We start from the raw sequence: 452,418 nt of genomic DNA on the forward strand, positions 1-452,418 counted from the left end.
CAGCCGGCGGCAGACCTCCAGTCCGTCCATGCCGGGCAGCATGAGGTCGAGGACGACGAGGTCGGGCCGGTGGCGGGCGGCGAGCTCCAGCGCGGTCGGCCCGTCGGGCGCCCGGTGCACGGTGAGCCCGGCCCGTTCCAGGTAGCCGGTGACGACCTCCGAGACGGTCGGGTCGTCGTCGACCACGAGGACCGTGCCCGTGACGGTGTCGGGGGCCGGGCCGGGCGTGGTGTCGGTGTGGGGTGCCATGTCCCCAGCCTGGCATCGCTCGGCGTGTCGCGGGACCGGGGGCGGCGTCCCCGTGGCGCGGTGTCCGTGTTTCGTAAGGACTTCCCGGGCCTTTCCGGGCCCTCCGGTTCCTACCGTGTGGGGCGTGACTCCTTCCCTTTTCCCTCCGCCGTCGGCGGACCTCGTACTGCCCTGCCTCGACGAGGCCCGAGCCCTCCCGTGGGTGCTGGCCCGGGTGCCGGCCGGGTGGCGGGCCATCGTCGTCGACAACGGCTCCACCGACGGTTCGGCCGAGATCGCCCGCTCCCTGGGCGCCACCGTGGTGCACGAGTCGCGGCGCGGTTTCGGCGCGGCCTGTCACGCGGGTCTGCTGGCCGCCCGGGCCGAGCTGGTCTGCTTCTGTGACTGCGACGCCTCCCTGGACCCCGGGCTGCTCGCGCCCATGGCCCGACGGGTCGCGGCCGGGGAGACGGACCTCCTGCTCGGCCGGCGTCGTCCCCAGGGGCGCGGGGCCTGGCCCGCGCACGCCCGGGTCGGGAACCTCGCGCTGGCGCGGATGCTGCGCCGGCGCACCGGGCTGCGCCTGCGCGACCTGGGGCCGATGCGGGTCGCGCGCCGCGAGGCGCTGCTCGCCCTGGACCTGACCGACCGGCGCAGCGGCTACCCCCTCCAGATGGTGGTCCGGGCCGCCGACGCGGGCTGGCGGGTGACCGAGACGGACGTGCCCTACCTCCCGAGGTCCGGGGGGTCGAAGGTCACGGGGACCTGGCGGGGCACCTGGCAGGCCGTGCGGGACATGCGCGGGGTCCTGGCCGAACCCCCGGTCGCGCCGACCGCGCCGCCGGCCGTGTCCGCCGCGCCGACCGCCGGGGGTGCCGCGTGAGCACGCTCCTGGTCATCGCCAAGGCCCCCGTCGCCGGACGCGTCAAGACCCGCCTGATCGGCGGGTTCAGCGCGCGGGAGGCCGCCGCGCTGGCACTGGCCTCGCTCCGGGACACCCTCGCGGCGGTCCTCGCCACCCCCGCGCGGCGCCGCGTCCTGGTCCTCGACGGGGCTCCCGGGCCCTGGGTCCCGGCGGGGATCGAGGTGGCCCCGCAGGTCGCGGGCGGTCTGGACGAGCGCTTGGCCGCCGCGTTCGCCCTCGCGGGCGGACCCGCGCTGCTCATCGGCATGGACACCCCGCAGGTCACCCCCGAACTCCTCGCGGCCGGGCTGGACTTCGACGGGGCGGACGCCCGGTTCGGGCCCGCCGAGGACGGGGGGTTCTGGGCGTTGGGCCTGGCCGATCCCGATCCGGCCCTGCTGCTCGGCGTCCCCATGTCCGTGCCGCGCACCGGGGCGGTGCAGCGGCGGCGGTTGACGGACGCCGGGCTCCTCGTGCGGGACCTGCCGGGGCTGTGCGACGTGGACACCCCGGCCGACGCGGCACGGGTCGCGGCCCGGGCCCCGTCGACCCGGTTCGCCGCCCTGCACCGCGAGCTGTGCGCGGTGGCCCGGTGACCGCCGCCCCCGCCGAGACCGCCGCCCCGACCTGGCGGGCCGACCCGTACGCGGACGCGCTGCGCACCGGGAAGGGGCCGTTGTTCCTGCGCCGGCGCGACGGCCGGGTGCTGCCGTTGGAGGTCGAGCGGTGGTGCGCCGCCGCCGACGCGGCCGACCGCACCGTCCTGGCCCGGTGCGGCGGGCCCGTCCTCGACATCGGCTGCGGGCCCGGCCGCATGGTCGCCGCCCTCGCCGCCCTGGGTCACGTCGCGCTCGGTGTGGACGTCACCCCCGAGGCGGTGACCCGGACCGTGCGCTCGGGCGGCAGCGCCCTGTGCCGGTCGGTGTTCGAACCGCTGCCCCGCGAGGGCGGCTGGGGCACGCTCCTCCTCCTCGACGGCAACATCGGCATCGGCGGCGACCCGGCCGCCCTGTTGCGCCGGGCCGCGCAACTGAGCGCCCCGGGCGGCTCCCTGCTGGTCGAGGTGGACCCGGCCGACGTGGACGAACGCATCCGGGTGCACGTGGAGAACGGCACCGGGCGGCGCGGCCACCCCTTCCGGTGGGCCCGGCTCGGGTCCCGCGCCCTGTGCGCGTGGGCCGGGGTGACGGGGTGGACCCCGGGGGACGCCTGGCGGGCCGGGGACCGCCGGTTCGTGCGCCTCACGCGCTGACCGCCGGCGCCCGCCGCGCGGGTTCAGGGGCGGCGGGCGCCCCGGCGCGCGGCGGCCCGTACCCCGGCGTACGCGAGGGTGAGCAGGGCGATGCCGGCCATGGCGAGCAGCCAGTTGCGCGGGTAGTCGAGCGGGACGACGGTGGGATTGGCCGCCCCGGCCGGGCGCAGCAGCGCGGGCAGGGCCACGGCGGTCAGGGAGCCCGCGACGAGGAGGGCCGTGCGGGCCGCGCCGCGCAGCGGCAGCCCCAGGGCGGCGGCGAGCGCGGCGAACCCGAACACGAACGGGGCGAGGAACCCGTCGTGCGCGAGGAGCGCCCCCGCGAGCCACCACAGCACGCGCCAGGGTTCGGGCTGCCACAGGAGCAGCCACGCGCCCCAGGCCGTACAGGCCAGGCCACAGGCGCCGAGCACGCGTCGGGCGGTCATCACACGGCCTCCAGTCGGGCGACCCACTTGGTCTGGAGGACTCCGGGCCGGTTGGGGGCGATGATCCGCGCCGGATGCCCGTGGTCCAGGGACAGGTCCTCGCCGTTCACCCGCAGCGCGAGCAGGGTGAGCGGGTCCCGCGCGTACGCGTGGCCCAGTTCCGTCTCCCGGTAGGCGCCCGCGGCCTCCAGGGAGACCACGCGGGCCCGGGCCCCGGGGTCGGCGCCGGCCCGGGCCAGGAGGTCCCGCACCCGCACCCCGGTCCACCGGGCGTTCTGGCTCCAGCCCTCGACGCAGGCGATGGGCAGGACCACCTCGTGTTGGGGCATGGCGCGCAGCTCGTCCAGGGTGAGGGTGTACGGGCGGGGCCCGTGCACGGTCAGGCGCCAGTCGACGAGGGCGGCGGCCGTGACGCCCGCGGCGGCGGCCGTCCGGTTGACCGGCAGCCCCTGGACCCCGTGGGCGGGGCTGCGCGGGGCGAACAGGTCCAGTGCCCCGAGGGCGGTGACGGACTGGCCGACGGTGGTCACCGTGACCGCGCCGACGGCGGCCGTGACGCCGAGCAGGAGCCGGCGGCGGTCGGGCCCGTCGGCCTCCGGCAGGGCCAGGGTGCCGGGGGAACGGGCGGTGAGGTGGTCGCGGATGAGCGGCCGGCGCACGGCGAGGTGCAGGAGCAGCGAGCCGAACAGGATCCAGGCCAGGGCCAGGTGGACCGGGACGAAGGAGAAGGGCCACGGGTACCACTGGAAGGTGTTCAGCAGTCCGGTGGTCGGTTCGAGGAGGGCGGTGGCCACGAGCACGGCCACGGAGAGCCGCTCCAGCGCGTGCCGGACCGAGCGCACCGGGGGCCACGTGAACAGGCGCGGGTAGACGGCCCACAGTTTCACCAGCAGCAGCGGGATCGCGGCGGTGCCGGCGGCCACGTGCAGGCCCTGGGTGACCCGGTAGCCCCAGTACGGGCGCGCGGGCAGGTGGTCGGTGAACCACTCCGGCGGGTGCTGGAGGCAGTGGCTCCACAGGCCGGTGACGAAGCACAGGGCCACGGCCGGGCCGAGGAGACGGCCGAGGAGCGTCGCGGTGCGGGGGTCGTGGAGGCGCGCCCGGAAGGTGACGGGCGGCCCGGAGGGGAGGGGGAGGCGCATGTCCTCCATCAGACGCCCCGCGGCGGCCCCCGGGGGTGCCGGAACACCTTACGAATCGCGGACGTCGGCGGTGGCGGGGCCCCGTCGGGGGGTGCCGGCCGGCAGTCTCCGACGGGTGAAGGCCCCTCTCCCCCGCACCCCTCGTGGCGCGCTCCTCGCCACGGCCTGCGTGCTCCTCGCGCTCGCGTCGGTCCTCGTCCTCACCCTCCGGGCGGGCGCGGGCGACGGACCCGTCGCCCTGTTCCGGCGGTACGCGCTGTGCTGGGCCCTGTTCGCGGCCGCGCTGCTCGCCGCGTGGCGGGTCCCGTCGCGGCACGTCGGCCGGCTGGTCGTGGCCGGTGCGGCGCTCGTCGCGGTGACCGGCCTGGTGGGACCGCCGAGCACCAGCACGGACTCCTACCGCTACGCGTGGGACGGCCGGCTCCAGTCCGCGGGCCTCTCCCCGTACGACCACGTGCCCGGGGACCCGGCGCTCGCCCGGTTCCGCGACCCCTGGCTGTTCCCCACCGGCGCGGCCTGCGCCGGCCCCGACCTCGCGCCGCTGCCCGCCGAGGCCGGTGTCCCCCGGTGCACGCGGATCAACCGGCCCGCCGTGCACACGATCTACCCGCCCGTCGCCGAGGCGTACTTCCGGTCCGTCGACCTGCTCTCCCCGCGGGGGTCCCGGCACAAGCCGTTCCAGATCGGGGCCGGGCTCCTCTCCCTCGGCGTCACGGGCGCGCTCCTGACGGTGTTGCGCCGGCGCGGCGGGGATCCGCGCCGGGCAGCGTACTGGGCCTGGTGCCCGGCCGTCCCGGTGGAGGCGGTGAACAACGCGCACGTGGACGTGCTGGGCGTGCTCCTCACGGTCCTCGGCCTGGGCGCGGTCGCGGCCCGAGCGCGCGGGGTCCGGGCGTTCGGCGGGGTGCTGCTCGGGGGCGCCGTCGCGACCAAGCTGATGCCGGCCGTCGTCCTGCCCGGCGCCCTGTCCGGGACGCTGTCCGAGGTCCGTCGGGTCCGGGAGGCGGTCACGGTGCTCGCGCCGGCGGCGCTGTTCGTCGTGCTCGCCTACGTCCCGTACACGCTGCTCTCCGAGGGCTCGGTCCTCGGCTACCTCGGCGGGTACGTGCGGGAGGAGGGGTACGGGGACGCGTCCGCCGGGTCCCGCTACGCGCTGCTGCGGTCGGTCCTGCCCGACGCGTGGGCGGTGCCCGTCCTGGCCCTCGTCCTCGTCGCCGTGTCGCTGCACGTGATGCGGCGCGGGGACCCGCGTCGGCCGTGGAGCGGCGCGCTGCTGGTCACCGGCTGGTCCTTCCTGCTGCTGACCCCCGGCTACTCCTGGTACGCGCTGCTGCTGGTGGCCCTGGTCGCGCTGGACGGGCGGTGGGAGTGGCTGGGGGTCGCCGCGGCGGGCGCCGCCGTGTACGTCCTCGGCCCGGTGTTCGCGTTCCGACCGGCGTGGACCGCCGTCGCGTACGGGACGGCGGCGGCCCTCGTCCTGACGACCGCGACGATCCGTCGGCGGGCCCGACCGGCCCTGCGGGATCGGCGTCCGGGGAACGCGGTCGAGGAGCCGCTCAGCAGACGATGACCAGGCCGGTGAGGGCGGTGCACGAGACGCCGGCCGCGTTGTTGCCCGTGTCGGGGTCGGGGTCGGTCCCGGTGACGGTGGTGCCGGCCGTGAGGTTCCCGATCGCGAGGGGGCCGATCTGCGCGGTCACGTTGAGGATGAAGCCCTGGCCCTCGGGCATTCCGGTGAGGTCGCAGGTGAAGGTCTTGGCGGCGGCGTCGTAGGCGCAATCGGAGAGGTCCGCGCTCGCGCCGGTGGTCTGGGACGGGAGCTGCACGACGGCGGTCACGGTGCCCGCCGCGCGGTTGGGCCCGGCGTTGCCGAAGAAGGCACGGTAGGTGACGGTGCCGGGCGCTCCCGTGGCGCTGATCGTGGTGTACAGGTCGGCGGGACCCGCCGCGTGAGCGGGCGGCGCCAGGGCGAGCAGCCCCGCGGCGAACGCGGTCGTGAACGCCGCGGTGGAACGAGTACGGGAACGGGGGCGAAGACGCATGGGTTTCCTTGTCACGTGGTGAGGTCGCGGGAACTGTAGGCGAATTCGGACGCTCGATCCCATTCTGGCCGGAACGGGCCGAATGTTGTCCTGAATCGATCAGGGGTGCGGGGTGGCGCCGGCTCCGTCACCGGGTGGGACAGTGGCCGCCGGGCGGCGCGGGTTTCGGGCGGAATTCGCCGGTCGGGGGGTCCCGGAACATGCTCAGGCGCGCGCGTTCGGCCGCGGTGAGGGCGCGGATCCCGGCGTTGTCCAGATCACAGGAGACGACCTTCGTGCGGCACGACGCGTGGACGAGAAATCCGTCGCAGACGAGGCATTCGACATCGAAGGAGACCCCGCGCAGCGCGGAAACCCACACGTGGACGGAAATGGGCTCGGCCCGATAGTCGAGAGGCCGATGGAAGGCGATCCGCTGTTCGGCCACGACGAAGTGCCGCCCTCCGGCGGATTCGCCTTTCGGCCGGAAGATCCCGGCGAGCATGCGGATCCGCCCCTCTTCGGCGATCCGCGCGTACTGCACGTTGTTGACGTGACCATAGGCGTCCATGTCGGCCCACCGCAGTGCACACGCGTACGTGAAAAAGCCCACGCCCCTCACCTTTCCCGATACGAATTTCGAATTCCCCGCCCATTGGCAGAACGATTTTCGACTGCTTCACTTGTGGACATGGAAACGACCCTGGGTTCTTTCACGAATGTCGACGCGTCCGGAAAATCCGATGCCCTGGCGGATTATCTCGACGTGGTCGAGTCCGTGCCGGCGATCCGGCGGCTGCGCGCCGCGTCGTACGACGCGGTTCCCGAGGGCCGGGGGGTGGACGTCGGGTGCGGGCGCGGGAGCGTGGTGGCGGAGCTGCGGGCCCGGGGGCGGGACGCGGTGGGGGTGGACGCCGGCCGGGATCTGGTGGCCGGGGCGCGGGCCCGGTACCCCGGGTGCGCCTTCGAGGTGGGCAACGCCGTGGACCTTCCGTTCCCCGACGGGTCCTTGGCCTGGTACCGGGCCGAACGCCTCTACCTCCACCTGCCCGACCCCCGGCGGGCCCTGGCCGAGGCGCTGCGGGTCCTGGAGGTGGGCGGACGACTGGTGTCGGTGGAGCCCGACATGTCTTCCGTGGTGGTCAGTTCCGGTGATCCGGCGGTGAGCCGGGCGATCCTGGACGCCTATCCCGATTCGATGCTCGACGGCAGGGTCGGCAGCCGGATGCCCGATCTGGTGCGGGAGGCCGGGTTCGGGAACGTCACGTGCGCCGCCGTGCCGGTGCTGATCGACGATCTGGCGCTGGCGACCCCGACGATGATCGATCCGCCGGTGACCGCGGCCCTGGCGGCGGGTTCCGTCGACACCGCGACGGTGCGCCGGTGGTACGCCGAGTTGGAGCGCCAACAGGCCCGGGGGACGTTCCTGATCGCCTGCCTGTTCTTCCTGACCCGCGCCGAACGCCCCTGAGCCGGCCCGGCCCCCGGTCACCGCTCCCCCGTGAGGTGGACGGGCAGGGCGGCCGGGCCGCGCAGGGCCGAGCGCCGCCAGGGGATGTCCCGGGCCTCGCACGCGAGCCTCGCGTCCGGGTGTCGGGCCAGAAGTCGGGCGATGACGCTGCGGAGTTCGAGCCGGGCCAGGGGCGCGCCGAGGCAGTAGTGGACGCCGTGCCCGAAGGCCATGTGCGGGTTGTGCCGGCGGGTCACGTCGACGACTTCGGGGTCCGCGTGGCGGCGTTCGTCGTGGTTGGCGAGGGCCACGCCCAGGAAGACCAGGCTGCCCCGGGGGACCGTCGTCCCGTCGAGGGTGAGGTCGGCGGCGGCGTAGCGGATCAGCCCGAGGGTGACGGGGCTGTCGTAGCGCAGGAACTCCTCGACGGCGCCGGGGACGAGGGACGGGTCGGCGAGCAGCACGGCGCGCTGCTCGGGGTGGCGCAGGAGCAGGAGGACGGCGGATCCGATCATGTGCGTGGTGGTCTCGGCGCCGGCGGCGAAGAGCATGGCGGCCATGGAGGTCAGCTCGCGGTCGTCGAGCCGGTCGGCGTCCTCGGCGGCGATCAGCGCGCTGAGCAGGCCGGAGTCCGGCCGCCGGCGTTTGACCCGCAGGACGCCCTCGATGTGCTCCCACAGCGCCCGTCGGGCGTCGGTGACGCGTCGGGTCGCGGCGGGGTCGGTGGGGAGTTCGGTCAGGGCGCCGAGCAGGGGCCGCAGGGTGCGGGCGTCGCTCTCGCCCATGCCCAGCAGCCGGCAGATGACCAGGCTCGGCAGGGGTTCGGCCAGGACCTCGACGAGATCGCACGGTGCGGGGCGGGCCGCGGCCTCGTCGAGGAGCCGGCCGACGAGCCCGTCCACGTACGGCGCCAGGTCGGCGGCGCGGCGGGCGGTGAACTCCCGGGAGACCAGGCCCCGCAGCCGGGTGTGGTCGGGCGGGTCGACGATGCCCAGGTGCGGGGGCAGGCCGTCGGTCCACTGGAAGGCGAACTCCGCGAGACGGGCGCGCAGTTCGGGGTGGGCGTGGCGGGTGTCCACGCTCAGGCGCGGGTCGGTGCACAGCCGTTGCACGTCCTCGTGCCGGGTGATCACCCACGCCTCCCCGGCGAACGCGGTGTGGATGCGCACGGCGCGCCCGGCGGCGCGGAGCCGGCCGAAGTACGGGTACGGGTCGAGGTACTGGTTGAGCGCCTTCGGCGTGCCGCTCACGGGGTGGTCCCCTCTCGTGCGGGCGGGGCGGGTCAGGGGGTGGGGCGGGCGGTGGCCTGGCGGTGCAGGGCGCGGGCGAGGTGGGCGAGGTCCGGGGCGGCGGCCATCGTCGTCGGATCCAGGCTCAGGCCCAGTTCCTCGACCGTGCCGACCAGGATGTCCATGCGGTCCAGGGAGTCGGCCCCGAGGTCCGCGAGCCGGCTGTCGGGGGTGATCCGGTCGGGCGGCAGGTGGTGGAGGACCTCGCGGGTGTGGCGGTGGAGCGTCGCGTAGACGTCTTCGGGTGTCATGGGGTGGTCCCGGGGTGCGTCGTGACGGGTGGACGGGGCGAACGGGGTCAGGCGCCGAGGCCGAGGCCGGCGTCGACGGGGATGTCGGCGCCGGTGATGTAGGAGGCGTCGGGGCCGGCGAGCCACAGCACGGCCCGGGCGATCTCGTCCGGTTCGGCGGCGCGTTTGAGGAGGGTCCGCGCGAGGAGTTCCTCCCGCATGGCCCGGGGCATGTCGTCGAGCATGTCGGTGGCGACCAGGCCGGGGCTGACGAGGTTCGCGGTGATGCCGTGGGCCGCGTACTCGCGGGCGATGCTGCGGGTCAGGCCGACGAGCCCGGCCTTGGACGCGGCGTAGTTGCAGGCCCCGCGTCGGCCCGCGTGCCCCATCACGGAGGCGATGAAGACCATGCGGCCGGTGCGGGCCCCGATCATGCCCCGGGTGGCTCGGCGGGCCACCCGGTAGGCCCCGGTGAGGTTGGTGTCCAGGACGTGGGCGAACCGTTCCTCGTCCAGCGCGGCCAGGGGCGCGGAGTCGGTGACGCCGGCGTTGGAGACGAGCACCTCCACCGGCCCGTGCTCCCGTTCTGCGGTGGTGAAGGCGGCGTCGACCTGCGCGGTGTCGGTGACGTCGCAGGGGATGGCGAGGAGTCCGCCGGCGCCGGGCGCGCGGGGCGGGGCGGGGGCGGTCCGGTGGGCGATGGCGACGCGGTCGCCGTGGTCGGCGAAGAGCCGGGCGATGGCGAGGCCGATGCCCCGGTTGCCTCCGGTGACGAGTACGGACCTGCTCATGGGGGCCTCTCGGTGCGGGGTGGCGGCGGGGTGCGGGCGGGCGTTCACCAGTGGAGGACGATCTTGCCGACGGTGTCCCCGGCCAGGAGCCGGGCCACGGCCTCGGCGCCCCGGTCGACGGGGTAGCGGGCGGCGATGTCGGGGCGCAGCCGGTGCGCGCGCATGAAGCCGAGGAGGAGGCGGAGTTCGTCGGTGGTGCCGGAGGTGCTGCCCAGGACGCGGAGTTCGTTCCAGAAGACGCGGGTGAGGTGGGCCGGGGGGTCGCCCCCGGTGGTGGCGCCGGTGACGACGACGGTGCCGCCGGGGCGTACGGAGCGCAGGGTGTGGCTCCAGGTGGCGCGGCCGACGCTCTCCATGACGGCGTCGACGGGTTCGGGCAGGGGCCGGCCGCAGGGGTGGGCGGCGTGGGCGCCGAGGTCGAGGGCGGCGGCGCGTTTGGCCTCGCTGCGGCTGGTGACCCAGACGCGGGCGCCGGCGGCGCGGGCGAGGCGGATGAGGGCCGTGGAGACCCCGCCTCCGGCGCCTTGGACGAGGACGGTCTCGCCGGGGCGGATCCGGGCCTTGGTGAAGAGCATGCGGTAGGCGGTGAGCCAGGTGCCGGTGACGCAGGCGGCCTCGGCGTGGCTGAGGTCGGGGGGTTTGGGGACGAGGCTGTGGGTGGGCACGGCGACGCGTTCGGCGAAGGTGCCGGGGACGGTCTCGCCGAGCAGGGTGCGGTGGGGGTCGCGGACGGGGTCGTGCGCCCAGCGGGGTGCGGCGATGAGGGCCCCGGCGATGACCTCGTTGCCCTCGGTGTCGACGCCTGCGGCCTCGCCGCCGAGGATCACGGGGTAGCGGTGGGCGGGCTGTCCGGCGCCGCGCAGGGTCCACAGGTCGTGGTGGTTGAGGGCGGCGGCCTTGACGGTGACCAGGCTCCAGCCCTCGGCGGGCTCGGGTTCGGGCCGGTCCCCGAAGCGCAGGGCGGACAGCGGCTCGTCCGGGGCGGGGTGGGCGGCGTACAGGGCCTTCACGTCGTGCTCCCGGTGGGTGCGGGCGGGCTCGGGCGGTGGGGTCGGGGGGTGGGGTGGTGGGCGTGGTGGGCCAGGGTGGCGCGGTGGTCGTCGATCTCGGCGGCCAGGGCCCGTTCGGCGGCGGCCCTGCGGGGCGCGGCCAGTTGGGCCTTGAGGAGTTCGAGGGTGGTGCGGGGGGCCCGTGCGACGCGGCGGGCGGTGGCGTGGGCGCGGTCGAGGACCCGGTCGTGGGGGGCGAAGGAGGTGCCGGCGCCGCGGGCGGCGAGTTCGCGGCCGGTGTAGGGGCGGGCGGTGTACAGCATCTCGGTGCCCAGGGCCGTGCCGAGGACGGCGGGCAGCAGGTGGGTCGAGCCGAGGCAGGGGGTGAAGCCGTGGGCGAGGAAGTTGGCGGCGTAGGTGCCGCTCTCGCTGAGGACGACGGCGTCCGCGTACAGGGCGAGGAGGAGGCCGCCGCCGATGGCCTGGCCGCGTACGGCGGCGACCACGGGCAGGGGGCATTCGGCGGCGGCCCGGACGAAGGCCCAGCCGTCGAGGGTGCGGGCGGGGCCGGGGGCGGTGAGGTCCTCGGGGGTGGCTCCGGCGCAGAACACCTCGGGCAGGCCGCTGAGCACGATCGCCCGTACCGCGTCGTGGCCGGCCGCGGCGGTGAGGGCGGCGGGGAGCTGCGCGCGCAGGGCGGGGGTGATGTGGTTGTGGTGTGCGGGCTGGTGGAGGCGGACCTCGGCGACGGGCGCGGTCAGGGTGATCCGCACGGCGGTGTCGGGGGTCGGGGTCACGGGAGGAGTCCTCGGTCGCGCAGGCGCTGTCGGTGTCGGGCGGACGTCGGGTCCTCCAGGCGTTCCCGCATGGCGGCCAGGGCCGCGTCGAGGGTGTCGGGCGGGGGCCACAGCGTGTGCCGGTAGTCCTTGAGGGCCCGGCCGGCGGCGGGGTCGGTGTGTCCGACGCGCAGCACGAGGGCGCGCAGGGCGTGGGCGGTGTCGGGGGACGCGTGGTCGGCGAGGCCGACGGCGAGGGCCTGGTCGGGGGTCAGTTCCCGGGCGGTGAGGGCGAGGACGTGGGCGCGGTGTGCGCCGGTGCGGCGGGCGACGATCGGGAGCAGCAGTGCGGGCAGGAGGCCGAGGAGCAGTTCGGTGAGGCGGAAGGTGGCGGCGGGGCCGGCCAGCAGGAGGTCGCAGGCGGCGGCCAGGGCGACGCCGCCGCCGATCGCGGGGCCGTCGACCGCGGCGACGGTCACCAGGGGCGAGCGGGTCAGCCGGTCGAAGAGGGTGTGCGCCTCCCGCAGCGCGGCGAGGGTGGCGTCGGGGGTGAGGGGTACGGACAGCGGCATGCCGGTGCTGAAGCGGGGCCCGTCGCCGGTGACGGCGAACACCCGCCGGTTCCGGTCCCGTTCGGCCCGGTCCAGGGCGTCGAGCAGGGCGCGGACGGTGCCGGGGCCGAGTTCGGGGGCCGTGAGGCGGGCCTCGGTCAGCCCGGGCATCGGGTGCCGCACCCGCACGGCGGGCGCGGGCGCGGTCGCGATCTCGGCCTCGGGGCGGGGGCGGGGGCGGGGGCCGGGGGTCATGTGGGGGTGTGCTCCAGCCGGGTGTAGTGCCGCGCGTGGGCTTCGATCCGTTCCAGCGCCAGCAGCGGGTACGGGCTGCTCGCGGCGAGTTCGCGGGTGAGGGTGAGGTCGGGGACGTGATCGGGGACGCCCGCGTACAGCCGGTCGGTGGCGTCGCAGATCGTGTCGTACGCGTCGATGTCGAGGAGTCGGCGCGCGTCGAGGGCCCGGGTGAGGTCGCGGCCCTCGCGGGGGCTCCTCCCGGCGGGCAGCAGGTAGCTGCAGAACTCGGCGGAGCAGCCGGATCCGTACGAGAACACCCCGACCCGTTCGGTGTGCTCCGCGGGTTCCGCGTGGTCGATGACGGAGAGCAGCGCGAGCAGGGTCGTGCCCGCGTACAGGTTGCCGACCTGCTCGGGGTGGCGCAGGGAGGCGCGGAGCCGGCGGGTGAAGTCCGCCTCGATCCGGGCCGGGGGGTGGGGGCCCTGGCCGCGCATGAGGGAGCGGTGGGCGCCCTTGACGGCGCCGGGAAAGGGGGTGTGGAAGGCGAGGTGGTCGAAGGTGGTGAGGAAGTCGGTCCCGGGGCGGTGCCGCCGGTAGTCGGCGAATGCCTCCTTCAGGCAGCGGACGTAGGACAGCAGGGAGGTGTCGGGGTCCCAGACGTGGTCGGTGGGGGTGGGGCGGCGCACGTCGTCCACGTCGAAGGAGTGGTAGCCGGCGGCGCCGTGTTCGGCGCGGGCGAGGCGGGCGTCGGGGCCGAGGAGGAAGGCGACGGCGCCGGCGCCCTGGCTGGGTTCTGCGGTCGAGCCGCGGATGGGGCGGGGGACGTCGCAGCCGATGACCAGGGCCCGGGCCTCGCGGTCGGCGGCGGCCAGGTGCGCGGCCGCCGTCTGGAGGGCGGCGACGCCCGCGTAGCATGCCTGTTTGATCTCCATGACCCGGCAGGTGCGGGGCAGGGGCAGCAGTCCGTGGATCCAGGCGGCCGCCGATTTGGACAGGTCGATGCCCGATTCCGTGCCGACCACGCAGAGTTCGATCGTGGCGAGCCGGGCCGGGTCGAGACGCGCCAGGAGGGGGGTCGCGGCGTTCACCGCGCAGGTGACGACGTCCTCGCCGGGCAGCGGCACCGTCTTGCGGACCATCCCCAGGTTGCGCATGCGGACCGGGTCCATGCCCCGGGCCGCGACCAGGTCCTCCACGTCGACGCAGGCCAGCCCCAGGTAGGCGTCGGCGTCCTCGATGCCGGTCGGTCTCACGGCGGGTCCCCTTCCCGGGGGTGGGCGAGTACGAGGGAGGTGTTGATCCCGCCGAACGCGAAGCTGTTGCTCAGCGCGGTCCGCGAGCGCGCGCTCACCCGCTCGCGGGTCAGGCGCAGGTCGGGATCGAGGGGGTCGTCGAGGTTGGGGTTGACGTGGTGGTAGCCGCCCGCCAGTTGGAGGAGGGTGGCGATCGTCTCGACCAGGCCGGCGGCGGCCAGGCCGTGGCCGAGGATGCCCTTGGTGGAGTTGATCCACGGTCCGGCCCGGGGGAACACCGCGCGCAGGGCGGCGGCCTCCGAGGCGTCGCCGGCCACCGATCCGGTGGCGTGGGCGTTGACGTAGTCCACGCCCCGCAGCCCGGCGTGGGCCAGGGCCCGGCGCATGGCCTCGGCCTGCCCGGCCGGGTCGGGGCCGGTGCCCCGGCGCCCGTCCATCACCATCCCGTACCCCAACAGTCGCCCCAGGGGCCGTGCCCCGCGCCCGGCGGCCCGGGACGCGGATTCCAGCAGCACCGCCGCCGCGATCTGCGCGGGCGCGAACCCGGACCGGGCCCGGTCGAAGGGCCGGCAGCGGGTCGTGGCGACCTCGGCGTCACCGCGCGCCATGGCGCCGGCCCGGACGAAGGCCGCGATCTCCACGGGGGAGAGTTCCCCGGCGGGGGCGACGACCAGGCAGGCCGGCACGTGCCCGTCGCCGATCAGACGGGCGGCGTGGATCAGCGCGAGGGCGCCGGCCGCCGAGGTCCCGCCGGTCATCCACCCCTCCCGGGTGCAGCCGGTGACCTGCCCGAGGGCGCCCAGGACGTCGGAGTCGAAGCAGTCCAGCAGGTGTCCGGCCCGGGCCCGCCCGGTGCGGGCGTAGTCGAGGACGGCCCGGCTCTGGTGGGCGAGGGCGTGGTTGTTGCCCGCGACGACGACGGCCGTCCCGGCCCGTTCCGCCGGCGTCGTGCGGGCCCGGGCCAGGGCGCCGAGGGCCGCGCAGCAGGCGCTGCGCACGGGCAGGCCGGCGCGGGCGGCGGTGCGGGTCAGGAGCTCGCGCTCGTGCGCGTCGGGCAGGTGACGGTCGGCCCAGGAGGGCAGGTCGAAGTCGGTGAGCCACGCTCCGGGCACCTCCGGGTGCCCCGGCTCGCCCTCCCTCGGAGGGGGCGGGCCGGACAGCAGCGGGGTGCCCGCGCGGAGCGCGAGGTCGAGTTCCCGCAGGGTCCGTGCGCGCGGGTGCAGGACGGCGGCGGCCGTGATCACCGGTGGTTCGCCGGCCCGGACCGGGCGCGCCGGCGGGACGGGGACGGGGCCGGGCCCGGGCCCGGGTGCGGGGGTCGTGGGACGGGACACGGTCAGGGCCTGAGCGCGGCGATCCGCGACGCGACGTGGTCGGACAGCGCGCGCAGGTTCGGGTGTTCGTAGATGACGGAGATCTTCTCGTCGAGGCCGTAGTGGCTGTTGACGATCGCGGCGATCTCGGCGCTGAGGATGGAGTCCAGCCCCAGGTCCTGGAACGCGGTGTCCTCCGGAATGTCCTCGACGGGGCAGTACAGCACCTCGGCCAGGCACTCCCGGAGGTACGGGAGCACGCCGTCGGTGCTGTGGCTGCCGTCGATGCTCGGCTGTTCGGACGTGGCCATGTCGAATCTCCTGGCTGCGGGGATGAGGGCACGAGGGGCCGGCCGGGCTAGGGCGCGGGGGCCGGGGTGGGGGTGGGGGCCGGGGCGGGGGCCGGGGTGGGTCGGGGGCCGAACCAGTGCGGGGTCCGCTGGAAGGGGTAGCCGGGCAGGAGGTCCGGGCACGGGGCCGGGGCCGTGGCCCACAGGGCCGCCCAGGGCACCCGCTTCCCCGCGAGCCAGGCCCGGCCGAGCTCCCGGTGGGTGGGGGGCAGGCCGGCGAGGGCGCGTTCGTCGTCCGGGGTGGCGACGAGCGGGTGCCCGACCGACCGGGCGACCGCGTCCAGGGCCTCGCCCAGGAGGTGCGGGGCGTCGGTGACCGTCAGTCGGCGTTCCCGCAGGTGTCCGCGCCCGGTTTGCAGGGTCCAGGCCAGTGGGCCGGGGCCGAACTCCCCCGCCGCGCGCAGGCGTGCCCGCAGCCTTCGTGCCGTCGCGGCCAGCGCGGCGGGGGTCGCGGCCGACAGGGGGATCAGGGACGCCGCCGGGTCGGTGATCCCGGGCCCGGCGGGGTGGGGCGGGGCCGGTCGGGGTCCGTCCTCGACGAGGGCGCAGGCCAGGGAGCCGCCCACGCCGAAGGAGTTGACCGCGATGCGTCTGGGCCGTCCGCCGGCGGGCCAGGGAACGGGGCGGTTCGCGACGGCGACGCCGCGCAGCCGCTTCTCGATCTCCGGATCCGTCCGGCGCAGGCCCGCGATCGGGGGGATCAGGTCGTGCCGCAGGATCAGCGCGGCCTTCACGAGGCCCAGCAGGCCGGCGGCCACCTCCAGGTGCCCGGTGTTGGCCTTGATCGAGCCCATCCACAGCCTCCCGTCCGGGCCGCCGGCGTGCAGGGAGGGTGCGTCGGCGTGCAGGGCGGTCGCGATGCCCTCGGCCTCCGCCAGGTCTCCCCCGGTCCCGGTTCCGTGGGCCTCCAGGTATCCGATCGAGGTGACGGGCACGTCGGCGGCGCGGGCGGTCGCGCGGATCAGCGCGCTCTGCGTGGCGCCGTCGCTGCCGGTCAGGCCGCCGGCGCGGCCGTTGTGGGAGAGGACCACCGCCCGGATCACCGCGTGGACGCGGTCGTGGTCGCGGACGGCGTCGTCCAGCCGTTTCAGGATCAGGCAGGCCCCGCCCTCGCCGCGTACGTAGCCGTCCCGGTGCTCCCCGAACGGCACGGAACGGCCCGTCGGGGACAGCGCGCCGGCCCGGTAGGCGCTGCTGGTGTAGAAGCCGTTGCAGGTGACGTTCGCGGCCATGACCGCCGCGAGGGGGATCCGTCCCGCGCGCAGGGCGTCCACGGCCGGCGCCAGCACCGACAGGCCCGAGGAGCAGGCCGAGTCCAGCGCGTAGCTGGGGCCGCGCCAGTCGAATTGGTGGGACATCCGGTTGGCCGCGAACGCGGTGAGAGTCCCGGGAAAGGCCGCGCTGTCGACGAGTCGGGCCTCGACCATGCGTTCACGGAAGTCGGCCATCGGGGCCGCCGCGAACACGCCGACGTCGAGCCCGGCGAGGTCCTCGGGGGCGAGCGCGGCGTCCTCCAACGCGTGCCAGGTCAATTCCAGCAGCAGCCGCTGGTGGGGGTCCATCCACGCGGCGATCCTGCGGGAGATCCCGAAGAACTCCGCGTCGAATCCGCTCGGGTCCGCCAACAACGCGGCGTGGAAGGGGCCGGCCCGGACCGGACCGGAATCCACACCGGGCACCCGCCCTTCGGGCACCGGTCCGATCTCGCGCCGTTCGGAGGCCAGGACCCGCCAGAGGCCGTCGACGTCCTCGGCCCCCGCCGTACGGCAGGCCATTCCGATGACGGCGACGGGTTCGTCGAAAGAGGACACGGGGTTGCTCCCCTTGTTTTTCGTGTGCCGGCGTCGGGCGGTCCGACGAATCAATTCTTCACGTGCACTTCCGGCACTGAAAAGGTGGCCTCACGCCCCGCTGTGGCACTTCCGCCTCGGAAAAGTGCGCCGTGCGCATTCGCCGGCGCATTTCCCAAACCCATTCGATCGGATCATCCGACCGTCGCCTTGTGGGCCCGCGAATTCCCGCCCCGCCGCGTGGCGCGACCGCGGGAGGCGGGCGGTGTTCGGGATGCGTCAGCAGGTCACGAGGAGGGTGGTGAGGGCCGCGCAGGTGTGGGTGGCGGAGTCGTCGGCGGGCCGGGGGTCGGCCGGGGTGCCGGGGAGCAGGCCGGCGGTGACGTCGAGGTGGTTGCTGATCGTGAGCAGTTGGGCGTGGAGCCCGAGGGTCCTGGTGGTGGAGGCGCCGTCGGCGAGGGCGGGCAGATCACAGGTCGCGGTGCGGGCGGCGGCGTTCACGGTGCAGCCGGGGGCGTTGGGCAGGGTGAATCCGACGGGGTAGGTGAAACGGAGTCGCGCACCGGTGGCGGTGGCGGGGCCGTGGTTGGTGACGGTCGCGGTGAAGGAGGCGTGGGTGACGCCGAGGCCGCGAGGGGATGCGTCGAGGGTGACGCCGAGGTCCGCGGCGGCGGGGGCGTCGTTGACGACGAGCGATCCGAGGTCGGTGGTGACCGGCCCGTCGGAGAGGTTCTCCATCAGCGTCGCGCGCAGGGGCACGGGGCCGGCGGCGGTGTCCTTGAAGGGCACGTGGACCTGCGCGGTGGCGCTGTCGGTCTCGTTGAAATAGCGCCAGTCCACGGTGACGGTGCGCGTCGCGGGGTCGCCGGTGACGGTCTGGGTGTGGCCTTGGCCGCCGTCGACGTAACTCACGCCGTCGAGGTTCACCGAGGCGTCGGCCTCGGGGCCGAAGGTGATCGTCAACGGGGCCCGGTCGATGAGCCTGTCGGTGGTGTTGGTGTAGGCCAGTTCCAGGAGCGCGTACCCGCCGGGCTCCACGCTCTTGGGGGCGGTGAGGGTGATGTGGCCGGGGGTGCCGATGGTGGTGGTGTCGGCGGGGGTGGCGGCCGCCTGGGGCGCGGCGAGGCCGACCGCCGCGAGGAGCGGCGCGCAGAGCCCGAGGACCATGGCGCGCCGGACACGGCGGGCGGCACGGAGGCGGGGACGGGGAGATGTGGCAGGGGTCACGGGGTTCCTTCGCGCGATGGCGGCGGCCGAAGGGCGCGGGACCCCGGTCCGGGGCGCCGACGGCACCTCCGGCCAGGTTTCGACACATTGTCGGCGGGCGTCCCGGTCCGCGGGTGATCTCGGCCCGACCTTGTCCGGATGTGGGGCACCGCCGGCCTGATGACACGCACCCCGGCCCGCGACGGCGGCACCGACGCCCGTACCCGTACCCGGCGCCCCGCGTCCGATGTCGCGACGGCCGTCAGGCGTCAGGCGTCACGCGTCACGCGTCACGCGTCAGGGCGAACCGGGCCCCGCGAGTGCGGTGCTCCGCACGAACCTCGCGATCTCCTCGACCAGTCGGTGCGACGCGCTCCGCATCGCGGCCCGCGTCATGCCCGCGGCGTGCGGGGACAGCGTGCACCACGGGTTGTCGACGAGCGGGGAGGAGAACCGCGCCCCCTCGGACGCGAACACGTCCACCGCGGCCCGCCCCGGCCCGGACCCCGCGTCCCGCAAGGCCCGGTCGAGGGCCGCCTCGTCGACCACGCTCGCCCGCGCCGTGTTCACGAGCACCGCGTCCGGCCGCATCAACCGCAGTTCCTCCGCGCCGATGAGACCCTCGGTCTCGTCGGACGCCGGCACGTGCACCGACACCACGTCGCAACCGGCGAGGAGTTCCGCGAGGGTCTCCGTCCTGCGGCCCGGCCACCCCGCCGCCCGCTCCGCGGTGAACCGCGGCGACCCGAACACCCACACCTCGGCGCCGAACGCCCGGACGAGTTCGGCGGTCCGGCGGGCCACGGCCCCGGACCCCACCAGCCCCACCCGCGCACCGTCAAGCCCCCACCCGGGCAACCCCTCCACCGCCGCGCTCCACGAACCCGCGCGCAACTCCCGGTCGCGCCGTGCGACCCCGCGCAGGGCGTCGAGCACGAGCGAGACGGTGAGCTCGGCGACGGCGGACGCGTTGGCGCCCGGGGTCGTGCGGATCGCGACGCCCAGGCGTCGCGCCGCCGCGTGGTCGAAGGTGTCGGATCCGGCGGCGGCCCGCCCGACCAGTGCGAGCCGCCGCCGCAGCCCCGGCGCGGTCGCCCGTTCCAACACGGCCCGGGTGAGCGGGATTCCCGCCCGGCACTTGAGCACGTGGTGGCCGCTGCCGCCGTCCTCCAGCCGGCGGGCGAGCTCTCCTTCGTCGAAACCGTCGAAGTCCACGGTGCGCCGACCGGCCGCGATCCGGGTCCGCAGCCCCGGATCCGTCACACGCCGCACGTTCACGGTCGGCACGAGCCCCAGCGCCTCGAACGCCGCGAGCTCGACCAGGGCCTGCTCCCCCGCGGCCGGATCCACCACGAGGATCCGGCCTGACGCGGGAAAACCGTTCGCGACCATGCCCACACGCCCCTCCCCCGGCCCACGACGGCCTGCCCACAAGCCGATGGCCGACCCTACCGGCGCACGGCCGCGAAACCCCGCGGCCTCCCCCCTCGCCCGCCGTCTGTCGGCGTCAGCGGAAGGACCACCGGTGCCACGGGCGGTCTCGGCGGGGCGTGGTCACCTCGTGCAGCAGTCCGTCGAGGGGCCACACCAGGATGCGGCCCTCGTCGTGGTCCATCAGATGGGCCACGTCGCGCAGGAGCCGCTCGAAACGCCCGACGCCCGAGGCTTCGGGCACGGGCGCGTACTCCCCGGCCCAGGTCATCCTCAGGCCCACGCGCAACGGTCCCAACGCGCCGGCCAGCCAGTCCTCCCCGGCCCGGTCCAGGCCCGCGCGGATCGCCTCCCCCACGCGTCGGGCCGGTGGTCGCGGGCGGGCCTCGACGTCCTCGGTCCGGTGGTCGACCAGGGACTGCCACACCCGCAGGGCGAGGCCCCGGTCCTCAGGCGACGGCCGCCACGCCGATCTCCGGGGCAGCCGACGAGAGCGGGACACGACCAACGCCGCGCGCAACTCGGTGATCTCGGCAAGGCACTCGGGAACAGTCCGCGTCCGCATCACCTGATCATCCGCCCCGGCGAGCGATCCCGGGGAGGGGCGACGGCGCCATTCCCCGGCGGAATCCGGACGGCGATCCCTCGCGGACCTGAGGCCGGCCGTCCGCCCCTGGTACCGGACGGTCCCGAGGACGGGACGAGGAGCGGGGCCGGGCTCGGTCGGCGGCGGCGCCGGCGAGGGGTGAGCCGGGTGCCGGGGGCCGGGTGCCGGGTGCCGGGGGCGGATGCGGGCGCCGGTCCGGGGCGGGCCACGGCGGGTGGCGGGCGCACGGTCCAGGACCGGGGAGGACGGGGACGATGCTGCCACCCCCTGCCCCGCACCTGCGGGCCCGTTCCGGGGGCCTCACGCCCATGGGCCTCTCCCCTGTGGGCCCCATGCCCGTGGCCCTCGCATCCGTGGGCCCCATGCCCGTGACCCCCGCATCCATGGGCCCCACGCCCGTGGCCCTCTCCCCCGTGGACGCCTCACACCCGTGGGCCTCTCCCCCGTGGGCCCGTTGTCCCTGCATCCCTCCCCCTGGACCCCCGCGCCTCTCGATGTCGGAGGGCCCGCGTACGGTCTGGCCATGAGTGAGCACAGCCCCGCGCCGGCGTCGTTGGCCGAGTTCTCGACGTGGGCCCCGTTGCTGCGTCTCCTGCGCGCCGAGCAGGACCGCGAGTCGGACGCCGAGGCCGTGCGGGTCGCGGGGCGCGTCGGTCGGGAGGACCTGAGCCCGGCCCTCGCGCGCATGGTGCCGTCCGCCGGCGGGGCCGAGCCCGCTGAGGGCGCGCGGGAGTGGTGCGGCGCGGTGGAACGGGTGCGGGCCGCGCTCGTGGCCGCCGGGCTCGACGCCGTGTCCTTCAACGCGCGGACGGAGGCGGGCGGGGAGTGCGTGCTGCGTCTGCGGGCGGCGAGTCCCGCCGTGGAGTCCGGGGTCGGTACGGACCCGGGGGTGCTGGTCCTCGTCGACGGCGCGGTCCCCGAGCCCTGGCGCCGGCTTCCCGAGCCGGTGCCAGGGATGGTACCGGCCGGGTCGGTGGACCTGGAGTCGTTGGAGCGGACGCTGCGGGCGCGGCTGCCGCGTGCCGTCGGCGCGACGGCGGAGGAGATCGCCGCCGCCGAGGCCCGCCTGGGCATCACGCTGCCCGAGGAGCTCAGAGTCCTCTACCGGGTGACGCGGGCCCGGTGGGAGGACCTGCGGGACGGGGACCACGCGTCGGTGGTGGCCGAGGACTCGGACGTCGACTGTGAACTGTTCGACCTCGACGGCCTGTACGTCGCCGACGCGGCCTCCCGGCCCCGCCCCTGGCGGTTCGCCGCGACCGAGGCGGTCGTCACCGGGCCCGACGCCGCAGTGCAGGGCCTGGTGGGCTCGCCCGGTTGGATCGTCTTCGGCGACAACGGCGGCGGGGACCGCCTGGCCGTGGACCTGACCCCGGGACCCGGGGGCCACCTCGGCCAGATCGTCATGATCTCCCACGAGGACAGCATCGGCGCGGAGTTGGTCGCCGACTCCCTGACCGACTTCCTGCTGGGGCGTCTCGCCGAGGAACCCGACGGGGCCCGGGAACGGCCCCCGTCCGCCGTCGCCCACGTCAACATCGCGAGCCTGCGCGGGGTCGAGGTCGCCGCGCACCCCGGCCTGGAGGTCCTGTGCGTCGGCGTGTGGGACGACGCCCCGCTCCGTCTCGCGCCGCTCGTCGGCCTGCCCCGCCTGCGGACCCTGACCGCGTACCCGGGCACCCTGGCCGACCCGTCGGAGATCGCCGCCCTGACCGGGCTGGAGTTCCTCGAACTCGGCCCGGAGGAATGGCGGGTGCTCCTGGACGCCGGGGCCGTGCCCCGGAGCCTTTTGGCCGCGTCCGTCATCGTGCGCGGCGAACGGCCGACGCCCGGCGAGGTCAGGGCCCTCGCGAACGAGATCCTGGACCTGTGGCACCGGCCCCGAATCCTCCGGACGGTCCTCGAAGCCGACCTCGGCCCCCTGCGGTAGCCCGCTCGGGGAAGCGGTCGCCTGGTCGAGGGCTCGCACGGCCGCCCCGGGTGGTCACGGCCATGGGTGGCGTACGCGGCAGGTGCTCACGGACGGAGCCCGGGCGCCTGCGCCGGCACGAATCGGCCCGCACGCGCGGCCGGACTGCCGGGCTGCGCGCACGGGCCGCGCGGGAGGTTCGGGTGGGTGAGGGACGCGCCGGGCCGCTCGGCCGGGCCGGTGGCGGGTCGGTGGCGGGTCGGGCTTTCTCGGCGCGCGTCGGCGGGAGTTCGCGCGACTCGCCGCCGTCCGCCTGACGAGCCGGCGGATCGGTGCAAGGCTGGTCCTCGCGCCGCGCACCGTCCCCGCCCGACCGCACCACCGCCTGTTCCCCGAACTCGGTTTCACCACCGGCCCGTCGACCGAGCGAACACCCGCACCCGCACACCCCGGAGGTACCCGTGTCACCGTCCCCGCAGCCCCCGTCCCCCGCCCTCGACATCGCGCGGATCTTCGCCGACATCGACTCCCGTGACCCCGACCGGTTCGTCGCGCACCTGACCGAGGACGTCCGCTTCCGGTTCGGCAACGCACCGGAGACGGTGGGCAGGACGGCGGTCCGGGAGGCGGTCGTCGCGTTCTACGACACCATCGCGGGCATGCGGCACGAGCCGCACGAGGTGTGGGCGATCCCGGACACGGACCTCACCGTGGTCCGCGCCGACGTCACCTACCTGCGGCACGACGGGCGCGCCGTCACCGTCCCCAACGCCGATTTCCTGCGCTCCGACGGCCGGCTCGTCCACGAGTGGCTGATCCACATCGACCTCGCTCCCCTGTACGCGCCCTGAAAGGACCGGAAACCGTGCGGATCGTGATCGTCGGCGGCGGTATCGCCGGGCTGACCTGCGCACTGAGCCTGGCCGCCGCGGGCCTGCGGCCCGCGGTGCGCGAACACGCCCGGGTGCTCGCGCCGGTCGGCGTCGGCATCAACCTGCTGCCGCACGCGGTGCGGGAGTTGGCCGAACTCGGGCTCGCCGACGCCTTGGCGGCCGTCGCCGTCGCACCGCGCCGGCTGCGCTACCAGGACCGCGCCGGCGGGCCCGTGTGGGAGGAGCCCCTCGGCCGGGCCGCCGGGTACGCCTGGCCGCAGTACTCCGTCCACCGCGGCCTGCTCCACGGGCTCTTGGCCCAAGCCGTGCGCCGGCGCCTCGGCCCGGACGCGCTGCGGCTCGGCGCGAGCTTCACGGGGTTCGAGCAGGACGCCGACGGGGTCCGGGCCCGGTTCCGGGACCGGGCGACGGGCGGGATGCTCACCGACGAGGCGGACGTGCTGATCGGCGCGGACGGCGTCGACTCCGGGGTGCGCGCCCTCCTGCACCCGGGCGAGGGGCCGGCCGTCGGCAACGGCGTGCTGATGTGGCGCGGGACCGTGCCGCACCGGCCCGTGCTGGACGGGGCCTCGATCGTCGTGGCCGGGGGCGAGCCCGGGGACAAGTTCGTCGCCTACCCGATCGGGCCGCCCGCCGGGCCGGACGGTGAGGTTCCGCTCAACTGGGTGCTGGAGGTCCCGGATCCGGCCCCCGGCGGCGGCGTGCCCGGGCGGCTCGTGCCCCGGCGGGAGGCGCGGGCCGGGGCGGCGCGGTGGCGACTGCCGTGGATCGACGTGCCGGCGCTCGTGGAACGGACGGCGACGGTGCACGAGTACCCGATGTCGGACCGCGACCCGCTGCCGTTCTGGAGCGCGGGCCGGGTCACCCTCCTGGGGGACGCGGCCCACCCCATGTACCCCATGGGCATGAACGGCGGCTCGCAGTCGATCGTCGACGGCCGGGTCCTCGCCCACTGCCTCGCGGGGGCGGGGGCCTCGGATCCGGTCGCCGCCCTCGCCCGCTACGACCGCGCGCGCCGGCCGACGGCGAACGCGATCGTCCTCGCCAACCGGGCCCTGGGGCCGGAGGCGATCATCGCGCGCGCCGCCCGGACCGGCGGCCCCGGCCCGTTCGACGCGCACGGGGCCCGGGCGATCGCCGACGCCTACAAGGCCCTGACCGGCGGCACCCCCGAGCAGGTCAACACCCACCCCTCGTGGAACGCGCCCGCACCGGACGGCGCCGTGCCCGCCGGACGGTCGGGGCAGCCGGACCGGGCGGGGCGGTCGGGGTCGTCAACCGGCGCGGGCGGCCTCGCGGTAGCGCCGGGGGGCCAGTCCGGTAGCCCGTTTGAACGCGTTGCTGAAGGCGCTCTCCGAGCTGTAGCCGAGGGAGGAGGCGATCACCGCGATCGGCGTGTCCCGCGCGGACAGGGTGCGCTCCGCCGGCCGCATGCGCCAGGCGTACAGGTAGGCCAGGGGCGGGACCCCGACGACCTCCTTGAACCGTTGGGCGAAACCGGTCCGTGACATGGTCGCGGCCCGCGCGAGTTCGGCCAGGGTCCACGGGTGGGCCGGGTCCCCGTGCATGAGGGACAGGGCGGGGGCCACGCGCTCGTCGGCGAGGGCCCGCAGCCGCCGGGTGGGCGCTCCGGCCGTGTCGGCGTGGTCGAGGGAGGCGCGCAGCACCTGGAGGAGGAGCAGCCGCGCGAGGTGTTCGGCGGCCACGGTGGCGCCGGGCGCCGTCGAGCCCATCTCGTGCAGGGTCCGTTCCATCAGCCAGCAGGCCGCGGGGGCCTCGGCGGTGGCGGCGCGGACGTGCAGGAGCGGCGGCAACGCGCTCGACAGCAGTTCCCGGCCGGTGTCGTTGACGTCGAGGTGGCCCCCGACGGTGACCACCTCGCGGGCCGCGTCGCCAATGTGCGGGAGGTTCTCGGAGGTCGCCCGGATCGGTGGCGGTGCGTCAACCGCGGGGAGCGCCGGGTCGCTCCCCAAGGTGTGGCGGCGGCGCCCGGAGAGCACGGCGAAGTCGCCGGCGGTCAGGCACACGGGCCTCTCGACTCCCTCCACCACGAGCCACACCCGCCCCTTCAGCACGGCCTGTACCTTGAGCCGGCCGGGCGCCGGGAAGGCCAGGGCCCAGTTCCCACCCGCGGTGAACCCGCAGGCCAAGGAGCAACGGGCGTCGACGAGTTCGAGGGTCTGGGCGACGGGGTCTGTCCGGTCGATCGACCGGGACAGCGGAACGGACCGTGGTGCGGGCATGTGCGGACTCTGGCGCAAGTCCCGTGGACGGGCAAGCATTCACCCGGCCTTGATCATCCGCCACGATGGATCACGGGAGGCCACCCGGACACGGGCCCGGCAGCCCGCTCAGGGCCGCGTGCCACGCGGCCGCTTTCTCCCGGTCTCAGGAGGTTGTACTCATGGGCGGATTCCAGGATCGCGACAAGTTCCACCCGGACGAGGTGGTGCTGTCACCGGCCGAGCAGCGGACCATCGCCGAACTCGCCGACACGGCCCGCGGCACCGCGGCCGAGTCCACCGACGAGAGCTGACGGGTTCCGCGAGCAGCGGCACGCGTCGGGCGGGGGCCGCGGCCGGGCCGATCGGCCCGGCCCCCGTCCTCCCGAGCAGACGGGACCGAGCATGAACCTCCCCGCCCTCCCGACCTCCCGCACCCTCCCGACCCCCATCGCCCTCCCCGACGCCACTCCCCCCGACGCCGCCGGTCCCCGGCAGTCCGGGGAACGCTCACTGCCCCTGGCCGAGGCCGAGGCACGGGCCCGATCGGCGGCCGCCGTCCTCGGTCTCGACGTCGACCTGGCGCCCGTCCTGGACGAGAGCCCCGGCACCTGGCGGTGCGTCCTGAGCCGGGCCGGCCTTGACCTGCCCACCAGCCTCGGACTGGGCAAGGGAAATCGCGAAGAGGCCCACGCCGGCGCCCTGTTCGAAGCGCTGGAGCACTACCTCAGTGGCGTGGACGAGCTCGACCCGGCCGGGATCCTCCTCGCCCGCGCCCACGCGCTCGCCGAGGGCCCCCTCGCACGCGACCTCGCCGTCCGCCTCCTGGGCGAGGGCCCGGACCACTCCGTGGGCTGCCTGCCGTACCACTCCCTCACCGGAGAACCGGACACGGACGTGCCTCTGTTCCTGTCCATGCCCGAATACCTCAGGCCCGCCGGCGCGCCCGCACGCCGGGCCGCCGGGGACGCGTACGACTACCGCGTGGTCGGCCGCTACTCCGTCAACAACGGCTGGGCCGCCGGCGCCGATCCGGTGGAGGCCACCGTCCACGCGATCAACGAACTGATCGAACGGGACGCGCACTCCCTCCTCCTCGTCGAGCAGTTCCTCCGTCCCCGCCCCGGACCCCTCGCCGTGGTCGACCCGGACACCCTGCCGACGGATCTCGTCGCCCTCCTCGACGCGGCCACCGCGCACACCGGCCGGCGGCCCCACCTCATCGACATGACCACCGACCTCGACGTCCCCGCCTACGCCGCGTACCTGCCCGCGCCGGCGGGCCGCCCGGCCCGGATCTGCGGCTGGGGCGCCTCGCTGTCCCGCCGCTACGCCATCGCTCGCGCCCTGACCGAACTCGTGCAGCTCCACAGCACGGTGGGCCTGCGCGAGCGGTACGCGCACCTGCTGCCGGAACAGCGCGACGACACCGGACCCCATCCCCACCTGCGTGCGTGCCGGCTGTCGGACTTCACCCCCGCCCTCGCCTCGGCCATCCGCCGCCCCTTCCGGGACACGCGGGTCCCCGACACCCCCCGAGGCCACCTCGATCGGCTCTTGGGCCTGCTGCGCGAGCGGGGCCTCGCCGTCTACCGCCGGGAGCACCACGTCACCCTGGACCTCGCGGTCGTCAACGTGCTGGTGCCCGCTCTGGAACGGTTCGTGCTGGTCACGGACGGGCAGGTCGTCGTTCCAGGCGAACGCGGCATGGCGGTGCTCCACCGTGCCTGACCCCGGTTGGCGCCCCCTGGCCCCCGCCGACGCCGCGGCCCTCGCGGAACTCCGCACCGCCTGCGACGCGGCCGACGGCTCGGAGCCGGGCCGCCGGAGCACGGACGAGGCCCGCGAGGACCTGACGGCGCCCGGCGTCGACCTGCCCACCGGCAGCGCCTCCCTCTGGCACGAGGGCCGCCCGATCGCCCACGCCCTGGTCCGGGCCCGCGAACACGCCGACGGCACGCACCGGATGACCCTCGACCTCGCCGTGCACCCCGCGCACCGCTCCCCCGCGCTGACGCGTGCGCTCCTCGACCGCGCCCGGGCCTCGGCGATCCGCCGGCACGAGGAGTTGTACCCCGGCCGGGGGCTGGAACTCCACGCGCGGACCCACCACGGGCAGGGCCCGCTCGCCGAGGTCCTCGACGCGGCGGGCTACCGCCGCGCGCGCACGTACCGGGGCATGCGCGCCGACCTGGCCGGGCCCGCGATCCCCGCCGCGCCCAGGCCACCGGACGGGACCAGGCTCGTGCCCTTCGACGACACCTTCGACGCGGCCCTGTTGGCCCTGCGCAACGAGGTGTTCGCCGACACCTGGGGCAGCGTCCCCATGTCACCGGTCGCGTGGCGCCACACGATCACCGGCAGCCCGTACTTCCGACCGGCCTCCTCCTGCCTGCTCCTGCCCGCGGACGGCGGCCGGAAGATCCTCTCCTACCTGCTGTGCACCGAACCGCCCCGGACCGGGCCGGGCCTCGGGCCGGAGCGCGTCCTCTACCTCGCCAACGCCGGCACCCGCACCGGCCTGCACGGCAAGGGCCTCTACCGCGCGGTCTTCGCCCACACCCTGGCGCGGGCCCGGGCCGAGGGCAGGAGCACCGCCGTCCTGGACGTGGACACGGAGAACCCGATGGCATCCGGCGGCTTCTACACGCGCCGTGGCTTCGTCACCTTCCGCACCTGGACCACCCACGTCCTGAGGGTGGTCGACCCCCCGACCCGGTGGACGGGGGCGTCGGCGGGCTGAGGGCGTTTCGTTTCGCGGCCCGGTCGCGGGGCGGGACTTCGCTCGCCGGCGCGGCCGGGACGGGCCGGCGGGGAACCAGTGAGGACACCGGGCGCGCGGGAAGGACCTCCGCATCCCGTCCACACCAGGCTCCGCCCCGTCACACCGGGGCGTCCGGACCGGAGGCACGATCTTGATCATCCACACCCGCGACGACGTGCTCACGCTGATCCTCGACGAACCCGTCGCCGTGGAGGCCCGGGCGCGGACCGCCGCGATGATCGTCGACCTCGTGCACACCCACCGACCCCGCCACGTCGTGTTCACGCTGCACCCGGGCGCGGCCGGTCCGGTCGCGGCGAGTCTCCTGACCAGGGCCGGGGGCCTGTGCGCGGAGCTCGGCATCCGCTTCTCCGCCCCCGTCCCCACCCTCACCCGCCCGGCCCCGGCCCCGGCCCCGGCGGGCATCGAATAGAGCCCCACGCCCGGGCCGGCCGGGGATCGGCTCGGGCGGGTGGCGTCGGGGCGGGTGTCGATCGTTGGAGGTGCACGGGGTTCCCCGCGCGTCACGGCATCCGCCCCGACGTGCCCCTCGTGTACCCACCGGGGCCGAGTTCACCACCTCGGCGCGCACGCGGAGCCGGCCCGCCCCGCGGATGCGGGGCGGGCCGGCTCGGTTGTGCGTGCGTCGAGCGGTTACCAGCGATACCAGCGGCCGCTGCCGCCCTTGGGTCGGGCGACGAAGCCGATGAGCCACAGGACCAGGACGGCGATGGCGATCCACCAGAGGATCTTCACCGCGAACCCGGCGCCGAACAGGATCAGGATCAACAGCAGGACCAGAAGAAGGGGAACCATGTTTTTGCACCTCCGCAGCACCGTGTGCCCCCACTCCGGCCGGACATGCGTTCGCCCTTCACCTGTTCTTTATGTCCCGCTACCGGCCGCTTCTCGGGCCGCGGCGGCCGCTCCGACGAGGCCGGCGGTCGTGCCCAGGGTCGCTCGGACGACGGTGATCTCGCGGGCGAAGTCCAGGGCCGCGTAGGTGGGCAGATGACGGCGCACGGGGTCGAGGAGCACGTCGCCGGCCTGGCCGACGCCGCCGCCGATGACCGCGGTGTCGAGGTCCACGAGGGTCGCGGTGGCGGCGATGGCGGCCGCGAGGGCCTTGCCGGCGCGTTCGAAGGCTGCTTCGGCGAGGGGGTGTCGCGCGCGGGCGGCCGTCGCGAGGGCCTCGGCGCCGGCGGGCCGGCCGCGGTCGGTGGGGAATCCGTGCGCGTGCGCCCAGGCGGCGATGGCCGTGCCCGAGGCGATGGTTTCGAGGCAGCCGCGCGATCCGCAGGGGCAGGGCGGGCCCTCGTGGTCCACGGTGATGTGGCCGATGTGACCGGCGTTCCCCGTGGGGCCTGTGTGGAGGCGGCCACCGAGGACGAGTCCGCCGCCGACCCCGGTGGAGACGACCATGCACAGGGCGTTGTCCGCGCCTCGGGCGGCGCCGTGCGCGTGTTCGGCGGCGGTCATGGCGATGCCGTCGCCGACGAGGGTGATGGGGACGGGGGATCCGAGGCGGGCCAGGGCGGTGCGGGTGGCGTCGAGGAGGGGGAACGCGCGCCACGCCGGGATGTTGACCGGGGAGACGGCGCCGGCGGCGGTGTCGAGGGGGCCGGCGCTGCACACGCCGCACCGGGTGACGCGGTGCCACAGGGGGGTGCGGGCGAGGTCGGCGAGGACGGCGTCCACGGCGTCCATGACGGCGGTGGGGCGCCGGTGGGGCGAGAGCCCGGAGGGGCGGGGGGTGGGGCGCAGGGCGGCGGCGTGGACGGTTCCGTCGTCGGCCACGAGTCCGGCCGAGATCTTGGTTCCGCCGATGTCGACCGCGAGGGTGAGTTCCTCGGTCGCTTCGGTGCCGCGGTGGGGGTCGGGGCACGGGGGCGGGGGTGGGGGCGGGGTGTTCATGGTCGGTGTCCTGGTGGGGCCGGGCCGGTGCGGCGTGAGGCATTGGGGGACGGGGAGGCGGGCGGGGCCGGTGGGGCCTTCGGGGTGGGCGCACCGGCTCCCGCGCCGTCCGCCGTGCCAGGGGTTCGCTTCAGTACAGGTCGGCCTTGCCGTCGGCGCCGAAGAGGCGGATCTTGTCGGCGGCGACCTTCTTCATGGCGGGGATGCTCAGCGGCTGGATGACGTTGGGCTCGCGCAGGGAGGGGTCGGCGATCAGGGCCTCGCGCATGGCCTGGTGGTAGGCGGCCTTGATGTCGCTGGAGATGTTGATCTTGCCGATGCCCCGGGAGGCGGCCTGGGCGATCTCGTCGTCGGGGTTGCCCGAGCCGCCGTGCAGGACCAGGGGCACCTCCACGGTCTTCTTGATCTCGTCGAGGAGGTCGAGGCGGAGCTCGGGGGTCATCCCGGCGGGGTAGAGGCCGTGGCTGGTGCCGATGGCGATGGCGAGCGAGTCGACGCCGGTCTCGGTGACGAAGCGCAGGGCGTCGGCGGGGTCGGTGTGCACGATCTCGGAGGCGCCGGCCTCGGCCTGTTCGTCGAGCTTGCCGATGGTGCCGAGTTCGCCCTCGACGGAGACGCCGACGGCGTGCGCCACGCGGGTGACTTCCTTGGTGAGGGCGAGGTTCTCGTCGAAGGGCAGCAGGGATCCGTCGATCATGACGGAGGTGAAACCGGCCTGGATGGCCGAGAGGACCTGGTCGAGGGTGGCTCCGTGGTCGAGGTGGATGGCGACGGGGACGTGGGTGCGGTGCGCCCGGGCGATGACGGAGGGGATGAAGTCGACTCCGACGTGCGCGAGTTCGTCGGGATGGATCGCGACGATGAGGGGCGAGTGCAGTTCCTCGCTGATCTCGACGAGCCCCTTGAGCATCGCGTGGTCGCTGACGTTGAAGGCGGGGACGGCGAAGCCGTGTTCGTGGGCGGGGGCGAGGACGGCCTGTCCGGTCATCAGCATGACGTGTCTCCTTCTGACGGGGTGGATCGGGCGCTCGGCAGCAGGATTGATGCGGTTTCTCGCTGCCTTGCCGGACTGTCGGTCGCCGGTTTCTGCGACCTATTGCCAGAATATGCGGGTACTTGCCGACTCAATAGGGACCAATGTACTTTTTGTGCATGTTTGATCTTCGGAAGGTTGACTGATGAGCGCACAGGGCTCACGGAGCAGGAACGGGCGTCTGCCGGCGGGGCGCAAGGCCGATCTCGTGGCGTACGTGACCGAGCGGGGCCAGGTGTCCGTGGCGGCGCTGGCCGAACGTTTCGGCGTGTCCCCGGACACGATCCGCCGCGATCTGGACGCGCTGGACTCACAGGGGATGTTGATCCGCACCCACGGCGGGGCGGTCAGCACCTCGTTGGTGCCCGATCCGGACACCGGCACCGACGTGCGGGCCCGGCTGCACGCCGACGACAAGCTCTCCATCGCGACGGCGGCGGCGGCCTGCGTCCGGGACGGGGCATCCCTGTTCGTCAACGGCGGCACCACGACCCTGGCCGTGATGCGCCGGCTGGGCGGCCGGCGGAACCTGCGGGTGGTCACGAACAACCTGCTGCTGCCCGAGGCCGTCCCCGGCGAGGCCGTCGAGGAGCTGTTCATGGTCGGCGGACCGGTGCGGGCGAGCGCCCTGACCACCACCGGCCCGCTCTCCTCGGCCTTCGGCGCCCTCCCGACGCCCGGGGTCGCGTTCCGCTGCGACATCGCCCTGATCGGGGTCGGCGCGGTGGGCCCGACGGGGTACTCGACCAGTCACCTGCCGGAGGCCGCCCTCATCGCGGAGATGGCCCGGAACGCGACGACGGTGATCGTCCTGGCCGACTCCTCGAAGTTCGGCCGGACCCTGTTCGCGACCACAGGAGCGCTGTCCATGGCCGATGTCCTGATCACCGACACCCCTCCGGCCCCGGAACTGGCCCGGGCCCTGGCGGAGGCGGGCGTCACCGTGAACGTGGCGGACGCCCTCGCCGACGGGGACGGCGGCCCGGCGGGCCCGACCGGCTGACCCGCTGACCCGCAGGGCTGCGGGCGGCGCCGGTCGGCGGGGTCCAGGGGGCTCAGGGGGGTCAGACGAAGGTGATTCGGGAGGGATCCACGTCCTTCTCCTTGGCGAGCACGGCGGGGTCCACGGGCGCGCCGGCGGTCACCACAGGGGCCGCGGGGGTCGCGGGGGCCTCGTCGCCGTCCTCGACGTGCCCGTCCTCGGCCTCCTCCTCGGAGAGGCGGGGTTTCCAGAGGACGAGGATCGCGGCGGTCACCGCGGAGCCGATGGCGAGGGCCAGGAGGAACAGGAGCGGGTGGTTCATGGCAGGGACGATGAACAGGCCGCCGGAGGGCACGGGACTGCCGACGTTCCACAGCATCGAGAACCCGCCGCCGATCGCCGCGCCGGAGGAGCAGGCGACGACCGTGCGCAGGAGGTCCGCGGCGGCGACCGGGATGACGCCCTCGGTGATCATGCAGGCGCCCATCGGGAGGGCGACCTTGATGTTGTCCTTCTCGCGCCGGCCGTAGATCGGGCGGCGCAGGACCCGGCTGAGGGCCCAGGACAGGCCGATGCCGAAGGGCGGGACCATCGAGGCGAGGATCTTGACGGCCTCGGGCTGGAAGATCCCTTCGAGGAGCATGCCGTCGGCGAAGAGGGAGGTGGTCTTGTTGACGGGGCCGCCGAAGTCGAACGCGGCCATGCCGCCGAGGATGGCGCCGAAGCCGAAGCGCATGGAGCCCTGCATGGCGGTGAGGAACTCGGTCATCTGCCGGGTGGCCCACACGATCGGCACGCCGATGACGAAGTACATCGCCAGGCCCACGACCAGGGTGGACAGCAGCGGCAGGATCATCATCGGCATCAGGCCGGCCGCCCAGGCGGGCACTTTGAGGACCTTGCGGAGCCAGAGCAGGAACCAGCCGACGCAGAAGCCGCCGAGCATGCCGCCGAGGAACCCGGCGCCGATGGAACCGGCGATCGTGCCGATCAGCAGGCCGGGGGCGATGCCCGGCCGGTCGGCGATGGAGTAGGCGATGGCGGCGGAGATCACCGCGGGCAGCAGGCCCATGCCCAGGACGCCGAGCGAGAGGAGGGCGGACTGCCAGCCGTAGGGCTGGGAGTAGTCCGTGATCACCTTGCCGCCGGCGAGGTTGCCGATCGCGATCAGCAGGCCGGAGGCGACGACGACGGGCAGGAGGTGGGAGATGGCGGTGAGGGCGTGTTTCTTCAGGCCCAACGAGGGGCGCCGGACGGCCACGGGTCAGCCCTCCGCGAGTTTCGTCTCGATGGCCCGGAGCAGCTTGGTCGGCGACTGGATGACCGTGCTGGTGCCCACCTCGACCACGCGTTTGCCCTCGAACCGCTCCCGGCCGCCGATCTTGATGTCGACGGCGAGGAGGACGAAGTCGGCGGCCTCGATGTCGGCGCGCTCCAAGCGGTCCTCGGTGCCGATGGTGCCCTGGGTCTCGACGGCCGCCCGCCAGCCGAGGGTGGCGGCGGCGCCGAGGAGCTTCTCCTTGGCGATGTAGGTGTGGGCGATTCCGGAGGTGCAGGCGGCGACCGCTACGAACTGCATGATGGTGTCTCCTTCGGTGTGCGCGGGTGGGTCGGATCAGGCCACGTCGGTCGCGAAGAGCGCGACGACGTCCCCCGAGGTCCGGGCCCGGTGGAGGTCGGCGACGAAGGCGTCACGGCCGAGCAGGCGGGCGACCCTCTGGAGCAACCTCAGGTGGGTGGTGTCGGCGTCGTCCTCGCGGACCGCGAAGAGGATCACCAGGTCGACGTCGCCGTCGTCGATCGAGGGCCACGTCAGCGGGGTGCGGCAGCGGCCCACCGCGATGGCGGTGGAGGCGACCGCACGCGACTTGCCGTGCGGGATGGCGATGCCCTGCCCGAGTCCGGTCGGGCCGGCCGCCTCGCGGGCCTGGACGTCGGCGATGAAGCGGGCCGCGTCGAGCACCCTGCCGTCGGCCACGAGGAGGTCGGTCAGCTCGCCGATCGCCTCGGCGCGGGTGGCGGCTGCCAGGTCCAGGCACACGAGCCGCTCGTGGAAGACCTGTGTCGGATCGAGTTCGTCGGTGGGCATCGGGCCGTCTCCTCACACGTGACACTTCCGCAAGACGCACAATCCGGCAGTCTCGGCAGCATCATGCGCCGACTTGCGCGGACTCGTGCGAGTTCTTGCGCATAATCCTGCGCCTTTTTGAGTGTTGCCTGGAGAGGCGAACGTCCGGGTCCACCGACCCGGCCCCCAGGCCGAAAGGCCGTCGCGAAAATCGATCGACAGCGGGGGCCGGGGTGACCTGTGATGGCTCCGGCTGTCCGCCGGACGGGGCGGGCCGAGGACAGGAGCCGCCCTTGCCGACCGAGAACACGACGGACCCGCTCCCCGAGATCGACACCGCTCTGGTGCGACGTCTGGTCGACGCGCAGTTCCCGCGATGGGCCGGGCTGCCCCTGAGACGGCTCGACCCGGCCGGCTCGGACCACGTGATCCATCGGCTCGGCGACCGCCTGTCCGTCCGGCTGCCCCGTCAGGCCGGCGCGATCGGGCAGGCCGCGAAGGAGTCCCGGTGGCTGCCCCGACTCGCCCCGCACCTCCCGCTGACCGTCCCCGAGCCCGTGGGGGTGGGCGAGCCCTCGTTCGGCTATCCGTGGCCCTGGGCGGTGTCCCGTTGGCTTGACGGGCGGGTCGCGACGGCCGAGGTTCTGGGCGACTCCGCCCCGGCCGCCGTCCTCCTCGCCCGCTTCCTCGGGGCGCTCCGCCGGATCCCGACCGAACACGTCCCGGCCTCGGAAGCCCGCGGGGACCTCGCCGGCGGAACCCTCGCCGACCGGGACCGCGCGACCCGGGCCGCGATCGCGGAGGTCGGCGACCGCTTCGACACCGGGGCCATGACCGCGCTGTGGGAGGCGGCCCTGAACGCCCCGCCCTGGGACCGTCCTCCGGTGTGGTTCCACGGCGACTTCCACACCGGGAACCTGCTGACCGTCGACGGCCGGCTCGACGCGGTCATCGACTTCGGCGGCCTCGGCATCGGCGACCCGGCCCCCGACCTGATGATCGCCTTCACCCTGATGTCACCCGGGAGCCGGGCCGTCTTCCGGGCCGCGCTCGACGTGGACGACGCCACCTGGCTGCGGGGCCGCGGCTGGGCCCTGGCCACCGGTCTGAACGCCTACACCCACCACGCCGCGACGGACCCGACGGTCGCGGCCCAGACCACCCGTCAGATCACCGCCTCCCTCACCGACCCCCTCACCGAATGACCCACCCTGACGGGCCAACGGGCCCGTTGGGTTGCCCATGGAAGGGTCGAGTCCGCTTTTGCGATGTGTGTGAACGTCTGTGACGGGTTGGGGACATTGATCCGTCGGGTCGTCGGGGATCCTGGGAGTACCGCGGCTCCGTCGGGGGTATCCGCGGGTTCGTATCCGAGGAGTCTGATCATGTTCGTGAACCGCAAGACGGCCGCCGCGTTGTTCGCCTCCGTGTTGTTGACGGCGGGGGCCGTCGGCACCGCGCAGGCCGCCTCGACGGGCGGGGCGGCCGGGGCGTCGGCGCCGTCGGCGTGTCGGCCGGCCAACCACCGGGCGACGATCGTCCAGGACCAGTCCAGCGCCGGCCACATCCACTTCCGCGTCACCCTCACCGCCCCCGCCGGATACGCGCCCTGCACCCTGGCCGGCTCGCCGACCGACGCGCGCTTCGCCTACCGGGGCAAGGCGGTCGGCACAGCGGCCGGATCGTACGGGGACCAGGGCCAGGCGGTGACCTTCGGTCCGGGCCGGCCCGTCCACTTCGACATCCAGGTCCCCAACCTGGGCACCACCCGCGCCGCCGACACGGCCGAGTTCACCCTCACCACCCCCGGCGGCGGTACGATCCCGGGCGCCTCCGGCGTGACCGGGACCTTCCGCGTCGCCGACGGCACCCGCATCGGCCCGGTCCAGCCCGGCGCCTGACCACCGGTCACCACCACCATCACGTTCACTCCATCGGGGGACACACCATGACCGACACCACCACGAACCCCACCAACCCCACCGGCCCCGCGCCGCGTTCGCGGTCCCTGCTCGGGCGGGTCGGGCGCGCGCCCGTCGCGTTCGCGACCGCGGCCGTGCTCACCCTCGGCCTGAGCGGCTTCGCCGCGACCCAGGCCAACGCGGCCACCGTCCTGTTCTGCACGGCGGCGGACGTCAAGCCCTCGATCGTGCACGGCACGGACGCCGACCCCGACCCCGACGCGACCCAGACCTCCGCGTCCCTCCTGCTCACCAACACCGGCAAGCGCACCTGCGTCACCCGGGGGTTCGTGGGTCTGGACCTCATCGCCCGCAACGGCGACCGGTGGAGCGTCGCCCGGCAGAAGGCCACGACCGAGCGGATCACCCTCAAGCCCGGTGTCGCCACCATGGCGGAGCTGATCTTCCTGCCCTGGCACGCCAAGGAGCAGCAGGGCTCCGGGGCGGTCGAGTTCAAGCCCGTCAAGGTCGCCATCACCCCGCCCGACACCACCACGACGACCACCGTCGCCTGGCCCTGGCCCACCATCGGCCTCGTCCGCCAGGACGGCGCGACCCACCCCGGCACCTGGCTCACCCCCCTCGCCGGCACCGCCACCAGCTGAACCGTCCTCCCCACCGCAGCCCCCGGCCCCTCAGGCCGGGGGCTGCGGCCGTGTCCGGCGGGGGGGGGCGGGGGGACGGCGTGGGGTGATGTCGGGGGCGGTCAGGATCGTCTACAGTGCAGTAGACCGTCTACTCGACTGTAGTCAGTCGCGGGATGTCGCACGCGATCGCCCCGCCCGCCCGAAAGGTTCGCGCATGACACCAACCCTCGACGGTTCCCGGCTCGACGGGCCCGCCTACACGGACGTGACCGACCTCGCCCACCGGGCCCCCGGCTGGGTCGGCACCCTGGCCACCGCCTGGTCCGCCTACGGACTGGCGTTGTTCGGCCTCCTGATGCTGATCGGCTGGTGGCGGGCCCGCCGCACGGGCGGCGCCGCGGCCCTCGCCGCCCTCGCGGCCCCACTGATCACCGTCCTCGCCTTCGCCGTCGACCTCGGGCTCAAAAGCCTCGTCCGCGAGGACCGGCCCTGCCGCACCCTGCGCCTGCCCACCCTGGAGGCGTGCCCCGCGCCCGGCGACTGGTCCTTCCCCAGCAACCACGCCGCCATCGCGGCGGCGGCCGCCGTGGCCCTGCTGTTCGTCTCCCGCCGGCTCGGCGCCCTGGCCGTGCTCGCGGCGCTCGCGATGGGCGCCTCGCGGGTCTGGGTGGGCGCGCACTACCCCCACGACGTCCTCGCCGGACTCCTCCTCGGCGCCGCCGTGGCCTTCCTCGCCGGGCGACTCGTGCGCGGTCGGCAAGGCGCGTGGGCCGAGCGCTTGCGCGGCGGCCCGCTGCGCCCGCTGCTGACCGCCGCGTGACGGGCCCCACGCCCTCGCCGTCTACAGTGGGGTAGTCGGTCGGTTTCGCGGCGCGGGTCCCGCGCCTGACGTGTGGAGGGGTTGTCGTGGCGGACGCGGACGCCGAACGCCGGCCTGCGGGCGAGTTGGAGGCCGCCGTGCTGGCCGCGCTGTGGGCGGCGGGGACGCCGTTGTCGGCCGCCCGGGTGCGGGAGTCCCTCGCCCAGGACCTGGCCCGGACCACGGTGGCCACCCTGCTGACCCGGCTGCACGAGAAGGGCATGGTGGGGCGGCGCCCCGGCGGTCGCGGGTTCGTGTACTTCGCGATCCAGGACGAGCACGGGCTGACCGCCCGCCGCATGCACCGGGAGCTCGATCAGGTCGGGGAGGACCGGTCCGTGGTCCTGGCCCGGTTCGTCGAAGGACTCAGCTCCGACGACGAGGCCGAGCTGCGCCGGCTCCTGGACGGCGACGCGACGTGATCGTCCTCCTGCTGCTGCCGCTCCTGCTGCCCTGGGCACTGCCGTACACGGCCCGCGGGACCGCCGAGCGGGTGCGGCCGGACGTGGCCCTGTGGGCGGTCACCGGGGCGGCGGCCGTGCTCGCGGTGGGCACGATCGGGTGCCTCGGGGCGCTCGTGCTGCCCCTCGCGCTCGACGTGCCGCTGCTCGCGGACCTCGCGCACCTGCTCCGGCCGCTGCGGGCCGGGCCGCCGGCCCTGGTGTCCGCGGCCTCGGCGTTCGCCGCCGGAGCGCTGGTCGTGAGCGCCGTGGCGGCGGTGCGCGCGCTGGCCTCGGAGGCGCTGCGCCTGCGGGCGGCCCACCGGCGCGTGTCGGGCCTGCCCCGGGGCGGGGACCTGTGCGTGGTGGACGACGACCGGCCCGATGCCTTCGCCCTGCCCGGCCTCTCGCGGGGCGCGCACCGGATCGTGGTGACCTCCGGGATGCTGCGGTCGCTGGACGCCCGGGAACGCGAGGGGCTGCTGGCGCACGAGCGCGCCCACCTCGCCGCCCGCCACCACCTGTTCCTCGGGGTCGCGGCGCTGGCGGGCCGGTGCCATCCGGCGCTGGCCGCGACCGTCTCCACGGTGTCCTTCGCCGCCGAGCGCGCCGCCGACGAGCGGGCCGCCCGGGCCTGCGGGGACCGGGGGCTGCTCGCGCGGGCGGTGGGGCACGCCGCGCTGGCCGCGCACGCGCACCGTCCCGGCCCGCCGGGTCCGACGGTCGCCGCCGGCGGGACGACGGGGCCGGTGCCGGCCCGCGTGAAGGCCCTGCTCTCCCGCGCTCCGCGCCGGCGGCTGTGCGGGGCGCTGGTGGCGATGGCGCTGGTGTGCGCGCTGTCGGGCGCGTCGGCGGCCGTCGGGGGGCTCTGGTTGCACGACGGGGTGGAGACCGCGCAGGGCGAACGTCCGGCCCGCTGAGGCGGGCCCGGACGTACGTACCGGGCTTGACCCCGCCCACCACCACCCGCCACCGCCCGCCACCGCCCGCCGCCGGCCGCGTCGGGCCGAGAGGGCGCCGGCGCTTCAACCGGCGCTCACCACACGCCCGTTGCGCGAAGGCGGGAGCCGGGCGGGGCCGTGGCCGGGACGAGCCGCCCGCCCCCCGTCCATCTCCCCTTCCCCGCCCTCGCGTTCGGGGTGGCGGGGAACGGGACGCACCCGTGACAAGGCGGTCCTCGCACGATGGGCCGGCGCCTGCGGCCCGGGGGCCTCAGCCGGTGGCCGGGGCGATGGAGGTGATCCGGTGGGAGGTGGCGTCGGCCTGGACCTTGAGCTGCGAGGTGCTGCTGCCCGAGGTGTTCCAGATCAGGGTGACGGTGGCGTTGACCTTGCCGGCGGTGGTGCCGGCGGCGGTGACCTTCCAGGACAGCGGGACGTTCTGGGCCCGCAGCACCCCGTCGGCGTGGTTGGCGTTCTCCCACGTCGCGAGGGAGTTGCGCAGGGCCGGGGTGAGGTAGCTCGCGCGCAGGTCGTCGCGGTTCACCCCCGCGCCGCCCTGGGTGCCGTCGGTCTCGGCGATGACGTAGGCGCCGTAGAAGACGGCGATGCGGGTGAACGCGTCCTGGGAGCCGCCCGACACGGTCGTGGACGGGGCGGCGGCCGCGCGGGCCTGTCCGGCGTCGGCCTTCGGGGCCGTCGAGGCACCGGCGGGGATCGTGACGAGGAGGGCGAGGACGCCGGCGCCGGCGAGCCCGGCCGCGAGCGAACGGGAACGGGGGCGGGAGCAGCGGGACGGCACGGGCATGACGGATGACCTCGGCTTTCGGCAGGGCGGCCCGGGAGGTCCGGGCCGCGTGCGGTTCAAGCGGAACCGCGACACTCCGAGGTTTCCCCGCCGCCCGGGCCCTTCAATGTCCCCGGGCCGTCACAGGCGGGCATGCGAGAGGTCAAAGCGGACCCTGCCCTTCCATGGGCAACCGATCCGCCCCCGTGACCCGTCCGCGCCGGTTCGGGGCCGGCGCGGCCGGGTCTTTTCCTCTGTAGCAGAGCTAAAGTGAAGGCGTGGCTTCCGTCGAGTTCTCCGACGCGCTCGCCGACGCGCTCGCCGACGCGCTGGCAACGGTCCAACGCGTGATCCGGCGGCGGTTGCGGCACGGCGGCGCGGACCCGCCGCTGCGGGGCGCTCAGGTCGAACTGCTGCGGTTGGTCGCCGCCCGACCGGGCATCCGGGTCGCGGAGGCGGCCCGGGAGCTGTTGCTCGCGGGCAATTCGGTGTCCACCCTGGTCCAGCAGTTGAGTCGGGCCGGGTACCTGGTGCGCGAGACCGATCCCGCCGACCGCCGCTCCGTGCGGCTGATGCCCACCCCGGCGGCGAGTGCGCGGCCGGCCGACTGGGAACGGCGACGGTCCACGCTGATGCGCGAGCAGACGGCCCGGCTGACGCCCGAGGAACGGGCGGCGCTCGCCGAGGCCCTGCCCGTGCTGCGCAAGCTCGCCCGCAATCTGCGCGAGGACGTGGAGGGATCGTGAACGACACCGTCACCACCACCGCCGGCGGCCCCGGACCGGCCGGCGCCCCCGCGAGTCCCGCGGCCGTCCGCGTGCGGGGGCTGGAGAAGTCCTTCGGCGACACCCGGGCCGTCCGCTCCCTCGATCTGTGCGTGCGGGCCGGTGAGGTCTTCGGGCTGCTCGGGCCCAACGGCGCCGGGAAGACCACCACGATCCGCTGTGTCGCGACCCTGCTGCCGGTGCCGGCGGGCACGGTGGCGGTCTTCGGGCACGACGCGCGCGGGGAGCGCATGGCGGTGCGCCGGTTGCTGGGCTACGTGCCGCAGCAGTTGTCCGCCGACGCCTCGTTGACCGGGCGCGAGAACGTCTCGCTGTTCGCCCGCGTCTTCGACGTGCCGCGCCGGGAACGGGCCGCGCGGGTGGCGCAGGCGCTGGCCGCCGTGAATCTGACGGCGGCGGCCGACCGGATGGCCGGCACCTACTCCGGGGGCATGATCCGCCGGCTGGAACTGGCCCAGGCCCTGGTCAGCGCCCCGCGCCTGTTGATGCTGGACGAACCGACCATCGGCCTGGACCCCATCGCGCGGGCCGGGGTCTGGGAACAGATCGAGGCGGTGCGACGGGCCACCGGCATGACCGTGCTGGTGACCACGCACTCCATGGAGGAGGCGGAACGGTACTGCGACCGGGTCGGTCTGATGCACGCGGGGCGGGTCCACGCCCTGGGCACCCCGGCCGAGTTGCGGGCCGCGCTGCGCGAACACCGACGGGCCCGCACCGGCCGCGAGGAACCCCTGCCGACCCTGGAGGACGTGTTCCGCGAGGTGGCCGGCTCGGGATTCGAGGCGGAGGAAGGCGATTTCCGTGACATCAGGAGCACCCGGCGCACTGCCGGCCGACTCGGCTGACCCCCTCGCCGGCGCCGCGCCGAACCTGCTGCTCGTGCCGCCCGCGCCCCGCACGGGGTGGCGGGTCCTGCCGGCGCGGACCCTCGCGCTGTGCCTGGTCGAGCTCCAGAAGCTGCGGCACGACCGGTCCGAGCTGTACACGCGGGCGGTGCAACCGGCGCTGTGGCTGCTGGTGTTCGGGGAGACCTTCACCCGGGTGCGGGCCATCCCCACCGGCGACGTCCCGTACCTGGACTTCCTGGCGCCGGGGATCATCGCGCAGTCCGCGATGTTCATCGCGATCTTCTACGGCATCCAGATCATCTGGGAGCGGGACGCGGGCATCCTGACCAAACTGCTGGTCACCCCCACCCCCCGGGCCGCGCTGGTCGGCGGGAAGGCGTTCGCGGCCGGGGTGAAGGCCCTGGTGCAGGCGGCGGTGGTGGTGGTCATCGCGGCGGTGCTGGGGGTGGGGATGACGTGGAACCCGTTGCGGCTGCTCGGGGTGGCCGCTGCGGTGGTGTTGGGGGCGGCGTTCTTCTCCTGCCTGTCGATCACCATCGCGGGTCTGGTCCTCACCCGGGACCGGCTGATGGGCATCGGTCAGGCCATCACCATGCCGCTGTTCTTCGCCTCCAACGCCCTCTACCCGGTGGCGATCATGCCCGGTTGGCTGCGCGTGGTGAGTCACGTCAACCCGTTGACGTACCAGGTGGACGCGTTGCGGGGGCTGCTGCTCGGGACGCCGGCGCACCTGGCCCTGGACTTCGGGGTGCTGGCTCTCGCGGCGCTGGCCGGCATCCTGGCCTCCGCCGCCCTCCTGGGCCGGCTGGCCCGCTGAGGCCCGTCCCCGCCGCCCCGCCGACCCTGGGCCGGTGGGGTGAGACGGGGACCGAACAGCAGGGCAGGGATCGGGAAAATCCTGATCAAGAGCCCGGGAGGGGCGGGCCCGCGACACGCGGGGACGGGGGCGCCCCGGGCCATGGGGGCGGGGGCATTTGACGTGGTCATGGGCATCGCCGGCCTGCGTTCGATTCGCGGATCCTTGGCGTCCGCGCGGTGAACCCGGGCCCGGCCGGCGGTATCTGTGCCGGTGTGCGGTCCCGCTCCCCCACGGAGCGGGACCGGCGTCCCGCGGCACACGAGGAGAAGGCCCACCCGATGTCATCCGATCCGCTCCGTACCACCCCCACCAGGACCGGTGCCCGGTATCTCGGCGCACCCGCCCGTCCCCCGCGCACCCTCCTCGACGTCTTCGACGCGACCGCCGCCGCGTACCCGACCGCCCCCGCCCTGGACGCGGGCGGGCGATCCCTCGACTATCGGGAGCTCGGCGCGGCCGCCGGGGCGCTGGCGCTCGCCCTGCGGCGGGCCGGCGCGGCGCCCGGGGACCGGATCGGGGTGCGCGTGCCCTCGGGAACGGTCGAGTTGTACGTCGCGGTGCTGGGCGTGCTGCGATCCGGGGCCGCGTACGTGCCGGTGGACTTCGACGATCCGCGGGAGCGGGCCCGGACGGTGTTCCGCGAGGCCGGGGTCCGGCTGGTCGTCGGCGCGGGCGGACGGATCACCGACCTGTCCGACGCGGCCGGCGCGCGGCCCGACGCCGCTGCCGCCGACACCATCGACGACGTGGCCGGCGGTGTGCGGGCGGTGGGGCCGGCGGACGACGCGTGGATCATCTTCACCTCGGGGTCGACGGGCGCGCCCAAGGGGGTCGCCGTCACCCACCGGTCGGCCGCCGCGTTCGTGGACGCGGAGGCGGGGCTGTTCCTGCCCGCCCGGCCGCTGGGGCCCGGGGACCGGGTGCTGGCGGGGCTGTCGCCGGCCTTCGACGCCTCCTGCGAGGAGATGTGGCTGGCCTGGCGCAGCGGGGCCTGTCTGGTGCCGGCGCCCAGGTCCCTGGTCCGGGCCGGGCACGAGCTGGGGCCGTGGCTGGTGGAGCGGGGGATCACGGCGGTGTCCACCGTGCCGACCCTGGCGGCCCTGTGGCCGGCCGAGTGCCTGGACGGCGTGCGCCTGTTGATCGTGGGCGGTGAGGCGTGCCCGGCCGAGCTGGCCGACCGCTTCGCCGGGGACGGGCGCGAGCTGTGGAACACCTACGGGCCGACCGAGACCACCGTCGTGGCCTGCGCGGCCCGGCTGGCCCCCGGGGAGCCGGTGCGCATCGGGTTGCCGCTGGCGGGCTGGGACCTGGCGGTGGTGGACGAGTCGGGGGAGCCGGTGGACTTCGGCGGGGTGGGCGAGCTGGTGGTCGCGGGGGCGGGGGTGGCCCGGTACCTCGACCCCGTCAAGGACCGGGATCGCTACCGGGCCTGCCCGGCCCTGGGGGCGGAGCGCGCGTACCGCACGGGTGACCTGGTGCGCGCCGACCCGGAGGGGCTGGTGTTCGCGGGCCGGGTCGACGACCAGGTCAAACTCGGGGGCCGGCGGGTCGAGTTGGGGGAGATCGACGCCGCGTTGACGGCGCTCGCGGGGGTGCGCGGGGCGGTGTCGGCCGTGCGGGACACCCCGGCGGGCGGGAAGGTCCTCGTCGGGTACGTGGTGCCGGGGCCCGACTGGGACGCGCGGCGGGCCCGGGCCGATCTGGCCGGGCGGCTGCCGGCCGCGCTGGTGCCGGTGCTCGCCGCGATCGAGGCCCTGCCCACCAAGGTCTCGGGGAAGGTGGACCGGGCCGCCCTGCCCTGGCCCCTGCCCGCGGACCGGCCGGGGGCCGGGGTGGAGCTGACGGCGACCGAGGCCCGGCTGGCGGGGCTCTGGCAGGAGCTGCTGGGCACCCGGCCCGGGCCCGAGGACGAGTTCTTCGCCCTCGGCGGCACCAGCCTCGCCGCCGCCCGCCTCGCCTCGGCCCTGCGCGTCGACCACCCCGGGCTGTCGGTCGCGGACCTGTACCGGCGGCCCGTGCTGCGCGAGATGGCGGCCCACGCCGACTCCCTCGCCGCGCCCGGCGCGCCCGCCGCGCCGGCCCGCCCGGCGGTACGGCCGGTGCCGCGCCGGACGGGGCTGGTGCAGGTGCTCGTGCAGACGGCCCTGTTCGGGGTCACGGGTCTGCGGGGCGCGGTGGCGGTGGCCGCCACCGACAACGTGCTGGGGCTGTTGGCCCCGCACGCCTGGACCCCGCACAGCCCGTGGTGGTTCGTGCTGATCGGGTGGGCGGTGTTGTTCAGCGCGCCCTCGCGGTTCGTGCTGGGCGCCGGCGCGGCGCGGGCGTTGACCCGGGGGGTGCGGGCGGGGACGCATCCGCGCGGTGGGCGCGCACACCTGCGGTTGTGGACGGCCGAGCGGGTCGTGGCCCTGTTCGGCGTGCCGGCGCTGCTGGGCACCCCGTGGGCCGGCCGGTACGCGCGGGCGTTGGGGTGCGAGGTCGGGCCGGGGGCGGCGTTGCACGCGATGCCGCCGGTGACGGGGCTCGGCTCGTTCGGGGCGGGTTGCGCCGTGGAGCCGGAGGCGGACGTGTCCGGTTGGTGGCTGGACGGGGACCGGCTGGTGGTGGGGCCGGTGCGGGTCGGGGCGCGAGCCCGGGTCGGGCACCGGGCCACGCTGTTGCCGGGGGCGGAACTCGGCGAGGGCGCCGAACTCGCGCCCGGCGGCTGCCTGTCCGGGGCGGTGCCGGCCGGCGGGTCCTGGCACGGGTCCCCGGCCCGCCCCCGGCCGGCGGCCGAGGCGCGGCCCGCGCCGTCCGCCCCGGTCGGCGCGGGGCGGGGCGCGCGTCGTTGGCGGGTCGCGTACGCGCTGTCGCTGCTCGGCCTGCCGCTGCTGCCGGTCCTGGCCTCCGTGCCGGTGCTGCTGGGCACGTACTGGCTGGTCAGGGGGTGTGCCACGCTCGGTGAGGTGGCCCCGCGGCTGTTGGTCGCCGCCCCGCTGTCGGTGGTCGTGGCGACCCTGTGCCGGATCCTGCTGGTGGCGGCCGTGGTCCGGTGCCTGGGGCGGGCGATCGTGCCCGGGGAGCATCCGGCGGACGGGGGCGTGGCCTGGCGGGTGTGGGTGGTGCACCGGCTGCTGGACGAGGCGCGCGGCAGCCTGTTCCCGTTGTACGCCAGTCTCGCCACCCCGATGTGGCTGCGGTTGTTGGGGGCGCGGGTGGGTCGGCGCGCCGAGATCTCCACGGTGCTGCCGTTGCCCTCGTTGTTGTCGGTGGACGACGGGGCCTTCCTCGCCGACGACACCCTCGTCGCCCCGTACGAGTTGCGGGCCGGTCGGATGCGGCTGGGGCGCGTGCGGGTGGGGCGGCGGGCGTTCGTGGGGAATTCGGGGATCGTGGGGCCGGGGCGGGAGGTGCCCGACGGCGCGTTGATCGGGGTGCTCTCGGACGCCCCGCGGGACGCGGCGCCCGGGAGTTCCTGGCTGGGCCGGCCGGCGCTGGCGCTGCCCCGCACGCCGACCGCGGCCGATCCCGGACGGACCTTCGCGCCGGCCCGTCGGCTGGTCCTGGCCCGCGCCCTGGTGGAGTCGTGCCGGGTGGTGCCGCTGGTGTGCGGGCTGTGGTTGGCCGAGGGGGTGTTCCTCGGCGAGCAGGACGCGTTGGCGGCGGGCGGGCCCTGGTCGGCGGCGCTGGTCGCCGTCCCGTTGCTGCTGGTGGCGGGGCTGCTGGCCGCGCTGGTCACGACGGCCGCGAAATGGCTGCTGGTGGGGCGGTTCCGGGCCGGTGAACATCCGCTGTGGAGCGGGTTCGTGTGGCGCAACGAGCTGTACGACACCTTCGTCGAGTCCCTGGCCGTGCCCTGGCTGGTGGGTCCGTTCACCGGCACCCCGGTGCTGAACTGGTGGTTGCGGACCCTCGGGGCCCGTGTGGGGCGCGGGGTGTGGTGCGATACGCACTGGCTGCCGGAGACCGACCTGATCACGCTCGGGGACGGGGTCACCGTGAACCGGGGCTGTGTGCTCCAGACCCACCTGTTCCACGACCGGATCATGCGGCTGGACACGGTGCGGCTGGAGGCGGGGGCGTCGCTGGGCCCGCACGGGATCGTCCTGCCGGGCAGTGCCGTCGGCGCCCGGACCTCGGTGGGGGCGGCCTCGCTGGTGATGCGGGGCGAGACCGTGCCGGCCGGGACGGCCTGGGCGGGCAACCCGGTGGCGGCGGTACGCGAGACGGGCGCGCCCGAGACCGGCGGGCGAGAGGCCGGGGTCCGCGGGACCGGCGTGCGCGGGTCGGACGTGCGGGCGCACGCGGGGGTGGGCGGCGCGTGAGGACCGTGGACGGCGCGCCGGGCCCGTCGGGTTCCGGGGCGCACCGGTGCGGCCGGCGGGGCCTGTTGGCGGCCCTGGGCTCGGCCCCCCTCGTCGCCGGCGCCCTCGCCGCCCTGCGCGGCGACCGGCGGCAGACGCGCGGGCGGGAGGCCGGGGCGGGGGGCGGCGGGCCGGAGCCCGGCGCGGGCCGCTACTTCCCCGACCACGGCTCCGAGGGCCACCGCACCCTCGCCTACGACCTGCGGCTCGGCTACGAGCCGACGCGCGCCCGGCTGGAGGGCCTGGCCCGGATCCGCGGCGTGACGCTGACCCGGGGCCGGGAGCTCACGCTGGACCTGTCGAACCGGCTGACGGTCGGCTCCGTGCTGCTCGACGCCGAACCCGTGCCCGTCCGCCGGGACGGCCACCGCCTGACCCTGTCCGCACCCCGGCCGCTCGCGGCGGACCGGCCCTTCGAGGTCGAGATCCGCTACGCGGGCCGGCCCGCGCCCCTGCCCGGCCCCTTCGGGCCGATCGGCTGGGACCGCACGGGCGACCGGGACGGCGGGACCCTCGTGGCCTCCCAACCCCTGGGCGCGCCCTCCTGGTTCCCGTGCAACGACCGGCCGGACGACAAGGCCGCCTACCGGTTCGCGATCACCGTGCCCGCGGGCCGGCAGGCCCTGGCCAACGGGACGCCGACCGGGCGAACGGTGACCGCCGACGGCCGGTGGCGCTGGACCTGGGAGCATCCCGGGCCGATGGCCTCCTACCTGGCCGCCGTGTACACCGGCCGGTTCCTCGTGGAGGAGCAGGGCGCGCTGCGCAACGCCTACCCGAGGCACCTGGCCGAGGACGCCCGGCACGACCTGGCGCGGCAGCCCGACATGATGGCGGCGTTCACCGCGAGGTTCGGCCCGTATCCCTTCGAGGGCTACGGGGCCGTGGTCGTCGACGCGGACCTCGGGGCGCCGGTGGAGAACCAGACCCTGTCGGTGTTCGGGCGCAACCACATCGACGGGGAACGGGGCTGGGAGTCCCTCGTCGCCCACGAGCTGGCCCACCAGTGGTTCGGGAACAGCGTCGGGGTCCGCGACTGGCGGGACATCTGGCTCAACGAGGGTTTCGCCACCTACGCCGAGTGGCTGTGGTCGGAACACGTCGGCGAGGACAGCGCCGACGCGCTGGCCCGGCGCGCGCACCGCCGGCTGGCCGGCGAACGGCAGGACCTGCTGCTCGCCGACCCCGGCCCGCGCGCCGTCTTCGACGACCGCGTGTACACGCGGGGCGCCTGCGCCCTGCACGCCCTGCGCCTGACCGTCGGCGACCCGGGGTTCTTCGGTCTGCTGCGTTCCTGGCACGCGGCCCGGCGCGGCGGCACCGCCGACACGGCGGCCTTCCTCGCCCACGTGGACACCACGACGGGCACGCCCCGCGCGGGCGAGACCCTGCGCCCGTGGCTGTGGCACAGGCCCCTGCCCCGTCTTCCCGAGGTCCCGGCCGGCGCCTGAGGGGGGTGGCCGAATTCCGTGCGGCGCGGGCGTGTCCCGCGTCCCGTCGGGCACTCTGGTGTGGTCACCCCCGACCGGTCCCGTCCGCCATCGCGGTGACGGGCGGGAGTTGTCGGGGCATCACGGATGGGCGCGTTCCGGAGTGAATCGCGTCCGCTGCGCGCGCAGTGCGTCCGTCCGCCGCATCAGGCCCGAAGGGTCCACGACGCATGTCGTCGTGGCGCCTTCGGTCGAGGACGACAGCCGCACCGTGAAGGAGACACCACGTTGCCCACGCCACCTCGCAATCGGCGCCTCGGCGCCCTGCTGACGGAGTCGCACTGGAACGCGGCCGATCTGGCGAAAGCCGTCCGGGGGCTGGGCGCGGCCCAGGGACTGGCGCTACGGTACGACCGCACCGCGGTGGCCCATTGGCTCACCGGGACCCTGCCCCGCCACCCCGTGCCCGAACTGGTGGCGGCCGCGCTCAGTGAACGCATCGGCCGTCTGGTCACGGTCCGGGACACCGGACTGACGAGGTCACCGCAGGCACCGCCCCTGCCGGAATCCATCCTGACGGAGGACGACCCCGTGCGCCGTCTGCTGAACCTGTGCCGCACCGAAACCGACCCCGAACGCCGCGCCTTCCTCGCCAGGACCGCGTTCACGCTCACCTCCACCGCCCTCACGCCGGCACTGCCGTTCCCCGCCGGGGAGGCCGCCGCGACTCCTCCGGCCCCGCTGCCGCGCCCCCGACGGCCCGGCGCGCCCGCCGTGGGGGCCTGCGACGTGTCGGCCCTGGAGGAGATGACGCAGACCTTCGCCGCGCTCTCCGCACGGCACGGCGGCGCGCACGTGCGGGCCATGCTCGCCGCCTACCTCGACGACCAGGTCGGTCGTCTCCTCAACGCGCCCACCGCCCGGCCCCTGCGCGCCGATCTGCTCGCGGGCGCCGCCCAACTCACGCACCTGCTGGCCGGCATGAACGACGAATCAGGCCGGCCCGGGCTCGGTCAGGGCTACTTCCGCACCGCCCTCGACCTCGCGCGGCAGGCGGACTCGCCCCGCCTGTACGCGATCACCCTGCGGGCCATGAGCGCCCAGGCCCTCCGCCTGGGGCATCCCCGGCACGCCCGTGACCTCGCCGCCGGGGCCGTCCGCGTGCTGCCCGCGCACGCGGACCCCGCGACACAATCGTTCCTGCTCGTCCAACACGCCCACACCCTCGCGGTCACCGGCGACCGTCGCCGGGCCCTTGCCGACCTCGCCGCCGCGGAACGGCTGCACGAGCGGGCCGGCGACGCCGACGGCCCGTTCCGCGCCTACCCCCGCGCCGGTCTGGACTACCAGCGGGCCCAGACCCTGCTTGCCCTCGGCGACACACCCCGGGCCCTGGCCGCCCTGGAGTCCTCCGTCCGGCACCGGACCCCCGCCCAGCGCAGGACCCACGCGCTCACCCGGGCCCGGCTGGCGCAGACCCTTCTGGGGCAGGGCCACGTGGAGGCGGGCACGGCCCACGGGCACCTCTTCCTCGACGACTGCCCCCACCTCCACTCCGTCCACATCGACACCGCGCTGGGGCAGCTCGCCGAGCGGCTCGCCCGGTTCCCGCGACAGCCCGAGGCCGTCCGACTCCTGACTCGTGTCACCGAGTTCACCGGAGGGGGCCGCCGCTCCCGGAGCGCGACCGGGTAGGTCCGGGTCGGCGCCGGGCGCGCGGTCGACGGGGAGCGGGCCCGCGCCCGGCCGGGCGCCGAAGGCCGAGGGGAAGACGGGGTCGAGAGCGAAGGGATCGTCCATGCCGCATACCTACGCGGCTCCTGCGGATCGCCAGACCCCAAGACACCAAAAATTGGCAAATCACCTTAAAAGGCAACCCCGTTGGGTGGATCGCGGATCCCCGCCGGCGCGCGACGGCGCACGGCGTCCGCGCACCGGCGGGATCTCGTGCGCCCTGCCCCGAAACCCCGCGCCCGGCCGGCCGCGCGGAGGGGGTCGTGAGAGCGCTGCGTGACCCCCGGTCCGGACACGAAGTCCTCGCCGGCCCCGCGTCGGCCCGTCCGCCCCGGGTCGGAGCGCGTTCGGGCAGGTCGAGCCCCGGTCCCGGGTTTCGTTCTCCGACCCGGTCCCACCACCCGACCGGCCGTGGACACGTGTCACTTTCCGGGTCGGCTCGTTGCCGGGGTGCGGGCGACAGGGCCCGCGGGACCCACGAGGAGAACACCATGGACACATCGACCCGGGGCATCGACGGCGGCGCGGTGCGTGCCGGCATGCGGGCGGCGGTGGTGGGCGCGGTCGCCGGGGCGGCCCTGCTGCCCGCCGGGGCGGCGCAGGCGAACGTGATCGGCATCGGGAACGCGGTCTTCGGCAACACCTGCGCCAACCAGGGCGACGCGCGGGCGGTGGGCTCGACGGTGGCCGGCAGCGGGGTGGGCAGCGGGAACCGGGTGGCCCTGCCCCTGGACCTGCCGCGCAACCACTGCGGCAACAGCGGCATCGTGTGCACGGCGCTGATCCCGGCGAGCGTGTGAGCCCGTCGGCCGGCGGGACGCTCACCGGAGCCTCGGTGGGCGAGTCGGCGGTGGAGGCGCTGTTGTCCCTGAGCGGGCGGACGCTGCCGTTGTTGCGGCGGTGGGTGGGCGCGGAGCCGGACTGTGGTGTCGCTCGGGCCCTGGTGGCTCTGGTGGCCGGTGACGGGTGGGAGGAGGTGGTGCTCAAGGAGCAGTTGTCGCGCGCGTACCGGGACGCGTCGGGTGTCGGCGAGCGGGAGGCGAGCCTGGTGTACGGGGTCTTCCTGTACACCCACCGTCAGTACCGGTTGGCGGCCGATCATCTCGTGGGGCATTTCGCGCGGTGGCCGGCGGACGAGGTGGCCGGGTTGCTGCTGGGGGTGTTCCCGGAGTGCGGGGACGCCGGGTACCGGGTGGCGGGCGAGGCCCTGGTGGAGGAGCAGGCGACGCTGGCCGGGCCGGAGAGTTGGGCGTGGACGGGCTGGTTGGCGGCGTTCCGGGCCGAGCAGGGCCGGGTGCGCGAGGCGCACGCGCTGGCCGAACGCGCCCTGGGCCTGTTTCCGCGCTCCGGTGTGGCCGTGCACGCGCTCGCGCACGCCGAACACGAGCTGGGCGGCGGCCCCGTGGCCGTCGGCCTCGTGGACGCGTGGCTGGCGGCGGATCCGGAGGCACTGCCGTCGCGGCATCTGCGCTGGCACGCGGCCTTGCAGTCCATCGCCTGCGGTGAGTTCGCGGACGCGCGGCGGCGGGCCGACGAGGCCCTGCCGGCGGTGGACGTCGGGATGCGGGCCGCGACGAACTGGCGGCTGCTCCTGGCCGGTCAGGAACCGGCCGGCCGCAGCGATCCGGAGCAGGTCCGGCGGCTGCTCGCCGAACCGGGCGGGACGGCCGAGGTCTTCCACACCTTCAACCTGGCCCTGGCCCTCGCGGTGGAGGCCGCGACCGAGGATCTGCTCCGGCTCGCCCACCGGGCCCGTTCGGACGAACGGGCCGCGTTCCGGGAGGTCCTGGCCCCCACCGTGCAGGCCCTCGCCGAGCTCACCGCCGGCCGGCCCCACCAAGCGGTGGACCTCCTCATCGGCCTCGGCGACGAGGTCGACCGTCTCGGCGGGGTCCGGGTGGAACGCGAGATCGTGCAGGACACCCTCGCCCGCGCCCTCGTCGAGACCGGCGACCACGCCCGCGCGGCCGAACTCCTGCACCACCGCACCGACACCCGCCGACACCACCGCTACGAGGACCTCCTCCTCGCCTCCCGAGCGTGAAAGGGCCACCACAACACATTCTTGTCATATGATCCGACACATTCATCGGTGAATTCAGCGCATTCACGCTTCCGGGACCGAACCCCCCTTTACCCGGCCCCGCGCCTCGGGCTTGATGGAGATGCGCGGCGCCCGATGTCGCCGCTCACGGTGAGGAGTTCCGCATTCCTCGGAACCCCTTCCCGTTCTCCCCACAGTCCGGGAAATGAGCGTGATGAAAACAAACGCGAACGGCGCGGAGGTGGTCGTCACCGGGATGGGCATGATCGGCGCCGCCGGCGTGGGCGTCGAGGCGGGGTGGCGGCGCGTCCTGGCGGGCGCGCCGACCGCCGCACCGCTCGCGGCCCTCGCCGGGTGCCCGGTGGACTTCGGCTGCGAGGTGCCCGGCTTCGACGCGCCGACGGCCCTGGGCGCGCGGCGCGCGTCCGGCACGGAGAGGTTCACCCAACTCGCCCTGGTTGCCTGCGCGGAGGCCCTGCGCTCGGCGTGTCTGGAGCCGACCGGTCGGAATCCGGCGCGCACCGGCGTGGTGCTGGGAACGGCCGCCGGGGGCACGGCCGCGCTGGAGGCCGGGCAGGCCGCGCTGGTGACCGGGGGGCCGGCCGCCGTTCCCGGGCGCACCATGCCCGCCGGACTGCTCAGCGCGGCGGCCGGTGAGCTGTCCGTCGAGTTCGGGGTGCGGGGGGTCGCGCTGACCGTGACCACCGCCTGCGCCTCGGGGTCGATGGCGATCGGCGTGGCCCGTGACCTGATCCGGTCGGGCACGGCGGACGTGGTGTTGGCCGGCGGCACCGACGCCCCGCTCACCCCGCTCAACGCCGCCGCCTACCACCGGCTGCGCGCGCTGTCGCGGCGGGTCGAGGACCCGGCGGGGGCCTGCCGTCCCTTCTCCGCGTCACGCGACGGGTTCGTCATCGGCGAGGGCGCGGGCGTCCTCGTGCTGGAGTCGGCCGCGCACGCGCGCCGCAGGGGGGCGCCGGTGGTGGCGCGGCTGTCGGGGTACGGGACCAGCGCCGACGCCCACCACGCGACCCGCCCCCCGGCCGACGGCGCCGGCGCCCGGCAGGCGATGGAGGCGGCCCTGCGGGACGCCGGCGTGGCCGCCTCGGCGGTCGGCTACGTGAACGCGCACGGTACGTCCACGGTCCGCAACGACCTCGCCGAGGGCGCCGCGATCCGAGCGGTGCTGGGCGGTGCGGTGCCGGTGAGCTCGACGAAGGGCGTCACCGGGCACACCTTCGGGGCCGCGGGCGCCATCGAGGCGATCCTCACGATCCTCGCCCTGCGGGACGGGCTGCTGCCGGCCACCGCCAACCTGACCGACCCGGACCCGCTGATCGAACTCGACCTCATCGCGAAGGAGGCCCGCGCCTGTTCGGCCGGGGCCGCCCTCAGCAACTCGTTCGGATTCGGCGGCTACAACGCCTCCCTGCTCTTCACCCGTCCCTGACCCCTCCCGGAAAGAGGCACCCCCATGGCACCGCGAATCACCGCCCGAACCTCGATCGGACACTTCGGCACCCTCACCGGCGACCGTCTGGACCACCGCACCGAGCCCTTCGAACGCCGGCGGTCCGGGCACGTCGCCGACCGCCGCTGGGGCTACCACCAGCAGATGCTCGACTCCCCCCTGGCCTCCCCCGCCCGCGTGGTCGACGAGCACGGGCGCCCCGGCAGCGGCGTCAACCTCCTCAGCCAGGACTACCTGGCCTGAGCGCACACCCCGAGGTCCACGCCGCCGTCGTGGCCGCCCTGGACCGCTACGGGCCACACGCGGCCGGGTCCCCGGCCGCCGCCGGCGAGACCGCCCTCGCCGGCGAACTCCGCCGTGAACTCGGCCGCATGGTCGGCATGGAGCACGTGGTGCTCTTCCCCACCGGCTGGGCCGCCGGCTTCGGGGCCGTCAACGCCCTGGTCCGACGCGACGACCACATCGTGGCCGACGAACTCGTCCACGCCTGCCTCAACGAGGGCATCGCCGCCGCCCGCACCCCCCACGTCACCCGCACCCCCCACCTCGACACCACGGCCGTCGCCGACGCGCTGCGCGCCATTCGCGCCCGCGACACCGAACACGGGATCCTCGTGATCACCGAGAGCCTCTTCTCGATGAACTCCGACGCCCCCGACCTGCCCGAACCGCAACGCGTCTGCCGCGAACACGGCGCCCTGCTCCTGGTCGACCAGGCCCACGACATCGGCGTCCTCGGCCCCGAGGGGAAGGGGGTGGCCGCCGCCCAGGGCGTGCACGGCGGACTCGACCTCGTCGTCGGCTCCTTCAGCAAGGCGTTCGCCACCAACGGCGGCTACCTCGCCACCGGCTCCGAGGCCGTGGCCGCCTACACCCGCTACTTCGGCAGCACCCACATCTTCTCCTCGGCCCTGACCCCATTGCAGACGGCCGGCGCCCTCGCCGCCGCCCGCCTCATGGCCGGCCCCGAGGGCGAGGCCCGCCGCGCCACCCTCCTCGACCACGCCCACACCCTGCGCGCGGCCCTCTCCCCCACCGCCGCCTCCGGCTGCTCCGTCCTCGGCTTCCCCTCCCCCATCGTCCCCCTCGTCGTCCCCTCGCTGGACGTGGGCCGCACGGCCCTGCGGATCGCCGAGGCGCGGGGGGTGCTCGTGCACCTGGTGGAGTTCCCCGTCGTCCCGCGCGGCCAGGCCCGGTTCCGGCTCCAACTCTCCGCCGCCCACCGCCCGGACCGGGTCGAGGCCGCGGGGCGGGTCCTCGCCGAGGCCGTGGCCGAGGCGACCCGCCACCACACCACTCCCCGAGAGGCAGGACGGTCATGACCGACGACACCACACGGGAACACCTGCTGCACGTGCTGCGGTCGGTGTTCGACGTCGACCCCGCGCACGTCACCGACGACACGACCCTCGAACGGCTCGGCCTGGACTCCCTGGCCCAGGTGGAACTCGCCGAATGCCTCGGCGAACACCTGCGCCCCGAGGTCTCGGAGGACGACATCACCGGCGCCACGACCTTCCGCGGGCTCAGCGCCCTCGTCCGCGTCCCCGGGGAGGAGGCCGGCGCGTGAACACGCGGGAGCGGATCGACCCCGGACGCCGGACGGGTGACGGCAGCCGGCTCGCCGGCCGGCTGCTGCTCATCCTGGAGGCCGTCCGGGCCCACCACGACTGCGCCTCGCTGCCGCAGATCGTGCGGCACACGGGCCTGGCGAAGAGCACGGCCCATCGGCTGCTCAGCGAACTGTGGACCCTGAACCTGGTCTCCCGGTACGGCGAGCACTACTGCCTGGGCGACACCCTCCGGGACCTGACGGCGCCGCTGCCCGACGCCCGACAGGAACGGGTCCGCCGGGCGCTCGGCCCGCTGGTGTGGCAGTTGTCCGAACGCACCGGATGGGTCGTCGGGCCGGCCGTCACCGCCGGGTTCCGGACCCGTTTCGTGGAACTCGCCCACGGTTTCGCGCACCGGGACCTGGCCGCGCGGATCGAGGCCCGGCCGTGCGCGGGCACGGGCGTCTCCGCCCGGGTCCTGCGGGCCCCGGCCCCGGGCGGGGTGCCCGGCGGACCGGGGGCGCACGGTCTGGTGGTCGACCCCGGCGGGCCGCCGCTGGGCGTGGCGGCGGCGGCCGTGGGCGTGTACGGGCCGGGGGGCGTGCCCTGGGCGGCGCTGAGCGTGGGGGCCGAGCCGGCGGGGTTCGACGCGGCCCGGGCGGCCACGGTGCTGCGGCAGGCGAGCGTGTACGCGCAGCGGGCGGTGCTGCACCTGGGCGAGGCGCCGCTCGTGCCGGGACCACGTCGGCCGGGCGGTGGGTGAGGGCCCGTCGACGTGACCGGTGCGTCGCCGGCGGCGTCCGCGCGCGGGTCGGGCCCCGTGCCCGGCGCCCGACCCGTGCCCGACCCGCGTCCGGTCTCGCGGTCCCCCCGCTCGGCTACCGGTCGGCCGCCCGCCAGAACGCGGCCAGGTGCTCCTCCATCAGCGCGGTGGTGTCGGCGGCCCGCAGCAGGTCCCGTTCGGAGCCGGTCTCGGCGGCGACCAACTCCAGTGCCAGGTCCAGGATCTCCGAGGGGCGCTCCTCGTACAGCGCGAAGTAGTGCACCACCTCGTGCGGGAGGCCGGGGAGCTCGCGCAGGGCCGGGGTCAGCAGGACGCACGCCTCGTGCCACAGGGTGATGTCCACGTAGGCGATCAACGCCATCGCGGCGGCCTCGGTGTGCAGGCAGGCCCAGTTGACGAAGCCGGCGTAGCCGTAGGCGGTGGAGTCCAGGTGTTCGCCGGGGTGCCCTTCGAGGGGGGTGCCGTAGGCGACCGCGGCGGCCCGGACGTTCTTGCGGTCGACGGCGACGAGCCGGCCGACCTCGATGAGGAAGTCCATGGCGGCGGTGTTGCGCATCCGGGCGGCGCCCAGGGCGATGCTCTGCGTGACGTTGTCGAGGGTGGCGTTCTCCAGGCGCACCAGGTTCGCGACGTCGGCGGCGGTCAGCTTGCCGTCGCGGGCCTTGGTCACGTACGCGTTCTCCGTCGCGACGTGGCGCATCCGCTCGACGAGACGGTCGGCCGTCCCGCGCACGCTCGTGGTGTCGGTGGTCACTGTGCTCATGGCTGTTTCTCCCTTGTCGTCGTTTTCCGGCATTGCCGAAACGCCGTGCACCCCGACGCTAGGAGCCGACCGACGCGCGGGTCCACGCCCTGTCCCACCGGGCGGGACGACCTCTTATCGGCGGTGTTCCGCATTCATAGCGTGAGGGGATCACGACACGAAGGAGAGATCGACGTGCACGGAAATTCGACGTCCACGGGCATTCCGTTCCAGACGCGTCGGGGAAACCCGACGGAAATCCCCTATCCGCGCGACCTTCCGCTGCACCGCCTGTTCGAGGAGCAGGTCCGTCGGACCCCGCGGGCCCCGGCCGTCCGCGACCGGGCGGTCACGGTCACCTACGAGGCCCTCGACCGGATGGCCAACGGGGTCGCGTGGGAGCTGAGGCGGCGGGGGGCGCGGCGCGGGGACCGGATCGGGGTGCTGTCGGAGCTGTCGATCCCGGGGATCGCCGCGATGTTGGGCGTGTTGAAGGCCGGCGCCGTGCACGTCCCGCTGAAGCCGTCGTACCCGCTCGGGCGGCTGGCCGCGATGTGCGGGCAGGTCGGGGTCCGGCTCGTGCTCGGGGCGGCCGGGGCCACGGCCTCCCCGGTCGCGTCCAACGTGCCCCTGCCCGAGGTGTCGGGACCGGGCGCGCAGTTGCCGCCCGACGACGGCGCGATCGGGGGCGGGGACCTCGCGTACGTCATGTTCACCTCCGGCACCACGGGCGTACCGAAGGCCGTGGCCGTGCCGCACCGGGCCCCGTCCCGGCTCGTCCTCGGCGCCGGCAGCCCGGTGGTGGGCGAGGGCGACACCTGGCCGGCGACCACGAGCCCCTCCTTCGACGTGTCCTGCTTCGAGGTCTTCGGCGCCCTCCTCAACGGCGCGCGGCTGGTGTTGGTGGACCGCACCGTCAAACTCGCCCCCGAGGACTTGGCCCGGCTGTTGGTCGCGGAGCGGGCCACGGTGATGGTGCTCAGCGCGGGCCTCTTCCACGAGGTCACCGCCTGGCGGCCGGAGATGTTCGCGTCCCTGCGGTACCTGTTCGTGACGGCGGACGTGGTCAACCCGGGCGCGGTCCGGGCCGTGCTGCGGCACGGCCCTCCCGGGCACCTGGTCAACGCCTACGGCCCGACGGAGAACGGGATCTTCTGCACCATGCACGAGGTCACCGACCTGCCGGAGGACGCGGACAGCGTGCCCATCGGCCGGCCGACGGCGCACTCCACCGCCTTCGTGCTCACTCCCTCGGGCGACCCCGTCGGAGTCGGGGGGAGCGGCGAGTTGTGGGTGGGCGGCGACGGGCTGGCCGTCGGCTACCACGGCGACCCGGTGCGCACCCGGGAGCGGTTCGTCACCCGGGTCCTGCCCCGGGTCGGCGAGCAGCGCCTGTACCGGACCGGGGACCGGGTGCGGGTGCGGGCCGACGGGGTCCTGGAGTTCCTCGGGCGCCTGGACCGGCAGGTCAAACTCGACGGGCACCGGATCGAACTGGCCGAGGTGGAGGCCGCCCTGGCCGCGCAGTCCCAGGTCAGCGAGGCCGTCGCCGATCTCGTGCCGCCGACCGGGGACCGCAGGCGGCTCGTGGCGTGGGCCGTGCCCGCGCGCGGCGCCGCCGTCGCCGACCGGGGCGCGCTGGGGCGGCGACTGCGCGGGCTGTTGGCCGACCGGCTGCCGCCGTTCATGGTCCCCTCCGTCGTCCACGTCCTGGACGAACTGCCCCGCAACGCCAACGGCAAGGTCGAGCGCGCGTCGCTGCCGACGGCGACCGTGACCCTGCTGCCGGGCGGGAAACCGGAGACGGAGACCGAACGGATCGTGGCCGAGGTGTGGTCGGAGGTGCTGTCGGTGTCGGGGGTCGCCCGGCAGGACGGGTTCCTCGCCCTGGGCGGCGGGTCCCTGCACGCCGTGCGGTCCGTCTCCGTGCTGCGCGCCCGGCTCCCCTTGGCGGACGCCGACACGGGCGGGCTGATCCGGGCCCTGCTGTCGGCGCCCACCCTGGCCGAGTTCGCGTCGGCGGTGGACGGGCTCGCGGGCGGCGGCGCCCGCGAGGAGGAGGTCGACCTGTGGGCCGAGGCGACCCTGGAGCCGCTGCCGAACCTCCCCGGTCCGCGGCCCCCGGACCGCCCGAGGCCGCACCGGATCCTGCTGACCGGCGCCACCGGCTTCCTCGGCGCGTTCCTCCTCGCACGGCTGCTGCGGGAGCCCGACACCCTCGTGCACTGCCTGGTCCGGGCCGAGGACGCCGAACACGCCCGCCGCCGCCTCCACGCCAACCTCCGACGCCACGGCCTGACCGGCCGGGTCCCCGCGGAACGCGTCGTGCCGGTCGCCGGCGACCTGGCGCTGCCCCGCTTCGGACTCGCCCCGGCCGCCTTCGACGCCCTGGCACGGGACGTGGACACCATCGTCCACAACGGCGCCCACGTGAACTTCGCCTACCCCTACGCGCTGCTGCGGCCCGCCAACGTGGACGGCACCCGCACCGTGCTCCGCCTGGCCACCGCGCACCACGTGAAGACCCTCCACCACGTGTCCACGATCGACACCGTCGGCGTGCACCCCGCGTCCGCCTCGCGACCGCCCACCGGCTACGCGCGGACCAAGTGGGTCGCCGAACGGCTCGTGCTGGAGGCGTACGTCCAAGGGCTGCCCGTCACCGTGCACCGCCCCCGCGAGATCAGCGGCTCCACCACCGGCGGCACCTGGCCCACCGACACCCTCGTCTGCGCCCTCGTCAAGGCGATCGCCGACACCGGCACCGCCCCCGACGGCCCGTTCCCGCTCGACCTCGTGCCCGTGGACCACGTCGCGGACACCCTCGTGCGGGCCCTCGCGCACGAGGAACCCGACGGCCGGGTCCACGACATCGCCAACCCCCGCCCAACCGACCTGGCCCTCGTCGTGGACCGCCTCCGGGCCCGGGGGCACCGCGTCGCGTCCGTAGACCGCGCCGACTGGATCGCCTCCGTCACCCGCCGGGTCGCGGCCGACCCCGCCTTCCCCCTCACCCCCTACCTCCCCCTCCTGGCCGCCCCCGCCGGCGCCCCGCCGGCGCCGGACCCGAGGACGACGGCCGGCTCGGCCGCGTGCCCGGCCGTGGACGCCGCCCTGATCGACCGCTACCTCGACCACTTCGAGGAGATCGGGTTCCTCGGCGTTCAGCGGTTCTCGTAGGTGCCGTCGAGTCGGGCCCGGCCGATGACGTGGTGGGCGAGGACGCCCAGCAGCGCTTCGAGGGTGAAGCCCGAGTCGAGTCCGGTGGCCCGGTCGAGGGCGAAGAGCTGGAAGGCGTAGGTGTGGGGCCCGTGGGAGCGGATCGGCATGGGGCCGGCGTATCCGAGGCGGCCGAGCGGGCCCTTGCCGTAGCGGATCCCGGGGACGGGGCTCGGGTTGGCGAGGGCGTTCTCGGGGAGCGCGCCGAGGGCGGGGTCGATGCCGACGACGAGCGCGTGCGTGGCGGCCTTCCCGAACGGGACGTCGGGGTCCTGGACGACGAGCGCGAGTTCGACGGTGCCGGACGGGGGCGGGGTCCAGGCGAGGGGCGGGGAGACGTTCGGGCCGAAGAGCCGGCCGCGGTGGGCGGCCGGCACGGGGGCGCCGTGCGCGAAGGCGGGGCTGCTGAGGGTGAGGTCGGCGGGGGCCCGGAGGGCGGGGTCGGCCCAGACCAGGGTGTGTTCACCGGCTCGACGGTTGCGCAGGGCGAGGCCCAGGGGATTGGCGGGCATGGCGGGCTCCTCCAGGGGACATCAGGAGATGATTAGGTATACGAAATGATTCTTTCGGTATACTAAGAACCTATGGAGAACGACGCAACCGCCCGCCCTTCCGGGGCCGGGGCCGGGATCGGGCCGGGGGACGAGGACGGGGACCTCGGGGCGCCGCTGCGCCTCGCGGTGGGCCGGCTGCACCGCCGCTTCCGGGCCGAACGCCCGGAGGGCGCCCTCGGCGACGTGACGCTGGACGTCCTCGTCCACCTGCACAAGCACGGCCCCCGCACCCTCACCGAGCTCAGCCGTGAGGGCGGGGTCTCCCCCGCCTCCATGAGCCAGACCGTGAACCGGCTGAGCGCCGCCGGCTACGTCGTGCGCACCCGCGACCCGCACGACGGGCGGAAGGTGCTCTTCGAGGCGACCCCGGAGGGGCGGGGCCTCGCGCAGGAGACCCGCGAGCACCGCAACGCCTGGCTCGACGCCCGTCTCGCCGGCCTGGACGAGGAGGAACGGGCGACGATCGCCCGCGCCACCCGCCTCCTGCTGCGCCTCGCCGACGGCTGAGCCGCGCGGGCCCGCCGCGAGGTCAGTCGGTGCGATAGCGGGTGGCGAGGGTGGGGCTCTGGCCGGTGAAGGCGGCGAGGTCGGCCGTGAACACGGCGTCCAGGAGGCCCCGGTCCTCGACGCCGGGGGCGATGACGGTCTCGCCGAGCGCGATGCCGCGCAGGGTGCCGGTCACGAAGTCCTCGGCGCTCATGCGCGGGATCGCGCTCGCGTCGATGCCCTGGGCGGCGTGGAAGTTGGTGGCGACGATGCCGGGGCAGACCACGTGGACGCCGACGCCGGTCCCGTCGAGTTCCGCCGCGAGGGTCTGGGACATGGCGACCAGGTGGGCGAGGGTGCCGGCGTAGACGGCCCGGCGCGGCACGACCTCGGGTCCGGCGGGGCCGCTGAAGGCGATCATGCCCGAGATGTTCACGATCCGGCCCGCGCCGCGCTCCAGCATCCCGCCGAGGGCCGCGCGGGTCAGCAGGGTCGGCGCCAGGACCTTGACGTTGACGATCTCGCGGGCCTTGGCTGCGGGGAGCTCGGCGAGCGGCATGTAGTGGGAGACGCCGGCGTTGTTGACCAGCAGGTCGAGGGGCTCCTCGGCGCAGACGGCCGCGACCTCGTCGACGCCCTCGGGGGTGGACAGGTCGGCCGTGAGCACACGGACCCCGACCCGGGGGTGGGCGGCGGCGAACCGGTCGAGTTTCTCCCGCGTGCGGCCGACCACGATCAGATCGTGTCCGTCGGCGGCGAGGCGTTCGGCGAAGGCGAGGCCGATGCCGGAGCCGGCGCCGGTGACGAGGGCGAGACTGCTCATGAGGGATCCCTTGCGTGGTCCGGAGTACGGCTCCCGCGGAGCCGGGGCGGGCACGTGGCGAGTCGGCACGAGGCCGTTCCCGCCACACCCCCACTGTGCGCACCCGACGCCGCGTCACACGGCAGACCCGCCCTCCCGGGCCGCACGAACCCCGCGCACCTCGCGCACCTCGCGCACCTCGCACGAAAAACGCCCGACGCGGGAGGAACCGCGTCGGGCGAAGGAGGGGGTGGATCAGGCGGCGGCGAGGGAGATCTCGGTGGCCTTGATCAGGGCGACGACGGAGGTGCCCGCGGTCAGGCCGAGGTCCTTGACGGCGTCGGCGGTGATCGCGGCGGTCAGGCCGCCACCGGCCACGTCGACCTTGACGGAGGCCATGGCCGGACCGGTGGCCACGTCGACGACGGTGCCCGCGATCTGGTTCCGGATGGAGACGCCGGTGACGGCGGCGGTGGCCAGGGAGACCTCGGTGGCCTTGACCAGCGCCTTGACGGCCGAACCCTCGGCCAGGCCCAGCTCCTTGGCGGCGTCGGTGGTGATCGCGGCGGTGATGTCCTGACCACCCTCCAGGCGCACCTTGACCGAGGACATGGCCTCGCCGGAGGTGACGGCGGTGACGGTGCCGGCGATCTGGTTGCGAATGGACAGGCTCATGGAACAACGCCCCTTTGAAAGAAAAACGAGTGGGTCACCGCACAAGGAATGCGTTTCCCTCGCGGCACTTCCGACTCTACGCCACGGAATTAAGGCCCGGGGAAATCGAACCGCAGATGCGAGCCGGAAGTCACGGGTAGCACAGGCACTTGAGACCGGGCCGCACGCCCTGTCCCGTTCGGGACCTACGACCCTGCTGACGTGCCGTTCTTTGAACCCGGGCCACGAGAGCCACCGACCCCGACGACCCGACCCGGGTCGCAGATACAGCCCGGGTGGGAGACCGTTCATTGCAGATGAGAGCCTAATTCAACAGTGAGGCCACTAAATGCGATCCGCCGTTTTTTCGCGAGCGGAGAAAACCCCCGCGCGTTTCCCGGCCTCCCGCCGCGCCCGCCTGACGGCCGGTGTCGTCGCCGGCGCCGGGTTCGTACGAGGGTCCAGTGGGGGCGGTTCTCGGCCTGTGAGCCTTGGATGATCGACCGGTGATTCGCGCGGGGGCGCGTTGCTAGGTTCGGCCGGGCGGTCAGGGCCGCCCCCCGCCCGTCCGCCGATCACCACTCCCCGCCCTCGGGCCGTCGCGGCGAACGTCGCGGGTACGAGTTGACAGCGAGGACGCACGATGACGACGTTGGACCGGATGGACGCGGGGCTGCGCGCCCTGCACCTGCTGGAGGGCCGGCGCATGGCGCAGCACCTGTTCGCGCACGTGATCGGCACTCAGGTGATCAGGCCCGGGCGCAGCGAGGAGGAGGTCGACAACCGGATCGCGTTGATCGCCCGGGACGTGTTCGGCGTGCGGGCGGGGCGGGTGGCCCGCCGCTTCGTGCGTTCGGAGTCGAGCGCCGCGCCGAGCGGGCCGTGGTCGGAACGGGTCATCGGGGCGCAGGACCTGGTGGTGGTGGACTTCGAGTCGCTGGTGGCCCCGTACGAGACGGGGTTCGCCCGGACGGTGGCCGTGGGTGACGGTCGTTCGCGGCGGCGTCTCGTGCAGGACCTGGCGCTCGTGGCCTCCGGCGCGCGGGCCGCGTTTCGCGCCGACGGCTCTCTCACGGGCTGTGAACTCCACGGGCGGATACGGGACTTGGCCGCGAAACTGGGTCGGGGGCTCGGGGGGCGGCATTGCGGTCGGCTGACCGGTGCCGCGCCTGAGGTCCGGACGGAGGTGACGCGGCCGGAGGAGTTCATCGGTCCGGACAACGACCGGCCGTTGCGGCGGACGCTGCGGGAGGGCCGGCAGGCGCACTGGATCCTGCGGATCCAGCTCGTCGACGAGCGGTGCGGCCACAGCGCCGTGCACACGGAGCTGCTCGACCTGGACTGACCCGGTCCGCCGGAGCCTCGCCGTGCCCGGCCCGTCCGTCCGTCCGTGCGGGACGGGTGGGCCGGGTGGGCCGGGCACGGTGGTCTCACGGCGTCGACATGACCGACGGGCGGGCCGAGGTGAGGGGTTGGACGATCGGCGCGCCGTCCATGTCGGTGGTGAAGTCGCGCCGGACGCGCTCGTCGTCCTTCGGGCCCGGGAGCTCGGGGCAGGCGACGCCGTCGCCGTCCCGGTCGAGTCCGTTCGGGTCGAGCGTGTCGGCGCGCAGCACGGCCTGGGCGTCGGCCTGGGCGGTGAAGGCGGCGCAGTCGACCACGTGCCCTTGGCGCACGTACGGGGTGACGTCGAACCGGCGCTCCGGGGGGTCCCCGGCGCCGCACGCGGTCAGGGCGAACGCCGCGAGCACGCCGAGGGCCGCGAGGGCGGTGCGAGGGGCCGGGCGCGGCCGGTGGGCCGGGGTCCGGTCGTGGTCCTGTCGGCGGTCGTGTGGTTGGTGGGTCATGGTCTAGGCCGGTCCCGTCCGGAACACCGCGATCGTTCCGTTCTTCGGGTCGACCGCGTAGAGCTTGTCCGTCGTGTTGTTGACGGCCAGCGCGCCGAACTGGCGCGTGGTGCCGAGCGCGGGGTGGACCAGCAGGGTGCCGGCGTCGAAGGCCCCGATGCCTCCGGGCGCGCCCTTCTCCGCCTGCTCCTGTCCGACGAAGATCCGGTTGTACTTCTTCAGCATGGTCATCTTGTGCGCCAGGTTCCCGCCGAGGTTCGCGATCGTGCAGCCGCGTACCTGTCCCTTGGCCTCCGTGCCGACGATGCGCATGATCCGCCCGCCGGAGCCGTTGCAGCCCGTTCCGCCGTTCGAGTGGACGTGGACGGCACCCGAGCCGGGGCTGTAGACCACGGCGTTGGGGGTGTAGGGGGTTCCCACCAGGTCGTCGATCGCCGTCGACGTGTTCTTGTCCGGATCGACGGCGATCGTCGTCCCGACCGTCTTCCAGGAGCCCGCGGGAGCGGCCGGGTCGGGCACGCAGCGCTGCGCGAGCAGGTAGACGAGGTTGCGGACGGGATCGACGGCGACGCTGCCTCGCATCGAACCCGAGCGGAGCGCGCTCGGACCCTTGCTGCCGCAGGCCGACTTGGTCGCGAAGTACGTGACGAGCCTGAGCTCGTGGCTCTGCGTGGACAGGGCGTAGAGTCCCGCGCCGCCGAGCTTGCCGTCGGCGGTGCCGACGTTGCCCTTGGCGAAGTAGACCCTGTGGCGTTCGGTGTCGAAGGCGAAGTCCACGCCGAGGCTCTCGCCCACGACTCCCCCGTCGGGCAGGGGGATCGGGGTGGCCGTGGAACCGCCGGCCGTGATGTAGGCGACGGCGGCCTGGGACGGGACTCCGCCCGCCACGTACACGTCACCGTTCTCGGGGGACACGGACAGGGCGGTGACCTTGGTCGAGTAGCCGTCGACCTTCGTCACGCGGTTGCCCTCGCGCGTGTCGACGATCGCGACGCCGTCGTCGCCGCCGACGTAGACCCGGCCGGTCCCGGGATCGGCCGCGACGCGGTTCGGGCCGGTCACGGCTCCGGCCAGGGAGACGGGCTCGCCGATCCGGGTGTCGGTCTTGCCGTCGATCACGGTCAGGGTGTTGTCGGCGGCGGACACCGCGTACGCGCGGTCGGCCTTCTCGTCCACCGTGACGTCCCGCGGGTCGCCGCCCACCGGGATGCCCTCCGCGACGCTCTCCGTGGGCGTGGAGGTGTCGTACAGGGTGAACGAGGACTTCTCGCCCCGTCCGCACTTGTTCTCCTGGCCGACCACCACCATGTTGTAGGCGGGGTCGCCGGCCAGCAGTCCGTCGGTCTTGAGGTCCTCGACCGTGCCGTAGCGCCCGTACTTGGCGCAGTAGGACTCCTCCGCCGTGCGCAGCGTGGCGGCGTCGGCCGCGATCGCGGCCTTGGAGCCCTTGTCGCCGACGCCCCGGACGGAGAACACCACGATGGCGGCGAGGACACCGAGGATCACGATGACCACGAGCAGCTCGACGAGCGTGAAGCCGTCCTCTCCTCTGGCGCGCGCGAGGAACGGGCGAGGGGCGGGTGTCATGGCGGTCCGGTCTTCCTTCGGTCGGTGGGTCATGTGGTGTCCCTGCGCACGGACATGAGGTCCTTGGGCCCCCGCAGGTCCGGGCAGGCGACGCCCTTCCCCTTCTCGTCGAGGCGGTTCGGGTCGGTGGGCTCGAAGCGCAGCACGGCCTGGGCGTCGGCCTGGGAGGCGAAGTCCCCGCAGTCGTAGGCGTCGTTGCCGTACTGGAGGAACCGCCGGGGGTCGAAGGGCTGCTTCGGGTCCGGGCAGAGCGCGCTGCGGGTGTCCCCGGCGCCGCACTTGTGCTTGCGCGCGATCTCGGCGACCGGTTCGGTGTCGCGCGGCTCGGCCAGTCCGCGACAGGCGACGCCGCCCCCGTCGTCGAGTTTGTTGGGGTCCTCGGGGTTGGCCCGCAGCACCGCCTGGGCGTCCGCCTGGGTGGCGAAGTTGACGCAGTCGAAGGAGTTGCCGTGCGTGGCGTAGTCCTTCGGCTCGAAGGTCTTGCCGCGCGGGCAGAGCGCCGAGCGCTGGGTGCCCGGCGTGCACCACTCGGGGTCCTCGCGGCCCGCGGCCTCGTCGGATCCGTCGCGCACCAACGCGAGGACGACGGCGGCCACCGCGATCAACGCGAGCAGCAGTGCCCCCCACTTGATCGCGGGCGAGCCCGACAGTCTGCTCACCGGTGCCATGTCACGCCTCTGCCCATCGTGCCGTCGACCTTTCACGCGTGCCGCGGCCGCGCCGACGGCATGACTCGGCCGAGGACGCGTTGCGGGCTGGATACGTGCATTACACGCACAGCCCGCCCAGTTGTCAATCATTGACTACTGGACTCCCGGATGAGCACCATCTAGGCATGTGCGGCGCCGTCATGTCGGAAAGCCCCGTGAATGCCAGGAGTTTCGGCACATCCCCCCATCCCCCCGGCGGGGCCCCCGTGCGGCTGCCGCCGCCCAACGGATCGATCAGGAGTAAGCAGATGCAACGTAGGTCCAGGCGCGCCCGGAGCGCCCCCAACTCCGGCTCCACCGTCATGCGCCGGATACGGAAGGCGTTCACGGCGGGCGCCCTCGCGACGGCGTTGATCGCCGGCGCCGCGCCGGCGGCCCTCGCCGCGACGGACGCGCAGGTCGGCATCGCGAACAACATGTACCCGGCGGTCAGGGACATGAAGGGCGCCATCGAGACGGCCGGCGTGTTCAACCCCTTCGTGGCGAACCCGTCCTCGCAGGTCGGCGGGTTCTGGAACAAGCCCGTCCTCGACACCTCCACGATGCGCGGCATCACCTCGGGCAGCCTGCGCCAGCAGCTGAAGAGCGCCGGCCCGTACACCACGTGCAACCCGTCCTCGTCCAACAACTGCGTCAACGGGCCGCTGCACATCGACGCGTTCCTGTCGGCCGACGAGGCCAATGTCGACGCCGTCATCCCGACCTCGGCCGGCGGCACGTGCACGGCGAGCGCGAGCGTCGAGTGCAACGGCCTCGCCACCAGCAAACACCCCGTGGCCATCGGCAACCTGGCCATCTACAGCTGCAACAGCAGCTGGGCCGGCTCCACCAAGGGCGACGACCCGTCCAACGCCGCGAGCCCCCCGCTGGCCTTCGGCGCGGACGCCAACGGCAGCGGCAACGGCAAGCCCCAGTCGCCCCGTTGTGACGCCACCCCGGTCGCCGGCGGAGCGCCCACCACCATCGCGGGCGTCGTGAACTGGCTCACGACGAGCGGACGCCGGATCGCGATCGCCGACCCGGCCTCCGCGCCCTTCGGCGCCGCGTCCAAGGCGGCCCTGATCCAGAACGGCTTCCCCTGGGTCGCCTCGGGCGCCGGCCAGAACGTGTTCACCGGCAGCGCCTGCGACAGCGCGGGCGCCGCGTGCAAGGTGCGCCTGGAGTCCGGCATCAGCCAGGTGCGCGGCGCGGTGACCGCCAACGCCGGCGGGAACACCCAGCTGGGCCTCGTCGCGAAGTCGAACATCATGCACGTGGCGTGGTCGTCGAGCTCGCTGAGCGGCACCACGGGCAACGACCCCAACAACTGGACCACCGTGGACCCGGCCGAGTACTCCGACTACGGGGACATCCAGCAGTTCGGCGTCGCCCTCAGCGGCGGGAACACCGGCGCGGCCGCCGCCTGGGACAACCTGTTCAACACCAAGTGGGACAGCAACACCACCATCCAGGCCACCCTCGCGGCCTACGGCTACTGAGCCGTCCCACCGACCGCACGACTCGCGGCTCCCCCACGACGGACCGCCGCGCCCCCCACCCACCTCTTCACCCAGCCCACAGGAGGGCATCACCCATGCGCAGATCCCCCGCGCGAACCCCCGTCGCGCGCGGTCGGGCGCTCCGGCTCCCGGCGCTCGCCCTGGCCGCGGCGACCTTCGCCCTGACCTCCGGCCCGGCCTCGGCGACCGTCACGAACACCACCGCCTTCGCCTCCGCCGCGAACCTCGACGACCACGGGCGCGGCGGCTCCGCCGTCGCGATCGGCGACCTCGACCACGACGGCGTCCCGGACCTCGTGACGGCGATCCGCGCCGAGGGCCTCGGCGTGTTCCTCGGCTCGGGCGGCGGCGCCTTCGGCTCCGTCACCAAGTACGCGGCGCCCCGCACCGCCCCGAGCGTCTTCCTCGGCTCCGCGGTGATCCGCGACGTCAACGGCGACGGCGACGCCGACGTGATCAGCCAGGACGCGCGCGGCAACGTCGCCCTGGTCTGGCTCGGCGACGGCACCGGCGCCCTCGCCGCCGGCACGGCCGTGCAGCTCAACCCGACGCCCGGCTGCGACTCCACCGGCGACAACCCGTGCGTCGCGCGGTTCCCCACCGACATCGCCGTGGCCGACTTCGACGGGGACGGCGCGCCCGACCTCGCGACGTCCAACGCGAACACGAACAACGTCTCGGTGACCCTCGGCGCCGGCAACGGCACCTTCGGCACGGCCGCGCAGATCGCCCTGGCGAACGGCACGGCGCCGCTCGGCATCGCGGGCGCCGACCTCGACGGCGACGGGCACCAGGACCTCGTCACGGCGAACTCGGCGAACGGCACGCTGTCGGTGCTGCGGGGCGACGGGAGCGGCGGCTTCGGCACGCCGTCGAGCGTCGCGACCGGGGTGGCGCTGCCGTCCCGGGTCACGCTCGCCGACGTCAACGAGGACGGCAAGCGGGACGCCGTCGTCGCGGCCCCCGGCGCGCCGGGCACCCTCTCCGTGCTGCTCGGTGACGGCGCCGGCGGCTTCGGCACCGCGACCGTGCTGACGGCCGGCGCGGACCTCGGCGCGGTGTCGGTCTCCGACCTCAACGGCGACGGCCACGTCGACCTGATCGCCCCCAGCGCCGACTCGGACCAGGTGGTGGTCCTGGAGGGCGACGGCGCCGGCGCCTTCGCCGCGCCGCTCGCGTTCGGCCTGAACGGGGGCCGGCACCCGCTGGCCACCGCCGTGGCCGACCTCGACGCCGACGGTCGCCCCGACGTGGTCACGGCCAACAGCTACGCCCCGGCCGCCTTCGTCAACGACGCCTCGGTGCTGCTCAACACCACCAACCGGCCCGCGACCGCCACGAACGAGTCCTACGGGCACGTCGGCGCGGACACCCCGCTCACCGTCGCCGCCCCCGGTGTCCTGGGCAACGACACGGACGCCGACGGCGACACCCTGACCGCCTCGGTGGTGACCGGGCCCGCGCACGGCACCCTCACGCTCAACGCGAACGGCGGCTTCGGCTACCGGCCCACCGCCGCGTACGTCGGCAACGACAGCTTCACGTACCGGGCCTCGGACGGCACGAACGACTCGAACCTGGCGACCGTGTCGCTCACCGTGTCGGCCGGCTGCCGCGGTCTGGCCGCCACGATCACCGGCAACGGGGTCGTGAACGGCACGGCGGGCGCCGACGTGATCGTGACCGGCAACGGGAACGACAGCGTCAGCGGGAACGGCGGCAACGACACGATCTGCGCCTTCGGCGGCAACGACTCGGTGTCGGCCGGCAACGGCGACGACTACATCGACGGCGGTGACGGCGGCGACGCCATCAGCGGCGGCGACGGCAACGAGACCATCCGCGGCGGCGCCGGCAACGACGCGCTGTCCGGCGGCGGCGGCAACGACACCGTGATCGGCGGCGCCGACAGCGACACCCTCTCCGGCGGCGCCGGCACGGACCTGTGCGCCGGCGACGACAACGGCGGCCCCGCGCTGGCGGGCTCGGACGCGATCGCGTCCGGCGGCTCCTGCGAGACGGTCGTCGAGGTGCCGTAACCCCACGGAGCGCCCCTACGGGCAAGGGCCCGGTGATCGCGAGGACGCGGTCACCGGGCCCTTCCGCGTGGCACGGGGGTCGGCGGGGCGGCGGGGCGGAGCGGGACGTCGTGCCGGTGCGCGCTCAGCCGCTGTTGACGGCCGGGCGCTCCGCGTCGACGGCGGCGTCCTCGGCGGGGGCGGCCGCGGCGGCGTCGAGGAACCGGTGCGCGGCCCGAACGTGTTCCAGCCGCAGGGCGTGGCTCGCGCGGGCGATGGGGTCGCCGGCCGCGTCCTCCTTGGCCCGCAGCGATTCCTCGATCTCGCCGAGGACCACCCGCTGCCGTTCGACCAGGCGGGCCGGGCTCGTGTCGCGGCGCCGGAGCAGCAGGAGCTTGCAGGTGAGTTCGGCGCGGACGTCGAAGAGCTCGGTCACGGGTTCGCCGAGCCACCGGCCGACGGCCGTCTTCGCGGAGCGGGTCGGGGCGTAGAGCGTGCGCTGCGGTCCGCGGTTGCCCTCTTCGGTACCGACCGGGGTGATGAGTCCGCGCTCGACCAGCCGGGTGATCGACCGGTAGACCATGGGACGTGAGATGTACCAGAACTCACCGATTTCCGCGCCTTCCGCCGTGAGGGTCGCGATGGCGAAGCCGTGGGCGGGGCGTTCGGCGATGAGTGCGAGCACGATCCACTCGGCCAGTGGCAGATCAGGTTCCGTCATGGTCACCAGGGTAAGGACCGTCGGCGCCGATGGCGATGCCCTGGGGCAGGTCAGGGGCGGGATCAGGGGCCGGGCGCGGTGAGCGGGGCGGTCCTCGCGTACGGGGTGCCCGCGGTCTCGTACCAGTGGACGAGGGGTGCGCCGGCGAGGAGGGCGACGATGGCGCCCGCGGCGAGGAAGAGGCCGAAGGGCAGCCGGGTGTGGCGGGTGGCCCGTCCGGCCGCGATGAGCACGATGCCGACGAGCAGCCCGAGGGCGCTGCCGGCCACGAGGGCGAGGACGAGGTACCAGGGGCCGAGCCAGCCCAGGCCGGTGCCGAGCAGGGCGGCCAGGCGCACGTCGCCGAAGCCGAGCCAGGCCGGCCGCGCCAGGTGCAGGGCGAGGAAAACGGCGAAGCCGCCCACCGCGCAGGCGGCCGTGACGCCGAGGCGCTGCCACTGGCCGGTGGTCGCGGCGGCCACGAGCAGGCAGGCGGCGGTGAGCGCGAGGGTCGGGTGGACCAGGCGGCGGGGGAGCAGGAAGCGCTCGGCGTCGCAGGCGGCGAGGGCCAGCAGGCCGGCGGTGAACACCAGGGCCGCCGGCAGGGTCTCGGACCATCCGAAGCGCACCGCCTCGGCGGCGAACAGGACGCCGGTGAGGGCCTCGAGGAGCGGGTAGCGCGCGGGTATCGGGGCGCGACAGGCCCGGCAGCGGCGGTCCAGCAGGATCCAGGAGAGGAGGGGGATGTTGTCGCGGGCCGCGATCGGGGTCTCGCAGTGGGGGCACGCGGAGCGGGGCCGGACGACGGAGCGGCCGTCGGGGACTCGGGCGACGAGGACGTTGAGGAACGACCCCACCGCGAGCCCCGACAGGCCGATGAGCAGGACGAGTTCGGGTGGCATGGGCGTCATGGTGCCGTACGGTCCGGGCCCGTCGGAGCGGGCCGGTGGGAGGGGTCTCGGCGGGAGGGGTTCCGGTGGGTGGTGGGGGCGGGCGGGGGCCTCGGGGCGGGGTGCGGGACGGGGCGGGACGGTCGGGCGGGACGAGGGCGGGGGGCGCCGGGGCCGGGTGCGGCGGCCCGCGGCGGTTCGCCGGGCGGCGAACGGACCGCCGTCCGGTGGTTCCCGCCCCTCCCGGGGGCCCGTCCTCGGGCCGGGTCCCGGTCGGGAGGGGTGTCTCGGGTCAGGCGCAGGGGTTGACCTTGCCGTTGTCCATCGCCTTGGGCTTGACCTTGTAGGGCGCCTCCGTGAGGTCGACCGTGTGCCACTCGGAGGGGCCGGACAGGAAGCCCTTGCCGACCAGCGCGGCGATGTCGCCGTACTTGCCCTCGCCCGCGAAGTACGCCTCCTCCGCCGTCTCGATCGTGCTCTTGTCGGTCCGGCACGCCGAGCCCTGGCCCTTGTCGTTGATGCCGCGCACGGAGAACACGACGATCGCGGACAGGATGCCGAGGATCACGATGACGACGAGGAGTTCGACGAGCGTGAACCCGGCCTCCGCCCTCGGGGCCCGGTCTCGCGTGCGCCGGCGCAGCAGGTCTTGCAGGTTCGTGAACATCTCTCTCCATGTTTCGGCGTCCGGTACGGACGAGGCCAGACCCCGCTCAGACTTTGGTCAGGGACTGAGTAATCAGCGGCAGACTACTCAGCGGGGCAAGGGCTCACAAGGGTCGGACCGTCGATTCGCGCGACCGGACCCGTGCGACGGGCGGCGGCGGGCCGCTGTGTAGTATGCCGCCGACTATTCAATGGCTGACAGTTTCGCGGGACGGGGTCGCGCCCCGCCGTCGACCGTTGTTCCGCATCTCCGAAGGGGTGGGTTTCCTTGGCCAGTCGGCGACTTCTCCGGCGCCGCTCGGCGACGACGGACCTCCCCGAGGCGACCGGCGACCGGAATCCGTCCGCGCCGGCGGAGGACGAAGGGCCCGGCGGCGAGGGCGCGGACGGGGCGCACGTCGCCGCGCCCGAGCGGGACGGGCCCCGGATCGGCGAACTGCTCGTGCGGCGCGGGGTGCTCACCCCCGCGCAGGTGGACGAGGCCCTGCTCCAGCAGGCCGCCTCGGGCCGCCTGCTGGGCACTCTGCTGCTCGAACTCGGCATGGTCGACGAGCGCGCGCTGATCGAGGCCCTGGCGGAACAACTCGACCTGCCGGTGGCCGACTTGCGGCAGGGGGAACCCGACCCCGAGGCCGCCGCCCGGGTGCCGGAGGCCCTGGCCCGGTCCCTCGGCGTGGTCGCGGTGAGCCGGTCCGAGGGCACGCTGCTGATCGCGGCGGGCGACCCCGGGAACCCGTGCGTGCTCGAAGAGGTCGGCCGGGCCGTCGCGCCCGACCGGGTGCGGCTGGCCATCGCGGCCCCCTCGGACATCCGGCGCGCGATCGACAGCGCCTATCGGGCGCTGGCCGGGGTCGGCAGCCTGGTCGAGGCGTTCAAGGCCACCGAGACGGGCCGCGCCCTCAGCTCCGACGCCCGGGTGGTCAGCGAGGACGCCCCGGTCGTGCACCTCGTCAACCTGATGCTGACCCAGGGGCTGCGCGACCGGGCCTCGGACATCCACATCGAGCCGCACGCCGACCGGGTGCGGGTCCGGTACCGGATCGACGGCGCGCTGCACGACGTGCTCAGCCTGCCGGAGACCATGGGCCCGTCCGTGGTCAGCCGGATCAAGATCATGGCGAACATGAACATCGTGGACCGGCGGCGCCCGCAGGACGGACAGATCGCCACCGAGATCGACGGCAGATCGGTGGACATCCGGGTCTCCACCACCCCCACCATCTGGGGGGAGAAGGCGGTGCTGCGGCTGCTCGACAGCAACCGCACCCTGCTGCGCCTGGCCGAACTCGGCATGCCCGCCGCCACCTACGCGCGGTTCTCGTCGCTGCTGCGCTCCCCCTACGGCATGGTCGCGTGCGGCGGGCCCACCGGCAGCGGCAAGACCACCACCCTGTACGCCACGCTCGGCGAGTTGAACCAGAGCGAGCGGAACATCACCACCATCGAGGACCCGGTGGAGTACATGTTCCCGTCGGTCAACCAGATCCAGATCAACGACCAGGCGGGCATCACCTTCGCGACCGGGCTGCGCTCGATCCTCCGACAGGACCCCGACGTGATCCTGGTCGGCGAGATCCGGGACGCCGAGACCGCGCGGATCGCCGTCGAGTCCGCCCTGACCGGCCACTTCGTGCTCTCCTCCATCCACGCCGCCGACGCCTGCTCCGCGCTGCACCGGTTCGTCGACATGGGCATCGAGCCCTTCCTGATCACCTCCACGGTCGCCGGGGTGGTCAGCCAGCGCCTGGTGCGGCGGATCTGCGACCACTGCCGCGAGCCCCTACCGGCCGGGCGTGGACGAACTGGCCTTCTTCGCGCAGGCCGGCGGGTCCACCGACGCCGGGTTCTGGCAGGGCCGGGGCTGCAACTTCTGCTCGCGCACGGGCTACCAGGAGCGGATCGGCGTCTTCGAACTGCTCGTGATGAGCGACGCGGTCAAACGCCTGCTCGTGGAGAAGGCATCGATCGACCGGCTGCGCGCGGCCGCCCGGGAGCAGGACATGGAGAGCCTGCTGGACGGCGGGGTCCGGCTGGTGGAGGAGGGGGTCACGACCATCGCCGAGATCATGTCCAGCGTGTACGTGGTCTGACGCCCGGCCCCCGCCCAACCCCCGTAGCCCCGTAGCCCGTACCCGCATCACGCCAGGCCCGACGCGCCCGGAACCCAGGAAGGCACACACCGACATGGCCACCTTCAAGTACGTCGCGGTCGGCCCGGACGGCAGGCGGGTCGGCGGCGTGCTCAAGGGCTCCAGTGTCGACGGCGTGACCGAGAGCCTGGCCCGGCAGGGCCACGACGTGCTGTCGGTCAAGGCCGCCGGCCGCGACCTGCTGCGCCTCGAACTCACCGCGGAGAAGGTCGACCTGGTCGAGCTGAGCAACTTCTCCCGCCAGACGGCCGCGTTCGTCAAGGCCGGCATGCCCGTCCTGGACGCACTGGAGATCATCCGCGGCGAGACCAAGGACAAGAAGCTGGGCCGGGTGCTCGCCGACGTCATGGACTCGCTGCGCTTCGGCGAGAGCTTCGCCGTCGCCATGGCCGCCCACGCCAAGGCGCTGCCGCCGTTCTACGTCTCCGTGCTGCGCTCGGCGGAGGCCACCGGCGAACTCGACGTGGTGATGGCCCAGTTGGCCCGCTACATCGAACGGGATGTGGAGGCCCGGCGGGCGATCCGCTCCGCCCTGACCTACCCGGGCCTGGTGATGGGCCTCGCCGTCGCGGTGGTCGTCGTCCTCGTGATCTTCGTGCTGCCCCGCTTCAAGGCGTTCTTCGACTCCTTCAACGCCGAACTCCCCCTGCCCACGCGGATCCTGCTCGGCGTCACCGACTTCGTCACGGCCTGGTACCCCGCGATCCTCGGCGGGCTCGCCCTGCTCATCGTGGGGGTGATCGCCGGACTGCGCACCGAACGGGGCCGGTTGCTGCGCGACCGCGTCCTGTTGAGGCTGCCGGTGGTCGGCGACGTGGTCCGCTACATGATCATCGAGCGGTTCTGCCGCATCCTCACCTCGATGATCAAGGCGGGCGTGCCCATCCCGGAGGCCCTCGGCCTGGCCGGCGCGGGCGCCAACAACCTGGTGTACGAGCGCTCCCTCGCGACGGCCCGGACGGAGATGCTCGAAGGCGGCGGCATCTCCCGCCCCATCACCCGCACCAAACTCTTCCCCGGAGCCGTCACCCAGATGATGCGCGTGGGCGAGGAGACCGGCACCCTGGACGACCAGTTGGGGCACGTGTCGGAGTTCTACGAACGGGAGCTCCAGCACAAGCTCAAGCGGCTGACCAGCCTGTTCGAGCCGATCGTGGTGGTCTTCGTCGGCGTGTTCGTCGGATTCGTGGCCGTGGCCCTGCTCTCGGCGATCTACGGCGTGTACAACCAGGTGGAGGTCCCGTGACCGCCCCCGCGCCGCGCCCGCCGGGCCGTTCGCCGCGCCGTCGCGGCGAGGAGGGCGAGACCCTGATCGAGGCCCTCGTCGCCGTGGTCCTCATCGGCGTCGCCTTCCTGACCGTCCTCGGGGGGCTGGGCACCGCCGTCGTGAGCTCCGTCGCGCAGCGGCAGACCGTCGGCGCGGACGCCATCGCCCGCAGCACCGCCGAGCGGATCATCGGCGCCCCGTACGCGGCCTGCGCGCGAGGGTACGGGACGCCGGCGCCGCCCGCCGGGTACGCCGTGACCGTCACGGTCGAGTACTGGGACGGGGTCGGCGCGTTCGGCCCCGCCTGCCCGTCGACCGACACCGGGGTGCAGAAGGTGACGCTGACCGTGCGCGCCACCGGCCCCCGCCCCGTCAAGGACACCACCCTCGAACTGGTCAAGCGGGAGTCGATGCCGTCATGAGAACGCGACGGACCCACCGGACCCACCGGACCCGCCCGATTCCCCGGGCACGGCGCGGGGTCGGGGAGGCCGGGTTCACCCTGGCCGAGACGCTGGTCACGATCGTCGTCCTGGGCATCGTCACCACCCTGCTGTCCAAGGCGATCGTCATGGGCCTGCGCTTCACCTCGGGCACCGAGCGGCGGGTGGCCGCCACCGGCGCGGCCGGCGCCCTGGCCCGCTGGTTCACCGGCGACGTGCAGAGCGCGGACGCCGTCACGACCGAGCCCGCGTGCGGGATCACCGAGGTCGTGGTCCACCTGCGGCGGGCCGGCACCGACGTGGTCTACGCCCACGATCCCGTCTCCGGCGCCCTGAGCCGGGTCACCTGCGGCCCCGCCGGCGTCGTCAGCACCCCCCTGGGCCGGCTGGACCCCGGCGCATCCCCCCGTCCCGTGAACCTGAGCTGCGGCGCCGAGACCCCCTGTGCCTCGCCCGCGGAGGTGACCCTGACCGTGCGGACCGATCCCGCCAAACCCCCGACCACCCTGACCGCCGTCCGACGATCGACCCCGTCATGACCGCCCGCCCCGGCCCCCGACCCCGTCGCCTCCGCTCCCGCCTCGGTCCCCGTGACGAGCAGGGCGCGACGCTGATCCTCGCGCTGGCCTTCGTCCTCGTCTTCGGCCTGGTCGCCGTGTCCGTGCTGTCCTTCGCCCGTGCGGGGCTGGCGGCCGCCGGCGCCAACACCGAGCAGGGCCGCCGGAGTTACAGCGCGGACGGCGCCACCCAGCTCGCGATCGAGAACTTCTCGCGGGGCAACCCGTGCGCCGACCTCACCACACCGCCGCTGGGCGGCCGGCGGATGATCGTCCACTGCGACCCCCTCAACGCCTCCCCCACCGGCGGTCGCGCCGACCAACCCCGCGACGCCCTGCTCGGCCTCGGCCGGGGCGCGGGCGACGGCGTCCACGTGCGGACCCCCGGCGTGCGCGTGCAGGGCGGGGTGTTCTCGCACGGGGACATCACCACCGGCGCCGGCGCCTCCGTGCTCGTCGCGGGCGACGTGGCCGCCCTGGGCGACTGCTCGCGCGCCGTGACCCAGCCCCGCCTCTCCCCCACCGAGACCCCGTACACGCGCGCTTGCGCCGACGACTCCCCGCCGGCCCCCGCCGACCCCGTCCTCGGCGCCGACCCCGACCACGCCCCGCCCGTCACGGCCGTTCCGCAACGGCGGACGGTGCCCGCGTGCCCCGGGCCCGGGTCCTGGCTGGTGCGGCTGGCGCCCGGCGCCTACGACGACGCCGACGCCCTCACCCGACTCACCGGCGGCGCCTGCCCCGGGGTCGTCGTGTGGCTGCAACCGGGCACGCACTACTTCGACTTCGGCTTCACCGGCGGCGGCTCGCTGTGGAAGGTCGACGACCCCACCGTCAGCGTGGTGGGCGGCACCCCCGCCGGCTGGGACCCCGCCTCCCCCACCCGGCCCACCGTGCCCGCCCCCGGCGGGTGCGAGCGGACCCGGCCCGAGGGCGTGGAGGTGGTCATGGGCGGCGAGAGCCGATTCCAGGTCGACCGCGGGCACGCGGAACTCTGCGCGCCGGTGACGGCGGAGGGGCAACGACCGGCCGTGTACGGGGTGCGGCCCCCGCAGCCCTCCCACACCCTGACGCCGACGACCGCGGCCACGAACACCGGCTTCACGAACCCGGCCCAGGCCCTCCTCTCCGAGGAACGCGCGACCCCGCCCGGCTGCCCGCGACCCACGGGCGCGGCCGGCTGCACGGCCGACGCCGTCCTCGACGCCGGGACCCGCCGCGCGGCCTCGCTCCAGTTCACCGGCTTCACCCCGAGCGTGCCGGCCGGCTCGGTGATCACCGGCGCGAGCCTGCGGGTGCGGCACGGGGAGGACGGCGGCCTGACCGCGCCCGGCGCCGTCAAGGTGACCGTCGCCGTCGGCGGCGACACCTGCCACACCGCGGACCTGCCGCGTCACCCGGCGCTCGCCGCCGACCCCCCGATCGACCTGCCGGCCGCGTGCGGGCTCACCGACCCGGCCCGGCTCGCCGGCCTGACGGTCACCTACGCCGCCGCCCTGGATCCCGACGGCCGTACCGGCACGGCACGGCTGGACGGCCTGCGGCTGGAGGTGGCCTACCGGACACCGACCACGTTCAAACCGACCGCCGTCACCGCGGCCACCGGGTTCGGCGGCACGGGCACGGGCACGGGCGGTGAATCCGCCGCGGTCCTGGAGATCGGCGAACAGCCCGCCCCGGCGACGCTCGACGCCGAGCTGAGCACGGCCGCCCCGTCCGCGTCGCTCACCCTGGCCGGATTCGGCCTGCCGCCCCTGCCCTCGGGGGCGACGATCAGCTCCGCCGTGCTGCGCGTGGCCCACCGCGAGAGCGGCGACACCGCCGCGCCCCGCGTCGACGTCGCCCTCGCGGGCGGCGGCGGGGGCCGTTGCACGGACCTGCCGCTCACCGCCAGATCCGCCCCGGGCGAGGACCGGGTGGACCTGAGGGCCTGCGGGGTCACCGATCCGACACGCCTGGCCGGCCTGACCGCGACCTACACCGCCGGCCTGAACCCGGGCGGCGCCGCCGGTGGCACCGCCCTCGACGGCATGTGGCTCGACCTCGTGTACGACGCGCCGCCGGCCCGGCCCGCGACCGACGCGAAGTCGACGACGTTCCTCCCCGCGAGCGACGCCGAGGCCATCGACGGCGCCAAGACGGCCCGCGTCACCCTCGACCCCGTCACCACACCCACCGCCGGCATCGAACTCGGCGGCTTCGACGGCCCGCCGGCCGCCCCCGGCTCCACCCTGGACCGGGCCCTGCTGCGCGTCGCGCACCGCGAGGACCCCGGCCCGGCCGGAGGGGCGCCGCCGAAGGTCACGGTCACCCTGGCCGGCCCCGGCCTGCCCACCGCCTGCGTCGGCGCGCGGGGGCTCACGGCCCGCCCGGGCTCCCTCGCCGAGGACACCGTGGACCTGATCGCGCTCTGCGGGCTCACCGATCCCGCCCAGCTCACCGGCCTCGTCGTCACCTACACCGCCGCGCTCGGCGGCGCGGGCGCCGGCGCCACGGCCGCGCTCGACGGCGTCGGCCTGGAACTGGGCGAACGCCCCCCGGTCACGGTCCGGCCCGACCGGGCGAGCAGCCCCCCGGCACCCGCCGGCGCGGCCTTCCGCGACCCGGAGAACGCGCGGGCCGTCGACGCGAACACCGCGACCGCCGACCTCACCCCGGCCGCCCCCTCGGCCTCCCTCCGACTCGACGGATTCGCGGTGCCGGCGCTGCCCGCGGGGGCGGCGATCGACAGGATCGTGCTGCGCGTCGCGCACCAGGAGGACGCAGCCCCCACCCCGACACCTCCCGCGCCCACGCCCCCCGCCCCGACCGAGCCGCCGACACCGCCCCGGCCCCCCGCGGTCACGCTGACCGTCTCCGGCACCGGGACCGCGTGCGACAAGGAGCACCCCCTGAGCACCCGCCCGGGCGCGCTCGGCGTCGACGTGGTCGACCTCCGCGCCTGCGGGGTCACCCGGCCCGAGCAGCTGTCCCGGCTCGCCGTCGAACACACGGCCCGCGCGGGCACGGACGCCGGGACAGACGCGGACACCGGCACCGGCACCGGCACGGGCGGGGCCTCGGTCCGGCTCGACGGGGTCGAACTCGACCTCGTGGTCCGCGCCCCGGCCGTCCGGCCCCTGTCCGGCTGCCTCACCTCGGGCCGGGACTGCCCGGTGCTCAAGTCCACCGCCGACGCCGACACCGCCCGCGAGCACAGCCGGCTGGTGGTCAACGGCACCGTGTACGTGCCGACCGGCGCCGTCGACCTGTCCATGCGCGAGGTCGGCGGGCAGGTCCTCACGCGCGGGGTCATCGCCCGGACCATCGACCTCGGCATCACCCCGAGCGCGGGCACCCTCCGTCCGGTGATCGGGATCCCGCCGGAGCCGGTGCGGTTCACGACCTATCCGGCCGTGATCGCGCGACCGGCGTCGGTGGTCGCACTCGACGGCTTCGCTCCCCCGGCGCCCGGGGCTCCCGTGGACGTCACGGCGGCCGAGCTGCCGGCCGGCGGTCGGGCGTCCGTGGCGTTCGGCGGGCTCACCCCGGCGCCGGCGGCCCCCGCCGGGCCCCTGGAGCACGCCGTCCTGCAAGTGGCGCACCAGGAGGACGGGGACGTGAACTCGGTGAAGGTGTCCGCGGACTTCCCCGGCAGCACCTGCGCCGGCCCCGCCGGCTCCCTGGACCTGCCGGTGCGTCCCGGCGCGAGCGGCCCCGTGACCGACCAGCTCGATCTGACCCCGTGCGGTCTGACCACGGCCGCGCAGTTGGCCGGGCTGACCCTGTCCCACACCGTCACCGCCGGGAGCGGGCGCGCGAGCGCGCGCCTGGGCGGCGTCCGGATCGACCTGCTGGCCGGGCCGCTGGTCCGGGCCGACGTGTCCTTCGACGGCCACACCGCCGCCGTCCGGCGGTGGACGGTCCTGCCCTGAGTCCTGCCGTGAGTCCTGCCGTGAACGACCACCCCCTCTTGGAGGCCACCGTGTCCGGGCCCAGTGCCGCGACCATCGACCACCTGCTCGATCAACTCTGGGAGCGGGGCGGCAGCGATCTGCTGCTCACCTCCGGGTCGGCGCCGTTCCTGCGCGTCGACGGCGCCCTGCTGCCGGTCGAGGGCGCCCCGCTGACCGAGGCGGAGGTGGACCACCTGGTGACGGGGGTACTGGGCGAAGACCTGACGGAACGTTTCCGCCGGGAGAAGCAGGTTGATTTCGCCTTCAGTTGGGGAGCGAAGGCGAGATTGCGGGGCAACGCCTTCGTGCAGCGCGGCGCCTCCGCGCTGGCCCTGCGGATCATCCCGTTCGACGTGCCCTCCTCCGAACGGCTCGGGCTGCCGCCGGTGGTCACCGGGTGGGCGGGGCTGCCGCGCGGGTTCGTGCTGGTCACCGGGCCGACCGGGTCGGGGAAGTCGACGAGCCTGGCCGCGCTCCTCGACCACGTCAACACGCACCGCTCGGTGCACATCCTCACCATCGAGGACCCCATCGAGTACCTGCACCGGCACAAGCGGTCGGCGGTCAACCAACGCGAGGTCGGCACCGACACCGACTCCTTCCCCTCGGCGCTGCGCGCGGCCCTGCGCGAGGACCCCGACGTGCTCCTCCTCGGCGAGATGCGCGACCCGGAGAGCATCTCGGCGGCCCTGACCATCGCCGAGACCGGACACCTCGTCTTCGCCACCCTGCACACCAACGACACGGCGCAGACCCTGGACCGCATCGTCGACGTGTTCCCCGCCGAACAACAGCCGCAGGTCCGGCTCCAGTTGGCGCACACCCTGGCCGGGGTCCTGAACCAGACCCTCGTCCCCCGGATCGGCGGCGGCCGGGTGGCGGCCTTCGAGGTGCTGGTGGGCACGTCGGCGATCCGCAACCTGATCCGCGAGGGCAAGACCCGCCAGATCCGCAACCTGATCGCGACCGGCCACCGCGAGGGCATGCAGACCCTGGAGACCGGCCTCAACGCCCTCGTCACGGCCGGCGTCATCGCCTACGAGGAAGCCGTCCGCCACACCGCCCACCCGGACGACATCCGCCGCCCCCACCCCACGACGGTCCGGCCCTGAGCGTTCGGCCGGTCGGGGGCTCTTGCGTGTCGGGTGGGCGAGGTGCCCGGAGGGTCGGGGGGCGGGCGTCACCCTGGGGAGGGTGAACGTACGGGCGTGGGAGGTGGCGGGATCGTGTGGCGTGTGCTCGTGGACCTGAACCGGTGTCAGGGGTACGCGCAGTGCGCGTTCCTGGCGCCCTCGATCTTCCGGATGGACGGGATCGAGGGGCTGTTGGCGCGCGGCGCCGTCACGGACGCGGAAGGGGACCGACTCGCCCAGGCCGTGGCCGCCTGCCCGACCGGGGCCATCCTCACCGAGGCCGTCGCGGAACCGGCCGCGGAACCGGCCGGGGCGGGGTCGGCGTGACGGGCGCGCGGGACGTGGGACGCGTGGTGATCGTGGGTACCTCGCTGGCCGGGTTGCGGACCGCCGAGGCACTGCGCGAGCGCGGGTTCCGGGGTCCGCTCACGCTCGTCGGGGACGAGGAGCACCCGCCCTACGACCGGCCGCCGTTGTCTAAGCAGGTGCTGCTCGGGCTGTCCGCCCCCGAGGACACCGTGCTGCCGCGGCGGCGTCCGATCGACGCGCACTGGCGGTTGGGGGTGCGCGCCGTCGGACTCGACCTGGCGGACCGCACGGTCCGGCTCGCGGACGGCGAGCGGGTGCCCTACGACCGGCTGGTGATCGCCACGGGGGTGCGCTCGCGCCCGTGGCCGCATCCGGAGGAGGCGGCGCTCGGCGGCGTGCACTCGCTGCGCACACGGGAGGAGGCCCGCGCGCTGGCGGCGGCCCTCGCGGCCGGTCCGCGCCGGGTCCTGGTGATCGGGGCCGGGTTCACGGGCTCCGAGATCGCCTCGGCCTGCCGCCGCCGGGGCATCCCGGTCACGGTGGCCGAGCAGGGGGCGACCCCGCTGGTGGGGGCCTTGGGCGGGGCCGTGGGAAGCGTGGCGGCCGGGTTGCAGCGGGCGCACGGGGTGGACCTGCGGGTCGGGACCCGGGTGGACCGGCTGGAGGGGGACGCGGGCGGGCGGGTGCGGGCGGTGCGGTTCGCCGACGGGGAACGCGTCGAGGTGGACCTCGTGGTGGTGTGTCTGGGCGCGGTCCGCAACACCGACTGGCTCGCGGGCTCCGGGGTGGCGGCCGGTCCGGACGGGGTCGCGTGCGACGCCGGGTGCCGGGCATTCGACATCGGCGGGGTGGTCACGGACGACGTGTTCGCGGTCGGGGACGTGGCCCGCACCCCGCACCCCTTCTTCGGGTACCAGTTCCTCTCCCTCGAACACTGGGGCAACGCCCTGGCGCAGGCGGAGATCGTCGCCCACAACATGCTGGCGGGGCCGGGCGAACGCCGGCCGCACCTGTGGGTGCCCGCGTTCTGGTCCCTGCAGTTCGGCGTGAACGTGAAGTCGGTGGGCGCGCCCGTGCTGGGCACGGAGGTGCTCATCGCGCAGGGCTCCCGCGCGAGCCGGTGCTTCACCGCCGTGTACGGCCGGCAGGGGCGGGTCATCGCGGCGGTCTCCTTCGACCAAGGCCGCTGGCTGCCGCACTACACCCGGCTGATCGAGACGGCCGCCCCCTTCCCTCCCCCGTTCGCCATGGACCGCGGCGCCGAGGGCCGCGAGCCGCTGCCCGCGGACTTCCCCGACCCGTCCGTGCCCAGCCACGACCCGACGGTCACCCTCAGCGGCTGGTCCCCCACCGACCGGCGGCTCACGTTCACCCCGCGGGCCCCGTGGCCGACCCACTGATCACGCAGCCTCCGCGCCCGCCGGTCCCCGCCCCGCCCGCCCGCCGCCCGCCCGTCCGCCCCCTCACGTCCGGGAGCCCCGCGTGACCTCCGACGACCGCACCGACGCCGCCGCCTCACCGGCCACGCGCCTGCTCGACCCGGCCCTGCGCCCCGACCCCTACCCCCTGTTCGCGGAGCTGCGCGCCACCCCCGTGCGCCGTGATCCCACCGGTGTGTGGCTGATCAGCACCTTCCACGAGATCCAGGACCTGCTGCACGACCCCCGGGTCAGCTCCGACGCCCGCAACCTGGTCACGGACACCAACGGCCCGCTCGGGCCCGTCCGCGCCGACGACGAGACCTTCGTCCCCAGCTTCCTCACCCTCGACCCGCCCGAACACGACCGGCTGCGCCGGCTCGCGGACCGCCCGTTCGCCCCGCCGCACTCCCCACACCGCGTCGAGGACATGCGCGAGGACCTCGCCCGGATCGTCGGCGAACTCCTCGACGACGTCACCGACCTCCGGGACGCCGCCGAAGCCGCCGCCGACGGCGATCCGGGGCTCTGCTTCGACCTGGTCGAACGGGTCTCGTACCCGTTCCCGGTCACGGTGATCTGCCGGCTGCTCGGCGTCCCCCTCGCGGACGAGCCCCGCTTCCGCACCTGGGCGGACACCCTGGTCAACAGCACCTCGGGGGCCACGCCGGAGGAGCGCCGGGCGGGCATGGAGAAGGTGCGCGCGGCGGTCGGCGCCCTGCGCGAGTACCTCGGCGAGCTGATCTCCGAACGCCGCGCCCACCCCGGGGACGACCTGCTGTCCCACCTCGCCCTCGGCGGCGGCACCCCCGAGACCACCCTCACGCACGCCGAACTGGTCTCCACGGCCGTGCTGTTGCTCATCGCGGGGCACGAGACCACCGTCAACCTGATCGGCAACGGGATGCTCACCCTGCTGCGGCACCCCCGCGTCCTGGCCGAACTGCGGGCCGATCCCGACCTCGCCCCCCGGGTGGTCGAGGAGACCCTGCGCTACGAGCCGCCCGTGCAGTTCGTGCCCACCCGGACCGCGCTCGTGGACATCGAGGTCCACGGCGTCACCATCCCCCGGGGCGAACCGATCTGGCTGCTGCTGGCGGCCGGCAACCGGGACCCGCTGCGCTTCACCGACCCCGACACCTTCGACCCGGGCCGGCCCGACCTGCAACACCTGGGCTTCGGCAGCGGCATCCACGCCTGCTACGGGGCGCCGCTGGCCCGGCTGGAGGCCCGCGTCGCCCTCACCGAACTCGCCCGCCGCGTCACCGCGCCCCGCATCCGCGTCGACCCTCCGCCCTACCGCCCCAGCCCGGTCCTGCGCGGCCCCCGCCACCTCCTGATCCACCACGACGGCGTCAACTGAAAGGCAGGCACACATCATGGCCATCACCGTCACCCCACATCTGAACTTCCGAGGGAACGCTCGGGAGGCGATCGAGTTCTACCACTCCGTGTTCGGCGGGAGTCTGCTGACCTCGACGCACGAGGAGACCGGCACGGAGCTGGCGAACCCGGGCGAGGCGCCGTGGCTCGCGTTCGGGGAGGTGACCACCGAGGACGGCTTCCACCTCGCGGTCTACGACGTGCCGACCCCCCTCCCCTACGACCCCGGCACACAGCCCTACTACCTGATGGTGAGCAGCGGCGACCCGAAGGAGATCACCCGGTACTGGGAGAAGCTCCGGGTGGGCGCGAGCGTGCAGGACGACCTGGGACCCAAGCCCTGGAGCAGCCTGTACGGCCTCCTCGTCGACCGCTTCGGCGTGATGTGGGCCCTCAACCTCGACATGCCGCAGGACTGAGCGGGCGAGATCGCGGGTTCACGGGACGAGGATCAGCTTGCCGGCGGCGGGGGCGGTCTCCGCGTGGTGTTGGGCGCTCGCGGCGTCGGCGAGGGCGAAGGTCTCGGCCACCAGCACCCGCAGCCGGCCCTCGGCGGCGGCCAGGGCCTGCGCGGCCAGAACGGGCGCGGAGGGCTCCGGGACGGCGGAGAAGGGCACGCCGAACTCGGCGGCGGCGGGGTCGGCGGTGGTGACGACCCGGTCCGCGGCGTCGCCGCGCAGGGCGATCAGCGCGGGCAGCGCGCCGTGGCCGGCCGCGTCGAACGCCGCGTCCACCACCGCCCCCGAACCCGCCGCCGCCTCCCCCAGCGCCTCCCGCACGCGCTGTTCGAGACCCTCGCCGTAGGCCACGGGGAGCGCGCCCAGGGAGCGGACCCACGCGTGCCGGTCCGCCCGGGCCGTGCCCACGACCCGGAGGCCCGCCGCGACGGCGTCCTGCACGGCGACCGAACCCACCGCGCCCGCCGCCCCGTGCACGATCAGCGTCTCGCCGGCCCGGAGTCCCAGCAGGCCCAGGGCCCGGTGGGCGGTCTCCGTGGCGACGGGCAGCGCCGCCGCCGTCGGCCAGTCCAGCCCGGCCGGCTTCGGGGTCACGAGGTCCGCGCCCGTGACGAGGTACTCGGCGTAGGCCCCGCCGCCCCGGGTCCAGCCCAGGACCTCGTCCCCCGGGGCGAGACCGGTCACCCCGGGGCCGACCGCGTCGACGACGCCCGCGAACTCCAGGCCCGGGGTCGCGGGGAAACGGGTGGGGAACACGGCCTCCATGAACCCGGCGCGGATCTTGAGGTCCGCCGGGTTCACCCCGGCCGCCCACACCCGGACCCGCACCTGCCCCGCGCCCGGCTCCGGGGTCTCGACCTCGGTGACCTTCAGGACTTCGGGCCCACCGAACTCCTCGAACACGACGGCCTTCATCACGACTCCTCGGGGTGGGGTGGGCCCGTCCGCACCGCGTGCGTGCGCGGCCCGGACCGGCTCGGTGCCAGGGACAGTACCGGCGCACCACCGGGGACACGGCCCCGCCACCCCGGGGTCGGGGAAGGGAGGATCACCCGGTGGGGGGCGGGGCGATCTCGGCGATCAGGTTCTCCACGAGGGCCCTGATCTCGTCGCGGATCGGGCGGACCGCCTCGACCCCCCGGCCGGCGGGGTCCGCCAACGGCCAGTCGAGGTAGCGCTTGCCGGGAAAGACGGGGCAGGTGTCCCCGCAGCCCATCGTGACGCACACGTCGGAAGCCCGTACCGCGTCGGCGGTGAGGACCTGGGGAGTCCGGGCGGACATGTCGACGCCGACCTCGGCCATCGCGGCGACGGCGGCCGGGTTGAGGGCGTCGGCGGGGGCGGAACCGGCGGACCGGACCTCGATCCGGTCGCCGGCGAGGTGGCTCAACCAGGCGGCGGCCATCTGGGAACGGCCGGCGTTGTGGACGCAGACGAACAACACGGAGGGCTTCGCGGGCATAGGGGCCTCTTCCTCGAAGGCGGGACGGGTGGGGGCGGGGCGAGGGCGAGCCGCCCGGGGGCGAGGTCCGGACCGGCACGCGCTCGCATCAGCCTCCATTGATGTGAAAGTATCAGCCCATGCTGACTTCAGTCGACGCTGATCTGATGCGGGTGCTCGGCGACCCGCTCCGCCTGCGGATCGTCGCCCTCCTCGCGCGGGAGACGCTGTGCACCACGCACCTGGTGGAGGAGACCGGCGCCAGGCAGACCAACCTCTCCAACCACCTCAAGGTCCTGCGGGAGGCCGGGGTCGTGGACACCGAACCCTGCGGCCGGTTCACCTACTACCGCCTGCGGCCCGAGGTCCTCGAAGGACTCGCGGCCGGGTTCACGGACCTGGCCGCGACCGCGCGGGAGAGCGCCGGGAAGAAGCGGGCCTGCTGATGCCCGCCGACACCACTCCCGCCACCAGACCCACAGGCAGCACCGACGGGTCGGTGGTCGCGAGGCTGTCGACCCTCGACCGGTTCCTCGCCGTGTGGATCCTCCTCGCCATGGCCCTCGGCCTCGGGCTCGGCCGGCTGATCCCCGGACTGAACGACGCGCTCGCGAAGGTCGAGATCGGCGGGATCTCCCTGCCCATCGCCGTCGGCCTGCTGGTGATGATGTACCCGGTCCTGGCGAAGGTCCGCTACGACCGCCTGGACGCCGTCACCGGCGACAAGAGGCTCATGCTCTCCTCCCTGGCCCTGAACTGGATCCTGGGGCCGGCGGTCATGTTCGCGCTCGCCTGGACCTTCCTGCCGGACCTGCCCGAGTACCGCACCGGCCTGATCATCGTCGGCCTCGCCCGCTGCATCGCCATGGTGATCATCTGGAACGACCTCGCGTGCGGCGACCGCGAGGCCGCCGCCGTCCTCGTCGCCCTGAACTCCGTCTTCCAGGTCCTCGCGTTCGGCCTGCTCGGCTGGTTCTACCTCGACCTCCTCCCCGATTGGCTCGGCCTCGGCGACGGCCGGGCCCTGGACATCTCCACGGGGAAGATCGCGTGGAACGTGGTCGTCTTCCTCGGCGTGCCGCTGCTCGCCGGGTTCCTGACCCGCCGCGTCGGCGAGAAGAGGCTCGGCCGCGACCGGTACGAGACGAGGTTCCTGCCGAGGATCGGACCCTGGGCCCTGTACGGACTGCTGTTCACGATCGTCGTGCTCTTCGCCCTCCAGGGCAGGACCATCACCTCCCGGCCCTGGGACGTGGCCCGGATCGCGCTGCCGCTGCTGGTCTACTTCGCGATCATGTGGTTCGGGAGCTTCGCCCTCGGCAAGGCCATCGGCCTGCCCTACGACCGCACCACCACCCTCGCCTTCACGGCCGCCGGCAACAACTTCGAACTGGCCATCGCGGTGGCCATCGCCACCTTCGGCGTCACCTCCGGCCAGGCCCTCTCCGGCGTCGTCGGCCCCCTCATCGAGGTCCCCGCCCTCGTCGCCCTGGTCCACGTCTCCCTGACCTGGCGCCGCCGCTTCCCCCCGCGGACGACCCAGGGCCCGTCCGCGGTCGCGATCAGGCCGTCGGGGGGCCGGCGTCCGTGACGGGCACCACCCGACCCCGCTCCGCCGCGGCCGGATCGCAGCTCGCGCGGATCCGGCCGCGGCCGTACGTCGCGAGCGTGTGGAAGGCGGCCTTGGGCTCCCACGGCAGGCTCGGGTACGCGGTGCCGGTGCGACCCCCGTCGAGGACCTTGACCACGCCGAAGGACGCCTTGTCGAAGTCCCGGTCGTCATCGGCGTACGCGTGCGGAAGGTCGTAGCGGGCGAAGGTGTTGACGAAGGCCGCGTCGACGCCGGACGCGTCGAGGGCATCGAGGAGTTCACGCAGGCAGTCGGCCTGTTCCCGTTCGTCACGGACCACGGGGACGGTGAACCGCACCGGTCGGGCCCGGTCGTCCCACACGATGACGGCGTCCCCCCGGCCGCCGGCGTCGGCGGCCCCGCGGTAGGTGGTACAGCCGAATTCGGTGACGGCGGCCGGCCTGCCGTGGGCGGTCAACGCCCGCAGGCCGTCGGCGAACCGGTCGGCGGTCCGCGCGTCGCGGTAGCCGGCGTCGGTGGCGACGATGTCGAACGGCGTCCAGTCGACGCCCTCGAACGGAAGCGAGGCGTACCCGATCCGGCCGCCGAACCGGGCTCGCACCGCGGCGACCGCCTCGCCGAGGAAGGCGTTGACCCGGGCGGCGAGCCCGGGCAGTACGGCCCGCAACCGCTGCGGGTCTGCGAGGACGGCGGCGCGCTCCTCGAACGTGTCGCCGGGAAGCATGCCACCGGTGAAGAGGGAGATCTCCGAGCCGGTGAGGAAGACGACCTCGGCGCCCGCGCGTCGCAGCCGTTCGGCGCGTTCGGCGCTGTCGACGAGGAAGTCGAGGAGTTCTCCGGCGGTGAGTCCGTTGGTGAACGGCGAGTACCACACCTCCAGTCGGGCCTCGGCCGCGTATCGCGCGGCCGTTTCGAGCCGGTCGCGGTCACCGCCGGTGACACGTACGGCGTCGCAGCCCAGCTCGTCGCGGATGATCCGCATCTCGCGTCGGACGACGACGGGGTCGAAGGGTTCGCGGGTGGTGGTTCCCGCGCTGGTGAAACCGGTGTCGTAGGTGATGCCGAACGTGCGCACGACGCACTCCCCTCACGATATACGGTACGGGCAGTACCGTATGGGGTACTCACCGTACCTTAATCGCCTGTGGCCGTGGGCCTGCGGGATGCCGGAAGGTACGATGCGTACCGCAGATCCGGGTGTGGGGCGAGGAGGGACGACCGATGGCGCGAGCCGGCGGGGAACCGCGGCAGGCCCCGGCGACGCGGCGACGCGGCGCCGAGTTGGAGGAGGCGATCCTGCGAGCGGCCGCCGAGGTGCTGAGGGAATCCGGCGTCCCGGCCCTGACGATGGACGAGGTCGCCCGGCGGGCCGGCACGAACAAGAACGCGCTGTACCGGCGCTGGCCCAACCGCGTCGCGCTCGGCGTGGCGGCGTACCGCCGACTGGCCGCGACCGAGACCGCGCCGCCGGACACCGGCTCGCTGCGCGGCGACACCCTGGAGATGCTGCGGCGCGCGAACAGCACCTGGTCGTCACCGTACGGGGAGATCCTGCGCGGGCTGATCGCGGCCGCCGGCGGCGCTCCGGAGCTCCTGGCGCAACTGCGCGACCCGGCGGCGGACAACGCGCACGAGGCGGCCTGGCTGACCCTGCTCGGGCGGGCGGTCGCCCGCGGCGACGCCGCGCCCGAGGCACTGCACCCTCGCGTCGCGTCCGCGCCCATGGCGTTGCTGCGCAACGAGTACGTGACGCTCGGAATCCCCACCGTGCCCGACACGGTGCTCATCGAGATCGTCGACGAGGTCTTTCTGCCACTGATCCGCGGGCGGGGCCCGCGCGGCGGCACATCGACCGCCCCCGACCCGCACCGGTCGTGATCACGCGGTGGGCGGAGTCAGGGGCCGGCGACGTCGCCCAGGATTCGACCCATCGCCGCCAGGACGGAGGGTTCGACGCGGTAGTACACCCAGGTGCCGCGCCGCTCGGAGGAGAGCAGCCCGGCGTCCTTGAGCTTCTTCAGGTGATGGCTGACCGTGGGCTGGGAGACGCCGACGTCGGAGATGTCGCAGACGCACGCCTCGCCGCCCTCGTGGGAGGCGACGGCGGAGAACAGGCGCAGCCGGACCGGGTCGCCGAGGGCCTTGAACATGCGGGCGGCGACCTCGGCCTCGTCCGCGTTCATCGGCCGCTCGGTCAACGGCGGGCAGCACGGCGTCACCGTGTCGGCGGCGGGCTTCGGCGCCGGCGGCGGCTTCGTGGGCGACATGCGCCTATGTTGACATACGTCGAATCAGGCCGGTAGGGGTGCGTCGTCAGGGGCGGTCGGCGGCGGGCTTGACGGCCTTGACGATGGCCGAGTGCATGCCGTCGGCCACCGCGTGCGTCGGCGTGATGGACACCTCCGTGAATCCGGCGGCCTCCAGGCCCCGGCGGTATTCGGCGAAGGAGAGGGCGCCGGCGATGCAGCCGACGTGGTCGCCGCGTTCGGCGCGCTGCGCGGGGGTGAGGGAGTCCTCGGCGACCACGTCCGAGATCCCGATCCGGCCGCCGGCCTTGAGGACGCGGAAGGTCTCCGCGAAGACGGCCGGCTTGTCGGTGGACAGGTTGACCACGCAGTTGGAGATGACCACGTCGATCGTGCCGGCCGGCAGCGGGATCGCCTCGATGGCGCCCTTGAGGAACTCCACGTTCGCGGCGCCCGCCTTCTCGGCGTTGGCGAGCGCGAGGGCGAGCATCTCCTCCGTCATGTCCAGCCCGTACGCCTTGCCGGTCGGGCCGACCCGACGGGCGGAGAGGAGCACGTCGATGCCGCCGCCGGAGCCGAGGTCCAGGACCCGGTCACCCTCGCTCAGGTCGGCGACGGCGGCCGGGTTTCCGCAGCCCAGGGACGCGGCCACCGCCTCGGCGGGCAGTTCCCCGCGCTCGCCGTCCGCGTAGAGGCCCGCGCCGAAGTTCTCGTCGATCTCGATCGCGGCGGGCCCGCAACACGCCGACCCGCCCTCGGTGACCTGCACGGCCGCCGCCGCGTACCGGGAGCGGACCGTCTCCCGCAGCGCTTCGGCCTCCGAAGTGACGGGGGTGCCGGTGGGGGTGCTGCGCTCGGGCATGAGGGCTCCTCGGGGTTCGGGTGCGTGCCGTCGGGTTGATTCGACGACTGTCGATACAACCTTCGGGCTTGAATCGACGGACGTCAACTTCGACGGATGTCGAATCACGAATCTTCCGGCGCCTCCCGTCACATTCGCGCGCGCCCGGTCGTCAAGGGTTCGAGAACACCGAGCGGGCCGTGCAGGCCCTGTGCAAAGGAGCCCCGTGATGAGCGAGAACTCGATCTCCCGGATGCCGAACCCGGGCACGTTCGTTCCCGAGTTGAACGACGTCAGCGCCGCCCTGTTCCGGGCCACCGGCAACCGTTCCGTGCCGCGCACCACCGTGAACCTGGTCCACCTGCGGGCCGGACAGATCGTCGGCAACACCTACCTGACCGTCCTGAACACCGGTTTCCTGCGCAAGGCCGGCGAGAGCGAGGAGCGCATCACGGCCGTGTCCTCCTGGGAGGACGCCCCGTACTTCACCGAGGCCGAGCGCGCCGCCCTGTCCCTGGTCGAGGCCACCCTCCAGCCGGCCCCGCACGGTCGGGAGCGCGTCACCGACGAGCTGTACGCGGAGGTCGCCCGGCACTACGACCACAAGGCCCTGGCCACCCTGACCATCGCCATCGGACAGATCAACTTCTTCATCGCCCTGGCCGTGATCGGCAAGCCCGCACCGGTGGCCTCCCTCGCCGACGAGCAGTGGGACTGACAACGCGAAGAACGGCGCCGGCCCCGCTCACGCCGTGCGTGAACGGGGCCGGCCGGGGTGGGACGGCGGTCAGCTGAGGCCGCGGTAGTCGGCGAACAGGTTGACGATGGTCTCGCGGTGCGGGGCGAGATCGGGCAAGGCCTGGCGGATGCCGGTCTCGACCTGGCGGCGGAGTTCGTCGCGGTCGGTGACGGCGGGGTCCACGTAGGGGTCGAGTCGGCGGACCAGTTCGTAGTTGCTGGCCACGTCGGCGGTCCGCATGGCCTTCTCCAGGACCCCGCCGGCCTCCTCCTCCAGCGGGGGCAGGGTGCGGGAGACGAAGGTGACGCGGTGCATGATCCGCCAGCACGGGGGCTGGTGCGCGGACTGGCGGGCCTGCTTCAGGGCGAGGGCGTCGCGGTTGCCCGAGTCCAACCAGGTCTGGTCCACGACCTTGTTGTAGAAGTCCTCGAAGTTGGTGCGGTCGGAGTCGAGGTAGAAGGTCATGAACCGGTAGGCGTCCACGCGCCCGGGGATGGTCACGGCCTTGCCCTCGTCGTCGAAGACGGGGTTGAGGTCCGCGTCGTACTTCTGGGTGTCGCCGGGGGTGTCGACGGTGACGTCCAGGGAGAAGGACCGGGTGGCCTCCTTGGACGCGGCGCGGCTGCGGGTGATGGAGCCGCCGAGTGCGCTGTCGATCTGGAAGCCGACGCCGACGCCGAAGATCTCGAAGTCGGTGGACAGGCCGACCGAGGCCGAGCCGTTGAAGTGGTAGGAGCCGGTGGTGGTCTCGGTGACCACGTCGGTGGTGCCGGTGCTCTCGGCGAAGAACCCGCCGTCGGCGGACCACACGTAGGTGTTGACGATGTCCCGGCGGGCCAGGCCCGCCGCGTCCGCCTGGCGCTGCTTCTCGCTCGCGCCGCCGGGGCCGGGGATGGGTCCGGTGAAGCGGCTGACGAGTTCGCGGGCCTGCTCGGCGACGGGGTCCCCGAACGGGTTGAACGGGGTGCGGGAGTCGACGGCGGCGTAGTGGGCCTGGCGGCGTTGCTGGTCCTCGACGATGCGGCGCTTGAGCCGGTACGCCTCGCTGGGCTTGTAGTAGCTGTACTCGCCGTACTGGGCGGCGTTCGCCCCGTAGACCGGGTCGGTGCGCAGCTTCCAGCGGTCGGCGTCGGCGGCGTTCGCCTTCGGTTCGAGTTCGTAGCCGGCGCGGCCGTCGAGGGTGCCCTGCTTGGTGTAGAGGGGGTTCATCTCGAAGCGGATGAGGTTCCAGTCCCGGGGGATGTCGGGGTTGGGGAGCATCCGGTAGGAGACGACGGCGCCGCTGTGGGCGACGCGCAGGGCGTAGACGTCGGCGGTCTCGGACTGGACGAGGGCGTAGCCGGCGTTGGAGGGTTCGAAGCGGCGCCCGCCGTTGTCGATCTGCCGCTGCTTGCCGTCCTGGTCGGCTGGTTCGGTCTCCCAGCCGCCGCTGAGGCCGACGGTGGTGGAGCGGTCGGTCTCGGTGCCCTGGGCGACGGTGGTCTCGCTGCCCCAGCCGTAGGCGAACTCCAGGTTGACGCCGCCTTCGACGTCGAAGTCGGTCTCGACGATCGGGGCGGCGGTGCCGAAGCCGAGCGGGGCGGTGATCATCAGGGTGTCGGGGCCGCCGCCGGTGGACAGCTTGATCGCCAGCGAGCGGTCGACGGTGTGTTCGCCGCCCGAGGACAGGGTCTGGACCTCGCTGTCGGTCTGCTTGAACTCGATGTTGGTGGCGTTGATGTACGTCTGCGATCCGGGCCTGCGGGTCATGATCAGGTTCTCGGCCGGGATCGGCGGGGCGCCTTCGATGAAGCCCATCAGCTGGGGCGCGAACTGGGCCTGTCCGACCCATTCGGAGACCAGGTCGCCGAGCTTGTGGCCGGTGATCAGGTTCCAGGTGCCGCCCTGGACGTAGGCGTAGGCGCGCTTGAGGACGCCGCGGGTGGAGCGGTCCGCGAGGCGTTGCAGGTCGGCGTACTCGCCGACGGCGGGCACGCCGGTGACGGTCTGCACGAACCGGTTCTCGCCGGTGACGAACACCGGGCGGACCTCGGGGGCCTCGGAGGAGATCGGGGCGGTGGACATCAGCGGCACCGGGCGCGTGGCCTCGTCGGCCGCGAGGCCCAGGTGGAGGGCGCGGGGGCCGTGGTCGCGCAGGGTGGTGGCGTCGGCGGTGGTGGACTCGTCGTCGAAGGGCCAGTGGGCGATCAGGTCGGCGGCCTCGCCGGTGAGCCGGCCGAACATGTTGTCGAGGATCTGTTCCTCGGTGCGGGCGGTGTGCCAGACCCGCACCTCCTCCAGGACGCCCTGGTACCGCTCGACGGTGGCCGCGGCTCCGGTGCCGGTGCCGGTGCGGGCGCCGAGGGTGATCTGCGCGGGGCCGTACTCCCCGGCGGCCGGGGCGTCGGCCGCGGCCGTGGCGGCGGCCTCGGTGGCACGGCCGTCGACGTACAGGCGGAAGCGGCTGCCCTTGGGGTCGGGGTTCTTCGTCCAGCGCGGGCCGTGCAGGCGGACGGGGTGGTTGCCGGAGTCGTCGCGGGCGGTGTTGCCCTCGTTCTCCTCGAACCGCCAGTGCGCGACGAGTCCTTCGGGGCGGGCGCCGGCCTCGATCGAGGCGGGTTCGGTCTCGGGTCGGCCGCCGCCGGTCTCGGGTGCGGGTGGCAGGTCCGCGCCGAGGTCATTGCCGGTGCGGGCGACGTTCCAGATCCGGACCTCGCTGATCTGGCCGGTGAAGGACTCGGTGGTCGAGCCGCGTCGGGTCCGGCCGATCTCCAGCGGTCCGGGGTGCGAGAGGTCGGGGGCGTCGTCGTAGCGGACGGTGCCGGCGTCCTCGCCGTCGATGTGGAAGGAGATCTCCGACCAGCGGTTGACGAGCAGGGCCTCGATCGTGTCGATGGTCAGGTCGGTGGCCCTGCCGTCGACGGTGGCCTTGACGACCTTGGTGCCCTTCTTCTCCTGTCGGGAGTCGCCGAGTTTGCGGACCACGCCGATCCGGTGGAACGTGTTCGCCGTGACCCCCTTCGTCGACGTGGCCGTGACGCGCGCGCCGTCCCGGCCCTCGAAGGAGAACACCAGCTTCCCGTCCGTGCCGATGCCCAACTGGTAGGGGACCCTGCGCCCCCGCCCGTCGTCGATCCGGCCCTTGGACAGCACGCCCTGGGCCTTGGTGAGGGAGGTGGTGCGCAGGAACACCTCCAGGGTGAGGTCGCGGCCCGCGTTCAGGTCGGCCGCGTGCGCGGCCTCGGCGTAGGTCCCGTTCCCGAACTCCAGGGCCCAGGACTGTTCGAAGGCCGCCGCCACGTGCGTCCAGCGGTCGACGGGCACGGTGGCGGTGGAGGTGACGAAGCGGTTGCCGACGCCGGCCAGGAGCGTGCGCGCGCCGACCGTGGTCGCGGCGCCCAGCGCGAGGGTGAAGCGTGAGTCGGCGGCGGCGGTGCCGGTGTTGACGTGCACGATCCGGCGGGCCGCGTCGGTCCCGGTGCCGGCGCTGGGCTTCAGCCATGCCTCGACGGTCAGGTTGTCGGTCAGGCGCGCCGAGGACAGGTGGGTGTCGCCGGCCGGGAGGGTCGGCGGGGTGGTGTCGGCGGCGAAGGTCAGCGCGCGGCCGGGCAGGTCGCTCCACCAGGACGGCAGCCGGCCCGTGCCCGCCTCGGCGGCGCTCTGGTCGGTGACGGCGCCGATGATGGTGCCGGCCTTGTTGGCGAGGGAGGCCGTCACGTAGCGGGAGCCGTAGCGGGCGTGGCCGCCGGGCCGCGTGTGGGAGACCAGCGTCGGGGTGTGGGACACGGCGTGGACGGGGGCGTCGGCCGCGAGGGTGGGGGCGGGGGTGGGCAGGTGGAGGCGGATCTCGGTGGCGTCGGTGTCCACGTCCGCCGCGACGGCGAGGGCCTGCCCGCCCACGGTCACCAGGGCGCCCGCGGTCAGCGGGACGGCGGCGCCCGCGGTGAGGGTGAGCACGTCCTCCTTGACGGAGCCGACCGTGCCCACGGAGACGGGGACGGAGCGGCGGCCGTTGAGGGCGGCGGCGAGGCTCTCGGCGGAGCGGGGCAGCAGGTTCCAGGTCTCGGTGTCCAGGACCGCCCCGGGCACGATCGGCCGCGCCGTGCCGTCGGCGTTCTTCCCCGGGTCGGCGGCCTTGGCCCGCAGGGTCAGGGTGAGGGTGCACAGACCGGGCACGGCCGGGACGGACGGGGCGACCGTGATCGTCACGTCGGCCAGGTCCACGCCCGCGTCGCGGGCGGTCAGCAGCACCTCGGTGTCGTCGGTGGCGGTGAGCCGCTTGGAGGAGCGGTCCACGTTGGTGTCGTAGAACACCCCGCTCAGCCGGCCCTGGTCGTCGCGGTGGTACAGGCCGAGGTGGCCGGTGCCGCCGGGGGCGAGGAAGGGGGCGCCGGTGGCGTTGGTGAAGCCGAGGAGGGCACCGGACCAGCCGAGTCCGAGGCGGTCCTGGCCGAGGGAGACCATGGGCAGGCTCTTGGTGCTGCGGCCCTTGGTGCCGTCGGTGATCTGCCCGAGCCGGTTCTCCTTGGTCTCGATCGCGGTCCCGAGCCGCTGGATGTCCTCGTTCCACTTGGCCAGCGCGGCTTCCTTGCCGGCGAGTGCCGCGAGGCGCGCCAGGGCGGCGTTCACGCGGGCGACGGCGGCGGTCTCGGCGGCCCCGCTGGGCGTGGTGGGCACGAGGTGGAAGGTGACGCTCGTGTCCTCGGACAGCGGCCCGATCACGGACATGTGGCCGGTGGTGAGGGTGAGGGAGGTGCCCGAGCGGCGCAGGTAACCGGAGAAGTCCAGGTCCTGGTAGTGGGACAGGATCGAACGCGGCCGGTAGCGGCTGCCGTGGAGGGAGGAGCCGGCGGCTTCATCACCCATGACGCCGCTGGAGGGCTCGAACCGCAGGTCGCCGCCGTCGCCGAGGACGGTGCTCTTCTCGTCGGCGCCGGCCTTGAGGTTCTTGTTCGCCGCGACGCTCTTGAGGGTTCCCATGGCCGGGGCGCTCGGAGCGGACAGCAGCATTGCGGTCAGGCTGCTCGTCTCGCGCGTCTTCGGCGCCTCCGCCTCGGTGAAGACGAAGGACCACTTGGCCTCGCGGGCGGTGGACGGGGCGGTGCCTCCGGCCAGGACGGGGGTGAAGGTGCCGGCGGTGGCGCCCTTGGTCACGGTCAGGTGGTGGAAGACCGACACGGGGCCGCCGTCGTCGGGCGGCGGGGATCCGATGCCCGCCGGATCGAAGGCCACGACCCGGTTCATCCCCAGGGCGTCGAGGGTCGACGAGGAGGTGTAGACGTGGCACTCGCGGGTGCCGGCCTTCGTGGCCGCCAGGGCGGTGGTCTGTCCGAAGGCGGCCTTGAGCTCGGCGGTGACGCGGCCGGGCTTCTTGACGTCCGCGTCCAGGGCCCGCTTGCCGGCCTCCGCCTCGGCCAGTTCGGCGCGGAGCGTGACCAGTTCGGCCTTGAGGCGGTTCTCCTCCGCCGGGTCCACGGTCTCGACCTCGGAGCCGACGACCGGCAGGTCGAGCTGGTCGGGGAGTTGGGCGAGCCGGCCGTCGCGGCCGATCGCGAGGTCGAGGGCGGCGATCCGGCCCGCCGCGCCCGCCGTGTCGCCGGTCGCGTTCGACAGCCAGCTCAGCACCACCCGGGCCTGTCGCTTCAGGGGGCGGACGGTGCCCTCACCCGTGGTGCCCTGTTCCTGCTGCTGGTAGAGGGCGGCCGACAGGCCGCCGCCGACGGTGCGGCCGGTGACGGCGAAGGAGTCGCGTCGGATGCCCGGGGAGTCCGCGATCGGGGCCTCCGAGCTCACCCAGCGGTGTCCCGCCCCCTTGAGGGTGGCGTGTCCGGCCCGGGGGCCCTGGTCGTGCACGCGGGTGCCGCCGGCCTCGTCCATCCGGAAGTAGGCGGCCAGGCCGGGTTCGTCGCCGATCAGGCGGCGGGCGCGGGATTGGGCGATCCTCGGCAGGAGTCGGGCCCGGGACCAGACGCGGACCTCGTCCACGATCCCGGCGAAGTGCCCGGTGGTGGCGCTGCGGGCGCCGAGGAACAGTTTCGCGCCGGCCGTCGTGAGCTTGGCCAGCGGCTGCGCGCCGGCGATCTCCTCGCCGTTGACCAGGAGCGTGGCCGAGGTGCCGTCGTACACGGCCGTCAGGTGCGTGTAGGTGTCGGCCGGGACCGCTCCGTCCGGGCTGGTGAGGCTCGCCTCGCCGTGGGCGAGGGAGAGCGCGCCGGCCTCCGTCACGGAGAGGGCGATGCCCGCCGTCCCGGTGGCGAGGACGGTGCCGCCGGCCGTGTCGGGGCGGACCCACGCCTCGATCGTGTAGGCCCCGGTGCCCAGGCCGGCGGGTGCGGCGCCCTCGGCGTAGGGCTTGCCCGTGGCTCCGGTGAGCTTGAGGGCCGATTCGGCGAAGTCCGGTTCGGGTTGGACCGGCACGAGCGGTTCACGGGTGAAGGGGCACTCCCCCGGTTCACGTTCCAGGACGGCGTCGCGGTAGGCGGGGTCCGGGCTGGTCCACAGTTGTTCGCCCTGGGTGTCGAAGAGGCCGTCCGCGCCCTGGCCGACGTTGATCGCGTCGATGCGGCCGGAGCTCGCGTTGTGGACGAAGAACTGCCAGCGCCGGGTGTCGGCGATGATCGTGGGCAGGGTCAGGACCGCGAAGCGGCCTTCGGTGCCCGTGCCCACGAAGGCCAGTTCCAGGGTGGGTTCGTGGAAGGGCCGGTCGTTCATGTCGCTGGTGCCGAGGGTGTCCTTGGCGGTGGCGGGCCTGCTGCGGTGCCGGCTGCGGCGGTAGCGGACCTCGCGCACGGGGAGCAGTTCGGGGCCGGCGAGGACGAAGCGGTCACAGAGCAGGGCCGACGCGGCCACCGTCGCGTTCGTCGCGCCCCCGGTGGTCGTGGCGCCGGTCAGCTCGCCCTCGGCGGTGCGGTGCACGGCGTCGGCGTGCCCGGCGGGGACGGCCTGGCGGAACACGAACACGTGCCGGCCGTCGGAGACCACCTGGAAGGGGGCGTTCGCGGTGAGCCGGCCGGTTCCGGAGCGGTGGGGGTCGATCTCCGCGTCGGGGACCACCTCGCCGGGTGCGAGCTCCACGCGTCCGCCGAGCCGGACCCGGGGCATGGTCTCGGCGCCTATGGCGGCGGCGCCGGCGCGGGTGATCTCGCCGGGGAAGGGCAGGGGGCGCGGGTCGTCGGCCCAGTGGCGCACGTCGAGGTCGGCGTGGCCGATCCCGTCGTCGTCGTGGGCGGGGGCCGTCGTCTTCCCGTCCAGGTCCAGGACGCTGTAGTACAGGCGTCGCTCGTCGTCGAGCGCGAAGGAGATCAGCGTCCCCTGGTGGCGCACCAGGGTGGTGTGCGTGTAGGTCCGCTCGCCGTAGGTCTTCAGCCTGTTGCCGGCCGGTCGCTCGCTGGGCACCCGTTCACGTTCCCTTCCGGAGGGCCCCACCGGCCCCCTCGGAACACGACGATCCCGGATGCGACCGGGCTCTCGCCAGACCATGATCGACTTTGGCGGGATCTCGCAGGGTGACGGGCCCGTCACGCTGCGGCGGAGCCCGGCGCGGGCCGAAAACTGTCCGAACCGGATGTCACTCGAACGTGCGACTGGTGGTTCACCGGATCGTGTGTGAGGGCAGCGGGCGCCCGGCCCGTGGCGCCCCCGCCCCCCGTGCGCGGATCCTGTCGCACGGGGGGTCGGGGCGGGTGACCTCCGTCCGGTCGCGGCGGGTCCGCCCTGGAGGGAGCGGGCCCGACGGGTCCGGAAGCGGTGCTTGCCCACCGCGTCACCGGTCACCACACCGGACGGGGGCGAGGGACCACGGATCCCCGTCCCCGTCCGGGGCGGAAGGGGGCGCGTGCGACGCGCCCCACCTCATGTATACCAAACCCAGACCAGACCGTTCATGGGCCGTTCGGCCGATCCGGCGCGCTCCGGTGGGCGCGCAGGAACTCGCGAACCAGGGTCGCGGCCGGGGGACGCACCGCGTGGCCCGCCCAGGCCAGGCACAGCGGGCGGGTCGCGGCCGGGCCGCCCGGGGCGCGGGTGAGGGCGAGGTCGACGGTGCCCGGGTGGGGGCTGCCCTCGTGGGGCAGGACGGCGATGCCCATGCCCGCCGCGACCAGGGCGCGCACGGTGTCGGTGGCGTCGGTCTCCAACGCGATCCGGGGCGAGAACCCGGCCTCCCGGCACAGGGCGTCGGCGAGGAGCCGCGTGCCGTACTCCCGGGTCATCGCCACGAAGGGCTCGTCGCGCGCGCCGGCGAGGGCCACGCGCGCGCGACCGGCCCAGCGGTGGCCGGTGGGCACGACGAGGCGCAGTTCCTGTTCCCACAGGACCTCGCTCTCGATCCCGGCCGCGTCGGGCGCCGGGGCGATGAGGCAGAGGTCCACGTCACCGGAGCGGAGCAGTTCGATCATCCGGGGCGAGGACGCCTCGGTGAGCACGAAGCGGACGGCGGGGTGCTCCGCGTGGAAGGCGCCGAGGAGGGCGGGGACCACGCGGGGGCCGAGGGACTTCAGGTGGGCCAGCCGCACCAGGCCGTGTTCGGCGTCGGCGTCGGCGGCGATCTCCTGGCCGGCGAGGTCGAGCAGGGCCAGGGCCTGTTCGGCGCGCTCCAGCAGGCGCCGGCCCTGGGGGGTGAGCCGGATGCCGCGCCCGACGTGGAGGAAGAGGGGCACGGAGAGCAGCGATTCCAGGCGGGACATCGTGCGGGACAGGGTCGGCTGGCTCACGCCGAGGAGGTCGGCCGCGTGGGTGAGGTGCTCCTCCCGGGCCACGACGGCGAACTGGGCGAGGTAGGGGGCGAGGGCGCCGACCAGGCTCCCCGACCCCGGAGGCTCGTACGGTCCGGGCCCGCCCTGCGGCCCGTGCGGCCCGGCCGGCCCCCGTGGCCCGTGCGGCCCGTTCGGCTCGTTCGGCGGTGTGCCCCCGGTCACGTCACCCGGTCCCTTTCTTGGCATCCTCGCAGCTCAGATGCTATTCATGCAGAAATTTCGGGAACCTCTCACACCGGTACATTAGCGCCCGATAAGCGCATATCCCATCGTGATGACCATGGCCAACGAGATCGCTACCGCTTTGCTTCCGGTCTTCTTCGCGCTGGCGCTCGGCTACGGCGCGGGCAAGCGCGGGTTCATCGACAATCAGAACGTCTCCTCCCTCAACCACCTGGTGATGGTCTTCGCCATCCCGGCCTCCCTCTTCGTGTCGATCTCCTCCAAGGACCGCACGGACATCACCTCGCACGGCACGTTCATCGCGGTGGTCGTCATCGCCATGCTCGTCGTCTACGCCCTCACCCTCTGGCTGCAACTCAAGGTCTTCAAGCTCGACAAGGGCTCGGCGGCCGTGCAGGCCCTGACGGTCGGCTTCCCGAACTTCGCCTCCATCGGCCTGCCGCTGGCCGCGGCCGTGGTCGGCGACACGGGCGCCATCGCCGTGGCGATCTGCATCGCGCTGGGCTCCATGACCATCTCGCCGCTGACCCTGGCCCTGCTGGAGGACGCCCGGCTCGGCCCCGACGCCCCCGGGTCCACGCTGTCCCGCTTCGGCGCCGCGCTCGGCAAGTCCGTCCGCAAGCCGATCTTCTGGGCGCCGATGCTCGCGTTCACGCTGGTCCTGTGCGGGGTGCACATGCCGGTGCTGATCGAGAAGACCCTCACCCCCATCGGCACCGCGGGCGCCGGCGCGGCCCTCTTCCTGACCGGCCTGGTGCTCTCCGCGCAGAAGGTGTCCTTCGACGCGAACGTCGCGTTCGGCATCGTGGTGAAGAACGCGCTGATGCCGCTGTTCGTGTGGGGACTGTGCCTGCTGTTCGGCATGGACCGCACCAACACCACCCAGGCCGTGCTCCTGACCGCGATCCCCTCCGGGTTCTTCGGCCTGGTCTTCGGCGCGAACTTCGGGGTCCGGCCCAAGGTGTCGGGATCGACCCTGCTGCTGTCCACGCTCGCGGGCATCGCCTCCCTGTCGGTGGTCATCGCCCTGCTGCCCCGGCACGTGTGAGCCACCGGCGCGCGGACCCCCTCCCCCTCGTACCCAAGGAACCCCCATGAACCAGCCCACAGCCTGGGACACCCGACGCCAGGACAAGGCGGCCCGCCTGCGGGCCGCGGCCCCCCTCGCCACCGGCAAGGTCATTCCCACCGAGAAGGCCGTCGAGGCCCTGGAGGCCCTGGTCAGGCCCGGGGACAAGCTCGTCCTGGAGGGCGACAACCAGAAGCAGGCCGACTTCCTGAGCCGCTCCCTGGCCGCCGTGGACCCGGGGCGCGTGCACGACCTGCACCTGCTGATCTCCTCCTTCTCGCGGCCCGAGCAGCTCGACCTCTTCGAGGACGGCATCGCGAGCCGGACCGACTTCGCCTACGCCGGCGCCCAGTCCACCCGCGTCGCCCAGCTCCTGGCCGACGGCAAGCTGGAGATCGGCGCGATCCACACCTATCTGGAGCTGTACGGCCGCTTCTTCGTGGACCTCGTGCCGAACGTGGCCCTGGTCGCCGCCAACTCCGCCGACCGCGACGGCAACCTGTACACCGGGCCCAACACCGAGGACACCCCGACCATCGTCGAGGCCACCGCCTTCAAGGACGGCATCGTCATCGCCCAGGTCAACGAACTGGTCGACGGCCCCGAGCAGTTGCCGCGCGTGGACGTCCCCGGCGGCTGGGTCGACTTCGTCGTCGTCGCCGACCGGCCCTATCAGATCGAGCCGCTGTTCACCCGCGACCCCCGCCTCATCACCGAGGTGCAGATCCTGATGGCGATGATGGCCATCCGCGGGGTGTACGAGCGCCACACGGTGACCTCGCTCAACCACGGCGTCGGCTTCGACACCGCCGCGATCGAGCTGCTGCTCCCCACCTACGGCGCCTCCCTGGGCCTGCGCGGCAAGATCGCCAAGAACTGGGTGCTCAACCCGCACCCCACCCTGATCCCCGCCATCGAGTCCGGCTGGGTCGAGTCCGTCGTGGCCTTCGGCGGCGAGGTCGGCATGGAGGAGTACTGCCGCGCCCGCCCCGACGTCTTCGCCACCGGCCGGGACGGCTACCTCCGCTCCAACCGGATGATCGCGCAGGCCGCCGGCCACTACGCCGCCGACATGTTCATCGGCTCCTCCCTCCAGATCGACCGCGACGCGAACTCCTCGACCGTCACCCACGGCCGGCTCACCGGCTTCGGCGGCGCCCCCAACATGGGGGCCGACGCGCGCGGCCGGCGGCACGCCTCCCCCGCGTGGCTCGACCTCGCCCGCGTCGAGAGCGGCGAATCCGGCGGGATCGAACGCGGCCGCAAGCTCGTCGTGCAGACCGTCGAGACCTTCGCCAAGGGCGGGGTGCCCAAGCTGGTCGAGAGCCTGGACGCGGTCTCCGTGGGCCGCGACGCGGGCCTGCCCGTGGCACCCGTCATGATCTACGGCGAGGACGTCACCCACGTCATCACCGAGGAGGGCGTCGCCTACCTGTACAAGGCGCGCGACCTGGAGGAACGCCGCGAGGCCCTGGCCGCCGTCGCCGGCGTCAGCCCGATCGCCGGCCGGCACGACGCCGCGCGCGAGGAACGCCTGCGCCGCGACGGGCTGATCGCCCTCCCCGCCGACCTGCGGGTGGACCCGACCCAGGCCAAACGCTCCCTCCTCGCCGCCCGCTCCGTGGAGGACCTCGTCACCTGGTCCGGCGGGCTGTACAACCCGCCCGCCAAGTTCCGCAGCTGGTGACCCGATGACCCTCCTCTCCCCCCTCCGCCCGCCGGCCCCCGCCGCCGGCGCGTCCGCCGACCGGATCGCCGACCTGGCGAGCGCCGCCCTGATCGCCGAGGCCGAGCTCACCCCCAAGCCGGGCCTGGTCGACGCCGCCGGCAGCGGCGCCCACCACGACATGGACCTCGCGCTGCTGCTGAAGTCCGCCCGCGTCCTGCGCGACCCCTTCGCCGAGATGGCCCGCGCCGCCGCCCGCGCCGGCCGGCCCTCCCCCGAACTGCGCGCCGAACTGGCCCGCGTCGGCCGCCGGGCCGAGACCCGCATGCTCACCGCCACCGGCGGGGTCAACACCCACCGCGGGGCGATCTGGGCCCTGGGCCTGCTGACCGGCGCCGCCGCCCTCACCCCGCGCGCCGGCCACTCGCCCCGCTCCTTCACCGACGCCCTGTGCGCCACGGCCGGCCGGATCGCCGCCCACCCCGACCCCGCCGCCCCCGTCACCGGCCCCTCCCACGGCCGACTCGCGGCCCTGCGCCACGGCGCCGGCGGGGCCCGCGCCGAGGCCGCCGCCGGATTCCCGCACGTCCGCCTCGCCCTCGCCGCCCTGCGCCGCTCCCGCGCCGCCGGCGGCGACGAGGACTCCGCCCGACTCGACGCCCTGCTCGCCGTCATCGCCTCCCTGCCCGACACCTGCCTCCTGCACCGGGGCGGCCCCGAGGGCCTCGCCGCCGCCCAAGGCGGCGCCCGCGCCGTCCTCGACGCGGGCGGCAGCGCCGGCGCCCCGGGCCGCGCCGCCCTCCTGCGGCTCGACGCCGACCTGACCGCCCGCGGCCTCTCCCCCGGCGGCTCCGCCGACCTGCTCGCCGCCGCGCTCCACGCCGACGCCCTGAGCCGACCCGCCGGCACCACCGCCGACTCCACCACCGCCGACTCCACCCCCTTCGACAGGAGTTGAGATGAAACAGCTCACCCACACCTTCCCCGGCAGCACCCGGGCCGCCCGCCGGGCCCACGTCGGCGTCGTCGGCTCCGGCGACCTGGAGATCCTCGTCGAACCCGCCGACAGCGGCGTCACCGTCCACCTGCGCACCAGCGTCGACGGCTTCGACACCATCTGGCAGGCCGTCCTCGAACGCTTCTTCTCCCGCACCGACCTCGCCGCCACCGTCCACATCAACGACTTCGGCGCCACCCCCGGCACCGTGGCACTGCGACTGGCCCAGGCCGTGGAGGCCGCACGATGAACAGCACCCCGCCCGTCCTCCCCGACGCGTTCACCGAACTCCCGGCCCGCGAACGGGCCCGCGCCATCCTCGACGAGGGCAGCTTCCGCGAACTGATCGACCCCTTCGAACGCCTCGAATCCCCCCACCTCGCCCCCCAGGGCATCGTCCCCCAGGCCGACGACGGCGCCGTCGTCGCCCGCGGCACCATCGACGGCGAACGCGCCGTGGTCGTCGCCCTCGACGGCAGGTTCCAGGGCGGCGGCATCGGCGAGGTCTGCGGCGCCAAACTCGCCGGCTCCCTCGAACTCGCCGCCCGCGACTGGGAGAACGGCGTCGCGACCCGCGCCGTGATCCTGCTGGAGACCGGCGGCATCCGCCTCCAGGAGGCCAACCTCGGCCTCCTCGCCATCGCCGACATCCACGCCGCGATCGTCCGCCTGCGCCGCCACACCCCGGTCGTCGGCGTCATCGCCGGCATGGTCGGCTGCTACGGCGGCATGGGCATCGCCGCCGGACTCTGCTCCCACCTGATCATGACCCGCCAGGGCCGGCTCGCCCTCAACGGACCCGAGGTCATCGAACAGGAGGCCGGGGTCACCGAACTCGACTCCAAGGACCGGGCCGGCATCTGGGCCATGGCCGGCGGCGCCCAACGCGTGGCCGTCCACCTCGCCGACACCCTCGTCGACGACGACACCGCCGCCGTGCGGGACGCCGTCCGCGCGGTCCACACCGCCGGCCCCGCCCCGACCCCGCGCAGCGCCCGGATCGAGCCCGCCCTCGCCCTCCTCGCCGCCGTCGACACCGAGAACAAGCCCGGCCCGCAGGACCTGCGCGACCTGGTGAACGGAGCACCCCGATGACCACCGACCCCCGGCCCACCCCCGACCCGACCGCCTCCCGGGGCCGCACCTGGTTCGCACGCCTCACCGCGACGGGCACCGAAACGGAGGCCGGGGCCACGAGCCCGGGACCGATCGGCTCCGTCCTCTCCGCCCCCGCCCCCCTGGGCGACACGTCCGCCTGGTTCCTCGCCGTCGTCCCCGACCCCCAGGGCCGCTTCCCCCGCGCCCACCGCGGCGAGGTCGGACTGGAGGAGGGCTGGCACCTGGCCGCCGAGGTCCGCGCCGTCGTCGAGGCCGACGCCGACCTGCCGCCCGAGGCCAAACGACCCGTCGTCGCGATCGTCGACGTCCCCAGCCAGGCATACGGCCACCGCGAGGAACTCGTCGGCATCCACCAGGCCCTCGCCGCCGCCGTCGACGCCTACGCCACCGCCCGCCTCGCCGGACACCCCGTCATCGCCTTCGTCGTCGGCAACGCCATCTCCGGCGCGTTCCTCGCCCACGGCCTCCAGGCCGACCGGATCATCGCCCTCGACGACGAGGCCGTGCAGGTCCAGGTCATGAGCAAGCAGGCCACCGCCCGCATCACCCGCCGCACCCTGGCCGAACTCGCCGAAGCCGCCGAGAAGGTCCCCGCGACCGCCTACGACGGCGCCTCCTTCGCCAAACTCGGCGCCCTGCACCGACTGATCCCCGGCGACTGCGACACCCCCACGGCGCTGGCCGCCCTCGCCGAGGCCGCCGCCGACGCGCGCCGCGGCCCGCACGACCTCTCCCCCCGCCTCACCTCCCCCGAGGCCCTGCGCGCCCGCGCCGCGTCCGTCGAGACCCGCCGGCGCCTCGCCGCGAGCTGGGAGGGGTGAGCATGACCGGGCCGGGCGCGCCCACCGCCGCACCCCGGCCGCACGACCTGCTGCGGATCACCGACCCGGCCCGCGTCCTGCCGGCCGACCCCGCCCGGGACCCCGAGGCCCTGCGGGCGGCCCTCAACCGCGCGCCCTGGGTCGTCGTGCGCCGCGACACCCGCGACGGGCGGACCCTGCCGGTCGGGGTCCGCGGATCCACCCGCGCCGCACGCTGGGCCGCCCGCGTGCCCCTCGACGCCGTCGCCGAGACCCTCACCCCGGCGGCCCTGCTGCGCCGCGCCCGCCCACCCCACCGGGACCTGCCCGCCCTGCACGCCCTCGCCGCCCTGGCCGGACGGCCCCGGCCCGCCTGGGTGAGGTCCTGGGGCCCGGGCGGCAGCACGGCCTTCGAACTCGCCACCGGCGCCCCCACCGTCGGCCCCGGCAGCGACCTCGACCTCGTGGCCGACACCCCCGAACCGGTCACCCCCGACGAGGCAGCCCGCCTCCTGACCGCCCTCGCCCACCTCACCCGGCACCCCGTGCGCGTCGACCTCCAGCTCCAGACCCCGCACGGGGCCGTGGCCGCCGCCGAACTCGCCCGCGACGAAGGCCGCGTCCTGCTGCGCACCGACACCGGCCCCTTCCTCGTCACCGACCCCTGGGCACCCCCACCCCCCGCGGAGCCCCGATGACCACCGCCCTGCTCTTCCCCGGCCAGGGCGAACAGCGCCCCGGCATGCTCCACGACCTCCCCGACCACCCGGCCGTCGCCCGGACCCTGGACGAGATCTCCGACGCCCTCGACCTCGACGTCCGCACCCTGGACACGGCCGAGGCCCTGCGCTCCAACGCCGCCGCCCAACTCGCCCTGTTCAGCGCCTCCCTCGCCACGTACCGCGCCCTGCACGCCCTGGGCGTGCGCCCCGAGCACGTGGCCGGCCACTCCATCGGCGCCTTCGCCGCCGCCGTCGCCTGCGGGGCCCTGACCCTCGGGGACGCGGCCCGCGCCGTCCGCGTGCGCGGCGCCGCCATGGAACGCGCGTACCCCAGCGGGTACGGCATGGGGGTGGTGCTGGGCCTGCCCGAACCGGCGGTCGTCCGGATCGTCGAGAGCGTCCACACCCCCGAGTCGCCCGTCCACCCCGCCAACGTCAACGCCCCGCTCCAGATCGCCGTGTCGGGCGCGCTGCCGGCCGTGGACCGGGTCCTGGCCCTCGCCCTGGAGCACGGGGCGGCCAAGGCCCGCCGGCTCGCGGTGTCCGTCCCCGCCCACTGCCCGCTGATGGCGGCGGCCCGGGCGGAACTGGCCGCGCACCTGGCGCGGGTGCCGTTCACCCGCCCGGGCACCCCGTTCGCGGGAAACGCGGGGGGTCGCACCCTGCGCACGGCCGAGGCCGTGCACGCGGACCTCGTGGACTCCCTGACCCGTCCCGTGCGCTGGCACGAGGCCACGTGCGTGCTGCGCGAACGGGGTGTGGACCTCTTCGTGCAGGTCTCCCCCGGCGACACCCTGGCCCGGCTCGCGGCCACCGCCTTTCCCGAGGCCCGCGTCACCTGTCTGCGGGCCGACACCCCCGAGCACGTCGCGGAACTCGTGGCCTGGACGGCCGGCCAGCGCGCGCGACACCGTCCATGACGATCCGTCAGCGGATCTGGACGCCGATCAGGCAGGTGTCGTCGTCGGTGTCGGAGGTGCTGTAGGTGAGGAGGTCGTCGAGGCGTTTGTCGAGGGTGTCCAGGGGGCCGGCGGCCACGGCGAGCAGTTGGGCGAGGGAGTCGGTGACGGAGGAGTCGCGGCGTTCGATGAGGCCGTCGGTGTACATGAGGAGGACGTCCTCGGGTCGCAGCCGCACCTCCTCCTCCTCGTATTCGGCGTCCGGGAGGGCGCCCAGGAGGATGCCGGGGATCAGGGGGAAGACCTCGGCGCGGGTCCCCCGGACCAGGACGGGCGGCAGGTGGCCGGCGCGGGCCCAGCGCAGGGAGCGGGCGGCGGGGTCGTAGATCCCGCAGACGGCGGTGGCCGTGACCCGGTTGGTGAGGTGGTGGGCGACCCGGTTGAGCCAGGACAGCAGTTGGGCGGGGCCGGCTCCGGTGACGGCGAGGCCGCGCAGGGCGTTGCGGAGCACGACCATGCCGGTGGCGGCCTGGATGCCGTGGCCGGCGACGTCGCCGACGCTGATGAGGATCCGGTCGTCGGGCAGGACCACCGCGTCGTACCAGTCGCCGCCCACGAGGGACTGTGATTCGGCGGGGCGGTAGCGGACGGCGATGCGGATCCCGGGGACCTCCAGGGGCGCGGGCGCCGGGGGCATGATGGCGTGTTGGAGTTGCAGGGCGAGTCGGGTGCGGTCGGCGGATTCGGCCTCGCTGTCGGCGAGTTGGTCGCGGGTGGCGGCCAGGGCGACCTCCGTCCAGTGCTGCGAGGAGATGTCCTGGCAGGCCCCGCGCACGGAGACGAGCCGGCCCCGGTGGTCGAGGACGGGTTCGGCGACCATGCGCACGTGCCGGGTGACGCCGTCGGCGCGGGCGAGCCGGAATTCGACGGAGGACTCGCGCAGCCGGTGCAGGAGGGTGCGCAGGAAGCGGCCGACGGAGTCGATGTCGTGCGGGTGGACGTGGGCGGCGAGGTCGCGGAGCGGGACGGGGCCGGCTGTCGCGGGCAGTCCGAAGAGGGAGAACATCTGCCCGTTCCAGCTGATCTCGCCGGTGGCGGAATGCTCCTCGAAGCCGCCGACCCGGCCGAGTCGTTGGGCGTGTTGGAGCAGGGCCGCCAGGCGGGCCGTCTCGTCCTCGATCCGCCAGATGAGCAGGAGGGCGGTGCCGTGGCGGGTGACGGCCACGTCGGCGACGGAGGTGAGGGGGACCTGGCCGACGAGGGTCTCCAGGGTGGTGTGGGGCGCGTGGCACGGCTCGCCGGTGGCGTACACGCGTTCCAGGGCGGCGAAGAGGCCGTGGTCCTCGGCGGCGGAGGGGTACGCCTCCAGGAACCGGGCGCCGGCGATCTCGGAGCGGGGGCGGCCGGCGGGGTCGGTGAACCGCCGGTTGGCGTGGTGGACGCGGAAGTCGGTGAGGCGGCCGGCGGGGTCGAGGTCGGGGGTCAGGACGAGCACGGGGTCGTGGAGCTGGTCGGCGAGGTCGGTGAGTTCGGCGAGGGCCGCGCGGTGCGGGGCGTACGGGCCCGCCGGGCCGGGGTCGGGGTCCCGGTCGTCGAGGGTGTGGGCGCACAGGTCGGCCAGGGCCTGGAACTGGCGGAGCACGGCGGGTTGTCGGGGCGGGCGGGGGGTGGGCCAGGCGATCTCCAGGACGCCGACGACGCGTCCGCCGACACCGGCCGGGATCACGACGCGGCCGCCGTCGGGGGCGCGGCGTCCGCCGAGGGTGGGGATCGCGGAGTCGGCGAGGTCGTCGACGACCGTCGGTTCGCGGTGGGTGAGGGCGAGCCGGGCGCAGGTGGCGACCTCGGGGGGCACGTATCTCCAGCGTTCGGCGTCCTGGGGGGCGAAGCCGGCCTGGCCCGCCAGGGTGAGGGAGGAGTCGGGGCCGACGGCCCAGATCGCCACGGCGTGGGCGCCCAGGGGGCGCAGGGCGTTGTCGAGGAGGGCCTCGGCGACGGCGTCGGAGTCGGCGGCGGCGAGGGCGCGGCTCTCGGCGGTCCGCAGTCCGAGCCGGTGGGCGGGGTCGCCGGTCGGTGTGTCGGGTGCGGTGTCGGCGGCCCGGCGGTGGTGGTGGGCGGCCTGGTCGACGATGTCGAGGGCCAGGGCCGGCACGGTGGTGTCGGAGCGGGCGGCGAGCGTGGCGAGTTGGCGGGCCGCCTCGGTGGGGCCGCAGCCGAGGCGGCCCATGAGGATGCCCTTGGCCAGTTCGATCAGGGCGCGGCCGTCGGCGGCCTCCCGTGCCTCGCGGGCCTCGCGGCGCAGGCGTTCGACGACGGCGGCCAGGCGTGGGGGGTCGGTGGGGGCGGGGTCAGTCACGGGCCGTTCCCGAGGGGTCGGCGGGCAGCAGCCAGTGGTGCAGTTTCGCCACCAGGTCGCCGGCGTCGACCGGTTTGGTGATGTAGTCGCTGGAGCCGGCGGCGAGGCTCTTGTCGCGGTCCCCGGGCATGGCCTTGGCGGTGACGGAGATGATGGGGAGTTCGGCGTAGCGGGGCATGGAGCGGATCTCGGCGGTCGCGGCGTAGCCGTCGAGTTCGGGCATCATCACGTCCATCAGGATGAGGTCGATGCCGGGGGTGGAGGTCAGGGTCTCGATGCCCTTGCGACCGTTCTCGGCGTGCAGGACCCGGATGCCGTGCAGTTCGAGGATGCCGCTGATGGCGTACAGGTTGCGGGGGTCGTCGTCGACGACGAGGACGGATTTCTCGGCGAGGCCGGCGCCGTCGGGGGCGGGGTGGGGGGAGGTGGGTTCGCCGTCGGCGCGCAGGGCGGGCAGGACGTCGCGCAGTCCGTCGACGGAGAGGTGCAGGGTGACGCGTTCGCGGAGTTCGTCGAGGCCGGCGAGGACTTCCAGGCGGCGTTCGCGGGCGCGTCGGGTGACCTCGTCGTCGAGTTCGGGGCTCATCCGGCGGTGGTCGTGGGCGAGTACGGGCAGGGCGGCGAGCGCGCCGTCGCCGTCGAGGGCGCGCAGGAAGCGCAGGGCCTCGTCGCCGGTCGCGAGGTCGATGACCACGCAGTGGAACGGGGTCCGGGCGAGGGCGCCGGCGGCCTCGGCGGCGCTGACGGCGGTGACGACCTCGACGCGTGCGCCGGGGGTCACGGCGTTCCGTCCGGCGGTCAGGTCGGCGGCGGCGCTCTCGGCGACGAGGGTGAGGAGGCCGTGGGCGCGGGCCTCGATGACCAGGAGGCGCCGGGGTGCGGGCTCCGCCGCGACGGAGCCGGCGGTGCCGTGCGCCCCGTCGCCGTTTCGGTGTGCCGGGTCGCCTTCCAGGGCGGCGGGCGGGGCGCCGCGCTCGGGCAGTTCCTCGGGGCGGGCCACCGGCAGGTACAGGGTGAAGGTGGATCCGAGGCCGGGGGCGCTGGTGGCGGTGACGGCGCCGCCGAGGAGGCGGGCGATCTCGCGGGTGATGGAGAGGCCGAGTCCGGTGCCGCCGTACTTGCGGCTGGTGGTGCCGTCGGCCTGCTGGAACGCGGCGAAGATCACCTCCAGTTGTTCCTCGGCGATGCCGATGCCGGTGTCGGAGACCCGGAACGCGACGGCGGGGCCGGCGCCGGCGAGTTCGCCGGGCAGTTCGGCGGGGTCGGCCGGTTCGATCCGCACCTCGACCCGGCCCCGTTCGGTGAACTTGACGGCGTTCGACAGCAGGTTGCGCAGGATCTGTTGGAGCCGGGCGTCGTCGGTGAGCAGCTCGACGGGGACGCCGGGGGCGGTGACGATGTCGAAGGCGAGGCCCTTCTGCGTGGTCAGTGGCCGGAAGGACGCCTCCACGTAGGCAAGGAGCCGTTCCAGGGAGACCCGTTCGGGGTTGACGTCCATCTTGCCCGCCTCGACCTTCGACAGGTCGAGGATGTCGTTGATGAGCTGGAGCAGGTCGGAGCCGGCGGAGTGGATGATGCCCGCGTACTCGACCTGCTTCGGGGTGAGGTTGCGGGAGGGGTTCTGGGCCAGCAGTTGGGCGAGGATCAGCAGGCTGTTGAGCGGGGTGCGCAGTTCGTGGCTCATGTTGGCCAGGAACTCCGACTTGTACTTCGACGCCAGTGACAGCTGTTGGGCGCGGTCCTCCAGTTCCTGCCGGGCCTGTTCGATCTCCAGGTTCTTGGTCTCGATGTCCTGGTTCTGGCTGGCGAGGAGGGCGGCCTTCTCCTCCAGTTCGGCGTTGGAGCGCTGGAGCTCGTCCTGCTGGTCCTGCAACTGTTCGGAGCGGGCCTGGAGCTCGCCGGTGAGGCGCTGGGACTCCTCCAGCAGCTCGTCGGTGCGGGCGTTGGCGACGATGGTGCTGACGTTGACGCCGACGGTCTCCATCAGCCGGGCCAGGAAGTCGCGGTGCACGGGGGTGAACTCGTTGAAGGAGGCGAGTTCGATGACGCCGAGGACCTGGTCCTCGACGAGGATCGGCAGCACGATCAGGTGGGCCGGGACGGCGGCGCCCAGTCCGGAGGAGATCAGGTACGCGGGCGGCACGTTGCCGGTGGCGAGGATGCGGCGGCTGCGGGCGGCCTGTCCCACGAGGGTCTCGCCGCCGCGCAGCCGGCGGGTGGCGGGGGTGTCGACGGGCCGGCCGAAGGAGCCGATGAGGGTGAGCCAGGTGTCCTCCTCGTCCTCCTCGGCGAGGTAGAAGGCCCCGTAGCCGGCCTCGACGAGCGGGGCGAGTTCGGCCATGACGAGTTCGGCGACGACCGCGAGGTCGCGGTGGCCCTGCATGAGTCCGGAGATCTGGGCCAGGTTGGACTTGAGCCAGTCCTGTTCCTGATTGGCTCGGGTCGTCTCGCGCAGGGAGCCGACCATGGAGTTGATGTTGTCCTTGAGTTCGGCGACCTCCCCGGAGGCGTCCACGGTGATGGAACGGGTCAGGTCGCCCTCGGCGACGGCGCTGGCGACCTCGGCGATGGCCCGCACCTGGCGGGTCAGGTTCCCGGCGAGTTCGTTGACGTTCTCGGTGAGCCGCTTCCACGTCCCGGAGACGCCCTCGACCTCGGCCTGCCCGCCGAGCCGGCCCTCGCTGCCGACCTCCCGGGCCACGCGCGTGACCTCGGCGGCGAAGGCCGAAAGCTGGTCCACCATCGTGTTGATGGTGGTCTTCAGCTCCAGGATCTCGCCGCGCGCGTCCACGTCGATCTTCTTCGACAGGTCGCCGTTGGCCACCGCCGTGGTGACGAGGGCGATGTTGCGGACCTGGCCGGTGAGGTTGTTGGCCATGGAGTTGACGTTGTCGGTGAGGTCCTTCCAGGTGCCCGCCACGTTGGGCACCCGGGCCTGCCCGCCGAGCCGGCCCTCCGTGCCGACCTCGCGGGCCACGCGGGTGACCTCGTCGGCGAACGCGGACAGGGTGTCGACCATCGTGTTGATGACCCCCGCGAGCGCGGCCACCTCCCCCTTGGCCTCCACCGTGATCTTCTGCGACAGGTCGCCGCGCGCCACGGCCGTGGCGACCTGGGCGATGGAGCGCACCTGCCCGGTCAGGTTGGAGGCCATCACGTTCACGTTGTCGGTGAGGTCCTTCCACGTGCCCGACACCCCGCGCACGGTGGCCTGACCGCCCAGGTTGCCCTCGGTGCCGACCTCGCGGGCGACCCGGGTGACCTCGTCGGCGAAGGCCGACAGCTGGTCCACCATCGTGTTGATGGTCTCCTTCAGCTCCAGGATCTCGCCGCGCGCGTCCACCCGGATCTTCTGCGACAGGTCGCCCTGCGCCACCGCCGTGGTCACCTCGGCGATGGAACGGACCTGCGCGGTGAGGTTGTCGGCCATGAAGTTCACCGAGTCGGTCAGGTCCCGCCAGGTCCCCGACACCCCCTTCACGTCCGCCTGACCACCCAACCGCCCGTCCGTGCCCACCTCGCGGGCCACGCGGGTGACCTCGTCGGCGAACGCGGACAGCTGGTCCACCATCGTGTTGATCGTGGTCTTGAGCTCCAGGATCTCGCCGCGCGCGTCCACCCGGATCTTCTGCGAGAGATCGCCCTGCGCCACCGCCGTGGCGACCTCCGCGATGGAACGGACCTGCGCGGTCAGGTTCCCCGCCATGAAGTTCACCGAGTCGGTCAGGTCCCGCCAGGTCCCCGACACCCCCTTCACGTCCGCCTGACCACCCAACCGCCCGTCCGTGCCCACCTCGCGCGCCATGCGGGTGACCTCGTCGGCGAACGCGGACAGCTGGTCCACCATCGTGTTGATGGTGTTCTTCAGCTCCAGGATCTCGCCCCGGGCGTCCACGGCGATCTTCTGCGACAGGTCGCCCTTGGCCACCGCCGTCGTCACCTGGGCGATGTTGCGGACCTGGTCGGTGAGGTTGCCGGCCATGAAGTTCACGGAATCGGTCAGGTCCCGCCACACCCCCGCGACCCCGGGCACCTCGGCCTGCCCGCCGAGCCGGCCCTCGCTGCCGACCTCCCGGGCCACGCGGGTCACCTCGGCGGCGAAGGAGGACAACTGGTCCACCATCGTGTTGACGGTGTCCTTCAGCTCCAGGATCTCGCCCCGGGCCGCCACGTCGATCTTCTGCGACAGGTCCCCGCGCGCCACGGCCGTGGCCACCTGGGCGATGTCGCGGACCTGGGTGGTCAGATTGCCCGCCATCGCGTTCACGGAGTCGGTCAGGTCGGCCCAGGTCCCGGACACCCCCGGCACCTCCGCCTGCCCGCCCAGGGTCCCCTCGGTGCCGACCTCCCGCGCCACGCGCGTGACCTCGGACGTGAACAGGGACAGCTGGTCGACCATGCCGTTGAAGACCGTGGCGATCTCCCCCAGCAGCCCGTCGGCCTCCTCGGGCAGACGGGTCCCGAAATCCCCGTCGCGCACGGAGGTCAGACCGGCCAGGAGCTGACGCAACTGCTGCTCGCCCACCGGCCCCGAGGCCCTCGCGCCCGTGACGGCACCCACCGACTCGCCCATCCCTGCCCCACTTCCGTCAGACCGGGGCAGGCCCGGCCCTCGGCGTCCCCCGGTCAGGTTAGACGAACCCCGCGCGGCTCCCGGGGCGGCCGCATGAATCCCGTCGGCCCGGGGCAGCCGCGTCGACATGACATCCATGACGGAACGCGAACACGAGACCCACTACAGCGTCGGCGTCGACGGCGAGCGCTTCACCTGCGCCCGCGTCACGGGCCTGGGCCCCCAGGGCGACGGCGGGCTGCCCGGCCAGGAACTCACCGTCACCCTCGACGGCTGTGTCCTCACCGACGCCCCGCGCGCCGAGGCATGGCTCCTCGACCGCGAGCGCACCGGCCCGCGCGACGTGACGGTGGACGAGACCGAGGCCGACGGGCGCACCGTCCGCACCACGTGGGAACTGACCGAGGCGGCCCCCTTGCACCTGCACGGCCACAGCGCCACCGCCTCCAATCACGAGACCCGCGTCACCCGGGTCACCCTCAAGGCCACGATGATCACACCCGTCCTGAACGACCCCGGCGAGACCACCTGACAGGAGGAGCCGTGACCCGCGAGAACGAACCCGAGCTGCCGGCGCCCGTACCGGAGTCGAAGGATCCGAACACACCCGACCTGCCGTCCACCGTCCCCGGGGTGCCCGACCTGGACGGGGCCCGCCCCGACCGGCAAACCGCCCGACGGGACGGCACGCGCACCCCCGAGGGGAAGGAGAACCCGCCGGCGGGCCCCGGCAACGCGCCCCCGCAGGAGCCCACCGACTGAGCCGCCGGGTCGCCCCGGGCAGGGGCCCGCGCCCTTAGGGGGCGTAGGCGGCGAGGAGTTCCGCGACGCGGTGCGGGAGGGCGCGGGCGGAGTCCTCGTGCGAACAGGCCGTCAGGCGCATGCCGCCCTCGTGCGTGACGACGCCCAGCACCTCCTCCCCGTCGAGCCGACAGAGGGTGATCGGCCCCCAGACGGCGCGGACGCGCACGGGGCCGGGGGCGTGGGGCGGCAGGGTGCGCAGATTGGTGACGATCAGCTCGTGGTCGAGGGTCCGGCGGCCGATGGCCAGGGCCTCGGCCTCGGTGGGGCACGCCGGCACCTCGCGCCGGCAGTGCGCGGAGGCGGCGGCGAGGACGGCGGGGTCCCGGGCGGCGGCGAGGTCGACGGCCGTGGCCCGGACGTGCTCGCGGAAGGTGAGGTCCGGGCGCGGGGTGGAGGCGGTGCGGGCGTGCCCGAAGTGGGCGGCGCAGCCGCCGGTGACGCCGAGGAGGGGGCGCAGGTCCACGGGGGTGAGGGTGCGGGCGACGGTGTCCTCGGCGCGGAGCACGGCGCGGGCCCGGGTGGCCGCCGTGACCAGGGCGGCCTGCACGGTCACCCCGTCCGCCCGGCAGCGGGCGCGCAGGCGGGCGGTGCTCGGGCGGTCGAGGGCGGCGGTGGAGACGTGGGGCGGGACGCCGTCGAAGGGGCGCAGGGCACGCCGGGGCGCGGAGGCGGGGACGGGTGGTGCGGGGAGCGGCTCGTGGGACGGGGGCGGGAGGCGGTCGAAGAGCGTTTCGCGGGACGGGGGTGCCGGGAGGGGGCGCGGCGGGTGCCCGTTGAGGGCGGCGACGAGGTCCGCGAGGACGACGGCGGCGCCGACCCCGTCGGCCACGCTGTGGTCGAGGGTGAGGAGGAGGGTCGAGGCGTCGGCGGAACTCAGCAGGACGGCGCGGTGCAGGGCGCCGTCCGCGGTGGGCAGGCGACGCGCCATCTCCTCGGCCGCGAGGGTCCGCCACCCGGCCGGGTCACCGTCCACGAGCGTGAGGGCGGGCGGGGTGCCGGCGGCGGGAGGGTGCAGCACGGGCGCCCGTCCCGGCTCCCGGGTGATGCGGGCGGCCGGCAGCGGATGCCGTTCCCACACGGCCGCGAGGGCGGCGCGCAACCGGGCCGCGTCGAGGGGGACGGGGAACTCGGCGACGAGCGTGAAGTGCAGGGGGCTGTGCCGGTCGAAGACGTGGACCAGCCGCTCGAAGGGGCTCAACTCCCGTGGCAGGCCGGGAACGTGGGACGGTGGAACGCGGGCTGGGCGCACGGGGGGGGCACTCTCGGCTGGGGCCGGCGCGACGGGCCGGCGCGACGGGCCGGCGCGACGGGCCGGCGCGGCCGGGCGCCCCACCGGAATCGGTCCGGTGGGGCGCGTGGACGGCCGGTGACGGGGAGGTGTGGGTCAGCTCGTGGGGATGCAGATCGCGTAGGGGGTCACGTTCACGGGGAAGGTCCCCGTGTTCTTGACGGTGACGTTCCACTTGGAGTCGGAGGCGGGGTAACTGCTCTGGACCACGGCGCCGTTCTCGCCGTTGGCCTCCTCCGTGTAGACCCCGCCGCCGGTGATCTTCGAGCCGTCCGGGCAGGCCGGGCTCTGGAAGGTGCGGGTGATGCTGGTCGCGAGGGAGACCGCCGTGCCCTTCACGTACTGCGGCTCCCCCCGGGTCCCGGCCGGCCCGGTGGGCCCGGTGGGTCCGGTGGCCCCCGTCGCACCGGCGGCCCCGGCGGCCCCGGCCGCCCCGGTGGCCCCGGCCGCCCCGGTGGCCCCCGTCGGACCGGTCGGACCGGTCGGACCACCGGACCCGGTAGCCCCGGTCGCCCCCGTGGCCCCGGCGGCACCGGCCGCACCCGTGGCCCCGGTGGGCCCCGCCGGCCCCGTCGCACCGGTCGCACCGGCGGCACCCGTGGCACCGGTCGCACCCGTAGCACCGGTCGCACCGGCGGCACCCGTAGCGCCAGTCGCACCCGTGGCACCGGTCGCACCCATGGCACCCATGGCACCCGTCGCACCAGCTGCGCCAGTCGCACCCGTCGCACCCATGGCGCCCGCGGCGCCTGTCGCGCCCGTCGGACCCGTGGGCCCGGTGGCGCCCGTGGCGCCGGCCGTGCCCGTCGCGCCCGTGGCCCCCGTGGGACCCGCCGGGCCCGTGGCGCCGGTCGCGCCCGCGGCGCCGGCCGCACCCGCCGGGCCCGTCGCTCCCGTCGCGCCCGTGTCGCCCTTGGCCCCCTTCTCTCCCCGCTCGCCCTTGTCACCCTTGTCGCCCTTGTCGCCCTTCGGGCCCGGTCGGCCCGGTGCGTCGTCGGCGCACCACGGGACCGGACCGTCCGCCTTCAGGTAGCGCGCGCTCATCCAGCCCTCGCGGTCGGCGAGTCGGTACCACAGGCCGTTGCCGCCGACCCGCGAGCCGTCGAGCCGGCACGCGAGGCCGACCTTCTCGCCCTTCTCGTACGAGCCGATCCGCCGCGCGTCCTCGGAGGGACCGCTGCGGACGTACTGGCCCACGCGGGAGACGACGGTGCCGTGGGCCGCCGCCGCGGCCACCGCCGACGCGGTCGGCAGCATGTACACCATCGCCGTCGTCGTGGAGAGAACGCCGAGGGCGAGACGAAGGCTTCTGACGGGGGGTCGACTCTGGGACACGCTGCTCACTCCAGTGCACGAGGGGGGTGGTTCGGCGCACACCATGGCGGCCCGCGCCGGACCCTGTCGCGCGACACAAGCCACCCGAACCGGCGAGTGACCGAACGGTCGTACCCGTTCCCCCCACCGCGCCGCGCGGCCCGCGTTCCGTCACACAATCGGAACGCGGGCCCGCGCACCGGTCAGAAGGAGGTCCAGGTGAACGAGACCTTGTCCCCCGTCCTGATCCTGAACTGGCAGCCGCCGACCGGGGTCGGGGTGCCGTTGACGGCGACGCTCCAGTACGCCGAGCCGCCCCCGGACACGTTCTTGATCGTGTCCACGGAGTAGTCGTCGAAGCCCGCGTACCAGGTGCCGTCCCAGCCGAACCCGCGCTGTTTCGCGGCGTCGTCCAAGGCCGCCGTGGGGGTGGGCACCTTGCCGGGGTTGGCCGCGCCGTTGGTGCCGTCGCACCGGTGGGTGCCGCCGGTCGCGGTGGTGACCTCGTGGCCCTTGGTGAGGACGAGGCCCGTGAACAGGTTGCCGTCGGGGCCCCGCACGGTGAGCTTCACGAGCACCGGCGCGTTGGTGTTCGCGGCCGGCGCGGCGCCGGCGGGCGTGGCCGTGAGGCCGGTGCCGGTCAGGCCGAGGCCGAGGGCGGCGGCGGTGACGGCCGCGCGACGGAGGAGGGTGGGGCGCATGGGATGCCTTTGCGGTCGGGCCCGGCCCGGGGCACGGGGCCCGTGCCCGCCCGCCGTCCGTCGTGGGCCGCGCCGTGACGCGGCGCGGGTACGACGGCGCGCGAGGACGCCGGGCTTCGCGCCGCAGACCGTGGCGGAGGGAAGCGATGACGCCGTGCGGCGGGCATTCCGACTCACGGCGCCCTCGCGGGCGCCGTACACGGTTGCAGGTCAGCGCCGGAGTCCCACCGGCTTCCCCCGAGGTCGCACGGCGGTGCGACACCGCCCGGCCGGGGCCGGGCAGCCGCATCGTACGGCCCGAACCCGGGCCGGGGAAAGGGTGTTCGGGAGGTTGCCGGTCCGGAGGCGTGCTCAGGAGATCGCCTCGGGCGGGAGGTCGGGGCGGGCCGGGGGTGCGCCGGCGGCCAGGGGCAGGGTGAGGACCATGGTGAGGCCGCCGCCGGGGGTGTCCTCGGCGGTGAGGGTGCCGTGCATGGCCTCCGTGAACCCGCGGGCGACGGCGAGGCCGAGGCCGACCCCGGCTCCGGCGGGCGCGTCCCCATGGCGTTGGAAGGGTTCGAAGATGCGGTCCTTGGCCTCGTCGGGGACGCCGGGGCCCCGGTCCACGACGCGGACCTCGACGCGGTCGGCGACGGCCCCGGCGGACACGCGGACGGTGCGGCCGGGCGGGCTGTGGGTGACGGCGTTCTCGACCACGTTGGCGACGGCCCGTTCGAGCAGGCCCCGGTCGACGGCGACCATGGGCAGGGTCTCGGGGATGTCGAGCCGCACGCTGCCGTCGGGGACCCCGGCCAGGGCCATGGGGACGACCTCGTCCAGGTCGGTCTCGCGGATGATCGGGACGACGATCCCGGTCTGGAGGCGCGACATGTCGAGGAGGTTGCCGATGAGGTGGTCGAGGCGGTCGGCGCCGTCCTCGATGCCCTCCAGGAATTCGGCCCGGTCCTCCTCGGACCAGTCCACGTCGGTGGAGCGCAGGGAGGTGACGGCGACCTTGACGGAGGCGAGGGGGGTGCGCAGGTCGTGGCTGACGGCGGCCAGGAGCGCGGTGCGGATCCGGTCGCTGTCGACGAGCCGGCGCGCCTCCTCGGCCTCGCCGACGAGCCGTTGCCGGTCGAGGACCCCGGCGGCCTGGGCGGCGAAGGCGCCGAGGACGCGGCGGTCCTCGGCGGGCAGGACCCGGCCGGTGAGGGCGAGGGCCATGTTCTCGCCGATGGGGATGTCCACGTCGGCGTCCTCGGGGCGGTCCGCGGGGTGCCGGCCGGTGCTGCCGGCGCGGGTCCACGGGTCGAGTTCGCCGGTGCGTTCGAGGAAGCTGACGGAGTCCATGGCGAAGGTCTCGCGGACCCGTTCCAGGAGGGCGTCGAGGGCGGTCTCGCCGCGCAGGATGCTGCCGGCGAGGAAGGAGAGTATCTCGGACTCGGCGCGCAGCCGGGCGGCCTGGTGGGTGCGGCGCGCGGCCAGGTCGACGACGGAGGCCACGGACGCGGCGACGCCGACGAAGATGGCGAGGGCCACCATGTTCTGCGGGTCGGCGATGGTGAGCCGGTGCAGCGGGGGCGTGAACCAGTAGTTGAGGAGCAGGGAGCCGAGGGCGGCGGAGGCCAGCGCGGGCAGCAGGCCGCCGAGCAGGGCCGCCGCCACGGTGAGGGCGAGGAACAGCAGCACGTCGTTGGCGAGACCGGGTTCGGGGACGACGTGGGCGAGGAGCAGGGTGAGCAGGACGGGGCCGCCGACCCCCGTCAGCCAGCCCCACAGGACGCGGGAGCCGCCCAGGCGCGCGCCGCGCGCCACGGGCAGCCGGCGGCCCTTGGCGGCCTCGTCGTGGGTGACGATGTGCACGTCGAGGTCGGGGCCGGATTCCCGGGCCACGGTGGCGCTGACGCCCGGGCGCAGCACGGACTGCCAGGAGCGGCGGCGGCTGACGCCGAGCACGATCTGGGTGGCGTTGACCCCGCGCGCGAACTCCAGCAGGGCCTCGGGCACGTGGTCGCCGATGACGTGGTGGAAGGTGCCGCCGAGGCCCTCCACCAGCGTGCGCTGTAGGGCGAGTTCCTTCGGGGAGACGGCGGTGAGGCCGTCGCTGCGGGCGATGTACACGGCGAGGACCTCGCCGCCGGAGCCCTTCTCGGCGAGGCGGGCGGCGCGGCGGATCAGGGTGCGGCCCTCGGGGCCGCCGGTGACGCCGACGACGATGCGTTCGCGGGCCTGCCAGGTGGTGCGGATGTCGTGTTCGCCGCGGTATTCCCGCAGGTGTTCGTCGACGCGGTCGGCGAGCCACAGCAGGGCGAGTTCGCGCAGGGCGGTGAGGTTGCCGGGGCGGAAGTAGTGGGAGAGGGCCGCGTCCACCTTGTCGGGCTGGTAGATGTTGCCGTGGGCCATCCGGCGGCGCAGGGCCTGCGGGGACATGTCCACGAGTTCGACCTGGTCGGCGCGGCGCACCACCTCGTCGGGCACGGTCTCGCGCTGCCGGACCCCCGTGATGGTCTCGACCACGTCCCCGAGGGATTCGAGGTGCTGGATGTTGACGGTGGAGATCACGTCGATGCCGGCCCGGAGGAGTTCCTCGACGTCCTGCCAGCGTTTGGCGTTGCGGGAGCCCGGCACGTTGGTGTGCGCGAGTTCGTCGACGAGGGCGACGACCGGCCGGCGGGCGAGGACGGCGTCCACGTCCATCTCCGTGAACGTCGAGTCCCGGTAGGGCAGTTCTCGGCGCGGGATGCGTTCGAGGCCGTGCAGCATCACCTCGGTGCGCGGCCGGTGGTGGTGTTCGACGAAGGCGACGACGAGGTCGGTGCCCCGTTCGGCGCGGCGGTGGCCCTCGGAGAGCATCGCGTAGGTCTTGCCGACGCCGGGGGCCGAGCCGAGGTAGATGCGAAAGGTGCCGCGTCCCATGGTGTCCGTGTCATCCCTCGAAGCGGTAGCCCATGCCGGGCTCGGTGATCAGGTACCGGGGGTGGGAGGGGTCCGCCTCCAGCTTGCGCCGGAGCTGGGCCATGTACACCCGCAGGTAGTTGGCGTGTTGGGCGTGGGAGGGGCCCCACACGTCGAGCAGGAGCCTGCGTTGGCTGATCAGGCGGCCGGGGTGGGTGATGAGGATCTCCAGCAGGTGCCATTCGGTGGGCGTGAGGCGGACGGCCCGGTCGCCGCGCCGGACCTTCTTGGCGACGAGGTCGACCGTGAAGTCCGGGGTGGTGACGAGGGTGATCCCGGGGGCGGGTTCGGCGACCTCGCGGCGGCGGACGGCGGCGCGGAGCCGGGCGAGGAGTTCGTCCATGCTGAAGGGTTTGGTGACGTAGTCGTCGGCGCCCGCGTCGAAGGCACGGACCTTCTCCTCGGAGGTGTGGCGGGCGGACAGGACGATGATGGGGGTGCTCGGGTCCTCGGCGCGCAGTGCGGTGATCACGTCGACGCCGTCCATGTCGGGCAGGCCGAGGTCGAGCAGGACGACCTGCGGGGGGCGGGTCGCCGCGCTCCGCAGGGCGGTTCTTCCGGTGGGTGCCGTCTCGACCTCGAACCGCCGCGCCTCCAGGGTGATCCTCAGGGCGCGGACGAGCCGGGCGTCGTCCTCCACCACCAGCACCTTGGTCATCGGTGTGGGGCCTTCCTCTTCCTGTGCCCGCGGGCGTGGTCGTGGCCGGAGCCGGCCGGGCGCGATCGCGGCGCGCCGGGCCGGCTCTCGATTCCGGTGGGGTGGGTCTCAGCCCCGGGTGAGGGCCTTGAGGGCGGTGTTGAGTTCGAGGACGTTGACGCGGGGTTCGCCCATGAAGCCGAGGGTGCGGCCGGTGGTGTGGTCGGCGACGAGCTTCTCCACCTGTGCGAGGTCGAGTTTGTTGCGTTCGGCGACGCGGCGGGTCTGGAGTTCGGCGTAGGCGGGGGAGATGTGGGGGTCGAGGCCGGAGCCGGAGGAGGTGACGGCGTCGGCGGGCACGTCCTGGGGGCGGATCTCGTGGCCAGGGGTGGAGTTGTCGGCGATGACGGCGGCCTTGGCGGCGTTCACCGACTCGACCAGCTTCGGGTTGTCACCGGCGAGGTTCGTCGCGCCGGAGAGGATGAGGGAGTACCGCGTGTTGACGCTGTTGCCGCCGAGGCCGTTGGAGGGGCGGGGCTGGAACCAGCGCAGGTCCGGCTTGGCGGCCTCCTCGGGGTCCTCGGGGTTGTTCTTGGGGAGGTCGTAGCGCTGTCCGATGAGGGCGGAGCCGACCACCTTCCCGTGCGCGTCGGTGATCTCGGAGCCGTTGGCCTTGTCGTGGAACAGGGCCTGGGCGACGCCCGTGACGGCGAGGGGGTACAGGACCCCGCAGATCACGGTCAGGACGAGGAGGGCCCGCAGGCCGGCGCCGATCAGGCGTGCGGTGGTGCCCACAGAGGTGTTCATGACGGATCAGCCGATTCCGGGGATGAGGGAGATGAGGAGGTCGATGATCTTGATGCCGATGAAGGGGGCGATCAGGCCGCCGAGGCCGTACAGGCCGAGGTTGCGGCGGAGCATGGCGTCGGCGCCGCCGGGCGTGTAGCGCACGCCCTTGAGGGCCAGGGGCACGAGGGCGATGATAATCAGCGCGTTGAAGATGACGGCGGAGAGGATCGCGGACTCGGGTGAGGACAGCCGCATGATGTTGAGGGTGTCCAGGCCGGGGTAGGCGACGGCGAACATGGCCGGGATGATCGCGAAGTACTTCGCCACGTCGTTGGCGATGGAGAACGTGGTCAACGCGCCCCGCGTGATCAGCAACTGCTTGCCGATCTCCACGATCTCGATGAGCTTGGTCGGGTTCGAGTCGAGGTCGACCATGTTGCCGGCCTCTTTGGCGGCGGAGGTGCCGGTGTTCATGGCGACGCCCACGTCGGCCTGGGCGAGGGCGGGGGCGTCGTTGGTGCCGTCGCCGGTCATCGCGACGAGTTTCCCGCCGGCCTGCTCCCGCTTGATGAGGGCCATCTTGTCCTCGGGGGTGGCCTCGGCGAGGAAGTCGTCGACACCGGCCTCGGCGGCGATGGCCTTCGCGGTCAACGGGTTGTCGCCGGTGATCATCACGGTCTTGATGCCCATGCGCCGCAACTCCTCGAAACGCTCGCGCATGCCCTCCTTGACCACGTCCTTCAGATGGATCACGCCCAGGATCCGGGCCCCGTCCGCGTCCTCCACCGCGACCAGCAGCGGGGTGCCGCCGGCCTGGGCGATGGTGTCGGCGAGGGTGCCGGCCGCGGTGCCCACCTGCCCGCCGCGTTCGGTGACCCAGGCGATGACGGAACCGCTCGCGCCCTTGCGGACCTTGCGGCCGTCCACGTCCACGCCCGACATGCGGGTCTGCGCCGTGAACTCGATCCACTCGGCGTGCGCCAGCTCGCCCCGCGCCCGTTCGCGCAGGCCGTACTTCTCCTTGGCGAGCACGACGACGGAGCGGCCCTCGGGGGTCTCGTCGGCCAGCGAGGAGAGCTGCGCGGCCTCGGCGAGTTCGGCATCGGTGGTGCCCTTGACGGGGACGAACTCGGCGGCCTGCCGGTTGCCGAGGGTGATGGTGCCGGTCTTGTCGAGCAGCAGCGTGGACACGTCCCCGGCCGCCTCCACGGCGCGCCCCGACATCGCGAGCACGTTGCGCTGCACGAGCCGGTCCATGCCCGCGATCCCGATCGCGGACAGCAGCGCCCCGATCGTGGTCGGGATCAGACAGACCAGCAGGGCGGCCAGCACGATCATCGACTGTTCGGCGCCGGCGTAGATGGCGAAGGGCTGGAGGGTGACGACGGCCAGCAGGAACACGATGGTCAGCGAGGCCAGCAGGATGTTCAGCGCGATCTCGTTCGGCGTCTTCTGCCGGGCCGCGCCCTCGACGAGCGCGATCATCCGGTCGATGAAGGTCTCGCCGGGCTTGGTCGTGATCTTGACGACGATGCGGTCGGAGAGGACCTTCGTGCCGCCGGTGACGGCCGAGCGGTCGCCGCCGGACTCGCGGATCACGGGCGCGGACTCGCCGGTGATCGCCGACTCGTCCACCGAGGCCACGCCCTCGACCACGTCCCCGTCGCCCGGGATCACGTCCCCGGCCTCGCAGACCACCAGGTCCCCGATGCGCAGGTCGGTGCCGGGGACGGACTCCTCGCCGCCGCCGGCGGTGAGCCGGCGGGCGACGGAGTCGGTCTTGGCCTTGCGCAGGGTGTCGGCCTGGGCCTTGCCCCGGCCCTCGGCCACCGCCTCCGCGAGGTTCGCGAAGATCGTCGTCAACCACAGCCAGCCCGTGATGGCCCAACCGAACCAGTTCGTCGGGTCGCCGAGGGCGAGCACGGTGGTGACCACCGAGCCGATCAACACCACGAACATCACGGGCGACTTGACCATCACGCGCGGATCGAGCTTGCGCACCGCGTCCGGGAAGGACCTCAGGAGCTGCTTGGGGTCGAAGAGTCCGCCGCCCACGCGTCCGGCGTCGGTCTTGTGCCCGGTGGGGAGGTCCTCGTGCGGGGCACGGGTGGGAGTGACGGTGCTCATGAGGCGAGCCCTTCGGCGAGCGGTCCCAGCGCGAGGGCCGGGAAGTAGGTGAGTCCGGTGACGATGAGGATGGTGCCGACGAGCAGACCGGCGTACAGCGGCTTGTCGGTGCGCAGGGTGCCGACCGTGGCCGGGACGGGGCGCTGTTCGGCCAGGGCGCCCGCGAGGGCGAGCACGAACACCATGGGCAGGAAGCGGCCCAGCAGCATGGCGATGCCGATGGTGCTGTTGAACCACTGGGTGTCGGCGTTGAGGCCGGCGAAGGCGGAGCCGTTGTTGTTGGCGCCGGAGGTGTAGGCGTAGAGGATCTCGGAGAACCCGTGGGCGCCGCCGTTGGTCATCGAGTCGCCCGGGGTGGGCAGGGCCATGGCGGCGGCGGTGAAGCACAGCACCAGGGCGGGGGTGATCAGGATGTAGCAGGCGGCGAGTTTGATCTCGCGGGTGCCGATCTTCTTGCCCAGGTACTCGGGGGTCCGGCCGACCATCAGGCCCGCGATGAACACCGCGATGACCGCCATGATCAGCATCCCGTACAGGCCCGAGCCCACGCCGCCGGGCGCGATCTCGCCGAGCTGCATCCCGAGCATGGCGATGCCGCCGCCGAAGCCGGTGTAGGAGGAGTGGAAGGAGTTGACGGCGCCGGTGGACGTGAGGGTGGTGGCCACCGCGAAGATGGAGGAGCCCGCGATCCCGAACCGGGTCTCCTTGCCCTCCATCGCCCCGCCGGCCGCTTCGAACGCCGGTCCGCGTCCGGCGAATTCGGTCCACATCATCAGGGCGGTGAACCCGATCCAGATGATCGCCATCGTCGCGAGGATCGCGTAGCCCTGCCGGAGCGAGCCGACCATGCGGCCGAAGGTGCGGGTGAGGGCGAAGGGGATGAGGAGGATGAGGAAGATCTCGAAGAGGTTCGAGAAGGGGTTGGGGTTCTCGAAGGGGTGGGCGGAGTTGGCGTTGAAGTAGCCGCCGCCGTTGGTGCCCAGTTCCTTGATGACCTCCTGCGAGGCCACCGCCCCGCCGTTCCACTGCCGCGTACCGCCCGCGAACTGCCCGACCTCGTGGATGCCCGCGAAGTTCTGGATCACCCCGCAGGCCACGAGGACGAGGGCGCCGATCACGGCGATGGGGAGCAGGACGCGGACGGTGCCGCGCACCAGGTCGGCCCAGAAATTGCCCAGCTCACCCGTCCGGGAACGGGCGAAACCGCGCACCAGGGCCACCGCCACGGCCATGCCGACGGCCGCCGACACGAAGTTCTGCACCGCCAGGCCACCCGTCTGCACGACGTGCCCCATGGCCTGTTCGCCGTAGTACGACTGCCAGTTGGTGTTCGCGACGAAGGACGCGGCCGTGTTGAACGCCTGGTCGGGATCGATGGAGACGAAGCCGAGCGAGCCGGGCAGCACACCTTGGAGGCGTTGCAGCGCGTACAGGAAGAGGAGGCTCGCGAAGGAGAAGGCGAGGACCCCGCGCAGGTAGGCGGGCCAGCGCATCTCGACGTTCGGGTTCGCGCCGATGGCCTTGTAGATCCACTTCTCCGGTGTGGTGTGCTTCTCGGAGGAGTAGACCCGGGCCATGTAGTCGCCGAGGGGGCGGTAGGCGAGGGCGAGGGCGGCGACCAGGGCGAGGAACTGGAGGACGCCGGCGATCTGGGGACTCATGGCGGCTCAGAACCTCTCCGGGTACACGAGGGCGAGGACGAGGTAGCCGAGGAGGGAGACGGCCACGATGAGGCCGACGAGGTTTTCGACGGTCACAGCTTGGTCACCCCCCGTGCGACGAGGGCCACCAGCGCGAATATCGCGACCATGGTGACGACGAAGGCCAGATCGGCCATCGCGAGCTCCCGAGTGACGTGGTGAATGGAATCGGCCGGCAAGGCCGAGTCAGAGACAACACCCCCCGAGCGGCGGCGTTAAGTGCCCTTGACGGGCCCCTTACGGGCCGCCCCGCTCTCTTGACGCGGCCCTTACGCCGGGGCCCGCCGGGCCCCGCCGGGCCCCGCGGCGCCGCATCGGACCGGCCGTCAGAGGTGGTGGGGCAGGCGGGCCGAGTCCAGGGCGGTCCCCGCCTGGGCCGCCAGGGTCACGGCCACCAGGCGGGCCTCCTCGGCGGGCAGCGGCCGGCCCGGGTGCGCCAGGAGCAGGAACCGGCCGTAGTAGTGCCCGCCGCCCACGGCCCGCAGCTCCACCTCCTCCTCGGGCCAGGTCGTGTACTGGCGCACGTGCCCCGGGGTCCGCCGCCACACCCCGCCGCCGTGCTCCAGGTGCGGCGGGTTGCCGAGCAGGGCGCCGTACTCGAAGCGGCAGCCGCGCAGGCCCAACAGGCCGAGGAGTTCGCGGCGGACCGCCTCGACCACCTCGTCCGGGGAGCCTCCGTCCTCCGCCAGTCGGGCCGTGGCCCGCAGGCTCGACAGGTGCGCGCCGTCGGTGACCACGACGGCCCGCAGTCGGCGGGCGCGCACGGACAGTTGGGAGACGACCAGGCCGACGATCAGCAGCAGGGCGGCGGTCTCGACGTCGGCCCGGTCGGAGATCGCCAACCGGCCGTAGGGCTCGGTGAGGAAGAAGTCGAACCACAGGGCCGCGGAGACGGCGGCCCCGGCCCCGGCGAGTCGGCTGCCCAGCGTCGCGACCACGACCACCGCGACCACGAGCACCAGGGCCGCGTTGGTCGCGGACAGGTCGGCGCGCAGCGGTACGAGGGCGAGCGCCGTGAGGAAGGGAAGCACGAGCGCGGCCACCACCGCGCAGGCGGTGTTCACGCGTGGTCCGGACATGTGGACCTCCCGTCCGGGGCCGGTCCCGAGACGCGGCGCGGGCCCTCAGAACTTGTCGGGTCTGATCAACGCGAAGACGAGGTAGCCGAGCAGCGCGAGGGCGACGAGCAGTCCGACCACGTTCTCCGCGTCCATGAACGGCTTCCTTCACAGGATTGGGGGATGTTCGGGCACCTCCAGCGTGCTCCTCCACGCGGCCGCCGGGGGCGCGCCACGACACCTCTTGACGGGGTTCATACGCCCTTCCCACCTGCGCGTATGGATCCCGTGAGGACGGGCGGGGCGACTGTACGGATCGCGTCAAGGCCGCCGGCGCCGGTGACCCGCGCCGTGGACGCTGTGCTGACTTCACCCAAGCGGAAGGACAGGCGCCATGACCGTGCACACAGGAGAACCGACCGGGAGCACCCCGCTCGCCAAGCGTGCGGAACCCCCGGATCCCCAGGGGGCCGGGGACGCCGGGGAGCGACACAGACTGACGGCCGTACAGGGCCTCGCGGCGCTCTCCCTGGACGCGATGGCCTCCGTGGCCTACGGGCCGGAGTCGATCGTCCTCGTGCTGGCCGTCGCCGGCGCGTACGGCATGGGCTTCACCCTCCCCGTGACCCTCGCCATCGCGGCCCTGCTCGCGGTGCTGGTGGCCTCCTACCGGCAGGTGATCGCCGCGTTCCCCGACGGCGGCGGCTCCTACGCGGTCGCCAAGCGACACCTGGGCCGGCGTACGAGCCTGGTCGCGGCGGCCTCCCTGATCCTGGACTACGTGCTCAACGTGGCCGTGTCCGTCACGGCGGGCGTGGCCGCGCTCACCTCGGCCTTTCCGGGCCTGCACGCCGAACGCGTGTGGATCTGCCTCGGGGTGCTCGTACTGGTGACGGCCGTGAACCTGCGCGGGGTCGTCGACTCGGCGAGGGCCTTCCTCGTCCCCACCGCCCTGTTCGTCGGATCCATCCTCGCGATGATCACCGTCGGGCTGTTCCGTGACGGGCCGGCGAGCACCGCCTCCGCCGCCGGGCACGCCTCCGCGCTCGGCGAGGGCGCCACGACCGTCGGCGCCCTGCTGTTGCTGAAGGCGTTCGCGGCCGGCTGCTCCGCGCTCACCGGCGTCGAGGCCGTCGCCAACGCGGTGCCCGCGTTCCGGGCCCCGGCCGCCCGCCGAGCCCAGCGCACCGAGGTCGCGCTCGGCGCGCTCCTCGGCCTCATGCTCATCGGCCTGTCCGTGCTGATCGGCCGCTTCCACCTCCGACCCGTCGAGGGGGTCACCGTGCTGGCGCAGCTCGCCGACGCCTCCTTCGGGCACAACGCGGCCTTCTACCTCGTCCAGTTCGCCACCATGGTGCTGCTCGCGCTGGCCGCGAACACCTCCTTCGGCGGTCTGCCGGTGCTGATGAGCCTGCTGGCCCGCGACAACCACCTCCCGCACGTCTTCGCCCTGAAGGCCGACCGGCAGGTCCACCGGCACGGCGTGATCTGGCTCGCGCTGGTCTCCGCCGCCCTGCTGGTGTTCTCCGGCGGCGACACCAACACCCTCGTGCCGCTCTTCGCGATCGGCGTGTTCGTGGGCTTCACCCTCTGCCAGGTCGGCATGGTCCGGCACTGGCACGGCGAACGCCCCCGGGGTTGGCGGGTGAAGGCCGCCCTCAACGGCTTCGGCGCCCTGCTGACGGCCGTGGCCGCGGTCGTGGTCACCGCGACCAAGTTCACCGAGGGCGCCTGGCTCATCGTCCTCGCCCTGCCCCTGATCGTCCTCGGCTTCGAGCGGGTGGGCCGGGCCTACGCCCGGATCGGCGAACGCCTCGAACTCGGCCGGGTTCCCGAACCCCCGCGCCGCGTCCGCTCCCTCGTGCTGGTCCCCGTCTCGGGCCTGTCCCTCCTCACCTGCCGGGCCCTCACCGCGGCCCGCTCCCTGGGCGACGAGGTCATCGCCCTCACCGTCACCCACACCGCCCCCGAGGACGCCCGCGCCCTCGAAGCGCTGCGCCGCGACTGGGAGCTGTGGAACCCGGGCGTGGACCTCGTGGAGATCGCCTCCCCCACCCGCTCGCTGGGCCGACCCGTCGCCGACCACGTCCGACTCCTGGCCCGGACCCGCCCCGACACCCAGATCACCGTGCTGATCCCCGAGGCCGAACCCGCCCGCCTGTGGCAGCGCGCGCTCCAGAACCAACGCGGCTCCGTCCTCGCCCACGCCCTGCGCCGCGACACCGACGCCGTCGTCTGCCGGCTCCGCTTCCGCCTGAGCCCCCGCCCCTGAGCCCCCGCCCCCGCTCCTGCCGGCCCGGCGGCGGGTTGGGCCGGCGGGAGGGTCCCCGTCAAGGAAGCGTCAGGATCCGGGCGAGAACGGGCAGAAGTGATCAGCGTGCGTACGCTTGCCCGGCCGGCGACGCCGATGGCCGGATATCACCGCCCGACGGGAGCACCACCATGGCCACCCCTGCCCGCACGACACGCCTGCGCGCGTGGCTGCTGGAAGGTCTGACCGCGCAGGACGCCTCACCCGCCGCCAAGGCAACGGCGGCCCAGCCGCACGGCCGGCCCTGGTGGCGCGTCATGTGCCTGACCGGTCTCGACTACTTCTCCACCCTCGGCTACCAGCCCGGCATCGCCGCACTGGCGGCCGGCCTGCTCTCGCCCCTGGCCACGATCGTGCTCGTGCTCCTCACCCTCTTCGGCGCGCTGCCCGTCTACCGGCGGGTGGCGCGGGAGAGCCCGCACGGCGAGGGCTCCATCGCCATGCTGGAACGGCTGCTGACGTTCTGGAAGGGCAAGCTGTTCGTCCTGACCCTGCTCGGGTTCGCCGCGACGGACTTCCTCATCACCATCACCCTCTCGGCCGCCGACGCCACCGCCCACCTGGTCGAGAACCCCCACCTCACCAGCCTGCTGCACGGGCACGAGGTGCCGATCACCCTGATCATGATCGCCCTGCTGGGCGCCGTGTTCCTCAAGGGCTTCGGCGAGGCCATCGGCCTGGCCGTGGCCCTGGTCGCCACATATTTGGGGCTGAACGTCATCGTGGTCGCGGTGGGCCTGTGGCAGGTGGTCACCGAACCGCACGTGGTCGCCGACTGGTCGCAGGCCCTGACCGCCCAGCACGGCAACCCGTTCATGATGATCGCCATCGCGCTCGTCGTGTTCCCCAAACTCGCCCTCGGCCTGTCCGGCTTCGAGACCGGCGTCGCCGTCATGCCGCACGTCAAGGGCGACCCGGAGGACACCCCCGAGGACCCCGCCGGCCGGATCCGGGGCACCCAACGGCTGCTGACGACCGCGGCGATCATCATGAGCGTCTTCCTGATCTGCTCCAGCTTCATCACGACCATGCTGATCCCCGCCGACCAGTTCCAGCCGGGCGGCTCCGCGAACGGCCGCGCCCTCGCCTACCTGGCGCACGAACACCTGGGCTCCGCCTTCGGCTCGGTCTACGACGTCTCGACCATCCTGATCCTGTGGTTCGCCGGCTCCTCCGCCATGGCCGGGCTGCTCAACCTGATGCCGCGCTACCTGCCCCGCTACGGCATGGCCCCGCGCTGGGCCCGGGCCCTGCGCCCCATGGTGATCGTCTTCACCCTGGTCGCGTTCCTCGTCACCTGGATCTTCGACGCCGACGTGGACGCGCAGGGCGGCGCCTACGCCACCGGTGTCCTCGTCCTGATCACCTCGGCGGCCGTCGCCGTGACCATCGCCGCGCGCAGGGCCGGCGAACGCGGCTGGACGATCGCCTTCGGGATCATCTCCGCCGTGTTCGTCTACACCACCGCCGTCAACGTCGCCGAACGCCCGGACGGCGTGAAGATCGGCGCCTGCTTCATCGGCGGCATCATGGCCCTCTCGCTGCTCTCCCGGCTCGCCCGCGTCTTCGAGCTCCGGGTCACCGACATCGAGCTGGACGACCTGGCGCGGCGGTTCATCCGCGACACCGCCCATCGCACCATCCGCCTCATCGCCAACGAACCCGACAACCGCGACGAGGGCGAGTACCGGGAGAAGGCCGCGCAGATCCGCGCCGACAACGACGTCCCGCCCGGCGACGACGTGATGTTCGTCGAGGTCACCGTCCTCGACGCCTCCGAATTCGAATCCGGGATGCGGGTGCGCGGCGAGGTCCTGCACGGCCGCTACCGGGTGCTGACCTTGGAGAGCGCCGGCATCCCCAACGCCCTCGCCGCCCTCCTGCTGCACATCCGGGACGAGACCGGGCAGCGCCCGCACATCTACTTCGAGTGGACCGAGGGCGATCCGATGGCCAATTTCCTGCGCTTCTTCCTCTTCGGACAGGGCGAGGTCGCCCCCGTCACCCGCGAGGTGGTCCGCCGGGCCGAACCCGACCGCGCCCGCCGCCCCCACGTACACGCCGGCTGACCGGCCCCGGCCCGCCCCGGCCCGGCGGCGGTCAGGCGCCCACGTCGCGGGCGCGGAAGTCCTCCAGGGTCTCGCGGCGGAGCAGGACGCGGGCCGCGCCCTCGTGGACGGCGACGACCGGGGGACGGCCGACCATGTTGTAGCCGGAGGCCATCGACTGGTGGTAGGCGCCCGCCACCGGCACGGCCAGCAGATCGCCGGGCCGGACGTCGGCCGGCAGTTCCACGTCGGCGGCGAGCACGTCGCCGGCCTCGCAGTGCCGGCCCACCACCGTGGCCCGGCAGGGCGGGCCCTCGGCGTGCCGGCCCAGGAGCCGGGGCGCGTAGCGGGCCCCGTACAGGGCGGGGCGCGGGTTGTCGCTCATGCCGCCGTCCACGGCGACGAAGACCGTGCGTCCCGTGCGCTTGACGGCGAGCACCCGGTACAGGGCGACGCCGGCGGGTCCGGACACGGCGCGGCCCGGTTCGATCGCCAGGCGGGGCACGGGCAGGTGGGCGGCCGCGCAGCTCGTGGCCAGTTCGGCGCGCAGCCGGCGGGCGAGGTCGGTGAGGTCGAGGGCCCGCTCACCGGGCCGGTAGGCGATGCCGTGTCCGCCGCCCATGTCGAGTTCGGGCAGGGTCACGGCGTGTTCCGCGCGGATCCGGTCCATCAGCGCGACCATGCGGCGCACGGCCGTCAGGTAGGGGTCGACGGTGGTGATCTGCGAGCCGATGTGGCAGTGCAGGCCGGTGAGTTCGAGTTGGGGTTGGCGCAGGATCGCGGCGACGGCGCGCTGCGCGGAGCCGTCGGCGGGTGACAGGCCGAACTTCTGGTCCTCGGTGCCCGTGCGGATCTTGTCGTGGCCACCGGCGGACACGCCGGGGACCACGCGCACCATCACCTTCTGGTGTCCGTCGGTGCCGACGGCGGCGGCGATGCGGGCGATCTCGGACGGGCTGTCGATGACGATCCGTCCCACCCCGAGCCGCAGCGCCGTGGCGATGTCCCGGGGGGACTTGGCGTTGCCGTGCAGCAGGATCCGTTCGGGCGGGAACCCGGCGGTCACGGCCAGTTCCAGTTCCCCGGCCGAGCACACGTCCAGGCCCAGCCCCTCCTCGCGCACCCAGCGCACGACGGCGCGGGAGAGGAATGCCTTGGCGGCGTAGAACACGTCGGCCTCGGGGAAGGCGTCGCGGTAGGTGCGGCAGCGGCCCCGGATCTCGCCCTCGTCCAGGACGTAGGCGGGGGTGTCGAAGCGTTCGGCCAGTTCCGTCAGCGACACCCCGCCGACGGCGAGGTCGCCGTGCGGGAGCCGGGTGGTGGACGCGGGCCAGACGGACAGGTCGTCGGCCGGGGACAGCAGGTCGGGGGCGAGGGCGATGGTCATGGCGCGTTCTCCCCCTCTCACAGGGTGCGGGCGGCGGGCGCGGGCGCCTGCGGCGGGCGGACGGGCGCGGGCCCGGCGGTCGGCGCGGGGCGGGCGGCGGGGGCCGTGAGGGTCGGGTCCACGGTCAGCAGGGCGGCGCCGAGCGGCGCGGTCATCGCGCGGAGCGCGGAGGCGGAGAGCCTGATCGACGGCTGCCCGGCGCCGAGGGTGGCGGCCAGCAGCTCCGGCGTGGTGAAGCCCACGGCGGTGCGGGCGCCGAGCGGGGTGCGGAACAGGCGCACCACCACCGGCGCCGATCCCGACCGGACCGGCACGTAGAGGGGTCCGGCCGGGACCCGTTCCTCGGGTTCCGGATCGTCGTCGTACTGGAACAAGCACATGGGGCCCTCCCGGGGAACCACGGGTGACAGGTGGCGCCCCGGGACGCGGGGAGGCGGTCCGGGGCGTGACACCGAAGCTATCCCCGTCCTCGAACGCCCGCGGTCGGCCCCTGACGGGATCTTGACGACGGGCCCGCCACTCCATACGGCGCGCTGACGCGCCCGGGGGCCGCCCGTCAGGGACCCGTCACGGATCCCGTCGGGCGCGTCAGGGCGGCGTCAACGGCCCCCGCGATCGGCGCGGGCGCCTCTTTCATTGACCCGAACGAGTGAACGAGATCCGGAATTGGGGGCGTGGTCGTGCGCGCGGTGGTGGTCGGTGTGAGCGGGTCCGCGGGCAGTGTGTCCACGCTGCGGCGGGCCCTGGCCGAGGCGCGGGCGCGCGGGGCGGCGGAACTGCGGGTGGTCCTGGCCTGGCAGGCCCCGGGCGGCGGCCTCGGCGGCCGCGCCGGCGGCGACGCGCGGGTCCCGCAGCAGTGCCACGAGGCCTCGACGGCCCGGTTGCGGCATCTCCTGGACGAGGTCTTCGGTCCCGAACCCCTCGGCTCCGAACCCCTCGGACCCGCCGTCGTGGGCCTCGCGGTGCGGGCCACACCGGGGGCCGCCCTCGTGGCCTCGGCGAACGATCCCGAGGATCTGATCGTGCTCGGCGCCGGCCAACGAAACCCACTCCACCGCCTCCTGCGCCCCTCGGTGGCCCGCCACTGCCTGACCCACGCCGTCTGCCCCGTACTGAGCATCCCCCCGACCAGGTGAACACACGGCCGTCCCGACCCCCGCCCACATGGGTGCCCTGGGGTGCCGTCGGGTCGGCGCGGGGCCAGGCTCGCCTCATGACGCACGAGGAGGAGCCCACCCGAGGTCTGGCCGGGCGGGTGCAGGCACTCGCGAAGCGCAACGGCCCGGTGGTCACCCTGCTGTTCCTGGCGAACCTGATCACGGCCGTCAGCACCCTGGCCACCGCCTACGGCGTGCTGTGGCGGAACACGGCGGACTGGCGGCCCCCGGAGTACGCGAAGCTGAGGTCCTTGCGGGGCGGGCACACCCTGGAGCGGTTCACCAAGGCATTCGGTCCCGCCGCCTACCGCGAGCCGTTCGTCTCCGTGGTGCCGGGCCTCGACGAGGCGGAGCAGGCGAAGCTGACCCGGCACGTGTTCCGGCCGCGCGAGGAGTACCGGGTCGAGGTGATCACCGACCCCGGCGGCAGCACGGTGGTGTACAGCGTGACCTCGTGCGACGAGGGTTTCCGGCCCTCCTTCGAGGTGGACCGCAACGACGACCGCCGGCGGTTCACGGTCACCCTCGGCACGCCCCTCGCGGACGTCCGCCCCGAGGACCCGACCGTGCACCAGTGGATGACCTCGACGGGACTGCGTCAGAGCGCCGTGTCGCAGCACGCGGAGGCCGGGAGCCAGGACGGGCGGCGGTCCTACGCGTGGGCCGCCAACGACGTGTGCCCCTACCGGTCGGAGAAGCAGCGGCGGGCCTCCGAGACCTTCTGGGACGCGTGGGAGGACTGGCAGCGGGGGCGCCCGCGCGACGAGGACACCGGGGTCGTCGAGGGCAGCCGCCGGGATCCGGCCACCCTGACCCTGATGCGCGGGTCCCCGATCAACGTGTACGCCGAGACCGAACCCGGTCGGTCCGTCCAGGAGTACTACCCGGCCCTGATCGGCGTCGGCAAGGACACCGCGGACTGAACGCCCGCCCCGGGCAGGTGTGATGGGGCTCGGGGGCGGGGGGTCTGGACTTACTAGGACGTCCGACTATATGTTCGTGGCACAAGGTCCGCGGTGCAGGGAAGTCGGTGTGAATCCGGCACGGTCCCGCCACTGTGACCGGGGAGTGCGTCGCCGTCCACACGCCACTGACGGGATCCGTCGGGAAGGCGGGCGGCGCACGGGGATCCGGGAGTCAGGATACCGGCCGCGGAACGTTCCGTGTTGTCCACGAGGATGGAGCAGACACGCATGGCACCGGTCCGTACCCACGACCCTGGTGATCCGGCGGAGCGCGCGACCCCGTTCGCGCGCTCGTAGTCACGCGGCCCCACCGGCCCGCGCCGCACCCGGCGCGGTCCGTCGGCGCGCCGTGCCATCCCCGGATCCGACCTGACGAGAGCAGGCACCCATGGTCCGAGAACTCACCCATTTCATCGGCGGGAAGCACACCCCCGGCACCTCCGGGCTCTTCGCCGACGTGCACGATCCGAACACCGGCGCCGTCCAGGCACGGGTCCCCCTGGCCGGCCGCGCCGACACCGAGGCGGCGATCGCCGACGCGGCGCGGGAGCAGGCCGACTGGGGGCAGTGGAACCCCCAGCGTCGCGCCCGCGTGCTGCTGCGCTTCCTCCAACTCGTCGAAGGGGAGCGGGAGTCGCTGGCGCGACTGCTCTCCTCCGAGCACGGCAAGACGGTCGCCGACGCCCACGGTGACCTGCAACGCGGCCTGGAGGTCGTGGAGTTCGCCGCCGGCATCCCGCACCTGCTCAAGGGCGAGTTCACCGACAACGCGGGCACCGGCATCGACGTGCACTCGCTGCGCGCCCCGCTGGGCGTGGTCGCCGGCGTCACCCCGTTCAACTTCCCCGCCATGATCCCCCTGTGGCAGCTCGCACCCGCGCTGGCCTGCGGCAACGCCTTCGTGCTCAAGCCCTCCGAACGGGATCCGTCGGTGCCGCTGCGGCTCGCGGAGCTGTTCCTGGAGGCCGGGCTGCCGCCGGGGGTCCTCAACGTCGTCAACGGCGGCAAGGAGGCCGTCGACACCCTCGTGGAGGATCCGCGGGTGCGGGCCCTGGGCTTCGTCGGCTCCACCCCGGTGGCCGCGCGCCTGTACGCCGAGGCGGCGGCGCGGGGCAAGCGCGCGCAGTGTTTCGGCGGCGCCAAGAACCACATGGTCGTGATGCCCGACGCCGATCTCGACCAGGCCGCCGACGCGCTGATCGGCGCGGGTTACGGATCGGCCGGTGAACGCTGCATGGCGATCTCGGTGGCCGTGCCGGTGGGCGAGGAGACCGCGGACCGGCTGGTCGCCGCGTTGAAGGAACGCGTCGGCCGGCTGCGGATCGGCCGCTCCGACGATCCCGAAGCGGACTTCGGGCCGCTGGTGAGTCGGGACGCCCTCGACCGGGTGCGGCGTTATGTGGACATCGGCGCGAACGAGGGGGCCGAACTCGTCGTGGACGGGCGCGGGTTCACCCTGCCGGGGCACGAGAACGGGTTCTTCGCCGGCGCCACCCTCTTCGACCGGGTCACCCCCGCGATGCGCATCTACCGCGAGGAGATCTTCGGGCCGGTGCTGTGCGTGGCGCGGGCCGCCGACTTCGAGGAGGCGGTGCGGCTGCCGAGCGAGCACCCCTTCGGCAACGGGGTCGCGATCTTCACCCGGGACGGGGACACCGCCCGCGAGTTCACCCGTCGCGTCGAGACCGGCATGGTCGGCGTCAACGTGCCGATCCCGGTGCCCGTCGCCTACCACACCTTCGGCGGCTGGAAGAGGTCCGGTTTCGGCGACCTGAACCAGCACGGCCCGGACTCGATCCGCTTCCTCACCCGCACCAAGACCGTCACCTCGCGCTGGCCCTCCGGGGTCAAGGAGGGCGCGAACTTCACGATCCCGACGATGGGATGAGCGCCGTGACCACCATGACGCAGGACCAGCTCGCGCTCGCCGAGGTGACCCTCGACTTCGCTCAGGAACAACTCGCCCCGCACGCCGTGGCCTGGGACCGCGACAAGCACTTCCCCGTCGACGTGATCCGCCGCGCCGCCGACCTCGGCCTCGCCGGGGTGTACGTCCGCGAGGAGCACGGCGGCTCCGGCCTGTCCCGCGCCGACGGCGTGCTCGTCTTCGAGACCCTCGCCACGGGCTGCCCCTCCATCGCCGGCTACCTCTCCATCCACAACATGGTCGCCTGGATGGTCGACCACTACGGCGACGAAGCCCAACGCGCCCGCCTGCTGCCCGCGCTCTGCTCCGGCGAGACCCTCGGCAGCTACTGCCTCACCGAACCCGGCGCGGGTTCGGACGCCGCCGCGCTGCGCACCCGCGCGGAGCGGCACGGGGACCACTACGTGCTCACCGGCGTCAAACAGTTCGTCTCGGGCGCCGGCGCGGCCGGCCTGTACCTGGTGATGGCCCGGACCGGGGAGCCGGGGCCGGGCGGGATCTCCGCGTTCCTCGTCGAACGCGGGGACCCGGGGCTCTCCTTCGGGCCGAACGAGGTGAAGATGGGGTGGAACGCCCAGCCGACCCGACAGGTGGTCCTCGACGGCGTGCGGGTGCCCGTCGAGCGCCGGTTGGGCGCGGAGGGCGAGGGCTTCCGGATCGCGATGAACGGGCTCAACGGCGGCCGGCTCGGCATCGCCGCGTGCTCCCTGGGCGGGGCTCGGGACGCGTTGAACCGCGCGCTGACCCACCTCGCCGATCGCGAGGCGTTCGGCGGCCGGCTGCTGGACGAGCCCGCGCTGCGGTTCCGGCTCGCCGACATGGCCACCGAGCTGACGGCGGCCCGCGCCCTGGTCCGGGAGGCCGCCGAGGCCCTGGACGCGGGCGACCGGGGCGCGCCGGGGCTGTGCGCGATGGCCAAGCGCTTCGCGACGGACACGGGTTTCGCGGTGGCCGACGCGGCCCTGCAACTGCACGGGGGCTACGGCTACCTGGGCGAGTACGGCATCGAGAAGATCGTCCGCGACCTGCGGGTGCACCGGATCCTGGAGGGCACCAACGAGGTGATGCGGGTGATCGTGGCGCGCGGACTGACGGAGAACCTGCGATGAGCGGCCACGACGAGAGCGTGCTGGTGCGGACCGAGGGGCGGGCGGGGTACCTCACCCTCAACCGTCCCCGCGCCCTGAACGCCCTGACCCACTCCATGGTCCTGAGGATCACGGACGCGCTGACGGCCTGGGCCGAGGACCCGGCCGTGGAGACCGTCGTCCTCGCGGGCGCCGGGGAGCGCGGGCTGTGCGCCGGTGGCGACATCCGCGCGATCCACGAGGACGCGCGCGCCGGCGGGACCGCCTCGGTGGGGTTCTGGCGCGACGAGTACCGGCTCAACGCCCTGATCGCCCGATATCCCAAGCCGTACGTGGCGCTCATGGACGGGATCGTCATGGGCGGTGGGGTCGGGGTCTCGGCCCACGGCAGCGTCCGGATCGTCACCGAGCGTTCGCGGGTCGCGATGCCGGAGACCGGCATCGGTTTCGTGCCGGACGTGGGCGGGACGTACCTGCTCGCGCTGGCCCCCGGGGAGTCGGGCACGCATCTGGCGTTGACGGGGGTGCCCGTGGGCGCGGCCGACGCGCTGTTGTGCGGGCTCGCCGACCATTTCGTGCCCGCCGCCGCGCTGCCCGCGCTCTCCCGGGAGCTGGCGCGGCACCCGGTGCGCGAGGTGTTGGCGCGGCACGTGGCCGAGCCGCCCGACGGGGTGCTCGCGGGGGCCCGGGAGTGGATCGACGCCTGTTACGCGGCCGACGACGTCGAGGAGGTGCTCGCGCGGCTCGCCGCCTCGGGGGCGCCGGCCGCGCGGGCCGCCGCCGACGCGCTGCGCGGCAAGTCGCCCACGGCCCTCAAGGTCACCCTGGCCTCGCTGCGGCGGGCCCGGCGACTGGGGCCCTTGGAGCGGGTGTTGGAGCAGGAGTTCCGCGTCTCGTGCGCGGCCCTGTCCTCGCCCGACCTGGTGGAGGGGATCCGCGCCCAGGTGATCGACAAGGACCGGGCGCCGCGCTGGTCCCCGGCCGCGCCGGCGGACGTGACGCGGGCCGACGTGGAACGTTTCTTCGCTCCGGCGGGCGTGGTGGGGCTCCGGCTCCCGGCGCCCGCCGCGGATCGGGAGGTGGTGTGGTGAGCGGCACCGTGGCGTTCATCGGGCTCGGGCACATGGGCGGGCCGATGGCGGCCCGGCTGGTGGGGGCCGGGTACCGGGTCCTCGGCTTCGACCTCGTGCCGGAGTTGCTCGCGGGCGCTGCGGCGCACGGGGTCGAGCCCGCCGCCGGCGCGGCCGAGGCCGTCGCGCGGGCCGACGTGGTCCTCACGATGCTGCCCGCCGGGCGGCACGTGCTGGCCCTCTACCGGGAGCCGGGGCTGCTCGCTGCGGCCCGGCCCGGGACCCTGTTCGTGGACTGCTCGACCATCGACGTGGCCGACGCCCGCGCCGCGCACGAGCTCGTGCTCGCGGCGGGGCACCGCGCGCTGGACGCCCCGGTATCCGGCGGGGTGGTGGGCGCCGAGGCCGGCACGCTGACGTTCATGGCGGGCGGCGGGGCGGCGGAGTTCGCGGCCGCCGAACCCTTCCTGGCCGTCATGGGCCGCAAGGCCGTGCACTGCGGCGGGCCGGGGGCCGGGCAGGCGGCGAAGATCTGCAACAACATGATCCTCGCCGTGTCCATGATCGGGGTGAGCGAGGCATTCGTGCTCGCCGAGAGCCTCGGCCTGGACCACCAGGCCCTGTACGACGTGGCCTCCGCGGCCTCCGGGCAGTGCTGGGCGCTCACCGTGAACTGTCCCGTGCCCGGACCGGTGCCGGGCAGTCCCGCCAACCGCGACTACCGCCCCGGGTTCGCGGCCCCGCTCATGGCCAAGGACCTGGGCCTGGCCGCGAACGCCCTGCGGGCCGGCGGGGTCCGGGCGCCGCTGGGGCTCAAGGCGGCGGAGCTGTACGCCGCGTTCGCCGAGGGGGAGGGCGCGGGGCTGGACTTCTCGGCGATCGTCCGCACCCTGCGCCCCACCCCCGCACCACCCGCGCCCGCGCCCGAGGACGAGCACGAGCACGAGCACGAGCACGAGCACGAGCACGAGCACGACGAGAACGGAAGGACCGCATGAACGCGTACGAGACCATCCGGGTGAAGCGCGAGGGCCGCGTCGCGGTGCTCACCCTGGACCGGCCCGAGGCCCTCAACGCCCTCGACCTGCGCATGATGCGGGAGGTCGTGACGGTCGCGGAGGAACTGGACCGGGATCCGGGGATCGGCTGCCTGGTCCTGACCGGCTCCGCGCGGGCCTTCGCGGCCGGCGCCGACATCAAGGAGATGCGCCCGCGCGGCTATCCGGACATGTACGTCGACGACTGGTTCTCGGCCTGGGACCGGTTGGGGCAGGTGCGCACGCCCACCCTCGCCGCGGTCGCGGGTCACGCGCTGGGCGGCGGTTGCGAACTGGCCATGCTGTGCGACGTGTTGTTGGCCGCCGACACGGCGCGGTTCGGGCAGCCCGAGATCAGGCTGGGGGTGATTCCCGGCATCGGCGGCTCCCAGCGCCTGACCCGCGCCGTCGGCAAGGCCAAGGCCATGGAGCTGTGCCTGACCGGTCGCACGATGGACGCGCAGGAGGCGGAACGGGCCGGGTTGGTGTCGCGGATCGTCCCGGCCGAGGACCTGTTGACCGAGGCCCTGGCCGTGGCCGGGACCATCGCCTCGATGTCGAAGCCGGTCGCGATGATGACGAAGGAGGCCGTGAACCGGGCCTTCGAGACCACCCTCGCCGAGGGGGTCCGCTTCGAACGGCGGCTGTTCCACGCGGTGTTCGCGACCGCCGACCAGAAGGAGGGCATGGCCGCGTTCGTCGAGAAGCGCCCGGCGCGCTTCACCCACGGCTGACCGGACCGACGGCGCCGGGCCCGGGGGGGGTCCTCCCTCCGGGACCGGCGCCGCCCCGGTCAGGGGGTGCGCAGGGCGGGCACGACCTCGCGCAGTCGGGCGGCCGACAGGACGCCCTCGCGGACGAGGACGGGCTCCGGCCCGCTCAGGTCGACGATCGAGGACGAGACCCCGCCGGGGGTCCGACCGCCGTCGAGGTACACGGCGACGGAGTCGCCGAGCATCCCCAGCGCCGCGTCGCAGTCCTGCGGCGAGGGCCGGTCGGTGAGGTTGGCGCTGGAGACGGCCAACGGGCCGGTGACGGCCAGCAGTTCCAGGGCGAGCGGGTGGTCGGGCATGCGGACGGCCACCGTGCCGCCCGTCTCGCCCAGGTCCCAGCCCAGGGAGGGCCGGTGCCGCAGCACCAGCGTGAGACCGCCCGGCCAGAAGGCGTCCACGAGGGCGCGGGCCTCGCCGGACAGGTCGCCCACCAGGTCGCGCAGGGCGTCCGGGGAGTCGACCAGCACGGGGGAGGGCTTGTGTCGGCCGCGGCCCTTCGCGGCGAGCAGGCCGGCCACGGCCTTCGGGTCGAAGGCGTCCGCCCCCAGCCCGTACACGGTGTCCGTGGGCAGGACGACGAGTTCGCCCCGTCGGACGGCGGAGACCGCCTCCGCGAGTCCGGTGGCGCGGGCGGCCGGGTCGGCGCAGTCGTGGCGTCGCGTGTGCAGTTCGATCACTCCGTCCCGGTGATGTCGCCGCGGGTGGTCACCACGCGGGCGTCTCCCCCGGCGAGCGCGTAGCCGAGGCCCACGACGGCGATCTGGCCGCTGTCGACCTGCTCCGACAGCAGCCGGGAGCGCTCCAGCAGCCGGTCCACGGTGTGCCGGATGTGCTCGTCCACGATGTCGCTGTCGGCCGTCAGACCGGCGTTGCGCGCGGCGAGGACGCTGGGCGTGACCCGCTCCACTATGTCCCGAACGAAGCCGCGGGGGGAGAAGCCCTCCTCGACCGCCGCGCGGGCGGCGGCGACGGCGCCGCAGGAGTCGTGGCCCAGCACGACGACCAGGCGGGCCCCGAGGACGCTGGTCGCGTACTCGACGCTCCCCAGCACCTCCGAGCCGAGGACGTGCCCGGCGGTGCGGACGACGAAGAGGTCCCCGAGGCCCTGGTCGAAGATGATCTCGGCGGCGAGCCGCGAGTCGGAGCACCCGAGGACCACGGCGAAGGGGTCCTGGCCCGGAGCGAGCTCCTGCCGGCGCGAGGCGTCCTGGTTGGGGTGTTCCGGCGTGCCCGCGACGAAGCGCTTGTTGCCGGACAGCAGGGCGTCGAATGCGGTGGGGGGAGAAGTTCTCGGCATGGCCCCAGCCTAGTGATCGCCCGTTCCCCCGGCACGCCCGGGGCCCGCTCCGCGGCCCGCCCCCCGCCCCGGCCCCGGCCGGGGCGCCCCGAGCGGCCCTCACCCGTTCGGGCCGGCGCGGGCGCGCGATCGCGGGATCGGGCGATCGGCGACGGGGAATGCGACCGGCTTGCCGGCGACCCGTTCCGCGCGTGAATCCCGCCGAATAGCGGGATCTGTCGGCGCGGAGGTAAAGCGCATTAGTCGTCCTCAAACATTCAGGGCTTTAGTCCTGTTCAGTGGCTCTGACCTGCACTTTTGGCTTGTCCACAGCTTTATCCCCCTTTGACCTTTCGAGAAAGGCTGTTGCATGGTGTCGAGCAGCGCCGTGAATGAGGGCGCCGTGTGCGAGGCGAAGGAGCAAGACACTCATGTCCGTGAATCGCAGTGTGGCGATCCGTACCGTCGTCGGTATCGGAACCGCGCTCTCCCTGACCACGCTGACCGCCTGTGGTGGCGGCGCCGGGTCCTCCACGTCGGGCAAGGCCGACGGCGCGATCAAGTTCCAGACGTGGAACCTCCGAGCGAAGTTCAAGGACCACTTCGAGGGTCTGATCGCCGCCTTCGAGAAGGAGAACCCGGGGGCCAAGGTCACCTGGGTGGACCAGCCGGCGGACAACTACGCGGACAAGCTGAGCGCGGACGCCTCCGCGGGCTCGCTGCCCGACGTGGTCAACCTGTCCCCGGACCTCGCGTACCCCCTGGCCAAGGCCGGTGTGCTGCTGAACCTGGACAAGGACGAGGCCGCCTCGAAGTTCAAGGACGAGTACCTCGAAGGGGCCTGGGCCGGCTACGAGATGCCCGGCATGGACGGCGCCTACGCCTTCCCCTGGTACCTCAACAGCGGGCCGCTGTTCTACAACAAGAAGATGTTCGAGGCCGCCGGCCTGGACGCGAACAAGCCGCCGAAGACCTTCGACGAGCTGTTCGCGGCCGCCGACAAGCTGGCGGAGTCCGGAAAGGCGACCCTGGGCCAGCCGCCGACCGTCGAGGACTTCGGGCGGTACGGCGTCGAGGCGATGGACAAGGACGGCAAGCGGTTCACGCTCAACAGCGAGAAGGGCGTCGAACTCCTCACCAAGTACCGGGACCTGTACAAGAAGGGCGGCCTGCACAAGCAGACGCTGACCCTGAAGGACGACTCCACGGGCACGAAGTTCCTCCAGCAGGAAATCGCGATGAACCCGGGCAGCGCCCACGACCTGGACAAGTTCAAGTCCGAGGCCCCGTCGCTGTACGACAGCCTCGGGATCACCGAGGTGCCGACCAACACCGGCAAGCAGAACATGTACCTCCAGGGCCTCGCGGTCAACGCCGGCAGCAAGAACGCGGCCACGGCCGTGGCCTTCGCGCACTTCGTCACGAACCAGAAGAACCAGGAGGAGTTCGGCCACAAGGTCGCGGTCTTCCCGTCCACCAAGGGTTCGCTTCAGAAGGACTACTGGACGAAGGAGGACGGCACCGAGGAGGGCCGGATCCGGGTGGCCTCGGCCAAGATGCTGCCGACGGCGGTGAACTACACGCCGGTGCTGTTCAGCGACGAGATGAAGACCATCCTGCGCAACGAGATCGCCAAGTGCTTCCAGGACAAGGCATCGCCCAAGGAGGCTCTGGACAGCGCGGTCGCCCAGATGGACAAGCTCCTCGAACAGCACTGATCCGGAGGATCGCGTCCCATGGCCACCTCCGCCCCCACCCCCACCGCCCCCCACGCGGGCTCCGCGTCGGCCCCCTCCCCCACCGCCGGCCCCGACGGACGGCGCCCGCGCCGACGCCCGCACCGGGGCCCGGCCCTGCGGACCCACCGCCCCGCGAGCCCGTGGCTGTTCCTGGCCCCGGCGCTCGTGATCACCCTCGCCTTCAACCTGTACCCGTTCTTCTCCACGGTGTGGAAGTCCTTCACCGACGCCCGCACCCTGACCCCGGGCACGTTCGTCGGGCTGGACAACTTCACCGCCCTGCTGGAGGACGAGCGCTTCTGGATCGCCCTGCGCAACAGCGCGCTGTACGTCGTCGTCGTGGTGCCGTGCATGGTGCTGCTGCCGCTGCTGCTCGCCCTGCTCGTCCAACGGCACATACCGGGCATCGGCTTCTTCCGCGCCGCCTACTACACGCCCGTGGTCGCGTCCGTCGTCGTCGTGGCCCTCATGTGGGTGTGGATGCTCGACGACCGGGGCTTCGTCAACGCCGTGCTCGGGATGTTCGGCGTGGACCCGGTCCCCTTCCTCTCGAACCAGTGGCTGCTGCTGCTCAGCGCGATGGCCCTGACCGTGTGGAAGGGCCTCGGCTACTACATGATCATCTACCTGGCCGCGCTCGCGAACGTCCCCCGGGAGCTGCACGAGGCCGCCGAGGTCGACGGCGCCGGGCCGATCCGCCGCTTCGTCTCCATCACCATGCCCTCCGTCCGCTCGACGATGGTCCTCGTCGGCGCCCTCTCCTCGGTGGCCGCCTTCAAGGTCTTCTCCGAGGTCTACATGATCGCCGGACCCACCGGCGGCCCGGGCGGCGAGGACACCACGCTGGTGATGCTGATCCAGCGCGTGGGCACCGGACTCCAGGGCCGCACCGGCTACGCCTCGGCCATGTCCATCGTGCTCTTCGCCCTGACCCTGGTGCTGATGCTCCTGGTCATGCGGGCCGACCGGAAGGAGAAGGACTGATGCCGGCCACCACCGCCCCCGATCCCGTGCGCGAGGAGACCCGGCCCCGGCCGCGCCGCGCGCCCGAGCGCGAGCACCGCACCCGGGGTCGCGGGTCCCGGGCGCTGACCCCCCTGCGCTACGCGGCCCTGGTCGTGATGCTGCTGGTCATGATCGGGCCCTTCCTGTGGCAGTTGTCCACCTCCCTCAAGGGCGCGAGCGAGGACATCTTCACCTCGCCCCCGCAACTGCTGCCCCAGGACCCCACGTTCGACAACTACCAGGGCGTCGCGGACATCATCCCGGTCTGGGACTACATCCTGAACTCCCTCAAGGTCGCCTGCACCAGCGTGCTGACGAACATCCTGGGCGCGGCGATGGCCGGGTACGCCCTGGCCCGGCTCCGCTTCAAGGGTCGGGGCAGCGCGGCGATCGTCTTCGTCCTGGCGCTGCTGGTGCCGATGGAGGCCATCATGATCGCCCAGTTCGCCACCATGCGGTCCCTGGACATCAACGACACCCTCGTGGCCGTCGTCCTCCCCGGCTGCATCGGCGCGATGAACGTGCTGCTGATGCGCAACGCGTTCCGCAACATCCCCTACGAGGTCGAGGAGGCGGCGATCGTGGACGGCGCCAACGTGTGGCAACGGTTCGCCCGCGTCGCGCTGCCGGCCGTCAAGGGCACCCTGGCCGTCGTCGCCATCTTCGCCTTCATGGGCGCCTGGGACGACTTCCTGTGGCCGCTGATCGTCCTGTCCGACTCCTCCAACTTCACCCTCACCGTCGGGCTGAACTTCCTCCACGGCACCTTCGCGAGCAACCAGCGGGTCATCGCGGCCGGCACCATCATCGCCGTCGCCCCCCTGATCGTGATGTTCGCCTGCCTGCAGCGGTTCTTCTTCAAGGGGGTCGGCGAGGGCGCCGTGAAGGGCTGAAGCCCCCACCCGCCTCTCCCCCGCCCTCCCCTCCCCCGTCCGCCGGCCCCGTGACCGGACCGAGGTCCCCGCGACCGCGGTCCGGTCACGGCCGTGTGCGCGGGGTGCGGGCGGGCGCGAGCGGGCGGCGGTCGCCGTCGCGCCGCACCGTTCCTACGATGGGAGACGGAGCTCGGGGCGGCTCGGGGCAGTCCGCGGAGGTGACGCCATGCGAAGGCGCCGCACCACCACCCTGCTCGCCGCCGGCCCGCTGCTGCTCGGCACGGTCCTGCTCGGACCCGCCGGCCCGGCCGGCGCCGCGCCCGAGCCCCGCGCGGGCGTCGCGGCGGGCGTCGCCTCCTCGGGGATCGACCCGGCCGGCGCCGCGCGGCTCGACGCCGCCGTCCGCGACGCGATGCGCGCGGCGGAGATCCCCGGCGTGATCGCCGGGCTGTGGATCGACGGCGGCCCCGGCTGGACACGGGCCTTCGGCACCGCCGACACCTCCGACCGCGCGCCGATGAGGACGGACCTGCACACCCGGATCGGCAGCGTCACCAAGACCTTCACGGTCACCGCCCTGCTCCGGCTCGTGGACGCCGGGCGCGTGGGCCTCGACGATCCCGTCTCGCGGTACGTGGACGGGGTGCCGGGCGGGGAGCGGATCACGCTGCGGGAGCTCGCCGAGATGCGCAGCGGGCTCTACGACTACGCGCAGGACCCCGGCTGGTTGAAGGCCCTGCGCGCCGACCCCGACAGCCCGTGGACCCCCCGACGGCTGCTGGACGTGGCCTTCGCGCACCCGCCGAACTTCGCGCCCGACGCGAAGTGGGAGTACTCCAACACGAACATCGTGCTGCTCGGGCTCGTCGTGGAGCGGGTCACGGGACGCGGCCTGAGCGAGGAGCTGCGGGCGGAGGTGCTGGGACCGGCCGGGCTGCGGAACACCGCCCTGCCCACCGACGCGGCGATCCCCGCCCCGTACGCGCACGGCTACACCACGTTCTCCCCGGACGGGAAGGTCGTGGACTCCGCGCACTGGAACCCGTCCTGGGCGTGGGCGGCCGGGGCCATGACCTCCACCCTGGCCGACCTCCGCTCCTGGGTGGGAACCCTCGTCGGCGGGGTCCTCCCGAACGGTGACCGGCTGCTGTCGCCCGGGACCCAGGCCGAGCGGCTGCGGGTGCGGCCGGTGGGCGTGCCGGGGGTGGCCTACGGGCTGGGCATCGCGTCGGTGAACGGGTGGCTCGGGCACAACGGCGAACTGCCCGGGTACGAGACCGTCGCGGCCCGGCTGCCCGAGCGGAACGCGACCCTGGTGGTGATCGTGAACTCGGACACCGACAAGGGCGGCAGCCTCAGCACGCGGATCGCGGCGGCGATCACCCGGATCGCCACCCCGGACCACCTGTGGGCCCTGCCCTCGGCCGCCCGTCCGCAGGGGCCGAGCGCGTCGGGAGAGCCGAGCACGCCGAGCGCCTCGGGCCCGGCCGCGTCGCGGGGCCGCTGAGCCCGCGCGGGGGGGCGGTCAGTCGCCTCTGGTCCAGGGGCTCGGATTGCTCAGGAAGGGACGGAAGGCGAGGTCGGCCGCGCCGAGCAGGCAGGCGTCGGGGGTCGTGCCCGCGCTCCAGCGCACGCCCCGGGCGCGCGCGACGACGGAGGCGTCCAACGCGGCGGTCATCCGCTCGGGTCGGGCGGCGGCGAGGGTGGCGAGCATGCCGGTGAGGACCACCTCGTCGGGGCCGAGGGTGTTGACCACGCCGGTCAGGGCGGTGCCCAGCCGGTCGGCGGACTCGTCGACCCGCTCCGGGGGAGCGGCGCGCAGCGCTTCGGGCGTCAGGGGCGCGCTCGGGTCGAACCCGAGCGCGGCCAGCAGGGCCGGGCCCCCGACGTAGCGTTCCAGGCAGCCGCGGAACCCGCAGGGACAAGGGAGGCCGACGGGATCCACGCTCAGGTGGCCGATCTCCAGGGCCTGCGCGCGGTCGGGCGAGCCGACCAACGCGGCCCCCAGGCCGTGGCGTTCGCCGCTGACGACGAGGAGGGTGCCGGGGCCGGAGCCCTTGGCGCGGTACTCGCCGAGGGCGGTGGCCGTGGCGTCGCGGGTCAGGCAGGCGAAGGGGCCGCCGGCCCGTCGACCGAGGTCCGGCGCCGTGCGGGCCAGCAGCTCGCGCAGGGGTTCGGCGAGGGGGGCGGGGCCGGGCCGGTCCAGGACCAGGGAGGTCAGCACGGTGCCGGTGGTCTCGTCGAGCATGCCGGGGTAGGCCACGGCCACCCCGACGCAGTTCCCGGCCGCCGGTCCGGCCGTGTGCGCCGTGCGTTCGGCGAGGAGCGCGAGGAGTCGCTCCGGGGGGAGGCCGACGAGGTCCGCCGCGTGGTGCTCGGCGCGCAGGGCGCGACCGCCCAGGGCGTAGGCGGCGATCCGCAGTCCGTCCGGTTCGACCTTGACCGCCACGGTGAACGGGCCGCCGTCGGCGATCTCCAGCACCACCGAGGGACGGCCGCCCGCGCTGCCCAGGGGCGCCCGTTCGCCCGCGCGGATCAGTCCGGCGGCCGTCAGGCTCTCCACCGCCGCGCCGGCGGCGCTGCGTGCCAGGCCGGCCCGTCGGGTGGCCTCCGCCCGGGACAGGGGGCCGTCCCGGTGCACGACGTCGAGCAGACGTGACGCGGACGACTCCCCTGGGTTGTTGCGCACGATTCTCCCTTGCCGCTAGTTTGTACTCAAAAGAACAAACCTCGGGGGGCTGGACACGGAGGTATCCCATGACGCCGGATCCGATGGTTCGCTTCGACACCATCTTCATCGACACCCGCACGTTCCCGTGCCACACCCCGGCCGGTCGCGAGGCCCTGCGTTCCCTGACGGAGGAGCACGCCTGGATCGCCGTCACCCCGGACCCCGGGGCCGACGCCGACCCCCACGCCGACCGCGACGGCGCGCCCGACCCGCCCGGCCCGCGCGCCCCGGCCCTCACCATCGACGGCGCCCCCGGATCCTTCCAACGCGCGACCGGAAGCCTCGACGCCCGCCCCGGCGACTGCGTCCTGCTCACCCTCGACGCCGACCTCGCCGAGGTCGCGGACGCCGCCGACGTGGTGCCCGTCGTCCTGCACCACCTCCCGCCGCCGCACGCCCTGCGGGCCGCGATCGCCCTGGCCTCCTTCGACGGCTTCACCGCCAACCCGGCAGGCTGGCGCAGGGCCTTCACCAGGACCTGACCGCCGAACGCGCCCGAGGCCCGGCACGCACCCCGCGCCGGCGTGTCGCGGGGGATGCACACGGGACGGGCACGGACGAACCCGACAACAGCCGGCAGCAACAGCGGCGACCCCAACCGGACCGGGATCGAGCGCCACCCGAAGAGCGCCCGGGACCCACCAAAGCCCCGCACCACGCGAACACCGCAGCCCCCCGACACCAACACCCACACCACCACACGAACACCCCGCGACAAGCGCCCCACCCCCGGGCCGGGCCACAGGCCGGGCCACAGGCCGGGCCACGGGCCGTGCGGGGCCCCTGCGTGCGCTCCCTTCGGGCTCCCGCTGACCGGCTCGGCCCGTTGGTGGGCACGGTCCGCTGCCCGGGTGCCCTGCCGGCGCGCCGTCACACGGCCCGCCGGCCCGCCCTCGTGGCGAAGCGCGCCCCACCGGCCGGCGCCCGCGTTTCGCGTCCGCTCGCTCGGGTCGCGGACGGTCTCGGCGCGGGGCGTCAGGAGGCGGGCGGTTCCTGCGGGTTGGGTCTGCGCCCCGTGCCGACGGCGCGCGACCCGATGCCGCCGGACGGGCACCGGCGGCGCCACGACGGCGTCCCGTCGACCCCGCTCCTGTCCGCGCGCGGCCGGCGGTTCGGCCTGGCCCGCCCTGGTCACGGGGTCCCCGGCCGAGCTGTAGGGTCGGGTGACATGAGACCTTGTGTGACGATATGGCCGGATCTTCTCCGGTGGCCGCCGCAGAGCGCGAAGGGTGGCTGAACCCGCCCCCGCGCGCCGCGCCTTCCGACGTGCCCTGGGGTGCGCGCTGCTCCTCGGGCTCGGCCCGGTCGGCTGCTCCCGGGCCCCGGCCACCTGGGACGGGGGCCCCGCCCCCTCGGTGTCGGCCCCGGTCGCCGCGACCCCCCTGTGGCCGGGGCGGACGCCGCCCACCCTGCCCGCGGACCCGCCGGCCCCCCGCGCCCTGCCCGATGTGGACCTGCCCGCGAACGGCCTGCGCGGCGTGTCCCCGGCCCTGCTGCTGCGCGCGGACCCAGGGGTCCCCGGCTCCGTGAAGAACGGACTGGACCGCTGCCCGGGGAGCCGCTGCCGGCTGCTCCCGCCCGCCTTCGCCGATCTGACCGGCCGCGGCGTCCCCGAACTCGTGCTCGCCTTCGACGACGAAGGCCGCACCTGGCTGTGGGTGTACACGGTCTCCGACGGCTCGGTGGTCCGGATCCTGGACTACGTGGGACAGCCCGGTCTGACGGCCTCGGCGGCCGGCCGCGAGCTGGTGATCGGCGAGGCCGAGGGCGCCAGGGTCTCGACGGTGCGGTTCCGGTGGAACGGTCACGTGCTGGCCCCGGCCCGCGCCGGCTGACCGACCCCGCCCGCCCTCACCCCCCCCGACCGAAGGACCCGAGGATCCGCCCATGACCCGTCTGCTGCTCGTCGAGGACGACGAGGTGATCCGTGACACCCTGCGCATCGCGCTGGCCCGCTACGGCTACGAGGTGCTCGTCGCCGGGGACGGCCTGACCGGCCTGGAACGGGTCCGCGACGACGCGCCGGACCTGCTGCTGCTGGACGTGATGCTGCCCGAGCTCGACGGCATCGGACTGTGCCGGCGGGTCCGGGAGTTCAGCCTCGTGCCGATCCTGATGTTGTCGGCCCGGGGCGACGCCCTCGACGTGGTGGCCGGGTTGGAGGCCGGCGCGGACGACTATGTGGTCAAACCGCTCCAGAGCCCGGTCCTGGTGGCCCGGATCCGGTCCCTGCTGCGTCGGGCGAGCCTCACCGCGCTCCCGCCCGAGGACGCGTCGCCGGCCGGGGACCCGCCCGGCGAACTCGTCTTCGGCGACCTGTCCGTGGACACCGAGGGCCTGGAGATCCGGCGGGCCGGGGAACCGGTCTCGCTGACCCCGACGGAACTGCGGCTGCTCCTCGAATTCGTGGCGAACGCCGGCATCGTCCTGGAGCGACAGACGCTGCTGCGCAACGTGTGGGACTACGACTGGGACGGCGACAGCCGGCTCGTGGACCTGCACGTGCAGCGCCTCCGGACCAAGATCGGGGCCGAGCGCATCGAGACGGTCCGCGGCTTCGGCTACAAGCTGCGCCGATGACCGGCGCCGGCCCGGCCCGGTGGTGGCGGTCCCTGCGGTGGCGGGTCGCCGTCCTGATCGCGGTGGCGGTCTGCGCGGTCGCCGCCGCGATCGGCGTCCTGGTGCACGAGACCACCGAGGCGCACGCCCTGGGGCAGGCCCGCGACAACGCCCAGCGTCAACTGGACCTGTCCCTGACCACCTACCTGGCCACCGGCGAGGCGCACGGCTCGGGCGCCGAACTCGACTCCCCGATCCTGCCGTCGGCGCTGCGCGCCCTGGTCACGAGCGGCCACGCCGGCACCGCCTACGACACCGGCCGGCAGGGCCCGGCGGTGTTCGCCGCGCGCCCCGTCGGCGGGCACGTGCTGTCCGTGGAGATCGACTTCCGGGGGGACCTGCGCAGCCTCGCGCGACTCGACGCGAGCATGGGCCTGGCCGGGCTGCTCGCCGTGGCCGCCGTCCTGCCGCCCGCCGTCCTCCACGCCGACCGGCTCGGACGGCGCCTGCGTCACGCCGCCGGCACCGCCCGGCGGATCGCGGACGGCGACCTGGACGCCCGCATCGACACCCCCGACCGCCCCGGCGACGAGATCGCGGAGATCTCCACCGCCGTCGACTCCATGGCCGGCTCCCTCCAGCACCGGCTCGACGCCGAACAGCGGTTCACCGCCGACGTGGCCCACGAACTGCGCACCCCGCTGACGGGCCTGATCACCGCCGCCGAACTGCTGCCGGACTCCGAGACCAGCGGACACGTCCGGGAACGCGCCGGAACCCTGCACGCCCTGGTCGAGGAACTGCTGGAGGTCTCCCGCCTCGACTCCGGCACCGAACGGCCGCAGTACGCCCCCTGCCCGCTGGAACCGCTGGTCCGGAGCATCCTGCGCCGCACCGGGCACGAGGTGGAACTCCGCGTCCACGACCCGGCCGTGGTCGAGACCGACCCCCGCCGGCTCGAACGCGTCCTGGCGAACCTGGTGTCCAACGCCCATCGGCACGGCCGGGGCCCCGTGGAGGTGCGGATCGAGGATCGGACCGTGTCCGTGCGCGACCGCGGCCCCGGCTTCCCCGCCACCCTCACGGCCGAGGGCCCGCGACGGTTCCGCACCGGCACCCCCGACCGCGGCGGCGGCCACGGCCTGGGCCTGACCATCGCGACCGGCCAGGCCGCCGTGATCGGCGCCCGACTGGAGTTCGCGAACCCGCCCGAGGGCGGGGCCCTGGCCCTCCTCCACCTGCCCTGACCCGACCCGGGACCCGGGCGGCCCCCGTCAGTCCGCCGAGGAGGCCGGGGACGCGGAAGGCGGCGGCGGGGACAGGGGCGGGAGCGGTCTCAGGATCCGCACCCCGCCCGTGCCGTGGTCCACCGCCCGCCCCTCGTCGATCAGACCGCGCAGCGCCTTGCGGACGCGGCTGCGGGGAACGCGGTAGTGGGCGGCCAGGCTCAACTGCGAGGGGAACATCCCGCGCAGTTCGCCGCTCTCCACCCGCCGCCACAGGTCCGACGCGATCTCCTCCGACCGCAGGTCCCCTCGGGCGGCGGGCGCGGGACGGACGGCGGGGGCCGCGCTGCGCAAGGGCGCGTTGCCGACGCGCAGCCGGGTGCGGGCCGCCCGGCACACGAACCGGGCGGTGGTGACGCTCACCCCGTACTCGCGGGCGATGGTCGTGGGGGCGGGCACACGACCCCGGGCCGGGCCGCCGCGCGCGGCCATCCGGCGCAGCACGTCCGTGGCGATCCGCTCGTACCGGGGCCCGTCCCCGGGGCCGTCGCGATCCGACACCGGGATCACCGCCCCTCCGTCGCGCCCACGGAGGTCCTCGCGAGGTCGTGCGCGACGAGGGCGGCCTGGATCCGGTTGGTCAGGCCGAGTTTGGAGATACCCCGGGAGACGTAGGTCTTCACACTCGCCTCCGACAGGTGCAGCCGGGCGGCGATCGCGGCATTGGGCATGCCCTGCCCCAACAGGTCCAGCACCCGCCGCTCGCTCTCGTTCAACGTGCCGAACCGGCGCCGCAGTTCCGCGCCGCCCGGACCCGGCAGGGCATCGTGCCCGACGGAGGCGCGGCGCAGGAGGCCGCCCATCGCGGAGGGGGCGAGGACGGGGACGCCGCGGGCGACGGCGAGGAGGGCGGAGAGCAGCTCTTGGGAGCGGAGGTCCTTGAGGATGAAGCCGGCGGCGCCGGCTTCGAGGGCTTCGACGACGCGGTCGTCGGTGGGGACGGAGGTGAGGATCAGGACGCGGGGCGGGTTGGGCAGCCGCATCATGCGGCGGGTGGCCTCGATGCCGTCCATCTCGGGCATGTGCAGGTCCATGAGGACCACGTCGGGTCTGTGGGTGGTGACCAGGGTGAGGGCCTCGGCGCCGTTCTCCGCCTCCCCGACCACCTCCAGGGAGTCCTCGGCGTCGAGGAGCACCCGCATCCCGGACCGGATCAGGGCGTGGTCGTCGGCGATGACCACGGAGAAGCTCTCCGCCTCGGGCGGGGGCGTCGGCGGCGCCTGGGGCGGATCGGGGCGGGGCGGGGGAGGCGGGGAGGTGCTCACGAGGGCTCCTGTTCACGGGTCGGGGGATCGCACGGACGGGACGAGTGGGACGGGTGGGGCGAGTGGGGCCGCTGGGGTGGGACGATCCCCGGTTCGAGGTGCGGGCCCCGGGGCAGGTCCACGCGCAGGAGGAAGTCGGCCGCGCCGTGCGGACCGGCCCACGAGGTGCCGCCGGCCGCCGTGACCTCGTCCTGGAGGGCGAGGAACTCGAAGCCGTGGCCGCCGGCGAGGGCGCACGGGCGCGGGACGGCGTCCTGGTGGCGGTGCAGGATCTCCAGGGTCACGTGGCCCGGGTCGGTGCGCAGGGCCATCTCGACCGCGGCCCGGGGGGCCACCCGCAGCACGTGCGCGAGGCCCTCGCGGACGGTGCGGCGCAGGAGTTCGTCCGCCTCGGGGGGCAGGGGCCCGGTGCTCGCGGGTCCTTCGGCGCGGAAGCTGACGCGCATGCCGTCACCCGCGAGGTTGCGGGCCAGACCCGCCAGGAAGTCCGCGCACGAGACCCCCCGCCCCCGCACGTCCCGACCCAACGGATCCCGGATCATGTCCACCGCCGAACCCAACTCCCGCATCACGCAGAGCGCGTTCTCCTCCATCCGCTCCACCTGCTCCCGCGCCGCCGGCGACAGGTCCTTCCGAACCAACAACCCACCCGCCTGCAACACCAACAGAGCCGCCCGATGCCCGGCATTGGTGTGCAGATCGAACGCAAGCCGCGTACGACTCTCCAACAACGCGAACCGCACCGCGTGATCCACCGCGTGCTCCGCCTGGTCCAGCCGCCGACTCAACGCCTCCTGCAACCGCTCCTGCCGCTCCAGCAGCGCACCCAGCACGGCCGGACTGATGATCTCCAACAGGGTCGAATACAGCAGCACCACGTGACTCGGCTCCACCGTCCCGGTCAACTCCCGCGACGCCGGATACAGCCCCGCCACGAACCCCAGGATCAACAACCGGTGCCGCGGCCGACCGTAGCGACCCAACGCGTACGCCGCCGCCGTCAGGCTGTACCGCGTGTCCAACGCGAACGTCGCCGCGAACGCCACCACCACGCACAACTCCGGCCGCGTCCGCCGCAACACCAACGCACAGGACGCGAGGACGGCGCACGTGTACTGGAGCGCCGGGGGACGCACGAGGCCGGTGGCCAGCGCGTCCGGCGCGGGCACCAGTCGGGCGACCAGGCAGACGGCCAGCGCGATCGCGAGGTCCTGGCGCAGCGCCTTGCCCCGGGGGAACGGCCGCCGGTTCACGGTCGGGCCCCCGGGCGGCGCCACCGGGGGTCAGCGGGTGGTCCAGCCACCGTCGAGGACGAGGTTGGCGCCGGTCATGTTCGAGGACTCGTCGGAGGCGAGGAAGAGGGCCGCCGCCGCGACCTCCTCGGCGGTGCCCAAACGGCCCAACAGGGTGCGCCGTTCGAAATCGGCCCGCAGCCCTTGGGGATCCTCGGCGGCGGCGAAGACGACGCGGAGGAGTTCGGTGTCGATGGGGCCCGGGCACAGGGCGTTGGCCCGGATCCCGTCCCGGGCGTGGTCGACGGCGACGGCCTTGGTGAGCTGGACCACGCCGCCCTTGGACGCGCAGTAGGCGGCCACGCCCGCGTCGGCGACGAGCGCGAGCTCGGAGGCCACGTTGACGATGCTGCCGCCCCCGCCGGCCGCCATCACCGGGATGGCGTGCTTGGAGGCGAGGAAGACCCCGCGCAGGTTGACGGACATCAGGTCGTCCCATTCCTCGACGGTGGTGTCGAGGATGGTCTTGGCGAATTCGATCCCGGCGTTGTTGACGAGCACGTCGATGCGGCCGTACGCCTCGACGGTGCGGCACATCAGGTCGGCGACCTGCGCCTCGTCGCGCAGGTCGCACACGACGTGCAGGCCGATGCCCTTCGCGGCCGGCCCGGCCGCGTCGAGGACGTCGGCCGTGACGACGTCGGCGCCCTCGGCCGCGAATCGGGCGGCGATGGCCGCGCCCAGGCCCCGTGCCGCTCCGGTGACGATGGCGGTCTTCCCGGCGAGATGCATCTCCCGGTCCCTCTCTCTCGTGGTGTCCGCCCGAAGATTCGTCAACGCCCGTGCGTGATCCGCCGATGCGGCGATCGAACGGGCGGCGTTTGGGGACGGTCGCACCAGCATGGTGGCCCACGGCAACGGTCCAGCCGCGGGGACCAAAGTCATACCAGTCCGTCCATTGGTCCTCAAAGTGTTTCCGGGGACGCCACGCCCGGCGGACGGGAACGGGACCGCGTCGATCGGGGACGACCGACGGGGATCGAACCGTCCGCGTTCGCGGCCGATCGTCCCTGTTCGCGCCCTGTTTCGCGGCCCGCCCGCCCCTAGCGTCGAACTCGTCGGGGCACAACGAACATTCGGAGGCACTGCAATGGCGCACGTCACCGCTCTGCGCGGCACGATCGTCCACTTCACCGACGATCCCTTTCTGGTCGGCAAGGAGAAGGCGTTCGTCTCGCACGAGGACGGTCTGCTGATCGCCGAGGACGGGATCATCACGGCGGTGGGTCCGTGGTCGGAGACGAAGGAGAAGCTGCCCGAGGGCGTCGAGGTCGAGCACTACGAGGGCCACGTCATCTCGGCCGGGTTCATCGACTCGCACATCCACTACGTGCAGACCGGCATGATCGGCTCCTACGGGGAGCAGCTGATCGACTGGTTGAACAACTACACGTTCATCGAGGAGCAGAAGCTCAAGGACCCGTCGGCGGCGCGCGAGATGGCCGCGATGTTCTGCGACCAGCTGGTCCGCAACGGCACGACCACCGGTTTCACGTTCGCGGCCGTCTACCCGGACACGGTGGACGCGTTGTTCGAGGAGACCGAGCGCCGCAATATGCGGATGATCGCGGGCAAGGTCATGATGGACCGCAACGCCCCCGACGGCCTCCTGGACACCGCCCAGTCCTCCTACGACGAGTCCAAGGCCCTCCTGGAGAAGTGGAACGGCCGCGGCCGCCAGCAGTACGCCATTACCCCCCGTTTCGCCCCCACCTCCACCCCGGAACAACTGGAGGCCGCGGCAACGCTGTGGAAGGAGCACCCGGAGGTCCACCTGCACTCCCACCTGATGGAGAACGTGGGGGAGTTGGCGTGGGTGAAGGAGCTGTACCCGGAGCACCCGGGCTACCTCCACGTGTACGACCACTACGGGCTGGTCGGCCGGCGCGCCCTGTTCGCGCACGGGGTGCACATGGAGGAACGGGACATGCGGCTGCTGCACGAGCGGGAGGCGGCCATCGCGCACTGCCCGACCTCGAACCTGTTCCTCGGCTCCGGGCTGTTCCCGCTGCGCGAGGCCAAGGACCCGAGCCGCCCCGTGCACGTGGGTCTCGGCACGGACGTGGGCGGCGGCACGAGCTTCTCGATGCTCCAGACGATGAACGAGGCGTACAAGGTCGCCCAGTTGCGCAACCACCCGCTGGAGGGCGTGAACAGCTTCTTCCTCGCGACCCTCGGCTCGGCCCGCTCCCTCGACATCGAGGACAAGGTCGGCACCCTGACCCCGGGTCACGAGGCCGACATCGTGGTCCTCGACCCGCGCGCCACCCCGATCATGGACTTCCGGATGAGCCGTTCGAAGGACATCGAGGACGTGCTCTTCCTGCTCGGCGTCATGGGTGACGACCGCTGCGTGAAGGCCACCTACGTGGCGGGCAAGAAGGCGTACGAGCGCGCCTGACCCGCCCTCGCGAGCGGCCCTCCCCCGCGCGGTCCGGCGGACCCCTTCCCGTTCCGGACCGCTCGCGGAGCCGGCCGACGGCGCCGCCCCCACGTCGCCGTTCCCCGCCCCCGTCCGGACGGGGGCTCGCGGGCCGCGCGGACCGGTCGCCCCTGTCGATCCGCGCCCACCGGCCCCGGGGCGGGGCACGGACCCCCGTGTCCGCTCCCCCGCCCCGGCGATCGGCGGCGCCCACACCGCCGCCGACGACGACCGCCCCCTCATTCACCGCCAGGAAGTTCCGCTGTCATGAACAAGACGTACTCCAAGCTCGGAGGAAGCCAGGCGTGGTTCGTCTGGGTCCTCTCCACCCTCTTCGTGGTGTGGCTCTTCAACATCCAGACGGGTTACGGCCTGATCCAGCAGGCCATCGTCGAGGACACCGGGATGCTGCTCGCGCAGGCCACCCTCTGCGCCTCCGTCTACACCTTCGCGTTCTCCATCGCGCAGTTCTTCTCCGGCGCCCTGATCGACCGCTTCGGCACCCGGCCCCTGATGGCCGTCGCCGTCGCCCTCGTCACCGCCGGCACCTTCCTGATGGCCTTCGCGGGCGGGTTCCCGATGCTCGCCGCCGCGCAGATCGTCATGGCCGTCGGCGCCTCCTTCGGCTTCGTCGGCACGGGCTACCTCGGCGGCAAGTGGTTCGGCGGGGCCAAGTTCGGCCTCATGTTCGGCCTGCTGCAAATGGTGTGCGCCATCGGCTCGGCCGTGAACCAACCGTTCATCAACTGGCTGCTGTCGCTCATGAGCTGGCGCACGATGATGACCGGCTACGCCGTCGTCGGCATCGCCCTGGCCGTGGTGGCGCTCCTGTTCGTGCGCAACCCGCACACCCCCGAGGACGAGGCGGTCCCGGACGAGCCGCGTCGCGCCCTGGTCCCGGCCGTGCTCTCCGACGTCAAGGAGGGCCTGACCAACACGCAGGTGGTGCTGGCGTCCCTGTTCGCGTTCATGCTGATGGGCGCGATGCTCGCCATGGCCATCATCTGGGGCCCGCTGGTCATCACGGCCTCCGGTTCCACCGCCGGCGCGGCCGCCCTCGCCACCGGCGCCGCCTGGATCGGCATGGCCGTCGGCTCCCCCGCCTTCCAGGCCATCGCCAACCGCACCGGCCGCAAGCCGGCCGCGATCTGGGGCGCGGTCGGCCAGGTCATCGCCACCACGGGCCTGATCTTCTTCCCCGGCACCAGCGTCACCGCCGTCCTCTGGATGCTGCTCATGGGCTTCACCGCCGCCTCGCACATGCTGGGCTTCACCATCGGCGGCGAGTCCGTCCCCGGGCGGCTCATCGGCACCTCCGCCGCCATCGTCAACGCGGCCTGCTTCATCGGCGGCGGCATCATGATGGCCCTCCCCAACTGGATGGGCACCGACGCCACGAACCTCGGCTCCCTCCAGCACACCCTGTGGGTCGTGCCCGTCCTCCTGGTCGTCGGCCTCCTCGCCGCCCTCGCCGTGAAGGAGACCCTCGTCGAGACCACCGCGCCGCCGGCCGAGGCCGAGGAGACCACTCCGCACGGAGTGGAGGAGAAGACCGGCGTGTAGGACGCGAACCCGCACGCCGGCGGGGAACGCGCGGGCCCCGGCCTCCTCCTCTCGAGGCCGGGACCCGCGCACCCGCGTGGGTCGGTCGAGGTCAGTCGAGCATGCCCATGGCCGTCCGGACGCGGGTGAGGGTGTCCTGGGCGATCTCCGCGGCGCGTTCGTTGCCGGTGCGCAGCACGTCGCGGACGTGGCCGGGGTCGCCGGCGAGTTCGGCGCGGCGGGCGCGGAGCGGGGCGAGGTGTTCGTTGACGGCCTCGGTGACGGTCTTCTTGAGCAGCGCGGCCCCGCCGTCGCCGATCTCCTCGGCGACCTCGCCCGGGTCGCGGTCCTGGCAGAGCGCGGCGAGGAGCACGAGGGAGGAGACCTCGGGGCGGCGGACGGGGTCGTAGGTGATGTGGCGTTCGGCGTCGGTGCGCGCGCCCTTGAGGAGCCGGGCGGTCTCGTCGGCGGTCGCGGACAGGGCGATGGCGTTGCCCCGGGACTTGCTCATCTTGCCGCCGTCGGTGCCGAGCAGCAGCGGCGCCCGGGAGAGGAGGGCGTCGGGCTCGGGGAAGACGGGGCCGTAGCGTTCGGTGAAGCGGCGGGCGATGGTGCGGGTGAGTTCGAGGTGCGGCAGCTGGTCCTGGCCGACGGGGACGAGGTTGGCGCGGCAGAAGAGGATGTCGGCGGCCTGGTGCACGGGGTAGGTGAACATGAGGCCGGAGACGGCGGACTGGCGGGAGTGGGCGATCTCGTCCTTGACCGTGGGGTTGCGGCCGAGTTCGGCCACGGACACCAGGGACAGGAAGGGCAGCATCAGTTGGTTGAGCGCGGGGACGGCGCTGTGCCGGAAGATCACGCTGCGGGTGGGGTCGATGCCGGCGGCCAGGTAGTCGAGGACGAGGGAGGCCACGTGTTCGTCGAGCCTCTCGGCCACGTCGCGGTCGGTGAGCACCTGGTAGTCGGCGACGAGCACGAAGGTCTCCACCCCGGCGTCCTGGAGCCGGACGCGTTCGCGCAGGGTGCCGAACCAGTGGCCCAGGTGCAGCGGGCCGGTGGGGCGGTCGCCGGTGAGGATCCGGAACCCGCTCGGGTCGGCGGCGATCCGTCGTTCGAGTTCGGCGCTGCGGGCGCGGGCCGTGGCCAGGGAGTCCGCTCCGGGTGCGGGCACGGCGTCTGGGGTGGTGGGCACTGCGGACACGGGAGCTCCTTCACGGATCACGGGCGGGGGCGCACCCCATCCCAGGATATGCCAGATATAGACCAGTTTGCGCGTTGAGCGCGCCCGGCGCGCCTCACCGCTCCGGGCCCGGCACCTCAGCCCCGACGGAGGGATTCGGCGATCAGGTGCACGGCCCGGTGCAGGAGCTGGGTCCGGATCACGTGCCCCCACGCCTCGACGGGGAAGTCCGTGTCGCGTGACATCGCGCAGGCCGGGCAGCGGGCGAAGCCCTCGGGAAGGCGTCCGGGGTGCGCGTCGACCACGTGCGCGGCCAGCCGGAACAGCGCGCTGTAGGCGAGGTGGTCCTCGAAGGAGGGCCCGACCGGAACGGCGTGCGCGGCGGGGACCGTCGGGGCCGGGAAAAGAGGGGACGCGCGCAGCGTGCGCGTGAGGGTGACACAGTGCGGACAGTCCGTCGGGAGGGGTTCGGCGGGGACCGTCACGACGCCTCCTGCGGATCGGGGCGGGCGGGGGGCCGCACGCCGTGGGGCACGGGGGGCACGGGGGGCACGGAGCGCGTCGGGGTCGACGCGACGCCCCGCCCGAAGGGCCCGGGAAGGCCCGGGGGAACACGGGCACCGTACCCACGCTAAACCAGATGCAGACCAGTGGGCCACCCGCCGGTCGCACGTCGCGAACGGCGCCGCCGACCCCTGAAGTCCTCCCGCACACCACCTCTGACCTGCATGTTCATCGCGTCGTCCAGTGCGCCGAACGGTCGGCGAAGCACTCGGCGCGGGCCTCGGAAAGCCGTACTTTCGGCCGACTCCGGGTCCCGTGCCCGCCGGGCCGAGGGCCCGAAGGACCCCGGACGCAAGGCCCTGCCCGGCGGGGAAGGCGCGGGCGGATGATGAGGGAATCCGTCGTCGCACGACGGCTTCGCGACCCCCGGGCCCAGCGCCGAGCCCGCCCCGAGCGCCGTCCCGCCCCCCTGCGCGTGACGCCCCTCGACCGCTCGCTCCCCCCGCCGTGCGACCCGATCTTGCGAGGTTCCCTCTTCATGGCACCCACCGCGGTCCGTCCGGCCGGCCCCCACCCGTCCGCCCCGACGCCGAAGACCTTCTTCGGCCACCCCCGTGGTCTTGCCACACTCTTCCTCACCGAGATGTGGGAACGCTTCAGCTTCTACGGCATGCGCGCCCTGCTGCCCCTCTACCTGATCGCGGGCGGGCCGGCGGCGGCGGCAGGTTCGCAGGGCGGCGGCCTGGCCATGACCGCCCCGACCGCGCTGGCCATCACCTCCCTCTACCTCGCGATGGTCTACCTGCCGTGCGTGGTCGGCGGCTGGCTCGGCGACCGCGTCTGGGGCCCGCGCCGCACGGTCACCGTCGCCGCCTGCGTGATGATCACCGGGCACGTGCTGCTGGCGCTGCCCGGCGTGCCGAACTTCTTCGTCGGCCTGCTCTGCGTGGCCCTCGGCTCGGGCCTGCTCAAGGCCAACATCTCCACGATGGTCGGCCACCTCTACGACGCCCACGACGACCGGCGCCGCGACGGCGGGTTCACCGTCTTCTACATGGGCATCAACCTCGGCGGCATGATCGCGCCCCTGGTGATCGGCACCATCGGCCAGCAGGTCTCCTGGCACCTGGGCTTCGCCCTGGCCGCCGCGGGCATGGCCGTCGGACTGGGCATCTTCCTGCTCGGCACCCGCAACCTGTCCCCGATCAGCTCCGTGGTGCCCAAGCCGCTCGCCGCCGGCGAACTGTCCCGCACCCTGCGCCGCGGCCTCCTCGTCGCCGGCGTCCTCGCCGTCTGCTACCTGACCCTGACCCTGTCCGGGCACCTGACGCTGGCCTGGGGCCTGGTCCCGCTGGCCGTCGCCGGCTTCTCCATCCCCTTCGTCGTGCTGCTGCGGATCCGCCGCGACCCCGAGCTGACCGCCCCCGAACGCTCCCGGGTCGGCGCCTACATCCGTCTGTTCACCGCCGCCGTGGTGTTCTGGATGATCTACGACCAGGGCGCGTCCACCATGGCGATCTTCGGCGCCACGCACACCGACAACCACCTCTTCGGCTTCGAGTTCCCCACCTCCTGGTTCCAGTCCGCGAACAGCTTCTGGGTGCTGCTGACCGCGCCGCTCTTCGCCGCGATCTGGCCCGCGCTGGCGCGCCGGCGCAAGGAGCCGAGCGTGGTGGTCAAGTTCGCGATCGGCCTGGTCCTGATCGGCGCCTCCTTCCTCGTCTTCGCCGTCCCGATGGCCACCGCGGGCGACGGGGTGCGGGTCAGCCCGCTGTGGCTGATCGGGATCTACCTGATCCAGTGTGTCGGCGAGCTGTGCCTGTCCCCCGTCGGCCTGGCCATGACCTCCCGCACGGCACCCGCGAAGTACGCGAGCCTGCTGATGGGTCTGTGGTTCCTCGCCGTCACCGCCGGCGACTGCGCCGCCGCCCTGCTGGTGCAGGCGGGCGCCCACCTGGACACCACCCCCGTGGTACTCGCCGAGGCCGTGCTCGCGATCGTCGTCGGCGCGGTGGTGGTCTCGGCGCGCGGCCGCATCCTCGGCCTGATGAACGCGGGCCGCACCACGTGACCAGACGTCCCCATCTGGTCTGAATCTGGTATAGATGGGGGTGGGGGCCGTGCGGCCCCCACCCCCACCGGCGTGCCCGGGCCCACGCCCGCGCACCGCCACCACCGAGCACACCGGGGCCGAACGGGCCTCCCGTCCGATCGCGCTCCCCGCTCGCTCCGCCGCACAGGAGTAGCCCCGTGATCCCCTCGCGCACCCACCCGCGCCCGCCCCGACACGATCCCGCACCCGCGACCCGGTGCCCGCGATGACACGCCCCGCCCGCTGGTGGCGCGAGATCCTCGCCGTCCGCCCCGTCCCCGTCGACCGGGCCCTGGTGGCCCGGGGCGCGGTAGGGATCGGCGTGCCCCTGGTGCTGGGGCAGCTCTGCGGCGCACCGGCCCTCGGCGCGGCCGCGGCCCTGGGCGCGTACGGCGCGGCCGTGGACGACAGCGGCGCCCCGTGGCGGACCCGGGCGCAGATGCTGGCCCTGCCCCAGGTGGGCGGCGCCCTCGGACTCGCCCTCGGGCACGCGACCGCCGGGCGGCCCTGGGCCCAGGTGGTGCTGCTGGCCGTCACGGCCCTGGTGTCCGGGGTCCTGTCGACGACCGGGAAGGTGGGGAACACGGCCACGTTGGTGTGGCTGTTGGCGACCGCCATGGGCATCGGCCTGCCCTCCGGCGCCCCCTGGTGGCAGACCCCGCTGCTGTTCCTGCTCGGCGGCCTGCCCCTGGGTCTGTGGTCGGTGGGGGCGGGGATCGCACGGGCCGGGCGGGACCGGCGGGCGGCCGTGGCGGCCGCGTTCCGGGCCGTCGCCGACCTCGCGGACACCCCCGGGGGCCCGGCCGGTCCGGGCGGCGGCGGGGGCGGGGGCGGGAGCGCGCGGCACGCGGTGACCCTCGCGATGGACGGCGCCTGGGAGGCCCTCGTGGGACGCCTGCTCGGCCCGCCGCGCCCCGGCGGGACCACGGCGCGGCTGTGCGCGGCGCTCGACGCCCTGGTCGAGGTCATCGCCGCCCTCCCGGGGGCCCGACGGAACGGCGGGCCCGTGCCCGTCGAGTACGGGACGCGGCTGCGGGACATCGCCGCGCACCTGGAGGCGAACGCCGATCCCGGGTCTCTCTCGCCGACCGCCCCGCACCCGCTGCCGGCCGTGCCGGTGGAGCCGGGACCGCGCGCCCTGCACGAGGCGGTGGTGGAGGCGGGCCTGCCGACGCACGGGGCCGGGCCCCGCGCCGCGCGGCTGCCGGCCTGGGTGCCGCCGCACCGCCGGATCCCCGGGACCCTGGGCGGGCGCCTGCGCGACCCCGACACCTGGGCCTTCGCGTTGCGGCTCACCGCCTGCGTGACGGTCGCGCAGGCCGTGGCCTCCTTCGGCGGGCTGCCGCGCTCGGGTTGGGTGGTGCTCACGGTCGCGCTGCTGGTCCGGCCGGGGCTGGGGACGGTGCCGGCGCGGCTGGTCACCCGGCTGCTGGGGACCCTCGCCGGCGTGGCGCTCGGGCTGCTGCTGATCGTCGTGCTGCCCGCCGGATGGCCCCGGATCGCCGCCCTGGTGCTGCTCACCGGGCTGCTCCAGGCGTACGCGCGCCGCACCTACCTCTTCCAGACCTTCTTCCTGACCCCGGTGATGCTGCTGTTGGCCGATCCCCTCGGAATGGCCGGCGCCTCGGTGCCGGAGGCACGGCTCGTGGACACCCTGGTGGGCGCGGCGGTCGCCGTGTTCGTCGGGTACCTGCTGTGGCCGGAGAACACCCGGGCCCGGCTCGCCCGGCACCTGGCCCGCGCGCACGAGCGGACCGCCGACTACCTGGACCTGCTCGCCGAGAACACCGAGAACGCCGAGAACGCCGGGCGCGTCCCGTACGCCGCGCACGCGCTGCGCCGCGAGGTGCACCGGGACCTGGCGGTGGTGCGGGCCGAACTCGACCGCCTGCGCACCGACCCGCGCCACCACACGACACTGGACGAATGGCGCGGGCACCTCGACCACAACGAGGCGGTGATCGGCGGCCTGTTGTCGGACCCGGCGCGGAAGCGGGACCCCGGGCACCGGCGCGATCTGGCGGCCGAACTGCGCCACCGGGCTCACCGGCTGCGGCGGACCGCCCGGCGGGGCGGGCGGCTCATCGGGTGGGGGTCGGGGCGCGGCACAGGGCCGCGAACCTCGCCGGGTCCACGCCCATGACCTCGGCGGCGGTGTCCGCGGGCAGGCCGAGGCGGTGGCGCAGCAGGAAGGCGTCGACCCGGTCCGCGGGCAGCCCGTCCAAGGGCGAGTCGGGGCGGTCGGGCCAGGTGCGCAGCCGGGCGGAGAACTCGCGCCAGGCGGCCCGCGTGGGCTCGGGTCCGGCCAGGAGGGCGGCCCACTGCTCGCCGAGGGAGGCGAAGACGGCGGCGACCGCCGACCGTCCCGCCTCGGGATCGCCCAGCCGGAGGGTGGCGTAGCGGCGGTAGAGCGCCGCGTGGTGGGAGCGGAACGCGCGGAAGGAGACGCCGAGGGCGGCGTCGAGGTGCCGGCGTCCGGCGCCGGTCCGGCCCGTCCCGACGGCTCCGGCGCGTCCGCTCCCCGTGTTCACGCGGCCACGAGGCGCCCGCGTTTGAGTTGCAGGACTTCGTCGCAGGCGCGGGCGACGTCCCGGGAGTGGGTGACGAGGACGACGCACTTGCCCTCTTCGTGGGCGAGGCGGCGGAAGACCCCGACGATGGACTCGGCCGTGTCGTGGTCGAGGGCGCCGGTGGGTTCGTCGGCGAAGAGCACGTCGACCTCGCAGGCCAGGGCGCGGGCGATGGCCACCCGTTGCTGTTGGCCGCCGGAGAGCTGGAGGGTCCGGCGGTGGTGTTCGGTCTTCTCCACGCCGAGGAGTTCCAGGAGTTGCACGGCGCGTCGTCTGCGTGCCCGGGCATTGGCCTTGACCCCGGTGATCTCCATGGCGGACGTGATGTTCTGCACGGCGGTCATGTAGGTGATGAGGTTGAAGGACTGGAAGACGGTGGCGGCGTGCCGGTTGCGGTAGCGGCCGAGGCCGATCTCGGTGATGTCCCGCCCGTTGAAGCGGACGGTGCCGGCGGAGGGCGAGTCGAGGCCGGAGGCGATGGAGAGGAGGGTGGTCTTGCCGGAGCCCGAGGGGCCGACGATGGCGTACATGCGGCCGGCCTCGAAGCGCTGGTCGACGTCCTTGAGGATGGTGCGGCGCCGGTTCTTGACGGGCACGGTGCGGGCCACGCCGGAGAGTTCCAGGACGGCGGGCGCGGCGTTGGCGTTGGCGTTGGCGTTCACGGTGGTCAGTCGCCCTTCGTGAGGATGTCTCGGGGGGTCAGGCGCATCACGCGGATGCCGGGCAGGACGGTGGCGACGACGGCGATGCCGAGCCCGAGGAGGCCGACCCCGGCGATGTCGGAGGGGCCGAGGCGGATGTCCATGGAGTCGATGGGATCGACCTTGGGCCCCTCGTCCTTCATCTGGCCGGTGACGCTGGACGGATCGCGTTCGGGGGTCTGCTTGCTCGCGTCCTCCTTGGCGGTGGAGACCTCGCTGGAGAGGAGGCTGTCGCCGATGGGTTGGGCGAGGGCCTGGGAGGCGACGCCGGCGATGCCGACGGCGATGATCGCGCAGGCGACGATCTCCACGAGGTGCTGGCCGAGCAGTCGGGGCTTGTTCTCGCCCATCGCGAGGAGGATGCCGAGTTCCCGGCGCCGTTCGCGCAGGGCCGAGGCGATGATCAGGGCGAGGATCGCGGTGCCGGCCAGGGCGACCAGCCAGACCGTGATGGTGGCGAAGCCCGCGGTGCGGGTGATGGGGCCGACCAGGGCCTGGTACTGCTTGTCGTTGACGGTCAGCGGGAAGATCTTGTTGTCGGCGCCCGCGGCGGCGGCGTCCTTCTTCAGCAGGTCGAGGTCGTCGGGGGTCTTGAGGCTGAAGGTGGCGGTGCGCAGGCCGGCGTCCTTGTCCCCCCGGCCCTGGAGCCGGGAGGCGCCGGCGGGGCTGACGTACAGCTTGTTGGCGGGGTCCATCAGGGCCGGGACGTAGGCGCCGGTGTCGGTGGTGCCGCTCTTGTACACGCCGACGACCTTGAAGGACAGTTCCTCCTCGTTGGCCTTCTGGCCGGGCCCCGGCATCTCGCCGACCTTGGGCTTGACCACGTCGCCGACCTTGAGGTTGTTGTCCTTGGCGACGCGTTCCTCGACGACGATCTCGTCCTTGCCGCTCTTCGGGGTGATGCCGTGTCCGGAGACGATTTTCGCGTCGCCGTTGCGGAAGTCCTTTTCCTGGGCCAGGTCGCGCACGCCGGAGGCGGAGAAGAAGTCCGTGCCCTCGCTGTTCTGGCCGGCCGGCGGGGGCACCGGCTGGTGCAGCTTGAAGGATCCGGTGGGCCGCGCGCCGGTGTCCACGGCGTAATTGCATCCGGTCACGGCGTCCGATGCGCAGATCTCGTTCACGACGCTCGTGCGCAGATCGCCCTTCTCGCCGATGGTCCCGGCCTGCCCGTTCCCGCCGCCCCCGGCCCCGCCCGAGGCGATGAGGGCGTTGACGTCGAGTTGCATCGTGGCGACGATGCCGACCTTGCGCTTCGCGTCGTCGGCGGCCCGGGCGGCGGCCGATCGGATGAGGAATCCGGAGAGCACGAGGGTGCAGATCACGGTGAAAAGGCCGATCATCAGGGCCGTTTTGCCGAGTTGGCCGGTCAGGCGCCACCAGGCCCGTTTGAAAAGGTTCATGGAAAAGACGATAACGACGGTCGTATGTGCCGAATATGTGACGGCCGGCGACCCCGGCGCGCGCTCACACACCGCTCACATACCGCGTGCGGTAAAAGTGGGGGTATTCGGGAATTCCCGCCGGCGACACCCGTCGGGAACGCCCCTGACACTCATCGTTTTCTCATCGAAGGGCGGTCCCGCCGTGCGGGTACTGATCGTCGAGGACGAGGCGCCGCTGGCCCGTCTCCTCCAACTGCGGCTGGGTCGCGAGGGCATCGCCGCGGACGTCTCGCCCGACGGGGGCGACGCGCTGGCGAAGGTCGGGGTGCACGACTACGACGTGATCGTCCTGGACCGGGACCTGCCCGTCGTGCACGGCGACGAGGTGTGCCGGCGGGTCACCGCCATGGGCACCGGCGCGCGCGTCCTGATGCTGACGGCGGCCGGCACCCTCGACGAGAAGGTCGCCGGCTTCGAACTCGGCGCCGACGACTACCTCGCGAAACCCTTCGAACTGCGGGAGCTGGTGGTGCGGCTGCGGGCCCTGCACCGGCGCAGCACCACCGCCCACGCCCCCGTCCTCGTGCACGGGGACGTCACCCTCGACCCGCACCGGCAGCGGGTGACCCGGGCCGGCGTCGAGATCCGGCTCACGCCCAAGGAGATCGCGGTCCTGGAACTGTTGATGCGGGCCGACGGGGGCGTGGTCAGCGGGGTGTTCCTGCTGGACAAGGCGTGGGACGGGCAGGCCGATCAGGGCGGCAACGTCGTACGGCTCGTGGTGCACACCCTGCGGCGCAAGCTCGGCGCCCCGCGGATCGTGCAGACCGTCGTGGGCTCCGGCTACCGGCTGAGCACCACGTGAGTCGAGGCCGCACGCCCCGGCGGGACCCTGCCGCCGCCGCCCGCGCGCCGCGCTCGCTGAGCCTGCGCGGCCGGCTCACCCTCGGTTTCTCGGCCGCGCTCGCGGTGAGCGCGGTGCTGATGGTGGGGGTGATCTACGTCGGGATCCGCTGGCTGCCCACCTACGACCTCACCACCACCGTGACCGCGCCCCCCGACGGCCACTCCACCCCCGCGCTGCAGCTGCCGGGGTACCCGTCGGCGGACCCCAGGGCCCCGGTGCGCGGCGAGAACATGGAGGGGGCCCGCTCGGCGATCCGCACCAAGGAGGACGTGTGGAACACGGTGCTGGCCGTCTCCGCCGGCGGGGTGCTGGTGGTCGCGGCGGCGGGGCTGCTGGCCGGTCGCCGGCTCGCCGGGCGGCTGCTGGCCCCGCTGAAGGACCTGGACCGGGCGGCGACGAAGGCCGCCGAGGGCGACCTCTCGCACCGGATCAACGCCACCGGCCCGCACGACGAACTGCGCCGGCTCGCCGACACCTTCGACGTGACCCTGGCCCGACTGGAGGAGTCCCTCGCCTCGCACCGCCGCTTCGCCGGCAACGCGGCCCACGAACTCCTCACCCCCCTGTCCACCACCCGCACCGCCCTCGACCTGCTCGGCGACCACCCCGACCCGGAGGAGCTCGCCGAGGTCCTGCCCATGCTCACCGAGGCCAACGAACGCAACATCCGCGTGGTGCGGGAACTCCTGCGGCTGGCCTCCGCCGAACACCTCACCTTCGACCCCGAACCCGTGGACCTGGCCGCCGTCGCCGAAGCGGCCACCGCCCCGCTGCGCCGGCGCGCGCCGGGTGCGCCGCGGGCACCGGAGGGGCCCGAGCTGACCCTCGTCGCGGACGACCCCGACTGCCTCGTGCGCGGAAACGCGGCCCTGCTCGACCGGCTGGTCGTCAACCTCGTCGACAACGCCGTCAAACACAATGTGGACGGACCCGGCGGCCGGGTCTCCGTGACGGTCACCACCGACGCCGAGGGCCCCGAGGCCCTGCCCGGCGGCAGCGTGTGCCTGGCCGTGTCCAACACCGGCCCCGTCGTGGACCCCGCCGTCGTCGACCGGCTCTTCGAGCCCTTCTACCGGGCCCGGCCCCGCGTGGACAGCGCCCGCGGGCACGGCCTCGGGCTCGCCCTCGTGCACACCGTGACCCGGGCCCACGGCGGCACCGTGCACGCCGAGGCGCGGCCCGCCGGCGGCCTGGACATCCGCGTCCACCTCCCGACCGCGCCCCCGCCCGATCCGCCGGCCTGACCCCGCGCCGGAACGCGCACCGGCCGAAAGCACCTGTTCCGCCGGATTTGACCGAGGTCAAGGATTTCGCCGGAAAAGGTCCATACGGTCCTTCTCGACGGTGTCGGATCCCGCGCCGCCCGGATCGGCCGGGCACGAGCGCGGCCGGCGAGACCCCCCGAGGACAAGCGTGTTCTGTTACCAGTGCGAGCAGACGGACCGGACCGGATCGACCCCCGGATGCCACACCAAGGGCAGCTGCGGCAAGGACGAGATCACCGCGGCCCTGCAGGACCTGCTCGTCCACCTGTGCAAGGGCATCTCGCAGTACGCGGTGCGCGGCCGGGCCCTGGGCGTGAGCGACCCGGATGCCTCGGCGTTCGTGGCCTACGGCCTGTTCTCCACCCTGACCAACGTCAACTTCAACGCCACGCGCATCGTGAAGCTGATCCACGAGGCCGCCGACGTGCGCGCCCGGGTCCGCGCCGCCTACGAGGACGCCGCCCGCGCCGCCGGTCAGGAGCCGACGGCGCCGCGCGGGCCCGCCGCCTTCGAGCCGGCCGGTGACGTGGAGGGGCTGCTCGCCCAGGCCGAACAGGCCGGGATCCGGGTGGGCGAGGAACTGGTCGGCGAGGACGTGATCGGCCTGCGCGCCTTCGTCCTGTACTCGCTCAAGGGCGTCTCGGCGTACGTGCACCACGCCCGGGTCATCGGCTACCGCTCCGACGAGGTCGACTCGGGCATGGAGGCCGTCCTCGACCGTCTCGCCGACGAACCCGCCGACGTCGAGGGCCTGTTGGCCGAGGTGCTGGAGGTCGGACGGGTGAACCTGGAGGTGATGGCCCTGCTGGACAGCGCCAACACCGAGACCTTCGGCTCCCCCTCCCCCACCAAGGTCCGCGTCAGCCCCACCGCCGGCAAGGCCGTCCTGATCAGCGGCCACGGCTTCGACGAACTGCTCGAACTGCTCAAGCAGACCGAGGGCACCGGCATCCGGGTGTACACGCACGGCGAGATGCTGCCCGCCCACGCCTACCCGGAGCTCGGCAAGTACCCGCACCTGGCCGGGAATTACGGCGGCGCCTGGCAGGACCAGCAGCAGGACTTCGCGAACTTCCCCGGCCCGATCGTGATGACCTCGAACTGTCTGATCGAGCCGCTGCCCGCCTACAAGACCCGCACGTTCACCACCGGCCCGGTCGGCTGGCCCGGGGTGCGCCACATCGACGACCACGACTTCCGCGGCGTGGTCCGCGCCGCCAAGGCCACTCCCGGGTTCCCCGAGACCGCGCCCGAGGAGATCATCACGATCGGCTTCGGCCGCAAGGCTCTGCTGTCGATCTCCCAGAACATCATCGACGCGGTGCACTCCGGGGACATCCGCCACATGTTCCTCATCGGCGGCTGCGACGGCGCCGCCCCCGGCCGCGACTACTACACCGACCTGGCCATGGCCACCCCCGCCGAGTCCGTGATCCTCACCCTCGGCTGCAACAAGTACCGCTTCAACCGGCTCACCCACGGCACCACCCCGGGCGGTCTGCCCCGGCTGCTCGACGTGGGCCAGTGCAACGACACCTACGCGGCCGTCCGCGTCGCCCAGACCCTGGCCACGGCCCTGGACGCCGACGTCAACGACCTGCCGCTGACGATCATCCTGGCCTGGTTCGAGCAGAAGGCCCTCGCCGTCCTCAGCACGATCCTGTACCTGGGGCTGCGCAACGTGCGCACCGGCCCGACCGTGCCCGCGTTCGTCACCGAACCCGTGTGGGACATCCTCGTCGAGCGCTTCGGGCTGCGGACCAGCCGGACGGCCGAGCAGGACCTCGCCGAGGTGCTGGGGACCGCCCGATGAGCGCCCCCGCGGCCGTCCCCGCCGGCGCCCCTGTCCCCGCCTCCATGCCGCTGCGCCTGACCACCCTCGACGGGCAGACCATCGAGGCCGACTGCGCGCCGGGGCAGTCCGTGCTGGACGCGGCGGCCGACGCCGGTCACCTGCTGCCGTCCCTGTGCCGCAAGGGAACCTGCGGGGCCTGCGTGGCCACCGTCACCGAGGGGGAGTACGCGCACGGGCCGCACAGCCCGGAGGCGCTGAGCGAGGACCGGGCCCGGGCGGGCGGGGCACTGCTCTGCCGCACCTATCCCGAGGGGCCGTTGACGATCAGTCTGCCCTACGAGCGTTCCCGGGTGCTGACCGGCCGGATCGCCGAGCGCACCGCCGTGGTCACGGTGCTGGAGCACCTGCCCGGGGACCTGGTCCGGCTGGTCCTGCGATTGGACGAGGATCCCGAACTGGGCAGCGGCGCGGAGTTCGAGCCGGGCCAGTTCGCGCAATTGCGGATCCCGGGCGAGGAGGTCGAATCCCGGGCATATTCGTACGCGAACGCCCCCAATTGGGACGGCGAGCTGGAGTTCTACGTCCGGTTGCGGCCCGGCGGGCATTTCTCGGGCTGGCTGCGCGGGAACGCGGCGCTCGGGGACCGGCTGACCGTCCTGGGGCCCCAGGGCGCGTTCGGTCTGGTGGAGACCGGGCTGCGGGCGCGCTGGTTCGTCGCGGGCGGCACCGGTGTCGCTCCCCTGCTGTCGATGGCGCGGCGCATGGCCGAGTTCGGCGAGGGGCACCCGCTGCGCTTCTACAGCGGCGCGGACACCGCCGAGTGGCTGTGCGGCGCGGAGGCGGTGGAGGCGGTGCGCGGCGAACTGCCCCAGTTGGAGACGGTTTTCTCGGTGAAGGAGCCCGTGCGGCGTCCCGGTCACCGGCGGGGGCGGATGATCGAGGCGATCGTCGCCGACCTCGCGGAGCTGCGGGCGGCCGGCCGGCCCGACCCCGACCTGTACATCTGCGGGTCGCCCGGTCTGATCGACGCCGTGGAACGGGCCGCCGCCGAGCACGGCGTGGCTCCGGAGCGCGTCCTGAGCGAGAAGTTCGCCTCCTCCGCCGTGTGACGGAGGGTGGTGAGACGACCGGCCCGAGGGGGGTCCGGGATATGTCGCAATGCGGCCCGAATTCGACGGTAATTGGCTCGATACCTTCGGACCTCTTAGGGAAACCCCAGGTCAAGCGAGGGAAAAGAGTCTGTCAGACTGCCTGCCGTGAAGATCACACTATCGCGGGGCTCCCTCGTCGTGGGGGCTCTGGCGTTGCTCTGTTCCCTCCTGTTCGCCATGCCGACCACCGCGTCGGCCTACGAGAACTGCGACGCGAACACCCTCTGCCTCTACGACCAGGAAGGGGGCCAGGGCACCCCGGAGAAATCCGCCGCCCGGTCCCTCCTCTCCATCCCCCTGAGCAGCAACCAGGGGAACTCGACGGCCCGCTCCGTCGACAACAACACCGCCTCCTGGCTGTGCCTCTACGCCGACGCCTACTACGGGGGCACCCTCGAAGCGGTGCGGCCCGGGACCAGTACCGACCTGACCGGCGCGCTGCGGGGGAACGTCAGCTCCTACAAGCTCGCACCCTCCAAGGGCCACTGCTTCACCGGCTTCGAACGCTGCGAGCAGGGCAAGCTCTGCATCTTCGCGGAGGAACGGGCCAGGGGCGGCATGTACGCGACGGCCACCTCCCACGACGGCTACGCGCCCGTCTGGCAGGACCGCGTCCGCTCCGTCGTCAACAACACCACCCGGTACGCCTGCTTCTACTCCACCCCCGCCCCCGAGTCCCAGCCCCCCAACACCCCCCGCCCCGGCGGCTGGTGGGACTCCAACGGCACCTCCTACCGCGCCTACAAGGTGATGCCGGGCGACAGCACCACGCTGCCCGAGCCGTTCACCAGGTCCTTCCGTTCCCACGAACTCACCGACAAGGAGACCTGCTGATGACGCCCGACGCTCCCCGGCGCCCGTCCCGCGCACGCCGTCGAGGCCCGGTCGTCGGCGCGGCCGTCACCCTGAGCGCGGCCCTGCTGGTCGCCACGCCCGGCTCCGGCAGCGCGGCGACCGACGAGCCCTCGTTGCTCGACGCCTGGAAGGAGACCGCCCGGTACACCCTGGCCACCGGCGTGACCTACGTGCGGTACACGGAGCGGGCCGCCACCCTGGGACGCCAGGCCCCGCGCGAGATGAACGTGGTCATCGCCGACCCGACCCTGGGCGCGACCCGGCTGGAGAGCACCGTGGGCGGCGCCGCCGCCAAGGCCGAGACCGTGGCCGCCCAGCTCACCGCCGTGAAGCCGGAGCGCCCGCTGGCCGGGATCAACGGCAGCTTCTTCAAGGGAGAGCCCCCGCACGGGGACAGCATCCAGTTCCTGGGGACCGCGGTCCGTGACGGCCAGGTCAACGGCACCGGCTGCCTGAGCGGCAGCCAGGCCGTCGTGCTCCAGCACGGCCTGCCGTACATCTCCAAGCTCCGCGCGACGGTGACCCTCCAGGTCCGCGACGCGTCCGGCGCCGTCGTCGCCACGCGCCTGCTCGACGACGTCAACCGCGACCCCGGTCGCGGGATCGGCTGCGCACGCGGCGAGGGCGACGTGCCCAAGGAGATCACCTACCCCTCGGGCTCCCTGGACGTGTTCCTCGACGGGGACGAGATCGTCGCCTTCAACGACTCGTACAACCTCGCGACCCCCACGAAGAACCGCGACACCCACCCCGAGGTGACCACGGACGACGCCCCCGGGTACGAGGTGACCGTCAACGACACGGGCGCCTTCACCGCCCCCAAGGACTCGAACGGCCAGTGGGTCACGGGACGGGGCGGCAAGAACGTCGCGACCGGCGGATTCGTCCTGCAGGCCGTGGGCGCGCAGGCCGAACAGTGGCTCAGGACCAACCTGACCCCCGGGCGCACCCTCGCGCTCAAGAACGAGGTCGCCGACCTCGAATTCCCCGACAACCACATCGCGCTCGACGAGTCCGTGGACATCGTCTCGGGCATGGCGCACCGCCTGCTCGACGACGGCGTCGTGGACACCACCGCCCTCACGTGCGCCCGCGTCTTCGACTCCACGGGCGTCAAGTTCACCCCGGCGAAGGGCTGGACCCCGGCCGCCGGCGACCACTGCCGGGACTCCCGCACCGCGCTGGGCGTGGACGGCAAGGGCCGCACGGTCATGGCCACCATCACCGGGCGGCGCGAGGTCCTCGACGCCCAGGGCAAGGTCGTCGACCCGACCGGCCCCAAGGACTACTCCGGGGTCGACGGCGCGTTCATGGGCGAGTTCGCCGAGCTCCTCAAGATGCCCGAACTCGACGTGTTCGACGCGATCAACCTCGACGGCGGGGGTTCGACCACGTTGTACACCCTCGACAAGCGCCAGACGGGCATGACCGACATCGACGAGCAGCCGGACAAGACGTTCCGACGGGTCGAACGCCCCGTGGCCGACGCCGTGTACCTCACCCGCGGCGGCTACGGCATCGCCGGCGGCTCCCTGCCGTAGGCCCCGGGCCGCGCCCCGCAGTGCGCGTCCCCTCGAAACGATCCCGAATGGAGCATCACCATGCCCTCTGACACCTCGCGCCTCATGGGCCGGCGCGGCCTGCTGACCGGCGGGGCCGCGCTCGCGGCCGGCGGCGCCCTGTCCGCGGCCGGCGCCACTCCGGCACGGGCGGAGTCCTCGCCGACCCCGGCCGCCGATCCCTACCTGCCGACCCTGCCCCACCAGATCGAGGCCGAGCAGATGGTCGACTATCTGCGCACGCTGCCGATCGACCCCAAGGACGAGAACCCGGCCAACAAGTACAAGCTCGCCGGGGACACCCGGACCACCGTGCTGAACTGGGGCCGCCCCGGCGTCGTCGCGGAGTACCGGGCGCTGGCCCAGTGCTCGACGTTCGTGACGAAGACGCTCATGCGCGCGTACGGGGAGGACGTCCCCGGCGGGTGGGCCACGGACGCGTACTTCCGCCAGAACTTCTTCCCGAACGCCCCGACCGGCGGCGGCAAGTGGGCCCCGAGCGCGGAGGAGTTCCAGGCCGGTTTCAAGCGCGCCGCGGACATCCTGAACATCCAGCAGGTGACGAAGCCGGTCAACCTCCGGCCCGGCGATCTGGTCGCGATCGACTACAACGAGCCCGACAGCCCCTACACGGGCCACATCGTCATGATCCGCGAGGCCAAGGGCGTGTTCCGCAACAGCGTCGTGGACGCCAAGCTCGGCGCCAACGTGACCCCGCGCATCTTCGAGGTCATCGACTGCACCCACGTGCCGCACGGCGACCCGGAGGACGGGACCCTCGCCACCTACGAGGCGTTCCCCGACACCCGCCGCCGGCCGACCGTGGACGCGTCCGGGAACGTGACCGGCTGGGTGTCCGGGACCGGTGTGGGCTACGGCCACATGATCTTCTACTCGGACAACACGACCGGTCTCTTCGCCGGGTACCGGTGGAGCGTCAACTCCCCCACCCCGCACCCGGTCTCGGCCCGCCCGATATCGGCCGGCCGCGTCTACCTCGGCTGACCCGCGCACCGGCACACCGGACGACACCGGCCGCCCGACCCCCCGTCCGGGGCCGGGCGGCCGTCGGGGTTCAGGCGGCCGTCGGGGTTCGCATCGGCGGCCGGGGTCAGGTGGCCGTCCAGCCGCCGTCGAGGGGGATCGTCGCGCCGGTGACGTACGAGGTGTCGGGGCCGCACAGCCACAGCGCGACGGCCGCGACCTCGGCCGGTTCGACGAGACGTTTCAGCGGCGGGCGGGCGAGCAGCACCCGGGCCGGGACCTCGGCGGGGTCGATGCCGTGCGCGGCGGCCTGGTCCGCGATCTGTCCCTCGACCAGCGGGGTGCGGACGTAGCCGGGGGCCACGCAGTTGCTGGTCACCCCGTGCTCGGCGCCCTCCGCCGCGGTGACCTTGCTCAAACCCTCCAGCGCGTGCTTGGCGCTCACGTAGGCGGCCTTGAAGGCGCTGGCCCGGGCGCCGTGCACGCTGGAGACGTTCACGATCCGGCCCCAGCCGCGCGCGTACATGTGCGGCAGGGCACGGCGGACCAGCAGGAACGGCGCGGTGACCATGACGCGGTGGATCCGCTCGAAGCGTTCGGGCGGAAACTCGTGCAGGGGCGCGACGTGTTGCAGGCCCGCGTTGTTGACGAGCACGTCGACCCCGGTGGGCAGCCGTTCGAGGGCCTCGGGGTCGCCGAGGTCCACGGCGTGCGCGTGCCCCCCGACCTCGGTCGCGACCTCGGCGGCGGCCCGCGCGTCCACGTCGACCACGTGCACCTCGGCGCCGGCGCCGGCGAGCGCCCGTGCGCAGGCCCGCCCGATGCCGCCGGCGCCGCCGGTGACGAGGGCGACCCGGCCGGCGAGGGGACGCGGGAGGGCGGGCGGGGGCTGGATATCGGTCATGGCCGGACGGTACGCACGCGCACCGGTCCCCTCCCATGACGCGGGCCACCACATCCGCGGGCCTCGAGGTGGCGGCCGGCACCATGCGGGCCCGCTCAGGTCAGGAGGAGCAGGACGGCCAGGGCGAGGAGGAGGGAGTCGAGGCGGTCGAGGAGGCCGCCGGATCCGGCCAACCAGTGGGCGGAGTCCTTGACCCGTGCCCCGCGCTTGACCATGGATTCGAGGAGGTCCCCCGCCGGGGCGCCGACCGCCACCGCCAGTGCCGTCGGCAGGGTCAGCGCGGACAGGGCGGCGAGCACCCCGAGGGCCGCCGCCGCGCCGGCCAGCGCGCCGCTCCACCGCTTGGCCGGGGAGAGCGGCGACAGGTGCGGCCCGCGCAGGCGCGGACCGGCGGCGAACGCCACGATGTCGCCCACCGAGACCGCGAGGAACAGCGCCAGCGCGGTCGTGCCGAGGGGGGCCAGGGCGGCGAGCACGCTCAACCAGACCAGGCCGAGCAGTCCGGACCCGAGCCGGCGCAGACCGCCCTCGGAGTCCCCGGTCAGCAGCGGGACGGCGGCGATGGCCAGCGCTCCGATCCCGGCCGCCCGCGCCTCGTGCCCGGGGGCGAGCCAGGCGGTGAGCACCACGGCACAGACTGCGGCGGCCAGGACCGCCCGGTCCGGACGGGGCAGGCCGGTCAGGGCACCGTACTCCAGCGCCGCGACCACCGCGATCACGAGCGCGAGGGCGCTCACCCCGGGTGGCCCCCACCAGAACGCGCCCACGACCACGGGAACCGCGACGGCCCAACAGCACCAGCGGATCAGCAGTTCACGGCGGCGGGTGAGGGCGACGGCGATCCCGCCCGCGGCCAGGGCCCCGCCGAGGAAGGGCACGAGGACGGCGAGGTCGATCACCGGGCGCGGCCGGCGTCGACGGGCCGTCCGGCCGCGGAGCGCAGGGCCTCCAGCGCCGCCCCGTAGGCCGCGACGATCCGCGCGTTCTCCGCCGTGTCCCGGACCGCGACGCGCACGGTGCGGCCCTCGTACTGGGGTGAGAGGGGGGAGAGGTCGCGCAGGTGGACCTCGTGCCGGCGGCACTCCCGCACCAGTTCGGCGGCGCTCGGCCCCTCGGGCGGCAGGACGAGGCTCAGGAAGTTGGCCACGCCCTCGTCGACCGTGACGTCCTCGTCCACGCGGGCCAGGTCGGCGGCGAGTTCGCGGCGCAGGAGGTGGGTGCGGCGCCACTGGGTCGCGTAGTACGCGGGGTCGCGCAGGGCGGTCACGGCGGCGAGTTGGGCGGGCAGGCTCACCGTCCACGGCGGTGTCCACCGGCGCAGCGCGGCCGCCGTGGCGGGCTCGGCCACGAGGAACGCGGCGCGCACCCCGGACAGCGCGTACATCTTGGACAGCGAGGTGCAGACCACGACCCGCGGGTCCGCGGCGGCCAGGGGGGCGAGGGACTGCGCCGGGTCCACGTAGCCCAGGTACGCCTCGTCGATCCACCAGCGGGTCCGGGCCGGGGCGCCCTCGACGAGGGTGCGCAGGTCGGCGGCGCAGGCGTGGCGGCCGGTGGGGTTGTTGGGGTTGACCACGACCACCAGGTCGTACGCGCCCGCCTCGACGACGGCGGCCAGCCGGGCGAAGTCGATCCGCCAGTCCTCCGCGCGGTACAGGCGGAACCGGTCCACCCGGCAGCCGATCACGTTCTCGGTGACGTGGGCGTACTCCCCGTACCCCGGGTCCAGCAGCAGCACCCGGCTCTCGGGGGTCAGCCACCGGCCGAAGGCCCTGAAGATCAGGTCCGAGGAGCCGGCCCCGGGCACGAGGGTCTCCGGCGGCAGCGACCGGGAGTGCGCGATCTCCGCGAGCATGCCCTCGGCGCCGGTGGGCGGGGAGGTGCGCGCGCACCAGGCGGGGTCCTCGGCGAGCGCGGCGCGCACCCCGGGGGCGGGCGGGAACCAGGCGTCGAGCACGTCGGCCGCGACGACCTCGTGGCGCCGGTGCAGGGTGCGGAAGTCCGTGCCGATGGCGGTGAAGGAGGCGCCGCCGTGTTCGCAGCCGTCGGGTCGGGGGGTCCGGTCGGTGTCCAGCCGCCAGTCCACCTCGGCGCCGAACCGGGCGAGGAGGGCGCGGTGGCGGTCCGCGGCCCGTCGGGCCAGTTCGGTGACCTCGCCGGTCAGCACCTCGAAGCTCACGGCCCCGCTGCGGACGGTGCGTCCGACGGGCCGCAGGCCGACCGCGAGGTACATGTCGAGGAGTTCGGTGCGGCCCATCGCCACGAGGGTGCGGCCGCCCCGGGAGGAGACCCAGCGCAGGGCCGCGTACATGAGGAAGGGGGCCACCGCCGTGCCGCGCCACCGCGGCTCCACGGTGAGGACGCGCACCTCGAAGGCCCCGCCCTCGGACAACTGCGGCAGTTCCTCGCGGGTCAGGTACTTGTCCAGGCCGTAGCGCCCCAGCCAGGGCGGGGTCAGGCTGACGAAGCCCATGCGGTCCGGCCCCCGGGCGGCGACGAGGTACACGTTCTCGCCGTCGAGCCCGTCGTACAGGCGCCCCTCCGGTCGCGGCGCGTGCTGTCCGAGCTCCCCGGCGTACACGCGGTGCCTCAACTCGTGGATCCAGTCGAGGTCCTCGGGGGTTGCGGCTCGGATCTGCAGGTCGCGACTCATCCACGTCTCTTTCGGCACGGGGGAGGTCCCCCTTCGGGTACGGAGGCGGGCACGCACGCCGTACCCCCCGTCGGAGACTCGCTCCGTGGGAGATCATCGCGGCGTGGCGGTACCCGCGCATGAGCACGTGTACCCGAGTACCCGAGCCCTTCGCCCCCTCCCGTCCCATTCCCCCACAGCCCACACGGTCGCAGCGCTAGCGTGCGGGCATGGCGAATTTCGTGTTGGTGGCGGGGGCGCGGCTCGGGGCGTGGGCGTGGGACGAGGTGGTGCCTCGGCTTCGTGCGGCGGGTCACGGCGCGCACCCGCTCACCCTGTCCGGGCTCGCGGAGCGACGGGGTGTGCCGGTGGGGCGGCGCACCCATGTCGAGGACGTGGTGGCGGCCGTGTCGGGGGCGGGGCTGCGGGAGGTGGTGCTCGTCGGGCACAGCTACGCGGGGATCCCGGTGGGCCAGGCGGCCGGCGCGCTCGGCGGGCGGCTCGCGCACGTGGTGTTCGTGGACGCGGACCTGCCGGTGGAGGGTGCCTCGTTCCTCGACGCGTGGCCCGAGGAGCGGGCCGGGGTCGAGGCGGCCTTGGCGGCGCACGGGGGGTGGTGGCCGGGTCCGGGGCCGGAGCACTACGCCGGGGAGGATCTGACGGATGCCCGGATCGCGCGGATCGTGGCCGCCGCCACCCCGCACCCCGGTGTCTCGCTCACCGAACCGGCGACCCTGCCCCGCCGGCTCTCCACCCTCCCCGCGACCTACGTCACCTGCGCCCCGGAGTCGGACGGCGCGCCCGGCTCGGTCGTCTCGGCCGAGCCGGATCCCGGTCTGCCCCGGGGCCCGCTGTGGCGCCATGTGCGGATGGCCACGGGGCACTGGCCGATGTTCTCCCGGCCCGAGGAACTGGCCGACGTCCTCCTGTCCGTCGTGTCCGACCCCGACGGCCCCCGGTCCGGCGCGGTTCAGGCGGGGGTGACGAATCCCGACTCGTAGGCGGTGATCACCGCCTGGGTGCGGTCGCGGGCTCCGAGTTTGGCGAGGACCGCGCTGACGTGGGACTTGATCGTCTCGGTGCCGACGAGGAGTTCGCGGGAGATCTCCGCGTTGGTCAGGCCCCGCGCCATCAGCCGCAGCACCGACTCCTCGCGTTCGGTGAGTCCCGCCCGGGCGAGTCCCGCCCGGGCCTCGCGGTTGCCGTATTCGGCCGCGAGGGCCCGCACCGCGGCGGGGAACAGCAGGGTCTCCCCTTCCGCGACCAGCCGGACCGCGTGCACGATCTCGGCCGGTCGGGCCCGCTTCAGCAGGAATCCGTCGGCTCCGGCCCGCAGCGCCTGGTACACGTACTCGTCGTTCTCGAAGGTGGTGACGACGAGGATCTTCGGGGGCGCGTCGACCGTGCGCAGCACGGCCTTGGTCGCCTCGATCCCGTCCATGAGGGGCATCCGCACGTCCATGGCGACCACGTCCGGGCGCAGTTGTCGCACGAGGGGGATGACGGACGCCCCGTCGGCGGCCTCGCCGACCACGCGGATGTCGGGTTGGGCTTCGAGGACGGCGCGCAGTCCCGCGCGGACCAGGGGTTCGTCGTCGACGAGCAGTACGGTGACCGGCATCGGGTCAGCGTATTCGGTCCACCGGCAGTCGCACCCGCACCCTCCATCCGGTCCCGTGCGGGCCGGTCTCGGCCTCGCCTCCGAGGAGTGCGGCCCGTTCGCGTATGCCGCGCAGTCCGCTGCCGCCGCCCGTCGTGAGCCGGGGCTCGTCCGGGAGGGGGTTGCACACTTCCAACAGGAGTTCCTCGGACCCGGCGGCGAGCCGCACGGTGATCGGGACGGGGCCGTTGTGCCGCAACACGTTCGTGAGTGCCTCCTGGAGGATCCGGTAGCCCTCGCGGGTGACCGGGCCGGGCAGGTCGGCCGTCGCTCCGTCGAGGGTCACGTCGACCTCGGCGCCCGCGGCCCGCGCCGATTGCCACAGGCGTTCCGCCTCCGCGAGGGTCGGCCGGCCCGACGGGCGGCCGTCGGCGGGTGTTTCGCGCAGGACGCGCAGGACCCGTTCCAGGTCCTCCAGCGCGGCCCGCCCGGTCTCCTCGATGGCCCCCAGGGCGCGGTCGGTGAACTCCGGGTCCCCGCTCGCGCGGGCCGCGCCCGCCTGGAGGACGGCCACGGTCAGGGCGTGTCCGATGGAGTCGTGGAGTTCACGGGCGATGCGGGTGCGTTCCAGGAGTTGTTCCGTGCGGGCTTCGAGGGCCGTGAGCCGTTCGCCGGTGGAGGGGCCGAGGAGCAGTCGCGCGACCCCGGTGATCAGGTCGCCGAGGAGGATCACGGAGAGGACGAGCAGGACCGGCGGGAGGAGGGCCAGGGGCAGGGCGAGCCACCGGGGTGGGAGGAGCGGGAGCACCGACTCCCCGCCGAAGGGGTGCCCGAAGCCGATGGCCGCGAGTTCGACGGTGACGAGGGGCAGCCACACGGTCAGGGCCCCCGCGACCCCGCCGACGACCAGACGCAGTTCGAGCCAGAGCAGGGTGCGCCACCGGTCGGGCCATCGGGTGGAGGGGGCGACGGTGATCCCGCTCTCGTCGGAGTGCCGGTCGCAAGAGGTCAGCAGGAACCGGGCCTGGGTGCCCTCGGCGAGGCGCACCCACGGGAGGAAGGCGAACGGTATGACGATGAGCAACGGCATCCACGGCCAGGCGGGTTGGATGTACATCCACACCGCGAGCAGCAGCAGCGGAACGCACAGGTGCACCCATCGGGTGTAGGTGAGGGGCCTGAACGCGGCCTGCAGGACTGTGGACATGGGCTCATCCTGCCGGCGGGCCGGGCGGGGGCCCTCCCCCGTACGGGGGAGACGGTACCCCCCGGCGGGGGATGAGGAGCGGGGTGCGTGGGGGCGAGTCTGTGGTCATGAAGCCCATCGAGTTCCGCGAACTGACCAGGGTCCACGGCTCCCGAGCCATCGTGGACCACCTCACCTGCACCGTGCGGCCCGGCCGTGTCACCGGGTTCCTCGGACCCAACGGGGCCGGCAAGTCGACCACCCTGCGCATGCTGTCGGGACTGACCCGGCCCACGTCCGGAACGGCGACGATCGGGGGCCGCCGGCACGTCGACCAGCCCGACCCGATCCGCCGGATGGGCGTTCTGCTCGACCCCCAGGCCGCCCACCCCGGCCGGCGGGCCCGCGATCACCTGCGGGTGCTCGCGGCCTCCCACCGTCTCCCTCGGGCCCGGGTGGACGCGGTGCTGGAACTCGCGGGCCTGGAATCGGCGGCGCGGGACCGGGTCGGCACCTTCTCCCTGGGCATGCGGCAGCGCCTCGGGGTCGCGGCGGCCCTGCTGGGCGACCCGGAGGTGCTGGTGCTGGACGAGCCGACCAACGGACTGGACCCGGAAGGGATCGTCTGGATACGGGAGTTGATGCGCTCCCTGACCCGTGAGGGACGCACCGTCCTCGTGTCCAGTCACCTGATGGCGGAGTCTGCCGCGTTCGTGGACCACGTGATCGTCCTGGGGCGCGGCAGGTTACTCGCCGACAGTTCCCTGCCGGAGTTCCTCGACTCCCACAGCACGCCCCGGGTCCGCGTCCGGACCTCCGAGCCCGCGCGGTTGGCGACGGCGGTCACCGAGGCCGGTTTCCACATGACGCGCGCGGCGTCCGGGAGTTGGGTGATCGAGGGCATGCGGGCGCGGGACCTCGGCGACCTGGCCGCCTCTGTGGGAGCGGCGCTGTCGGAGCTGTCCGACGAGCGCGCCTCCCTGGAGGAGGCGTACCTGACCTTGACCGCCGAGCACGCCGCGTTCGCGTCCCGCGCCCGCTCCACGACCGACGCCTGAACCCGAAAGGACCCCGGGATGTCCCACCCCGCCCTGCCCACCCTTCCCGTCGTGCACGGGGAGTGGCTCAAGACACGCTCCACCCGCGCGGTGCTCGCCACGCTCCTGTCGATCCCGGTCGTGACGGTCGGAATGACCCTGATATCCACCCTGGCGACGGCCGACGCCGAACCCGGGGCCCTCGGGGACGACCCCTTGCTCGCCGCGTTCTTCGGCATCAATTTCGGTCAGGTCGCGGCGGTCGCCTTCGGCGCCACGGCCGTCGCCGGAGAATTCCGGGACGGGGCGTTGCGCCTGTCGTTGATCACGGTCCCCCACCGCGTGCGTTTCCACCTGTCGAAGATGCTCGTCATCGGCGGCCTCGCCCTGGTGGTCGGGGAGTTCACCGGGCTTGCGACCTTCCTGGCGGGTCAGGCCGCGATGGGGGAGGCGGCCCTGTCCCTGGGCGACCCGGGGGCGGCGCGGGCGGTCGTCGGCGCCGGCGTCCACCTGGCGCTGCTGGCCCTCCTGTCCGCCGGTCTCACCACCCTGCTCCGCAGCGGAGCACTGGTCCTGGGCCTGCTGATACCGGTGCTGCTGATCCTGCCCTTCGTCGTCGGGCAGGTCGCGGGAGGACTCGGCCGCTTCATGCCCGACAGGGCGGGCCAGGCGGTGTTGCGCTCGGTCCCCGGTGAGGCGCTGGACCCGTGGACCGGCCTCGCCGTGGCCGCCCTCTGGTCTATCACCGCCCTGGCGGCCGGCCTCGTCGCCCTGCACCGCCGCGACGCCTGATCCACCACGCGTACGATCACGCGTGTCGGCGTCACGACACGCGCACACGGGGGTGGGGCATGGGATCCGTCGAATCGGCGTTGGGTCTGGGACTCAACGGGCTCTCCTGGGCCTCCGCCCGGCTCGCGGCCCGCGTCGCCTACGGCCTGTTCCACCGGCCGCTCGTCCACGCGCCCCTGCGCCCGGCCGAGGAGGAGCTGCTGCGGGAGGCACACACCGAGCACTTGCGGATCGGCGGGCGCCACGTGGTCGTCCACCGCTGGGGCGACGGCCGGAACCCCGTGGTCCTCGTCCACGGTTGGCGATCACGCGGCACCCGGTTCGCCTCATGGATCGTCGAGTTGACCCGCCGGGGCCACAGCGTGCTCACGTTCGACGCCCCGGGCCACGGCGACTCACCGGGCCGGTCCACGACCATCCACGACTACCGGCAGGTCCTGACGGCCCTCCACGCACGGTACGGCCGGTTCCACGGGATCGTCGCGCATTCCCTGGGGGTCCTGGCCACCGGGCACGCCCTGTGCCACGGGGTGCGGGTCGAGCGGGTGGTGGCGGTCGCGGGGGTCTGCGACTTCTCCTACCCGGTGGCCCTGTTCTCGGACACGCTCCGGCTGCGCCCCCGCCTGCGGCACGCCCTGCGCCGCCGGATCGCCCGGACCCTCTTCCCCGACGCACCCCTCGACGCGGAGTTCTTCTCGACGGCGGAGCGGGCCCGGGAGCTGCCCGGGCGGTGGCTCCTCGTCCACGACGTGCTCGACGAGGTGGTCCGGCCCGCGCAGGCGCACAGGCTCGCCGGGGCCCTCGGCGACCGTGCCCGCCTGGTGGTCACCGAAGGGCTCGGGCACCGGCGGATCCTCGGGGATCCCGACGTGGTCCGCGCGTCCGTCGCCTTCCTCTGCGCGCACGCACCGCTCCCGGCCGACCCACGAGCGACACCCGACCTCGACGCCGCGCGCTGAACGAAGGGACGAAAAAGGCGTACGCGTGCGCGGCGGGCGTCCGGTACGGTCTTCGCATGGGCAGTTTCCACTTCTTCCTCTGATTCCCGGGTTCCGGGAACACGACGCGCCACGACCGTCGCGACCGCCGCCTTCGGCGTGCCCGCGCGCGACGGTACGAACGGCGCGAGCCGCGCACGCCGACCTCGGTCACCTGCGCCGGCCCCGCCCGTGTTCCCACGACGTGCCCACTGCCCCACGCGGCCCCACCCCTACCCGGGTCCGGCCGCCTCCACGTCAGGGAAGAACCCCGTGCGCGACCACGCCTCCCACCCGTCCCCCCATCGATCCGCCGACCGCTCCCAGCTCGCCGTGCGCGACCTGTACAAGGAGTTCGGTACCCGCCGGGTCCTCGACCGGGTCTCCTTCACGGTCCGTCCCGGTGAACGCGTCGCCGTCGTCGGAGAGAACGGCTCCGGAAAGTCCACCCTCCTGCGGCTCCTGATCGGCCTCGACTCCCCCGACGGCGGCGAGATCACGCTCCGCGCGGCCGGGGGCGTGGCCCACCTCGCCCAGACCTCGGCCCTCCCCCCGTCCGCCACCGTCGACGACGCCATCGACGCCGACCTCGCGGAACTCCGCGCCCTGGAGCGGGACCTGCGACGGGCCGAGGAGTCCCTGGGCACGGCCACGACCGAGCAGCTCACCGCGTACGGGGCGGCGCTGGAGGAGTTCGCGGCACGCGGCGGGTACGAGGCCGACGCCCGGGTCGCCGCCGCGCTCGACGGGCTCGGCATCGGCGCGATCGCGCGCGACCGCCCGCTGGGCACCCTCTCCGGGGGCGAACGGGCCCGCCTCGCGCTCGCCGGCGCCCTGTGCTCGGGCGCCGAACTGCTGCTGTTGGACGAGCCGACCAACCATCTGGACGCCGATGCCGTCGCCTGGCTCGGGCGCCGGCTCGACACCCACCGGGGCACCGTCCTGCTGGTCACCCACGACCGCGCGTTCCTGCGCGCGTACGCGAGGACGATCCTGGAGGTGGACGCCGACAGCCGGTCGGTGCGTCGCTACGGGGACGGCTGGGAGGGCTACCGCACCGCGCGGGCCGCCGAGCGACGCCGATCGGCGCAGGCCCATGACGAGTGGCGGGAGGAGACCGAACGGGCCCGGGCCCTGGTCGACGCCGCCGGTGGCCGGCTCGCGAGCACGGGCAAGGACCCCCGTCAGGGCTTCGGCAAGCACCGACGGTCCTCCGAGGCCAAGCTCTCCGGGCGGGTCCGGGCCGCCCGGGCACGCTTGGAGGAACTCCTCGGCGCTCCCGTGCCCGCTCCCCCGCTCCCCTTGTCCTTCGCCGCCGACCTCCGCACCGACACTGCCCCCGCCGACCCGGTCACGGGCGGCCCGCCGGAGCCCGTGGTGGAGGTGCGTGACGTGACGGTGGGGGACCGACTGCGGGTGCCCGCCCTGCGGGTCCCGGCCGGTGGTCGGCTGCTGGTGTCTGGGGCGAACGGGGCCGGCAAGACCACGCTGTTGCGGCTGATCGCCGGGGTGCGGGCCCCGGACACCGGGGTGGTGCGGGTACGGGCCCGGGTCGGGTGGCTGGCGCAGGACCCGGCGCCGCTGCCCGTCGACCCGGGCGCCACCCTGCTGTCGGCGTACGCGGCCGGCCGCCCCGGGCCCGCCGCGGACCACGCGGAGGAACTGGTGGGCATGGGGCTGTTCCGGCCCGAGGACCTGGAGCTGCCCGCCGGGACGCTGTCGGCGGGGCAACGGCGACGGCTGGAACTCGCCCGTCTGGTCTCGCGCCCGGCGGACCTGCTGGTGCTGGACGAGCCGACCAACCACATCGCGCCGGCCCTCACCGATGAGTTCCAGGAGGCGCTGACCCGCTACCCGGGGGCGGTCGTCCTGGTCACCCACGACCGGGTCCTGCGCGATGCCTTCCCCGGGGACCGCCTGCACCTGGCGGCCGGGCGGCCCGTCGCCGCGTGAGCCGGGGCCCGGCGCGGCACCCGGGCGTGCCCCCGGCGGGGCGCCCCGCGTACGGTACGGGGGATGAGCGCGACCGTCCCCTCCCCGCCGCCCGCCGCCCCGGGCCCCACCCCGCCCGTCGACGGCGACCCGCATCCGGGCCTGGCCACGGTGCGCCTGTTCATCGCGCTCGCCCCACCGGACGAGGCCAAGGCCGAGCTGGAACGCGCGCTGGCCCCCGCGTACGCGGCACATCCGCGCCTGCGGTGGAACCGGATCGAGGACTGGCACGTCACCCTGGCCTTCCTCGGCGAGTTGCCGCGCCCGACCGTCGAGGTGTTGCGGGCGCCGTTGGCGGAGCTGGCCGGGCGCCGGCCGCCGGTGTGGCTGGGGCTGCGCGGCGGCGGGCATTTCGACGAACGGGTGGCGTGGAGCGGGATCGACGGTGACCTGGAGGGTCTGCGGAAGCTGGCGGGCGAGGTGCGGGCGCTCGTGCGGGCGCTGGGGGTGCCGTTCGTCGAGCGGCCCTTGCGACCCCACCTGACCCTGGCCCGGGCCCGGCGGGCCGACGCGCACGGGGCCGCCGCCGTCGCCTCGGGGCTGGACGGGTTCGCGGGCCGGGCGTGGCCGGCGTCGCGGCTGCACCTGGTGGGCAGCAACCTCGGCCGCGGCCCGGGCCGCATCCACTACCGGGACGTGGACTCGTGGGCCTTCACCGGGCCGGCCGCGCCGTCGGCCTGAGGGCACGCCGGGCAGCCACCGGGCCAGGGGCGGGGACAGCGGGCCGAGCCGCTCGGCCCGGGTGAGGTCCGGCTCCGTAACGACGTGCGCGATCCGGCCCCGCGCGGCGAGGGTGCCCGGGTGAACTCCGCTCCGGCGGCGCGGGCGAGGATCCGGGCGATGTCGGACGCGTGGACGAGGGATCCCGGGCGGGGGTCGGGGTGCGTGTGCACGGGTCGGCCCTGCCGGACGCGGTCGGCGTGGTGGGCGAGGCGGCGGGTGAAGTCCGCGCCGCAGAGGACGTGCGCCACCCGGACCACGGCGAGGTCGAAGGCGTCGGCGCGGGTCAGGACGACCCCCGCCTGCCGCTTGTGCCTCGCGGCGAGCCGCGTCGTGCCAGGGGCCGGTGCGCGGGGTGGGCGGGGCTCTCGCCCGTCGGGGCGGCCGCTCCGAGAGCGAGGACCGGGCGCGGGAGCCGGCGGCGCGGCCGGCGGACCCCTCGGTGTGGGCGGCATGGGGCGAGTGGGCCGGGCTGCCGGAGCGTCGGGAGGGTGAGGGGGCGATGCGGAGCTGACGCCGTTCACTCGCGCGGGGCGGGCGGTCGGGAGGGTGGACGGTGATTGTCGGCCGGCGGATCCGGGTGGGCGTGTCGGGGGCCGCCGAAAGGATCCTGCCCGGTCGGGGCCCGGAGATCCTCGCGGTCCGCCGAAACGTTGACCCGTCGACCGCACCGAAAAGATCCGCCCAAACCCTGAATATCCGACTTGTGCGCGAGGTCCGAAGAAACCTGCGACGGCCGTCCCCTGTGTGGGAATTTCCTCGTGTGCCCCGGATCGGGCGCACAGCGAAAATCCCCCCTATGAAGGGATGTTCATGAGGAAGTTCCGTACCGCGTCGGCCCTGGTCCTCGCGGCCGCCGCGGTCGCCGCGACGCTGGCCGGCGGCACCGCCCAGGCCGTGGCTCCGTCCGTGACCCCCGCGCTGCGGGCCGCCGCGCAGGCCGCCCCGGCCTCCGACACCCACATTCGGCCGCGCGCCACCCTGTACAAGAACCAGGCGTGGACCTCGGGCAACGGGCGGACCGTCCTGCGGGTGCAGCAGGACGGCAACTTCGTCCTCTACAAGGACAACCGGGCGGCCTGGCAGGCGCCCAACGCGTGGCCCAACGGTGACCACGCGGTCTTCCAGGAGGACGGCAACTTCGTGCTGTACGACGCTCAGGGCCGGCCGATCTGGGCGGCGGGCACCTGGCACAAGGGCGCCTACCTGGCGGTGCAGGACGACGGCAACCTCGTGATCTACAACAACTCCAACCAGCCGGTCTGGGCCACCAACACCGGGGACTGATCCACCGGCGGGAGGGGGCGGGCGCACCCGGGGAGGCTCGGCCCCGGGTGCGTCCCTCCCTCCTGCCGGCCCCCGGTTCCCGTTCGCGCGCGAACCCCCCTCGCGCGCGCCCTCGCCCGTGCGACAGCCGCCCCGCGGCCCGTCGCACGGGCTCGGCGCGTCCGGGGGTCGTTCCGTGATCACCCACAAAGATCACCCCCAGGGCTCGCCCTCACCCTTGACCTGAGGTGGAGGGTCCGCACTCTCCGTCGCGATCACCCGCCCTTTACGATGGGCGGCATGTTCGCCTTCGTCCTGGCTGCCCTGTTTTTCTGTTGCTTTCTCCTGAGTGTCCGAAAGGACCGTCGCCGCTTCCGTAACGCCGTCCTCTTCGGGTTGACGCTGATCACCCTGTCCATCGCCCTGTTGCTCCAGGCCGAGCACCTCCCGTCCGTCGTGGCGGTGCCGATCTACAGCCTGATCTTCATCGTGCCCGTGCTGGGGGTGCTGGCCCTGGGCGGCTTCCTGATCGCCAACGGGCTCACCATGGTCAGGAAGGAGGGCCGTCGACCGGCGAACCTGCTGTCCGGGCTGCTGGGCGTCGCCATCTACGCGATGATCGCCCTGACCTTCGTGGCCGGCAGCTATCGGGTTCCGCCGGGGTACATCGCGTTCGTCGTCGCCGCCATCCTCATCTCCGTCTACGTCTCCTTCCTGTTCCTCTGCTTCCTGGGCTACGCCTGGTTGTACGGGCGGATCGCGGTGCGCGGGGACGTGGACTACGTGGTGATGCTGGGGTCGGGGCTGCTGGGCGGTGAGCGGGTTCCCCCGCTGCTCGCCTCGCGGCTGCGCAAGGGCCTGGAGATCCACGACGCGCAGGTCGCCCGGGGGCGCCCGGCCCCGGTGCTGCTCACCTCGGGCGGCCAGGGCCCGGACGAGAAGCTGCCCGAGGCGACCGCCATGGCGCGGTGGCTCGTGGAGAACGGGGCTCCGGCCGGGGACGTCCGCGAGGAGGATCGTTCCCGCACCACCGACGAGAACCTGAACTTCAGCCGCGAGATCATGCTCGCCGACAAGCCGGACTACACCTGCGTGGTCGTCACCAACAATTTCCACGCGTTCCGGGCCGCGATGACCGCCCGCCGGGCGGGAGTGAACGGGCAGGTGCTCGGCTCCCCCACGGCCCGCTATTTCTGGCCCAGCGCGACCATCCGCGAGTTCGTCGCCGTGTTCTGGGAGCACAAGGTCGTCAACCTCTCCCTCTGCGCGGCGCTCGCCGGCATGGGCGCGCTGAGCGGTCTCGGGATCGCCTGAGCCCCTGAACCGCGAGGCGCCGGCCCGCGACGAGTGGGAACGCCCGAGGGCCGCCGGCTGATGCCGGCGGCCCTCGGGCGTTGTCGTGGCGTATCCCCACCCTGACGTGTCAGCCCGTCGAGAGACCGACGGTGGGCGGCGGGCCGGTGCGGGCGGCCTCCGGCAGGCGCAGGTCGAGGCGGGAGCGCAGGGCGCGCGCGGTGGTGCGCACCTCGTCGTCGGTCTCGCCGTAGGCGACGGCGTCGAGGACGGCGAGGGCGAGTTCGATCTCGGCCCGGGTGAGGACCGGCAGCCGCTCGGGCTCGCCGGTTTCCTCGATCTCCTCGGCCACGATGGTGGTGTACAGCTCGTCGAGAGTCACACCGCAAAGAACGCCCGACCCCGCCCGGGGACACGGGCACCCCGCCGGCGACTCGGGCGCCGGACGCGACCGCGGACCCGATCCCGGTCCCGGTCCCGGGCCCTGCCCCGATCCCGGTCTCGTCGACCGGGCCCGCGCGAGCTCGTGCGCGGTCCGCCGCGGCCGGTCACGCGGGGGACGGGACCGGGCGCCGGGCCGGCGGCGCGGTGTCGGCGGTCAGGCCGGTGTGGACGCGGTGCAGGACCACGCGGGTCGCGCGGGGCAGGCGCCGGGGGCGCGTGGCCAGGCCGAGACGGGCCGGGACCGTCGCGTCGGGCACCGGCAGCACGCGCAGTCCGGAGCCGGCCGCCGCCGAGCGGCTCAGCACGGCCACGCCCGCGCCGCGCGCGGCCAGTCCGAGCAGGGTGCCGGGGGCGCTCGCCTCGATGTCCACGCGCGGCGCGACCCCGGCCTCCCGACAGGAACGGTCCCAGGCGGCGCGGATGCCGGTGCCGGACGGCAGGCACAGGACGCGTTCGCGCGCGAGGTCGGCGAGACGGACGGTGGGGCCCTCGGGGCCGTGCCCGGGGCCGGTGACGGCGGCGATCGGTTCGTCCAGGACGATCGTGACGTCGAGCTCCGGGTCGGGTTCCCCCGCGAACGCGATCAGCGCGAGGTCGAGGGAGCGGTCGAGGATCCCGGCGCACAACTCGCGGGAGTCCGCCTCGTGCAACGAGACCGCGAGACCCGGGTGCGTGCGGCCGAGGTCGGCCACGGCGTCGAGGAAGCCGGGGATCGCGCAGCCGCGGATCATGCCCAGGCGGACCCGGCCGCGCACGACCGCCGCGAACTCCGCGGCCGTCTGCTCGATCCCGTCCACCGCCGCCAGCGCGGCCCGGGCCTGCGGGAGCACGGCCTCGCCCGCCGCCGTCAGGCGCACCCGGCGGCCCGTGCGTTCCACGAGGCGTTGGCCCAGTTCGCGCTCCAGCTTCGCGACCTGGGTGCTGACCCCGGACTGGCTCACGTGCAGACGGGAGGCGGCGGCGGTGAAGGTGCCCTCGTCGACGACGGCCGCGAAGTAGCGCAGCTGGTGCAGTTCCATAAGTGTTGACGATAGTCCAGATCCGCATCATCTGTTGGACGGATGGCGGGGTGCGGGCGGAGCATGGAGTCATGACCGAGACCGAACGCACCTCGTCCACCACCACCGTCCCGTCCGCCACGAGCCCCGCCGAGATCGCGGAGCGGTACTTCGACGCCTGGCAGACCGGGGACTTCGAGGCGCTGCGCGCGCTCCTCGCCGACGACGTCAGCTTCGTGGGCGCCCTGGGCACCGCCGACGGCGCCGAGGCGTGCCTGGCCGGACTGCGCGGCATGTCCACGATCCTGGAGCGGATCGAGGTCAAGGCCCGGGTCGCGGACGCGGACGACGTGATCACGTGGTTCGACCTGCACACCACCGACGCCCCGCCGACCCCCACCGCGAACTGGACGCATGTGGAGGACGGGCGCATCACCGCGATCCGGGTGACCTTCGACCCCCGGGGCATCCTGGGCGCCGGAACCCCCTGACCCGGTTCCCACCGGTCCGGCCCGGCCGGCCCCGCCCGCATGCGCCCCGACGCAGGGGGTACGCGCGGCGCATGAACACCTGGACGAATCTGCTCTTCCTGGTGGTCGGCGTGGCCGTCGTGGGGTTCCTGCTGACGGCCTTCGTACGCGGCCGGCGACTCCAGGCCCGCGAGGATCCCGGCCCGCTCGACGCGTCCCCGCCCTCGACCCGCCGCCCCTCGCCCCCGCGCGGGGTGCACGAGGGCGAGGAACGCGGGCGGGAACCCGACGTCGCACCCGGTGACGGGCACGGCGGACGCACGCCCCCGCACGCGATGAAGGGCTACGGCAACTTCGGCTCCCGCCCCGTCGACCCCGAGCCCGACGACCGCGAGGACCGTCCCGGCGGACGGTGACCGAGCAGGGGTGGGAGCCCCGGCTCGTGTCCACGGGGCCGGGAGAGGCCCGCGGTGTTCACCGTCCGAACCGGGCGAACGCGGTCCCCGTGGACGACGTGGCCTTCCCGGGGCTCAGCCGATGTGGAAGCTGTCGCCGTAGACCTTCCAGTCCAGCGGCGGGTTCAGGTCCAGGTTGTGCTTCTGGAGGAAGACCCGCTGGGCGGTGTCCACGCGGCTGGTGTCGCTGTGCGCCTCCTCCTGCTTCATGGCCCAGACCCGCGCGTCGAGGAAGGCGCCGATCCAGGTCTCCTCGTTGCCGCCCTGGGCCGGCGGCTTGGCGGTGCGCAGGGCCCGCTTGCGGATGTTGCCGAAGCTGGTGGCGTCCCCGCCGTCGCCGTGCATGACGATGGCGTCGTAGTAGGTGAACTGCCCCAGCGCGCCGACCCCGTCGGCCTTGCCCTGCTTGACGGCCGGGTTGAAGTAGACCCGGTCGCGCTCGTCGTTCTGAGCGGTCTGGAAGACCTTGTCCTTCGCGGCCGTCGCCCAGTCGCGTTCGAAGGCGGCGCCGAGGCCGGCGTGGGAGTCGGTTCCGTCGACCTTGCGGAGGGCGGGCAGGTACTTGGCGAGGACGTTGCCTGGCTTGCGGGCGGCGTAGAGCTCGACCAGGTCGAGCATGTCGCCCGTGCCGGAGCAGAAGCCGATGATGCCGGCGGTGTAGCCGCGCCCGTCGCCTATGTCCTCGATGTACTTGTACTGCGCCTTCCAGTCGAGCGAGGAGTTCTCGGCGCTGGAGACCAGTTGCATGGCGATCTCCTTCTTCGCCGGTTCGTCCAGCGCGGGCCGGGCCGCGAGGCCGGTCACGGAGGCCGCCGCCGGCGCGGTCGAGGCGGCCGGGAGGGCCTGGGCCGCCGCGGGCACGGCGAGGGCAGCGGCGCCGAGCAGGGCGCCGGTCAGGAGCGCGCGCCGCGAGACGAGGAGGGAGGGGCGATGGGGGGAACGCACGGTGAACCTCCGGAACAGTGACTGTAAGGAAACTTTCCTGTCGGTTCTCACGATGGCGCGACTGACATGGCTCCGTCAATACCCGCTTACGCCGGCCGGCTCGTTCCCGCCCCCTCGACACCCCCGCCCGGGCGGCCTGCGCCCCGATCCCGGCCCGATGAGACGGGTGGGGTGGACGGGTGGTGCGGGGCTCGCTCGGTGGTGGGTCGCGCGAGCCCCGTGTCGTGTCGGGTCGAACCGTGGATCCGCGGGTGTCAGCGCGGGCCGGCGGCCCCTTCGGCGGCCCGGGTGATGACGGCGGCGACGTCGGCGGGGCGGGAGACGTAGACGGCGTGGCTGCCGGGGGTCTCGGTGACGACGGCCTTGGCCCGCTCGGCCATGGCGCGCTGGGCCGGCGGCGGGATCATGCGGTCGTCCGCGGCGACCAGGTACCAGGACGGTTTGGTGCGCCAGGCGGGCTCGGAGACCGTGCCGTTCAGGGCGTCGACACCCCAGGGGACCTGGGAGTCCGCCATGAAACGTGCCGTGTCCTCGGGCACGTCGGCCGCGAAGGCGGCGGCGAAGCGCTCGCGGTCGAGGAACAGGAAGCCGTCCTGGGGCGGCAGGATCGGCGGGACGGGCGCGCCCGGGGGCGGGTCGGCGATCAGGGAACCGACGGACTCGCCCTCGTCGGGGGCGAACGCGGCGATGTAGGCGAGGGCCGCGACGTTCGGGTGGGTGCCGGCCTCGGTGATCACGACGCCGCCGTAGGAGTGGCCGACCAGGACGGCCGGGCCGTCGAGCCGGTCGAGGATCCGGCGGGTGACGGCCACGTCGTCGGCCAGCGAGAGGGTGGGGTTCTGCACGACGGCCACGCGGTGGCCGTCGGCCGTCAGGCGGTCGTGGACCGCCTGCCACCCCGATCCGTCCACGAAGCCGCCGTGCACGAGCACGATGTTCCCGATGGGTGCCATGGTTCCTCCCGAACCCTGGGGACGGGCCGTGGCGGCCGTCCCGTTCGGGTCGAGTCAAGCTCCGGACCGGGCACCGGACCATGCGGAACCGCATGCGGGAGTGGTCGGGGCGTCCCCGTTTCCTCGCGCGGTCGTCCGCTGCCACGGTCCGACCGGGGCGGGCCCGTCGACTCCGGGCGGATCCGGGCGTCTCGGGCACGGCCGGCGGCCGGGCCCTGGGGAGGGGGCGAGCGTGCCCGTCGACGGCCTCTCCCCTGCTCGGTTCCGCCGGGGCCGCGCCGTCGGGGGCACGGTCACCGTCGGGTGTGCGGTCGCCGTCGGGGCGGTTCGCGCGCGGGGCACGGACGGTGTGGGCATGGGGAGGGCTCCCGGCGAGTCCGCGGGTGGAGGCCGCGGCCGGGGCCGCCGAACGGGCGGTCCGCGGTCCCCGCGCCCGTGTCGGCTCGCTCGATCCGAGGGGCGCGGCCGTTCGGTCGGCGAGGGCCTCGGCGGCCCCTGGCCTGTCGCGCGCATCGCGGCGGTCCGCCCAGTGCCGGCTCAGGCGGCCGTCCCGGGCCAGTACGACGAGCCGCCGACGTTGCTCCTCGGTCAGCGCGAGGGCGTCCGTCAGCGCGGTGACGGTCCGGTGCTGGGGCCCTGTCGTGCGTCCTCGTTCGAGGTCCGAGAGGGCTCTCGCGCTGACCCCCGAGGCGGCGGCCAGTTCTTCCAGGGTCATGCGCGCCGCGTGCCGGTGGCCGCGCAGCACTTCTCCCAGGCCCGGGTCCGCGGCGATGGGACGACTCCTCTCCGGGGGTGGGTCGGGCCGGCCGGGAAGCCGGGACCACGCCCGCGAAAGGGGCAGGGCCCGGCTCCCCGGCCGAGTGGGCGGCGCGTGCTCAGCAGGGGCGGTAGGAGGAGATCTTGTCGTTGATCCAGGAGGGGATCGTGGCCCACCACTCTCCGGGGCCGATCCTGAATTCGAGGCCGCCGTGGTTCTTGTGCTCGTAGAAGCACATCGACAGGTTCGTGCTGTTGCCGATGGAGGAGGTGGAGTCCTTCCCGGCCCCGGTCAGCTCGGCCACCTGCACCGGGGCGCCGCTGGGGTACACGGGGATCGAGTAGTTGGGGTTGGCGTAGATGAACACGCCGCTGAGGGCGCCGGTCGGGGCCGCGCCGGCCGGTGTGCTCACGCCCAGGGCCAAGGCGCCGGCGGCCGCCACCGACAGGAGGGTCGGGAGCTTCTTCGGGAAGGGCATCGGGTCTCCTCTGGAGAACGGGCCCGAGGGTGCACGCGGACGGTGACCCCGGGCGAGGGGAGCGGCCGGGAAACTCCCGGCTCTCGCGAATGGGTGAACGACATCGGCAAGACGCCCTGGGGGGAGCAAAGTTCACGACCCGTCATGTGACGTACGTCACTCCTGGACTGTCGATCGCGTCGGATGCGATGAAGGGCGCGCCGGGGTCGGGTCACCGGCTCGGTCGGGGGAACACGACCCGGAGTCTCTCGACGCGGCCGCCGCGCCGGAACATCAGCCAGGACAGGTGGGGCGGACACACGTGGGCGGCCCCGTCGTGGGTCACGTCCATCTCCCAGACGGCGATGTCACGACCGGCGACCACATGACGCACGTGCTGCCGCACCCCGTCCTCCAGGTAGTACCGCATGATCGGGACGGGGTGCAGCCGCTCGCCCGGACGCCCCAGCCTCCCGATCATCTCCGCCTCGGCCGGCCACAGTTCGGAGATCTCCCGGGGCAGACCTCCCGACTCCCAGGCCCGCAGCGTGGCCACGACCTCGGCCCGACTGGCGTCCGCCACCGCGCCGGCGTCCCCGTGCGCCCCCGCGGCCGTCGCCTCCAGAGCGCGGGCCATGCGGGCCCGGGCGTGGTTGAGCCTGCTGCGCACCGTGCCCACCGGGATCTCGCACGCGTTCGCGATCTCCTGGTACGAGGTGGTGGTGCCGCTGAAGTGACGCAGCATCACCACCAGTCGCAGGTGTTCCGGCAGGCCCTCGACGGCCTCCCAGATCCAGTCGCGCATCGCGTGTTCCTCGATCCGCCGTTCCGGACACCCCCACGCGTCCTCGCGGGACCGCAGGTGGTCGAAACCGTCGAGACCGTCGAGACCGGTGAGTTCCCGTGCGGCGCGCAGGCGCGTCCTGGCGGCGTTGCGCACGATCGCCCGCAGCCATGCCCCGACCACCGCGCCGTCCCGCACGTCCCCGATGCGGCTCAGCGCGGCCAGCGCGGCCTCCTGCACCGCGTCGTCCACGTCCGGTCCGTGCCCCAACAGGCTCAGCGCGACGGCCCGCATCGACGCCTGGTGCCGGGCGAGCAGCAGGCCGAGCGCCGCGGTCTCACCGGCCTGCGCCCGGTGGGTGAGTTCCATGTCCGAGGGCGGGGCGGCGGGCCCGGAAGCGAGCACGGTCGACGACCTCCGTGGTGGCTTGGGCGGCAAGCGGCAGCGCGGGGCGGGGCCGCGAGGAGGAACCGGGCGGCTGTCTCCGGTGAGTCTCGCCTCGACGATACGACCGGGAGCCGGCTTCGTCACGACCTCGCCGACGACGGGCCTCGTCGGCGGATCACGGCACCGGCCCACCGGCCGGTCGCCGTCGTGCTCCCGGATCCGGTCTCGCGGGGCGTGCGCGATCGGTTCGCGGCGCTCTCGCGTCGCCACGCGTCCCACGTCGGGGAGGATCGGCAGCCGGGCGTGGGGCGGGGCGGTGTGTGCGCAGGGCCCGCGTGCGGGTGGGCCGGGCTCCGCGAGGGGTGACTCCACACCGGCCGGCCCGCGAGCGGAACCACGCGCGGCCGGACGGGCGGATTCCCGATGCGTGACCGACCGGACACGCCGCCTCGACGCCACCTCGACGCCGCCGGGATCGTCCGACCCGGTCGCGGCCCGACGCGACCTCTCCTCACCACACAGCCCGGCCTGCGTCACCCGTTCCCGTCCGTGCTCGACCATGGAACAGCCCCCACGACCGTGCCGTCCACGGAGGAACCCCATGCCCGAGAACGATCCGAGCGAGGCCGTCAAGGCGGTGGTCCGCCGCAACACCGAGGAGGTCCAGGGCGGCGGCGACTACGCGCTCTTCGACGAACTCTTCGCCGACGGTTTCGTCGACCACACCCCGCAACCGGGCCGCACCCCCGACAAGGCGGGCACGCTGCGGCTGTACCGGGCACTTCGCGAGGCGTTTCCCGACTTCCGCCCCGTCATCCACTGGCAGACCGCGGACGGGGACCTCGTCACCACCTACAAGACCTACCACGGCACTCACCGAGGCGAGTTCCTCGGCATCCCACCCACCGGCAGACGGATCGGCTTCGACACCGTCGACGCCATGCGGGTGCGCGACGGGAAGATCGTCGAGCACTGGGGCGTCGCCGATCTCTTCTCACTGATGCAACAGCTCGACGCGTTGCCCGCCACCGTGTAGAGGCTCCCCCGGTCGGGGAGTTCGACGTCCACCTTCCGGCCACCCGGCGGCCCACACCGCCACCGCCGCGCGGGCGACGCCGGCCATCGGCTCGTGCATCCGGTCGGGCGTCCGGTCGACGACGTGGACGGTCAACTTCACCACGTCCTCGAAGGAGGCCCCGACGCGGCCGACCTGCGACGGGCGGACTCCCTGGGGCGTGAGGTCTTCTCGGACGTCGCCGACAAGTGGGCGTTGCCGATCATCGAGGCCCTCGGGGACGACACCCGACGGTTCGGGGAACTCCACACGGCGGTCGAGGGCATCAGCCACAAGATGCTCACGCAGAACCTGCGCGCCCTCGAACGCGACGGGCTGATCCGACGGACCGTGTACCCGGTGGTCCCGCCCCGCGTCGAGTACACCCTCACCGGGCCGGGCCGGGCCGGGAACCGCGGGCCAGGATCGAGGGACTGTGCGACTGGACCCACCGCCACCTCACCCACATCGAGGCCGCCCGCAGACGGTTCGACGTCTGACGCGCCCTCGGATCGGGCGGGCGCACGGCGGCCCGGCATCGGGCGCGGCCGTGAGGGGGCGACGTCCGCGCCCCCACCGGACGACGACGCCCGTCCTCAGCCCTTGAGTGCGTACAGCGTGCCCGACTTGGCGTTCTCCTCGCGGAGGCTGCCGATGACGACCTTGCCCGCCAGGATCGGGGCACGTGAGGTCAGGAATCGCAGCGTCCAGTGCGGGCGTCCGGTCGCGGTGTCGAAGCAGCCGAGGCGGGAGCCGTCGATCGCGTAGAGCCGGTCGTCCACGACGCTGAAGGCGGTGTCGGTCCCGTAGTCCTCCGCGAGGGTCTTCCCGGGGATTCTCCAGCGTTGGCCGCCGTCGGCGGTGGCGAGTGCCACCAGGTCGCCCCCGTTTCCCCAGCCGTAGACGGTGTCGCCCGTGACGCAGCCGATGGTGAAGGTCTCCTCGTTCGCGCTCCACAGCTGCCGGCGCCGCGCGGTGTCCAGGGCCAGGAGCCTGTCCTCCTCGGGCAGGTGGAGGACGGTGCCCCGGGCCGCCGGTGGGTGGGAGGACGAGGCCCATGTCCCGTCGCGTGTCCATCGTGTGGCGCCCGTCGCCGCGTCGAGGACGGAGAGCCGTCCTCCTGCGAGGAGCATCACGGACCCGGCCGACAACAGGACCGTGGAGGACTCCGACACGGGGCGCTGCCAGGGTTCGGCGTCGTCCGCGAGGGAGCGGCCGGTGAGCACGTTCCGGTCGGTGACGAAGGCGAGCGCGTCGTCCGTGTGGTGCACTTGGTCGAGTCCGTTGACGACGCCGGTGGCGCGGATGCTCCAGATGGTGCTCCCGTCCGTGGGCGAGACGCAGTGGACGGCGGTGAAGTCGTGGAAGTAGAGGCGGTCACCCCGGACGAAGGGGCTGCCGTGAGCGGGCCGTGACCACAGTTCCTCGCCCGTGTCGGTACTCAGCGCGCGGACCGTCTTGCGCAGGGCGTGGAAGGCGGCGACGCCGCCGGCCAGGACGACGGGGCTCACCCAGGCGTCGTACTTGTCGGTCGTGCGCCACACCTCGGCACCGTCGGACAGGCGGACCGCGCGGATCAGGCCGTCGAAGCCGGGCACGTAGACGTTGTTCCGGTCGACCGCGGGGCTGTGGCCGCCGGCGCCCTCGGCCTTCCACACGGTCCGCGCGGCCAGGGCGGCGGCGTCGGCCTCCCGTTGTCGGCGGAGGGCTTTGTCCTGCGGGGTCTCGCGCAGGGCCCACGCCGTCGCGGTGCCGCCCGCCACGGTGGCCGCGACGGACAACGATGCCTTCACCACCGTGCGACGCCGGATCCGGGGCGGTCGGGACACCGTGTCGGAAGGCACGGCGGGTTCGGGGCGGGTGGGGTGGAGGCGCGTGGGGTGGGGCCTGGTGCGGGGGTCGGCCTGCGCGGTGGGCGGGTGCGGTGGGCGGGGCGGGCCGGGAGGGTCGCTCGGGTGGCCGGGAGGGCCGCTCGGGGGGCCGGGGGCGGTCGCGGTGGCCTGTTCCTCGGTCCGCGTGGGTGCTTCGGCCGCGCGGGCGGCCTCGGACCCCCGGTTCAGGATCTCGGCGTGCACGGGGGCCGGAAGCCAGGCCCCCCGGCGTGCCGCCCGTCCCGCGAGCTCGGCGCGTGCGGCGGCCGCGACGGTCGCCAGGGCGGGGCGGTCACTCGGGTTCTTCGCCAGGCAGGCACGGGCCAGGGCGCGCAACTGCGGGTCGTCGATCCCGGCGGTCAGGGGCTCGGCCCTGAGGGACCGGTCGAGGATCACTTGGCGGGAGCCCTGCCCGAACGGCGGGTTCCCGGAGGCGGCCCAGATGAGGACGCCGCCCAACGCGAACACGTCGGCCTGTCCGTCCGCGTCCTCGTCCCGGAGGATCTCGGGTGCGCTGTAGCCGGGGCTGCCGATGAAGCGGCCGGTGGGAGTGAGGTGGGTGTCCGCGGGACTGTGGGCGATGCCGAAGTCGATGAGGAGGGCGCCCTCGTCGGTCAGGAGCACGTTGGCCGGTTTGAGGTCCCGGTGGATCAGCTCGGCGTCGTGGACCGCCGTCAGGGCACCGGCCAGGCAGTGCAGCAGCCACCAGCAGGCGTGGGTCGGCAGCGGACCGTGGGCTTTCACGGCGTCGGCCAAGGACACCGCGGGCAGGAACCGAGTCGCCAACCACGGCGGATCCTCTCTTGGGCCCGCGTCCTCGAAGGGGGCGATCCACCGGTCCCTCACCCGGGTCACCGCGCGGGTCTCCCGCTCGAAACGGCGCCGGAAGTCGTCTTCACGCGCGAGGCTCGCGTGGATCACCTTCAACGCCACCAACCCGCCGGCCGGGCCGCTCGCGAGGTAGACGGTCCCCATTCCCCCGGCCCCCAACCGGCGCAGCAGCCGGTACCGCCCCACCCGCACCGGGTCGTCGACCCCGAGCCCGTCCATGCATCCCCCCCGACTGCGCAGGTCCGACGGCCGGGCGGTCCCGGCGCATCGCGACGCCCGCCGCAGGTTATCGCGACGCCGGCCCATCCCCACCGGAACCGGGGATCCCACATGCACAACACCACTGCGGGAACGCCCTGTTGGTGGCCCGACTCCTCGTCCGGATCTGTGCGGGCCGAACGCGGCGACCCGAACACAGAGCGCAGAGCGCAGGGCACAGAACGGTCGGCTCGTCACTCGACGCGTCACTCCGAAGCCGCGGCCGGAAGCACGGGGGCCACGACGGTGCGACCCCGAGGCCGCGAGCCCGCTCCGACGAGCGAACCGAGCCGGCCGGACCTCGCGGAACGGCCGGCCGACTGCCGGTCTCCCCCTGACCGTCACAGACGGCCTTCGGCCTCGCGGCGCGGGCCTGGCGCGGCCGTTCATCTCCTCGGACTCAGCGGATCACGAACGCAGGCAGCGGCTCGTCCCACAGGGCCCCGCGCGGGAGTGCAAGGCCGAAGCGGTCCTCGATCAACGCCAGGGTGTCCCGCACCCGATCCCGGTGGGGACCATCCTCGAAGGCTTGGGTGCCGTCGGGGTGGAGGATGCCGGCGGCCACCAGCTCGGGCAGGAGGAGGTCCGGGTTCCCGCCCCACCGCCAACATTCCTCGCCGATGCCGAAGCCGCACACGTCCAATCCGTCGCGCGCGTAGGCGAACGTCATCGGGGGGTGGTCCGGGGACGGATCGAGGCAGATCGCCTCCACGCCGTGTCGGGAGATCTCGTCCAGACGGTGCGCCGCACCACCCCCGAAACCGTATTCGACGGCGAAGGACCAGCCGCCGTGCGCGCCGACACGCACCAGATCCGGGCTCTGGCCCGACGGGTCGAGAACCAGGTTCAGCGCCGCACTGCCCGTGAGCACCCCGGACACCGGTCCCCGAACACCACCCAGGCGCCGGGCCAGTTCCTCCGGGGCGACGCCCCGCGCGAAGAGCAGGGCATGCGCCCAGTCCCCCTCCTGTTCCTCGGCCAACCACCGAACACCGCTGCTCACCATGCTCCCCCTCCCCCATCGGCACCCCCGACACTCCCGTGAATCCCTCGCGCGATCAAGCCGACCGGCGACGGTGACAGGCCCACCGACGGGGCAAACGGCCGGGCTTCCGCTCCTCGAACGGCCCGGCCGCCCCGAAGCGCGGACGCCGTGACACCCGGCGGGTCCCGTTCCGTGACGGGGTGCGGGAGAATGGGGTGGCGATCGAACGGGCATGCCGTGAGAACAGCCCGGCCCGTGCACACCGGCCCGGTTCGATCCGCCCACCACCATCGGCCATCACGACGGGATGCATTGTGCCTTTGCCCTCCGGACCCCACGTACCGGGACGGACCTGGATCGTCCGCGTCACCGGCCACGCCGACCACACCGTGTCCGTCACCTGCAGCGACAACACCTGCCGCATGCCGGCGCGTTCGAAGGACGTCGCGGCCGTGCGCCGCGCCGCCGCCGAGCACGCCGCGCTCCACGCCCGCCGTGCCGGCGCCCGCCCCGAAGCCTCCTGCCACTGCGGGGCCGAACAGTGCGCTCTGCACGAGGCCCGCGCCGCGTGCTCGGGAGCGTCCATGCTGGTGCTGATCCACAACCGGGCCGTCGGCCGGGTCTGGACCCTCGCAGACGTCTGCCAGGCATGTGCGCGCGAGATCCCCCACCTCACCGTCCTCGCCAAGGCGACCACCGCGTCCACCGCCCCCGCCCGCGTGCCGGGCGCCGCCGAGGCGACGCCGGTGCGGCCCGCGGTGGCGGGAGGGTTCTCCTCGCCTCAGGCCGCCTCCGACCCGACACCTCGCCGCCGCCCCCTCCAGCGACGCCGCTCACGGGGCTGACCACGCACAAGGGAGATCACCCGAAACCACGCGCCGACACCCCTGCCACGGCAGAGCGTCGGTCCGACCTCCGGGGGGCCGTCGAATCCGGGTCCGGGTCCGGGTCCAACGGTCCCCGGGGCGGGCCCGGAAGGGACAACCGGTCGAGGTGCCGGCCGTCTCCGGCAGGGTGAGGGGCACGTCACCCCTTCGAACCACTCCCCCGCGCCTCGTCGACGTCGCGAAGGTTTTCCCCGAACTCGGACCGCTCGCGCGCCCCGCGATAGGTTTCCTGTCGCGCCGTGCGGTGGGCGGGCTTGTTCCCGTGCCCTCAGCGGCCGGGTTCGGGCATCGGGGCGGGCGTCGGGGTGGAGGGGGGCGTCGTCGGGGCGAGGGACTTCGCGGCCAGGGTTGTCAGTCGTTCCTGTATCGCCGTTCCGGCCGCGCCGGGGTGCGGCCGGGTCTGGTAGACGACCTTCCGCGTCAGGTCCTTCGTGGCGAACGCGCCGCCCGTCCACGGTCCCATGGTCCCCGTCTTCCCCCAGGCCACCACTCCCCCGCCCAGGTCCACGCGCATGAGCCCGCCCCCGCTGAAGCACGCCGTGTCCCCGGGACAGGACGTGGTCGGGGCCAAGGGCACGTCCGGCACCTCGAACAGGTGCCGTTGCGTCGCGGCGGGCAGCAGTCGACCCCCGAGCAGGGCGGTCAGGAAGCGGTCCGTCTCCGCCGGCGTGGACTCCATCCCACCTTCCGCCCAGGCCCATGCCACCGAGGGGTCGGACGAGAGCCGGGTCTGCCGCAGACCCAGCGGCCCGGTCACGCGGTGCCGCAGCTCGTCGGCGTAACCGTGCCCGGTCAGGTTCTCGATCAGCAGACCGGCCACCAGGGTGTTCAGCCCGTTGTAACGCTGAAGGGTGCCCGGCGCCGGCGTGCGCTCGGACGGGGCGACGGCCGCGAACGAGGCCCGCACCACCGCCGCGGGCGCGTTGCCCTCCGCGGGCGCGGGCACCGGGTGCGGAAGGTCCGAGGTGTGGTCCAGCAACTGCCGCACCGTCACCTTCGACCATTCCGCCGGGATCAGGGCGGGCAGCCGCGCGCGGACCGGATCGTCGAAACCGATCCGCCCCTCGGCCACCAGCTGGAGCAGCACCACCCCCGTGTACAGCTTGGTGACGCTGCCGATCGGCCGTACCGCGTCCGGGTCCAGATCCGGGGTCGCCCCCACCCAGGGGCGTTGGCCGTTCGACGCGGACACCCGCACCAGCGCCGAGTCCAGCACCCCGTCCGGCATCCGGTCCAACAACGCGCGCACCCCGGCCGGTTCGGGTAGCGGACGCCCGAACGCCGGCCCCGGCACCGTGATCGTCGCGGACACCGGGACGGTGACCGTGCCCCGGCCCCGGACCGGGTCGACGACCGCCGAGGCCGTCGGCACCCCGACCGCGAGGAGGCTCAACGCGGCCCCGCCCACCAGCAGGGGCACGGTGAACCGGCGGGACGACCGCCCGACACCGGATCGGGAGCTCGAACGGGACCGGGAACGGGGACGCGGGTCGTCACGTGTGGTGACGACGTCCTCGACGGGGTGGTGTGCCGCGTGCGTGCTGTTCATGAGGGCCTCCGGGCAGGAAGGAACGGAGAAAGCGAGGTCGGGCCGAGGTGGGGTGGGCCGCCGGTCCGTACCGGCCGCCCCTCCCTCTCGGCGTGATCACATCCTCACCCGATCACTGTGCGTCACCCATCGGTGATCACCCTGACCCATCCCCGAGATCATCCCCGAGGCGCCCCCGAGCGCGCGACGCCCCCCACAGCGCACGCCGCCCGCGAATCGCGCGCCCGCTACGCCCCGCCCACGTCTCCGCCCGCGCCCCCGTCCAGGCCCCCGTCCAGGCCCGCGTCCAGGCCCGCGCCCTCGTCCGCTTCCTCGGGTCGCTCCACGATGACCAGCGTGCCCCGGCTGCCGGGGCGGACGGCGTGCCGGGTGCCGGGCGGTATCCGGAACAGCCCGCCGGCCCCCACCGTCACCTCGACGCCGTCCACCCACAGTTCGAGCCGGCCGTCGAGCACCAGCAGCACCTCGGCCTCCGCGTGCTCTTCCTCGGGCAGCGGCCCTCCGTCCATCCGCAGGGTCTTGACCCGGACCGCGCCGACCCGCCCCACCTCCACCGAATTCCACGCGGCGGGCAGGGTCGACGCGGTGTGCGCGACGTCCACGACGTACACGGGTGCCTCCTCGGGAGGGGCCCGCCCGCCGGTGCGCGGCGACGGACCCCGAACGCTCACGAACGGGATGTTCCCGACCGTAGCCCGGGGTCGGCGGGCGTCGGTCGACCGTTCGGCAAAACCCGGAGTCGACCCCTTTCGTACGTGCATGAGGGACGCCGATCCGGGCATACGAGGATCGCCGCTCCTCCCGGGGCGGACACCGTGCCGAATCGGAGGCTCTCATGATCGTCCTCGGTGTCGTCCTTCTCGTCGTCGGCTGGGTCACGGGCATCAGCATCCTGTGGACCATCGGCCTGGTTCTCTTGGTCATCGGCGCGGCCCTGTGGGTCATCGGCGCGCTCGGCCACGCCGTGGGCGGACGCCGTCACTACTGGTAGCCGTCCGACGGCAGGTGCGGCGGGGGTCGCCTCGGTTCGAGGCGACCCCCGCCGCACCCGCACGCGGACCCCCGGGAGCCGGGCACGCCCCCCGGGGCGAGAGTGACGACCGGGGTGGCCTGACGCCCGGGTCGGATTCACCCCGGACCGCAGTGCCGGCCGGGGTGGGACGGCGGACCGGGGCACCGGCCCGGGGTGGACGGTCGGCGCCGGGGCACCGGCCCGGGGTGGTTCGCTCAGCCCGGCCAGTCCCCCGTGGCGCGGCGCACGGCGACGGCGCCGCCGCGGTCCACGGCCGCCTTGACCACGGCGAAGATCGCCCCCTGGATCGCGGCGGCGAGCAGGATCTCCCGCCACCCCCGTGCCTCGTCCATCGCGTCCGGGGCGTCTCCCGAGGGATCCACGGCCTTCCAGATCCGGGTGTGCAGGGCCCCGGCCAACGCGCCGCCCGCCATCCCCATGAGCCATCCGACCGGCCGGTACACGACCTTCGCCTTGTTCATCGGCGTCTCCTGCCCCTCTGGCGCCTCTGGCACCTGTCGCACCACTGGCCCCTCTGGTATCTGCCGGTCCCGTGCCGGACGAGCCCCGACACGGGACCGTCTGCCCCCGCCCCGCCCCCGCACACGCGGGAAGGTCGGACGCGCCGTGATCAGTTCGGAACCGGGCCGACCCCGGTGCCCGGGTCCTCGGTGAGGAAGCCGCCGGACTGGTGGTGCCACAGGCGCGCGTAGGGCCCTTCGCGTTCCAACAACTCGGCGTGCGTGCCTTGTTCGAGGACGGTGCCCTTGTCGAGGACGACGAGGCGGTCCATCCCGGCGACGGTGGACAGGCGGTGGGCGACGACGAGCGCGGTGACGTGCGCGGCCTCGGCGGCCCGGCGTACCGCCGGCAAATCCGGTTGAAGTCGAACCTCGCGCGGTCAGACGGGATCCGCCTCCGACAAACGACGAGCTCCTCACGCCAGTCGTGATCGCACGTGTGCGCGAAACACGCACTTGGGGGTGAACGGGTGCGTGTGCGGTGAAAAACCCGTGGACCGGGGTGATCGGGATGCGGAAAACTGCGGGCTTCTCCCCGATCGGGGAAGACCCCAACACCGAACCTCCGAGGCAGAGATGATCACATCCGAGCCGCGCGCGAGCACGCCCTCCAAGGGGGCCGTCACCCTCGCGCTGCGCCACTACACCCGCGAACTCGTCCGCCTGCGCCACCTGTCCGTGCCCGCCATGGCCCTGCCCGCACTCGGAAACATCGCCATCTTCTACCTGGCGCCCCTGGCCGTCGCCAAGCTCGTCGGCCGCCTCGCCGAGGACGAACCGCCCTCAACGAGCGCCCTCCTGCCACAACTCGCCCTCTTCGCAGGCGCGTTGCTCCTCGGCGAGGCGCTGTGGCGGATCGGCCTGCACTGCCTCAACCGCCTCGACGCACGCGGGATCGAGCACCTCCACGTCACCGGAATGGACGAACTCGTCACCCGCGACTCCACCTTCTTCCACGACAACTTCGCCGGCTCCCTCACCAAGCGCGTCCTGAGCTACGCCGGCCGCTTCGAGGAGTTCGTCGACACCCTCGCCTTCTCCGTCTTCGGCAACCTCGTCCCCCTCGTCTTCGGCTGTATCGTCCTGTGGCGCTACGACCCCCTCATGGTCCTCGTCCTCCTCGCCATGATCACGATCACCGGCGCGGCCGTCGTCCCCCTTATCCGACGACGCCAACGCCTCGTCGACCGCCGCGAGGAAGCCGTCGCCCACGTCTCCGGACACGTCGCCGACACCCTCGCCAACATGGACACCGTCCGCGCCTTCGCCGCCGAAACCCGCGAAAGCGCCGAACACCGCGCACGCGTCGCCACCCTCAGCCGGCTCTCCCTGCGCTCCTGGGACTACGGCAACCTCCGCATCGACACCCTCGTCGCCCCCGCCTCCGTCCTCACCGGCACCCTCGGCCTCCTCCTCGCCATCCTCCTCGTCGGCCACGGACACGGCGTCGAAGCCATCGTCGTCGCCTTCACCTACTTCTCCAGCGCCACGCGCATCATGTTCGATTTCAACCAGATCTACCGGCGGTTGGAGCGGTCGATGACGGAGGCCGCGCAGTTCACCGAGCTGTTGTTGACCCCGCCGACCGTGCTCGATCCGCCGCACCCGGAGCCGTTGCTGCCGCAGCCGAAGGCCGGGGTCGCGTTCGAGGGGGTGCGATTCACGCACGCCGGGGCCGACGGGCCGCTCTTCCGGGGCCTGGACCTGGACGTGCCGGCCGGGACGAGGATCGGGCTGGTGGGACGCTCGGGTGGCGGGAAGACCACCCTGGGCCGGCTGCTGCTGCGCATGGCCGACATCGAGGGCGGCCGGATCACGATCGGCGGGCAGGACATCGCCCGGATCCGGCAGGCCGACCTGCGGTCGCTCATCGCGTACGTGCCGCAGGAACCCGCCATGTTCCACCGCACCCTGCGCGAGAACATCGCCTTCGCCCGACCCGGTGCCACCGACGCGGAGGTACGCCGGGCCGCCGAGGCCGCGCACGTCACCGAGTTCGTCGACGCCCTCCCCGACGGCTTCGACACCCTCGTCGGCGAACGCGGCGTGAAGCTCTCCGGCGGGCAACGCCAGCGGGTCGCGCTCGCCCGCGCCATCCTCCGCGACGCCCCCGTCCTCCTGCTGGACGAGGCCACCAGCGCCCTGGACTCCGAATCCGAACTCCTCGTCCAGGACGCCCTGTGGCGCCTGATGGAAGGCCGCACCGCGCTCGTCGTCGCCCACCGCCTGTCCACCGTCGCCGGCATGGACCGCCTCGTCGTCCTCGACAAGGGCACCGTCCTCGAACAAGGCACGCACGCCGAGTTGTTGGAACGCGAGGGGCCCTACGCGCGCCTGTGGCACCACCAGTCCGGCGGCTTCCTCACCGAGGACCCGGGCACCCCCGAGTCCCGGCCGACGGCCCCCCGCGCCCACGATTGACCACCGCGCAACGCGTCGAGTTTTTCCGGGGGTGCGGCTGTCCGATCCCACCCCCGGAGGACCACCCTCATGGCGAAAATTTCCGGATGATTGCCCGGCGGGCCCACATGGGCCCGGGCTGAGGCCGAACCCGAGGTACGGCAGAACAGGGAAACCGCGCGCGGAGGACTCGCGGTCAACGTCGTCGAGTGCTGACGAAACAGCCTCTGAGCTGCGGCTTCGCATCTTTCAGAGCTGTCGGGACCTTCCCTGCTTGCACGGAGAGAAGTCCCTGGGGAATCCCTGGAGAGGCTCTGGTCGGCAACCCGCCGACCAGGGCCTCTCCGGCGTTTCGCGGTCTCGGATCGACCGGACTCCTCAGCCTGTCCCGGGCCACAGCGAGCCGAGTGCCCCAGGCGCGGGCGATGCTGTGGGGTGGGGGCGGAATGCCTGGCTCCCCGCGTTGATTGGGCCGCACGCCGCCAGGTCGCAGACCGGGGGAATGGGGCCTCGGAGTTTGGTACGTGTGCCCGCGTTCCGGAGCCGGTCCTTCGGGGCACCCCTCTCCTCCCCTCGTCAGGCGTTGTTCGTCCGTTCGTTCAGGATCGGCGTGATCACGGTGGCCTGGAGCATGACCCGGGTGACGCGGGTCTCGCGGTTGGAGGCGGTGATGCCGTCGCCGTCGAGGCCGATCGGGGCCGCCTCGGTCGGTTCCCAGGTGGCGCGGCCGTCGGCGTCGGTCTCGTCGGCGGTGACGTCGCGCGGGCCGGTGCGTGCCCGGCCGGGGAGTCCGCCGTCGCCCTGCGGGCCGAGACCGATGGCGCGGGCGCAGGTGAAGCGCTCGCCGTCGACGCCGACGCTGTAACGGGTTTCGTGGTCGCGCTGGTTCGTGGATGTCATGTTCGCGCGGCTGCCCCAGGTCGTCCAAGGGGTGCGGCGGCTCGCCCACCGGGCCGCCGGTCGCGGGCGCCGGTCGCGGACGGTCAGTCGCGGGCGGGAGCGTTCTCCCCGGTGGCGGGCCGGTCGGCGTGTTCCACGTGGTCGGCGGCGTGGTCCGCGTGTTCCGTGCCCAGGCGGGCGAGGTGGGTGTCGAGGACCCGGATCGCCCAGGTGGTGTCCTCGTCGGCCTCCTGGCGGATGAGGTGCAGGGCGAGGCCGTCGATCAGGGCGTGGAGCCGTCGGGCCTCGGTCGGGACCTCCTCGGCGGGCACGCCCAGCCTCCGGGCCACTCCTTCGCACAGGGCCAGCAGGACCCCGTGGACGGCTCGGTGGGTCTGGTGCAGGGCCTGGTCGGTCATCGCGGCGGTGCCGAGGGTGACGTTGGCCTCCATCTCCAGGGTGCGCTGTTCGTCCAAGGGCAGCAGTTCCAGCAGGACCCGCGCGGGCCAGTCCGGGGCGTCCCGCGGGATGCGGGCGGTCCGGGCCGTGATGTGCTCGGCGACCATCTCGTACGCCCGGATCCGGACGCCCGCCTGGGTGGGCAGGGTGTAGCGCAGGGAGCTGGGCGCCAGACCGGCCTCGGCGGCGACCTTGCGCACCGTGAGGGCGCCGATGCCCTCGCGGGCCAAGACCCGCCAGGCCGCCTCGGAGACCAGGCGGTTGCGTTCTTCGGCGTCGAGTGCTCGGGGCATGACCCCATGGTCGCACGATCGTGCGAAAACGTGCTAGAACTTGTTTCGGCACAGTCGTACGAGAACGGGTGGGCGACGCCGGGCCGAGCGAACCCGACCGCACGGGTGAAAATCCGCCCGCGCCGGCCGGGGCCCCGCCCCGGGCCCGTCCACGGGCGAAACGATCCCCTGGACGCCCCCACCCGCACACCCGCGCACCCGAGACCGCCGCACGGCGTCGAAGGAGAACACCACCATGGCCTGGATCGTCCTGATCGTCTCCGGAGTCCTCGAAGCCGTATGGGCCACCGCCCTCGGCAAGTCCGACGGGTTCAGCCGTCCGACGCCCACCGTCGTCTTCGCCCTCGGTCTCATCGCCAGCATGGCCGGCCTCGCCTACGCCCTGCGCACCCTCCCCGTCGGCACCGGCTACGCCGTCTGGGTCGGCATCGGCGCCGTCCTGACCGTCACCTACGCCATGGTCTTCGACGGGGAGGCCGTCTCCGCCCTCAAGCTGCTCATGCTCGCGGGCATCGTCGGCTGCGTGATCGGCCTGAAGGTTCTCCACTGACCCTCCACTGACCCTCCCGGGCCCGTCCGCCGCCCGCCCAAGGAGTCCCCGTGTACGTGACCGACCTCCTCCCCGCGTTCCTGCGCACCCGCGACCGGTCCCCGCTCCCGTGCGCCGCCGGCGACCTCGACCCCGAGACGTTCTTCGCCGAGGACGCCGACACCATCGCGCGCGCCGTCGCCGTGTGCGCCGGCTGCCCCCCGTCGCGCCGCGCCGCCTGCGCGGACTGGGCCCGTGAGCACCGGGCCTGGGGCGTGTGGGGCGGGGAGGGCGACGCCGACCGCGCCCGGGCCGGCCGGCCCCCGATCGGCCTGGTCGGGACCGCCCCCGCGCCCAGGCCCGCCGCCCGGCGCACCAGGCCGCCCTGCGGCACCGACGCGGCCCACCAGCGCCACCTGCGTCGGGCCGAACCGCCCTGCCGGGCGTGCGCAGCCGCCCACGACGCCGTCCAACGCCTCACCGCACACCGGCCGACCTCGCCCGACCGGCGGACCCCTCCCCGGTGACCACGGGGCCCGCGGCCGGCCCGGACCTCGCCGGGCGCGGTCGTGGGCGAGCGTCCGTCGGCGGGCTCGTGGACGGCCCGCTACACGAGCCCCATCGAGGTGCCCTCGCCGAACGCGGCGCCGCCGGCCGCCGCCACGAGGACCGCGCCGAGCGCGAAGACGTCGGCGGCGGGGCCGACCTCGTGCCCCTGGGCCTGTTCGGGGGCGAGGAACCCGGGGGTGCCGAACGCGGTCCCGGTGTGGGTCATCCGGGTCGTCTCCAGGGCCCGGGAGATCCCGAAGTCCAGGACCCGGGGCCCGTCGTCGGCCATGATGATGTTGCCCGGCTCGAGGTCCCGGTGGACCAGGCCGCAGGCGTGCACGGCCTGGAGGGCCTCCGCGAGCGCGGCCCCCAGCGAGCGCAGGGCCGTCTCCCCCATCGGTCCCGACTCCTCGTCGCCTCGACCTCGGCGCGAACCACACCTCGCGGCCGTCCTCGCCCGCACCGCGTCGGATTTCTCGGTCGGTCCGCCGGCCGAGTGCCGACCGGGACAGAGGCGGGCGTGCGGGGTGCGGGCCGTGCTCCGTTCAAGGTGATCCGGCGGCCACCGCCCCCGGCACCTTGGGAGGTCACGGAGGACGAGTGCTCTCGGGCGGGCGCGACGGCGGGTGCGGAGGCTTTCGCGGAGCGGGTCGTCGCTCCCGGGTCTCGTGTCGGATCACGCGGGGCCCGGTTCCGGGCCGGCACCGTCCGGGCGGATCGGCCGTGCCCCGGTCCCGCTGCGCGCCCGCCGGCTCCCGGCGGTGAGATCGTCGGTGGGGGCCTCTTCGGCCGGGGCCACTCGGCAGGTCTGGGTGCCGAGTTGTTCCACGCCGATGGTGACCACGTCGCCGGGGCGGAGCGGAGGGCGTGCTCGGAAGCCCTGCCGGCCCCAGAGTTCCGCCAGGCAGCCGCCGCCGCTCGTACCGGATCCGAGAACGTCTCCGGTGCGCACGTCGGTCCCGCGGGAGGCGTAGGCGATCATCTGGGGGTAGCCGAAGCTCATGTTGCTCAAGAGGTCCTCGCCGATGAGCTCTCCGTTCACCATGGCGGTCATCCGCAGGGCGAAGGAGCGGTCCTTGCGGTAGGGGGCGAGTTCGTCGGGTGTGACGAGGACCGGCCCGAGGGTGGTGACGGTGTCCTTGGCCTTGACCGGCCCGAGCATGACGCCGAGCTCGGCGAACTGAAGGTCGCGTGCCGACCAGTCGTTCATGAGGGTGTAGCCGGCGATGTGCTCCTCTGCCCGGTCGAGGGGAATGTTCCGGCCGCTGCGGCCGATCACGGCGGCCACCTCCAGCTCGAAGTCGAAGAGCCGGCTGCCCGGTGGCATGCGCACCTCGTCGTGTGGTCCCTGAATCGCGTACGGGTTGGTGAAGTAGAAGGCCGGCGCCTGGTACCACCGGTCGGGCACCACCGCGTCGGGGCCCGCGAGTTTCACCATCCCTTCGATGTGTCGCTCGAACGTCATGAAATCGCGGACCGTCGGCGGTGCGGGGATGGGCGCGCGCAGCCGCAGGTCGGACAGTTCGCGCACGTCGTGTGGTCGCCGCAGTGCCTGCTCGCCCGCCTCCCGGAGTTTCGCCGGATGGTCCAGGAGGTCGAGGAGCCGGACCCCTCGGGGCAGTGCGTGGACCTGGTCGCCGTCCAGGACACCCACGCGATCTTCGCCCTCACCGGAGTACGTCACGAACCGCACGGGAATCTCCTCTCGTCTGTCGTGTCGGGCGTTGGACTCGCCGACGCGTGGGGGGGGTCAGCCCTTCCACTCGGCCATCTGTTGCAGCAGTGCGATCTCGTCGGGTCGGTCACCGCCGTCGAGCTGGTGGTACACGACGCCGAGGTTGATGACGAGGCGCTCGCGGTCGTGCAGGTGGGCGTGGGGGCCGAGGTCGAGGGTCGAGGCCGCTTCCTGCACGGACCTGCCCGCCTGATGGCTGTGGTGGGCGTGGTCCCGGAGGCGTTCGAGGTAGTCGCGGAAGTGGTGGACTTCCGCGGTTCCGACGATCGGGCCGTGTCCGGGAACGATCGTGGTCGGATCGAGGTCGATGACGCGTCGGCAGGCGGTGATCCAGTTGTCGATCGGTCCGGAGTGGATGACGGGGTGGCAGCCGACGAAGAGGATGTCGCCGGCGTAGAGGGTGTTCGTGTCGGGCACGTGGACGAGGACGTCCCCGGCGGTGTGTGCGGGGCCCACTTCCAGCAGGTGCACGGTGCGGGTGCCGACGTCGAGGGTGAGTTCTCCGCGGAACGTTCGGGTGGCCGGGGTGGGGGTGATGCCGGAGAAGTCGAAGGGTGCGAACGTCCGCTCCGCCCACGCTTGCAGTGCCGGTGGTGCCGCTTTGGCCGCCACCACGTCGAGAAGGGCGAGGCTGTTGTCGTCGAGCATGTGTCGTCGGGTCGCCTCGGACGCGATGATCTCCGCGTGGGGCAGCAGTTGGTTGCCCCACCAGTGATCGCTGTCGCCGTGGGTGTTGATCACCGTGTGGATCCGAGCGGTCGGTACCCGCCGGCCGATCTCGCTCAGCATCTCGTGGGCCTGGTGCACCGTGAACAGGGTGTCGATCAGCAGGGCGTCCTGCCCGGAGACGACGAGTCCGGCGTTGCTCCGGCCCCACGTGCCGTCGTGGGCGAGGTAGCCGTAGGTGTCCTGCGCGATGCGATGCAGCCGGGGTTCGTGCGGCGTCATGGGGTTCTCCTCGTGGTGCCGGCGGCGGCTACGGCAGGGGACGGGGCGGGGGGACGGTGATGGAGAAGGAGCGCAGGTAGAGGGCCATGCGGGTGGAGTGGCTCGTGAGTTCGGGGAGGTCCTCGGGCCAGGTGTGGATGGTCATGGTGGCCGGGCTGCATCGGGCGGTGCCGGGGACCGCGAAGTAGCCGAGGGCGTCGTGGTGGTCCCTGACGAAGGTGGAGAGGGGGACGTGGAGGGGCAGTGTGGCGTCGGTCGTGGGCCGGCAGTCCATGTCGAGGGTGGGGGTGCCGTGGGGGGCCGCTCGGAGGCGGGTGTCGTCCCAGGTGAGTGACGCGGGGGTGGCCCGCAGGTGCAGGTGGTCGTTGCATGCCTGCCGGATGACGGGGTCGTCGATGAGGAAGCGTGGCGCGTAGTAGCCGAATCGGAGGCGGTGACGGGCGGGGAGGGCCACTCCCATGGCGTTGTGGGTGGTGTCCCCGCCGCGGTAGCGGATGGTGAAGACGACCAGGAGCCGTCGGCTGATGACGGGCACGTCGGCCGGCACGTCGACCGGGTGTTTGGTGCGGAACAGTCCGAGCTGCATGCTTCCCCGCTGGTGCCAGGGCAGTGCGGGGGCCGTCGTGGGCGCGGTGGTCTCGTCCTCGTGTGGTTCGGCCATGGGTGCGGATTCCTCGGTGGGTGGTGGCGGGGTCAGCCGGTGGTGGCATCGGGGCCCGTGGTGGGGCGGGTGGCCGGGATCCTGTCGTGGACGAGTCGGGCCAGGGCGTCGAGGTGGGCGGCGCCGGAGATGTCCATGGAGGCGAGGCGGCAGCCGAAGTCGTTGAGGATGTTGGTGCCCAGTTCGGCGGCCATGAGGGAGTCGACGCCGACCAGGTCGAGGCGGCGGGTGCGGTCGACTTTGTCCGGGGTGGTCTGCATGATCCGGGCCAGCAGGTGGGCGAGGCGCCGCACGATGATCTCGCGGGCTTCGTCCTCCGGGAGGTGGGCGAGGTCGGTGTGGTGTTCCGTGCCGCCGGGGGTTCCTGGGGTGGTGTCGAGGAGGTGGGCGGTGCGGGGGGCGGTGAGGCGGGGGATGCTGTGGGCGAGTCGGCTCCAGTCGAAGTTCACGACGGCGACCACGTCGGCGTCGGGGTCGAACATGACCGTGTCGAGGGTCGTCAGGGCGCTTTGGGTGCCGAGGCCGCCGAGGCCGAGGCCGAGGAGCTGGTCGGTGATCTCGGTGCGCAGCGCGTATCCGCTGTCGTTGATGACGCCCCACTGGATCGACAGACCGGGCAGGCCGTCGCGGCGGCGGTCGCGGATCAGCGTGTCCAGTGCGAGGTTGCCGCCGATGTAGGGCGCCTGCTTGAAGTTGCCGACGGTCGCGGCCCCGGAGCTGTAGGCGATGAAGAAGTCCAGCGGCAGGGAGCGCGTGAGCCGGTCGAGGTTGTGGACGCCGGTGAGCTTGGGGGCCAGGACACGGCGCAGCCGGTCGGTGGACAGGTTGACCAGGTCGTCGTCGTCCAGGACCATCGCGGCGTGGATCACGCCCGCCAGGGGGTGTCCGCCGGCGTCGATGGTCTTGAACAGCTCCGTCATCGCCGCGGTGTCGGTGACGTCGGCGGCGTGTGCCGTGACGTGGACTCCCTGGGCTCGGAGGTCGGCGAGGAGTCCTGGGGCCTCGGGTGCTTGGGCGCCGCGCCGGCTGACCAGTTCCAGCCGGCGGGCACCGCGCCGCGCGAGGTGGCGGGCGGTGGCCGCGCCGAATCCGTTGAGGCCCCCGGTGATGAGGTAGGTCGCTTCGGGGCGCAGGCCGATCGAGGGGGGTGCGGGGCGGGCGGGCACGGGGTCGTCGAACGTGACGACGACTTTGCCGATGTGCCGGGAGTGTTGGAGGCAGGCGAAGGCGTCGGCGATCTCGGCGGCCGGGTACACGCGGTGTGGCAGCGGTCGGTAGGTGCCCTCGTGGACGAGCCGCGAGATGGTGTCGCGGTGCCGGTCCATGACGGGGGACGGTGTTCCCACCATGGCGGAGATGTCCGCGCCGAAGTACGCGAGATCGGCGGAGAAGGCGCCCAGGGGCAGGGACTGGTCGGCGATGATGTCGCGTTTGCCGAGTTCGACGAATCGGCCGTGCTGCGCCAGCAGGCCCAGGCTGCGGGTCGCGGCCTCGCCCGCCAGGCAGTTCAGGACCACGTCGACTCCGCGTCCGCCGGTGATGTCGGTGATCTCCTCGGCGAAGTCGAGGCCGCGTGAGTTCAGGACGTGTTCGATGCCGAGGGTGCGCAGCAGGTCGCGCTTGGCCGGGGTGCCGGCCGTCGCGATGACCTTGATGCCGTGGGCTCGCGCGTACTGCCAGGCCGCGAGGCCGACGCCGCCGGCCGCGCCGTGGACGAGCATGGTCTCGCCGGGTTGGGGCTTGGCGAGCCGTTGCAGGCAGTGTTGGACGGTGATGAAGGCGACCGGGAGGGTGGCGGCCTCGGCGAAGGTCATGTCGTCGGGCAGGCGGATGGCGCGGTCGGCCCGGGCCACGGCGTGCGTGGCCAGCGCGTAGTGGCCGGGGGCGCAGACGCGGTCGCCGATGGCGAGGTCGTGTACGCGGCCGCCGATGGCGACGACGGTTCCCGCGGACTCGAACCCGAGCGGGATGAGGCCGGGCCTCTGGTCGGGGACGTGGTGCCAGGGCGGTACTTGGGCGGTCGCCACCATGATGTCGCGGTAGTTGAGAGCCGAGGCCCGCACTTCGATCGTGATCTCGTCGGGCCCCGGGTCGGGGATGACCTGTTGTTGCCAGTGCAGCCGGTAGCGGTGTCCGCGGTGGGTGCAGTTGAGGACCGCCGGGCCGGTGGTGTGCTCGACGGCGGGTCGGGCGGGCCGCAGGCGGGGGACGGCGCGGGTGTGGCGTGCGAGGAGGACCTCGTCCTCGGCGGTGGGGGTCGTGAACTCGGCCCGCAGCACCCGGGCGAGCGCGGTGGCGCTGTCGGGTTCGTTCGGGTCGGGCCAGTCCAGGGCGACGCGTCGGATGTCGAGTTCGGGTGCCTCGTTGGCGAGGCTGCGGGCGGCGCCCCAGGCCACGGCCCCGGCTCCCGGGGCGGGAGGAAGGGCTCCCGGCAGGGCGCGGGCGGTGTGCACGACGAGCCAGAGGCGGTGCGGAAGGGCGCGGGCGTGCCGTGCGGTGACGCGGGCGATGTCCCGCAGCAGGGCGCAGTGGCGCACGGCCTGGTCGGTCACCAGGTCCGGCGGAGCGTCCTCGGATCGGTCGGCGTCGATCAGTACGACGATGTCCACGGGCGAGTCCTGCTCGCGTGCGGTGTCCTCCCACACCCGGGCGGCCTGTTCGGCGTCGACGTGGCGGGCCGCGCCGGCGGCCTGGCCGATCAGCTCGTGGGCCAGGCGGCGCGTGTGGTCGCCGTGGTCGTCGAGGGTCACGATCAGCTGGGGGCGGATCGATTCGGGTGCGGGTACCGGCTGGGGGCCGGTGGCGGGGTGGACGCGGGCGCGGGTGGCGAGGATCACGGTGGTGTCGTGGCGGTCGGGTCCTTCGCCGTCGCCGTGGTGGGTGATGTCGGCGAATCCGTTGTCGGCGAGGAGGGTGGTCCACTGCTCGCGGGAGGGGATCGGGCCTCGGGGGCGGAGTTCGGTGTCGGTGGCGCTCCAGAAGGAGTCGAGGAGGCCGAACACGGAGACGAAGTGGTCCGCGTCGGTGCTCTCCATGGCCAGGAGGTGTCCGCCGGGGACCAGCAGGGTGGATACGCGGGCCAGGGTCGTGGAGAGGTCCTTGGCGGTGTGCAGGGCGTGTCCGGCGATCACGAGGTCGTAGGAGGCGGGTGTGAAGCCCTGGTCGACGGGGTCGGCGTCCAGGTCGAGAGTCCGGAAGGTGAGGAAGTTCTCGGGGAAGCGGCGTTGGGCCGTGGTGAGGAACGCCGGGGAGATGTCGGTGTAGGTGTACTCGGTGCGGTCGGCCGGCAGGACCGGGAGGAGGCACCGGGTGGTGGCGCCGGTGCCGGCTCCGACTTCGAGGATGCGCAGCGGCCGGTCCCGGGGTCGGTCGGCGAGCACGGCTTCGAGGACGACCGCGGCCACCTGGTTGTGGTGGCGCAGGACACCGGCGGTGTCGTACAGCCGGGCGGCGAGGGTGTCGGCTTCCGAGAACAGCAGGTCCATGGGGTCCCGGCGGCCGGTGAGGACGTCGGCGAGGTGGCGGCCGCAGACCGCGTAGGTCTGGAGTTGCATGGTGTCACCGGGGAAGTCCAGGACGGCGGTGGTGAAGAGCTCCTCGGGTCGAGGGTGGCGGGCGTGGGTCCAGGTGTTCTCGTCCCGGCGGGCGATGACCCCGTGCCCGGCGGCCTGTTCGAGGAGGGCGGTCAGCAGCCGGCGGTGTTTGGGGTGGGCGCCGGCGGCTTCGAGGTCGTCGAGGGTGAAGGGGGTGTCGGTGGGGGCCAGGGAGCGGATCGCGGAGGCGGTGAAGTGCGCGATCATCTCCAGGGAACGGGGCCGGAACCGGTCGTGGCGTCGGCTGCGCCGGCGGCTGCCCAGGACGGCGAGCGCCTCGCTCGCGCGGGTCGCCACCGCGCGCGGGTCGAGCGGGGGTGCGGGGGGAAGCGCCCGGCCGGGCAGGGTGGCCGACCGGAGCTCCTCGCGCATCCGGGGGACGGCGGTGCCGGGACCGCCGACGAAGCGGCGCATGCGCACGCCACGCAGTTCGAGTGCCACGGCGCCCTGGGGCGTGGTGAGGGTGACGTCGAGGAGGAGTTCGGTGCCGATCATGGCGGGCTGGGTGCGGGAGAGGAGTCGGATGGTTCCGTCGGCGGGCAGGGGTTGCCACGAGCGCACGGACTCCACGCTCACCGGCAGGTAGGGCGCGGCTTCCTCGCCCAGCAGGTGCACGGCGCTTTGCAACGCGCCGTCGAGGACGGCGGGGTGGGCGAGGTGCTCGCCCACGGAGAGGTCCTCGCCGAGGCGGTGGTCGGCGAGGACCTCGTCCCCGCCGGCGTGCACCCGGCGCACGCTGCGGAATACCGGGCCGTAGTTCAGGCCGAGCTTGGTGCACAGGGCGTAGTGCTCCTCGGCCCCGGCCCGCAGCGGCAGCCGGGTCCGCATCTCCTCGGTGACGGGTGCGGTGGGTTGTGGGCGGGTGAGCCGGCGGACCCTGCCGCGCACGTGTTCGGTCCAGCCTTCCTGTCGGGCGGACCGGGCGGCGATCGTCACCCGGCCGTCGTCCGGCCGGATCCGGGTCTGCACGGAGGTCCGGGCCGACGGGTCGGCGAACGGCAGCGCGAGCGGCGCCTGGACGACGACGTTGAGTGCCTCGACGGGACCGTCCCACACGCGGCCGGCCGCGGACAGCACCATGTCGAGGAATCCGGCGACGGGCATCACGACCGCGGCGTCGACCTTGTGGTCGGCCAGCCACGGATGGGTTCCCGGCTCCAGATCGGCCTGCCACTGCGGATCGGAGGACTGCTCGCGCCGTCCCAGCAGGGCGTGGGGGGCTTCGGTGGGCAGGTCCTCGCCACCGGACTCCAGCCACCAGTCGGCGTCCCCGTTCCAGTGGATCTCGCGCTGCCACGGATAGGCGGGCAGGTCGACGACGCGGGCGCCGTCGGGGAAGTACGTCTCGTGGTCGAAGACGGCGCCGGCTGCCAGCAGCCGGGCCGCGGTGTCCTCGACGGCCGTCGGCCCGCTCGCCGTCCGCGACAAGGTGGCCAGTACTTCCACGCCGTGGCGGCCGGCGGTGATCCGGCGCAGGTATCCGCCCAGGATCGGGTGGGGGCCGATCTCCAGCAGGATGTCGACCTCGTGCGTGTCGATCATGTCGGTGATGGCGTCCCGGAAGCGGACGGGTTCGCGGATGTTGCGCCACCAGTACTGATCGTTCATGGCCGACGCCGAGGGCAGGGCGCCGCCGGTGACGGTGGAGAACACCGGGATCCTCGGCTTGCCGGGCGCGAGACCGCGGAGGCGGTCGGCCAGGAAGGACCGCGTCCCGTCCATCGCCGGACTGTGGAACGCGTACGGCATCGACAGCGGCCGGTGGAAGACGCCGGCCTGCCGCAGTTCCGTCCCCCACGCCGCCAGGGCTTCGCCGTCGCCGGACACCGTCACGTCCCGGTCGCTGTTGACGCCCGCCACGACGATCCGATCGGCGAGACCGGCCTCCCGCAGTCGGCGCAGGGCCTCCTCCTCGCCCAGGCCCACCGCGGCCATGCCGCCCTGCCCATGGGTCAGGGCCTGGGCGTGGCTGCGTTCGACGATCACCCGGCATGCCTCGTCCCGGTCGAGGACCCCGGCGCAGTAGGCGGCGGCGACCTCGCCGACGCTGTGCCCGCTCACGGCCGCCGGGCTGATCCCGGCGGCCTTCAGCGCCGCGACCAGACCCACCTGCACGGTGAACAGCAAGGGCTGCACCACGTCGGCGCGTTCCCACCTCGCGGCGTCCTTCGGCGCGGTCAACTCCGCGCGGACGGACCACCCCAGCCGGGGCCGCAACACGGCGTCGAGCGCGTCGACCTCGGCCGTGAACGCCTCGTTCGCGCCCAGCAGCTCGGCGGCCATTCCGGGCCAGGGCGCCCCGTTCCCGGAGAAGACGAAGCCCACGGTCCCCGTGGCCGCCCGCGTGCCCGTGGAGCCGTGGTCCACGGATTCCCCTCCGGCCAGGGAACGCAGACGGGCCGCGGCCTCGTCCGCACCGGTCGCCAGGACGGCGAGCCCGTGATGATGGCGCGCGCGGAGCCGGCAGGTGGAGAAGGCGACGTCGACGAACGCGTCCCCGGAGCGTGACAGGTGGTCGGCCAGCTCTTGCGCGGCCTGGGCGACGGCGCGCTCGGTGCGTGCCGACAGCACGAGCGGGCGCAACCGTTCGCTCCCCGACGGGGGCGCGGGCGCGGGCTGGGGTACGGGGGCGGGGGCGGGGGCTCCGAGGATCACGTGCGCGTTGGCGCCGCCGAAGCCGAAGGAGTTGACCCCGACGACGCACCGGCGGCCGGACACGGTCAGCGGGCGGGCGCGCAGTACCGGCTCCAGGCCCAGGCCGGCGAAGTCGATCGTCGGGTTGACGGGCTCGGAATGCAGGGTGCGGGGAATGCGCCGCTCTCGCATCACGACGATCGCCTTGCACAGGCCCGCGACTCCGGCCGCGGCCTCCAGATGCCCGAGGTTGGACTTGACCGACCCCACCGGAATCGGGTCCGAGACACGGTGACGGCCCAGTGCGGCGCCCAACGCCGCGCACTCGACCGGGTCCCCGGCCTGCGTGCCCGTCCCGTGCGCCTCCAGGTAGGCCAGCTCCGCCGGCTCGACGCCGGCCGCCTCGTACACCTCGCGCAGCAGTGCCTCCTGGGCCGTGGCGCTGGGCAGGGCGAGACCGGGCGTGTGTCCGTCGCAGTTCGCGGCGGTGCCCATGATCACCGCGTGGATCCGGTCCCCGTCGGCCACGGCGGCCCGCAGCGGCTTGAGCACGAAGACGCCCGCCCCCTCGGAGCGCACGAATCCGTCGGCCAGGGCCGAGAACGGATGGCACCGGCCGGTCGGGGACAGCATGGATGCCTGCGACCCGCCGATGAAGCCCATCGGGTTCAGCAGGACGGTGACGCCCCCCGCCAGGGCCAGGGCGCTGCGGCCGCTGCGCAGGGTCTCGCACGCGTTGTGGACCGCCGTCAGCGAGGACGAACAGGCGGTGTCCAGGGCGACGGACTGGCCGCGCAGGTCGAAGGAGTGCGAGAGCCGGTTCGCCGCGTTCGACGCCGCGGCTCCGGCCATGCTGTAGGCGTTCACCGCTCGCGGCCGCTTCATCTGCAGATCGCCGTAGTCCCGCGTGGAGATCCCGATGAACACGGCCGTGTCGGTGCCGGCCAAGCGCGCGGGGTCCAATCCAGCGTCGTCCAGGCCCTCCGCCGCGCACTCCAAGAGGAGCCGGTGCTGCGGGTCCATGCGGGACGCTTCCTTGGGGGAGATCCCGAAGTGCTCGGCGTCGAACCCGGCGATGTCGTCGACGAACCCACCGGCCGCCGTGTACGACTTTCCGGGACTCGACCCACTGGCACTGACGAAACGATTCTTGTCGAACCGGTCGGCGGGAATCTCCCCCACCAGGTCGACTTCCTCGGCGAGTGCCTTCGCGAGCCCGGAGAGGGAGTTCACGCCACCGGGCAGGCGCAGCCCCACACCGACGATCGCGACGTGGTCGTCGCGCCGGTCCGGCGTGTCGAGAGGTTCCGTGGACGAAGTCACTGATGCACTCCTGCCGATGCCGTGAATTGAATGTGGCGGCCCGAGAACAGCCCGGCGCGAGAAAATCCACGCCCGGGGTCGTGTGCGAACCGGAAAGTGTGACCTGAGCCCGCGGAGCAGGCGATGGAGGCGATCACAGCCGTGTGGCGTGACCCTCGCGGCGCGTGGCCGAAGTCGAGAGCGGCGAAATGACATCACGTCGATTTCGCGAGCCGCTTTCAAGCTTCGCATCGTTCGGAGAATCCCCGCAAGACGCGCCGGCGGAGAGCGAAGTGACCTACGGGAGCGTATCGATCGAATCGCGCGCGCCCTCACGCCCGCCCGTACGACCCGTGCCGGGAGCGATCGGCGCGCGCGGTGGCGCAACGGTCCCGACGAGCGCACACCCCCTTTTTCTCCGCGCCCGCCAGTGCACCCGAACCCCCTGTTCAGGGCTTGTGCGACGGAGGAGCAGCCCACGACAGTGAGATGCGGGGCACTCGTTTTCGGCAGCCGTTTTCCGGTGTGCCCGGCCCGATGTCCCGGCGGGGAGAACAGGCGGGGCCGCCGCCACGGATCACCGCGGCCAAGGGGGTGAGCGGCCGCCCTTGGCACCGATATGGCACATCACCGTCGTGGCGCCCGTACCGACCCGCCCCGGGTGCCTCTCGCATGGAGCGGTGCCCGTGAACGAAGGGAAATACATGAGCATTGCCTACGGTGACGGCGCGCTGAACAAGGAGATCCCGACGGAATTGGCGCGGCTGCATCGACTGGAGGAGTTGTTCGACCCCATCTCCCGGCAGGCCATCGAACATGTCCTGCCACCGCCCGACGCCTGTTGTTGGGACGTCGGGGCCGGGGCGGGCTCCATCGCCCGACACCTCACCCGACGTCTGCCGCGCGCCCGGATCACCGCCACGGACATCGACACGCGGTTCCTCCGAGACCTCGAACCACGCGTCCGTGTCCTGGAGCACGACGTGACCCAGGACATGCCCCCGACAGGCCCTTTCGACCTCATCCACATCAGAATGGTCCTGGAACACCTCCCGGACCGTGATCGCGTCGTCCGGCGCTTGATCGAGTGGCTCAAACCAGGCGGCTCACTGGTCGTGGTGGGGGTCGACCTCTCTCAGACGGGCACGTCGCCTCATCACGCGCTGCACACCTCCACCAGAGCCATCGCGCACTTCCTGGCGACGCAGTTGGGCACCGACGCCACGTTCACACGTGCGCTGCCCCCGATGCTCGCCCGAGCGGGCATGACCGACATCGGAGCCTCCTTCCACCCCTTGACGGCAGGGGACGCGGGTGCCGGATCCGCCTTCTACCTCGCACTGCTCGAACAGCTCAGCGGACCGCTCCTCGCCGGCGGAGCGCTGGACGCAGAACAGATCGAGGCCGCCCGCCGGTGGTTCGGAGAGCCCGGGAACGTCGACATCGTCGGTGTCGCGCCCGCGGTGTGGGGCCGCCGTCCGCACTGAACCGAAGCGGGTCCGGCATCCCGGTCATCGGCGGCCGCAGGTGACGGCAGGGGGTCATCGCTCCCCGCGGGCACGGGCGCGGGTGCGCGGGCCGCGAAGCGCGGACACGGCCGAGGCCGCCAAGGCGGCGATTCCCGCGGCGCCGAGGAGCCCCCCGAGGGTCATCATGCCGCTGCCGAAGTCGGCGTCGGACGCGAGGGCGACCTCCTGCGGATTCCCGGGCCGGTAGCGGACGTTGACCTCGTCACCTGCCCGGAGCTTGGAACCGCCGCTCCCGGCCGCGAGGTCCGCCACCACCTCGCGACCGTCGGTGTCGTGGAACGCGACGCGGCAGTGGCCCAGCACGCACGTCCCGCCGCTCCGCATCACCGCCGGCGCCAAGGTGCCGTCCCGCAGTGAGTTCAGGTGTCCCCCGTGCAGGAACAACGCCACCGCCGCCGCGGACGCCAACAGGCCGACGACGAGCCGCACCAGCACGTCAGCGCCGACCCCTGCCCCGGACGGTGCCGTGACGACGGCGTCCTCGGCCGCGCCTGTCCCTTCGGACGCCTCGTTCCGCACCGACACCACGCACACCTTCCCGACTCACCCGACAAACGTTTCAACACTTGTATGGCGATATTGCCAGGTGTGGGTGGCAACGGAAGGGTCGGATCGTGGCGGGGCGCCGGTGTGGGGTGTCGGTGGGGCCGGCGCGAGCGGCCCGGCCGTTGTGGCCGGGGCGCTCGTCGGTTCGGCCCGCGTTCGGACCGCGTTCAGCCCGCGTCGGCGACCTTGACCGTGACGGGGGTTCCGGCCTCCACCGTGCGGCTGACGGTGCAGAGCTTGTCGTGGGAGGTCTTCACGGCACGCGGCAGGATCGCCCGGGCCCGGTCGCCGGCCTCGCCGTCGGGGAAGCGCACGTCGAATGCGGCTTCGAGGTCCGTCATGCGGTTGCCGCCGGCGTCCTCGACCTTGTGCCCGTGGACGGCGACGGAGAACGCGACGGGGTCGGCGTGCCGGGTGGTGGCCACGTCCACGTCGGCGGCGGAGCAGCCGCCGATCGCGGCGAGGAAGAGCTCGACGGGGGTGAAGCCGCCGGCGGAGCCGGTGCCGAAGGTGATCGTGTCACCGCGGGAGTTGGTCGCGGTGAACAGGCCGGGGCCGGTTCGCTCGACGGTGACGGAGCGCAGGGAATCGGTGGTCATGGCATCGACCGTAACCCCTGCGCCGCGCGGACGCGGTGCCACACGGCAGGAGGGATCACGTACACGGCGCCCGCCCGGGCCGTGAGCGGCCCCGCGTCCGGGTCACGGGGCGGAGCGGCCTTCCAGGCAGTGCGCCGCCGTCACGCCGGCGTTCGCGCTCCAGAGGACCGCGCCGCAGAGGTGGAACCCGGGGGTGCCGGCGGGGACGGGGGTGTCGGCGTGGGCCGGCGTCGCCAGGAGGCCCGCGGTCAGGAGAACGGCGGCGGCTCCTGCGACGCGGATGGTGTGGGAGAGCGGCCCGGTGCGCTTGATGACGGTCATGGGGCGAGAGTAGGGGTGTCGGGCGGGTGTGGGGCCCGACCCGGACCTGTGTCGGTGGCGGGTCGTCGCGCCCACCTTCTCCGAGTTCGTGGCGGCCCTGGGGCCGTGACCTCCGATCTCAGCGGGTGGGGAGGGCGCGTTCTATCAGGGCGACCGTGGCGCGCGGGTCGTCGACCTCGATGACGAGCCGGTCCCAGGGGTCGCCGGTGAGTTCGACGACGATGACCTTCGCCGGGTTCTTGACGTGCCAGAAGACGCGCTCGCCGCGGCTGCGGAAGGCGCCCGCCGTGATCACGCCCGGGAAGTGGGTGCCGGCGGTGCGGATGCCCTTGGGTTCGCGGGCGGCGCCGGGGTCGACGGTGGCGCCGCGCACCTCGGCGAGGGGGATGTCGAGGCGGCTCTTGAGCGACCAGACCCTGTCCAGCCCCTCGATCTCGACGACGAGGGTGTTCTCGGTGACGGTGACCTTGGCCATGACGGCTCCTTCGACAGTGGTAAGCATTCAGGGGGTCGAGCGGGGGGTGCCGGCGAGGGCGGCGGTGAGGCCGGCGGCGAGGGTCTCCGGGGGCGCGCCGGCCCGGCCCCGGGCGCGCAGGCCCAGGAGGACGGCGCTCAGGGTGAACCCGTGCGCCGGCCCCTCCCCCGCCCCCGATCCCGTCTCCACGGCGAGCGCCACCGCCCGGTCCAGCTCGTCCAGGGCCCCGTTGACCAGGGTCGCGACCTCGGGGTCCTCGGGGGCGAGTTCGATCGCGGCCAGCAGCAGCGGGTCCAGGCCGGTGCCGCACACCGCCTCCACCAACACCTCCCGGAGTGCGTCCGGGGTGCCGTCCGCGCGGAGGCGGAGGACGTGGGCGGTCAGGGGTTCCACGTCGCGGGTCAGGGCGCGGCGCAGCGCGGTCAGGTAGAGCCCGCGCTTGCTGCCGAAGGTCTTGTACAGGCTGTTGCGGTGCACGCCGAGCCGGGACACCAGCTCGTCCACCGACACGCCTTCGTAGGTGCGCTCGGCGAACAGTTCCACCGCCGCGTCCACCACGGCGTCCTCGTCGAATCCTCGGGGTCTTCCCATGGACAGAACCGTAGCGAATTGAGGAACGACCAGTCAAGAACGAACGTTCCTCAATTTGCGCGCCCCGTCACCGGTTACGACCGACCTCCTTGTTGCGCATATATTGCAATTACTCAGGCAGGGGCAGAAGGAGACGGACTGATGGCAGGCCCTGTGGTGCTCGGGATCGAGTCCTCGTGTGACGAGACCGGGGCCGGGATCGTGCGGGACGGGAAACTGCTGGCGCACGTGGTCGCGTCGAGCATGGACGAGCACGCCCGCTTCGGCGGGGTCGTGCCGGAGATCGCCTCTCGCGCCCACCTCCAGGCGTTCAACCCCGTGGTCCGCCGCGCCCTCGACGAGGCCGGGCTGCGGCTCGGGCAGATCGACGCGGTCGCCGTCACCACCGGCCCCGGACTGGCCGGGGCCCTCCAGGTCGGGCTCGCCGGCGCGAAGACCCTCGCCTACGCGGCCGGTGTCCCGCTGTACGGGGTGCACCACCTCGCCGGGCACGTCGCCGCCGACACCCTCGAACACGGCCCGCTGCCCTCCCCCTGCGTGGTGCTGATCGTCTCCGGCGGCCACACCTCCCTGCTGCTCGTCCGCGACCTGGTCCGCGAACCGATCCTGCACCTCGGCGACACCCTCGACGACGCGGCCGGCGAGTGCTTCGACAAGGTCGCCCGCGTCCTGGGCCTGCCCTACCCCGGCGGCCCCGCCATCGACCGCGCCGCCCGCGCCGGCGACCCGCGCGCCGTCGCCTTCCCCCGACCCCTCACCCGCCCCGGCGACGACCCGTACGCCTTCTCCTTCTCCGGCCTGAAGACCGCCGCCGCCCGCTGGGTGGAGGGGCACCGGCTCGCGGGCCGCGAGGTGCCCGTGGCCGACGGGGCCGCCGCCCTTCAGGAGGCCGTCGCCGACGTCCTCACCCGCAAGGCGCTGGCCGCGTGCGCCGCGTACGACGTGCGCACCCTCGTCGTGGTCGGCGGGGTCGCCGCCAACTCCCGCGTCCGCGCCCTCGCCGAGGCGCGCTGCGCCGCCGCCGGCGTCGAGCTGCGGGTGCCGCCCATGACCCTGTGCACCGACAACGGGGCCATGATCGCCGCCGTCGGCGAGCTCCTCGTCCGCGCCGACGCCGCGCCCGCGCCCCTCGACGTGACCATCGACCCCTCCGCGCCCCTGGAGCACGCCGCCCTCACGCCCGCGTGAGACCCGGCGCGGCGGCCGGCTACGGCGCCTTGGGGTGGTGGGAGGCGACGGTGAAGAGCCGGGGTTGCACGTCGGTGGCGATCGTGGCGGCCAGGTCCATGTGCACCTGCGCCTCGGGGTTCGCGCGCATGGCCCAGTAGTGCTCCTCCGACTCCCACTGCGCGTAGTTGACCACGCGTTCGCCGTCGCGGCTGAGGTGGAAGTTGGCGCAGAGGAAGCCGGGCAGGTGCCTCATGGTCGTCTCGGTGGCCTCCGCGAGCACGGCCACCAGCTCCGCCTGCCGTTCGGGGGCGACGGTGAACACGTTGATGAGGGTGGCCACCGGCCTGCCGGAGTCGATGTGCGCCGTGACGGTCATGGGTGCGGTCTCCTCGTCGTGACGGTCCGGCGCCGGCGCCTCCCGGCCGGTCGCCTTGTTGCGAACGTATGGCAACAAGACGACGCGGGCAGTCGGGCGGATCCGAACGGCTGAGCCCGGACGGGCGACGCGGCGGGCGCACGGGCGACGCGGCGGGCCGGACGGGCGCCCGGGCGCGGGCCGGCCTCCCCGAGGGGCGCCGGCCCGCGACCGGGTCGGTCCCGTCAGACCCGGTCGGGCGCGAGTTCGGCGCGGATCTCGCGGGCCGCCGTCACCAGGTGCTCCAGGGATGCCCGGGTCTCGGGCAGGCCGCGGGTCTTGAGCCCGCAGTCGGGGTTCACCCACAGGCGTTCGGCGGGGATGGCGCGCAGGCCCTCGCGCAGCAGCGCCGCGATCTCCCCGGTGCCCGGGACGCGCGGGGAGTGGATGTCCCAGACGCCCGGGCCGGCCTCGCGGGGGTAGCCGTGTTCGGCGAGTTCACGGGCCACCTGCATGTGGGAGCGGGCGGCCTCCAGGCTGATGACGTCGGCGTCGAGGTCGTCGATGGCCCGCACGATGTCGCCGAACTCGGCGTAGCACATGTGGGTGTGGATCTGCGTCTCGGGCCGCACCCCGGCGGTGGTCAGCCGGAACGACTCCCCCGCCCAGGCCAGGTAGTCGGCGTGGTCGACGGCCCGCAGCGGCAGGGTTTCGCGCAGCGCGGGCTCGTCCACCTGGATCACGGAGGTACCGGCCGCCTCCAGGTCGAGCACCTCGTCGCGCAGGGCCAGCGCCACCTGCCGGGCGGTGTCGGCGAGCGGCTGGTCGTCGCGGACGAAGGACCAGGCCAGCATCGTGACCGGGCCGGTGAGCATGCCCTTGACGGGCCGCGTGGTCAGGGACCGGGCGTGGGAGGTCCAGCGCACGGTCATGGGGTCGGGGCGGGAGACGTCGCCGGCGAGGACGGGCGGGCGGACGTAGCGGGTGCCGTAGGACTGGACCCAGCCGTGGCGGGTGGCGAGGTAGCCGGTGAGTTGTTCGGCGAAGTACTGGACCATGTCGTTGCGTTCGGGTTCGCCGTGCACGAGCACGTCCAGGCCCAGCTTCTCCTGGAGGGCGATCACCTCGGCGATCTCGGCCCGGATCCGTTCCTCGTAGCCGGCCGTGTCCACGCGGCCGGCGCGCAGGTCGGCGCGGGCCGCGCGCAGTTCGTCGGTCTGCGGGAACGAGCCGATGGTGGTGGTCGGCAGCAGCGGCAGGCGCAGGTGCGCGCGCTGCGCGGCGGTGCGCTCCGCGTACGCCTGCGGGCGGTGGGCGTCGGCCTCGGTGACGGCGCCGGCGCGGGCCCGGACGGCCGGGTCCCGGGTGAGGGCGGAACCGGCGCGGGAGGCGAGGTCGGCCCGGTTCGCGGCGAGTTCGGGGGCGATGGCGTCGGTGCCCCGGGACAGGCCGCGCGCCAGGGTGGCGATCTCGGCGGTCTTCTGCCGGGCGAAGGCCAGCCAGCGGCGGACCTGCGGGTCGATGTCGCGTTCGACGGCGGCGTCCAGCGGCACGTGCAGCAGGGAACAGGACGCCGACACGTCCACCCGGTCGGCGAGGCCGAGGAGGGTGCCGAGCACGCTCAGGGACTTCTGGTGGTCGTTGATCCAGACGTTGCGGCCGTCCACGACGCCCGCGACCAGCCGCTTGCCGGGAAGTCCGCCGACGGCGGCGAGGTCGGCGAGGTTGGCGGCGGCGGAGCCGGTGAAGTCCAGGGCCAGACCCTCCACCGGAGCGGCGGCGAGGACCTGGAGGGCCTCGCCGAGCCGGTCGAAATAGGAGGCCACGAGCAGCTTGGGGCGGTCTTCGAGGGCGCCGAGGTCGCGGTGGGCGCGGGCGGCGGCGTTCAGCTCGGCCGGGGTCCGGTCCTGCACGAGGGCGGGCTCGTCCAACTGCACCCACTCGGCGCCGGCCGCCCGCAGCGCGGCGAGGACCTCGGCGTAGACGGGCAGCAGCCGGTCCAGCAGGGTCAGCGGTTCGAAGCCGGGGTCGACGCCGGGGGCGGGCTTGGCGAGCAGCAGGTAGGTGACGGGGCCGACCAGCACCGGGCGGGCCGCGTGCCCCAGGGCGAGGGCCTCGCCCAGTTCCGCGACCTGCTTGGCGGGGTGCGCGGTGAACACGGTGTCGGGGCCGAGTTCGGGGACCAGGTAGTGGTAGTTGGTGTCGAACCACTTGGTCATCTCCAGCGGCGCCACCTCCTGGGTGCCGCGCGCCATCGCGAAGTACCCGTCGAGGGCGTCGGCGGCGACGGCCTCACGGTGCCGGGCGGGAACGGCGCCGAGCATCACGCTGGTGTCCAGCACGTGGTCGTAGTACGAGAAGTCCCCGGTGGGCACCTCGTCGATGCCGGCGTCGGCCAACTGCCGCCAGTTCGCGCGGCGCAGATCGGCGGCGGTGGCGCGCAGGGCCTCGGCGGTGACGCGACCCTTCCAGTAGCCCTCGACGGCCTTCTTCAGTTCGCGGTGCGCGCCCTGGCGGGGGTAGCCGTACACGGTGGCTCGTGCTGCCGCGTTCGCGGGCTTCGCTGTCACGGAACTCTCCTTCGCGAGATGTGTCCAGGAACATCCCGGCGGCGGGACGCGGACGCGAAGGGAACGACACGAACGCACGGGCCACGGCGCGGTGCACCACCGCACGTGCCGTCCGTTGTGTACGCCGACCCGCCCACGAGGTCACCGGGATGACCGCGCGCGGCATCGGCCGGGCGCGGGCAACGGGCAGGTCTTCGGACTCGCGGGCACGCCGACCTCGGACTGTCGAGGCAGGCACCTACTGGCCGTCGCTTCCCAGGACCGTTTCCCGGTCCCAGTGCGTATGACGGCGGTCGTTCCCGCTCACCGCTGCGGGGCAGTCCCGGATTCCCACAGCGTTCCACACCCAACTTGCAACATGATACATGCAGGTCAGAGGGATGCGGGTACAGCAAAGCCCCCGGCCAGCGCCGGGGGCGATGCCATGTTTACGCGGACCTTACGCCACCTGGTAGCGCTCGTAGGCCCTCTCCCCACTTCGGCGAAATCCATCCTTGCCCGCTCCCTGCTTGGACATGATGGTTCGTGGAACGACGTAGAACCGATCACCACGGGAGACGGATCATGGCTCTAAGGTTCATCGCGAAGGACCCGAACACCGACGGTGCGAACTGCCCGACCGTTTGGGTAGATGAAGATCGGCAAGAGTTCCTGTTTCAGGGCTGGAACCCGGACGCGGCAACCATTGCCGAGTGCCTCACCACAGGGCCCATCCCGCCCGGTGAGGGCGTCTTGCGGGTCCCGTTCCGCATGATCAACGCGATCCGAGAGGCTTGTGATGTGGCAGAGCGCTCCACCGTTCAGTGAGCTTCTGGCAGGGTCCCGTACGTCGGCGCTGCACCTTGAGATGCGCGACTACTACGACGACCCCGACGAAGCCCCCCGCGTAGCCGCGTGGGAAGCCGGATACCGGCCAAACCCCGACGACCGGTCCACCTGGTGGCGGCCGTGGCTCGACATGGTGCAAGAGACCGTGGCGCGGGGTGTCGATGTGCGCCGGGCCCGGATCGTCTCGGAGCCCGTCAGCCGCTACACCCGCTACCTGTACGACGGCACGTTCGCCAACATCGCGGCCGGCGAGGGCATCCGTTGGTTGCCGCGCAAGCAGGCTTCCGACATCGCGTTGCCCGGTAACGACTTCTGGGTGTTCGACGGGAAGCTAGTCCGCTTCGGCTACTTCTCCGGGGAGGGCACTTACCTGGGCGACGACGTGACCGACGAACCCTCCGTGGCCAAGCTGTGTACGGACGCGTTCGAAGCCGTCTGGGAACGCGCTGTGCCGCACGAGGAATACCGGATCTAGAGCCACAGCAACACCATGCCCACGTCCCCGTCATCGAGCGCTCAGGCAGCCCGCAAAGCCGTTGCCGACCGCTTGCGAGAGATCCGTCTAGATGCCGGCCTCACAGCCAAGGAGGTAGCCGACCGAACCGGCTGGTACAAGTCGAAGGTCTCTCGCCTAGAGACTGGCGTAACCCCGCCGTCCGATGACGACGTGCGCACATGGTGCCGGGCGTGCGGGGCGGACGGGATGGCCGCTGACATCATTGCGGCTTCCCGTACCGCAGAGAACATGTACGTGGACTGGCGCCGTCTTCAGAAGACCGGTCTACGGCGGCTTCAAGAGTCCTACGTGCCTCTCTTCGACCGCACGAACACGTTTCGCGTGTACTGCTCCAACGTCGTCCCCGGGCTCTGCCAGGCGCCCGGCTATGCCCGTGCGCTCCTCGGGTCAATCACGGCGTTCCGGAACGCACCGAACGACATTGAAGCGGCCGTTGCCGCCCGCGTCGCCCGATCCCGCGTGCTCCGCGAAGGACAGCACCGGTTCTCCTTCCTCCTCGAAGAAGCCGTCCTGCGCCACCGTGTCGGCGGGCCCAACGAGATGCGGGAACAGCTTGAGTACCTGCTCACGGTCATGAGCCTGCCCGCCGTCTCCCTCGGGGTGATCCCCTTCACGGCGGACCGGCGCATGTGGATGTTGGAGACGTTCTCCATCTACGACGACGAGCAAGCCCAGGTGGAGACGCTGACCGCACAGGTCAACGTGACGACGCCTTCCGAGGTTCACCAGTACGCCCAGGCGTTCCACGAGTTCGGGAAGTTGGCCGTGTACGGCCCCAAGGCCCGGAAGCTGATCAAGGACGCTTCAGAGGCGTTGGGTTGATCCCATAGAACTCCGTAGAACTTCGTAGTCCTGCTCCAACCCCACTCCCTACCTTCGTACTCACGCCACAAGGTGAAACTTTCACGGAGGTGGGCCGATGCGAATCGGCAAGGGGGACATTGTTGTCCTCAAGGCGAGCAACGAACTCCGGACGGTCGTACGCGACCCCGAGGGCGACGGGCTCTGGTTGCGCTCCCCGGCCGGGGGCTCCGCCACGCACCACACCAGGGACGAGGTCCGGGCCCCGGACCACAACGAGCGCGGCAAGGCGAACGTTCTGGGGACGCCCGTGGGCAAGCTTGTGAGCCTGTGGAAGGGGTACCGGTGAGCTCGATACTCCCGGCGCCCCGGTTGGTGCCGACGCCTCAGCCCGGATGCCTGCCCTGCTCCGAGGGTGCCATGATCCAACAGGCCGGGGTGAGGACGCATTCCGCGTTCCTCCGCCACCGTGCCGAAGCGATCTTCAAGGCTCACCCCCTGCACCCTTCGAGCGCCGACAAGAGCGGCTTGTTCTCGTCGGACGAGGACCTGATCCCGGGCGCCGAAGTGGTGTTCGTGGACGGGGAAGACCTGTGACCATCGGGCCGATATATGACCACGACTGGTCTGCGGAAGACCGCGAGGAGTTCCGCATAAGGGCTAGCGCCTTGCTCCTGGCCGTGGAAGTGGACCGGCTCCTACAGCTCGAAGAAGCCCTGTCTTCAACGTTGATGGAGCCGGATTCCAATGCCGCCTAAGGGGGCCCGGAGTGTGTTCGCCACGTTCAAGACCGTGCTCAGTAGGACGGTCTTGTTCGTGGGGGCCGCAACGGTGGGCTTCATCCTCTCGTTGGCGGTCTCCCGTTGAACGCCGGTCTTTCCCGTCGCCCCCGTGCGGGAGAGGCCGGCTAGCCCGGATCGTCTTCCGTCCCCCGGGGATGGTCCGGGCATCCAAAGCTCACGGCTCTGCTTGGGGAAGCGGATGAGTCGTGAACCGTCCGGCAGGGAGTAGTGATCCCTCCGGACAACCGCCCGGACCGGGGCGCCGACAACAACCCGGTTCGGGCGCCCAACGCCCCGACCCGTTGCGCGGGTCGGTCGACCACCTAGGAACCCGTTCCTAGGTGGTCATCACTCGTAGTCCTCGATCAGTCACCCGCGGGGCGGGTGGCGTCGACAAGGAGGCAACACAGTGACCACAGCCATACAGCCCCCGATCAATCTGTCCCTGATCTCCCCGGAGCTGTCCGCTCGTCTCATCGCGGACGTGCGCAAGCACCGGCCGGAGCTGACCGACGAGCAGGGCCGCCGTGGCGTGTACGCCATGGTCGGCTACCTCACCGCGTCCGCGTCGACGTACGAGCCGCTGTCCCCCTCGAAGGCCGTCGACGACTTCTGGCACGCGTTCGTGCTGAGAACCGTGGACTACGCCGTGTACTGCGAACGCGCCGCCGGGCGGTTCCTCCACCACGTCCCCGACGACGAGGACGGCGACGGCCAGGAGGACGGCACGGAGTCCCTGGCCCGGACAGTCAAGGCCGTCCGCGCGGCCGGGTTCCGGATCGACTCCGAGTTTTGGCCGGCGACCGGGGCCGCCGAGTGCGGGCAGTGCCACGCCGGGTGTCACGACAGCCCGACCCACTGACCCCTTCTCGCGCCTGAGTTGAGTTCTCCCGGCCTTATCGGGGCCGATTGCAGCAGACTGCCCCCAGGGTTCCCCGTGGCCCTGGGGGCTCCCCCGTGACCGAACAAGGGATAAGCGTGCGTCAATCCGAAGTGTGGGACTCGTGGGCCAAGGGTCGGCCCGGCCGTGCCAGGAAGAACGCCAAGGGGGCGGCATCCTGGTTCAACTGGACCATCTACCCGGACACGGGCCCCGGGGTCGAAGTGCTCGGGGAGCTTGACGACACCCGCCGGGTTCTGGATCTCGGGTGCGGGGCGGGGGCGAACCTCGCCCACGTAACCGGACTCGCCCCCGAGTCTCAGGGCGTCGACTCCTCTTCGGTTCAGGTCCGGAAGGCGGAAGAGCGCTACCCCGAAATCACGGTGTGGTGCGACGACGCCGTACGGTTCCTCGAAACGTCCCCGGCCCCGTTCCACATGATCTACAGCGTCTACGCGGCCGGGTGGTACATCAACCCCGACGACCTGTTGCCCGCCGTGCTTGAGCGCTTGGCCCCCGGGGGGCGGTACGCGTTCTCGCAGAACCCGCCCGTGCTCCCTGAGTGCGTGGGTCCTCAAGGATCCGTGTTCGCCCCGGCTCAGGAGGGCGGGGCCCCCATGTACCTGCCCCGATGGGACTACCCGCCGGACGAGTGGGAGCGCCGCTTGAAGACCGCCGGGTTCGTGAACGTCACCCATCAACACATCCCGTCCCCGTGCGGGAAGAAGCTGGGAACGATGCTGATCACGGCCGACAAGCCGGGCACCCTCCCTTCCCTTCCCGGAGTACCGAGAAGGTGACTGAGAAGCCCCGTTGAACGCTCGACGGCCCCCGCTTTGGCGGGGGCCGTTGCTGTCTTAGAACGTCACGGTGACGATTCGTTCGCCGGCCTCAGGAGCGTTCATCGTCGCATCCAGCCACGCGCCAACGTCGGTCTTGAGCAGAGGGGCCGCCGCGTCCATGTGCTCAAGCCACGCGCGGCTCAGGACCGTGTACTCACGGATCACGGTGACCTCTCCGGAGAGGCCGGCACCCCAGCAGGTGAAGCACTTCCCGCCCTCGATGTGTGCGTAGCCCAGGATCTTGCCGAGTCCGCCGCACTTTTGGCAGTGGCGCCCCTGGTGGTACTCGCGCATTCCGGCCGCGTACTCACCCTCGTTCATGCCCTTGAAGGTGAACCGGTCATCACCCTGATACTCAACGGTGCGGACGAGCTTGCGGGCAGTGTTAGCGGTAAGCAGCTTCATGGGTTCCTCTTCCCTCGTTCTTATGAGTAGAGCTTAACCCGCCTTGCACTGCTTAGTCAACTCAAGAGGGTCGCCCCTAAGAGCGACCCTCCAAGCGTTAGCGCTAAGCCTTCAGCAGGTCTTCCACCCGGTCCACCATGACCATATGCCCGTCGTAGGGGTAGTGGTAGGCACTGAACCCGCCGTAGCCCGGCATGGCGTCATGTAGGCGCCAAACCCTCCCATCGACCCTCACAAGGGCCTCACGATGGATCGGGTCGTAGCAGTCGTCTTGCTGCCAGCCCGTCAGCCACTCAACCTTGCTCACTTGAGCCCCTTAGCTTCGGCGTAACCCTTACCCATGACCTCTACCAGCTCAATGAGCTTGGAGTCGGCATCCCACCCGTACGACTTCATCTCACGGTGCCAAATCGCCATGAACGGCTTCATGATCTCTTTAGCCGCCTCCAAAGATTCGCCGGCCAGGTCCTCACCCAACCCGCGCGCATCGGCCTTGAGTTCTTCCCACGTCTGCCTGTCTCGCTCGTTCATGCCCCTACCCTACTGCACTGCTTAGGCTTGAGTCAAACCGCTAAGGGCATGAGAAAGGGTCGCCCCTAAGGACGACCCTAACCTTGACGTGGCGTGCTCCCGAGTAGCGACTAAGGCTGCTCCCTAAGGATCACGAACAGGCCGTCCGCATCGATAGCCCGTCCGCTCACTTCGAGCTGCTTAGAGAACCGCCCACGGTCCTTAACAGGGCCGTCCACGATGAACGGGACAGCAAGGGGAGAACGGCCAAGCTGACCGATCACCTCATCTCCGACTTGAAGCTTTGACACAACTGCCATCATCAATACGCGCCTATCACTCATGCTCGCAGGGTACAGCAAGAGGCCCCTACTCGGTAGGGGCCTCTTACTCTTATCACTAAGCCGCTTGGAGCGATTCAAGGAACCGATTGGCCACGCGGGTGAAGCGGCGAACCGCCCCTTCGGGGGTCAAGAACTGCTGATCCCACACAGCCTCACCTTCCTGCCTGAACTCGACAGACACGGCGTAGTCCTGCGACGGGAGGTAGTCCCACAACCGGACAACGTCCCCATGAAGGCTTGTCGCCCTACCGACTTCCGCCCATTCTTCCGATGCCTCAGCCTCAGCTATCCGAAGATCGTCCATGGTGAGGTTGTCGAAGATGTTCGCGGTCAAGTACACGGTCTCAGTCATCGCCTTAGGTCCCTTAGTCCGGTGGTCTTACTTGCCAGCCTTCTCGATGCCCCAGGAGCCGTCTTCTTCCCACGTGATCACGGTGCCCTCTCCGTAGGTCAGACCCATGCTGCGAACGGCGCTCAGCGCCACTTCACAGGCCACGTGGCCGTTCCCGCAGGCTTCGGCGACCTGAGCCCCAATCCGGTCGTACGCGGCCGTCAGGTGCTCGTTCACGGAGTCGACCGTCTTGTCGTCCCAGTGCTGGGCAATCGGGGCCTTGACGGGGGCCTCAGCGGACGCGGGGGACACGGCCATGCCCACACCCGCAACAACCCCCAGGGAAACGGCAACGGTGGCGGTGGCGGTCTTGACGATCGTCTTGAGCTTAGCGAGCTTCATGGTTAGTCCTTAGGGTTAGGGCGCTTATCGCGCTCCCCGGCTTGATGTCTCAAGCTTAGCGGTTCTTGCACTGCTTAGCAACTCCACTAAGCCTTAGAGCCCTCTTGACGCTAAGCCCTTACCCCGGATACGACAAAGGCCCCCACAAGGGGGCCCTGAGGGGTTGTCGCGCTACAGGCTGCTACTTGAGTCCGTTAGCGAAGCGGCGGCGGAGAAGGTCCCACTTGCCCTTAGCTTCGGACAGCCCATCAGGGCTGAACGTGAACACGTCGTTGAACCAGTCGGAGCGCTGCACCGTGATGACCGCGAAGCCCGTAGAGGGCACGTCCCACCACGTCGCGACCGATCCAGCGTCGCCGCGCCCTTGAGCCGTCAGGACCCAGCCAGAGCCCTCGGAGAGGGCATAGTCAACGATCTGCCCAGCCACATCGTCGGCCGGCATCGTGGTCGTAACGGTGGTCATGATGCTCATCTCGGACTCTCCCTCTCGGTTGGTATGCCCTAAGCATTGCACAGATTGCACTGCTTAGGCAACTCGATAAGCGCCCCAGGATGCACGAAGGGCCCCCGCTTAAGCGGGGGCCCTTCGGGTGACTCCCCTGGCTTACTCGACACCCTTGCGCTTGCGGGAGGCTCGTACGTTCCGCACGACCAACCACGCAGCGCCCGCGACGCACGGGACCATGACGGCCCAGTGCGCCCACTCGGGCATAGGGATCCGGTCGGTCACGAGCACTACGAGGAGGAGCACCAGCGGCGCCAACCACGGGTTACCACGGTCCATGTTCTACAACCCTGCTTTCTGCTCTGGGGCGATCCTGTAAGATCCGAGGTCCGGGGGACCCGGGGCGATTAGAGCGCCCCGGGCCTCCCATTCTCCGCTGTCAGCTTGCCTGACCCTGGTCATCGTCGTCGTCCTTCTTCCTGGCATCTCGCCAAGCGAGGAACCCCAGTATCAAGGTTCCTCCCGGAATCACGACCTCAGTCAACCAGGCGCGGATTTCCTCAGCGATCTTCACTCAATCGCCTCCCTCTCTGTTGTTGTGCCTCCACTCTAACCCGGGTTGCACTGCTTAGGCAAACTGAGGGACTATGACACACATCACAGCAGCTTAGGGGGTATGAACCCGGGAACGACCATGTATGTACTTAGTGAGGGGGGAGAAAGAGGGGGGAGCACTGAGAGGCTGGGAGCAAAGCGGACAGACTCCCAGACTGACTGACTGCTTACTGATAGAGCCCCCTAAGGGCTCTCAGACAGACTGGCTGGGTAAGGCTCCTTCACCAGTCGCCTTACTAGTAGGGAGCCAGCCTTGACTAACTGGAACTGGTCTACCGGAAGAGACAACCGGAAGAACTTCCTACCGCCTAACTGGGGAAGCCTCAGACGCGCCGTCATGGCGCGAGACAGCTCACTGTGCCAATGGGAGAGAGCCGATACCGGCCTACCGTGCTACCTCACTGCCACGGAGGTAGACCACATCATCCCAGGGTCTAACCACGGCCTCAGCAACCTACAGGCCCTATGCCGCTACCACCACGCACAGAAGACCGCTCAAGAAGCCGCTCAAGCAAGAGCCGCTAAGAGACGGGCTCTGCGTGACAGGGGTCGACAGAACCACCCTGGATACATAAGAGCCTAACACACAAAGAAGCGCTTAAGCGCACAGAGTGCAGCTCACGGAAGACAGGCCCTAAGGCAAGGCCACACGGCGCAGCCCCTATAGAGCCCGTGCCCATGCATAAGCCCCTCATGCACAGTACCCCCACATAGAGGGGGGTGGGTAAGGGCACACATACGCACACACAGAAGCATAGAACACAAAGAAGTGATTGACAAAGCTTAAGCGCAAACAGTTCATGCGTTGAAACAAGCTTTGTGAGAAAGAACAACTCAGAGCTTCTTGTGTGAGAAACAGCACTAAGGGACCCCTAAGGGGTGGGGGGTAACCCCTTAAGCGCGATTCATCCTGATCGATACGTGATAGCAGCTCGGATTGAACCGGGGTTCTGAACATTGGCCGTATCGCCGGGGTAACTCAGGGTGAGGGTTCTTCGTCACGTTCTGCACGGAGAGCGTGCACGACAAAGGCCCCCTTGCGGGGGCCCTGGTCCTGCTCCTGGTGGTCGCGGTTAGCCGTACAGGTGGAGCCGGTAGGACTCCTCGGTTCGGCCGTAGATGACGCCTACCTGCTCCGGGATGGTCAGGGTCTCGTCCTGGTCCACGGGGACCTTCCACGCGCCCAGCTCCTCCACGTAGACCCCGGGACCGGTCGCGGTGAACTTGGCCGTGAAGAAGGGTCCTGCGATCCAGCCTAGGACGCGGTCGCCGGCCCGCAGGCCGTCAGGCCGGGCCTGTCCAAGTCGCCAGTTCTGCCCGGCCCCGAAGGGGGCCCCGTCGTCGTAGATGTCGCTGTTGCTCATGGCGCCGACCGTACCCGTACCCACTGACAGGAGGTGGCCGTATGGCCAAGCGCGGACCCGTGCCGAAGCGCTCGGATGAGGTGATGGGCCACCACAGGACCACGGAGGCCGTGACGAGGACGCCGTCAGCTGCGGCCGTGCCGGTCTCCCAGCCGTCCGCCCAGGGCGAGGACTGGCACCCGATGGCGGAGCGCTTCTACGCGGCGTTCGGGGCCTCTGGGCAGTCGTTCTACTTCGAGCCGTCCGACTGGGCGGTTCTCAAGATCCTCACGGATCACATGTCACAGCTTCTCCGGTCTCCGATGCTTAACGCTGAGCTGTTCTCAGCCGTGCTGGGGCAGGCTGAGGAGATGATGACTACGGAGGCTTCTCGGCGCCGGATGCGCCTTGAGACGCCCGTAGAGAAGCACGCGGCTCCGCCGGTTAACGAGGAGTGGCACCTTAGGGCCCAGACGTTCTACACGGCTCTTGACGAGTCGGGGCAGAGCATCTACTACCAGCCCTCGGACTGGGTGTTCGCTGAGTTCGTCGCGGACTGCTTGTCGAAGCACTATCAGCGGGTCGGGAAGATGTCCGGCCGGGTGTTCTCGATGTTCCGGCAGGCGTTCACGATGTTGCTTGCCACTGAGTCCGCGCGTCGCGCTCTTGACCTTGAGCTGACACAGACGGATACGCGGGACATCGAGGCTGAGGTAGCCGAGTACATGTCGAAGGTTGATGCCGAATTGGGCTGGTGAAACCGAAAGACCACCCCCCAGGCAAGAGGGTGGTCTTCGATAAGGGTCCTCCGGCAAGAGGTCTCTTTAGGAGGTTGCCAGGCTCTCACATCCGGCGACGAAGCCTGATCATCGTTCGGTCTTTCGAACTTCTCGCTTGAGCTTTGCGTATACGGGAGATCGAAGGTCTGTCGGTAGATCGAGACAGGTACCGTCCTCCAGCTTTGTGCCGTCGAGGCGATCCCAGATGTCCGCCCAGTCTTTCCGGCCTTCGTTGTACCACCCTTCCACGATTGACAGACAGGCGTCAATCATTTCTTGTGTCACGTGGCCTTCAATCTGAGGGCTTGTGTAGTCGGTCACGGATAGAACGATACCGGCTCCCACTCATGCTTAGCTCGGGGCTGTCGTCCCTCGCGTTTACCGGAGGGAGTACCGCCCCAGTGGCTATCACCTATGAAGCAGTCCGGACTATGCCGGACTATGTGCCTCCTCGTAACCGAACTCTTGCCCCGGCTATCTTCGCTTGGGCTAAAGAGCACTTCCGGGATGACTGGGAGTACACGGCGGAACAGAAGAAGGTCATAGCTCGCTGGTACGAGATCGATGACGCCGGGGAGTTCCGCTACAACTCCGGGACTATGCGGCGGATGAAGGGTCACGGTAAAGACCCCTTCTGGGCGTCGATCCTCTGGATTGAGCTCCTGGGGCCTTGCCGGTTCGGCGGCTGGGACGAGGACGGCAACCCGATAGCGATCGAGGTTGCAGAACCGTGGGTTCAGGTCTTCTCGACTAGCTCTGACCAGAACACGAACACGATTTCCGCGTTTCAGGGCTTCATGAAGCCTGAGTCTCTGGAGCTGTTCAGTGTGCAGCTTGGAGCCGAGAAGACCTACGCGATTAACGCTAAGGGCACTCGGGCTCGGCTTGAAGCTAAGGCTTCTTCTTACCGTTCTGCGGAGGGTGGCCGGCCGTCGCTAGCCCTCTGTAATGAGACGTGGCACTGGGTTGAGGGTAATCACGGGCATAAGCTCATGGACACGATCCGCGCTAACTGCGCGAAGGTCGGCGGCCGGACAATGCAGATCACTAACGCCCCGGTTCTCGGTGAAGACTCGGTGGCTGAACGGGCCTGGTACGACTACCAGGCGGTTCGTGACGGCAAGATGCAGGACACCGGGATCTACTACGACAGCATCGAGGCCCCGCCGGGTATCGACATGTCGAACCTTGAGCAGCTTACGGCGGCTATCGAGGCAGCCCGCGGTGACTCCTGGTGGGTTAACCCTAAGCGGATCATCCCTGAGATTTGGTCTGCTTCTGTCCCGCTCGACGTGTCCAAGCGCAAGTACTTGAACACGATCACAATGGCTGATGACGCCATCGTCAACCCCGAGGACTGGGCGGCTTGCGAGGCCGGCGCCGGCGAGGAAATCAGGCGCGGAGAGCGCATCATCCTGGGGCTTGACGGTGGCGAAACGGATGACTCGACAGCGATTGTCGCGATGCGCGCGCGAGATCAGTACGTTCAGCTCCTTGCCCTTTGGGAGAAGCCTGACGGACCCCAGGGGAAGAACTGGTCTATCGACCATGAAGAGGTCTCGGACAAGGTGGCTCACATCTTCGCGAACTACAACGTGATCGCGTTCTTCTCTGATGTGGCCCGCTGGGAGACCTACGTTAACAAGTGGTCGGAGACGTACGCCAACAAGCTTGAGATTAAGGCTAACGGTAAGTCTACCGTCGGCTTTGACATGCGTCAGAATCAGCGTGAGATCACGACTGAGCATGAAGCGATGGTTGGCGCTATCGAGAGTCATCGGCTTAAGCATGACGGCAACAGTCGCCTTAAGCGTCATGTTGAGAACGCTCGTAAGCGTTACAACCAGTACGGGATGTCCTTCGGCAAGGAGTCCCGAGAGTCTAAGAAGAAGATTGACGCTTATGCGGCCATGCTTCTGTGCTGCATTGCCCGCCGCCGGTTGGTCGAGGCGGGGAAGTTGAACGGTTCTGTTGTCCGGGCTGCGGCCCTCAGCTCTATTGGCGGTTTTTAGCTTGCCCTAGAGTGCACTGCTTAGGGGTAAGTGTTATGGAAGCTGTCGTCAAGAAGCGTATTGATGCTGCGTTCTCTAGTCTCATTGCGGAACAGGATCGGCTCATACGCATCGACAACTACTGCCGAGGGTTCCATAACCCGCCGTTTCTTCCGAAGAAGTCGAACCCTGAGTACGAGGACTTGGCTAAGCGGTCGATCAACAACCTGATCCCGCTTATCGTGGATGCCCCGGTTAACGCGATGCAGGTTGAGGGCTACGTCCGGGGCAAGGAGACCAAGGAACTACCCACTGAGTGGGAAGACTGGACGGTTAACCGGCTCAACGAGCGTCAATCTCACATTCACCGTGCGGCGCTTGAGACTGGGCACTCCTTCGTCACAGTACTGCCGGACAAAAAGGATGCTAAGAAGCCGGTGGTTCGGGGTTATCACCCGTTGCGGTTCGTGGCGCACTACGAGGACCCGGCCTTTGATGAGTTCCCGCTCTACGCGCTCTACCTTGAGCACCCGAACCGCCCTCTGTCGGACTCGGACCCTCTTACGGGGTTCTTCGTGGATGAGACGCACGTCTACGACGTGAGCCTTACGTCTAAGGCTACGGTCGTCTCTAAGGGCCGGGCTCACGGCATGGGGCTTTGCCCTGTGGTCCGCTTCTCGACACAGCTTGACCTTCTCGGTAGGTCTATGGGGCTGGTAGAGCCGATCCTTGGCACTCAGGATCGGATCAATCAGGTTCAGCTGTCACAGCTCGTGTCGCAGCACATGACGAGCTTTGCTATCCGCTGGGCTACTGGTCTCGCGCCTGTTCCCCTTCTCGACTTCAACGGCAACGAGCAGTACGACGAAAGCGGCGCGCTTAAGGTTATCCCGCCGGTTATCGACCCGTCCACGATGTTGGTTAGCCCGGACCCGAACACTAAGTTCGGTTCTATCCCGGGGTCCGCTACGACGGATATGCAAGACAGCATTGAGCAGGCTATCCGGCACATGTGCATGGTGACGCAGACTCCTCCTACGTACCTTCTCGGTACGCAGATGGCGAACCTTAGCGCGGACGCTATGGCCAGTGCGGAAGTCGCGTTCATGCGGCGGGTTAGTGAGTTTCAGTCGAACTTCGGTGAAGCGTGGGCTTCCATGTTCCGTCTTTGCGCACTGATTCGCGGAGACAAGCCGGGGTTCGAGGATACGGACTCTATCGTCATGTGGTCGGACAGGGGTAACCGTTCTCTTGCTCAAGCTGCGGACGCCGGCCTCAAGCTGACTCAGATGGGCATTCCGCCGGAGATCGTTCTCCGTAAGATGCCCGGCTTCTCCGAGACTGACATTGAAGAAGCTGTGAAGCTCATGAAGGAGCAGCAGGAGAAGGAAGCTCAGGTCGCTAAGGACTTGGCCGATCAGCAGATGGCCATGAAGGTGAAGGGGGCTGAGAATGGCGACAAGGCCCCGGTCAGCAACGCAGCAGCTAAGAAACCTGCAAAGTAAGATTCGCGCTGAGTCGGTCAGGTTCCACGCCGCGCAAGAGGAACTAGCTCGTGAGGCTGAGAAGGCCGTTCACGACCTGTTTGCGGGGGCGCCGGCTTCGGACCTGGCCGATGATGAGGCGGGTTGGTTTGAGCGCTTTCTAGCGGTCATCCTGCCGTTCCGGCGCCGGTCCCGTGAACTGGCCCGGGACTACTACTCACGGCTCAGGTACCTACAGGGGCTCGACACGGGGTTCGCAATCCCGGAGCCGTCCGCCTGGGCGGAGCGGAACGCCGTCGCCAACGGGTACTTCTCCCAGGGCCCTGGGGGTGTGCTGCGGGAGCTGCGGAAGGGCGAGGCCGGGAAGGCCCGCGTGGATCTCACGGACCCCGAGTTCGTGGCCAAGCTCGATGAGGCCATGGCGGCGGCTGTGCGGGCCCAGGAGCGCGCGACGGTCAAGCAGGTCCAGGACGCGGGGCGAGACGCTGTCGCGGACGCCGTGGAGCGCGATAAGGATGCGATCGGCTTCTACATTCAGATCAACTCTCCAAGTCCTTGTGCTTACTGCATCATGCTCGCTTCCCGAGGAGTCTCGTACAAGAGTCGCCGAACGGCTAGGGCCGCGTTCCACGACAACTGTTTCTGTCAGCCGGTGCCTGTGTTCACTCGGGGCATTGACGGTGACGAGTGGACTGAGAAGGCTAAACAGCTTTACAAGAACACGGAGACCCGCACGTCTAAGGGCGGCAAGAAGTACACGGCCTTCAAGAAGGGACAAGAGTGATGGCTGAGACTTACGACAAGAAGAATTCCGAGACCCCTGAGGTTGAGGAGAAGCCGAAGGAGAAGGCTCCTACCCCTGCGGAGGTATTCACTCCGGAGGTTGTGGCGGAGAAGACTCCTGAGGTTAAGGAGCCGGCCAAGAAGGCGGCTCCTGACACTGCGGCTGAGCTTGAGACTATGCGGGCTCAGATTGCGGAGCTGTCGGCGGCTAAGAAGGCGTCCGACAAGGAGAAGGCCGATATGGAACGTCAGCTTACCGCTAACACGGTGGCTGATCGCTACGGCCTGTCTTCTGACGCGCGCGAGTTCCTTACCGGGAACACGGAAGACGCTCTAGAGGAGTCGGCTAAGAAGCTTGCCGCTCTGGTCTCGTCTGCGCCTGTTATCGGGAAGGGCGGTCTTACGCCGGGTGGTTCTCAGGAGCGTTCGCTTAACGACCTGTCCCCGGCGGAGCTTGCGGCCCGCATTCCGAAGACCTATTTCTAAACGCTCAAACTGCACTGCTTAGGAGACTAGCTTATGGCTACCATTACCGCCACTCACGGCATTAACACTCAGGAGATTCTTGCTAAGCAGGCTCTTGGTCTGCTTGAGGACGAGCTGATCCTTGGCGCTTTTGTCGCCAAGTCTGCCGGTGCTGAGTTCAACGGCGCCAAGGATGACACCGTTAACGTGCGGCGCCCGAGCAAGCTCGCAGCTCGTGAGCTTGATTGGCGTCTCGGTGAGCAGTCGAACCCGGAGACTGCCGAGAAGAACCGTCAGATCATCACTGATGTTCTCAATGAGTCCAAGATGCCGGTTCGCCTGAACAAGCACCTGTACTCGGCGGTTGACCTTACCGACGAACAGCTCACGCTCAACATTGACGACTTTGGTGGTCAGGTTACCGCCCCGCAGACTCGCGCCGTTGCTGAGCGCATTGAGATGCACCTGCATTCGCTTATGCAGGAGGCCGCGGCCCCCCTCGGCTATAAGGCTGAGCTAACGGAAGCCGGCCTGCGGAAGGCTGTTCTTGACGCGCGCGCGAAGCTGAACAAGTACGGCGTTCCGACTCAGAGCCGCATTCTTCTTGTCGGCTCCGCCGTCGAAGCCGCTCTGCTCAACTCTCCGGTGCTTACCCGCGTGGACGAGGCCGGCACTTCGGCCGCGCTGCGTGAGGCCACCATCGGCCGCTACTTCGGCTTCACCGTGGTTGTCTCCCAGCTCATTGACGAGAAGCGAGTGATTGCGCTCCACCCGTCCGCGTTCATCTTCGTTAGCCGTTCCCCGATGACTCCTCCCTCGGTGAAGTCTGGCGCTTCTCTCGCCTCGAACGGCGCGGCGGTCCGATCGATCCGTGACTACAACTCCAACACCCTTAGTGATCGTCAGGTTCTTTCGACCTTCGCCGGGTTCTCTGCGGTCATGGAACCGATCTTCTACACGGACGGGGAGATGAAGAAGGAGTACCACCCGATCACGAACAACAACCCGATCGTTACCCGCAAGCCGGGTGAGTGGCACGAGGACAAGGCCAAGCGGTCCGGCTACATGCGTCGAGCGATCCAGTTCGACGCCGAGGAACCCCAGGAGGAGGCCCAGGCGTCCCCTAAGGCTCGTCGCTAACTCAAGTTGCACTGCTTAGGAGGTTCTTTCATGTGTCTTCTTGAAGACCTCTACTCCCGTCTCGGTAAGCCCGCTCCTACTGATGAAGAAGAGCGGGCACAGGCTTGGGGTGCGATCTACGACGCGCTTGCGGTCGTGTCCACCTACGGCAAGACGGGTTGGTTCTCGAACCCTGGCAGTCTGCCCCCTGGCGTCAAGGCCGTACTCCTGGCCGTCGCCGAACGCAAGGTGCGCAATCCCGAGGGCTACGTCTCCGAGACGGCCGGTGAGTACAGCTACCGGCGTCCGGAGCAGTCCGCGTTGGGCCTGGGGCTCACGGCCGGGGAGATCGCTCTCATTGAGAAGGCGATGGGTGTTCGGGGCCTTAGAAGCGTGCAGCTCGAAAGCGCGGTTCGGATCACGCACACTCCGACGTTCCACAGGCTCTACCGAACCGGCAGGTGGTAGGGGTGCTGTTGGATAACGCACCTGTGTCCGTGCTGGTCTATCCGCTGTCCATGCAGGACGACGGCTATGGGGGTCTCGCTCCTAAGGCGAGTGGGGCCCCCGTCGCGGTCAGGGCTTTCGTACAGCCCATGGAAAGCGGTGAGGTATCGGCGGGTGACGCTTCCCCGATCCGCTACAAGCTGTTCATGAACGCCGTGGCCGGCCTTCGGAAGTGGTCTCGCGTCGACATCGATGGAGAGCCGTTCTACGCGGTCTATCCGCCCCGCTGGCACAGGGGCAGTCCTGCTACTGAGTTCGTCTCTGCGATTGTCGAGGGGGCTGAGGTCTATGGCTTGGACTAGGCCGAAGCTTGATGAAGAAGTCGCTTCCATGTCGGTCGTCAACCACGCGGTTAAGCGCGAGGCCAACGGGACTCTTTCTCGCGTCCGCTCTATCGCGGCCCCTCACTCCAAGTCGGGTGAGCTGTTGGCGAGTATCAAGATGAAGCGGGCCAACGATAAGGACTACGTTGTTTACACGACGGACCCCAACGCTTTGTCGAAGAACTACGGGCACTTCACGGAGGACGGCTCTAAGTGGGTTGAGGGCATCCATTTCATTGAGCGGGGGATCAACGGATGGTGATTCTTCCCGACTCTGAGTTCATCGTCATCAAGGCCCTACAGGGGTATCACCCTGAAACGTTCTTCCGCATCCCGGCGGATCTGCACAAGCGGATAGCGCGGGGGGAGACCGTTCTTGCGGTCTACAAGACGGGCGGTAAGGCCCCGGCTACCGAGTTCTTGGACAACGGCATGTTCACGGTTCAGACATTCTCCGCGAGCCGTCGTGAGGCTTCTCGGGTTGCTCGGCACGTTCGCGCTTGGCTCCGTGAGCTGTGCCGGAATCAGACGCTCATCGAGGGCGAAGGCTTCCTAGCGCACTTCCGTGAGCTGTCGGGGCCGATGCCGGTCACGAACGATGAGCTGTCCTCTAATCAGCCGGAGCTCTTCCGGTTTGTCGCTACGTACATGGTCTCAACTAAGCCAGTGCGATAGCTCTTTCTTTTTTCACCCAAATTGCACTGCTTAGGAGGTTAGCTCTATGGCTGACGAGACTAATGAGGTTAACAGTCAGGCTCTTGCGGCCGGCACCGGTTACGTGTTCATCGGCATCCCTGAGACTCAGTATGAGGAAGAGGGCGTCACTAAGACCCGCCCGGGCACTCAGGCCCCGAAGCATGAGGATATTGAGCCTTGGGTTCCGGGCGGCATTCCGGCGTCTGTCACTGCGTTCGAGGACGAGCACGGTAACAAGTGGAAGAACATCGGTAACACATCCCTTGAGAATGGCATTGAGCTTGCCAACGAGGGTGACGACCCCGAGGTTCTTGGCAGCTGGCAGAACCCGTCGATCAAGACGACTACCCCGGCCAAGCAGTTCTCTCTGACGATCGCTTGTCACGACTTCACCGACCAGACGTTCCGGCTGTACTACGGCTCCAAGGACGGCGCCGACGCTAACGGCGACTTCCTCATCCCGATGGTGCCTCAGCCTCAGAACCACAGCCTTCTCATTCTCGCCGTGGACGCTGACGAGTATCTGACCTTCTACTACCCGAAGGTTACGTTCATCGGGTCCGACTCGGTGACCCTTGATCCTGGTGCCCTCTCCGAGGTTCCCGTTAAGGGCAACATCCTGGGCTCTGAGGACATCAGCGGCATGGGCAAGATCGGCCGGAAGCGCAAGCTTCCCTCTAAGCCGCCCACCCCCAAGCTCTAAATTGCACTGCTTAGGTAGTCTTTCTTTGCTCCCCGGCCGGGTCGTTAGTTGTCCCTTCCTCCCCGGCCGGGGCTTCTCCTTTGGAAGGGACTTAGCCACAGAAGGGACTTTCATCATGGCTACTCTGAATTTCTTTGACCTTAAGGACTCTGCGGAGAAGGACGCCTCCGAAGGCGTCTTCATTGAGGGCCCGGAGGGCGTCAAGGTTCACCTTCGCCCGATCATGGTTCTCCCGAAGAAGGACCTTAAGGCGGTGTTCGCTCACATCGAGGCCGTGCAGTCTAAGAAGGTCTCTGAACTCAACCGCATTGATGCGATGGACAACGCGCTTATCGCTGCGGCGGACCACAAGAAGGACCTTGCCGATATGCTGGAAAAGCTCCCCCTTGGGTCCCGAGTCGAGATCTTCGAATCGTGGATGGATGGTGCTGAGGGCCCGGAAGCCTAAGCCTCTACAAGGCTCTTGACGAGTATGGCGGGGAGCTACACGCGGACTTCCTGAGGTTCTATGACATAGACCTTAGGGGCCTGTTCACGGGCTCCCTTACGCCTAGGCTTGTCCTTAGCCTTGTGGGGCATCTTCCGCTTGACTCAGCCACGGTTGCGGCTTTCCGGGGCGGCCCGGAGTACCTGGGCTGGGACTTGAATACGTACATGCTGGCAGACCTCATTGACCTCTCGCAGTGGGGTAACTACATAAGCACGGCCGTAGCGGCCGGTAAGAAGTCGGCTAAGGTCAAGAAGCCTAAGCCGTATCCCCGTCCGGGGGTTAGCGCCAAGAACGAGGTCAACGCTTTCGCGGCGGCTTTCGCTACCTCGTCTTCGGACTCTCGCGCTGTCGCGAAGCTTCCGGATTCAGTGCTTAACAGATCAGGGAAGGGGCCCGCGCCTTCGGGCCCCGATGAGGCTGTGCCCCCTCCGTTCATTGTTCGATAGGAGGTAGGGTTATGGCTTCTCCTGGTGGTGGTGAAGCGGGGCGGCTTCATATCAAGATCCTTCCGGATACCGATGGTTTCCGGACCCGGTTGCAGACGGTATTGGATCAGATTGAAGAAGCCGCCAAGCTGGCGATTAAGGTGACGGCCGATGTCTCGGAGCTTGAGGAGAAGATCGCTCTAGCCACTCGGGACCGCCGAGTCACGGTTGACGTTGACGGCAATACCGACCCGGCTGAACGGGACATCGACAGGACTACACGTCGGCGTCGCCGGATGATGATTGACGTTGAGCTGCGTCGTGCGACGGCCGTGAATCGGTTCTTGCGCGAGGTCACCCGGCGACAACAGGTCAAGGTAGACGCGGACACCGGCGCGGCTGAACTCAAGATTAAGGCCCTTACTCGTCGTCGCAGGGTCAACATTCAAGCGCGTGTTGACCGGGGCTTCTTGGGCAATGTGGCCCGCGCCATGGACGGCGTGAAGAACATGTTCGTCGGCTTCGGCAAGGCCATCAGCGGCGCCGTGCGGGGCGGGATGGCAGGGGTCCAAGAGGGCCTAGACCTGGGAGCTAACGGCTTCTCAAAGCTCACTCAAGGCGTTACGGGGTTCATAGGGAACATCGGCGTCATGGGGCCGCTCGTCGTCGCTGCGATCGGGATGCTGATCGGCGTTCTCGGCGCGGCCGTCGCGATGGTGTCCGTTCTGGCCGGCGCTTGGATCGGCCTTATCGGCGTGATGGTGGCGCCCCTGGCACCCATCGCGGCGGGTGCAGCGCTCATCGCGTTCAGCGAGAAGCTTGAGAAGACGAAGGAAAAGGCAGTTGACACCTTCATCAAGATCCGCGAAACCTTCGCCTCTGCTTTGTCGGACTCGAATCTAATCCCCGCGATTGAAGATGCACTGCTTAGGATTGGCGAATGGGCGGTTGAGTCAAAGGGTAAGCTTGAAGACTTCTTCAATGCGGGCTCTAAGTTCGTAGACCCGATGATCCGAAGCTTTACCGGCTTCATAGATAACTTTATCGACCCGTTGACCTCCGCTCTTGATAACCTAGCCGCTAACGGCTTCGCCGAAAGCATGGTTACCGGGATGGAAGACCTAGGTACTGTGCTGGGTGAGTTCTTCGAAGACTTGTCCGAGCACGGCGCTGCCTTTGGTGAGGTCTTCGAGGCTTTGGCTCCTATGCTTGACCCGATCGTTGACGGCTTCGCTGACTTCGCCGGGGCTATGGCTGAGATCGCGCCTGATCTGATGGTTGAGTTGGGTCATGCTCTAGGCCGGATCTTCACGACTGGTGCGGATCACAAGGACGACATTGAAGAGATGGCTTACGCCTTCATCGACATGTTGAACGCCGTAATTGACCTTCTGCCCTACATCACTCAGTTTGTGACTGTTCTTGCGGGCATGACTGCGGCCTTTCTACAGGCCAACTCTCGTGCTCTTGAGCTTAGCGAAGGCATCATCGATTGGGCCACAGGGACAGCTCTCCCGGCCGTCAAGGAGTTCTTTGGGTTCACCGAAGAGAAGACCGAAGAGACGGTTACAGCGCTTGACGATCTCGGCTCTATGACGTCTTCTATCGCGTCCGGCATCGCTGCTCAAATCTCGACTATGGCTAACAATGTGGCCACTGAGCACGAGCAGATGAAGAACGGTGTACTGACTGACTGGACCACTATCGGTGAGTATACGGACGAGATCAACAACGGTATTGGCACGGCAGCTGAGAACGCGCAGATCCGTGTAGACGCAGCTGCGGCCGCTGCTAACCTCTCGTGGTCTACGTATATGGAAGCCATGAAGACTGAGGGCGCTACCGTCTTTGAGACCCTTGAGCTTGGGGCTACGTCTATGGCGGACAACATGCGCTTGCAGGCGGAGCGCATGGCGGCTGAGGCCACTACCGGGGCCAATACGGCTAAGGACGGTATCAACGGCGCCTTGAACGGGGCCGCTGAGAACTCCAAGAGCGCCTATGACTCGATGTCTGATAAGAGCCGTCAGACGTGGGACGAGATCGTTCAACAGGCGTCTAAGGGCTCGACGGACATGAACGTCACGAGTACTAAGGCTTGGGAGGGCCTGGGTCAGCAGGCGGCTCAAGTTCTTCGCGACATCAACACAGCGATTAGTGACCACTCGAAGACAGCGACGACTGAACTTGGCGCTGTGCCCATGAAGGGCGGCGAGGAGTGGGACAAGTTCCCAGGCAAGGTCGAGTCCGCTATGTCGACTGCTAGGGATCATGTAGAGACGGCGTGCGACGCCATGAAGACGGCCCTTAACTCGGTGACCTCTCAGACGTGGACGATCAACGTTGAGGTCAACACGACGAAGGTCGTGTCCGAGATCAACCGGGTTGCTTCTGAGGCTAAGGCACAGCGCATGTTGGCCCCTGAGGGGCCTGGGCTGTACGCGGCGTACTCGGCTGTTCCCGGTGCCGTGCGGGCCTTCACGGACGCCGTGACGAATCTGCGGGCCGGTAAGGGTCGGGGGTTCTCCTCCGGGGCCGGCATGGCCGACGCGTTGAACGCGCCGAAGAACTACGGGGCTGACGCTAAGGCGCAGACGGTTCAGAACGTGACCGTTAACGCGAACACGGACGCTAATCCGTTTGACATTGGTCGTGAGGTTGCTTGGGCGATAAGGGGTATGTGATGCGCGTTTCTACACGGGTGCCGGACGGCACGATACCGGCTGCTTGGACTCTCATGTCTAAGACTCGGCGGGGAAGCTTCTGCTTTGGCGGAGTATTCCCCGTCGCCCCTGTAGAGGTAGTGGGCCTTACCTCTGCGCCTGAACTCTTCACCAACTATCAGAGGCTTATCACCCGTGATGGCATGTGGAAGGGCACTCAGTATCTCGGCGGACGGTCTATCACGCTAAGCATGAACATCCTCGCTTCCGGGGATGAGGACATCAACAACGTGATCAATGAACTCAACTGGGCTTTCCCTATCGGTTACGGTCTGGATCAGGAAGAGATCGAACTGCACTTCACGATTCCGGGTGTCGCTAACGGCGGCGCGGCTTGGATTAAGGGCATGGTACAGAAGCGTGACATCAAGCTTGATGAGGCTTACGCTCAACGTGGTGCAGCCCGGATTGACATTGAGCTGTACTGTCACAATCCGACGATGAACGGGTACGGCAAAGCTACAGCCCGCATGGATACTGCGGCCGGCTACACGGCTGGTGGCGCTAAGGCTCCGTTCGTGTTCAAGGAGCGTGAGGGGCTGCACCTGCCGTCGAACTACTCTGCCGGTAAGGAGCTGCTTACCCGCATCACGAACAACGCTAAGGATCGAGACGACAAGGCTTGTCCGATCGGCCCTGACTGGGAAGCCTCGATTAACGGTCCTGTTGCTAACCCGACGTTGAACCGCCGGAACTACTTCAATGACCTGTGGTCGATTGAGCTTGCCGAGGACGTGACCGTTCTTACCGGTCAGTCCCTCGTGTTCCGGCCGGATGCGGCTAAGTACCCGGAGGGCGTGTGCACTCCTGAGGCTAAGCCTACCTACTCAGGGAAGATCAGCCTTGAGGTCAACGGGGTGCCGATTAAGCAGGACATCAAACATCGGACGGTCGCCTTCGGCCAGGAGGACAGGACCGGCGGGGCCTGGGGGCATGTCGGAACTCTCCGCAAGGCGGAAGAGATCGCAACTACCGAGTACTGGTCAATCCTGCCCGGCAAGAGTGACACCCCGATTAACGGCAATGCTCACGGGTTTGTGACGTGGTACGGCGGACAGTTCATCTAAGGAGTTTCAATGAAGCACGTCAACTTTGTTAACGGTAAGGAGTATCCGGCTCGGACGTTCCGCCGTTGGTTCAGTGATCAGCAGGACGCGGCTAAGGGCTTCGGCTCTGAGGACGCGTTTAAGGTGTCGATCGTTAGCGGCTCTGCTTACAAGATCGAGCCGGGCACTGCGTTCGCGCCGGACACCCCGGGTGAGAACGAGAAGGTCCCCGGCCTCTATCAGATCGTCTCTGACGAGCCGGTGTCGTCTACCTTCACCCTGGCGACTGAGTTCCTTTGGCTCCTCCCGATCGACTTCGCGGAGTACCCGAACGAGGGCACCCCGGAGCATCCGGAGCCCTTCGAGATCCTGTCCACGGAGACTGAGGCAGCCCCGTCCCCGCGGGCTCTTCTCCTGTGCGTCCACAGGGACGGCACGGTGACGGACCGCCGCTTCACCGGCACTCAGTTCGTGGTTGGCCGGTCTGGTCCTGGCCGGCGTGGAGCCCCTGGCGTCGAGGTACCCACGGAGGCCCTGGCGCACTTCTCCACGGGCACGCAGTACACGGACCTGGCCACGGCCTTCCGGTACGTGAAGACCGTTGACGGCCTGTGGGTTCGAGACCAGGGCGAGAAGGGCCCCCAGGGCCCACGGGGCTCTCAGGGGCCTCAGGGGTCACGCGGGGAAGCTGGTCCGGCCGGACAGCTGGGGGACCTGACGACGGGCTACGAACACAACGCCCTGTTCGTCAAGGACGTTGAGGTTCGGGGCTCGCTCAGGGTGGCGCCCCTGGGCTCCATCGCTGACGAGATCGCAGCTCTCAACGCTAAGGACGTTGAACAGGACGGGGCCCTTAAGGTCCGAGCCCGTACATGGTTCACGGACTCGCCTCAGGCCAAGGACGGCGATTTCCTGGTGGCGACGTGAAGGTCTATCGCGGCGGGAAGCCGCTTGACGTTAAGACCCTCATGGTTCGTAGGGGCGGTAAGTGGGTCAAGCCCAGTGAGGTGAAGGTCCGAGAGGCCGGCGCTTGGCGCAAGGTTTGGCCTATGCGCTCCCTCGGTATCGCCCAGCCTAAGGCCGGTTCTTTGGCACCCCACGACAAGGATAAGGCTAGCCTGATCTCGTGGCGGTTCTCGACACTTGACGGCCTCGAAGCCGTCGACAAGGTAGAGAGTCATTCCGGCCGGACTGTGCCTAGCTCTGCGGTCATCATCCCGAAGACTGGCGACTACCGGGTTACGTATCAGGCTGAGGTTCGACGTCCGAACATCAATCAGCTTGTCTATGTTCGTAGCCGGTTGAGCACTAAGGCGGGTGGTAAGGAAACGACCGTTTGGCCCTCTACCGGCTCATGGTCGGAGACCTCGACTCGTAACGAGTATCAGATGTCCAACCCTTGTGTGCTTGAGAAGGTCCGTCTTACTGAGGGGTCTGAGCTGTACCCGCTGATTCAGGGCTACTGGGCTAGCGGCGGTTCTCAGGCCCTTACGGGTGGAGGCCATTTCACCATTGAACTGATAGAGAAGTAGAGGGAGGGCCCGGCTTGTGTCGGGCCCTTCTCCTTTGCGCGGAATTGCACTGCTTAGGATTGCCAATGTCTGACCTCATAGAGCCGGAGCCTTATAGCGTTCCTGACTACTACAAGATTTCTCCTCGGAGTGAGAAGCCGAAGGCCGCGTTTACCGGTCAAGGTTGGGAAGTCGGTATCTACAAGCGTGGTCCGCGTATGCGTGAGGTCATGGACGAGCCGGTTTATGACAAGGCGGACCTAGGGACCGGATCGGAGACCAAGGGCACTAAGCGAATCTACTGGGGTTTCCGGTTCGCTCTCCAGAAGGTTGTACCGGCGCTTGAGATATCGCTTACGTCCACCATTGACGAGCCGAACACGGCGACTGTGACCCTGCCTCTCGGCGGTGAGCCCGAGGGCGTTCTACGCGGCGAGGTCTATCCGTACGACACGGTTATCGAGGTTGTCTACAACGGCTTCTCCATGTTCGCTGGTATCGCGTGGACTTGCCGCGCTGACTTCGCGGCTCAGTCGCTCACGATCAACGCAGGTGACTTCCTCAGCTTCCAGAAGTACCGGACTAGCGACCGTGCCCGGTTCGACGGCTACAACAACCAGAAGGGCAACATGGATGTTGTCGACGCTCTCTGGTGTTGCGCTATGCGCTCCTCGAACCTGAATGCCGGCATCCACTCAGCGATTTGGGTTGACCCTAAGCGCAAGGACGTTGAGCGGGAAGTGACGTTCGAGTACGGCCAGTTCAACACGGTGCTTGACCTGCTCTACACGTGGGCAGACAACCGTGACGGCTTCTACCTGTACGACGCTCCGGTAAGGGTCGGGCCGTCGAACATCAACCACACGATGAAGGGTGAGCCGGAGAACGACTACACGGGTCGTTATCCGGACACTGTCCTTATCCCGCAGGTCTCCTTCACTAAGAGTCGCGAGCCGGTACAGCTCAAGGTACCTAGCGCTGGTGGCGCTCTCAAGCCCTTGACGCTCGTGGACCGCGAGAACTGCGAGGTCACTGACCTGCTTATCGACGCGTCCACGTACGCCAACATCTCTACGGCCGTCGGCACTCCGGGCCAGTTGAACAACAACAGGCAGGCTAAGGAGTGGCGTCCGTGGGTGACGGAGTGGTCCCCTGGCATGGACCCCAACGACGGTTCTAAGTCCCCTGTCCCGATTAAGAACGTCGTGACTCGGCACAGTATTCGGATTGACCCTGAGGATGAACACGGCAGGGTCAACCTTGCGCTTCTCGCGGACAAGGCGAAGATTCAGCTTAACCGCTCTAAGGAACCGGCCATCATCCCCACGGTCCGTATCTATCCGGATCAGATACACCCTGGGTTCTTCCGTCAAGCGAACATGGGCCAGTACCTCCGTCTTGAGTCGCGCACTAACGACTATGCGCAGATTGATAACGACTACATGATCGTTGGCTCCACCATCAAGGCTGAGAAGGACGGTAGCTCAATCGTTGACCTTGACCTTGTCCAGAAATCCAAGTTTGAAGTTCCGATCAGCTAAGGCGGTTCACGATGGCCATGAACAAGATGGGAGCCCCTTCGCTTGAGGGGCTGTTGAAAGACCTCGAAGCCCGGGTTACGGCGCTTGAAACTGCGCCTATGCCTACGATCCCCAACAACCTTGAAGTCGACTCCATTCGCTTCCGGAACACTGATCGCCCTGGGTCCTCTTGGATAACCATGGCCATGGCTGACCGCAACGGACAGGACGGTACTCGGAAACAGGGCTTCGGCTCGTTCTACGGCGACAGTACGAACGGTGTGTTTCAGGGATGGGTGCAGGTCAACAGGTGGGGTCCCGGCGGCCCCCCGGCCGCTAGCGCCCCCTTCCCTGCGGAGGATGGTGAGAAGCGGTGATGAAGAAGGTCAAGGTGTACGGATCGTTCCCGTACATGCCTAACGGTCGGATTGAGTTCGAGTACCCGCCTCACCTTATCGAGGCTGTTGAGGACGGGCCGGATGCCCAGTTCTTCAAGCGGGTCGAAGTCGTTGAGCTTGATGAGGCCGGCTATTTTGAGACTGAGCTTGTCGGCGCTGATCAGAAGGAGGTCCGGCCGCACAAGTTCGTTCTCTCGGTACGGGTCTTCCCGGATGGTAAGGACTGTGACTTCACTGGGTTCTCAAGCCTCTCCATCTACGTGCCTGCCACGATCGGGCCCGAAGGTGTTGACCTCGCGCACTTGATCTGTGAAGTCCGGGGCGGTACCGCGACGGTCCCCGTCGAGGGGCTTCCCGGCCCTCCTGGTGCTCCGGGTACTCCTGGTGGTCCTCCTGGCCCTGAGGGTCCGGAGGGGCCCCGGGGCGACCGTGGCCCGCAGGGCGAGAAGGGTGATCGGGGGGCTACCGGGATGCCGGGGCCGATCGGCCCTCGTGGTGTCCCCGGCCGGGACGGCGAGACCGGCCCGCAGGGGCCGGAAGGCCCTCGGGGCCCCGCCGGTGAAACCGGTCCTCGTGGTGCTCCTGGTGCTGACGGAGAGCGAGGCCCCGCCGGTGAGACGGGGCCGGCTGGTGCTACTGGCCCAGAGGGCAAGCAGGGGCCGGAAGGCCCAGCCGGCGCCCAGGGCGACGAGGGCCCCAAGGGAGACCGGGGCCCGCAGGGGCCGCCGGGTGAAGGCGGTTGGCAGGAAGAGCGGGTAACCGCCATTGAAGACAAGGACGTTGAGCAAGACGACCGCCTCAAGGAGCTTGAGGAGTCAGGCCCCGGTGAGCCCGGCCCGCCCGGAGAGAAGGGCGAGAAGGGCGACCCCGGAGAACCTGGCCAGGACGGCGCCCAGGGGCCCACGGGCCCTGAGGGCAAGCAGGGTGCCCAGGGAGCGACTGGAGCGACCGGCCCGGCAGGCAAGGACGGGGAGGACGGCTCTCCCGGGGCTCCTGGTGCCACTGGCCCGAAGGGGCCCGAGGGTCCGGCCGGTAAGGACGGCGCCCGGGGCGAGAGAGGCCCTGAGGGACCGCAAGGTTCGCCCGGCGCCCAGGGGCCGAAGGGCAACGACGGCGCTACCGGCCCGGCCGGCACTGACGGCCCGAAGGTGTTCGTCCAGTCCACTGAGCCGACCGGTTCCAACGGGGACTTCTGGGTGACGGTATGAAGGTAAAGGATCAGGGCTCTTGGAAGACCGTTACCGGATTCAACGTCAAGCACGAGGGTTCTTGGAAGCCCGCTAACGCGGTCTATCAGATGATGGCGGGAGCTTGGCGCCCGATCTACGAACTCATCCGAGACCCTAAGGCAATCGGCAAGCCGACTCCTCGTTCATTCGGTTCTACGTCGAAGCCGGACAAGTACACGGAGTGGTCGTTCTCTGAGTTGGCAGCTCTAGAGCCTGTCGCCCTTAACGAGTCGAACCCGACCCACAAGGTAGAGAGCGCGGGTCTTAAGGTTCTGGTTTCGGGTCGCTACGACATCACGGGACAGGTTGAAATTGATCGCCCCGGGATCAACTATCCGGCAGGCATTGCTGTGCGATCTCAGTTCTTCAAGACCGGCACTAACGGGCAAGAGGTAGGAGTCGGGCAGCAGGTTCAAGAGTCCGACGGTAAGCAGCTCCGCAAGTCGAAGCTGATCACGCACAAGAACTTGACTCTTCTTGAAGGCGAGGTCATCGCGCATAAGCACTCTTGCGCTTACTCGGCTGGTCCATTTCTTACTGCCGTTGGAGAGTTCACGGCCGTCAAGGTTGGAGAGATCCGCTTGTCCTCCAACCCGGAGCCGCCTGCCCAGGTCGAGGGCTTGACCGCGACAGAGCCCCGGGCCTACAGCTCTCCCCGCACGGTCGGCGGGCTTCGGCTGAGCTGGGAGCCGGCAGCCGGGGCCGTTGACTACATGCTCGGCGTCTCGACAGACGTTGACCCTGAGATCAGTTGGTCTCTCCTCAACGACGAGACGCGCGTGTCCGTGGCCCGGCCTGAGCCGGACGAGGAACAGGGCGAGTCGTTCGCCCAGGTGCTCTACCACGTCAAGGCCGTGACGTACTGCGCGGAGACCGGAGAAGCGGTTACGGGGCCGGCCTCTCTACCGATCGAGTACGAAGTCACCTAACAACTGAACACCCCTTAGGGGCCCTGGTCTTCGGACTGGGGCCCCTTCTCGTTGAACCAACTGGAAGGAGCCTAGCCGTGGTTTACAGCGCTAGCGAGGCAATCCGCCTTGCCCGTAAGGAGATCGGCTACCGAGAGACCGGCAACAACGACACCAAGTTCAACCGGCGATTCGGGAAGATCCCGGGTTATCCGCACGACGGCTACGGCTACCCCTGGTGTCAAAGCTTTCAGTCCATCATCCACAAAGACGCGGGCGGTAAGCCTGATGTCGACTACCCGTGGTCTGCGGCCTGTGCCGTGGCGACGAGTTGGTTCAAGAGCCGTAAGCGCTTCTACTCGACTCCTCAGCCCGGCGACATACTCATGTACGGTCCCGGCGGCGGTACTCACGTAGACCTTGTCACCGAGGTAGAACCGACCCGCGTGAAGGTTGTCGGCGGTAACACGGGTGGTTCTCTCAACGGCCAGTTCTGGAACGGCGACGGCGTTTACGAGAAGTGGGTTAACCGCTCGTACTCCAACATTCATGGCTATGGCCGGCCTGTCTACAAGGGCGGCTCCACCCCTCCGCCCAACCCCGGCACCGGGAAGAAGTACAAGGTCACGAAGGGCCAGACACTCGGCGGTATCGCTGCGCTTCTCGGCGTGTCCCTGGCGGCCCTGCTTGCCGCCAACCCTTGGGTCAAGGACCCTGACGTGATCCGCGAGGGCGATGAGCTCACCGTGCCCAGCTCCTCGGAGTCCCCGAAGCCGGACCCGACTCCGACCCCGGACAAGCCCGCTCCGGGCACCATCAAAGACGGTATCTACTACGCGAAGGACGCGGAGACCCTGCGAACCATCGCGAAGCGCCTAGGCATTGATCTTGCCGAACTGGGGGCCCTGAACGAGGGAGTTGGCCTTGACGCCTCGCTCGTCGAGGGCTCTTCCATCATCGTCCCGAAGGGCACTCAGGTGCCGGCTCCTGGTGGCGGTTCCGGCGAGGGCTCGAAGCCGGGCGGCGGTGAAGGGTCGGACCCCCCGGCCAAGCCGGGCAACGAGTCGATCTACACCGTGGTTCGAGGTGACACCCTCTGGGGCATCTCGCGTGCCCACGGCATGACCCTGATCCGTCTGCTTGAGGTCAACAAGGGCCGCTTTCCGAACCCTGACCTGATCTACCCCGGACAGAAGGTCTACGTGGACGGCAAGGCCAAGGAAGGTGTCCCTTCCAAGCCGATCACCAAGCCGAAGCCGAAGCCCAAGCCGACCCCTTCGCCGGAGACCCCGAAGGAGTCCGAGACCCCTCCGCCCGTCGAGGAGGAGAAGGAGGAGACCCCGGTAGCGAAGCCGAACACGGACAACCTTGACCAGTCGACTTCTCCGCAACAGCGGTTCGGGAAGCTGTCTCAGGAACAGCACCGGAACGCCAAGGTCATCTATGACAAGGCCATTGAAACCTTCGGCGTCGAGAAGGGCCCGCGTGCTGCGGTCATCGCCCTGGCGACGGCTTACCAGGAGTCCAACATCAGGAACCTGAACCATGGACACCTTGACTCGCTGGGGCTCTTTCAGCAGAGAGCTTCCATGAACTGGGGCACCCCGGCTCAGATCCAGACTCCTGCCTTCGCTGCCGAGTCGTTCTACCGAGGCCGCGGGGGTAACCCGGGCCTCTCGTCTACCCGTTGGATGACCCAGCCGCTCACCGTGTCCGCCCAGGCTGTACAGAAGTCGGGCACCCCTTCGGCGTTCGCCGCGTGGGAGCGTGCGGCGGCGGAGCTGGTCAAGGACATCGTCAACGGCGTCAGCGGCCCCCAGGGGGCCGAACAGTCCCGCCCGATGGTTATCCCCTCGAAGGCGCCCGCTAGGTCCTGGGTGAAGCCCGTGGACGCCCCTACGGGGACACCGTTCGGGAAGCCGGGTTCCATGTGGTCCAGTGGCTATCACACCGGTCTAGACTTCCCGGCCCCGCAGGGCACCACCGTGAAGGCAGCGAAGAGCGGCACGGTGAAGACGGCCGGATGGGGCGGCGCCTACGGCAACCACGTGGTCATTGATCACGGGAACGGCACCGAGACCCTGTACGCGCACCTGTCCGCCTTCGGCGTCGGCGTGGGCCACGAGGTGAAGGCCGGCCAGGCGATCGGGAACGTGGGCTCTACCGGCAACTCCACGGGGCCTCACCTGCACTTTGAGGTTCGCGTGAACGGCGCCCAGGTCGACCCTGCGAAGTACCTGTGATCCACGACCGGGTAAGGGCCCTCGGCTACGCCTCGATGTGTGTAGCCGGGGGCCTTGGGCTCTTCCTGCCCGCGTTCGCGTCCTCGCTGATGATCGAGGCCGGCGGGTTCCCCCTGGCCATGCTGTACGGGCTGTGGTTGATCCTCACCGGTCTACCGGCCGCTATCAGCTCTTGGCTTGACCGGCCACTCATCGAGTACACCGTGATCCCGCTAGCCGCATCCGCTCTTGTCGGCTACTCGGCTCTTGCCGTGTTCTACGAACGGGGCGGCATGGCAATGATGAACCTCATCATCGTTGCCCAACTCCTTAGCCGCTGGATAGAGATTCACTCCGAGATAAACCAGTTCCGTAAGGAGGTGACCAGTTGAACGTCGCAGAGATCGTAACGGCCGTGTTTGGGGCGGGCAGTATCGCCTCTATCGCGGCACTCATTAAAGTGATGTCAGCTCGTAAGGACGGCTTTAACCGTGCACGCGCGGAACACATTGAAGACCTGGCTAAGTGGCGTGCCGAACTGCAAGACCAGGTAGAAGAGCTAACTCGACTGGTGCAACTCTATCAGCGTCGTTCTGCCGCATTCGAGTATCAGCTAAGGGCTAACGGGTTCACTCCCGACTATCCCGAAGAGAAGGAGTAGCCATGTTCGAGAACAATCCCGCTAAGCTCATGGGTATCGCTGGTGCGATACTCGCTCTTATCGCCGTATACGTTCCAGGGCTGCCTCAGGAGTCCATCCTTGCCGTTGTCGCCGCTCTAGTCGGCGGTGGCTTCTACGCGCAGAAGAAGGAAGACGACAAGACGGACGAAGCCTATGAGGCTATCCCGGATACTGTTGAGGCGGTTAACCGTCAGAACGAACTCATGCGTGCGATGGTCGCAGCGGAGAACGATCGTAAGGCGGCTTCTATGACTGAGACTCAGGCGATGGGTACGGCCGAACAGCAGGTTGTCACCTGGGGCCGTTAACGCAGAAAGACCCCCGGCGACTGAATGACAGGATGGTCCTGTCACCTAGTCGGCCGGGGGCCTTAGGGTGTGTCACTCGCCGTAGAACGCTCCGTCTTCTTCTCGGGCCGCATCGAACAGCTTGAGGTCTGAGCGTACGCGCTTCATCGCTTCACCCTCGCTGATGTCCAAGAGGAGAGAAGCGATAAGGCTCGCAGACTCAGCGATGCCCGCCGCGCGGGCTAGGGCGATCTTCTGAGTCGTTCCCTTAGAGTGCAGCCGCGCATTGTGACTGAGTAGGCTGGATCGGCCTACGAGCGCCGCATAGTGAGAACTGACCTGGTCCGTGAGCTCTACAAGAAGAGCCTGCCTTGCTGTGTCCATATGAAGACAGTACCACAAACATCCTAAGCAGTGCAACCCCCTTCCCTTATCCGACTGATGGTCGGGTAGGGGGCTTTTCTTGTTTAGCGCTTCTTCATGTTCAAGCTCTTGACATCCCAGCTGTCTCCACCTGTACCGTCAGTGGAGATAAGACAACGGTAGTTGCCTCGGATCATGGCTCCGAAGCCGTTCTGACTGTCCACGTAGCCGTTGATCTCGTACTTCCACTCATCGGGGCCTAGTGTGTGCGGGTAGACGCCGGTCTCGTCTTCCGGGCTGAACTGTGCAGAGGCCGGCGCCTTGAGCTTGTCTCTGACGTAATCCTCGCAATGGCTTATCGCCTGTTTGCTCGTCGGCTTGTCGCCATCGTCACTGAGCGCGTACCACGTACCGAAGCCCGCGCCTGCCAGAACGACGACGACCGCCGGGCCCCCGACCGTGATGAGCTTAGAGCGCTTGACCTTGGGGGTTTTGGGTTCTTCGATCACTTCTTTACCTCTCCATTGCGTTGCCGCCTTAAAGGGTAGGTGTGATGCTGAGAGGAGCGTTCCCGACAAAGGTCCTCGTAGGCGGGGGCCAAAGTCACTCCGCGGTGATGGTGTGTCAGGCTTAAGGGCAAAAAGAAAGGGCCCCGAAGGGGCCCGATCTCTTAACTGCTCAACCTGCTCAACGGCTCTTAGCGCTGAGCCGCAAGGTACTGGTCCACGATCGCCTTCGGGACGCGGCCCTTGTCGTTGACCTCCACGCCGTTCTTCGCGGCCCAGGCGCGCACGTCGGCCGGGTTGACCCCGTCCGGGGTGGCACCGTGGCGACCACCGGTCCGGGTCGGGGTGACGACTCGGGCCGTGGTGTTGCTGAGGCCGGTGAGCTTGCGGCGGAAGCCCCGCGCGGACAGCTCCTCCTGAACGGCCGTGATCGCTTCCGCGTGCTGGCGGGCGAGGCGGGCCACGTCCTTGGAGAGCTTCCCCAGTCGCGTCAGCTCCGACATGTCGGAGATGGAAGCCGTGTACTCGACCCCTCCGAACTCGAAGTCAACCGACTGGACCACCTTGAACAGGCCGTCGAACTCGTCTTCCTCGTCAGCCACGTCGTCACCTTCTTCGTCTTGCGGGTACGCCCACTTGTCCGTGTAGTGGGAAGCGACCTCCGACCAATCAACGCCGGAGATCTTCTCTTCCTCGCCCTCGTTGAGTTCCTTCTCAACGATGGTCTTGAGGGCCTTCCCGCCCTCCTTGAGGCTGCTGGCCGTACCGGCGATGGTCCGCGCGTTGTCCTCGTAGTCGAGTTCCGCGATGAGGTTCAGAATCCACTGCACGCCGGTCGCGTCGTCGCCCTGGTCCTCGTTGGCGCCGGCCTCCGGGGCCTCCGTGTCCTCGTTCACGTCTACCTCATCCGTCTGCGTCTCGGACACGTCTTCCCCTTCGGTTTCGGTCAACAGCTCTTCGGTGATCTTAGCCCAGTCGGCGGCTTCTACAAAGGCGGCCTGCAAGCCAGTCGCAAGGATCTTCTCAACGCACATGAACTGGACTTGCGCATCACCATATTGATTGTTCTTGATGAAGGCCCTAACGGATGCGCTGTCGTCAAGGTCTCCGATAGCGGTCAACACGACTCGCGTTGCACGTTCCGGGTCTTCCATGACCGAGATGTTGCTGTGCCCGTAGTCGTCACTGATCAGCGGCGAGTTCTCGTTAAGCCACTTCTCCGCGATCCTAACCGCATTGACCGCGTTACGCGACTCACTGACGGCCTTGTACTTAGAGATTACTTCGTAGATCCAGTCAATGGTCTCTACGTTCAGGTCTCCGTGTCCGGCCTTACCGGAGGGCCGCTTGAGCGCCGCCCAGTCTTCCCCGGGCTTGAAGCCTTCGTTACTGCCGACTTCATCCACGTAGGCCAAGAGGCTCTGTGGAATCTTGACGGTCACCTTGTCGTTGTCCTCGGCGCTGCTCATGGGTATGACCGTACACCCTCTAACGGCTTAGCGCAACCGCTTATCCGTGATCACTCAGAGTGAAGAAGAACTACACAGCTAACACCTTGCCTGTATGACTCGCACTTAGTTTCAGTCCAAGACTTACGCGTCTTGCTAGGCATGACTCTAGGCTCTGCAGACGCCTTAAGAGGCTTAGGCGGAGTAGAGGGCTCCGCAGTAGCGTTAGGGCTCTCAACAGGCACGGACGGTCTGAGCAAGGCTGTAGGGCCGTAGCTGACCGTGGGACTTACCGCAGGCGCCGGCCTCTGCTCCTGGTGGTGCTCGAAGGCCCCTGCGGCCGGCTTCCCTGCCCCCAACGCCACGAGGGCGGAGCCCGTGACCACAAAGGCCACGAGCCCCGCCATGATGAGCGTGTACGTCCTCACGCGGCCCCGCCCAGGAGCCACGTCGCTAGCTCCATAGCCCCGTCGACCGTGGGGGTTTGCCCCCCGTCCTTGAGGAGCTTCCCGGCGATCCGGACAGCTTCGGCCCGTAGCTCTAGCTGAGCCTTCGCGGCTTCCAGTGAACCCGTCCCGCCTTGCGGCTGGAAGTACACAGGGGGCATAGCCGTAGCGCTAGCGTCCCCATAGAACTGTGGTGTCTCGTTCATGCTTGACCGCCTCTGAGTATCGGCATGTGGATCAGGCCGTAGTGCCCGGGATAGATGACCTTGTCGATTCCGGAAGAGTGGATCAGCTTCATGCACAGCTTGCACGGGGCCCTAGTGACGTAGAGGTCTGCTCCTTGGCAGTTGTCCCGAGTCGCGTCAAGGATCGCGTTCATTTCGGCGTGAGTCTCTATGCAGTCCTCATAGCCACTGCCGCTAGGGGCGTCGGAGAGACATCGTGGGCAGTCCCCTGCTAGACAGCTTGGCCCCCCTGGTGGGGTGCCGTTGTAGCCGGAGCCCCGTACTCGACGGTCCTTGACGACCAGGGCCCCGACTTGGCACCGGTTGCAGTCGCCCCGGGTCGAGGCCCAGCGGGCGCCGTCCATGAAGTAGTCCGCCCAGTCGGGCCGGTTGTGGAATGTCATCTTCAAGTTCCCTTCTGACGTGCAGGTTTGCGCTGTGTTGGCAGTCCTGGTTCACTCAGGGCAAGTCGGAGCGCTGGTAAGGACAACTGAGGTCCTTCACTGATGGTCGACTTCCCCCGCGCACGTGGCCTTACGGGGTCATGCGGGAAGTAGTAACCCTTAGTTAGTGACTAAGGGGCCCGCTCAAGAGTGATGCGTTAACGAGTTCGGTTCAGTTCCGATCTCAACGAAATACTTCGTCGCGTACTAGATACGCCGGAGGCACGGTTTGCGGGCACCGTGTTTGACAGGACAACCCTGTCTTCGTTGAGATCGGCGTGCCCTCTTTCAGGTCCGCCGTTCCGCGAAGGCGTTGACACCCGAGAGGGAGAGATGAACCGCAACGCTCTGGCCCTGATCAGTGACCAGCTCGTGAGCCCGTGGCCCCTCGTGGCCCTGGTCTTCGCCATGTTCACCGTGACGATGATCGGCCGCATGTACTCGCTCAAGCTCGTGCTCCGGGACTCCAAGCCCGCCGACCGGCCGGCGATCCTCCGTGAGTACCGGCAGATCTGGCGGTTCGGCCGCCGCAAGTAGCAGTCCCGGTTAGTCCTTACCGGCTGGGCTGCTACTCCGCGAAGAAGCGGACCAGCCGGTCATAGGACTGCTCTCCCTTGATTAGCCGCTTACCATTGTTGATGGTCGGGGCAACGGTTACACCCTTAGCGGTCAAGGCTTCCTTGTCGCGCGTCTTAGCGTTAATGAACACGATGTCGACGCCGGTAGCCTCAGCCGCCTTAAGCGCTTCCGGCTTAGTCCGCTCACACGGAGGACAGGCCGGAAGGTAATAGAACTCAATAGGTGTCTTAGTCATGGGCTTTCCTTACTTGTCGATAACGCATCGGGCGGGAAGGTCCCCGACCCTTGAGAACAGCCATGTGTCACATGGGGCTGTCGAGTAGAACCAGAAGGTAGCCGCGATGCCGGCGAGGATCAGGGCTCCTATGCCGAGGTCTTTCACGTGCTCTCCCAGGGATAGTCAGTGATGCAGGATCGGCCGTTGCAGTAACGGCAGTCGTCTAGGTCTTCAACCCATACGTCTTCTTCGCAGCTCATTAGGTAGCCATCCGTACCGTGAAGCAGTTAGACGCTCCGGGCCGGATGATGAGTCCGCTATCGCCGTTGATGTCGAGTGCGCCGTTATCGTTGACGTAGGCGCGTACGTTGCTGCGCCTGTGGCCGTGTGGGCCCTTAAGTCGGAAAGTGATCCGGGTTCCTCCCCTTAGCGGGATATCGCCGTTGAGGTAGTCGGTTATGAGCACTTCGGCCCCGTCGTTAGGGAAGTTCATGCGCAAGTCTTCGATGACCCCTTCTCTCCGGGCGGCTTCCATTCGATAGACGCGGAACTGTTCTTGAGCCCACTTAGGGAGCTTGAGTTCCCGGGGGTCTGCTTCGCGCAGGTTCAACGGTTGTCCTTCCGGGTGGCGAGGAGCATGGCCAGGGACATGAACAGCGCAAAGAGGCTGAGTCCGATGGACAGGGCAGAGAAGATCATGGCGACGGTAAGCAAGGCAGGACTCCTTAGGGGGCGATACGGCCGTTAGTGTCGAAGTTCTTGAAGGTCTCCGGGCAGGACTGACGCGCAAGAGCGTCCATCTGCTTAGCGACTTCCTGAATCTCGTACAGAGGGAAGGTGGGCACCTTGCTGTCCTCGTGCGCCCACCGGAGAGACAAGAAGTTGAGGAGCGACCGGAGGTTCATGGTCACGTTGAAGCTCGTGTAGAGCGAGAAGGGCAACACGTTCCGGGCGACTTCTCGGGCAACCCCCAGTTCGAGGAGAGCCGTGTACTCGCCCCACGCGGCCTTAGCGGCGCGACCGTGGGCAAGCTGTGCTGCGGCTACCTGTTCAGCCGTCCCCGGCTCGAACCGGTAGGAGCCCGGCTTGCCGATCTGCTGTAGCGGCCGGGTGAGCGAGGGGAGGTAGAAGACGGGTTCCATGACTCGGTAGCGGGCGGAGGTCTCGTTGTAGGAGGCGATCCGGTGTCGGAAGAATTCGCGGGCTACGAAGATCGGGCACTCAATCCGGAACTGATAGAGCACGTGCTCAAAGGGGCTACCGTGCCGGTCCCGCATGAGCATCCGGAGAAGCCCCTTGTTCGCGGCCTGAGTGCCGGACGTGCCGGAGGACACGCGGGCAGTGTCCGCGATGGTCTGGTCCGTGCCCATGCTGTCGAGGAGTTCAACGGTCATGTTGCTGCGGAAGGTGATGTCAGACAAGAAGAGTCCTAAGGGAGGTTTGTTCAGGTCAACGCAAAGGGGGCCCGGTTTCAACCGGACCCCCTAAGTAGTGCAACTTCACTCGCTAGAAGCGCGGATCAGGAACTCTTCCCGCCGGCACGCGCTAAGCGGCGTGTCGTACGGGTCGGCCCCGGTCGGGTAGGTGAAGTGCACGTCATGCATTTCGGTCAGGAAGAAAAGGTCAGAGCGCTCATGGTGCATCCAGTCGTACACGTCGAGCGCGTACTCCGCATCACGGGTACGGACCACGTGAACGCCGGACTCATCCCACGGGTACTCAGCCTTGCCGGCCTCGGTGAGGCGGGCACTGATCTCGATGGCCTGGTAGGTGGCGTTCACTGCGACTCCCTTAGCGGTTGATGTAGTCACATCCTAAGCAGTGCAGCAAGTCTTAGTCAAACCCTGTCTAGATGCCACAGGCGCCGGAAGCGCAGATCTCGTCATAGCCTGTATCCCGAGACTCTTCGCCGGTCATGCTACCTCCGGTGATCGCGTAGTAGTGCTCTTCCGGGATGCGCTCGTACGGGGCCTGATCCCGAGAGACCTCCGGAAAGATCGTCGTTCCCTTAAGAACGTTTCCGTAGTCCTCGATGATCTCAATGAGCTTAGTCGGAGTAATCTTCGACGGGTCAAAGTTCACGGTCATGCTTACCGCGTTGTCTGCCCAAATCTCCTGATACATGCGCTGCACGTCGAGGACTGCGAACATCGCGAGCTGATCCACGGACTGAATGTCAGAGTCGATGTCCCAGAGCGGGTCAGCGGTAGGGATCTCGACTACGGCAGTGTTCGGAGCGTAGATGCAGGGCTCTACCTTGAAGCCCTTAGCGCGGTACTCCTCAACCTGCTTCACCTCACTCGGCTCGATAGTCGAGAAGCGGATACGGCGAATGAAGTGCTTAGCGAAGATCGGGTGAATGCCTTCACCGGAAGCACCGGCCAGTTTAGCGACAGTGCCCGTGGGGGCAATGGTCCGCTTCTTCACAGGTACGGGGATGCGCATCCGGTGAGCGTACTCGGTAGCGAACTTCTCTACCTTCTCCGCCATCGAGTAGAGCATGTTCTCAACGGTGGGGTCTGCGACTGCTTCACTGTAGGGGATGTTCAGCTTAGCGAGCATATCGGCGAAGCCGAAGTGGCCGACTCCAATCCGGCGGTTCTTCTCAATGACGTACTGAGAGGAAGGGTCTTCGACCTTAGCGAACGTCGCCCTCATAAGGTATCGGGTCATGAGCCGGTGCGCCTTGAGAAGGCCGTAGTAGTCGAGCCGCCCGGAGTCGTCGACGAACTCCCCAAGGTTCACGTGTCCGAGGTTGCAGGGCTCCCACTCGTTCAACGTGATCTCGCCGCAAGGGTTGGTGGCGAAGGTACCGTCAGGTTCCCCGCCCGCACTGTACGAGCTGTTCCACCATCCCGGCTCACCGTTGGCGTGCATCCCGTCCGCCATGAGCTTAGCGACCCGCTTAGCGGCTTCAAACGAGCCATCGGGCACAAGGCCGTCAAGGGCCTCCGTGAACGCGTCGTCAATCTCAACAGAGATGTTGGTAGTCCAGTGCTTCGACTGGTCGGCCTTGCAGCTCATGAACTTCTCGATGTCCGGATCAGCCCAATGCATGATGGACATCCGGGCGGATCGGCGGACTCCGCCGGAGACGACGCACTGTGCAATCTCGTGGTCGATCTCCATAGCGTCGAGGCCGCTGAGGGGCCGCGCGAAGACCCCCGCGGCCTGGAGCACCTGGCCCACGTTATGGAGCATCTGCGCGAACGGCTGGGGGCCGCTAGCAGTCCCTCCGAACCGGCGGAGGGGTGCACCCTTCGGGCGGACGCGGGACACGTCGAAGACGCGGTTGGCGTGCTGCGTGGTCGGGTTGTGGGCGGTACGGATCAGGTTGCCGAGGGCCTTGGCCCAGCCTTCGCGGGAGTCCTGCACGGGGAAGGCCCCGGACCATCGGTAGTCGTACTCCGTGGACAGGAGGCCGGCGGCCTGGAGGGCCGCGTAGTCCTGGTGCCGGGGGTCGCACACGATGTGCACGTCTACCGGGATGACGACCGGAGGCATGTCCTTGAGGTAGCGGGCGGAGTAGTTGGAGCCGACGCCCCCGCCTTCCATCAAGCGCATGAATGTAAAGGTGTAGTGCTTGGCCGGATCGCCGGGTTCCCATCCGGCGGCCCAGCAGTTGTTAAGCGCGTAGTCGCTAACCCCGCTCGACTTAAGGTGTCGCCCGGCGGGAAGAATCTTGAAGTCCCGCATGTAGGCAATGAGGTCTTCCCGCTCGTTCGGACCGGAGAACTTCTCATCGACAAGCGCAAGGTTGCCGTCTACGACTCGGGTGACGGTCTCTTCCCAGGTCTCCTTGGAGCCGTCGGGCTTGGTGCGGCTGTAGGTGCGCTCGAAGACGGTACGGGCGGTTTCGGTCTTGAAGGTCAAGTGCTCAGTCCTTAGAGATAGTTGATGTCATAGCGGCCACCCTTGCGGGTGCGGAGAAACGTGTCGTCGTCTTCGAAGAAGCCGAATCCGTTGGCGATAGCCCATGCTCCTTCGCTGTCTTCTTCGGGATCGTCGAAGAGAGCGGAGAGCGGAGAAGTGTCTATGTCGTAGTGGTCGGTCACGGTCACCCTCCGCAGAACCGGTAAGAGGTGGCGTCTTCAAGCTTGTCGGGTTCGGGGTCGTAGTGGTGGTCCCTGCGCGCCTTGGCGGCTAGCGTCGTGTGTGCACGGTTGGAGCCGATCCCCTCGTGCGCTTCACTGCGCTTGTAGAGTCCCCGGTTAAGCGAACTGGTGATGTCCTGAATCCCGCGACGGATGGCCTTCTGATCGCCTAGCGACATGTCACCCGGCTTGATTCCGTCGATGAAGCGGAGTTCGATGAGGTCTCGTTCCCGCTCGTTGAGCTTCTGGTAAGCCTCTTTCAGGTCCCAGAGGAAGACGGACATGCCCCCTGCGTTGACGGTCGCTCCTCGGGTTAGTTCCTTGGCCGGCATCATGTCCCAGACTGCGTCATCGTTCATGCAGTGCTCAAGTACTCGCCGGACAACGTCAGTCGTGTAGATCCAGTTACCGCTATTACGGAGGTAGTTGTCGAACTCCGACATGCAGTAGTGGTTGCCGTACCAACGGAGAGAGCGCTCAAGCTCGTTACTGTCTAGCTTCTCGAACCTGCCCCGCCTTTGCAGGACTTCAAGACAGATCGCTTGCGCGATGTCTTCGGCATCTGTACCTCGGTACTTGTGAGCAAGGCTCTTGCCTACTCGCTTCGACAGCTTGTCGAGATCGTAGGCGAACTGATCGTCAGTCATAGATTCCTAAGCAGTGCAATCTAACGGATAGAAGTGATCGGGGTAGCGTCGATGCGCTTGTTCCCTCGCGACCAACGGCCACAGTCAACGCACTTGTAGCGCTGATACACAGACATGGCCGTGTAAGCCTTGCCCTGCTTCTTGAGCTCCGGGCCCCCACAGTTGGGACACACGGTCTTTTCGTCGCCGTACAGGCCATGAGCAGGGTGGGAGGGAATCCACGGGATCAGCCGGTCGTACAGCTTCTCGGTGACCTCAACGTCCATCTTGTTGTACTTCTTCATGAGGGCCCACGCCTTGGCGTTGCCGGCCATGCAGTCAACCCACAGCTTGTGTCCGGTGTGTGGGGTCTTCTTACCGATGTTCAACCGCTGCACGACGTAGTCAAGTTTGTTCGAGGGGAAGCGGAACTGCTTGGCAACTACCTGCTTCAAGTCGATCTGCTTGAAGGGTGCCGGAGGGGTGAGCCCATGTTCTACGAACGCCCGGTTCAGGTGCGGGATATCGAAGGTCTTGCCGTTGAAGTGCACCACGGCGTCAGCCTTGTTCAGAAGCTCGTGAGCCGCTTTCACCATCGCTTCCGCCCCGTCGTGGTGAACCGAGTAGAACTTGACTTCCTTCTTTCCGTGCCACTTAGCGGCGAACGCGATGACCTCGCCAGAGGCCATGAGCTGATTGAGACTGATGGTCTGCTTGAACAGCCCCCACACGTGGGCCACGTTCGGAGAAGTCTCAATGTCAATGGTAAGGATCTTCACTTAACGTTCTCCACTCGATTGATTTCGCGGTTGACGTACCAAAGAGCCTTACGGAGGTCTTCCAGTTCATCAGCCTTCTTACCGGCACGGCACAGGTACTTGACCGCGTTACCCCGGTTGAAGACAAGGTGTTCGGTAAGGTCGATGACCTCAGCTCCGTTAGACCAACCCACGGCGTAGTGTGCCGGATGGTTGACCGCGTCGCCGGCCTCTGCGAGAGCCCTGATCTCATCAGGCATGACCGTGACTACCGTCAAGGTGTCTCCGCCAAACTCAACGTCATAGACGGTCTTTCCGAACTCGTTGCCGTAGGTCGAGGTGACTACTCCCTCTTGCTCCTTGAGGACCGGGAAGACCTGAGCACCCGCCGGGGACAGCTTCACGCGGGTGTCAACGGGATAGGGCTGCTTAGCCACTAGAGTCCAATCTTGGCCCGGACAGCGTCCCGGCCTTGAGTGATGAAGAGTTGGTTAACGTCGTCGTGCTTCGTCTCGCCCATCCGTACCGGCCTGAGCTGTGGCACGTCTCGTGCAATGGTCCGGGCTAGCTTCTCCCCCGCGTCGTCGCCGTCTTGGAGCATGAAGACGGTCCGGTACTGCCGGAACAACCGGGCCCAGGAGGACGACCACAGCTCTACCCCGGGGATGCCCACGGCGGGTAGGCCGGACAGCCCGGCGGCTACGGCGTCGAACTCCCCTTCCGTGATGCAGACGAAGGGTGAGTACTGCGTGAGGGCCCGGACGTTGTACGGCCGGGGTGAGGCCCCGGCAACGTCGAGGTACTTGACGGTTGCGTTCGCTGCGATCGGTCGGAACCGGATCTTCACAACGACTCCGTCAGCGCGGATATACGGGATCGCTATGCAGCCTCGATAAGCTTCATGACCGGGGAGAGGGTTAAGGACGTAGCCTAGGCCGAATTCGCCGGCCTCCGAGGTCTTCGCGTCGATCATCCGTCCCGCCAACCAGTCGAGGCCGCGGGCGCCTTCCGGGCCGTGTAGATCGGTCACGTACTGATACGCCGCCTTCTGCAAGAAGTCCGTCATGGACTTGCTTGGCACGGGCATAGTCGTTGTTCTCCTGTTGCTTAATGAACGTCCATGAGTTGCCCCCCGCTCCACAGGCTTGGCACTTGAACGAGCTGAGTTCGTGGTTAACGGATGCAGACGGCCGGGCCTCTGTGTGGACCGGACAGAGCATCTTGAGCCACCCGGCACCCTCGGGCACGTCTTCGGCCCCGTAGTGCCTTAGGACGTCGCCTATGGGCGCTAGCGGCCGGTTGTAGGTTGCTTTCCGCCGTACCATCGCCTTCCGATCAGTTGGGGGGCTGGAGGGTCTGTGAGGTAAGAAGCTGCGCTAAGCGCTATCCACGGGTCGTCTCGGAGACCTCGGGCGAGAAGCTGACGGTTGCAGCGCGCACAGAGAAGACCTCTGATAAGGCCAGTCTTGTGGCAATGGTCTACGTCGAGGTTCTTAGCGCGGGTCTGCTTGCAGATCGCACACTTACCACCCTGCTTAGCTAGCAGTTCTCCATACTCCCCGGAGCCCAGGCCGTAGACCTGCATCACGCGGGATTCGTGGGAGTTGCTTCGTTGAGCCGTCTTGCGACACGTAGAGCAGATACGGCCCCGGGTCCCGGTGAAGAACCTGTCCGCGCGGTTCTTCTCGCAACGCGCGCACTTGCGGTACCCCTTCTTAGGCTTCACGGGACAGCTCCGCTTCAAGCTCTGTGACCTTGTCGGCAGAGAGACCGCAGATCGGGCAGTCTTCTTCTCCGAGGACGGTTCCAGCACATTGGAGAGAACAGGCATGGTTGACGAGAACCATGGCCCACTCGTATTCGTCTTGTCGGCCCTGGTCGTACTCGTCCCTGCGAGGCGGGGGCTTACGGGTGTAGCTAAGCGGCATAGGCCATCTCTTCCGCCCTACGGGCTTCATTCCAGTCGGTTACCGGATCAACAAGCCGAGAATGGAACTCGGTAAGGTTGTCCGGCATCTGATGAACAGGGTCCGTGATCTGCATTGTTGAGAGATCGGCGTCAAGCGTTAGCCAGAAGGATCCTGCGGCATTAGCCTTACCTGATCGGTTCTTGACTACGGCGACACCCATAGTCGTCTCTGTCTCTCGGAAGAGATTCAGAATCAGGGTCGGGATCTTCGAGATTTTCCCTCGGAGTCCGCTAAGCGGCGCGGGCTTGTCCCCGGCCTCATACTCGCCAATCAGATGGTGGAGTCCGATAACGACAGCGTCAGTCTGTCGGGCAAGCTCGTTGAGGTAGTCGCAGACTGCTTCGAGGCCGGCGAATCCTTCTGTGTCTCCTGCATAGACGTTGCTGACGTTGTCGACAACGATCACGTCAGGCCACCCGTAGAGGTGGGCATAGCATCGGGTGACTTCTTCGAGCGTTTCGAGTTCAGGCGACGCGTCGAAGTCAAACCAAACGTGACTGAGCATGTTGGACAGAAGCCTGTCCATCTGCTCTGTGTCGTTCTTGTCGATGCCTTCGAGGTAGCTGGTTACCGGGTCCTTAGTGAGGATGGACGCGGCACGGGCCCGCTGTACGCGGGCCCCGCTGTCGGCGGAGAAGTACAGGACCTTCTTACCGCTCTTGATGGCGAGGGTCAGCGCTAGCGCGCTTTTGCCCACGCCGGGGGCAGCCGCGATCAACACGAACTCCCCCCGGCGGAACTTCACACCCTCGTCCGTAAAGGTCTGCCACACAGTAGGGAGAGGTTCGGACGCTTCTCCCTGAGCATTGCTAGCCATTCCGATGGAATACACGACTAGCCCCTTTCTAGACTAAGCAGTGCAATTTCAATTCTAAGCAGTGCAGCTCTGCTTACTCGAAAATGGCCTTGCACTGGTCCGGGGCACCCTTCGGCTGGGGGCAGAACCACGCGGTCCACTGGCCTCGCGCGTTGGTGCCGGTCCGCATCGTGCGGGCGCCGTGCTGGCAGCTCTTCCCGGCCGTCTGGGCTGCCGGGAGGCCGGCCATTGCGCCGCCTGCCGGTGCGGCCGGAGCGGGACGCGTGGCGGGTGCCACGGGGCCGTAGAGCCCCTGGGCGGCCTTCGAGTACGTGACTACGTTCTGCGCGTACCGGCCGAACTCCTCAGACTCCATGATCTCGTTGGCCTCATTGAGGTCTGCCGTGTGCAGCACGCCCCACGGGGCGTCAAAGCCGCTACCGAACTTGATGGTAGTGGTGATGCCGTTCTTCTGGTCGGCCATGTTGGCGTTCTCCTTCTTGTCGGTCTTGTTGCTGTCGGTCATGCCCGCGAACGGGTTGGGGAAGTCAGTCATCAGCTCATCCTAAGCAGTGCAATTCAATAGACGAAAGAACAAGCGTTCTTCACAGTGCAGGGGAAGCACTGTCCCGGGTTGGGGACGTAGACCTCGTTCTGCACTCCGGTCTCAAAGTTCCGGAACCACGTCTCAACCATCTCCCTTGTGTAGTGGGAGACGTTGACCGGCTTGGACGGCCGAAAATCCTTAGTCATGAAGTAGTCGGCTTCATAGGGCAGCTGTCCGGTGAGTTCCTTAACCGCCCAGCGGTAGACGGCTAGCTGGATCGGAGAAGGCGGGATCTTCGTGCCGGTCTTAACGTCTCGGAGCTTGATTCCATTAGAGGTCTCAATGATCAGGTCAATAGCTCCCTTAACGGGGACTCCGTTGACAATGATCTCGAAGGGGACTTCTACCCCCGGCTTACCGTCCGGAAAGACGTACAGCCACTCATGATCACGGTTGGTCTCGCACCATCGGATGTACCCTTCAACGTGTTCATAGACCTTCTGGAACCGCTGGGTCAGATCGTCCTCAGTGGACTTCTTACCGCCCCGGAGCCAGTTGTCTAGGTTAGGGTCCGCCGCGTACATCTTCGCTGTCTCAGCGGCCCACTGTTCCCGGGCTACGTCGAGAGCTTCGGCAAGGGTCAGGCGCCGGCCTGACAACTCGTAAGCCTCTACGGCCGCATGGATGGCGAGGCCCTGGGCGAACCACGCGGCCTGTAGCTGGGGAGCCTTCTCGATGCGTTGTAGGCGGTACGCCTCTCCGCAGGACAGCCACGACGTGAGCTGAGAGACGGACCGGTGTGCGGGCTTCTCCATGTGTCTCCAAACCGAAAGGGGCCCTTACCGAAGCAAGAACCCCTCATCAGGTGCGTCTAGTTAAGAACGGGTTCCGCAATGCAGGTCATAAACCATGCGTCGGGATCGTTATCGCATACCCCTTTGTGGATCACCTTACCAGGGTTCAACTCAACGGCTTCAAGGATGAAATCCTTAGGGCCGGATGTGTACCAAAGGCCGGTGGAAGCGATGGGGGCGTTTCGAACGGTGGTGGTACTCACGGTGGGGGGATTCTCTCTTGACTTGTTTCGTTCACTAAGCCTGATATGCGGGGGGCTTATTCGAGCCAAGGAGATCGTTGTTCACAGAGCGATAATGGCGACGCCAACGGCGATTAATGCTGTGGTGAATCATCGCGGCTTCTCGGGCGCCGTCACAGTTCTTGCACCTGCTACACGGGGCAAGTTGCCTCAGCGCAGTAACGCGGAAGGATGGCGCTCTAACGAGTTTTTCTAGGGCGTCCCGCAGGGAATTGACTGTACGCGCTAGCTCATCAAGAGGGCTCGCGAGGCGCGTTGCCCTAGTCGAAAGATTGAACACTGCGGTAGCTATGAGAGCTACGAATACGGTTATCTCGCCTTCCGTGATCACTTCGATATGATCGCGGCCGACGTACGCCTCTACGCGTCCGGTTAGGTTATAGACCTGTGACGTAGCGTAGAGGTTGCACCGTTCAAGGATGAAGATCTGAACGGGACCCAACATCGGAGGGTTAGCACCTCCTTCCCCTGTTGATCTGCGGGTGGTCAGTTACTTTACTTCGCCTTGATGATCCTTTCGAGTCTGTTCCTTGCGCAGAACGTCACTGACCTCACGGACCAAAGCCTCAAGAAGTCCGGGACCTTCGCCCAAGGGCACCATGATCAGGCCCTCGTCCTGGTCGTAGTCGTACTCCTGTCCTTCGGCCAGGGACCGCACGGCCCATCCATAGCCGGTGTTGAACTCAGGGATGTTCTCTTCCCCGTGGATCTTCCGGGACAGCATGGCGACGTTCTGGCCGATGTTGCTGTTGTTCTGACGCTCGCTCATGCGCCAAGGGAGCCACTTCTTATGGCTCAGGTACTCCTTAGACAGGTCCGCTTCGCGGAGCTTGAGGAACACCCATCGACGTGATCGGCCGACGATGCGGGCGATCTCGTCAGCGCCGTAGCCCAACACGTTTAGCTTGATGACCGACTGCACAGTCGGCGGATACTCGTTACTCTCCATGGCTTCTCCGTTGAGCTGTTGTGTAACCCAAAGGTATCACAACTTCACTGCTTAGACTAAGCCAAATAGCGTTAACGGTAACCGTCACCCCAGCTACGTCCGTAGACCTCAGCTTCAGTCGGGATACTGACACCTTGCCACTCACAAGACATCAGCTTCCCTACCTCGTGAGCGATCTCCTTAGCCTGCTTCTTCGGGGCGCTGAGTATGAACTCATCATGCACGATAAGCCGCATGTAGTCGAGATAGCCGGCGCGATGGACCCTAAGAGCTCCCTGACCCATCAGGTCCCGGGCAAAGCCCTGCACCTTGTAGTTGGTGGAGGAGTACAGACGGTCACGGTCTACGTGCAGCACACGGCCGCTGTCGGTCGTCACGTAGCCGAACCGGATGGCCTCTGACCGGTTCTTCTCCGCGTAGGCGGTAACGCCCTTGTATGTGTCGTCGAACGCCTTGACTACGGCCTTAGCAGCTTCTGGGGCCGCGCCGAACTGCGTAACGAGGGTCTTCCATCCTCCGCCGAAGACCTTCGCGAAGTTGGAGCCTTTCCCAAGCTTGTACTCAGGGTGCTTCCCGTCGATGAACGGCATGTCTCCGAACGCGGCTGTAGCGGTCACGTTGTGAAGGTTGAGTCCGTCAAGGAACGCCTTCATCATGACCTGGTCTTGAGCCAGAGCGGCCAAGACACGCAACTCCATGTTCGAGTAGTCGATACCGCAGATGAGCTCTCCGGGGTCAGCGATGAAGCAAGCCCGGATAGCCCACTCAGAGCTAGGGAGAGTCTGTAGAGCCGGGTCGGTGACGCTCATCCTCGCCGTGCGGGCAAGGAGTGTGTTTATCGTTGCGTGGATGCGGTCGGACTCGTCCGCGTCCGCAAGGAAAGCTGCGGCGTAGGACTTGTCCCACTTCAGCGCTCGCTTACCGTCCCGCACGATCTTCGCTAGCGGGTGTCCCCGCTTGACCAGCTCCTCAAGGGCCTTCTTGTCGAGTTGGGGAAGGCCGGTCTTCGTCTCGCCCAGGAGCACGGCGCCACGAGGGGCGATCTGCCGCCCTCCGAGGCCCAGGGACTCCCACACGTCCGGCTTCTCTTCCCGGAGCGCTGCAAGCCACTGTTTTGGGGCTCTGATGGCGCCGTCCCGCAAGAGCGCGTAGATGACCTGCATCTGTGCGTTAATGCTGGTGATGCCCCAGTCTTCTTCGGCGGCATCGGCGGCAACGTTGTAGTCGTACACGTACTGAGCTGACAGCTTCTCCGTGTAGTCCCGATCCAGCAAGAAGCCTTTGCGCTGCATGTAGGCGCCGATAAAGGCTAGCTCTGTCTCCATGGGAAGAAGCCCGCGCGCTGAGCGCGGTATGAGCGGAGTGAGCTTAGCCCGGAGGCGTGCAGCAATGATCACGTCAACTAGACCGTAGTTGAGGTAAGGCAGGTTCCACAGATCAATCCGGGCATAGCCGGTTGCCTTAGTGGCTTTGATCTTCCGGAACTCTTCCTTAAGGGCTACGGCTCCTTCTTCCGCGTCGCCACCTAGGTAGGCGGCTCCCAGGTATTCAAGCCCGTGCCCTGTCCCGCCCTCTTGGCGACCTCGGCTGTCGATAAGATGGCTTATCGTCCGAGTGTCGACGGTCTTGCGCCACATGTCCTCAAGCTTGAAACCCAAGCTCTTGTCTGTGGCCAACCAGTCGTAGGGGGCGTTGTGCATCGTTAGCGACTCGATGTGTTCGAGAGCGCATCTGACGATGTGGGAGTAGTAGTCCCTATCGGCTTCAACGGGGATAGCCCATGCTTCAGTTTCAGTGCCGAACTGCGCTACCCGGACTTGAAAGCCTTCGGAGTAGACCTTGAGCCCGGTTGTCTCTGTGTCGTAGGCGATCATCCGGCGGTTGCGGTTGATCCAGTCCACGAAGGCCGGTATATCGTCGCGTGTCTCGACTACCCAACCGGTCCATGGCCAGCCGCCGATTGAGCCGTTGAACTCTAGGGCCACAGCTCTATGACCCTTACTCGTTCGTCTACGGCCAGGATCACGTACTGTGCTCTGTCGCGTGCCGACTCCTCGTCGGGGAACTCTTCCCTTGTCGGCCCGTACCGTCCCCGGTACTCAATCGCGTGAGTCACTTAGTTTTCTCCTTTCTCGTAGTCTGCGAGCATGAGCCGCCATGTCCCGTGAATCGCGGGCTTGACGCATACTCCGTAGCGCGCGGTAAGGCCCATATTCGTGAGGGCTTCCGCGTGCTTGAACATGGCGCTTACCGCTTCGGAGCGCTCATCATGGGTGGACAGGATCTTCACTAGTCCTCCTTACCGTTAAAAGGGGCCCCGGGCGCTAAGCAAAGGAGGCGACCGTGTTCGTGAGCCTTAGCTCTATCTGATGGGTCGCGCACCCGGGGCTAGTGCCCTCACCCGGATTCGAACCGGGGCCTAATCAACGTTCAGGGTTGATGCTCTGCCTATTGAGCTATGAGGGCGTTGGCAGTCCGTTCAGTAGGGCTGCCTATCCCATCGGGCCGCTTTTCTAGCCTTACGGCGTCTGGTGCGTCACCCGGCGGATAACCGTGTATGAGGTTTTCAAGGTGCTTGCCGTTCCGTTTCCGGCGGCTTGCGTTTCCCACTCTAGCAGACTACCTAAGCAGTGCAGTCCGAAAAGAAAGGCTGCCCTCTCCCGCAGGAGGGGGCGTTGTCGTCGGAAGCCGGTCGGCGAAGCGGTACCCCTCGTGGGGTTTCTTCGGGCGGCTTGTCCTGTTGACGTCTTCGACTTTACATAGTCGATCTAAGCAGTGCAACCTGAGAGGATAAGCCAAAGGCCCCCTTTCGGGGGGCCTTTGGTCCTAGCGCTTCTTGGGCATACCCAACACCTTCCAGCGCTCCCACTGAGACGGAGCAACCACCCGGTACCGGCCGGACGTGAACTGTCCCTTCTCTTGCGCGGGCACGCGCGGGTCTACCACAAGATAGAAGTTGATGCGCCTAAGCTCGTCGCCCTTCTCTAGGCGAGTCGCATTGGCCCAGAAGTCCGTATAGCTCTTCCCGGTCGAAGTCCAAGTCTCCTTGTCCGGGATGATCGGGTCTGCTTCAAGCGCTTTGACCCTTTCTCTGAGCTTGTCGCGCCTAGACATGTAGGCGTCAAGATCATCGTCCCAGTCTCCGTCTTCGCGAGACTGCCTAAGCCGCTTAAGCCGGTCCTTGAGCTCTTGAATCTCTTCCCGGTTGTCCTGTCCCGGAGTCACTTCAAGCTCATGGATCTCAACCCCCGACCCGAAGAGACGCATGTAGTCGTCAAGCACGGACCAAATCTCTTCTTGTCTGATGCCCTGTAGTGGGCATTTCTTGTTCATGCATCGGTAGCGATATGGGGTGCCCTTGCGTCCTCTGTGTCGGTTGTTGTTCTTCCCGCACCCGATACACACGATCACGCGGATAAGCTCTGTGCGGTCTGACCGGTTCCGGGGAACGTACTTAGCCTTCTTGGCGTCGGTGACCTTCTTAAGCGCCCGGTAGGTTCGCTCGGAGATAAGCGGTACGGCCTTCTGGACCGGCATACCGTCTTCCCCAATGACTTCGTCACCCTTGTGCACTGCCCTGCCTCTGAGTGCCGGACTAGTCACGATGTACTGAATCGTTGCGGCTACCCAGTGCTTACCCCACTTAGGTGTGGGCACTTCGTCTTCGTTGAGCCGGTTAGCGATGGCCTCGTAGGAGAGTCCCGCGATGACTTCCGCCACGATGCCTTGAACGATGGCGGATTCTTCCGGGTGCGGCTCAAGGTAATAGTTTCCCTTAGTGCCGGTAACCTGATAGCCGTAAGGGACCACTCCGCCGTGATAGCGGCCCGCCAGACGGGCGCGCTCGTGAGAGTCTTGGTTACGCTCTTGGATAGCGTCCCACTCCCAAGAGCCGACCATGGCCATCATCTCGACTCGTTGACGGCCGGCCTTCGTGCGGGTGTCGTCTCCTTGAGCGGAGATAAGGAACTTACCGTTGGCGGTAAGCCACTCCAAGAACAGGTAGATGTCAACGGGTCGACGGGTAAGTCGGTCAATCTTCTGGACCGCAATACCGTCAAACAGGTTCGGCTTCTTAATCCACGGGCCTAGTTCCGGGCGGTCGAAGATCCTGACTTCGCGGCCGGATACGTCCCGGTCTCGCGTCATGTGTACGAGGGTGGCCCCGGTACTGAGGATGACGCGCTGAACGTCGTTGTCTTGCCCCTCGAAGGAGTCTGAGTGCTCCCTGAGCTTGGACTCGCGAAGAGCCCCCAGGAGTCGCGTCGTGGCCATGCTTCGAAGATCCCTCCCAACCGTGCACCCCGCATCTCGGGGTTGCAAGTCGGGTAGGGAAAGCGACCGGGTTCCCTCTTGCGACGCATCCCGCCTGGCGGACGGGGCGAACCAGCTGCGCCGCCCACCCTAGGCCCGGCCCGCCCGATCGGCGCTCCGATTCCGGCATTCGGACTATGAGTTGGGACACAGGAGGGACGCGCGGATCACGCCGCCGGCGCGTCCGGGAAGGACACCAGGGCCTCGAAGCGGGCCTTGCGGGCGGCGCGGCGGAAGACCGTGAGGACCGCCGGGCCGGCGAGGGTGACGCAGACGAAGTTGGTGACGGCGCGGCCGGTGTCCCAGCCCAGCGAGGTGGCCAGGTCGAAGGCGAGGTAGCGCCGGAACTGCTCGGTGAAGGGCAGGCCGGGCAGGTAGGCGATGGAGCTGTTCGGGTCCAGGGAGAAGGGCCAGAAGGACAGGTTGAGGAGGAACCCGAAGAGGTAGCCGGAGAGGGACCCGTAGACCGCGAGCATCAGCACCTCCCACCGGCCGCGCGCCCGGGGCAGCAGCCCGGCCAGCATCCCGACGAAGGCGCAGCCGAACATCTGGTACGGCATCCAGGGCCCGACCCCGCCCGTGATCAGCGCGGACGCGAACAGGGAGGTGCAGCCCAGGGTGAACCCGAAGCCCGGCCCGTACACCCGGCCGGCGAGCACCAGGACGAAGAAGACCGTCTCGATGCCGGCGGTGCCCGCGCCGAGCGGTCGGAGGGCCGCGTTCACGGCGGAGAGCACGCCGAGCATGGCGAGGGCCTTGGAGGTGATGCCGCCCTCGGCGATCTCGGAGATCACCACGCACAGCACGATCACGAGCAGCACCCCGAAGATCAGCGGTGGGGCGTAGTGGGAGCCGAACTTCCCCGGGGCGACGACGAACGGCCAGAAGAAGGCCACCAACCCGAGGAACGCCGCCAGAGCGATGACCAGGCCGGCCCGGGGCCCGATGCTCACGGCCGCGGTCGGGCGCACGCTCACGCCCCCTCCCGGTCGGCCGCGGCCGCGAGGGCCCGCGCCGTCTGGTCCGGGGTGAGGAACGGCAGCGGCGCGAGGATCTTCGCGGTCTGCGGGGCGAAGGTCGGCGAGGCCACGATGACCTCGGGCGTCGGCCCGTCCGCCACGATCTCCCCCTCGGCCATCACCAGGACCCGGTCGGCGGCCCGGGCCGTGAACTCCACGTCGTGCGTGGAGACCACGACGGCCCGGCCCTCGGCCGCCAACGCGTCCACGATCCGGATCAGTTCCTCCTTGGCCCGGTAGTCCAGGCCCCGGGTCGGCTCGTCCAGGAGCAGCACGCGCGGGGCGGCGGAGAGCTGGACGGCCAGGACCAGGGCGAGTTTCTGCCCCTCGGACAGGTCCCGGGGGTGGGTCCCGTCCGGGATGCCCGGGGCCAGCCGGTCCAGGATCGCGCGGGCCGTGCCCCGCGCCGCGACCTCGGACTCGGCGTCGGCCTGGTCGAGTTCCTGCCGCACGGATTCGAGGTAGAGCAGGTCGGTGGGGGTCTGCGGGACCAGTCCGACGAGCCGGCGGGCCCGGGCCGCGCCCAGGGCCCGGGGGTCCTCGCCCCGGCCCGCGTCCCCGCCGACCCGCACGGCGCCGGCCGTGCGGGGCCCGGAGCCCTGGAGGGCCCACAGCAGCGAGGACTTGCCGGAGCCGTTGCGGCCCATGAGCGCCGTGACCTCCCCCGCGCACAGGGTGAGGTCCACCTCGCGGACGGCGGGCACGCCCCGGTAGGTGACGGTGACCCCCTTCGCGGTGAGCGCCGCGGGACGATCCGTCGCGGGCGCGGGGCGGGCCGGGGGCGGGGTGGTGTCGGCGAGCCGGGCGCGCAGCGGGGCGGCGGCGCGGCGGGCGTCACGGATCGACAGGGGCAGCGGGGACCACCCGGCCGTCCGGCCGAGTTCCACGATCGGCGGGGCGATGCCGGCGGTCGCGAACACCTCGGCGGGCGGCCCGTCCACCACCCGTCCGTCCCCGGGCAGGTACAGCACCCGGTCGGCGTACTGCACCACGCGCTCCAGGCGGTGTTCGGCGAGCAGGACGGTGACGCCGAGGTCGTGCACGAGCCGGGTCACGGCGGCCAGCACCTCCTCGGCGGCCGTCGGGTCCAGGGCCGAGGTCGGTTCGTCCAGCACGAGGATCCGGGGGTGGGCGGTGAGGACGGAGCCGATGGCCACGCGCTGCTGCTGCCCGCCGGAGAGCTCGTGCAGGGCCCGGTACCGCAGGTCGGCCAGGCCCAGCAGGTCCAGGGTCTCCTCCACCCGCTTGCGCATGGTCGCGGCGGGCACCGCCAACTGCTCCATGGTGTAGGCGAGTTCCTCCTCGACGGTGTCGGTGACGAAGCCGTCGAGGGGGTCCTGGCCGACCACGCCGACCACGTCGGCCAGCTCGCGCGGCGGGTGGTGCGCGGTGTCGCGCCCGTCCACCAGCACCCTGCCGCGCAGGGTGCCGCCGGTGAAGTGCGGGACGAGCCCGTTGACGGCGCCGAGGAGGGTGGACTTGCCGACGCCGGTGTGCCCGACCACGAGGCAGAGTTCACCCTCCTCCACGGTCAGGTCCACGTCCCGCAGGACCGGCTCCGTCCCGTCCTCGTAGTCGACGGTGACGCGGTCGAACGTGATCACGCGGGTTCCTCGGGGTCGTCGGGACGGGCGGGGACGGGGGGCCGCGGCGGCGGCGCGATCAGACCGGCGGCCCCGGCCAACAGGATCGCGAGGGTCGGGACCCGCGGCAGGGTCGGCCAGGCCAGGGGGTACAGGGTCGGGTTGAGTTCCGCCGCGTCGAATCCCGCGCCGAGGAACAGCAGCACGGCCGCCGCGATCCCGCAGCCGGCCACCGCCCACTCCGGCGCCCGCCACGGATCGGGCCGGTAGGCGGTGCGCGTCACGCGCCGGCCCCCGACGCGCAGCCCCGCCACGCAGAGCAGCGCGCCCACGCCCATCGCGGGCAGGCCGAGCGGTCGCGGGGCGCTCGCGTCCAGCAGCCCGTACGCCCCGGCGCACAGGCCGCACATGCCCGAGAGCATGAGCGCGCCGGTGATCCGCCGGGAGCGCGGGGTGGCCCGACCCGCGCGCCCGTAGCCGCGCGAGTCCATGGCGGCGGCCAGCCGCAGCGACCGCTCCAGGGCGTCCTCCAGCACGGGGACGACGATCCCGCGCAGCGTGCGCAGGCCCTTGGTGCGGCCGGCGCGGAGTTTGCGGGCGCGGTGCACGCGTTGGACGCTCTGCACGAGTTGGGGGGCGACGCTGAGGGAGACGGTGACGGCCACGCCCAGTTCGTGGAGGGCACCGGGCAGGACCCGCAGGGCGCGTTTGGGGTTGGCGAGGGTGTTGGCGGCGCCGACGCAGCACAGCATGCACGCCAGGCGCAGTCCGTCGATGGCGGCCGAGAGGAGCGCTTCGAGGGAGACGGGCCCGCCGATCTCGATGCCGGCGTACCAGTCTGGGGTGGGCACGTGCGGGAGGGAGAAGAGGAAGTGGTCGTGGGGGGTGATCCCGGTGGCGAACACGGCCCGGAACACGACCCGGATCGCGATGACGGTGAGCGCCAGGTACAGGTAGTACACGAAGCCCCGGGCCCAGGGGGCCTCGGTGCGGCGCAGGGTGATCACGAAGCCGAGGACGGCCAGGACCAGCAGGAGCAGCAGCGGGTTGTTGGTGCGGCTGACGGCGGTGGCCAGGGCGAGGGCCCACAGCCACCAGGCCACGGGGTGCAGGACGCGCGGCAGCCGGCGGCCGGCCCCGAGGCGTGCGGGAGGGTCCGCCGGCGGGCGCGCCGGGACGCGGGTGGTGGCGCTCACGGGGTCGGCGGTCACTCGGCTCGGCGCCGGCGGTGGGCGACGAGGGCCGCGACGGTCCCGAGGGCGAGCACGAGAGCGCCGGTGGCCAGGGCCCCGGTGAGGGTGCCGGTGTCGTGTTCGGCGTCGGCGGCGGGCGCCGCGTCCACCACCTTCGGGCCGGCCCCGGCGGCGAGGGCCGGCCCGGACCCGGTGGGGCTCGGCGCGGCGCTCGACGCGCCCGGGGCCGGGGCGCTCGTGGAGGCCGACGCGGACGGGGCCGTCGACGGGTCGGGGCCGGCGCTCGACGGCGGGGCGCTCGCGGTCGGGGGGCTCGCGGGCGGGGTGGCCTCGACGGGCGGCGGGGTCCGCGGGTGCTCGGGGCGGGGGCCGGTGTTCGTGCCCGGGGGCGGCGGGGGCGCCGTGCGGGTGTCCTGGGGCGCCGGGCCGCCGACGGGGGCGGCGTTGTGGGCGCGCAGCTGGTCGGGGGTGAGGGTGGGCTTGCCCCGGGTGCCCTCGATGTCGGTGGCGCCGAAGATCCACAGGTCGACGCTGCCGGGGTTGGGCTTGTAGAGCATGGCGCCGAGTTGGCTGTAGGACCAGGTGTTCTGTCCCGGGTCGGCGTGCCAGTACGACCAGTAGGCGGTGGCGGGCGGGGTGAGCACGCAGTCGTCCTGGTCGGGCGGCGGGAACTGCCGGCCGCCCTCGTGGCCGCTGTAGCCGATCCGGCAGATGAACGCGGGGCCGTCGTGCCCGGTGCCCGTGGTGCGCCAGCCGCCCTGGTTGAGGAGTTCGAAGCCGGTGGTGGGGGTGGAGCCGCAGGACCGCAGGACGGGGCCGCCCCAGCGGCTGAAGTCCACGGCGAGCACGGCGCCCGAGGTGGTGGTGCACTGGCCGATGGGCAGCGGCGCGGCGTGCGCGGGGGCGGCGGCGGTCAGGGCGGGGCCGAGGGTCAGCGCGGCGGTGAGGCCGAGAGCCGCGCCGAGACGGGCGCCCGCGCGGCCGGCCCGGCCGCGCGGGCGCGTGGGCGTGGGCGTGGGTGTGCGGTTCATCGTGCCGTCTCCTTCTCGTCGGTGCCCGGGCCCGCGGCGGGGGTGGCGCGCCGGCGGGTCGCGACGAGCACGGCGCCGCCGGCGGCCAGGAGCAGGGCCGCCAGGGCGGCGACGAGGGTCACCTGCGTTCCGGTGGAGGCGAGGGGGCCGCCGCCGCCCGTGCCGCCGGTGGAACTGCCGCCCGTGGAACCGGTCGTGGAGCCGCTCGTGGAACCTCCCGACGAACCACCCGACGAACCGCCGCCCGTGCCAGCGGTGTCGCCGGGGGTGACGATCGGCGGGGTGGAGGGCTTGGGGCTCTGGCCCGGGTCGGGGTCCGGTCCGGGGTCGGCCGGTGGGGGCGTGGCCTTGCTGATGTCGCGGCTGAGGGCGGCGAAGGAGATGCCGGTGCTGCCGCCCAGGGCCTGGGTGGAGGCGCGGACGTCCGAGCCCGGTTGGGCGTCGACGGCGACGGGGAAGCCGCCGTCCGCGTTCTGGTGCGCGGCGAGGAACTTCCGGGCCTTGGCGATGGGGCCGGCCTGTTCGGCGCCGGCCAGGGAGAGGCCCTGCACGGCGAGGGCGGCGCTGTTGACGGAGTTGCCGGAGGCCCCGGGGAACCCGCCGTCGGCCTGCTGCCGGCCGGCGAGCCAGGTGACGGCCTTGGCGGCGGCGGCCTTCGCGGCCGGGTCCTCGGACGCGGCGGCGGCCATGGCGGCCATGGCGGTGGAGTCGACCTCGGAGTCGCCGGGCGTGGGCGGGATGATGCTGGGCCAGGAGCCGTCGGTGTTCTGGAGGGACAGCAGGTATCCGAGGGGTGCGGCGGCGGCGGTCGTCTCCCCGGCGCGGAGTTGGGCGATCAGGCCGAGGGACTGCTTGAACACGCTGCTCGCGTGCCGGTAGTTGCCCCGGGCCGCGCAGCTGCGGTCGGGGGCCGCGGACTTCTCGGCGCAGGTGACGTCGGCGAGGGCCTTGATCAGGTCGTGGCCGCCGAAGGCGCGCGGGTCGTGGCGGACGGCCTGGGCGAGCAGGGCCGTCTTGCCGATCGAGCCGCCGGCCGCGTACGGGGTGCCGATCATGGTGTAGTCGTCGATGCCGCGGCCCTCGGAGTCCTTGCCGCCCTTCTCGACGAATTCGACGATCGCGGCGAGGTGGTCGTCGTCGGTGCCGGTGGCGGCCAGGGCGTAGGCGCCGTCGATGGTGAGGCCGAAGTCGGCGCGTCCGGTGCCCCGGTTCTCGCCCTCGTAGTAGCGGGCCTTGATCAGGTTCTTCCGGTCGGTCAGGAAGGCGGTGCCCTTGGCCAGGTTCGGGCCCTCGCCGGGCGGGCCGGTCGGCGGGGTGACGGGCGGTGCGGGTTTGGCGGTGAGGGCGACGATGTCGGTGTCGGCGGCCGTGATCACGACGCCGGTGGTGGCGTACAGGTTGGAGCCGCCGCCGTCGTCCTTCTCGAACGGGAACCCGCCGTCCTCCTGTTGCTGCGCGGCCGTCCAACTCGCGGCGGCCTTGGCCCGCGCGCCCTGGCCCAGGGAGCGCAGGGCCTGGACGGCCCACGCGGTCGAGGAGGGGTTGCCGGCGGTCGGGTAGGAGGCGGAGGCGTAGGAGCCGTCGGCCTGTTGGTGCCCGGCGAGCCAGGTGCGCGCGGCCTTGAGGGCCTCGGGGTCGCCGCCGGCCGTCTTGAGGGCGAGGGTGAGCAGGCCGGTCGCGGCGGGTTCGCTCTCGCACTCGCCGGCGCGGAGCAGGATGCTCGTGAAGCCGCCGTCCTCGCACTGGAGGGAGGCCAGCCGGCGCACGACGGAACTCGGCGGGGTGACGCCGCCGTTGACGAGGGCGATCACGGCGAGGGCGTGGCCCTCGGCCTGGAAGGTGCTGCGGATGTCGCCCTCGGTCAGGCAGTCCTGGGGGGTGCCGGCCTGGCCGGGGACGCCGCACACGTGGTCGGTGAGGTCCTTGAGGAGGTCCCGGCCGCCGACGGCACGCGGATCGCGTTCCAGGGCCTCGGCCAGCAGGGCGAGCCGGGCCGCGGCGGTGGCGTCCGGGGCCTTGGCGGGGCCTTCGGGGAACAGGTACGCGGTGACGCGTTCGGGGGTGCCGACGAAGTCGGCGATCTCGCGGGCCGCCGGGCTCTTGCGGTCGACGGCGGCCAGGGCCAACGCGGTGTCCACGGTGAGCTGGTACCGGACCCCGCCCTCGCCGTCGTCGACGTGCGTGCCGTCCTCGGTGAGCTGCTTCGTCAGGTACCCGACGGCCTTGTCCACCTTCGCGGCGGCCGGCGGCACGTTCGGGACCGGCGGGTCCTTCGGGTCGGTGGGCAGGGCCCCGGCCCGCACGTCGTCGGGGGTGAAGGACGGGCCGCCCTTCGTGCCGCCGATGTCGGTGGCGCCGAACACCCACGCGTCCACGTCCCCCGGGCGCAGGGTGCGGGACATCGCCCCGTACTGGCTGTACTTCCACTTCTTCTGGCCCGGGGAGGCCACCCAGTACGACCAGTAGGCGTTCGCCCCCGGGGTGTCCCGGCATGCCTCGCGGTCCGGGGTCGGGTACTGGGTGCCGTCCTTGAGGCCGATCCGGCACAGGAAGGCCGGGCCGTCGTGGACGGTGCCGGTGGTGACGAACCCGGCGTCCCGCAGCAGTTCGAAGCCGGTGGTGGGCGAGGCGTCGCAGCCGCGTTCCAGTTTCCCGCCGAACGGGCCGAAGTCCACGGCCACCACCGCGCCCTTGGTGGCCGTACAGGCCGACATCGGGTCGGCGTTCGCCGGGGGCGCGGGCAGGAGGGCGGCGGCCAGGGCCGTGAGGGCGGCGAGCACGGTGGGCACGAGGGCGCGCGCCCGGGGCCTTCTCCGCGTGCCTCGTCCGGTGTCCGTCTCGGTGTCCACCCGCTGCCCCTCGGTCCCCGGGCCGGACGGACGGCGGCGTGGCGCGGCCCCGCGGGCCGTGGGCACGGCGTCGTCGGGGCGGTACGACCACGCCGTAGTCCGCGACGGCGCCTTGCGTTCGTGTGACGTCGGCTCCCGGTGGTCCGGCTCGCCCCGCCCGGGGGGGCGTGGGCCTACGGTTGCGGGTCAGCGCCGGAGTTCGACCGGCTTCCCCTGGAGCTGAGTGCTGTTCAGCGGTGATGGAACACGCATTCGTTCGGGCCGTCAAGGTGGCCTGCGTCTCACCTGCGGGGACGCCCGGTCGGGGTTTCGGAGGGGAATGGCGCGCGGGCGTCCGCTGGGGTAGCGTCCGGCACTGCGCACGGGGGAACACCGGTGAGAGGCCGGGGCTGACGCGCAACGGTGTGGCGCGACGCGGAGTCGTGCCGAGCCCGAATGCCCGTGCGAGAAGGCTTCACAGGTAGCCGAATCCACGCGATCTCGGACGGCGGCCCGCGCATTCGAAGGCCCGCCGCGCGCTCGCGGAGCGGGGCCGGGTCGCGGCCGGCGTCCCCCGACCCCAGGAGCACACGCCATGCCCCGACCGCGCACCCCCCTGCCCCGGATCCTCGCGCCAGCCGTCCTCGGCGCCCTCGCGCTCACGACCCTCGCCGCCGTCCCGGCCGGCGCCACCTCCACGCCCGGCCAGATCGCCACGTCGAGGACGAACGGCGTCGCCTACCTCAAGTCCCTTCAGGCGGCGGACGGTTCGTACGCCGGGTCGGGCCTGTCCAACGAGTGGGCGTTCAGCGCGTTCGCGACCGCCGGCACGGCCGTCGTCGACGTGTACCCCGGCGGGGACACCACGAAGAACGCGCGCACCGTCTACCGGAACCTGCTGTCGACGGCGGCCTGGCCCTCGGCCTCCCCGGTCGTCACCGACTACGAGCGCGGCACCCTCAACGCGTACGCCGCCGGCATCGACCCGGCGCGCGTCTCCGCCTCCCGCAACCTGATCGCCGACACGTACGCCTTCTGGCAGACCGCCGAGCCCGGCTACTTCGGGCCCTCCGGGAACTTCAACGGCACCGTGTTCGCCTCCCTCGCCCTGCACGGCGCGAAGACCCAGGCCGGCGGCAAGCGGATACCGCAGGCGCTCACCGACGCCCTCGTCGCCCGGATCCGCGCCAACCAGCACAACGACGGCGGCTGGCAGTACGGCAAGGCCGAGGGCAATCCGACCGCCCTCGCGCAGCCCGGCGACGTGGACATGACGGGCGCGGCGATGGCGGCGCTGTGCGTGGCCGGCGTGCCGAACACCGACGCCGACGTCGTCCAGGCGAAGAACTTCCTCAAGGGCACCCTCGCCCCGGGCACCGGCGCGTTCAACTCCCTCTACGGGGTCAACACCAGCTCCAACGGGTGGGGCGTGGCCGGCCTGAACGCGTGCGGGTTCAACCCCCAGGGCGCCGATTTCACCACCACCCCGGGCAAGACCCCGATCGACTTCCTGCTCGCCAACCAGTACAACCCGGCCGGCGGGTTCAAGTACAAGCCCGCCGACACCGCGCCCTCGGCGTACGCCTCGATCGACGCGCTGCGGGCGGTGGCGGGCGGCGGGTTCACGGCCGCCCCGCCGGTGCCGGTGACGGCGGGGGCCCCGCAGTGGGTCGCGCAGTCCGCGTTCACGGCCGGGACCGCGACGAGGCTGGCCCTGACGGTGGACGACGGCGCCGGCGGCCTGAAGGTGTGCTCCGTGTCGATCACGCCCACCGCCGGGACCACCACCCTGGGCGCGGTCCTGGACGCGGCCGGCTCCGGTTCGGTGCCCGCGTCCTGCGTGAACTCGGTGGCCCCGACCACCGCGACCGGGACGATCACCTCGGTGAACGGCAAGGTCAACAGCGGGTCGAACACGTGGAAGGTGTCGGTGGACGGATCCGCGTTCGCGGGCGCCGCCCGCGAGAAGGTGATCTCGGCGGGTGACACGATCGCCCTGCGCTGGGGCGCCTGACCTGGCCGGAAGCGGGGCGGGCGCGGCCGGCGGGCGGAGCGGATCTGTTCATTCCGTGGACGGATGTCCGCTTCGGTCTCGGTGGGTGCTACCGTCCCTGCCATGCAGCGCACCGCCCACCTCGCCATGATGCGAATGACGCCCCCGACCTCGGAGGCGCTTCGCTAGCGAAGCCGCGTGCGCACAGGATGCGACGGACCCTCCGAATCGGAGGGTCCGTTTTTTCGTCCCCGGGACCGGTCGCCTCCGGCCGCCGCCCACCCGGACCAGCCGCCCCCCACTCCGAGCCCGCCCTGACCCGACAGAAGGCGAAGAACCCGCCATGACCCCTACCCCGGTCGTCTCGCTCACCGACTGCGCCGACCCCAACGCCCTGGCCCGGCAGTCCGCCCGGATCGCCACCCTCTTCGGCGCGACGCCGACCGTGCTGCCGCTGGGCGGCCCGGACCCGGAGGGGGCCGCGGCCCTCACCCTGCTCGACGTGCTGCGTTCCACCGAGCTGATCGGGGGGCCGGGCCGGCCCGTGGTGATCCTGGTCAACATCGCGCCGCGTGACGGGCACTGGCCCAACGGTGTGCCGTTCTGTTGGTTCCGGCACGGGGAGCACCTCGTGGTCAGCACCCTGAGCAGCCGAGTGCTGGGGGTGCTCGCCAAGCACGTGGGCCTGGAGAAGGTGCACGTCACCGACGTGCGGGAGGTCATGGAGGCCGCGGCGGCCGGGTGGGCGACGCTGTCGGCGGCCGAGGTCGAGGAGGTCGTGCGGACCCAGTTCCGGAGCCTGTGGTACGTGCCGCTGCTGGCCCGCTGGCTGACCGACGGCCGCCCGGTGCCGGCCGTGCCGACGGCGGTGGAGCTGCCGGCGGCGCGGGAGCCGCGGATCGCGGTCGTCGACAATTTCGGCAACTGCAAGCTGGACCTGCCGGCGGCCGACCTGCCCGGATACGGGGAGGGCGCGGAGCTGACCGTCCACGACCGGCGCACCGGCCGGCCGGTGCGGGTGCGCTGTTACGACCGGCTCCCGGACGTGCCGCTGGGCGAGCCCGGGGTCACCGTCGGCAGCTCGGGGATCGGTTTCGCGGAGCTCGTGGTCCGGGGCGGTTCGGCCGCCGAGCTCTTCGGCCTGCGCCAGGGCGACCCGGTGTTCCGCCCCGCCGACTGAGCCCGTCCCGCGCCCGCGCCCGCCCCGCCCGTCAGCGCCGGCCGGCCCCGCGCACGGCCTTCTCCCGCCAGTGGCAGTACGCGGCCGCCGGATCGGTCCAGGAGGTCCAGGGGGCGGCGGCCACGAAGCCGTCGACCCGCCGGAAATGGGCCACGGCCTCCTCGTACCGGCCCTGTCGGGTGAGGAAGTAGGCCAGCAGGTGGTGCATCGAGGCCGTGCCGGGGGAGCCGGGGACGGCCGCCGCCAGGTCCGCGCCGGCCGCGTCCACGAGCGCCCGCAGTTCAGGGGTGCGGTGGACGGCGGTCTTGGCCTCCTCGCCGCCGGTCAGGTACCAGGCGAGCAGCGGGAGCCGGGCGAGCAGGGCGCCGGGCGGGGCCGCCGCCGCGGCCTCCCGCGCGAAGGACCGGGCCTGCTCCCGCGAGCCGTGCCAGCGCGGCAGCAGGTAGGTGAGGAACGCGGCGTGCGCGCCGAGGTGGTGCGGGTCGCGGGCCACGGCCCCCTCGAACAGGGCGCGCGCCTCCTCGTACGGGGCGTTCGTGCCCATGGCCGTGGCCAGCTCGGCGACGAACGGGGTCGGGTCGCCGGGGTTCGCGGCCCGCGCCGCCGCGTGGTGCGCGGGGGCCTGGGCCAGGGCGGCGAAGAAGCCGGCGAAGCGATCGGGGCCGGTGTCCTTGGCCCAGCCGCCGCCCCGGTGGTGCCAGGCCAGGTCCACGACGGCGGCGGCCCGGACCAGGGCCACGTCCGGGTGGTCCGCCCCCGCCTGCGCCTCCCAGGCCCGCAGCCAACCGTCCGGCTCCAAGGCCCGGTGGGAGACGAGGCCGCCGAGCACGCGGCCCCGCGCGCCCCAGTCCCGCCGCTCACGGGTCTCGGCGAGCAGCCGGGCCGCCGGTCCCCAGTCGCCGCGCCCCGTGGCGAGGAGGGCGTGGTCGAGGGCCGGTTCGGGCGCGGCGTGCAGGGTGTTGAGCCGCTCCCGGGGCACGAACCCGGCGGCCTCGGCCCGGCCGCGCCGGCCGGCCTTCGGCTCGGCGGGGCCGGCGTACTTGCGGTAGAAGACCGTGCACAGCAGGCCCACGACCCCGAAGACGAGCACCCGGATCAGGTCGAGGTCCACGGTTCACGCACCGCCCGACGGGGTCCGGGCGGTCCGCGGGGCGGGACGGGGCGGGGTCGCGCCGGGACGCGGCGCGGGCGGGTGGAGCGGCATGGGGACGGTGCGCTTTCGACGGAGGGAACACGGGGGCGTGGGGGTGTCGCGGGGGGTGTCGCGCGGGGGGACGGGGCATCATCGCCCGAGCCCCGCCCGCCTCGCAAACGAGTTCGGATCCGCTCGCGCGCCGGTCCGGCCCGCCCGGTGTCCCGCTTCTTGCCGTTGCCCCGGTTGCCTTCGATACTCGCGCGCCCCGCCACCGCGCGGGTCCCCCTCGGAGGTCCGCCATGCCCCGTGCCCGACTCCTGTTCTCCTGCCTCCTCGCCGGCGCCCTCGCCGTGCCCTGGCCGGCCGGCGCCGCCGCGCACCGCCCGGTCGACGCCGGGGACCGGGCCGTGCACCAGGTGATCCTGGACGCCGACATGGGCGAGTTGAACGACGACGCGGTGACCATGTTCATGCTCGCCAAATCCCCCCGGGTGAACCTGCTGGGCGTGACCACCACGGCCGGGAACACCTGGGCGGAGGAGGGCACCGCGTACGCGCTGCGGCAGCTCGAACTGATCGGGCGTCCCGAGGTGCCGGTGGCCCAAGGACCCGGTGAGGCGCTCATGCCGGGCCGGTCCGAGCGGTTGGCGGCGGAGAACGCGCTGTTCGGCCGGGCCCCGTGGGCCGGGGCCCTGGACACCCCGCGCCCGCCGGCCTGGGACCGGCTCGCCAGGCCCCCGCACGGCGGCTACCCGCGCACCCGGCCGGACCGGTTGAACGCCGTCGAGTTCATCGTGGACCGGGTGCGCCACAACCCCGGCCGGATCACGTTCATCGCGGCCGGGCCCGCCACCAACCTGGCGCTCGCGGTCCGCGCGCACCCCGAGATCGTGCCGCTGTTCAAGGAGGTGGTGTACATGGGCGGGTCCTTCGACCGGCCCGGGAACGTCACGCCGGCCGCCGAGTTCAACTGGTGGTTCGACCCGGAGGCGGCGCGGATCGCGGTGCGGACCCCGTTCCGCCGGCAGACGGTCGTCCCCGACGACGCCGCCCACCACGTGGTGTGGACGAAACGGGAGTACGACCGGCTGGTCGCCGGGCCGCGGACCCCGATCAAGCGCCTGTTCCGGGAGCTCCAGGGCCCGGTGTTCGCGAAGGACCCCGGCCACACCACCCTGGTGTGGGACGCGTTGACGGCCGCCGTGCTCCTCGATCCGGCCGTCGCGGTCCGTCCCGAGGAGCGGTACGTGGACGTGGACGCGGTGTTCGGGCCCGACTACGGGCGCGCGATCGGCTACCGGCTCGACGAGTTCGACGCCCCGCGCAATCCGGCCGGCACCCGGCGGGCCACCGTCGTCACCGCCGTGGACCCGGCCCGGTTCTGGCCGCTGTACCTCGATCTGCTGCGCCGGCCCTGACACGTGTCGTCGGGGGTCTTGTGGTTGCCCCGGTTGCTTCCCATACTCCGTCCGCGTCGAGGGGCAACACGAGTTGCCAATTCGAGTGGGGAGTCGACGATGGCGACACGACAGGACGTGGCACGGCTGGCGGGCACCTCCCCGTCGGTCGTGAGCTACGTGCTCAACAACGGCCCCCGCTCGGTGGCCCCCGCCACCCGGGAGCGGGTGCTGGCGGCGGTCCGGGAGCTGGACTACCGGCCCAACGCGGTGGCCCGTTCACTGCGGATGAACCAGACCATGACCCTGGGCCTGGTCGTCCCGGACGCCGCCAACCCCTTCTTCGCCGAACTGGCCCGCTCCCTGGAGGACCACGCCTGGTCCGCCGGCTACACCCTCCTCGTCGGCAACTCCACCGACGACCCGGGCCGCGAGGCCGGGTACGTGCGGACCTTCGTGGACCGGCAGGTGGACGGGCTGATCCTGATCCCGGCGCGCGGGGACCGGACCTGGCGGGCCGAGACCGCCCGGGCCGGGGTGCCGAGTCTGGTGCTGGACCGCGAGCTGATCGGCCCGGACGGCGGCGCGGGCTCGGGCACGGGCCCCACCGGCGGGGTCAGCCACGTCGTGGTCGACAACGCGGGCGGGGCGCGGGCCGCCACCGAGCACCTGTTGGCGCACGGGCGGCGGCGGGTGGGCTGCGTGGCCGGTCCGCTGGGCCTGCACCCGACCGTGGACCGGGTGGTGGGGTGGCGGACGGCGCTGGAGGCGGCCGGGCTGCGCGCGGGCAGCGGTTCGGGGGGCGCGACCGGCTGGCAGGCGTGCCCACCGGACGCGGCCCCGTTGCTGCACGGCCGCTTCGGGCGGCTCGACGGCTACCGCTCGGGGCGGGCCCTGCTGCGGGCGGACCGGGCGGTGGACGCCCTGTTCGTCACCTCGGACGAGCAGGCGTTCGGGGTGCTGCGGGCCGCCGCCGAGCTCGGCATCCGGGTCCCCGAGGACCTGGCCGTCATCGCGTTCGACGGGATCGCCGCCGGCGCCTACACCCACCCTGCCCTGTCCACCCTGGTCCAGCCCTTCGACCTGCTGGCCCGCACGGCGGTGCGACGGCTGCTGGAACGGGTCCGCGACCCGGACCTCCCGGCCACCCGCGACGTGCTGCCCGTGACCCTGCTGCCCCGGGGCACCTGCGGCTGCCCCGACCCCGAGGGCGGCGCCCCCGACGCACGGGAAGAGGTGACCCGATGATCCCGGGGCGCGCACGAGACCCCCGGCACGGCCCGCGCGCGGGGCAGGGGCGGGTGCTCGTGGTCGGCAGTCTGAACGTGGACCTGTCCGTGGCCGTGCCCCGGCTGCCCGCCCCCGGCGAGACGGTCGCCGGCGCGGACGTGGTGCGCGGCGCCGGCGGCAAGGGCGCCAACCAGGCCGTCGCGGCGGCCCGGTTGGGCGGGACCGTGCACATGGTCGGCCTGGTCGGGGACGACGACCTGGGCGCGGAGCTGCGGGCCCGGCTCGCCGCCGAGGGCGTGGACGAGACGGCCGTGGCCACGAGCACGGGCGCCGCCAGCGGGCTCGCGCTGATCGTCGTGGACGCGGCCGGCGAGAACACCATCACCCTCTCCCCCGGCGCCAACCGCCGCCTGGACCCGGCCGCGTTGACCGGGCTGCTGGGGCTCCTCGACCCGCTGGGGCCCGGGGACACCGTGCTGGCGCAACTGGAGGTGCCGGTGGGCACGGTGACCGCGGCCCTCCGGGCGGCCCGGGCGGCGGGCGCCCGCACCCTCCTCAACGCGGCCCCGCCGCCGGCCGCGCCCCTGCCCGCCGAGCTGCGGGCCGCCGTGGACCTGCTCGTCGTCAACGAGACCGAGGCCGCCGCCCTGGGCACCCCCCGGCCGGGTCCCGGGCCGCGCGACCCGGCCGGGTGGGCGCGGCGGGCGCTGGAGCTGCGGGCCCTGGGGCCGGCCGGGGTCGTGATCACCCTGGGCGCGGCCGGCGCGGTCGCGGCCGGGCCCGGCGAGGACCCCGTGCACGTGCCCGGGTTCCCGGTGCGGGCCGTGGACACGGTCGGGGCGGGGGACGCGTTCTGCGCCGAACTCGCCCTGGCCGTCGGGGTCGAACGGACCCTGGCCGGGGCGGTCCGGCGGGCCTGCGCGGCCGGGGCGCTGGCCACCACCCGGCCCGGGGCGCAGGCCGCGCTGCCCACGAGGGCCGAGGTGGACGCGCTGCTCGCGGCCGGCGCGCCGCCCCGTTGAACCCGTCGCGTCGAAATCCGCTTCCCTTCTCCCGAGGAGTTCCCGTGCGTCACCACTCGTCCCCCCGCTCCGCCCGTTCCGTCCTGTTCGGCTCGGGGGTGGCCCTCGCGCTGGGCGCCCTGCTCACCGGCTGCGGCCAGGAGGGCGGTGCGGCGGCCGGTCCGGCCGGCTCCGGGGCCGTGAAGTCCCCCGGTGGCCGGCCCACCGTCTGCCTGATCATGAAGAGCCTGGGCAACGAGTACTTCCAGACCATGCGCGAGGGCGCCGAGGCGCACGCGAAGAAGCGCGCCGACCTCGACCTCGTGGCGAGCGGCATCCAGAACGAGACCGACGTCGACGGGCAGGTGGCCGCCGTCAACCGCTGCGTCACCGAGGGAGCCGAGGCCCTCGTGATCGCCCCCGCCGACTCCCGGGCCCTGGTCGCCCCGCTGGTGCGGGCCGCGAAGTCCGGGGTCAAGGTCGTCAACATCGACGTGAAGCTGGACGAGGACGCGCTGCGGGCCGCCGGACAGGCCGTGCCCTTCGTCGGCCCCGACAACACCGAGGGCGCCCGGCTCTCGGGCGAGGCCCTCGCGAAATCCCTCGGCAAGGGGGCGAAGGTCGTGCTGCTGGAGGGCAATCCGGGGGCGGCCAACGCCGCGCAGCGCAAGGCCGGTTTCGAGGCGGCGGCGAAGGCCGGGGGCCTGGAGCTGGTCGACTCCAAGACCGCGCACTGGGAGACCGACGAGGCGTACACGGTGGTCGGCAACTGGCTGACCGCCCACCCCGACGTGCGCGGGATCATGGCCTCCAACGACTCGATGGCGCTGGGCGCAGTGAAGGCCGTGCAGGGCCGCAAGGCGGACGTGCGGATCGTGGGCTTCGACGACATCGAGGCGATCCGACCGTACGTGAAGGACGGCACGGTCCTGGCCACCGTCGACCAGTACGCCGCCGACCAGGCATCGCACGGCATCGACGCGGCGATGCGGGCGATCGCGGGCGAGAGCCCCGAGCCGTGGGTGAAGACCCCGATCAAGCTGGTCACCGCCGGCGACCTCGGCTGACCGGGGCGCCCCCGTGAACCCCGTGACCCCCGCCGCCCCCGTGTTCGAGGCCGTCGGGCTCGGCAAGCGCTTCCCCGGCGTCCTCGCCCTGGACGGGGTCTCGCTGAGCCTGCGCCCCGGCGAGACCCACGCGCTGCTCGGCGAGAACGGCGCCGGCAAGTCCACCCTCGTGCGGATCCTGGCCGGCGTCCACGCCCCCGACGCCGGCGCCATGCGGCTGGCCGGCGTCCCGTACGCCCCGCGCGACCCGGGCGCCGCGATCCGCGCCGGCGTGCGCGTCGTGCACCAGGAGCTCAGTCCGCTGCCGGGACTGACCGTGGCCGAGAACCTGCTGTTCGGCCGGCTACCCCGACGCCGGGGCCTGGTGGACCGGCGCGCCCTGAATCGCCGGGCCGCCGAACTCCTCGCGGAGATCGGCCTGGCCGACCTGGCGCCCACCACCCCCGTGGACCGGCTCGGCATCGCCCACCTGCAACTCCTGGAGATCGCGCGCGCCATGTCCCGGGAGTGCGCGGTCCTCGTGCTGGACGAGCCGACCGCCACCCTCACCCCCCGCGAGACGGAGCGGCTGTTCGCCCTGGTCCGCCGGGTCACCGCGCGCGGCACCGCCGTGCTGTTCATCTCGCACCACCTCGCCGAGGTCTTCGCCGCGTGCGAGCGGATGACCGTGCTGCTCGGCGGCCGGCACGTCGTCACCCGCGACCTGGCCGGGGTCACCACCGCCGAGGTGATCCGCCTCATGGTGGGCCGGGACCTCGCCGAGGAGTACCCGCCGTACGTGCCCGTCCCGCCCGGCCCGGAGCTGCTGCGGGTCACCGGGCTCACCGCCCCCGGCGGCCGACCGGCCTCGTTCGCGCTGCGCGCCGGGGAGGTGGTCGGGGTGGCCGGGCTGGTCGGCTCGGGCCGCACCGAGACGGTCCGCGCCCTGTTCGGCGCGGACCGGGCGGTCTCCGGCGAGGTGCGGGTGGCGGGCCGCCCGGTGCGGATCCGCTCGCCCCGGGACGCCGTCCGGCACGGCATCGGGCTGCTGACGGAGGACCGCAAGGCCCAGGGGCTGGTCCCGGACCGGTCGGTCGCGGCGAACCTGTCGCTGGCCTCGCTGCGGGCCGTGTCCCGGGCCGGGTTCCTGCGCCGGCGGGCCGAGGAGCGGGCCGCGCGGGACACGGTCGCGGACCTGGGCGTCCGCACCCCCGGCGTGCACGCCCCGGTGGGCACCCTCTCGGGCGGCAACCAGCAGAAGGTGCTGCTCGGGCGGTGGCTGCGGGCCGAGTCCCGGGTGCTGATCGTGGACGAGCCGACCAGGGGCGTCGACGTGGGCGCCCGGCACGAGATCCACGGCCGGCTGCGCGAGCTGGCGGCCCGCGGCCGGGGCCTGCTCGTGGTCTCCTCCGATCTGCCGGAACTGCTGGGGATCTGCGACCGGATCCTGGTCTTCTCCCGGGGCGGGCCGGTGGGCGAGGTGCCGCGCGCCGAGTTCGACGCCTCGCGGATCCTCGCGCTCGCCTACTCCGCGTGGACCACTCCCCCCTCGACGAAGGGTGACACCCCGTGACCTCCCTCTCCCCCGTCCGCCCCGCGCCCTCCCGGGCCCGCGCCGCCGTGACCGGTCCGCTGCGCGCGGTCCTCGGCGAGGCCGGGATCGGCGTGGCCCTGGTCCTCCTCGTGCTCGTGTTCACGCTCGCCGCGCCCCGGTTCGCGACCTCGGCCAACCTCACCCACATCGCGACCGAGATCACCCTGAACACGATGCTCGCGGTGGGCATGACCTTCGTGATCCTCGTGGGCGGCATCGACCTGTCGGTGGGGGCGGTGCTGGCGCTGGCGGCGGTGGTCTCGGGGGAGGTGCTGACGGCGGGCTCGCTGTCGACGGGCACGGCCGCGGCCCTGGCCGTGCTCGTGGCGGGCGCGGTGGGCATGGCCTGCGGGCTGGTCAACGGGTACGTGTCGGAGCGGTGGCGGGTGCCGTCGTTCATCGTGACCCTCGGCATGTTGAACGTGGCCCGGGGCGCGGCGCTGGAGTACACCGACGGGCGGACCCTGTACGCGTTCCCGACGGGCTTCACCCGGTTCGGGACGGCCACGTTCCTGGGGGTGCCGGCGCTGTTCTGGGTGGCGCTGGCGATGGTGGCGGTCGGGCACGTGGTGCTGACCCGTACGGTGTTCGGGCGGCTGGTGGTCGCGATCGGCGGGAACGAGGAGGCGGTGCGGCTGTCGGGGCACCGGACGCGGCCGGTGAAGGTGGCGGTGTTCGTGATCGCGGGCCTGGCGGTGGGGGTCGCGGCGATCACGTACATGGCGCGGCTGGGGGTGGCGGGTCCGATCGTCGGGGCGGGCTACGAGTTGAACGCGATCGCGGCGGTGGTCATCGGCGGGGCCTCGCTGTCCGGGGGCAAGGGCTCGATGATCGGGACGCTGTTGGGGGCGTGTCTGTTGGGGGTGCTGACCAACGGGCTGTTGCTGTCGGGGGTGTCGGACTTCCAGCGGCAGATCGTGACGGGCGCGGTGATCATCGTGGCGGTGGTCCTGGACCACTACCGCGCGGCCCTGGGGCGGCGGCTGGGCCCGGGGGGCTGAACCGCGCGGGTCGGGCGCGGCGCGCGGCCGGGGGGCGCGGGCGGCGTGGGAGTCTGCCTGTCGGCAGGGGCGTCGGTTCCGGCGGCGTCCCGCGTGGCGGGAGGTGGTGTCGTGGGCGAGGGTCTGCGAGCGGTGTTGGAGGCCCGGGTGGCCGACGGGAGCGTGCCGGGGGCGGTGGCGCTGGTGGCGGTCGGGGACCGGGTGGAGGTGGCGGCGGCCGGGACGGCCTCGGTGCCGGACGGCACTCCGATGGCCCGGGACTCGATCTTCCGGATCGCGTCGTTGACGAAGCCGGTCACGGCGGTGGCGACGCTGCTGCTGGTGACCGAGGGGGCGTTGGCGCCGGAGGATCCGGTGGCGCGGTGGTTGCCGGAGTTGGCGGAGCCGGTGGTGGTGCGGACCCCGGGGTCGGAGGTGACGGACACGGTGCCGGCGGTCCGGCCGGTCACGGTGGCGGACCTGTTGGAGTTCCGAGCCGGTTGGGGGTTCCCGGAGGACTTCTCGCTGCCGGCCGTCGCCCCGCTCTTCTCGGAGCTGCGGCAGGGCCCGCCGAGTCCGCACGCCGTGCCGGAGCCGGACGCGTGGCTGCGGGCCCTGGCCCGGATCCCGATGCTCGCGCAGCCGGGCGAGCGGTGGTTGTACAACACGTGCTCGGACGTGTTGGGGGTGCTGGTGGCGCGGGCCTCGGGGCGGGGTCTGCCGGAGTTCCTGGCGGAGCGGGTGTTCGGGCCGCTGGGGATGTCGGACACCGGTTTCTTCGTCCCGGCCGCCGACCGGGGCCGGTTCACCTCGTACCACCGGCTGGGGCCGGACGGGGAGCGGGTGTTGGCGGACGGGCCGGACGGGGACTGGTCCCGGCCGCCCGCGTTCCCCTCGGGCGCGGGCGGGCTGGTGTCGACGGTGGACGATCTGGCGGCGTTCGGGCGGATGGTGTTGTCGGGGGGCGCGGTGCCGGGCGGGGGCCGGCTGCTGCCGGCGGAGCTGGTGCGGGCGATGGTCTCGGACCGGTTGACGGCGGGGCAGCGGGCGGCGGCGGAGCTGTTCCTGGACGGGCAGGGCTGGGGTTGGGGCGGTTCGGTGGACGTGGTGGCGCGGGATCCGTGGAACGTGCCGGGACGCTTCGGGTGGGTCGGCGGGACGGGCACGGCCTGGCACGTGGTGCCCTCCGCGGGCCGCGTCGAGGTGCTGTTGACGCAGCAGGAGCTGACCGGGCCGACGCCGCTGCCGCCGGTGATGCGGGGGTTCTGGGAGTACGCGGCGGGCCGCTGAGCCCGCCGGTCAGGGGTGCGGCACGGGGGCGGCGTGGCCGGCCGCGAGGTGTTCGAGGTCGGTGACGGCCGCGCCGATCTCGGGCAGGGTCAGCATCGCGAGCCGGGCCCGGCGGGCGCGGGCGGCGCACTCGGGGTCGGCGAGGACGGCGCGGCAGCCGGCGGCGATGGCGTCGGGGGTGGTGTCGCGCAGGTGCCGGCCCAGGCCGAGTTCGGTGATCCGGCGCGCGTTGTCGTGCTGGTCGCCGAACTGCGGCAGGACGGCCATGGGGGTGGCGGTGCGCAGGGCCTCGCGGATCCCGTTGAAGCCGCCGTGGGTGAGGAACAGGTCGACGCACTCCAGCAGCAGGGGTTGCGGGACCCGTTCGACCACGTGGACGTGCGGGGGGAGGGCGGCGCGGAGCGCGGGGTCCAGGGGCAGGCCGAGGGTGGCCACGATCACCGTGCACTCGTGGAGCAGGGCGGCGGCCTCCACGACGGCGCGCAGGGTGGCGACGGGGTCGGGCATCGGGTAGGGCATGGGGCGTTCGGGGTCGGTGAACTTGGCGAGGAAGAGGGGCAGGGCGGTGCCCATGGCGGCGAGGACCAGGGGCCGGTCGGTGGGCAGGTCCGTGGTCCAGGCGGGCAGTGACGCGTTCCGGTCGACGGTGACGGTCTGCTGGTAGGCGAGGGCGGCTGGGAGGTGACGGGCGAAGGTGTAGGCGGCCGGCACGCAGTCGATGCGGCCGTGCGGGACGAGGGAGAGCGGGTCGGCGTGCACGGGCAGGCCCTCGTCGGCGCGCAGGGAGTTCAGGCCGGGCAGGAGGGTCGCGGGGTCCATGACGTTGCCGGCGCCGGAGGGGGTGGGCAGTTGCGGGAGTCCGTGGCGTTCGGCGAGGACCACGCCGGCGAGGTCCATGCCGTCGCGCAGCAGCAGGTCGGGGCGGAACTCCTCGAAGACCGGGGCCAGTCGGGCGAGGGCGGCGCGGGCCATGGGGCCGGACAGGGCCTCGGCGAGGACGCCGAACACCGCCTCCTCGCGGGCCCGGTCGTCGAGGTCGGCGCGGGCGGCGAGTTCGGCGAAGCGGGCCGTCTCGGTGTCCCCGGGCACGGTGTCGGGCAGGCAGGGCAGGACCCGGACGGGGTCCTGGGCGAAGACGCCGGCGACGGGCGGGGTGGTGGCGGCGAGCACCTCGTGTCCGGCGGCCGCGAGGGCCCGGGCGAGGGGGAGTTGGGCACGGCCGTGGGAGGGGCTGCCGAGGGTGGTCACGAGGACGCGCACGGAGGGCCTTTCGGGGCGGGGGGTGGAGCACGGAGGGCACGGTGGGCCGGGGGCCCGGGGCCGATTGTGGGGTGCGGCGGGCCGGGCGGGGTGCCCCGAACGGGCGGCGCGCGGGGGCTCCGGACGGCGGTCCGGGGCGTTCGGGGCGGCCGGCGCGGCGGGGCCGGTCACCTCCGCGGGGGATCGAGAGGTTGACGGACAAACGATCTTGTGGAGAACGTGTGTGCGATGTGACGGGGATGCGGGGGAGGTTTTCGGAAACCTTGTTGAAGAACTCCCCCGACCCCCTTCGCCCTTGATTTGCTCCTGTCAATCGGAACAGGGTTCTCCAGAACGCACGACGCCCCACACGTCAACCGGAGGAGCACCCTCTCCATGTCGACTCACCGACGCCCCAACCGAGTTCGCAACGCCTCGATCGCCGTGACGGCCGCCGGAGCGGCCACGGCCCTCGCGTTCGCCGTCTTCGCCACCCCCCTCGCCGGGGCCACCGAAGCACCCGAGGGCACCGTCCACGGGCTCGGCGCCGCCGGCGCCGTCCCCGGCAGCTTCGTCGTCATCCTCGACGCGACCGCGAACAAGGCCGAACTCGCGAAGAGGTACGGCGGCACCCTGGAACGCAGCTACGGCTCCGCCGTCAACGGCTTCTCCGCCTCCGGCCTCAGCGAGACCGAGGCCAAACGCCTCGCCGCCGACCCCGCCGTGGGCACCGTGGTCCAGAACAAGCGGTTCACCACCACCGCCACCCAGGACGACCCGCCGTCCTGGGGCCTGGACCGCATCGACCAGGCCGAACCGGCCGGCGACGCCAAGTACACCTACCCCGACGGCGGCGGCGAGGGCGTCACCGCCTACGTGATCGACACCGGCGTCCGGATCGGACACCGCGACTTCGGCGGGCGCGCCGCCCACGGCTTCGACGCGATCGACAACGACGACACCGCCGACGACGGCAACGGCCACGGCACCCACGTGGCCGGCACCATCGCGGGCACCGCGCACGGCGTCGCCAAGAAGGCGCGCGTCGTGGCCGTCCGCGTCCTCGACGACAACGGCTCGGGCACCACCGAACAGGTCGTCGCCGGCATCGACTGGGTCACCGAACACCACTCCGGCCCCTCCGTCGCCAACATGAGCCTGGGCGGCGGCGCCGACGAGGCCCTCGACGCCGCCGTGAAACGCGCCATAGCCTCCGGCGTCACCTTCACCGTCGCCGCCGGCAACGAGTCCGCCGACGCCGGCCAGGGCTCCCCCGCCCGGGTGCCCGAGGCCATCACCGTGGCCTCCGCCGCGAAGGGCGACGGGCAGTCCTCCTTCTCCAACTTCGGCTCCGTCGTGGACCTCTACGCCCCCGGCTCCGAGATCACCTCCGACTGGAACGACAGCGACACCGGCACCAAGACCATCTCCGGCACCTCCATGGCCGCCCCGCACGTGGCCGGGGCCGCCGCCCTCGCCCTCGCCAAGGACCCAACCGCCACGCCCGCCGCGATCGCCGCCGCCCTGACCGGGGCCGCGACCGCCGGCGCCATCACCGACCCCTCCCCCGGCACCCCGAACAAGCTGCTGCGCGTCACCCCCTGACGCCCCGTCGCGGACCGTCCCCGCACCGGCCCGGCCCCGCGAGCGCCTCCCCGCTCCCGGGGCCGGGCCCTCGGGCGTCGCCCCGCCCGCGGAACGGTCCCCGGCCCTCGGACGGTGTCGTTCTCCCCTTGTGGCCGACCCGCGCCGGCCGCGTAGGGTCGCCTTCATGGCGACCGATCACTTCGCAGACGACCCCCGGACCAACCTGGAGCGGATGCTCGCGGGCGAGACCTACATCGACGACGACCCCGAGATCGCCCGGCGCCACCGCCGGGCCGTGCGGCTGGCCGCCGCGTACGAGGCCGCGCACATCGCGGGCGAGGACGAACGGGCCCACGAGATCCTCGTCGACCTGTGCGGGCACGTGGGCAACGGGGTCTTCGTCCGCCCGCCGATCTCCGTGGACCTCGGCACCCACATCAGCATCGGCGACCGCACCTTCGTCAACCACAACCTGACCGCCCTCGACGTGGGCCGGATCACCATCGGCGCGGACTGCATGATCGGACCCAACGTCCAGCTCCTCACCCCCACCCACCCCCTGGACCCGCAGGACCGGCGGGACAAGCTGGAGGGCTCGGAGCCGATCACCCTCGGGGACAACGTGTGGCTCGGCGGCGGGGTCATCGTCTGCCCCGGGGTCACCATCGGCGACGACTCCGTGATCGGCGCCGGCGCCGTGGTCACCCGCGACATCCCACCCGGCGTGGTCGCCGTCGGCAACCCGGCCCGCCCCGTCCGCACCCTGGAAGGCCGCTCCAAGCCGCCGGCGGACGCGGGGGCCTGAGTCGGCCTTTTGGTCAATTGCGGCTATATTCCCGGTTTTCGTAGGGTAAAGGAGAGGCGCCGGAGACCCGGCGTCTCTTCCGCATACCCAGGGAGACGGCCATGGCCGAGAACACACCGCCCACCACCGGCGTGGGAGCTTCCGTCCGACGTGTCGCGGGACGCCTGAACTCCGCGCTGAGCCGGCCCGCCGCCGCCGTCCTGCTCGGCGCCGACAGCCTGATCGTGTCCCGGCCGGAGGAGGGCGCCCGGTGGCGGGCCGGGGAACCGCAGACCGTGACCTGGTGCCTCATCGGCCCGATGCCCCCCGTCGACGTGCACCTGGTGCGCCGGGAGGGGATCTCCACCGTCGTGCGGGCCGTCCTGGCCGAAGGGGTGGCCGCCCCCGACTCGCGGTGCGCGGTCACCGTCCCCGCCGACGTCGAACCCGGCGAGTACCTGGTCAACGTGACCAGTGCGGAGGGGATGCTCGACGCGTTCAGCCGCCCCTTCCGCGTCGAGGCGGCCGACGAATCCGCCGGGCCGGTCGGATCCGGGGCCTGAGCGCGCGACGGCGCGGCCCGCCGGGGTCGGGGGGCCGCGCCGTCTTCGGGGGTGGGAGGGGTCAGCCGGCGGTGGGGTCCTGGGCGACCACCTGGCGGCGGAGTTCCAGCAGGGCGGTCAGCGCCCGGCTGTACATGTGGATGCTCTTCTCGCTGTGCGAGCCGACCGCCGTCCTGATCTCCTGGTAGGTCTTGGCGATGACCTCGTCGAGCTCCTTGGCGTCGATGCCGTTCATCGGGTGACTCCTTCGTTCGTGATGGTCGATGTGCTCGCGCGGGAGTGCCGGGACGGGCCGGGGGTGGGTCCCCGTCCCGGCGCACGGCCCGCCGTCCCCCTCGCGCCCGCGCGCGTGAGGGGCCGGCCGGTCGGGACGACCGCGGGACCGTGACGTCGTGGTCACGCCGGCGCCCGCGCGCCGGTCGTGTGTCGGGCCCCGGGGCCCAGGTCGGGGGCGGTGCGCACCCCGTGCTCCCGGCGCAGCGCCGACAGCGCCGCGTGGTGCCCGCACATGCCGTGCACGGAGGGCCCCGGCGGGGTCGCGGCCGAGCACAGGTACACCCCGGGCAGGGGCGTGGTGTGCGGGTCGACGCGGGCGGCGGGTCGGATCAGGAGCTGGCGCGGGGTCATCGCCCCGGCCGAGATGTCGCCGCCGACGTAGTTCGGGTTGTACGCCTCGAAGCGGGCGGCGGGCACGGCGCGCGAGGCGAGGACCGTGTCGCCGAACCCGGGCGCGTGGGCCTCGATGCGGCGCCGGACGGTCTCGGTGAGGTCGCGGGTGTCGCCGTGCGGGACGTGCGCGTACGCCCACACCGGGCGTTTGCCGCCGACGGCGCGCGTGGGGTCGGTGACGGCCGGGTCCACCACGAGGGTGAAGGGGTCGGCGACGGGGCGGCCGGCGGCGGTGGCGCTCTCGGCGCGCAGCATGTCCTCGTGGTGGTCGCCGAGGTGGACCGTGCCGGCCCGGCGGACCAGGGGGTTGGTCCACGGGACGGGTTCGCTGACGAGGAAGTCGACCTTGGCGGCGCCCGGCCCGTGCCGGTAGCGCTCCAGCGCGGCCCGGTAGCGGGCGGGCAGTCGGTCGCCGGCGAGCGCGAGGAACTCCTTGGGGCCCACGTCGAGCACGACCAGCGGGAACCCGGTCAGCTCCCTCAGGTCGCGCACCCGCCGGTCGGTGTGGAAGACCCCGCCGTGCGCGGTGACGTCCGCCGCCATGGCCTCGGCGATCCGGACGCTGCCGCCCTCGGGCAGCGGCCAGCCGTCGGCGTGCGCGGTGTGCCCGAGGAGCAGGCCGACGGCGGCGCCGGTGAGGGAGGGCAGCGGGCCGACGGCGTGCGCGGCGACCCCCGTGAACAGGGCGCGGGCCTCGGGGGTGGTGAAGGGGGAGCGGGGGCCGGCGTGGGCGAGGACCCGGGTGGCGAAGCGGAGGGCCGCGACCGGGTCGCGGGGCACGCTGCGCTGGTCGGACAGGAGCAGGTCCACGACCGCTTGAGAGCGGTCCACCAGGGGTCGCATGAGGCGGGTCCAGCGGTCGGCGTCCGCGCCGAGCGCGCCGGCGGTGCGGGCGAGGTCGCGCCAGGCGGCGACGGCGTGCCCGCCGGGCAGGGGGTGCGCGTACGGCATCTCGGGTTGGAGCAGGCGGACCCCGCGCGCGGGCAGGTCGAAGGCGCGGAAGAAGGCGGAGGCGGCGGCCATGGGGTGCACGGCGGAGCAGATGTCGTGCACGACCTCGCTGTCGAAGAGCGGGGTGGAGCGCAGGCCGCCGCCGATGGTGGGGGCCTGTTCGAAGAGGGTGACGCGCAGGCCGGCGCGGGCGAGGGTGACGGCGGCGGCGAGCCCGTTGGGGCCGGTGCCGACGACGGCGGCGTCGCTCATGATCCGCTCCCGACGGGGGCGAGCTGCCGGCCGGCGAGCCGGCGGTAGGTGGTGTCCTCGCGCATGAGTTCCTCGTGCGTGCCCCGGGCCCGCAGCCGGCCGTCCTCGATGAGGAGGATGTGGTCGGCGCCGATGGTGGTGGAGAGGCGGTGGGCGATGGTGAGGACCTGGCAGTGGGCGCCGATCTCGCGCAGGGCCTCGCGCAGGGCGGTCTCGGAGTCGGAGTCGAGGTTGGAGGTGGCCTCGTCGAGGAGGAGGACGTCGGGGCGGGTGAGGAGGGCGCGGGCGATGGCGAGGCGTTGGCGTTGGCCGCCGGAGAGCCCTGTGCCGCCTTCGCCGAGTTCGGTGTCGAGGCCGTCGGGAAGGCCGGCGAGGACCTCAGTGAGGTGGGCGGCCTCGACGGCGCGGGCGATGTCCCGCTCGCTCGCGTCGGGGTGGGCGTAGGTGAGGTTCTCTCGGACGGTGCCGCGCATGAGGGGGGCCTCTTGTTCGACGAGGCCGATGCGGGCCCGGAGTTGGTCCAGGGGCAGGTCGGCGGTGTCGACGCCGGCGAGGCGGATGGTGCCCCGGTCGGGGGTGTGGAAGCGTTCGATGAGTTGGAAGAGGGTGGTCTTGCCGGCTCCGGAGGGCCCGACGACGGCGGTGACCCCGGTGCCGGGGAGTTCGAAGGAGATGTCGTCGAGGGTGGGTCCGGCGTCCTTGTCGTAGGCGAAGCCCACGTGCTCGAAGCGGATCGCGGGGGCGGTCGGCGAGAGCACGGCCTCGTCGCGGGGCGCGGAGGTCTCCTGGTCGACGGCGGCGAGTTCGCGCACGCGGTCGATGGCGGCCCGGCCCTGTTGCAGTTCGCCCAGGCCCACGAAGAGCATCACCAGCGGGGAGACCAGGTAGAACAGGTACATGATGAACGCGGTGAGGTCCTCGATGGGCAGGGCCCCGGTGGCGGTGCGGGCCATGCCCCAGGTGATGACCACGGCGAGGGAGACCTGGGTGCCGACGTTCATGGCGGGCATCAGCATGGCCGACAGGCGGGTGACGCGGATGCCGCTGACGCGGGCGGCGCCGGCGAGTTCGGCGAGGCGTTCGGCCTCGCGTCGTTCGGCGCGGGATGCCTTGACGGTGGTGAGGGCGCCGAGCACCCGCAGCAGTCCGGAGCCGTAGGCGCTGGTGTCCTCGCGGTTGGTGACGGCGGCGGTGCGGACGGCGCGGGCCAGGGCGAGGGCCACGAAGGAGGCCAGGCCCAGGCAGCCGGCGGTGACCAGCAGCATCCGCCAGTCGATCCAGGCCATCACGGCCACGCAGCCGACGCTGGTGAAGGCGGCGGTGACGATCTGCGCGACGGAGGAGGACAGGGCCACCCGGGCCAGGGAGGTGTCGGCGACGGTGCGGGTGAACACGTCGCCGTGTTCGAGGCGGTTGAAGGCGGGGATCCGGGAGTGCAGCAGCCGGCCGGTGAGGGTGGTGCGCATGTCCAGCACGATGTTCTCGCCGGCGCGGCCGATCAGGTAGAAGTGCGTGGCGGCGAGGAGGGCGTCGAGGACGAACAGGGCGCCGATGACCACGATCGGGCCGGTCGCGGACCGGCCGGCGGCGACGGCCTCGATGAGGTCGCCGATCAGCAGCGGCTGCACGAGGGTGGCGACGGTGCCGGCGAGGCCGAGGACGATGCCGACGCCGAGCAGGACCCGGTGTCGGCGGACGAGGTCGGAGGTGTTCATCCGCGCCCCCTGCCCAGGGCCGCCGCGAGGACCGCGGCGACGACGGCCGCGAAGGCGAGGCTCTTGAACCAGGTGTCGCGGGTGAGGTCGCCGTCGCGGAACAGCAGCAGCATGGCCGGGACGGTGACGGTGAAGGTGAGGAGGAACCACAGGACGCGGTTGGCGCTCAGCACGGGCGCTCCCCCCGCTCGGGGGCCGGCGCGCCGGCGCGGGCCGTGTACCAGTCGTAGGGCTGGTGGCCCTCGGCCGGGTGCACGGCCTCGACGGTGAGGCCGGCGGCGGTCAGGGCGGCCTCGACCTCGTCGCGTTCGATCAGCAGGACCCGTTCGGCGAACTCCACGGGCGGGGCGTCCCCGTCGGTGACGCTGGTGGTCATGGTGAGCACGTCGGCCTCGTCCAGGGTGACGGTGAAGGTGGCGACGCCGCCGTGGTGCGGGGTGGGCACGGTGAAGGTGTGCTGCTCGACCAGGGGCCGGTAGGCGGCGGTGGCGTAGTACTCCAGGGACAGGGTGCCGCCGGGGCGCAGCAGCGCGGCCACGTGCCGCAGTGCCCGGGTGAGTTCGGCCCGGGACTCGACGCAGGCCAGGGAGCCCATGGTGGCGTAGGCGGCGTCGAAGGGTCCGGTCACGGGCAGCGGGGCGCGGAAGTCGGCCTCGACGAGGGTGGTGTTGGGGGGCAGGCCCTTGGCGCGGAACGCGTCGAGCATGGGCCGGGAGTTGTCGACGCCGACGAGTTCGGCGGCGACGCCGGCGACGGGGCCGGCGACCCGGCCGGTGCCCACGCCGATCTCCAGCACGCGGGCGCCGGTGACGTGCGGCCGGAGCCGGTCGAGGGCCTCGTGGGCGGGCATGGCGGGGGCGATCAGGGAGTCGTAGACGGAGGCGACGGCCGGTCCGTACTGCACGTCGTGCGTCACGCGGGGGCCACCTGTTCGTAGTCGAAGACGAGGTCGTACTGCGGGTCCTCGCTGTGGTCGTAGCCGGAGTAGCGCACCAGCATGACCTGGAAGAGGGGGTGTCCGGGCGTGGGCTCCAGGCGGGCGCGGACGAACTCGTTGACGAGCCGGTAGGCGGAGCGCTTGGCCTCCTCGTGCAGCGGGGTCATCGCCCCGGGGTTGTGCACGAGGGTGGAGGCCACGTCGAAGACGGCCTTCTCGATGCGGCGGCCGGGGAACCAGAAGGCGTGGGCGAGCCGGCGGGGGGTGATCTCGTAGACGGCCCGCCACTCGGTGTGGGAGCTCTTGTCGGCGGTGGCCAGGCGGTACAGGAAGTGCTGGTCCTCGACGGCCGGGGTGGGGGCGAAGAACCGCCAGTTGGGGATGGCGATGCCGGTGCCGGTCTTGTCGGCCTTGCGGACCTTGTCGAAGCCGCGGTCGGGGTGTTGGGCGAGGACGGAGGCCGTGAACCAGGCGGCGAGGGCCACGGGGACGGCCCGTTCCAGGAGGGTGGAGGTCTTGCTCACGCGGTCTCCTCGTGGGGCGCGGTCCGGGTCCGGCCGGCGGTGATCGCGGCGATCGCGGCTTCGATGGCCTCGGCGGTGCGGGGGGCGTGGTCGACGCCGCCGGTGACGGACAGGTGGGTGGAGCCGGGGACGGTGACGATCTCGCCGCCGGTGCCGGAGGCGAGGTAGTCCTCGTAGAGCTCGCCGTGTTCGGGGGTGTCGCGGAGGGTGGACTCGGCGGCGATGACGGAGACGGGGATGTCGAGGCGGTCCAGGGGGCGGCCGCCGTCGAGCATGAAGGCGTAGGAGTAGTTCCATTCGCGCAGCGCGGCCCGCCAGGTGGGGACGGCGGAGCCCTCGATGCGCAGGGTCCGCTGGTGCGGGTTGCCGTCGGCGTAGGCGAACAGGCCCTTCTTGTCGATGAGGAGGCCGGCGCCGAACGCGGCGGACCAGGGGCCGAGCTTCATCGTGAGGTTGACGCCCCGGGAGCCCTCGCGCTGGCGGCGGGAGCGCAGCAGTTCGTGCGGGTGGGTGGGGTCCACGAGGACGAGGCCGCGGATCCGGTCGGTGAGGGCGGCGGCGCGGTGGCCGAGGTAGCCGCCGAGGGAGTGGCCGGCGACGACGAGGGGCCCGGCGGTGTCGGGGAGTTCGTCGGTGACGGCGGTGACGAGTTCCGCGAGGTCGGTCGCGGACTCGTTGAGGGAGTAGTCCTCGGGGCAGCGGCGCAGCGAGGCCCGGTAGCCGGCCCGGTCGTAGAGGACGACGGTGAGGGCGGGGTCGAGGAGGTCGGCGACGAGCAGCCAGGCCGCCGAGGTGTTCATCAGGCCCGCCTCCAGCACCAGGACGGGGCCGTCGGGGGCGCCGCGCCGCACGTGGTGGTCGAGGATGTTGCCGCTGCCGCAGCGCAGGGTGCGGCGTTCGTAGTCGCGGTGGCCGCGGCGGACGGCGAGGTCGGCCCAGGCCCGGTGGGCGAGGCCGGCGCCGAGGCAGCCGGCGAGGGCGAGGCCGGTCAGCTTGGGGAAGGTCGAGGTGGTCACGAGGTCTCCCCGGTGCCCTTGGCGAGGGCGCGCACGGACGGGTAGGTGGCCAGGAAGGCCCAGGCGAACCGGGACAGGCCCATGAAGCGGGCGTTGGCCAGGTGGAAGGTGCCCATGGCCAGCAGGCCGGCGTCGATGTACCGGCCCTTGCGCAGGAGCAGCAGCGGGAAGCCGCATTCGAGGGCGAGGACCAGGTGGCAGATGGCGCGGGAGGCGGCGGGGTGCTTGTCGAGCTGACGGAAGAACCACTCGTCGCCGTAGGTCTGGGTGCGCATGATCTTGGCGAGGGCGTCGCCGTTGCGCCAGGCGTCGCCGGGGAGTTTGGCCCAGCCGGAGGCCCCGTAGGAGAGCACGGTCTGCGCGCCGATGAACTGCACGGCGGCGGTGCGGGTGGCGTCGGTGCCGCCGGCGCGGCCGAGGGCGGCGGCGGTCTGCACGAGGAAGGAGACCTGGTCGGAGCCGTCGGTGCCGAACAGGTGCCGGGGGTAGATCAGCACCTGGGTGCCGGCCAGCCAGGCGTTGGCGAGCATCCGGACCCGGTTGTCGCGCACCGGTGAGACGAGCACGGCGGCGGCCAGCACGCGCGAGCCGTGCAGGGCCTGGGTGACGGGTTCGCGGGCGACGAGGTCGCGGACGGTCTGCATCGCCTTGGTGCGGGCGGGGACCTGGGCGCGGGTGTGGGTCCAGTCGTTGAGGCCGCCGGGTTGCCGGTCGACCTTGCGCACCATGTACTCGAGGCTGGACAACATGTGGGTGGTGGCCGACAGGCGCTCGGCGGTCGCGAGCGGTCGGGCGCACGCCGATTCGACGATGCTGCGGATGCGTGACAACAAGCTGGGTCCCCGATGGCTGAGCTGGGCTGACGCGGTGGCACGGGCACGGGGACGGGGGTCGCGGGCCCCTCGGCCGGCGAGGGGGACCGGGCCCCCGTCCTCGTGGGCGTGGTTACTTCTGGGCGGCCTTGACGGCGGCGCCGACACCGGCGGCCGCGGTCAGGACGGCGGAGACCTTGCCGCCGGCGACGACGCCGGCGACGAAGGCGGCCGGGGTGGCCATCACGGGGGCGACGGCGGTGTCGGCGTGACGACCGGCGCCGGCGTTGACCTTCTCGACGAGCACGGACATGGCATTCCTTCCGAAGATCTGATAAATGGGACGGTGTCCGGTGTCGGCAGGCACTTCCACTGCCTGCCGACACCGGCACCGTCGGGCCCGGAGGTCACGGTCGACCCCGGGCGGTACCGCGGGCCCGGGGGCCCGGTCAGCCGGTGGCGACCTTGTAGGCGGCGTAGGCCGCGCCGGTCACCGCGCCGGCGCCGACGATGGCACCGGCGGCCTTGGCGATCACGGGGGTCGCGATCAGGGCCGGGGTGGCCATGACCGGCGCGGCGCCGGCGGTGGGCGAACCGGCCGCCAGGACGCCGGTCAGGGACTGCTCGGCGTTGACCTTCTGCAGCATCACGATGATGTTCCTCTCCACGGGAGAGCGGGCCGGGAATTCCCCGTCGTCGGTGCCCCGAAAACGGTGACGGGAATTTCTCGTCCGCTCGGATGTCGATGCGAATTTCGGCGCGGAAAAACCCGTGCGAGCACGGTCCGCGGCCCCCGGGGCATTGCCTGAGGGTGTGTCAATTCAAGTTCTCGTGGGCACGAGAACCGCGGTCGGCCCGTGGGCCGGAGGCCCTGCCGTCGCCGCGATTTTCGGCCGATCCCCCGATCGCCCCCTGCGTTTGCCCCGGTCGGAGCACACCACGAACGCTAACCAGCCACCAAGAGAGGGTCAAGGCTTTCTTTTGCGCAAACATCAAGTCGGCCTTTATCGACCTGTCTGACCGTTTTACACCCGTTTGCCGAAACTCAAGCAAAGCTCAGATGACCCCGAAACCGCCCCGGCGGCATCCGGCCGGCCGAAATTCGATGCTCGCGGCGAAAAACAGCGGTACCGGAGCCTCCGTTTCCCTGTGCACTGTTCTCTGTGTCAGGATCCGATTTCCGTCACGGCCCCGTCGAGAGAAAGGTCCGATGTTGCGGGCAGAGAACAGCCATATCCACGTGCACGACGTCTGGCGCCGCTACGGGCGCGGAAAGAAGGCGTTCGACGCGGTGCGGGGGGTGAGCTTCACCGTCGCCCCCGGCAGCCTGTTCGCGCTCCTGGGCACCAACGGGGCCGGCAAGACCTCCACCGTCGAACTCCTCGAAGGGCTCGCGGCCCCCGCCCAGGGGCGGATACGCCTCTTCGGCGACCTCGACCCGGTCGCCGACCGCGCCCGGATCCGCCCCCGCACCGGGGCCATGCTCCAGGAGGGCGGGTTCGTCCCGCACCTCACCGTGCGCGAGACCGTCGCCATGTGGGCCGGACTGACCACCGGCCCCCGCCCCGTCCCCGAAGCCCTGGAACTCGTGGGCCTGGAGCACCGGGCCGACGTGGCCGTGCAGAACCTGTCCGGCGGCGAACGACGCCGGCTGGACCTGGCCGTGTCCACCCTCGCCGACCCCGAGGTGCTCTTCCTCGACGAACCCACCGCCGGCATGGACGCCGAGGGCCGGCACGCCACCTGGCGGCTGATCCGGACCCTGCGGGACCGGGGCTCGACCATCCTCCTGACCACGCACTACCTGGAGGAGGCCGAATCCCTCGCCGACGAACTGGCCATCATGCACCGGGGCCGGATCGCCGCCGCCGGCACCGTGGCCGAGATCGTCGCGGGCCACCCCTCCACCCTCTCCTTCGGCCTGCCCGACCCCTGGACCGTCCGCGACCTGCCCGTCGACGGCCGGATCGAGGAACGCCGGGGCCGGGTCACGGTGACCACCGACCACCTCCAGCACGAGGCCGCCCGGCTGCTGGCCTGGGCCGGGGAACACCGGATCACCCTGGACCGGTTCACCGCCCGCCCCGCCTCCCTGGAGGAGGCGTTCATCAGCGTGGCCGGCGGCGCGAGCCCCGAACCGGCTCCCGCCCCCGCTCCCGACCCCGACCGGCAGGAGGCCGCCGCGTGAGCACCCCCACCCCGCGCCACCTGCGGACCCTGTTCGGCGTGGAATGGCGGCTCTTCAACCGGATCCGCTCCAACTACGTGTTCGTCCTGCTCGTGCCCGTCATGCTGCTGGTGGCCATGCGCTTCGTGCAGGAACAGATGCGTCTGGACGAACACGGCCTGGCCGCCGGCCCCCTCATGGTCTCCACCGCCGCCGGCATCCTGCTGCTGTTCTCCCTCTACTCCTCCGTCACCGGCCTGTACGTGGCCCGCCGCGAGGAGCTCGTGCTCAAGCGGCTGCGCACCGGCGAGGTCTCGGACGCCGCGATCCTCGCCGGCGGGGCCTCGGTGTACGTGGCGGTGTGCGTGGCGCAGATCCTCGTCGTGTCGGCGGTGCTGTCGGTCATGTTCGGCGTGGCCCCGCAGCGGCCGCTGACCGCCCTGCTCGGCCTGCTGACCGGGATCGCGCTGATGACCACGATGGCGGCGGCGACCGCGGCCCTGTGCCGGACGGCGGAGGCCGTGCTGGTGGCCACCCTGCCCGCCGTGTTCGTCCTCCCGATGATCTCCGGGGTGTACATCCCCCGCGAGGTCCTGCCCGGCGCCCTGGGCGAGGCCCTGCTGTACGCGCCGCTGTCCTCGACCGTGGACCTGATCCGCGGGGGCTGGACCGGGGAGCTGAGCGGCGCGGAGACCCTGACCCGGGTGCTGCTGGCCCTGGTCTGGAGCGCCCTGTTCGGCTGGGTGGCCCTGCGCCGCTTCCGCTGGGAACCCCGCACCTGAGCCCGGAGCGCGCGGCCCACGCGAACGGGCCCCGGCCGGTCCGCGCGCGCGGTCGGTCGGGGCCCGTGAGACGTACGGGGATCAGCCCTCGTGCAGGGTCGCGAACACCCCGCGCAGCTCACCGCCGCCCGACGGGGTCCACACGCCGGTGACCGCGCCGAGCGCCGGCCGCCCCTGCGGCCCCGGACCGGCCGTCAGCACCCGCCGCAGCCGCAGGACGTGCCCCGAGTCTGCCGTGAGCAGGGTGCCCTCCGCGTCGTCCACGACCCGGGGGAACGCGGTCGGCAGCGGGCCGGTGTCCGCCGAGAGGGCCCCGACCACCTCGGGGGCCGGGGTGTCGCTCGCGCTCTGGTGCTGGGGGGTCGCCTCGCCCGCGATCAGGGCCGCGAGCCGCTCCACCGCCACCGGGTCCCGACCCGCGTCGTAGGCCCAGCGCTGCCCCAGCACCCCGTGGTCCATCGTGCCCACCAGCCCCTCCTCGGCGCCCGCCAACGGCGCGCCCCGGTAGGTCAGCGGCACCAGGTAGGCCACCGGCTCGGGCGCCGCCGCGTCGGCGACCACCATGAACTCGATGCCCACCTCCCCCGCCGGGTCGTCCAGGCGGAACCCGCCCGCCTTCGAGAGCACCGGCGCGCCCGCGCCCGCCCGATACCAGGGCCGGGTCGGCAGCCACGCCTCCAGCAGTTCCAGCTTCGTCGGCTTCAGCACGGTGTGGTGGATGACGGCCACGACGACAACTCCCCTTCACGCGGACACTCGGAACCCGTCCATCCTCACATCCGGGGCGCGGCCGACAGCAGGAGGTCCCCGTCCGGGGTGCGGCGGGCCCGCAGGCCCGTGCGCAGCCGGCCGTCCGCGGTGAAGGTCCGCGCGTCGCGCTCGGGGGCCCGGTGGTAGCCGCGCGCGGTGTGCGGGCCGCGCGCCAGCAGCTCGCCGGGTTCGCCGTCGGGCACGGGCGCGCCGTCGGCGTCGACCACGCGGAACTCGTCGTCGATCGACAGCGGGCGCAGCGGCCCGGCGGGCTCGTGCTCCCCCGGTCCCGGATCTGCGGGCACGCTCGCCAGCAGCACCCCCTCCGCCGTGCCGAACACCCGCTGCGCGCGGGCCCCGACGCCCGGCAGCGGACCGGCCCCGGCCGCGGGGGCCGCGGCCGCGGGCGCGTCGGCGAGGAGTTGCACGAGGCGCGGGCCGGCGTCCGGCGCCGTCGCCCAGGTGGGCGCGCCGAGCAGCGCGGCGGCCCGCTCCTCGGGCACGGCGAGCACGGTGACCCGCTCGCGCAGCGCCGTCGCGGCCAGTGCCTCGGGCCCGGTCTCCCCGGTGAGGACCACGGCGCCGCCGGCGGCGAGCACCCCGAGCGGGCCGGGCCCGCCGAGGACCAGGTCGACGGAGAGCGGGAGGGCGCCGAGGTACACGTCCCCCTCGACGAGCCCGGCCCGTTCGGCGGCGCCCCGCACCTGGCAGGCGTAGTCGTCGTGGCCGCGCGGCACCAGCCAGGGCCCGGCGTCCACCGGCTCGGGGCGCTCCCGCGCCGGCAGCAGCAGGGCGACGCGGTCGGCGCGCGGGCTCAGCGGGGGCTCGGGCGGGGCGTCGACGGAGCCGAGCGGTCCGTACTGGCAGCCCACCGGGTCGGTGGTCAGTCCGCCGATGTACGGGGAGACGGCGCCCGGCGGCTCCCACGTGAACACCCGCCGCAGGAAGACCTCCTGGGCGGCGATCTCGGCGGCCATCGCCGTGTGGTCGAAGCCGTCGAGCAGCCCGGGTCCGAGGTAGCCGACGGCCTGGGTGGCCCGTACGAGGCGGGTGACCTCGGCGGTGCGCCGGTCGGGCGGGCAGATCACCGGCACCAGGCCGGCCCGCAGCAGCGCGAACAGGGCCACGAGGTGCTCGGGCACGTTCGGCAGTTGCACCACCACGCGCATCCCGGGGCGCATCCCGCGCAGCCGGAACCCGGCGGCCATCCGGTCCGCGCGCCGGTTCAGGCGGGCGTAGGTGACGCGTTCGCCGGTGTCCGCGTCGATCAGCGCGGTGCGCGGCCCGTGGTCCAGGGCCCAGCCGCGCAGCAGGTTGTCGAGGGTCGCGCCGCGCCACTGCCCGACGGACCAGTAGCGGTCGACGAACTCCTCCGGCCAGGGGGTGAGGGCGTCGTTCGCGAGAGCCATCGGGTGTCCTTCCCCACCGCGTTCCGGGGTGGGACGCCGTGCGGTTCGTGGGTCCCCGGGGCGGGGACACCGGCCCCGTCAACCTCGCCGGCGGTCCGGCCCGAGCGCAAGGCGCCGACCGGACCAGACCGGCCGGAACCTCTCGGCGAAACCTCCAACACCCCGCCCCGGCCTGCGAGAAGGCCCGGGACGGGGTGTCGGATCAAGCCGCTGTGGGAGGAACCGGCTAGAGCCGGCGGGCCTCGGTGATGCGGGCCAGGAAGCGCTGGGTGCGGGGTTCGCGCGGGTCGCCGAAGACCTCTTCGGGGGCGCCGCGTTCGAGGACGACCCCGCCGTCGAGGAAGCAGACCTGGTCGGCGACCTCGCGGGCGAAGCCCATCTCGTGGGTGGCCAGCACCATCGTCATGCCCTCGGCCTTGAGGTCGCGGACCACCCCGAGGACCTCGCCGACGAGTTCGGGGTCGAGGGCGGCGGTGATCTCGTCCAGGAGCAGCAGCCGGGGCCGGACCGCGAGGGCGCGGACGATGGCCGCGCGCTGCTGCTGCCCGCCGCTGAGCCGGTCGGGGTAGGCGTCGGCCTTGTCGGCGAGCCCGAGCCGGGCGAGGAGTTCGCGGGCGCGGTCCTCGGCCTCGGCGCGCGCGAGCCCGTGCACCCGGCGGGGGGCGAGGGTGACGTTGTCGAGCACGGTCATGTGCGGGAAGAGGTTGTACGCCTGGAAGACCACGCCGATCCGGCGCCGCACGGCGTCCGCGTCGGCGCGCGGGTCGGTGATCTCCTCGCCGTCGAGGAAGATCGCCCCGTCCTCGACCTCCTCCAGCAGGGCCGCGCACCTCAGCAGGGTGGACTTGCCGGAGCCGGAGGCGCCGATGAGCGCCGTCACGGTGTGCGCGGGCACCTCCAGGCTCACGTCCCGCAGCACGGGGGCCGCGCCGCGCCCGTAGGTCTTGCGCACGTTCTCGCAGCGCAGCACGGTCTCGGGGGCGGTCATGCGAGTCCTCCCTGCGCGCGCCGGCGTTCGGTGCGGGCGGTGATCCAGTCCGTGAACCGGGTCATGGGGATGGTCAGGGCCACGAAGATCAGCCCGGCCACCACGTACGGCGTGAAGTCGAACTCCTTGCCGACGACGATCTGCGCCGCGTACACGGCCTCGACCACGCCGCCGATCGAGACCAGGCTGGTGTCCTTCTGGAGCGAGACCAGGTCGTTCAGGAGCGGCGGCACGACCCGGCGGACGGCCTGCGGGAGCACCACGTGCCGCATGGTCTGGGTCGTGGACAGGCCCAGGGAGCGGGCGGCGGCCCGTTGCGAGGGGTGCACGGACTCGATGCCCGCGCGGAAGACCTCGGCCAGGTACGCCGAGTACGTGAGGACGAGCGCGGTCCCGGCCAGGTACAGCGGGTCGGTGGTGACCCCCTGGAGGCGCAGGGCCGGCACGCCGAACACGAGGGCCAGGATGGTGACGATCAGCGGCAGGCCGCGGAAGAAGTCGGTGTAGGCGGCGGCCAGGGCGCGCACCGGCAGCAGCGCCGGTCCCTTCAGGGTGCGCGCGACGGCCACGACCAGCCCGAGCAGCAGGGCGAGCGTCCCGCACACGAAGAGCAGGCGCACGTTCAGCCACAGGCCGCGGAGCACCGCCGGCAGGGCCTCGCGGGCCACCGCCGGGTCGAAGAAGGTCTCGCGGGTGCGGGGCCAGCCCGGCGAGTTGACGGCGATCAGCACGAGCACGACCGCCGTCACCAGGGTGGAGGCGACGGCGATCAGCACCGAGCGGCGGGACCGGGCGCGCTCCAGGCGTTCGCGGGCCAGCCGGCGTGCGGAGGGCACGTAGGGGTCGGTGGCACCGGTCGGGGACTCCTTGGCGAGGGAGTCCGGACCGGCGGTCACTTGATCACCGGGGCGGAGACGGCGTCGGACAGCCACTTCTTCTCCAGGGCGGCGAGGGTGCCGTCCTTGCGGAGCTCGGTCACGGCGGCGCTCACGCAGGAGGTGAGCTTGCTGCCCTTGTCGAGGACGAGGCCGAACTCCTCGGCGGTCGCGGCACTGGGCTCGAACTGGCCGATGATCTTCGCCTCGGGCACCTCGGCGGAGGTGATGTAGAAGGCGGTGGGCAGGTCCACGACGATCGCGTCGACCTGGCCGTTGTTCAGGGCGGCCTTCGCGAAGTCGTTCTTCTGGAAGATGCTCGGCGCGGCGTCGGGCTTGATCTGCTGCGTGACCACCTCCAGGCTGGTCGTGCCGACCTGGGCGCCCAGGCGCGCGGTCTTGAGGTCGGCGAGGCTCTTGGCGTTGGCGGCCTTCGAGTCCTTCAGCGCGATCACGGCCTGGCGGACCCCGTAGTAGCCGGGGGAGAAGTCGACGGCCTTCTTGCGCTCGTCGCTGATGGAGACCTGGTTGATGTCGAAGTCGAAGGTCTTGGCGCCGGGCGCGAAGGCGGAGTTGAAGGGGACGGTGGTCCACGCGACCTTGTCGCCGGGGTAGCCGAGCCGGTCGGCGACGGCGTACGCGACGGCCGATTCGAAGCCCTTGCCGTTGCTCGGCTCGTCGCCCTCGAACCAGGGCGCGTAGGCGGGCTTGTCCGTGCCGATGGTGAGCTTGCCGGCGGCGAGCGTCGGCAGCTGGCCCTTCGCACAGGCGCCCGCTCCGCCGGCGGAGGCGCTCGCGGAGGCCGCGTCGGGCTGCTCGGGCTGCGGGGCACAGGCCGCGCCGGCGGTGGCGAGGGCGAGGACGACGGCGGTGCGGAAGGCTGTGTGGACAAGGCGCATGGCCGGAGGCTGACAGTTCCGGAGGCTCTCTGTCCAGATCGGGAGTTCGAACGCTCACATCGTGGGACGATCATTGCGAAAAGGTTTCGGCCCCGGTCAGCGGGGGTGCCGCTCCGGGCGGCCGGTGGCCCGAGCGCCCGGAGCGGGGCGGTCAGCTCGCGTCGGGGGCGGTACGGGGGCCGGGGAGGGGGCCCAGCAGCCAGGTGCCGGCGGAGTGCGGGGTCTCGTCGAAGTAGAAGGCGCGGATCGCGGCGAGGAGGTCCTCGCGGGCCACGAGTCCGTCGGCGTCGGTGTCGAGGCGGCCGAAGACCTCGCGGGCGTCGGACTCGGGCAGGTTCAGCAGGGCCCCGGTCCAGCGGACCTGCTCCTCGCGGTCCAGGCGTCCGTCCCCGTCGCGGTCGGCCACGTCCATGAGGGCGTCGAGGAAGGGCACGTAACCGGCGTCGAAGGAGGCCGGGGTCTCCAGCAGACCGGCGGCGAACGCGGCCTTGTACTCGCCCTCGTCCACCCGACCGTCGTCGTTGGTGTCGGCGACGGTGACCAGGTGCTCCCACAGGCCCCGGCTCAGGGCGCGCAGCCGGGTCAGGGACGGGGCGTCGGGCTCCTGTCCGAAGGCGCGGCCGAGGCGGTCGACGGCGAGGTCGAAGTCGGCGCGGGTGATGGTGCCGTCCCCGTCGAGGTCGTAGGTGGCGAAGCGGCGCGCGAGCTTGCGGTCGAGGAAGGGCGAGATGTGCACGGTGGTCCCCTGGGTCGTGTCCGCGGCGCACGTCGGAGGCGACGCGCACGCGCGGGTCACCCTAACGGAGTGTCAGCGGACGAACACGCCCTTCACCCACCCGGCCCGGCGCACGAGGGGGCGCTCGTTTCGTCACGTGCGCTCCTTGCGCTTCCGCGCGCCCTCGTGAGGGGGCTGTTCCGGCCGGCCTCCGCGCGGGGACCATGGCGGCCGGTCGGGCGTTCGCGTGCGGGCGGTCCCGAGAGATGCGGCACGGACGAGGGGGACGGGCGATGACGCGTCGATGGTTGGTGACCGGGGGTTCCTCGGGCCTGGGACGGGCTCTGGCGGAGGCGGTGGCGGCCTCGGGCGATCTGGTCGCGGTGACCGCGCGCCGCACCGCCGCCCTCGACACGCTGGTCGCGGCATGGCCGGAACACATCGTGCCGATCCCCCTCGAACTGCGCGACGCGGACGCGTGCGAGGAGGCGGTGCGGATCGCCTGCGATCGGCTCGGCGGGGTGGACGTGCTCGTCAACAACGCCGGGGGCGGGCTGTTCGGCGCGGTGGAGGAGGTCTCCGACGCGGAGCTGCGCGACCAGTTGGAGGTGTTGGTGGTCGGGCCCTGGCGGATGACCCGGCTCGTGCTGCCCGGGATGCGGGCGCGGGGGGCCGGCTGCGTGGTGAACGTGTCCTCCCTCGGCGGCCGGATGCCCTTCCCCGGCCTGGCCTCGTACGTGACCGGCAAGCACGCCCTGGAGGGCATGAGCCAGGCCCTCGCGGCGGAGGTGGGCGGGTTCGGGGTGCGGGTGCTCGTGGTCGAGCCCGGCGTGTTCGCCACCCGCTACGGGGCCTCGCTCGCCGAGCCGGCCGCCCCGGTGCCGGCCTACGCGGAGGTCAACGGCCCGATGCTCGCCGAGTTCCGGGGGATGGCCGACAACCCCGAGTACGGCCGGCCCGAGGACTTCGCGGCCGCCGTGCTCGCGCTGGTCCGGGCCGAGGCCCCGGTGCCCGTGCGGGTGCCGGTGGGCGAGGACGCGTACGCGTACCTGGAGGCGGTGACGGAGGCGGGGCACGCGGAGTTCGCGGCGGCACGCGCCCTCACCCGCGACCTGCGCGCGGCTCCCCCGCGCTGAGCGGCGGCCGGTCCCGGGCCGGCCGGTCCCGGAGCGGGTCAGACGCGGTCGAGGGTGTCGAGGAGGTCGTGCGGGCGGACCGGGGTGAACACCTCGGCGCCGCCCTCCTCCCCCGGCAGGTCGCCGGGGGCCACCGGCCCGCCGGCGGCGGCCACGGCGGTGTCCCAGGCGGCGGGCAGGCGGGAGCGGACCGCGCGGACCATGGCCCGGGAGACCTCGGTGGCCGCCTGCCGGCCCTCCACCGGCCCGATCCCGGCCCGCTGCTGGAGCACCACGCCGATCACCAGCCGCTCCTCGCCCGCGACCTCGGCGGTGGTCGCCCACACGAGATTGCCGCCGGCGGGGGTGCTGGAGCCGGTCTTCAGGCCGATCACCCCGTCCTGGCCGAGCAGCTTGTTGCTGTTCCTGATGGGGTGCCCGGTCGCGTGGGTCTCGCGCATCGCGACCACGGAGCGGAAGGCGTCCACCTTCATGGCGGCGCGGGCCAGCCGCATCTGGTCCTCGGCGGTGCTGACGGTGGTGGGGTCGAAGCCGGTGGCGCCCGTGTAGGTGGTGTTCGGCATGCCCAGGTCGCGGGCAGCGGCGTTCATCTTGCGCACGAAGGACCGCTCGTCGCCCGAGTCCCAGCGGGCCAGCAGCCGGGCCGCGTTGTTGCCGGAGGGCAGCATCATCAGTTCCAGCAGCTCGCGCTGGGTGTAGGACCGGCCGGCGACGAGCGGGGCGGTGGACTGGTCGAGGTCCTCGCGTTCCGCCTCGGCCTGCGCGTCGGCGACTATGGCGGGCCCGGACTCCTCGGGCCCCAGCGGGCGTTCGCGGAGCACCACGTACGCCGTCATGATCTTGGCGACGCTCGCTATCGGCGCCGCCACGGGCTCACCGGCCGCGCCCAGCCGCCCCACCCCGGCCACCTCCACGACGGCCTGGCCCTCGGCGGGCAGCCCGAGGTCCACGTCCTCGGCGACCCGCTCGCGGACCTGCTCGGCCCGCCGTCCGCGCTCCTCCGCCCGCCGGCGCACCAGGTCCAGGGCCCGCCGGGCGCTGTCGCGTTCGCGCAGCGCGATCTCCTCGGCACTCTCCTCCGAGCTCGCGGCGGGACCCGCGACGAAGACCACGGCCGGCACGGCCGCCCCGAGGGCGACCGTGCCCGCGAGGGTGAGCGTGAAGGCCCTCCGCCGGGAGCGGGTGCGGGCGTGGCGCGAACTCATGCGGTGACTTCCGGGGTGGCGGACACGGACGGTGAGGGGATGGCTGCGCCTCGCCCCTTCGTGCACACTATCCGCCGGAATCCGGCATACCGGAACCATATTATTTCGGCCATGTCGAGAATTGGTTGCCATTGCGTCTCGGGCGGAACGGACCGGGGCGCGAAGGCCCGACGCCGCCTCACGACACGGCTCAGGCGGTCGCCAGAATCCCCGCGAGCTCGCGGGGACGGGTGACCATCGGCCAGTGCCCCGAGTCGAGATCGACGTACCGCAGCCGCCGGGCCCGGGCCAGTTCCGGGCTCTCGCCGGCGGCGATCCACCGCCGGGCCCGCTCCGGGTCGAACTCGGGGCAGACGAGCAGCACGGGCACCTCGAAGCGGCGCTCGTCGGCGAGGCGCACGCGCCCCCGGGCCACCCCTTCGGGCACGGGCACGGCGGCCGCGGCGAACCGCTCACGGGCCGCGGCGTCCAGGTCCGCCGCGTCGGCCCCCTCGAAGGGCTCCCAGCCGGGGAAGGGCACGACCCCGTCCACCACGGGGAAGAAATCGGCGTAGCTCTCGCCGTCCGCGACGGGGAACCCGCCGATCAGCACGACCCCGGCCACCTTCTCCGGACGGGCCTCGGCCGCGATCCAGGCCAGGCTCGCCGCCGCCGAGTGGCCGACCACCAGGGGCCTGCCGGGCGCCGCGTCCACGGCCGCGAGCACGGCCCGCACCTGGTCGTCGAGGTCGGCCCCGGTCTCCCCCGCGCCCTGACCGGGCAGCGCGACCGGGACCGGGCGCCGCCCGAGCGCGGCGAGCTCGACCCCGACCTCCTCCCAGACCGAGGCGTCGAGCCAGAGACCGGCGATGAGCAGGACGTCCACGATGTTCCCCCCACGATCGAACGCGTTCTCGCCGCCGGCACCCTACCGACCGGCGCCGACAACGGGTTCCTCCGCTTCCGGCGTCCCGTTCGCCCACGGCGGGACGAAACACCCGCCGCCCGCGAGTTCGGCGGTCAGCCCGACCCGGGTGGTGACCCACATGCGGGCGGGCCCGTCCCCGGCGTTGGCGACCCCGAGCGCGGACCCGGCGGGGGCGACGGCGGCGTCCCCGGCCACGAGTTCGGCGCCCTCCGTGTCGATCGTCAACCGGACCCGGCCGGAGAGCACGAGGAAGGTCTCCTCCTCGCTGATCACGTGGGCCGGGCCGGCGGCGCCCGCCGGTATCTCCACCTCCCACGCGGCGAGCTCCCGACTGCCGGTGGCGGGCCGGACGTAGGACAGGAACCGACCGCCGTGCACCTCGTGCACGGTCGCCTCGGACTTGCGGATGAACGGCATGTCGACTCCCGGGTGAGGAAAGTGGTCAAGCTGCTTGTCCATACAGACAAGCAGCTTGTCGGGATAAGGTCAACCCATGGACGACGCCCTCGCCTTCTCCGCCCTCGTCATGACCCTCTCCGGACACCTGGTCCAGGAGATCCACGGCCGCGTGGCCCGGCAGGGGTTCGAGGACCTGCGGCCCGCGCACGGCTTCGCCTTCGCGCGCATCGCCGCCGGGGACGCCACCGCCGGGGCCCTGGCCGAACACCTGGGCGTGACGAAGCAGGCCGCCGCCCAACTCGTCGAGGAGCTGGTCCGCAAGGGGTACGTGGAACGGCGCCCGCACCCGCGTGACGCCCGCGCCCGGCTGCTCGCGCTGACCACGAGCGGGTGGGCCGCGACCCGGGCCGCCGACCTCGCCGCCCGCGAGGCCGTCGCGCCCTGGCGCGCGGCGCTGGGCGAGGAGCGGTTCGCCGCGCTCGTCGCCGACCTGGGCCACATCACGCCCGCGGGCCCGGTCCGACCGGCCTGGTGAGGGGGGACGCGGTTTCGGGACGTGGTGTGACCGGGGGGACGAGGGCCCTGGGGTGGGGGGCGGGCGGACCGGTCGTGTGTTCGGGGGTTCGTGCGAAGATCCCCCGGGGCGGGTGATCACCCTCCGCCCCGGCCCGCCGGTGTCCGGCTCGGGCCCCCACCACCGAACCGGGAGTCCTGATCATGCGCGGCACCGAGCCGACCCGTCGTCCCCTGCGCGTCGGCGCCCTCGCCCTGGCCGGCGTCGCCCTCGCGGGCACCGTCCTGACCGGGTGCGGCGACGCGGCCGAGGAGCCGAAGAAGAACGCCGGCGGCTCCACCGCCCCCTCCGCGTCCCCCTCCTCCGCGAACACCCCCGGCGCCGCCGGCGCGCCGGCCGGTGTGACGGTCGGCGGCAAGGGCGGCGCCTGCCCGCTGCCGGTGTCCTTCTCCGCCGCGAAGGACTGGTCGCCCAAGGCCGTCTCCCTGGAGTCGAAGCCCGGCGCGGACGCCGACATCGCCGCGGCCCTGAAGGAGCTGGCCACCCGCGGGCCGCTCACCCTGCGCTGCGAGGTGGACGCGAAGCCCGCCGGCAACATCGGCTTCCTGCGGGTCTGGGCCGCCGACAAGCCCGGCACCGCGCGCGCCGCCCTGGACGCGTTCCTCGCCGGCGAGAAGGTCAAGGGCACCCCGAAGATCACCGAGGCCGCCGCGAAGCCCGGGGTCACCCCCGCCGGCTCCCTCGCCGTCTTCGAGACCGAGTCCCTGGACGAGACCAAGCCGGTGCGCGCCTTCGCCGGCACCGCCGCCGACGGCACCCCCTACCTCCTGGAGCTGGGCGGCATGGACGCCGACGAGCACAAGGCGATGCTCCCGGCCCTGGACCTGGCCCTGGCCACCCTGAAGCCCGCCGCCTCCTGACCCGCCCGCGGGGCCGTTGTCGGTGCGGCGTGCGAGTGTGGGGCGACGGCCGGGGACACGGCCGCCCGAGGACAGGGGAGACGATGACGGCCAGGACCACCCGAACCCCGGCGGCGCCCGCGCCCGCCGCCCCGGCCGCCGACGGCCACGACGTGATCCGGGTGCACGGGGCCCGCGAGAACAACCTGAAGGACGTGGCCATCGAGATCCCCAAACGCCGGTTGACGGTGTTCACGGGGGTCTCCGGCTCGGGCAAGAGCTCCCTGGTCTTCGACACGATCGCGGCCGAGTCCCAGCGGCTGATCAACGAGACGTACAGCGCGTTCGTGCAGGGGTTCATGCCCTCCCTGGCCCGGCCCGAGGTGGACGTGCTCGACGGGCTGACCACCGCGATCATCGTGGACCAGCAGCGGCTCGGCGCGGACCCGCGCTCCACCGTCGGCACCGTCACCGACGCCAACGCCATGCTGCGGATCCTGTTCAGCCGGCTCGGCGTGCCGCACGTGGGCCCGCCCGGGGCCTTCGCCTTCAACGTGCCCTCCGTGCGGGCCAGTGGCGCGATCACGGTGGAGCGGGGCGCCGCGAGAACGGTGAAGGCCACCTTCAACCGCACCGGCGGCATGTGCCCGCGCTGCGAGGGCCGGGGCACCGTCTCCGACATCGACCTCACGCGGCTGTACGACGACTCCAAGTCCATCTCCGAGGGCGCCATCACCATCCCCGGCTGGAAGACGGACAGTTGGTGGACGGTGCGGATCTACGCCGAGTCCGGGTTCCTCGACCCGGACAAGCCGATCCGCCGGTTCACGAAGAAGGAGATGCACGCCTTCCTGCACCACGAGCCGGTGAAGGTGAAGGTCGAGGGCGTCAACCTGACGTACGAGGGCCTGATCCCCAAGGTCCGCAAGTCCTTCCTCGCCAAGGACCGCGAGGCCCTGCAACCCCACATCCGGGCCTTCGTGGACCGGATCGCCACGTTCACCACCTGCCCCGAGTGCGAGGGCACCCGGCTCACCGAGGCCGCCCGCTCCTCCCGGATCGGGTCGGTGGGCATCGCCGACGCGTGCGCGATGCAGATCAGCGACCTGGCGGCCTGGGTGCGCGGGCTGGACGAGCCCACCGTGGCCCCGCTCCTGGACACCCTGCGCACCACCCTCGACTCCTTCGAGGAGATCGGCCTGGGCTACCTCTCCCTCGACCGGCCCTCGGGCACCCTCTCGGGCGGCGAGGCCCAGCGGGTGAAGATGATCCGGCACCTGGGCTCCTCCCTCACCGACGTGACCTACGTCTTCGACGAGCCCACCACCGGTCTGCACCCGCACGACATCGGGCGCATGAACGACCTGTTGCTGCGGCTGCGCGACAAGGGCAACACGGTGCTCGTCGTGGAGCACAAGCCGCAGACCATCTCGGTGGCCGACCACGTCGTGGACCTCGGCCCCGGCGCGGGCGCGGCCGGCGGCAGCGTGTGCTTCGAGGGGACCGTGGCCGGGCTGCGGGCCTCCGGCACCCTGACCGGCCGGCACCTGGACGACCGGGCCGCGCTGAAGGGGACCGTGCGCACCCCGACCGGGGCTCTGGAGATCCGGGGCGCCGACCGGCACAACCTGCGGAAGGTGGACGTGGACGTGCCGCTCGGCGCGCTGGTCGTGGTCACCGGGGTCGCGGGCTCCGGCAAGAGTTCCCTGCTGCACGGTTCGCTGCCCGCCGACGCGGGGGTGGTGGAGGTGGACCAGAGCCCGATCCGGGGCTCCCGGCGCAGCAATCCGGCCACCTACACCGGGCTGCTGGACCCGATCCGCAGGGCCTTCGCCAAGGCCAACGGGGTCAAACCGGCCCTGTTCAGCGCCAATTCGGAGGGGGCCTGCCCGAACTGCAACGGCGCCGGGGTGCTCTACACCGACCTCGCGATGGTGGCCGGGGTGGCCACCCCGTGCGAGGAGTGCGAGGGCCGACGGTTCCAGGCGGCGGTGCTGGAGCACCGGTTCGGCGGGCGGGACATCAGCGAGGTGCTGGCGATGTCGGTGGCCGAGGCGGAGGCGTTCTTCGCCGAGGGCGAGGCCCGCGTCCCGGCCGCGCACCGGATCCTGGCCCGGCTCGCCGACGTGGGGCTGGGCTACCTGACCATCGGGCAGCCGCTGACCACCCTGTCCGGCGGGGAGCGGCAGCGGCTCAAACTGGCCACGCACATGGGCGACAAGGGCGGGGTGTACCTGCTGGACGAGCCGACCACGGGGCTGCACCTGGCGGACGTGGAGCAGTTGCTGGGCCTGCTGGACCGGCTGGTGGACGCGGGGAAGTCGGTGGTGGTCATCGAGCACCACCCGGCGGTGATGGCGCACGCCGACTGGATCATCGACCTCGGGCCGGGCGCGGGGCACGACGGGGGTCGGGTGGTCTTCGAGGGCACTCCGGCGGAGCTCGTGGCGGCCCGCTCCACGCTCACGGGCGAGCACTTGGCGGCGTACGTGGGGGCCTGAGCACACACCCCCGGTGCGACAATCACACCAGGACGACAGGGTGTGGGGGGACGGGTCATGGACCGGGTGGACGCGATCACGGACGTGCACGGCATACGGGTGGGGCACGCCTCCCTCGTCGGGAACGGCGCCCTCACCGGCACCACCGTGGTCCTCGCGCCGGAGGGCGGCGCGGTGGCCGCCGTGGACGTGCGCGGCGGCGGCCCCGGCACCCGGGAGACCGACGCCCTGGACCCGAGCGCCCTGGTGGAGCGGGTGGACGCGGTGGTCCTCACGGGCGGCAGCGCCTACGGGCTGGCCTCGGCGCACGGGGTGATGGAGTGGCTGGAGGAACGCGGACGCGGGGTCGTGGTGGGGCCCGGCGAACGGGAGGTGGTGCCGGTGGTGCCGGCCGCCGCCCTCTTCGACCTGGGCCGGGGCGGCGCCTTCGGGCTGCGCCCGGACCCCGCCCTGGGCCGGCGCGCGGCCGTCGCCGCCGAGGCCACCCCGGTCGGGGCGCCCGTGGCCCGGGGCTCGGTGGGCGCGGGCACGGGCGCGGTGGCCGGGGGGCTGCGCGGCGGGATCGGCACGGCGAGCCTCACCCTGGCCTCGGGGGTGACGGTGGGGGCGCTGGTGGCGGTGAACGCGGCGGGTTCGGTGCTGGACCCGGACACCGGGGCCCTGTACGGGGAGTTCTGGTCGGGCCGGCGGGAGGTGTGGCCCGCGCCGGAGACCCACGCGCGGGCGAGCCGGGTGCTGGCGGCGGCCCGTGACACCACCCGCCGGCGGCGCGGGCCGGCAGCGGGGGCGGGGCCGACCCCGGTCATGAACACCACCCTGGTGGTGTTGGCGACGGACGCCGAGCTGACCCGCGCGCAGGTCCGCAAGGCGGCCGGCACCGCCCACGACGGGCTGGCCCGGTCGATCCGGCCGGTGCACCTGATGAACGACGGGGACACCGTCTTCGGTCTCGCGCTCGGCCCGCACCGGGTGCCCGACACGGCCGCGTTCAACGAGGTGTTGGGGGCGGCGGCGGACGTGGTGTGCCGGGCGGTGGTGGACGCGGTCCGCTCGGCCGAATCCCACGACGGGCCCGGCGGCCGGTTCCCGTCCTGGCGCGAGCTGTACGCCCGTCCCTGAGCCTCGACGCGGCCGGGGGGTGTCGGGTGCGGGTCGTGGGCCTGTCCGGGGTGATGGTCGGGTTGTTGACGGCGGGGTGGCTGCTGTCGGGGCGGCTGGTGGTGGGGGTGCCGCCGTTGGCGGTGGCGACGGGGCGGACGGCCTCGGCCTTCCTCGTGTTGGCGGTGGTCGCGGCGGCGCGGGCGCGCGGCCGGGCCGGGGCGCGGGCGATGGCGCGCCGGCCGGGTGCGGTGGCGGTGCTCGCGGCGCTGGGCTTCTTCGGCTACTACGCGGGCACCCTGCTCGGGACCAGGCTGATCGGGGCCGCGCCGGTGGGGTTGATCGTGTCGCTGCTGCCGTGCGTGACCTTCGTGGTGGGGGCCTGCGCCTTCGGGGAGCCCTCGGGGCGGTACCGGATCGCGGGGACGGTGGTGGCGGGGGTCGGCGCGGTGGGCTTCCTGGTCGCGGACGGGGCCGGGCGGTCGGGGACGACGGCGGTCGGGGGCGGGCCGGGGGTGCTCGCGGCGGGGGCCGGCCTGGCCTTCGCGGGCACCCTGGCCTACGCCTTCTACGGCTACGCGTACCGGCGGGCGGCGGCGGATCTGCCGACGTCGGGGGTGCTGCCGGTGGTGACGGGCGCGGGGGCGGTGATGCTGGGGGTGGTGACGGCGCTGTTCACGCCTTGGGGCGGGGTGCCGGCCTCGGGCTGGTGGGGGGTGGCGGTCCTGGGCGGGGTGTTGACGGCGCCGATGTTCCTGGTGTCGCACGAGTTGATCCTGCTCAAGGGCCCTTTGTTCACGGCCGCGTTGGGCCTGGCGGTGCCGCCGCTGGTGCGGTGCGGGGAGTGGGCCCTGGGCACGGCTCCGGCCCCGGGACCGGCGGCCGGGCTGTTCGTGCTGCTCGCGGCGGTCGGGGTGGTGGGCACGGTGCGCGCGCCGGCCCCTCGGACCGGCTGAACGCGGGCCGAAGGGGGAGCGGGCCGCGTTCGGCGGGGACGCGGGGCGGGCATGGTCCCGACGGTGGGCGTACCGCGCCCCGGGGCGGCCGGACCACACCTGTCGGGACCGGGGCGGGCGGTCCTACGATGTGGCGTGTCGGGAGGTTCGGGTGGGGCGGGAGACCGGAGGGCCGGTGACCGGATCGGAACGGGGGGCCGGCGCGGGGGCGTTCGCACGGCGCGTGTTCACCGCCGTGCCCGCGTTGGCGGCCGGCGCGGTCCTCGCGATGGTGGCGGGCCTGCTGCTCGGCGTGTTCGTGGATCCCGGGTCGATGGTGAGCGTACCGCTGTACCTGACGGGTACCTCGCTGCTGTTGGGCGTGGGCCTGTTCGGGAGCGTGCAGGGGATCGATCCGGGGTTGTTGCGGGCGGACCTGCGGGGGGTGGTCGCGGCCGTCACGCTGGGGGTGGTGCTGAAGGCGGCGTTGATCACGGCCGTGTTGTGGGTGTTCTTCGACCGGCCCGCGTACCTGGTGTTGGGGATCGCGGTGGCGCAGATCGATCCCTTGTCGGTGGCGGCGCTGGGGCGCGCGGAGCGGATGTCGGAGCGGGCGCGGTCGTTGTTGACGGCGTGGGCCTCGTTCGACGATCCGGTGACGGTGTTGTTGACCCTGTACGCGGCGGGGTGGGCGTGGGCGGTGACCGGGCGGACGGGGGATCCGGCGGTGGCGGCGGGCGGGGCCGGCGGCTGGTTGGGGGACCTGGCCCTGAACGGGGCCCTGTTCGCGGGGACGGCGCTGCTGTGGTGGGCCGGCCGGTGGGCCCTGCGGGCGGCCTCGGGCCGGCGCGGGACGGGCGGGCGGGGCCGTCGGGTGGGTCGGGGCGGGGAGCCGGTGGCGGTGAGCGTGTTCGCCGGTCTGCTGCTGGTGGCGCTGTTGGTGGTGGCGGCCGGGAACGCGCTGCTGCTCGCGGTGGCCCTGGCGGGGCTGGTGGTGCGGACCCCGGTGCTGGCGGCGGTGGTGGGGCGGGCGGTCTCGGTGGCGTACCTCGCGGCCTTCGGGGCACTGGGCCTGTTCCTGGCGCGCGGGGTGGAGCCGGTGCCGGGGCTGGTCCTGGGCCTGGCGGCGTTCGGGGCGCAGGCGGTGGTGGTGTGGGGGGTGCTGCCGTTCTTCGTGCGGGGGTTGGAGCGGCGGGACCGGGTGTTGTTGGGAGTGGCACAGCAGAACGGCATCACGGCCGTGCTGATCGCGTTGGCCCTGGAGCCGGACTTCCCCGGGACGGTGGCGGTGGTGGGGCCGGCGGTGGTCACGGTCAACGTGCTCCACGTGAGCGCGGGCGCCCTGCTCGCACGGCGTGAACGCCACCGGGCGCGGTCCGCGCACCGGGACGGACCCCCTGGGGACTCCCCGCCGCCGGGCCCCGGTGGGAACGTGCCGCCCTCGCCTCGGCGACCTGTGGACCGGGATCCGGGGGCGGCTTCGGCGGGGCCCTCGGGCGGGGCGGGATGAGGGGCGGCGCGGGTCGGACACGGGGGCGGAGAGGCGTCGCACAGGATCGGCGAGGGACGGTCGCGAGACCGGAGGGACGGGGGCTCATGACGGAGCGGAAGAGCGCACGGGGCGGGGGCGGCGGGCGCACGTCGGCCGGTCCCGCGCGCGGGCCGGCGGGGTTACGGACGCGTGCGCGGGCGGGTGCGCGGGCGCGCCGGCTCGGATGGGCGGCGGCGCTGCTCGTGACGGCCTGCTGCGGGGCGGCGGGTCCGGCGTTCGCGGCCGGGGGCACGCCGTCCCCGGATCCGTCGCCGGTCTCGGCACGGGACGTGCGGCTGGTGTACTGCCTGGGCAAGGCGCACCGGGAGCCGTTGGTGCTCGCGGCCGAGCGGCTCGGGCTGCTGCGGCCGGGCGACGCGAACGGCTCGGGCGCCCCGGACCTCGTGCGCACCCCCGGGGAGGAGGTCCTCGACCTCGACACGTGGGCGGTCCGGTACGAGCCGGAGTTCACTCGGGCGTGCACGGCGCTGATGGCCGCCGACTCCCCCGACCCCGACTCCCCCGACCCCGCCCAGGCCGACAAGGGACAGGGAGACCAAGGGCAGGGAGACCAAGGGCAGGACGGGAGTTGGGTCGACGAACTGCTGCGCCAGGCACCGCTGTTGTTCGTGGGCGCCCTGCTGACCCTGCTCGGGCAGGGCTGGGAGCGGGCGGCGGCCGAACGCCGGCAGCGCCGGCAGGAGTTCGACGCGGCGTCCGCGGCGTTCCGGGTCACCGCGCACGCCTATCTGGCCGCCTACCGGCACTCCCCCGGCACCGACCACGGGCCCGTCGCCGCCTCCCGGGACGCCCTCGTGCACGTGCTGTCCCGCACGGGCGGGTCCCGGGCCCGCCGGGCCGAGGCACGACGGGCCGCCGACGCCCTGCCGCTGGCCCGACCGCTGCCCCGGGCCCGGAACGGGCGGACCCTGGGCGAGGCGGAACGGCAGGAGGAGATCGCGCGGGTACGGGCGGAGCTGGCCCGCGGACCGGCCGAGCCCGCCCGCGGCCGGGGCCGCCGGCCGCTGCGTCCGCGCCACCCCGCCGGTGCCCCCTCCGACCCGGCCGCCGACCCGGCCGCGTCGACCGATCCGCCCCCGACGACCGACGGGCCGCGCCCGGCCCCCGGTGATCGCGGGGACGGCGCGTGACCGCCCGGGTGCCCGAGGCGCCGCGCGTGGTGAACCCGTACGGGGTGCGCGTGCCCGTGCTCGGGAACCGGCTGTCGCGCGGGCCGCTCCCGCCGCCCCGCGACGATCACCCGCTGGTGCCGTGGGAGGAACCCGACCACGTGCGCCAATGGGTGGACGTGGACCACGCGGGCGAGCAGTTGCGGGTCTTCGACGAGTGCCTCCAGCGGCTCGACGAGGCCCTCGAACCCTCCGTGGACCGGGGGCGGTTGCTGGTGGTGACGGGGCCCTCCGGCATGGGCAAGACCACCCTGATCCACCGCTGCATCCACCTCGCGCGACGCCGGGTCGAGGAGTACACCGGCGGGGCGGTCCGCGAGGACGGGCTGCCCGAACTGCTCACGATCGTGGCCATGACCGGCGGCTACGAGAACGGCGACCGGGGCCTGAGCACCGACGACAACGGCGATTTCGCGCCGGCCTCCAGCATCAACGCGCTGATCCGCGACAAGGTGGTGGGGGTGCTCCGCCGCCGGTTCGACGATGCCGGCCTGTTCCCGAACGCCGCCGAGGAGGCCCCCGCGAAGACCTTCGGCGCGATCGGCGACCTGCTGGAGGAGCAGAGCGCCCTGCTGTTCGTCGTCGTCCCGAACATCGAGTGGCGGGACGCGGGCCTGCGCACCAAGTTCCTGCGGACCTGCCTCGGCCACGCGAAGAGCCGCGTGTTCCTGTTCGTGGAGGTCACCCACGCGGACCGGGGCACGGCGCACGAGGTGCTGCGCGAGCTGCCCCGGGACCCGGCGATCACCCACCTCTCCCTCGGCTCGCTGCTCCCCGCCGACGTGGGCGCCTTCGCCCGGGGCGCGGCGGACCCGGACCCCGAGCAGCACGGGTACGCGCCCCCCGAGCAGCCCGCCCCCGACGGGCCGCCCCCGCCCGACCCGTCCTCCTGGCAGCCCGCCGACGTGCGGGCCCTGCGGCAGGCATGCCACGCCGTGGCCGAGCGGCAGTTGCGCGAGAACCGTCCCGTGCGGGTCACCGCCGAGGCGCTGCTCGCGCACCACGCCGGCCGGGACCGCACGAGCCTGCTGGACGGGCTGCGCCGGCACTCCGCGGGCCCCGCCCCGACCGCCCCGCCCCACCCACCGGACCCGGAACCCGGGCCCGAGCCCGGCCCCCCGCACCCCCGGGACCGCCCGCCGGACCGCCCCCCGGCCGCCGGCGGCGGGTCCCCCGACCCGGCCGGGCGCCCGCCCCGGCCCCGGGGCCGGCTCTGGTCCCCCGGCCCGCCCTGAACCGCCCCGACCGCCGACCCCGACCACCGCCGCCGCCCCCGAGCCCCCGTCCCCGACTCCACCGCACCGCCCCGGAACACCGAGGAGAGCCGCCGTGCCCCCTGACGACGAGACCGCCCTGTGGCACCGCAACCCCTTCCCCCTCACCCCCGTGGTGCGGCTCGGCCCGACCGTGGACCTCGGGGACGTGCCCGTGGAGGCCGCCGACTCCGGCAACGCCACGATCGGCACGCCCACCCTCGACGAGCTGCACCGGCTGGTCGCCGACTACCTCGCCGAACGCCCGGCGGGCGGCCGGCGCGGCCGGGCCATCGCCCTGGTCGGCGAGTTCGGCCTCGGCAAGAGCCACGCGCTGCGCGAGGTGTACGCGACCCTCGACGGGCACCCGAGCGCGCCCGCGGTGTGGATCGTGGACGAGCCGGCGCACGACATGGGCCGCATGTACCGGGACCGGCTGCGGGGGCCCGGGGACACCCCGGAGGGCCGGTCGGCCTTCGAGGACCTGGTGCGCGACTACTACGCGTACGTGACGGCCAAACGCCTCGACACCCGGCGCGGCACCCCGGCGGCCGGGGCCCCGGGGGAGGTCGTGGACGAGATCGTGTCGGGCCTGCGCGACGGCAGTCTGGACCCGGGCAAGGTGGTCACGGCCCTGCGGCACGATCCGGAGGTGATCCACGCGGACCTGCGGGTCACGTTCAACGGGGTGACCGAGCACCGCCGGTTCGCGATCGCCCTCGCCCTGCTCCAGGATCCGCCGTTCACGCGGATGGTGTGGGACTGGCTGAACGGGGAGGAGCCCGCCGAGGCGCTGCGGGAGCGGGGGATCACGGAGGCGATCGGGCCCTCCGCCGCCGGGTCGGGCCGGGCCGATCCGACGGCGGGCACGGACCGGGTCTTCGACGCGCTGGCCGTGCAGGGCATCCTGCACGGGCGGGTGGGCAGCCCGTACGCGCTGCTGTTGGACTCGCTGGAGAAGATCCTCGAATGGCCGGAGGACAGCCGCCGGGTGTTCGCGGACGCCTTCGAACGGCTCGTGAACGTGTACACCAGCCGGGGCGGGCTGTTGGTGTTCTGCGTCTCGCCGGAGGGGCTGCGGGCGCTGCGGGCGAGCGTGCACGAGCGGATCCTCCAGGTGTGGCCGGCGGCCTTCGACGAGCGGCTGACGGTGGAACTGGTCTCCGCCTACACGGCCCTGGGGGACCGGCCGGCGCGCCGCCGCCCGCCCCCGCGCCCGCGTCCGGCCGCCGACGGCTCGACGATCACCCCGCCGCCCGACGTGGGCCCGTTCACCCGGGGCTCGCTGCGCCTGTTGCACGAGTTGACCGAGGGGCTGCCGCGCGAGGTGTTGAAGACCTGCCGGGCGGCGTGGCGGCTCAGCGCGGACCCGGACACGGGCGGGGTCCGGGTGGTGACCCCGCGCGCGGTGCTGGCGGCGGTGCGCGAGCTGCACGAGAAGGTGACCGTGCGGCAGGTGGTCTCCGAGGTGCGGCAGGCGCTGGACCTGGGGCAGTGGCGGATCGCGTCCCGGGACCCGGTGCCCTCCCGCCTGTCCGATCCGCCGGACACCCCCGAGGAGGTGCTGTACTGGCTGGCGCCGGCGGCGGAGGGGCGGCTGGCGGTGCTGCTGACGCCGTCGGTGCTGGTCGCGGACGACGTGACGCGGATCGCGGACCACGTGCGGGCCCTGCGCGGGGCGGTGGTGCCGGCGCGGTGCGAGGTGCTGGTGGTGGTCAACGGGCGGGTGTCGCGGGAGATGCAGGACCGGTTGGGGCGGGCGATCGGCTCGCGGCCACTGGTCTACCGGCAGGGCGGGTTCGCGCCGGCGGCGCACGAGGCGCTGAGCCGGTTGGCGGAGCGCCTGGCGGACGGGCGGCGCGAGGAGGGGCTCGCGCGGCTCGGGGAGCGGCTGCGGCAGGACCTGGAGCGGCAGTCGGAACGGCTGGACGGGCTGCGGCGGGCGGTGGACGCCCTGGCCGGCCCCGATCCGGGCCCGGGGGCCCGTGACGAACGCCCGGGGGCGAGCCCGACGGGGCCGGTGCCCGCCCGGGTCTCGGCGCGCCCGGGCACGACGGCACCACCGGGGGCGGACGTCTTCGCCGAGCCCTTCCCGCGCGCGTTCACGGCCGGTGTCCCGGACCCGTTCGGGGACCCCGGGTTCGGGGAGCTGCCCGGGTCGGTGCGGCGGCGGTTCCAGGAGGCGTTCGCGGCCCTGGACGCGGTGACCCGGCGGGTGGCGGCCCGGACGGCGGCGGGGCCGGTGGACGCGGGCGCGGCGGAGCTGGGGGTGTTGGGCTGCGCGGCGTTGGTGCGGACGCTCACGGAACGCTTCCGGGGCGCGGTGGCGGTGTGGCACGGGGAGCCGCGAACCGTCCCGGCGGCGGATCGGCGCTGGGGCGAACTGCGCAGGATCTGCCGGGAGTTCGAGTCCTCGGTGGAGGTGTTGCCGACGCATCTGCTGGGGCCGGCGGGGCCGGGGCAGGCGTTGCCGGCGGCGCGGACTGTGGAGACGCTGGCGGAGGAGGTGTGGGGGGCGCTCAGCGCGGGCGCGACCCCGTGACGACGCCCGCCCCGTGTCCCGTCCCCTATCCCGTCCCCCTGAGCGTGGCGCCCGCGGTCAGGGGGTGGGGTACGGGGGCCGGCCGGCGGGACCGGCGAGGGCCTCGGCGAGGCGGTGCAGCCCGGCCTCGGCGTTGGCGACCTGGCTCTGGTCCAGGGTGACGCCGAGGACGAAGGTGCGCGGGGTGGTCCACCGCACGTACACGGCGCCCTCCTGCACGTCGAGCACGAGCCGGGTCACGGACGGGCGGCCGGCGGCGGGGCCGGTGCCGTGCGCGGTGGTGGGGTGCAGGGCGTCGGCGAGGCGGACGAGGTGGCCGCGCAGGCCGCGCGCGAGGTCGCGGTAGCCGGCGCGCCGGTTGCGGACGCTGACGTCGAGGAAGCGGGGCGCGAGGTCGGGGGCGTCGAACACGTCGCCGACGCAGACCAGGGTCCAGTCCCGGTAGTAGCCCGCGTACTGGAGGTCGGTGGGGTTGACGTACAGGCGCCACAGCGAGCGCAGCCACTCCTCGTAGCCGGCGTCGACGGCGAGGGCGCGGCCGAAGTCCACGCGCAGGTCCTCGATGTCGTCGTCGGCGACGGTGGTGCCGGGGACGGCCGCCGGGTCGCCGCCGGGGAATTCGCCGGGCAGTGAGTGCACGCGCGTGCGCAGGGCGGTGACCAGGTCGTTCATGCCGTTGTCGAGGGAGTCCACGCCGTCGGGGGTGTCGGTGGCGGCGGCCAGGTACTCCCCCGGTTTGACGCGCCCGCCCCACAGGGCGCCGTCGTCGCCGGCGACCACGGTCCGCATCAAGTCGCCGGTGCCCAGGGGGCGCAGCAGGGCGCCGAGGTCCTGGGCGCACAGCAGCAGCCGGTGGCCGCGCAGGGCCTCGGCCTCCGCCTCGCCGTCGTCGTCTCCGGGGACGGTGCCGGGGCGGGCGGCGGGGGGTTCGGCGCCGGCCCGGCGCACGACGAAGTCGAGGACCCCGCCGCTGAAGTGGGCCAGGGAGCGGATGCCGGGGTCGGCGGCGACGGTGCGTTCGCACAGGGCGGTGATGGGGTTCAGGCCCCGGGCGGTCCAGTGGCGTTCGCGGAGGGTTTCGGTGGGCTGGGATGCCGGCACGGCCACGGGGCTCGCCTTTCTCGGGACGGACGGGGTACGGGGCAGGGGACACGGGACCGGGGACGGGGCGGCGGCGGGCGCGGTCACAGCTCCAGGTCGATGTCGAAGCCGCCCGGCGGTGCCGTCCGGTTCGGGTCGGTGTGGTTGAGTCGGGCCAGGTGGGCGCGGATCCGGCGGCCGTTGGGGCGGTGGGCGACGCCGAGGTCGTCGAGGCGGGTGAGGGCGCCCTCGGCGAGGGTGACGGCCTCGTCGGTGCGGCCGAGGGCGGCGAGGGTCGCGGCGAGGGAGTTCTCGGCCGCCGCGACCCAGGGGTGGGCCAGGCCGAGGGCGAGGGCGAGCCGGTCCAGGGCGGTGCGGCCGGCCTCGCGCGCCCCGTCGAGTTCGCCGAGCGCCCGCAGGTAGACCCCGTGCCGCACGTCGTTGAGGGCGGTGAAGGGGTGGGCGGTGCCGAAGCGTTCGGCGAGGACGTCCCCGCTGCGGCGGGCCTGCCGTTCGGCCTCGTCGGCCTTGCCCAGGGCGTGCAGGTCGGCGGCGAGACTGAACCGGCAGCGCAGGGTCTCGTACCGGTCGGGGCCGAAGCGGTCGGTGTAGGCGGCCAGGGCGCGGCGGTCGCGTTCCAGGGCCATCTCGAAGCCGTAGCGGGGGTCGCGGGCGGTGAACTGGGAGTCGGCGACGCGGCGTTCACAGATCGCGAGGCCGACCTCCGTCCACAGTCGGCGGCCGTCCCAGCCGTCGCCGATCCGGCGCAGGCGTTGCCGCAGCAGGTCGCGGGCCTCGCCGGAGCGGCCGGTGGAGCGGTAGAGGAAGGCGAGGAGGTCGGCGTGTTCCCAGGCGGCCGGGTCGTCCTCGCCGCCGATGTCCTGCCGGTGCCGGAACACCTCGTGGACGCGGGCGAGTCCGGCGGCGACGCGGCCGGTCAGCGCCTCGGTGAGGGCGAGGTTGTGGGTGATCTGCACGGTGGCCGGGTGGTGTCGGCCGAGCAGCAGGTCCAGGCCCTCGGCGGCGGGCCGGATCTGGGCCAGGGCCTCGTCGAAACGGCCCAGGGCGCGCAGGCTCGCGGCGTGCGAGTCGGCGGAGAGCAGGGTGCGGGGGTGGGCCAGGCCCAGGGTGCGGCGGTGGCCGCGCAGGGCCTCGCGGGCGTAGCGGTGGGCGCGGGCGTAGGAGCCGCCCAGGCGGTGGGCGCGGGCCACGAGGTTGAGCAGCCGCAGGTATTCGGGCGAGGGGTCCTCGGCCTCGCGGGTGGGGGCCCAGGCGCGGCGGGCGTGGTCGGCGATGTCGAGGAGCCGGGCGAGGTCGGTGGCCTCGGCGCGCGCGGACAGGGAGTTGAGGTGGCGCAGGAGGGCGCGGCGGACCCGGGGGCGGGGGTCCTCCCACATGCGCAGTCCGTGCACCTCGCGGGCCCAGTCGGCGGGCAGGTCCTCGTCACGGGAGTGGTAGTCGGCGAGGACCCCGCGCAGCACGGTCTCGGCGCGGGCGCGGGCGGCGGGGTCGGTGTCGGCGCGGATGGCGTCGCGGACGGCGTGGTGTTGGGCGGGCGGGGTGCCCCGGGCGAAGTCCACGTCGAGGAGGCCGACGCGGGCCAGGGACCACAGGGCGACGGAGACCATGTGCTCGTCGGGCAGCCGGATCTCGTCGGGGTGCCGGCCGGCGCCGGGGTCGGTCTCGGGGCCGGGGGCGGCGGAGTCGTCGCGGGCGAGTTCGGAGAGGATCCCGCGGTGGCGCAGCAGGTCCAGGCCGGCGCCGCGGCCGGTGAGGAGGGCGGCGGCGTCGGCGAGTCGGCGCAGGGCGTGGTTGCCGGAGGTCTCGGTGCGCCACGCCTCGCCGCCGGGGGTGGTCTCGGCGATGCGGCGGGCCACGCGCACCATGACGGGGACGGGGGCGGCGGTGCCGCGTTCGGCGAGGAGGTCGATCTTGGCGGCGCGGTGTTCGGCGAGGAGGTCGGCGACGGCGGTGTGCAGGGCGGCGTCCGCGTCGTGGTGGTCGTCGCGGCGGTGGGCGGCGGCGCGTTCGGCGAGGCAGTGGGCGGCGAGGTGGAGGGCGAGGGGCACGAAGTCGAGGGTGTGGCCGACCCGGCGGGACTGGTCGACGGTGAGTTCGGGGACGTGGTCGGTGAGCAGGGCCCGGCATTCGTCGGCGGTCAGCGGGGGCATCACCCGGCGCACGGGGGCCCCGGGCTCGGGCGCGGGGTCCGGGTTCGGGTGCGCGGCGGGGGTGTCGGGCGGGTCGACGCGGGTGGTCACCAGGACGTGCCGGTGCGGTCCCGGCGCGGGCATCAGCCCCCGCGGGCCCTGCGCGTCGGGCGCCCCGTCGTACACGAGGAGCCAGCGGGCGGGCGGCCCCTCGGGCGGGGCGAGCAGGGCCCGCACCGCGGCCGGCACGGGCTGTTCGGCGTCCGGGACGGGGCGCTCGGGCCGGGCCGGGTCGAAGGGGCCCGGGTCGAGGGGGGCGGCGGGCGGGGCGGTGACGCCGAGCCGGTCGGCGAGGTCGGCGAGGTCGCGGACGGCGCGCCGCCGGTCCCAGGCCCGGATCCACCACACGACCTCGTAGCCGGGGCCGAAGCGGTGGCACAGGTCGCGGGCGGTCTCGCTCTTGCCCCAGCCGCTGGGCCCGTGGAGCACCAGCGGCGCCCCGGTCTCGGCGGCCGTGCCGAGGGCCTCGGCCAGGTCGATGACGAGCCCGTCGCGGTCCACCAGGCCGCCGGCGCGGGGGCGCAGGTTGGCGCGGTCGGGCAGTCGGGGGAAGGGGGCGGCGTGCGGGCGGGCGGGCACCGGGGTCGGGTCCAGGCCCAGGCCCGCGCACAGCAGCCGCAGGGCCTCGGGTTCGGAGGCGCCGCGCAGGTCCACGCGTTCGTGGTGGGCGGCGGCGTCGTCGGGGAAGGGCTCGTCGACGAGGACGATCCGCACGTCGGCGTGCGAGAGCGCTCCCAGCGCGGCCCGAAGCCCCTCGTCGGTGTCGCCGGGCGAGAGGAACAGCAGGGCGGTGCCGGGTTCGGGGGGCGCGCCGGCGTGGGTGTCGGCGCGGCGCAGTTCGGTGGGGACGCCCTTGTCGGCGAGCCGGTCGCGCAGCCACGCGGCCCACGGCGCGTGCCGCCCCGAGTGCACGACCACGGCGTCGGTGATGCGGCGCCGGTCGGCGGCCCGCAGCAGGTCGGCGAGCCGGTCGTAGGAGGGCCGCAGTCCGGCGAGGCTCCCGGCGTCCTCGGTCTCCACGGCCAGGGCGCGGGCGTCGAGGTAGAGCGGGTTGTAGGGGATCTCCAGGTAGGGCAGTTCGCGTTCGCCGCGCGCCTGGGCCAGGGGGGCGAACTTGCGGCGGACCCGTTCGCGGCCGACCCGGAGCCGGTCGCGGACCCCGATGTCGCTCTTGAGGCCCACGGTCAACAGGCGGACGGGCCCGCGCCGCAGGTCCTGGGCCCGGCGTCCGGAGAGGTCCTCGGCGAGGGCGGCGGCCCCGTCGATGGACCAGGCGGTGAGGGCGAAGCACACCACGAGCACGTCGGCGGCGGAGAGCAGCGGGGCGATCTCGGGCGAGCCGACGGCCTGCGGGACGGGGGCCTCCACGAGCACGTGGTCGTAGTGGGCCACGATCGGGTCCCGGGTGAGGGCGCTCGCCTGGGCCACGGACCGGGCCAGCACCACGACCCGCCCGGCCCGGGGTTCGGGCACCGGCCCGGTGTGCGCCCCCGGCACCTCCCCGCCCCGCCCGTCCACGAGGAGGACGCTGCGGTTGCCCTCGGCGAGGATGTCCGCCGTGTTGCGCAGGGTGGTGCTCAGGCCCAGGTTCTCGGCGGTGGTCGCGAACACGGCGAAGGAGGAACCGGGCAGGCGGGGGACGGGGCTCGGGGTCATGGCCGCTCCGCTCGACGGGACGGGGTGGTCGGGGCGTGCGCGGTCGCGGGGGTCACAGGCTCTCGGCGTGCCCCGTCACGAAGGGGTCCGGGTCCGGATCCTGCCCGCGCACCCGGCGCAGCAGGCCCGCGAGCACGGACCCGGGCGGGGCGTCGACCTCCCGGAGGGCGGGGTCGGCGAGGTCCGCCAGGGTGTCCCCCGGCCCGGGGGGACCGGCCGGCGCGCCCGCCGTCCCGGACCGGCGTCGCGCACCCCCGTACTCCGCCATGGCCCCCCGCTCCCCCGCTGTTCGGCACCGCTCCAGCGTACTGCCCCGACTCCCTTCGCGGCAGACGGCGTTGGACGGGAACGGGGGGTACGGGGTACGGGTGTTCCTTCGTCATGGCGACAAGGAGGGTGCCCGGTGGCGGACGTGTGGGAGGACGAGGGGCTCGGGGCCGTGGCCACGGCCCGCCTGGTGCGGGCCGGCCGGGTGTCGGCCGTGGAGCGGGTCGCGGCGGCGCTGGAGCGGGCCCGACGCGCGGACGGGCTGCGGGCCTTCACCGAGCTGTGGCCCGAACGGGCCCTGGCGCTCGCGGCGGAGGTCGACGCGCGGGTCGCCGCCGGGGAGCGCCCGCCGTTGGCCGGGGTGCCGATCGCGGTCAAGGCGAGCGAGGGCCTCGGCTCCCTCCAGAGCCGGCGGCTGACGGCGGCCGGCTGCGTGCCGATCGGCGCGAGCTCCGTCCCGGCCCCCGGCGCCGGCCCGCGGACCCACGGGGTCACCGATCGCGGCCCCACCCTCAACCCCTTCGACCCCGCGCGCTCGCCCGGCGGGTCCTCGGCCGGGTCGGCCGTCGCCGTGGCCGCCGGCGTGGTGCCCCTGGCCACGGGCTCCGACGGGGCCGGCTCCACCCGGATCCCGGCCGCCTGGTGCGGGGTGTCGGGCCTCAAACCGGGCAACGGTCTGCTGCCGGGCCGGGACCGGGCGGGGCTCAACGTGCCGGGGTCGTTGGCCCGCCGCGCCGAGGACCTCGCGGCGTGGCTGGAGGCGATGACCGGCCGGCCGTGGCCCGTGCGGGCGCCGGCCGGCCGGCTCCGGGTGGCCTGGTCCCCGGACCTCGGGTACGCCGACACCGACCCCGCGGTCGCGGCCACGGCGGCGACCGCCCTCGACGCACTCGCCGGGACGCTGCGCCGCGTCGAGCTCCCCGTCCGCCTGCTGGACCCGGCCGATGCCTGGACGGCGCTGCGCGGGCGGGCCGCGCCGGGCCCGGGGCCGGCGCGGCTCATCGCGGAGAACGACCGACGCCTCGCCGCGCTCTTCGACCGCGTCGACCTGCTCTCGACCCCGACCACCCCCAACCCGCCGCACGGGCACGAGGGCCCGGGCACCGCCATGAGCGTCGCCCTGACCTGGGCCTTCAACCTCTCGGGGCATCCCGCGATCAGCCTGCCCGCCGGCTTCACCCCGACCGGCGCCCCCGTCGGCCTCCAACTCGTCGCCCGGCCCGGCGCCGAAGCGCTCCTCCTCTCCGTCGCCGCACACCACGAGACGACACTAGGGTGACGGCATGGATCACCTGGACGCACTGCGACGTGAACTGGCCTCGTTCGGGGCCACCTTGGACGGAGACCCGGCCGCACCCGTCGCGCACTGCGGGGACTGGACGCTGACGGACCTGGCCGTGCACGTGGGCACGGGCAACCTGTGGGTGGCCACGGCCGTCCGCGAGGGACACGGCCGTGACCACGACGAATCCGCCGCGCCCCGCGACCCCGCCGCGCTGCGGGCCTGGTACGAGCACTCGGCGGACGCCCTGCTCACCGCCCTGTCCGCGGCCCCCGACACCCCCGCCTGGACCTTCACCCCGCCCCACACGGTGGGTTTCTGGCGCCGCCGGCGCGCCCAGGAGACCCTGGTGCACCGGTGGGACGCCGAGCACGCCCTCGGCCGGCGCACCCCCGTCGACTCGGCGCTCGCCGCCGACGGGGTGGCCGAGGTGCTCGACGTCCTGGCCCCCCTGATGGTCGCCCGGGGCGCCGCCCCCGCGCCGGAACGGGCCGTGCGGATCACCGCGGTCGACGCCGCACGCTCCTGGACCCACGGGCCGGGGGACCCGGTCGCGGAGCTCTCGGGAACCGCCGAGGACCTGCTGCTGACGCTCTGGGGCCGGCTGCCCCGCGACACCCCCTCCCTGAGCTGGACCGGCGACCGGGCGGCCGGACTCGCCGCCCTGGCCGGGCCGCTGGTGCCCTAGGCCGTCTCTTCCGGATCTTGCCTGACCCGCGCCGCCTGGCACCGCACCTCGCCGCGTTGTCGGGAACACCCACGTACCCCAGTACGAGGGCGCCCCTCCGCCTTGCGATGCACGGCACCAGACGACGCGGGCTTAACCGGCAAGATCCAAAAGAGACGACCTAGGCCGCGCGAGAACCACGCCCCGGGACTCGGGTCAGCCCGCCCCGCGCACGGTGTCGGCCAGGGTCCCGGGGGTGGTGGGGAGGTGGTCCCCGCGCCAGGCCACGTGGCCGTCGGGGCGGACCAGCACCCAGGCGCGTTCGTAGAGCTTCGCCACCGCCGGGTCGCCGCCCGCGCGGACCCTCAGCGGGACCCCGCGCGCCGCGAAGGCCCGTCGCAGGTCCGCGAGCCGGTCGGGTTCGGCGTCCGGGGCGCCGAGGGCCAGCAGCGCGAAGCCCTCGCCGAAGAGGTCCAGCACGGACACCGACCGGTCCGGGTCCCACCAGGCGTGCCCGGCCCGGTACCCGGGTTCGGAGCCGGGCCGCCAGTCCTCGTCCGGCGGGCCCTCGCGGACCGGCACCTCGGGGTCCTCCACGATCAGCGGGGAGCGGTAGCGGAGCCCGAAGTGGATGTGCGGGGCGTCGAATTCACGCCAGGCACCGCTCGCGGCGAGGCGCCGGCCGGTCTCGGCGCGGGCCCGGTCGCCCTCGGGCCCGTCCTCGTGCAGGGCGGCCGGCAGGGTGCGGCCGGTGGTGCGGCGCAGGTTGGCGTGCGCCTCCTCCAGACTGGCCACCGCGATCGGGCGCCGTTCGGTGTCGTAGGCGTCGAGGAGGCCGGGACCGGCCCAGCCCGCGAGGGTCGCGGCCAGTTTCCAGCCGAGGTCGGCGGCGTCGCCGATGCCGGTGTTGAGGCCGAAGCCGCCCGAGGGCGAGAGGGTGTGGGCGGCGTCCCCGGCGAGCAGGATCCGGCCCTCGCGGTAGCGGTCGGCGACCCGGTGGGTGAGGTGCCATTCGCCGTCGCCGAGGAGTTCGACGGGGGTGTCGACGGCGAGCGCGGAGCGGATCAGGGTCAGGGCGTCGGGCAGGGCCGCGCGGCCGGCGCCGGTGCCGTCGTCCACGCCGACCACCAGGTTGTACAACTCCTTCCCGTCCAGGGCCCGCAGCGGGAACCTCAGGAGCTCGGAGAGCATCAGGAAGTGCACGAGGGCGGCCCGGTCCCCGAGCCGTTCCCGCAGCTCGGGGGCGCGGAAGAGGATGTTGCGGAAGACCCGCGGCCGGTGCCGGGCCGGGGCCCCGATGCCGCAGGCGGCGCGGATCGGGGAGCCGGCCCCGTCGCAGGCCACGAGGTAACGGGCGCGCAGGGTGCGGACGGTGCCGGTCGCGTGGTCGGTGAGGCGGGCGGTGACCCCGCCCTCGGGCCCGGGGTCCTGGCCGACGGCGTCCACGGTGGTCCGCAGCCGCAGCGGCCCGTCGGGGTGGACGCCGACGGCGCGGGTGAGGACGGGGTTGAGCCAGTGGGCCGGGCACATCTGGTCGGGTTCGGGGGTGTGGGCGAAGGCCGGGCGGCTCGCGGCCGTGCCCCGGCGGTGGCGGTACAGCTCGTGGCCGCCGACCCGGGTCACCCAGGCCACGTCCAGGGGGTGGTCTGCGGGCCAGCCGGCGGCCCGGACGGCGTCGGCGACGCCCCAGCGGCGGAAGTGTTCCATGGAACGCGGGCCGATCGTGCTGACCTTGGGGTGGCGGACGGTGCCGTCGCCGGCGTCGGCGACGACGCACGGGACCCCCCGCCGGCCGAGGTCCAGGGCCAGGGCCATGCCGACCGGGCCGCCGCCCACGATCAGTACGTCGGTCCGCTCCTCGGGACCCGTCATCTCGTCGTCCTGCCTCTCTCGTCGTGTCGCGGGGGGTCAGGGGCGTTCGGCGACGGCGAGCAGGGAGCCGAAGGTGTCCACGCCGAGCAGGTCGGAGGGCTTGAAGCCCTCGTCGGCCGCGTCCTCGAACGCGAAGTTCCCCTCGTTCATGGCCGGCGGCCGGGCCTCGGCGCTCTCCGAGCGGACCAGTTCCTCGGCCAGCCGCAGGGTGGTCTGTTCGGTGACGTCGAGCAGGGCCCGCACGCGCAGTCCGGAGCGGTGGAAGAGGGCGGCGTAGTCGTCGATGTCGGCGGTGGTGGACATCAGGTCGCGGCAGAAGCGGTCGATGCCGGGGTGTCGGACGGCCGCCAGGGGGCGGCGTTCGAAGATGTCGGTGAGGACGATCCGGCCGCCGGGCCGCAGCACCCGGGCCGCCTCGGTCAGCACCTGCCCCCGGTCCGGCATGTGGCACATGGACTCCAGTGCCATCACGGCGTCGAAGGAGGCGTCCTCGAAGGGGAGTTTCATGGCGTCGGCGTGCCGGAACACGGCCCGGTCGGCGAGGCCGGCGTCGGCGGCGAGACGGTTCGCGGTGCGGATCTGCTCCTCGCTGACGCTGATGCCGGTGACCCTGGCGCCGGCCCGTTCCACCAGCCGCAGCCCGGGGCCGCCGACCCCGCAGCCGAGGTCGAGGACGTGGGCGCCGGGGTCCACCCGCAGCCATTCGATGAACACGTCGGTGAGCCGGTCCATGGCCTCCTCGACGGTGGCGCGGGAGTCCGGCCCGTCCCAGTAGCCGATGTGCACGTTGGTGTTGAAGGTGCCGTCGCGCATCGCGTTGCGGGTGAGCCGGTCGTAGAGCTCGCCGACGGCCTGGGGCACGGGGAGGGTCTGCGGGGAGTCGTTCACGAGGGGTCCTTTCGAGGACGGGCGTGGTGCGGGCGGGGCGGTGCGGGCGGGGCGGTGCGGACGGGGGCGGGGCGGGCTCAGGCGCCGTGGTCCAGGGCGCGTTGCAGTTCCAGGCAGCGCTCGTACGCGGGCAGCAGCCCGCGCGCGGCGGCCTCGGCGAGGGTGGGGGCGACGGCGTCGCGCTCCGAGAGCAGCGGTTCCCGGTCGGTGGGCAGGGGCAGGCCGAGGGCCGGGTCCAGGGCGGCCAGGGCCAGTTCGTGCTCCGGCACGTAACTCCCGGACAGCAGGTAGGACATGACGGTGTCCTCCTCCAGGGCGACGAAGGCGTGCCCCACCCCCACCGGCAGGAAGCTCGCCCGGTGCGCGTCCTGGTCCATCCGGACCACGTCCCAGCGGCCGAAGGTGGGCGAGCCGACCCGGATGTCGACCACGAGGTCCAGGGCGCTGCCCCGGGCGCAGTACACGTACTTGGCGGTGCCGGGTGGGGTCAGCGTGTAGTGCACCCCGCGCACCACGCCCCGGCGCGAGACGCTGTGGTTGGACTGGGCCACGCGGAACAGGGGCGCTCCGTGGGCCTTGACGAAGGGCTCCTCCTGGTAGGGGGAGAGGAAGCGGCCGCGGTCGTCGGGGAAGACGCGGGGGGTGAATTCGAGGGCTCCCTCGACGGCGAGTTCACGTGCGTGCACGGTGGCTCCGTTGGTTCGGCGGGCGGTGGACGGGCAGGGTGACGGGCGGGTTCACAGGTCCGCGAGGACCTTGCGCAGGGCCTCCACGACCCGGTCCTGGCGGTCGGGCTCCAGCGACGGGTACATGGGCAGGGAGAAGATCTCCCCGGCGAGGGCCTCGGTGACGGGCAGCGAGCCGGGGCCGTACCCGAGGTGCGCGAAGCCGGTCATGGTGTGCACCGGCCACGGGTAGCTGACGTTGAGGTGGATGTCCTGGTCGGCGAGGCGCCGCAGGATCTCCTCGCGCCGGGGGTGGCGGACCACGTACACGTAGTACGCGTGCTCGTTGCCGGGGGTGGTGGCCGGCAGCCGCAGTCCGGTGTCGGCCAGGCCCTCCTCGTAGCGGCGGGCCACGGCGCGCCGGCCCGCGAGGTAGCCGTCGAGGCGGCGGAGCTTGCGGCGCAGGATCTCGGCCTGCACCTCGTCGAGCCGGCTGTTGTGGGCGGGGGTCTCCAGGGTGAAGTACCGCTCCTCCATGCCGTAATAGCGCAGGCGGCGCAGCCGGCGGGCGGTGTCCTCGTCGTCGGTGAGGACGGCGCCGCCGTCGCCGTAGGCGCCGAGCACCTTGGTCGGGTAGAAGGAGAACGCGGCGGCGTCCCCGACGGAGCCCGCGATCCGGCCGTCGCGGCGGGCGCCGTGGGCCTGCGCGCAGTCCTCCACGACGGCCAGGCCGTGTCGGTCGGCGAGTTCGGTGACGGGGTCGAGGTCCACGCACTGGCCGTACAGGTGCACGGGCAGCAGGCAGCGGGTGCGGTCGGTGACGGCGCCGGCGAGCAGGTCGGTGTCCATGAGGAAGTCCTCCTCGCGGACGTCCACGAACACGGGGGTGGCGCCGACGGCGTCGATGGCGACGACGGTGGGCGCGGCCGTGTTGGAGACGGTGATCACCTCGTCTCCGGGGCCGATGCCGAGGGCGCGCAGGGCGAGGGCGATGGCGTTGGTCCCGTTGTCGACGCCGACGCCGTGCCCGACACCGTGGTAGGCGGCGAACTCGGCCTCGAAACCGCTGACGCTCTCGCCGAGGACGAGCCGCCCGGAGGCGAACACGGTGGCGACGGCGTCGAGGAGGTCCTCCTTCTCGTTCTCGTACTCGGCGAGGTAGTCCCATACGCGGGTGGGCATGGCCGACGGTCCTTTCATCGGGGACGGTTCAACGGGGGCGGGCGAGGCCGGCGACGGTGCGCCGGACGGCCTCGGGCAGCGGGATCCGGGGCCGCCAGCCGGTGGCGGCGCGGAAGGCGGCGGAATCGATCGTCACGCTGCGGAAGTCGGTGACGGGCGCGTGCGCCGGCGGGGGCACGGAGGTCACGGCGACGGGGGCGCGGCCGGTCTCCTCGGCGGCGGCGCGGGCCACGAGGCGGAACACCTCGCCGAGGGCGTCGCCGCGCCCGGCGCCGATCATCCAGTGCCCGCCGATCAGGGGTTCGGGGTGGTCGAGGGCGGCGGTGAACGCGGCGGCCACGTCGCGGACGTGCACGAGGTCGCGGCGGACGGTGCCGTCGTGCCACATCGTGATCGGTTCGCCGGCCAGGGCGCGGCGGGCCATGGCGGAGACCACGCCCCGGTCGGCGGCGCCGGGGTGCGCGCCCTCGCCGAAGACGGTGGGCAGGCGCAGGCTGACGCCCCGGATCCGGCCGGCGGCGGTGGCGGCCTTCAGGAGGGTCTCGGCGGTGGTCTTCTGCCGGTCGTAGGCGGTTTCGGGGCGGTCGGGTTCGGTGCCGTCGAGGGGTTCGCGGGGCGGGACGCCGACCTGGGAGGCGGCGCCGGCCCAGATCAGCAGCGGGGGCGGGCCGCCGGCGGGGCCGGGCGCGAGGAGGTCGACGAGGTCGCGGAGCACGCCGACGTTGACGCGTTCGGCGCCGGGGTCGGTCTCGGCGGCCCGCCAGCCGCCGTCGGCGAGCAGCAGGTGCAGGACGGCGTGGGAGCCGGCGACGGCCTCGGCGAGGGCGGCGCGGTCGGTGAGGTCGGCGTTGACGGTGGTGAGTTCGGCGGGGCCGGGGACGGGCGGGGCGGGCCGGCGGGAGACGGCGCGCAGCCGCACGGGTCGGGCGGCCAGCGCGCGGAGCACGGCGGAGCCGACGAAGCCGGAGGCGCCGAGCACGGTGATCAGCGGCGGGGGCGGTGCGGGGGCGCTCACGTGGGTTCTCCCGGGAGGGTGCGGGCGGCCATGGCGTTGAGGCAGGCGAGCAGGGTGCGGGCCTCGACGTTGAGGTAGTGGCCGTGGCGGGTGAGGGCGCGCAGTTGGGCGGGGGTGGCCCAGGCGTAGCCGGGCGGCGGGTCGAGGGCGGCGGCGGGGGTGCCGGCGGCGTCGACGACGAGGTAGCGGCTGCGGGCGTGGTGGAAGCGTCCGCCCTCCTCGGAGTGGACGGCCTGGTAGCGGATCCGGGCGGGCGGGGCGTCGAGGACGGTGTCGAGGAAGGGGGGTCGGTCGGCGGCCGGCAGGTGGGCGTGGTTGACGGGGTCGCACTGGACGGTGGGGGCGAGTTCGACGGTGTCGAGGAAGCCGCCTTCGGCGCGGGCCTGCACCAGGACGTGTTCGACGCCGTCGATCCGGCGGGTGAGGAAGGCGGTGACGCCGAGGCCGACGGGTTCGACGAGGGGCTGGTCCCAGGTGCGGACCTCGCGGCTGCCGGCGCGGACGGAGACGGCGATGACCCGGAAGTAGCGGTGGTCCTCGTGTTCGATGGCGTCGGGGCCGCGCCGCCAGCCGCGCACCGAGGCGAGGGGGACGCGTTCGGCGCGCACGTCGCGGTGGGCGCGCAGGCCGGTGAACCAGGAGCGCAGGGCGGTGTCGGAGTGCAGGGCGAGCGGGGTGGTGTCGGCGTAGGGCACGCAGGACAGGACGGTGCGGGCGTTCATGTTGACGGTCTCGTCCTCGTGGAGGAGGTCGGCGAGCTGGCCGAGGGTGAGCCAGCGGAAGTCCTCGTCGAAGGGGGGTGCCGTGTCCGTCTCGACGATCATGTTGCGGTTGGACTTGTGGTGGAACCACGAGCCCTGTTCGGACTGGAGGACGTCCACGAGGACCCGGTCGGGGTGGGGGTCGACGAACTGGTCCACGAGCTGGACGCGGGAGCCGCGGTGGGCGCGGGTCCAGTTGCTGCGGGTGGCCTGGACGGTGGGCGAGAGCTGGAGCAGTCCGGGGTTGCCGGGTTCCATCTTGGCCTGCATGAGGAAGTGCAGGACCCCGTCGATCTCCCGGGCGAGGATGCCGAGGATGCCGACCTCGGGTTGTCGGATGACGGGTTGTTGCCAGTCGCGGCGGGGGCCGTCGCCGAGGGGGCCGTCGTGTTCGACCACGTGCAGGCCCTCGACGGTGAAGAACCGGCCGCTGTGGTGCAGGAGGTTGCCGGTGGCCGGGTCGGTGTGCCATTGGCGCAGGTCGGCGAGGGGGACGCGGTCGACGCGGAAGGCGTGGGCGGCGCGCCGGTGGGCGAGCCAGGCGTGGACCTCGCGGGTGTCGAGGTGGGCGCCGGCGCGGGTGGCGGCCGAGCGGGCGAGGCGGGCGGCGAGCGCGGGGTCGGCGCGGGGGCGCAGGGAGCGGCGCCGGGTGCCGGACGGGCCGGCGAGCGGGGCGGCGAGGCGGGAGGGCATCGGGGGCTCCCTGTCGGTGGGTGTTCGGGACGGGGTCGGGGGTGCGGGTCAGGGTCGGCGTGCGGTGACGAGCACGTAGCCGGCGTCCGGGTGCCGGCCGAAGCGGGCCATCAGGTCTGCGGCGGCGGTGATGCGGGCGGCGGCGGGCGCGGGCAGGGCGCCGGCCAGGCCCCGGAACGCCTCGGCGGCGTGCCCGAAGCTGGGGCGGATCCGGTCGCCGACCTCGCTGAGCTCCTCGATCTCCCAGCCGGTCTCGGTCAGGTGTCGGCGGTGTTCGGCGAGGGTGTTGACGCGGGCGATCTCGTACACCTCCAGGAGTCCGTCGAGGAGGGCCTCGTCGGGTCCGCGGAAGGGGCGCAGCAGGCACAGGTCGGCGATGACGAGCCGGCCGGCGGGGCGGACCACGCGGGCGAGTTCGGTCAGGGCGAGGCGTTGGTCGGGCATGTGGAGGAGGGATTCGATGGCGAGGGCGTCGTCGAAGGAGGCGTCGGCGAAGGGCAGGCGCATGGCGTCGGCGTGCCGGAACTCCAGGCGGTCGCGGGCCGGGGAGCCGGCGGCCTCGTGGCCGGCGCGTTCGAGTTGGTCGTGGCCGACGGTGATGCCGGTGACGTGGGCGCCCCGGGTCTCGGCGATGCGGACGGCGGGCAGGCCGTTGCCGCAGCCCACGTCGAGGAGGGTGCGGCCGGGGTGGGTGTGGAGGCGGTCGGCGACGAGGTCGGTGAGCCGGTCGGTGGCCTCGGGCAGCGGCACCTCGGGGTGCTCGGGGTCCCACCAGCCGACGTGGATGTTCCCGCCGAGGACGGTGGTGGCGCCGGCGTCGGCGAAGAGGTCGTAGGCGGCGCCGACCGCGTCGGGGTCGGTGGGGTGGGTGTGTTCGGGGCGGCTCATGCGGGCCCTCCGGGTCCGAGGGTCAGGTGGCTGGGTCCGTGGAAGACCAGGTCGGGGGCCCAGGTGACGCGGCGTACGGGGCGGTCGGCGGCCAGGGGGCCGGTGAGCAGGGCGCGCAGCCCGAGCTCGGCCTCGGCGCGGGCCAGGCCGGCGCCGAGGCAGTAGTGGACGCCGAGGCCGAAGGCGAGGGTGCGGTCGGGGGCGCGGTCGAGGTCGAGCCGGTCGGGGTCGGGCCGGTGCGCGGGGTCGCGGCCGGCGGAGCCCAGGAGGGCCACGACGCGGCTGCCGCGCGGGACCTCGTGCCCGTCGAGGTGGGTGTCGGCGCCGGCCCAGCGGGTGACGGCCTGTACGGGTGGGTCGAAGCGGAGCAGTTCCTCGACGGCGCGGGGGAGGTCGTGGGCGCCGGCGCGGAGCGCGGCCAGGGTCTCGGGGCGGCGCGAGAGGGTCAGGACGGCCTTGGCGAGGAAGTTGGCGGTGGTCTCGTGGCCGGCGGTGAGCAGGTGCACGCAGGTGCCGACCACGGCCGCGTCGGGCAGGTCGGCGCCCCGGGCGCGGGCCCGCAGCAGCAGCCCGAGCAGGTCCCCCGGCGCGGCCCCGGCCCCGTCCCCACCCCTTGCCTCGGTCTCGCGGCGGGTGATCTCGGCGGTGAAATGGGCGGTGAGGGCGCGGGCGGCGGCCTCGGCCCGCCGGTGCCGGCCGGGGCGTCGGGGCCGGGTGGTGCCGGCCTCCTGGAGGGTAACGGAGTGGGCGCGCAGCAGGTGGTGGTCGGCGCGTGGCAGGCCGAGGAGTTCGGCGATCACGAGCACGGGCAGCGGGGCGGCGTACCCGGCGACGAGGTCGAACTCGGTTCGCCGCGCGAGCGGTTCGAGGAGGTCGTGGGCGATCTCGGCGATCCGGGGCCGCAGGGCGGTGACGACGCCGGGGGTGAACTCGCCGGCGAGGTGGGAGCGCAGGGCGGTGTGCCGGGGCGGGTCGAGGAAGACCAGCCAGTTCTCCACCACCGCGCGCAGGGCCCGGTGTTCGGCGGGTATCGGCCCGGTGGGGCGGCCGGTCGGGGTGTCGGGGCGGTTGCGCAGGAACGCGCGGTCGGTGAGGGCGGCCGTGACGGCGGCGTGGCCGAAGGCGTAGTGGGTGTCGGGTTCGTCGGGGGCGAGGCCGGGGCTGACGTGCACGGGGGCGAGGTCGCGGTAGCGCCGGTAGATCGGGTAGGGGTCGGCGAGGTCGCGTTCGGCCCAGCCGGTGAGCTCGAACCGCGGCAGGGTCACGGGGGGCACGGACCGGTCCTTTCGGTGTCAGGGGCGGAAGTGGTCGGCCCAGAAGGCGCTCATCGCGCCCACCCGGTCGGGCACCAGGGGGTTCTTGGCGCACGCGGCGGCCAGGTGGTCCAGGCGGCGGGTCAGGGCCCGGCGGGCCACGTCGGGGCGGGCGATGGGCGCGGGCTGTTCGGCGAGTTCGAAGGAGGGCCCGGCGGTGGTGCCGCGGCGCCCGGAGGGCAGGGTGACGAGGACCTCGGCCAGCGGGCGCATGAGTCCGGTCATCATGTCGATGGCGGCGTTCATGAGGTCGGAGCGGCGCAGGCTCGCGTCCGGGCGTTCGCCGAAGTGCTGGGCCATGAGCTGGAGGGCCAGGAAGTGGGCCTGGTCGAAGAGTTCCATGACGGCCCGGGCCTCGGGGTCGGTGACCGTCTCCAGGGCGGGTTCGCCGGTGCGCAGGGTGGGGTTGCGGAGCACGGGGTGGGCGGGGCTCCAGCGTGGGCCGCCGGGGCGGGCGGGGTCGGTGGCGGGGGCGTGCAGGAGTTCGGCGAGCCGCAGGAACACGGCGTGGTGGGACTCCTCCGCCGGATCCCCGCCGGCCGGGTCGAGGACCCCGCCCTCGCCCTGTTCGGCGATCACGTCGATGGCGAACAGGGCGCTCGACAGGTCGTCCACCTCCAACTGGTAGTCGGGGTGGCGGGCGTTGATGGAGCGGCGCAGGAACAGGTGGTGTTCGCCGCCGCCGCGCCCGCGGTCCACGAGGAAGAGGTCGGGGACGCGGCGCAGCCCGTCGCGGATCTCGGCGTACAGCTCGCCGAGGGAGCCGTAGGGGTGCCGGTCGTCGCGCGGGAGGTCGGCGGCGGGGCGGGGTCCGCGCCACACGTCGTCGGCGAGGTCGGCGGGGGCCTCGATCCGCACGAAGCGGTCGACGCTGCCGGGTCCGAGCCCTTCGAGGGCGAAGCCGAGGGGGACGGGCAGTTCGTGGTCGAGGCGGGCGAAGTCGAGGCGGGGGACGTGGAAGGGCTCGCCGAGGGCGGTGATGACGTTGTTGACGAGGAGGAAGTGGAGCATCTCCTCGCGGGCCACGCCCAGCAGGGTGGCGCGGATGCCCCCGTCGCGGGTCTCGCCGCCGTCCCCGCAGGCCAGCCGGAGCTGTTCGGGGGTCCACCGCCCGGAGCGCACGTACTCCAGGCCGGTGCCGTGGGTGGGCACGGACCAGGCCGCGTACAGGTACTGGGCCATGACGGCCAGTTCGAGGGTCGCGGCCCGCCGCAGCAGGCCCAGCAGCGCCTCCCGGGTGGTGACGGTGCCGGCGGGCCGGCGGGGCGCGGTGACGGGGGCCCGGCGCGGGACCTCGGCGGGGCGGCCCACGGCGCGCAGGAAGTGCAGCAGGAGCCGGGCCCGGGGCGCGGACAGGTCGCGGGTGGGCGGCATGTACCAGGTCATGGCCTTGTTGCGGGGGTCGCACATCTGCCGGACGAGGGCGGCGTAGGTCTCGACCTTGCAGCGGTCCTCCAGGGCGAAGACCTCGGCCCGCATGAAGGAGAACAGGTGCTCGTACCAGGCGAGGACCTCGCGCCACACGAGGTCGAAGTCCACGTCCCCGGGGTCGACGGCGCGCAGCCGCCGGTCGTCGGGGAGGATCCGCACGGCGAGCCGGGCGGTGTGCGCGCCGGAGTCCGGCGTGTCGGCGGGTCCGTGCGGGAGGGCGGCGGAGCCGGGGGCGTGCGGGTCGGGCGCGGTGTGGTGCGCGCCGGGCGGGGTGAGCAGCAGGCTCGTGGTGCCGGGGCGGGCCCCGCGCACGCGGAACGCGCCGTGCCCGTCGGCGTCGGTGTCCACGCGCAGGGATCCCGACCAGGGCCCGTCGCCGTCGGGGCTTGGGGGCGGGGCCGTGCGCACGATCTCCAGGTCGGCGGCGCGGGCCCGGGGGGCGCGGGCGACGGGGTCGCGGGGCAGGGCGCGGGGGTTGGCGTACTGGCGGACGAGGACGCCGCGCACGGGGGCGGGCCGGCCGCGCACGAGGGTGCTGATGCGGACCTCGGCCTCCTCGTCGGCGGGGTCGTCGGTGTTGCCGGGGTGTTCCAGGATCAGGCAGGGGTCCTCGACCCGGATGTCGATCTCGCGTTCGATCAGGACCGGGCGGGGGCCGGCGGGGGTGCGGGCGAGCAGGCGCAGGGCGGTGTCCCCGGCGTCGGGGGTGTCGGCGGCGCCGGGGATCCGGTCCACGACGAGCAGTCCCCCGGTCCGGTCGCGGTCGGTGTCGGCGAGGGCGCCGGCCGGGATCCGGGCCAGCAGCCGGTCCCCGGGGACGGTGCGCAGTTCGAGCTCGTGCGGGCCGGCCCCGGGGTCCTCGGGGCGGGTGGTGATCGCGTCGAGGGTGACGTGCCGGTCGGTGACGGCGAGGGTCAGCGGGTGCGGGCCGGTGGCTCCGCCGCGGTGCGGGGCGGGCACGAGGGGCCGGCCGGCGGGGTGGGTGCGGCACTCCCCGGCCCGCCGGGGGGCGACGGTGCCCAGCAGGCGGCGGCGCAGCGGTTCGTCGGGGCCCTCGGGGGGTTCGGGGTCCAGGAGCGCGAAGCGGACGACGAGCCCGTCGAAGCCCTCGGTCTCGGCGGCGGCGCGCAGCGCGGCGAGGGCCGGGGAGTCCCCGGGGTCGGCGTACCAGGTCAGGTCGGGGCCGGGGATCGTGAACTGGTGCACCACGGCACGCGGTACGGGCCGGTGGGTCGGGGTGCCGACCGGCGGGTCCCCGGCGCCGGGCGGGCGGGGGTCGAAGAGGTGCCGGTGGGGTGGTTGGAAGCCGGTGACCTCGCCCGCGAGGAGTTGTCCGGTGTCGTGGGAGCGGCCGGCGCGGCCGAGGCCGAAGCGGCCCACCATGAGGGTGGTGGTGCGGTCGGAGGCCGGGTCGAGGTCGAAGACGCGGGCGCGGTTGACGGTGGTGCCGAGGTACTCGTTGTAGTGGCCCCAGAAGTCCGCGGCCCGCCCGATCACGGGGTCGGTGGTGTCGAGTTCCCCGGGGGTCCGTTCCACGCCGACGAGGCGGGCGTCCACCCGGAAGTGCCCGTTGCCGCCGAACGCGGGGCCCTGCCCCGGGCCGAAGGCCCCGTCCGGGTCGGGCCGGCCGTGCGCGTCGTGGCGGGGGCCGAGGGTGTCGAGGTGGGCGTGGTGTTCGGCGGCGGGCCGGTGCGGGGGCACGGGCCGGCCGTCGGCGGTGAGGGCGGTGTGGGTCGCGAGGTCGGCGAGGCCGTTGCGGGGGCCGGTGGGCAGGTGGGTGAGGGCGAGGCCGGCGAAGTGCAGGCGGGGCAGGTCGAAGAGGCTCACGCGGCCCCGCCCGTCCGGCCGGCGCGGGCGGCGGCGAAGACCCGGCCGGCGCGCGGCTCGTACCACTCGATCTCGTGGGCCACGTCGATGGCGGACTCGATGGCGCCCTCGATCCAGGCGGGGGTGGTCGAGCAGTGTTCGCCGGCGAAGAACAGGCCCTTCTGGGGGCGGGCGGCCTCGCGGCGTTCGGCCTCGCGCAGTCCGGCGTCCTGTTCCCAGCGGATCGTGGCGGCCCCCCGGGACCAGCGGTGTTCGCCCCAGGCCAGGCCGGCCGTGCCCAGCACCATGCCGGGTTCGCGCAGCCGGGGGTGGAGGGCGGACAGTTCGCGCAGCACCAGCGCGGTGCGGGCGGTCTCGGTCAGCCGGCCGAGTTCCTCGGCGTCGGGGCCGATGGTGTAGCTGGCCAGGAGGACGGCGCCGAGTTCGGGATCGCCCTCGGCGGGCGGGTAGTAGGTCTGGCGCACGTGCCCGCCGGTGAAGGAGGCGCCGCCGCCGATGCCGTCCTTCTCCCAGAACGGCTCCCGGCAGTGCAGGGCGATCTTGGTGGCGGGCCAGTAGCGGGTGCCGTGCACGATGTCGAGCTTGTCGCGGTCGAAGCCGGCCAGGCGCATCCCGCGCAGCACCGTGAAGGGGACGGTGCACACCACGTACCGGCTGCGGTGCAGCGCGGTGCGGGCCCCGTGCCGCACGGTGAGCAGCACCTCGTCCTCGCGCACGTCGATGCCGGTGACCTCGCGGCCGGTGTGGATCGGGCCGCGGATCCGGGCGGCCAGCCGGCGCGGCAGGTGGTCCATGCCCTCGCGCAGCCGCACGATGGTGGACCCGGTCTCGTCGAGCACGTCGTCGAGGAAGCGTTCGAGGCGGCCGGGGCCGGCGGCGCGGACCCGCGGGTGGTCGGCGAAGAAGGCGTGCAGGTCCATCCGCCGCAGCTCGGGGCCGCGCCGGTAGGGCGTGAGGTCGATCCCGTCGATCAGCGACAGCAGCCGCCGCTCCCCCACGTCGTCGCGCTGCCCCTCGTAGAAGGCGCGCGGGGCGATGGCCCGGATCGAGGCGTCCAGCCAGGCCCCGAACAGCAGGGTGTCGGGGCGGTGCGCGCCGGGGTCGGGGAGTTTGGCGGCGTACTCGGCGACGAGGGTGTCGTGGGCCTCGCGGACCCGCAGGTGCCCGGTGTCGGTGGTGAGGTAGGCGGCGTCGTCGGAGAACAGGGTGCGGAACTCGCGCACGTGGTCCTGGAGTCCGAGTTCGGCCGTGTAGTGCAGGGTGAGGCGGTGGCCGGCGGGTATCCGCATCGCGCCAAGCTCCGCGAAGGGCCCGTTGGCGCCGGCGAAGCGGTGGGTGCGGACGCGACCGCCGAGGGTGTGCGCGGCCTCCAGGACCTCCACCCGGTGCCCGAGCCGTTCCAGTTCGTAGGCGGCCACCAGCCCGGCCATGCCCGCGCCCAGCACGGTGACCCGCTTGGGCGCGCCGGCGCCCTCGCGCCCGTCGATCTCCTGCCAGGGTGCCGTCACGGGTTCTCCTCGGGTGTCTGGGACGCGGGCCGCCGGGTGTCTCGCCCGTCGGCCATCGTGCTGGGGCGACGGGCGCCCCCACATCCCTCGTCGGCGCCCCCGACGCGGGGGTTCGGGGGCGGTGCGCGGGGCGGGACGGGTGGCCGAGGGGGTGTCATCCCGCGCGAACGCGTGGGTTTCGACGGCGGCGGGTCCCGGGCGGGGCCGGCGGGGCGATGCTGCCGTGTGTGCGAGCCGGCCGAACGTGACGGAGGAGACCCGTGGCACGAGTGTTGATCGCGACCACCCCGGCGCCCGGGCACGTGGCGGGGGTGTCGGAGGTGTCGCGCGCCCTGACCGCCCGGGGCCACGAGGTGCGCTGGTACACCGGCCGGTACTTCCGGGAGCGGGTGGAGGGGACCGGGGCCCGGTTCCTGCCGATGGCCCCGGAGCTGGACTTCGGCGGCCGGAGCCGGGAGGAGGCCCACCCCGAGCACGCCGGGCTGCGCGGTCTGGCCAGCTTCAAGGTCGGGATCCGGGACATCTTCTACCGGCCGGCGCCCCGTCAGATGCGGGAACTGCTCGGCGTGTTGGAGGAGTTCCCGGCGGACTGCGTGCTCGCCGACGACATGTGTTACGGCGCCTGCCTGGCCGCCGAGCGCGCCGCGCTGCCGATCGCCTGGGTCAACAACTCGATCTACATCCTGGGCAGTCGGGACACCCCGCCGCTCGGCCGGGGCCTGTCCCCGGGCACCTCGCGGGCCGGTCGGGCCCGGGACGCCTGGCTGCGGCTGCTCGGCGACCGGGTGCTGCTGCGGGACCTGGCCGTCGAGGCCGACCGGGTGCGGGCCTCGGTCGGCCTGCCCCGGCTGCGCGGCCCGGCCATGGAGCACATCGCCCGCCGCCCCGACCTGTACCTGATGGGCACGGTGCCCGCGTTCGAGTTCCCGCGCCGCGACCCGCACCCGGGCACGCACTTCGTCGGCGGACTGTTCGCCCCGCCCGCCCCCGAGTTCGAACCACCCGCGTGGTGGCCGGAGTTGACGGAGGGCCGGCCGGTGGTGTTGCTGACCCAGGGCACCACCGCCAACGACGTGGCCCGGATGCTGGAGCCGGCCGTCCGGGCCCTGGCCGGGCTCGACGTGCTGGTGGTCCTCACCACCGGCGGGGACCTGGACGTGGACCGGCTGCGCCCGCTGCCCGCGAACGTGCGCATGGAACGCTTCGTGCCCTACCCGCACCTGCTGCCGCACGTGGACCTGATGGTCACCAACGGCGGCTACAACGGCGTCAACGCGGCCCTGGCCCACGGGGTGCCGCTGGTGGTGGTCCCGGGCACCGAGGAGAACCCGGACGTGGCCGCCCGCGTCGCCCACGCCGGCGTCGGCGTGGTCCTCCCCGACCGGGCCCTGACCCCGGCCGCCGTGCGCGCCGCCGTCACCCGTGTGCTGCGCGGGCCGCGCTACGCGGAGCGGGCCCGGGAGCTGGCCCGCGCCCATCGGGCGGGCGATCCCGCGCGGCGCGCCGCCGAACTCGTCGAATCCCTGGCCGGCGCCGCCGGCCGCGTCCCCGATCAAGGAGCCCACCGGTGAACCCCACCCGGCCCACCCCGCCCCCCGCCGCCCCCGGCTGCCCCGTGCTGCCGCCCGTGACCACGATGCCCGTGGACCCCGGCCCGTACGACGTGATGCCCGCCCTGCTGGCGGCGGCCCGGGTCGCGCCCGTGGTCCGCATCCCCTACCTCGACGCCCACGCGTGGGTGGTGTGCGACCGGGAGCTCGTGCGCGAGGCCCTCACCCACCCGCTGCTCGCCAAGGACGTCACCCTGGTCCCGGACTGGATGCGCCGGCCCGGCCTGATGCTGGGCTCCCAACCCGACCCCGACTACGCCCGCACCATGATCATGAGCGACGGGGAGCACCACGCCCGGATCCGCCGGCTGCACGCCTCGGTGCTCAGCCCCCGCAACACCGAACGCTGGGGCGAGCGGGTGGCCGTCAAGGTCGAGGGCTTCCTCGACGAGCTCGACAAGGCCCGCACCGGCGAGGACCCGGAGGTGGACCTGGTCGTGGCGTACACCAACCGGGTGCCGCTCGCGTTCATCTCCGAGATGCTCGGCCTGCCGCCCGACGCCGAGCGCCGGCTGCGCGCCATCACCGACGTGATCCTCTACTCGGACGACTACCCGGCCCGCACCGAGGCCGTCGGCGCCCTGTACGGGGCGGTCAACGACTGGGTCGCGCACCCCGAGGGGCTCTACGAGGGCGTGATCACCGGCCTGTTGGACTCCTCCGAGGGCCCGGACGCGAAGGTCACCGACGGCGAGGTCGTCGTCTGGACCCTCGCCATGATCATCACCGGCTACGAGACCACCGGCAGCCTCATCTCCACCTCCCTCTACGAGGCCCTGCGCCGGCCGCCGGAGCTGCGCCCGCGCACCGAGGAGGAGATCGCCGACTGGATCGAGGAGACCCTGCGGGTGCACCCCCCGTTCCCGCACCCCACCTGGCGGTTCGCGCTGGAGGACCTGAACCTGGGCGGCTACCTGATCCCGGCCGGCGCCCCCGTGCAGGTCAGCCTCGCCGCCGCGAACCGGGTGGAGGGCGAGGACGCCGACTGCTTCGACCCGGCGGGCGCCGGCCTCGGCCAGCTCTCGTTCGGCCTCGGCCCGCACTACTGCATCGGCGCCTCCCTGGCCCGGCTGGAGGGCCGGATCGCCCTGTCCGGCCTCCTGCGCCGCTTCCCCGCCGCCCGCCTGGCCGACACCCGGGACCCCGGCTGGGAATCGGAGTGGATGATCCGCCGCATGAGCCGACTGCCCGCCGTCCTCGGCTGACCCCACGCCCTCGGCCGACCGCCAGGCCCGGCCGGGACCGTCCGGACCGCACACCGATGATGGGACGATGATGCACCCGAACGCCCCGGCCACACCCCCGGCCACACCCTCGGCCGCGGCACCCGCCCCGGATCCCGGCCCGCCCCTGAAGGCCCTCGTGCTCGCCGGCGGCTCAGGCTCCCGGCTGCGGCCGATCACCCACACCTCGGCCAAACAGCTCGTGCCCGTCGCCAACAAGCCGGTGCTCTTCTACGGCCTGGAGTCCCTGGCCCGCGCCGGGATCCGCGAGGTCGGCGTGATCGTCGGCGACACCGCCGCCGAGATCGAGGCGGCGGTCGGCGACGGCTCCCGCTTCGGCCTGGCGGTCACCTACCTGCGGCAGGAGGCCCCGCTCGGGCTCGCGCACGCCGTCGCCGTGGCCCGCGACTGGCTCGGCGAGGACGATTTCGTCATGTACCTCGGCGACAACTTCATCGTCGGCGGCATCGACGAGGCCGTGGCCGCGTTCCGCGCGAGCCGCCCCGACGCCCGGATCCTGCTGACCCGGGTCTCCGACCCGCGCGCCTTCGGCGTGGTCGAACTCGACGCGGCCGGCCGACCCGTCCGCCTGGAGGAGAAACCGGCCCACCCCCGGAGCGACCATGCCCTGGTCGGGGTGTACCTGTTCGGACCCCGCGTGCACGAGGCGGTGAGCCGTATCAAACCCTCCGCCCGCGGCGAACTGGAGATCACCGACGCCATCCAGGAACTGATCGACTCCGGCGCCCGGGTCGAGGCCGGCACGGTCACCGGGTACTGGAAGGACACCGGCGACGTCGCCGACATGCTGGAGGTCAACCGCCTCGTCCTCGACGGGGTCGAGGCCCGCTGCGAGGGCGAGGTGCACGGCAGCGAACTCGTCGGCCGGGTCGTCGTGGAGGCCGGCGCCCGGGTCACCGACTCCCGGATCGTGGGCCCCGCCGTCATCGCCGCCGGCGCCCGCGTCCACGGCTCCTACGTGGGCCCCTTCACCTCCCTGGACCGCGACTGCGTCCTCGTCGACAGCGAGGTCGAGTACTCCATCCTGCTGCGCGGGGCCGCCATCACCGGGGTCCGCCGGATCTCCCGCTCGCTCATCGGCCGGCACGTCCGGGTCCGCTCCACCCCCGGCGCCCTGCGCTCCCACCGCCTGGTCCTCGGCGACCACAGCACCGTGGAGGTCGGCGGATGAGGATCCTCGTCACCGGCGGCGCCGGGTTCATCGGCTCCCACTTCGCGCGCGCCTACGCCGACACCGACGAGATCACGGTGCTCGACGCCCTCACCTACGCCGGCAACCCCGCCAACCTCGCCCCGGTCCGCGACCGGATCCGCTTCGTGCACGGCGACCTGTGCGACGCCGACCTGCTCGCCGAGGTCGTCCCCGGCCACGACCTCGTCGTCAACTTCGCCGCCGAGTCCCACGTGGACCGCTCCATCGCCGGCTCCGCCGCCTTCGTCCGCAGCAACGTCCTCGGCGTGCAGACCCTCATGGCCGCCTGCCTGGACGCCGGCACCCCCCGGATCGTGCAGGTCTCCACCGACGAGGTCTACGGCAGCATCGCCGAGGGCTCCTGGGACGAGACCGCGCCCCTGGACCCCAACTCCCCCTACGCCGCGTCCAAGGCCGGCGGGGACCTGATCGCCCTGGCCTTCGCCCGCACCCACGGACTGCCCGTCAGCGTCACCCGCTGCGGCAACAACTACGGCCCCCACCAGTACCCGGAGAAGGTGATCCCGCTCTTCGTCACCCGCCTCCTCGACGGCCTGGACGTGCCGCTGTACGGGGACGGCGGCAACGTCCGCGACTGGATCCACGTGGACGACCACTGCCGGGCCGTGCGCCTGGTCGCCGAACGCGGCACGCCCGGCGAGGTCCACCACGTGGCCGGCACCGCCGAACTCACCAACCGCGAACTCACCGACCGCCTCCTGGCCGCCCTCGACGCCGGCCCCGAGCGGGTCACGGCGGTCCCCGACCGCAAGGCCCACGACCGCCGCTACTCCCTCGACGACAGCCGCCTGCGGGCCCTGGGCTGGGCCCCCCGGATCCCCTTCGCGGACGGGCTCGCCGACACCGTCGCCTGGTACCGGGAGCACCGCGCCTGGTGGGAGCCCCTCACCGACCGGGCTCCCTGACCGGGCCGCCCCACCGGGCTCAGCCGGCGGCGATCCGCACCAGCGCCGTCCGCGAGCCGATCCCCAACTTGCGGTAGATCTGCCGCAGATGGAAACCCACCGTGTGCGGGGAGACGAACAGGTGCCGCGCGGCCTGCTTGTTCGTCAACCCCGCCGCGACCAGTTCGGCCACCCGCCGCTCGGTCTTCGTCAGGCTCTCCCAGCCGGTGGCCGCCCGCTCGGTCCGCGTCCAGTGCCGGCGCCGCACCCCCAGCCCCCGCAGCCGGGCCCGCACCCGGGCCTCGTCCCGCTCCGCGCCCAGCGCCGCGTACGCCGCCATCGCCCGGTCCAGCGCGGCGATCGCGCCCTCCGCCCCGGCCCCGCCGCCGGCCGCCAAGAGCTCGGCGAGGTCCTCGTCGGCCACCGCCCGCGCCCACGGCCCCCGGTAGCCGCGCGCCGCCCGCGCCAACGCCTCCGGGTCCCGGTCCAGCAGCGCCCGGGCGTGCCCGGCGGCGGCCCCGACCGAGGCCACCCCCCGGTTCGCCTCCGCGAGCCGTTCCGCCGCCTCCACCACCGTCCGGGCCGGTCCCGGCAGTTCGGCGGCCAGCGCGGAGCGCACGCACCAGCCGGCCGCCGTCGGATCCTCCACCAGCAGCTCCCGCAGCACCTCCGGTGATCCCACCGTCTCCCGCAGGGCCTCGGCCACCTCCCGCGCACGCCCCTGGGCCTGCGCCACCTGCGCGTCGAGCAGCAGCCGGGAGGCCGCCCACGGACTGGCCGCGTGCCCGGGGAAGTCCCGTTCCAGCACCCGCAGGTGCTCCCCCGCCTCCGCCGGCGCGCCCCGCCGCAGGGCCGCGTGCGCCAGGACCAGCCACACCTGCGGGGCGAGCATGGGCACCCGGGGCCCGTCCGCGTCGAGGGCGCCCCGGGCCGCCTCCTCGGCCTCGGCCGGTCGACCCCGGGCCAGCAGCAGCCCGGCCCGCAGCACGCCGGGCACCGCGCCGGCCACGCTCCGTGTCCCCGGACCCGCGGAGCGGGCGCAACCGTCGATGACGTGCGCGGCCTCCTCGAACTCCTCGGTGCGGGTGAGGGCGAGGGCGAGGAACCAGCGCGGGTCCACCAGGTGTCCGGCGGTGCCCGCGCGGCCGAGGGCGACGGCCTCGCGGAGGGTGGCCACCGAGTCGCCGACCCGGCCGGCCCGCCACTGGCCGAAGGCGTGGAAGGCGAGGGCGCCGGCGCGGACGGCGTGCGCCTCGCGGCCGACGGCGCCGAGGATGCCCCGGACCCGGTCCCCGGCGCCCCGGTCGCCGTTGAGGTAGGAGGCGGCGAGGTGGGTGACGACGGCGTCGCGGTCGCGGACCTCGCCGGGGGCGTGGGCCAGGGCCTCGCGGGCGGCGCGCTGGGCCGGTCGGGAGTCGCCGCGCAGCAGCAGGGCGGTGGAGAGCGCGGCGCGCAGGGCGGCGGTGTCGACGGGGCCGGTGTCGGTGGTGTCGGTGGTGTCGGGGTCGGCGAGGTCGCCCGGCTCGGCGGGGGTCTCGGCGAGGGTGTCGCGGGCCAGGACCACCGCCCGGTCCAGGTCCCCGGCCCGGGTCAGCGCCGCCACGGCCGTCCGGGCCAGCCGGATCCGCTCGGCGCGGCCGGGTTCCAGCAGCTCCATGCCCCGGGCGGCCAGCGCGGCCGCGGTCGGCGGGTCGGTGAGGAGGAGCCGGCCGGCGGCCTCGGCGATCACCTCCAGGGCCTGGGTGTCGCCGGGCCGGGCGATCTGCGCCAGTTGCAGGGCGGCCCGTTCCAGCCCGTCGGGGCGGGCCCGGTACAGTTCGGCGGCCTGCCGCCGCAGCAGGGTGCGCACGGGCGCGGGCACGGTGTCCAGCAGCACCCGCCACACCGGTTCGCTGCGGAAGTCCAGTTCGTGGTCCCCGCAGACCAACAGCCCCCGCCGCACGGCCTCGTCCACCGCCGACAGCAGCCCGACGGGCGCCTCCCCGAGCAGGGCCGACAGGTCCTCGGGGGCGAACGGGGAGCCGAGCACGGCGGCCAGCCGCAGCGCCTTCAGGGTGGGCTCCGACAGGCTGTCCAGGTCCCGGCGGACCATGGCGGAGAAGCGGTGCGGCACCCGGGCGGGCACGCGCAGGCCGGATCCCGACCGGCCGCCGGTGTCCGGCGGGGGGTCGGGGCGCAGCCGGGCCAGTCCGTCCGCGATCCGCACCTCGCCGTCCGCGACCAGGCCCCGGGTCAGGTCGATCACCGCGCGCGGGGTGGTGTTCACCCCGTCGGCGAGCGCCAGCAGCTCGGGGGTGGGGCGGGCGCCGGCGCAGTCGGCGACGAGTTCGGCGAGGGCCTCCTCGGGCAGCGGGCCCAGGTCCCGCAGGAACTCCACCGGCAATCTGCCGCGCAGGGTGCCGAGGAAGGCGCGGACGGGTTCCCTCCCGCCGCTCCGGTCCCGGTCGTGCTCCCGGTCGCGGTCGGTGGTGAAGGCGGACAGCCAGAGCACCGGCCGGTCGCCGAGGCGGGCGGCGAGGTCGCCGAGTTCGATCAGGGCGGCCCCGTCGGCCAGGTGCAGATCGTCCACGAGGACGAGCAGGGGCCGGGGCGGGGTCGCGGGGTCCTCCACGACGCGGGCGCGGACCGCCTCCCCGAGCGCGCGGGCCGCGGACCCGGCGGGCGGGCGCGGCCCGTCGCCCGTGCCCGGGCCGAGCACGGCGAACCCGGCCCGGCCGGCCAGCAGCCCGGCCTCCCGCAGCAGTCGGGACTTGCCCGCGCCGGGCGCGGCCTCGATCAGGAGGACCTTGGCCCGGCGCGACCCGGCCACCTCCCCGAGTTCGGCGCCGAGTTGGGCGAGGTGCGGGGTCCGACCGCGTAAGTGCGGCTGGGAGAGGGGAGGAGCGGTGGTGCCCATGGGTACTCCACATCACGGTTTCGAGGAAACGGGGGGTGGGGTCCGACGCGGGCGCCGGCGCGGGCGGAGGGGCCGCCGGCCGGGACCGTCGTGGGGTGCTCGTGCTCTCGTGCGCGTGGGGGGTGCGGGTCCGACTGTTCTGTCGTGCTGCCGTTCGACTGTTCGGCGGGGATTCGACCCGAGAAGTCTCCGACCGTGCCCAGATGATCGTCAACCATGCCTTTTCCCCCGCTTGACCATTCCGCGACGGTCGGATCCGGACACCGGCGGCCGGCGGCCCTCGGGGGGATCACGGGGGCACGGTCGCGTGCGGTCGTGCGCCCCGGTGCGCCGGCGGTGTGGGCTTCGTCGCAGATCACGAGGGTTCTCGCGTCCTTATCGCGGTGCTACAGTGGCGATTGATCGATCTCGATCGCAGGATTGTTACTCCCCGAGGACGTCATCGTCGTCGCCCCGTGCGACGTCACGGAGGCGTTCCGTTCGAGGGGAGGCAAGGCCTGGGTGGCGCCGCGTGCGCTCCCCGGGCCTTTTTTGTTGCCCGGACACGGCAAGAGCCGACGATGCAAGGACGCATCATGAACACACCCACAGCGGGGCCCGACACGCTCGCGGAGCAGATCCTCCGCGGCGTAGGCGGACCGGAGAACATCGAGAGCCTCACGCACTGCGCGACGCGCCTGCGTTTCCAGCTGCACGACGGCGAGAAGGTCGACCGGGCGGCGCTGGACGCGCTCAAGGGCGTCATGGGCACGGTGCCGCAGTCCGGCGACCGCTTCCAGATCGTGATCGGCGGGGCCGTCGCGGGCCTCCACGCCACCATCATGAACCTGCCCTCGATGCGCGCCGGCGGCGCCGCCCGTCCGAAGTCGGACGCCGAGGTCAAGGCCGAGATCCGGAACAAGAGCCGGGGCCGGTTCTCGTGGCTGGACAACTTCTTCGAGTACCTCTCGGACTCCTTCCGCCCGCTGATGGGCGTGCTGCTCGGCGCCTCGCTGATCATCGCGATCGCCTCGGTGCTCGACGCGCTGAACATCATCGACTTCCGGGCCGCCGACAAGTCCGCGACCTGGGTGTTCGTGGACGCCATGTGGCGCTCGGTGCTGTACTTCCTGCCGATCATGGTCGCGTACAACGCCGCCAAGAAGCTGAAGATCGACCCCTGGGTCGGCGCGACCGTGATGGCCGCCGTGATGACCCCGAACTTCACCGGAATGCTCGGCGGGGACGGCAAGATCCCCGGCGTCACCTGCTCCACCAACGCCACCCTGGGCACCCAGGAGTGCGTCGCGCACGTCTTCGGGCTGCCGATGCAGCTCAACGACTACGGCGGCCAGGTCTTCGTGCCGCTGCTGATGGTGGCCGTGCTCGCGCTGGTCTACAAGGGTCTCCAGCGGATCTTCCCGGAGAACGTGCAGCTGGTCTTCGTGCCCTTCTTCAGCATGCTGATCATGATCCCGATCACCGCCTTCCTCATCGGCCCCATGGGCATCTGGGCCGGCAACGGCCTCGGTCAGGGCCTGTCGTGGCTGAACGGCAACGCGCCGATCGTGTTCGCGATCATCATCCCGCTGCTGTACCCCTTCCTCGTGCCGCTGGGTCTGCACTGGCCGCTGAACGCGCTGATGCTCCAGAACATCAACACCATCGGCTTCGACTTCATCCAGGGCCCGATGGGCGCGTGGAACTTCGCCTGCTTCGGCGCCACCGCCGGCGTGCTGCTGCTCTCGCTGCGGCACCGTGAGAAGACCATGCGCCAGACCGCGACCGGCGCCCTGGCGGCCGGCCTGTTCGGCGGCATCTCCGAGCCCTCCTTGTACGGCATCCACCTGCGCTTCAAGCGGATCTACCCGCGCATGCTGGTCGGCTGCCTCGTCGGCGGCGTGATCGTCGGCGTGCTGGGCGGCGTGGACACCAAGGTCTTCGCGTTCACCTCGCTGCTGACCATCCCGGTCTTCTCCCCCATGGCGAGCTACGGCATCGCGATCACCGCGGCCTTCTTCGTCTCGATGGCGCTGGTGTACTTCTCCGACTACCTCACCCCGGAGGAGCGCGCCCAGGTCAACGCCGAGCGCGACGCCGCCGAGGCCGCCGAGCGCGAGCTCGTGACCGTCGGCGCGGCCACCGCGACCACGACCACGACCACGACCGGGAACGCGGGCACCACCGCCGCCGCGACCGGCGCGGCCGGCCCCGCCCTGGACCTCGTGGCCCCGGTCGCGGGCACCGTCGTCGGCCTCGACGAGGTCGGGGACCCGGTCTTCGCCTCCCGGGCGCTGGGCGAGGGCGTGGGCATCGAGCCGACCGACGGCCGGATCCTGGCCCCCGCGGACGGCGAACTGGTCACCGTGGCCGACACCGGTCACGCCTTCGGGATCCGCACCGCCGACGGGGTCGAGGTCCTGGTGCACGTGGGCATCGACACCGTGCAGATGGAGGGCGAGGGCTTCGACGTGCGCGTCGCGGCCGGCCGGAAGGTCGCCGCGGGCGACCTCCTCGTCGAGGTGGACCTCGACGCGGTGCGCGCCGCGAAGCACCCGACCGTCACCCTCATGACCGTCACCAACACCGCGGAGCTCGGCTCGGTCGAGCCGCACATCGGGGCGGAGGTCGCCGCCGGCGCCCCCGTGGTGACCGTCCGACGCTGACGGCGGGAACCCATCGTGATCGGCGCGGGCACGCGCCCCCACCCGGGGGTGCGTGCCCGCGCCGATCGGCGGGAACAAAGAGGGGCAGAGCAGACGAATGGCGCGAAGCGATCAGCTAGGATTCCGATCATGAGCGGGAGAGAGGACGAACGGTGAAGGCGCTGCGCGTCCTCAACAACAACGTGGTCCTCGCCCGCGACGACGACGGCCGCGAGGTCATCCTCACGGGGCGCGGCATCGGCTTCGGCTCCCGCCAGGGCAAGCCCATCGACCCGGCGCTGATCGTGCGCGTCTTCGTCCCGGCCGACGGCCGCGACCCCGACCACCTCAGCGAGGTCCTCGCCCTCATCGACGAGGAGGTCCTGCGGGCCGTCGTGATCGCCCTGGCCGAGGTCGGCATCGAGGGCCGCGAGTCCACCCGCCCCACCCTGGCCATCGCCGTCGCCGACCACGTCGCGGGCGCCCTGGACCGGGCCCGGCGGGGCATCGTCGTCGAGTACCCGCTGCGCGCCGAGGTGCAGACCCTGTACCCCGAGGAGTACGGGCGGGCCCGCGCCCTGCTGGACTCGGTCAACCGCCGGGTGGACCCCCGACTGGAGCCCTCCGAGGCCATCGCGCTGGCCCTGCACCTGGTCAACGCGGGCTTCGCCTCGGGCGACCTGTCGTTCACGTACACGATGACCGGGGTCATCCAGCAGATGCTGGCCGTGGTCCGCGAGCGGCACGGGGTGGACGTCTCCCAGGAGTCGATGAACGCGGCGCGGTTCATCACCCACGTCCGCTACCTCTTCGTCCGCATCCAGCAGCACCGGCAGCTCACCGGCCACGAGTCCACGATCGGCAAGGGCATCCGCCGGCACTACCCGGAGGCCACGCGCACCGCGCAACAGCTCGCGACCATCGTGGAGCTGCGCCTGAACCAGCGCCTGAGCGAGGACGAGGTCTCCTACCTCGCCCTCCACGTGGCCCGCATGATCACGGAATCCGACACCCCCACCCCCTGACCGGCCCCCGCGTCCTCGCGGGGATGGCCGGTTCGTGATGTTGACGCCCCGGGGCGGGGCCGGCCAGCATGGGCGCAGTGGTGCCCGGACCGGGGCCGCGCGCGCGTGCCCCCGGGGGAGCCGATGAGCCGACCGCCCTTGCGTCCGACCGGACCGGTGTGGCCGGCGGCCCCGGACCTCGCCGCGCGGGAGGCGGCCGGGTGGCGGCCGGTGCCGCTGCACTCCTTCGTCCTCAAGGTGCACAGCCGGTGCGATCTGGCGTGCAGCCACTGCTACGTGTACCGCGCCGAGGACTCCGGTTGGCGGGCCCAGCCCCGGGTGATGGCCCCGGGGACGGCGGCCCGCGCGGCCGAGCGGATCGCCGAGCACGCCGGGGCCCACGGTCTGACGGAGGTCGGGCTCGTGCTGCACGGCGGGGAGCCGCTGCTCGCGGGGGAGGACGCGCTGGCCGGGGTGGTCGGCGCGGTGCGCGGTGCGCTGGGCCCGGGGGTGCGGCTGCGGCCCGTGCTCCAGACCAACGGCACCCGGCTGACGGCCCGGATCCTGGACCGGTGCGGGGAGCTCGGCGTGCGGGTCGGGGTGAGCCTGGACGGCGGGCGGGTGGCGCACGACCGGCGGCGGCGCGGGGCGGACGGGCGGGGCAGTCACGCGCGGGTGGCGGCCGGGCTCGGGTTGTTGTCGGCCGCGCCGTACCGGGCGCTGTTCGCGGGCCTGTTGTGCACGATCGACCTGCGCAACGACCCGGTGCGGGTGTACGAGGACCTGCTCGCGCACCGGCCGCCCGTCGTGGACCTGCTGCTGCCGCTGGGGACCTGGCACCGGCCGCCGCCCGGCGGCGATCCCGCGGGCCGGCGGACCCCGTACGCGGACTGGCTGATCGCGGTCTTCGAACGCTGGTACGGGGCGCCCGTGCGCGAGACGCGGGTGCGGTTGTTGGAGGACCTGATGGCGCTGCTGCTGGGGGCGGGAGCGGGCACCGAGACGCTGGGGCTGGCGCCCGTGCGGTACGCGGTGGTGGAGACGGACGGGTCCCTGGGGCAGGACGATTCGCTGCGGATCGCGTACGAGGGGGCGGCGGGCACCGGGATGGACGTGTGGCGGCACTCGTTCGACGAGTTGGTGCGCCATCCGGGGATCGCGGCCCGGCAGTGGGGCGCGGAGGGGCTGGCGCCGGCGTGCCGGGCCTGCCCGCTGCACCGGGTGTGCGGGGGCGGGCCGTACGCGACGCGCTACCGGCCGGCGTCCGGGTTCGCCAATCCCAGCGTGCACTGCGCGGACCTGGCCGCGCTGATCCGGCACGTGGGCGCGCGGCTGCGCGCGGACCTGGGGCCCGGGGCGCCCGGGGCCGAGCTCAGCGCAGGTTGCGCAGGACGGTCCAGCCGACCGCGAGGGTGAGCACGAGGGCGGGCCCGCGCGGTCCCAGGGGCGGCCGCCAGGGGCGACCGCGCACCCCGGTGGTCCACAGCAGGCGCAGGCACGCGGCCAGGGCCAGGGGGGAGACGGCGAGCAGCGCGGGGTTGGCGCGCGCGGCGGCGTCGAGGTCTCCGTACAGCAGGGCGCGGACCATGCGGGTGCCGCCGCAGGCGGGGCAGTCCAGTCCGGTGACGGCGTGCCAGGGGCAGGGCGGGAAGAGGGTGCCGGGGGCGCCGGGGTCGTGACGGGCCGTGTACCAGAGCCCGGCCGCCGCGAGCACGGTGAGCGCGGCGAGGGCGATCCGGTGTCGGCGCGGCGCACGCCCGGCCTCGGGCGGGGCCGACGGGCGGAGCGGCCGGTGCGGCCGCTCCGGTGCCGGGTCAGCCACGCAGCGGACGGCCCTTGGCGTCGGTGCGGTCGTTGCTGACGAAGAACATGATCGAGTCGACGAGCGCCCACACGCCGACACCGCCGCAGGTCAGGAGCTGCGCGATGGCCATGCCGGTGTGGCCGGTGTAGAAACGGCCGGCGCCGAAGCAGCCGAGGAAGAACTGGAGGACGCCGGCGACGACCTTGGACTTGTCCGAGACCTCGGGGGCCGGCGGGGTCTGCGCGGCGGACTGGCCGTAGGGGCTCGCGCCGTAGGGCTGCATCTGGCCGGGCTGCTGCCCGTACGGGGCCTGGCCGTAGGGCTGCTGCTGGGGCTGCCCGTACGGCTGGGGCTGCTGCGGCTGCTGGGGCTGACCGTAGGGCTGGTACGGCTGCTGGTCGGACATGACGGGGTCCTCACACTCGGGGGGCGGCGTCCCCCCAGTCTCTTTAAGTCGTGATTACCGAAACCCCGGCGTTGGACCCCGCGCCGGGGGTCCGACGCACGCGATCGCGCGGGCCCATCGGGCCCCGCCGGTCCGCGTCCCGGGATCTCAGCCGGCCGCGCGCAGCCCCCGGTTCGGGTGCGCGGACTTCCACGCGTCGATCGACAGATCCCATTCCTCGCCGGTCAGCGCGGTCAGGGAGGCGGGGAAGAGCCCGTCCTCCTCCTTCGCGATGTGTCGGTGCAGTTCGTCGGCGGCCTCGCGGAACCGGGCCGCGTCGGCCGGGTCGGCGAGGTCGGCGCGGGCGAGGAAGGCGGCGAGTTCGCGGTGTTCGGCGACGAGGGCGGCGATGTACTCGGCGTACTCGGGGTCCTCCTCCATCACCCGGAACAGGCCGCGTTCCTCGCCCTCCCAGTGGGAGAGGAGTTCGGTGGTCATCCGGGCGACCAGGGCGCCGGCCGTCGCGGGGTCCCCGGCGTCCAGGGCGCGCACGGCGTCCCCGGCGAGGTCGGTGACCTTCTCGTGCTCGGCGATGAATTCCTTGATCAGGGGGATCTCACGGCAACCGCAGTAGTGACACATGTGCATCATTGTGCCGAATCGGACATCCTCCGGGCCGGTGCCGGGGCAAGCATGACGCACCGTCGGGCGCCACGGGGTGGATTCGGCGCAACGTGCGTCACGGGTCGGGCCCGGCCGGCTACGGTGGGCGCGACGGGCCGGATCGACGTGACGTCTGTGCGGGGAGGGCCTTGTGACGACGATGCTGGTGGGCTTTCGACTGGGGAGCGACACCCGGGGGAGGCAGGTCACCGTGCTGCTCTCCGGGTCCGGGGTGCTGTACCGGGCGGCCGGCGCGTACGGCGAACCGCCCGTGCTGGCCCGGCCCGAGGTGGCCCGGGGCGCGCGGGGCTCCGGGGCGCTCCCGGCGCACGGGCCGGCCGGTCACCCGGTGGGCGCCCTCACCGGCCGGCTGCGGGCCGCGCACGCCGAGTACACCGCCGAGGGCTTCGGGCGCGCCCTGATCCCGCCGGCGACCGTCGAGGTGGACGTGGACGAGGGCCCGTTGACCGGACCCGACCGGGGCCCGCTGCCGCACCGGGCGCTGCTGGAGGGGTTCGTGGGCCTGGCCCCGGGCACCGGGGGCGGTTCGGCGGCCGATCTGGACCGGGCCATCCGCGCCTTCCGGGGCGCCCTGGGGCTGCCGGCCGTCGAGGAGCCGCGCGGCGCGCGGGCGCCCCGGCCGCCCGTGTCACCGGCCGTGCGCGAGCTGATCGTACGACTGGCCCGGTCCCGGGCCATCACCCCGGGCGCGGCCCGGCCCCCGGTGCCGTGGACCGTGACCCGCGAGGCCGTCCGCTTCCACCCGCACGCGCGGGACGCGGGACTGGACCGGGCCTCGGCCCTCGAACTGCACGCGGCGCTCACCGCCTGGCTGCACGCGACGGCCCCGCCCGCGCCCCCTCACTGACCGGGCACGCGCGGCCGCGCCCCCGGGGCGGGTCCGGTGGAACCTGCCGACCCCGCCGGCGCCGGGGCCCGGCCCAGGGCCGAACGGACCGTCAGCCGGTGCCGCAGGCGCAGCCTCCGCAGCTCCCACCAGGACAGGGCGGTGACGGTCAACGGCGGCCCCAACAGGTACGCGGCGCGCACGGCGCCGGGGGCGGCGACGGGCGCGTCCTGGAAGAGCTGGAAGAGGCTCGTGGCCCAGGACAGGACGGGCAGGATCAGCGGCGGCAACACCTCGTGCACGTCCCCGGCGCGGAACGCGTGGTGCACGCAGAGCACGACCGCGCAGAACAGGGTGACGGCGGCGAACAGCGTGACCGGCCCGAGCACGAGCGTGGCCGCCATGGCCCCGGAGCCGGAGCCGAGCCGCTCGACCAGCGGGAGCGTCAGCAGGAGCAGGATCAGGCCGAGCACGCAGCCGAGGGCGGCGGCGGGTCCGCGCAGCCGGGGCTTGAGCGCCGCCCGGCTGCCGGGGCGGGCGGCGAGCAGGAACAGGCCGATGCCGAGCGGCGCGAGCGCCGACATGCCGAGCGCCGAGGCGATGGCGTCGGCGAACTTGTTCTCCACCAGCCCGTTGTCCTCGTCGACCACGGGATAGGACAGGTACAGCCAGACGGTGGCGGCGGTGCCGACGATCGTGCGGGCCAGTTGCGCGCCGCGCACGGCGGGGTCCTCGACCCGGTTCGCGCGGGTGGGCGCGGTGAGCCGGCGGGCCGCCTCGTAGGGGGCGCGGGCGAACGCGACCAAGCACCCACGGCCGGCGCGCGACGCGGGCGGCCCGAGCCAGGGCACGTGATCGCGCGCCGGGCGGGCCGGGCGGTGGTGCGGTGGGTGGTGCGGCGGGCGCGGGCCGCGCGGACGCGGCACGTGTGGGCTGGTCATGGCGTCGTGTCTCCCCCGAGGACGTCCGAAGATCAGCGGACATCGTAGGGCTCGACCCGGACCCGCCGGCACGGTGGGTGTCAGTCGCAGGCGAGGGCGGAGCCGCGGATCGGGGTGTAGCCGTAGAACGGCGGGGACTGGGGCTGTCGGGCGGTGGAGCCGGTCGGGGTGAGGGCGCGGTCGTGGACGAGGCGGTCGAAGACCTCGGGGGCGCGTTCCTCGTCCCAGGCCAGGTTGGACCGGTTCCCGCCGTCGAAGCCGTCGAGCGGGACGATCGCGAACTCGGTGTCGGCCGGGCCGAGTCGGGCCAGGTCCCGGGTGAGGGCCCCGAGGTCCCCGGGGGTGAAGCCCTGGTCCACGGTGGTGGCCGACAGCAGGGTGCGGGCCAGCGCGGTCAGGCGGGGCAGGGTCCGCAGGGCGGGTTCCTCGCGCAGCCGGAGCAGGGTGCCGACGAGGAAGCGGTGCTGCCGCTGGATCCGGTTGAGATCGGCGGAGGTCTCCCCCGGCACCTTGCGGGAGCGCACGTACTGGAGCGACGGACCGCCCCGCAACCGGTGCGTCCCCGCCGACAGTTCGAGCATCGTCGCCTTGTCGTGCATCGGGCGTTCGAGACAGACGGGCACCTTGTCGACCGCGTCGACGGTGTCCATGAACCGGCGGAAGTCCACGTGGACCCAGTGGTCGACGCGCAGCCCGGTGGCCCGCTCGACCGTGCGGACCGTGAGCTCGGGGCCGCCGAGGGCGAGGGCCGCGTTGATCTTCCCGCGCCGGCCCGAGCGCCGCTCCCCGGTGACGGGGTCCCGGTGGGCGGGGATGTCGGCGGCGGAGTCCCGGGGCAGGGCGACGACGCTCGTGCGGGTGCGGTCGGCGGAGACGTGCAGCACGAACAGCACGTCCGAGCAGTGACAGGCGGAGCCGCCGAGGTGGTAGCGGTCCATCTCCTTGGCGGTGGTGGTGGAGCGGTCGTCGGTGCCGATCACCAGGATGTTCGTGCCCTGGCCCCGGGCCGGACGGGTCGGGTCGTCCTCGTCGAGCGCCGCGCCCCGGGGCAGGGCGGCGGCGAGGGCGGTGGTGACGAAGGGGGCCGTGCCGGGGGCGGGCGCGGGGAAGGGGTCGGCGAGTCCGAGACCGGTGAGGGTGACGGCGCCCAGCGCGAGGGCGAGGGCCGCGCCGGTCAACGCGCCCCGGATCCCGGGCCGCCGCCGGCGCGCCTCGCCCACGGGCACGGGCACGTCGGACGCCGCGGGTTCGGCGGGTCGGTCGGGTTCGGCGGGCTGGGCGGGGGGTCGGGCCGGGGAGTCGCCCGGGCTCTCGTACGGCACTCGCACCACATGCTCCTCACGCACACCACGGGTGTCAGGCAACACGGGGAAGCTAGCGAGCCGACCACGTCCCGCCGGCGGGCGCCGCCGGCGGCGTGGCCGGGCCCAACCCGTTCAGCGCAGAGGATGTGCCCCGTTTCCCGCAACGTGCCGACCGGGTCCGGAAAGGGGTGCGCCCCCGGGGCCGTGTGGTGGGCACGGGGCCGGGGGCGCTGCGAGGCCCGAACCGCCGGGCGGGTGGCGGTGTGTTTCGGGCCCGAGGGGGGCGTCGCGTCACCGGCTCAAGGGGCGTCGAGCACGGCGGAGAGCATCCCCCGGAACGAACGGTAGCACCCTCCGGGGGCCCGTTGCCCGGGGGGTGCCCGATCCCGACCCCCCAATCTCGAATTCGGACCGCCCCGAGCCCTCCGGACGAGCCCGAAGCGGACGTTTCGGCCGTCCCGCTCAGCTCTCGGGCGGGCGTCGGCCACGATCACGGTCACGATCGCGTTCCCGTTCGCGGGCGGCGCTCTCGCGACACCAACGGAAGACCAGCAGCGTGGCGCACACCACGGTCGTGGCCCACACCACGCCGAACGCGAGGACGTACCCGAGGGTGCCGCGCACCACGGCGGTCACGAGCAGCAGCACGGAGGCGGGCGCCCCGAAGGACACCAGGGCCGCCGCCCGACGGCGCTTGCGGCGCATCCGGCGCAGCGCGCGGTGCAGGCCGGGGTCGGCCCGGGACAGTTCCTCCTCGATCACGGCGAGGAGATCGCGTTCGCGCGCGGTCAGGCCCGGGCCCGAATCGGGTCCGGATCCCGCGGCGGGGCCGGGGCCGGTGTCGGACACGGCGCACCCCCTTCGATCGACGCGGGTTCGGTGGCCCGGGTGGGGGCCGCCGCGTGTGTGGTCACGGTCCGCTCGCCTCCCTTCGTCCTCGGGACGGGTTCGTCCCGCGCTCCCCGTCTGCCCGGGTCGGACGCGGAACATCCGCGCCCGGGGCGACGGCCTCGGCCCGCCGGCGTTCGCTGCTGCGCCGGGCCCACAACGGGATCGCGACCCACCACAGGCCGAACCACAGGACCACCCCGCAGACGATCCACAGCGCGAGCGCGTCCGAGAGCACCAGCCGCAGGATCAGCAGCACCGCGGCCACCGTCGTGCAGAACAGCAGCACCAGGCCCACGGCCGTCATGCGGGAGGCCCAGGTCACCGCCTCCGGTTTGATGCGGCGCCCGGCGACGAGCCGGTGGAAGGCCACCGGCCCCACCAGGGAGCCGACGGTGGCCGCGCCCAGCACCAGGGTCACGACGTAGATGGCCCGGTCCGCCGGACCGAGGTCGACGAACCGGGGCTGGAAGACCACGGCGAGGAGGAAACCGAACAGGATCTGCACGCCGGTCTGGGCCACCCGCAGCTCCTGGAGCAGTTCGCCCCACTGCCGGTCGGCCCGCTCCTCGACGCTCTCGTACCGCCCCAGGCGCGCGGAGGCCCGCGGTCGGGGCGGGTCCGCGCGTCCCGGGACCCCGGGTCGGGAGTCCTCGGCCTCGAACGGCGGCGTGTCCACGCCGAGCGCCTACCCCACCCCGCCCCCACCATGTCGCACGACCGCGCCGCCGGAGCGGGGCCGGCTAGCCGCGGTCCTCGCTCGACGTGTCCTCGGGGTTCTCGTCGCGGCGCGCGGCGTCGTCGTCCTCGTCCGTGCGGCGCGCGGGCCGGCCGGGGCGGCGCACGGCGCGGTCCGCCTCGCGCCGGGCCTCGGGGTCCCCCTCCTCGCCGGGTGCGCCGGAGGGGGTGGTGCGGGGTCGGGGGTCGTGGCTCATCACGGGCCGCCTTCCGTCGTCGGGCCGGCCCCGGGTCCGGGGCTCCGGTCCGTCCGTCTGCCCGTTCCGGGTCATGGGACACGCGCGAGCGGGTAGACGAGGGCGGAGACCACGTCCGGCACCGAGCGAGGAGGCGGTCATGCCCCGAGGTTCCTCCCCCAAGCGGGAGCGCCAGTACGAGCACGTCAAGGAGTCGGCGCGGAAGCGGGGCGAGTCCCCGAAGCGGGCCGCCGAGATCGCCGCCCGCACCGTCAACAAGGAGCGCGCCCGCGCGGGCGAGTCGAGGACGGCGAGCCGCTCGTCCACCCACGACATGTCCTCGTCCCGACGCGGCGGGCTGCACTCGCACAGCGGCTCCCGGGGGCCGACCAAGGAGCAGCTCTACAACGAGGCCCGGCAGCGCGGGGTCAAGGGCCGCTCACGGATGGACAAGGCCGAGCTGAAACGCGCCCTGGGCCGCTGACGGGACCGCCCCGGCGGGCGCTCACGCGGCGCGGGTCGGGGATTGCGGGCGGGCCGGGTCGGCCGGCGGCTCCGGGGTCGGCTCGTCGGCGCGGTCGAAGAGGTCGGCGGTGCCGGTCATCTCCAGCAGCCGCCGCAACTGGTCCGGCAGCGGTCCGCGCAGCGCGAGCGGGCCGTCGAGGCGCAGGCGCAGCAGGGTGTTGAGGGCGGAGGAGTCCGCGAAGGTCACCTCCCGCACGTCGAGGACCAGCGGGCCGACGCCGGCCCGTCGGGCCCGGTCGGCGCGCTCGGCGAGTTCGCCTGCGGTGTCCATGTCGAGTTCCCCGGCGCAGCGCAGCACGTTCGGCGCGGGCTCGGGTCGGGCGGGTTCGCGCGCTGTCATGGTGGCTCCGTAGGACGTGTGACCCGCTGCCCGGGGGGATCCCGGTGCGGGCGGCCCGGGGCCCGTCGCGCATGGTCGTCGACACTGATTCTCGCCGGCCGCCCGTCCACGCGGGGTCGACCGCTCGGCCGGGACGGCCGCCGGGCGGGCAGGCGCGTCCTCCCATCCTGGTGCCCGGCCCCGCCGCGAAACAGCGCGTGGAACGAAACACCTGTCCGGAGGGGGGCCGGGAAACGAAACCGCGCCCCCCGCCCGGCCGCCGCGCGGGGCGGGGCCGGTCGGAGGGCGCGGTCCGGACGCGGTCCCGACATGATCGGGACCGTACGGGAGGGGTCAGCGGCCGGTGATCGTGAACTGGGAGCCGGGTTCGGTGACCACGTCGCCCTTGGCCGAGTTCGTGATGGTGACCCCGGCGAGGGTGGCGTTGCCCCGGGCCCCGCTGTGGGCGAGGATGCCGGCGCCGTTGTTCGACTTGTCGATGCGGACGTTCTCCACGCGGACGTCGGGCAGGGCGCCGCCGCCGGTCTTGAACTGGATGCCGTCGTAGGTGGAGTCGCTGATGTCGGTGTCCTTGATGGTGACCCCGGGGATCGGGAGGTTCGCGGCGAACAGGGTGATCGCCCCGAACTCCTGGTCCTCGTTCCAGAACGCGCCGCCGGTGCGGTGGAGCCCGTTGCCGGCGATCAGGGTGCTGCCGGAGAACGGCAGCGGGTCGTGGTCGGTGGCGAGCATGATGCCCGGGTAGTTCATGGTGTCGAAGATCAGGTTGTTCTCGATGCTCTGGTCCCGGCCGCCGTAGATGGCGATGCCGTTGGCTCGCCAGGGCAGCTGGATGGTGTTGTTGCGGAAGTGGTTGTCGTGCGCCACGTCCGCGGACTGGTCCTTGACGTACTTGCTGGACCAGACGGCGAGGGCGTCGTCGCCGGTGGTGCGGAAGGAGGAGTTGAAGACGGTGGAGTTGCGGGTGCCGTTGGCGAAGTTGATGCCGTCGGCGTAGGTGTCGCGGATCCGCACGCCGCTGAACTCGACCCCGTCGGCGGGGCCCCACAGGGCGGGGATGTTGTCGTAGTCGCGGCCGACCCAGACGCCGACGTTGGCGTGCTCGATCCACACGTTGGTGATCTTCGTGTTCTTGCCGAAGCGGCCGTTGAGACCGACGCCGCCCTCGGCGTTCCCGTCGCCGCCGCGGATGGTTCCGGAGCCGAAGATCGCGATGTCGGAAATTTGCGTGTTCTCGTCGATGTCGAAACCGAAGTTGCCCTCGTGCGGGTGGTTGATGCCGCCCGCGTCCTGGGGCGGGGTCAGGGTGTACAGCCGGGAGTGCCACATGCCCGCGCCGCGGATGGTGACGTCACGGATGCCGACCTGGTTGAACTGGCCCCGGTTCAGCGGGTCGTCGGTCAGGATCTTCTGCTCCTGGCGCCACTGGCCCTGCGGAATCCAGACGCAGGGGATCTGCCCGTTCTGGTCGGCGGTGACGGCCCGCTGGATGGCGGCGGTGTCGTCGTTGCCGTCGTTGGGCACGGCCCCGTACTCGGTGATGGAGACGCATTCGGCGGGCTTGGCCAGCGGCGGGGCCACCTGCTCCAGGTCGATCAGGTCGATGATCTGGTAGGCGGCGGTGTCGCCGGCGTCGCGCTGGATGCGGAAGGTGGTGCCGGCGGGCCAGGTCTGGCCGAGCAGGGCCTGGGTCTCGTCGAAGAGGCGCCGGGCGTCGCCGCCGGGCCGGTTGGTGAGGCCCTCGGGGCTGTCGGTGGTGCCGTACAGCCAGCTGTGCTTGGAGGACAGGGTCAGCTTGCGGTCGAAGGAGCCGTTCACGTACAGGCTGACGGTGGCGTCGGCGCCGCCGCCGTTCGGGCCGTCGGGCACGGAGTTGCGCACGACGATGGAGTTGGCCGCCGCCGTGGACGTGAACTGCACGTACTGGCCGGTGGCGGAGAGGCGGACCGACTCGCGGCCGGAGGACTCGGTGGCGAAGTTCGTGTGCCCGAAGGTGCGCAGGGCGTCGGTGCGCAGCAGGGTGCCGGTGTAGCTGCCGGCCTCGGCCTCGTAGGAGGTGTACGGCAGGGCGGCGCCCCGGCCGACGACGATGGACAGGGAGCGGGCGTTGTTGGTCTCGTTGGTCTCGGCGAGGGTGTCGGCGGCGTCGGCGGTGGCGGTCAGGGTGGCCCCGCCGCTGGTCGCCGTCCACGTGCCGTTGATCGCGACGTCGACGCTCGCGCCGGCCGCGATCGCCGGCGTGGGGCCGTTGAGGACGGTGGTGCCGGTGGTGACACGGGTGATGGTGCCGGCGGGGACCGCGCTCGTGCCCCGATTGCGGACGGTGACCCGGAAGGAGACGGGGGCGCCGACGGCCGGGTTGGCCGGGTTCGGGGTGATCGCGAGCACTTCGAGGTCGGGGCCGGGGGCCTGGCCGACGACGAGGCGCTCGGCCGCGACCTTGCCGTTGTTGGTGTCGTCCTGCTCGGGGACGGTGTCGCGGGGGTCGACGACGGCGGAGACCCCGTAGGAGCCCATGGGCCGCTTGCCGACCGCGACCGGCACGGTCGCCGAGGCGCCCGGGGCCAGGGCGCCGACGTTCCCGCTGCCGGCGACGACGCCCTCCACGCTCACCTCGACGGTGGTCGCGGCGGAGGCGGCGGTGCCCGCGTTGCGGACGGTCACGCCGACGCTGACGGGGTCGCTCTCGGAGGGTTGCGCGGGGGTCCAGGCCAGGCCCGTGACGGTCAGGTCGGGGCCCGCGGCGGGGGTGCCGAGCACCTGGAACTCGGCGAGCTGGCCGCCGCCGGCGCCGGTGTTGCCGGTGAACCGCAGGCGGACGTCGGAGACGCGGCCGGTGAAGGGCACCGTGACGGTGTTGCGGTTGCCCGTCGGGTCGAAGGCGTAGGAGGCGCGGGCCTTGAGGGTGGTGAAGCCGGTCGCGGAGCGTTCGCGGCCGAGCACCTCGATCTGCTGGGTGCGGGCCCCCCAGGCCGGGTCCGGGTTGAGCTTCAGCACCGCGCCGGTCACGTCGGCGTCCGCGCCGAGCTTCACCGTGAGGGTGGAGTCCTGCCCGGCGGCCTCCCAGTAGCTGGTGACGCTGTCGTCGTTGGCGTTGCCGGCCACGTAGTTCTGGGTGGTGGACGATGCCTCGATGGGCTTGCCCTTGGCCAGGTTCACGCCGGTGGGCGGGGTACCCGGGTCACCGGGGTCGGTCGGGTCGCCGGGATCGGTCGCGGGGCCGCGCACCTCCAGTTCGGAGAGCTGGGCCGCGGGCCAGCCGGTGTTCGCGTCCACCTGCACCCGCAGCCAGCGCACCGGGGCCTGGGCGAAACCGAGGGTGACGGCGTTGCCGCGGGCCGGGTCGAAGACCTTCGGGGCGGCCGCGGACAGGGTGGTGAAGGCGGACCCGTCGGTGCTGCCGCGCACGCTCAGGGTCTGCGTGCGGGTCTCCCAGGAGGCGGGCAGCTTCAGCGTGACCTCGTCCACGGGGACGGCCTTGCCCAGGTCCACCTGCGCCCACTGCGGGAAGGAGCCGGAGGGGCTCTCCCAGTAGGTGCCCTGGTTGCCGTCGGTGATCTTCGCGGACTCGTAGCCGCCGAGGGCGCCGCTCGCGGTGGCGGGCCTGCCCGCGGCGAGGTTCGGGCCGCCGGCCGCGACGGCGTTCGTGGCGGGCAGGGCCCCGAGGGCCGTCAGCCCCGCGACCACCAGGCCGACCAGCGCGCGCCGGCCGCCGTGCATCCATCTCATGTCTGTCCTCGAATTCGGGGGGCGGTGGGGAGGGAGGAGCGGGAACACGGGCGGACACTCTCGAGGGGGCGAGCGTGTCTGCCGAGATTTTGCGAGGCTCTCTTCATTTTTTGAGTGATCTCGTGGCCGATCTGCGGCCATGGCGCCACAGGTTTCCGTCAGATGCCGGGCGTGTCAACACCGCGCGCACGAAGCCGTGTTGGGGACCGCCCCGTGTGCACGGACTTCGCCCGCCTTGTCCCCCGCCCTTGCCCCCGCCCGGGTCGGCACGCGCGAAGGCCCCCGTCCGCGCGGGGAGGCGCGAACGGGGGCCGGACGGGGCGGGGCGACGGGGCTCAGCGGGGCGTGCCGCCGGGGCGCGGCAGGGGCAGGTCGGCGGGCAGTGCGCGCAGGGCGCCCGGCGCGGGGAGGACGGAACGCCCGTCGGTCGGGGGCCGGGTGGACAGGGCGCGGTCCAGGAAGGCGAAGAGGGCCTCGCCGATCGGGTCCGGGAGCGGCTCGCCCTGTTCGTCGAAGCGCTCGTACTTCGTCAGGTTGTATCCGAGGGCGACCTGGCGCCGCCCGTCCTCGGAGGAGAAGGCCCAGGTCCCGCCGCCGAACACGCCGCCGTTGTGGCCCCAGTAGTCGCGCCCGTCCGACATCCTGAGGGTGAAGATGCCCAGGCCGTAGCGGACCAGCGCCTCCTCCCCCGGCTCGGTCTCGTAGGCGGGGACGGTGGTCTTCATCTCGCGCAGGGCGGCCGGTCCGAGCAGCCGGCCGCCGAGCAACTGCCGGTAGAAGGAGTTGAGGTCGGTGGTGGTCGAGACGAGGGCGCCGGCGGTCCCGCCCCAGGACATGTCGTACACGCTGTAGTCGCGGGGCGGGTCGATGTGGCCGTGGAAGGACTCGTACAGGCGGGCGTGCGGGCCCTCGATCCGGGGGGAGGTCGGGAAGCGGGTGTGCTCCAGGCCGGCCTTCCGGATCACGTGCCGGGAGATGTACGTCTCGGGGTCCTGACCGGTGACGCGTTCCAGGATCAGCCCGGCGAGGATGTAGTTGGTGTTGGAGTAGTTGTGCCGGCCGCGTTCCCCGGCGGGCGGGGCGGCGAGGCCGAGGCGGGCGAGGTGCTCGGGTTCGAGCCGGCGGAAGCGGCCCGCGTCGAGGGCGCGGCGCGGGTCGTCGAGGATCCCGGGGAACGCGGGCAGCACGTAGTCGCCGATGCCGCTGGTGTGGTCGAGGAGCATCCGCACGGTGACGGTCCGGGCCCGCTCGTCGGTGACGAGGTCGGGCAGTCGGCGGCCGATGGGCTCGTCGAGGCGGAGCCGGCCGCGTTCGACCTGCTGGAGCAGGGCCACGGCGGTGAACGTCTTCGTGATGCTGCCGACCCGCGTTTCGAGGTCGGGGGCGGTGGGCCGGCCGGTCGCCTTGTCGGCGACGCCGGTGGCGCCGCGCCACTGCGCGGAGCCCTCGCGCACGGCGGCCCAGGACCCGTACATGCCGGCGTCCCGGAACGCGTCGAGCGAGGCCCGCAGGGCCTCGCGGTCCGGGCCGGGGCGCGCGACCGGGGCGCCGACGGCCAGGGCCCCGGGCCCCGGCCCGCCGGCGGCCGAGACCGGCGCAACCCCCAGGGTCAGGGCCAACAGGGCGGCCGACACCACGGCCGTGGTGCGACCCGCGCGGTACGCGGCTGAGCTCATGACGGACACCCTCCGTGGAAGCTTCGCGCACGCTCCGTGCACACCCCCCGATCCTGCCCGTCCCCCGCCGGCGCCACGTCACCCCGAGGTCGGATCCCGTCCTCCTCCCCGGGACCCGGCGCAGGGGGCGCACACCACGACCTTCGTCGCGCCCCAACTGCCTTGCGGAACAACGAAAGTGAGGTTTGATCAGGTCGACCGCTCGCGGCGCTCCAGGGTCTCGCGCAGCAGGCGGCGGTGGTCGTTGGCCAGGAGGGCGAGCCGGGTGCGGTTGTCGAGGCCGAGTTTGCGCAGGGTCCGCGAGACGTACGTCTTCACCGTGCCCTCCGCCACGTCGAGCGCGCCCGCGATCTCCTGGTTGCCGGCGCCGTCGGCCAGGGCGAGCAGCACGCGCAGTTCCCGCACGGACAGGCCCGCCACCCCGGCCAGGAACTCCGCGTTCGCGGCGTGCCGGTGTCGGGCGTAGGTGTCGAGGACGGGGGCGAGGAGGTCCGGGGAGAGGACGGCCCGGTGCCGGCTCGCGTCGCGCACGGCGCGGCGCATCTCCTCGCCCGAGGCCGTCTTGAGGAGGTAGCCGTCGGCCCCGGAGCGCCAGACCCGGGCCAGGGCCGCCTCGTCCACCCGCGTCGTCAGGACGAGGATGCCGAGGTCGGGGGCGTCGGCCCGCAGCCGGCCGGCCGTCTCCGCGCCGTCGGGCCCCTCGGGCATCAGCAGGTCCAGCACGACCACGTCGGGCGCGTGCCGGGCCACGGCCGCCAGGGCCCGCGCGCCGGAGGCGGCCTCCGCGACCACCACGATGTCCTCGGCGGCCTCCAGCAGGGTGCGCACCCCGGCGCGGACGATCTCCTCGTCGTCGACGATCACCACGCGGATCATTCCGACGCACCCTCCCTCGGCTCCGGTCCGGGGGCGGCGGGCCCCGGGACCCGGGCGCGGACGGCGTGCCCGCCGTCGGGCCCGGTGCGCACGGTCAGTTCGCCGCCGATCCGGGCCACCGCCCGCCGCAGCCCTTCCAGGCCCAGCCCCGTCCCGCCGGCCGGCGTCGGGCGCCCGCGGCCCGCGCCGGGCGGCCCGTTCGTCACCTCCAGGGTCCAGGCCGGCCCGTCCCGGTCCAGTCGCAGGTCGAGGGGGGCGCCGGGCGCGTGTCGCAGGGCGTTGGCGACGGATTCGACGAGGACGTGGCGCGCCACGTCCCGCTCCCCGGGCGGCAGGGTCCGGTAGTTCGACGCGAAGGTCTCCCCGACGCGCACCGGGGTGCCGGCGGCCCGGATCGCGACCCAGGCCCCCACCAACCCCGCCCACCCGTCCCCGTCCTCGTCCTCGTCCTCGTCCCCGTCCGCGTCTCCGGCCTCGGAACGCCGCAGCCGGAGCACCGCCGTCATCGTGCGCAGGTTCTCCGTGGCCGAGGCGCACTGCGCGTGCGCGGCGTCGAGCAGCCGGGTGACCTCCTCGGGCAGCGGCCCGGGGCCGAGCCGGACCCTCAGGGACTCCACGATCAGGTTCAGCAGCGCGACGTCGTGCCCGAGGAGGTCGTGGAAATCGGCGGCGAGCCGGGCGCGTTCGGCGGTGACGGCCCGTGCCACCAGGCGTTCGGCCTCGCGCGGGGCGCGGGCCCGGTCCTCCTCGCGCCGGCGGGCCGTGACCCCGCACAGCAGGGTGGTGGCGAGGGCGAGCAGGGTCACCGCCACCCCGGCCGGGGCCCCGGCGGCCAGGAACGAGGGCCCCGAGCCGGTCACCGCCAACACCAGCAGCGCCGCGCCCGTCACCGACCCGAACACGAGCGCGGACCGCCGCGACCGGTACCGGCCGGCCGCCCAGGCGAGGAAGTACACCACCGTGAACTGCATGCTCACCAGCGCCGCCGCCAGTCCGGTGCCGGCGGCGAGCGGGAAGCGTCGCCGGCGCCCGAGGAGGGCGAGGGAGCCGAGCACGATCCCGGACCAGCGCAGCGCGGGGTGCGTGGCCCAGGAGTCGTGCGCCCAGGCCGCCGACGCCTCGAACGCCGTGCTCGTGGCCAGGCAGGCGGCAGCGGCCCAGCGGTCCCGGCCCGTCGGGCCCCACCCGGGACGGACGGGCCCGGGGGCGGTCGGGCCCTCGCCCGCAGCCCGGGGGCCGGTCCCGTCCTGCTCCATCCCCCCATCCGACCCCGCCCGGCGGCCCGGGGCCCGCACCGCGGGCGGGGGCGCGCCGGGCCGTCCCGCGAACGGCCGAGGTCAGGGCGCGGTGTCGGGGGCGGGGACGGCGGCGGGGCGCCGGCGGCGTCCGAGGAACACCGGGATGCCGGTGAACACGAGCAGTCCGGCGGCGACGAGCCCCACGTAGGTGCCGGGGTCCCCGACGGGCAGTTGGGCGGGCGGCACGAAGGACAGGACCAGGGCGAAGGCGACGGCGGTGAAGCCGGTGCCGGCCACGGCCCACATGCCGGGCCGGCCACCGGGGACCCGGAAGGCGCGGGGCAGGTCGGGGCGGGTGTGACGGAGCCGGATCGCGGACGCGTAGAGCAGCAGGTACATCACGAGGTACAGGGAGACGGTCATGGCGGAGATGAGGAAGAAGGCCGTGGAGACGTTCGCGGTGACCAGGTAGACGGTGGAGATCAGCGTGACCACCACGCCCTGGGCCAGGAGGATCCCGAGCGGGGCGCCCCGGCCGTTGGCGCGGCGCAGCGGGGCCGGGAGGTACCCGTCGTGGGCGGTGGCGACGAGGGCCTTGCTGGGTCCGCCGATCCAGGCCAGGGCTCCGCTGAGGGCGCCGTAGCAGACGAGGGCGGAGACGACGGGGACGAGCCATCCGACGTGCAGGGCCCCGCCCAGCACCCGCTGGAAGGCGTCGAAGACCCCGGCGGTGAGGGAGATCCGGTCGTAGGGGAGGATCCCGGCGACGGCCAGGGCACCGGCGGTGAAGATGCCGAGGGTGAGGGCGGCGCCGAACCACATGGCCCGGGGGTAGCCGCGCGCGGGTTCCCGCAGTTCGGAGACGTGGACGGCCTGGGACTCGGCGCCCGCGAACAGCAGCAGGATCCCGGCGAGGAAGGAGAGCGTGGCCAGTCCGGTGAACGCGGGCAGCAGGCGCGGCGATCCGGAGCCCGCGGCGACGGCGGCGGCGTGCACGTGCTCCCAGCCGATGGGCCGGCCGGAGGCCACCCAGTAGCCGAACAGTCCCAGGAGCAGCAGCCCGGGCAGGGCGGTGCCGAGGACGAACCCGCGCTTGGCGATCCGCACGAGGAGTCCGGTGCCGCGCAGGGCCACGAGGGTGGCGAGCCAGTACGCGCCGATGCAGAACAGTCCGATGTAGACGTGGTTCGCGGCGAGGGAGGGGTCGTGGAGGGCGAAGGCGAGGGCGACGGCGGCGAATCCGAGGCCGGTGGGGTACCAGACCACGTTCTGGATCCACTGGAGCCAGACGCCGACGAAGCCGGTGCGCTTGCCGAACGCCTCCCCGATCCAGGTGTACACGCCGCCGGCGCGGCCGGCGAAGGCGCTGCCGAGTTCGGCGGAGACGAGGGCGGCGGGGACGAGGAAGAGGAGCCCGGCGAAGCCGATGTATACGAACATCGTCAGCTCCTCCTTGGCCATCATGGGCAGTCCGCGCAGGCTGGTGATGACGGCGGCGGCCGTCATCAGACCGAGCGCGGGCACGCTCAGCCCGCGTGCGCGCCCGGCGCGCGAGAGGATCGCGGCGGGGTCGCCGCGGGAGGGACGGGGGTGGGCGGGCATGACGGTGTTCCCTTCGAAGTTCCGCGAACGGGGGGGCGGCGCGCTCGGGGGCGGCGCGCTCGGGGCCGGGGCGCGTCAGTGGTGGAACGCGACCGGGCCGGGGGCCGGAGCCGGGGCCTGGAGGGCGGGGCGGCGCGGGGCGCGGGTGAGCGCGTCCACGGCCCGGCGGAGGTCGGCGAGGAAGAGCTCGGCCTTGTCACGGCTGATCTCGCGGCGCACGAGGATCCGGTGGACGACGGTGTCCTCCCGGTCGGCGGGCAGCGGGTAGGCGGCCACCTGCCAGCCGCGTTCGCGCAGCTTCGCCGACAGCTCGTGGAGGGTGAAACCGGCGCCGGCCGGGTCGGTGAGGGTGTACGAGACCCCGGGCAGGGCGCCGCGGCCGTCGTAGAGGAGGGTGAACGGGCCCAGGGCGGCGATCTCCTCGCCGAGGTGGGCCGCCGTGTCGAGGAGGGTGCGCTGGAGGCGTGCGTAGCCCTCGCGGCCCAGGCGGAGGAAGAGGTGGTACTGGGCGATGATCCCGCCGCCGGGGCGGGAGAAGTTCAGGGCGAAGGTGGGCATGTCCCCGCCGAGGTAGTCCACGCGGAAGACGAGTTCGGCGGGCAGGTGGGCGGGGGTGCGCCAGACCACCCAGCCGACGCCGAGCGGGGCCAGGCCGTACTTGTGGCCCGAGGAGTTGACGGACACCACCCGCTCGACGCGGAAGTCCCACACGAGGTCCGGCTGTGCGAAGGGGGCGACGAAGCCTCCGCTCGCCGCGTCCACGTGGATCGGGACGTCGAGTCCGGTCTCGGCCTCGATCCGGTCGAGTTCGGCGGCGATCTCGGCGACGGGTTCGTAGTCGCAGGTGAAGGTGACGCCGAGGACGGCGACGACACCGATGGTGTTCTCGTCCACGTACTCGCGCAGTTGGTGCGGCCGCAGGCCGGTGGCCCCGGGCTCCAGGGGCACCTCGCGCAGTTCGACGTCGAAGTAGCGGGCGAACTTCTTCCAGCAGATCTGCACCGGACCGCACACGAGGTTCGGGCGCGCGTCCGACCGCCCGGCGGCCCGACGGGCGGCGCGCCACCGCCACTTCATCGCGAGGCCGCCCAGCATGCACGCCTCGCTGGAACCGGTCGTGGAGCAGCCGAGGGCCGACCCGGGGTCGGGGTTGTGCCACAGGTCCGCGAGCATCCGCACGCAGCGCCGCTCGATCTCGGCGGTCTGCGGGTACTCGTCCTTGTCGATCATGTTCTTGCCGAGGTTCTCGTCCATGAGGCGCCGGACCTCGGGCTCGCTCCACGTGGTGCAGAACGTCGCCAGGTTCTGGGACGCGTTGCCGTCGAGCTCCAACTCGTCGTGCACGAGCCGGTAGACGGCGTCGGCGGCGGCGCCCCGGGAGGGGAAGCGGGTGGTCGGCAGCGGCACGCGACCGAGCGGGCCGGCGTAGACGCCCGCGCCGGGCCCGACGGGGGCCGAGGGTGCGGGGGTCGGGGCGATGGGGGTGGTGTCGATGGGGGTGGTGTCGATGGTCACCGGGTCACCTCACGTGTGTGGTGTGAACGGGGTCCCGTGCCGACGGATCACGGTAGGGGCCGGGGCACGGAGGGGGACCCGCCCGGATCCCGTCTCCTCGCCCGTACCTCCAGCAAACGCCCTCGCGGGCCGTCCCGGGGGCCGCGAAAGCCCCGACTCCGAGGACGTGCGCCTCCCCCGGTCCCGCCCCCCTGTCAACGAAAGGAGGCGCCGGCCCGGGACCCGACCGGCAGCCTAGTTGCCTCCGCCCCCGCAGCCGCCGCCACCGCCGCAGCCGCCTCCACCGCCGCCGCACGAGGAGTCGCCGGAGCCGTTGCCCGAGGCCCACCAGGACCTGCCGCGGCGCTTGGGCGGGCCGACGATCACGATCCGTGCCACCGCCAGTACGACGCCGATGCCCAGCAGCACCAGGATCACCACGACCTCCATGCCGTCACCCCCGTTTCGCACGCGCGCTCGCCGGCGCGCCGCCCGGGATCCGTTCCCGTGTCGCGGACCATGCCCGGCGCCCGGGGTCCGGGTAACCGGAGTTGAGCCAATCCAGAGCTTCCCGCGGCGGGCGTGCTCCGTATGGTGGGTGCGTGATCACCGTCAACCTGGTCCTCGGGGACATCACGCGACAGCGCGCCGACGCCATCGTCAACGCCGCCAACTCCTCCCTGCTCGGGGGCGGCGGGGTGGACGGGGCCGTCCATCGGCGGGGCGGGCCCGAGATCCTCGCCGACTGCCGCCGGCTGCGGGCCGGGCACCTGGGCAAGGGGCTCGCGGTGGGGCGGGCCGTGGCCACCACCGCCGGCGCCCTCGACGCCCGCTGGGTGATCCACACGGTGGGACCGCGTCACGTGCCGGGCGAGGACCGCTCGGAGCTGCTCGCGTCCTGCTACCGCGAGTCCCTGCGGGTCGCGGACGAACTGGGGGCGCGGACGGTCGCGTTCCCCGCCGTGTCCACCGGCATCTATGGCTGGCCCTTGGACGACGGGGCCCGGATCGCGCTCGCGACCGTGCGGGAGGTCTCGGCGGCCGGGTCCTCGGTGACCGAGGCCCGGTTCGTGCTCTTCGACCGGGCGGCGTACGACGTGTTCGCGGCCGCCCTCGCCGCCTCCGACTGAGCCGACGCGCCCGGCTCGCTCCGGGGGGCGTGCGCCGGCGGGAGCGGCGGGGGTCGTATCGTGCCCGTCACCCTGCTCTCGAACGAAGGCGCCACTCCCATGATCCTCGTAGCCGGCGAGGCCCTCGTCGACCTCGTCCCCGTTCCCGGAGCCCCGCAGGCCCCGCCCGTGGCGCGGCCGGGCGGCGGGCCCTACAACACGGCCGTCGCGCTGGGCCGGCTCGGCGAGCCCACCGCGTTCTGCTCCCGGATCTCCACCGACGCCCACGGCCGCGAGCTGATCGCGGGCCTGCGCGCGGCCGGCGTGGACACCACGCCGGTGCTGCGGGGGCCCGAGCCGACCCCGCTGGCCGTGTCCACGCTCGGCCCGGACGGCTCGGCGCGCTACGAGTTCCGGGTGGAGGGCACCGCCGACCGGCTGTTCACGGCGCCGGCGCGGCTGCCCGAGGGCACCCGGGCGGTCTCGTTCGGCACCTGTTCGCTGGTGCTGGAGCCGGGGGCGAGCGCGTACGAGGAGCTGATGCGGCGCGCGGCCGGGGCGGGGTTGTTGACGGTCGTGGACCCGAACGTGCGCCCCGCGCTGGTCCCGGACGCCGAGGAGCACCGGGCCCGGTTCCGGTCCTGGTTGCCGCACACCGGGCTGCTGAAACTCTCCGAGGAGGACGCGGAGCGCCTCGGCGGCGATCCGGGGGCCTGGCTGGCGGCGGGAGCGGGGGCGGTGGTGCTGACCCGGGGCGAACGCGGGATGAGCGCGTTCCCGGGGCCGGGCCGGCGGATCGACGTGCCGGCGGTCCGGGTGCCGGTGGTGGACACGATCGGGGCCGGGGACACCGTGACCGCCGCCCTGCTGCACGGGCTGGCCCGGCACGACGCGCTGTACCCGACGGGTCCGGCCGGGTTGGGGGACGCGGTGTGGACGGAGCTGCTGACGTTCGCGGCCCGCGCCGCCGCCCTGACCTGCTCCCGCCCCGGCGCGCAGCCCCCGACGGCGGCGGAGGTGGCGGAGGCGGCCCTCGCGGGACGCTGAGCGCGCCGGGGTGGGGCGTGGGCGGTCAGGGGGTGTCGAGGGCGTCGAGCTGGGCGCGGCGGGCCAGGGCGCGCCGGGCCGAGGCCGTGCCGTCGGCGCCGGGGCCGTCGGCGGCCGGGGCGGCGCGGCCGGTCGCCGTGTCGAGGGCGCGGGCGATCTCGTCGTACGCGGCGCGGTGGGCGGTGGTGGGCCGGCCGGCCGGGGCGGGGCGGCGCAGGTCCTCCTCGACCAGCCGGCGCAGCGCGTCCGCGGAGCGCGGGGTAAGGCGTTCGCGGCCCCGGGCGAGGGCGTGGACGCGCGGGGCGCAGGCCGCGTCCGCGCCGAACAGCCGGACGAGGTCCTCGGCCACGGCCCACAGCCGGCCCTCCAGCCAGGCCGGGTCCCGGTGGTCCAGGCGGAGCGGGGCGCCGGGGGCGGGTGCGGGGGCGGCCCCGGGCGGTCGGGGGCGCAGGAGCTGCTTGGAGACGGCGGGCTGGCTGAGCTCGGCGAGGCGGGCGATCTGTTCCTGGGTCCAGCCGGCGTCGGCGAGGCCGCGGATCAGCTCGGCGCGGGCGGCGCGGGCCTCCTCGCCGGCGCGGATCGCGTCGTTCAGGGCGGCGAAGACCCGGCCGGCGCGGTCGACGGCGTCCGGGGTCGGGGGTTCGGGTGGGTGGGTCATGACCCGGTTGTAGCCCACCGGCCCGCAGCTTCACAACCCGGATGTACAACCATGGCGTACAACCGAGGTGTACAACCTGGTTGTGGAGCGGGCGCGGCTCGGGCAGACTCCTCTCCGTGACCCGCTTCCCCGCCTTCGACGGCACCCTCCTCGCCCACCGCACCACCGGCCCCGACACCACGAGCACCACAGGCCCCACCGGCTCCGGCGCGCCGCTCGTGTGCCTGCCCGGCGGCCCGACCTCCGCCGACTACCTCGGCGACCTCGGCGGCCTGGCCGCGCACCGCCCGCTGGTGCTGCCCGACTGGCGCGGCACCGGCCGCTCCGCCCGCCCCGCCGATCCGGCCTCCCACCGCTGCGACCGGCTCGTGGACGACGTGGAGGCGCTGCGCGTCCACCTCGGGGCGCCGACCCTCGACCTGCTCGCGCACTCGGCGGGCGCGAACGTCGCCGCGCGGTACGCGGAGCGGCACCCCGAGCGGGTCCGCTCGCTCGTGCTCGTCGGGCCGGGCACCCGCGCCGTCGGCGTGGAGGTCACCGGCGCGTGCCGGCTCGCGCTCGCCCGCCGGCGCGCCGCCGAACCCTGGTTCCCCGACGCCTTCGCTGCACTGAACGCCCTGGTCAGCGGCTCCGGCTCGGCGGCCGACGCCGAGGCCGTGGCCCCGTTCTTCCACGGCCGCTGGGACGAGGCGGCCCGCGCGCACCACGCGGCGGGCCGCCCCGCCGACCCCGAGGTCGTGGCCGGCTTCGGGGCCGAGGGCGCGTTCGACCCGGAGCGGACGCGGGCCGCGCTCGCCGGGTTCCCCGGCCGGGTGCTCGTGCTGACCGGCGAGTTCGACCTCAACAGCCCGCCCGAGCCGACGGCCGCGCTCGCGGCCCTCTTCCCCCGTGCCCGGCACCACGTGCAGCCCGGCGCCGGCCACTCCCCCTGGGTCGACGACCCGGCCGCGTTCACCGCGACCGTGACGGCCTTCCTGGCCGAGACCGACTGACCCGGCGGGCGGGCCGGGGAACGGGGGGACGGAATCAGGCCATCGCGCGCGAGACCCGCCACATCGCGTCCAGGACCCGATCCACGTCCGCCTCCTCGTGGAACAGGTGCGTGGACACTCGGATCGGGTGGTGCCTCTCCTCCGACCCCGGCACCGCGCACGAGGTGGCGCGCACGACGATCGCGTGGTCCGCGCGCATCCGGGACACGAACTCCTTCGACGCGCCCTCGTCCGTGATCCGCCCCGACGCGGCGTGCGGGTCGAAACTGGACAGGGCGGACACCAGCTCGGGGTCGTCCTTCGGCGAGTACAGGGCCCGCACCCCCCAGCGTTCGGCGATGCCCTCCTTCAGCCGGGCGCTCAACCTGAGCACGTACTCCTCGATCCGGCGCCGCCCGATCGCGTCCCAGGCCGCGCACACGGTCCGGAAGCCCTCGAAGTTGGCGAGCTGCCGGTTGCCGATCCCCGAGAGCAGCCCGCCGATGTCGTAGGACTCCTTCGCGCCGTCGGTCCGGGGCTTCAGGCCCTGCTCCGGGTACTGCATCGACACGGGGGTCCAGAACGTGGGCAGCGGCTTCGGGTTGTACCGGGGGTCCACCTTGTTGCGCACGTACAGCACCCCGTTGCCCGAGGGCCCGCACTGCCATTTCGCGCCCGCGCCGGCGAGGAAGTCCACACCCAGCGTCCGGTACTCGTAGGCCATCATCCCGGGCAGGTGGGCGCCGTCGACGATGCTGATCAGCTCGTGCCGCTGGGCCAGCGCGGCGAGCCTGCGGATGGGGAGCATGGTGCCGGTGGTGAAGGTGGGGGCGGAGAAGAAGAGGGCCCTGGTCCGCGTGTTGATCTGCTCGGCGAACAGGCGCACGTAGTCCTCGGCGCGCTGCGCGTTGCCGACGGGCACGGCGACCCGGCGCAGCACCACCCCGTACCGGTCGCGCAGCACCCGCAACGGGGACTCGCCGCCGCTGTGTTCGTGGTCGGTGGTGACGATCTCGTCCCCGGGCCGCCAGTCCAGCCCGGCGAGGATCTTGCACAGGCCGTCGGTGGTGTTGTCGGCGAGGGCGAGTTCGTCGGGGTCGCAGCCGAAGCCGGGCGCGATCTGCCGGCGCAGGTCCGTGAACTCCCCGTACCCGGAGACCGCGTCCCGGGCGATGCGGCGCAGTTCGGTGTCGACGGCGTCCAGGGCCCGCACCGGCGGGGAGCCCACCGTGCCCACGTTCATGTGCAGCAGGGCCGGGTCGAGGGTGAACTCCAGCCCCGGCCAGCGGGCGCCGGCCGCGCGGGCCGGCGCGGACGCGGCGGCGGCGGTCCCGGCGCCCGCCAGGCCCAGGCCGCCGAGCCCGACGACGGCCGCGCCCGCGCCGGCGGCGGTGAGGAACCCGCGCCGGGACGCGGCCCGGGCGGGGGACGGGGCGGTGGTGCGGGAGGTGGTGGTGCGGACGGGTTCGGTGCGCGTCGTCGCGTGCATGATCAGGGGCCCTCCGGTGGAGCGTGGGCGCGGACGGCCACCCGCGACACCGGTCGCCGGGCGGGATCCTCGGGACCGCGCGCGCTCCGTACGCCGTTCGCGTCCGCGCGCCGCTCCGCCCTCGCCGTGATCATTCTCGGAGAGGGGGCGGGACCGCCTCCAGGGGTCGTGGGTCACCGGCCCCGGGGCCGAAAGCAGGCCCCCCGGACCGGATTTCCCCCCGTGTCCCGAACCGGCCCGGCATCCCGTACAGGGCCCCGGACCGAGAACCGCGGACGGGGGCCCGGCGGCGTGCCGGGGCATTGTCGGACCCGCGGGTTACGGTCGAACGCATGAGCACCGCCGCCGCCCCCGAGGGCGCCACCGAATCCCCCTACACGCTGCGGGCCGTCGTCCCCGCCGTCGAGACCTACCGGCACCTGCGGGTGGCCTCGGGGCTGAGCCCGAAGAGCGTCGAGTGCGCGGAGCTGGGCCTGCCGAACAGTTGGCACGCCGTGCTCGTCGAGCACGCCGGCGAACCGATCGGCATGGGCCGGGTGATCGGCGACGGCGGCGCGTTCTTCCAGATCGTCGACATCTGCGTGCTGCCCGAACACCAGGGCCGGGGCCTCGGCGGCCGGATCATGACCGCGCTGGTCGAGGAACTTCGGGCCAGGGCCCCGCGCGGCGCCTACGTGTCGCTGATCGCGGACGGCGACGCCCGGTTCCTGTACGAGAAGCACGGCTTCCGCGAAACCGCCCCCGCCTCGGTCGGCATGCACCGCCTGATCTGACCCCGAACCGACCCCTGCCCCGTCGCCTCGCGTCGTGCCCCGTCGACTTCCCCCGTCCCCGGGTCGGGTTCACGGCCCGGGCCCGGGGGGGGCGGGCGGGCGGGCTCGGTCTTCGCGCTCCACGAGGTGCCCGAGCCCCGGTGGACCGACTCGAACTCCTCGCCTCCACCGGTCGGGTACTCGTACCCGTCTCCGGACCACTGCATGGCGGTCGTGCGAGGCCCCCTCACATCGCACCCCGCCGTGACGCCCCCTGCGCACCGTCCGGCCGCCCGCGTCACGTGTCCGCTCCCCCACCGGGCACGACGCTCGTACTCGGGATGCCCGGACGGCGACCCTCTCGGGTCGCGGCGTGGCCGTCGCCCGTGCACCGCAGCAGATCCACCGGACCGTCACCATCACTCGCAGGGGGGAACGGGGCGCGCAGGAGAGCCCGTTCGGCGTGTGGCGGGGATCGCGCACGCCCTTCACCGCGAGCCGATTACCTCGGGTGCCACTTGCGTGCGCTGGGGTCTCCCGGCGCAGAATCGAATCTGCACCCTCGGCCACAAGCTCACCCTCGAAAACTCGTGTCACCGGACCCGCGCATGCGACCGCGGGGTCGGCGAGCCGGCGGTGGCACGTGGTGACCGGAGCCCGTGTTCACGCTCGGGCCGGCAGGACCGCGTGGACGTCCACCGCCGTCGCATCCCGTGGGCCTCGCGGTTTTCCCTCGGGCACGTCCCCGCCGTCCCGGGGTCGCCTCGCACGCCGGGCCGCACGCGGCCCCGCCCGGCCTTCACACGAACAGGACGCCCATGTCCGCCGCCGTTCCCCCTCGTACCTCCACGCACCACGACCCCCCGATCCCGGAGCAGCGCGCGGGGGCGACCGTTCCCCCGGCGCGCACCCCCCTGCCGGAGCCCCGCCCTCGCCCTCGGCCCCGACCGCCCGGACACACCGCGCCCGAGATCGCGCGCGGGGCCCTCGAACACGCCGCGGCCGTGACCCTGCCCGGGCTGCGGGCGGCCGTCGACACCCTCTCGCCGGAGGTCCGGCACGCCGCCGGGGTCCACTTCGGCTGGTGGGACGCCGCCGGCACCCCCCGCGAGGTCCCGGCGGGGAAGATGATCCGCCCCGCGCTCGTCCTGGCCTGCGCGCACGCCACCGGCGCCGGCACCGCACAGGCGGTTCCCGCGGCCGTCGCCGTCGAGCTGGCCCACAACGCCTCCCTTCTCCACGACGACGTCATCGATCACGACGCGACCAGAAGGGGCCGCCCGACCCTGTGGGTCGAACTGGGCACTCCCGCCGCGATCCTGACCGGGGACGCCCTGTTCTTCCTCGCCGTCCAGACCCTGACCCGGGCCGGGGGACCGCTCGCGGAGCGCGGTGGCCCCGACCTGATCCACACCATCCAACGCCTCATCGGCGGCGAGTACGTCGACACCCTCCTCGAAGGGGCCGTCGCCCCCCGCCTGAGCGTGGTGGAGGAGATGGCCGGTGCGAAGACCGGGGCCCTGATCGCCCGGGCGTGCGCGCTGGGCGCCCTCGCGGGCGGCGCCCCGGAGAGCGTCGTGGAGGACCTGGCCGCGTTCGGCACCCACCTGGGGGCCGCGTTCCAGCTCGTCGACGACGTCCTCGGCATCTGGGGCGAGGAGCGCCTGACCGGGAAGCCCGCCCACTCCGACCTGCGCTCGCGCAAGAAGTCCCTCCCGGTCACCGCCGCCCTCACCGCCGACCACCCCGCCGCCCGCGCGCTGGACGCCCTCTACCGGCGCGCGGAACCCTTCGGCACGGCGGAGTTGCCGGGCATCGCCGCGCTGATCGCCGAGGCGGGCGGCCGGACCTGGGCCGAGGCACGCGCCGCCCACCACATCGCGGAAGCCCACCGGCACCTCGCCGCCGCCCGCCCGAGCCCGCGGGCCGAACGCGTCCTGACGGCCCTCGCCGACCTCGTCACCCACCGAAACCACTGAACGGCTCCCGCCCCTTCCGGCCGCGACACCCGACCCACCCGGCACCCGCCGCGCGTGGCACGCCCCGGGCGGATCTCCCGACCACGGTGCTCGACGCCCCGGATCATCCGGCCGAGCGACCGGGAAGACCCGCACCTGGGCCGAGTTCAGAAAGGCCCTTCCCTCATGCTCACCCCCGACCCGCCGGGTGTCGACGTCGATGCCCCTCGCACGACACCCGGCGGCACCACCCCCGCCCCCGCCCGCACGGCACGTGCCGAGGCGATCGCGACCACCGCGACCGACCCGGCCCGCCTTCGCGCCCTGCCCGCCGATCAGCTCCCGGACCTCGCGGCCCGACTTCGCCACGCCCTGATCGAGAAGGTCTCCGCGACGGGCGGCCACCTCGGCGCGAGCCTGGGCGCGGTGGAGTTGACGATCGCGCTGCACCGCGTGTTCTCCTCCCCCCGGGACGTGATCCTCTTCGACACGGGGCACCAGTCCTACGCGCACAAGATGTTGACGGGGCGTGCGGCGGGCTTCGACGGGCTCCGAACGGCCGGGGGCCTGTCGGGGTATCCCTCGCGTGCGGAGTCGGTGCACGACTGGGTCGAGAACTCCCACGCGTCGACCGCCCCCGGCTACGCCGACGGCCTCGCCAAGGCATTCGCCCTCACCGGCACCGCCACCGGCACCGGCCGGGTCGGGATCGACCGGCGGGTGGTGGCGGTGATCGGTGACGGGGCCCTGACCGGGGGTGTGGCCCTGGAGGCCCTGAACAATCTGGGGGACTCCGGCCGGCAGGTGATCGTGGTCCTCAACGACAACGGCCGGTCCTACGACCCCACCGTCGGCGGCATCGCCGCCCACCTGGCCCTGCTGCGGGAGGACGGGCGACGAACCGATCCGCCCCGTCGGCGCCCGCCCGGGCCCGCCGGCCCGCGCGAGGCTGCCCGGGGGAACCTGTTCGAGTCCCTGGGGTTCACCTACCTCGGCCCCGTGGACGGGCACGACACCCTCGCCGTCGAGAAGGCGCTGCGCACGGCGGTCGCGATCGCGGGTCCGGTGGTCGTGCACGCGGTCACCGTCAAGGGGAAGGGGTATCCGCCGGCCGAGGCCGACGAGGACGACCGGATGCACGCGTGCGGGGTCATCGACCCGCTCACCGGCCGGCCCCTGAAACCGGCCGGCAGGACGTGGACGGACGTGTGCGGGGAGGAACTCGCCGCGATCGCCGACAGCCGCCCCGACGTGGTCGCGATCACCGCCGCGATGCGCCTGCCCGTCGGATTGGGCCCGTTCTCCCGGCGGCACCCGGACCGGGTGTTCGACGTGGGGATCGCCGAGCAGCAGGCCGTCACCTCCGCCGCCGGCCTGGCGATGGGCGGCCTGCGTCCGGTGGTGTGCCTGTACGCGACGTTCCTGAACCGGGCCGCGGACCAGGTCCTCATGGACGTGGCCCTGCACCGGCTGCCCGTCACCTTCGTCCTGGACCGGGCCGGGATCACCGGCCCCGACGGCCCCAGCCACCACGGCACGTGGGACCTCGCGCTCCTCTCGCGCGTCCCCGGCATGCGGCTCGCCGCGCCCCGTGACCCGGCGAGGCTGCGCGAAGCGCTCCGCGAGGCGGTGGCCCACACCGACGGGCCCACCGCCGTCCGCTACCCGAAGGCCGGCGCCGGTCCCGACGTGCTGGCCGTCCGCCGGATCCCCGGCGGCCCGGACCTGCTGGCCGAACCCGAGGAGGGACGGTCCGAGGTCCTCCTGGTCACGGTCGGCCCCCTGGCCGGGATCGGTGTCGAGGCCGCGCGCCTGTTGGGCCGGGAGGGGGTGCGGGTCACCGTGGTCGATCCCCGGTGGGTCGCACCCGTCGACGAGCGTCTGCGCGACCTCGCCCTGGCCCACCGGCTGGTCGTCACCGTCGAGGACGGGATCCGCACCGGCGGCATCGGCACCCTCCTCGCCCAGACCTGCGCCGACGCCGGGCACCCCGGCCGGGTGCTGAACCTCGGGCTGCCCCCGGAGTTCCTGCCCCACGCGAGCCGCGACGAGCTCCTCACCGCCCACGGCCTGACCGCCGAAGCCCTCGCCGACACCATCCGCACCCGTCACCACCAGAGCGGGTCCGCCCCCACCTGCGAGCACCGCACCGAATCGGGCCCCGCCACGCGTCGCAAGACCGGCAGCCGCGGTGGTGTCGTCCCCAATCAGCGCCCCGCCCGGAACGAAGCCGTCGGCTCGTCGGGGACCGAGCGCATCGGTGCCGACTGTTCCGCCACGCCCACTGCCAGGAGGTCCGGATCGTGAACCCCGTCGACCTGCCCGCCCCCACCCGCCACCGGCAAGGTCCGGGCGAGGGCCGCACCGCTCCGTTCGCACGGCGCACCACACGCCGGCTGGACGTCGGGACCGTGCCGGTCGGAGGCGGGGCGCCGATCTCCGTGCAGACGATGACGACGACGCGCACGGAGGACGTCAACGCGACGCTGCAACAGATCGCCACCGTCGTCGCGGCCGGCTGCGACATCGTCCGCGTGGCCTGCCCCAACCAGGAGGCCGCCGACGCCCTCCCCAGGATCGTCGCCGCCTCCCCGATCCCGGTGATCGCCGACATCCACTTCCAACCCCGCTACGTCCACGCGGCGATCGACGCCGGCTGCGCCGGGGTCCGGGTGAACCCCGGCAACATCAAGAGGTTCGACGACCAGGTCGCCGCCATCACCAAGGCCGCCGACGCGGCCGGGGTCCCCTTGCGGATCGGGGTCAACGCCGGCTCCCTCGACCCCCGCATGATCACCCGCCACGGCGGCATCACCGCCGGCGCCCTGGTCGACTCGGCCCTGTGGGAAGCCTCCCTGTTCGAGGAACACGGCTTCACCGACTTCAAGATCGCCGTCAAACACCACGACCCCCTCGTCACCATCGACGCCTACCGACGACTCGCCGACCGCACCACCGCCCCCCTCCACCTCGGCGTCACCGAAGCCGGCACCCCGATGCAAGGGGCCATCAAATCCGCGACCGCGTTCGCGATCCTCCTCGCCGACGGCATCGGCGACACCCTCCGCGTCTCCACCTCCGCGCCCCCCGCCGAACAGGTCAAGGCCGGCTGCCACATCCTCGCCTCCCTCGGCCTGCGCCCCCGCACACTGGAGATCGTCTCCTGCCCCGGCTGCGGCCGCCTCCAAGTCGACATCCACCGACTCGCCGCCAAGGTCGAAGCCGCCTTCGACGGCTTCCCCCACCCCCTGCGCGTCGCCGTCATGGGCTGCGTCGTCAACGGACCCGGCGAGGCCCGGGACGCCGACATCGGCGTCTCCTGCGGAAACGGAAAGGGCCAGATCTTCGTCCGCGGCGAGACCATCACCACCGTCCCCGAGAACAAGATCGTCGACGCCCTGCTGGAAGAGGCCCTCCGCCTCGCCGAAACCACCACCGGCGAGGACCGGGGCCCCCGGCCGAACCGCGGCGACGACGGTGACGGCGACGGCAGGTCACGGTGAACCACCCACCCGGGCCTCCGGCTCAACCCCGTCCGCCCATCGACGCCGCGGGCGTCGCGACCCTCGCGCAGGAGCGATCATGACGACCGTCGAGGACACCAACTCGCTCATCTCCGTCCCGTTTCCCCACCGCGTCAACCCCCGTATCGACGACGGCCGTCAGATGGCCCTGGACTGGTGTCGTGCCTGCGGCATCACCGAGGACACCGACGTGACCTGGCGCCGCTACCGGGAGGCCGACCCCGAACGGATCATCGGCTACTGCTACCCCGACGCCCACGGGGAGGACCACAGGCTGGCCGTGGACATGATGTGCCAGTTCGTGGCCACCGACGATGCCTTCGAGTCCACGTTCTGGCAGGACCCGGGTGCGGGCGTCGGCTACCTCGAAGCGGTGTCCGAGGTCCTCCACGCCCGCACCCCCGTCGCCCCGCGGCCGTCCCACGCCCCGCTGGTGCGCATGTTCATCCCCATGTGGGAACGGTCCTGCCGGGGCATGAGTCCCGCGTGGCGCGAGCACGCCGCGCGCAGTTGGCTCGACTACTTCTGGGGGTACCTCTCGGAGGCCACCAGCACGGACCTCCCGATGCGCGACTACCTGGAGTTGCGCCGCACCGTGGTCGGCACCTCGCCCTGCTTCGACATGCTGGAACGCGCCCACCACTACGAACTCCCGGAACGCTTCCGCACCCACGTCCTCTACCGGCGACTGCGCGAGGCCGCCACCGACCTCGTCACCCTCTGCAACGACGTCGCCAGCGTGCGCAAGGACCAGGCCCGCGACGACGCCTCCAACGCGGTGCTGCTCCTGGCACGGGCGCGGCACCTCGACGTGGCCGACGCCCGCCTGCGGGTGGTGGAGATGATCCACGACCGCGCCCGGGACCATCACTCCTCCCGACAGGACGTCGACCGTGTCTGCGACCTCCTGTACATCGAGGGGAAGGAGCGGGCCCACTGCCACCGCTGGGCACGCGAGGTCCTCGAATGGGTCGGCGGGAACCTGCGCTGGCAAGGGCAGATCGCCCGCTACTACGGCAAGGCCCGGGCGGTCCTCCCGGACGCGGCGCACCTCGCGGTCCTCACCGGCTGCCCGATCGGGCGAGGAGCCTGACATGTGGCGCATGACGCCGCGCCGCCACTGGCGCTCGTACGTGGTCGAGGACGAGCACGGGCCGGCCCCCGGCCACGTCGGGACCGCCCCGCTGCCCTACCCGGAGGGCTGGTTCATGCTCGTCCCCTCGGCGGAACTCACGGTGGGGAAGGTCCTCACCCGCAGGCTCATGGGCCACGAGGTCGTCGTCTACCGCACCGCGTCCGGACAGGCCCGAGCCGTACGCGCCCACTGCCCGCACCTGGGAGCGCACCTGGGGCACGGCGCCGTGCGCGGCGAGACGATCGTGTGCCCCTTCCACCAGTTCTCCTTCGACGGGGACGGCGAGATCGCCCGGGTCGGCCTCGGGTACACCTCCGCGCCCAAACAGTGCGCCCTGCCCGTGCTGCCCTGCTCGGAGGTCAACGGCGGGGTCTTCGCCTGGGCCGGGAACACCCCTCCGACCTGGGTCCTCCCCGAACTGCTCACCCCACGCCACACCCTCACCCGATACCTCACCTACGACGTCCCCACGCACCCGCAGGAGATCCTGGAGAACGGATCCGACACCCGCCACGTCCTCCTCCTGCACGGCTACCGGGCCGCGCCGCGGCCCGCCGTCCTCGAAGGACACGTCCTGCGTCAGGACATCGACCTCCTCAGGCCGATCCCTCCCCTGCCCCCGCTGCGCCTGCGCGCCGAGATCCGACACCACGGACTCGGCTTCTCCACGATCCGCGTCCACATCCCCGCCGCCGGGATCGAACAACGCGTCCTCGTCTCACCCCGTCCCGTCGAACCCTGGCGCGTGCACGTGGCGATCGGCGCCGCCGTGCTCCTGACGCCCCCGAAGGGGGCCGAGAACCCGCTCGTGCGGACGGCGGCCACGCTCCTCGGCAGGATCACGGCCCCGCTCGTGTACCGGCTGCTGATGAGGGAGGTGAACGCGGATTTCGAGATCTGGTCCTCCAAGCGGTACGTGAACCCGCCGAGGGTCGCCGCCGGAGAAGGCCCCATCGGACCGTTCCGCAAATGGGCCGACCAGTTCTATCCCGAGCACCCGGTCACCCTTTGGGGCGGTCCGGGCGACCGGGAAACCCGTTGACCACAGGCGCGCACGGTGCGGCCCGCGCGGCCGGCCACGGGCGGAACCCGCACGTCACACCCCTCGAACCTCCGGCACCGCGCACCTCACCCGGCATGGTCCGGTCGGGGTAATTCCGCGCCCCGGTCGTCACGGAATTCCTCCGATTTCGTTGACGGAAAACAACATGGTCATCGGAAAATCAAGGTCGAGGGTGATGAAATCGAGCCGACGTGTCGCGAGGGGCTGAATTTCATCGGTGAATGCCTATCGTGTGCGAATGATCTCGCTGAAGGATTTTTGTCTGGTCGGGCCGGAGGGGCCTGTTTTCGGTCCCGTCGACGCCGAGATCCGCGAGGGCCGGCTGGTGGCCGTGGTGGGCCCCGGCGGTTCCGGCCGGTCGAGCCTGTTGATGGTGCTGGCGGGCCGGCTGCGGGGCGGGGTGGGCGAGGGTCCGCCGGCGGGAACGCGTGAGATCACGGCCCTGGCCCGGATCACCGGGGTGGTGGAGACCGACGAGTACCGCAAGGTGGGGCAACTCCTCGCCGATCAGGGTCTGGACGGCGCCCTGCCCGGAGACCCGGACCGGCGCTACGGCGAGCTGTCCGCGGCGGAGCGACTGCGGGTCGACGTCGGACTGGCCCTGGCCACGGGCGCCCGGGCCGTGTTCGTGGACGACGTGGACCGCGGCCTGGTCCCCGAGGACCTCGAACGCGCCTGGGCGTACCTGCGCGAGGTCGCGGATTCCGGGCCGGCCGTCGTCGCCGGGGCCTGCGCGGCCCCGCCCGAGGTGGACGACGTGATCGACCTGGGACGGAGAACGACCGAATGAACGCCCTGCGGCTCGCCGCCGTCGAGCTCGCCCGGTTCACGACCGGGCCCTTGGTGCGCCGCTTGGTCCCCCTGGCCCTGGTCCTGCTGCCGACGCTCTACGGCGGGTTGTACCTGTGGTCCAACTGGGATCCGTACGGCCGCCTGAAGGACGTGCCCGTGGCGGTGGTGAACCTGGACGAGCCGGTCACCGCCATGGGCAGGACCGTGGACGCCGGACACACCTTCGTCGAGGAACTGACCCAGGACCACACCCTGGGCTGGCGCTTCGTCGGCGAGGAGGAGGCGCGGCGCGGACTCGACGACGGCACGTACTACTTCATCGTGACCGTGCCCCGGGACTTCAGCGCCGCCCTGGCCAGCCCGCTCTCCCTGCGGCCCCGACAGGCCCACATCACCTTCACCCTCAACGACGCGCGCGGTTTCACCATCGGGAAGATGGGCGAGTCCGCCGAGCCGGCCCTCCAGCGGCGCGTGAACTCCGCGGCCTTCGCGACCTACACCCGGGCCGTGCTGGAGAAACTGCCCGAACTGCACGAGCAGATGTCCAAGGCGGCCGACGGCGCGGGAAAGCTGTCCAAGGGCACGGACACCGCGGCCGAGGGCGCGGACAAACTCGCCAAGGGCGTCGCGCAGCTCTCCGACGGGTCAAAAACCCTCGCCGACGGCGCCGGGCAGGTGGCCGACGGCACCCGGCAGCTGGTGGAGGCCGTCGACGCGGCCATCGCAACCGCCGAGGGCGAGACCGCGCACGTCGCCGGCGCCGTCCGGGAAGGGGCGCGGGCCGCCTTGTCGACCGTGGAGGTGCTGACCCGACTGGCGGACAAGGCCGTCGCGGACACCTCGACCGTGCTGAAGACGGTGCGGCAACTGTGCGCCGCGGACCCGGGACGGGTCTGCCGCGACGCGGTCAGGGCGGCGGCCGGCGCGCACCGGATCACGGTCAGGGTCGCCCAGGACCTGCACGTCCTCCAGTACCGGCTCACCAAGGCGACCGAGGTGCCCCCCACGCTCGACGCCCTGACGAAACTCCTCGTCCGCGGCGAGAACACCGTGCTCCGCATCGCCGACGACCTCACCCGGGCCACCGCCAGGACGGCCCGGCTGGCCGACCTCGTCCACCGCCGCGTCACCCGCAAGTGCGCGGGCGACCCGGGGCCCGTGTGCGCCGGGCTGGTCAAGCTGACGAAGGACGCCCGGGACACGGCCCGCTGGATCGACACCGCCCAGCACCGGATCGACGGCTCCGCCCACCGACTGGCGAAACTCGTCGACCGGGCCGCCGCCCGCCTCGCCGCCCTGCCCGACACCGTCGCCGAGGCCAGATCCCAGGTCCGGCTCCTCGACGACGGCGCCCACCAGGTCGCCGACGGGGCGAACCTGCTGCGCGACAACCTGGGCACGGCCCGCGGCGGAGCCGACGAACTCTCCTCCGGCCTGGTCGAACTCCGCACGGGCGCGAAGGAACTGGCGCGCGGACTCGACGCCGGCGCCAAGAAGATCCCCACGATCCGACCCGCCCTGCGCACCAAGATGGCCCAGATCCTGTCCAACCCGGTGGAGATCCGCACCGACGTGGAGAACCCCGCCCGGGTCAACGGCCGCGGTCTCGCACCCTTCTTCTTCGGCATCGCGCTCTGGGTGCTGGGGCTCCTCGGCTACCAGATCCTCCGCCCGTTCAACAACCGGGCCCTGGCCGGCAACCTGCCCTCCGTCAGCGTGGCCCTCGGCGGCTGGCTGCCGATCCTCGGCATCGGCGTCCTCGCGGTCGGGGTCCTGTACTCCTCCGTCGACCTCGGCCTCGGGCTCGACCCGGTGCACCCCGTGCAGACCCTCGGCCTCATGACCCTGGGCATGGCCGCGTTCACCGCGATCTCCTACGCCCTCAGGGCGGCCCTCGGGGTGGTCGGCGGACTGCTCTCGCTCGTCCTGCTGATGCTACAACTGACCTCGGGAGGAGGCACCTACCCGATCCTGACCTCACCGCAGCCGTTCAAGTTCCTGCACCCGCTGCTGCCGATGTCCTACCTGATCGACGGTCTGCGCGTGTCGATCTCCGGCGGCCTCCAGGAGCACTACTGGTTCGACGCGCTCGTGCTCACGGGGTTCCTCGTCGGCGCACTGGCCCTGGCCGTCCTGATCGCCCACCGCCGGCGCACCTGGACCTTCGGCGACATGAAACCCCCGGTCGAGATGTGACGCCCACCCGCCCGGCCCCGACGGTTCGGGGACGGGCGGGCGGGCGGGAGCGGCGGAGGACGGGCGCGTGCGGCGTGCCCGCGCGGGTCAGGCCGAGCGCAGTGCCGCGCGCAGGCGGGTCACCAAGGCCGGGTCCGCCGCGTCCTGCGCGATCTCCACGCGACGCCGGCCCACGTCGGCGGCCATGGACCGGCAGGCCGCCGCGAACGCCGCGTCGACGGTCGCCGCCCGCGCCCCGACCGTGCGTCCCGCGTCCCCCTCGAAGCCCACCCGCAGCACGGTCAGCACGTCGGGCGCGCGCCGCGCGAGGTCGGCGCGGCCGATCAGCCGGTCCCCGAGCAGCAACGGGCAGACGTAGTAGCCGTGTTCGCGGCGCGCGGCCGGCTTGTACGCCTCCAGCAGGTGCGTGAAGCCGAACAGTCGGCGGACCCTGGGCCGGTGCCACAGCAGGGGGTCGAAGGGGCTCAGGAACCGCGCCCCGGCCGGGTCGGCGGCGGGCGGCGGGGTGCGATCGGCCTCGATCAGGGCCCGGGGGTGAGCCCAGCGTTCCCCCGGCTCCCCCGCGACCCGTACCGGCACGAGCGGGGTGTCGGGCAGGGCGGCGCGCGCCCGGTCCCGCGGGATCCGCAGGTGGTCGGCGAGGTCGGCGAGGTCGGCGACGCCCAGGACCCGGCCCGCGTGGGTGAGGAGGGCCGCCAGGCAGACGGCGTCCTCGGGCTCGGGGGCGGCGGCGAGGGCGGCCGGCAGGGCGCGTTCGGGCAGGTCCAGCACCCGGTGCCCGCCCTCGCGCCGCAGGCACACCAACTCGCCGGACCAGACGAGGAGTTCGGCGGCCATCCGGGTCGGCCCGGTGTCCCAGCCGGTGCCGCGCGCCTCGTCGGCCGGTCGCAGCCGGCGCAGCGTGGACGGGCCCGCGTCCCGGACCCGGGCCAGCAGGTCGGCGCGGCGGGCCGGGTCCGGGTACTGCGCGTGGGCGCGGGCGCGGCGCCGACGGAACGCCCACAGCGGCCAGTGGGCGAGCGGCACGAGGCTCAGCGCGTGGGCGGGGCAGTCGAAGGCGAGCGGGGCCTCGGGCGCGTCCAGGGCCCGGGCCACGGCCTCGGTGCCGCTGCCCGGCACCCGGGCTGCGAGGGTGAGGTGGTGGGCGCGGGCCAGGACGGCGATCGCGTCGAGCTGCACGATGCCGAGGTGGGCGAGGGCGGCCCGGACGTCCGGGAACCCGCCCGGGGGCAGGGCCGAGGCCACCGCGATCCGGCGGGCCTCGTCGGGCCCGAGCACGATGCGGGCCGGGGCCGCCGGCGGCGACGGCGGCGTCACGGGCGGGCCCCGCCGGCGGAGGCCGGGGCGCGGACGGCGAGGGTGGCGAGCGCGCCGGCGAGGGCGCAGCCGGACAGCAGGGTCAGGGCGGTGTCCCAACGCTGGGAGTGGACGAGGCTTCCGACGACGGCGGCCATGATGCCATGGGCGAGGTCCGGCGCGGCGCCGATCCAGGTCGTGGCCTCGTGTCGGCCGGCGTCGTCGGCGGTGGCGTCGACGAGGAGGAACGCGTTCACGAACAGGGGGGTGACGGTCAGCCCGGCCAGGAACAGCAGCAGGCCGAGCGCCCACAGGGGCCGGGCGAGCACGAACAGGGCGGTGGGGAGGGCGAACCCGAGGGTGAGGAGCCGGTGCCGGCGCCACGGGTCGGCCCGCCACGGCACCGCCGCGTACACCAGGCCGCCGACGACCCCGCCGACGCTGAGCGCGGCGAGCAGCGGCCCGAGCCAGATCTCGGCGCCCTCGTGCTGCACGCGGGCCGGCACGAGCACGGCGGCGCCGCCGAACACGCAGCCCATGACGAGCAGCGGGGGCAGGATCGCGGGGACGCCGGGGGTCGCGAGCGGGCCGAACAGCCGCTGGGCCAGGGGGCGACGGACGACGGGCGGGCGGGCGGCGGTGGTGGCGGTGGCGACGGCGGTGGTCGGGCGGGCGCCGAGGCCGTGCCGGTGCGCCACCCGCAGGTAGCGGAGGAGGACGAGGAGGAAGACGGCGGCGGCGCACGCGTAGGCGTGCCGGGGCCCCAGCAGCAGCACGAGACCGCCGGCGGCGAGCGGGGCCGACACGAAACCGGCCTCCTCCGCCAGGGAGTCCGCGCTGTGCACGACCTTCGCGGCCTCCGCGTCGGGCGCCAGCCGGCGCCACGAGGCGCGCAGCGCCACGTTGAGGGGCGGCACGGCGAGGGTGGCGGAGACGGCCAGGGGCAGGGTCGTCCACCAGGGCCAGGGCGCGTTCACGCTCACCGCCACGAGCGCGAGGAGCACGGCGCAGGCCGCGCCGAGCCCCGTGAGGGCGCGGCGGGCCCCGAGCCGGTCCAGCAACCGGCCGCGCAGCGGGGCGCACAGCGCGAGCACGAGGGTGTGCCCGCCGGCCACGGTCGCGGCGCGGGCGTAACCGTGGGCGTCGGCGAGGGCGAGGAGCAGGGTGAGGGGCAGGACGGCGGAGGTGGTACGGGCGAGGAACGCGAGCGCGAGCAGCCCCCGGATCGGCGGCCGCGCCAGCACCCCCAGTGCCCCGCGCCGACCGCGTTCGCGCTCCCCCGCCGAGCCGGCCCCCCGGCCGGCACCCCGACGACCACCCGCCCGACGACCACCCGCCCGCCCCGGACCCGCCCCTGCGGGTCGGCGCGGCGCGCCGGGGGCGACCGGGGCAGCCGGGACGACCGGGGCAACCGGCTCGGTGGAGTCGGCCACGGTGGCCGCGTCGGCCCCGTCGGCCCTGTCGACCGAGCCGACCGGGTCGGCGGGGGCGGCCGCGGCGGTGGGTGGGTGGCGGCGCGGGGGCGGGGTGGGGGTCATGGGGTGGGTCCGGTGGTGTGGGCGGGTGCGGGTCCGGGTCGGTCCGTGCCCGCCGGCGCCCGTTCCGGCGGTGCCGTCGGCCCCGGTGCGGTGCGGCCGGCGGCCCGCAGGGTGTCGGCGTGCAGGAGCACGATCCGGGCCACCTCCTGCCCGCGACGCACGGTGACGGGCCGTCGGGGGTGCACGGCGATGCTCGTGCCGCCGCGTTCGGCCATCGCGTGCACCGCCTTCGCGGGGAGCACACCGACGGGCACGTCCAGGCCGTCCGGCGGCCCGTCGGGCGGCGGCATGACGAGGAGGAAGGTGCCGGGCGGTAGGCGGGCCGCCCAGCCCAGGTGCCATTCGACGGTGCCCTGGCCGTTGGGGACGAACATGGCCTCCCAGCCCTCGGCGGTGCGGTGGTCGCCGAGGTGCAGCCAGGGCGCGGGGCCGGTGGCGAGCCAGTCCTCGCCGCGCCGCCACATGGCGTGCCCGCCGAGGCGCCGGCCGACCCGGTGCGGGTCCTCGCCGGGGGGCACGGCGAGGCCCACGTCGTCGAGGGGGGTCATGGTGAGGGTGAGCGGGGAGCGCACGGACCAGCCGAGTTCGCGGCCCAGGACCCAGGGCGGGCAGTCGGCGGGCAGGCGGGGGACGCGCAGGTGCCGGAAGGAGTCCCGGTAGGCGTCGCGTTCGGCGCGGGCCGCGGCGCGGTCCACGCGCGGTTTGTCCGGGGGCAGGACCCAGGGGTGCAGGGGGGTGAACTCGACCTCGACCATGCGGCGCGCGGCTCTTTCGTCTCGTGGCCCGGCGGTGCGGTGGTGATGGGGTGGAGGGACGGAGTGGGGGCGGGGCGGCCTGGGCCGCCCCGCCGGGGGGACTCTCCGACCGCCCGGTGCGGGGGCGGCCGGTCGGGTCAGCCGAGGCTCGCGGCCCGGTCCAGCCGGCGCACGCGCTCCTCCGGGTCGAGGGAGTCGAGGTCGAACATGACCACCGAGCAGGGGCCGAAGCCGACGGTGATCTCCTCGTAGCGGAACTCGCCCTCGTCCCGGTCGAGCGGCGCGGAGGCCAGGTCGACCATGGTCAGGGAGTTGGGGGCGAAGTCGGGGTGGGCGGCCATCATGCCCGCGCGGGCGAAGTTGGTGATGTAGACGGTCTCGTCGGCGGGGTCGACGACGAGGCCGCGCGGGCCGGAGCCGGTGGGGATGTGCCGGGTGACGGCGAGGGTGTCCACGTCGATGACGGCGACGCTGGAGGTGTTCTCGACGGTGACCAGGGCGTGCCGGCCGTCGGGGGTGAAGGCGACGCCGCGACCGCCGGTGGAGCCGACGTCCACCGTGTGGGTGCGGTCGGTGTCGGTGTCGATGACGGTGACGTACGCCGCCTGGGTGTTGGCGACGAAGACCCGGCGACCGCTGGGGTCGATGCCGAGGCTGTAGGGGTGGGCGAGGCGGTCGACGGGGATGCGGGCGATCTCGGTGACGCCCTCGGGCCGGCCCTCGGCGAGCGAGGACACGTCGAACTTGGCGACGTACCCGTCCCCCCACACGCACACGTAGGCGATGGTGCCCGCCTTGTTGACGCCCATGTGGCGGGGGTCGCGGCCGGTGGGGACGGTGTGGACCTCGGTGTTGAGTTCGAGGTCGACGACGGAGAGGGTGTCGGAGCCGGAGTTGGAGACGAGCAGGTAGCGGTCGCCGGGGAGCAGGCCCTGGCCGCGCGGGCCGTGCCCGACCTCGATCCGGCGGACCTCGTCGAGGGCGACGGCGTCGATCTCGGAGATGGTGTTCTGACTGGTGTTGCAGACGAACCCGCGCCCGTCGGCCGTGAACTTCACGCCGCCGCGCGGGGCGTTGCCGACGGGGATCTGGGCGACGGTGCGGTGCTCGCCGGGGCCGGTCTTGGCCACGACGGAGACCACGCCGTCGTCGGTGTCGGTGGAGAAGAACTGGATGTTGCGCATGGACACGCCTTCTTCCTGGTGTTCGTGGGTGTCGTCGGTGTTCACCTGGGCGGGTCCGCGCCGGTCGGCGCGGGGGCGGTTCACCCGCCGAGGGTGTAGTTGAGGTTCCAGGCGACGGAGACGCGGGTGTCGGGGCCGTGGAACTCGGGGACGCGGTGGCGAAGCCAGCCGGGGAAGACGAGGAGCTCTCCGGGGACGCAGGAGAGGCGTACGCGGCTGCTCTCGCCCGCGAGGGTGATGCCCGGGTCGTAGTAGTCCACGGCCGGGCGGGGGTCGAGGAGTTCGAGGTCGCAGCGGTCGGGGGCGGCGACGTAGTAGACGGCGGACAGGGCCGTGTTCGGATGCATGTGGTCCTCGTGCCGGTCCCCGGACCGGTAGAGGGAGGCCCAACTGCGGGTCACACCGACGGAGACGGCGGGCAGCGGCCCCCGGCCGGGGCCGGGCCCGGCGTTCGGGTCCGTGCGCGGGTCGGCGTAGGGGGTGGTGTCCGGGTCGGCCTCGCGGGCCGCGGAACGGGCGTGGGCCTCGGCGAGGTCGGTGCCGGTGAGGGCCTCGGCGAACCGGCGGGAGACGGCGCACACCCACCGGCTCAGCCGGATCGCGTCGGGGCCGCCCCAGGCCGTGAACTCGCCGGTGGTCTCGCGCTTGTAGCCGAACTCCTTGGCCCGTTCGTCGGCGCGCTCCAGCGTGCGGGCGGCGAGGGCGGGGTTGATCTCGGCGGCGAAGGGGCACGTGGCGCGGGCCACGGGGGTGCTGAACAGGTGGGAGACGGTGGCCCGGGTGTCCGGAGCCGGACCGGGAGCGGGGGCGGACGTCGGCGGGTGGGAGCGGGCGGCGGTGGGCGGGTGCATGTGGACGGCGGACCCCGTTCGGCTTCGGCGGCGGCGGCGGCTTCGACGACGGCTGACGCGGCCCCGACGGCGTCGCGACACGGGGCGACACCGCACGGGGCGGTACGGGACGGCGGAGGGGTTGGGGGTGTCCACGACCGGGGGACGAGGCGTCGTCGTGTCCGGCGGACCACCTCAGTCTGGGCGCGGTTTTCCGACCCGCACAAGCTTTTCGACCCTGCTCGAAAAGGGCGCGCGCGGGGGCCGCGCACCCCGCGATCCGTTCATCCGACCGCAGCGGGTGCCCGAGGTCTCACGGCCCGTGGCCACACCCGCCCCGCCCACCGCCACCGCCCCCTTCGCCCCCGCCGCTCGCGGGGCGGGAGGTCGGGGGGAGGGGGCGGGGGGCGCGCGGCGGCGGGGTGTCCCGGGCGGGTCGCTCGGACCGGTCGGGGCGGGAGTGCGCACGGGGTCGCGACGGGGCGTGCGGCTCCCCGTCCGGTCGCGGCGCCGGCGGGGCGGCGGGCAGCCCGTGGGCGAGGAGCAGGTCCCGGCCCAGGGGGCCGAGGCGGTGCCGGACGCTGACGCCGTCGCGTCCGCTCGTGATCAACGACGAACGGCGCAACACCCCGGTGTGGTGCGAGACGGTGGCCGCGCTGACGGACAACCCGGCGACGAGTTCGCCGGTGGTGATGGGTGCGTGCACGGCGATCCGCACGAGGATCCGCGCCCGGGTCACCCCGAGCAGCGCGGCGAGGGCCCGAGGCCGAGCCGCCACCGGCGCGCGACGCGCGGCCGGGACGACGGGAGCCGAGGGCGCGGGGCGGGCCGAGGGGGACGGGAGGGCGGGGGGCGACGGGGGGACGGGGTGGACCGGGGGGACGCGGGACGCGGGGGACGAGGGCATGGGCGGCGCTCTGCTTTCCGGCCCCGAAGGGCTGCCGACAACAACGGGCGGTGCGGGGGGGGTGTGCGGGCGGAGGGACGGCGGAAGGGGCCTGGCAGGGTGAACCGGCGGCGGGAAAGGTGCCGGCGCGGCAGCGCGGGCGGAGGGACGTGACGGCGAGAGGGATGTGACGGCAGGTGGGTGGCGGCTTGGGGCGGGACGGTGGGGGCGTGGGTGCGCCCCCGTGTGACCCGGGTGGGCGCCCCGAACGGTCGGCGGGACCCCGAGCGCCCCCGGACGGAGCCCGTGCCGGTCCGCCGCCGCCCCGGTCCGCACCCCTTCTCCGGGGGCCGGATTCGGCCGGGCCCGGCACGTCCGGTTCGTTCGTGGCCCGTGGGGCCGGGGGCGCCGGCACGCGGGCGGAAACGGTTCCGCCGTCCCTCCGTGATAGCGGGTGCGGCGGTGCGAAGTGGACAGGTTTCGGCCCGAGTGTCCGATTCACGCGGCCGGGTCGGCCGAGAGGGCGCTCTGGCGGGCACCGGCCGTCATCGGGTATAGGCTGCCGCTCCCGTCGTCCGCGCCAGGAGGGCCACCCGTGCCGCCCGAGACCCCCGCCGCCCCCTCCCCCACCCCGGGCACGTTGCACCACGTCGAGATCTGGGTGCCCGACCTGGAGCGCGCCGCGGCGGACTGGGGTTGGCTGCTGGAGGACCTGGGGTACGTGCCGTACCAGCTCTGGGACCGGGGCCGCAGTTGGCGCCTGGGACCCACGTACCTGGTGTTCGAGCAGTCGCCGGCCCTGACCGGCGACCGGCACGACCGGTGCGCCCCGGGGCTGAACCACCTCGCGTTCCACGTGGAGTCGGCGGAACGGGTGGAGCTGTTGACGGCGAAGGCCCGCGAGAACGGCTGGACGCTGCTGTTCCCCGACCGTCACCCGCACGCGGGCGGACCCCACCACCACGCGGCCTACCTGGCCTCCCGCGACGCCTTCGAGATCGAACTGGTCGCCCCACCGGCCCCGTGACGGGGGTTCCGCGCGTGCGACCCGTGCCCCGAGGAGGGGCCCGAGCCCCCGGCGACCCCGTGCGTCCGCACGCCCGACGCCGCCCGGGCCCGCCCCCGCTCCCGCCCGCACCCGCCCCCACCTCGGGTGTTACCTCGTGTCGCGGTCGGGTGAGGGAAAGCCGCACGATGCCCGCCGGATGTCCGTTACGCACCCTTTTGATGGCCTTCACAGTGGGTCCGTAGCGTCATGGGTGTCGAACGGGGCGGCCCGCCGCACGGCGTGGCTCCCGCCCCCCACCCCCCACATCCCCGAAGGACCTCAACCATGCGCAAGCACCTGCGTGCCGCCGTCGTCGCCGCCACCGCCACCGCCGTCGTCGGCATCACCGCCGGCGGGGCCCTCGCCTGCGAGACCCCCGCGCCGACCGGCACCGAGGCCGCCGCGCACGTCACCCCGGCGAAGAAGGCGCACGAGAAGCGGATCTACGTCAAGACCGTCGAGCTGCGCGGCGGCATGACCGCCAAGGTGTACAAGCTGAAGAAGGGCCACCAGGCCGACCTCTTCCTCGGTCGGGTGAAGCTCGGCACCATCACCGCCGTCCACGAGAACGCGTACACGATCAACGACGGCACCAAGGTCAAGCTGACCCCCGCCGGGCAGATCACCTCCTGGCAGCACCGCGCCGTCGTCCCGCCGCAGAAGCCCGGCAAGCCCTGCTGGAAGCACAAGCACGACCACCGCGTGAAGCCCGGCGAGCGCAACGACCCGAACCGCAAGCCGCAGATCTGCCCGCCCGGCCCGGTCGCCAAGCCCGAGATCTGCCCGCCCGGCCCGGTGGACCGGACCCCGGACGCGGCCGTCCTCCCCGCCGACGCCTGACCCCTTCCGGCCACCCGCGCACGCGCACCGGCCCCGTACGGCACCGCCGTCCGGGGCCGGCCGCGTCACGTCACCTCGGTGCGCGGGCGCACGCGAACGGGCCCGCGCCCCGGGGAAGGGGGCACGGGCCCGCCGACGGACCGGCGCACGGCGCGGGTCATACGCATCCCGCCACGCACCGCTCGCGCCGCGCGCGGCTCAGATGTGGGGGCCGCCGAAGGGCCCGCCGATGCCGTAGTACAGCCCGATCTCCTCGCGCTGCTGGCGTTCCGCGAGGTGCTTGTCCCGGTGGAACTCGGGCGCGTCCTTGATCTGCTGCTTCGTGCGGTCCACGCGCACGCGGCGTTCGTCGACGTCGATGGCGACGACCGTGCCGGCCGGCAGCAGGACCTCCTTGCCGAAGATCCACACGCCGGTGTCGACGACGAGCCAGGCGTCGTCCACCTCGTCGGAGTGCTTGTCGATCTTGCCGATGTCGCCGTCCGTCGCCTCGACCTTGAACCCGGTGAGGTCCAGGGACGCGACGCGCTCGACGCCCGGTCGGTAACGCCACACGTTCTCGCTCACTGTTCGGTCCTCTCGGCAGGGGGGCGCCGGACCTCGTGTCCCGGTGCCCCGTCGGTGGCCGCCGCCCGCGTTCGGACGGCGACGCTCCGTACGACGGCGCGCCTGCCCCGCGCTCCCGACCCCAAACGACGGGGTCCCGGACTCACCCGCCGATGTCCGGGTCGTCCGTGTCCCGGCCGTCCGCCTCCGGGTCGTCCACGACGTGCATCGCGGCCTCCTCGGCGGCGGCCGATCCGTCGTCGGGTCCCACGTCGTGCGCCCGCAGGCCGAGGGAGGTGCCGTCGTCGAACAGGGTCAACCGGCCGGCGCGGGCCCCGCCGGCGAGCGGGTCCACGGGTTCCCCGTCTCCCCCCACCAGGTCACCGATGCCGTCGCCGGTGTCCGCGTCGGGGTCCGTCGGGTCGGGTTCGGGCAGTTCGCGGGCGAGGCGGGCGTCGAGGCCCTCGCCCCGGCGGCCCTCCTCGGCGGTGGTGCCGAAGCCCCTGGCCGCGAGCGGGCGCTCGGGCGGGGAGTAGCCGGACAGGGTCACGTCGCCCCCGCTCCCGTCCTCGGCCAGGGCGTTCTCCCCGTCGGGTTCGAGGTCGCCGGGTTCGAGGTCGCCGACCTGGTCCGGCGGGTCCTCGTCGCTCGGGGTGGGTGGGGTCACGGCGTCCTCCCTGGGCCGGTGGGACGGTCGGGGGCGGCGGTGTCCCCCGTCCGGTCGTGGACGCGCCTGCCCGCCCGAAAACCGCGCATGCCGGCGGACGCCCGTTCGGTACGGTACGGCTCGGCGCCGCCGGTGGGGCGGCGCCGTGCCGGGGAGGGGAACGGGACGTGCGCGGACGCAGGATCGTGGTGGGGCTGTACGGGGACGAGGCGGACCTGGCGTGGGCCCGTGAGCTGGTCACGGCGCGGGCCCGCGCGAGCGCCCGGCGCGCGCCGGTCCGGGCCGTGCTCCGCCCCGACACCGGCGGCCACCACGAGGAACTGGCGGAGCAGTGGGGCCACGAACGTCCCGGCGTCGATCCGGGTCCGCGCCGGACCGTCGAGCTGACCGTCCGCGTGGCCTGTTCCCGACGTTCCTGGCTTCGGCTGCGGCGCGAGCTGCCCGCGCTGCTGTGCCCGGCGGGCGCGGGGCCGCACGTGTGCCGGACGCCCTGGTCCCTGGGGTGGTGAGCCCCCGTCAACCACCGGCGGACGCCGCGTTAGGCTGCGGGCCAGATCCCGACGAAGGCACGGTGACCATGTTCGACGCCCCGCAGCACCCCCCGCAGGACCAGCCGTACGCGCAGACCCACACGGTGGGCGAGGGCCCCGAGCCGCACCCGCAGGTGCTGCCCGTGCTCGACCTGATCGGACGCTGGCACGGCTGGGGCCGGGGCGAGTACCCGACGCTCGCGGACGGGTTCCGGTACGCGCAGGAGGTCTCGTTCGCGCACGACGGCCGACCCTTCCTCGCCTACGAGGCGCGGGCCTGGCTCGTGGACGCCGAGGGCACGCCGATCCGCCCGGCCGGCCGGGAGACGGGCTGGTGGCGGGTGCTGCCGGACACCTCGCTGGAGGTGGTCCTCGCGCATCCGACGGGCATCGTGGAGACGTACCTCGGCACCGTGACGCCCCTGGACGGGGGCGGGATCGAGGTGCTGATCGAGACGGACGCGGTGACGACGACCCCGCGCGCCAAGGAGGTCACGGCGACCCGCCGGCGCTACGTGCTGCGCGAGGGGGAACTGACCGTGGACCACGCGATGGCCGCCGTCGGCCAACCCCTGACCCACCACCTGGCCGCCCGCCTCACCCGGCACGCCCCCCGAACGGCCTGAGGCCCTCGCCCGTCCGGCCGGGGCCCGGGGCGGGCGGGGTCGGCCGGATCGGCGATGTGGCGGGCCCCGGGTCCGGTCGAGACTGGGAGCGGCCCGCCGCGCGCGTCCTCCCGGGACGTGCCGCGCCGGCGCGCACCCTCCTGCGCTCGCGCACGGGTGACGTGCCACGGCGTGCGCCGACCGACCCCGACGTGCGCTCCGGCGCCGCCCGCAGGAGCCCGCCGTGCGCCGTCCGCGTTCCCGTTCGCGTTCCCTTCCGCGTTCTCTTCCGCGCCACCTGTCGCTGCCCGCCCTCGCGGTGGGCGCGGCCCTGGTCCTGGGCGCCGTGACCCCCGCGCTCTCGCACGACGCCGACCCGACGGACCCCGTGCTCCACAACCGGCTCGCCGGCTACGCCGACGGCCGCTCCGCCAAGGCCGCCGTCTTCCCGACCGCACCGGCCTGGGTGCCGGACGCGGCGACCCGGGTGCGCGTGCTCGCGCGGGAGGAGGGACCGGCCGTCCTGCTCCGCTTCGACCTGCCCGCCCACGCGACCCTGCCGACGGCGTGCTCCGTCGTGACCCCGACCGGCGCCTCCGCCCCCGACCCGACCCGGACACCGACGCCGGCCGGGCCCGCGATCGGGGCGGGGGCGGCCGCGTGGTGGCCGGTGGAGATGGCCGAGCACACGAGCCACGAGTGCGGGGGCTGGCGGGTCACCGTCAAGGGCCGCACCCACTACGCCTGGCATCCGTCACCCTCCGCCCCCTGAACCGGCCGGCGCGGGCCGGCGCAGGGTGATCACGCCGAGGTTGTCCCGCTGGTCGGCGTCCACGTCGCCGGGGTCGGCCGGGGCCACGAGCACGGGGGCGGTGAGGGTGCCGGTCGGCGCCCCGGGCAGGGTTTCGAGGGCGAGCCGCAACCGCCCCCGGCCGTCGGCGGCGGTACGGGGCAGGACGCAGTCGACGATCCGGGGCACGGCCGGGTCCGGATCGTCGAGGACGAGGCCGCAGCCGGCCGGCAGGGGACCCCGCCAACGCGTCAGGAACGGCGCGACGGCGACCACGCGGACGGAGCGGGCGGGCCGGGGGCCCCGGTTCCCGTGCTCCAGGACCACCTCCGTCGCCGCCTCCGTGCCCGCCGCCTCCGTATCGGGGACGAGGAACAGGTCCACCGGCTCGCCGGGCGGCGCCTCGGGCACCGGGCCGACCAGCGTCAGCTCCGTCGACACCCAGTTGTCCTCGGGGGCGGTCTCCCGGTCCGGGGAACCGGGCGCGGGCATCGCGTCGAGGAGTCCCCCGACCCCGCCGGTCAGCCGGGCCCGCGTCGTGACGGCCAAGGGCACGACGAAGCTCGTCCGCGCGCCCTCGGCGAGCCCGGCCGGGATCCGGCAGGTCACGACCTCGGGAACGACGGGGTCCAGGTCGACGTGCCGCACCTCGCAGCCCTCGGGAAGGGCCGGCCCGAACCGGTCCACGTGGGTGTAGGCGGGGGTGACGTAGGTGAGGAGCACGGGCCCCCGCGTGCCCGCGCCCCGGTTGCGGACGCCGACGGTGTGCGCGACCGAGGTTCCGGGGGCGGCGGTCACGGCGGCGGCGTCGACCACGAGGTCGGGCCCCGCCGCCGCCCGTCCCGCCGCCTCCGGGGCCGGCAGCGCCAGGCCGAGGCCGGCGGCGAGCAGCATAACGGGCAGGACGCGCGGGACGAACGCGGGACGGGGCGGTCGGGGGCGACGGGCGGGGGGCACGGGGGCTCCTACGGCGGTCACGGGCACGGCGCGGGGGCGCGTACGGGTACGGGGTGGGGGCACGGGGTGCGGCCGGTGCCGAGGGCCGGCGCGGTGGGCCGACGGTGGCACAGCCGGCACCCGGCGGCCCGACGGCGGGCGCGGCCTCGGCCGGGGGAACACCCGCACGGAGCATCCCGGCCGGGCCCGCCCCCGCCCCCGTTGCGGCACCCGGCCCAACGCCCCCCGTCCCGCCCCGTCCCCCGGCGCGGGGGTGGGCGCGGGGGTGGGAAAACCGGGTGCGGGCGGGGAGCGGGGTCGCGCAGCATGGGCGGCATGAACGTGGCACGGATGGCGGAACGGCTGGTCGAGGTGGACGGGGTCGTGGGGGTGTGTCTGGGCGGGAGCCGGGCACGGGGCGCGCACGACCCGGGCTCGGATCACGACCTGGGCCTGTACTACCGGGGGCCGTTGGACACCGGGGCCCTGCGCGCCCTGGCCGTCGAGGCGACCGGCGACGAGGCGGTGGAGGTGACCGAGCCGGGCGGTTGGGGCCCGTGGGTGGACGGGGGCGCCTGGTTGGAGGTGGAGGGCGCTCGCGTCGACTGGATCTACCGGGACGTGGAGCGGGTGCGGCGGATCGGCGAGGACTGTCGGGCGGGCCGGTTCGAGATCGGGACCCAGCCGGGCCATCCGCTGGGCGTGTACTCCACGTCCTACGTCGGCGAACTGGTGCGGGGCCGGCTCCTGGCCGACACCGACGGGGAACTCGGCGCGCTGCGCGAGGAGTTGGGCGAGTTCCCCGAGGCGCTGCGCGCGGCGCTGGTCGAGAACGCGCGCTGGGAGGCCCCGTTCGTCCTGGGCGGCGCGCGCAAGGGGGCGCGGCGCGGCGACTCGTTCCACGTCGCGGGCTGCGTCTTCCGCGCGGTGGGGCTCCTCGTCCACGCCCTGCACGCGCACGCGGGCACGTGGATGCTCAACGAGAAGGGGGCCGTGCGGGAGGCCGGGGAGTTGCCGGGGGCGCCGGAGCGTTTCGCCGAGCGGGCCCACGGGCTGTTCGCGGCCCTGCCCCCCGACCCGCTCGCCCTGACCGCGGCCCTCGACACCGCCGACGCCCTCACCACCGAGGTCCTCGCGTCCCTCGCCCACGACTGACGACGCCCGGGCGGCCCCGCCACCGTGTGCGGGCGCGCAATTCGCCGGCGCCCGGGACGTGACGAACCTACTGTTTCGGCCATGATCGATTGGAGTGCGGTCGAGGCCGCCGATTGCCCCGTACCCGCCGGACACACCGCGAACGCCCTGACCCGCGAGCTCTCCCTCGCCCTGGCGGATTCCGATCCGCTGGTCCGGGACGGCGCCCCCCACACCGTCCTGGCGACCTGGATAGAGCGCGGGGTCATCGACGCCCCGCGCCGGCTGGAGCTGGGCGACGAGATGGCCGCCCGGTTCCGGCACCCGCGGACCGAGGCCCGCGCCTTCGCGCCCCTCGTCCTGGACATGCTGGTGAACGCGGGCGACTTCGAGCCCGACTGGGTGGACGCCTTCGTCCGCTGGTATCCGGCGGAGCGGGATCTGCGCGGCCACGACGAGACCCTCGGGTGGCTGCACGCCGTCGCCCACGGGGCGGACCTCCTCGCCTCCTTCGGCCTGCACCCCGAGGTGGATCCGACGCGGATGCTCGATCTGGGCGCGGCCCGCCTGATCGCGCCCACCGATCACGTGTACGCGCAGTTGGAGGACGACCGTCTCGCCCGTTCCCTCGCGCGGGTCCTCACCCGTCCCGACCTGAGCGCGGCCGACTCCGTCGGCTGGCTCGATCCGATCGGCGAACGCTTCGGCGCCGACCGGATCGGCGTCCCGGTCCCCGCACAGGTCAGCAACTGCCTGCGGACCCTGCGGCTGCTCCACATCCTCGCGGACCGGGGGGTGCGGCCCCACAGCGGACTGCCGCCGGAGCCCCTCCGGCACGGCGCCGAGGTCAAGGCGGCCGTGGCCGGGGTCCTCGACCGGATCGTGCGGCGCTGACGGTCGGGCATGTGGAGTGCGGCTTCCGGTTGCTCGGCCATGAGCTGAATCCGGCCGACAGAAGGGGATGAATTCGGCCGACGCCCGGAGGGGTGGCCACCCGGACGTGGTTGACTCCCGGTTCCCGAACCCGGCGGTGCCCCGTGTGCGAGCCCGCGTCCCTTCGGTCACCCTCACCCCGCCGCCCCTTGGCGGCCGACACCACCGGAGCGGAACCATGCGCGCCATCGCCACCGAGATCCTCCTGCCCGCCTCCCCCGAGGAGGTGTGGGAGGTCCTGGTCGACCTCGACTCCTACGCGGAGTGGAACCCGTTCATCCGCGAGGCGTCCGGGACCGTCGCCGTCGGCGAACGGCTCCGTCTGCGGATGTTCCCGGAGAACGGCCGGCCCACGTCGTTCACGCCGAAGGTGCTCGTGGCCGAGCCGGGCGTGGAACTGCGCTGGGTCGGGAACCTGATCGTGCCGGGCGTCTTCGACGGCACGCACCACTTCCGTCTGCACGCCACCGGCGACGGCGGGACGCGGCTGGAGCACGGCGAGGAGTTCCGGGGCCTGCTCGTGCCCTTCGTCGGCGGGCTGCTCGACGGGACCCGGCGCAACTTCGAGGCGATGAACCAGGCGCTGGCCCTGCGGGTGCCGGCCGGAAACTGACGGATCGAGCCCCGCGCGGCGCCTCACACACCTCGGGGCGGAACGCCGGAGGGGCGCACGGCCCGGGCGGCCGGGACCTTCGGCGGGGCCTGATTCCACCGCGACGCCGGCGGTGACGCGGGTCACGGGAATCCCGCTCAACCCTCCCGCAGTCGGGACCATGGGCCCGGCTGCCGGGGTCGTTCGGCGCGCGGTGCACAGGGGCGTCGATGGAAAGGTGAGAGAAACATGAGAAAACGAGCCGGGCAGGCCACGACGTGACAGTAGGGACCTGCGCCGGCCCACCTCGCTCAGAGAGGCACGTCCAGCATATGGCCAAGCACGCCCGCACCCGTACCCGTTCCCTCGCGAAGGTCGCCGTCGTCGGCGCCGGCGCCTCGCTGTTCCTGGTCACCCCCGCCCACGCGGCGCAGGCGGCCGAGCCGCAGGCCGCCGAGGCGTCGATCATGGACGGGATCTGGGAGCCGGACACCGACGAGTCGAACATGAAGAAGTTCGACGAGCAGCGCAAGCAGTACGAGGAGAAGGCGAAGCAGGAGAAGGCCGAGCGCGACCTTCCCTCGCGTCCGGCCGTCGACACGAAGTCCGAGAAGCCCGAGATCGTCACCCCGGGCCCGGCCATCGGCGACCTCCTGCCGCCGCCGGTCACCGAGAAGCCGAAGCCCGAGATCGTCACTCCGGGCCCGGCCATCGGCGACCTTCTCCCGCCGCCGGTCACCGAGAAGCCGAAGCCCGAGATCGTTCCCCCGGGCCCGGGCATCGACGACCTCCTGCCGCCGCCGGTCACCGACAAGCCCAAGCCCGAGATCGTCCCCCCGGGCCCGGCCATCGGTGAGAAGCCCGAGAAGCCGCAGATCCTTCCCCCGGCCCCGGACGACAAGGACTGCAACGAGGTCAAGCCGGTGACCCCGGTCACCCAGGACAAGGCCAAGGACAAGGCCAAGGACAAGGGCACCGTCACCGGCAACGTCGTGACCCCCAAGGGTGGCGTCGCCGCCGGCGTCGAGCTGGCGAACACGGGCACCGAGACCGCCCTGTACGGTGCGGGCGCGGCCGGTCTGGCGCTGCTCGGTGGCGCCGGTCTGGCGCTGAACGCGCGCCGTCGTCGCCTCCAGGGCTGACGCGTCCCCGGCGGGCAACGCCCCCCATCCCATCCGTCGGCCCCCTCGGGTCCGGCGGGTGGCCGGTGTCGGCCGGGACGATACGGAAGAGGGTCCCTTCGGGGGCCCTCTTCCCGTTTCCGGGGACGCTCAGGCGGGCCGGTCCGCGCGGATCCGGCGGACGTACGCGCCGGGGGTGCGGCCGAAGTGCCGGCGGAAGGCGAGGATGAAGCCGTTGGCGCTGGCGAAGCCCACCCGGCCGGCGACCACCCCGACCAACTGCCCCCGGTCGAGCAGCGGCAGGGCCTGGTTGAGGCGCAGGCGGGTGCGCCATTCGGAGAAGGCCATGCCGGTCTCGGCACGGAACGCGCGCCGCAGGCTGGTGGGGCTGGTGTACAGCTCGGCGGCCCATTCGGTGACGGTGCGCGGGTCGCCGGGGCGCCGGGTGAGGGCGCGGGCGACGGCGGCGGCGGCCGGGGTGCGGGGGTGGGGCAGGGGGAGGCTGTCGGGGTGGGCGCCGGAGAGGGCGGCGAACACGTCCGGGTCGTCGCTCTCGGCGTGGCAGGAACGCATCCGGCCGAGGAGCAGGGCGCGTTGGGCCTCGGTGACGGTCACGGGGACGGGGTCGTGGCCGGGCAGCGCGAAGCGGTCCGCGGCGAAGGACTCCGTGCGGACCAGGGCGTGCGGGGCGAACCGGGTGCCGTGCACGACGCCCGCCGGGATCCACAGGGCGGTGGTGGGGTCGAGCTCGTGGGTGGCGGTGGGGCAGTGGACGGTGACCCGCCCGAGGACCACGTACAGGAACCGGTGGGCGGCGTGGGCGTGCGGGGGGTGACCGGCGTCCGCGACGGGTGCACCCCCGGCCGGGGCGGGGGTCACGGTGGGCAGCGCGGCGGGGGTCGCGGCGGGGGCCTCCGGCGCGCGGACGGGGAGCGGGCCGGTCGGGCGGCGGGCCGCGAGGGGGCGGGGCAGGCCGCCGGTCCGGATCCGGGGTGCGGTGGTGACGGTCATGCGCGGGACCCTCCCGTGGTCGTGGCGGGGCTGGTCCGGCCCCGTGGGCACGGTGCGGGGCACTGCGAACCCCCCACCGAAACATTGGTAAGGCTAACCTAACTTTCCCCGAATCGCCCCGGCCCGCATCACCGCGACAGGACCACGACCCGCGCCCACCCCGGCGGTTCACGCCGCCGCCACGCCCACACCTCCTCGTCGTCCCCGTCCCCGCCCCCCTCTTCGACGCCCTCGTCCCGGACGGGCCGCGGGAACAGGCCGACGACCGTCCGGCACGAGGGGCGCGAGGCCGGCCACGGCGTCTGCCCGTCGGTGAGCACCACCACCACGTCCGGCCGGGGCCCGGACCGCAGCGCCGCCGCGAACCCCGCGCGCAGGTCCGTCCCCCCGCCGCCCACCAACACGAGCCCCTCGTCCGCGCACAGCTCCCGCACCCGGTGGACCGCCGCGTCGCACGAGAGCACCCGCAGCCGATCCCGTCGGCCGCCCAGGGCCCGGCCGATCTCGGCGATCTCCCGCAGTGCCGTGCCGAGTTCGCGGTCGCTCACCGAACCCGAGGTGTCCACGATCACCGCGACCCGGGGCAGTCGGCGGCGCGGGCTCGGCAGCACGGCGCCCGGCACCGCCGCCGAGCGGCGCGCGGGCCGCGCGTACGTGTGGTGGGCGCCGGCCCCGGAGCCCCCGACCGCCGCGCGGACCGCGTCCCCGAGCAGCCGCGCCCACGGCTGCGGCGGTTGCAGGGCCTCCTCGGCCCACCGGCGCCAGCCGCGCGGGGCGCTGCCGGGTCGCCCGGTGATCCCGCGCGCCACCCGGAACCGGACGGCGTCCCGCTCGTGCGGGGCCAGCCCGTCGGCGCCCTCCGGCCCCAGGTCCCACGGGCGCCCGGCCCCGTCGGCGCCGCTGCCACAGTCCAGCCAGACCAGGCCGGCCGTACGGGGCCCGAGCCGGAACTCCCGCAGGTACTCCTCCATCAACAGGCCCACGCCCATCCCGAGGTCGGCCGGCACGACCGCACCCGCCGGCCGGGCCAGGCCCTCGCCGTACGCGTCGTCGTTGATCTCGCAGTCCGCGGCGATGTTGACCCGCAGCCGCTCGCCCCGGTCGGCGAAGGCGACGGGTCCCTCGGCCGCCAGGTAACGGTCCCCGCGCGCGTGGTGCTCGCGCAGCAGGTGCGACACCTCGTGCACCCACACCCCCGCCAACTCCTCGATCGGGGTGCGGGCCACGAAGCGCGGCGAGACGTAACAGCGCCAGTACGGGTCCACGCCCATGGTGGGGATCCGCGCGTCCGGGACCACGTGCAGGGCGAACAGCGCGGCCGCGAGGTAGGGGCGCCGCTCGACGGCGAGCAGCCGGGCCGCGTACAACTTCCCCTCGTCCAGGGCCGGCTCGGCCCCCGATGGGGCGGCCGGGGACACCGGCGGGAGCGGTGTGGGCACGGGCCTCATCGGGCGCCCGCCCCGCCGCCGCCGATGCCCGCGCCCGCCCCGGCCGTGACGCGCAGCCCGGCCCGGTCGGCCCGGCGGGACAGGTCGAGCAGTCCGGCGAACCGGTCCAGGACCGCAGGCAGCACCCAGTCCTCCCGCCGCAGCGAGGCCAGGGTCCGCGCGGGCGCGAGCAGCAGGTCCGGCGGCCCGGTCTCCAACGCGTGCGCCAACACCGCCCATGCCGCCTCCCACCGTTCCCGCTCCGGTCGCGGCCCGATCGCCGCGACCACCGCCTCCAGCCCCGCCTGCCGCAGGTCCCCGCGCGTGGGCAGCGCGACCCCGGTCGGGTCCGCGAGCAGGGCCTCCGGATCGGGCAGGTCCAACCGGTCCAGGTGCGCGAGGAGTTCGAGCCCGGCCCCGTCGCCCACCGTGCCCCGCACCACCAGCGAGAGCACCTCGCGCGAGGATCCGGCGGCGTGCGCGAACGCCACGAGGGTCAGGGCCGCGTCCCAACTGCGCGGCGAGGGCCACGCACCGCCGCGACGGGCCTCGTCCGAGGGCAGCCGGTGCACCAAGGCCGGCCGGGCCGCGAGCAGACCGCACACCGCGCGTCGGGCGGCGGCCACGGCCTCCGGCAGCCGGTCGGGGCGCAGCGCGGGCAGGGTCGCGCGCGGCCAGGTCCCGCCGAGGCCGCGCACCACCACCCGCGCGTCGTGCACCCACGCCAGGTGCACGAAGCGGTTGGCGAGGGGCGCGCTCAGCTCCCAGCCGTCGGCGGCGGAGGCGCGCGGGTTGGCGGCCGCGACGATCCGCACCCCCGGCGGCAGGGTCAGGGCCCCCACCCGCCGCTCCAGCACCACCCGCAGCAGGGCGGCCTGCACGGAGGGCGGGGCGGTGGACAACTCGTCGAGGAACAGCAGCCCGCGGCCCTCCCGCACCAGCCGCACGGCCCAGTCGGGCGGGGCCATGGGCACCCCGTTGACGGCCGGGTCCTCGCCGAGGACGGGCAGGCCGGAGAAGTCGGTGGGTTCGTGCACGCTCGCGATGACGGTGGTCAGCGGCAGGTCGAGGGAGTCCGCGAGCCGGGTCAGGGCGGCCGTCTTGCCGATGCCCGGTTCGCCGAGCAGGAGCACGGGCAGATCGGCCGCGACGGCCAGGGCGAGGGCCTCCAGTTGCACGTCGGGGCCCGGTTCGACGGTGGTGTCGCGGAGCAGAGCGAGCAGTTCGCCGGCGGTGTCGAGCGCGGCGGTGGGCGGGACGACGGGACGGGTGTCGTCGGTGGTGACGGCAGGGGTGGTGGGGGCGGCGGGCGGGGTCATGGGCATCACCTCGGGGTGTCGGTGCGAACGGGGAACGGGGAACGGGGAACGGGAAGGGGAACGGGGCGGGGCGGGGCGGGGCGGGGGAAGCGGGTCCTGGGGTCGGGGCCCGGGCCGGTGGGGCGCGCGGGAGCCCGCCCGGGGTCGCGCATGCCCGGCCGCACGGCGCCGGCGGGCGGCGGGCACGGGCGGCGGGCCGCGGAACGGGGACGGGAGGGTGCGCGGGGGCGGGTCAGGCGAGGGCGTGGGATCTGCGGCGGGCCGCGCGGGCGGACGGGCTGCCGGGGCGGGGCGCCGGCGGTGGTCCGGTGCGGTCGAGTCCGGCCCGGTACAGCCCGTGCCGCAACCGGTCGTCGACGGCCCCGCGCAGCGCCTCCCGCAGGGGTCCGTCGGCGAGCGCGGCGGCGGGTCCGAGCAGCCCCTCGACCACGTCGAGCGCGCCCGTCACGTCCCCGTGCCGCAGGCGTTCGCGCACGTCGGGGAGGCGTTCGGGGCTGCGGTGGACCTCGGCGACCATCCGCAGGCACGGCAGCGGGGGGCCGGTCAGGTCGGCGAGCAGGCGTTCGCGGCGCAGTTCCTCGGGATCGTGGTCGAGTGGGGTCAACACCCCGTCCACCAGGCCGAGTCGGTGGCGGGCGCCCCGACAGTCGACCGTGCGCGCGGCCGTCACCGGGTCATCGGCCCGACGCCGCCCGCCGCCCGGGTCGCCCGGGTCGCCCGGTGGGGCGAGGGCGGCGGCCACGAGCGGGTGCAGGCGGTCCGGGGCGATCAGCCCGGACCTCAGCAGGACCAGGTCGGGGAGGGTGCGAACGGCCGCCTCGGGCAGCACGGGCACGCCCGGCGGCGGTGTTTCGCGCGGTCCCAGGAGTCGGGCGCGCGGCGCCTCGCCCGGTGTCCCGGGCGGGTGCAGGAGCAGGCGGCGGCCCGTGCCGGCGCGCACGAGGACGGGCCCCGGCGCCGGTCGGCCCGCGTCCCGGGACAGGAGGGCGGCCTCGTCGGCCCACCGGTCGACGGCGAGCCACGGATCGGGCGGGCCGAGCGTCGGGCCGGGTACGGATCGTCGGTCCGGGGGCGTGTCGACGCCGGTGCGGGAGCGCAGTTCGGGGGCGCGGTCGGCGTCCCACAGGTGTCGGTGCAGGTCGAGCCGGAACCGGGCGTCGGGGTGGGCGCGGGCCTCGTCGGTCCCGTCGGTGTCCGGCGCCGGTCCGGTCGGGTCCCACAGGGCCAGGGTGAGGCGTTGGGGTCCGGCGGCGCGGGCGGGGGCGGTGCGGGCCGTGAGCCAGAGGGTGCGGCCGGGCCCGTCGGCGCCTCCCGTGGCGCCGTCGACCCGGTACCGGGCCAGGGCGAGGGTGAGTCCGGGGCGCAGCAGGCCGTGCGGGGCGGAGCGGGGGAAGTGCCAGCGGAGCAGGTCGGGGGCGATGGCCCGCAGGTCGGCGCGGACCGCGTCGGCGAGGGCGCGGCCCCGGGTGCGGGCGAGTCGGCGCGGGGCCAGGGCGGGGTGGGGGTCGACACCGGCGGCGGCGCAGGCGCCGGCCCAGTCGCCGACGCGGCGGCGGGCCTCGGCGGTGTCGATCATGCGGGGCGGCACGGCGTACGTGCGCACGCGCAGCCACAGGGAGAGTCGGGGGTCCTCGTCCGGGAGGGGAGCGGCCATCAGCGCTCACCTTGCTGGGACGCGGCCTCCGATCGTGCGAGGCGGAAGGTGATCATGGCCGGGAGCGTAGCGGCACGCTCCCGGCGCGGGCAACCCGTTTTCGCGGACCGCCTCCGCGGCGACCGCCCTTCCGACGAACGACCCTCCGCCGACCACCCTTCCGCCGACCGGCACTTGCCGGTCGCGTGCGTCACCGTCCGCCGGTGCCCTCCACGTTGGCGATCATCCGGCGCAACACCCTCAGGGCCACGGCGTACTCGGCGTCGTCGATCCCGTCGTGGACGACGGCGCGGGCCTCGGTGACCAGGGCGCGCAGCCGGATCCGGGCGGCCTCGCCGGGCGGGGTGAGGTCGAGCCGGCCGGTGGCGTCGGCGGTGAGCCAGGTCCGGCGCAGCAGTCGGTCGACGGTGCGGCCGATCTCGTGCGGGTCCTCGGTGAGTTCGGTGAGGGAGGTGACGACCTCGGCGCGGGTGGGGCGGTCGCCGGCGGCGTGGACGCGGTTGAGGACCCAGTACTCGGGTTGGGCCACGTCGAGGCGGGCCATGGCGTCGCGCAGGTGCCGGGTGACGAGATGGTGGGTGCGGCCGGCCCAGTAGCCCACGGGCTGGGAGGCCAGGGCCGTGTCGGGGGCGGCGGGGTCGGCGGGGGCCTGGTCGGTGCCGGCCCGGTCGGTGGACGATGTCATGATCACGACCGTACCCGGGTCCGAAAAATCGCATGCGGGCATCTCTACACATAAAGGGCGGGTAAGAGCACACTGGAACCACGAATCCCGTACGCCGTTCCCCAAGGGACGAGGACGAGAAGGAGGCGAGTCGCATGGCCGACGTCTCTCACCGCCCGGGCGACCTCGCAGGTCACCCTGACGCATCGGAGATGCGGGAACGTTACGCCCGGTTGACGGAGACCCGGGGCGTGGCCGCCGTGGAGGAGTTGGTGATCCTCGCCGGCGTCTGGGCCGCGATCTCGGGATGGACGGTGCACTTCGCGGCCACCCGGCCCGAACTCGCGCTGTCCAACCTGGTCGTCGGCATCGCCCTGGCGGTGCTGGGCCTGTGCATGTCCATGGCCCCCGAGCGGTCCCGGGACCTCAACCTCGTGGTCCTGGCCCTGGGTGCCTGGCTGGTGATCTCGCCGTGGGTGGTGGCCCGTTCCGCCGGGACCGGCGCCATCCTCAGCAACGTGATCACCGGTGCCTGCGTCTGCCTGTTCGCGCTGACGGCGAGCGGGATGCTGATGAGCAAGCGCCGCACGACCGGCTGACCCGGCGGCCCGCCCCGCCGCGGGACCCCGTCCGCACCCTCCCTTCTCGGGGCCGGGTGCGGGCGGGGTGCGGACGGGGTGCGGACGGGCCGCGTCGGCGACCACGCCACGTCACAGGTCGGCGGCGCAGCGGAAGCCCGTGTGACCGGTGGTGCTGTCCGGGGTGTTGCCGGTGCGGGCGGCGTTGCGGTAGCGGTTGCAGTACGAGGCGTGGCACAGGTACGAGCCCCCGCGCAGGGCCCGCCGCTCCCCCGCGTCCCCGGGCCGGAACAGGTCGGCCGTCCACTCCCACACGTTGCCGACGACATTGTGCAGCCCGAAGCCGTTCGGTTCGTACGCGTCCACCGCGACCGTGCCCAGGTGCCCGTCCTCCGCCGTGTTGACCAGCGGGAACTCCCCCTGCCAGATGTTGCAGCGCGGCCGTCCGGCCGGCGCGAGCTCCTCCCCCCAGGGGTACCGGGCCCCGTCGAGGCCGCCGCGCGCCGCGTACTCCCACTCCGCCTCCGTCGGCAGCCGCTTGCCCGCCCACCGCGCGTAGGCCCGCGCGTCCTCCCACCCCACGTGCACCACGGGGTGCTCGGGCCGGGCCCGTGAGCCGGGGCCCTCCGGGGCCCGCCAGCTCGCGCCCGTCACCGCCCGCCACCACGGCACCCCGGGCGGGGCGGGCGAGGCGCGCACGAGGTCCGGCGCGATCTGCCCGGCGAACACGTACGACCAGCCCGCCCGCTCGGCGACCGTGACGTGACCGGTGTGCAGGACGAAACGGGCGAAGCGCTCGACGGAGACGGCGTGCGCGTCGATCCGGAACGGGGCCACGCGCACCTTCCGGACCGGGCCCTCCGCGTCGAGCGGATTGGCGTCGGCGTCCTCGCCGCCCATCCGGAACACCCCGCCGGGCAGCCGCACCACGGGCCCCGCCAGAACCTCCCCGCCGGCCTCCCCCACGGCCGGCGCGCCCGGGCGACCGCGCACGGGAACGGGGAGCGGCGACAGCGCACGCGGGCCCGCGCCCGGCCCGCCGACCGGCACGGACCCGCCCCCGGCCCCGGGCGACGAGCCGGCGGGGGCGGCGGGGGCGCAGCAGGTCGGTGCCCCGGGCCCGCCGGCCGGTCGCGGCCGCGGCGGGGAGGACGGTGACGGACTCCTCGTGATCGGTGCCCGGTGCGCGGTGTCCACGCGGTCGGTCCCCCTCCCGGATCGGTGGCGTCGGCCCTCGCGGGCGCGGGGCGACGCCGACCACTCTCGGACGCGGACCGGGGCCGGGGGAACGCCGGCGGGGGCGCCGTCACACGTTCTTCATGCGCCGTGCATGGTCTGCCGACCGCCCCGCCGCCGATGATCGCCCCTGGTCACGCAGCACGCCCCGCACCACCACCCGCACCACGCCCCCGTCCAGACCCCACGCCCGGGAGTTCCCGTGTCCAGTCGTCGCACCTTCCTCGCCGGTTCGGCCGCCGCGCTCGGGGTGAGCGCCCTGCCCGCCGGCGGTCTCGCCGAGGCCGTCGCCGCCGCGCCCGTCACCTCCCCGGGAGCCGCGCCGGCGGGCACGGGCACGAGCGATCCGGGGCGCCCGCCGAACCTGGTCCTCGTGCTCGCCGACGACCTCGGATACGGCGAACTCGGCGCGTACGGGCAGCGGCTGATCGGCACGCCCCGGCTGGACCGGCTCGCCGCCGAGGGGCTGCGGTTCACCGACGCGTACTCCACGGCCGCCGTCTGCGCCCCGTCCCGCTGCTCCCTCTTCACCGGCCTGCACACCGGTCACGCCCGCGTGCGCGCCAACCCCTCCGGCGCGCAGGGCGCGCTGACGGCCGCCGACACCACGTTCGCGCAGGTGCTGCGCTCACGCGGCTACCGCACCGCCCTGGTCGGAAAATGGGGTTTCGGACCGGAGGCGGCCGAGCAGGACAGCCACCCGACGGCGCGCGGCTTCGAGAGCTTCTACGGGTACATCGACCACGGGCACGCCCACCAGTACTTCCCCGCCTACCTGTGGCGCGACGGCGCGAAGGAGACCATCCCCGCCAACGCGGACGGCGCGAAGGGCGCGTTCGCCCCCGACCTGTTCGCGACCCGTGCGCTGGAGTGGGTGGACGAACGCGCCGCCGACGGCGCCCCCTTCCTCCTCGTGCTCGCCCCCAACCTCCCGCACGCCCCCAGCGACATCCCCGACACCTCGGCCTACGCCGGCCGGAGCTGGTCGGCCGCGAACAAGGGGCACGCGGCGCAGGTGTCCCTCGTGGACTCCCTGGTGGGCCGGCTCGTGGACCGGCTCCGCGAACACGGCCTGGACCGGGACACGGTCCTGCTCGTGACCAGCGACAACGGGCCGCACGAGGAGGGCGGCGTCAACCCCGACCTGTTCGACGCCAACGGGCCCCTGCGCGGCTACAAGCGCAATCTGTACGAGGGCGGGATCCGGGTGCCGCTGCTCGCGTGGGGACCGGGCCGGGTGGTGCCCGGCACCACCGACCGCCCCACCTCGCTGACCGACGTGCTGCCCACCTTCGCCGACCTGGCCGGGGCCCCGCACCCGGCGGACGTGGACGGCCTGTCGGCCGCGCCGCTGCTGGCGGGCCGGCCCGAGGCCGCGGCCCGGCACGGGCACCTGTACTGGTACCGCGACGAACAGGGCGTGACCTCGCGGGCCAACGCGCAGGACGGTGGTCGGGCCACGCGGATCGCGGAGGCGGTGCGCCGGGACTCCCTCAAGGCGGTCCGGTTCGCGCCCGGCCGGGACCGCACCGTGCCCGACTCGCAATGGCAGGTCGAGCTGTACGACCTGGCGGGCGACCCCGGCGAGACCACCGACATCGCCGCCCGGAACCCGTCGAAGGCGGCCGAACTGGTGGCGCTGATGCGGGCCTCCTGGCAGGACGCCCACCCCCGCGCGGCCTACGGCACGACGCTGACCGCGCCCGCCCTCGTCGTCCCCGGCCGGGCCCTCACCGTGACCGCCGAACTCGCCAACGGCTCCGCGAGGACCTGGCAGGACGCGGCGCTCGCCCTGACCCCGCCCGCCGCCGGGTGGACCGTCACCGCCGAGGGGGCCACGGCCGCGGCCGCGCTCGCGCCCGGCGCGCGCCTGACGGCGACCTGGCGGGTGCTGCCGCCGGCCGCGATCCCCGCCGGAACCCGTCCCGTCCTCGTCGCCGAGGGCACCGCCACGACCGCCGCCGGCGCCGCGCTGCGCCACCCCGCCCGCGTCGCGCTCGACGTGGCGCCCGCGCCGCCCACCGCGGACTCCTGGCTCTCGGACCTGCCGTGGATCTCGGCGACCAACGGCTGGGGCCCCGTCGAACGCGACGCCTCCAACGGCAAGAACGCGGCCGGGGACGGCACCCCGATCGCGTTCGGCGGCACCGTGTACGCCAAGGGCCTGGGCACCCACGCGCCCAGTGACATCGCCTGGCACCTCGGCGGGGTCGGGGACCGGTTCACGGCCCTCGTCGGCATCGACGACTTCTCCGCGAAGCAGAGCACGGTGGGCGCCACCCGGGCCCGCGTGTACGGCGACGACCGCCTCCTGCTCACCACCCCGACCCTGACGGCGGCGGGCGGCCCGGCGGCCGTGGACGTGGACGTGCGCGGGGTGCGGGTGCTGCGGCTGGTGGTCGAGGACGCCAACGGCAAGTCCTCCTTCGACCACACCTCGTGGGCCCGCGCCCGGGTCACCGTGCGCTGAGGCAGGGCACCCGGGTCACGGGGCGCACGTCACGGGGTGGGGGTTCACGGGGTGCGGGGGGCGGCGTCCCGTGCGGCGTCCCGTGCGGCGTCGAGGTCGGCCCGGATCGAGTCGAGGGCCGCCGACAGGGCCTCCTCGGGCGCGATCGGCAGATCGGGCAGGACGCCCGTGCCCTCCCAGTTGCCGCCCGTGACGGCGCTGATCGACCGGGCGACGGGGACCGTGACCATCACGTGCGGGGTCAGCGGGTGCCGGACCGTGGGGTGCGCGCCGCCCCGGCTGGGGGCGCCCACCACCAGGGCCCGCTTGTGGCTCTGGAGGGTGTAGGCCACGTCCTCGCCGCCCGAGAAGGTCACCGGACCCGTCAGGACCCGCACCGGGCGGCCGAGGTAGCGGGGACCGGGCAGGTCGGCGGCCGTGTGGTAGGAGACGGTGGTGTCCGTGAGCCGGTGGTGGATGTCGTGCAGGTGGGTGGGTTCGTCGGCGCCGAAGAAGTGCCCGACCCACAGCGCGGCGCCCTCCGGTATCCCGCCGAGGCAGTCGCGCAGGTCGAGGACGAGGCCCTCGGTGTCGGCTACGAGCCGGAAGGCGGCGCCGATCGCGGCGGACCCGGGGGCGTCGGCGTCGGCGATGCGTCCGAGGGCGATCAGGCCGATGTTGCCGGGCAGATGCTCCACGCGGCGCACCCCCTGGTTCTCCGCCCGCAGCAGGGCGCGGAAGGCGGCGGCCCCGTCGTCGGCGCCGTCGGCGGGTTCCACGGGCTGCGGGTCCTCGGACCACAGCAGCCGCAGGTGCGGGTCCGGGCAGGCGCCCTGGAGGTCGGCCGTGACGCGGGCGCACAGCTCGGGCCCGTCGAGCCCGGCGTACGCTCCGGCGGCCAGGGCCGCGCGCAGGGCCGTCTCGACGGCCGGCACCTTCTCGGGGAACACGTAGCCGGCGGCGATCCGTTCGAGGGCGCCGGTCACGATCCACTCGGTGGAACCGAGAGGGGCGGCGTCGGCGGGGTCGGCGGCGTGGGTGGGGGTGGGTTCGGTAGACGTCACAGCCGGTCATGCTAGGGGGGCAACCCGGCCCCGAACAGGGGTTTTTCGCGGTCCGGAAAAGCCGACCCGTGTGGGTGACCGGGTGGCGGGTGTCCGTCGGGCGGCGCGGTTCGTTGGGCCCGGCATGCGAAACGGTGACAAATGGACGGCGGCCGCAGCGGTGTGCGCGGCCCTGGCGGCGGTACTGGTCGGGCCCGGACAGTCGATGGCGGCGGGCCGGGACAAGGTGTGCGGGGCGGAACGCTCCGACTGGACGATGCGGAAGGGGGCGACCGCCTACACGGGCCCGGCCGCCGGCCGGGCGGCCGACGCCTTCGGGCCGCTGCGGGTGACCCTGCGCGGGGACCGCGCGGAGTGGCGCGAGACGGACAGGCGCGCGCAGGACAAGGGCGGCGGCAAGGCCGGCGGCAAGGGCGGGGAGAAGGGGCGCGCCGCCGGCCACGGACCGTTCCGCTTCACGATCGACGCCCCGCAGGGCGGCGCGCAGGGCGGCAAGGGGCAGCAGGGCGGCCCGCGTCGGGCCGGGGCCACGCTCACCGTCGAGGGCGACGGCCTGCGGCTGCAACTCCGTGACCCCGTGTGCGAGAAGCGCGGCGGCCGGGTCACGTCCGCGACGGCCGTCCTCTCCGAGACCGGCGGCTCCGGCCTGCTCGGCGTCCTCCAGGGCCCCCGGACCCGCGAGTACGCGCTCACCCGCCAGACCTCGAAGTGACCACCGGGGGCGGCGCGCCCCACGCGCCGCCCCCGTACCCGGCCCCGCCGTCGTGGGTCAGGACAGGCGGCTCAGACGGGACCAGAGCGAGGGCTCGGGTCGGTGTTCGCCCAAGGCCACCGGGACGCTCCCGGTGCCCTCGCCGTCCCCGATCGTGACCCGGCCGACGACCGTCCCGGCCGCCGCCTCCTCGGGCACCGCACCGCCGTCCGCGAGTCCGTCCAACGAGAAGCGCAGCTTCTGGCCGGGCACCCCGAGCACGTTCAGGTCCTTCGTGGCCACCAACGGCACCCGCCCGCCGAGTCCGTCCGACAGCTCGCCCACCTTGTCGCCCTTGCGGACGACGGGCGTGGAGGCCAACGCGGCGCGCACCGCCTCGATCACCTTGCGGCTGTTCTGCTTCACCAACTTGAGGCTGTCGCCGCCGTTCACGTCGGGCCCGGGCGCGTGCTGGTCCATCATCGTGCCCACGACCAGCGGCGTCTTGTCGCCGACCGTCTTGTAGGTGGCCCACAGCAGGGTGCCGCCGGCGGCGCTGCTGGAGCCCGTCTTGATGCCCTTGATGCTCAGGCCGGCCAGAAGCAGGTCGTCGTTGTTGTTGTTGATGGGCGTGGGCAGCCCCGGGATGGTGGCGTTGGGCATGGCCACCACCGAACGGAACACCTCGTCCCGCATCACGGCCTCGGCCAGTTTCAGCTGGTCGACGGAGGTGCTGACGGTCTTCGCGTCGAGCCCGCTGGGGTCGGTGTACGTCGTGTTCGTCATGCCCAGGTCCTTCGCGGCGGCGTTCATCTTCGCCACGAACGCGGCCTCCGAGTCCGACCCGGTGTCCCAACGGGCCAACAGGCGGGCCACGTTGTTGCCGGAGGGGATCATCAGCATCCGGAGCATGTCGAGCTGGGAGAAGGTCGCACCGACCGTCAGCCCCTCGATGCGGGACTCGTGCTCGGAGGTGCCGTCGGCCACGGCCTTCGCGTCGACGGTGATCTTCGGCCCGTCCTGGCCCTTGCGCAGGGGGTGCTCCTTGAGGATCACGTAGGCGGTCATCACCTTCGCGACGCTGGCGGTCGGCACCACCTTCTGCTCGCCGAACACGGCCACGTCCCCCGAACCCACCACCCGGACCGCGCCCTGACCCGAGGCCGGCCAGGGCAGCGAGGTGGCCCCGGGCACGGTGTGCGAGTCCCGGACCGCCTCGAACGCGGCCGCCGGCAGGGGACGCAGGAGCTGCGCGGCGGCGACTCCCCCAAGCAGCAGCAGGGTGATCGGCGTCCACACCTTGACCCGGCGCACGGCGGTGCGGCGCGGGGTCTCGGGCGGCGGGGCGGTGTTGGTCAGCTCGGCCAACAGGTCGAGCGGCGGCTGCGGCTTCCCGGGAACGGGCGCGGACGCGACGGCGGGCGCGCCGCCCCCGGGCGCCGGTATCGGGGCACGCGGCGCGAGCCGGTCGGCGGACGGGGCCTGAGGTGCCCCGGGACGCGGGCCGGCGGGCCGGGCAGCGGGGGCGGAATGCGCGGACTTCGGGGTCGAGGCACCCTCGTCGTCGGACGCGGTCCGGGGCACCGACGGCAGCGGCAGGAGCGCGGTGTCCTCGTCCCGGCGCGGCAGGTCGGCCTCCTTGAGGACGACGAGCTTGCTGGTGCGCTCCGCGTCGGTCTCGGCGGCCGGACGCGGCGGTACGGCGACGGTGGGCGGCGCGGTCGTCTCGGACCGCGCGTCGGCGCCGGCCTCCGGCGTGAGGTCCTTGAGCACTCTCAACTTGCTGGTGCGCTCGGCGTCCGTCTCGGCCGTCGGACGGGCCTTCGCCGGCACGGAGACCGTCGGCGGGGCGGTCGCCTCCGGCGCGGTCCGGGGGCGGTGGGCGGGCAGGGGACGCGGCTCGGCGTCCGGATCCCGCAGCGGCACGAACCGACTCAGCCGCTCCCCCCGTTCCCCACCGTCACCGGCCGACCCCCGAACCAAGGCGCCGCCGGCGCCGACCGCCGAGCCCACACCCCCGCTCCCACCGATCACACGCCCACCCTCCCGCCCGGACGAACCGGCACCCGAGCCACCGCGCCCGGAACCGGAACGGTCGGACCCCGCACCCGCACGCCCGGCGGCGGCTTCGGCGCCGTCCGCCGAGGCGGTGGCCGCGCCCCCATCCCGCGCACGCCCGTCTTCGGCCTGCCGCCGGGGCGGCGTGGTGTCGACGCCCGTGCGATCAGAGCCCCCGGCAACGGCTTCGCCGCCGGCCGGCGAGACCGCGGCCGCGCTGCCGGCGGACGCACGGTCGGCGGGGGTCGGCCGGCGGGACGGTGTGGTGTCAGAGCTCGTTTCAGCACCGGCCGGCGCACCGTCGGCGGGGGTCGGCCGGCGGGGCGGTGTGGTCCGGGGGTCGGAGCGCTCGGCGGCGGCTTCGGGGGCCGGATCGGTGGGCTCGTCGGTGGGCTCGTCGGTGGTGTCGCGGTGCGGGCGGGCCGGGGTCTTGGCGGCGCGGGACGGGGTGGTGGTGGCGGTGGTGGGGACCCGGGGGTCGGGGCGTCCGCCCGTCGCCGGCGCCGTCTCCCGGCCCTTGCCGGCGCCCGTGCCCGCGGGCGTGCTCGTGGGCTCGCCCGCGTCCGGGGTCTCCGCCGCGACCTCGGCCCGGTCCTCGGCCGTGTCGGCCCCGTCGGCGTCGGTGGCCTGCCCGGTCGTGGCCGGTTCCGGCGTCTCAGGGGCGACCCGCGCGTCCTCGCGCACGCCGTCGCCCGGCTCGTCCCGTCCCCCCACCGAACGCCGCCTGTCCGCCGTCGCCCCCGACGCAGCCGCATCCCTGGTCATCTCGCCGCACCTCGTCCTGTCCTCATCCTGTGCCGTCCCACAGCCAGATGGACGGGAACGTGACAACGTTGCGCCGGCGCCGACACTGTGACAGTCCGGTCACATTCCCCGGCGCCCCACCGCCACCACCGCGCACCCCAGCAGGAACACGGCGGCCACCCCTGGCGGCCACGGCGTCAACTCGTCGGGCAGCACGGGTTCCAGCCGGCCGTGCGGGTCCCACGCCACCGTCAGCCGGTCCCCGACCGCCGGCGCGGGTCGGTCCGTCGTGACCTCGGACGGTCCGCCGCCCGCGCAGTCGAGCCGTATCCGGTGCACCTCCTTCGCGCTCGGCGCGCCCTCGCCGAACGAGTGCTCCACGCTCGTCTCCACCTTCCGCACCGCGCAGTCGGCCCGCCCGTCCCGGCCCGCCGCCTGGTCCGCCAAGGCCACCGTCATCAGCAGTGCGCCGGCCAGGAACAGCGTGCCGAACACGCCCCCGCCGCAGCGCGCGAACACCGCGCACACCAGCAGCGACGCGACCGCGCCCACCCCGAGGGCGAACCCCGCCGCGTCCGTCGTCGCCCACCACCGGGCCCAGGCCCAGGCCCCGCCCGCCGCCCCCAGGGCCACCACGATCCCCAGCGCCCCCGACGTGCCCGACGTGCCCGAATCCGCGCCGGCCCCCCGCCACGCCATCTCCCCGTTCCCTCCCCCTCGACCGGCGAGGCCGCGTCGGCCCCGCTCCCCTTGGCGTGACCGCCCCGCCCTCGAACGAAACCCCAGTCCCGCGCGAGGGCCCCGCTGTCGTGTGCTGCTTTCGTGGGGGCAGAGCCGGGTGGCCGGGTCTGCCGGTCGGGACGTGCCGGGGTGTTCGAGGGCGGATTTCGGCCGGCCCGGCGCCGGTCCCGGCAGCGGTGGCGACCAAGGGCGCCCACGACGTGAGGGAGACGGGATCGTGGCGGGTGGGGCACGGCCGGAGGACGGGACGGCGCTGGGGGAGACGGCGGTGCCGGTGTTCCTGGGATCGTTCGACGGTGCGGTGACCGGGGTTCCGGCCGTCGCGGACCACGCCGAGTTCACGGCGCTGGTCGGGGACGCGCGGGCGGCGTCGCTGTTCGGCCGGGCCGTGCGCGGCTGGTTCACGGCGGGCGGCGGGCGGTGCCGGCTGGTCGACGTGACGGGGCGGACGCCGGTGCGGGTGCTCGCGGAGGTGGCCGAGCATCCGGACGTCACCCTGCTGCTCGCGCCCGCGCTGTGGGAGGAGGGCGCGGAGTCGGCGGGCGTCTGGGCCCGGGCGCTCGCCGAACACGCGGCGGCGCACGGGGCGATGGCGGTCCTGCACGCGGACCGGGAGCACTCCCCGGAGGAGGCGGCGGCGGCCTGGCGGGCCTGGGGCCTGCCGGCGGGCACGCGGTCGCACGTGGCCCTGTACCACCCGTGGCTGCGGGTGCCCGAGGACGCGGACGCGGCCGGGCCGGCGGGTCGGGAGCTGGTGGTGCCGCCGTCGCCGGCGGCGGCCGGGTCCTGGGCGCGGGTGGACCGGGAGCGCGGGGTGTGGCACGGGCCGCTGCTGGTGCCGATCGCGGGTGTCCTCGGGCCGGAGTACGAGGTGACCGACGGGCAGCAGCGCGATCACACGCCGGTGAACTTCGTGCGGACCGTGGTGGGCAGTTCGGTGATGGCCGCCGGCGCGCGCACCTTGGCGCCCGAGTTGGACGAGGACTGGCGCTACATCGCGGTGCGCCGGCTCGTGGACTCCCTGTCGCGGGAGATCGCGTTGACGGTGCGGGCCGTGGCCGTGGCGGTGGGGCCGGACACGCCGGCCGGGCGTCGGGAGGTGCGGTTGTCGATCGAGTCCTGCCTGCGGTCCCTGTGGGAGCGGGGGGCGCTGCGCGGGGAGACGGAGACGGAGGCGTACCGGGTGGAGTTCGGGACGGACGCGGCCGACCGGCCCGTGGCCCGGACCTGGATCGCCCCGATCGCGCCCCGGGACTTCCTCGTCGTGGAGCACTCGCTGGAGCCCGCGTCGGACCCGGCCCCGCGCGCCTGAGCCCGGGACCGAGCGCCGCCGCCACCGTCACCGTCGCCGTCGTCATGGCGCGGCCCGGGGTACGGGCAGGTCGAGGAGGCCGGCGAGCGCGGTCACGGCCCGCGTCTCGTCCGTGACGTGCACGGTGGTGATGCCGAGGGCGGCGGCCGGGGCCAGGTTCTCGCTCCGGTCGTCGGCGAACACGCAGTCCCGGCCCGGGAGTCCGAGCAGGTCCAGGGTGTGCCGGTAGATCGCCGGATCGGGTTTGGCCATGCCCACCTCCTCGGACAGGACCCGCACGTCGAAGAGGTCACGGACCCCGGCGTGCCGGTAGGGGTCGTGCGGGTCGAGGCCGAAGGAGTTGGAGAGCAGGGCCAGGCGCAGTCCGGCCGCGCGCGCCGCCCGGGCCAGGGCGATCATGCGCGGGGCGGCGGGCACCCCGGCCCAGGCCCGGCCCATCAGGTTCTCCGGCTCCACGTGCGGGCCGAGCAGCGGGGCCGTGCGGGCGTTCCACTCCGCCTGCCCGATCCGGCCCGCCTCCAACTCCCGGTACAGCAGACGCCCTCGGGGATGTTCCGTGAGCGCGTGCCGCCAGGCCCCGGCGGGCAGCCCGCTCGCCGTGCACCAGGCCCGCAGCACGGGCCCGGGATCGGCGGTGAGGACCCCGGCGAAGTCGAGTATCAGCGCCCGGGGCCGCGCCGGGGACGGGGACGGGGACGGGGCGGCGAGGACGCGGTCGAGGGAGACCGCGAGGTCGAACTCGTGTGTCATGGGCCGACCGTAGCCCCCGCCACCGACAACGGGCCCCGGGTCAGACCTGGTAGCGGTCCGAGGCGAACAGGTGCGGGTGCGCCTCGACCCATTCCGAGGTGCGGCGCAGGCCCTCCCGCAGGGAGACGCGCGGTGCCCAGCCCGCCCATTCCCGGGCCCGCGAGTTGTCCGACAGCAGGCGCATGACCTCACTGCCACCGGGTCGCAGCCGCGCCGGGTCCTCGACCACGCGCGCGTCCCGGCCCGAGGCCGCGATCAGCTCGGTCGCCAGGTCGCCGACCGAGATCTCGCGCCCGCTGCCGAGGTTGACGACCTCCCCGATCGCCCGGTCGCAGCCGGCGACGGCGAGGAAGCCCTCGGCGGTGTCGGTGACGTACGTGAAGTCACGGGTGGGGGCGAGGGAGCCGAGCCGCACCTCGCGGGAACCGGCGTGCAGTTGGGACAGGATGGTGGGGATGACGGCGCGCGCGGACTGGCGGGGGCCGTAGGTGTTGAAGGGGCGGACCACGGCCACCGGCAGCTCGAACGCGTGGTGGAAGGAGAGCGCCGTCATGTCGGCGCCGATCTTGGACGCCGAGTAGGGGGACTGCGGCTGGAGCGGGTGGTCCTCGGAGATGGGCACGGTGCGGGCCGTGCCGTACACCTCGCTGGTGGAGGTGTGGACCAGTCGCCGCACCCCGTGCCGACGGCATGCCTCGGCGATGTGCTGGGTGCCGACGACGTTGGTCGCGGTGTAGGCGCCGGGCGCGGCGTAGCTGTAGGGGATGCCGATCAGGGCGGCGAGGTGGAAGACGGTGTCGCAGCCGGCGACGGCGTCGCTGATCCGGCCCGCGTCGCGCAGGTCGCCGGCCCACATCTCGACGGGCCCGTCGGGTTCGGCGAGGTAGCGGGCCAGGTGGCCCTTCTCGGCGTAGGGCTTGTAGTGCACGAGGGCGCGGACGCGGGCGCCGCGCGCCACGAGCAGGTCCACGAGGGTGGAGCCGATGAAGCCCTCGGCGCCGGTGACCAGGACGGTGCGGTCGCGCCAGTCGATCGCGGTCGCGTCGGTGGCGGCGCCGGCGGTGGGGATGGTGGTGTCGGTGTTCACGCGTGCTCCAGGGAGGTGGGGTGGGCGGGGTGCGCGGGCCGGGCCCGGCCGGCCAGGCTCAGGACGCGGTCGGCCAGCAGGTCGGCGGCGCGGGCGTGGGGGCCGGGGGCGGCGGCGCCGGCCATCGCGGCGAGTCGGTACGGGTCGGCGAGGAGCGGTTCGAGGAGGGCCGCGAGGCGCTCGCCGGTGGTGTCGGCGTCGGGCAGCAGCAGGCCGGCGCCCGCGTCGGAGAGGACCCGCGCGTTGTGCGTCTGGTGGTCGCCGGGGGCGTGCGGGTAGGGGACGAGGACGGCGGGCACCCCGGTCGCGGCGAGTTCGGCGATCGTGGCGGAGCCGGCCCGGCAGACCACGAGGTCGGCGGCGGCGTACACGAGGTCCATGCGGTCCAGGTAGGGCACCACGCGGGCCACGCGCCGGCCGCCGCAGGTCGACGTGAGGTGCGCGAGGGCGTCGCCGGAGCCGGAGACCCCGGTCTTGACGAGCAGGTGCACGTCCTCGCGGTCCTGCCAGCGGCAGGCGAGTTCGGCGGCGGCCTCGGTGAGGCGGACCGCGCCGAGGCTGCCGCCGTTGAAGACGATCAGCCGGCGGCCGGGGGCCACGCCCAGGGCGGCGCGGGCCTCGTCGCGCAACCGGGTCCGTTCGCCGGCGGGGAGCTCGGCGAGTCCGGCGAGGGCGGCGGAGATCGGCATGCCGGTGGTGACGGCGCCGGCGCCGCCCGCGAGGTGGGCGCGGCTGTGGTCGAAGGCGACGGCGATGTGCGGGGTGAGCCGGGCGGCGAAGCGGTTGGCGCGGCCGGGGACGGCGTTGGACTCGTGGATCAGCGCGGGCAGTCCGGCCATGCGGGCGCCGAGCACGGCGGGGGCGCTGGGGTAGCCGCCCATGCCGACGACCACGTCGGCGCGGCGGTCGCGCAGCACCTCGCGGGCCTGTCGGCCGGCCCGCAGCAGGTCGGCGGGCAGGAGCCAGCGGCGGGCGCCGAGGGCGGGGTCGAAGGGGATCATGTCGACGGTGTGCAGGGGGTACCCGGCGTCGGGCACGAGCCGGGTCTCCAGGCCGCGGGTGGTGCCGACGAAGGCGACCTCGGCGTCCGGCACGGCGCGTCGGAGGGCGTCGGCGAGGGCGAGCCCGGGATAGATGTGGCCGCCGGTGCCGCCCGCACCGATCACGACGGACAGACGGCGTGCGGTGTGTGTGGTGGGTGTGGTGGTCATGGGCCCCACACTCGCGGCGGGTCCTAAGAGCCTTCTAAGAGGTCGGGTTCGTCCGGTTTGGCAGGGTGGGGGCATGAGGACGACGGATCGTGGTGTGGCGGGTGAGGGCGGTGGGGCGACGGTGCGCGGGCGGGTGCTGGTCGTCGACGACGAGCCGGAGGTGCGGGCGGCCCTGGCCGACGCGCTGGCGATCGAGGGGTACGGGGTCCGGTGCGTCGCCGACGGCCTGGCGGCGCTCTCGGAGATCGCCGCGTGGGAGCCGGACGCGGTGGTCCTCGACGTGATGATGCCGGTGCTCGACGGGCTGGCCGTGTGCCGGCGGCTGCGCGGCGTGGGCGATCGCACGCCCGTGTTGGTGTTGACCGCGCTGGACGCGGTGAGCGAGCGGGTGGACGGCCTGGAGGCCGGGGCCGACGACTACCTGGTGAAACCCTTCGCGCTGGACGAGCTGCTGGCCAGGGTCGCGGCCCTGCTGCGGCGGGCCGCGCCCGATCCCTCGGACGCGGGCGGGCCGCTCGTCCTCGGCGACCTGGTCGTGGATCCGGTCACGCGCACGGGTCGGCGCGGTGAGCGGTGGATGGAGTTCAGTCGCACCGAGGCGGCGCTGTTGGAGGTGTTCCTGCGGCACCCGGGGCAGGTCATGACCCGGGAGCTGTTGTTGGAGCTGGTGTGGGGGCGCGATTTCGGGCCGAACTCGAATTCGCCGGCCGTGTACGTGGGCTATCTGCGGCGCAAGCTGGAGGCGGGCGGGGAGTCGCGGCTGCTGCACACCGTGCACGGGGTCGGCTACCGGCTGGACGAGGCGTGACCGGGCCGGGCCCGCGCGGCACGGGCACGCGCCGGAGGCGCACGGGCGGCACAGGCGCGGGCACGGGCGGCACAGGCGCGGGCGCGGGCGGCGCGGGCGCGGGCGGTTCGCGGCGGCGCGGGGGCGTGTGGGGGCGGCGACGGCCGTTGCGGACCCGCCTGGCGCTCGCGGTGACGGCGGCGGTGGCCTTCGTGGCGCTGGGGGTGAGCACGGCGGCGTTCTTCGTGACCCGGGGCGCCCTGATCGACCAGCTCGACCTCAGCCTGACCCAGTCCGCGCGGCTCGCCGCCCAGCGCGATCCGGACGCGGCGCCGGGGGTGTTGGCCGGGGAGTGCCGGTTCCTGGCGGCGCCCGCCTGCGCGGAGGTGGTGCCGGCGGATCCCGCGCGGGACGGCGCCGGGCCCTCGCTGCTGCCGGTGTCGCCGGGGGCGCGGGAGGTCGCGGCGGGCACCCGGCGGCCCTTCGTCACGAACATCACCGTGGCCGGGCACCCGGCGCGGATGCTGACCACCGACTACGCGCCCGGGCGGGCCCTCCAGGTCGCGCTGCGCTCGGACACGGTGCGGGAGGGGACCCGGGACGCGAGCTGGTGGCTGGCGTGGACGGCGCTGGCCGGGGTACTGCTGGCGGGGGCGCTCGGCTCGTGGGTCTCGCGCAGCGGCCTGGCGCCCGTGACCCGGATCGCGGCGACCGCCATGCGGATCGCGGGCACCCGGGACCCGAGCCACCGCATCGAGGAGCCGCCGCCGGGGCGCGAGGACGAGATCACCCGGCTCGCGTCGAGCTTCAACACGATGCTGGCGGAGCTGGAACGGTCGGTCACGGCGCAGCGCCGGCTGGTCGCGGACGCCTCGCACGAGCTGCGCACCCCGTTGACGGCGTTGCGCACGAACGCGGAGCTGCTGGCGCGCGCGGACCGGCTGACCCCGGAACAACGGGACCGCGCGGCGGGGGCCCTGGGGCGGCAGTTGCGGGAGGTGTCGGGGCTCGTGAACGACCTGATCGAGCTGGCCCGGGACGAGGAGCCGCAGGCCCTGGTGGAGCCGGTGCCGCTCGCGCCGCTGGTCCGGCACGGGGTGGAGGCGGCCCGTGAGCACTGGCCGGCCGTTCCCTTCCACCTCTCCCTGCCCCCCGGCGCGCACCCGGGGCCGCTGGTGCCCGGGGTGCCGGCGCGGCTGCACCGGCTGCTGGGCAACCTCTTGGACAACGCCGCCAAGTTCAGCCCGCCCGGCCGGCCCGTGGAGGTGGACCTGCGGGTGGTGGGGCCGGCGGGGGAGGTGGAGCTGACCGTCCGCGACCACGGTCCGGGCATCGCGGCGGAGGACCTGCCGTACGTCTTCGACCGTTTCTACCGGGCCGGCGCGGCGCGGGCCCTGCCCGGCTCGGGGCTGGGCCTGGCCATGGCGCGGCAGATCGCCCGCGCCCACCACGCCGAGCTCACGGCGGAGCGGGCCCCGCACGGCGGCGCCCTTCTGCGGCTGCGGTTCGCCCCCGGCGCGGGCCCCGGCCATCTCTGACCGCCGTCCCGCCCGCTGCCGTGCCGCTTCTCGGGCGAACGGCCGGGGTGCCTCGGGCGAACGGAGGAGACGTCGATCCACCCGGAGGGCGACGCGGCGCGGAGCGCGGGCTCCGAGACTGGAGGCATCCGATCCGCATCCCCGCCCGAAGGCCGGTCCCCGTGAACCGCAGACGCCTCGTCCTCGCCCTGACCGCCGGCGCCGCCGCCGCGGCCCTGGCGGCCGCCGGTCCGGCCCTCGCGCACACCCAGTTCGTGCAGCGGGCCGTGTTCCACACCGGTACCGCGGAGTACGCCGACGGGGTGGCGGCGAAGGCCGCGGACTTCCCGTCGGCGCCCGAGTGGGTGCCGGACGCGGCGACCGGGGTGCGGGTCGAGTCCCGCACCGACGGTCCGGCGAGCCTGGTGCGCTTCGACGTGCCGGCCGGGACCCCGGCGCCCGCGTGCGTGCCGGTGGGGCCCAACGCGCGCGAGCCCGAGGTCCTCGCGTCCGCGCCCTGGTGGCCGGCGGAGATGGCCGGGCGGGCCGATCGGCAGTGCGGGGAGTGGCGCGTGGCCCGCGCGGGGCACACCTACTACGCGTGGCGGACCCGCGAGACCGTCGACTGAGTCAGCCGACGTGGCGGTTGCCGAGGGCCATGCGGTTCCAGGTGTGGCGACGGCCGCGGATCGCGACCGAGTACGCGTACAGCAGCTCGGGGTCGCACATGCCGGGGATGTAGGAGTCCCCGAAGTGGTGGGCGTCGACGCCGATCTCCTTCGCGGTCAGGGCCAGTTGGGGCACGACGTTGGGGTGCGAACCCTCCTGGCTGGTGCCGATCGCGCCCATGACGACGGCGCCCGCGTCCTGTACGGCGGCCACGGCCTCGGCCGCGATCTCCTTCGTCACCCCGGGCATGGTGCCGGGCAGCGGCATGACCACGCCGTCGGCGCCCGCGTCGACGAGGGCGGTGAGGCGGGCGGTGGTGACCCGCTCGGGGTGGCCGGCGTGGTGCATCTTGCCGGACCAGATCGCGGCGTCGTCGCCGAGCCCGCGCCGCAGTTCCTCGGTGACCCGGGCCATGCCGTCGAAGGAGCCGCCGGTGCCGGGGTTGGCGGTGACGCAGAGCAGGGCGGCGCCCATGTCCACGAGGCGTTTGGCGTGCTCGGGCCGGGCGCGACGGATCTCGGGCACGTCGCCGGGTTCCAGGTTGACGCCGACGGGACGGCCCAGCACACGGGCGAGGTCGGTGAAAGAGGTGAAGGTGCCGAGTTCGGGCAGGACGAGCCGCTCGCCGTCCCAGGCCCGCTCGATGAGGTTGAGGATCACGATGTCGGCGCCGAACGCGGCGACGAGTTCGGCGTTGTGGACGCCGCTGCCGGGGGTGGGCGACATGGCGGCCCGTTCGGCGAACACCTCGGCGACCATCGTGCGGCCCTCGGCCGCCGCCACCGAGCGGGTCAGGGCGCGTCCACGCAGGTCACGGAGGTGTTCACGGTCGAGGTCGAGGATGCGCTGTGCGGTCATGCGTCGAGGCTACGAGCGCGGAACGGACCGCAGGGGTGACCGTTGGTACCGGAACGACCGGGCCCTGGGGCCCGGGCCCGGGTGCCGCAGGTCCCGGTGCGGTGCGCTCGGGGAACCCTCGCGTCCCCCTCGAATTCGAAACGAGAAACAGGATCGCCGAATTTCCTTTTCGGCGGAATCGGAACCTCCTTTTCCGAATTCCCCCGGGAGTTCCGCCGCGACCGGAAACGTCAGGTTCTTGCAATTAACGTCAAGGACTGTTCAAGAACATGTCCCACGCATATTCTCCTTTTCACCGACAGGACTTCGGGGGGAGAAACGAACCCTTCCTTCGAATACCTCCGGGGAGCGGCCCCCTTTCACGTCGCCCAGGACGGGCGGCGGGCGGATCGCGATTCACGAACGGAGACAAGGTGCGCAAGCACGTCAAGACCATGGCCATCGCCTGCGGCGTGGTGCTGGCCGTCATGGCACCCGCGGCGGTCGCCTCGGCGACCGAGGAACCCATCGCCGTCAGCGAGGACGGGGTGCCCGTCGACCCGGCGGACCTCTCCCCCGACCAGCTGTCCGCGCTGACCGACGCGCCCACCTCGGAGGAGGCCGACCTCACGCAGGCGCAGGCCGCCGAGGTCGGGATCGACGTGGAGGAGGTCAACCCGCCGGACGGCACGGACGACGTGTCCACGCCGTCCTACGCGACCAAGTACCGGTCGGCCACGGCCAAGCGCGGCAGCGTCCTGATGTGGACGCACGACACCGTGTACTTCGGTTTCAACGGCAGCCGGGTCACCTCGTCCTCCGGCTGGCAGAAGAAGGGCTACATCTTCCCGAACATCGCCAAGAACGGCAGCATCAAGCGCTACTACGCCTCCACCTCCACCCACAAATGGCGGGCCTCGAACACCATCGGCGCGGGCGTGAACACACCGTGGGGCGCGGCGACCATCTACGAGAAGGACTACACCCACTACTTCAGCGGCTCCAAGAACGGCGCCTGGAAGTGGAGCGGCTGAGGTCCTGATCGCCTGATTCCGCGCGGCGGGCCCCGGGACGTCCCTCCTCGAACGCCCCGGCCCGCCGCGCGGCGGCCCCCGTGCGGCGGCCCCCGTGCGGCGCCCCCGTGAAATGCCCTCGCCGAAACGGCCCCGATGAAACGGCTTCGATGATCACCATCAGATCGCTCACCAAATCCCATGGCGGGCACACGGTCCTGGAGAATGTGTCCGCCGATTTCCTTCCGGGTCGGGTCGCCTATCTCCTGGGCCCCAACGGGATCGGGAAAACCACGTTGTTCACGTGCCTGGCCGGCCTGACACCGTATTCCGGCACCGTGGAATTCGACGGCCGCCCGCTGGCGCGCGTGCGCGACGAGGTCTTCCCGGTGTTCGACGACTGCGCCCTGTACCCGCACCTGTCCGGTCTGAAGAACCTGGGCCTGATGCTGGGCCGCCGGGTCTCGTGGGCGGAGGTCCGCGAGGTCGCGGGCGGCGCGCTCGACCGGGCGGTGCTCGTCAAGCCCGCGCGCGCCCTCTCCTACGGGCAGCGCAAGAAGGTGTACATCGCGGCGCTGCTCCTGGCCCGCCCCTCCTACGTGTTCCTCGACGAACTGGCCAACGGCCTCGACTACGACAGCCTCGCCTGGCTGCGGGAGGCGATCGGGCGGCTGGCCGGGAGCGGTGCCACGGTGGTCGCCGCCGGGCACCAGTTCGACTTCTACGACCGAGTGGCGGACGACGTGTTCGCCGTTTCCGAGAACGGGTTGCGACGCCTTGACCACGACCATGCCGAGGGTGACCGACTCGAAGACGCCTACCTCGCCACTCGTGCGGAGCCTGCGCACTGACCTCCGCTACCAGTGGGCCTCCCTGCACCTCCTCCACTCGCTCGCCGCGCTCACCGCCGTCGCCGCCGTCTTCGCCGTCGGTGCCTGGCTCAGCGCCCGCAGCGCCGTCACCGCCCTGGCCGAGGAGTTCGCCTACCTGCGGCGGGAGGGCGGCTACACCTTCGACCGCGCGATCGGCGGCGGCGACCCGGCCGACGCCCCGCTGCGCGCGACCTGGGAGTTCGCCTCGGCGACCGTCGCGAACCTGCACCCGGTCCAGGGCGCGGTGAGCCTGCTCCAGGTGCTGACCTTCGTCGTGGGGCCGCTGGTCTTCTTCACCTACGGGGTGATCGCGGCCACCCGGGACCGGCGGCACGGGACGCTGCGGTTGCGCACGGTGCGCGAGGGCCCCCGCCGCCTGTTCGCCTCCATGGCGGGCGCCCTGGCCGTGACGGTCACGGCCGTCGGCGTCGCCGCGTGCGCCGTCACCCTGGTGATCAGCACCGCGCTCTCCCTGGCCGCCGACGGCGGCATCGACACCTCGGCGCTCGCCGTGCCCGAGGACCTGTCCGTGACGGCGCCGCTGCCCGTACTGGCGGCGCTGATCGGCTCGGGCCTGTTCTTCGCCCTGCTGGGGATGTCGGTGGCGCTGGTCGTGGGCCGGCCGCTGATCGTGATCCCGGCCTTCCTCGCAGCGTTCTTCCTCGTCCCCGTCCTGGGCCCCTTCGACCCGCGCAACCTGCTGATGGTCCTCGCGCACCCGCACATGGAATTCGTCGGCGGATTCGCGCCCTCGCCGCCGCTCGCGGTCTCCCCGCCGCTGGCCGCGGCGCTGTTGGCGCTCGGCACGGCGGCGGCCGCCGCCCTCGCCCACACCGTGCACTCCCGCCGGTCCGCGCACACCGGCTGAGTCAACTCCCCTTCTTCCCTTCGCCGTTCCTCGGGCCCCGTGTGCCCGCTCCCCCTTCGAGGTGACATGAAAAGACCGATATGGACGGTCCTGGTCGCGACCGCGGCCACCCTGACGCTGGGCATGTCGCCGGCCCGGGCCACGACCTCCGCGCCCGCCCTCCCCGCCACGAACCCCGTCCAGGCCCCCGCCGCCGCCCCTCAGGGCGGTCCCGTCGACCCGCCGTTGTTCGACCGGACCGCGGGCGGTGACACCGTCCGCGTCAACGTGGTGACGCAGAACCGGGGCGGCCTGGCCGCCGCGGCCACGGCCGGCACCACGGTGCAGGAGTTCTCCAAGCTGCCGGTCGTCACTCTCAAGGTGGACAAGGGCGGTCTGGCCAAGCTCTCCACGCAGGCCGGTGTGGTCAGCGTGACGGAGGACGTGCCGGTCGCGCCCTCCCTCGACGTGAGCGTCCCGCAGATCGGCGGCAACCAGCCCATCAAGGCCGGGGTGACCGGCAAGGGCAGCGCGATCGCCGTCCTGGACACCGGAGTCGCCACCGCGCACCCCTTCTTCAAGGGCCGGATCATCGCCGAGGCGTGCTTCTCGCCGGTGGACGCCGCCTACGGCGCCTCCAGCCTCTGCCCGGACGGCTCCCCCCGCCAGGAAGGCCCCGGGACCGCGGATTCCGAGCGCGGGCCCTGCGTCGGGATCGCCGAGTGCGACCACGGCACGCACGTGGCGGGCATCGCCGCGGGCAACGGCGCCGGGATCGCCGGCGCCCCGGCCTCGGGCGTCGCCCCGGGCGCGGACCTGATCGCCGTGCAGATCTTCAGCAGGTTCGACTCGGTCAAGTGGTGCGGGGCGGAGAACACCCCGTGCGTGCGCAGCTTCACCAGCGCGCAGATCGCCGCCCTGGAACGGCTGGCCGAGATGCGCCGGGCCGGCACCCCGGTGATCGCCGCCAACCTCAGCCTCGGCGGCGGCGCGCACGAGGTCGCCTGCGACACCGACGCGCGCAAGCCCGCCATCGACTCCCTCCTCGCGGCCGGGGCCGTCACCGTGGTGGCGGCCGGCAACAACCGGTACCCGAGCATGGTGAACTCCCCCGCCTGCGTCTCGACCGCCGTCGCGGTGGGCTCCGTGACCGTGGAGGACGAGGTGTCCGCGTACTCCAACCACGGCCCGCTCCTCGACGTGTTCGCGCCCGGTGACGACATCGTCTCCTCCGTGCGCGGCGGCGGGTTCCAGGCCAAGAGCGGCACCTCCATGGCCACCCCGCACGTGGCCGGGGCCTTCGCCGTACTGCGCCAGGCCCACCCCGACAAGGACATCGCCGCGCTCCAGGCCCTGCTGAAGACCACCGGGCGCGTCGTCACCGAGGCGGGCGTGAGCGTCCCGCGGATCGACGTGGCCCGCGCCGTGAAGGGCACGCAGCCCACCCCGCCGCCGGCCCCGGAGCCCAAGCCGCTGTCGAGCACCGTCGTCAACCCGACCGCGTTCCCGATCCCCAACCCCGGGACGGTCCGCTCGCCGATCGTCGTCACCGACTTCCCCGGCAACGCGCCCAAGACCGTCCAGGTGCGGGTCGACCTCGCGCACGAATGGCGCGGCGAGGTCCGCGTCGACCTGCGGGGACCCGACGGCAGGATGTACCCGCTCAAGGGCAACGGGCCGGACAACGCGCCGCTGCCGCCCGTGTACACGGTCGACGTGACCGGGTCCCCGGCCGTCGGGACGTGGACGCTGGTGGTCGAGGACCGGTACGCGAACGCCGTGGGCACGCTGCGGAGCTGGTCCCTGACCCTGCCCACGCCCTTCCGGAACCCGGCTTCCGCGCCGATCCCGGACGGCGGCAGCCTGCTGTCGGAGATCCCCGTGAGCGGTGTGCCGGGCAAGGCGGCCGGGGCCCTGCGGGTCGCGGTGGACCTGACGCACGAGTGGAGCGGCGACCTGCGGCTCGACCTGCTCGCCCCCGACGGCTCCGCCCTGCCGCTGCGGTCGGCGTCCGCGACGGACGACCCGCTCCCCGAGTTCTTCACCGTCAACGCCTCGGCCCTCACGGCGAACGGGACGTGGAAGCTGCGCGTGCAGGACGGATCGGAGGGCGCCGTCGGCACCCTGAAGGGCTGGACCCTGACCTTCCCCTCCTACGAGACTCAGGTCGACCGGGCGATCCCGGACGGCGGCAACCTCACCTCGCCGGTCACGGTCGAGGGGATTCCGGGGAAGGCGCCGAACGCGCTGCGGGTGTACGTGGACCTCACCCACCAGTACCTCGGCGACGTGGAGATCTACCTGGTCGACCCGACCGGCGTGATCCGCTCGGTGAAACCGGACTCGGCCACGGAGGGCGGGGGCACACTCCGCCGCGTGTACACCGTCGACGCCGGCGCGGCCCCCGCGTCGGGCACGTGGAAGCTGGGCGTCAACGACGATTCGGCGGGATCCACCGGCACCCTCGCCGGATGGAGCCTGACCTTCTGAGCACGGCCGCGCCCCGCCGGTGAGCACCGGGGCGGCGCGGAGCGCGGGGCCCCGGACCGGTTCACCGGCCGGGGCCCCGCCGCGTCCGCCCGGCCCCGGTTCGACACCGCCCGCACGGCCCGGCATCCTCGTCGGATGACGAACGAGGTGGACGCGCGGCATCTGGCGCGCTGTGTGGAGTTGGCGGCGGAGGCCCTGGCGGCCGGGGACCAGCCCTTCGGATCGATCCTGGTCTCGGCCGAGGGACGGGTGCTGCGGGAGGAACGCAACCACGTCGGTGACGGTGACCACACCCGGCACCCCGAACTCGCGCTCGCCCTGTGGGCCGTGGCGCGCCTGACCCCCGAGGAACGGTCGGGGGCGACGGTGTACACGACGGGCGAGCACTGCCCGATGTGCGCGGCGGCCCACGGCTGGGTGGGGCTGGGGCCGATCGTGTTCGCCGTGTCCTCCGAGCAGTTGGGCGCGTGGCTCGCGGAGTGGGGGGTGCCGGCCGGTCCGGTGGTGTGCCCGCCGATCGGCGAGATCGCGCCCGGGGTGTCGGTG

The 452,418-nt window shown here is 73.2% G+C and carries 415 protein-coding genes, 1 tRNA gene, 8 pseudogenes and 3 riboswitches (2 of these 427 only partly in view); of the genes and pseudogenes, 206 read left to right on the top strand and 218 right to left on the bottom strand.

Translation table 11 applies throughout. The features are described from left to right. Positions 1-249 carry the 5' portion of a response regulator transcription factor gene (locus ACN20G_RS28680; RefSeq protein ID WP_424216125.1) on the bottom strand. Its footprint begins 513 nt before the window's first position, so only the first 249 of its 762 coding nucleotides appear in the window; its start codon is at positions 247-249; its stop codon lies off the left edge, out of view. A 124-nt stretch (positions 250-373) separates the two neighbouring features. Between ACN20G_RS28680 and ACN20G_RS28685 the strand changes: the two genes are divergently transcribed. Genes ACN20G_RS28685 through ACN20G_RS28695 form a run of 3 tightly spaced genes read left to right on the top strand, consistent with a single transcriptional unit; the run spans position 374 to position 2,384 of the window. Then, positions 374-1,111, top strand: a complete 738-nt coding sequence (locus tag ACN20G_RS28685; RefSeq protein WP_424216126.1) for a glycosyltransferase family 2 protein — start codon at positions 374-376, stop codon at positions 1,109-1,111. Next, positions 1,108-1,728: a TIGR04282 family arsenosugar biosynthesis glycosyltransferase gene (locus tag ACN20G_RS28690; protein ID WP_424216127.1), complete on the top strand. Its 621-nt coding sequence runs from the start codon at positions 1,108-1,110 to the stop codon at positions 1,726-1,728. Before ACN20G_RS28685 ends, ACN20G_RS28690 begins: the two co-directional genes overlap by 4 nt. Then, positions 1,725-2,384 (top strand): class I SAM-dependent methyltransferase, encoded by a 660-nt coding sequence (locus ACN20G_RS28695; protein ID WP_424216128.1) that lies wholly within the window; start codon positions 1,725-1,727, stop codon positions 2,382-2,384. Before ACN20G_RS28690 ends, ACN20G_RS28695 begins: the two co-directional genes overlap by 4 nt. Positions 2,385-2,407: 23 nt before the next feature. Here ACN20G_RS28695 and ACN20G_RS28700 read toward each other — a convergent pair whose 3' ends face one another. Next, on the bottom strand, positions 2,408-2,812 hold the full coding sequence (locus ACN20G_RS28700) for a hypothetical protein (protein ID WP_424216129.1): 405 nt from the start codon (positions 2,810-2,812) through the stop codon (positions 2,408-2,410). Further along, a complete protein-coding gene (locus tag ACN20G_RS28705; protein WP_424216130.1) occupies positions 2,812-3,963 on the bottom strand; it encodes a molybdopterin-dependent oxidoreductase in 1,152 nt (383 codons plus the stop codon). The genes ACN20G_RS28700 and ACN20G_RS28705 overlap by 1 nt, the downstream gene beginning before the upstream one ends. Positions 3,964-4,069: 106 nt before the next feature. Between ACN20G_RS28705 and ACN20G_RS28710 the strand changes: the two genes are divergently transcribed. Continuing rightward, positions 4,070-5,524: a glycosyltransferase 87 family protein gene (locus tag ACN20G_RS28710; protein ID WP_424216131.1), complete on the top strand. Its 1,455-nt coding sequence runs from the start codon at positions 4,070-4,072 to the stop codon at positions 5,522-5,524. Here ACN20G_RS28710 and ACN20G_RS28715 read toward each other — a convergent pair. Together ACN20G_RS28715 and ACN20G_RS28720 are read right to left on the bottom strand one after the other, a co-directional pair. Beyond that, positions 5,511-5,996 (bottom strand): hypothetical protein, encoded by a 486-nt coding sequence (locus ACN20G_RS28715; RefSeq protein ID WP_424216132.1) that lies wholly within the window; start codon positions 5,994-5,996, stop codon positions 5,511-5,513. The genes ACN20G_RS28710 and ACN20G_RS28715 overlap by 14 nt on opposite strands. Positions 5,997-6,123: 127 nt before the next feature. Then, the gene (locus ACN20G_RS28720) at positions 6,124-6,588 is read right to left on the bottom strand and encodes an acyl-CoA thioesterase (RefSeq protein WP_424216133.1); all 465 of its coding nucleotides are present in this window, start codon (positions 6,586-6,588) and stop codon (positions 6,124-6,126) included. Between the two features lie 153 nt (positions 6,589-6,741). Here ACN20G_RS28720 and ACN20G_RS28725 point away from each other — a divergent pair, with 153 nt between their 5' ends. Then, positions 6,742-7,446 carry a methyltransferase domain-containing protein gene (locus ACN20G_RS28725; protein WP_424216134.1) on the top strand — a complete coding sequence of 235 codons (705 nt, stop codon included), beginning with the start codon at positions 6,742-6,744 and terminating at the stop codon, positions 7,444-7,446. Positions 7,447-7,463: 17 nt separating this feature from the next. On the opposite strand, the gene ACN20G_RS28730 is transcribed toward ACN20G_RS28725, so the two are convergent. The 13 genes from ACN20G_RS28730 to ACN20G_RS28790 all read right to left on the bottom strand — a co-directional run bounded on the left by ACN20G_RS28730 (position 7,464) and on the right by ACN20G_RS28790 (position 20,196). Then, positions 7,464-8,675, bottom strand: a complete 1,212-nt coding sequence (locus tag ACN20G_RS28730; RefSeq protein WP_424216135.1) for a cytochrome P450 family protein — start codon at positions 8,673-8,675, stop codon at positions 7,464-7,466. A gap of 32 nt (positions 8,676-8,707) precedes the next feature. Further along, positions 8,708-8,965, bottom strand: a complete 258-nt coding sequence (locus ACN20G_RS28735) for a phosphopantetheine-binding protein (RefSeq protein ID WP_424216136.1) — start codon at positions 8,963-8,965, stop codon at positions 8,708-8,710. 47 nt (positions 8,966-9,012) lie between these two features. Beyond that, positions 9,013-9,735, bottom strand: a complete 723-nt coding sequence (gene fabG / locus ACN20G_RS28740) for a 3-oxoacyl-ACP reductase FabG (RefSeq protein WP_424216137.1) — start codon at positions 9,733-9,735, stop codon at positions 9,013-9,015. Positions 9,736-9,779: 44 nt separating this feature from the next. Next, complete coding sequence (locus ACN20G_RS28745) at positions 9,780-10,745, bottom strand: zinc-binding dehydrogenase (protein WP_424216138.1); 966 nt, start codon at positions 10,743-10,745, stop codon at positions 9,780-9,782. Then, complete coding sequence (locus tag ACN20G_RS28750; protein ID WP_424216139.1) at positions 10,742-11,521, bottom strand: enoyl-CoA hydratase-related protein; 780 nt, start codon at positions 11,519-11,521, stop codon at positions 10,742-10,744. The genes ACN20G_RS28745 and ACN20G_RS28750 overlap by 4 nt, the downstream gene beginning before the upstream one ends. Then, entirely contained in the window at positions 11,518-12,306 is a 789-nt protein-coding gene (locus ACN20G_RS28755; RefSeq protein WP_424216140.1) for an enoyl-CoA hydratase-related protein, read from the bottom strand. The genes ACN20G_RS28750 and ACN20G_RS28755 overlap by 4 nt, the downstream gene beginning before the upstream one ends. Next, positions 12,303-13,541 (bottom strand): hydroxymethylglutaryl-CoA synthase family protein, encoded by a 1,239-nt coding sequence (locus ACN20G_RS28760; RefSeq protein WP_424216141.1) that lies wholly within the window; start codon positions 13,539-13,541, stop codon positions 12,303-12,305. Before ACN20G_RS28760 ends, ACN20G_RS28755 begins: the two co-directional genes overlap by 4 nt. After that, positions 13,538-14,875, bottom strand: a complete 1,338-nt coding sequence (locus ACN20G_RS28765) for a beta-ketoacyl synthase N-terminal-like domain-containing protein (RefSeq protein ID WP_424216142.1) — start codon at positions 14,873-14,875, stop codon at positions 13,538-13,540. The genes ACN20G_RS28760 and ACN20G_RS28765 overlap by 4 nt, the downstream gene beginning before the upstream one ends. Positions 14,876-14,877: 2 nt before the next feature. Further along, entirely contained in the window at positions 14,878-15,165 is a 288-nt protein-coding gene (locus tag ACN20G_RS28770) for an acyl carrier protein (protein WP_424216143.1), read from the bottom strand. A gap of 47 nt (positions 15,166-15,212) precedes the next feature. Then, a complete protein-coding gene (locus ACN20G_RS28775) occupies positions 15,213-17,015 on the bottom strand; it encodes a polyketide synthase (RefSeq protein WP_424216144.1) in 1,803 nt (600 codons plus the stop codon). Between the two features lie 258 nt (positions 17,016-17,273). Beyond that, positions 17,274-18,221 (bottom strand): hypothetical protein, encoded by a 948-nt coding sequence (locus ACN20G_RS28780; protein ID WP_424216145.1) that lies wholly within the window; start codon positions 18,219-18,221, stop codon positions 17,274-17,276. Positions 18,222-18,497: 276 nt separating this feature from the next. Beyond that, complete coding sequence (locus ACN20G_RS28785) at positions 18,498-19,592, bottom strand: NAD(P)-dependent oxidoreductase (protein WP_424216146.1); 1,095 nt, start codon at positions 19,590-19,592, stop codon at positions 18,498-18,500. A gap of 115 nt (positions 19,593-19,707) precedes the next feature. Next, a complete protein-coding gene (locus ACN20G_RS28790; RefSeq protein ID WP_424216147.1) occupies positions 19,708-20,196 on the bottom strand; it encodes a hypothetical protein in 489 nt (162 codons plus the stop codon). 565 nt (positions 20,197-20,761) lie between these two features. Between ACN20G_RS28790 and ACN20G_RS28795 the strand changes: the two genes are divergently transcribed. The 3 genes and pseudogenes from ACN20G_RS28795 to ACN20G_RS28805 form a co-directional block, all read left to right on the top strand. After that, positions 20,762-22,168, top strand: a complete 1,407-nt coding sequence (locus ACN20G_RS28795) for an SMI1/KNR4 family protein (RefSeq protein WP_424216148.1) — start codon at positions 20,762-20,764, stop codon at positions 22,166-22,168. Positions 22,169-22,608: 440 nt separating this feature from the next. Continuing rightward, positions 22,609-22,998 (top strand): nuclear transport factor 2 family protein, encoded by a 390-nt coding sequence (locus ACN20G_RS28800; RefSeq protein ID WP_424216149.1) that lies wholly within the window; start codon positions 22,609-22,611, stop codon positions 22,996-22,998. Positions 22,999-23,021: 23 nt separating this feature from the next. Further along, positions 23,022-24,221, top strand: a pseudogene (locus ACN20G_RS28805) (FAD-dependent monooxygenase); the annotation flags it as partial. A 93-nt stretch (positions 24,222-24,314) separates the two neighbouring features. Here ACN20G_RS28805 and ACN20G_RS28810 read toward each other — a convergent pair. Further along, positions 24,315-25,283: an AraC family transcriptional regulator gene (locus tag ACN20G_RS28810; RefSeq protein WP_424216150.1), complete on the bottom strand. Its 969-nt coding sequence runs from the start codon at positions 25,281-25,283 to the stop codon at positions 24,315-24,317. A gap of 161 nt (positions 25,284-25,444) precedes the next feature. Between ACN20G_RS28810 and ACN20G_RS28815 the strand changes: the two genes are divergently transcribed. The 4 genes from ACN20G_RS28815 to ACN20G_RS28830 all read left to right on the top strand — a co-directional run bounded on the left by ACN20G_RS28815 (position 25,445) and on the right by ACN20G_RS28830 (position 28,459). Further along, a complete protein-coding gene (locus ACN20G_RS28815; RefSeq protein WP_424216151.1) occupies positions 25,445-25,576 on the top strand; it encodes a hypothetical protein in 132 nt (43 codons plus the stop codon). A gap of 91 nt (positions 25,577-25,667) precedes the next feature. Continuing rightward, the gene (locus ACN20G_RS28820; protein WP_424216152.1) at positions 25,668-26,993 is read left to right on the top strand and encodes a YcaO-like family protein; all 1,326 of its coding nucleotides are present in this window, start codon (positions 25,668-25,670) and stop codon (positions 26,991-26,993) included. Then, on the top strand, positions 26,986-28,005 hold the full coding sequence (locus tag ACN20G_RS28825) for a GNAT family N-acetyltransferase (protein ID WP_424216153.1): 1,020 nt from the start codon (positions 26,986-26,988) through the stop codon (positions 28,003-28,005). Before ACN20G_RS28820 ends, ACN20G_RS28825 begins: the two co-directional genes overlap by 8 nt. Positions 28,006-28,177: 172 nt before the next feature. Next, positions 28,178-28,459: a hypothetical protein gene (locus tag ACN20G_RS28830; protein WP_424216154.1), complete on the top strand. Its 282-nt coding sequence runs from the start codon at positions 28,178-28,180 to the stop codon at positions 28,457-28,459. Between the two features lie 221 nt (positions 28,460-28,680). Here ACN20G_RS28830 and ACN20G_RS28835 read toward each other — a convergent pair whose 3' ends face one another. The 3 genes from ACN20G_RS28835 to ACN20G_RS28845 all read right to left on the bottom strand — a co-directional run bounded on the left by ACN20G_RS28835 (position 28,681) and on the right by ACN20G_RS28845 (position 30,934). Next, positions 28,681-28,842: a hydrophobic protein gene (locus ACN20G_RS28835; RefSeq protein ID WP_125604293.1), complete on the bottom strand. Its 162-nt coding sequence runs from the start codon at positions 28,840-28,842 to the stop codon at positions 28,681-28,683. Between the two features lie 69 nt (positions 28,843-28,911). Continuing rightward, entirely contained in the window at positions 28,912-29,940 is a 1,029-nt protein-coding gene (locus ACN20G_RS28840; protein ID WP_424216155.1) for an ROK family protein, read from the bottom strand. 130 nt (positions 29,941-30,070) lie between these two features. Further along, positions 30,071-30,934, bottom strand: a complete 864-nt coding sequence (locus ACN20G_RS28845) for a ketose-bisphosphate aldolase (RefSeq protein WP_424216156.1) — start codon at positions 30,932-30,934, stop codon at positions 30,071-30,073. A 184-nt stretch (positions 30,935-31,118) separates the two neighbouring features. On the opposite strand from ACN20G_RS28845, the gene ACN20G_RS28850 reads away from it, so the two are divergent. Beyond that, entirely contained in the window at positions 31,119-31,976 is an 858-nt protein-coding gene (locus tag ACN20G_RS28850; RefSeq protein ID WP_424216157.1) for a DeoR/GlpR family DNA-binding transcription regulator, read from the top strand. A 169-nt stretch (positions 31,977-32,145) separates the two neighbouring features. Here the strand turns inward: ACN20G_RS28850 and ACN20G_RS28855 are convergent. The 3 genes and pseudogenes from ACN20G_RS28855 to ACN20G_RS28865 form a co-directional block, all read right to left on the bottom strand. Beyond that, positions 32,146-33,216: pseudogene (locus ACN20G_RS28855) on the bottom strand (PTS fructose transporter subunit IIC); the annotation flags it as partial. Positions 33,217-33,219: 3 nt separating this feature from the next. Continuing rightward, complete coding sequence (locus tag ACN20G_RS28860; protein ID WP_424216158.1) at positions 33,220-33,534, bottom strand: PTS fructose transporter subunit IIB; 315 nt, start codon at positions 33,532-33,534, stop codon at positions 33,220-33,222. Positions 33,535-33,570: 36 nt separating this feature from the next. Then, a complete protein-coding gene (locus tag ACN20G_RS28865; protein WP_424216159.1) occupies positions 33,571-34,044 on the bottom strand; it encodes a PTS sugar transporter subunit IIA in 474 nt (157 codons plus the stop codon). 272 nt (positions 34,045-34,316) lie between these two features. Between ACN20G_RS28865 and ACN20G_RS28870 the strand changes: the two genes are divergently transcribed. The 6 genes from ACN20G_RS28870 (at position 34,317) to ACN20G_RS28895 (ending at position 38,790) form a co-directional block, all read left to right on the top strand. Then, positions 34,317-35,228: an aminoglycoside phosphotransferase family protein gene (locus ACN20G_RS28870; protein WP_424216160.1), complete on the top strand. Its 912-nt coding sequence runs from the start codon at positions 34,317-34,319 to the stop codon at positions 35,226-35,228. Positions 35,229-35,408: 180 nt separating this feature from the next. Beyond that, positions 35,409-35,924 (top strand): DUF4232 domain-containing protein, encoded by a 516-nt coding sequence (locus ACN20G_RS28875; protein WP_424216161.1) that lies wholly within the window; start codon positions 35,409-35,411, stop codon positions 35,922-35,924. Positions 35,925-35,971: 47 nt separating this feature from the next. After that, entirely contained in the window at positions 35,972-36,589 is a 618-nt protein-coding gene (locus ACN20G_RS28880) for a DUF4232 domain-containing protein (RefSeq protein ID WP_424216162.1), read from the top strand. Between the two features lie 196 nt (positions 36,590-36,785). Further along, on the top strand, positions 36,786-37,391 hold the full coding sequence (locus ACN20G_RS28885; protein ID WP_424216163.1) for a phosphatase PAP2 family protein: 606 nt from the start codon (positions 36,786-36,788) through the stop codon (positions 37,389-37,391). Positions 37,392-37,477: 86 nt separating this feature from the next. Further along, a complete protein-coding gene (locus tag ACN20G_RS28890) occupies positions 37,478-37,852 on the top strand; it encodes a BlaI/MecI/CopY family transcriptional regulator (RefSeq protein ID WP_424216164.1) in 375 nt (124 codons plus the stop codon). After that, a complete protein-coding gene (locus ACN20G_RS28895) occupies positions 37,849-38,790 on the top strand; it encodes a M48 family metalloprotease (RefSeq protein WP_424216165.1) in 942 nt (313 codons plus the stop codon). The genes ACN20G_RS28890 and ACN20G_RS28895 overlap by 4 nt, the downstream gene beginning before the upstream one ends. A gap of 292 nt (positions 38,791-39,082) precedes the next feature. On the opposite strand, the gene ACN20G_RS28900 is transcribed toward ACN20G_RS28895, so the two are convergent. Then, positions 39,083-39,616, bottom strand: coding sequence for a hypothetical protein (locus ACN20G_RS28900; RefSeq protein ID WP_424216166.1), 534 nt, complete (start codon positions 39,614-39,616; stop codon positions 39,083-39,085). Between the two features lie 257 nt (positions 39,617-39,873). Between ACN20G_RS28900 and ACN20G_RS28905 the strand changes: the two genes are divergently transcribed. The 13 genes from ACN20G_RS28905 to ACN20G_RS28965 all read left to right on the top strand — a co-directional run bounded on the left by ACN20G_RS28905 (position 39,874) and on the right by ACN20G_RS28965 (position 55,428). Beyond that, the gene (locus ACN20G_RS28905) at positions 39,874-40,341 is read left to right on the top strand and encodes a MarR family winged helix-turn-helix transcriptional regulator (RefSeq protein WP_424216167.1); all 468 of its coding nucleotides are present in this window, start codon (positions 39,874-39,876) and stop codon (positions 40,339-40,341) included. Continuing rightward, complete coding sequence (locus ACN20G_RS28910; RefSeq protein WP_424216168.1) at positions 40,338-41,228, top strand: ABC transporter ATP-binding protein; 891 nt, start codon at positions 40,338-40,340, stop codon at positions 41,226-41,228. Before ACN20G_RS28905 ends, ACN20G_RS28910 begins: the two co-directional genes overlap by 4 nt. Further along, a complete protein-coding gene (locus tag ACN20G_RS28915) occupies positions 41,185-42,048 on the top strand; it encodes an ABC transporter permease (protein ID WP_424216169.1) in 864 nt (287 codons plus the stop codon). The genes ACN20G_RS28910 and ACN20G_RS28915 overlap by 44 nt, the downstream gene beginning before the upstream one ends. Before the next feature lie 320 nt (positions 42,049-42,368). Further along, complete coding sequence (locus ACN20G_RS28920) at positions 42,369-46,394, top strand: Pls/PosA family non-ribosomal peptide synthetase (protein WP_424216170.1); 4,026 nt, start codon at positions 42,369-42,371, stop codon at positions 46,392-46,394. Then, the gene (locus ACN20G_RS28925; RefSeq protein WP_424216171.1) at positions 46,391-47,884 is read left to right on the top strand and encodes a M1 family metallopeptidase; all 1,494 of its coding nucleotides are present in this window, start codon (positions 46,391-46,393) and stop codon (positions 47,882-47,884) included. Before ACN20G_RS28920 ends, ACN20G_RS28925 begins: the two co-directional genes overlap by 4 nt. A gap of 267 nt (positions 47,885-48,151) precedes the next feature. Continuing rightward, on the top strand, positions 48,152-49,558 hold the full coding sequence (locus tag ACN20G_RS28930) for a hypothetical protein (protein WP_424216172.1): 1,407 nt from the start codon (positions 48,152-48,154) through the stop codon (positions 49,556-49,558). 530 nt (positions 49,559-50,088) lie between these two features. Next, positions 50,089-50,397 carry a chaplin family protein gene (locus ACN20G_RS28935; protein ID WP_424216173.1) on the top strand — a complete coding sequence of 103 codons (309 nt, stop codon included), beginning with the start codon at positions 50,089-50,091 and terminating at the stop codon, positions 50,395-50,397. Between the two features lie 35 nt (positions 50,398-50,432). After that, the gene (locus ACN20G_RS28940; RefSeq protein ID WP_424216174.1) at positions 50,433-51,641 is read left to right on the top strand and encodes a hypothetical protein; all 1,209 of its coding nucleotides are present in this window, start codon (positions 50,433-50,435) and stop codon (positions 51,639-51,641) included. A gap of 205 nt (positions 51,642-51,846) precedes the next feature. Beyond that, entirely contained in the window at positions 51,847-53,091 is a 1,245-nt protein-coding gene (locus tag ACN20G_RS28945; RefSeq protein WP_424216175.1) for a beta-ketoacyl-[acyl-carrier-protein] synthase family protein, read from the top strand. Positions 53,092-53,115: 24 nt separating this feature from the next. After that, a complete protein-coding gene (locus ACN20G_RS28950) occupies positions 53,116-53,355 on the top strand; it encodes a hypothetical protein (protein ID WP_424216176.1) in 240 nt (79 codons plus the stop codon). 29 nt (positions 53,356-53,384) lie between these two features. Beyond that, positions 53,385-54,434 carry an aminotransferase class I/II-fold pyridoxal phosphate-dependent enzyme gene (locus ACN20G_RS28955; protein ID WP_424216177.1) on the top strand — a complete coding sequence of 350 codons (1,050 nt, stop codon included), beginning with the start codon at positions 53,385-53,387 and terminating at the stop codon, positions 54,432-54,434. Next, a complete protein-coding gene (locus tag ACN20G_RS28960) occupies positions 54,431-54,682 on the top strand; it encodes an acyl carrier protein (protein ID WP_424216178.1) in 252 nt (83 codons plus the stop codon). Before ACN20G_RS28955 ends, ACN20G_RS28960 begins: the two co-directional genes overlap by 4 nt. Next, on the top strand, positions 54,679-55,428 hold the full coding sequence (locus ACN20G_RS28965) for a helix-turn-helix domain-containing protein (RefSeq protein ID WP_424216179.1): 750 nt from the start codon (positions 54,679-54,681) through the stop codon (positions 55,426-55,428). Before ACN20G_RS28960 ends, ACN20G_RS28965 begins: the two co-directional genes overlap by 4 nt. Before the next feature lie 115 nt (positions 55,429-55,543). Here the strand turns inward: ACN20G_RS28965 and ACN20G_RS28970 are convergent, their stop codons facing one another. Next, positions 55,544-56,212, bottom strand: a complete 669-nt coding sequence (locus tag ACN20G_RS28970; RefSeq protein WP_424216180.1) for a hypothetical protein — start codon at positions 56,210-56,212, stop codon at positions 55,544-55,546. 174 nt (positions 56,213-56,386) lie between these two features. Between ACN20G_RS28970 and ACN20G_RS28975 the strand changes: the two genes are divergently transcribed. Beyond that, a complete protein-coding gene (locus tag ACN20G_RS28975) occupies positions 56,387-59,371 on the top strand; it encodes an amino acid adenylation domain-containing protein (RefSeq protein ID WP_424216181.1) in 2,985 nt (994 codons plus the stop codon). On the opposite strand, the gene ACN20G_RS28980 is transcribed toward ACN20G_RS28975, so the two are convergent. Next, positions 59,356-59,922: a YbhB/YbcL family Raf kinase inhibitor-like protein gene (locus ACN20G_RS28980; protein ID WP_424216182.1), complete on the bottom strand. Its 567-nt coding sequence runs from the start codon at positions 59,920-59,922 to the stop codon at positions 59,356-59,358. The genes ACN20G_RS28975 and ACN20G_RS28980 overlap by 16 nt on opposite strands. 72 nt (positions 59,923-59,994) lie before the next feature. On the opposite strand from ACN20G_RS28980, the gene ACN20G_RS28985 reads away from it, so the two are divergent. Next, positions 59,995-60,471, top strand: a complete 477-nt coding sequence (locus ACN20G_RS28985) for a MarR family winged helix-turn-helix transcriptional regulator (RefSeq protein ID WP_424216183.1) — start codon at positions 59,995-59,997, stop codon at positions 60,469-60,471. A 22-nt stretch (positions 60,472-60,493) separates the two neighbouring features. On the opposite strand, the gene ACN20G_RS28990 is transcribed toward ACN20G_RS28985, so the two are convergent. Both ACN20G_RS28990 and ACN20G_RS28995 read right to left on the bottom strand, forming a co-directional pair. Then, a complete protein-coding gene (locus tag ACN20G_RS28990) occupies positions 60,494-61,273 on the bottom strand; it encodes an SDR family NAD(P)-dependent oxidoreductase (RefSeq protein ID WP_424216184.1) in 780 nt (259 codons plus the stop codon). Between the two features lie 234 nt (positions 61,274-61,507). After that, the gene (locus ACN20G_RS28995) at positions 61,508-61,927 is read right to left on the bottom strand and encodes a TOBE domain-containing protein (RefSeq protein WP_424216185.1); all 420 of its coding nucleotides are present in this window, start codon (positions 61,925-61,927) and stop codon (positions 61,508-61,510) included. Positions 61,928-62,549: 622 nt separating this feature from the next. Here ACN20G_RS28995 and ACN20G_RS29000 point away from each other — a divergent pair. After that, complete coding sequence (locus tag ACN20G_RS29000; RefSeq protein ID WP_424216186.1) at positions 62,550-63,251, top strand: M24 family metallopeptidase; 702 nt, start codon at positions 62,550-62,552, stop codon at positions 63,249-63,251. A gap of 85 nt (positions 63,252-63,336) precedes the next feature. On the opposite strand, the gene ACN20G_RS29005 is transcribed toward ACN20G_RS29000, so the two are convergent. Genes ACN20G_RS29005 through ACN20G_RS29015 form a run of 3 tightly spaced genes read right to left on the bottom strand, consistent with a single transcriptional unit; the run spans position 63,337 to position 65,999 of the window. Further along, entirely contained in the window at positions 63,337-63,753 is a 417-nt protein-coding gene (locus ACN20G_RS29005) for an excalibur calcium-binding domain-containing protein (RefSeq protein WP_424216187.1), read from the bottom strand. 3 nt (positions 63,754-63,756) lie between these two features. After that, positions 63,757-65,340: a prepilin-type N-terminal cleavage/methylation domain-containing protein gene (locus ACN20G_RS29010; RefSeq protein ID WP_424216188.1), complete on the bottom strand. Its 1,584-nt coding sequence runs from the start codon at positions 65,338-65,340 to the stop codon at positions 63,757-63,759. A 29-nt stretch (positions 65,341-65,369) separates the two neighbouring features. After that, positions 65,370-65,999 carry a hypothetical protein gene (locus ACN20G_RS29015; protein WP_424216189.1) on the bottom strand — a complete coding sequence of 210 codons (630 nt, stop codon included), beginning with the start codon at positions 65,997-65,999 and terminating at the stop codon, positions 65,370-65,372. Between the two features lie 299 nt (positions 66,000-66,298). On the opposite strand from ACN20G_RS29015, the gene ACN20G_RS29020 reads away from it, so the two are divergent. Further along, on the top strand, positions 66,299-67,528 hold the full coding sequence (locus tag ACN20G_RS29020; RefSeq protein ID WP_424216190.1) for a hypothetical protein: 1,230 nt from the start codon (positions 66,299-66,301) through the stop codon (positions 67,526-67,528). A gap of 95 nt (positions 67,529-67,623) precedes the next feature. Then, on the top strand, positions 67,624-69,588 hold the full coding sequence (locus ACN20G_RS29025) for an FG-GAP-like repeat-containing protein (RefSeq protein WP_424216191.1): 1,965 nt from the start codon (positions 67,624-67,626) through the stop codon (positions 69,586-69,588). A 124-nt stretch (positions 69,589-69,712) separates the two neighbouring features. Here the strand turns inward: ACN20G_RS29025 and ACN20G_RS29030 are convergent, their stop codons facing one another. The 3 genes from ACN20G_RS29030 to ACN20G_RS29040 all read right to left on the bottom strand — a co-directional run bounded on the left by ACN20G_RS29030 (position 69,713) and on the right by ACN20G_RS29040 (position 71,824). Then, positions 69,713-70,288 carry a PadR family transcriptional regulator gene (locus tag ACN20G_RS29030; protein ID WP_424216192.1) on the bottom strand — a complete coding sequence of 192 codons (576 nt, stop codon included), beginning with the start codon at positions 70,286-70,288 and terminating at the stop codon, positions 69,713-69,715. A gap of 62 nt (positions 70,289-70,350) precedes the next feature. After that, a complete protein-coding gene (locus ACN20G_RS29035; protein WP_424216193.1) occupies positions 70,351-71,169 on the bottom strand; it encodes a prepilin peptidase in 819 nt (272 codons plus the stop codon). A 280-nt stretch (positions 71,170-71,449) separates the two neighbouring features. Further along, positions 71,450-71,824, bottom strand: a complete 375-nt coding sequence (locus tag ACN20G_RS29040; protein WP_424216194.1) for a type II secretion system protein — start codon at positions 71,822-71,824, stop codon at positions 71,450-71,452. Between the two features lie 267 nt (positions 71,825-72,091). Here ACN20G_RS29040 and ACN20G_RS29045 point away from each other — a divergent pair, with 267 nt between their 5' ends. From ACN20G_RS29045 to ACN20G_RS29090, 10 genes are all read left to right on the top strand, one after another. Beyond that, positions 72,092-73,948, top strand: a complete 1,857-nt coding sequence (locus ACN20G_RS29045; RefSeq protein ID WP_424216195.1) for a GspE/PulE family protein — start codon at positions 72,092-72,094, stop codon at positions 73,946-73,948. 59 nt (positions 73,949-74,007) lie between these two features. After that, entirely contained in the window at positions 74,008-75,219 is a 1,212-nt protein-coding gene (locus ACN20G_RS29050) for a type II secretion system F family protein (RefSeq protein ID WP_424216196.1), read from the top strand. Then, positions 75,216-75,662: a type IV pilus modification PilV family protein gene (locus tag ACN20G_RS29055; protein WP_424216197.1), complete on the top strand. Its 447-nt coding sequence runs from the start codon at positions 75,216-75,218 to the stop codon at positions 75,660-75,662. The genes ACN20G_RS29050 and ACN20G_RS29055 overlap by 4 nt, the downstream gene beginning before the upstream one ends. Beyond that, complete coding sequence (locus tag ACN20G_RS29060; RefSeq protein WP_424216198.1) at positions 75,659-76,222, top strand: type II secretion system protein; 564 nt, start codon at positions 75,659-75,661, stop codon at positions 76,220-76,222. Before ACN20G_RS29055 ends, ACN20G_RS29060 begins: the two co-directional genes overlap by 4 nt. Beyond that, entirely contained in the window at positions 76,219-80,154 is a 3,936-nt protein-coding gene (locus ACN20G_RS29065; protein ID WP_424216199.1) for a hypothetical protein, read from the top strand. Before ACN20G_RS29060 ends, ACN20G_RS29065 begins: the two co-directional genes overlap by 4 nt. Before the next feature lie 20 nt (positions 80,155-80,174). Beyond that, the gene (locus ACN20G_RS29070) at positions 80,175-81,287 is read left to right on the top strand and encodes a type IV pilus twitching motility protein PilT (RefSeq protein ID WP_424216200.1); all 1,113 of its coding nucleotides are present in this window, start codon (positions 80,175-80,177) and stop codon (positions 81,285-81,287) included. A gap of 114 nt (positions 81,288-81,401) precedes the next feature. After that, positions 81,402-81,635 carry a ferredoxin gene (locus ACN20G_RS29075; protein ID WP_424216201.1) on the top strand — a complete coding sequence of 78 codons (234 nt, stop codon included), beginning with the start codon at positions 81,402-81,404 and terminating at the stop codon, positions 81,633-81,635. Positions 81,636-81,649: 14 nt separating this feature from the next. Then, positions 81,650-83,017, top strand: a complete 1,368-nt coding sequence (locus tag ACN20G_RS29080; RefSeq protein ID WP_424217383.1) for an NAD(P)/FAD-dependent oxidoreductase — start codon at positions 81,650-81,652, stop codon at positions 83,015-83,017. Between the two features lie 82 nt (positions 83,018-83,099). Next, positions 83,100-84,398: a cytochrome P450 gene (locus tag ACN20G_RS29085; protein WP_424216202.1), complete on the top strand. Its 1,299-nt coding sequence runs from the start codon at positions 83,100-83,102 to the stop codon at positions 84,396-84,398. Between the two features lie 16 nt (positions 84,399-84,414). Continuing rightward, the gene (locus ACN20G_RS29090) at positions 84,415-84,837 is read left to right on the top strand and encodes a VOC family protein (protein ID WP_424216203.1); all 423 of its coding nucleotides are present in this window, start codon (positions 84,415-84,417) and stop codon (positions 84,835-84,837) included. Between the two features lie 18 nt (positions 84,838-84,855). Here ACN20G_RS29090 and ACN20G_RS29095 read toward each other — a convergent pair whose 3' ends face one another. Then, positions 84,856-85,791: an NADP-dependent oxidoreductase gene (locus tag ACN20G_RS29095; protein WP_424216204.1), complete on the bottom strand. Its 936-nt coding sequence runs from the start codon at positions 85,789-85,791 to the stop codon at positions 84,856-84,858. A 133-nt stretch (positions 85,792-85,924) separates the two neighbouring features. Beyond that, positions 85,925-86,338, bottom strand: a complete 414-nt coding sequence (locus ACN20G_RS29100) for an arsenate reductase ArsC (protein WP_424216205.1) — start codon at positions 86,336-86,338, stop codon at positions 85,925-85,927. A gap of 119 nt (positions 86,339-86,457) precedes the next feature. On the opposite strand from ACN20G_RS29100, the gene ACN20G_RS29105 reads away from it, so the two are divergent. Continuing rightward, positions 86,458-86,763, top strand: a complete 306-nt coding sequence (locus ACN20G_RS29105) for an ArsR/SmtB family transcription factor (RefSeq protein WP_424216206.1) — start codon at positions 86,458-86,460, stop codon at positions 86,761-86,763. After that, positions 86,763-87,908, top strand: a complete 1,146-nt coding sequence (gene arsB, locus ACN20G_RS29110; protein ID WP_424216207.1) for an ACR3 family arsenite efflux transporter — start codon at positions 86,763-86,765, stop codon at positions 87,906-87,908. Before ACN20G_RS29105 ends, arsB begins: the two co-directional genes overlap by 1 nt. Here arsB and ACN20G_RS29115 read toward each other — a convergent pair. After that, positions 87,880-88,983 (bottom strand): hypothetical protein, encoded by a 1,104-nt coding sequence (locus tag ACN20G_RS29115; RefSeq protein WP_424216208.1) that lies wholly within the window; start codon positions 88,981-88,983, stop codon positions 87,880-87,882. The two genes, arsB and ACN20G_RS29115, sit on opposite strands and share 29 nt — an antisense overlap. Positions 88,984-89,129: 146 nt before the next feature. Here ACN20G_RS29115 and ACN20G_RS29120 point away from each other — a divergent pair, with 146 nt between their 5' ends. Then, positions 89,130-89,786, top strand: coding sequence for a TetR/AcrR family transcriptional regulator (locus tag ACN20G_RS29120; protein ID WP_424216209.1), 657 nt, complete (start codon positions 89,130-89,132; stop codon positions 89,784-89,786). A 17-nt stretch (positions 89,787-89,803) separates the two neighbouring features. Here ACN20G_RS29120 and ACN20G_RS29125 read toward each other — a convergent pair whose 3' ends face one another. Together ACN20G_RS29125 and arsM are read right to left on the bottom strand one after the other, a co-directional pair. Beyond that, complete coding sequence (locus tag ACN20G_RS29125) at positions 89,804-90,175, bottom strand: ArsR/SmtB family transcription factor (RefSeq protein ID WP_424216210.1); 372 nt, start codon at positions 90,173-90,175, stop codon at positions 89,804-89,806. A 46-nt stretch (positions 90,176-90,221) separates the two neighbouring features. Further along, positions 90,222-91,016: an arsenite methyltransferase gene (gene arsM, locus ACN20G_RS29130; RefSeq protein ID WP_424216211.1), complete on the bottom strand. Its 795-nt coding sequence runs from the start codon at positions 91,014-91,016 to the stop codon at positions 90,222-90,224. A gap of 208 nt (positions 91,017-91,224) precedes the next feature. On the opposite strand from arsM, the gene ACN20G_RS29135 reads away from it, so the two are divergent. Continuing rightward, positions 91,225-91,713: a carboxymuconolactone decarboxylase family protein gene (locus ACN20G_RS29135; RefSeq protein WP_424216212.1), complete on the top strand. Its 489-nt coding sequence runs from the start codon at positions 91,225-91,227 to the stop codon at positions 91,711-91,713. Positions 91,714-91,782: 69 nt separating this feature from the next. Here the strand turns inward: ACN20G_RS29135 and ACN20G_RS29140 are convergent, their stop codons facing one another. After that, entirely contained in the window at positions 91,783-99,108 is a 7,326-nt protein-coding gene (locus ACN20G_RS29140; RefSeq protein ID WP_424216213.1) for a LamG-like jellyroll fold domain-containing protein, read from the bottom strand. Between the two features lie 485 nt (positions 99,109-99,593). Beyond that, the gene (locus ACN20G_RS29145) at positions 99,594-100,628 is read right to left on the bottom strand and encodes a LysR family transcriptional regulator (RefSeq protein ID WP_424216214.1); all 1,035 of its coding nucleotides are present in this window, start codon (positions 100,626-100,628) and stop codon (positions 99,594-99,596) included. 118 nt (positions 100,629-100,746) lie between these two features. On the opposite strand from ACN20G_RS29145, the gene ACN20G_RS29150 reads away from it, so the two are divergent. The 8 genes from ACN20G_RS29150 to ACN20G_RS29185 are packed head-to-tail and all read left to right on the top strand — an operon-like array spanning position 100,747 to position 107,942. Further along, the gene (locus ACN20G_RS29150; protein ID WP_424216215.1) at positions 100,747-101,697 is read left to right on the top strand and encodes an AEC family transporter; all 951 of its coding nucleotides are present in this window, start codon (positions 100,747-100,749) and stop codon (positions 101,695-101,697) included. Between the two features lie 46 nt (positions 101,698-101,743). Next, on the top strand, positions 101,744-103,405 hold the full coding sequence (mdcA, locus tag ACN20G_RS29155; protein ID WP_424216216.1) for a malonate decarboxylase subunit alpha: 1,662 nt from the start codon (positions 101,744-101,746) through the stop codon (positions 103,403-103,405). A gap of 4 nt (positions 103,406-103,409) precedes the next feature. After that, a complete protein-coding gene (locus ACN20G_RS29160) occupies positions 103,410-104,342 on the top strand; it encodes a triphosphoribosyl-dephospho-CoA synthase (RefSeq protein WP_424216217.1) in 933 nt (310 codons plus the stop codon). A gap of 1 nt (position 104,343) precedes the next feature. Beyond that, positions 104,344-104,631 carry a malonate decarboxylase subunit delta gene (locus ACN20G_RS29165; protein ID WP_424216218.1) on the top strand — a complete coding sequence of 96 codons (288 nt, stop codon included), beginning with the start codon at positions 104,344-104,346 and terminating at the stop codon, positions 104,629-104,631. Next, positions 104,628-105,476 carry a biotin-independent malonate decarboxylase subunit beta gene (locus ACN20G_RS29170; protein WP_424216219.1) on the top strand — a complete coding sequence of 283 codons (849 nt, stop codon included), beginning with the start codon at positions 104,628-104,630 and terminating at the stop codon, positions 105,474-105,476. Before ACN20G_RS29165 ends, ACN20G_RS29170 begins: the two co-directional genes overlap by 4 nt. Next, entirely contained in the window at positions 105,473-106,321 is an 849-nt protein-coding gene (gene mdcE, locus ACN20G_RS29175) for a biotin-independent malonate decarboxylase subunit gamma (protein WP_424216220.1), read from the top strand. The genes ACN20G_RS29170 and mdcE overlap by 4 nt, the downstream gene beginning before the upstream one ends. Before the next feature lie 2 nt (positions 106,322-106,323). Continuing rightward, complete coding sequence (locus ACN20G_RS29180; RefSeq protein ID WP_424216221.1) at positions 106,324-106,998, top strand: malonate decarboxylase holo-ACP synthase; 675 nt, start codon at positions 106,324-106,326, stop codon at positions 106,996-106,998. Continuing rightward, entirely contained in the window at positions 106,995-107,942 is a 948-nt protein-coding gene (locus ACN20G_RS29185; protein WP_424216222.1) for an ACP S-malonyltransferase, read from the top strand. The genes ACN20G_RS29180 and ACN20G_RS29185 overlap by 4 nt, the downstream gene beginning before the upstream one ends. Before the next feature lie 7 nt (positions 107,943-107,949). On the opposite strand, the gene ACN20G_RS29190 is transcribed toward ACN20G_RS29185, so the two are convergent. Further along, positions 107,950-110,277: a SpoIIE family protein phosphatase gene (locus tag ACN20G_RS29190; RefSeq protein ID WP_424216223.1), complete on the bottom strand. Its 2,328-nt coding sequence runs from the start codon at positions 110,275-110,277 to the stop codon at positions 107,950-107,952. Beyond that, positions 110,270-114,850, bottom strand: coding sequence for a HAMP domain-containing protein (locus tag ACN20G_RS29195; RefSeq protein ID WP_424216224.1), 4,581 nt, complete (start codon positions 114,848-114,850; stop codon positions 110,270-110,272). Before ACN20G_RS29195 ends, ACN20G_RS29190 begins: the two co-directional genes overlap by 8 nt. Positions 114,851-114,977: 127 nt before the next feature. Between ACN20G_RS29195 and ACN20G_RS29200 the strand changes: the two genes are divergently transcribed. Together ACN20G_RS29200 and ACN20G_RS29205 are read left to right on the top strand one after the other, a co-directional pair. Further along, positions 114,978-115,382: a hypothetical protein gene (locus ACN20G_RS29200; protein WP_424216225.1), complete on the top strand. Its 405-nt coding sequence runs from the start codon at positions 114,978-114,980 to the stop codon at positions 115,380-115,382. Positions 115,383-115,393: 11 nt separating this feature from the next. After that, on the top strand, positions 115,394-115,612 hold the full coding sequence (locus ACN20G_RS29205) for a hypothetical protein (protein WP_424216226.1): 219 nt from the start codon (positions 115,394-115,396) through the stop codon (positions 115,610-115,612). Between the two features lie 34 nt (positions 115,613-115,646). Here the strand turns inward: ACN20G_RS29205 and ACN20G_RS29210 are convergent, their stop codons facing one another. The 12 genes from ACN20G_RS29210 to kdpF (ACN20G_RS29265) all read right to left on the bottom strand — a co-directional run bounded on the left by ACN20G_RS29210 (position 115,647) and on the right by kdpF (ACN20G_RS29265) (position 128,358). Then, the gene (locus ACN20G_RS29210; RefSeq protein ID WP_424216227.1) at positions 115,647-116,852 is read right to left on the bottom strand and encodes a hypothetical protein; all 1,206 of its coding nucleotides are present in this window, start codon (positions 116,850-116,852) and stop codon (positions 115,647-115,649) included. 186 nt (positions 116,853-117,038) lie between these two features. Further along, positions 117,039-118,199, bottom strand: a complete 1,161-nt coding sequence (locus ACN20G_RS29215; RefSeq protein ID WP_424216228.1) for a hypothetical protein — start codon at positions 118,197-118,199, stop codon at positions 117,039-117,041. 260 nt (positions 118,200-118,459) lie between these two features. Further along, complete coding sequence (locus tag ACN20G_RS29220; RefSeq protein WP_424216229.1) at positions 118,460-118,957, bottom strand: DUF4430 domain-containing protein; 498 nt, start codon at positions 118,955-118,957, stop codon at positions 118,460-118,462. 157 nt (positions 118,958-119,114) lie between these two features. Continuing rightward, a riboswitch (cobalamin riboswitch) is annotated at positions 119,115-119,221 on the bottom strand. A gap of 87 nt (positions 119,222-119,308) precedes the next feature. Next, entirely contained in the window at positions 119,309-121,852 is a 2,544-nt protein-coding gene (locus tag ACN20G_RS29225) for an ATP-binding protein (protein ID WP_424216230.1), read from the bottom strand. Between the two features lie 10 nt (positions 121,853-121,862). Next, the gene (locus tag ACN20G_RS29230) at positions 121,863-122,549 is read right to left on the bottom strand and encodes a response regulator (protein WP_424216231.1); all 687 of its coding nucleotides are present in this window, start codon (positions 122,547-122,549) and stop codon (positions 121,863-121,865) included. A gap of 108 nt (positions 122,550-122,657) precedes the next feature. Then, on the bottom strand, positions 122,658-123,335 hold the full coding sequence (locus ACN20G_RS29235) for a potassium-transporting ATPase subunit C (RefSeq protein WP_424216232.1): 678 nt from the start codon (positions 123,333-123,335) through the stop codon (positions 122,658-122,660). A gap of 6 nt (positions 123,336-123,341) precedes the next feature. Next, positions 123,342-125,444 carry a potassium-transporting ATPase subunit KdpB gene (gene kdpB / locus ACN20G_RS29240; protein ID WP_424216233.1) on the bottom strand — a complete coding sequence of 701 codons (2,103 nt, stop codon included), beginning with the start codon at positions 125,442-125,444 and terminating at the stop codon, positions 123,342-123,344. Continuing rightward, positions 125,441-127,105, bottom strand: coding sequence for a potassium-transporting ATPase subunit KdpA (gene kdpA, locus ACN20G_RS29245; RefSeq protein WP_424216234.1), 1,665 nt, complete (start codon positions 127,103-127,105; stop codon positions 125,441-125,443). The genes kdpB and kdpA overlap by 4 nt, the downstream gene beginning before the upstream one ends. A 6-nt stretch (positions 127,106-127,111) precedes the next feature. Continuing rightward, a complete protein-coding gene (kdpF, locus tag ACN20G_RS29250; protein ID WP_424216235.1) occupies positions 127,112-127,201 on the bottom strand; it encodes a K(+)-transporting ATPase subunit F in 90 nt (29 codons plus the stop codon). Next, complete coding sequence (locus tag ACN20G_RS29255; RefSeq protein ID WP_424216236.1) at positions 127,198-127,323, bottom strand: hypothetical protein; 126 nt, start codon at positions 127,321-127,323, stop codon at positions 127,198-127,200. The genes kdpF (ACN20G_RS29250) and ACN20G_RS29255 overlap by 4 nt, the downstream gene beginning before the upstream one ends. Before the next feature lie 147 nt (positions 127,324-127,470). Further along, positions 127,471-128,223, bottom strand: coding sequence for a DUF4118 domain-containing protein (locus ACN20G_RS29260; RefSeq protein WP_424216237.1), 753 nt, complete (start codon positions 128,221-128,223; stop codon positions 127,471-127,473). A gap of 45 nt (positions 128,224-128,268) precedes the next feature. Beyond that, positions 128,269-128,358, bottom strand: a complete 90-nt coding sequence (gene kdpF / locus ACN20G_RS29265) for a K(+)-transporting ATPase subunit F (RefSeq protein ID WP_424216238.1) — start codon at positions 128,356-128,358, stop codon at positions 128,269-128,271. A 238-nt stretch (positions 128,359-128,596) separates the two neighbouring features. Between kdpF (ACN20G_RS29265) and ACN20G_RS29270 the strand changes: the two genes are divergently transcribed. Further along, positions 128,597-130,474 (top strand): APC family permease, encoded by a 1,878-nt coding sequence (locus ACN20G_RS29270; protein ID WP_424216239.1) that lies wholly within the window; start codon positions 128,597-128,599, stop codon positions 130,472-130,474. A 170-nt stretch (positions 130,475-130,644) separates the two neighbouring features. Beyond that, complete coding sequence (locus tag ACN20G_RS29275) at positions 130,645-132,582, top strand: amino acid transporter (protein WP_424216240.1); 1,938 nt, start codon at positions 130,645-130,647, stop codon at positions 132,580-132,582. A gap of 31 nt (positions 132,583-132,613) precedes the next feature. Here ACN20G_RS29275 and lysA read toward each other — a convergent pair whose 3' ends face one another. Together lysA and ACN20G_RS29285 are read right to left on the bottom strand one after the other, a co-directional pair. Next, a complete protein-coding gene (gene lysA / locus ACN20G_RS29280) occupies positions 132,614-133,948 on the bottom strand; it encodes a diaminopimelate decarboxylase (protein ID WP_424216241.1) in 1,335 nt (444 codons plus the stop codon). Positions 133,949-133,965: 17 nt separating this feature from the next. Continuing rightward, a complete protein-coding gene (locus ACN20G_RS29285) occupies positions 133,966-134,328 on the bottom strand; it encodes an SAV_915 family protein (RefSeq protein WP_424216242.1) in 363 nt (120 codons plus the stop codon). A 312-nt stretch (positions 134,329-134,640) separates the two neighbouring features. Between ACN20G_RS29285 and ACN20G_RS29290 the strand changes: the two genes are divergently transcribed. The 7 genes from ACN20G_RS29290 to ACN20G_RS29320 all read left to right on the top strand — a co-directional run bounded on the left by ACN20G_RS29290 (position 134,641) and on the right by ACN20G_RS29320 (position 141,926). After that, entirely contained in the window at positions 134,641-135,084 is a 444-nt protein-coding gene (locus ACN20G_RS29290; RefSeq protein WP_424217384.1) for a universal stress protein, read from the top strand. A gap of 77 nt (positions 135,085-135,161) precedes the next feature. Next, positions 135,162-136,028 (top strand): hypothetical protein, encoded by an 867-nt coding sequence (locus ACN20G_RS29295; RefSeq protein ID WP_424216243.1) that lies wholly within the window; start codon positions 135,162-135,164, stop codon positions 136,026-136,028. 74 nt (positions 136,029-136,102) lie between these two features. Further along, a riboswitch (cobalamin riboswitch) is annotated at positions 136,103-136,273 on the top strand. A gap of 185 nt (positions 136,274-136,458) precedes the next feature. After that, entirely contained in the window at positions 136,459-137,958 is a 1,500-nt protein-coding gene (locus ACN20G_RS29300) for a CoA-acylating methylmalonate-semialdehyde dehydrogenase (RefSeq protein ID WP_424216244.1), read from the top strand. Then, complete coding sequence (locus ACN20G_RS29305) at positions 137,955-139,106, top strand: acyl-CoA dehydrogenase family protein (protein WP_424216245.1); 1,152 nt, start codon at positions 137,955-137,957, stop codon at positions 139,104-139,106. Before ACN20G_RS29300 ends, ACN20G_RS29305 begins: the two co-directional genes overlap by 4 nt. Continuing rightward, positions 139,103-140,176: an enoyl-CoA hydratase/isomerase family protein gene (locus ACN20G_RS29310; protein WP_424216246.1), complete on the top strand. Its 1,074-nt coding sequence runs from the start codon at positions 139,103-139,105 to the stop codon at positions 140,174-140,176. The genes ACN20G_RS29305 and ACN20G_RS29310 overlap by 4 nt, the downstream gene beginning before the upstream one ends. After that, the gene (gene mmsB / locus ACN20G_RS29315) at positions 140,173-141,153 is read left to right on the top strand and encodes a 3-hydroxyisobutyrate dehydrogenase (protein ID WP_424216247.1); all 981 of its coding nucleotides are present in this window, start codon (positions 140,173-140,175) and stop codon (positions 141,151-141,153) included. The genes ACN20G_RS29310 and mmsB overlap by 4 nt, the downstream gene beginning before the upstream one ends. After that, positions 141,150-141,926, top strand: coding sequence for an enoyl-CoA hydratase (locus ACN20G_RS29320; protein ID WP_424216248.1), 777 nt, complete (start codon positions 141,150-141,152; stop codon positions 141,924-141,926). The genes mmsB and ACN20G_RS29320 overlap by 4 nt, the downstream gene beginning before the upstream one ends. Positions 141,927-141,985: 59 nt before the next feature. Here the strand turns inward: ACN20G_RS29320 and ACN20G_RS29325 are convergent, their stop codons facing one another. Further along, positions 141,986-142,633 carry an L-threonylcarbamoyladenylate synthase gene (locus ACN20G_RS29325; RefSeq protein ID WP_424217385.1) on the bottom strand — a complete coding sequence of 216 codons (648 nt, stop codon included), beginning with the start codon at positions 142,631-142,633 and terminating at the stop codon, positions 141,986-141,988. A gap of 5 nt (positions 142,634-142,638) precedes the next feature. Then, positions 142,639-143,262: a carbonic anhydrase gene (locus ACN20G_RS29330; protein ID WP_424216249.1), complete on the bottom strand. Its 624-nt coding sequence runs from the start codon at positions 143,260-143,262 to the stop codon at positions 142,639-142,641. Positions 143,263-143,672: 410 nt separating this feature from the next. On the opposite strand from ACN20G_RS29330, the gene ACN20G_RS29335 reads away from it, so the two are divergent. From ACN20G_RS29335 to ACN20G_RS29350, 4 genes are all read left to right on the top strand, one after another. Continuing rightward, positions 143,673-144,959 carry an ABC transporter substrate-binding protein gene (locus ACN20G_RS29335; protein ID WP_424216250.1) on the top strand — a complete coding sequence of 429 codons (1,287 nt, stop codon included), beginning with the start codon at positions 143,673-143,675 and terminating at the stop codon, positions 144,957-144,959. Positions 144,960-144,977: 18 nt separating this feature from the next. Then, positions 144,978-145,964, top strand: coding sequence for a carbohydrate ABC transporter permease (locus ACN20G_RS29340; RefSeq protein ID WP_424216251.1), 987 nt, complete (start codon positions 144,978-144,980; stop codon positions 145,962-145,964). Then, positions 145,964-146,878, top strand: a complete 915-nt coding sequence (locus ACN20G_RS29345; protein ID WP_424216252.1) for a carbohydrate ABC transporter permease — start codon at positions 145,964-145,966, stop codon at positions 146,876-146,878. Before ACN20G_RS29340 ends, ACN20G_RS29345 begins: the two co-directional genes overlap by 1 nt. Before the next feature lie 208 nt (positions 146,879-147,086). Then, positions 147,087-148,367 (top strand): serine hydrolase domain-containing protein, encoded by a 1,281-nt coding sequence (locus ACN20G_RS29350; RefSeq protein WP_424216253.1) that lies wholly within the window; start codon positions 147,087-147,089, stop codon positions 148,365-148,367. Positions 148,368-148,385: 18 nt separating this feature from the next. Here the strand turns inward: ACN20G_RS29350 and ACN20G_RS29355 are convergent, their stop codons facing one another. Then, entirely contained in the window at positions 148,386-149,549 is a 1,164-nt protein-coding gene (locus ACN20G_RS29355; RefSeq protein ID WP_424216254.1) for an ROK family transcriptional regulator, read from the bottom strand. 68 nt (positions 149,550-149,617) lie between these two features. Between ACN20G_RS29355 and ACN20G_RS29360 the strand changes: the two genes are divergently transcribed. The 4 genes from ACN20G_RS29360 (at position 149,618) to ACN20G_RS29375 (ending at position 153,397) form a co-directional block, all read left to right on the top strand. Beyond that, the gene (locus ACN20G_RS29360) at positions 149,618-150,073 is read left to right on the top strand and encodes a hypothetical protein (protein ID WP_424216255.1); all 456 of its coding nucleotides are present in this window, start codon (positions 149,618-149,620) and stop codon (positions 150,071-150,073) included. A gap of 747 nt (positions 150,074-150,820) precedes the next feature. Next, positions 150,821-151,426, top strand: a complete 606-nt coding sequence (locus tag ACN20G_RS29365; protein WP_424216256.1) for a hypothetical protein — start codon at positions 150,821-150,823, stop codon at positions 151,424-151,426. Between the two features lie 52 nt (positions 151,427-151,478). Beyond that, positions 151,479-152,171 (top strand): two-component system response regulator CseB, encoded by a 693-nt coding sequence (gene cseB, locus ACN20G_RS29370; RefSeq protein ID WP_424216257.1) that lies wholly within the window; start codon positions 151,479-151,481, stop codon positions 152,169-152,171. Beyond that, the gene (locus tag ACN20G_RS29375; protein WP_424216258.1) at positions 152,168-153,397 is read left to right on the top strand and encodes an ATP-binding protein; all 1,230 of its coding nucleotides are present in this window, start codon (positions 152,168-152,170) and stop codon (positions 153,395-153,397) included. Before cseB ends, ACN20G_RS29375 begins: the two co-directional genes overlap by 4 nt. A 27-nt stretch (positions 153,398-153,424) precedes the next feature. Here the strand turns inward: ACN20G_RS29375 and ACN20G_RS29380 are convergent, their stop codons facing one another. Genes ACN20G_RS29380 through ACN20G_RS29395 form a run of 4 tightly spaced genes read right to left on the bottom strand, consistent with a single transcriptional unit; the run spans position 153,425 to position 156,725 of the window. After that, positions 153,425-153,937, bottom strand: coding sequence for a hypothetical protein (locus tag ACN20G_RS29380; protein ID WP_424216259.1), 513 nt, complete (start codon positions 153,935-153,937; stop codon positions 153,425-153,427). A 5-nt stretch (positions 153,938-153,942) separates the two neighbouring features. Next, positions 153,943-154,701, bottom strand: coding sequence for a response regulator transcription factor (locus ACN20G_RS29385; protein WP_424216260.1), 759 nt, complete (start codon positions 154,699-154,701; stop codon positions 153,943-153,945). Further along, complete coding sequence (locus ACN20G_RS29390) at positions 154,698-155,954, bottom strand: sensor histidine kinase (protein WP_424216261.1); 1,257 nt, start codon at positions 155,952-155,954, stop codon at positions 154,698-154,700. Before ACN20G_RS29390 ends, ACN20G_RS29385 begins: the two co-directional genes overlap by 4 nt. Positions 155,955-155,984: 30 nt before the next feature. Further along, positions 155,985-156,725, bottom strand: coding sequence for an SDR family NAD(P)-dependent oxidoreductase (locus ACN20G_RS29395; RefSeq protein ID WP_424216262.1), 741 nt, complete (start codon positions 156,723-156,725; stop codon positions 155,985-155,987). A gap of 358 nt (positions 156,726-157,083) precedes the next feature. Here ACN20G_RS29395 and guaD point away from each other — a divergent pair, with 358 nt between their 5' ends. Then, entirely contained in the window at positions 157,084-158,394 is a 1,311-nt protein-coding gene (gene guaD / locus ACN20G_RS29400; RefSeq protein ID WP_424216263.1) for a guanine deaminase, read from the top strand. Positions 158,395-158,682: 288 nt separating this feature from the next. Then, positions 158,683-159,978 carry an MFS transporter gene (locus ACN20G_RS29405; protein ID WP_424216264.1) on the top strand — a complete coding sequence of 432 codons (1,296 nt, stop codon included), beginning with the start codon at positions 158,683-158,685 and terminating at the stop codon, positions 159,976-159,978. Positions 159,979-160,069: 91 nt separating this feature from the next. On the opposite strand, the gene trpS is transcribed toward ACN20G_RS29405, so the two are convergent. Both trpS and ACN20G_RS29415 read right to left on the bottom strand, forming a co-directional pair. Continuing rightward, positions 160,070-161,149 (bottom strand): tryptophan--tRNA ligase, encoded by a 1,080-nt coding sequence (gene trpS / locus ACN20G_RS29410; RefSeq protein ID WP_424217386.1) that lies wholly within the window; start codon positions 161,147-161,149, stop codon positions 160,070-160,072. A 125-nt stretch (positions 161,150-161,274) separates the two neighbouring features. Then, positions 161,275-161,622: a hypothetical protein gene (locus tag ACN20G_RS29415; RefSeq protein WP_424216265.1), complete on the bottom strand. Its 348-nt coding sequence runs from the start codon at positions 161,620-161,622 to the stop codon at positions 161,275-161,277. A 557-nt stretch (positions 161,623-162,179) separates the two neighbouring features. Between ACN20G_RS29415 and ACN20G_RS29420 the strand changes: the two genes are divergently transcribed. Together ACN20G_RS29420 and ACN20G_RS29425 are read left to right on the top strand one after the other, a co-directional pair. Then, entirely contained in the window at positions 162,180-163,712 is a 1,533-nt protein-coding gene (locus ACN20G_RS29420) for a peptide MFS transporter (RefSeq protein WP_424216266.1), read from the top strand. Between the two features lie 247 nt (positions 163,713-163,959). Beyond that, on the top strand, positions 163,960-165,876 hold the full coding sequence (locus tag ACN20G_RS29425) for an FUSC family protein (RefSeq protein WP_424216267.1): 1,917 nt from the start codon (positions 163,960-163,962) through the stop codon (positions 165,874-165,876). Here ACN20G_RS29425 and ACN20G_RS29430 read toward each other — a convergent pair. From ACN20G_RS29430 to ACN20G_RS29440, 3 genes are read right to left on the bottom strand one after another with little or no spacing between them, the layout of a single operon-like run. After that, the gene (locus ACN20G_RS29430; RefSeq protein WP_424216268.1) at positions 165,815-166,264 is read right to left on the bottom strand and encodes a hypothetical protein; all 450 of its coding nucleotides are present in this window, start codon (positions 166,262-166,264) and stop codon (positions 165,815-165,817) included. The genes ACN20G_RS29425 and ACN20G_RS29430 overlap by 62 nt on opposite strands. Beyond that, positions 166,261-166,926 carry an ABC transporter ATP-binding protein gene (locus ACN20G_RS29435; protein WP_424217387.1) on the bottom strand — a complete coding sequence of 222 codons (666 nt, stop codon included), beginning with the start codon at positions 166,924-166,926 and terminating at the stop codon, positions 166,261-166,263. Before ACN20G_RS29435 ends, ACN20G_RS29430 begins: the two co-directional genes overlap by 4 nt. 44 nt (positions 166,927-166,970) lie before the next feature. After that, entirely contained in the window at positions 166,971-168,404 is a 1,434-nt protein-coding gene (locus ACN20G_RS29440; RefSeq protein ID WP_424216269.1) for an ABC transporter permease, read from the bottom strand. Between the two features lie 184 nt (positions 168,405-168,588). Between ACN20G_RS29440 and ACN20G_RS29445 the strand changes: the two genes are divergently transcribed. From ACN20G_RS29445 to ACN20G_RS29475, 7 genes are all read left to right on the top strand, one after another. Further along, the gene (locus tag ACN20G_RS29445; RefSeq protein WP_424216270.1) at positions 168,589-169,251 is read left to right on the top strand and encodes a response regulator transcription factor; all 663 of its coding nucleotides are present in this window, start codon (positions 168,589-168,591) and stop codon (positions 169,249-169,251) included. Continuing rightward, on the top strand, positions 169,248-170,537 hold the full coding sequence (locus ACN20G_RS29450; RefSeq protein ID WP_424216271.1) for an ATP-binding protein: 1,290 nt from the start codon (positions 169,248-169,250) through the stop codon (positions 170,535-170,537). Before ACN20G_RS29445 ends, ACN20G_RS29450 begins: the two co-directional genes overlap by 4 nt. A gap of 169 nt (positions 170,538-170,706) precedes the next feature. Beyond that, positions 170,707-172,371, top strand: a complete 1,665-nt coding sequence (hcp, locus tag ACN20G_RS29455) for a hydroxylamine reductase (RefSeq protein ID WP_424216272.1) — start codon at positions 170,707-170,709, stop codon at positions 172,369-172,371. Then, entirely contained in the window at positions 172,368-173,462 is a 1,095-nt protein-coding gene (locus tag ACN20G_RS29460; protein WP_424216273.1) for a 2Fe-2S iron-sulfur cluster-binding protein, read from the top strand. The genes hcp and ACN20G_RS29460 overlap by 4 nt, the downstream gene beginning before the upstream one ends. A 147-nt stretch (positions 173,463-173,609) precedes the next feature. Next, entirely contained in the window at positions 173,610-174,338 is a 729-nt protein-coding gene (locus tag ACN20G_RS29465; RefSeq protein WP_424216274.1) for a peptidase inhibitor family I36 protein, read from the top strand. Then, the gene (locus ACN20G_RS29470) at positions 174,338-175,900 is read left to right on the top strand and encodes a phosphodiester glycosidase family protein (protein WP_424216275.1); all 1,563 of its coding nucleotides are present in this window, start codon (positions 174,338-174,340) and stop codon (positions 175,898-175,900) included. The genes ACN20G_RS29465 and ACN20G_RS29470 overlap by 1 nt, the downstream gene beginning before the upstream one ends. A gap of 60 nt (positions 175,901-175,960) precedes the next feature. Continuing rightward, on the top strand, positions 175,961-176,923 hold the full coding sequence (locus ACN20G_RS29475) for a hypothetical protein (RefSeq protein WP_424216276.1): 963 nt from the start codon (positions 175,961-175,963) through the stop codon (positions 176,921-176,923). A 106-nt stretch (positions 176,924-177,029) separates the two neighbouring features. On the opposite strand, the gene ACN20G_RS29480 is transcribed toward ACN20G_RS29475, so the two are convergent. The 3 genes from ACN20G_RS29480 to ACN20G_RS29490 form a co-directional block, all read right to left on the bottom strand. Then, positions 177,030-177,806 carry a 3-hydroxybutyrate dehydrogenase gene (locus ACN20G_RS29480; protein ID WP_424216277.1) on the bottom strand — a complete coding sequence of 259 codons (777 nt, stop codon included), beginning with the start codon at positions 177,804-177,806 and terminating at the stop codon, positions 177,030-177,032. A 95-nt stretch (positions 177,807-177,901) separates the two neighbouring features. Then, positions 177,902-178,702 (bottom strand): phosphatidate cytidylyltransferase, encoded by an 801-nt coding sequence (locus tag ACN20G_RS29485; protein ID WP_424217388.1) that lies wholly within the window; start codon positions 178,700-178,702, stop codon positions 177,902-177,904. Continuing rightward, positions 178,702-180,459 carry an aminotransferase class I/II-fold pyridoxal phosphate-dependent enzyme gene (locus tag ACN20G_RS29490; protein ID WP_424216278.1) on the bottom strand — a complete coding sequence of 586 codons (1,758 nt, stop codon included), beginning with the start codon at positions 180,457-180,459 and terminating at the stop codon, positions 178,702-178,704. The genes ACN20G_RS29485 and ACN20G_RS29490 overlap by 1 nt, the downstream gene beginning before the upstream one ends. A gap of 209 nt (positions 180,460-180,668) precedes the next feature. Between ACN20G_RS29490 and ACN20G_RS29495 the strand changes: the two genes are divergently transcribed. Beyond that, complete coding sequence (locus ACN20G_RS29495) at positions 180,669-181,439, top strand: alpha/beta fold hydrolase (RefSeq protein ID WP_424216279.1); 771 nt, start codon at positions 180,669-180,671, stop codon at positions 181,437-181,439. On the opposite strand, the gene ACN20G_RS29500 is transcribed toward ACN20G_RS29495, so the two are convergent. Both ACN20G_RS29500 and ACN20G_RS29505 read right to left on the bottom strand, forming a co-directional pair. Then, the gene (locus ACN20G_RS29500) at positions 181,409-182,059 is read right to left on the bottom strand and encodes a response regulator (protein WP_424216280.1); all 651 of its coding nucleotides are present in this window, start codon (positions 182,057-182,059) and stop codon (positions 181,409-181,411) included. The genes ACN20G_RS29495 and ACN20G_RS29500 overlap by 31 nt on opposite strands. A gap of 4 nt (positions 182,060-182,063) precedes the next feature. After that, on the bottom strand, positions 182,064-183,245 hold the full coding sequence (locus tag ACN20G_RS29505) for a sensor histidine kinase (RefSeq protein WP_424216281.1): 1,182 nt from the start codon (positions 183,243-183,245) through the stop codon (positions 182,064-182,066). Between the two features lie 107 nt (positions 183,246-183,352). Here ACN20G_RS29505 and ACN20G_RS29510 point away from each other — a divergent pair, with 107 nt between their 5' ends. The 7 genes from ACN20G_RS29510 (at position 183,353) to ACN20G_RS29540 (ending at position 191,322) form a co-directional block, all read left to right on the top strand. Beyond that, positions 183,353-184,282: an ABC transporter ATP-binding protein gene (locus ACN20G_RS29510; RefSeq protein ID WP_424216282.1), complete on the top strand. Its 930-nt coding sequence runs from the start codon at positions 183,353-183,355 to the stop codon at positions 184,280-184,282. An 18-nt stretch (positions 184,283-184,300) separates the two neighbouring features. Then, complete coding sequence (locus tag ACN20G_RS29515; RefSeq protein WP_424216283.1) at positions 184,301-185,053, top strand: ABC transporter permease; 753 nt, start codon at positions 184,301-184,303, stop codon at positions 185,051-185,053. A 59-nt stretch (positions 185,054-185,112) separates the two neighbouring features. After that, positions 185,113-186,012: an alpha/beta hydrolase gene (locus ACN20G_RS29520; RefSeq protein WP_424216284.1), complete on the top strand. Its 900-nt coding sequence runs from the start codon at positions 185,113-185,115 to the stop codon at positions 186,010-186,012. Positions 186,013-186,303: 291 nt separating this feature from the next. Then, positions 186,304-187,983, top strand: coding sequence for an ABC-F family ATP-binding cassette domain-containing protein (locus ACN20G_RS29525; RefSeq protein ID WP_424216285.1), 1,680 nt, complete (start codon positions 186,304-186,306; stop codon positions 187,981-187,983). Positions 187,984-188,046: 63 nt separating this feature from the next. Continuing rightward, on the top strand, positions 188,047-188,703 hold the full coding sequence (thpR, locus tag ACN20G_RS29530; RefSeq protein ID WP_424216286.1) for an RNA 2',3'-cyclic phosphodiesterase: 657 nt from the start codon (positions 188,047-188,049) through the stop codon (positions 188,701-188,703). Positions 188,704-189,555: 852 nt separating this feature from the next. After that, on the top strand, positions 189,556-190,029 hold the full coding sequence (locus ACN20G_RS29535; RefSeq protein ID WP_424216287.1) for a hypothetical protein: 474 nt from the start codon (positions 189,556-189,558) through the stop codon (positions 190,027-190,029). A gap of 279 nt (positions 190,030-190,308) precedes the next feature. After that, the gene (locus tag ACN20G_RS29540) at positions 190,309-191,322 is read left to right on the top strand and encodes a YdcF family protein (RefSeq protein WP_424216288.1); all 1,014 of its coding nucleotides are present in this window, start codon (positions 190,309-190,311) and stop codon (positions 191,320-191,322) included. 109 nt (positions 191,323-191,431) lie between these two features. Here ACN20G_RS29540 and ACN20G_RS29545 read toward each other — a convergent pair whose 3' ends face one another. Together ACN20G_RS29545 and ACN20G_RS29550 are read right to left on the bottom strand one after the other, a co-directional pair. After that, positions 191,432-191,683 carry a hypothetical protein gene (locus tag ACN20G_RS29545; protein WP_424216289.1) on the bottom strand — a complete coding sequence of 84 codons (252 nt, stop codon included), beginning with the start codon at positions 191,681-191,683 and terminating at the stop codon, positions 191,432-191,434. A 166-nt stretch (positions 191,684-191,849) separates the two neighbouring features. Next, a complete protein-coding gene (locus ACN20G_RS29550) occupies positions 191,850-192,764 on the bottom strand; it encodes a LysR family transcriptional regulator (RefSeq protein ID WP_424216290.1) in 915 nt (304 codons plus the stop codon). A gap of 71 nt (positions 192,765-192,835) precedes the next feature. Between ACN20G_RS29550 and ACN20G_RS29555 the strand changes: the two genes are divergently transcribed. Both ACN20G_RS29555 and ACN20G_RS29560 read left to right on the top strand, forming a co-directional pair. Further along, on the top strand, positions 192,836-193,234 hold the full coding sequence (locus ACN20G_RS29555; RefSeq protein ID WP_424216291.1) for a nuclear transport factor 2 family protein: 399 nt from the start codon (positions 192,836-192,838) through the stop codon (positions 193,232-193,234). 71 nt (positions 193,235-193,305) lie between these two features. After that, positions 193,306-193,629, top strand: a complete 324-nt coding sequence (locus ACN20G_RS29560) for a DUF6479 family protein (RefSeq protein ID WP_424216292.1) — start codon at positions 193,306-193,308, stop codon at positions 193,627-193,629. 114 nt (positions 193,630-193,743) lie between these two features. Here ACN20G_RS29560 and ACN20G_RS29565 read toward each other — a convergent pair whose 3' ends face one another. From ACN20G_RS29565 to ACN20G_RS29585, 5 genes and pseudogenes are all read right to left on the bottom strand, one after another. Continuing rightward, entirely contained in the window at positions 193,744-194,613 is an 870-nt protein-coding gene (locus ACN20G_RS29565; RefSeq protein ID WP_424216293.1) for a chitosanase, read from the bottom strand. Between the two features lie 254 nt (positions 194,614-194,867). Then, positions 194,868-195,566: an alpha/beta fold hydrolase gene (locus ACN20G_RS29570; protein WP_424216294.1), complete on the bottom strand. Its 699-nt coding sequence runs from the start codon at positions 195,564-195,566 to the stop codon at positions 194,868-194,870. A 577-nt stretch (positions 195,567-196,143) separates the two neighbouring features. After that, a pseudogene (locus ACN20G_RS29575) lies at positions 196,144-196,311 on the bottom strand (helix-turn-helix domain-containing protein); the annotation flags it as partial. Between the two features lie 130 nt (positions 196,312-196,441). Further along, on the bottom strand, positions 196,442-196,801 hold the full coding sequence (locus ACN20G_RS29580; RefSeq protein ID WP_424216295.1) for a hypothetical protein: 360 nt from the start codon (positions 196,799-196,801) through the stop codon (positions 196,442-196,444). A gap of 211 nt (positions 196,802-197,012) precedes the next feature. Next, a complete protein-coding gene (locus ACN20G_RS29585; protein WP_424216296.1) occupies positions 197,013-197,969 on the bottom strand; it encodes an RNA polymerase sigma factor in 957 nt (318 codons plus the stop codon). Positions 197,970-198,552: 583 nt separating this feature from the next. Here ACN20G_RS29585 and ACN20G_RS29590 point away from each other — a divergent pair. After that, positions 198,553-198,987, top strand: coding sequence for an ester cyclase (locus tag ACN20G_RS29590; protein ID WP_424216297.1), 435 nt, complete (start codon positions 198,553-198,555; stop codon positions 198,985-198,987). A 60-nt stretch (positions 198,988-199,047) separates the two neighbouring features. Here the strand turns inward: ACN20G_RS29590 and ACN20G_RS29595 are convergent. Next, positions 199,048-199,152, bottom strand: a pseudogene (locus ACN20G_RS29595) (RidA family protein); the annotation flags it as partial. Between ACN20G_RS29595 and ACN20G_RS29600 the strand changes: the two are divergent. Continuing rightward, positions 199,111-199,505 (top strand): annotated as a pseudogene (locus ACN20G_RS29600) (winged helix-turn-helix transcriptional regulator). The pseudogenes ACN20G_RS29595 and ACN20G_RS29600 overlap by 42 nt on opposite strands. A 96-nt stretch (positions 199,506-199,601) precedes the next feature. On the opposite strand, the gene ACN20G_RS29605 reads toward ACN20G_RS29600, so the two are convergent. Both ACN20G_RS29605 and ACN20G_RS29610 read right to left on the bottom strand, forming a co-directional pair. Beyond that, positions 199,602-201,926 carry a protein kinase domain-containing protein gene (locus tag ACN20G_RS29605; protein ID WP_424216298.1) on the bottom strand — a complete coding sequence of 775 codons (2,325 nt, stop codon included), beginning with the start codon at positions 201,924-201,926 and terminating at the stop codon, positions 199,602-199,604. Between the two features lie 439 nt (positions 201,927-202,365). Further along, entirely contained in the window at positions 202,366-202,971 is a 606-nt protein-coding gene (locus tag ACN20G_RS29610) for a DUF6461 domain-containing protein (RefSeq protein ID WP_424216299.1), read from the bottom strand. 299 nt (positions 202,972-203,270) lie between these two features. On the opposite strand from ACN20G_RS29610, the gene ACN20G_RS29615 reads away from it, so the two are divergent. Next, the gene (locus tag ACN20G_RS29615; RefSeq protein WP_424216300.1) at positions 203,271-203,795 is read left to right on the top strand and encodes a hypothetical protein; all 525 of its coding nucleotides are present in this window, start codon (positions 203,271-203,273) and stop codon (positions 203,793-203,795) included. Positions 203,796-204,105: 310 nt separating this feature from the next. On the opposite strand, the gene ACN20G_RS29620 is transcribed toward ACN20G_RS29615, so the two are convergent. Then, positions 204,106-205,386 (bottom strand): serine hydrolase domain-containing protein, encoded by a 1,281-nt coding sequence (locus tag ACN20G_RS29620; RefSeq protein ID WP_424216301.1) that lies wholly within the window; start codon positions 205,384-205,386, stop codon positions 204,106-204,108. Positions 205,387-205,613: 227 nt separating this feature from the next. Beyond that, positions 205,614-205,997: a cupin domain-containing protein gene (locus ACN20G_RS29625; RefSeq protein ID WP_424216302.1), complete on the bottom strand. Its 384-nt coding sequence runs from the start codon at positions 205,995-205,997 to the stop codon at positions 205,614-205,616. Between the two features lie 224 nt (positions 205,998-206,221). On the opposite strand from ACN20G_RS29625, the gene ACN20G_RS29630 reads away from it, so the two are divergent. Continuing rightward, complete coding sequence (locus ACN20G_RS29630) at positions 206,222-206,377, top strand: DUF6131 family protein (protein ID WP_424216303.1); 156 nt, start codon at positions 206,222-206,224, stop codon at positions 206,375-206,377. Between the two features lie 236 nt (positions 206,378-206,613). Here the strand turns inward: ACN20G_RS29630 and ACN20G_RS29635 are convergent, their stop codons facing one another. Both ACN20G_RS29635 and ACN20G_RS29640 read right to left on the bottom strand, forming a co-directional pair. Beyond that, a complete protein-coding gene (locus tag ACN20G_RS29635; protein WP_424216304.1) occupies positions 206,614-206,880 on the bottom strand; it encodes a DUF4235 domain-containing protein in 267 nt (88 codons plus the stop codon). Between the two features lie 149 nt (positions 206,881-207,029). Beyond that, positions 207,030-207,233, bottom strand: a pseudogene (locus ACN20G_RS29640) (ABC transporter ATP-binding protein); the annotation flags it as partial. Positions 207,234-207,495: 262 nt separating this feature from the next. Between ACN20G_RS29640 and ACN20G_RS29645 the strand changes: the two are divergent. Continuing rightward, on the top strand, positions 207,496-209,340 hold the full coding sequence (locus tag ACN20G_RS29645) for an ABC transporter ATP-binding protein (protein WP_424216305.1): 1,845 nt from the start codon (positions 207,496-207,498) through the stop codon (positions 209,338-209,340). A gap of 555 nt (positions 209,341-209,895) precedes the next feature. Here ACN20G_RS29645 and ACN20G_RS29650 read toward each other — a convergent pair. Then, positions 209,896-210,219 carry a hypothetical protein gene (locus ACN20G_RS29650; protein WP_424216306.1) on the bottom strand — a complete coding sequence of 108 codons (324 nt, stop codon included), beginning with the start codon at positions 210,217-210,219 and terminating at the stop codon, positions 209,896-209,898. Between the two features lie 83 nt (positions 210,220-210,302). Continuing rightward, positions 210,303-210,950 (bottom strand): TetR/AcrR family transcriptional regulator, encoded by a 648-nt coding sequence (locus ACN20G_RS29655; protein ID WP_424216307.1) that lies wholly within the window; start codon positions 210,948-210,950, stop codon positions 210,303-210,305. 235 nt (positions 210,951-211,185) lie between these two features. Between ACN20G_RS29655 and ACN20G_RS29660 the strand changes: the two genes are divergently transcribed. Then, a complete protein-coding gene (locus tag ACN20G_RS29660) occupies positions 211,186-211,500 on the top strand; it encodes a DMT family transporter (protein WP_424216308.1) in 315 nt (104 codons plus the stop codon). Between the two features lie 50 nt (positions 211,501-211,550). After that, positions 211,551-212,006 (top strand): WhiB family transcriptional regulator, encoded by a 456-nt coding sequence (locus ACN20G_RS29665; RefSeq protein ID WP_424216309.1) that lies wholly within the window; start codon positions 211,551-211,553, stop codon positions 212,004-212,006. A gap of 83 nt (positions 212,007-212,089) precedes the next feature. On the opposite strand, the pseudogene ACN20G_RS29670 reads toward ACN20G_RS29665, so the two are convergent. The 5 genes and pseudogenes from ACN20G_RS29670 to ACN20G_RS29690 all read right to left on the bottom strand — a co-directional run. Continuing rightward, positions 212,090-212,434: pseudogene (locus ACN20G_RS29670) on the bottom strand (protein kinase domain-containing protein); the annotation flags it as partial. 270 nt (positions 212,435-212,704) lie between these two features. After that, positions 212,705-213,721, bottom strand: a complete 1,017-nt coding sequence (locus tag ACN20G_RS29675; RefSeq protein WP_424216310.1) for a fumarylacetoacetate hydrolase family protein — start codon at positions 213,719-213,721, stop codon at positions 212,705-212,707. 57 nt (positions 213,722-213,778) lie between these two features. Beyond that, entirely contained in the window at positions 213,779-214,711 is a 933-nt protein-coding gene (locus tag ACN20G_RS29680; protein WP_424216311.1) for an MBL fold metallo-hydrolase, read from the bottom strand. A gap of 28 nt (positions 214,712-214,739) precedes the next feature. Then, positions 214,740-215,372 (bottom strand): hypothetical protein, encoded by a 633-nt coding sequence (locus tag ACN20G_RS29685; protein WP_424216312.1) that lies wholly within the window; start codon positions 215,370-215,372, stop codon positions 214,740-214,742. Between the two features lie 32 nt (positions 215,373-215,404). Then, the gene (locus ACN20G_RS29690; protein ID WP_424216313.1) at positions 215,405-222,922 is read right to left on the bottom strand and encodes an SDR family NAD(P)-dependent oxidoreductase; all 7,518 of its coding nucleotides are present in this window, start codon (positions 222,920-222,922) and stop codon (positions 215,405-215,407) included. A gap of 659 nt (positions 222,923-223,581) precedes the next feature. On the opposite strand from ACN20G_RS29690, the gene ACN20G_RS29695 reads away from it, so the two are divergent. Continuing rightward, complete coding sequence (locus tag ACN20G_RS29695) at positions 223,582-224,388, top strand: class I SAM-dependent methyltransferase (RefSeq protein WP_424216314.1); 807 nt, start codon at positions 223,582-223,584, stop codon at positions 224,386-224,388. Positions 224,389-224,442: 54 nt separating this feature from the next. Here the strand turns inward: ACN20G_RS29695 and ACN20G_RS29700 are convergent, their stop codons facing one another. From ACN20G_RS29700 to ACN20G_RS29720, 5 genes are all read right to left on the bottom strand, one after another. Next, positions 224,443-224,955, bottom strand: a complete 513-nt coding sequence (locus ACN20G_RS29700; RefSeq protein WP_424216315.1) for a DUF3592 domain-containing protein — start codon at positions 224,953-224,955, stop codon at positions 224,443-224,445. Between the two features lie 188 nt (positions 224,956-225,143). Continuing rightward, positions 225,144-225,575, bottom strand: coding sequence for an OsmC family protein (locus ACN20G_RS29705; protein WP_424216316.1), 432 nt, complete (start codon positions 225,573-225,575; stop codon positions 225,144-225,146). A 102-nt stretch (positions 225,576-225,677) separates the two neighbouring features. Further along, on the bottom strand, positions 225,678-225,896 hold the full coding sequence (locus ACN20G_RS29710; RefSeq protein ID WP_424216317.1) for a hypothetical protein: 219 nt from the start codon (positions 225,894-225,896) through the stop codon (positions 225,678-225,680). Positions 225,897-226,014: 118 nt separating this feature from the next. Further along, on the bottom strand, positions 226,015-226,371 hold the full coding sequence (locus ACN20G_RS29715) for a hypothetical protein (protein ID WP_424216318.1): 357 nt from the start codon (positions 226,369-226,371) through the stop codon (positions 226,015-226,017). A 27-nt stretch (positions 226,372-226,398) separates the two neighbouring features. Then, on the bottom strand, positions 226,399-226,962 hold the full coding sequence (locus ACN20G_RS29720; RefSeq protein ID WP_424216319.1) for a TetR/AcrR family transcriptional regulator: 564 nt from the start codon (positions 226,960-226,962) through the stop codon (positions 226,399-226,401). A 141-nt stretch (positions 226,963-227,103) separates the two neighbouring features. Here ACN20G_RS29720 and tsaD point away from each other — a divergent pair, with 141 nt between their 5' ends. Further along, positions 227,104-228,150 carry a tRNA (adenosine(37)-N6)-threonylcarbamoyltransferase complex transferase subunit TsaD gene (gene tsaD, locus ACN20G_RS29725; protein ID WP_424216320.1) on the top strand — a complete coding sequence of 349 codons (1,047 nt, stop codon included), beginning with the start codon at positions 227,104-227,106 and terminating at the stop codon, positions 228,148-228,150. A 19-nt stretch (positions 228,151-228,169) separates the two neighbouring features. Here tsaD and ACN20G_RS29730 read toward each other — a convergent pair whose 3' ends face one another. After that, complete coding sequence (locus ACN20G_RS29730) at positions 228,170-228,508, bottom strand: antibiotic biosynthesis monooxygenase family protein (RefSeq protein WP_424216321.1); 339 nt, start codon at positions 228,506-228,508, stop codon at positions 228,170-228,172. 224 nt (positions 228,509-228,732) lie between these two features. After that, positions 228,733-231,057: a 5-methyltetrahydropteroyltriglutamate--homocysteine S-methyltransferase gene (gene metE, locus ACN20G_RS29735; RefSeq protein ID WP_424216322.1), complete on the bottom strand. Its 2,325-nt coding sequence runs from the start codon at positions 231,055-231,057 to the stop codon at positions 228,733-228,735. A gap of 168 nt (positions 231,058-231,225) precedes the next feature. Next, positions 231,226-231,422, bottom strand: a riboswitch (cobalamin riboswitch). Positions 231,423-231,621: 199 nt separating this feature from the next. Here metE and ACN20G_RS29740 point away from each other — a divergent pair. From ACN20G_RS29740 to ACN20G_RS29770, 7 genes are all read left to right on the top strand, one after another. After that, complete coding sequence (locus tag ACN20G_RS29740) at positions 231,622-231,864, top strand: hypothetical protein (RefSeq protein WP_424216323.1); 243 nt, start codon at positions 231,622-231,624, stop codon at positions 231,862-231,864. Continuing rightward, a complete protein-coding gene (locus ACN20G_RS29745) occupies positions 231,836-232,360 on the top strand; it encodes a DUF6879 family protein (RefSeq protein ID WP_424216324.1) in 525 nt (174 codons plus the stop codon). The genes ACN20G_RS29740 and ACN20G_RS29745 overlap by 29 nt, the downstream gene beginning before the upstream one ends. 15 nt (positions 232,361-232,375) lie before the next feature. After that, a complete protein-coding gene (locus ACN20G_RS29750) occupies positions 232,376-233,224 on the top strand; it encodes a helix-turn-helix domain-containing protein (protein ID WP_424216325.1) in 849 nt (282 codons plus the stop codon). A gap of 97 nt (positions 233,225-233,321) precedes the next feature. Next, positions 233,322-233,552 (top strand): hypothetical protein, encoded by a 231-nt coding sequence (locus ACN20G_RS29755; protein ID WP_424216326.1) that lies wholly within the window; start codon positions 233,322-233,324, stop codon positions 233,550-233,552. Between the two features lie 71 nt (positions 233,553-233,623). Beyond that, positions 233,624-233,800 (top strand): hypothetical protein, encoded by a 177-nt coding sequence (locus ACN20G_RS29760; protein WP_424216327.1) that lies wholly within the window; start codon positions 233,624-233,626, stop codon positions 233,798-233,800. A gap of 594 nt (positions 233,801-234,394) precedes the next feature. Next, positions 234,395-234,847 carry a glycine-rich domain-containing protein gene (locus ACN20G_RS29765; RefSeq protein WP_424216328.1) on the top strand — a complete coding sequence of 151 codons (453 nt, stop codon included), beginning with the start codon at positions 234,395-234,397 and terminating at the stop codon, positions 234,845-234,847. A 95-nt stretch (positions 234,848-234,942) separates the two neighbouring features. After that, complete coding sequence (locus tag ACN20G_RS29770; RefSeq protein ID WP_424216329.1) at positions 234,943-235,665, top strand: class I SAM-dependent methyltransferase; 723 nt, start codon at positions 234,943-234,945, stop codon at positions 235,663-235,665. Between the two features lie 57 nt (positions 235,666-235,722). Here the strand turns inward: ACN20G_RS29770 and ACN20G_RS29775 are convergent, their stop codons facing one another. The 8 genes from ACN20G_RS29775 to ACN20G_RS29810 all read right to left on the bottom strand — a co-directional run bounded on the left by ACN20G_RS29775 (position 235,723) and on the right by ACN20G_RS29810 (position 238,718). After that, positions 235,723-236,112, bottom strand: a complete 390-nt coding sequence (locus tag ACN20G_RS29775; protein ID WP_424216330.1) for a hypothetical protein — start codon at positions 236,110-236,112, stop codon at positions 235,723-235,725. Positions 236,113-236,215: 103 nt separating this feature from the next. Continuing rightward, on the bottom strand, positions 236,216-236,419 hold the full coding sequence (locus ACN20G_RS29780) for a hypothetical protein (protein WP_424216331.1): 204 nt from the start codon (positions 236,417-236,419) through the stop codon (positions 236,216-236,218). Next, positions 236,416-236,643 (bottom strand): hypothetical protein, encoded by a 228-nt coding sequence (locus tag ACN20G_RS29785; RefSeq protein WP_424216332.1) that lies wholly within the window; start codon positions 236,641-236,643, stop codon positions 236,416-236,418. Before ACN20G_RS29785 ends, ACN20G_RS29780 begins: the two co-directional genes overlap by 4 nt. Positions 236,644-236,753: 110 nt before the next feature. Further along, positions 236,754-236,966 carry a hypothetical protein gene (locus ACN20G_RS29790; protein ID WP_424216333.1) on the bottom strand — a complete coding sequence of 71 codons (213 nt, stop codon included), beginning with the start codon at positions 236,964-236,966 and terminating at the stop codon, positions 236,754-236,756. A gap of 55 nt (positions 236,967-237,021) precedes the next feature. After that, on the bottom strand, positions 237,022-237,318 hold the full coding sequence (locus ACN20G_RS29795) for a hypothetical protein (protein WP_424216334.1): 297 nt from the start codon (positions 237,316-237,318) through the stop codon (positions 237,022-237,024). Positions 237,319-237,345: 27 nt separating this feature from the next. Further along, the gene (locus tag ACN20G_RS29800) at positions 237,346-237,699 is read right to left on the bottom strand and encodes a hypothetical protein (protein ID WP_424216335.1); all 354 of its coding nucleotides are present in this window, start codon (positions 237,697-237,699) and stop codon (positions 237,346-237,348) included. A 181-nt stretch (positions 237,700-237,880) separates the two neighbouring features. Next, positions 237,881-238,171, bottom strand: a complete 291-nt coding sequence (locus ACN20G_RS29805; RefSeq protein ID WP_424216336.1) for a hypothetical protein — start codon at positions 238,169-238,171, stop codon at positions 237,881-237,883. Positions 238,172-238,583: 412 nt separating this feature from the next. Beyond that, positions 238,584-238,718 carry a hypothetical protein gene (locus tag ACN20G_RS29810; protein WP_424216337.1) on the bottom strand — a complete coding sequence of 45 codons (135 nt, stop codon included), beginning with the start codon at positions 238,716-238,718 and terminating at the stop codon, positions 238,584-238,586. A gap of 378 nt (positions 238,719-239,096) precedes the next feature. Between ACN20G_RS29810 and ACN20G_RS29815 the strand changes: the two genes are divergently transcribed. Next, a complete protein-coding gene (locus ACN20G_RS29815; protein ID WP_424217389.1) occupies positions 239,097-239,342 on the top strand; it encodes an HNH endonuclease in 246 nt (81 codons plus the stop codon). 490 nt (positions 239,343-239,832) lie between these two features. Here ACN20G_RS29815 and ACN20G_RS29820 read toward each other — a convergent pair whose 3' ends face one another. Further along, positions 239,833-240,123, bottom strand: coding sequence for a hypothetical protein (locus ACN20G_RS29820; protein ID WP_424216338.1), 291 nt, complete (start codon positions 240,121-240,123; stop codon positions 239,833-239,835). 41 nt (positions 240,124-240,164) lie between these two features. Here ACN20G_RS29820 and ACN20G_RS29825 point away from each other — a divergent pair, with 41 nt between their 5' ends. Continuing rightward, a complete protein-coding gene (locus tag ACN20G_RS29825; protein WP_424216339.1) occupies positions 240,165-240,860 on the top strand; it encodes a hypothetical protein in 696 nt (231 codons plus the stop codon). A gap of 108 nt (positions 240,861-240,968) precedes the next feature. Here ACN20G_RS29825 and ACN20G_RS29830 read toward each other — a convergent pair whose 3' ends face one another. Next, positions 240,969-241,202, bottom strand: a complete 234-nt coding sequence (locus ACN20G_RS29830) for a hypothetical protein (RefSeq protein ID WP_424216340.1) — start codon at positions 241,200-241,202, stop codon at positions 240,969-240,971. An 80-nt stretch (positions 241,203-241,282) separates the two neighbouring features. Between ACN20G_RS29830 and ACN20G_RS29835 the strand changes: the two genes are divergently transcribed. The 21 genes from ACN20G_RS29835 (at position 241,283) to ACN20G_RS29935 (ending at position 262,414) form a co-directional block, all read left to right on the top strand. Next, positions 241,283-242,893 (top strand): terminase, encoded by a 1,611-nt coding sequence (locus ACN20G_RS29835; protein ID WP_424216341.1) that lies wholly within the window; start codon positions 241,283-241,285, stop codon positions 242,891-242,893. Between the two features lie 35 nt (positions 242,894-242,928). Then, entirely contained in the window at positions 242,929-244,377 is a 1,449-nt protein-coding gene (locus ACN20G_RS29840) for a phage portal protein (RefSeq protein WP_424216342.1), read from the top strand. Continuing rightward, the gene (locus tag ACN20G_RS29845; protein WP_424216343.1) at positions 244,325-245,140 is read left to right on the top strand and encodes a hypothetical protein; all 816 of its coding nucleotides are present in this window, start codon (positions 244,325-244,327) and stop codon (positions 245,138-245,140) included. The genes ACN20G_RS29840 and ACN20G_RS29845 overlap by 53 nt, the downstream gene beginning before the upstream one ends. Next, complete coding sequence (locus ACN20G_RS29850; RefSeq protein WP_424216344.1) at positions 245,140-245,625, top strand: hypothetical protein; 486 nt, start codon at positions 245,140-245,142, stop codon at positions 245,623-245,625. The genes ACN20G_RS29845 and ACN20G_RS29850 overlap by 1 nt, the downstream gene beginning before the upstream one ends. A gap of 33 nt (positions 245,626-245,658) precedes the next feature. After that, positions 245,659-246,744 carry a P22 phage major capsid protein family protein gene (locus ACN20G_RS29855; RefSeq protein ID WP_424216345.1) on the top strand — a complete coding sequence of 362 codons (1,086 nt, stop codon included), beginning with the start codon at positions 245,659-245,661 and terminating at the stop codon, positions 246,742-246,744. 30 nt (positions 246,745-246,774) lie between these two features. Continuing rightward, positions 246,775-247,191, top strand: coding sequence for a hypothetical protein (locus tag ACN20G_RS29860; RefSeq protein WP_424216346.1), 417 nt, complete (start codon positions 246,775-246,777; stop codon positions 247,189-247,191). Between the two features lie 23 nt (positions 247,192-247,214). After that, on the top strand, positions 247,215-247,532 hold the full coding sequence (locus ACN20G_RS29865) for a hypothetical protein (protein ID WP_424216347.1): 318 nt from the start codon (positions 247,215-247,217) through the stop codon (positions 247,530-247,532). After that, positions 247,519-247,815 carry a DUF5403 family protein gene (locus ACN20G_RS29870; protein WP_424216348.1) on the top strand — a complete coding sequence of 99 codons (297 nt, stop codon included), beginning with the start codon at positions 247,519-247,521 and terminating at the stop codon, positions 247,813-247,815. Before ACN20G_RS29865 ends, ACN20G_RS29870 begins: the two co-directional genes overlap by 14 nt. Next, positions 247,809-248,228 (top strand): hypothetical protein, encoded by a 420-nt coding sequence (locus ACN20G_RS29875; RefSeq protein ID WP_424216349.1) that lies wholly within the window; start codon positions 247,809-247,811, stop codon positions 248,226-248,228. Before ACN20G_RS29870 ends, ACN20G_RS29875 begins: the two co-directional genes overlap by 7 nt. Before the next feature lie 46 nt (positions 248,229-248,274). After that, entirely contained in the window at positions 248,275-248,952 is a 678-nt protein-coding gene (locus tag ACN20G_RS29880; RefSeq protein WP_424216350.1) for a hypothetical protein, read from the top strand. 115 nt (positions 248,953-249,067) lie between these two features. Then, positions 249,068-249,400 (top strand): hypothetical protein, encoded by a 333-nt coding sequence (locus ACN20G_RS29885; protein WP_424216351.1) that lies wholly within the window; start codon positions 249,068-249,070, stop codon positions 249,398-249,400. A 499-nt stretch (positions 249,401-249,899) separates the two neighbouring features. Continuing rightward, the gene (locus tag ACN20G_RS29890; protein ID WP_424216352.1) at positions 249,900-252,551 is read left to right on the top strand and encodes a hypothetical protein; all 2,652 of its coding nucleotides are present in this window, start codon (positions 249,900-249,902) and stop codon (positions 252,549-252,551) included. Positions 252,552-252,781: 230 nt separating this feature from the next. Continuing rightward, a complete protein-coding gene (locus tag ACN20G_RS29895; RefSeq protein ID WP_424216353.1) occupies positions 252,782-253,657 on the top strand; it encodes a hypothetical protein in 876 nt (291 codons plus the stop codon). Between the two features lie 9 nt (positions 253,658-253,666). After that, positions 253,667-254,563: a hypothetical protein gene (locus ACN20G_RS29900; protein ID WP_424216354.1), complete on the top strand. Its 897-nt coding sequence runs from the start codon at positions 253,667-253,669 to the stop codon at positions 254,561-254,563. Continuing rightward, positions 254,560-255,168, top strand: coding sequence for a hypothetical protein (locus tag ACN20G_RS29905; protein WP_424216355.1), 609 nt, complete (start codon positions 254,560-254,562; stop codon positions 255,166-255,168). The genes ACN20G_RS29900 and ACN20G_RS29905 overlap by 4 nt, the downstream gene beginning before the upstream one ends. Positions 255,169-255,233: 65 nt before the next feature. Continuing rightward, on the top strand, positions 255,234-256,688 hold the full coding sequence (locus ACN20G_RS29910) for a hypothetical protein (protein ID WP_424216356.1): 1,455 nt from the start codon (positions 255,234-255,236) through the stop codon (positions 256,686-256,688). 1,581 nt (positions 256,689-258,269) lie between these two features. Next, on the top strand, positions 258,270-259,223 hold the full coding sequence (locus ACN20G_RS29915; RefSeq protein ID WP_424216357.1) for a hypothetical protein: 954 nt from the start codon (positions 258,270-258,272) through the stop codon (positions 259,221-259,223). A 77-nt stretch (positions 259,224-259,300) separates the two neighbouring features. Beyond that, positions 259,301-261,445, top strand: a complete 2,145-nt coding sequence (locus ACN20G_RS29920; RefSeq protein ID WP_424216358.1) for a peptidoglycan DD-metalloendopeptidase family protein — start codon at positions 259,301-259,303, stop codon at positions 261,443-261,445. Beyond that, on the top strand, positions 261,442-261,816 hold the full coding sequence (locus tag ACN20G_RS29925; protein WP_424216359.1) for a hypothetical protein: 375 nt from the start codon (positions 261,442-261,444) through the stop codon (positions 261,814-261,816). The genes ACN20G_RS29920 and ACN20G_RS29925 overlap by 4 nt, the downstream gene beginning before the upstream one ends. Continuing rightward, the gene (locus ACN20G_RS29930; RefSeq protein WP_424216360.1) at positions 261,813-262,085 is read left to right on the top strand and encodes a hypothetical protein; all 273 of its coding nucleotides are present in this window, start codon (positions 261,813-261,815) and stop codon (positions 262,083-262,085) included. Before ACN20G_RS29925 ends, ACN20G_RS29930 begins: the two co-directional genes overlap by 4 nt. Positions 262,086-262,087: 2 nt before the next feature. Next, positions 262,088-262,414 carry a hypothetical protein gene (locus ACN20G_RS29935; RefSeq protein ID WP_424216361.1) on the top strand — a complete coding sequence of 109 codons (327 nt, stop codon included), beginning with the start codon at positions 262,088-262,090 and terminating at the stop codon, positions 262,412-262,414. A gap of 72 nt (positions 262,415-262,486) precedes the next feature. Here ACN20G_RS29935 and ACN20G_RS29940 read toward each other — a convergent pair whose 3' ends face one another. The 4 genes from ACN20G_RS29940 to ACN20G_RS29955 form a co-directional block, all read right to left on the bottom strand. Further along, entirely contained in the window at positions 262,487-262,777 is a 291-nt protein-coding gene (locus tag ACN20G_RS29940) for a hypothetical protein (protein WP_424216362.1), read from the bottom strand. A gap of 83 nt (positions 262,778-262,860) precedes the next feature. Further along, a complete protein-coding gene (locus ACN20G_RS29945) occupies positions 262,861-263,265 on the bottom strand; it encodes a hypothetical protein (protein WP_424216363.1) in 405 nt (134 codons plus the stop codon). 188 nt (positions 263,266-263,453) lie between these two features. After that, positions 263,454-264,731, bottom strand: coding sequence for an Lsr2 family DNA-binding protein (locus ACN20G_RS29950; protein ID WP_424216364.1), 1,278 nt, complete (start codon positions 264,729-264,731; stop codon positions 263,454-263,456). A 627-nt stretch (positions 264,732-265,358) separates the two neighbouring features. Continuing rightward, on the bottom strand, positions 265,359-265,784 hold the full coding sequence (locus ACN20G_RS29955) for a deoxycytidylate deaminase (protein ID WP_424216365.1): 426 nt from the start codon (positions 265,782-265,784) through the stop codon (positions 265,359-265,361). 372 nt (positions 265,785-266,156) lie between these two features. Here ACN20G_RS29955 and ACN20G_RS29960 point away from each other — a divergent pair, with 372 nt between their 5' ends. Then, the gene (locus ACN20G_RS29960; protein ID WP_424216366.1) at positions 266,157-266,360 is read left to right on the top strand and encodes a hypothetical protein; all 204 of its coding nucleotides are present in this window, start codon (positions 266,157-266,159) and stop codon (positions 266,358-266,360) included. Positions 266,361-266,391: 31 nt separating this feature from the next. Here the strand turns inward: ACN20G_RS29960 and ACN20G_RS29965 are convergent, their stop codons facing one another. The 25 genes and pseudogenes from ACN20G_RS29965 to ACN20G_RS30085 all read right to left on the bottom strand — a co-directional run bounded on the left by ACN20G_RS29965 (position 266,392) and on the right by ACN20G_RS30085 (position 289,444). After that, the gene (locus ACN20G_RS29965; protein ID WP_424216367.1) at positions 266,392-266,637 is read right to left on the bottom strand and encodes a hypothetical protein; all 246 of its coding nucleotides are present in this window, start codon (positions 266,635-266,637) and stop codon (positions 266,392-266,394) included. Positions 266,638-266,878: 241 nt separating this feature from the next. Then, a complete protein-coding gene (locus tag ACN20G_RS29970) occupies positions 266,879-267,229 on the bottom strand; it encodes a DUF7239 family protein (RefSeq protein WP_424216368.1) in 351 nt (116 codons plus the stop codon). Positions 267,230-267,344: 115 nt separating this feature from the next. Then, on the bottom strand, positions 267,345-268,040 hold the full coding sequence (thyX, locus tag ACN20G_RS29975) for an FAD-dependent thymidylate synthase (RefSeq protein WP_424216369.1): 696 nt from the start codon (positions 268,038-268,040) through the stop codon (positions 267,345-267,347). A 78-nt stretch (positions 268,041-268,118) separates the two neighbouring features. Next, positions 268,119-268,400, bottom strand: a complete 282-nt coding sequence (locus ACN20G_RS29980) for a hypothetical protein (RefSeq protein WP_424216370.1) — start codon at positions 268,398-268,400, stop codon at positions 268,119-268,121. A 67-nt stretch (positions 268,401-268,467) separates the two neighbouring features. Continuing rightward, complete coding sequence (nrdJ, locus tag ACN20G_RS29985; RefSeq protein ID WP_424216371.1) at positions 268,468-270,492, bottom strand: ribonucleoside-triphosphate reductase, adenosylcobalamin-dependent; 2,025 nt, start codon at positions 270,490-270,492, stop codon at positions 268,468-268,470. A gap of 11 nt (positions 270,493-270,503) precedes the next feature. Continuing rightward, positions 270,504-270,674 (bottom strand): hypothetical protein, encoded by a 171-nt coding sequence (locus ACN20G_RS29990; protein WP_424216372.1) that lies wholly within the window; start codon positions 270,672-270,674, stop codon positions 270,504-270,506. Positions 270,675-270,676: 2 nt separating this feature from the next. Beyond that, a complete protein-coding gene (locus ACN20G_RS29995) occupies positions 270,677-271,360 on the bottom strand; it encodes a hypothetical protein (RefSeq protein WP_424216373.1) in 684 nt (227 codons plus the stop codon). Between the two features lie 20 nt (positions 271,361-271,380). Beyond that, a complete protein-coding gene (locus tag ACN20G_RS30000; protein ID WP_424216374.1) occupies positions 271,381-272,118 on the bottom strand; it encodes a ribonuclease H-like domain-containing protein in 738 nt (245 codons plus the stop codon). Next, entirely contained in the window at positions 272,115-272,534 is a 420-nt protein-coding gene (locus ACN20G_RS30005; RefSeq protein WP_424216375.1) for a DUF3310 domain-containing protein, read from the bottom strand. The genes ACN20G_RS30000 and ACN20G_RS30005 overlap by 4 nt, the downstream gene beginning before the upstream one ends. Beyond that, entirely contained in the window at positions 272,534-273,163 is a 630-nt protein-coding gene (locus ACN20G_RS30010; RefSeq protein ID WP_424216376.1) for a toprim domain-containing protein, read from the bottom strand. Before ACN20G_RS30010 ends, ACN20G_RS30005 begins: the two co-directional genes overlap by 1 nt. A 22-nt stretch (positions 273,164-273,185) precedes the next feature. After that, a pseudogene (locus ACN20G_RS30015) lies at positions 273,186-273,422 on the bottom strand (CHC2 zinc finger domain-containing protein); the annotation flags it as partial. Then, on the bottom strand, positions 273,386-273,928 hold the full coding sequence (locus tag ACN20G_RS30020) for an endonuclease domain-containing protein (protein WP_424216377.1): 543 nt from the start codon (positions 273,926-273,928) through the stop codon (positions 273,386-273,388). The gene ACN20G_RS30020 and the pseudogene ACN20G_RS30015, both read right to left, overlap by 37 nt. Positions 273,929-274,014: 86 nt before the next feature. Further along, positions 274,015-274,899 carry an AAA family ATPase gene (locus ACN20G_RS30025; protein WP_424216378.1) on the bottom strand — a complete coding sequence of 295 codons (885 nt, stop codon included), beginning with the start codon at positions 274,897-274,899 and terminating at the stop codon, positions 274,015-274,017. A 58-nt stretch (positions 274,900-274,957) separates the two neighbouring features. Continuing rightward, a complete protein-coding gene (locus ACN20G_RS30030) occupies positions 274,958-275,419 on the bottom strand; it encodes a hypothetical protein (protein ID WP_424217454.1) in 462 nt (153 codons plus the stop codon). 23 nt (positions 275,420-275,442) lie between these two features. After that, positions 275,443-276,225 (bottom strand): PD-(D/E)XK nuclease family protein, encoded by a 783-nt coding sequence (locus tag ACN20G_RS30035; RefSeq protein WP_424216379.1) that lies wholly within the window; start codon positions 276,223-276,225, stop codon positions 275,443-275,445. A 771-nt stretch (positions 276,226-276,996) separates the two neighbouring features. After that, entirely contained in the window at positions 276,997-277,455 is a 459-nt protein-coding gene (locus ACN20G_RS30040) for a hypothetical protein (RefSeq protein ID WP_424216380.1), read from the bottom strand. A gap of 71 nt (positions 277,456-277,526) precedes the next feature. Continuing rightward, positions 277,527-279,356 (bottom strand): DNA polymerase, encoded by a 1,830-nt coding sequence (locus tag ACN20G_RS30045; protein WP_424216381.1) that lies wholly within the window; start codon positions 279,354-279,356, stop codon positions 277,527-277,529. A gap of 215 nt (positions 279,357-279,571) precedes the next feature. Beyond that, positions 279,572-279,745, bottom strand: a complete 174-nt coding sequence (locus ACN20G_RS30050) for a hypothetical protein (protein ID WP_424216382.1) — start codon at positions 279,743-279,745, stop codon at positions 279,572-279,574. 102 nt (positions 279,746-279,847) lie between these two features. After that, positions 279,848-279,921 (bottom strand) — tRNA-Ser (locus ACN20G_RS30055). Positions 279,922-280,281: 360 nt separating this feature from the next. Then, entirely contained in the window at positions 280,282-281,730 is a 1,449-nt protein-coding gene (locus tag ACN20G_RS30060) for a recombinase family protein (protein ID WP_424216383.1), read from the bottom strand. Between the two features lie 206 nt (positions 281,731-281,936). Next, complete coding sequence (locus tag ACN20G_RS30065; protein ID WP_424216384.1) at positions 281,937-282,746, bottom strand: ECF transporter S component; 810 nt, start codon at positions 282,744-282,746, stop codon at positions 281,937-281,939. Next, positions 282,743-284,392: an ABC transporter ATP-binding protein gene (locus ACN20G_RS30070; protein WP_424216385.1), complete on the bottom strand. Its 1,650-nt coding sequence runs from the start codon at positions 284,390-284,392 to the stop codon at positions 282,743-282,745. The genes ACN20G_RS30065 and ACN20G_RS30070 overlap by 4 nt, the downstream gene beginning before the upstream one ends. After that, complete coding sequence (locus ACN20G_RS30075; RefSeq protein WP_424216386.1) at positions 284,389-285,567, bottom strand: energy-coupling factor transporter transmembrane component T; 1,179 nt, start codon at positions 285,565-285,567, stop codon at positions 284,389-284,391. Before ACN20G_RS30075 ends, ACN20G_RS30070 begins: the two co-directional genes overlap by 4 nt. An 11-nt stretch (positions 285,568-285,578) precedes the next feature. Beyond that, positions 285,579-286,595, bottom strand: coding sequence for a hypothetical protein (locus tag ACN20G_RS30080; protein ID WP_424216387.1), 1,017 nt, complete (start codon positions 286,593-286,595; stop codon positions 285,579-285,581). Continuing rightward, positions 286,592-289,444, bottom strand: a complete 2,853-nt coding sequence (locus ACN20G_RS30085; protein ID WP_424216388.1) for a prenyltransferase/squalene oxidase repeat-containing protein — start codon at positions 289,442-289,444, stop codon at positions 286,592-286,594. The genes ACN20G_RS30080 and ACN20G_RS30085 overlap by 4 nt, the downstream gene beginning before the upstream one ends. 574 nt (positions 289,445-290,018) lie before the next feature. Here ACN20G_RS30085 and ACN20G_RS30090 point away from each other — a divergent pair. Together ACN20G_RS30090 and ACN20G_RS30095 are read left to right on the top strand one after the other, a co-directional pair. Continuing rightward, positions 290,019-291,437, top strand: a complete 1,419-nt coding sequence (locus ACN20G_RS30090) for a hypothetical protein (RefSeq protein ID WP_424216389.1) — start codon at positions 290,019-290,021, stop codon at positions 291,435-291,437. Positions 291,438-291,759: 322 nt separating this feature from the next. Further along, positions 291,760-292,596, top strand: a complete 837-nt coding sequence (locus ACN20G_RS30095) for an SAM hydroxide adenosyltransferase (RefSeq protein WP_424216390.1) — start codon at positions 291,760-291,762, stop codon at positions 292,594-292,596. A 31-nt stretch (positions 292,597-292,627) separates the two neighbouring features. On the opposite strand, the gene ACN20G_RS30100 is transcribed toward ACN20G_RS30095, so the two are convergent. Further along, positions 292,628-293,707, bottom strand: coding sequence for a hypothetical protein (locus tag ACN20G_RS30100; protein WP_424216391.1), 1,080 nt, complete (start codon positions 293,705-293,707; stop codon positions 292,628-292,630). A 323-nt stretch (positions 293,708-294,030) separates the two neighbouring features. Here ACN20G_RS30100 and ACN20G_RS30105 point away from each other — a divergent pair, with 323 nt between their 5' ends. The 7 genes from ACN20G_RS30105 to ACN20G_RS30135 all read left to right on the top strand — a co-directional run bounded on the left by ACN20G_RS30105 (position 294,031) and on the right by ACN20G_RS30135 (position 302,269). Next, on the top strand, positions 294,031-295,149 hold the full coding sequence (locus ACN20G_RS30105) for a nucleoside hydrolase (RefSeq protein ID WP_424216392.1): 1,119 nt from the start codon (positions 294,031-294,033) through the stop codon (positions 295,147-295,149). Between the two features lie 99 nt (positions 295,150-295,248). After that, complete coding sequence (locus ACN20G_RS30110; protein ID WP_424216393.1) at positions 295,249-296,376, top strand: LacI family DNA-binding transcriptional regulator; 1,128 nt, start codon at positions 295,249-295,251, stop codon at positions 296,374-296,376. Next, positions 296,373-297,380, top strand: coding sequence for a ribokinase (locus ACN20G_RS30115; RefSeq protein ID WP_424216394.1), 1,008 nt, complete (start codon positions 296,373-296,375; stop codon positions 297,378-297,380). Before ACN20G_RS30110 ends, ACN20G_RS30115 begins: the two co-directional genes overlap by 4 nt. 44 nt (positions 297,381-297,424) lie before the next feature. Beyond that, positions 297,425-298,426, top strand: coding sequence for a sugar ABC transporter substrate-binding protein (locus ACN20G_RS30120; RefSeq protein ID WP_424216395.1), 1,002 nt, complete (start codon positions 297,425-297,427; stop codon positions 298,424-298,426). A gap of 13 nt (positions 298,427-298,439) precedes the next feature. Beyond that, entirely contained in the window at positions 298,440-299,978 is a 1,539-nt protein-coding gene (locus tag ACN20G_RS30125) for a sugar ABC transporter ATP-binding protein (protein WP_424216396.1), read from the top strand. Next, positions 299,975-301,000, top strand: a complete 1,026-nt coding sequence (locus ACN20G_RS30130; protein ID WP_424216397.1) for an ABC transporter permease — start codon at positions 299,975-299,977, stop codon at positions 300,998-301,000. The genes ACN20G_RS30125 and ACN20G_RS30130 overlap by 4 nt, the downstream gene beginning before the upstream one ends. 111 nt (positions 301,001-301,111) lie before the next feature. Then, positions 301,112-302,269: a serine hydrolase domain-containing protein gene (locus ACN20G_RS30135; RefSeq protein WP_424216398.1), complete on the top strand. Its 1,158-nt coding sequence runs from the start codon at positions 301,112-301,114 to the stop codon at positions 302,267-302,269. A gap of 9 nt (positions 302,270-302,278) precedes the next feature. On the opposite strand, the gene ACN20G_RS30140 is transcribed toward ACN20G_RS30135, so the two are convergent. Further along, entirely contained in the window at positions 302,279-303,529 is a 1,251-nt protein-coding gene (locus ACN20G_RS30140) for a glycosyltransferase (protein ID WP_424216399.1), read from the bottom strand. Positions 303,530-303,904: 375 nt separating this feature from the next. On the opposite strand from ACN20G_RS30140, the gene ACN20G_RS30145 reads away from it, so the two are divergent. From ACN20G_RS30145 to ACN20G_RS30155, 3 genes are all read left to right on the top strand, one after another. Next, positions 303,905-305,113 carry a S8 family serine peptidase gene (locus ACN20G_RS30145; RefSeq protein ID WP_424216400.1) on the top strand — a complete coding sequence of 403 codons (1,209 nt, stop codon included), beginning with the start codon at positions 303,905-303,907 and terminating at the stop codon, positions 305,111-305,113. 166 nt (positions 305,114-305,279) lie between these two features. Continuing rightward, on the top strand, positions 305,280-305,900 hold the full coding sequence (locus tag ACN20G_RS30150) for a sugar O-acetyltransferase (protein WP_424216401.1): 621 nt from the start codon (positions 305,280-305,282) through the stop codon (positions 305,898-305,900). A gap of 101 nt (positions 305,901-306,001) precedes the next feature. After that, complete coding sequence (locus ACN20G_RS30155; RefSeq protein WP_424216402.1) at positions 306,002-306,442, top strand: GPI anchored serine-threonine rich family protein; 441 nt, start codon at positions 306,002-306,004, stop codon at positions 306,440-306,442. Positions 306,443-306,503: 61 nt separating this feature from the next. Here ACN20G_RS30155 and ACN20G_RS30160 read toward each other — a convergent pair whose 3' ends face one another. From ACN20G_RS30160 to ACN20G_RS30205, 10 genes are all read right to left on the bottom strand, one after another. Then, complete coding sequence (locus ACN20G_RS30160; RefSeq protein ID WP_424216403.1) at positions 306,504-306,677, bottom strand: hypothetical protein; 174 nt, start codon at positions 306,675-306,677, stop codon at positions 306,504-306,506. A 161-nt stretch (positions 306,678-306,838) separates the two neighbouring features. Next, on the bottom strand, positions 306,839-308,314 hold the full coding sequence (locus ACN20G_RS30165) for a phytoene desaturase family protein (protein ID WP_424216404.1): 1,476 nt from the start codon (positions 308,312-308,314) through the stop codon (positions 306,839-306,841). Beyond that, entirely contained in the window at positions 308,311-310,029 is a 1,719-nt protein-coding gene (locus ACN20G_RS30170; RefSeq protein ID WP_424216405.1) for an ABC transporter ATP-binding protein, read from the bottom strand. The genes ACN20G_RS30165 and ACN20G_RS30170 overlap by 4 nt, the downstream gene beginning before the upstream one ends. After that, positions 310,026-310,202, bottom strand: a complete 177-nt coding sequence (locus ACN20G_RS30175) for a hypothetical protein (protein ID WP_424216406.1) — start codon at positions 310,200-310,202, stop codon at positions 310,026-310,028. Before ACN20G_RS30175 ends, ACN20G_RS30170 begins: the two co-directional genes overlap by 4 nt. After that, positions 310,196-310,945 (bottom strand): class I SAM-dependent DNA methyltransferase, encoded by a 750-nt coding sequence (locus tag ACN20G_RS30180; RefSeq protein ID WP_424216407.1) that lies wholly within the window; start codon positions 310,943-310,945, stop codon positions 310,196-310,198. The genes ACN20G_RS30175 and ACN20G_RS30180 overlap by 7 nt, the downstream gene beginning before the upstream one ends. After that, on the bottom strand, positions 310,942-311,490 hold the full coding sequence (locus tag ACN20G_RS30185) for a hypothetical protein (RefSeq protein ID WP_424216408.1): 549 nt from the start codon (positions 311,488-311,490) through the stop codon (positions 310,942-310,944). Before ACN20G_RS30185 ends, ACN20G_RS30180 begins: the two co-directional genes overlap by 4 nt. Further along, complete coding sequence (locus ACN20G_RS30190; protein WP_424216409.1) at positions 311,487-312,506, bottom strand: alpha/beta hydrolase; 1,020 nt, start codon at positions 312,504-312,506, stop codon at positions 311,487-311,489. The genes ACN20G_RS30185 and ACN20G_RS30190 overlap by 4 nt, the downstream gene beginning before the upstream one ends. Then, complete coding sequence (locus ACN20G_RS30195) at positions 312,503-313,339, bottom strand: hypothetical protein (protein WP_424216410.1); 837 nt, start codon at positions 313,337-313,339, stop codon at positions 312,503-312,505. Before ACN20G_RS30195 ends, ACN20G_RS30190 begins: the two co-directional genes overlap by 4 nt. A gap of 112 nt (positions 313,340-313,451) precedes the next feature. Beyond that, positions 313,452-313,631: a hypothetical protein gene (locus ACN20G_RS30200; protein WP_424216411.1), complete on the bottom strand. Its 180-nt coding sequence runs from the start codon at positions 313,629-313,631 to the stop codon at positions 313,452-313,454. Positions 313,632-313,767: 136 nt separating this feature from the next. Further along, positions 313,768-313,968 carry a hypothetical protein gene (locus tag ACN20G_RS30205; protein WP_424216412.1) on the bottom strand — a complete coding sequence of 67 codons (201 nt, stop codon included), beginning with the start codon at positions 313,966-313,968 and terminating at the stop codon, positions 313,768-313,770. A 560-nt stretch (positions 313,969-314,528) separates the two neighbouring features. Here ACN20G_RS30205 and ACN20G_RS30210 point away from each other — a divergent pair. Both ACN20G_RS30210 and ACN20G_RS30215 read left to right on the top strand, forming a co-directional pair. Continuing rightward, positions 314,529-315,506: an ABC transporter ATP-binding protein gene (locus ACN20G_RS30210; protein WP_424216413.1), complete on the top strand. Its 978-nt coding sequence runs from the start codon at positions 314,529-314,531 to the stop codon at positions 315,504-315,506. After that, on the top strand, positions 315,503-316,267 hold the full coding sequence (locus tag ACN20G_RS30215; RefSeq protein ID WP_424216414.1) for an ABC transporter permease: 765 nt from the start codon (positions 315,503-315,505) through the stop codon (positions 316,265-316,267). Before ACN20G_RS30210 ends, ACN20G_RS30215 begins: the two co-directional genes overlap by 4 nt. Positions 316,268-316,348: 81 nt before the next feature. Here the strand turns inward: ACN20G_RS30215 and ACN20G_RS30220 are convergent, their stop codons facing one another. The 6 genes from ACN20G_RS30220 to ACN20G_RS30245 all read right to left on the bottom strand — a co-directional run bounded on the left by ACN20G_RS30220 (position 316,349) and on the right by ACN20G_RS30245 (position 321,924). Then, the gene (locus tag ACN20G_RS30220; protein ID WP_424216415.1) at positions 316,349-316,996 is read right to left on the bottom strand and encodes a maltokinase N-terminal cap-like domain-containing protein; all 648 of its coding nucleotides are present in this window, start codon (positions 316,994-316,996) and stop codon (positions 316,349-316,351) included. Positions 316,997-317,040: 44 nt separating this feature from the next. Beyond that, on the bottom strand, positions 317,041-318,426 hold the full coding sequence (locus ACN20G_RS30225; RefSeq protein ID WP_424216416.1) for an AMP-binding protein: 1,386 nt from the start codon (positions 318,424-318,426) through the stop codon (positions 317,041-317,043). A 226-nt stretch (positions 318,427-318,652) separates the two neighbouring features. Further along, complete coding sequence (locus ACN20G_RS30230) at positions 318,653-319,414, bottom strand: amino acid ABC transporter ATP-binding protein (protein WP_424216417.1); 762 nt, start codon at positions 319,412-319,414, stop codon at positions 318,653-318,655. Beyond that, complete coding sequence (locus ACN20G_RS30235) at positions 319,411-320,310, bottom strand: amino acid ABC transporter permease (RefSeq protein ID WP_424216418.1); 900 nt, start codon at positions 320,308-320,310, stop codon at positions 319,411-319,413. The genes ACN20G_RS30230 and ACN20G_RS30235 overlap by 4 nt, the downstream gene beginning before the upstream one ends. Continuing rightward, positions 320,307-321,188: an ABC transporter substrate-binding protein gene (locus ACN20G_RS30240; protein ID WP_424216419.1), complete on the bottom strand. Its 882-nt coding sequence runs from the start codon at positions 321,186-321,188 to the stop codon at positions 320,307-320,309. The genes ACN20G_RS30235 and ACN20G_RS30240 overlap by 4 nt, the downstream gene beginning before the upstream one ends. 151 nt (positions 321,189-321,339) lie before the next feature. Continuing rightward, positions 321,340-321,924, bottom strand: a complete 585-nt coding sequence (locus ACN20G_RS30245) for an EF-hand domain-containing protein (protein ID WP_424216420.1) — start codon at positions 321,922-321,924, stop codon at positions 321,340-321,342. 272 nt (positions 321,925-322,196) lie between these two features. On the opposite strand from ACN20G_RS30245, the gene ACN20G_RS30250 reads away from it, so the two are divergent. Then, complete coding sequence (locus tag ACN20G_RS30250) at positions 322,197-323,039, top strand: SDR family oxidoreductase (protein ID WP_424216421.1); 843 nt, start codon at positions 322,197-322,199, stop codon at positions 323,037-323,039. Positions 323,040-323,077: 38 nt separating this feature from the next. Here the strand turns inward: ACN20G_RS30250 and ACN20G_RS30255 are convergent, their stop codons facing one another. From ACN20G_RS30255 to ACN20G_RS30265, 3 genes are all read right to left on the bottom strand, one after another. Next, positions 323,078-324,244: a D-alanyl-D-alanine carboxypeptidase family protein gene (locus ACN20G_RS30255; protein ID WP_424216422.1), complete on the bottom strand. Its 1,167-nt coding sequence runs from the start codon at positions 324,242-324,244 to the stop codon at positions 323,078-323,080. Between the two features lie 190 nt (positions 324,245-324,434). Next, complete coding sequence (locus ACN20G_RS30260) at positions 324,435-325,109, bottom strand: alpha/beta fold hydrolase (RefSeq protein WP_424216423.1); 675 nt, start codon at positions 325,107-325,109, stop codon at positions 324,435-324,437. Positions 325,110-325,151: 42 nt separating this feature from the next. Next, the gene (locus ACN20G_RS30265; RefSeq protein ID WP_424216424.1) at positions 325,152-325,568 is read right to left on the bottom strand and encodes a cupin domain-containing protein; all 417 of its coding nucleotides are present in this window, start codon (positions 325,566-325,568) and stop codon (positions 325,152-325,154) included. Between the two features lie 76 nt (positions 325,569-325,644). On the opposite strand from ACN20G_RS30265, the gene ACN20G_RS30270 reads away from it, so the two are divergent. The 9 genes from ACN20G_RS30270 (at position 325,645) to ACN20G_RS30310 (ending at position 338,013) form a co-directional block, all read left to right on the top strand. Next, positions 325,645-326,085: a MarR family winged helix-turn-helix transcriptional regulator gene (locus tag ACN20G_RS30270; RefSeq protein ID WP_424216425.1), complete on the top strand. Its 441-nt coding sequence runs from the start codon at positions 325,645-325,647 to the stop codon at positions 326,083-326,085. Positions 326,086-326,267: 182 nt separating this feature from the next. Continuing rightward, entirely contained in the window at positions 326,268-326,984 is a 717-nt protein-coding gene (locus tag ACN20G_RS30275) for a lipoprotein (protein WP_424216426.1), read from the top strand. An 83-nt stretch (positions 326,985-327,067) separates the two neighbouring features. After that, complete coding sequence (locus ACN20G_RS30280) at positions 327,068-329,464, top strand: ATP-binding cassette domain-containing protein (RefSeq protein ID WP_424216427.1); 2,397 nt, start codon at positions 327,068-327,070, stop codon at positions 329,462-329,464. A 57-nt stretch (positions 329,465-329,521) separates the two neighbouring features. Next, positions 329,522-330,583: a P1 family peptidase gene (locus tag ACN20G_RS30285; RefSeq protein ID WP_424216428.1), complete on the top strand. Its 1,062-nt coding sequence runs from the start codon at positions 329,522-329,524 to the stop codon at positions 330,581-330,583. A gap of 35 nt (positions 330,584-330,618) precedes the next feature. After that, positions 330,619-331,518, top strand: coding sequence for an EamA family transporter (locus ACN20G_RS30290; protein ID WP_424216429.1), 900 nt, complete (start codon positions 330,619-330,621; stop codon positions 331,516-331,518). Between the two features lie 175 nt (positions 331,519-331,693). Then, positions 331,694-333,007, top strand: coding sequence for a hypothetical protein (locus ACN20G_RS30295; protein ID WP_424216430.1), 1,314 nt, complete (start codon positions 331,694-331,696; stop codon positions 333,005-333,007). Positions 333,008-333,093: 86 nt separating this feature from the next. After that, a complete protein-coding gene (locus ACN20G_RS30300) occupies positions 333,094-334,179 on the top strand; it encodes a hypothetical protein (protein WP_424216431.1) in 1,086 nt (361 codons plus the stop codon). Next, the gene (locus ACN20G_RS30305; RefSeq protein ID WP_424216432.1) at positions 334,176-335,453 is read left to right on the top strand and encodes a hypothetical protein; all 1,278 of its coding nucleotides are present in this window, start codon (positions 334,176-334,178) and stop codon (positions 335,451-335,453) included. Before ACN20G_RS30300 ends, ACN20G_RS30305 begins: the two co-directional genes overlap by 4 nt. Positions 335,454-335,547: 94 nt before the next feature. After that, positions 335,548-338,013, top strand: coding sequence for a hypothetical protein (locus tag ACN20G_RS30310; RefSeq protein WP_424216433.1), 2,466 nt, complete (start codon positions 335,548-335,550; stop codon positions 338,011-338,013). Positions 338,014-338,070: 57 nt separating this feature from the next. On the opposite strand, the gene ACN20G_RS30315 is transcribed toward ACN20G_RS30310, so the two are convergent. From ACN20G_RS30315 to ACN20G_RS30325, 3 genes are all read right to left on the bottom strand, one after another. Continuing rightward, positions 338,071-339,120, bottom strand: coding sequence for a hypothetical protein (locus ACN20G_RS30315; protein WP_424216434.1), 1,050 nt, complete (start codon positions 339,118-339,120; stop codon positions 338,071-338,073). 77 nt (positions 339,121-339,197) lie between these two features. Beyond that, positions 339,198-342,959 carry an FxSxx-COOH system tetratricopeptide repeat protein gene (fxsT, locus tag ACN20G_RS30320; RefSeq protein WP_424216435.1) on the bottom strand — a complete coding sequence of 1,254 codons (3,762 nt, stop codon included), beginning with the start codon at positions 342,957-342,959 and terminating at the stop codon, positions 339,198-339,200. Positions 342,960-343,011: 52 nt separating this feature from the next. Further along, positions 343,012-343,227 (bottom strand): hypothetical protein, encoded by a 216-nt coding sequence (locus ACN20G_RS30325; protein ID WP_424216436.1) that lies wholly within the window; start codon positions 343,225-343,227, stop codon positions 343,012-343,014. Between the two features lie 135 nt (positions 343,228-343,362). Here ACN20G_RS30325 and ACN20G_RS30330 point away from each other — a divergent pair, with 135 nt between their 5' ends. Both ACN20G_RS30330 and ACN20G_RS30335 read left to right on the top strand, forming a co-directional pair. After that, positions 343,363-344,505, top strand: coding sequence for an amidase family protein (locus ACN20G_RS30330; protein ID WP_424216437.1), 1,143 nt, complete (start codon positions 343,363-343,365; stop codon positions 344,503-344,505). A gap of 4 nt (positions 344,506-344,509) precedes the next feature. Further along, complete coding sequence (locus ACN20G_RS30335; RefSeq protein WP_424216438.1) at positions 344,510-345,196, top strand: maleylpyruvate isomerase family mycothiol-dependent enzyme; 687 nt, start codon at positions 344,510-344,512, stop codon at positions 345,194-345,196. A gap of 195 nt (positions 345,197-345,391) precedes the next feature. On the opposite strand, the gene ACN20G_RS30340 is transcribed toward ACN20G_RS30335, so the two are convergent. From ACN20G_RS30340 to ACN20G_RS30385, 10 genes are all read right to left on the bottom strand, one after another. After that, on the bottom strand, positions 345,392-347,047 hold the full coding sequence (locus ACN20G_RS30340; RefSeq protein ID WP_424216439.1) for an FAD-dependent monooxygenase: 1,656 nt from the start codon (positions 347,045-347,047) through the stop codon (positions 345,392-345,394). A gap of 36 nt (positions 347,048-347,083) precedes the next feature. After that, positions 347,084-347,860 carry an SAM-dependent methyltransferase gene (locus ACN20G_RS30345; protein ID WP_424217390.1) on the bottom strand — a complete coding sequence of 259 codons (777 nt, stop codon included), beginning with the start codon at positions 347,858-347,860 and terminating at the stop codon, positions 347,084-347,086. Between the two features lie 152 nt (positions 347,861-348,012). Then, entirely contained in the window at positions 348,013-348,621 is a 609-nt protein-coding gene (locus ACN20G_RS30350) for a dTDP-4-dehydrorhamnose 3,5-epimerase family protein (protein WP_424216440.1), read from the bottom strand. Positions 348,622-348,672: 51 nt separating this feature from the next. After that, a complete protein-coding gene (locus tag ACN20G_RS30355; RefSeq protein WP_424216441.1) occupies positions 348,673-349,782 on the bottom strand; it encodes a DegT/DnrJ/EryC1/StrS family aminotransferase in 1,110 nt (369 codons plus the stop codon). 28 nt (positions 349,783-349,810) lie between these two features. Continuing rightward, positions 349,811-350,797, bottom strand: coding sequence for an NAD-dependent epimerase/dehydratase family protein (locus ACN20G_RS30360; protein ID WP_424216442.1), 987 nt, complete (start codon positions 350,795-350,797; stop codon positions 349,811-349,813). Beyond that, positions 350,794-352,251: an NDP-hexose 2,3-dehydratase family protein gene (locus ACN20G_RS30365; protein WP_424216443.1), complete on the bottom strand. Its 1,458-nt coding sequence runs from the start codon at positions 352,249-352,251 to the stop codon at positions 350,794-350,796. The genes ACN20G_RS30360 and ACN20G_RS30365 overlap by 4 nt, the downstream gene beginning before the upstream one ends. A 48-nt stretch (positions 352,252-352,299) precedes the next feature. Then, positions 352,300-353,139, bottom strand: a complete 840-nt coding sequence (locus ACN20G_RS30370) for a class I SAM-dependent methyltransferase (RefSeq protein ID WP_424216444.1) — start codon at positions 353,137-353,139, stop codon at positions 352,300-352,302. Further along, complete coding sequence (locus tag ACN20G_RS30375; protein WP_424216445.1) at positions 353,136-354,413, bottom strand: cytochrome P450; 1,278 nt, start codon at positions 354,411-354,413, stop codon at positions 353,136-353,138. Before ACN20G_RS30375 ends, ACN20G_RS30370 begins: the two co-directional genes overlap by 4 nt. A gap of 18 nt (positions 354,414-354,431) precedes the next feature. Further along, entirely contained in the window at positions 354,432-357,710 is a 3,279-nt protein-coding gene (locus ACN20G_RS30380) for a ferritin-like domain-containing protein (protein WP_424216446.1), read from the bottom strand. After that, a complete protein-coding gene (locus tag ACN20G_RS30385) occupies positions 357,707-359,218 on the bottom strand; it encodes a flavin monoamine oxidase family protein (RefSeq protein WP_424216447.1) in 1,512 nt (503 codons plus the stop codon). Before ACN20G_RS30385 ends, ACN20G_RS30380 begins: the two co-directional genes overlap by 4 nt. A 260-nt stretch (positions 359,219-359,478) precedes the next feature. On the opposite strand from ACN20G_RS30385, the gene ACN20G_RS30390 reads away from it, so the two are divergent. The 4 genes from ACN20G_RS30390 (at position 359,479) to rfbB (ending at position 364,190) form a co-directional block, all read left to right on the top strand. Next, entirely contained in the window at positions 359,479-360,789 is a 1,311-nt protein-coding gene (locus ACN20G_RS30390; protein ID WP_424216448.1) for a glycosyltransferase, read from the top strand. A 65-nt stretch (positions 360,790-360,854) separates the two neighbouring features. Next, positions 360,855-362,033 (top strand): cytochrome P450, encoded by a 1,179-nt coding sequence (locus ACN20G_RS30395; protein WP_424217391.1) that lies wholly within the window; start codon positions 360,855-360,857, stop codon positions 362,031-362,033. Positions 362,034-362,178: 145 nt separating this feature from the next. Continuing rightward, positions 362,179-363,243, top strand: coding sequence for a glucose-1-phosphate thymidylyltransferase (locus tag ACN20G_RS30400; protein ID WP_424217392.1), 1,065 nt, complete (start codon positions 362,179-362,181; stop codon positions 363,241-363,243). Further along, a complete protein-coding gene (gene rfbB / locus ACN20G_RS30405) occupies positions 363,240-364,190 on the top strand; it encodes a dTDP-glucose 4,6-dehydratase (RefSeq protein ID WP_424216449.1) in 951 nt (316 codons plus the stop codon). Before ACN20G_RS30400 ends, rfbB begins: the two co-directional genes overlap by 4 nt. A gap of 19 nt (positions 364,191-364,209) precedes the next feature. Here rfbB and ACN20G_RS30410 read toward each other — a convergent pair whose 3' ends face one another. After that, positions 364,210-367,065, bottom strand: coding sequence for a LuxR C-terminal-related transcriptional regulator (locus tag ACN20G_RS30410; RefSeq protein ID WP_424216450.1), 2,856 nt, complete (start codon positions 367,063-367,065; stop codon positions 364,210-364,212). A 575-nt stretch (positions 367,066-367,640) separates the two neighbouring features. On the opposite strand from ACN20G_RS30410, the gene ACN20G_RS30415 reads away from it, so the two are divergent. From ACN20G_RS30415 to ACN20G_RS30425, 3 genes are all read left to right on the top strand, one after another. Next, positions 367,641-369,710, top strand: coding sequence for a glucose PTS transporter subunit IIA (locus ACN20G_RS30415; RefSeq protein WP_424216451.1), 2,070 nt, complete (start codon positions 367,641-367,643; stop codon positions 369,708-369,710). Between the two features lie 152 nt (positions 369,711-369,862). Further along, positions 369,863-370,714, top strand: coding sequence for a PRD domain-containing protein (locus tag ACN20G_RS30420; RefSeq protein ID WP_424216452.1), 852 nt, complete (start codon positions 369,863-369,865; stop codon positions 370,712-370,714). 123 nt (positions 370,715-370,837) lie between these two features. Continuing rightward, positions 370,838-372,109 (top strand): FxsB family cyclophane-forming radical SAM/SPASM peptide maturase, encoded by a 1,272-nt coding sequence (locus tag ACN20G_RS30425; protein ID WP_424216453.1) that lies wholly within the window; start codon positions 370,838-370,840, stop codon positions 372,107-372,109. Here ACN20G_RS30425 and ACN20G_RS30430 read toward each other — a convergent pair. From ACN20G_RS30430 to ACN20G_RS30440, 3 genes are all read right to left on the bottom strand, one after another. Continuing rightward, a complete protein-coding gene (locus ACN20G_RS30430) occupies positions 372,066-372,515 on the bottom strand; it encodes a DUF2752 domain-containing protein (protein ID WP_424216454.1) in 450 nt (149 codons plus the stop codon). The genes ACN20G_RS30425 and ACN20G_RS30430 overlap by 44 nt on opposite strands. Then, positions 372,508-372,903 (bottom strand): TM2 domain-containing protein, encoded by a 396-nt coding sequence (locus ACN20G_RS30435; protein WP_424216455.1) that lies wholly within the window; start codon positions 372,901-372,903, stop codon positions 372,508-372,510. The genes ACN20G_RS30430 and ACN20G_RS30435 overlap by 8 nt, the downstream gene beginning before the upstream one ends. A 147-nt stretch (positions 372,904-373,050) precedes the next feature. Continuing rightward, positions 373,051-373,524, bottom strand: coding sequence for a hemerythrin domain-containing protein (locus tag ACN20G_RS30440; RefSeq protein ID WP_424216456.1), 474 nt, complete (start codon positions 373,522-373,524; stop codon positions 373,051-373,053). Between the two features lie 172 nt (positions 373,525-373,696). Between ACN20G_RS30440 and ACN20G_RS30445 the strand changes: the two genes are divergently transcribed. Continuing rightward, positions 373,697-374,413: a hypothetical protein gene (locus ACN20G_RS30445; RefSeq protein WP_424216457.1), complete on the top strand. Its 717-nt coding sequence runs from the start codon at positions 373,697-373,699 to the stop codon at positions 374,411-374,413. On the opposite strand, the gene ACN20G_RS30450 is transcribed toward ACN20G_RS30445, so the two are convergent. The 5 genes from ACN20G_RS30450 to ACN20G_RS30470 form a co-directional block, all read right to left on the bottom strand. Continuing rightward, a complete protein-coding gene (locus ACN20G_RS30450; protein WP_424216458.1) occupies positions 374,407-375,198 on the bottom strand; it encodes a hypothetical protein in 792 nt (263 codons plus the stop codon). The two genes, ACN20G_RS30445 and ACN20G_RS30450, sit on opposite strands and share 7 nt — an antisense overlap. Positions 375,199-375,413: 215 nt before the next feature. Continuing rightward, positions 375,414-376,661, bottom strand: coding sequence for an LCP family protein (locus ACN20G_RS30455; protein WP_424216459.1), 1,248 nt, complete (start codon positions 376,659-376,661; stop codon positions 375,414-375,416). Positions 376,662-377,099: 438 nt separating this feature from the next. Next, entirely contained in the window at positions 377,100-377,486 is a 387-nt protein-coding gene (locus ACN20G_RS30460) for a DUF3742 family protein (protein ID WP_424216460.1), read from the bottom strand. Between the two features lie 61 nt (positions 377,487-377,547). Beyond that, a complete protein-coding gene (locus ACN20G_RS30465; RefSeq protein ID WP_424217393.1) occupies positions 377,548-378,117 on the bottom strand; it encodes a DUF6328 family protein in 570 nt (189 codons plus the stop codon). Between the two features lie 151 nt (positions 378,118-378,268). After that, positions 378,269-378,460, bottom strand: a complete 192-nt coding sequence (locus ACN20G_RS30470; RefSeq protein WP_424216461.1) for a hypothetical protein — start codon at positions 378,458-378,460, stop codon at positions 378,269-378,271. Between the two features lie 139 nt (positions 378,461-378,599). Here ACN20G_RS30470 and ACN20G_RS30475 point away from each other — a divergent pair, with 139 nt between their 5' ends. Continuing rightward, on the top strand, positions 378,600-378,923 hold the full coding sequence (locus tag ACN20G_RS30475) for a plasmid stabilization protein (RefSeq protein WP_424216462.1): 324 nt from the start codon (positions 378,600-378,602) through the stop codon (positions 378,921-378,923). 21 nt (positions 378,924-378,944) lie between these two features. On the opposite strand, the gene ACN20G_RS30480 is transcribed toward ACN20G_RS30475, so the two are convergent. The 8 genes from ACN20G_RS30480 to ACN20G_RS30515 all read right to left on the bottom strand — a co-directional run bounded on the left by ACN20G_RS30480 (position 378,945) and on the right by ACN20G_RS30515 (position 390,369). Then, positions 378,945-379,304 (bottom strand): STAS domain-containing protein, encoded by a 360-nt coding sequence (locus ACN20G_RS30480; protein WP_424216463.1) that lies wholly within the window; start codon positions 379,302-379,304, stop codon positions 378,945-378,947. Between the two features lie 333 nt (positions 379,305-379,637). Continuing rightward, positions 379,638-383,033 (bottom strand): CARDB domain-containing protein, encoded by a 3,396-nt coding sequence (locus ACN20G_RS30485; protein ID WP_424216464.1) that lies wholly within the window; start codon positions 383,031-383,033, stop codon positions 379,638-379,640. Positions 383,034-383,368: 335 nt separating this feature from the next. Further along, positions 383,369-384,709 carry a serine hydrolase domain-containing protein gene (locus ACN20G_RS30490; protein ID WP_424216465.1) on the bottom strand — a complete coding sequence of 447 codons (1,341 nt, stop codon included), beginning with the start codon at positions 384,707-384,709 and terminating at the stop codon, positions 383,369-383,371. A gap of 189 nt (positions 384,710-384,898) precedes the next feature. Beyond that, positions 384,899-385,585, bottom strand: coding sequence for a response regulator (locus tag ACN20G_RS30495; protein ID WP_424216466.1), 687 nt, complete (start codon positions 385,583-385,585; stop codon positions 384,899-384,901). Continuing rightward, on the bottom strand, positions 385,582-386,841 hold the full coding sequence (locus tag ACN20G_RS30500; RefSeq protein WP_424216467.1) for a sensor histidine kinase: 1,260 nt from the start codon (positions 386,839-386,841) through the stop codon (positions 385,582-385,584). Before ACN20G_RS30500 ends, ACN20G_RS30495 begins: the two co-directional genes overlap by 4 nt. A gap of 81 nt (positions 386,842-386,922) precedes the next feature. After that, a complete protein-coding gene (locus ACN20G_RS30505) occupies positions 386,923-388,425 on the bottom strand; it encodes an amino acid permease (protein ID WP_424216468.1) in 1,503 nt (500 codons plus the stop codon). A gap of 75 nt (positions 388,426-388,500) precedes the next feature. Further along, a complete protein-coding gene (locus ACN20G_RS30510; protein WP_424217394.1) occupies positions 388,501-389,904 on the bottom strand; it encodes a glutamate decarboxylase in 1,404 nt (467 codons plus the stop codon). 270 nt (positions 389,905-390,174) lie between these two features. Beyond that, positions 390,175-390,369 carry a hypothetical protein gene (locus tag ACN20G_RS30515; RefSeq protein ID WP_424216469.1) on the bottom strand — a complete coding sequence of 65 codons (195 nt, stop codon included), beginning with the start codon at positions 390,367-390,369 and terminating at the stop codon, positions 390,175-390,177. A gap of 152 nt (positions 390,370-390,521) precedes the next feature. On the opposite strand from ACN20G_RS30515, the gene ACN20G_RS30520 reads away from it, so the two are divergent. Both ACN20G_RS30520 and ACN20G_RS30525 read left to right on the top strand, forming a co-directional pair. Then, positions 390,522-391,049 (top strand): O-acetyl-ADP-ribose deacetylase, encoded by a 528-nt coding sequence (locus tag ACN20G_RS30520; protein ID WP_424216470.1) that lies wholly within the window; start codon positions 390,522-390,524, stop codon positions 391,047-391,049. Positions 391,050-391,148: 99 nt separating this feature from the next. Then, positions 391,149-392,075, top strand: a complete 927-nt coding sequence (locus ACN20G_RS30525) for a carbohydrate kinase family protein (RefSeq protein WP_424216471.1) — start codon at positions 391,149-391,151, stop codon at positions 392,073-392,075. Positions 392,076-392,100: 25 nt separating this feature from the next. On the opposite strand, the gene ACN20G_RS30530 is transcribed toward ACN20G_RS30525, so the two are convergent. After that, complete coding sequence (locus ACN20G_RS30530; RefSeq protein WP_424216472.1) at positions 392,101-392,733, bottom strand: sigma-70 family RNA polymerase sigma factor; 633 nt, start codon at positions 392,731-392,733, stop codon at positions 392,101-392,103. 116 nt (positions 392,734-392,849) lie between these two features. Between ACN20G_RS30530 and ACN20G_RS30535 the strand changes: the two genes are divergently transcribed. Then, positions 392,850-393,725, top strand: coding sequence for an alpha/beta fold hydrolase (locus ACN20G_RS30535; protein WP_424216473.1), 876 nt, complete (start codon positions 392,850-392,852; stop codon positions 393,723-393,725). Positions 393,726-393,759: 34 nt separating this feature from the next. Here ACN20G_RS30535 and ACN20G_RS30540 read toward each other — a convergent pair whose 3' ends face one another. Next, the gene (locus ACN20G_RS30540; RefSeq protein ID WP_424216474.1) at positions 393,760-395,193 is read right to left on the bottom strand and encodes an aminotransferase class V-fold PLP-dependent enzyme; all 1,434 of its coding nucleotides are present in this window, start codon (positions 395,191-395,193) and stop codon (positions 393,760-393,762) included. A gap of 332 nt (positions 395,194-395,525) precedes the next feature. Here ACN20G_RS30540 and ACN20G_RS30545 point away from each other — a divergent pair, with 332 nt between their 5' ends. The 8 genes from ACN20G_RS30545 (at position 395,526) to ACN20G_RS30580 (ending at position 406,613) form a co-directional block, all read left to right on the top strand. After that, positions 395,526-395,966, top strand: a complete 441-nt coding sequence (locus ACN20G_RS30545; protein WP_424216475.1) for a GNAT family N-acetyltransferase — start codon at positions 395,526-395,528, stop codon at positions 395,964-395,966. A gap of 983 nt (positions 395,967-396,949) precedes the next feature. After that, positions 396,950-397,924, top strand: a complete 975-nt coding sequence (locus ACN20G_RS30550; protein WP_424216476.1) for a polyprenyl synthetase family protein — start codon at positions 396,950-396,952, stop codon at positions 397,922-397,924. 165 nt (positions 397,925-398,089) lie between these two features. Then, positions 398,090-400,210: a 1-deoxy-D-xylulose-5-phosphate synthase gene (locus ACN20G_RS30555; RefSeq protein WP_424216477.1), complete on the top strand. Its 2,121-nt coding sequence runs from the start codon at positions 398,090-398,092 to the stop codon at positions 400,208-400,210. A gap of 11 nt (positions 400,211-400,221) precedes the next feature. After that, entirely contained in the window at positions 400,222-401,406 is a 1,185-nt protein-coding gene (gene ispG, locus ACN20G_RS30560) for a flavodoxin-dependent (E)-4-hydroxy-3-methylbut-2-enyl-diphosphate synthase (protein WP_424217395.1), read from the top strand. Positions 401,407-401,485: 79 nt separating this feature from the next. After that, a complete protein-coding gene (locus tag ACN20G_RS30565) occupies positions 401,486-402,520 on the top strand; it encodes a terpene synthase family protein (RefSeq protein WP_424216478.1) in 1,035 nt (344 codons plus the stop codon). Position 402,521: 1 nt separating this feature from the next. Continuing rightward, complete coding sequence (locus ACN20G_RS30570) at positions 402,522-403,604, top strand: Rieske 2Fe-2S domain-containing protein (protein WP_424216479.1); 1,083 nt, start codon at positions 402,522-402,524, stop codon at positions 403,602-403,604. 259 nt (positions 403,605-403,863) lie between these two features. Continuing rightward, complete coding sequence (locus tag ACN20G_RS30575; protein WP_424216480.1) at positions 403,864-404,415, top strand: ABC transporter ATP-binding protein; 552 nt, start codon at positions 403,864-403,866, stop codon at positions 404,413-404,415. Continuing rightward, positions 404,412-406,613 carry a YhgE/Pip family protein gene (locus ACN20G_RS30580; RefSeq protein WP_424216481.1) on the top strand — a complete coding sequence of 734 codons (2,202 nt, stop codon included), beginning with the start codon at positions 404,412-404,414 and terminating at the stop codon, positions 406,611-406,613. The genes ACN20G_RS30575 and ACN20G_RS30580 overlap by 4 nt, the downstream gene beginning before the upstream one ends. Before the next feature lie 87 nt (positions 406,614-406,700). Here the strand turns inward: ACN20G_RS30580 and ACN20G_RS30585 are convergent, their stop codons facing one another. The 6 genes from ACN20G_RS30585 to ACN20G_RS30610 all read right to left on the bottom strand — a co-directional run bounded on the left by ACN20G_RS30585 (position 406,701) and on the right by ACN20G_RS30610 (position 412,994). Further along, entirely contained in the window at positions 406,701-407,930 is a 1,230-nt protein-coding gene (locus ACN20G_RS30585; RefSeq protein ID WP_424216482.1) for a DNA glycosylase AlkZ-like family protein, read from the bottom strand. Further along, entirely contained in the window at positions 407,927-409,447 is a 1,521-nt protein-coding gene (locus tag ACN20G_RS30590) for an MFS transporter (RefSeq protein ID WP_424216483.1), read from the bottom strand. Before ACN20G_RS30590 ends, ACN20G_RS30585 begins: the two co-directional genes overlap by 4 nt. Next, positions 409,444-410,202: a hypothetical protein gene (locus ACN20G_RS30595; protein ID WP_424216484.1), complete on the bottom strand. Its 759-nt coding sequence runs from the start codon at positions 410,200-410,202 to the stop codon at positions 409,444-409,446. The genes ACN20G_RS30590 and ACN20G_RS30595 overlap by 4 nt, the downstream gene beginning before the upstream one ends. Before the next feature lie 137 nt (positions 410,203-410,339). Continuing rightward, complete coding sequence (locus ACN20G_RS30600) at positions 410,340-411,470, bottom strand: YncE family protein (protein ID WP_424216485.1); 1,131 nt, start codon at positions 411,468-411,470, stop codon at positions 410,340-410,342. Continuing rightward, positions 411,467-412,237: a TIGR02466 family protein gene (locus ACN20G_RS30605; protein ID WP_424216486.1), complete on the bottom strand. Its 771-nt coding sequence runs from the start codon at positions 412,235-412,237 to the stop codon at positions 411,467-411,469. Before ACN20G_RS30605 ends, ACN20G_RS30600 begins: the two co-directional genes overlap by 4 nt. A 292-nt stretch (positions 412,238-412,529) precedes the next feature. Then, positions 412,530-412,994, bottom strand: a complete 465-nt coding sequence (locus ACN20G_RS30610) for an ArsR/SmtB family transcription factor (protein ID WP_424216487.1) — start codon at positions 412,992-412,994, stop codon at positions 412,530-412,532. A 703-nt stretch (positions 412,995-413,697) separates the two neighbouring features. Here ACN20G_RS30610 and ACN20G_RS30615 point away from each other — a divergent pair. Together ACN20G_RS30615 and ACN20G_RS30620 are read left to right on the top strand one after the other, a co-directional pair. After that, positions 413,698-414,129: a VOC family protein gene (locus ACN20G_RS30615; protein ID WP_424216488.1), complete on the top strand. Its 432-nt coding sequence runs from the start codon at positions 413,698-413,700 to the stop codon at positions 414,127-414,129. Positions 414,130-414,435: 306 nt separating this feature from the next. Continuing rightward, positions 414,436-414,990, top strand: coding sequence for a hypothetical protein (locus tag ACN20G_RS30620; RefSeq protein WP_424216489.1), 555 nt, complete (start codon positions 414,436-414,438; stop codon positions 414,988-414,990). A gap of 198 nt (positions 414,991-415,188) precedes the next feature. On the opposite strand, the gene ACN20G_RS30625 is transcribed toward ACN20G_RS30620, so the two are convergent. Both ACN20G_RS30625 and ACN20G_RS30630 read right to left on the bottom strand, forming a co-directional pair. Continuing rightward, positions 415,189-415,557, bottom strand: coding sequence for a PRC-barrel domain containing protein (locus ACN20G_RS30625; protein ID WP_424216490.1), 369 nt, complete (start codon positions 415,555-415,557; stop codon positions 415,189-415,191). 142 nt (positions 415,558-415,699) lie between these two features. Next, positions 415,700-416,203, bottom strand: coding sequence for a DUF5709 domain-containing protein (locus ACN20G_RS30630; RefSeq protein ID WP_424216491.1), 504 nt, complete (start codon positions 416,201-416,203; stop codon positions 415,700-415,702). Between the two features lie 167 nt (positions 416,204-416,370). Here ACN20G_RS30630 and ACN20G_RS30635 point away from each other — a divergent pair, with 167 nt between their 5' ends. The 3 genes from ACN20G_RS30635 (at position 416,371) to ACN20G_RS30645 (ending at position 418,110) form a co-directional block, all read left to right on the top strand. Then, positions 416,371-416,712 carry a hypothetical protein gene (locus ACN20G_RS30635; protein ID WP_424216492.1) on the top strand — a complete coding sequence of 114 codons (342 nt, stop codon included), beginning with the start codon at positions 416,371-416,373 and terminating at the stop codon, positions 416,710-416,712. A gap of 68 nt (positions 416,713-416,780) precedes the next feature. Next, positions 416,781-417,359, top strand: coding sequence for an FABP family protein (locus ACN20G_RS30640; RefSeq protein ID WP_424217396.1), 579 nt, complete (start codon positions 416,781-416,783; stop codon positions 417,357-417,359). A gap of 223 nt (positions 417,360-417,582) precedes the next feature. Further along, positions 417,583-418,110 carry a hypothetical protein gene (locus ACN20G_RS30645; protein WP_424216493.1) on the top strand — a complete coding sequence of 176 codons (528 nt, stop codon included), beginning with the start codon at positions 417,583-417,585 and terminating at the stop codon, positions 418,108-418,110. Here ACN20G_RS30645 and ACN20G_RS30650 read toward each other — a convergent pair. Further along, positions 418,093-419,085 (bottom strand): hypothetical protein, encoded by a 993-nt coding sequence (locus ACN20G_RS30650; RefSeq protein WP_424216494.1) that lies wholly within the window; start codon positions 419,083-419,085, stop codon positions 418,093-418,095. The genes ACN20G_RS30645 and ACN20G_RS30650 overlap by 18 nt on opposite strands. Positions 419,086-419,400: 315 nt before the next feature. Between ACN20G_RS30650 and ACN20G_RS30655 the strand changes: the two genes are divergently transcribed. The 4 genes from ACN20G_RS30655 (at position 419,401) to ACN20G_RS30670 (ending at position 422,865) form a co-directional block, all read left to right on the top strand. After that, positions 419,401-420,219 carry a nucleotidyltransferase domain-containing protein gene (locus ACN20G_RS30655; RefSeq protein ID WP_424216495.1) on the top strand — a complete coding sequence of 273 codons (819 nt, stop codon included), beginning with the start codon at positions 419,401-419,403 and terminating at the stop codon, positions 420,217-420,219. 81 nt (positions 420,220-420,300) lie between these two features. After that, on the top strand, positions 420,301-421,092 hold the full coding sequence (locus ACN20G_RS30660; RefSeq protein ID WP_424216496.1) for a DUF2785 domain-containing protein: 792 nt from the start codon (positions 420,301-420,303) through the stop codon (positions 421,090-421,092). Between the two features lie 217 nt (positions 421,093-421,309). After that, positions 421,310-421,744, top strand: coding sequence for an SRPBCC family protein (locus ACN20G_RS30665; protein WP_424216497.1), 435 nt, complete (start codon positions 421,310-421,312; stop codon positions 421,742-421,744). Positions 421,745-422,055: 311 nt separating this feature from the next. Continuing rightward, positions 422,056-422,865, top strand: coding sequence for an LPXTG cell wall anchor domain-containing protein (locus ACN20G_RS30670; RefSeq protein ID WP_424216498.1), 810 nt, complete (start codon positions 422,056-422,058; stop codon positions 422,863-422,865). 129 nt (positions 422,866-422,994) lie between these two features. On the opposite strand, the gene ACN20G_RS30675 is transcribed toward ACN20G_RS30670, so the two are convergent. The 5 genes from ACN20G_RS30675 to ACN20G_RS30695 form a co-directional block, all read right to left on the bottom strand. Further along, on the bottom strand, positions 422,995-423,855 hold the full coding sequence (locus ACN20G_RS30675; protein WP_424216499.1) for an AraC family transcriptional regulator: 861 nt from the start codon (positions 423,853-423,855) through the stop codon (positions 422,995-422,997). Positions 423,856-423,983: 128 nt separating this feature from the next. After that, entirely contained in the window at positions 423,984-425,303 is a 1,320-nt protein-coding gene (locus ACN20G_RS30680; RefSeq protein WP_424216500.1) for a DUF2201 family putative metallopeptidase, read from the bottom strand. After that, positions 425,300-426,607: an AAA family ATPase gene (locus ACN20G_RS30685; RefSeq protein WP_424216501.1), complete on the bottom strand. Its 1,308-nt coding sequence runs from the start codon at positions 426,605-426,607 to the stop codon at positions 425,300-425,302. The genes ACN20G_RS30680 and ACN20G_RS30685 overlap by 4 nt, the downstream gene beginning before the upstream one ends. Positions 426,608-426,833: 226 nt before the next feature. Next, positions 426,834-428,255 carry a hypothetical protein gene (locus ACN20G_RS30690; RefSeq protein ID WP_424216502.1) on the bottom strand — a complete coding sequence of 474 codons (1,422 nt, stop codon included), beginning with the start codon at positions 428,253-428,255 and terminating at the stop codon, positions 426,834-426,836. A 190-nt stretch (positions 428,256-428,445) separates the two neighbouring features. Beyond that, positions 428,446-428,940, bottom strand: coding sequence for a MarR family transcriptional regulator (locus ACN20G_RS30695; protein ID WP_424216503.1), 495 nt, complete (start codon positions 428,938-428,940; stop codon positions 428,446-428,448). 191 nt (positions 428,941-429,131) lie between these two features. Between ACN20G_RS30695 and ACN20G_RS30700 the strand changes: the two genes are divergently transcribed. Next, complete coding sequence (locus tag ACN20G_RS30700; protein ID WP_424216504.1) at positions 429,132-429,518, top strand: SPW repeat protein; 387 nt, start codon at positions 429,132-429,134, stop codon at positions 429,516-429,518. Between the two features lie 111 nt (positions 429,519-429,629). Here the strand turns inward: ACN20G_RS30700 and ACN20G_RS30705 are convergent, their stop codons facing one another. Then, positions 429,630-430,490: a formylglycine-generating enzyme family protein gene (locus tag ACN20G_RS30705; RefSeq protein ID WP_424216505.1), complete on the bottom strand. Its 861-nt coding sequence runs from the start codon at positions 430,488-430,490 to the stop codon at positions 429,630-429,632. A 445-nt stretch (positions 430,491-430,935) separates the two neighbouring features. Here ACN20G_RS30705 and ACN20G_RS30710 point away from each other — a divergent pair, with 445 nt between their 5' ends. Continuing rightward, positions 430,936-433,203, top strand: coding sequence for a sulfatase-like hydrolase/transferase (locus ACN20G_RS30710; protein ID WP_424216506.1), 2,268 nt, complete (start codon positions 430,936-430,938; stop codon positions 433,201-433,203). Positions 433,204-433,247: 44 nt separating this feature from the next. Here the strand turns inward: ACN20G_RS30710 and ACN20G_RS30715 are convergent, their stop codons facing one another. Continuing rightward, a complete protein-coding gene (locus ACN20G_RS30715; protein WP_424216507.1) occupies positions 433,248-434,246 on the bottom strand; it encodes a S41 family peptidase in 999 nt (332 codons plus the stop codon). A 124-nt stretch (positions 434,247-434,370) separates the two neighbouring features. Between ACN20G_RS30715 and ACN20G_RS30720 the strand changes: the two genes are divergently transcribed. Next, positions 434,371-434,958 carry a hypothetical protein gene (locus ACN20G_RS30720; RefSeq protein ID WP_424216508.1) on the top strand — a complete coding sequence of 196 codons (588 nt, stop codon included), beginning with the start codon at positions 434,371-434,373 and terminating at the stop codon, positions 434,956-434,958. Positions 434,959-435,015: 57 nt separating this feature from the next. Here the strand turns inward: ACN20G_RS30720 and ACN20G_RS30725 are convergent, their stop codons facing one another. Continuing rightward, a complete protein-coding gene (locus ACN20G_RS30725; RefSeq protein ID WP_424216509.1) occupies positions 435,016-437,709 on the bottom strand; it encodes a serine hydrolase in 2,694 nt (897 codons plus the stop codon). A gap of 150 nt (positions 437,710-437,859) precedes the next feature. Beyond that, positions 437,860-438,438, bottom strand: coding sequence for a hypothetical protein (locus ACN20G_RS30730; RefSeq protein ID WP_424216510.1), 579 nt, complete (start codon positions 438,436-438,438; stop codon positions 437,860-437,862). A gap of 259 nt (positions 438,439-438,697) precedes the next feature. On the opposite strand from ACN20G_RS30730, the gene ACN20G_RS30735 reads away from it, so the two are divergent. Beyond that, positions 438,698-439,792: a phage tail sheath family protein gene (locus ACN20G_RS30735; protein WP_424216511.1), complete on the top strand. Its 1,095-nt coding sequence runs from the start codon at positions 438,698-438,700 to the stop codon at positions 439,790-439,792. A gap of 42 nt (positions 439,793-439,834) precedes the next feature. On the opposite strand, the gene ACN20G_RS30740 is transcribed toward ACN20G_RS30735, so the two are convergent. Genes ACN20G_RS30740 through ACN20G_RS30750 form a run of 3 tightly spaced genes read right to left on the bottom strand, consistent with a single transcriptional unit; the run spans position 439,835 to position 442,840 of the window. Next, positions 439,835-440,542 carry an HAD-IA family hydrolase gene (locus ACN20G_RS30740; RefSeq protein WP_424216512.1) on the bottom strand — a complete coding sequence of 236 codons (708 nt, stop codon included), beginning with the start codon at positions 440,540-440,542 and terminating at the stop codon, positions 439,835-439,837. 40 nt (positions 440,543-440,582) lie between these two features. Next, positions 440,583-441,629, bottom strand: a complete 1,047-nt coding sequence (locus ACN20G_RS30745; protein ID WP_424216513.1) for a GDP-mannose 4,6-dehydratase — start codon at positions 441,627-441,629, stop codon at positions 440,583-440,585. Beyond that, entirely contained in the window at positions 441,626-442,840 is a 1,215-nt protein-coding gene (locus ACN20G_RS30750) for a UDP-N-acetylglucosamine--N-acetylmuramyl-(pentapeptide) pyrophosphoryl-undecaprenol N-acetylglucosamine transferase (protein WP_424216514.1), read from the bottom strand. Before ACN20G_RS30750 ends, ACN20G_RS30745 begins: the two co-directional genes overlap by 4 nt. Before the next feature lie 73 nt (positions 442,841-442,913). Here ACN20G_RS30750 and ACN20G_RS30755 point away from each other — a divergent pair, with 73 nt between their 5' ends. The 3 genes from ACN20G_RS30755 (at position 442,914) to ACN20G_RS30765 (ending at position 445,773) form a co-directional block, all read left to right on the top strand. Further along, positions 442,914-443,648 carry a response regulator transcription factor gene (locus ACN20G_RS30755; protein ID WP_424216515.1) on the top strand — a complete coding sequence of 245 codons (735 nt, stop codon included), beginning with the start codon at positions 442,914-442,916 and terminating at the stop codon, positions 443,646-443,648. Between the two features lie 146 nt (positions 443,649-443,794). Then, complete coding sequence (locus ACN20G_RS30760) at positions 443,795-445,165, top strand: sensor histidine kinase (RefSeq protein WP_424216516.1); 1,371 nt, start codon at positions 443,795-443,797, stop codon at positions 445,163-445,165. Positions 445,166-445,326: 161 nt separating this feature from the next. Next, on the top strand, positions 445,327-445,773 hold the full coding sequence (locus ACN20G_RS30765; RefSeq protein WP_424216517.1) for a hypothetical protein: 447 nt from the start codon (positions 445,327-445,329) through the stop codon (positions 445,771-445,773). Position 445,774: 1 nt separating this feature from the next. Here ACN20G_RS30765 and ACN20G_RS30770 read toward each other — a convergent pair whose 3' ends face one another. Further along, positions 445,775-446,671, bottom strand: a complete 897-nt coding sequence (locus ACN20G_RS30770) for a hypothetical protein (protein WP_424216518.1) — start codon at positions 446,669-446,671, stop codon at positions 445,775-445,777. 413 nt (positions 446,672-447,084) lie between these two features. Here ACN20G_RS30770 and ACN20G_RS30775 point away from each other — a divergent pair, with 413 nt between their 5' ends. The 5 genes from ACN20G_RS30775 to ACN20G_RS30795 all read left to right on the top strand — a co-directional run. Then, on the top strand, positions 447,085-447,684 hold the full coding sequence (locus tag ACN20G_RS30775; RefSeq protein ID WP_424216519.1) for a hypothetical protein: 600 nt from the start codon (positions 447,085-447,087) through the stop codon (positions 447,682-447,684). Between the two features lie 149 nt (positions 447,685-447,833). Continuing rightward, on the top strand, positions 447,834-448,514 hold the full coding sequence (locus tag ACN20G_RS30780) for an ATP-binding cassette domain-containing protein (protein WP_424216520.1): 681 nt from the start codon (positions 447,834-447,836) through the stop codon (positions 448,512-448,514). Next, on the top strand, positions 448,462-449,403 hold the full coding sequence (locus ACN20G_RS30785; RefSeq protein ID WP_424216521.1) for a hypothetical protein: 942 nt from the start codon (positions 448,462-448,464) through the stop codon (positions 449,401-449,403). The genes ACN20G_RS30780 and ACN20G_RS30785 overlap by 53 nt, the downstream gene beginning before the upstream one ends. A 66-nt stretch (positions 449,404-449,469) precedes the next feature. Beyond that, entirely contained in the window at positions 449,470-451,872 is a 2,403-nt protein-coding gene (locus tag ACN20G_RS30790; protein WP_424216522.1) for a proprotein convertase P-domain-containing protein, read from the top strand. A gap of 135 nt (positions 451,873-452,007) precedes the next feature. Then, positions 452,008-452,418, top strand: partial view of a nucleoside deaminase gene (locus ACN20G_RS30795; RefSeq protein WP_424216523.1) — the 5' portion only. The gene runs 66 nt beyond the window's last position; only the first 411 of its 477 coding nucleotides appear in the window; it begins with the start codon at positions 452,008-452,010; the stop codon falls past the right edge of the window.

Source organism: Streptomyces dryopteridis, assembly GCF_049606955.1.
GTDB lineage: Bacteria > Actinomycetota > Actinomycetes > Streptomycetales > Streptomycetaceae > Streptomyces.

What these genes read in the sequence shown, in the direction of transcription:
- ACN20G_RS28700 (WP_424216129.1), bottom strand. Translation starts at nt 2,812, where the DNA reads ATGACCGCCCGACGCGTGCTCGGCGCCTGTGGCCTGGCCTGTACGGCC.
- ACN20G_RS28705 (WP_424216130.1), bottom strand. Translation starts at nt 3,963, where the DNA reads ATGGAGGACATGCGCCTCCCCCTCCCCTCCGGGCCGCCCGTCACCTTC.
- ACN20G_RS28715 (WP_424216132.1), bottom strand. Translation starts at nt 5,996, where the DNA reads ATGCGTCTTCGCCCCCGTTCCCGTACTCGTTCCACCGCGGCGTTCACG.
- ACN20G_RS28735 (WP_424216136.1), bottom strand. Translation starts at nt 8,965, where the DNA reads ATGACACCCGAAGACGTCTACGCGACGCTCCACCGCCACACCCGCGAG.
- fabG (WP_424216137.1), bottom strand. Translation starts at nt 9,735, where the DNA reads ATGAGCAGGTCCGTACTCGTCACCGGAGGCAACCGGGGCATCGGCCTC.
- ACN20G_RS28755 (WP_424216140.1), bottom strand. Translation starts at nt 12,306, where the DNA reads ATGACCCCCGGCCCCCGCCCCCGCCCCCGCCCCGAGGCCGAGATCGCG.
- ACN20G_RS28770 (WP_424216143.1), bottom strand. Translation starts at nt 15,165, where the DNA reads ATGGCCACGTCCGAACAGCCGAGCATCGACGGCAGCCACAGCACCGAC.
- ACN20G_RS28785 (WP_424216146.1), bottom strand. Translation starts at nt 19,592, where the DNA reads ATGGTCGCGAACGGTTTTCCCGCGTCAGGCCGGATCCTCGTGGTGGAT.
- ACN20G_RS28790 (WP_424216147.1), bottom strand. Translation starts at nt 20,196, where the DNA reads ATGCGGACGCGGACTGTTCCCGAGTGCCTTGCCGAGATCACCGAGTTG.
- ACN20G_RS28795 (WP_424216148.1), top strand. Translation starts at nt 20,762, where the DNA reads ATGAGTGAGCACAGCCCCGCGCCGGCGTCGTTGGCCGAGTTCTCGACG.
- ACN20G_RS28810 (WP_424216150.1), bottom strand. Translation starts at nt 25,283, where the DNA reads ATGCCCGCACCACGGTCCGTTCCGCTGTCCCGGTCGATCGACCGGACA.
- ACN20G_RS28815 (WP_424216151.1), top strand. Translation starts at nt 25,445, where the DNA reads ATGGGCGGATTCCAGGATCGCGACAAGTTCCACCCGGACGAGGTGGTG.
- ACN20G_RS28820 (WP_424216152.1), top strand. Translation starts at nt 25,668, where the DNA reads ATGAACCTCCCCGCCCTCCCGACCTCCCGCACCCTCCCGACCCCCATC.
- ACN20G_RS28835 (WP_125604293.1), bottom strand. Translation starts at nt 28,842, where the DNA reads ATGGTTCCCCTTCTTCTGGTCCTGCTGTTGATCCTGATCCTGTTCGGC.
- ACN20G_RS28840 (WP_424216155.1), bottom strand. Translation starts at nt 29,940, where the DNA reads ATGAACACCCCGCCCCCACCCCCGCCCCCGTGCCCCGACCCCCACCGC.
- ACN20G_RS28845 (WP_424216156.1), bottom strand. Translation starts at nt 30,934, where the DNA reads ATGCTGATGACCGGACAGGCCGTCCTCGCCCCCGCCCACGAACACGGC.
- ACN20G_RS28850 (WP_424216157.1), top strand. Translation starts at nt 31,119, where the DNA reads ATGAGCGCACAGGGCTCACGGAGCAGGAACGGGCGTCTGCCGGCGGGG.
- ACN20G_RS28860 (WP_424216158.1), bottom strand. Translation starts at nt 33,534, where the DNA reads ATGCAGTTCGTAGCGGTCGCCGCCTGCACCTCCGGAATCGCCCACACC.
- ACN20G_RS28865 (WP_424216159.1), bottom strand. Translation starts at nt 34,044, where the DNA reads ATGCCCACCGACGAACTCGATCCGACACAGGTCTTCCACGAGCGGCTC.
- ACN20G_RS28875 (WP_424216161.1), top strand. Translation starts at nt 35,409, where the DNA reads ATGTTCGTGAACCGCAAGACGGCCGCCGCGTTGTTCGCCTCCGTGTTG.
- ACN20G_RS28880 (WP_424216162.1), top strand. Translation starts at nt 35,972, where the DNA reads ATGACCGACACCACCACGAACCCCACCAACCCCACCGGCCCCGCGCCG.
- ACN20G_RS28885 (WP_424216163.1), top strand. Translation starts at nt 36,786, where the DNA reads ATGACACCAACCCTCGACGGTTCCCGGCTCGACGGGCCCGCCTACACG.
- ACN20G_RS28900 (WP_424216166.1), bottom strand. Translation starts at nt 39,616, where the DNA reads ATGCCCGTGCCGTCCCGCTGCTCCCGCCCCCGTTCCCGTTCGCTCGCG.
- ACN20G_RS28920 (WP_424216170.1), top strand. Translation starts at nt 42,369, where the DNA reads ATGTCATCCGATCCGCTCCGTACCACCCCCACCAGGACCGGTGCCCGG.
- ACN20G_RS28935 (WP_424216173.1), top strand. Translation starts at nt 50,089, where the DNA reads ATGGACACATCGACCCGGGGCATCGACGGCGGCGCGGTGCGTGCCGGC.
- ACN20G_RS28945 (WP_424216175.1), top strand. Translation starts at nt 51,847, where the DNA reads ATGAGCGTGATGAAAACAAACGCGAACGGCGCGGAGGTGGTCGTCACC.
- ACN20G_RS28950 (WP_424216176.1), top strand. Translation starts at nt 53,116, where the DNA reads ATGGCACCGCGAATCACCGCCCGAACCTCGATCGGACACTTCGGCACC.
- ACN20G_RS28960 (WP_424216178.1), top strand. Translation starts at nt 54,431, where the DNA reads ATGACCGACGACACCACACGGGAACACCTGCTGCACGTGCTGCGGTCG.
- ACN20G_RS28970 (WP_424216180.1), bottom strand. Translation starts at nt 56,212, where the DNA reads ATGAGCACAGTGACCACCGACACCACGAGCGTGCGCGGGACGGCCGAC.
- ACN20G_RS28980 (WP_424216182.1), bottom strand. Translation starts at nt 59,922, where the DNA reads ATGCCCGCCAATCCCCTGGGCCTCGCCCTGCGCAACCGTCGAGCCGGT.
- ACN20G_RS28985 (WP_424216183.1), top strand. Translation starts at nt 59,995, where the DNA reads ATGGAGAACGACGCAACCGCCCGCCCTTCCGGGGCCGGGGCCGGGATC.
- ACN20G_RS28990 (WP_424216184.1), bottom strand. Translation starts at nt 61,273, where the DNA reads ATGAGCAGTCTCGCCCTCGTCACCGGCGCCGGCTCCGGCATCGGCCTC.
- ACN20G_RS28995 (WP_424216185.1), bottom strand. Translation starts at nt 61,927, where the DNA reads ATGAGCCTGTCCATTCGCAACCAGATCGCCGGCACCGTCACCGCCGTC.
- ACN20G_RS29000 (WP_424216186.1), top strand. Translation starts at nt 62,550, where the DNA reads ATGACGACGTTGGACCGGATGGACGCGGGGCTGCGCGCCCTGCACCTG.
- ACN20G_RS29005 (WP_424216187.1), bottom strand. Translation starts at nt 63,753, where the DNA reads ATGACCCACCAACCACACGACCGCCGACAGGACCACGACCGGACCCCG.
- ACN20G_RS29010 (WP_424216188.1), bottom strand. Translation starts at nt 65,340, where the DNA reads ATGACACCCGCCCCTCGCCCGTTCCTCGCGCGCGCCAGAGGAGAGGAC.
- ACN20G_RS29020 (WP_424216190.1), top strand. Translation starts at nt 66,299, where the DNA reads ATGCAACGTAGGTCCAGGCGCGCCCGGAGCGCCCCCAACTCCGGCTCC.
- ACN20G_RS29025 (WP_424216191.1), top strand. Translation starts at nt 67,624, where the DNA reads ATGCGCAGATCCCCCGCGCGAACCCCCGTCGCGCGCGGTCGGGCGCTC.
- ACN20G_RS29030 (WP_424216192.1), bottom strand. Translation starts at nt 70,288, where the DNA reads ATGACGGAACCTGATCTGCCACTGGCCGAGTGGATCGTGCTCGCACTC.
- ACN20G_RS29035 (WP_424216193.1), bottom strand. Translation starts at nt 71,169, where the DNA reads ATGCCACCCGAACTCGTCCTGCTCATCGGCCTGTCGGGGCTCGCGGTG.
- ACN20G_RS29040 (WP_424216194.1), bottom strand. Translation starts at nt 71,824, where the DNA reads ATGTTCACGAACCTGCAAGACCTGCTGCGCCGGCGCACGCGAGACCGG.
- ACN20G_RS29050 (WP_424216196.1), top strand. Translation starts at nt 74,008, where the DNA reads ATGGCCACCTTCAAGTACGTCGCGGTCGGCCCGGACGGCAGGCGGGTC.
- ACN20G_RS29060 (WP_424216198.1), top strand. Translation starts at nt 75,659, where the DNA reads ATGAGAACGCGACGGACCCACCGGACCCACCGGACCCGCCCGATTCCC.
- ACN20G_RS29065 (WP_424216199.1), top strand. Translation starts at nt 76,219, where the DNA reads ATGACCGCCCGCCCCGGCCCCCGACCCCGTCGCCTCCGCTCCCGCCTC.
- ACN20G_RS29090 (WP_424216203.1), top strand. Translation starts at nt 84,415, where the DNA reads ATGGCCATCACCGTCACCCCACATCTGAACTTCCGAGGGAACGCTCGG.
- ACN20G_RS29095 (WP_424216204.1), bottom strand. Translation starts at nt 85,791, where the DNA reads ATGAAGGCCGTCGTGTTCGAGGAGTTCGGTGGGCCCGAAGTCCTGAAG.
- ACN20G_RS29100 (WP_424216205.1), bottom strand. Translation starts at nt 86,338, where the DNA reads ATGCCCGCGAAGCCCTCCGTGTTGTTCGTCTGCGTCCACAACGCCGGC.
- ACN20G_RS29105 (WP_424216206.1), top strand. Translation starts at nt 86,458, where the DNA reads ATGCTGACTTCAGTCGACGCTGATCTGATGCGGGTGCTCGGCGACCCG.
- arsB (WP_424216207.1), top strand. Translation starts at nt 86,763, where the DNA reads ATGCCCGCCGACACCACTCCCGCCACCAGACCCACAGGCAGCACCGAC.
- ACN20G_RS29120 (WP_424216209.1), top strand. Translation starts at nt 89,130, where the DNA reads ATGGCGCGAGCCGGCGGGGAACCGCGGCAGGCCCCGGCGACGCGGCGA.
- ACN20G_RS29125 (WP_424216210.1), bottom strand. Translation starts at nt 90,175, where the DNA reads ATGTCGCCCACGAAGCCGCCGCCGGCGCCGAAGCCCGCCGCCGACACG.
- arsM (WP_424216211.1), bottom strand. Translation starts at nt 91,016, where the DNA reads ATGCCCGAGCGCAGCACCCCCACCGGCACCCCCGTCACTTCGGAGGCC.
- ACN20G_RS29135 (WP_424216212.1), top strand. Translation starts at nt 91,225, where the DNA reads ATGAGCGAGAACTCGATCTCCCGGATGCCGAACCCGGGCACGTTCGTT.
- ACN20G_RS29150 (WP_424216215.1), top strand. Translation starts at nt 100,747, where the DNA reads ATGGCCAACGAGATCGCTACCGCTTTGCTTCCGGTCTTCTTCGCGCTG.
- mdcA (WP_424216216.1), top strand. Translation starts at nt 101,744, where the DNA reads ATGAACCAGCCCACAGCCTGGGACACCCGACGCCAGGACAAGGCGGCC.
- ACN20G_RS29160 (WP_424216217.1), top strand. Translation starts at nt 103,410, where the DNA reads ATGACCCTCCTCTCCCCCCTCCGCCCGCCGGCCCCCGCCGCCGGCGCG.
- ACN20G_RS29165 (WP_424216218.1), top strand. Translation starts at nt 104,344, where the DNA reads ATGAAACAGCTCACCCACACCTTCCCCGGCAGCACCCGGGCCGCCCGC.
- ACN20G_RS29170 (WP_424216219.1), top strand. Translation starts at nt 104,628, where the DNA reads ATGAACAGCACCCCGCCCGTCCTCCCCGACGCGTTCACCGAACTCCCG.
- mdcE (WP_424216220.1), top strand. Translation starts at nt 105,473, where the DNA reads ATGACCACCGACCCCCGGCCCACCCCCGACCCGACCGCCTCCCGGGGC.
- ACN20G_RS29180 (WP_424216221.1), top strand. Translation starts at nt 106,324, where the DNA reads ATGACCGGGCCGGGCGCGCCCACCGCCGCACCCCGGCCGCACGACCTG.
- ACN20G_RS29185 (WP_424216222.1), top strand. Translation starts at nt 106,995, where the DNA reads ATGACCACCGCCCTGCTCTTCCCCGGCCAGGGCGAACAGCGCCCCGGC.
- ACN20G_RS29195 (WP_424216224.1), bottom strand. Translation starts at nt 114,850, where the DNA reads ATGGGCGAGTCGGTGGGTGCCGTCACGGGCGCGAGGGCCTCGGGGCCG.
- ACN20G_RS29200 (WP_424216225.1), top strand. Translation starts at nt 114,978, where the DNA reads ATGACATCCATGACGGAACGCGAACACGAGACCCACTACAGCGTCGGC.
- ACN20G_RS29215 (WP_424216228.1), bottom strand. Translation starts at nt 118,199, where the DNA reads ATGCTGCCGACCGCGTCGGCGGTGGCCGCGGCGGCGGCCCACGGCACC.
- ACN20G_RS29220 (WP_424216229.1), bottom strand. Translation starts at nt 118,957, where the DNA reads ATGCGCCCCACCCTCCTCCGTCGCGCGGCCGTCACCGCCGCCGCCCTC.
- ACN20G_RS29225 (WP_424216230.1), bottom strand. Translation starts at nt 121,852, where the DNA reads ATGGGACGCGGCACCTTTCGCATCTACCTCGGCTCGGCCCCCGGCGTC.
- ACN20G_RS29230 (WP_424216231.1), bottom strand. Translation starts at nt 122,549, where the DNA reads ATGACCAAGGTGCTGGTGGTGGAGGACGACGCCCGGCTCGTCCGCGCC.
- ACN20G_RS29235 (WP_424216232.1), bottom strand. Translation starts at nt 123,335, where the DNA reads ATGAACACCTCTGTGGGCACCACCGCACGCCTGATCGGCGCCGGCCTG.
- kdpB (WP_424216233.1), bottom strand. Translation starts at nt 125,444, where the DNA reads ATGAGCACCGTCACTCCCACCCGTGCCCCGCACGAGGACCTCCCCACC.
- kdpA (WP_424216234.1), bottom strand. Translation starts at nt 127,105, where the DNA reads ATGAGTCCCCAGATCGCCGGCGTCCTCCAGTTCCTCGCCCTGGTCGCC.
- ACN20G_RS29260 (WP_424216237.1), bottom strand. Translation starts at nt 128,223, where the DNA reads ATGTCCGGACCACGCGTGAACACCGCCTGCGCGGTGGTGGCCGCGCTC.
- kdpF (WP_424216238.1), bottom strand. Translation starts at nt 128,358, where the DNA reads ATGGACGCGGAGAACGTGGTCGGACTGCTCGTCGCCCTCGCGCTGCTC.
- ACN20G_RS29270 (WP_424216239.1), top strand. Translation starts at nt 128,597, where the DNA reads ATGACCGTGCACACAGGAGAACCGACCGGGAGCACCCCGCTCGCCAAG.
- ACN20G_RS29275 (WP_424216240.1), top strand. Translation starts at nt 130,645, where the DNA reads ATGGCCACCCCTGCCCGCACGACACGCCTGCGCGCGTGGCTGCTGGAA.
- lysA (WP_424216241.1), bottom strand. Translation starts at nt 133,948, where the DNA reads ATGACCATCGCCCTCGCCCCCGACCTGCTGTCCCCGGCCGACGACCTG.
- ACN20G_RS29285 (WP_424216242.1), bottom strand. Translation starts at nt 134,328, where the DNA reads ATGTGCTTGTTCCAGTACGACGACGATCCGGAACCCGAGGAACGGGTC.
- ACN20G_RS29295 (WP_424216243.1), top strand. Translation starts at nt 135,162, where the DNA reads ATGACGCACGAGGAGGAGCCCACCCGAGGTCTGGCCGGGCGGGTGCAG.
- ACN20G_RS29300 (WP_424216244.1), top strand. Translation starts at nt 136,459, where the DNA reads ATGGTCCGAGAACTCACCCATTTCATCGGCGGGAAGCACACCCCCGGC.
- ACN20G_RS29305 (WP_424216245.1), top strand. Translation starts at nt 137,955, where the DNA reads ATGAGCGCCGTGACCACCATGACGCAGGACCAGCTCGCGCTCGCCGAG.
- ACN20G_RS29310 (WP_424216246.1), top strand. Translation starts at nt 139,103, where the DNA reads ATGAGCGGCCACGACGAGAGCGTGCTGGTGCGGACCGAGGGGCGGGCG.
- ACN20G_RS29320 (WP_424216248.1), top strand. Translation starts at nt 141,150, where the DNA reads ATGAACGCGTACGAGACCATCCGGGTGAAGCGCGAGGGCCGCGTCGCG.
- ACN20G_RS29330 (WP_424216249.1), bottom strand. Translation starts at nt 143,262, where the DNA reads ATGCCGAGAACTTCTCCCCCCACCGCATTCGACGCCCTGCTGTCCGGC.
- ACN20G_RS29335 (WP_424216250.1), top strand. Translation starts at nt 143,673, where the DNA reads ATGTCCGTGAATCGCAGTGTGGCGATCCGTACCGTCGTCGGTATCGGA.
- ACN20G_RS29340 (WP_424216251.1), top strand. Translation starts at nt 144,978, where the DNA reads ATGGCCACCTCCGCCCCCACCCCCACCGCCCCCCACGCGGGCTCCGCG.
- ACN20G_RS29345 (WP_424216252.1), top strand. Translation starts at nt 145,964, where the DNA reads ATGCCGGCCACCACCGCCCCCGATCCCGTGCGCGAGGAGACCCGGCCC.
- ACN20G_RS29350 (WP_424216253.1), top strand. Translation starts at nt 147,087, where the DNA reads ATGCGAAGGCGCCGCACCACCACCCTGCTCGCCGCCGGCCCGCTGCTG.
- ACN20G_RS29360 (WP_424216255.1), top strand. Translation starts at nt 149,618, where the DNA reads ATGACGCCGGATCCGATGGTTCGCTTCGACACCATCTTCATCGACACC.
- cseB (WP_424216257.1), top strand. Translation starts at nt 151,479, where the DNA reads ATGACCCGTCTGCTGCTCGTCGAGGACGACGAGGTGATCCGTGACACC.
- ACN20G_RS29375 (WP_424216258.1), top strand. Translation starts at nt 152,168, where the DNA reads ATGACCGGCGCCGGCCCGGCCCGGTGGTGGCGGTCCCTGCGGTGGCGG.
- ACN20G_RS29395 (WP_424216262.1), bottom strand. Translation starts at nt 156,725, where the DNA reads ATGCATCTCGCCGGGAAGACCGCCATCGTCACCGGAGCGGCACGGGGC.
- guaD (WP_424216263.1), top strand. Translation starts at nt 157,084, where the DNA reads ATGGCGCACGTCACCGCTCTGCGCGGCACGATCGTCCACTTCACCGAC.
- ACN20G_RS29405 (WP_424216264.1), top strand. Translation starts at nt 158,683, where the DNA reads ATGAACAAGACGTACTCCAAGCTCGGAGGAAGCCAGGCGTGGTTCGTC.
- ACN20G_RS29420 (WP_424216266.1), top strand. Translation starts at nt 162,180, where the DNA reads ATGGCACCCACCGCGGTCCGTCCGGCCGGCCCCCACCCGTCCGCCCCG.
- ACN20G_RS29425 (WP_424216267.1), top strand. Translation starts at nt 163,960, where the DNA reads ATGACACGCCCCGCCCGCTGGTGGCGCGAGATCCTCGCCGTCCGCCCC.
- ACN20G_RS29440 (WP_424216269.1), bottom strand. Translation starts at nt 168,404, where the DNA reads ATGAACCTTTTCAAACGGGCCTGGTGGCGCCTGACCGGCCAACTCGGC.
- ACN20G_RS29460 (WP_424216273.1), top strand. Translation starts at nt 172,368, where the DNA reads ATGAGCGCCCCCGCGGCCGTCCCCGCCGGCGCCCCTGTCCCCGCCTCC.
- ACN20G_RS29470 (WP_424216275.1), top strand. Translation starts at nt 174,338, where the DNA reads ATGACGCCCGACGCTCCCCGGCGCCCGTCCCGCGCACGCCGTCGAGGC.
- ACN20G_RS29475 (WP_424216276.1), top strand. Translation starts at nt 175,961, where the DNA reads ATGCCCTCTGACACCTCGCGCCTCATGGGCCGGCGCGGCCTGCTGACC.
- ACN20G_RS29480 (WP_424216277.1), bottom strand. Translation starts at nt 177,806, where the DNA reads ATGACCGATATCCAGCCCCCGCCCGCCCTCCCGCGTCCCCTCGCCGGC.
- ACN20G_RS29490 (WP_424216278.1), bottom strand. Translation starts at nt 180,459, where the DNA reads ATGAGTCGCGACCTGCAGATCCGAGCCGCAACCCCCGAGGACCTCGAC.
- ACN20G_RS29495 (WP_424216279.1), top strand. Translation starts at nt 180,669, where the DNA reads ATGGCGAATTTCGTGTTGGTGGCGGGGGCGCGGCTCGGGGCGTGGGCG.
- ACN20G_RS29500 (WP_424216280.1), bottom strand. Translation starts at nt 182,059, where the DNA reads ATGCCGGTCACCGTACTGCTCGTCGACGACGAACCCCTGGTCCGCGCG.
- ACN20G_RS29505 (WP_424216281.1), bottom strand. Translation starts at nt 183,245, where the DNA reads ATGTCCACAGTCCTGCAGGCCGCGTTCAGGCCCCTCACCTACACCCGA.
- ACN20G_RS29510 (WP_424216282.1), top strand. Translation starts at nt 183,353, where the DNA reads ATGAAGCCCATCGAGTTCCGCGAACTGACCAGGGTCCACGGCTCCCGA.
- ACN20G_RS29515 (WP_424216283.1), top strand. Translation starts at nt 184,301, where the DNA reads ATGTCCCACCCCGCCCTGCCCACCCTTCCCGTCGTGCACGGGGAGTGG.
- ACN20G_RS29520 (WP_424216284.1), top strand. Translation starts at nt 185,113, where the DNA reads ATGGGATCCGTCGAATCGGCGTTGGGTCTGGGACTCAACGGGCTCTCC.
- thpR (WP_424216286.1), top strand. Translation starts at nt 188,047, where the DNA reads ATGAGCGCGACCGTCCCCTCCCCGCCGCCCGCCGCCCCGGGCCCCACC.
- ACN20G_RS29535 (WP_424216287.1), top strand. Translation starts at nt 189,556, where the DNA reads ATGAGGAAGTTCCGTACCGCGTCGGCCCTGGTCCTCGCGGCCGCCGCG.
- ACN20G_RS29540 (WP_424216288.1), top strand. Translation starts at nt 190,309, where the DNA reads ATGTTCGCCTTCGTCCTGGCTGCCCTGTTTTTCTGTTGCTTTCTCCTG.
- ACN20G_RS29550 (WP_424216290.1), bottom strand. Translation starts at nt 192,764, where the DNA reads ATGGAACTGCACCAGCTGCGCTACTTCGCGGCCGTCGTCGACGAGGGC.
- ACN20G_RS29555 (WP_424216291.1), top strand. Translation starts at nt 192,836, where the DNA reads ATGACCGAGACCGAACGCACCTCGTCCACCACCACCGTCCCGTCCGCC.
- ACN20G_RS29560 (WP_424216292.1), top strand. Translation starts at nt 193,306, where the DNA reads ATGAACACCTGGACGAATCTGCTCTTCCTGGTGGTCGGCGTGGCCGTC.
- ACN20G_RS29570 (WP_424216294.1), bottom strand. Translation starts at nt 195,566, where the DNA reads ATGGCACCCATCGGGAACATCGTGCTCGTGCACGGCGGCTTCGTGGAC.
- ACN20G_RS29580 (WP_424216295.1), bottom strand. Translation starts at nt 196,801, where the DNA reads ATGCCCTTCCCGAAGAAGCTCCCGACCCTCCTGTCGGTGGCGGCCGCC.
- ACN20G_RS29590 (WP_424216297.1), top strand. Translation starts at nt 198,553, where the DNA reads ATGCCCGAGAACGATCCGAGCGAGGCCGTCAAGGCGGTGGTCCGCCGC.
- ACN20G_RS29605 (WP_424216298.1), bottom strand. Translation starts at nt 201,926, where the DNA reads ATGGACGGGCTCGGGGTCGACGACCCGGTGCGGGTGGGGCGGTACCGG.
- ACN20G_RS29610 (WP_424216299.1), bottom strand. Translation starts at nt 202,971, where the DNA reads ATGGTGAGCAGCGGTGTTCGGTGGTTGGCCGAGGAACAGGAGGGGGAC.
- ACN20G_RS29620 (WP_424216301.1), bottom strand. Translation starts at nt 205,386, where the DNA reads ATGAACAGCACGCACGCGGCACACCACCCCGTCGAGGACGTCGTCACC.
- ACN20G_RS29630 (WP_424216303.1), top strand. Translation starts at nt 206,222, where the DNA reads ATGATCGTCCTCGGTGTCGTCCTTCTCGTCGTCGGCTGGGTCACGGGC.
- ACN20G_RS29635 (WP_424216304.1), bottom strand. Translation starts at nt 206,880, where the DNA reads ATGAACAAGGCGAAGGTCGTGTACCGGCCGGTCGGATGGCTCATGGGG.
- ACN20G_RS29645 (WP_424216305.1), top strand. Translation starts at nt 207,496, where the DNA reads ATGATCACATCCGAGCCGCGCGCGAGCACGCCCTCCAAGGGGGCCGTC.
- ACN20G_RS29650 (WP_424216306.1), bottom strand. Translation starts at nt 210,219, where the DNA reads ATGACATCCACGAACCAGCGCGACCACGAAACCCGTTACAGCGTCGGC.
- ACN20G_RS29655 (WP_424216307.1), bottom strand. Translation starts at nt 210,950, where the DNA reads ATGCCCCGAGCACTCGACGCCGAAGAACGCAACCGCCTGGTCTCCGAG.
- ACN20G_RS29660 (WP_424216308.1), top strand. Translation starts at nt 211,186, where the DNA reads ATGGCCTGGATCGTCCTGATCGTCTCCGGAGTCCTCGAAGCCGTATGG.
- ACN20G_RS29680 (WP_424216311.1), bottom strand. Translation starts at nt 214,711, where the DNA reads ATGACGCCGCACGAACCCCGGCTGCATCGCATCGCGCAGGACACCTAC.
- ACN20G_RS29685 (WP_424216312.1), bottom strand. Translation starts at nt 215,372, where the DNA reads ATGGCCGAACCACACGAGGACGAGACCACCGCGCCCACGACGGCCCCC.
- ACN20G_RS29705 (WP_424216316.1), bottom strand. Translation starts at nt 225,575, where the DNA reads ATGACCACCGATTCCCTGCGCTCCGTCACCGTCGAGCGAACCGGCCCC.
- ACN20G_RS29710 (WP_424216317.1), bottom strand. Translation starts at nt 225,896, where the DNA reads ATGACCGTCATCAAGCGCACCGGGCCGCTCTCCCACACCATCCGCGTC.
- ACN20G_RS29715 (WP_424216318.1), bottom strand. Translation starts at nt 226,371, where the DNA reads ATGGCCAAGGTCACCGTCACCGAGAACACCCTCGTCGTCGAGATCGAG.
- ACN20G_RS29720 (WP_424216319.1), bottom strand. Translation starts at nt 226,962, where the DNA reads ATGGGAAGACCCCGAGGATTCGACGAGGACGCCGTGGTGGACGCGGCG.
- tsaD (WP_424216320.1), top strand. Translation starts at nt 227,104, where the DNA reads ATGGCAGGCCCTGTGGTGCTCGGGATCGAGTCCTCGTGTGACGAGACC.
- ACN20G_RS29730 (WP_424216321.1), bottom strand. Translation starts at nt 228,508, where the DNA reads ATGACCGTCACGGCGCACATCGACTCCGGCAGGCCGGTGGCCACCCTC.
- ACN20G_RS29740 (WP_424216323.1), top strand. Translation starts at nt 231,622, where the DNA reads ATGGCTCTAAGGTTCATCGCGAAGGACCCGAACACCGACGGTGCGAAC.
- ACN20G_RS29745 (WP_424216324.1), top strand. Translation starts at nt 231,836, where the DNA reads ATGTGGCAGAGCGCTCCACCGTTCAGTGAGCTTCTGGCAGGGTCCCGT.
- ACN20G_RS29750 (WP_424216325.1), top strand. Translation starts at nt 232,376, where the DNA reads ATGCCCACGTCCCCGTCATCGAGCGCTCAGGCAGCCCGCAAAGCCGTT.
- ACN20G_RS29755 (WP_424216326.1), top strand. Translation starts at nt 233,322, where the DNA reads ATGCGAATCGGCAAGGGGGACATTGTTGTCCTCAAGGCGAGCAACGAA.
- ACN20G_RS29760 (WP_424216327.1), top strand. Translation starts at nt 233,624, where the DNA reads ATGATCCAACAGGCCGGGGTGAGGACGCATTCCGCGTTCCTCCGCCAC.
- ACN20G_RS29775 (WP_424216330.1), bottom strand. Translation starts at nt 236,112, where the DNA reads ATGAAGCTGCTTACCGCTAACACTGCCCGCAAGCTCGTCCGCACCGTT.
- ACN20G_RS29785 (WP_424216332.1), bottom strand. Translation starts at nt 236,643, where the DNA reads ATGAACGAGCGAGACAGGCAGACGTGGGAAGAACTCAAGGCCGATGCG.
- ACN20G_RS29790 (WP_424216333.1), bottom strand. Translation starts at nt 236,966, where the DNA reads ATGAGTGATAGGCGCGTATTGATGATGGCAGTTGTGTCAAAGCTTCAA.
- ACN20G_RS29795 (WP_424216334.1), bottom strand. Translation starts at nt 237,318, where the DNA reads ATGACTGAGACCGTGTACTTGACCGCGAACATCTTCGACAACCTCACC.
- ACN20G_RS29800 (WP_424216335.1), bottom strand. Translation starts at nt 237,699, where the DNA reads ATGAAGCTCGCTAAGCTCAAGACGATCGTCAAGACCGCCACCGCCACC.
- ACN20G_RS29805 (WP_424216336.1), bottom strand. Translation starts at nt 238,171, where the DNA reads ATGAGCATCATGACCACCGTTACGACCACGATGCCGGCCGACGATGTG.
- ACN20G_RS29815 (WP_424217389.1), top strand. Translation starts at nt 239,097, where the DNA reads ATGGCGCGAGACAGCTCACTGTGCCAATGGGAGAGAGCCGATACCGGC.
- ACN20G_RS29820 (WP_424216338.1), bottom strand. Translation starts at nt 240,123, where the DNA reads ATGAGCAACAGCGACATCTACGACGACGGGGCCCCCTTCGGGGCCGGG.
- ACN20G_RS29825 (WP_424216339.1), top strand. Translation starts at nt 240,165, where the DNA reads ATGGCCAAGCGCGGACCCGTGCCGAAGCGCTCGGATGAGGTGATGGGC.
- ACN20G_RS29840 (WP_424216342.1), top strand. Translation starts at nt 242,929, where the DNA reads ATGGAAGCTGTCGTCAAGAAGCGTATTGATGCTGCGTTCTCTAGTCTC.
- ACN20G_RS29845 (WP_424216343.1), top strand. Translation starts at nt 244,325, where the DNA reads ATGGCGACAAGGCCCCGGTCAGCAACGCAGCAGCTAAGAAACCTGCAA.
- ACN20G_RS29850 (WP_424216344.1), top strand. Translation starts at nt 245,140, where the DNA reads ATGGCTGAGACTTACGACAAGAAGAATTCCGAGACCCCTGAGGTTGAG.
- ACN20G_RS29855 (WP_424216345.1), top strand. Translation starts at nt 245,659, where the DNA reads ATGGCTACCATTACCGCCACTCACGGCATTAACACTCAGGAGATTCTT.
- ACN20G_RS29860 (WP_424216346.1), top strand. Translation starts at nt 246,775, where the DNA reads ATGTGTCTTCTTGAAGACCTCTACTCCCGTCTCGGTAAGCCCGCTCCT.
- ACN20G_RS29870 (WP_424216348.1), top strand. Translation starts at nt 247,519, where the DNA reads ATGGCTTGGACTAGGCCGAAGCTTGATGAAGAAGTCGCTTCCATGTCG.
- ACN20G_RS29875 (WP_424216349.1), top strand. Translation starts at nt 247,809, where the DNA reads ATGGTGATTCTTCCCGACTCTGAGTTCATCGTCATCAAGGCCCTACAG.
- ACN20G_RS29880 (WP_424216350.1), top strand. Translation starts at nt 248,275, where the DNA reads ATGGCTGACGAGACTAATGAGGTTAACAGTCAGGCTCTTGCGGCCGGC.
- ACN20G_RS29885 (WP_424216351.1), top strand. Translation starts at nt 249,068, where the DNA reads ATGGCTACTCTGAATTTCTTTGACCTTAAGGACTCTGCGGAGAAGGAC.
- ACN20G_RS29890 (WP_424216352.1), top strand. Translation starts at nt 249,900, where the DNA reads ATGGCTTCTCCTGGTGGTGGTGAAGCGGGGCGGCTTCATATCAAGATC.
- ACN20G_RS29895 (WP_424216353.1), top strand. Translation starts at nt 252,782, where the DNA reads ATGAACATCCTCGCTTCCGGGGATGAGGACATCAACAACGTGATCAAT.
- ACN20G_RS29900 (WP_424216354.1), top strand. Translation starts at nt 253,667, where the DNA reads ATGAAGCACGTCAACTTTGTTAACGGTAAGGAGTATCCGGCTCGGACG.
- ACN20G_RS29910 (WP_424216356.1), top strand. Translation starts at nt 255,234, where the DNA reads ATGTCTGACCTCATAGAGCCGGAGCCTTATAGCGTTCCTGACTACTAC.
- ACN20G_RS29915 (WP_424216357.1), top strand. Translation starts at nt 258,270, where the DNA reads ATGAAGGTAAAGGATCAGGGCTCTTGGAAGACCGTTACCGGATTCAAC.
- ACN20G_RS29935 (WP_424216361.1), top strand. Translation starts at nt 262,088, where the DNA reads ATGTTCGAGAACAATCCCGCTAAGCTCATGGGTATCGCTGGTGCGATA.
- ACN20G_RS29940 (WP_424216362.1), bottom strand. Translation starts at nt 262,777, where the DNA reads ATGGACACAGCAAGGCAGGCTCTTCTTGTAGAGCTCACGGACCAGGTC.
- ACN20G_RS29950 (WP_424216364.1), bottom strand. Translation starts at nt 264,731, where the DNA reads ATGAGCAGCGCCGAGGACAACGACAAGGTGACCGTCAAGATTCCACAG.
- ACN20G_RS29955 (WP_424216365.1), bottom strand. Translation starts at nt 265,784, where the DNA reads ATGACATTCCACAACCGGCCCGACTGGGCGGACTACTTCATGGACGGC.
- ACN20G_RS29960 (WP_424216366.1), top strand. Translation starts at nt 266,157, where the DNA reads ATGAACCGCAACGCTCTGGCCCTGATCAGTGACCAGCTCGTGAGCCCG.
- ACN20G_RS29965 (WP_424216367.1), bottom strand. Translation starts at nt 266,637, where the DNA reads ATGACTAAGACACCTATTGAGTTCTATTACCTTCCGGCCTGTCCTCCG.
- ACN20G_RS29995 (WP_424216373.1), bottom strand. Translation starts at nt 271,360, where the DNA reads ATGACTGACGATCAGTTCGCCTACGATCTCGACAAGCTGTCGAAGCGA.
- ACN20G_RS30010 (WP_424216376.1), bottom strand. Translation starts at nt 273,163, where the DNA reads ATGACGGACTTCTTGCAGAAGGCGGCGTATCAGTACGTGACCGATCTA.
- ACN20G_RS30020 (WP_424216377.1), bottom strand. Translation starts at nt 273,928, where the DNA reads ATGCCTGTTCTCTCCAATGTGCTGGAACCGTCCTCGGAGAAGAAGACT.
- ACN20G_RS30030 (WP_424217454.1), bottom strand. Translation starts at nt 275,419, where the DNA reads ATGACTGACTTCCCCAACCCGTTCGCGGGCATGACCGACAGCAACAAG.
- ACN20G_RS30035 (WP_424216379.1), bottom strand. Translation starts at nt 276,225, where the DNA reads ATGGAGAAGCCCGCACACCGGTCCGTCTCTCAGCTCACGTCGTGGCTG.
- ACN20G_RS30040 (WP_424216380.1), bottom strand. Translation starts at nt 277,455, where the DNA reads ATGGAGAGTAACGAGTATCCGCCGACTGTGCAGTCGGTCATCAAGCTA.
- ACN20G_RS30060 (WP_424216383.1), bottom strand. Translation starts at nt 281,730, where the DNA reads ATGGCCACGACGCGACTCCTGGGGGCTCTTCGCGAGTCCAAGCTCAGG.
- ACN20G_RS30080 (WP_424216387.1), bottom strand. Translation starts at nt 286,595, where the DNA reads ATGAACCGCACACCCACGCCCACGCCCACGCGCCCGCGCGGCCGGGCC.
- ACN20G_RS30090 (WP_424216389.1), top strand. Translation starts at nt 290,019, where the DNA reads ATGCCCCGACCGCGCACCCCCCTGCCCCGGATCCTCGCGCCAGCCGTC.
- ACN20G_RS30095 (WP_424216390.1), top strand. Translation starts at nt 291,760, where the DNA reads ATGACCCCTACCCCGGTCGTCTCGCTCACCGACTGCGCCGACCCCAAC.
- ACN20G_RS30105 (WP_424216392.1), top strand. Translation starts at nt 294,031, where the DNA reads ATGCCCCGTGCCCGACTCCTGTTCTCCTGCCTCCTCGCCGGCGCCCTC.
- ACN20G_RS30110 (WP_424216393.1), top strand. Translation starts at nt 295,249, where the DNA reads ATGGCGACACGACAGGACGTGGCACGGCTGGCGGGCACCTCCCCGTCG.
- ACN20G_RS30115 (WP_424216394.1), top strand. Translation starts at nt 296,373, where the DNA reads ATGATCCCGGGGCGCGCACGAGACCCCCGGCACGGCCCGCGCGCGGGG.
- ACN20G_RS30145 (WP_424216400.1), top strand. Translation starts at nt 303,905, where the DNA reads ATGTCGACTCACCGACGCCCCAACCGAGTTCGCAACGCCTCGATCGCC.
- ACN20G_RS30150 (WP_424216401.1), top strand. Translation starts at nt 305,280, where the DNA reads ATGGCGACCGATCACTTCGCAGACGACCCCCGGACCAACCTGGAGCGG.
- ACN20G_RS30155 (WP_424216402.1), top strand. Translation starts at nt 306,002, where the DNA reads ATGGCCGAGAACACACCGCCCACCACCGGCGTGGGAGCTTCCGTCCGA.
- ACN20G_RS30160 (WP_424216403.1), bottom strand. Translation starts at nt 306,677, where the DNA reads ATGAACGGCATCGACGCCAAGGAGCTCGACGAGGTCATCGCCAAGACC.
- ACN20G_RS30165 (WP_424216404.1), bottom strand. Translation starts at nt 308,314, where the DNA reads ATGAGCGACGCCGCCGTCGTCGGCACCGGCCCCAACGGGCTCGCCGCC.
- ACN20G_RS30170 (WP_424216405.1), bottom strand. Translation starts at nt 310,029, where the DNA reads ATGAACACCTCCGACCTCGTCCGCCGACACCGGGTCCTGCTCGGCGTC.
- ACN20G_RS30200 (WP_424216411.1), bottom strand. Translation starts at nt 313,631, where the DNA reads ATGTCCGTGCTCGTCGAGAAGGTCAACGCCGGCGCCGGTCGTCACGCC.
- ACN20G_RS30210 (WP_424216413.1), top strand. Translation starts at nt 314,529, where the DNA reads ATGTTGCGGGCAGAGAACAGCCATATCCACGTGCACGACGTCTGGCGC.
- ACN20G_RS30225 (WP_424216416.1), bottom strand. Translation starts at nt 318,426, where the DNA reads ATGGCTCTCGCGAACGACGCCCTCACCCCCTGGCCGGAGGAGTTCGTC.
- ACN20G_RS30230 (WP_424216417.1), bottom strand. Translation starts at nt 319,414, where the DNA reads ATGACCGCCCCCGAGACCGTGCTGCGCTGCGAGAACGTGCGCAAGACC.
- ACN20G_RS30240 (WP_424216419.1), bottom strand. Translation starts at nt 321,188, where the DNA reads ATGCGCCTTGTCCACACAGCCTTCCGCACCGCCGTCGTCCTCGCCCTC.
- ACN20G_RS30250 (WP_424216421.1), top strand. Translation starts at nt 322,197, where the DNA reads ATGACGCGTCGATGGTTGGTGACCGGGGGTTCCTCGGGCCTGGGACGG.
- ACN20G_RS30255 (WP_424216422.1), bottom strand. Translation starts at nt 324,244, where the DNA reads ATGAGTTCGCGCCACGCCCGCACCCGCTCCCGGCGGAGGGCCTTCACG.
- ACN20G_RS30265 (WP_424216424.1), bottom strand. Translation starts at nt 325,568, where the DNA reads ATGCCGTTCATCCGCAAGTCCGAGGCGACCGTGCACGAGGTGCACGGC.
- ACN20G_RS30270 (WP_424216425.1), top strand. Translation starts at nt 325,645, where the DNA reads ATGGACGACGCCCTCGCCTTCTCCGCCCTCGTCATGACCCTCTCCGGA.
- ACN20G_RS30275 (WP_424216426.1), top strand. Translation starts at nt 326,268, where the DNA reads ATGCGCGGCACCGAGCCGACCCGTCGTCCCCTGCGCGTCGGCGCCCTC.
- ACN20G_RS30280 (WP_424216427.1), top strand. Translation starts at nt 327,068, where the DNA reads ATGACGGCCAGGACCACCCGAACCCCGGCGGCGCCCGCGCCCGCCGCC.
- ACN20G_RS30285 (WP_424216428.1), top strand. Translation starts at nt 329,522, where the DNA reads ATGGACCGGGTGGACGCGATCACGGACGTGCACGGCATACGGGTGGGG.
- ACN20G_RS30300 (WP_424216431.1), top strand. Translation starts at nt 333,094, where the DNA reads ATGACGGAGCGGAAGAGCGCACGGGGCGGGGGCGGCGGGCGCACGTCG.
- fxsT (WP_424216435.1), bottom strand. Translation starts at nt 342,959, where the DNA reads ATGACCCCGAGCCCCGTCCCCCGCCTGCCCGGTTCCTCCTTCGCCGTG.
- ACN20G_RS30325 (WP_424216436.1), bottom strand. Translation starts at nt 343,227, where the DNA reads ATGGCGGAGTACGGGGGTGCGCGACGCCGGTCCGGGACGGCGGGCGCG.
- ACN20G_RS30335 (WP_424216438.1), top strand. Translation starts at nt 344,510, where the DNA reads ATGGATCACCTGGACGCACTGCGACGTGAACTGGCCTCGTTCGGGGCC.
- ACN20G_RS30340 (WP_424216439.1), bottom strand. Translation starts at nt 347,047, where the DNA reads ATGACGGGTCCCGAGGAGCGGACCGACGTACTGATCGTGGGCGGCGGC.
- ACN20G_RS30345 (WP_424217390.1), bottom strand. Translation starts at nt 347,860, where the DNA reads ATGCGCGACGGCACCTTCAACACCAACGTGCACATCGGCTACTGGGAC.
- ACN20G_RS30355 (WP_424216441.1), bottom strand. Translation starts at nt 349,782, where the DNA reads ATGCCCACCCGCGTATGGGACTACCTCGCCGAGTACGAGAACGAGAAG.
- ACN20G_RS30365 (WP_424216443.1), bottom strand. Translation starts at nt 352,251, where the DNA reads ATGCCCTCCCGCCTCGCCGCCCCGCTCGCCGGCCCGTCCGGCACCCGG.
- ACN20G_RS30370 (WP_424216444.1), bottom strand. Translation starts at nt 353,139, where the DNA reads ATGAGCCGCCCCGAACACACCCACCCCACCGACCCCGACGCGGTCGGC.
- ACN20G_RS30395 (WP_424217391.1), top strand. Translation starts at nt 360,855, where the DNA reads ATGCCCGTGGACCCCGGCCCGTACGACGTGATGCCCGCCCTGCTGGCG.
- rfbB (WP_424216449.1), top strand. Translation starts at nt 363,240, where the DNA reads ATGAGGATCCTCGTCACCGGCGGCGCCGGGTTCATCGGCTCCCACTTC.
- ACN20G_RS30410 (WP_424216450.1), bottom strand. Translation starts at nt 367,065, where the DNA reads ATGGGCACCACCGCTCCTCCCCTCTCCCAGCCGCACTTACGCGGTCGG.
- ACN20G_RS30415 (WP_424216451.1), top strand. Translation starts at nt 367,641, where the DNA reads ATGAACACACCCACAGCGGGGCCCGACACGCTCGCGGAGCAGATCCTC.
- ACN20G_RS30425 (WP_424216453.1), top strand. Translation starts at nt 370,838, where the DNA reads ATGAGCCGACCGCCCTTGCGTCCGACCGGACCGGTGTGGCCGGCGGCC.
- ACN20G_RS30435 (WP_424216455.1), bottom strand. Translation starts at nt 372,903, where the DNA reads ATGTCCGACCAGCAGCCGTACCAGCCCTACGGTCAGCCCCAGCAGCCG.
- ACN20G_RS30440 (WP_424216456.1), bottom strand. Translation starts at nt 373,524, where the DNA reads ATGTGTCACTACTGCGGTTGCCGTGAGATCCCCCTGATCAAGGAATTC.
- ACN20G_RS30470 (WP_424216461.1), bottom strand. Translation starts at nt 378,460, where the DNA reads ATGAGCCACGACCCCCGACCCCGCACCACCCCCTCCGGCGCACCCGGC.
- ACN20G_RS30475 (WP_424216462.1), top strand. Translation starts at nt 378,600, where the DNA reads ATGCCCCGAGGTTCCTCCCCCAAGCGGGAGCGCCAGTACGAGCACGTC.
- ACN20G_RS30480 (WP_424216463.1), bottom strand. Translation starts at nt 379,304, where the DNA reads ATGACAGCGCGCGAACCCGCCCGACCCGAGCCCGCGCCGAACGTGCTG.
- ACN20G_RS30485 (WP_424216464.1), bottom strand. Translation starts at nt 383,033, where the DNA reads ATGAGATGGATGCACGGCGGCCGGCGCGCGCTGGTCGGCCTGGTGGTC.
- ACN20G_RS30490 (WP_424216465.1), bottom strand. Translation starts at nt 384,709, where the DNA reads ATGAGCTCAGCCGCGTACCGCGCGGGTCGCACCACGGCCGTGGTGTCG.
- ACN20G_RS30495 (WP_424216466.1), bottom strand. Translation starts at nt 385,585, where the DNA reads ATGATCCGCGTGGTGATCGTCGACGACGAGGAGATCGTCCGCGCCGGG.
- ACN20G_RS30500 (WP_424216467.1), bottom strand. Translation starts at nt 386,841, where the DNA reads ATGGAGCAGGACGGGACCGGCCCCCGGGCTGCGGGCGAGGGCCCGACC.
- ACN20G_RS30505 (WP_424216468.1), bottom strand. Translation starts at nt 388,425, where the DNA reads ATGCCCGCCCACCCCCGTCCCTCCCGCGGCGACCCCGCCGCGATCCTC.
- ACN20G_RS30515 (WP_424216469.1), bottom strand. Translation starts at nt 390,369, where the DNA reads ATGGAGGTCGTGGTGATCCTGGTGCTGCTGGGCATCGGCGTCGTACTG.
- ACN20G_RS30525 (WP_424216471.1), top strand. Translation starts at nt 391,149, where the DNA reads ATGATCCTCGTAGCCGGCGAGGCCCTCGTCGACCTCGTCCCCGTTCCC.
- ACN20G_RS30530 (WP_424216472.1), bottom strand. Translation starts at nt 392,733, where the DNA reads ATGACCCACCCACCCGAACCCCCGACCCCGGACGCCGTCGACCGCGCC.
- ACN20G_RS30540 (WP_424216474.1), bottom strand. Translation starts at nt 395,193, where the DNA reads ATGCACGCGACGACGCGCACCGAACCCGTCCGCACCACCACCTCCCGC.
- ACN20G_RS30545 (WP_424216475.1), top strand. Translation starts at nt 395,526, where the DNA reads ATGAGCACCGCCGCCGCCCCCGAGGGCGCCACCGAATCCCCCTACACG.
- ACN20G_RS30555 (WP_424216477.1), top strand. Translation starts at nt 398,090, where the DNA reads ATGCTCACCCCCGACCCGCCGGGTGTCGACGTCGATGCCCCTCGCACG.
- ACN20G_RS30565 (WP_424216478.1), top strand. Translation starts at nt 401,486, where the DNA reads ATGACGACCGTCGAGGACACCAACTCGCTCATCTCCGTCCCGTTTCCC.
- ACN20G_RS30570 (WP_424216479.1), top strand. Translation starts at nt 402,522, where the DNA reads ATGTGGCGCATGACGCCGCGCCGCCACTGGCGCTCGTACGTGGTCGAG.
- ACN20G_RS30575 (WP_424216480.1), top strand. Translation starts at nt 403,864, where the DNA reads ATGATCTCGCTGAAGGATTTTTGTCTGGTCGGGCCGGAGGGGCCTGTT.
- ACN20G_RS30580 (WP_424216481.1), top strand. Translation starts at nt 404,412, where the DNA reads ATGAACGCCCTGCGGCTCGCCGCCGTCGAGCTCGCCCGGTTCACGACC.
- ACN20G_RS30590 (WP_424216483.1), bottom strand. Translation starts at nt 409,447, where the DNA reads ATGACCCCCACCCCGCCCCCGCGCCGCCACCCACCCACCGCCGCGGCC.
- ACN20G_RS30595 (WP_424216484.1), bottom strand. Translation starts at nt 410,202, where the DNA reads ATGGTCGAGGTCGAGTTCACCCCCCTGCACCCCTGGGTCCTGCCCCCG.
- ACN20G_RS30605 (WP_424216486.1), bottom strand. Translation starts at nt 412,237, where the DNA reads ATGCACCCGCCCACCGCCGCCCGCTCCCACCCGCCGACGTCCGCCCCC.
- ACN20G_RS30620 (WP_424216489.1), top strand. Translation starts at nt 414,436, where the DNA reads ATGCGCAAGCACCTGCGTGCCGCCGTCGTCGCCGCCACCGCCACCGCC.
- ACN20G_RS30640 (WP_424217396.1), top strand. Translation starts at nt 416,781, where the DNA reads ATGTTCGACGCCCCGCAGCACCCCCCGCAGGACCAGCCGTACGCGCAG.
- ACN20G_RS30655 (WP_424216495.1), top strand. Translation starts at nt 419,401, where the DNA reads ATGAACGTGGCACGGATGGCGGAACGGCTGGTCGAGGTGGACGGGGTC.
- ACN20G_RS30660 (WP_424216496.1), top strand. Translation starts at nt 420,301, where the DNA reads ATGATCGATTGGAGTGCGGTCGAGGCCGCCGATTGCCCCGTACCCGCC.
- ACN20G_RS30665 (WP_424216497.1), top strand. Translation starts at nt 421,310, where the DNA reads ATGCGCGCCATCGCCACCGAGATCCTCCTGCCCGCCTCCCCCGAGGAG.
- ACN20G_RS30670 (WP_424216498.1), top strand. Translation starts at nt 422,056, where the DNA reads ATGGCCAAGCACGCCCGCACCCGTACCCGTTCCCTCGCGAAGGTCGCC.
- ACN20G_RS30675 (WP_424216499.1), bottom strand. Translation starts at nt 423,855, where the DNA reads ATGACCGTCACCACCGCACCCCGGATCCGGACCGGCGGCCTGCCCCGC.
- ACN20G_RS30680 (WP_424216500.1), bottom strand. Translation starts at nt 425,303, where the DNA reads ATGAGGCCCGTGCCCACACCGCTCCCGCCGGTGTCCCCGGCCGCCCCA.
- ACN20G_RS30685 (WP_424216501.1), bottom strand. Translation starts at nt 426,607, where the DNA reads ATGCCCATGACCCCGCCCGCCGCCCCCACCACCCCTGCCGTCACCACC.
- ACN20G_RS30690 (WP_424216502.1), bottom strand. Translation starts at nt 428,255, where the DNA reads ATGGCCGCTCCCCTCCCGGACGAGGACCCCCGACTCTCCCTGTGGCTG.
- ACN20G_RS30695 (WP_424216503.1), bottom strand. Translation starts at nt 428,940, where the DNA reads ATGACATCGTCCACCGACCGGGCCGGCACCGACCAGGCCCCCGCCGAC.
- ACN20G_RS30700 (WP_424216504.1), top strand. Translation starts at nt 429,132, where the DNA reads ATGCGGGAACGTTACGCCCGGTTGACGGAGACCCGGGGCGTGGCCGCC.
- ACN20G_RS30720 (WP_424216508.1), top strand. Translation starts at nt 434,371, where the DNA reads ATGCGAAACGGTGACAAATGGACGGCGGCCGCAGCGGTGTGCGCGGCC.
- ACN20G_RS30730 (WP_424216510.1), bottom strand. Translation starts at nt 438,438, where the DNA reads ATGGCGTGGCGGGGGGCCGGCGCGGATTCGGGCACGTCGGGCACGTCG.
- ACN20G_RS30740 (WP_424216512.1), bottom strand. Translation starts at nt 440,542, where the DNA reads ATGACACACGAGTTCGACCTCGCGGTCTCCCTCGACCGCGTCCTCGCC.
- ACN20G_RS30750 (WP_424216514.1), bottom strand. Translation starts at nt 442,840, where the DNA reads ATGACCACCACACCCACCACACACACCGCACGCCGTCTGTCCGTCGTG.
- ACN20G_RS30755 (WP_424216515.1), top strand. Translation starts at nt 442,914, where the DNA reads ATGAGGACGACGGATCGTGGTGTGGCGGGTGAGGGCGGTGGGGCGACG.
- ACN20G_RS30770 (WP_424216518.1), bottom strand. Translation starts at nt 446,671, where the DNA reads ATGACCGCACAGCGCATCCTCGACCTCGACCGTGAACACCTCCGTGAC.
- ACN20G_RS30780 (WP_424216520.1), top strand. Translation starts at nt 447,834, where the DNA reads ATGATCACCATCAGATCGCTCACCAAATCCCATGGCGGGCACACGGTC.
- ACN20G_RS30790 (WP_424216522.1), top strand. Translation starts at nt 449,470, where the DNA reads ATGAAAAGACCGATATGGACGGTCCTGGTCGCGACCGCGGCCACCCTG.